The organism is Sporosarcina sp. AD_1 (genome assembly GCF_057373025.1).
This window is the reverse complement of the sequence record NZ_JBPVIR010000005.1, coordinates 1-359,397: the sequence shown is the minus strand read 5'-3', so window position 1 is coordinate 359,397 and position 359,397 is coordinate 1. Positions and strand designations below refer to the sequence as shown.

At 45.9% G+C, this 359,397-nt stretch carries 321 protein-coding genes, 1 pseudogene, 1 riboswitch and 2 other annotated features; of the genes and pseudogenes, 208 read left to right on the top strand and 114 right to left on the bottom strand.

The window, feature by feature from the left end; all coding sequences use genetic code 11:
* Positions 1-295 precede the first annotated feature (295 nt).
* Positions 296-1,978, bottom strand: a complete 1,683-nt coding sequence (locus ACSW3C_RS12270) for a M20/M25/M40 family metallo-hydrolase (RefSeq protein ID WP_486562881.1) — start codon at positions 1,976-1,978, stop codon at positions 296-298.
* Between the two features lie 22 nt (positions 1,979-2,000).
* Positions 2,001-3,365 (bottom strand): alanine/glycine:cation symporter family protein, encoded by a 1,365-nt coding sequence (locus tag ACSW3C_RS12265; RefSeq protein WP_486562880.1) that lies wholly within the window; start codon positions 3,363-3,365, stop codon positions 2,001-2,003.
* A gap of 230 nt (positions 3,366-3,595) precedes the next feature.
* On the opposite strand from ACSW3C_RS12265, the gene ACSW3C_RS12260 reads away from it, so the two are divergent.
* From ACSW3C_RS12260 to ACSW3C_RS12225, 8 genes are all read left to right on the top strand, one after another.
* Positions 3,596-4,333 (top strand): IclR family transcriptional regulator, encoded by a 738-nt coding sequence (locus ACSW3C_RS12260; RefSeq protein ID WP_486562879.1) that lies wholly within the window; start codon positions 3,596-3,598, stop codon positions 4,331-4,333.
* A gap of 156 nt (positions 4,334-4,489) precedes the next feature.
* The gene (locus ACSW3C_RS12255; protein ID WP_486562878.1) at positions 4,490-6,202 is read left to right on the top strand and encodes a PucR family transcriptional regulator; all 1,713 of its coding nucleotides are present in this window, start codon (positions 4,490-4,492) and stop codon (positions 6,200-6,202) included.
* Between the two features lie 323 nt (positions 6,203-6,525).
* On the top strand, positions 6,526-7,713 hold the full coding sequence (locus ACSW3C_RS12250) for a M24 family metallopeptidase (protein WP_486562896.1): 1,188 nt from the start codon (positions 6,526-6,528) through the stop codon (positions 7,711-7,713).
* Positions 7,714-7,734: 21 nt separating this feature from the next.
* Complete coding sequence (locus ACSW3C_RS12245) at positions 7,735-8,922, top strand: M20 metallopeptidase family protein (RefSeq protein ID WP_486562877.1); 1,188 nt, start codon at positions 7,735-7,737, stop codon at positions 8,920-8,922.
* 25 nt (positions 8,923-8,947) lie between these two features.
* Entirely contained in the window at positions 8,948-10,390 is a 1,443-nt protein-coding gene (locus ACSW3C_RS12240) for an aldehyde dehydrogenase family protein (RefSeq protein ID WP_486562876.1), read from the top strand.
* Positions 10,391-10,450: 60 nt separating this feature from the next.
* The gene (locus ACSW3C_RS12235) at positions 10,451-12,034 is read left to right on the top strand and encodes a BCCT family transporter (RefSeq protein ID WP_486562875.1); all 1,584 of its coding nucleotides are present in this window, start codon (positions 10,451-10,453) and stop codon (positions 12,032-12,034) included.
* Between the two features lie 17 nt (positions 12,035-12,051).
* Positions 12,052-13,386 carry an aminotransferase family protein gene (locus tag ACSW3C_RS12230; RefSeq protein WP_486562874.1) on the top strand — a complete coding sequence of 445 codons (1,335 nt, stop codon included), beginning with the start codon at positions 12,052-12,054 and terminating at the stop codon, positions 13,384-13,386.
* A 269-nt stretch (positions 13,387-13,655) separates the two neighbouring features.
* On the top strand, positions 13,656-16,406 hold the full coding sequence (locus tag ACSW3C_RS12225) for a M14 family metallopeptidase (RefSeq protein WP_486562873.1): 2,751 nt from the start codon (positions 13,656-13,658) through the stop codon (positions 16,404-16,406).
* Between the two features lie 105 nt (positions 16,407-16,511).
* Here ACSW3C_RS12225 and ACSW3C_RS12220 read toward each other — a convergent pair whose 3' ends face one another.
* The 8 genes from ACSW3C_RS12220 to ACSW3C_RS12185 all read right to left on the bottom strand — a co-directional run bounded on the left by ACSW3C_RS12220 (position 16,512) and on the right by ACSW3C_RS12185 (position 26,481).
* On the bottom strand, positions 16,512-18,197 hold the full coding sequence (locus ACSW3C_RS12220; RefSeq protein WP_486562872.1) for a methyl-accepting chemotaxis protein: 1,686 nt from the start codon (positions 18,195-18,197) through the stop codon (positions 16,512-16,514).
* A gap of 261 nt (positions 18,198-18,458) precedes the next feature.
* Entirely contained in the window at positions 18,459-18,836 is a 378-nt protein-coding gene (locus ACSW3C_RS12215) for a carboxymuconolactone decarboxylase family protein (protein WP_486562871.1), read from the bottom strand.
* Positions 18,836-20,467, bottom strand: coding sequence for a thiamine pyrophosphate-binding protein (locus tag ACSW3C_RS12210; protein WP_486562870.1), 1,632 nt, complete (start codon positions 20,465-20,467; stop codon positions 18,836-18,838). Before ACSW3C_RS12210 ends, ACSW3C_RS12215 begins: the two co-directional genes overlap by 1 nt.
* Positions 20,468-20,536: 69 nt before the next feature.
* Positions 20,537-22,765 carry an EAL domain-containing protein gene (locus tag ACSW3C_RS12205; RefSeq protein ID WP_486562869.1) on the bottom strand — a complete coding sequence of 743 codons (2,229 nt, stop codon included), beginning with the start codon at positions 22,763-22,765 and terminating at the stop codon, positions 20,537-20,539.
* Positions 22,766-23,108: 343 nt separating this feature from the next.
* Positions 23,109-23,498, bottom strand: a complete 390-nt coding sequence (locus ACSW3C_RS12200) for a hypothetical protein (RefSeq protein WP_486562868.1) — start codon at positions 23,496-23,498, stop codon at positions 23,109-23,111.
* 507 nt (positions 23,499-24,005) lie between these two features.
* Positions 24,006-24,797 carry a hypothetical protein gene (locus ACSW3C_RS12195; RefSeq protein WP_486562867.1) on the bottom strand — a complete coding sequence of 264 codons (792 nt, stop codon included), beginning with the start codon at positions 24,795-24,797 and terminating at the stop codon, positions 24,006-24,008.
* 33 nt (positions 24,798-24,830) lie between these two features.
* The gene (locus ACSW3C_RS12190) at positions 24,831-25,787 is read right to left on the bottom strand and encodes a DUF2207 family protein (protein WP_486562866.1); all 957 of its coding nucleotides are present in this window, start codon (positions 25,785-25,787) and stop codon (positions 24,831-24,833) included.
* A gap of 115 nt (positions 25,788-25,902) precedes the next feature.
* Entirely contained in the window at positions 25,903-26,481 is a 579-nt protein-coding gene (locus ACSW3C_RS12185) for a YusW family protein (protein ID WP_486562895.1), read from the bottom strand.
* Between the two features lie 405 nt (positions 26,482-26,886).
* Between ACSW3C_RS12185 and ACSW3C_RS12180 the strand changes: the two genes are divergently transcribed.
* The 7 genes from ACSW3C_RS12180 to ACSW3C_RS12150 are packed head-to-tail and all read left to right on the top strand — an operon-like array spanning position 26,887 to position 37,736.
* Positions 26,887-29,070 carry an NAD-dependent epimerase/dehydratase family protein gene (locus ACSW3C_RS12180; RefSeq protein WP_486562865.1) on the top strand — a complete coding sequence of 728 codons (2,184 nt, stop codon included), beginning with the start codon at positions 26,887-26,889 and terminating at the stop codon, positions 29,068-29,070.
* Between the two features lies 1 nt (position 29,071).
* A complete protein-coding gene (locus ACSW3C_RS12175; protein WP_486562864.1) occupies positions 29,072-29,974 on the top strand; it encodes a hypothetical protein in 903 nt (300 codons plus the stop codon).
* Positions 29,971-31,800, top strand: coding sequence for a DUF2194 domain-containing protein (locus ACSW3C_RS12170; protein ID WP_486562863.1), 1,830 nt, complete (start codon positions 29,971-29,973; stop codon positions 31,798-31,800). The genes ACSW3C_RS12175 and ACSW3C_RS12170 overlap by 4 nt, the downstream gene beginning before the upstream one ends.
* A 1-nt stretch (position 31,801) precedes the next feature.
* Complete coding sequence (gene pelF, locus ACSW3C_RS12165; protein WP_486562862.1) at positions 31,802-33,223, top strand: GT4 family glycosyltransferase PelF; 1,422 nt, start codon at positions 31,802-31,804, stop codon at positions 33,221-33,223.
* Positions 33,224-33,228: 5 nt separating this feature from the next.
* Positions 33,229-36,327, top strand: coding sequence for an exopolysaccharide Pel transporter PelG (pelG, locus tag ACSW3C_RS12160; protein ID WP_486562861.1), 3,099 nt, complete (start codon positions 33,229-33,231; stop codon positions 36,325-36,327).
* Between the two features lies 1 nt (position 36,328).
* Entirely contained in the window at positions 36,329-37,039 is a 711-nt protein-coding gene (locus ACSW3C_RS12155; RefSeq protein WP_486562860.1) for a polyphosphate polymerase domain-containing protein, read from the top strand.
* Positions 37,040-37,055: 16 nt separating this feature from the next.
* Positions 37,056-37,736 carry a DUF4956 domain-containing protein gene (locus tag ACSW3C_RS12150; RefSeq protein ID WP_486562859.1) on the top strand — a complete coding sequence of 227 codons (681 nt, stop codon included), beginning with the start codon at positions 37,056-37,058 and terminating at the stop codon, positions 37,734-37,736.
* Between the two features lie 63 nt (positions 37,737-37,799).
* On the opposite strand, the gene ACSW3C_RS12145 is transcribed toward ACSW3C_RS12150, so the two are convergent.
* Entirely contained in the window at positions 37,800-38,441 is a 642-nt protein-coding gene (locus tag ACSW3C_RS12145) for a metal-dependent hydrolase (protein WP_486562858.1), read from the bottom strand.
* Positions 38,442-38,694: 253 nt separating this feature from the next.
* Here ACSW3C_RS12145 and ACSW3C_RS12140 point away from each other — a divergent pair, with 253 nt between their 5' ends.
* The 3 genes from ACSW3C_RS12140 to ACSW3C_RS12130 all read left to right on the top strand — a co-directional run bounded on the left by ACSW3C_RS12140 (position 38,695) and on the right by ACSW3C_RS12130 (position 40,693).
* Positions 38,695-39,615 carry a DUF2268 domain-containing putative Zn-dependent protease gene (locus ACSW3C_RS12140; RefSeq protein WP_486562857.1) on the top strand — a complete coding sequence of 307 codons (921 nt, stop codon included), beginning with the start codon at positions 38,695-38,697 and terminating at the stop codon, positions 39,613-39,615.
* A gap of 195 nt (positions 39,616-39,810) precedes the next feature.
* Positions 39,811-40,293 carry a hypothetical protein gene (locus ACSW3C_RS12135; protein WP_486562856.1) on the top strand — a complete coding sequence of 161 codons (483 nt, stop codon included), beginning with the start codon at positions 39,811-39,813 and terminating at the stop codon, positions 40,291-40,293.
* Positions 40,294-40,384: 91 nt separating this feature from the next.
* On the top strand, positions 40,385-40,693 hold the full coding sequence (locus ACSW3C_RS12130; RefSeq protein WP_486562855.1) for a hypothetical protein: 309 nt from the start codon (positions 40,385-40,387) through the stop codon (positions 40,691-40,693).
* Here the strand turns inward: ACSW3C_RS12130 and thiW are convergent.
* The 6 genes from thiW to ACSW3C_RS12100 all read right to left on the bottom strand — a co-directional run bounded on the left by thiW (position 40,687) and on the right by ACSW3C_RS12100 (position 44,975).
* A complete protein-coding gene (gene thiW / locus ACSW3C_RS12125) occupies positions 40,687-41,181 on the bottom strand; it encodes an energy coupling factor transporter S component ThiW (RefSeq protein ID WP_486562854.1) in 495 nt (164 codons plus the stop codon). The genes ACSW3C_RS12130 and thiW overlap by 7 nt on opposite strands.
* Complete coding sequence (gene thiE / locus ACSW3C_RS12120; RefSeq protein ID WP_486562894.1) at positions 41,178-41,804, bottom strand: thiamine phosphate synthase; 627 nt, start codon at positions 41,802-41,804, stop codon at positions 41,178-41,180. Before thiE ends, thiW begins: the two co-directional genes overlap by 4 nt.
* A 19-nt stretch (positions 41,805-41,823) precedes the next feature.
* The gene (gene thiD / locus ACSW3C_RS12115; protein ID WP_486562853.1) at positions 41,824-42,663 is read right to left on the bottom strand and encodes a bifunctional hydroxymethylpyrimidine kinase/phosphomethylpyrimidine kinase; all 840 of its coding nucleotides are present in this window, start codon (positions 42,661-42,663) and stop codon (positions 41,824-41,826) included.
* Positions 42,660-43,535 (bottom strand): hydroxyethylthiazole kinase, encoded by an 876-nt coding sequence (gene thiM / locus ACSW3C_RS12110; RefSeq protein WP_486562852.1) that lies wholly within the window; start codon positions 43,533-43,535, stop codon positions 42,660-42,662. Before thiM ends, thiD begins: the two co-directional genes overlap by 4 nt.
* Positions 43,463-44,149 carry a thiaminase II gene (gene tenA / locus ACSW3C_RS12105; RefSeq protein WP_486562851.1) on the bottom strand — a complete coding sequence of 229 codons (687 nt, stop codon included), beginning with the start codon at positions 44,147-44,149 and terminating at the stop codon, positions 43,463-43,465. Before tenA ends, thiM begins: the two co-directional genes overlap by 73 nt.
* A 103-nt stretch (positions 44,150-44,252) precedes the next feature.
* Positions 44,253-44,360, bottom strand: a riboswitch (TPP riboswitch).
* Between the two features lie 66 nt (positions 44,361-44,426).
* Positions 44,427-44,975, bottom strand: a complete 549-nt coding sequence (locus ACSW3C_RS12100; RefSeq protein WP_486562850.1) for a helix-turn-helix domain-containing protein — start codon at positions 44,973-44,975, stop codon at positions 44,427-44,429.
* A gap of 131 nt (positions 44,976-45,106) precedes the next feature.
* Here ACSW3C_RS12100 and ACSW3C_RS12095 point away from each other — a divergent pair, with 131 nt between their 5' ends.
* Positions 45,107-46,435: an MFS transporter gene (locus tag ACSW3C_RS12095; RefSeq protein WP_486562849.1), complete on the top strand. Its 1,329-nt coding sequence runs from the start codon at positions 45,107-45,109 to the stop codon at positions 46,433-46,435.
* A gap of 20 nt (positions 46,436-46,455) precedes the next feature.
* Positions 46,456-47,451 carry an ornithine cyclodeaminase family protein gene (locus tag ACSW3C_RS12090; protein WP_486562848.1) on the top strand — a complete coding sequence of 332 codons (996 nt, stop codon included), beginning with the start codon at positions 46,456-46,458 and terminating at the stop codon, positions 47,449-47,451.
* A 78-nt stretch (positions 47,452-47,529) separates the two neighbouring features.
* On the opposite strand, the gene ACSW3C_RS12085 is transcribed toward ACSW3C_RS12090, so the two are convergent.
* The 4 genes from ACSW3C_RS12085 to ACSW3C_RS12070 are packed head-to-tail and all read right to left on the bottom strand — an operon-like array spanning position 47,530 to position 51,433.
* Complete coding sequence (locus tag ACSW3C_RS12085) at positions 47,530-48,561, bottom strand: ABC transporter ATP-binding protein (RefSeq protein ID WP_486562847.1); 1,032 nt, start codon at positions 48,559-48,561, stop codon at positions 47,530-47,532.
* Entirely contained in the window at positions 48,506-49,558 is a 1,053-nt protein-coding gene (locus ACSW3C_RS12080; RefSeq protein WP_486562846.1) for an ABC transporter ATP-binding protein, read from the bottom strand. The genes ACSW3C_RS12085 and ACSW3C_RS12080 overlap by 56 nt, the downstream gene beginning before the upstream one ends.
* Positions 49,559-49,583: 25 nt before the next feature.
* Positions 49,584-50,525 carry an ABC transporter permease gene (locus tag ACSW3C_RS12075; RefSeq protein WP_486562845.1) on the bottom strand — a complete coding sequence of 314 codons (942 nt, stop codon included), beginning with the start codon at positions 50,523-50,525 and terminating at the stop codon, positions 49,584-49,586.
* 14 nt (positions 50,526-50,539) lie between these two features.
* Positions 50,540-51,433, bottom strand: a complete 894-nt coding sequence (locus ACSW3C_RS12070; protein WP_486562844.1) for an ABC transporter permease — start codon at positions 51,431-51,433, stop codon at positions 50,540-50,542.
* A 348-nt stretch (positions 51,434-51,781) separates the two neighbouring features.
* On the opposite strand from ACSW3C_RS12070, the gene ACSW3C_RS12065 reads away from it, so the two are divergent.
* Complete coding sequence (locus tag ACSW3C_RS12065; RefSeq protein ID WP_486562843.1) at positions 51,782-53,410, top strand: glutathione ABC transporter substrate-binding protein; 1,629 nt, start codon at positions 51,782-51,784, stop codon at positions 53,408-53,410.
* A gap of 196 nt (positions 53,411-53,606) precedes the next feature.
* Here ACSW3C_RS12065 and lepB read toward each other — a convergent pair whose 3' ends face one another.
* Complete coding sequence (lepB, locus tag ACSW3C_RS12060) at positions 53,607-54,065, bottom strand: signal peptidase I (RefSeq protein WP_486562842.1); 459 nt, start codon at positions 54,063-54,065, stop codon at positions 53,607-53,609.
* A 397-nt stretch (positions 54,066-54,462) separates the two neighbouring features.
* Between lepB and ACSW3C_RS12055 the strand changes: the two genes are divergently transcribed.
* Together ACSW3C_RS12055 and ACSW3C_RS12050 are read left to right on the top strand one after the other, a co-directional pair.
* A complete protein-coding gene (locus ACSW3C_RS12055) occupies positions 54,463-55,809 on the top strand; it encodes a hypothetical protein (RefSeq protein WP_486562841.1) in 1,347 nt (448 codons plus the stop codon).
* Between the two features lie 71 nt (positions 55,810-55,880).
* Positions 55,881-56,639, top strand: a complete 759-nt coding sequence (locus ACSW3C_RS12050; protein WP_486562840.1) for an N-acetylmuramoyl-L-alanine amidase family protein — start codon at positions 55,881-55,883, stop codon at positions 56,637-56,639.
* Positions 56,640-56,890: 251 nt separating this feature from the next.
* Here the strand turns inward: ACSW3C_RS12050 and ACSW3C_RS12045 are convergent, their stop codons facing one another.
* A complete protein-coding gene (locus ACSW3C_RS12045) occupies positions 56,891-57,472 on the bottom strand; it encodes a protein-L-isoaspartate(D-aspartate) O-methyltransferase (RefSeq protein ID WP_486562839.1) in 582 nt (193 codons plus the stop codon).
* A 166-nt stretch (positions 57,473-57,638) separates the two neighbouring features.
* On the opposite strand from ACSW3C_RS12045, the gene ACSW3C_RS12040 reads away from it, so the two are divergent.
* The 7 genes from ACSW3C_RS12040 to ACSW3C_RS12010 all read left to right on the top strand — a co-directional run bounded on the left by ACSW3C_RS12040 (position 57,639) and on the right by ACSW3C_RS12010 (position 64,261).
* Positions 57,639-58,310 carry a peptide-methionine (S)-S-oxide reductase MsrA gene (locus ACSW3C_RS12040; protein ID WP_486562838.1) on the top strand — a complete coding sequence of 224 codons (672 nt, stop codon included), beginning with the start codon at positions 57,639-57,641 and terminating at the stop codon, positions 58,308-58,310.
* 327 nt (positions 58,311-58,637) lie between these two features.
* The gene (locus tag ACSW3C_RS12035; protein ID WP_486562837.1) at positions 58,638-59,306 is read left to right on the top strand and encodes a GntR family transcriptional regulator; all 669 of its coding nucleotides are present in this window, start codon (positions 58,638-58,640) and stop codon (positions 59,304-59,306) included.
* A 17-nt stretch (positions 59,307-59,323) separates the two neighbouring features.
* The gene (locus ACSW3C_RS12030) at positions 59,324-60,526 is read left to right on the top strand and encodes a CaiB/BaiF CoA transferase family protein (protein ID WP_486562836.1); all 1,203 of its coding nucleotides are present in this window, start codon (positions 59,324-59,326) and stop codon (positions 60,524-60,526) included.
* Positions 60,527-61,435, top strand: coding sequence for a hydroxymethylglutaryl-CoA lyase (locus tag ACSW3C_RS12025; RefSeq protein ID WP_486562835.1), 909 nt, complete (start codon positions 60,527-60,529; stop codon positions 61,433-61,435). It begins immediately after the preceding gene.
* 44 nt (positions 61,436-61,479) lie between these two features.
* Positions 61,480-62,469 (top strand): TRAP transporter substrate-binding protein, encoded by a 990-nt coding sequence (locus ACSW3C_RS12020; RefSeq protein ID WP_486562893.1) that lies wholly within the window; start codon positions 61,480-61,482, stop codon positions 62,467-62,469.
* A gap of 20 nt (positions 62,470-62,489) precedes the next feature.
* The gene (locus ACSW3C_RS12015) at positions 62,490-62,987 is read left to right on the top strand and encodes a TRAP transporter small permease (RefSeq protein WP_486562834.1); all 498 of its coding nucleotides are present in this window, start codon (positions 62,490-62,492) and stop codon (positions 62,985-62,987) included.
* A complete protein-coding gene (locus ACSW3C_RS12010; RefSeq protein WP_486562833.1) occupies positions 62,984-64,261 on the top strand; it encodes a TRAP transporter large permease in 1,278 nt (425 codons plus the stop codon). The genes ACSW3C_RS12015 and ACSW3C_RS12010 overlap by 4 nt, the downstream gene beginning before the upstream one ends.
* Before the next feature lie 410 nt (positions 64,262-64,671).
* On the opposite strand, the gene ACSW3C_RS12005 is transcribed toward ACSW3C_RS12010, so the two are convergent.
* The 4 genes from ACSW3C_RS12005 to ACSW3C_RS11990 form a co-directional block, all read right to left on the bottom strand.
* Positions 64,672-65,892: an NAD(P)/FAD-dependent oxidoreductase gene (locus ACSW3C_RS12005; RefSeq protein ID WP_486562832.1), complete on the bottom strand. Its 1,221-nt coding sequence runs from the start codon at positions 65,890-65,892 to the stop codon at positions 64,672-64,674.
* The gene (locus tag ACSW3C_RS12000; RefSeq protein WP_486562831.1) at positions 65,885-66,223 is read right to left on the bottom strand and encodes a (2Fe-2S)-binding protein; all 339 of its coding nucleotides are present in this window, start codon (positions 66,221-66,223) and stop codon (positions 65,885-65,887) included. The genes ACSW3C_RS12005 and ACSW3C_RS12000 overlap by 8 nt, the downstream gene beginning before the upstream one ends.
* A complete protein-coding gene (locus tag ACSW3C_RS11995) occupies positions 66,216-66,491 on the bottom strand; it encodes a (2Fe-2S)-binding protein (protein ID WP_486562830.1) in 276 nt (91 codons plus the stop codon). Before ACSW3C_RS11995 ends, ACSW3C_RS12000 begins: the two co-directional genes overlap by 8 nt.
* Positions 66,492-66,562: 71 nt before the next feature.
* Positions 66,563-68,269 (bottom strand): sigma-54 interaction domain-containing protein, encoded by a 1,707-nt coding sequence (locus ACSW3C_RS11990; protein WP_486562892.1) that lies wholly within the window; start codon positions 68,267-68,269, stop codon positions 66,563-66,565.
* A gap of 201 nt (positions 68,270-68,470) precedes the next feature.
* Here ACSW3C_RS11990 and ACSW3C_RS11985 point away from each other — a divergent pair, with 201 nt between their 5' ends.
* The 6 genes from ACSW3C_RS11985 to ACSW3C_RS11960 are packed head-to-tail and all read left to right on the top strand — an operon-like array spanning position 68,471 to position 75,579.
* On the top strand, positions 68,471-69,643 hold the full coding sequence (locus tag ACSW3C_RS11985; protein ID WP_486562891.1) for an NAD(P)/FAD-dependent oxidoreductase: 1,173 nt from the start codon (positions 68,471-68,473) through the stop codon (positions 69,641-69,643).
* A complete protein-coding gene (locus ACSW3C_RS11980; protein WP_486562829.1) occupies positions 69,643-70,662 on the top strand; it encodes a proline racemase family protein in 1,020 nt (339 codons plus the stop codon). Before ACSW3C_RS11985 ends, ACSW3C_RS11980 begins: the two co-directional genes overlap by 1 nt.
* Before the next feature lie 60 nt (positions 70,663-70,722).
* Entirely contained in the window at positions 70,723-71,640 is a 918-nt protein-coding gene (locus ACSW3C_RS11975; RefSeq protein ID WP_486562828.1) for a proline racemase family protein, read from the top strand.
* 57 nt (positions 71,641-71,697) lie between these two features.
* On the top strand, positions 71,698-73,143 hold the full coding sequence (gene nhaC, locus ACSW3C_RS11970; protein WP_486562827.1) for a Na+/H+ antiporter NhaC: 1,446 nt from the start codon (positions 71,698-71,700) through the stop codon (positions 73,141-73,143).
* Between the two features lie 21 nt (positions 73,144-73,164).
* Positions 73,165-74,070, top strand: a complete 906-nt coding sequence (gene dapA / locus ACSW3C_RS11965; protein WP_486562826.1) for a 4-hydroxy-tetrahydrodipicolinate synthase — start codon at positions 73,165-73,167, stop codon at positions 74,068-74,070.
* A gap of 18 nt (positions 74,071-74,088) precedes the next feature.
* Positions 74,089-75,579 (top strand): aldehyde dehydrogenase family protein, encoded by a 1,491-nt coding sequence (locus tag ACSW3C_RS11960; RefSeq protein WP_486562825.1) that lies wholly within the window; start codon positions 74,089-74,091, stop codon positions 75,577-75,579.
* Positions 75,580-75,764: 185 nt separating this feature from the next.
* Here the strand turns inward: ACSW3C_RS11960 and rpoN are convergent, their stop codons facing one another.
* Positions 75,765-77,078, bottom strand: a complete 1,314-nt coding sequence (rpoN, locus tag ACSW3C_RS11955; RefSeq protein WP_486562824.1) for an RNA polymerase factor sigma-54 — start codon at positions 77,076-77,078, stop codon at positions 75,765-75,767.
* Between the two features lie 653 nt (positions 77,079-77,731).
* Here rpoN and ACSW3C_RS11950 point away from each other — a divergent pair.
* The 7 genes from ACSW3C_RS11950 to ACSW3C_RS11920 all read left to right on the top strand — a co-directional run bounded on the left by ACSW3C_RS11950 (position 77,732) and on the right by ACSW3C_RS11920 (position 87,122).
* Positions 77,732-79,411, top strand: coding sequence for a hypothetical protein (locus ACSW3C_RS11950; protein WP_486562823.1), 1,680 nt, complete (start codon positions 77,732-77,734; stop codon positions 79,409-79,411).
* A gap of 22 nt (positions 79,412-79,433) precedes the next feature.
* The gene (locus ACSW3C_RS11945; RefSeq protein WP_486562822.1) at positions 79,434-81,863 is read left to right on the top strand and encodes a hypothetical protein; all 2,430 of its coding nucleotides are present in this window, start codon (positions 79,434-79,436) and stop codon (positions 81,861-81,863) included.
* 13 nt (positions 81,864-81,876) lie between these two features.
* A complete protein-coding gene (locus tag ACSW3C_RS11940; RefSeq protein ID WP_486562821.1) occupies positions 81,877-82,494 on the top strand; it encodes a class D sortase in 618 nt (205 codons plus the stop codon).
* Positions 82,495-82,626: 132 nt separating this feature from the next.
* On the top strand, positions 82,627-83,973 hold the full coding sequence (locus ACSW3C_RS11935; protein WP_486562820.1) for a sigma-54 interaction domain-containing protein: 1,347 nt from the start codon (positions 82,627-82,629) through the stop codon (positions 83,971-83,973).
* A 205-nt stretch (positions 83,974-84,178) separates the two neighbouring features.
* Positions 84,179-85,495: an acyclic terpene utilization AtuA family protein gene (locus ACSW3C_RS11930; RefSeq protein ID WP_486562819.1), complete on the top strand. Its 1,317-nt coding sequence runs from the start codon at positions 84,179-84,181 to the stop codon at positions 85,493-85,495.
* Between the two features lies 1 nt (position 85,496).
* On the top strand, positions 85,497-85,808 hold the full coding sequence (locus ACSW3C_RS11925; protein WP_486562818.1) for an AtuA-related protein: 312 nt from the start codon (positions 85,497-85,499) through the stop codon (positions 85,806-85,808).
* Between the two features lie 24 nt (positions 85,809-85,832).
* A complete protein-coding gene (locus ACSW3C_RS11920; RefSeq protein WP_486562817.1) occupies positions 85,833-87,122 on the top strand; it encodes a CitMHS family transporter in 1,290 nt (429 codons plus the stop codon).
* A 398-nt stretch (positions 87,123-87,520) separates the two neighbouring features.
* On the opposite strand, the gene ACSW3C_RS11915 is transcribed toward ACSW3C_RS11920, so the two are convergent.
* From ACSW3C_RS11915 to ACSW3C_RS11905, 3 genes are all read right to left on the bottom strand, one after another.
* The gene (locus ACSW3C_RS11915) at positions 87,521-87,724 is read right to left on the bottom strand and encodes a hypothetical protein (RefSeq protein WP_486562816.1); all 204 of its coding nucleotides are present in this window, start codon (positions 87,722-87,724) and stop codon (positions 87,521-87,523) included.
* Between the two features lie 95 nt (positions 87,725-87,819).
* The gene (locus ACSW3C_RS11910) at positions 87,820-88,800 is read right to left on the bottom strand and encodes an EAL domain-containing protein (RefSeq protein ID WP_486562815.1); all 981 of its coding nucleotides are present in this window, start codon (positions 88,798-88,800) and stop codon (positions 87,820-87,822) included.
* A 136-nt stretch (positions 88,801-88,936) separates the two neighbouring features.
* Positions 88,937-90,163, bottom strand: coding sequence for a dicarboxylate/amino acid:cation symporter (locus ACSW3C_RS11905; RefSeq protein ID WP_486562814.1), 1,227 nt, complete (start codon positions 90,161-90,163; stop codon positions 88,937-88,939).
* 305 nt (positions 90,164-90,468) lie between these two features.
* Between ACSW3C_RS11905 and ACSW3C_RS11900 the strand changes: the two genes are divergently transcribed.
* Positions 90,469-91,485, top strand: coding sequence for a serine hydrolase domain-containing protein (locus ACSW3C_RS11900; RefSeq protein ID WP_486562813.1), 1,017 nt, complete (start codon positions 90,469-90,471; stop codon positions 91,483-91,485).
* A gap of 381 nt (positions 91,486-91,866) precedes the next feature.
* Here ACSW3C_RS11900 and ACSW3C_RS11895 read toward each other — a convergent pair whose 3' ends face one another.
* A complete protein-coding gene (locus ACSW3C_RS11895) occupies positions 91,867-92,964 on the bottom strand; it encodes a hypothetical protein (protein ID WP_486562812.1) in 1,098 nt (365 codons plus the stop codon).
* A gap of 168 nt (positions 92,965-93,132) precedes the next feature.
* Here ACSW3C_RS11895 and ACSW3C_RS11890 point away from each other — a divergent pair, with 168 nt between their 5' ends.
* The 19 genes from ACSW3C_RS11890 (at position 93,133) to ACSW3C_RS11800 (ending at position 113,451) form a co-directional block, all read left to right on the top strand.
* Positions 93,133-93,522, top strand: a complete 390-nt coding sequence (locus tag ACSW3C_RS11890; protein ID WP_486562890.1) for a MerR family transcriptional regulator — start codon at positions 93,133-93,135, stop codon at positions 93,520-93,522.
* Entirely contained in the window at positions 93,515-95,020 is a 1,506-nt protein-coding gene (locus ACSW3C_RS11885; RefSeq protein ID WP_486562811.1) for a class I adenylate-forming enzyme family protein, read from the top strand. Before ACSW3C_RS11890 ends, ACSW3C_RS11885 begins: the two co-directional genes overlap by 8 nt.
* Positions 95,017-96,690 carry an acyl-CoA dehydrogenase family protein gene (locus tag ACSW3C_RS11880; RefSeq protein WP_486562810.1) on the top strand — a complete coding sequence of 558 codons (1,674 nt, stop codon included), beginning with the start codon at positions 95,017-95,019 and terminating at the stop codon, positions 96,688-96,690. Before ACSW3C_RS11885 ends, ACSW3C_RS11880 begins: the two co-directional genes overlap by 4 nt.
* Positions 96,691-96,934: 244 nt before the next feature.
* Complete coding sequence (locus ACSW3C_RS11875) at positions 96,935-98,023, top strand: FecCD family ABC transporter permease (protein ID WP_486562809.1); 1,089 nt, start codon at positions 96,935-96,937, stop codon at positions 98,021-98,023.
* Positions 98,020-98,811 (top strand): ABC transporter ATP-binding protein, encoded by a 792-nt coding sequence (locus tag ACSW3C_RS11870; RefSeq protein ID WP_486562808.1) that lies wholly within the window; start codon positions 98,020-98,022, stop codon positions 98,809-98,811. The genes ACSW3C_RS11875 and ACSW3C_RS11870 overlap by 4 nt, the downstream gene beginning before the upstream one ends.
* On the top strand, positions 98,808-99,833 hold the full coding sequence (locus tag ACSW3C_RS11865; RefSeq protein WP_486562807.1) for an ABC transporter substrate-binding protein: 1,026 nt from the start codon (positions 98,808-98,810) through the stop codon (positions 99,831-99,833). The genes ACSW3C_RS11870 and ACSW3C_RS11865 overlap by 4 nt, the downstream gene beginning before the upstream one ends.
* Positions 99,830-100,732, top strand: a complete 903-nt coding sequence (locus tag ACSW3C_RS11860) for a ferrochelatase (protein WP_486562806.1) — start codon at positions 99,830-99,832, stop codon at positions 100,730-100,732. The genes ACSW3C_RS11865 and ACSW3C_RS11860 overlap by 4 nt, the downstream gene beginning before the upstream one ends.
* Before the next feature lie 326 nt (positions 100,733-101,058).
* The gene (locus ACSW3C_RS11855) at positions 101,059-102,081 is read left to right on the top strand and encodes a LacI family DNA-binding transcriptional regulator (RefSeq protein ID WP_486562805.1); all 1,023 of its coding nucleotides are present in this window, start codon (positions 101,059-101,061) and stop codon (positions 102,079-102,081) included.
* A gap of 99 nt (positions 102,082-102,180) precedes the next feature.
* A complete protein-coding gene (locus tag ACSW3C_RS11850) occupies positions 102,181-103,332 on the top strand; it encodes a Gfo/Idh/MocA family protein (RefSeq protein ID WP_486562804.1) in 1,152 nt (383 codons plus the stop codon).
* A 27-nt stretch (positions 103,333-103,359) separates the two neighbouring features.
* Positions 103,360-104,337: an ABC transporter permease gene (locus ACSW3C_RS11845; RefSeq protein ID WP_486562803.1), complete on the top strand. Its 978-nt coding sequence runs from the start codon at positions 103,360-103,362 to the stop codon at positions 104,335-104,337.
* Positions 104,318-105,229 (top strand): carbohydrate ABC transporter permease, encoded by a 912-nt coding sequence (locus ACSW3C_RS11840; RefSeq protein ID WP_238080500.1) that lies wholly within the window; start codon positions 104,318-104,320, stop codon positions 105,227-105,229. The genes ACSW3C_RS11845 and ACSW3C_RS11840 overlap by 20 nt, the downstream gene beginning before the upstream one ends.
* Before the next feature lie 12 nt (positions 105,230-105,241).
* Positions 105,242-106,858 carry an extracellular solute-binding protein gene (locus ACSW3C_RS11835; RefSeq protein WP_486562802.1) on the top strand — a complete coding sequence of 539 codons (1,617 nt, stop codon included), beginning with the start codon at positions 105,242-105,244 and terminating at the stop codon, positions 106,856-106,858.
* Between the two features lie 64 nt (positions 106,859-106,922).
* Positions 106,923-107,567, top strand: coding sequence for a YesL family protein (locus ACSW3C_RS11830; protein ID WP_486562801.1), 645 nt, complete (start codon positions 106,923-106,925; stop codon positions 107,565-107,567).
* A gap of 13 nt (positions 107,568-107,580) precedes the next feature.
* A complete protein-coding gene (nagA, locus tag ACSW3C_RS11825) occupies positions 107,581-108,795 on the top strand; it encodes an N-acetylglucosamine-6-phosphate deacetylase (RefSeq protein WP_486562800.1) in 1,215 nt (404 codons plus the stop codon).
* 121 nt (positions 108,796-108,916) lie between these two features.
* The gene (locus tag ACSW3C_RS11820) at positions 108,917-109,648 is read left to right on the top strand and encodes a GntR family transcriptional regulator (protein ID WP_486562799.1); all 732 of its coding nucleotides are present in this window, start codon (positions 108,917-108,919) and stop codon (positions 109,646-109,648) included.
* A 76-nt stretch (positions 109,649-109,724) separates the two neighbouring features.
* Positions 109,725-110,567 carry a class II fructose-bisphosphate aldolase gene (locus ACSW3C_RS11815; protein ID WP_486562798.1) on the top strand — a complete coding sequence of 281 codons (843 nt, stop codon included), beginning with the start codon at positions 109,725-109,727 and terminating at the stop codon, positions 110,565-110,567.
* A complete protein-coding gene (gene pfkB / locus ACSW3C_RS11810) occupies positions 110,564-111,493 on the top strand; it encodes a 1-phosphofructokinase (RefSeq protein ID WP_486562797.1) in 930 nt (309 codons plus the stop codon). Before ACSW3C_RS11815 ends, pfkB begins: the two co-directional genes overlap by 4 nt.
* A gap of 15 nt (positions 111,494-111,508) precedes the next feature.
* The gene (locus ACSW3C_RS11805; protein WP_486562796.1) at positions 111,509-112,525 is read left to right on the top strand and encodes an SIS domain-containing protein; all 1,017 of its coding nucleotides are present in this window, start codon (positions 111,509-111,511) and stop codon (positions 112,523-112,525) included.
* Between the two features lie 14 nt (positions 112,526-112,539).
* Positions 112,540-113,451, top strand: a complete 912-nt coding sequence (locus tag ACSW3C_RS11800) for an ROK family protein (protein WP_486562795.1) — start codon at positions 112,540-112,542, stop codon at positions 113,449-113,451.
* Positions 113,452-113,538: 87 nt separating this feature from the next.
* Here ACSW3C_RS11800 and ACSW3C_RS11795 read toward each other — a convergent pair whose 3' ends face one another.
* The 4 genes from ACSW3C_RS11795 to ACSW3C_RS11780 all read right to left on the bottom strand — a co-directional run bounded on the left by ACSW3C_RS11795 (position 113,539) and on the right by ACSW3C_RS11780 (position 117,756).
* The gene (locus tag ACSW3C_RS11795) at positions 113,539-114,645 is read right to left on the bottom strand and encodes an ABC transporter ATP-binding protein (protein ID WP_486562794.1); all 1,107 of its coding nucleotides are present in this window, start codon (positions 114,643-114,645) and stop codon (positions 113,539-113,541) included.
* Between the two features lie 105 nt (positions 114,646-114,750).
* Positions 114,751-115,635: a PucR family transcriptional regulator gene (locus tag ACSW3C_RS11790; RefSeq protein ID WP_486562793.1), complete on the bottom strand. Its 885-nt coding sequence runs from the start codon at positions 115,633-115,635 to the stop codon at positions 114,751-114,753.
* A 128-nt stretch (positions 115,636-115,763) separates the two neighbouring features.
* Positions 115,764-116,927, bottom strand: coding sequence for a hypothetical protein (locus ACSW3C_RS11785; protein ID WP_486562792.1), 1,164 nt, complete (start codon positions 116,925-116,927; stop codon positions 115,764-115,766).
* Positions 116,928-117,009: 82 nt separating this feature from the next.
* Entirely contained in the window at positions 117,010-117,756 is a 747-nt protein-coding gene (locus ACSW3C_RS11780; RefSeq protein ID WP_486562791.1) for a hypothetical protein, read from the bottom strand.
* 408 nt (positions 117,757-118,164) lie between these two features.
* Here ACSW3C_RS11780 and ACSW3C_RS11775 point away from each other — a divergent pair, with 408 nt between their 5' ends.
* Entirely contained in the window at positions 118,165-119,448 is a 1,284-nt protein-coding gene (locus ACSW3C_RS11775; RefSeq protein WP_486562790.1) for a helix-turn-helix domain-containing protein, read from the top strand.
* Entirely contained in the window at positions 119,445-119,576 is a 132-nt protein-coding gene (locus tag ACSW3C_RS11770) for a hypothetical protein (protein WP_486562789.1), read from the top strand. The genes ACSW3C_RS11775 and ACSW3C_RS11770 overlap by 4 nt, the downstream gene beginning before the upstream one ends.
* A 177-nt stretch (positions 119,577-119,753) precedes the next feature.
* Here the strand turns inward: ACSW3C_RS11770 and ACSW3C_RS11765 are convergent, their stop codons facing one another.
* A complete protein-coding gene (locus ACSW3C_RS11765) occupies positions 119,754-120,347 on the bottom strand; it encodes a dienelactone hydrolase family protein (protein ID WP_486562788.1) in 594 nt (197 codons plus the stop codon).
* Between the two features lie 277 nt (positions 120,348-120,624).
* On the opposite strand from ACSW3C_RS11765, the gene ACSW3C_RS11760 reads away from it, so the two are divergent.
* From ACSW3C_RS11760 to ACSW3C_RS11750, 3 genes are read left to right on the top strand one after another with little or no spacing between them, the layout of a single operon-like run.
* Complete coding sequence (locus ACSW3C_RS11760; RefSeq protein WP_486562787.1) at positions 120,625-121,986, top strand: ATP-binding protein; 1,362 nt, start codon at positions 120,625-120,627, stop codon at positions 121,984-121,986.
* A 38-nt stretch (positions 121,987-122,024) separates the two neighbouring features.
* Complete coding sequence (locus ACSW3C_RS11755; RefSeq protein ID WP_486562786.1) at positions 122,025-122,702, top strand: response regulator transcription factor; 678 nt, start codon at positions 122,025-122,027, stop codon at positions 122,700-122,702.
* Between the two features lie 14 nt (positions 122,703-122,716).
* Positions 122,717-123,448 carry an urease accessory protein UreH domain-containing protein gene (locus ACSW3C_RS11750; RefSeq protein ID WP_486562785.1) on the top strand — a complete coding sequence of 244 codons (732 nt, stop codon included), beginning with the start codon at positions 122,717-122,719 and terminating at the stop codon, positions 123,446-123,448.
* A 26-nt stretch (positions 123,449-123,474) separates the two neighbouring features.
* Here the strand turns inward: ACSW3C_RS11750 and cdaS are convergent, their stop codons facing one another.
* Entirely contained in the window at positions 123,475-124,092 is a 618-nt protein-coding gene (gene cdaS, locus ACSW3C_RS11745) for a sporulation-specific diadenylate cyclase CdaS (protein ID WP_486562784.1), read from the bottom strand.
* Between the two features lie 138 nt (positions 124,093-124,230).
* On the opposite strand from cdaS, the gene ACSW3C_RS11740 reads away from it, so the two are divergent.
* Positions 124,231-124,566, top strand: coding sequence for a 2Fe-2S iron-sulfur cluster-binding protein (locus tag ACSW3C_RS11740; protein ID WP_486562783.1), 336 nt, complete (start codon positions 124,231-124,233; stop codon positions 124,564-124,566).
* Between the two features lie 52 nt (positions 124,567-124,618).
* The gene (locus ACSW3C_RS11735) at positions 124,619-124,828 is read left to right on the top strand and encodes a hypothetical protein (RefSeq protein ID WP_486562782.1); all 210 of its coding nucleotides are present in this window, start codon (positions 124,619-124,621) and stop codon (positions 124,826-124,828) included.
* 323 nt (positions 124,829-125,151) lie between these two features.
* Here ACSW3C_RS11735 and ACSW3C_RS11730 read toward each other — a convergent pair whose 3' ends face one another.
* A complete protein-coding gene (locus ACSW3C_RS11730) occupies positions 125,152-125,559 on the bottom strand; it encodes a RidA family protein (protein ID WP_486562781.1) in 408 nt (135 codons plus the stop codon).
* Between the two features lie 416 nt (positions 125,560-125,975).
* Between ACSW3C_RS11730 and ACSW3C_RS11725 the strand changes: the two genes are divergently transcribed.
* Complete coding sequence (locus tag ACSW3C_RS11725; RefSeq protein WP_486562780.1) at positions 125,976-127,463, top strand: multicopper oxidase family protein; 1,488 nt, start codon at positions 125,976-125,978, stop codon at positions 127,461-127,463.
* 47 nt (positions 127,464-127,510) lie between these two features.
* On the opposite strand, the gene ACSW3C_RS11720 is transcribed toward ACSW3C_RS11725, so the two are convergent.
* On the bottom strand, positions 127,511-128,143 hold the full coding sequence (locus ACSW3C_RS11720) for a nitrite reductase (protein ID WP_486562779.1): 633 nt from the start codon (positions 128,141-128,143) through the stop codon (positions 127,511-127,513).
* A gap of 247 nt (positions 128,144-128,390) precedes the next feature.
* On the opposite strand from ACSW3C_RS11720, the gene ACSW3C_RS11715 reads away from it, so the two are divergent.
* The 5 genes from ACSW3C_RS11715 to ACSW3C_RS11695 all read left to right on the top strand — a co-directional run bounded on the left by ACSW3C_RS11715 (position 128,391) and on the right by ACSW3C_RS11695 (position 132,997).
* Positions 128,391-128,717, top strand: coding sequence for an ArsR/SmtB family transcription factor (locus ACSW3C_RS11715; protein ID WP_486562778.1), 327 nt, complete (start codon positions 128,391-128,393; stop codon positions 128,715-128,717).
* 13 nt (positions 128,718-128,730) lie between these two features.
* Positions 128,731-129,678, top strand: a complete 948-nt coding sequence (locus ACSW3C_RS11710) for a cation diffusion facilitator family transporter (protein ID WP_486562777.1) — start codon at positions 128,731-128,733, stop codon at positions 129,676-129,678.
* A gap of 211 nt (positions 129,679-129,889) precedes the next feature.
* The gene (locus tag ACSW3C_RS11705) at positions 129,890-130,177 is read left to right on the top strand and encodes a metal-sensitive transcriptional regulator (RefSeq protein ID WP_238080523.1); all 288 of its coding nucleotides are present in this window, start codon (positions 129,890-129,892) and stop codon (positions 130,175-130,177) included.
* A gap of 79 nt (positions 130,178-130,256) precedes the next feature.
* Positions 130,257-130,457 (top strand): copper chaperone CopZ, encoded by a 201-nt coding sequence (gene copZ / locus ACSW3C_RS11700; RefSeq protein WP_238080524.1) that lies wholly within the window; start codon positions 130,257-130,259, stop codon positions 130,455-130,457.
* A gap of 128 nt (positions 130,458-130,585) precedes the next feature.
* Positions 130,586-132,997 (top strand): heavy metal translocating P-type ATPase, encoded by a 2,412-nt coding sequence (locus ACSW3C_RS11695; RefSeq protein ID WP_486562776.1) that lies wholly within the window; start codon positions 130,586-130,588, stop codon positions 132,995-132,997.
* Between the two features lie 53 nt (positions 132,998-133,050).
* Here the strand turns inward: ACSW3C_RS11695 and ACSW3C_RS11690 are convergent, their stop codons facing one another.
* Positions 133,051-133,599, bottom strand: coding sequence for a GbsR/MarR family transcriptional regulator (locus ACSW3C_RS11690; protein WP_486562775.1), 549 nt, complete (start codon positions 133,597-133,599; stop codon positions 133,051-133,053).
* 188 nt (positions 133,600-133,787) lie between these two features.
* Between ACSW3C_RS11690 and ACSW3C_RS11685 the strand changes: the two genes are divergently transcribed.
* The 3 genes from ACSW3C_RS11685 to ACSW3C_RS11675 are packed head-to-tail and all read left to right on the top strand — an operon-like array spanning position 133,788 to position 136,808.
* Positions 133,788-135,050, top strand: a complete 1,263-nt coding sequence (locus ACSW3C_RS11685; protein WP_486562774.1) for a quaternary amine ABC transporter ATP-binding protein — start codon at positions 133,788-133,790, stop codon at positions 135,048-135,050.
* Positions 135,043-135,894, top strand: a complete 852-nt coding sequence (locus ACSW3C_RS11680) for an ABC transporter permease (RefSeq protein WP_486562773.1) — start codon at positions 135,043-135,045, stop codon at positions 135,892-135,894. Before ACSW3C_RS11685 ends, ACSW3C_RS11680 begins: the two co-directional genes overlap by 8 nt.
* A gap of 2 nt (positions 135,895-135,896) precedes the next feature.
* Positions 135,897-136,808: a glycine betaine ABC transporter substrate-binding protein gene (locus ACSW3C_RS11675; protein WP_486562889.1), complete on the top strand. Its 912-nt coding sequence runs from the start codon at positions 135,897-135,899 to the stop codon at positions 136,806-136,808.
* 76 nt (positions 136,809-136,884) lie between these two features.
* Here the strand turns inward: ACSW3C_RS11675 and ACSW3C_RS11670 are convergent, their stop codons facing one another.
* Complete coding sequence (locus tag ACSW3C_RS11670) at positions 136,885-137,487, bottom strand: hypothetical protein (protein WP_486562772.1); 603 nt, start codon at positions 137,485-137,487, stop codon at positions 136,885-136,887.
* 159 nt (positions 137,488-137,646) lie between these two features.
* On the opposite strand from ACSW3C_RS11670, the gene ACSW3C_RS11665 reads away from it, so the two are divergent.
* Entirely contained in the window at positions 137,647-137,796 is a 150-nt protein-coding gene (locus ACSW3C_RS11665) for a hypothetical protein (RefSeq protein WP_486562771.1), read from the top strand.
* Between the two features lie 144 nt (positions 137,797-137,940).
* On the opposite strand, the gene ACSW3C_RS11660 is transcribed toward ACSW3C_RS11665, so the two are convergent.
* Positions 137,941-138,153, bottom strand: coding sequence for a hypothetical protein (locus tag ACSW3C_RS11660; protein ID WP_486562770.1), 213 nt, complete (start codon positions 138,151-138,153; stop codon positions 137,941-137,943).
* Between the two features lie 157 nt (positions 138,154-138,310).
* On the opposite strand from ACSW3C_RS11660, the gene ACSW3C_RS11655 reads away from it, so the two are divergent.
* Together ACSW3C_RS11655 and ACSW3C_RS11650 are read left to right on the top strand one after the other, a co-directional pair.
* Positions 138,311-139,114, top strand: coding sequence for an alpha/beta fold hydrolase (locus ACSW3C_RS11655; protein ID WP_486562769.1), 804 nt, complete (start codon positions 138,311-138,313; stop codon positions 139,112-139,114).
* Between the two features lie 2 nt (positions 139,115-139,116).
* Positions 139,117-140,058: a GGDEF domain-containing protein gene (locus ACSW3C_RS11650; protein ID WP_486562768.1), complete on the top strand. Its 942-nt coding sequence runs from the start codon at positions 139,117-139,119 to the stop codon at positions 140,056-140,058.
* A gap of 59 nt (positions 140,059-140,117) precedes the next feature.
* Here ACSW3C_RS11650 and ACSW3C_RS11645 read toward each other — a convergent pair whose 3' ends face one another.
* Positions 140,118-140,912: a YflT domain-containing protein gene (locus tag ACSW3C_RS11645; protein ID WP_486562767.1), complete on the bottom strand. Its 795-nt coding sequence runs from the start codon at positions 140,910-140,912 to the stop codon at positions 140,118-140,120.
* 217 nt (positions 140,913-141,129) lie between these two features.
* Here ACSW3C_RS11645 and ACSW3C_RS11640 point away from each other — a divergent pair, with 217 nt between their 5' ends.
* Positions 141,130-144,951 carry a DEAD/DEAH box helicase gene (locus ACSW3C_RS11640; protein ID WP_486562766.1) on the top strand — a complete coding sequence of 1,274 codons (3,822 nt, stop codon included), beginning with the start codon at positions 141,130-141,132 and terminating at the stop codon, positions 144,949-144,951.
* Entirely contained in the window at positions 144,952-145,686 is a 735-nt protein-coding gene (locus ACSW3C_RS11635; protein ID WP_486562765.1) for a hypothetical protein, read from the top strand.
* Positions 145,687-145,795: 109 nt separating this feature from the next.
* Here the strand turns inward: ACSW3C_RS11635 and nikR are convergent, their stop codons facing one another.
* Genes nikR through ACSW3C_RS11610 form a run of 5 tightly spaced genes read right to left on the bottom strand, consistent with a single transcriptional unit; the run spans position 145,796 to position 151,210 of the window.
* On the bottom strand, positions 145,796-146,212 hold the full coding sequence (nikR, locus tag ACSW3C_RS11630) for a nickel-responsive transcriptional regulator NikR (RefSeq protein WP_486562764.1): 417 nt from the start codon (positions 146,210-146,212) through the stop codon (positions 145,796-145,798).
* Positions 146,213-146,225: 13 nt separating this feature from the next.
* A complete protein-coding gene (locus ACSW3C_RS11625) occupies positions 146,226-147,794 on the bottom strand; it encodes an ABC transporter substrate-binding protein (RefSeq protein ID WP_486562763.1) in 1,569 nt (522 codons plus the stop codon).
* On the bottom strand, positions 147,778-149,409 hold the full coding sequence (locus ACSW3C_RS11620) for an ATP-binding cassette domain-containing protein (RefSeq protein WP_486562762.1): 1,632 nt from the start codon (positions 149,407-149,409) through the stop codon (positions 147,778-147,780). The genes ACSW3C_RS11625 and ACSW3C_RS11620 overlap by 17 nt, the downstream gene beginning before the upstream one ends.
* Positions 149,406-150,239: an ABC transporter permease gene (locus ACSW3C_RS11615; protein WP_486562761.1), complete on the bottom strand. Its 834-nt coding sequence runs from the start codon at positions 150,237-150,239 to the stop codon at positions 149,406-149,408. The genes ACSW3C_RS11620 and ACSW3C_RS11615 overlap by 4 nt, the downstream gene beginning before the upstream one ends.
* Positions 150,236-151,210, bottom strand: coding sequence for an ABC transporter permease (locus ACSW3C_RS11610; RefSeq protein ID WP_486562760.1), 975 nt, complete (start codon positions 151,208-151,210; stop codon positions 150,236-150,238). The genes ACSW3C_RS11615 and ACSW3C_RS11610 overlap by 4 nt, the downstream gene beginning before the upstream one ends.
* A 451-nt stretch (positions 151,211-151,661) precedes the next feature.
* Between ACSW3C_RS11610 and ACSW3C_RS11605 the strand changes: the two genes are divergently transcribed.
* Positions 151,662-151,994 carry a hypothetical protein gene (locus tag ACSW3C_RS11605; protein WP_486562759.1) on the top strand — a complete coding sequence of 111 codons (333 nt, stop codon included), beginning with the start codon at positions 151,662-151,664 and terminating at the stop codon, positions 151,992-151,994.
* Here ACSW3C_RS11605 and ACSW3C_RS11600 read toward each other — a convergent pair.
* From ACSW3C_RS11600 to ACSW3C_RS11570, 7 genes are read right to left on the bottom strand one after another with little or no spacing between them, the layout of a single operon-like run.
* Positions 151,972-152,769 carry an urease accessory protein UreD gene (locus ACSW3C_RS11600; protein ID WP_486562758.1) on the bottom strand — a complete coding sequence of 266 codons (798 nt, stop codon included), beginning with the start codon at positions 152,767-152,769 and terminating at the stop codon, positions 151,972-151,974. The genes ACSW3C_RS11605 and ACSW3C_RS11600 overlap by 23 nt on opposite strands.
* Before the next feature lie 28 nt (positions 152,770-152,797).
* Complete coding sequence (gene ureG / locus ACSW3C_RS11595) at positions 152,798-153,409, bottom strand: urease accessory protein UreG (protein ID WP_486562757.1); 612 nt, start codon at positions 153,407-153,409, stop codon at positions 152,798-152,800.
* Positions 153,410-153,438: 29 nt separating this feature from the next.
* On the bottom strand, positions 153,439-154,125 hold the full coding sequence (locus ACSW3C_RS11590; protein WP_486562756.1) for an urease accessory protein UreF: 687 nt from the start codon (positions 154,123-154,125) through the stop codon (positions 153,439-153,441).
* Positions 154,118-154,570 carry an urease accessory protein UreE gene (gene ureE / locus ACSW3C_RS11585; RefSeq protein ID WP_486562888.1) on the bottom strand — a complete coding sequence of 151 codons (453 nt, stop codon included), beginning with the start codon at positions 154,568-154,570 and terminating at the stop codon, positions 154,118-154,120. Before ureE ends, ACSW3C_RS11590 begins: the two co-directional genes overlap by 8 nt.
* A 15-nt stretch (positions 154,571-154,585) precedes the next feature.
* Positions 154,586-156,298, bottom strand: a complete 1,713-nt coding sequence (gene ureC / locus ACSW3C_RS11580; RefSeq protein WP_486562755.1) for an urease subunit alpha — start codon at positions 156,296-156,298, stop codon at positions 154,586-154,588.
* Complete coding sequence (locus tag ACSW3C_RS11575) at positions 156,295-156,618, bottom strand: urease subunit beta (protein ID WP_486562754.1); 324 nt, start codon at positions 156,616-156,618, stop codon at positions 156,295-156,297. The genes ureC and ACSW3C_RS11575 overlap by 4 nt, the downstream gene beginning before the upstream one ends.
* Positions 156,619-156,636: 18 nt before the next feature.
* Positions 156,637-156,939, bottom strand: a complete 303-nt coding sequence (locus ACSW3C_RS11570) for an urease subunit gamma (protein ID WP_486562753.1) — start codon at positions 156,937-156,939, stop codon at positions 156,637-156,639.
* A gap of 200 nt (positions 156,940-157,139) precedes the next feature.
* Here ACSW3C_RS11570 and ACSW3C_RS11565 point away from each other — a divergent pair, with 200 nt between their 5' ends.
* Both ACSW3C_RS11565 and ACSW3C_RS11560 read left to right on the top strand, forming a co-directional pair.
* Positions 157,140-158,099 carry an urea transporter gene (locus ACSW3C_RS11565; RefSeq protein ID WP_486562752.1) on the top strand — a complete coding sequence of 320 codons (960 nt, stop codon included), beginning with the start codon at positions 157,140-157,142 and terminating at the stop codon, positions 158,097-158,099.
* 102 nt (positions 158,100-158,201) lie between these two features.
* The gene (locus ACSW3C_RS11560; RefSeq protein ID WP_486562751.1) at positions 158,202-158,411 is read left to right on the top strand and encodes a DUF5342 family protein; all 210 of its coding nucleotides are present in this window, start codon (positions 158,202-158,204) and stop codon (positions 158,409-158,411) included.
* Positions 158,412-158,642: 231 nt separating this feature from the next.
* Here ACSW3C_RS11560 and ACSW3C_RS11555 read toward each other — a convergent pair whose 3' ends face one another.
* The 9 genes from ACSW3C_RS11555 to ACSW3C_RS11515 all read right to left on the bottom strand — a co-directional run bounded on the left by ACSW3C_RS11555 (position 158,643) and on the right by ACSW3C_RS11515 (position 168,947).
* The gene (locus tag ACSW3C_RS11555; RefSeq protein ID WP_486562750.1) at positions 158,643-158,846 is read right to left on the bottom strand and encodes a hypothetical protein; all 204 of its coding nucleotides are present in this window, start codon (positions 158,844-158,846) and stop codon (positions 158,643-158,645) included.
* An 83-nt stretch (positions 158,847-158,929) separates the two neighbouring features.
* The gene (locus tag ACSW3C_RS11550; RefSeq protein ID WP_486562749.1) at positions 158,930-159,355 is read right to left on the bottom strand and encodes a YflT domain-containing protein; all 426 of its coding nucleotides are present in this window, start codon (positions 159,353-159,355) and stop codon (positions 158,930-158,932) included.
* Positions 159,356-159,472: 117 nt separating this feature from the next.
* Positions 159,473-160,894, bottom strand: coding sequence for a transglutaminase domain-containing protein (locus tag ACSW3C_RS11545; protein WP_486562748.1), 1,422 nt, complete (start codon positions 160,892-160,894; stop codon positions 159,473-159,475).
* Positions 160,895-161,610: 716 nt separating this feature from the next.
* Complete coding sequence (locus ACSW3C_RS11540) at positions 161,611-162,897, bottom strand: amidohydrolase (protein WP_486562747.1); 1,287 nt, start codon at positions 162,895-162,897, stop codon at positions 161,611-161,613.
* Between the two features lie 22 nt (positions 162,898-162,919).
* Positions 162,920-164,440: an AbgT family transporter gene (locus ACSW3C_RS11535; protein WP_486562746.1), complete on the bottom strand. Its 1,521-nt coding sequence runs from the start codon at positions 164,438-164,440 to the stop codon at positions 162,920-162,922.
* 35 nt (positions 164,441-164,475) lie between these two features.
* Positions 164,476-165,936, bottom strand: coding sequence for a M20 family metallopeptidase (locus tag ACSW3C_RS11530; protein WP_486562745.1), 1,461 nt, complete (start codon positions 165,934-165,936; stop codon positions 164,476-164,478).
* A gap of 405 nt (positions 165,937-166,341) precedes the next feature.
* On the bottom strand, positions 166,342-167,340 hold the full coding sequence (locus tag ACSW3C_RS11525) for a YsnF/AvaK domain-containing protein (RefSeq protein WP_486562744.1): 999 nt from the start codon (positions 167,338-167,340) through the stop codon (positions 166,342-166,344).
* Between the two features lie 168 nt (positions 167,341-167,508).
* Positions 167,509-167,649 carry a hypothetical protein gene (locus tag ACSW3C_RS11520; RefSeq protein WP_486562743.1) on the bottom strand — a complete coding sequence of 47 codons (141 nt, stop codon included), beginning with the start codon at positions 167,647-167,649 and terminating at the stop codon, positions 167,509-167,511.
* Positions 167,649-168,947 carry a tetratricopeptide repeat protein gene (locus ACSW3C_RS11515; protein ID WP_486562742.1) on the bottom strand — a complete coding sequence of 433 codons (1,299 nt, stop codon included), beginning with the start codon at positions 168,945-168,947 and terminating at the stop codon, positions 167,649-167,651. Before ACSW3C_RS11515 ends, ACSW3C_RS11520 begins: the two co-directional genes overlap by 1 nt.
* Before the next feature lie 247 nt (positions 168,948-169,194).
* On the opposite strand from ACSW3C_RS11515, the gene ACSW3C_RS11510 reads away from it, so the two are divergent.
* From ACSW3C_RS11510 to ACSW3C_RS11500, 3 genes are all read left to right on the top strand, one after another.
* The gene (locus tag ACSW3C_RS11510; protein ID WP_238080543.1) at positions 169,195-169,377 is read left to right on the top strand and encodes a hypothetical protein; all 183 of its coding nucleotides are present in this window, start codon (positions 169,195-169,197) and stop codon (positions 169,375-169,377) included.
* A gap of 106 nt (positions 169,378-169,483) precedes the next feature.
* The gene (locus ACSW3C_RS11505) at positions 169,484-170,536 is read left to right on the top strand and encodes a C40 family peptidase (RefSeq protein WP_486562741.1); all 1,053 of its coding nucleotides are present in this window, start codon (positions 169,484-169,486) and stop codon (positions 170,534-170,536) included.
* A 68-nt stretch (positions 170,537-170,604) separates the two neighbouring features.
* A complete protein-coding gene (locus tag ACSW3C_RS11500; protein ID WP_486562740.1) occupies positions 170,605-171,549 on the top strand; it encodes a patatin-like phospholipase family protein in 945 nt (314 codons plus the stop codon).
* Between the two features lie 39 nt (positions 171,550-171,588).
* Here ACSW3C_RS11500 and ACSW3C_RS11495 read toward each other — a convergent pair whose 3' ends face one another.
* Positions 171,589-172,413 (bottom strand): C40 family peptidase, encoded by an 825-nt coding sequence (locus ACSW3C_RS11495; protein WP_486562739.1) that lies wholly within the window; start codon positions 172,411-172,413, stop codon positions 171,589-171,591.
* Positions 172,414-172,687: 274 nt separating this feature from the next.
* Here ACSW3C_RS11495 and ACSW3C_RS11490 point away from each other — a divergent pair, with 274 nt between their 5' ends.
* From ACSW3C_RS11490 to ACSW3C_RS11400, 19 genes are all read left to right on the top strand, one after another.
* Complete coding sequence (locus tag ACSW3C_RS11490; RefSeq protein ID WP_269135917.1) at positions 172,688-172,819, top strand: hypothetical protein; 132 nt, start codon at positions 172,688-172,690, stop codon at positions 172,817-172,819.
* Between the two features lie 217 nt (positions 172,820-173,036).
* The gene (locus tag ACSW3C_RS11485) at positions 173,037-174,608 is read left to right on the top strand and encodes a SpoIID/LytB domain-containing protein (RefSeq protein ID WP_486562738.1); all 1,572 of its coding nucleotides are present in this window, start codon (positions 173,037-173,039) and stop codon (positions 174,606-174,608) included.
* Between the two features lie 20 nt (positions 174,609-174,628).
* Positions 174,629-175,612 (top strand): N-acetylglucosamine kinase, encoded by a 984-nt coding sequence (locus ACSW3C_RS11480; RefSeq protein WP_486562737.1) that lies wholly within the window; start codon positions 174,629-174,631, stop codon positions 175,610-175,612.
* A gap of 2 nt (positions 175,613-175,614) precedes the next feature.
* Complete coding sequence (locus ACSW3C_RS11475) at positions 175,615-176,607, top strand: GNAT family N-acetyltransferase (RefSeq protein ID WP_486562736.1); 993 nt, start codon at positions 175,615-175,617, stop codon at positions 176,605-176,607.
* Positions 176,561-177,640: a serine hydrolase domain-containing protein gene (locus tag ACSW3C_RS11470; protein ID WP_486562735.1), complete on the top strand. Its 1,080-nt coding sequence runs from the start codon at positions 176,561-176,563 to the stop codon at positions 177,638-177,640. The genes ACSW3C_RS11475 and ACSW3C_RS11470 overlap by 47 nt, the downstream gene beginning before the upstream one ends.
* Entirely contained in the window at positions 177,631-178,335 is a 705-nt protein-coding gene (locus tag ACSW3C_RS11465; RefSeq protein ID WP_486562734.1) for a PIG-L deacetylase family protein, read from the top strand. The genes ACSW3C_RS11470 and ACSW3C_RS11465 overlap by 10 nt, the downstream gene beginning before the upstream one ends.
* Before the next feature lie 12 nt (positions 178,336-178,347).
* Positions 178,348-179,913, top strand: a complete 1,566-nt coding sequence (gene nagZ, locus ACSW3C_RS11460; RefSeq protein WP_486562733.1) for a beta-N-acetylhexosaminidase — start codon at positions 178,348-178,350, stop codon at positions 179,911-179,913.
* A gap of 104 nt (positions 179,914-180,017) precedes the next feature.
* Positions 180,018-181,169: an anhydro-N-acetylmuramic acid kinase gene (locus tag ACSW3C_RS11455; RefSeq protein WP_486562732.1), complete on the top strand. Its 1,152-nt coding sequence runs from the start codon at positions 180,018-180,020 to the stop codon at positions 181,167-181,169.
* 42 nt (positions 181,170-181,211) lie between these two features.
* On the top strand, positions 181,212-182,540 hold the full coding sequence (locus ACSW3C_RS11450) for an extracellular solute-binding protein (RefSeq protein ID WP_486562731.1): 1,329 nt from the start codon (positions 181,212-181,214) through the stop codon (positions 182,538-182,540).
* Between the two features lie 60 nt (positions 182,541-182,600).
* A complete protein-coding gene (locus ACSW3C_RS11445) occupies positions 182,601-183,545 on the top strand; it encodes a carbohydrate ABC transporter permease (protein ID WP_486562730.1) in 945 nt (314 codons plus the stop codon).
* Between the two features lie 14 nt (positions 183,546-183,559).
* Positions 183,560-184,531: a carbohydrate ABC transporter permease gene (locus tag ACSW3C_RS11440; protein WP_486562729.1), complete on the top strand. Its 972-nt coding sequence runs from the start codon at positions 183,560-183,562 to the stop codon at positions 184,529-184,531.
* A complete protein-coding gene (locus ACSW3C_RS11435) occupies positions 184,528-185,688 on the top strand; it encodes an exo-beta-N-acetylmuramidase NamZ family protein (RefSeq protein ID WP_486562728.1) in 1,161 nt (386 codons plus the stop codon). Before ACSW3C_RS11440 ends, ACSW3C_RS11435 begins: the two co-directional genes overlap by 4 nt.
* Positions 185,689-185,700: 12 nt before the next feature.
* The gene (murQ, locus tag ACSW3C_RS11430; protein ID WP_486562727.1) at positions 185,701-186,618 is read left to right on the top strand and encodes an N-acetylmuramic acid 6-phosphate etherase; all 918 of its coding nucleotides are present in this window, start codon (positions 185,701-185,703) and stop codon (positions 186,616-186,618) included.
* A complete protein-coding gene (locus tag ACSW3C_RS11425; protein ID WP_486562726.1) occupies positions 186,615-187,565 on the top strand; it encodes a GNAT family N-acetyltransferase in 951 nt (316 codons plus the stop codon). Before murQ ends, ACSW3C_RS11425 begins: the two co-directional genes overlap by 4 nt.
* A 22-nt stretch (positions 187,566-187,587) precedes the next feature.
* Positions 187,588-188,463: a MurR/RpiR family transcriptional regulator gene (locus ACSW3C_RS11420; RefSeq protein WP_486562725.1), complete on the top strand. Its 876-nt coding sequence runs from the start codon at positions 187,588-187,590 to the stop codon at positions 188,461-188,463.
* Between the two features lie 16 nt (positions 188,464-188,479).
* Positions 188,480-189,679 (top strand): N-acetylglucosamine-6-phosphate deacetylase, encoded by a 1,200-nt coding sequence (gene nagA, locus ACSW3C_RS11415; RefSeq protein WP_486562724.1) that lies wholly within the window; start codon positions 188,480-188,482, stop codon positions 189,677-189,679.
* Entirely contained in the window at positions 189,639-190,361 is a 723-nt protein-coding gene (gene nagB / locus ACSW3C_RS11410) for a glucosamine-6-phosphate deaminase (RefSeq protein WP_486562723.1), read from the top strand. Before nagA (ACSW3C_RS11415) ends, nagB begins: the two co-directional genes overlap by 41 nt.
* Positions 190,362-191,456, top strand: a complete 1,095-nt coding sequence (locus ACSW3C_RS11405) for an ABC transporter ATP-binding protein (protein ID WP_486562722.1) — start codon at positions 190,362-190,364, stop codon at positions 191,454-191,456. It abuts the gene before it with no gap.
* Positions 191,457-191,896: 440 nt separating this feature from the next.
* The gene (locus tag ACSW3C_RS11400) at positions 191,897-193,630 is read left to right on the top strand and encodes an AAA family ATPase (protein WP_486562721.1); all 1,734 of its coding nucleotides are present in this window, start codon (positions 191,897-191,899) and stop codon (positions 193,628-193,630) included.
* A gap of 53 nt (positions 193,631-193,683) precedes the next feature.
* Here ACSW3C_RS11400 and ACSW3C_RS11395 read toward each other — a convergent pair whose 3' ends face one another.
* Positions 193,684-194,028: a hypothetical protein gene (locus ACSW3C_RS11395; RefSeq protein WP_486562720.1), complete on the bottom strand. Its 345-nt coding sequence runs from the start codon at positions 194,026-194,028 to the stop codon at positions 193,684-193,686.
* Between the two features lie 275 nt (positions 194,029-194,303).
* Here ACSW3C_RS11395 and ACSW3C_RS11390 point away from each other — a divergent pair, with 275 nt between their 5' ends.
* The 5 genes from ACSW3C_RS11390 (at position 194,304) to ACSW3C_RS11370 (ending at position 204,119) form a co-directional block, all read left to right on the top strand.
* Positions 194,304-198,833 carry an endonuclease gene (locus ACSW3C_RS11390; protein ID WP_486562719.1) on the top strand — a complete coding sequence of 1,510 codons (4,530 nt, stop codon included), beginning with the start codon at positions 194,304-194,306 and terminating at the stop codon, positions 198,831-198,833.
* A 167-nt stretch (positions 198,834-199,000) separates the two neighbouring features.
* On the top strand, positions 199,001-199,234 hold the full coding sequence (locus tag ACSW3C_RS11385) for an excalibur calcium-binding domain-containing protein (protein ID WP_486562887.1): 234 nt from the start codon (positions 199,001-199,003) through the stop codon (positions 199,232-199,234).
* 127 nt (positions 199,235-199,361) lie between these two features.
* Positions 199,362-200,498, top strand: coding sequence for a M20 family metallopeptidase (locus ACSW3C_RS11380; protein WP_486562718.1), 1,137 nt, complete (start codon positions 199,362-199,364; stop codon positions 200,496-200,498).
* A gap of 288 nt (positions 200,499-200,786) precedes the next feature.
* On the top strand, positions 200,787-202,472 hold the full coding sequence (locus tag ACSW3C_RS11375) for a methyl-accepting chemotaxis protein (RefSeq protein WP_486562717.1): 1,686 nt from the start codon (positions 200,787-200,789) through the stop codon (positions 202,470-202,472).
* 144 nt (positions 202,473-202,616) lie between these two features.
* Positions 202,617-204,119 (top strand): class I adenylate-forming enzyme family protein, encoded by a 1,503-nt coding sequence (locus ACSW3C_RS11370; protein WP_486562716.1) that lies wholly within the window; start codon positions 202,617-202,619, stop codon positions 204,117-204,119.
* 44 nt (positions 204,120-204,163) lie between these two features.
* On the opposite strand, the gene ACSW3C_RS11365 is transcribed toward ACSW3C_RS11370, so the two are convergent.
* The 3 genes from ACSW3C_RS11365 to ACSW3C_RS11355 all read right to left on the bottom strand — a co-directional run bounded on the left by ACSW3C_RS11365 (position 204,164) and on the right by ACSW3C_RS11355 (position 208,344).
* Positions 204,164-205,687 carry an AbgT family transporter gene (locus ACSW3C_RS11365; RefSeq protein ID WP_486562886.1) on the bottom strand — a complete coding sequence of 508 codons (1,524 nt, stop codon included), beginning with the start codon at positions 205,685-205,687 and terminating at the stop codon, positions 204,164-204,166.
* Positions 205,688-205,921: 234 nt separating this feature from the next.
* Entirely contained in the window at positions 205,922-206,932 is a 1,011-nt protein-coding gene (locus tag ACSW3C_RS11360; protein ID WP_486562715.1) for a YpdA family putative bacillithiol disulfide reductase, read from the bottom strand.
* A 263-nt stretch (positions 206,933-207,195) separates the two neighbouring features.
* Positions 207,196-208,344, bottom strand: a complete 1,149-nt coding sequence (locus ACSW3C_RS11355) for a polysaccharide deacetylase family protein (protein ID WP_486562714.1) — start codon at positions 208,342-208,344, stop codon at positions 207,196-207,198.
* A gap of 281 nt (positions 208,345-208,625) precedes the next feature.
* Here ACSW3C_RS11355 and ACSW3C_RS11350 point away from each other — a divergent pair, with 281 nt between their 5' ends.
* Positions 208,626-210,056 carry a S41 family peptidase gene (locus tag ACSW3C_RS11350; protein WP_486562713.1) on the top strand — a complete coding sequence of 477 codons (1,431 nt, stop codon included), beginning with the start codon at positions 208,626-208,628 and terminating at the stop codon, positions 210,054-210,056.
* A gap of 29 nt (positions 210,057-210,085) precedes the next feature.
* Here the strand turns inward: ACSW3C_RS11350 and sda are convergent, their stop codons facing one another.
* Positions 210,086-210,256 carry a sporulation histidine kinase inhibitor Sda gene (gene sda / locus ACSW3C_RS11345; protein WP_238080579.1) on the bottom strand — a complete coding sequence of 57 codons (171 nt, stop codon included), beginning with the start codon at positions 210,254-210,256 and terminating at the stop codon, positions 210,086-210,088.
* A 359-nt stretch (positions 210,257-210,615) separates the two neighbouring features.
* On the opposite strand from sda, the gene ACSW3C_RS11340 reads away from it, so the two are divergent.
* Positions 210,616-211,737 (top strand): CdaR family transcriptional regulator, encoded by a 1,122-nt coding sequence (locus ACSW3C_RS11340; protein ID WP_486562711.1) that lies wholly within the window; start codon positions 210,616-210,618, stop codon positions 211,735-211,737.
* Here the strand turns inward: ACSW3C_RS11340 and ACSW3C_RS11335 are convergent.
* A complete protein-coding gene (locus tag ACSW3C_RS11335; RefSeq protein ID WP_486562710.1) occupies positions 211,727-212,011 on the bottom strand; it encodes a hypothetical protein in 285 nt (94 codons plus the stop codon). The genes ACSW3C_RS11340 and ACSW3C_RS11335 overlap by 11 nt on opposite strands.
* Before the next feature lie 254 nt (positions 212,012-212,265).
* Between ACSW3C_RS11335 and ACSW3C_RS11330 the strand changes: the two genes are divergently transcribed.
* The 20 genes from ACSW3C_RS11330 (at position 212,266) to leuD (ending at position 234,305) form a co-directional block, all read left to right on the top strand.
* Positions 212,266-213,678, top strand: a complete 1,413-nt coding sequence (locus ACSW3C_RS11330; RefSeq protein ID WP_486562708.1) for an FAD-linked oxidase C-terminal domain-containing protein — start codon at positions 212,266-212,268, stop codon at positions 213,676-213,678.
* Entirely contained in the window at positions 213,671-214,987 is a 1,317-nt protein-coding gene (locus ACSW3C_RS11325) for a (Fe-S)-binding protein (RefSeq protein ID WP_486562707.1), read from the top strand. Before ACSW3C_RS11330 ends, ACSW3C_RS11325 begins: the two co-directional genes overlap by 8 nt.
* Positions 214,988-215,002: 15 nt before the next feature.
* Positions 215,003-216,034, top strand: coding sequence for a DctP family TRAP transporter solute-binding subunit (locus ACSW3C_RS11320; RefSeq protein WP_486562706.1), 1,032 nt, complete (start codon positions 215,003-215,005; stop codon positions 216,032-216,034).
* A gap of 17 nt (positions 216,035-216,051) precedes the next feature.
* Positions 216,052-216,537, top strand: coding sequence for a TRAP transporter small permease (locus ACSW3C_RS11315; protein WP_486562705.1), 486 nt, complete (start codon positions 216,052-216,054; stop codon positions 216,535-216,537).
* Positions 216,534-217,853, top strand: coding sequence for a TRAP transporter large permease (locus ACSW3C_RS11310; RefSeq protein WP_486562704.1), 1,320 nt, complete (start codon positions 216,534-216,536; stop codon positions 217,851-217,853). The genes ACSW3C_RS11315 and ACSW3C_RS11310 overlap by 4 nt, the downstream gene beginning before the upstream one ends.
* 11 nt (positions 217,854-217,864) lie before the next feature.
* The gene (locus tag ACSW3C_RS11305) at positions 217,865-218,626 is read left to right on the top strand and encodes an SDR family NAD(P)-dependent oxidoreductase (protein ID WP_486562703.1); all 762 of its coding nucleotides are present in this window, start codon (positions 217,865-217,867) and stop codon (positions 218,624-218,626) included.
* The gene (locus tag ACSW3C_RS11300) at positions 218,619-219,092 is read left to right on the top strand and encodes a PCC domain-containing protein (protein ID WP_486562702.1); all 474 of its coding nucleotides are present in this window, start codon (positions 218,619-218,621) and stop codon (positions 219,090-219,092) included. The genes ACSW3C_RS11305 and ACSW3C_RS11300 overlap by 8 nt, the downstream gene beginning before the upstream one ends.
* Positions 219,093-219,098: 6 nt before the next feature.
* Positions 219,099-220,580 carry a class I adenylate-forming enzyme family protein gene (locus tag ACSW3C_RS11295; protein WP_486562701.1) on the top strand — a complete coding sequence of 494 codons (1,482 nt, stop codon included), beginning with the start codon at positions 219,099-219,101 and terminating at the stop codon, positions 220,578-220,580.
* Entirely contained in the window at positions 220,577-221,713 is a 1,137-nt protein-coding gene (locus ACSW3C_RS11290) for a thiolase C-terminal domain-containing protein (protein WP_486562700.1), read from the top strand. Before ACSW3C_RS11295 ends, ACSW3C_RS11290 begins: the two co-directional genes overlap by 4 nt.
* A 5-nt stretch (positions 221,714-221,718) precedes the next feature.
* Positions 221,719-222,048 carry a Zn-ribbon domain-containing OB-fold protein gene (locus ACSW3C_RS11285; protein WP_486562698.1) on the top strand — a complete coding sequence of 110 codons (330 nt, stop codon included), beginning with the start codon at positions 221,719-221,721 and terminating at the stop codon, positions 222,046-222,048.
* 343 nt (positions 222,049-222,391) lie between these two features.
* Positions 222,392-223,336, top strand: coding sequence for a bile acid:sodium symporter family protein (locus tag ACSW3C_RS11280; RefSeq protein WP_486562697.1), 945 nt, complete (start codon positions 222,392-222,394; stop codon positions 223,334-223,336).
* Between the two features lie 89 nt (positions 223,337-223,425).
* Complete coding sequence (locus ACSW3C_RS11275) at positions 223,426-223,953, top strand: DL-endopeptidase inhibitor IseA family protein (protein WP_486562696.1); 528 nt, start codon at positions 223,426-223,428, stop codon at positions 223,951-223,953.
* A 248-nt stretch (positions 223,954-224,201) separates the two neighbouring features.
* The gene (ilvD, locus tag ACSW3C_RS11270) at positions 224,202-225,869 is read left to right on the top strand and encodes a dihydroxy-acid dehydratase (RefSeq protein WP_238080597.1); all 1,668 of its coding nucleotides are present in this window, start codon (positions 224,202-224,204) and stop codon (positions 225,867-225,869) included.
* A gap of 2 nt (positions 225,870-225,871) precedes the next feature.
* Positions 225,872-226,126, top strand: a binding site (T-box leader).
* Positions 226,127-226,211: 85 nt separating this feature from the next.
* Positions 226,212-227,969, top strand: coding sequence for an acetolactate synthase large subunit (gene ilvB / locus ACSW3C_RS11265; RefSeq protein ID WP_486562695.1), 1,758 nt, complete (start codon positions 226,212-226,214; stop codon positions 227,967-227,969).
* Positions 227,966-228,481 (top strand): acetolactate synthase small subunit, encoded by a 516-nt coding sequence (gene ilvN, locus ACSW3C_RS11260; protein WP_238080598.1) that lies wholly within the window; start codon positions 227,966-227,968, stop codon positions 228,479-228,481. Before ilvB ends, ilvN begins: the two co-directional genes overlap by 4 nt.
* A gap of 32 nt (positions 228,482-228,513) precedes the next feature.
* On the top strand, positions 228,514-229,548 hold the full coding sequence (ilvC, locus tag ACSW3C_RS11255) for a ketol-acid reductoisomerase (RefSeq protein WP_486562694.1): 1,035 nt from the start codon (positions 228,514-228,516) through the stop codon (positions 229,546-229,548).
* Positions 229,535-231,076, top strand: coding sequence for a 2-isopropylmalate synthase (locus ACSW3C_RS11250; protein WP_486562693.1), 1,542 nt, complete (start codon positions 229,535-229,537; stop codon positions 231,074-231,076). Before ilvC ends, ACSW3C_RS11250 begins: the two co-directional genes overlap by 14 nt.
* 79 nt (positions 231,077-231,155) lie before the next feature.
* Positions 231,156-232,253 (top strand): 3-isopropylmalate dehydrogenase, encoded by a 1,098-nt coding sequence (leuB, locus tag ACSW3C_RS11245; protein ID WP_486562692.1) that lies wholly within the window; start codon positions 231,156-231,158, stop codon positions 232,251-232,253.
* Positions 232,254-232,289: 36 nt separating this feature from the next.
* Entirely contained in the window at positions 232,290-233,699 is a 1,410-nt protein-coding gene (gene leuC / locus ACSW3C_RS11240) for a 3-isopropylmalate dehydratase large subunit (protein ID WP_486562691.1), read from the top strand.
* A 21-nt stretch (positions 233,700-233,720) separates the two neighbouring features.
* A complete protein-coding gene (gene leuD, locus ACSW3C_RS11235) occupies positions 233,721-234,305 on the top strand; it encodes a 3-isopropylmalate dehydratase small subunit (protein WP_486562690.1) in 585 nt (194 codons plus the stop codon).
* Between the two features lie 567 nt (positions 234,306-234,872).
* Here the strand turns inward: leuD and ACSW3C_RS11230 are convergent.
* Positions 234,873-235,295 (bottom strand): hypothetical protein, encoded by a 423-nt coding sequence (locus tag ACSW3C_RS11230; protein ID WP_486562689.1) that lies wholly within the window; start codon positions 235,293-235,295, stop codon positions 234,873-234,875.
* Between the two features lie 141 nt (positions 235,296-235,436).
* On the bottom strand, positions 235,437-236,375 hold the full coding sequence (locus ACSW3C_RS11225) for a hypothetical protein (protein ID WP_486562688.1): 939 nt from the start codon (positions 236,373-236,375) through the stop codon (positions 235,437-235,439).
* A gap of 334 nt (positions 236,376-236,709) precedes the next feature.
* Between ACSW3C_RS11225 and ACSW3C_RS11220 the strand changes: the two genes are divergently transcribed.
* Positions 236,710-238,977: an S-layer homology domain-containing protein gene (locus ACSW3C_RS11220; RefSeq protein WP_486562687.1), complete on the top strand. Its 2,268-nt coding sequence runs from the start codon at positions 236,710-236,712 to the stop codon at positions 238,975-238,977.
* 57 nt (positions 238,978-239,034) lie between these two features.
* Here ACSW3C_RS11220 and ACSW3C_RS11215 read toward each other — a convergent pair whose 3' ends face one another.
* A complete protein-coding gene (locus ACSW3C_RS11215; RefSeq protein WP_486562686.1) occupies positions 239,035-241,035 on the bottom strand; it encodes an S-layer homology domain-containing protein in 2,001 nt (666 codons plus the stop codon).
* 284 nt (positions 241,036-241,319) lie between these two features.
* On the opposite strand from ACSW3C_RS11215, the gene ACSW3C_RS11210 reads away from it, so the two are divergent.
* From ACSW3C_RS11210 to ACSW3C_RS11200, 3 genes are all read left to right on the top strand, one after another.
* Positions 241,320-242,783, top strand: coding sequence for an O-antigen ligase family protein (locus tag ACSW3C_RS11210; protein ID WP_486562685.1), 1,464 nt, complete (start codon positions 241,320-241,322; stop codon positions 242,781-242,783).
* A gap of 169 nt (positions 242,784-242,952) precedes the next feature.
* Positions 242,953-245,178: an S-layer homology domain-containing protein gene (locus ACSW3C_RS11205; protein WP_486562684.1), complete on the top strand. Its 2,226-nt coding sequence runs from the start codon at positions 242,953-242,955 to the stop codon at positions 245,176-245,178.
* Between the two features lie 205 nt (positions 245,179-245,383).
* Entirely contained in the window at positions 245,384-246,523 is a 1,140-nt protein-coding gene (locus ACSW3C_RS11200; protein ID WP_486562683.1) for a polysaccharide pyruvyl transferase family protein, read from the top strand.
* Positions 246,524-246,766: 243 nt separating this feature from the next.
* Here ACSW3C_RS11200 and ACSW3C_RS11195 read toward each other — a convergent pair whose 3' ends face one another.
* Entirely contained in the window at positions 246,767-247,462 is a 696-nt protein-coding gene (locus tag ACSW3C_RS11195; protein ID WP_486562682.1) for a LytR/AlgR family response regulator transcription factor, read from the bottom strand.
* 156 nt (positions 247,463-247,618) lie between these two features.
* On the opposite strand from ACSW3C_RS11195, the gene aceA reads away from it, so the two are divergent.
* From aceA to ACSW3C_RS11175, 4 genes are all read left to right on the top strand, one after another.
* Positions 247,619-248,902: an isocitrate lyase gene (gene aceA, locus ACSW3C_RS11190; protein WP_486562681.1), complete on the top strand. Its 1,284-nt coding sequence runs from the start codon at positions 247,619-247,621 to the stop codon at positions 248,900-248,902.
* 22 nt (positions 248,903-248,924) lie between these two features.
* A complete protein-coding gene (gene aceB, locus ACSW3C_RS11185) occupies positions 248,925-250,532 on the top strand; it encodes a malate synthase A (protein WP_486562680.1) in 1,608 nt (535 codons plus the stop codon).
* A 20-nt stretch (positions 250,533-250,552) separates the two neighbouring features.
* Positions 250,553-250,681, top strand: coding sequence for a protein YhfH (locus ACSW3C_RS11180; RefSeq protein ID WP_486562679.1), 129 nt, complete (start codon positions 250,553-250,555; stop codon positions 250,679-250,681).
* A gap of 194 nt (positions 250,682-250,875) precedes the next feature.
* Positions 250,876-252,045, top strand: coding sequence for a pyridoxal-phosphate-dependent aminotransferase family protein (locus ACSW3C_RS11175; protein WP_486562678.1), 1,170 nt, complete (start codon positions 250,876-250,878; stop codon positions 252,043-252,045).
* Positions 252,046-252,104: 59 nt separating this feature from the next.
* On the opposite strand, the gene ACSW3C_RS11170 is transcribed toward ACSW3C_RS11175, so the two are convergent.
* A complete protein-coding gene (locus tag ACSW3C_RS11170) occupies positions 252,105-252,959 on the bottom strand; it encodes a glycerophosphodiester phosphodiesterase family protein (protein WP_486562676.1) in 855 nt (284 codons plus the stop codon).
* A gap of 156 nt (positions 252,960-253,115) precedes the next feature.
* Here ACSW3C_RS11170 and ACSW3C_RS11165 point away from each other — a divergent pair, with 156 nt between their 5' ends.
* The 6 genes from ACSW3C_RS11165 (at position 253,116) to ACSW3C_RS11140 (ending at position 260,280) form a co-directional block, all read left to right on the top strand.
* Positions 253,116-254,249, top strand: a complete 1,134-nt coding sequence (locus tag ACSW3C_RS11165; RefSeq protein WP_486562674.1) for an ABC transporter ATP-binding protein — start codon at positions 253,116-253,118, stop codon at positions 254,247-254,249.
* A complete protein-coding gene (locus ACSW3C_RS11160) occupies positions 254,246-255,142 on the top strand; it encodes a carbohydrate ABC transporter permease (RefSeq protein WP_486562673.1) in 897 nt (298 codons plus the stop codon). The genes ACSW3C_RS11165 and ACSW3C_RS11160 overlap by 4 nt, the downstream gene beginning before the upstream one ends.
* The gene (locus ACSW3C_RS11155) at positions 255,139-255,957 is read left to right on the top strand and encodes a carbohydrate ABC transporter permease (protein ID WP_238080620.1); all 819 of its coding nucleotides are present in this window, start codon (positions 255,139-255,141) and stop codon (positions 255,955-255,957) included. The genes ACSW3C_RS11160 and ACSW3C_RS11155 overlap by 4 nt, the downstream gene beginning before the upstream one ends.
* Before the next feature lie 45 nt (positions 255,958-256,002).
* Positions 256,003-257,379, top strand: a complete 1,377-nt coding sequence (locus ACSW3C_RS11150; RefSeq protein WP_486562671.1) for an ABC transporter substrate-binding protein — start codon at positions 256,003-256,005, stop codon at positions 257,377-257,379.
* Between the two features lie 177 nt (positions 257,380-257,556).
* On the top strand, positions 257,557-259,956 hold the full coding sequence (locus ACSW3C_RS11145; RefSeq protein WP_486562670.1) for a bifunctional 2',3'-cyclic-nucleotide 2'-phosphodiesterase/3'-nucleotidase: 2,400 nt from the start codon (positions 257,557-257,559) through the stop codon (positions 259,954-259,956).
* A 150-nt stretch (positions 259,957-260,106) separates the two neighbouring features.
* The gene (locus ACSW3C_RS11140) at positions 260,107-260,280 is read left to right on the top strand and encodes a hypothetical protein (protein ID WP_486562669.1); all 174 of its coding nucleotides are present in this window, start codon (positions 260,107-260,109) and stop codon (positions 260,278-260,280) included.
* 128 nt (positions 260,281-260,408) lie between these two features.
* Here ACSW3C_RS11140 and ACSW3C_RS11135 read toward each other — a convergent pair whose 3' ends face one another.
* On the bottom strand, positions 260,409-261,215 hold the full coding sequence (locus tag ACSW3C_RS11135) for a CPBP family intramembrane glutamic endopeptidase (protein ID WP_486562668.1): 807 nt from the start codon (positions 261,213-261,215) through the stop codon (positions 260,409-260,411).
* A gap of 256 nt (positions 261,216-261,471) precedes the next feature.
* On the opposite strand from ACSW3C_RS11135, the gene ACSW3C_RS11130 reads away from it, so the two are divergent.
* Positions 261,472-262,557 carry a CapA family protein gene (locus tag ACSW3C_RS11130; RefSeq protein WP_486562667.1) on the top strand — a complete coding sequence of 362 codons (1,086 nt, stop codon included), beginning with the start codon at positions 261,472-261,474 and terminating at the stop codon, positions 262,555-262,557.
* A 323-nt stretch (positions 262,558-262,880) separates the two neighbouring features.
* Here ACSW3C_RS11130 and ACSW3C_RS11125 read toward each other — a convergent pair whose 3' ends face one another.
* From ACSW3C_RS11125 to ACSW3C_RS11115, 3 genes are all read right to left on the bottom strand, one after another.
* Positions 262,881-265,067, bottom strand: coding sequence for a 5'-nucleotidase C-terminal domain-containing protein (locus ACSW3C_RS11125; RefSeq protein ID WP_486562665.1), 2,187 nt, complete (start codon positions 265,065-265,067; stop codon positions 262,881-262,883).
* A 183-nt stretch (positions 265,068-265,250) separates the two neighbouring features.
* Entirely contained in the window at positions 265,251-266,963 is a 1,713-nt protein-coding gene (locus ACSW3C_RS11120; RefSeq protein ID WP_486562663.1) for an N-acetylmuramoyl-L-alanine amidase, read from the bottom strand.
* 144 nt (positions 266,964-267,107) lie between these two features.
* Entirely contained in the window at positions 267,108-268,001 is an 894-nt protein-coding gene (locus ACSW3C_RS11115; protein ID WP_486562662.1) for a C40 family peptidase, read from the bottom strand.
* A gap of 426 nt (positions 268,002-268,427) precedes the next feature.
* Between ACSW3C_RS11115 and ACSW3C_RS11110 the strand changes: the two genes are divergently transcribed.
* The 4 genes from ACSW3C_RS11110 (at position 268,428) to ACSW3C_RS11095 (ending at position 274,053) form a co-directional block, all read left to right on the top strand.
* Positions 268,428-269,531: a glycosyltransferase gene (locus ACSW3C_RS11110; protein ID WP_486562660.1), complete on the top strand. Its 1,104-nt coding sequence runs from the start codon at positions 268,428-268,430 to the stop codon at positions 269,529-269,531.
* Positions 269,528-270,811, top strand: coding sequence for a murein biosynthesis integral membrane protein MurJ (murJ, locus tag ACSW3C_RS11105; protein WP_486562659.1), 1,284 nt, complete (start codon positions 269,528-269,530; stop codon positions 270,809-270,811). Before ACSW3C_RS11110 ends, murJ begins: the two co-directional genes overlap by 4 nt.
* A gap of 221 nt (positions 270,812-271,032) precedes the next feature.
* The gene (locus ACSW3C_RS11100; protein ID WP_238080631.1) at positions 271,033-272,031 is read left to right on the top strand and encodes a TAXI family TRAP transporter solute-binding subunit; all 999 of its coding nucleotides are present in this window, start codon (positions 271,033-271,035) and stop codon (positions 272,029-272,031) included.
* Between the two features lie 54 nt (positions 272,032-272,085).
* Positions 272,086-274,053: a TRAP transporter permease gene (locus tag ACSW3C_RS11095; protein ID WP_238080632.1), complete on the top strand. Its 1,968-nt coding sequence runs from the start codon at positions 272,086-272,088 to the stop codon at positions 274,051-274,053.
* Positions 274,054-274,137: 84 nt separating this feature from the next.
* Here ACSW3C_RS11095 and ACSW3C_RS11090 read toward each other — a convergent pair whose 3' ends face one another.
* Complete coding sequence (locus tag ACSW3C_RS11090; protein ID WP_486562658.1) at positions 274,138-275,721, bottom strand: SulP family inorganic anion transporter; 1,584 nt, start codon at positions 275,719-275,721, stop codon at positions 274,138-274,140.
* A 208-nt stretch (positions 275,722-275,929) separates the two neighbouring features.
* Between ACSW3C_RS11090 and ACSW3C_RS11085 the strand changes: the two genes are divergently transcribed.
* Positions 275,930-276,667 (top strand): SDR family NAD(P)-dependent oxidoreductase, encoded by a 738-nt coding sequence (locus ACSW3C_RS11085; protein WP_486562657.1) that lies wholly within the window; start codon positions 275,930-275,932, stop codon positions 276,665-276,667.
* A 40-nt stretch (positions 276,668-276,707) separates the two neighbouring features.
* On the opposite strand, the gene ACSW3C_RS11080 is transcribed toward ACSW3C_RS11085, so the two are convergent.
* The 5 genes from ACSW3C_RS11080 to ACSW3C_RS11060 all read right to left on the bottom strand — a co-directional run bounded on the left by ACSW3C_RS11080 (position 276,708) and on the right by ACSW3C_RS11060 (position 281,165).
* Positions 276,708-278,360, bottom strand: a complete 1,653-nt coding sequence (locus ACSW3C_RS11080) for an ABC transporter ATP-binding protein (RefSeq protein WP_486562655.1) — start codon at positions 278,358-278,360, stop codon at positions 276,708-276,710.
* Positions 278,357-279,130: an energy-coupling factor transporter transmembrane component T family protein gene (locus tag ACSW3C_RS11075; protein WP_486562654.1), complete on the bottom strand. Its 774-nt coding sequence runs from the start codon at positions 279,128-279,130 to the stop codon at positions 278,357-278,359. The genes ACSW3C_RS11080 and ACSW3C_RS11075 overlap by 4 nt, the downstream gene beginning before the upstream one ends.
* 16 nt (positions 279,131-279,146) lie before the next feature.
* A complete protein-coding gene (locus ACSW3C_RS11070; protein ID WP_486562653.1) occupies positions 279,147-279,749 on the bottom strand; it encodes an ECF transporter S component in 603 nt (200 codons plus the stop codon).
* A gap of 196 nt (positions 279,750-279,945) precedes the next feature.
* Complete coding sequence (locus ACSW3C_RS11065) at positions 279,946-280,749, bottom strand: C40 family peptidase (RefSeq protein ID WP_486562652.1); 804 nt, start codon at positions 280,747-280,749, stop codon at positions 279,946-279,948.
* 68 nt (positions 280,750-280,817) lie between these two features.
* Positions 280,818-281,165 carry an SCP2 sterol-binding domain-containing protein gene (locus ACSW3C_RS11060; protein ID WP_486562651.1) on the bottom strand — a complete coding sequence of 116 codons (348 nt, stop codon included), beginning with the start codon at positions 281,163-281,165 and terminating at the stop codon, positions 280,818-280,820.
* A 243-nt stretch (positions 281,166-281,408) separates the two neighbouring features.
* On the opposite strand from ACSW3C_RS11060, the pseudogene ACSW3C_RS11055 reads away from it, so the two are divergent.
* Positions 281,409-283,303, top strand: a pseudogene (locus ACSW3C_RS11055) (putative bifunctional diguanylate cyclase/phosphodiesterase).
* A 93-nt stretch (positions 283,304-283,396) separates the two neighbouring features.
* Here the strand turns inward: ACSW3C_RS11055 and ACSW3C_RS11050 are convergent.
* From ACSW3C_RS11050 to ACSW3C_RS11040, 3 genes are read right to left on the bottom strand one after another with little or no spacing between them, the layout of a single operon-like run.
* Positions 283,397-285,052, bottom strand: coding sequence for a b(o/a)3-type cytochrome-c oxidase subunit 1 (locus ACSW3C_RS11050; RefSeq protein ID WP_486562649.1), 1,656 nt, complete (start codon positions 285,050-285,052; stop codon positions 283,397-283,399).
* Positions 285,049-285,552, bottom strand: a complete 504-nt coding sequence (locus ACSW3C_RS11045; protein WP_486562648.1) for a cytochrome c oxidase subunit II — start codon at positions 285,550-285,552, stop codon at positions 285,049-285,051. Before ACSW3C_RS11045 ends, ACSW3C_RS11050 begins: the two co-directional genes overlap by 4 nt.
* A gap of 24 nt (positions 285,553-285,576) precedes the next feature.
* Positions 285,577-285,720: a cytochrome c oxidase subunit 2A gene (locus tag ACSW3C_RS11040; RefSeq protein WP_486562647.1), complete on the bottom strand. Its 144-nt coding sequence runs from the start codon at positions 285,718-285,720 to the stop codon at positions 285,577-285,579.
* Between the two features lie 308 nt (positions 285,721-286,028).
* Here ACSW3C_RS11040 and ACSW3C_RS11035 point away from each other — a divergent pair, with 308 nt between their 5' ends.
* Complete coding sequence (locus tag ACSW3C_RS11035; RefSeq protein ID WP_486562646.1) at positions 286,029-286,730, top strand: glucosamine-6-phosphate deaminase; 702 nt, start codon at positions 286,029-286,031, stop codon at positions 286,728-286,730.
* Positions 286,731-286,930: 200 nt separating this feature from the next.
* On the top strand, positions 286,931-287,425 hold the full coding sequence (locus ACSW3C_RS11030; protein ID WP_486562645.1) for a C40 family peptidase: 495 nt from the start codon (positions 286,931-286,933) through the stop codon (positions 287,423-287,425).
* Between the two features lie 29 nt (positions 287,426-287,454).
* On the opposite strand, the gene ACSW3C_RS11025 is transcribed toward ACSW3C_RS11030, so the two are convergent.
* The 5 genes from ACSW3C_RS11025 to secA2 form a co-directional block, all read right to left on the bottom strand.
* The gene (locus ACSW3C_RS11025; RefSeq protein WP_486562643.1) at positions 287,455-287,775 is read right to left on the bottom strand and encodes a hypothetical protein; all 321 of its coding nucleotides are present in this window, start codon (positions 287,773-287,775) and stop codon (positions 287,455-287,457) included.
* Between the two features lie 124 nt (positions 287,776-287,899).
* Positions 287,900-288,127 (bottom strand): hypothetical protein, encoded by a 228-nt coding sequence (locus tag ACSW3C_RS11020; protein ID WP_486562642.1) that lies wholly within the window; start codon positions 288,125-288,127, stop codon positions 287,900-287,902.
* 128 nt (positions 288,128-288,255) lie between these two features.
* On the bottom strand, positions 288,256-288,468 hold the full coding sequence (locus ACSW3C_RS11015; protein ID WP_486562641.1) for a hypothetical protein: 213 nt from the start codon (positions 288,466-288,468) through the stop codon (positions 288,256-288,258).
* Between the two features lie 113 nt (positions 288,469-288,581).
* A complete protein-coding gene (locus ACSW3C_RS11010) occupies positions 288,582-289,475 on the bottom strand; it encodes an accessory Sec system S-layer assembly protein (protein ID WP_238082957.1) in 894 nt (297 codons plus the stop codon).
* The gene (gene secA2 / locus ACSW3C_RS11005) at positions 289,472-291,838 is read right to left on the bottom strand and encodes an accessory Sec system translocase SecA2 (RefSeq protein ID WP_486562640.1); all 2,367 of its coding nucleotides are present in this window, start codon (positions 291,836-291,838) and stop codon (positions 289,472-289,474) included. The genes ACSW3C_RS11010 and secA2 overlap by 4 nt, the downstream gene beginning before the upstream one ends.
* A gap of 237 nt (positions 291,839-292,075) precedes the next feature.
* Between secA2 and ACSW3C_RS11000 the strand changes: the two genes are divergently transcribed.
* On the top strand, positions 292,076-293,131 hold the full coding sequence (locus ACSW3C_RS11000) for a glycosyltransferase family 4 protein (protein WP_238082961.1): 1,056 nt from the start codon (positions 292,076-292,078) through the stop codon (positions 293,129-293,131).
* Between the two features lie 189 nt (positions 293,132-293,320).
* On the opposite strand, the gene ACSW3C_RS10995 is transcribed toward ACSW3C_RS11000, so the two are convergent.
* Positions 293,321-294,373 carry an LCP family protein gene (locus ACSW3C_RS10995; RefSeq protein ID WP_486562639.1) on the bottom strand — a complete coding sequence of 351 codons (1,053 nt, stop codon included), beginning with the start codon at positions 294,371-294,373 and terminating at the stop codon, positions 293,321-293,323.
* 226 nt (positions 294,374-294,599) lie between these two features.
* Positions 294,600-295,232 carry a YigZ family protein gene (locus tag ACSW3C_RS10990; protein WP_486562638.1) on the bottom strand — a complete coding sequence of 211 codons (633 nt, stop codon included), beginning with the start codon at positions 295,230-295,232 and terminating at the stop codon, positions 294,600-294,602.
* 147 nt (positions 295,233-295,379) lie between these two features.
* Between ACSW3C_RS10990 and ACSW3C_RS10985 the strand changes: the two genes are divergently transcribed.
* The 4 genes from ACSW3C_RS10985 to ACSW3C_RS10970 all read left to right on the top strand — a co-directional run bounded on the left by ACSW3C_RS10985 (position 295,380) and on the right by ACSW3C_RS10970 (position 298,511).
* A complete protein-coding gene (locus tag ACSW3C_RS10985) occupies positions 295,380-296,537 on the top strand; it encodes a sensor histidine kinase (protein WP_486562637.1) in 1,158 nt (385 codons plus the stop codon).
* Between the two features lie 20 nt (positions 296,538-296,557).
* Positions 296,558-297,232, top strand: coding sequence for a response regulator (locus ACSW3C_RS10980; RefSeq protein ID WP_238082967.1), 675 nt, complete (start codon positions 296,558-296,560; stop codon positions 297,230-297,232).
* A 123-nt stretch (positions 297,233-297,355) separates the two neighbouring features.
* Positions 297,356-297,934, top strand: a complete 579-nt coding sequence (locus ACSW3C_RS10975) for a YybH family protein (RefSeq protein ID WP_486562636.1) — start codon at positions 297,356-297,358, stop codon at positions 297,932-297,934.
* 190 nt (positions 297,935-298,124) lie between these two features.
* Positions 298,125-298,511, top strand: coding sequence for a YhjD family protein (locus ACSW3C_RS10970; protein WP_486562634.1), 387 nt, complete (start codon positions 298,125-298,127; stop codon positions 298,509-298,511).
* On the opposite strand, the gene ACSW3C_RS10965 is transcribed toward ACSW3C_RS10970, so the two are convergent.
* From ACSW3C_RS10965 to ACSW3C_RS10955, 3 genes are all read right to left on the bottom strand, one after another.
* Positions 298,490-298,996: a competence protein ComK gene (locus tag ACSW3C_RS10965; protein WP_486562633.1), complete on the bottom strand. Its 507-nt coding sequence runs from the start codon at positions 298,994-298,996 to the stop codon at positions 298,490-298,492. The two genes, ACSW3C_RS10970 and ACSW3C_RS10965, sit on opposite strands and share 22 nt — an antisense overlap.
* A 363-nt stretch (positions 298,997-299,359) precedes the next feature.
* Positions 299,360-300,526, bottom strand: a complete 1,167-nt coding sequence (locus ACSW3C_RS10960; RefSeq protein ID WP_486562632.1) for a M20 family metallopeptidase — start codon at positions 300,524-300,526, stop codon at positions 299,360-299,362.
* Between the two features lie 85 nt (positions 300,527-300,611).
* The gene (locus ACSW3C_RS10955; protein WP_486562631.1) at positions 300,612-301,127 is read right to left on the bottom strand and encodes an antibiotic biosynthesis monooxygenase family protein; all 516 of its coding nucleotides are present in this window, start codon (positions 301,125-301,127) and stop codon (positions 300,612-300,614) included.
* Positions 301,128-301,336: 209 nt separating this feature from the next.
* Here ACSW3C_RS10955 and hemE point away from each other — a divergent pair, with 209 nt between their 5' ends.
* The 4 genes from hemE to ACSW3C_RS10935 all read left to right on the top strand — a co-directional run bounded on the left by hemE (position 301,337) and on the right by ACSW3C_RS10935 (position 305,703).
* A complete protein-coding gene (gene hemE, locus ACSW3C_RS10950) occupies positions 301,337-302,377 on the top strand; it encodes a uroporphyrinogen decarboxylase (protein WP_486562885.1) in 1,041 nt (346 codons plus the stop codon).
* 22 nt (positions 302,378-302,399) lie between these two features.
* Positions 302,400-303,332: a ferrochelatase gene (gene hemH / locus ACSW3C_RS10945; RefSeq protein WP_486562630.1), complete on the top strand. Its 933-nt coding sequence runs from the start codon at positions 302,400-302,402 to the stop codon at positions 303,330-303,332.
* A gap of 20 nt (positions 303,333-303,352) precedes the next feature.
* The gene (hemY, locus tag ACSW3C_RS10940) at positions 303,353-304,768 is read left to right on the top strand and encodes a protoporphyrinogen oxidase (RefSeq protein WP_486562628.1); all 1,416 of its coding nucleotides are present in this window, start codon (positions 303,353-303,355) and stop codon (positions 304,766-304,768) included.
* Positions 304,769-304,845: 77 nt separating this feature from the next.
* Entirely contained in the window at positions 304,846-305,703 is an 858-nt protein-coding gene (locus ACSW3C_RS10935) for a glycerophosphodiester phosphodiesterase (RefSeq protein WP_486562626.1), read from the top strand.
* 69 nt (positions 305,704-305,772) lie between these two features.
* On the opposite strand, the gene ACSW3C_RS10930 is transcribed toward ACSW3C_RS10935, so the two are convergent.
* The 3 genes from ACSW3C_RS10930 to yhfH (ACSW3C_RS10920) all read right to left on the bottom strand — a co-directional run bounded on the left by ACSW3C_RS10930 (position 305,773) and on the right by yhfH (ACSW3C_RS10920) (position 306,913).
* Positions 305,773-306,117, bottom strand: a complete 345-nt coding sequence (locus ACSW3C_RS10930) for an ATPase (protein WP_486562625.1) — start codon at positions 306,115-306,117, stop codon at positions 305,773-305,775.
* Positions 306,118-306,480: 363 nt separating this feature from the next.
* The gene (yhfH, locus tag ACSW3C_RS10925; protein WP_486562624.1) at positions 306,481-306,606 is read right to left on the bottom strand and encodes a protein YhfH; all 126 of its coding nucleotides are present in this window, start codon (positions 306,604-306,606) and stop codon (positions 306,481-306,483) included.
* Positions 306,607-306,787: 181 nt separating this feature from the next.
* Complete coding sequence (gene yhfH, locus ACSW3C_RS10920; protein WP_238082989.1) at positions 306,788-306,913, bottom strand: protein YhfH; 126 nt, start codon at positions 306,911-306,913, stop codon at positions 306,788-306,790.
* A 230-nt stretch (positions 306,914-307,143) separates the two neighbouring features.
* Between yhfH (ACSW3C_RS10920) and lplA the strand changes: the two genes are divergently transcribed.
* From lplA to ACSW3C_RS10880, 8 genes are all read left to right on the top strand, one after another.
* Positions 307,144-308,136 carry a lipoate--protein ligase gene (lplA, locus tag ACSW3C_RS10915; RefSeq protein ID WP_238082992.1) on the top strand — a complete coding sequence of 331 codons (993 nt, stop codon included), beginning with the start codon at positions 307,144-307,146 and terminating at the stop codon, positions 308,134-308,136.
* Positions 308,137-308,730: 594 nt separating this feature from the next.
* Positions 308,731-309,435 carry a response regulator gene (locus ACSW3C_RS10910; protein ID WP_486562623.1) on the top strand — a complete coding sequence of 235 codons (705 nt, stop codon included), beginning with the start codon at positions 308,731-308,733 and terminating at the stop codon, positions 309,433-309,435.
* Entirely contained in the window at positions 309,432-310,484 is a 1,053-nt protein-coding gene (locus ACSW3C_RS10905) for a sensor histidine kinase (RefSeq protein ID WP_486562621.1), read from the top strand. Before ACSW3C_RS10910 ends, ACSW3C_RS10905 begins: the two co-directional genes overlap by 4 nt.
* Positions 310,435-311,208, top strand: coding sequence for an ABC transporter ATP-binding protein (locus tag ACSW3C_RS10900; protein ID WP_486562620.1), 774 nt, complete (start codon positions 310,435-310,437; stop codon positions 311,206-311,208). The genes ACSW3C_RS10905 and ACSW3C_RS10900 overlap by 50 nt, the downstream gene beginning before the upstream one ends.
* 15 nt (positions 311,209-311,223) lie before the next feature.
* Complete coding sequence (locus ACSW3C_RS10895) at positions 311,224-313,149, top strand: FtsX-like permease family protein (protein ID WP_486562619.1); 1,926 nt, start codon at positions 311,224-311,226, stop codon at positions 313,147-313,149.
* A gap of 235 nt (positions 313,150-313,384) precedes the next feature.
* Entirely contained in the window at positions 313,385-313,624 is a 240-nt protein-coding gene (locus tag ACSW3C_RS10890) for a helix-turn-helix transcriptional regulator (RefSeq protein WP_486562617.1), read from the top strand.
* Positions 313,614-313,964 (top strand): DUF2178 domain-containing protein, encoded by a 351-nt coding sequence (locus ACSW3C_RS10885; protein WP_486562616.1) that lies wholly within the window; start codon positions 313,614-313,616, stop codon positions 313,962-313,964. Before ACSW3C_RS10890 ends, ACSW3C_RS10885 begins: the two co-directional genes overlap by 11 nt.
* Before the next feature lie 104 nt (positions 313,965-314,068).
* Positions 314,069-314,761: a Pr6Pr family membrane protein gene (locus ACSW3C_RS10880; RefSeq protein ID WP_486562614.1), complete on the top strand. Its 693-nt coding sequence runs from the start codon at positions 314,069-314,071 to the stop codon at positions 314,759-314,761.
* Positions 314,762-314,944: 183 nt separating this feature from the next.
* Here ACSW3C_RS10880 and ACSW3C_RS10875 read toward each other — a convergent pair whose 3' ends face one another.
* From ACSW3C_RS10875 to ACSW3C_RS10860, 4 genes are read right to left on the bottom strand one after another with little or no spacing between them, the layout of a single operon-like run.
* A complete protein-coding gene (locus ACSW3C_RS10875) occupies positions 314,945-315,457 on the bottom strand; it encodes a DUF2179 domain-containing protein (RefSeq protein ID WP_486562613.1) in 513 nt (170 codons plus the stop codon).
* A 24-nt stretch (positions 315,458-315,481) separates the two neighbouring features.
* The gene (locus tag ACSW3C_RS10870; protein WP_486562611.1) at positions 315,482-316,612 is read right to left on the bottom strand and encodes a M24 family metallopeptidase; all 1,131 of its coding nucleotides are present in this window, start codon (positions 316,610-316,612) and stop codon (positions 315,482-315,484) included.
* A 32-nt stretch (positions 316,613-316,644) separates the two neighbouring features.
* The gene (locus ACSW3C_RS10865; RefSeq protein WP_486562610.1) at positions 316,645-318,693 is read right to left on the bottom strand and encodes a CocE/NonD family hydrolase; all 2,049 of its coding nucleotides are present in this window, start codon (positions 318,691-318,693) and stop codon (positions 316,645-316,647) included.
* A gap of 29 nt (positions 318,694-318,722) precedes the next feature.
* Positions 318,723-320,225 (bottom strand): BCCT family transporter, encoded by a 1,503-nt coding sequence (locus tag ACSW3C_RS10860; RefSeq protein ID WP_486562609.1) that lies wholly within the window; start codon positions 320,223-320,225, stop codon positions 318,723-318,725.
* 303 nt (positions 320,226-320,528) lie between these two features.
* Here ACSW3C_RS10860 and ACSW3C_RS10855 point away from each other — a divergent pair, with 303 nt between their 5' ends.
* The 3 genes from ACSW3C_RS10855 (at position 320,529) to ACSW3C_RS10845 (ending at position 324,847) form a co-directional block, all read left to right on the top strand.
* Positions 320,529-321,173, top strand: coding sequence for a TetR/AcrR family transcriptional regulator (locus tag ACSW3C_RS10855; RefSeq protein ID WP_486562608.1), 645 nt, complete (start codon positions 320,529-320,531; stop codon positions 321,171-321,173).
* 240 nt (positions 321,174-321,413) lie between these two features.
* Entirely contained in the window at positions 321,414-322,973 is a 1,560-nt protein-coding gene (locus ACSW3C_RS10850) for a fatty acid--CoA ligase family protein (protein ID WP_486562607.1), read from the top strand.
* A gap of 170 nt (positions 322,974-323,143) precedes the next feature.
* Positions 323,144-324,847, top strand: a complete 1,704-nt coding sequence (locus ACSW3C_RS10845) for a methyl-accepting chemotaxis protein (RefSeq protein WP_486562606.1) — start codon at positions 323,144-323,146, stop codon at positions 324,845-324,847.
* Between the two features lie 62 nt (positions 324,848-324,909).
* Here the strand turns inward: ACSW3C_RS10845 and ACSW3C_RS10840 are convergent, their stop codons facing one another.
* Positions 324,910-325,791, bottom strand: coding sequence for a LysR family transcriptional regulator (locus ACSW3C_RS10840; RefSeq protein ID WP_486562605.1), 882 nt, complete (start codon positions 325,789-325,791; stop codon positions 324,910-324,912).
* A 97-nt stretch (positions 325,792-325,888) separates the two neighbouring features.
* Here ACSW3C_RS10840 and ACSW3C_RS10835 point away from each other — a divergent pair, with 97 nt between their 5' ends.
* On the top strand, positions 325,889-326,974 hold the full coding sequence (locus ACSW3C_RS10835; RefSeq protein ID WP_486562604.1) for a citrate/2-methylcitrate synthase: 1,086 nt from the start codon (positions 325,889-325,891) through the stop codon (positions 326,972-326,974).
* 46 nt (positions 326,975-327,020) lie between these two features.
* Here the strand turns inward: ACSW3C_RS10835 and ACSW3C_RS10830 are convergent, their stop codons facing one another.
* Positions 327,021-327,290, bottom strand: a complete 270-nt coding sequence (locus ACSW3C_RS10830; RefSeq protein WP_486562603.1) for a Na+/H+ antiporter NhaC family protein — start codon at positions 327,288-327,290, stop codon at positions 327,021-327,023.
* 718 nt (positions 327,291-328,008) lie between these two features.
* Here ACSW3C_RS10830 and ACSW3C_RS10825 point away from each other — a divergent pair.
* Entirely contained in the window at positions 328,009-328,920 is a 912-nt protein-coding gene (locus tag ACSW3C_RS10825) for an STM4504/CBY_0614 family protein (protein ID WP_486562602.1), read from the top strand.
* 180 nt (positions 328,921-329,100) lie between these two features.
* A complete protein-coding gene (locus ACSW3C_RS10820; protein WP_486562601.1) occupies positions 329,101-329,418 on the top strand; it encodes a hypothetical protein in 318 nt (105 codons plus the stop codon).
* A gap of 381 nt (positions 329,419-329,799) precedes the next feature.
* On the opposite strand, the gene ACSW3C_RS10815 is transcribed toward ACSW3C_RS10820, so the two are convergent.
* Positions 329,800-330,930 carry a YecA family protein gene (locus ACSW3C_RS10815; RefSeq protein WP_486562599.1) on the bottom strand — a complete coding sequence of 377 codons (1,131 nt, stop codon included), beginning with the start codon at positions 330,928-330,930 and terminating at the stop codon, positions 329,800-329,802.
* Between the two features lie 633 nt (positions 330,931-331,563).
* Here ACSW3C_RS10815 and ACSW3C_RS10810 point away from each other — a divergent pair.
* The 7 genes from ACSW3C_RS10810 to ACSW3C_RS10780 all read left to right on the top strand — a co-directional run bounded on the left by ACSW3C_RS10810 (position 331,564) and on the right by ACSW3C_RS10780 (position 337,559).
* Entirely contained in the window at positions 331,564-333,540 is a 1,977-nt protein-coding gene (locus tag ACSW3C_RS10810) for a S9 family peptidase (protein WP_486562598.1), read from the top strand.
* A gap of 16 nt (positions 333,541-333,556) precedes the next feature.
* A complete protein-coding gene (locus ACSW3C_RS10805) occupies positions 333,557-334,102 on the top strand; it encodes a GNAT family N-acetyltransferase (protein WP_486562596.1) in 546 nt (181 codons plus the stop codon).
* Positions 334,099-334,629 carry an SF0329 family protein gene (locus ACSW3C_RS10800; protein ID WP_486562594.1) on the top strand — a complete coding sequence of 177 codons (531 nt, stop codon included), beginning with the start codon at positions 334,099-334,101 and terminating at the stop codon, positions 334,627-334,629. The genes ACSW3C_RS10805 and ACSW3C_RS10800 overlap by 4 nt, the downstream gene beginning before the upstream one ends.
* A 148-nt stretch (positions 334,630-334,777) precedes the next feature.
* Complete coding sequence (locus tag ACSW3C_RS10795; protein ID WP_486562592.1) at positions 334,778-335,506, top strand: ABC transporter ATP-binding protein; 729 nt, start codon at positions 334,778-334,780, stop codon at positions 335,504-335,506.
* Positions 335,506-336,531 carry an ABC transporter permease gene (locus ACSW3C_RS10790; protein WP_486562884.1) on the top strand — a complete coding sequence of 342 codons (1,026 nt, stop codon included), beginning with the start codon at positions 335,506-335,508 and terminating at the stop codon, positions 336,529-336,531. Before ACSW3C_RS10795 ends, ACSW3C_RS10790 begins: the two co-directional genes overlap by 1 nt.
* A gap of 9 nt (positions 336,532-336,540) precedes the next feature.
* Positions 336,541-337,185: a TetR/AcrR family transcriptional regulator gene (locus tag ACSW3C_RS10785; protein WP_486562590.1), complete on the top strand. Its 645-nt coding sequence runs from the start codon at positions 336,541-336,543 to the stop codon at positions 337,183-337,185.
* Positions 337,186-337,259: 74 nt separating this feature from the next.
* Entirely contained in the window at positions 337,260-337,559 is a 300-nt protein-coding gene (locus tag ACSW3C_RS10780; RefSeq protein ID WP_486562589.1) for a late competence development ComFB family protein, read from the top strand.
* Positions 337,560-338,023: 464 nt separating this feature from the next.
* Here ACSW3C_RS10780 and ACSW3C_RS10775 read toward each other — a convergent pair whose 3' ends face one another.
* Entirely contained in the window at positions 338,024-338,836 is an 813-nt protein-coding gene (locus ACSW3C_RS10775; protein ID WP_486562588.1) for a flagellin N-terminal helical domain-containing protein, read from the bottom strand.
* A 115-nt stretch (positions 338,837-338,951) separates the two neighbouring features.
* On the opposite strand from ACSW3C_RS10775, the gene ACSW3C_RS10770 reads away from it, so the two are divergent.
* Complete coding sequence (locus tag ACSW3C_RS10770) at positions 338,952-339,341, top strand: flagellar protein FliS (RefSeq protein WP_486562586.1); 390 nt, start codon at positions 338,952-338,954, stop codon at positions 339,339-339,341.
* A gap of 418 nt (positions 339,342-339,759) precedes the next feature.
* Here the strand turns inward: ACSW3C_RS10770 and ACSW3C_RS10765 are convergent, their stop codons facing one another.
* Positions 339,760-340,536, bottom strand: a complete 777-nt coding sequence (locus ACSW3C_RS10765) for an enoyl-CoA hydratase-related protein (RefSeq protein WP_486562585.1) — start codon at positions 340,534-340,536, stop codon at positions 339,760-339,762.
* Between the two features lie 146 nt (positions 340,537-340,682).
* Between ACSW3C_RS10765 and ACSW3C_RS10760 the strand changes: the two genes are divergently transcribed.
* The 13 genes from ACSW3C_RS10760 to ACSW3C_RS10700 all read left to right on the top strand — a co-directional run bounded on the left by ACSW3C_RS10760 (position 340,683) and on the right by ACSW3C_RS10700 (position 351,715).
* Entirely contained in the window at positions 340,683-341,912 is a 1,230-nt protein-coding gene (locus tag ACSW3C_RS10760; protein WP_486562584.1) for an EAL and HDOD domain-containing protein, read from the top strand.
* Between the two features lie 68 nt (positions 341,913-341,980).
* Positions 341,981-342,826: a DegV family protein gene (locus ACSW3C_RS10755; protein ID WP_486562583.1), complete on the top strand. Its 846-nt coding sequence runs from the start codon at positions 341,981-341,983 to the stop codon at positions 342,824-342,826.
* A gap of 21 nt (positions 342,827-342,847) precedes the next feature.
* Positions 342,848-344,227, top strand: a complete 1,380-nt coding sequence (locus ACSW3C_RS10750; protein WP_486562582.1) for an ATP-dependent helicase ComFA — start codon at positions 342,848-342,850, stop codon at positions 344,225-344,227.
* A complete protein-coding gene (locus ACSW3C_RS10745; RefSeq protein WP_486562581.1) occupies positions 344,224-344,826 on the top strand; it encodes a ComF family protein in 603 nt (200 codons plus the stop codon). The genes ACSW3C_RS10750 and ACSW3C_RS10745 overlap by 4 nt, the downstream gene beginning before the upstream one ends.
* A gap of 17 nt (positions 344,827-344,843) precedes the next feature.
* The gene (locus ACSW3C_RS10740; RefSeq protein ID WP_486562580.1) at positions 344,844-345,263 is read left to right on the top strand and encodes a TIGR03826 family flagellar region protein; all 420 of its coding nucleotides are present in this window, start codon (positions 344,844-344,846) and stop codon (positions 345,261-345,263) included.
* 214 nt (positions 345,264-345,477) lie between these two features.
* Complete coding sequence (gene flgM / locus ACSW3C_RS10735; protein WP_486562579.1) at positions 345,478-345,741, top strand: flagellar biosynthesis anti-sigma factor FlgM; 264 nt, start codon at positions 345,478-345,480, stop codon at positions 345,739-345,741.
* A 24-nt stretch (positions 345,742-345,765) separates the two neighbouring features.
* Positions 345,766-346,263 carry a flagellar protein FlgN gene (locus tag ACSW3C_RS10730; protein ID WP_486562578.1) on the top strand — a complete coding sequence of 166 codons (498 nt, stop codon included), beginning with the start codon at positions 345,766-345,768 and terminating at the stop codon, positions 346,261-346,263.
* 15 nt (positions 346,264-346,278) lie between these two features.
* Positions 346,279-347,805 (top strand): flagellar hook-associated protein FlgK, encoded by a 1,527-nt coding sequence (flgK, locus tag ACSW3C_RS10725; protein WP_486562576.1) that lies wholly within the window; start codon positions 346,279-346,281, stop codon positions 347,803-347,805.
* Between the two features lie 18 nt (positions 347,806-347,823).
* The gene (gene flgL / locus ACSW3C_RS10720) at positions 347,824-348,735 is read left to right on the top strand and encodes a flagellar hook-associated protein FlgL (protein ID WP_486562575.1); all 912 of its coding nucleotides are present in this window, start codon (positions 347,824-347,826) and stop codon (positions 348,733-348,735) included.
* A gap of 87 nt (positions 348,736-348,822) precedes the next feature.
* Complete coding sequence (locus ACSW3C_RS10715; protein WP_486562574.1) at positions 348,823-349,377, top strand: DUF6470 family protein; 555 nt, start codon at positions 348,823-348,825, stop codon at positions 349,375-349,377.
* A 166-nt stretch (positions 349,378-349,543) separates the two neighbouring features.
* Complete coding sequence (gene fliW / locus ACSW3C_RS10710) at positions 349,544-349,987, top strand: flagellar assembly protein FliW (protein ID WP_486562572.1); 444 nt, start codon at positions 349,544-349,546, stop codon at positions 349,985-349,987.
* A gap of 1 nt (position 349,988) precedes the next feature.
* Positions 349,989-350,210, top strand: a complete 222-nt coding sequence (gene csrA / locus ACSW3C_RS10705) for a carbon storage regulator CsrA (RefSeq protein ID WP_486562571.1) — start codon at positions 349,989-349,991, stop codon at positions 350,208-350,210.
* Between the two features lie 191 nt (positions 350,211-350,401).
* A complete protein-coding gene (locus ACSW3C_RS10700; protein WP_486562569.1) occupies positions 350,402-351,715 on the top strand; it encodes a flagellin N-terminal helical domain-containing protein in 1,314 nt (437 codons plus the stop codon).
* 517 nt (positions 351,716-352,232) lie between these two features.
* Here ACSW3C_RS10700 and ACSW3C_RS10695 read toward each other — a convergent pair.
* Entirely contained in the window at positions 352,233-352,817 is a 585-nt protein-coding gene (locus tag ACSW3C_RS10695; RefSeq protein WP_486562883.1) for a hypothetical protein, read from the bottom strand.
* Between the two features lie 8 nt (positions 352,818-352,825).
* Positions 352,826-353,941 carry a hypothetical protein gene (locus ACSW3C_RS10690; protein WP_486562567.1) on the bottom strand — a complete coding sequence of 372 codons (1,116 nt, stop codon included), beginning with the start codon at positions 353,939-353,941 and terminating at the stop codon, positions 352,826-352,828.
* A 221-nt stretch (positions 353,942-354,162) separates the two neighbouring features.
* Here ACSW3C_RS10690 and ACSW3C_RS10685 point away from each other — a divergent pair, with 221 nt between their 5' ends.
* From ACSW3C_RS10685 to ACSW3C_RS10665, 5 genes are all read left to right on the top strand, one after another.
* The gene (locus tag ACSW3C_RS10685; protein ID WP_486562566.1) at positions 354,163-354,876 is read left to right on the top strand and encodes a dCTP deaminase domain-containing protein; all 714 of its coding nucleotides are present in this window, start codon (positions 354,163-354,165) and stop codon (positions 354,874-354,876) included.
* A gap of 512 nt (positions 354,877-355,388) precedes the next feature.
* Positions 355,389-355,670: an oligopeptide/dipeptide ABC transporter ATP-binding protein gene (locus tag ACSW3C_RS10680; protein ID WP_486562882.1), complete on the top strand. Its 282-nt coding sequence runs from the start codon at positions 355,389-355,391 to the stop codon at positions 355,668-355,670.
* 81 nt (positions 355,671-355,751) lie between these two features.
* The gene (locus ACSW3C_RS10675) at positions 355,752-356,354 is read left to right on the top strand and encodes a hypothetical protein (protein WP_486562564.1); all 603 of its coding nucleotides are present in this window, start codon (positions 355,752-355,754) and stop codon (positions 356,352-356,354) included.
* Between the two features lie 164 nt (positions 356,355-356,518).
* Positions 356,519-356,717 (top strand) — a binding site (T-box leader).
* A gap of 58 nt (positions 356,718-356,775) precedes the next feature.
* Positions 356,776-358,212: a Na+/H+ antiporter NhaC gene (nhaC, locus tag ACSW3C_RS10670; RefSeq protein ID WP_486562563.1), complete on the top strand. Its 1,437-nt coding sequence runs from the start codon at positions 356,776-356,778 to the stop codon at positions 358,210-358,212.
* Positions 358,200-359,075 carry an MBL fold metallo-hydrolase gene (locus ACSW3C_RS10665; RefSeq protein ID WP_486562562.1) on the top strand — a complete coding sequence of 292 codons (876 nt, stop codon included), beginning with the start codon at positions 358,200-358,202 and terminating at the stop codon, positions 359,073-359,075. Before nhaC (ACSW3C_RS10670) ends, ACSW3C_RS10665 begins: the two co-directional genes overlap by 13 nt.
* Positions 359,076-359,397: the final 322 nt, after the last annotated feature.

The following is a 359,397-nucleotide window of genomic DNA, read 5'->3' as shown; positions in this document are numbered from 1 at the left end:
CGTTCGTTTAGATTATCTGTCGTTCGTTTTGTTTATCTGTCGTTCGTTTAGATTATCTGTCGTTCGTTTTGTTTATCTGTCGTTGATTTTAATTATATGGAGTTCGTTTCGTTTCGTTTATCTGGTATTCGTTTTGATTATCAGGCACTCAATTTAATATACTGGCGTCCGCCTCGATATTTTGTCCAATTCCATCCTTTAACCTGCCGTTCACCCGTTATATATTTGCACCTTAAGCTAACTAGACGACATCAAAAATCCCCTTTCAAACTTCGAAAGGGGATTGCAAATGTCATTACACTAATTCCAGCGGCTGGTCTTCAGATGCTTCTTTCAGCATTTGCACAGTTGTTTTGCGAATCAACTTGGGCAGCACGCCAAACGAATACGGTTTGTAGACGCGCTCTGTCCATTTGTGTCCGTCTTTGCCGTAGACACCCATATTGACAGAAGGGATGTTCAATTTGTGGATGGTGTCGAATGGAATCGAGTAGATGCGATTCCATTCCGGCAAGTTGTGGACTAGCGGCTCGAGCTGTTCTTCTGTTTCGTGGATGGACAGGAAGCTGCCGTCTGCCAAGTACGGGAAGAACTTCTTCAGTTCGAAACGTTCGCCTGTCTGCTCGCTCATTTCTTTCAGCACGTTCGCGATGGACAACTGGATTTTTTCATCTCGTGCGACGTCTGCCTTCAAATAGTTATGAGGCAGGAAAGGAGGCGCGAAGAACAAGATGACGCGTGGTCTCTTCTCAGGATCCGCTGCTTGCAAGGCACTGACGATGGAGAAGCTCGTATCCCGCAAGTCGCCGGTTTGATTCGCGAGCGCTTCGTTAATGATGGTTTGGACATCGACACCTCGCTGAATTAAATACTGCAGATAGTCATCATATGTTGTCACATCGATGTGCCAAGACAAATCCCGTGTAGGCAAGCCGGTGAAATCAATATACTCTTCGAATTGTTGCTGGAGGTATTGTTCCGTCTCCTCGCAAGCCTCTTTTGTCTCGTGAAGCAACTTCTCTAGAATTTGCTCGGGTGTATCCTCGTAGACAAAATAATTAAAGTAGAGGTGGCTGCTGATAGCTGTTTGGACAGTATACAATTCCTTCGTATCGCGTTGCTGCAGGCAAGTTGGCGGCAACACAAGCTCACCTGGAATTTTTTCCGCTAGGGCGTATCGATTGTGAATCCGTTCTGTTAATTTAGCGGCAATGAAATTCGGGTCAATGCCGGAGAGCGTATCCCCGACATGCACTTCCTTACCGTAAATATGGAAGCAGGGAAGGATTTTTCCAGCGGCTCCTGTGTAAATATATCGGTGCGTGTCGCCTTCGTACAGTGGCGTGATGAAATCGTTATTGATAGCCATCACAAATGAAAGACCTTGATCTGCTTGCAGGCGGTTCAATTCGGAAAGGGCACCGACAATGCCGCGGTGTTCACTTTCTTCATCACCATTGCAAAGCAGCAGGACATTGCCTGTCAATTCTTCGGGATGTTCCGAGAAATAAAGAATGTTTGCGATATGGACAGCAGCTCCACTTTTCATGTCAACGGAACCGCGGCCAAACATCCAATCGCCTGAAAGCGCCTCCTGCTGCAATACCGGGTCGCTGTCATAGCCGCGGAAAAAGGCTTCCATCGCATCTGTAGAGAAGGCATCTTGCTTCAGCGGACCGAAATCTTCGACTGCCACTGTATCAATATGCGAATGGTAAAGCACTGTTTGGTTTGAGTGTTTTCCGCCTTGCACGAAAGCGAAGACATTTTGACGGCCGATTGGATCTCCTTCAATTGTTTGGAGCCAGAGATGGTCGGGATGCTGCTCGAAATAAGGGAAAGACCGGAGAATCCGGTAGATTTCCTGGACGATTTCCACCTCACCAAGTGTTCCGTTGATGCTGTTGATGCTTACCAAATGACGTGTAAGCATCTCGACCTGTTGTGATACTTCTAAAGTTCGTAGTTGATTGTACATATCTCTTGCCTCCTTAATTGAGTTATTTTTTCCGTTCTATCGGATAGAGATTTGTAAAATAGTCGTTTGTGATTTCTTTTACTTTTCCGCTTAGGAAAAGGACGGCGATGACGTTCGGAATAACAACAAAGGCGAGTAATAAATCAAGGAACTGCCAGATGAACTGGAGTCCGCCTACGGCCCCGACGATAATTGCCCCGATGTAAATGAAGCGCATGACTTTAGAAAATCCTGTTCCGAAAAGGAATTCAGCTTGTTTCTCACCATAGAAAATGATGACGACAACCGTTGTGATGACGAACAAGAAAAGCGTAGCCGAGACGATCGTTCCCGCAAGTGATGCGCCGAATACGGGCACAAACGCTTCTGTGACCATCGATGAAGCCTGATCTGGCGATATCGTTTTCCAAACGCCTGAAGTCAGGACGACGAGTGCCGTAATCGTACAAACGATGAGCGTATCAACGATTACCTCAAAAACACCCCAAAATCCTTGTTTCGCCGGATGATTTGTAATGGCTGCAGAATGGGCGATCGGTGCAGTTCCCATACCGGCTTCATTGGAATAAAGCCCCCGGGCAAGTCCCCAGCGAATGGCTGCTGCCACACCTGCTCCTGCAAAACCACCTGCTGCTGACATCGGCTGAAACGCATGTTCAAAAATTAATCCGAATGCTGCAGGAAGTTCCTTCACATTCGCAAAGATAACAATCAGTGCTGCCACGAGATAGATGACAACCATGAATGGAATCAACTTCTCCGATACTTTCCCGATCGTTTTGATTCCACCGTAAGTCACCAAGATAACGAGCAATGCCACAAGGATGCCTGTCACGATAGGTGGCAATCCGAATGAACCTTTCATTGTTGTAGCGATGGAATTGGACTGCACCATCGTACTAGCAGCAATTTCAATCATGAGCGCAAAGGCAAGAAAAGACGCGACATTTTTCCAGCCAAGCCCTTTTCGGATGTAATACATCGGCCCGCCGACATATTCGCCAGCCTCGTTTTTCTCCCGATAATGCATGCCGAGCACAACTTCGGAGTATTTGGTTCCAATCCCAATTAAAGCGACAAGCCACATCCAGAAAATCGCACCTGGTCCACCGAGTGCGATGGCTACCGGAACGCCGACAATGTTTGCTGCGCCCATTGTGGAAGCGAGCGCGCTTGTCGTTGCCTGAAATGGTGTCAATGTGCCGTTCCCTTCGCTCTTCGAAAAAATCTTGCCAAAGGTTTGTTTTAAAATATGCGGGAAATAGCGGAATTGGAAAAATCCAAGACGCACCGTCAGAATGATCCCGCCCCCGATGAGAATGGCGATGATGGGAATGCCCCATATGAAATTTGAAATATCCGCAATGAATTTTGTAAACCCTTCCATTTCTCCCAACCTCTCTATTTATCTCTCTTTAGAAAGCGCTTTCACGTTACGTATAAGCATTCCGCATTGTGGAATAAATTCCGCATCGTGAAAAGTTAATACTATTTTAGTTCTGTTTTTAGGTCCTTGTCAATCTATTTTTCTTTTAAATTGGGAAGGGTCTGAAAATTAAAGATGCGAAGGGAGGTCGGTTTTGATACAATATGGGGAAGACGGGAGGCGAAGCAGAGATGATCCAATCGATAGACCGGGCTATGCTCATCATAGGAGCTATGTCAGAATCAAATAAAGACAAATGGCTGGTCGCCGAATTGGCGGAAAAAACGGGACTGCCGATCAGTACGGTATATCGCTTGCTGCAATCCCTGGAAATGCATGACCTCGTTTCTCAAATTGAACATACAAAACAATATGAACTTGGCTATAAATGGGTAGAGCTCGGCCTGAAAAAGTACGAGAAGCTGGATATCCGGCACGTTGCTCGTCCCATTCTCGAGAAATTGGCGAGAGATGTGGAGGAGACGGTCTACTTGAACGCGCCAAATGATGAGGTGTCGATCATTGTGGATCGGATCGATAGTCCGCGAAATGTCCGGATCATTGACAGCATTGGCGAGCGCATTCCGATGCACATCGGGGCAGCGAACAAGACGATGCTGGCCTATGCACCGCCGCAATCGACAGAAGCGTTGCTCAAACGGCTGATTCCGGAAGAAGACGTGCGTGCCGAATTCCAACAACAACTGCGTGTCATCAAGCGAAAAGGTTTTGCTATCAGCAGAGGCGAAAAGACAGAAGGAACGTTAGCCGTCGGGGCACCGGTCTTTGATTTCGAAGGTAGGGTACTGGGGGCTATCAGTATTGAGGCGCTCGAAATGCAAACAACGGAAGATCAGCTGGACCGTTTTATTGAAAAAGTGACGGAAGCGGCAGAAGAGATTTCTTCCGCCATGGGGCAGAGCAATTAAATAGACGACGAGTTGAAGACGCAGGAATTGCATAAATTCCATGCGTTTTATTTTTTGAGTTAGTCCAGCTGCTATAATCAGATAATACCGAAATGTGTTACAATGGATAGTAAAATTTACCGTTACTCGAGACCGTAATGAAAGGGGGAGACACATGTGGGAATAGCAGTGGAAGATATCGTAAACCTGCCGCTTCTAGAAGGGGCTTCCATAGTGACAGCGAAAGATCGGGTCAGTGAACGAATTGTCGAATGGGTGTCAGTCATTGAAAATCCGGTTGAGAATTTTGTCAGAGATAATGAATTTGTCTTAAGTACAGGGATCGGATGCTATGGAGATCCATTAAAACTATTGAAGTTTGTTGAGGATGTTTATAATTCGGGAGCATCCGTTTTGGCAATTGCAACAGGCCGGCATGTATTTTCCATCCCTGCAGAGATTATTCAATATGCAGAGGAAAGAGGATTTATCATCATGGAAATTCCATGGGAGATCCGGTTTGCAGATATTGTTCATGAAATCATGAGTTGTTTAATCGATTTGCGGCAAGGCCAGGCAGACCGGCCAAAAGATGTGCAACAGCAGCTTATTCAAATGATTTTAGAAGGAAAGTCAATTAGCCAGCTTGCCGAGTTAATCGAGCAGGAACTGGAATTGGCTGTTTTGATTTTTGACGAGAAAGGAAGGTGCGCGGCAGGCAGTGCGAATACAGATCGGATAGAGAGCTTGAAGGATGGAGAAACGGACAAAAGCATCGAAATAAGAGATTCCCACCATCCTATGCATGCAAGAGCGCGTAAAGTGGATGATGAAGATGGCCAATTGATTCATTTCACAATCAAATCAAACGGTGCGTCTAAAGGGGATTATTATTTACTATGTGAGGCAGACCGGGAACTGAGCTTGCAGGAGTTGGCCATTGCTGAGCAAGGAGTGGCGGCTGCGGCCTTATGGTTTTCAAGAGATAATGCTGTCATGGAAGCCGAAAGCCGGATGCAAAATGAATTTCTGTTAAGTCTTGCAATGGGGCATCAAATGTCTGCAGACCATATTGATGCACATGCTGAGTTTTTCCGTTATGATCTATCACTTCCGTATGACTGTATAGTCGGCCGACCTGAAAATCTGGAACGGCTTACTCTTGAAAATTCTTCGTATGAAAAGCCGGCTTTAGAGAGAATCCATACAATTATTAAAGATGGCATGTTGTATGCTGCGGAAAATGTACATCGGCGATTGTTGTATGCTTATAAAAATGCTGAAATCATCATTTACTTGGAAACTTCCAATGGAACTGCTGCCGACACGGCCAATCAATTTTTGGATCTAGTGGAAAGGCGGCTTAGCCACCTGTTGCCGGAAGTTGTATTTTCGTGGGGGATTGGCAGGCAAAAGGATGGTATCGGGGAGTTCGCCGGCAGCTTTACGAAAGCAAAAGCAGCACTCGATATGGGAAGAAACCAAATGGGGATCGGGAAGAGGACCTATTTCGACGAAACGCAGATGAACCGCTTGCTGCTGAATTTGGCCATTACGAAAGATGTCCAGCAAATCACCTCTTCCATCGTTGCTCCACTCGTAGAATATGATGAACAAAAAGGGATGGAGTTGATTCATACGTTTTCCGTTTATCGCAATAACTGTGGGAATGTCAGCCAGACAGCTCGGAAATTAAACTTGCACCGTCAATCTCTGTTGTATCGACTGCGAAAAATTGAAACGTTGACAGGCCGTTCCATTGCAGATCCCGACCATTCCTTTCTTCTTGAACTAAGCATTCGAGTGTGGAAAACAGGCGTTCAGAACATGGAGGAGCATCTGGATTCCATAGTGGAAAGAAATAAGCCGGCAGCGGATGGTTACCATTAATTCGAAAATGGAATTAGTTTTGTACAGTGAGACGTATCCGTAAAATAATTGTGAAAAGGAGTCGATTTCGGCTCCTTTTTTGTCGTTCTCAAATTATCGGGTGATGAATGTAAAAAAAGTGTATGAAAAAAGGGAGTGGAAGTTCATACAAAATAGACGGTGAATTTATATTATTCAGATTATATACTAGCTGTAATGAAATGGGAAGGTAGTTTGTGAATCTATTAGAGCTTTAGAGCCTAATTGAGTTGGTAAATTGGATGCTGGCTGCACTGGAGCAATGCCGAGAAGTAACGAATCATGATGAGGAGGGTTTGAAGATGATGCCGTTTAGTTTGGAGGAATATCAACATCGATTACACAAGACGAAGGCCAAAATGGAGCAACAGGGAATTGATGTATTGCTGATTACTGATCCGGCCAATATGAATTACTTATCGGGTTACGATGGCTGGTCATTTTATGTAGATCAAATGCTCATTGTCATTGCGGATGAAGCGAAACCGATATGGATTGGAAGGAAGATGGATGCGAATGCTGCGATCGCGACGACATGGTTACAACCGGAGCACGTGCTTTATTATCCAGAAGATCATATCCATTCGACCGAGAGACACCCAATGGATTATATTGCATCGGTTTTGAAGCAGCTCCGCCAAGCTGAACGTCGCATCGGGATTGAAATGGCTGCCTATTACTTCTCCGCACTTTCTTATGTGAAGCTGCAATCGAATTTGCCAAACGCCAAATTCGTCGATGCCAGCCTGCTTGTCAACTGGGTCCGCATCGTGAAATCGGAGCCGGAAATCGAGTATATCCGCCGGGCGGCGCATATTGCCGGACTTGGCATGGAAGCGGCGGCTTCTACGATTCAGGAAGGCATCCGGGAGTGTGACGCTGCTGCTGCTATTTATAAAAGTTTAGTGAGTGGCACAGACGGTTACGGGGGTGATTATCCATCCATCGTTCCACTGCTGCCAGCTGGAAAAAATACATCGACTCCTCATTTGACGTGGACAGATCGGAGATATTCTGGAAATGAAATCGTCATTATCGAGCTGGCGGGTTGCCATAGACGCTATCATGCACCGATGGCCCGGACCATTTCCATTGGTAAGCCTGCGGAAGAGGTGATGACGGTGTCCAACATATTGGTTGAAGGATTGAATGCTGCACTGGAAAGCGTCAAGCCGGGGGCTGTGTTAGAGGAAGTTGAACTTGCGTGGAATCAAGTCATTTCCAAACATGGAATCGTCAAAGAATCTCGGCTTGGGTATCCCGTCGGCATCGGATATCCTCCGGATTGGGGCGAACATACGGCGAGCATCCGGAAAGGGGATCGGACAGTACTCCAGCCGAATATGACTTTTCATATGATACCTGGTCTTTGGTTCGATGAATACGGAATTGAGATTAGCGAAACGTTCCGGGTGACAGAGAACGGTTGTGAAGTGTTGACGGATTTTCATCGGGGTTTAATCGTGAAGGATCAGATTGATTTAGCGATGTAACGCGGGCAGGGAGTGGCAGAAGTGGAGAAAGTTAAGAGATTAATTGATAGCGAGTTGGAGACACAGTTAAGTTCCTGGCGGCGGCATCTTCATCAGTATCCTGAATTAAGTTTTCAGGAGCATAAGACTGCATCCTTTATCGCAAGCATCTTGTCCGAATTAGAGGGCATCACAATTCAAACAGGGGTTGGTGGTACTGGTATTGTGGCGACTTTCACCAATGGGCCGGGAAGAACAATTGCCATCCGTGCGGATATGGATGCGCTGCCCATCGTAGAAGAGAATTCACATGACTATCGATCTTTGCATGACGGTGTTATGCATGCATGTGGACATGATGCGCATACTGCCATCCTGCTGGGGGTTGCCACGCAAATGGCGAACATGGCTGTCGAGAACGTATGGCAAGGAACGATCAAGCTTATTTTCCAGCCGGCTGAAGAAGCGACCGATTCAGAAGGATATTCAGGTGCACCAAGAATGCTTGAAGAGGGTGTCCTAGAAGGAGTGGAAGCTGTCATCGCGCTCCATATGTGCCCGTGGTATCCGGTCGGTACCATCCAATTGAACGATGGTCCAAGCATGGCGAGTGTGGATGTATTCCATGCTGAGATAGGTGGGAGTGGCGGCCATGCCGGTTATCCACACCTCGGGACGGATCCGGTCTGGATGCTCGGCTCGGTGCTGCAAGCGTTTTACGGGATGCCTTCCAGAAGGCTTTCGCCGCTTGAAACGGGTGTAGCAAGCATTGGGAAAATCCATACGGGGACGGCGAGCAATGTCATTCCGGAAAAAGTGGAAGTAACAGGTACGATCAGGGCTTACTCGCCAGCTGTGCGGGAGCAATTAATCCAAGAGGTGGAACGGGCCTTCAAAATCGCAGAAACTCTAAGAGGCACGTATCAATTCCAAGTAGATCGCGGCGAACCTGCTCTTGTTAATGACCCAGCCGTTAATCGTATCATCCGCAAGGCTGCTGAAACCTGTATTCCTGGTGTGGCCATTCAGGAGGAGCCTTTTGGGATGGGCGGAGAGGATTTTGCATATATGGCAAAAGCGGTTCCAGGAGCGATGTTTTTTCTAGGATGTGCGTTTCCGGAAGGGAGACAACGTGACCTTCATACGAATCATTTCGATATTGATGAGCGTTGCTTGGCAATAGGCGTCGCCATTCTGACAGAAGCAGCAACGCAATTGTTGAAAGGTTGATAGGGATAGAGAGGGGCGAGGACAGATGGAAACGACCATGCAAAGTAAACCGATGTTTTTGGCGGGCAGATGGGTACAGCGGGAGGAGTGCATCGACGTATTTGATCCCCAGGATGGTTCACTTATAAGCAGCGTGCCGGCAGCAACAGGAGACGATATGCTTCTGGCCATCGAGGAGGCAAAGGAAGGGGCGAAACGTTCTGCAGCTTTGCCGGTGCACGCTAGGATGCGGATCCTGAATGATGCAGCTCTCTATATAGAGGAACACTTTGATTTATATGCGGAAACGATTGCATCGGAAGGCAGTAAGACAATTAAAGAAGCCGTTTCAGAAGTAATGCGTTGTATTCAAACGTTGCGTTTAAGTGCGGAAGAGGCTAGACGGATACAAGGAGAAACGATTCCTTTTGATCAGTCTGAAACAGGGGAAGGGCGGATCGGCTATTATTACCGTTTTCCGATTGGCATCATTGCGGCCATCACCCCATTCAATGATCCATTGAATCTCGTTGCGCATAAAGTCGGCCCGGCCATTGCTTCGGGAAATGCAATCATTGTGAAACCGGCGACCGCCACGCCATTGAGCGCATTGCTTCTGGCGGAGGCGTTCGAACAGGCCGGATTGCCACCGAAAATCCTGTCAGTCATTACAGGGAGGGGCGGTGTGATAGGGGATATCTTAGTCACACATCCTGCAATCCGGATGGTTTCCTTCACGGGTGGACTGGAGACTGGGGAAAGGATTTCAAGGAAAGCGGGTCTCAAGAAATTGAGCATGGAGCTCGGTTCTAATTCGCCGGTCATCATCCTGAAAGATGCTGACATAGCGGCGGCCGTGGATGCGACTATATCCGGTGCATTTAGCGCGGCGGGGCAGAACTGCCTGGGGGTCCAAAGAATCTATATTGAAAAGGGTGCATTTGAAGAATTCCAAATGAAGTTTGTTGAAAAGACAGGCCGATACGTAATCGGTGACAAACAATCAATTGGAACAGACATGGGACCGTTAATTAATGAGAGAGAGGCGGAGCGGGTCGAGCAATGGGTGGACGAAGCCGTAGCCGAGGGGGCGGAGCTTCTTATTGGAGGCGAGAGGATCGGAGCATTTTTCAAGCCTACGGTATTAACGAAGGTCCCTTCGAGTTGCAGAATCGCAATTCAAGAAATCTTTGGCCCTGTTGTCCTGTTGTATGAGGTATCCGATCTGGAAGACGCGATATCCAAAGCGAATCAAGTGCCATATGGGTTGCAGGCGGGCATTTTCACTCAAAATATTGAGAACGCTTTCAAAGCGATTCGAGAATTGGATGTCGGAGGAATTATGATCAATGACAGTAGCGATTATCGAATTGACGGCATGCCGTTCGGCGGTGTGAAAGGCTCCGGGCTTGGAAGAGAAGGTGTGAAGTTCACCATTCAGGAAATGACAGAACCGAAAGTGGTCAGTTTTAATTTGCATCAGGGCTAGCATCGATATGGAAGAGGTCTCACTGTTTTAGTTCAAAATACTAAAAAGGAGAACAGACAAATGGATAAAAGTTCGAGGATGATGAATAGTGTCTTCTGGGTGTCTGCCATTGTAATTGTTGCCATGGTGTTATGGGGTGCGTTTGATGCTGCGGGGATGTCGCGATGGGCAGATCAGGCCTATACATTCGTAACAGAAGCGTTTAGCTGGTTTTATCTTCTTTCCGTCTTGGCCATCGTATTATTTTGTGCCTGGCTCGCTATTAGCAAGTACGGCAAAGTGAAATTGGGCCAGGATGATGAAAAGCCGAAATACTCCTACTTTGCGTGGATTGGCATGCTATTCAGCTGCGGATTCGGTGCTGGCCTTGTGTTTTGGGGAATTGCCGAGCCGATGACCCATTTTGCGACTTCCCCGACAGGTTCGAATGGGATGACATCTGAAGCAGGGCGTCGTGCAATGCAATATTCCTTCTTCAATTGGGGTGTGCATCAATGGTCGGTATTTACGATTGTCGGATTGGCACTTGCTTATATCCAATTCCGTAAAAAAGAAACAGGGATGATTAGTGACACGCTGAATCCGATTATCGGCAAGGAAAAAAAGAAAACATTACGGAAAACCATCAACACATTAGCGGTCATCACGACCGTCCTAGGAGTGGCTACCTCTTTAGGGATGGGGATTTTACAAATTAATGGCGGATTGAATCATGTATTCGCCGTCCCGCAGAACAGCATGTCCCTCTTTTTTATCACAATGACGCTGCTCGTACTGTATTTGATTTCTGCCTTGACGGGTTTAGATAAGGGAATCAAATTTCTCAGTATCTTAAATATGAGTTTAGCAATCGGCATGATTATTGTCGTCCTCATTCTTGGACCGACCCAATTTATCTTTGAAGCATTCGTGCTTGGACTAGGGGATTATATCCAGAACTTTTTCGGCATGAGCCTTGGCATGTCCCCTTATGACGGAAATACATGGTCGAAAGCTTGGACCGTCAATTATTGGGCGTGGGTCATTGCTTGGTCGCCGTTTGTCGGTGCGTTCATCGCCCGTATTTCAAGAGGGCGGACAATTCGGGAATTTGTCTTTGGTGTACTGATCGTACCGCCGCTCATTGCAATCATTTGGATTGCGGTGTTTGGAGGGACGGCACTCCATATGGATCTCTTCCAAGGAGCGAATATTGCCGGAGCTGTTCAAAACGATGTGACAAGTGCCTTGTTCGCTACATTTGAGAATTTCCCGATGAGCTCTTTCCTATCGGTCGTCTTTTTAATCTTGATTGTCACATTCTTGGTGACATCTGCGGATTCCGCAGCCTTTGTCCTCGCCATGATGACATCCGGCGGCGATCCAAACCCAAGTAATTTATTGAAAGCGACATGGGGAATTCTCATGGCTGCCATCGTCGTCGTGTTAATTAATAGCAGCGGGCTGGCAGGATTACAGACAGCTTCGCTTGTTGCCGCCTTGCCGTTCACGGTCATACTTCTGCTTATGGGGGTCGCCTTGCTGAAAATGTTGCGTTCTGATCAAGGGGCTGCCACGGCGGAAGAGACGGAAACTGCAGATGAAAAGGAGTCGACCTATGAACGGGTTCCGATCCGTTCCGCCTTGACGACTCCGAAAAAATAAAGCATGGAGGGGTAATGATGATTTTACAATCAACTGAAAATAGAGAAGCCTATTATAATGAGCTGGCGGAATTGGATAAAAAGCATTTCATTCATCCGACAACGTCTTTTAAACAACATCAGGAACAAGGGCCGCGTTTCATCTTCACGGAAGGCAAGGGCATTTATTTAAAAGACGTGCGGGGTAAGACAGTCATCGACGGGCTGTCCTCCCTATGGAATGTCAATATCGGGCATGGCAGGGAAGAGCTTGGAGAAGCTGCAGCGAAGCAAATGAAGAAACTTGCGTTCAGTTCGACATTTGCGACAAACAGCCATGAGCCGGTCATTGAACTGGCGGAGGTTGTCGCAAGCATGGCACCGGGTGATCTGACTGCCACTTTCTTTACATCGGGCGGCTCGGAAGCGAACGACACTGCATTTAAAACAGTCCGGTATTACTGGCAACTAAAAGGGTTGCCAGAGAAGAAGAAAATCATTTCTAGAAAAAAATCGTATCATGGCGTTTCGGTGGGCGCTTCCAGTGCTACGGGATTGCCTGGTTTTAGAAGCTTCCCTTCGCTGGCGCCTGATTTCCTGTACGTGGATTCTTCCATAGAAGCATTGAAGGAATTAATTGAAACAGAAGGCGCGGACACGATTGCTGCTTTCATCTCCGAGCCCATCCAAGGTTCGGGAGGGGTAAACCCTCCGCCGGAAGGCTATTTCAAAGAAGTCCGGGCACTATGTGATGCGAATGATATTTTATTCATAGCGGATGAAGTCATTACCGGTTTTGGAAGAACGGGAAAAACGTTCGGTATGGAGCATTATGATGTCGTGCCGGATGTCATGGTGATCGCCAAGGGAATTACGAGCGGTTATGCACCTTTAGGTGGCATGGTGCTGACAGAAAGATTGCGTTCCGAATTGGTCAGTTTGTCTGACGGGATTTTCATGCACGGGTATACGTACAGCGGGCATCCGATGTGCTGTGCCGTGGCACTGGAAAACTTGCGCCTTCTGAAAGAAGAACAGCTCTATGAAAATGTGCGCCAAATGGGCGAAGCATTCCAAAAAGGGTTCGCATGGCTGCAGGACCGGCATGAAGTGATAGGAGATGCACGGGGTGTCGGGTTGCTCGGTGCCGTAGAAATCATGAAAGATAAGGAAACTAGAACTCGTTTTGACGAGCCGGTATCTGTGAAAGTGATTGAAGAAGCGTTAAATCATGGACTGCTCGGCAGAAGCATCATTTATGAAGGGCAAGACACACTCGCATTCGCTCCTCCGTTCTGTATTACAAACGAAGAGGTGGAAAAAATCATTTCCATAATCGATGAGTCGTTGACAACGGTATTGAAGAAAATATGATACTCATTAGACCCTGCAGACTATGTAGGGTTTTTTATATTGGATAAAAGAATAAATGTATTTTTATACATAGCAAATGATTCTTATAACATACTGCGAAGTGTTTTTATTATCTAGTTTCGCCTTGATAGATATGTCTTTATGCTCAATATCGTTATTATATTTCAAACAACGAAATAATATAGTATTCATGATACGGAAGATTTGGTACACTCAAACTATTGTAGGTTAGTAATCTACAAAGATACTAAAAGAGAGGGAGATGGAGAGTGAAACGGTTTTTATGGAGTTTTTTAGCAGTCATTCTTGCGTTTTCGCTTGTATTGCCGGTACCGACGCAAGCGGCTACATCCGTTGAGGCTGCTGCAAAGCAATCAATTGAATTGAAGACCAGCCAATCGAAGCTGGCGCTGACAGAAGTTCGTGAGGTGACAGTGTCAGCGGATTTAGGACAAGAGGTTGATTTAGAGCAAGTGGAGCTTCAATTTGGAGGCAAGCCTCTTGCTGAATGGAAAAAGTGGGATGCAAAATCCACTTCTTTTGCGGGTGATCCGTTCATTACCGTCAAAAAGGCGCCCCATTATGTAAACGGCACGACAACCATCGAGGCAAAGCTTGAATTTGGTTTGCCTTTCGGAACAGATGATTTGTCACCGCGTTCAATTCGTGTACATTACAAGCAGTTGCTTGGAGACTATGAGCTTGCGCTAGTTGACAAGGAGCATGGGACAAAGGCTGCTACGACAGTCAAGTTGAATGTGTATGACGAATTTCTAGAATGGGATGAGATTAAACCATCGATCGACGGAATCATTGAAAAGGCGGCCGGTTTGAATGGGCGTTACGTCCAGTATGAGAGCCCTGGCCAAAGTACAGAAGGCCGTGATTTCCATATGGTCGTCCTGGCAAAAGATAAGGCGGCTGTCGATCAGTATTTAACTGAAACGCTTCCGGTTGCGCTTGAAACACCTGAGGAATTGATTGCGAAGCTGAAAGATGGAACGATGGACGACTACCGGGTGCCTGTTTGGTTCAATAATATTCACCCGGATGAAGTGGAAGGTATCGACTTCCAAACAGAGCTGCTTGAGAAGTTCGCTACGGAAAAAGAAGTGACCTTCACCAAAACAAACGAGGACGGAACGGATGAGGAAGTGAAATTGAATGTCGATGAAGTGTTAGATCACCTCATCCTCATCTTTAATTTCTCGCACAATCCGGATGGACGCGTCCACAATACACGGGCTAACGTGAATGGGTTTGATTTAAATCGTGATAATGCGTATCAGACACAGGTAGAGACGATTCAACTCAATCCGGTCATTGCGAAGTGGACGCCGCTTGCGATGATGGAAGGGCATGGCTATGTGAAAGGGTTCCTCATCGAGCCTGCCACACCGCCACATAATCCGAACTTTGAATATGATTTGTTAATGGAAGGAATGATCCCGCAAGCTCATGCGATGGGGCAGGCAGCGATCGGCAGTTCCGCATTGACCTCGTATTTCTTGGCATCAGAAGAATACAAGGATGGCTGGGATGACATGGGCCCTGCTTATACGCCGATTTTCTCCATGCTGCACGGTACGCTGGGCCATACAGTAGAAGTGCCGACGCTTGGACAGGAATCATATAAGGCCATGGTAGGCGCTGGCCTAGGAATGATTAATTATGTATTTGAAAATAAAGATGAGCTGTATTCGCGTCAGCTGGAAATCTTTAATCGTGGCGTCAAAGGAGAGGATAACCGCAATATCGATCCCCTTTTGACGAATGCGGCTGGAGAATCAATCGGGCGTCCGCGAGGGGAAAATGAAAACTTCTTCCCGGATTATTATGTGATGCCAATTGGAGATAAGCAAAAGAACGTAGCTGAAGTGTACAACATGGTGGATTATTTGATCCGCAACGGTGTGAAAGTTGAACAAACGACGGAAGACATCAAGGTGGATGGCAAGGTTTATCCGAAAGGGACATATGTCGTGCCGATGAAGCAGGCGAAACGCGGTTTGGCAAACGCGATGCTGTACAAAGGCGATGACGTATCCGATTGGGAAGCAATGTACGATCCGGTTGTTGCAAACTTCCCGGCATTGCGCGGATTTGATATTCAAGAAATCCGGGTGACAGGTGAAGACGCGCTGGCTGAGCGAACAGAAGCCATATCGAAAGTGGAAGTGCCAGCAAGCTTTATTGACGAGAAAAAAGCAAGACAAGTATTGAAGAACGTCAATAATGATACGATTAAACTGGTGAATGAATTACTGAAAGATGGTAAATCGGTCGGCATCTTGAAAGAAGGAAAATTCGGCTTCCATGCGGGGGATTTCATTGTACGGACAGAAGACCTTCTGCCATATGCTGATCAGTATGTATTTGAAGCTGCTCCGCTGCCATCCTATAAGGCGGTCAAAACGAAATGGATTGCCCAACCGAAAGTGGCTTCCAATGGTTCCGGCCAATTAATCTTCTCGTTAAAAGAACTAGGATTTGAGCTTACGAAAGAGGAAGAGGCGGAAATCGTCGTATCGGATGCTAAGCTGCCGGAAGAATTGGCGGGCAAGACATTTGTCGGCATAGGCAATAACGTCTTGAAAGCGGTCAAAGAAGCTGATGTCTTGGAAGGGTTTGATTACCAAACAACTTCCGGTGGACATGAAGGGCTGATCCAAGCCGATATTAACTTCAACCACTCGCTTATGGCTGGTTATGGCCGGGAAGAGCTATTGTATACGACGAGAGGCTCCTGGATTACAGCCATGCCGAAAAACGCTGCGGTGCTTGCAACGGTGAAGGATATACCGGACTTTTACGTAGCCGGCTGGTGGCCGGGACATGAAGGGGCGCAAGGTCAGGTTCTCGCCTTCACGCAACAACTTGAAGGCGGCACCATCACTTTGTTTGCCAACGACTTGGCATTCCGGGCTCATACAAAGCACTCCTACCGCATGCTCGCCAACAGCATTTTTGCTGCAGCAAGCGAAGTGCCTGCTCCTGCGAAGGATGCGGATCGGTATTAATTGAAAATGACCTCCTGCAGATGTTTCTCGCGGGAGGTTGTTTTTGTGGTAGATTATGAAAAAACAGCCACCATCCATAAAAATGGATGGTGGCTGCATACTATCTCACACTTTAAATTCCTGAATTACTTGCTGCAAACTCATCGCTTGTCGGCTTAGGGCCTGTGCGACGGTGTTGATTTCTTCGATTGTTGCCATTTGTTCCTGGACGGCGATAGAGTTTTGCGCTGTTTTTCCGGATGCTTCAATGGAATGTGTGGCGATTTCTTGGATAGATGCGGATACTTCTTCGGCGCCTGCTGAGATTTCTTCGGTTGCTGCGGAGATGTCTCCGATTTGGTCGCCCATCGTTTGGACAGCTTGGACGATGGACAGGAAGGCGTTGCCGGCTTCGTCGATGACTTGAACTCCTTCTTCAACGTTTTTCAAGCTGTCAGCAACGGCTTGTTCCACCTGTTTCGTATCGGTCTGAATTTCGGTTGTCAGCTCAACAATTTGGTTAGCCGACTGTTTGGACTGCTCCGCCAGTTTCCGTACTTCATCCGCAACGACCGCAAATCCTTTCCCGTGCTCGCCGGCGCGGGCTGCTTCAATTGCTGCATTTAAGGCAAGCAAATTAGTCTGTTCGGTAATATCGGTAATGACATGGATGATGTTCTCAATTTCTGCTGTCTGTTTGCTCAGGCGGGCGATCAATTCACTCGTCGCATGTGACGATTCATAGATGATGTTCATCTGGTCTTTTGCCTGTTTCACAGCACCGCCGCTTTGCTCGGCCAATTTTTCCGTCGTCGATGCACTGTCATTCAACTGTTGGGCAGATTCAGCGATGCGCTGGACGCCCAGTGCTGTTTCTTCCATGGCAAGAGAGCTTTCTTGCGCGGAAGCTGCTGATGTTTGTGCGCCTGCGGCAATCAATTCCATGTTTTCTCCGACATCCTGCGATGCCCGGGTCACCTCTTCCGTGCTGGCGGACAATTCCTCTGCGGTCGCACTGACATGGGCTGCATTATCGTTGATACTGCCGATCAGCCCACGTAAATTCGCTTTCATCGTATTAAAGGAATTGGCCAAGTCGCGAACTTCATCTTTTGATTTTACCGTAATATCCTCTTGAGTCAGGTCGCCAGCCGCGATAATGGCCGCGCCCGATACGAGTTCCCCTATCGGTTTTGCGATGGATCGTTTAATGATAAATGCAATGAGCAGGGCTATGAGAAAATCGAAGATGGTAGAGATGATTAATCCCTCTTTTGCCACCTTCGCTTTATCTGTCACGAGGGCCCGGTTGTGCGCAAGCCGTTCATTTTGATATTGCACAATTTCCTCTGCCGCGTTTTGAATGTTGGCGCTTGCAGTCAGACCGCTCGTGTTCATGATGCGTTCAGCACCATTGCGGTTGCTTTGTTTGACATAGTTGATGGCTTGATTGGCAACATCATCGAATTGAGTGATGGAGCTGTTCATTCTCTCCAGCACTTCACTCATTTCCTCTGTTGTGACATATGTAGACAATTCTTCGTATGTAGTTTGCAAGGATTCCTTCGCTCCATCATACCGGGATAAAGCGGCACCGCTGCCGTTTGCTAGGTATTCCCGAAGATGCATTCCTTGAAATGCGGTATCTTTTTGAATTTTTTCGGCCAACTGTACCTGTTTTACTTGTTGGTCAAACATATCGTCATATTTTGCAGTTATGGATAACATTTGATAAATACTGAAGCCGGCGAACATTAACAAGACGCCCAGCATAATTGCAAATCCGCCATAAATCTTTTTGCCTATCGACATGATGTTACTCCTCTCATTGTAGGTTGGACTTTTTCAAGAGTACCTTAATCTAAAAATATTGTAAACATTATTTATCAATAAATTTGTGAGAAAAGTAATATGTAAGGTATTTTGTTATTAGGCTTAAAGAATTACTGTAAGAATAAGGATAGGTTGAAAGGTAATTGAATTGATTTCTTCCTTTATTAGTTAAAAGAAAGGGGGATGGTTGGTATAAAGAGAGAAAGCCAGGTATGAAACGATTCCATACCTGGCTTTGCATTAATTTTCTTTAAAAATCTCACCGGCAATTCCCATGGCCTGTACAGCTTTTGGGAATCCGACATAACCGGTACAATGGATGATCAGCTCAATGATTTCCTCTTTTGACAACCCAACATTCAAAGCAGCCTGTAAATGAACTCGCAGCTGGTCGAATGCGCCTTGGGTGATGAGTGACGTCAAAGTGATGATCTCCCGTTGTGATAGGGAAAGGGTTTTTCTGGCGTACAGATCTCCGAAACCGAAGGACACAATCATGTCCCACAGCTCGGGTGAAATGTGTTTGATTTCTTGCATGCCAGTACGTACTTCTTCTGAAAAGAGTTCTTCCATAACGCGTGTTCCGGCATTATATCTTGTGTTGTTATCCATAGTCATCACTGTCTCCCCATAGTCGGCGGAATTTCGTTTTCATCCACCAACACTTCTAATACGATCGGTTTATTTGTTTCTTTTGTATACTTCAGTGCTCCTGTTATTCGTTTGCTAAGTTCAAACGGATCCCGGCACGTATAAGCTTGGAGTCCCATCGACTCTGCAAAACAAGCTGCTTTCATAGGAGTTTCATAGATTCCGCCTATAGATGTGCCTATCATTTTTCGCATCCCCTTTTCGACCATGTCCAGTCGTCCGTTGTTGATGACGATAAAGAGGACGGGGGCGTCATAATTGTAAGCTGTCGAAATTTCCGTCCCATGCATGAACATACAGCCATCTCCCGTCAGGCAGACAACCGTTTTTTCGGGAGCCGCCAATTGGGCACCGATGGCATAGCCGATGCCATTTCCCATAGCGCCGAATATATCCTCGAAGTAGAAAGTGCCTGGCTCATAGACGTCATAATGTTTAATTCCATAGAAAGAATGGCTACCATCATCTCCGAATACAATCGCATCCGAAGGGAGTGCATTCCGCATGGCCCGCAATACTTGGACGGCGGACATTCGCTCGCCTGGTGTGTTCTCCTGAAGCTCGAGCGGTTCAGGAGCGGACAAGAATATTTCTTTCTTGGCGGGAAGGTCTTTTAAAATCAACTGCAAATTCGTTTTGATGTCCCCGAGCACCGGTGTAGTTGGCACGTTAATAGATTTTCCAATAAACGTCGGATCATAATCAAAGTGGATCACGTGCTCAGGATACATGGATTCAGCTAGACCGGCCGTGGACATATCGCTCATTTTGGAACCGATTATGACGAGCAAGTCAATCTTTGCCTGTAAATATGCGGTGGCTTCCGGCGTACCTCCCAAGCCGAACGCCCCTAATGAAAGGGAATGGTTAGATGGAAATGCACCCTTTCCACCTGGTGTCGTGACGACCGGGATGCCCCAGTGTTCAGCGAATCGTTGCACTTCCTCGTATGCCCGGCTGGAATGGACGCCCTTTCCAAGGAAGAGAAGGGGACGGGATGCCACGTTCAGTTTGTCCGCCACATCTGCAAGATTTGGTGAGACCATGTGCTGGTGAACTGGAAGATCCAATACGAATGGTTCAATCTCCTCCAGCAGCACATCAAATGGAATGGATAAATGCACAGGGCCTTTTACGCCCGAAATGGCTTTCTCAAGCGCATGCTGCAAGTACGGGCGCAGCATATCCCCGCGTTCTACACGTGCGCTGAATTTCGTGACATATTGGAACATGTTGACCAAATCAGTGCCGAATGTACTGGAATCCTGCCCGAGTGCTTTGCCGGTATCTTTCATAGATGGATGGCCTGTGATGATCAATACAGGAAGATGAGAAGCCGCAGCTTGGCCGGCCGCCGTCAATAAATTCGTTCCTCCCGGTCCGGATGTTCCGATTGCGACGCCGATTTTTTGATTCATCAAAGCATAGCCCGCTGCTTCAAATCCGGCTGCCGCTTCATGTTTCGCTAATACGAATTCAATATTTTCATGGAGAAGCTCAAAAAGGATGGGCGAGACTGCTTTTCCGGGAATGCCGAAAATATGGTTCAGTCCCCAATGCTTAAAATTCGATGCGAGTACGGAAGCTGTTGTTTTCATTTGCGACTCACTCTTTCCGTTAATGTAATAGAAGATCTCCAAAACCAAACGGGATATTTTGCAATCGGTTCATTGTTTATTCTGCAAGTAAGTAGATTCGAATTCGTCTGCTGGAAGCGGTTTGCTGAAATAAAAGCCTTGGACAACATCACATTGTTGATCAATTAAAAAGTCAAGTTGCTCCTTTGTTTCTACGCCTTCCGCAATGACTTTCATTTGCAGATTATGCGCCATCGTAATGATGGCTTTAACGATAATGGCATTTTGCGGGCCATTGGCGATTTCCATAACAAATGATTTGTCGATCTTGATGAAATCAATCGGGAAATTATGCAAGTACGTGAGCGAGCTGTAGCCGGTTCCGAAATCATCAATGCTAATCCCAATGCCGAGTTCCTTCAATTGTTGAAGTACCTTCAAGGAGTATTCATATTCCATCGCCATATATTCCGTAATCTCTACGACGAGATAATGGGGATTCAGGCCGGTCCTTTGAAGCGTTTCTTTCATGAAAGCGACAAGATCCTTCGTCAAGAATTGCTGAGTCGATAAATTGACGGAAATTTTGAGTGGCTGAAATCCGGCTACCTGCCATTTTTTGCTTTGAGCACACGCTTCTTTGATAACCCATTTGCCAATTTGATTGATCAAGCCATTTTCTTCCGCTAGTCTGATGAATTTTTCAGGATGTAACAGCCCGAGAGTAGGGTGCTGCCAACGGATTAATGCTTCCATTCCCATAAGTTCACCCGATTTTGAATGGACTTGAGGCTGATAGTGAAGAACGAATTCCTCATGCTCAATCGCTTTTCTCAAATCCATATCCAGTTTGTAATCCTCCTCCTGACCCTCGAACAGCTCGGAAGTATATACACTATAGCGGTTCTTCCCTTGCTTCTTGGCTTGGTACATAGCGTTATCCGCGTAAATCATCAGTTTTTCCATGGAAATCGGATAATCCGGATACAATGCGACCCCGATGCTCGCGGTCGTGTGCAATTCATCGTTGCCAATATAGAAGGATTCATTGAACAGATTCAATACTTCCTCAGCCTTTGCAGTGACATAATCGGGGCTATCAAAATCCTTTAGAAGGAAAATGAATTCATCTCCGCCCATACGAGCAAGGATATCCTGTTCGCCAAGGCAGCCGGATAGACGTTCACTCACTTTTTTGAGCAAAATATCACCGTACGAATGGCTAAAGTTGTCGTTAATCGCCTTGAAACGATCCAAATCGATGAAAATAAGAGCGAGCGTCCGGTTTCGACCGTCCTCCATGTCCTTGATGATGTTCTCGATCTCTTCATTAATAAATCGGCGATTGGGCAGCCCCGTTAAATCGTCATGATACGCAAGGTAATTAAATTTCTCCTGAAGAAAATAGCGATCCGAGATATCCCGGAATTGCCCGAAGGCTCCAATCATCTTATCTCCTTCGTAGATCGGCTGCGCGTCAAAGAGGCAAACAAGACGCTTCCCGTTGTCATTGGTAAATTGGATTTCTTCATTTGTAAAAATCTTGCCGTGTTCTATGACCTCTTTGAAATAGTCACCTGTAATAGGGGAGTCCATAATGTTCCGGCCAATCACATCGTCTCTGCGGTTGTTCGAAATCTGCTGGGCAAACTGGTTAAACTCGGTCGTAATCCCTTTTTCATCGGTTATCACAATGCCGTTCCGTGTCCGGCTCAACATAATTTGATTCATAATATTGAGCTTGCGGTTCTGTTTGCGCAATAAAAGTTCCCGCTCGATGGAATCGACAGACTGTGTCAGCATCGTGAGAAATAAAGGATTTTGAAACTGAATCGGCATCATGATAGAAACACTGCCAAGAATATGATCATCGTCCGTGTAATGGAACGCCGTGCCGTAGCAGGCAATCTCGTGAAGGAATGTGTGATAATGCTGAGACCCGATTATGCTGATCGGATGTTTTTGCTGCAACGCAAGACTGATCACATTCGTTCCCGTATCCTCCAGCACGAACAAGCTGCCGGGTTTAATTCCAAACTGCTCAATCATCCCTTTGATGGTCTCATCGCCTTCAATCTCGAGGAGATAGCCATTCGCGTCCGATACAACGACCAGAATAGGCGTCCCCTTTAACGAGTTCAAAAGTTTATTAGAGAAGAAACGAACGACCGACAAAATTTCACTGTATTCAAGCCGTTTAAACGCGAGTTCCTGCTCATTTAGGAAATGCTTTGGGCGGGATATCTCGTTCGGATCCATACCAGCTTTTTCACAGTACCGATTCGATTCTATTATATAATAAGCATCATGACTACTCATAATTTCCTCCGAATCTATCAAACTTATTACTGGTACCTAATTACTATCTGTTTCTGTCTGTTTGTATAAAAATAAAAAGCAACTCTTTCGCCACAAAACCGATGGATGAAATAGTTACTGTCGTTTCGTTAATTTTATTACAATCTGTATTAGTGTGTATAAGTTGTCAAGAAATTTATTTATATCTAATGGATAATTATAAAGTTTTTAATAATAAAATTCAATTATACTGATCGGGGAAAAACTGGTTCTTAATGAAAAAAGGAAAAGCCTAGCGTCCGATGATTTTGGCGGTGAGATAGGGGGAATGAGTGGATTATTAAAGTTGGGGAAAATGTTCGTGTCAGCTGCCGAAGTGCTCGTGAAACCTGGTGGATCGCAAAAATTTGGGAACCGCTCGTATAATCGTGTAGACCGCTCGTATCCGTTGTCGAACCACTCGTATAATCGTGTAGACCGCTCGTATCCGTTGCCGGAGTGCTCGAATATCTCGGTGAACCGCTCGTATATTTGAAAGAGAGCTCGTATCCGTTGTCGAACCACTCGTATATTCGAAAGAGAGCTCGTACCCATTGTCGAACCACTCGTATATCCAAAAGAGAGCTCGTATCCATCGGCCAACCGCTCGTATATTCGAAAGAGTGCACGTTTCAGTTGCTGAAGTGCTCCTGCAACCTGGTGGATCGCATATTTTGGAACCGCTCGTATAACGGTGTTGACCGCTCGTATCCATTGCCGGAGTGCTCGTATATCCCAGTGAACCACTCGTATATTCAAAAGAGAGCTCGAATCCGTTGTCGAACCACTCGTATATTCAAAAGAGAGCTCGTATCCATTGTCAAACCACTCGTATATCCGAAAGAGAGCTCGTATCCTCCGGCCAACCGCTCGTATATTCGAAAGAGTGCGCGTTTCAGTTGCTAAAGTGCTCCTGCAACCTGGTGGATCGCATATTTTGGAACCGCTCGTATAACGGTGTTGACCGCTCGTATCCGTTGCCGGAGTGCTCGTATATCCCAGTGAACCACTCGTATATTCAAAAGAGAGCTCGAATCCGTTGTCGAACCACTCGTATATTCAAAAGAGAGCTCGAATCCGTTGTCGAACCGCTCGTATATTCAAAAGAGAGCTCGTATCTGCCGGCGAACCGCTCGTATATCCAGAAGGCAGCTCATATTCGCGTTCAGAATGCTCATATCCCGCTCCCAGACTTACGCAAAATCGCGATCCGAACGTTACTTTATTTCGGATCGCGGTGACGTTTCCAATATTCGTATTGGCCGGTGAAGGAGTCGGTTTGAAAGGAGTACTGGTTCCAGGGGCTGGACGTTTCGTTCGTTTCTTCGGTTTTGACGAGCCGCAATTCGCCTGGCTGGAGGGTCATGATGTGTGAGTCGATGACTTTCATTTCTTCGCCGGAAGAGTTGAGTGCCCGGATTTTCACTTGCACTTCTTGTGTTTTGTTTAGATTGTTGCGGATGAAGAATTGATTGCTATACGGTGAATTTCGGCAGCTTGAAGTATTCTTGAGACATTCTCGTTCGGAAGTGACGAGGACGACAGGGAAATCCTCGGCTTGCGCTCCATCTGATGCCTGCATGGCTTTGTCGATTGCCTGGGAAAACGCCATTTTCTTGCCGGTTGGTACAGCGATCAGCAGGATAGTGGATAATGATAGCACTATGCCGATGATGAAGTAGTTGACGGCTTTTGGGTCGTGGATCGATTTCGGTAAATTTTTTCCGCTCGTCAAGGTAATGATGATGTTTACCAGCAAGATAATTCCTGCCAATACACCAACCACAAGGACGACAACCCAGTTTTCGGTTTTTGTCTGAAAGAAAGGGAAGTGATACGCTTGGTGGTAATAAAATTGGATTGCCAAGCCGATTGCGACGAAAGCAAGGTGAAGCAGGACAGGCCATTTGAAAGCGATTCTGTCCCGTTTGCCCGTTTTGACATCATGCGCGAAAGCTATAATCAGCAGGCTTGGTATTGAAAAAATAAGAACGGTTACCATAACATATGGCATCGGTTACACCTCCGTTTCGCCAATTTGTTCGTTTTATTGCACAATGCCCCGATGCGAGTGCCGGCTCATTTCCCGCTGCTCTGCCCTTTGAATGGCTTGCAGAAAATGGTCGACGATGCGATTCTTCTCAGCCACAACTTCACTTAGCCCTAAACGGTGCCATTCGGCATCCAACCGCTTTTCCGCATGTTGATCCTGCGCTCCAATGGCACATGCATATGCCCGCAACCGGTCTTGCTCGGAGAATTGATTCCATAACGTTTCATTGAAATTTCCAAAGGTATCAAATGAATTTCTAAATGCTTGCCACGCTTCAACTTGCTGGTGGCCAAAGGAGCTACGGGTTTTATATAAGATGGCAATTACCATGGCGATGGAAGAAATCGTCCATGCGGCGGCTGAATGTCCAACCCAACCGCTTATACCACAAGCTGTCGCCACAGTTCCTGAAATTAATGAAATGGCAATTAGCCATGATCGCAACATGGGATTGGTATCAAACACACGGGCAAGGTGGACTTCTCGTTTCACTTCCTTGCGCCAGGCATTATGGGCTTCCAAAAAAATAAGGTCGTTCGTTTGATATTCAATAAAATACTTTATGTCGTTCAACTGAAAAACGGGTGCCCCATAATTCACCCGTTCGAACAGCAGTGAGAGTAGCATTTCCTCATGAGGATGATCAACATCCCGGCTAACAAGTTCATATTGCCCTTCCGAAATCTCGCGAATCATCCCTTTTCGAATCAATTCCATAAAGGCAGCGGCTGTCACATACGGCGAGAAGATGCCGTTTTTGACATAAGCGAGACTCGCAGGCACACTCATGCTTTCTTCGGGAATAAAAAATTGGTCCAGCAATCTGTCCAATGCTTCTTTTTTCTCAAGTTTTTTGCGAAAGAACGCTGTAAGGAGAAGGACTCCTAGAAGACCGGCAAGCAATAGGATGGCAGCCGCCTCCGTTGATTCAGATGGAAAAAATGACTGCATCACGTTCACCCCTTTTCTCCTTTACGGAGCAGGGATTAAATGGTTTCATTCATTTTTCCGATTTGACTCCATGAAAAAGAAAAACCCCTGCCAGTTAACTGGCAGAGGGTTCCTATTATTTACGGTCTTCAAATTCGATTTTTGTGTTGTCGCGGAATTTGATTTCCAAGTCGAATTTCTTATAGTCGTTTGGCAGGTCAAATTCTTTGAGCACTTGCTTGATGACTTCTTCTTTTTTCGTATCTTTGGTGATCTTTAGCTTTTCGATTTTAGGGTAGATTTGATCAAACGCTTCTTGGCCTTTGAAAATTTGATTGTTCCGCTCGTCCTTCCACTTTGCATCCAGCATTCCGCTTTCTTCTTCGACTTCAATTTCAACCTCTTTAGAGGATTCTTTTGTTTGACCATAATCAACGCTCAAATCGAATTCCATATAATCGAGCTTGCCCCACTTATCATTCATAACGGAATGGTCTACTTGAGGTGCATTGGCTGTTCCGTTTGTAGATGGGGTATTTGTGTGAGTTTCCACATTTTCAGTTACTTTTTCCGTGGTGGTCGTATTATTCATACCTGGGTTAGCCGGTTCTGTCGTGCCTGAAGTGCCTGTTGTTTTATTGTTCGTCGTTCCGCATGCTCCCAGAACTAAAGCTGCTGCCAATAAGATCCCTGAAACTGATGTTGCTTTCTTCATCACTTTGCATTCCTCCAATATTTTTCGTGGTGTACTTCTACTGTTCCCCGATACGGCATTTTCATACGCCATCCAGAGGGACATTTTTTATTAAGTTTTTTCAAAATACAAGCAATGGATCAAAGTAATAAGGGAATTTTGAACTGGCCATTCTACAGGTACTGATGGGTTAGATAGAGTGTGTTTTGTCTCTTGCGGGCCTTCAAAAGGTGATGAATCGAAAACAGTGCTACTCCGCTGGTCCTCAACTCCATCTTAGGTTTCAGTAAAAATATCAATTTGATAAGTCCTATTTTGGAAAATAGCCACATAGAGTATATAAAAAATCTCCTCTCTTCTGTTGGTGGATGGGAAAGTGCTAAATAGGGGTTTTGATCAGAAATTTGAATCATAGAAGGTGACAGGATGAAAGTGCTGATTACAGGTGGTTATGGCTTTATCGGCTCTCACGTGGCGGATCGATTTTGGAAAGAGGGCTATCAGGTAGTTATCATTGATAACTTATCGACAGGGCAGCGTGATCGCGTGCAGTTTCGCCACAAAGGTTATGTGCTATCTGTAGAGGATGCCGCATGTGAGAATGTGTTTCGTGCTTTTCATTTTGACGTCGTTGTCCATTTGGCTGCCCAAACAAGTGTGGGGGCTTCGGTGGATAATCCGGTTGCCGATGCGGAGTCGAATGTTCTTGGCCTTGTCAATATGCTGACGCTTGCCACGAAATACGGGGTAACGAAGTTTCTATTTGCATCTTCTGCGGCGGTTTATGGTGAGCCTGTCCGTTTGCCTCTTGCCGAAACGGATTCCCTCAATCCGGTGTCGCCTTATGGGATGAGTAAATGGCTTGGTGAAACATACTGTATGAAATGGAATGAGCTGTATGGTTTGGATACGGTCAGCTTTCGATTGTCGAATGTGTATGGACCCAGACAGGGGAATGGTGGGGAAGCCGGAGTCGTATCCCATTTCATAACAAATTTGTTGACGGGACGGACGATTGAAATTAACGGTGATGGTGAGCAGACGAGAGATTTCATTTATGTGAAAGATGTGGCTGATGCGTTTCTGCGTGCTGCCCATTCGCAATTAAAAGGCGTGTATAATTTATCTGCAAATACGGAAACGACCATCCAATCCCTGGCATCCAAGCTTGTTTCTATTCACGGTTCAGGAGAGACAGTTTATCGGACGGCAAAGAATGGTGATATTAAGAAGTCCAGATTGAACAATGAAAAGGTAAGAGTTGACCTTGATTGGGCTCCTCTGTACCATCTGGATGAAGGAATTGAGAAGACATATGCTGCCTTTTCATCAGCCGAAGAGAAAGGCAGGAAGAAAAGTAAGTCCTCCGAAGACTCTTCTAGGTTCTCCATATTTCTCAGATCTATCAAGCCGTATGTTGAGAATCTCCTCGTATTCCTGTTTGTCACATGGCTATATTTGAACGGAACGGTCAGTCTGCAACAATCGACGGATGTCCTCATCGTCTTTTATATTGGACTATTGGGCATTCTTTATGGCAAACGTCAAGCTGTGCTGGCTTCAGGCTTATCCATTCTCCTTATCCTCTACGGACGACTCGCGCAAGGAAGGGAATTCGTCTCCCTCTTATACGACACCGCTTTTCTATTCCAAGTAATCCTGTACTTATTTATTGGCCTCGTTGTCGGTTATGCGACCCAGCGGAAAAATAATATGATTGCTATGCAAAAAGAGCGTTTGGGCGAATTGGAATCACAATATCGCCAGTTAGATGAGGTCCATCTTGACGTGCTTGAAGTGAAAAAGGCGCTGCAACTTCAACTATCGACCCGAGAGGATAGTTTTGGGAAGGTGCATGCACTGCTGAGGGATATGGATGATTTGGAACCGGAGATGGTTTATGTACGCTCTGTCCGCGCGTTACAAGATTTCATGTCGGCGGATCATGTTTCATTCTCCCTTCTTAGTGAAGATCGCCAATTTGCCCGCATTGTTGCAAGAGCAGGAAAATCGGCGGAACGGCAGACAAGTTCATGGAAGGTGAGTGAGCATCCTTTTCTGGAGTCTTTACTGGACGACAAGAACTCTGGCATGTTTGTTAATAAAAAGCTAGATCCTTCAGCTCCAATGATGGCAGCCGTCCTGCGTCACAATGGTGCTGTTTACGGGATCATCGCTGTTGATGGCATCTCTTTCCATCATCTTTCCCTCTATCATGAAAATGTGTTCCGTATTGTAACAGATATCGCAAAACATGCTCTGATTCGTGCTTTTAGCTTTATGCATGCAACTGAGAAGGAACGGTATTACCCCGGCACCCGGCTGTTGAAAAAAGAGGCCTTTGATGTGGTGCTGCAATCAAAACGGCTTGCACAAGAACGAAATGGGCTGCCATTCTCATTGCTTGAGAGTGCCTTGGATCAGGAACGTTTGGCTGCGCAGACCGAAACAATGACCAAACTGCTACGCCAGACCGATTACATCGGCACACAGAAGGAGGGCAAGGTGTCACTCCTTTTGACAAATTGCTCTGAAGAGGATGTTGCGTTTGTGCGTTCAAGGCTTTTAAGGGAAGGGATTGAGACGACCATCTTAGGAGGAGGGATGTAGCGTGTTATACGTGTATGTCCTCTATGTCGTCCTATCTGGCATTCTCCTTGCTTTCTTCCATCGTTCGTCTTGGAAAGAGTGGCTGGTGGCGATGGTCCTTGTGGTGTTCCTGCCTATTATCGGTTGGACTTTTGCAGCTGTTTGGCCCAAACAGGCAATTAGAAATGAAGGAGAATTGTTTGGAAGCTATATGAACGGGCTGGATGAAGACATCCTTATACACCGGGATGCAATCCATACGAAAGTAGATATACAAAAAGAACTCGATGTGATTCCTATTGAGGAAGCATTGCTTGTAAATGATCATGTGACAAGAAGAAGGGTCATGATCGACGTACTGAAGGAAGACGCTGGCCAATATATGAAAGTGCTTCGTACTGCAGTGCAGAATGAAGATACCGAAACGAGCCATTATGCCGTGAGCGCCATTATGGAAGTGAAGCGGAAGCTTTCTTTGGCATTGCAAAGATGCTCTTCGGAATATGCGCGTAATCCGGACAGTCTTCAGGCGGCGCAGCGATATCGTGATGTGCTCAAACAATACATGGATAGTGGGTATTTGGATGATCGTACTCTCAAAAGTTACGAAGAAGTCTACCTTAGCTTGTTAGATCAGATCATCATGACCGATACAGTCAGCATAAACCGGGACTTCGAAGAGAAGATGATGTGCGAGATGAAGCGCGCCAGTTATAAGGAAGCCGAACAAACTGGAATCTCTTATCTGACAAAGTTCCCTGACAGGGAAGAGCCGTATTTGCGCCTAGTGGAATTGTATTATACAACGAAGTCGTCCAATTCCATGCATCGGATGATCCAAGCATTAAAAGAATCTGATACTGTTTTGACAAATCATGGACTTACGCTCGTCAGGTATTGGTCAGAAGGGATTTCTACTCGATGAATATCAATTTCTCCAAAAGTGTTTACTTCCTTCTAATCGCCGTTCTATTGGCGGGCTTCTCCTTCTTAGTTACCCGATCTCAGTATGTCCTCACATTTCAACAAAATGGAGAACTGCTTCATATACGGGATGAATTGAAGTCTCAAGTCGTCCAAGAAGAAGGGGAGGGAATCAATGAAAGGCGATATTGTGTCGCCTTCTCCTCTTCCAATGAATCGAGCAAACTGTTAAAAAACAACGCAGTCAAAACGTTGGAGCTTATGACAAGATTTACAGTCCCCGTCGATCTAGACAGCACCTCCCTCTCCCTGTCAGCTTGCGATGTCGTCGTGAGTGCGGTTGACACAGTGGAGGCACTTGGCAGCGGAGAAGCGCTCGAAGAATTTGTCCATGATGGTGGGTATTTATTGTTTTTGACATCGTTGCAGCCCGGCCCGGAGTTTGTTGTGCTGCATCGGAAGATGGGGATTTCCTCATTTGAATACCAGGTGAGTACGTACGGCATCCGTCTTGACTCCAATATTTTGATTGGCGAAAAAGGGCTCGAGATTGAAGATGAGTTTTTATACAATTCGTCTCTCCTTGTGTCACTCGACGGCCATGCGGAGCTTTTGGCGACAAGTGCCGAGGAGATTCCCCTTATATGGAAGGCGATTTATGGAAAGGGAGCCTTCGTCGTATGCAACGGCTCGTTTCTGGAAGAAAAATTGAATCGGGGGATACTCGCTGGCGCAATAAGTTTGATGGAACCGGATTTTATGTATCCCATATTTAACTCTAAGGTTTTCTTCATCGATGATTTTCCGGCTCCCGTGGCAAAAGGCAGGCATCCCGTCATTTATGAGCAATATAAAAAGGAATTGCCGGTCTTTTACCGTGAGATCTGGTGGCCCAATATGCTAGGGGTAGCGAAACGCCATGATATTCGCTATACAGGTGTATTAATTGAAACGTATGGGGACGATGTCACTCCGCCTTATCCGAATCCCATTGATGCAGTGAGGATGAACCTCATTTCGTATGGACGTGAAATTCTCAAGAGTGGGGGGGAATTAGGTATTCATGGCTATAACCACCAGCCGCTTACGATGGATCAGGCGGTAGCAGATCATTTTGATTATACCGCTTGGAAGAATACAGGAGATATGGTGTCCTCCATTGAAGAAGCCCTTGACTATGCGAAAGGGTCTTTCCCAAGTTATACACTCACCTCCTACGTCCCTCCTTCGAATGTATTATCCACAGAGGGCCGAACTGCTTTACTGGAAGCGTGGCCGGATCTGACCGTTATTTCTTCCCTCTATTTAGAGGATAAAACCGGGATATCTTATGTTCAGGAATATGAAATCGCTCCAGACGGTGTCATTGAGATGCCAAGAGTTACGTCCGGCTACATGGAGAGGCAGTTTGATAGGTGGGCCGAAGCAAATGCGATGACGGCCGTTGGAGTGTTCTCCAACTTTGTCCATCCTGATGATGCGATTAGCGAGGACCGCAGTTTTAATATGACGTGGGAAGAGATCTACCGCAGTTTTGAGAACAATATGGCCCGAGTAAAGCGGACATATCCGTGGGTCCGACCGTTGACCGCAACGGAAGCTGCTTTGGATATGGCTCATGTATTGAACACCCAAGTGCAAATTGAGCAGACGGATAATAGCATTGAAGGGACGCTTTCGACCGGCGGGAAAGAAACGTTTTTCATATTACGGACAGAGCGGAAAATCGGTCGCCTGACAAACTGTAAGGTGAATCGGATTGATGAAGGTGTATTTTTAGTCACCGTGGATGACTCCCGATTCAAATTGGAATTAGGAGGTTACTAGAATGAAAATATGTTTAATTGCCGAAGGATCCTATCCGTACGTGACAGGCGGTGTTTCTACTTGGATCAATACGCTGATGAGTGAAATGCCGGAGCACGAGTTTGGCATTTATGCAATCAGTGCGGATTCAAAACGAAAAGGACAGTTTTTGTATGATTTTCCCTCGAATTTTATGTCCGTTAAAGAAGTCTTCCTTGACTCGTATGGAAAAGAACGGAGCAGATGGGGAAGGCATTTCAAGTTGACACCAGATGAGTCTCAGAACTTAGCTTCCTTAATCAGTGGGGATGGAGAGACAGATTGGGGCAAACTCTTCGATTTATTGCGCAGCAAGAAATTTAAGAACACTGTGGATTTCTTGTCAAGCCGTGATTATTTTGACGTTGTCGAAAAGCTTGCAAAGGAGACCTATCCTGAAGTCCCCTTCACTGAACTTTATTGGACAGTCAATTCGATGATCTTGCCTTTGCTCATTTTAGTTCGTGAAGAGATACCGAAAGCGGATTTATACCATAGCGTTTCAACCGGATATGCGGGTATTGTCGGCGTACTAGCAAAACATTTGTATGGCAAGCCGTTGATTTTGACGGAGCATGGCATTTATTCACGAGAAAGAGAAGAGGAAATCATTAAAGCGGATTGGGTAAAAGGGGAGTTCAAGGATTTATGGATCCGTTATTTTTATACGTTGTCCGGTGCCATTTATGAGGCGGCAGATGAAGTCATCACTTTATTCCATCGGAACAAGGAAATTGAAGTGGAATTAGGATGTCCCGATGAGAAAGTGAGCATTATCCCGAACGGGGTGGAAATAGAACAGTATGCACATGTGTTGAAGCGGCAAGAAGATGGATCCCAGGATGGAATTGTACGAATTGGAGCGATCGTCCGTGTTGTGGCCATAAAAGATATAAAAACAATGATCCAAGGCTTCGCATTAGTGGAGCAGGAAATTCCAAACGCCATCTTTTATATCATGGGACCGGTGGATGAAGATGAAACGTATTATGTTGAGTGCTGCCAGCTCATAGATTCCCTTCAGGTGAAGAATATCCAGTTTACTGGTCTGGTCGATGTCCATGAGTACATCGGGAAAATGGATGTGATTGTACTTACGAGCATTAGTGAAGGGCAGCCACTTGCGATTTTAGAAGCGATGGCGAGCGGAAAACCTGTCGTAGCAACCAATGTAGGTGGATGTAAAGAGCTGCTGATAGGCAAAGAGGATGGTTACGGTCCAGCCGGCATCATCTGCCCAGTTCTCCACTATGGACAGATAGCCAGAGCGGTGATCACGTTATGTAAAGACCAGAAGCTGCGTGAGGCGATGGGGCGAAACGGATATGAACGGGCGCGTGAGCTGTATAAGAAAAGTGAGTTTATCGAAAAATATCGGACATTGTATCAAACTGTGGGCGGGTGATTCCTTTGGCAGGCATCGGGTTTGAGCTTCGGAAATTATTTAAGGAAGAAGGCATCGTTCGGACGTTTCGAGCATTTGGGTATTCTACCTTCATGACTGTGGGACCCATGCTGTTATGTATTGGATTGGTTTTGCTGTTGAAAGAGCTGATGGGCTTGTACGGCGGTGTCCGCGCGGATTCGGAGTTGTTTATTGCAACGATGACGTACTGTTTCATCTTCTCCATTATTTTGACATGCGGGCTCGGCATTGTGCTGACTCGGTTTGTCGCTGATCAGGTGTATGAAAAGAAATATGATGAGGTCATTTCCTCTTTCTATGGCGCTTTATTACTCATCCTGCCACTAGCTGCAATCATCGCCTTTATTTTTCTCCGCGGTGTTTCGGGAAGTTTGGGCTACAAAATGGCCGCATATCTTTTGTTCATGGAACTGGTCATTCTTTGGATTCAAACTGTATATATTTCTGCAATGAAGGACTATGCCCGAATTTTTAAGGGATTTGCTTTTGGCATAGTGGCTGCGTTGTTCGTAGGATGGATTATATTTCAATTTACGGCAATCGAACGGCCGGTCGTTGCCTTGATAGCTTGTGTGATCGGCATCGGCATCGTTGCTGTGCTGCTTATGCTTCATTTTGAACAGGTTCTCCCTAGAAGTGAGAATAGGAATTACTTCGGATTCCTTTATTACTTCAGGAAATTCCCTGCGCTGTCGGTATCGGGAATTTTCGTCTATTCAGGAGTGTTTGTGCATAACTTTGTCTACTGGCTGCAGTCGGATGCCATGGTGGTGGCGGACGGATATCGGTTAATGCCTTTTTATGACTTGCCGGTATTCTACGGCTATTTGTCTGTTGTGCCGTCGCTCGTTCTGTTTATCGTCATTGTCGAAACGGCTTTTTATGAAAAGTATCGGATCTTTTATTCGAATGTCGTTTCAGGAGCGGCTTATGAACGGGTCAATCGGGCAAAGGAATCGATGCAGACGTCGTTGCTCGCAGGCGTCAGCTTTCTCATTGAAGTGCAATTGCTATTTTCCCTGTTATCGGTCGCGCTCGGTTTGCTCTGGCTGCCTAAAATCGGTTTCACGATGGAGCAGCTCGATTTGTTTGTCATCCTTGTCCTCGGTTTCTTTTTCTTCATCATTACATTTGTCCTCCTGCATTTGCTCATGTATTTTGACGATAAAAAAGGTGTTTTTTTCTGCAGCAGCGCCTTTTTCTTATTAAATGGAGTTTTTACTTTTGTAGCGCTGAATTGGGGACTCGATGGAGCGGGCTTATTTGCCGGGGCCGTTGTATCGCTGGCGATCACAATCCTTCGGCTCCTGCACGTGTTGCGGAATATTCATTACTTCACGTTTTGTCCACAGCCTCTTCAAACACTCAAACGAAAAAGGACATTTGGCACTTTGTTTCTTGTTGCCTCCACTAGTGTGCTATTGCTCTCTGCATGTTCACCGTCAGAGGAGAAGGAAGCTCTCCCTTCAGTGGAGGTGTCAGAACCGGAGGGCGCTGAAGTGGGAGAGAGTAATGATAAGTTACGAGAGGATAAACGAATTTACGAAAGGGATACGGATGATTCAGTCAAGGCGCTGTATGTCACGGTTTGGCCAGATGAGTATCCCGATGAACAAACGGTTGACTGGTATGCAATGAACCGGATCACGGAGCGAATGAGTACGGCTAGCTTGCAGATTACAATAGAAGAAGGGTTGGAGGATGGCAAAGGGCCCCGTTCCGGTATGTTCGGCTACGGGGCTGATTCGCCGAATGCCAAAATCAGCCTACGGGGGAACTCTTCGAGATATGCTTCCCAGAAATCGTACAAAATTAAACTGTTTGAGGAAACGGGATTATGGCATGATCAGCGGACCTTGAATCTGAATAAGCATTCCAGTGATTTTTCACGTGTCCGGAATAAGCTTAGCTTTGATTTGATGGAGACGATTCCGGACATGACGAGTTTGCGCACCCAATTTGTTCATCTGTATGTGAAGGATTTGACGAAAAACGATGCGATGCCAGCAGCATTTGAAGATTACGGATTGTATACACATATCGAACAGCCGAACGAAAAGTTTCTGAAATCACATTGGCTCGACCCGTATGGCTATTTATATAAGGTGACCTTTTTTGAATTTCAGCGATATCCGGATGAAATCAAAGCGACCACCGATCCTGCCTATGATGAGTCCGTATTTGAAACAATTTTGGAAATCAAGGGAAGAAAAGAGCATGAAAAACTGATTGCTATGCTCGAAGATGTCAATGATATGAAAAAGCCGATCGAGGAAATAATGGAGACCCATTTTGATATGGACAACTTCCTGACGTGGACGGCAGTCAATATCCTGATGGACAATATGGACACCGATGCGAATAATTTCTATTTATATTCTCCGTTAAATTCGGATAAGTGGTTTATTTTGCCCTGGGACTATGATGGCGGATGGGAACTGCAGCGCGAAAAGAAAACGATTCGGCCCTACCAGGCGGGCATCAGCAATTATTGGGGCAATACGCTTCACAATCGCTTTTTCCGGAAGGAGGAGCATGTTCAACTGTTGATTGATAAGGTCGAAGAACTTAGTGCATATGTGAATGGGGAAACAGTGAAAAAACAATTGGATAAATACACTCCGGTTGTGGGGCCATTCGTTCAGAGAGAACCCGATCTTAATTATTTGCCTAAACAGATCGAGCGCTACCCGGAGGAGCTCCAGCAGTTGATTGATACACCGAAGCGTGCTGTAGAACGTTTTTTGGAGGATCTGCAAAAACCGAAGCCGTTTTACATGGATGAGATAGTGGAAGACGATGGATCACTGTTAACGTTCTCTTGGCAAATTTCCTTCGATTTGCAAGGTGATGATTTATACTACACTGTCCAGGTAGCGAAAGATCCGCTGTTTACTGAAATCATTCATACGGAAACGGATATACGTGGAAATCAAATTCAAATAACCAAACCTGAAAACGGCATCTATTATTGGAAAGTGACTGTGCGTGACAGCGATGGGAATGAACAGACTTCATTTGATATGCATATGGACGAAGAAGGGAACTTCTATTATGGCATCTTGCCGTTCGAGGTGAATTGACGTGCACTTCCAAGGAAAGAAACTCCGAAACGAATTGAAATACTATGTCCATATACAAGAGTATCTAATGCTGCGTGAGAAGCTTTCCGCGGTTCTGCCCTTGGATATCCACTCGTCGACAAGTGAAGGGTATGGCATTCGGAGTCTATATTTTGACGGCGTTCATGACCATTCGTTATTCGATAAAATTAACGGGATTTTTAATCGGGAGAAATACCGGATTCGCATTTATAACGATAGTGATGAGGTTATTAATTTGGAAAGAAAGAGTAAGTTCGGAAACTATATTTATAAAGAAGCGGCTCCTCTCAGCAGATATGAATACGATCAAATTCTACGAGGGGACTATGACACATTGAGAGATTCGGACCAGCCGCTGCACCGGGATTTCCACGCGGCTCTGGCTTATCGGCGGTTTCGGCCAGTCGCGATTACCGACTATACGAGGGAAGCATATACGCACGAGTGGGGAAATGTCCGTATTACCTTTGATAAAAGGCTGGCTGCAGGTGTGAATGGAAACGACTTGTTCGATCCGGGACTCATACTTCAAGAAGCCCTTGGCTCCGAGCAGACCGTTATGGAAGTGAAATTCGACGATTTTTTGCCGGATCACATTCGAAGGATTTTGCAGCTTCAACATATGGCACGCTCGGCCATATCTAAATATGTGATTTGCAGGGAGCTAGGGATGTTTCACTATAAACATTAAGACCCGGGGTGATGGGATGGAAGATTCGTTCAAGTTTGATGATATTATAAAGAAAAGCTTTTTAAATCTTGAAGTGTTCAAAAGTGTTTCCTATATTGATATGCTGTTCGGCTTTCTGTGCTCCTTTGCCATTGGCATGTTCATCTACTGGATCTACCGACGGTGCTTCCGCGGAGTCGTCTACAGCTACAATTATAATGTTTCTTTCGTTCTGATGACCATAATCACATCTATGATCATTATGACCATCAGCACAAACATCGTGCTGTCTCTCGGAATGGTCGGTGCCCTCAGTATCGTTCGGTTCCGGACGGCCGTAAAAGATCCACTCGATATTGTCTATATGTTTTGGGCAATTTCAGCAGGTATTGCAAGTGGCGCACATATGTATCCCCTTGCTATTATCGGTTCCTTTGTCATCGGAATCACACTGGCTCTGCTTTCGAAAAAGAAGCTTCGGCAGCAGTCTTATCTGCTCATTATCCGCCATGAAGAGGAAGCGGCCGATGAACTTCGTGACCATTTACGGAAACTGAATACTACATTGAAATCAAAAAACGTCCGCAAGGGATACACGGAACTGACCTTGGAACTCAAACTCCGGGACGACAACACGTCCTTCATGCAAAAATTAGCAAGCATCTCGGGTGTGGTGGAATGCTCGCTTGTCAATTATAGCGGTGATTATGCCCAATAAATTTGGAGTGACGGAACTTTATTGAGATAAAAAAGAGTCTGCGCGACTCTTTTTTATTTGCATTTAAAACTCCCGTTTCCAAATAGGGGTGAACCATTTGACGCCTCGCCGGTTCATCGGCAGGATTTTCATATCGGCTATTAAGTGGCTTGCATAGCCCGCAAGTCCGGCGGCGACCATTCCTTCTGTTGGCCATTGTTCATGGAATTGGATCAAAATGAAACCGTAAAACGCCACTCCCAGCAATGAATGCGTGTAGGAACGGTGTGGAAGGAACGAAGCGATGATGATGTAACTTCCAGCTAGTAGGATGCCGATCGATTGATGCAGGACAAATCCGAGAAGCATAACAAGAACGCCTGTTAAAGTAAGAATCCGCCGCTGCGTTATGAGGCGTGACACGATCAGCAAGACGAGTCCGATTGCTCCATAAACTAATAACGATGTAGATAGGCCGTCTGTCAGAAAGCGGTATGTAATAAGTAGAAAGACGCTGATCCCGATCAATTGCATAATAGCCTGAGCGACCTTCTTGGAAACAGTGATCCGGTTGCTCGCCAGTCCGTTTGTATCGAGATCAGGCGCTAAACCGGAGATCCCGCCGATCGCCGTGCAAATCGAAATGGCGACAGGATCCTGGGAAGCTTGAATGCCGGCGACTGCGCCGGCCGCCAAGCCGATAACGAAATGGGAAGTTCCATCCATATGTATACCTCGCAATGTAATTTCTATGGTGCTGTTCTATTTTCACGTATGCGACAGCCAGGTGCAAGGGGAACTGTACCTATGCAGCAATATTTGCGCTGAATAAATTTCATTTTTTTATCATAAACCAACTGCATCAGTCACCTGCGGGTGGCTTTTTTTGTTCGATTATTCCCTTGACTCTCCCGTTACGTAATTCTTTACGATGTAAAGGAGATAGGTAATTTATTCGAATAAATGAGGTGAGAGAAAAGTGAAAATCATCATTGAAAATACTATTGAGCAGTACGAAACGTTATTCTCCCTACAGGAGAACGAGGAGCGGGAAAACTACTTCCGCTATTCTATGATGAAGCCGTTTGAAAAGATGTGGAAGATGATCGGTGTCCCACTGAAGGCTAGGGAAAAGAATGGTTATGATGTCATGATGGCGACGCAAATGATAGGGTTTGCTGACCTTCATGAAAGGACAGCAGGGCAATCGGCGTTACAGAAATTAAAAGAGATGGATGCACTGAAAGTGGCGGGAGATACGCTGGAGCATTGTGTCGCAATCTCTGCAGAACATGGATTACGAATAAAGGATGATGCGGTCCGATTCGGTGTTTATCTCGCCGATCATGAAAAGTTGAAAGGCCAAAACGGCTACACAGGTTTTGGCGGCATTCCCGGATATGTAATCGCGATGATAGATCCAGACGAGTATAATATGCCGCGTTTCCCTTCGTTGATTGCCCATGAGTTTCACCATAACTTACGTTTCTCTTATTTTGACTGGAATCATGGAGACATTACAGTAGGTGATTATCTTGTAATCGAAGGATTGGCGGATTCATTTGCGACTGCCCTCTATGGGGAAAGGCATCTTGGCCCGTGGGTGACTTCCATCGATTCAGAGGATCTGGAATACTCAATGGCGGTAATCGGTGAAGCGCTCCATGAAAAAGGCTTTGGGGTAGTGAGCGCCTACATGTTCGGGGACGAGTATGCAAAGAAAGAAGGCTATCCGCCAGCCGGTTTGTCAGCGGGCGCCGGTTATGCGGTGGGCTATCAAGTGGTGCAATCGTTTATGAAGTGTACCAGGAAGACCATATGGGAGGCCACTTTGTTAGGTGCAGATGAGATTATTGAAGGGAGTGGCCTTTTTAAAAAGAATGATTTGCCGGGGAATTAACAGCGGAAGAGACAGATCTAATTCGACGTAACTTGATACATTTGTAAATAAAGACTCAAAAATAGAAGAGGACAAGCTCCGTTAACTGACATAATGTTCCCATCCACTCACCTTATACTGGTAGTAGAAAAATGAAACCTGTATTGGAAAACTACTTCGTCTTGGGAACTTTATTATGGAGGGGTGGGCTTGTACGTGAAAAAGTTTAGCTTTTGCATTTTGCTTGCTGCAGCTGCATCACTGATCGCTTGGCAAAGCCACAGCTTTTCGGACACCGAACTGCTTCATGAAGAGAATGTCGCTGCTATTCCTGAAGAGGAGACTCTGCTATCTGTTCAATACGGAGAAGGCAGGGAGTTTTGGATCGGAAACAATACAGACCAATACGTTGAAATCCAGGGGGCGGGATTCGTGGCAAACGGCGCATCCAGCATCGCACCCGGCATGTTCAAAGAATTCATCCTCACCGGCCATCCGGATGAATTAATGGGCGGCTCCATTACCGTCCATGGACTATGGGAGGAAGGCGGCGTAAAAGTTGAATCGTATATCCCGCAAGCGAACATGGATTTCATCATGCAGGAATTGGATGAAGAACAAGCCGAGGTACGAGTGTCGGTCATGGAGATTGAGGAGCCGGACGGTGATGAAGAGACTGACCAGGAAAATGGAGATTGATGAAATAGTGCCTTGCTGCGATTAAGGATTTTGTGAAGGACAAGCATTCCAGCTCGTCAGGTTATTTGGCGAGGGTCTGATGTAATTTGGCGTGTGCACGGTATTATTTGGCGTTTATCTCGATGATTTGGCGCGAATCCGGATATTCTGGCGTTCGTGGTTATCTGGCGTTCAATCCGTTATTCTGGCGTTCGTTCCGGTTATCTGGCGTTCAATCCGTTATTCTGGCGTTCGCCCGGAGTTATTGGCGTTCATCTCGAATTATTGGCGTTCGCCCGGAGTTATTGGCGTTCATCCAGATATATCGGCATTCACCCGCCTGCCGCCAATAAAAACGCTCTCACCAGCAACAAAAAACCGGAAACCCCCAGCGGGATTCCGGTTTTTCACTCCTCAATAACTTTGTAGTTTCCGGCCTATTGGCATTCGTTCCAAGCGCGCGGCAACGAGGACGCCTAAGAGGGCACCGCTTATGCTGGATACGAGGAATGGTGGCATGAAAAATAGGGCTGTTACGGAAGTTCCCATGAGAAGGGCGGCGTACGGCACGGCTAGTAAGGAAGCGATCACGCCGGTGCCGATCATTTCTCCGATGGCTGCCATCCAGACTTTCCCTGATTTTTGATACAGTAGACCGGCCAGCGCGGCGCCGATCATGCCGCCGGGAAAGGCGAGAAGGGAGCCGGTTCCGGTTAACACGCGGATCAGTCCGGTAAGAAAAGCAATTATGACAGCTGGCAAAGGTCCTAATAGGACGGCAACGATGACATTGACAGCATGCTGAATAGGATAAGCACGTGCAATTCCGGCGGGGAAGGAAATGAAAACCGATCCAGTGACCGCAATTCCGACAAATACTGTCATGAGTACGAGCTTCCGGGTGTTCATAAAGTAACATTCCTTTCAAGCAACGCCTGGCCTAACACTTCCTTCAAATAGACTGTCGTCTGCCTCGGTTCATCGGATGACGCGATAGTCGAAATCACAGAAATGCCGGATGCCCCAGCATGGATAACTTGAGCAGCATTCATTACATTAATCCCACCAATTCCAACGATGGGAAGTTTGGGAATCAAGCGGGCGACTTCCGCTATCATGCTTGTTCCGGCAACAGGCTTGGCATCTAATTTTGTTGAGGTTGGGTACACAGGACCCATGCCGACATACGTAGCGCCGGCCGTGTGAGCTGCCAATGCTTCTTCCACGGTATGGACGGAAACGCCAAGCTTCATCTGGTCACCGATTCTCCGGCGGACAGAGCCAGCTTCCTCATCCTCTTGGCCGACATGGATTCCATCCGCTTCAAGCGCAATCGCCAACTCCACATCGTCATTAACGAAGAACGGCACGCCATATTGTTTGCATAACCGCTGGCAGCTCTGGGCAAAAGCTAACTTTTCCTGCCCTTGCAGAGCTCCCGGTCCTTTTTCTCGGAACTGAAAGCAGGTGATACCCCCTTCCAGCGCTTTTTCTAGCACGTCAAGAGGCTGCCGGGCATTGGTGGATCCCATAATGAAATATAGTAGATAGTCATTGTTTTTCAATCAATTCCACTCCTCTCGACTCGACATCTCCACGCAAACGGAATGCTGCATGGTTCGTCGGGCCATGCCCGTTTCCGATGGATAGCCCGTCTTCAATTGCTGCTTGGATGAAATATTTCGCGACAGTCACCGCTTCGCTTACTGGCTTTCCTTTTGCTAATTCTGCTGTGATGGCAGCTGCGAAGGTGCATCCTGTTCCATGAGTGTCCTTCGTTTCAACTCGTTTCGTTCGCAGCAACAAGCGTTCACCCGTGTTGCTAATAAAAAGATCCTCCGCAAATTCCGTATCCTTTCGATGGCCGCCCTTTACTACAATCGCTTGCGTTCCTATCTCAAGCAGTTTATGCGCCGCCCGTTCCATATCGGAAAGAGTATGAATCGGCATACCGGTCAATGTCTCCGCTTCCGGGATATTTGGCGTCAGCACGGCGGCATTTGGAAGTAAATACTCCTTAAGTGCGTCGATAGCTGATTGTTGCAGCAGGGAGGCGCCTCCTTTCGCAATCATCACAGGGTCGATCACAAGTGGAAAGGCAGGATAGCTGCACAACGTCTCGGCAACTGCCTTAATTATTTCGGCAGAGAACAACATCCCTGTTTTTGCGGCACCTACCGTAAAATCAGAAAGGACAGCATCAAGTTGAGCGGTCACAATGTCGCATTCTATTGGCTGAACTGCATGGACACCAAGTGTATTTTGGGCAGTAACTGCGGTCAATACGGACGTTCCGAATGTACCGAGCTCTTGGAATGTCTTTACATCTGCTTGAATCCCAGCACCGCCGCCACTATCGGAACCGGCAATTGTCAATGAAACAGGTATCATCTTCGTACCCCCTCCAGCTGGATTTGTGAGGAATCAATCAAAGATCCGTCCAATGAATGGAGAGCGTTCAACAAATGGATCGAAAAATCCCCTGGACCTTCCGCCCTGGCTGCGGCCCATTCGCCTGCCTTTTTATAAAAGGCGAGAGCTGAAGCTACGGCATTCTTCGCATCGGCAGGTGCTGATGCCAAAAATGCAGCACATACCGCGCTTAGCAGACAGCCCGCCCCTGTAATTCGTGTCATAAGTGGATGGCCGCCGGTAATTCGCATAATTGTTTCGCCATCGGTCACAACATCCACCTCACCAGTTACTGCCACAAGGCAGCGATGCTGTTGAGCCAATTTCTGTGCAACGGCGGCAATGTCAGCTGAACCTGATCCGGCATCCACTCCTTTTGCAGTCCATTCGACATTTGCCAGAGCGGCAATCTCGCCGGCGTTTCCTCGAATCAACATAACATCAAGAGTCTGCAACAATCTCTCAACTGCTCGTTTGCGAAACGGCGTAGCACCGGCACCGACGGGATCGACAATGACTGGTTTTCCATGTTTATTCGCGCTTTTGCCTGCCTCGATCATGGCCTCCAACTTACTCGCATCGAGCGTTCCAATGTTCAATAAAGTACAAGAGGAGAGGGCGGCAATATCAGCCGCTTCCTCGAAAGCATCCGCCATGATGGGCGAAGCGCCGAGTGCAAGCAAACCATTTGCTTGGAAATTAGCGACTACGATGTTCGTCATACAATGGATGAGTGGATTGTCCGCGCGCAGTTTATAAACGAAATTCACTTCACGGCTCATCTGAGAATCACATCTTCTTCTGCAGTAGCCCACTGTTCTTTTGTCCAAGCCATCTCCCAAAATTGCCATTCATAATGGCTGCTTTTAATAAAATGGGCTTTCACTTCTTCACGCCTTGCCGGAGACAGCGACTCCGTCAGTTGATTCAAGCGCGTGATTTGTTCAGTTGTGGCCGCTTCAAACCATTCCGAGCTATAGGTAGCAATCCATTTGTCATAGATTGGATGATTGGGCTTGGCGTCTTTCAAACGCTCTCCAATTTCATAATAAAGCCAGTAACAAGGAAGCAAAGCAGAAAGTGTCGCAGCGAGATCCCCTTCCATTGCAGCTCTGTATAAATGCGAAGTATACGCATACGCCGCAGGAGCCGGCTTGAATTCCGCCAAATCTCGTTCTGTCACACCGAGCAGGTCGAAAAATCCTTCATGCAATGAGATTTCCGCTCCGCAAGTCTCCTCCGCATGCTGTGCGAAACGTTTAACAGTCGGAAGGTCTTGAGCCTGTACGGCCGCCAGCGCATGCACTTTCGCGAAATGCGTTAAGTAATAGGAATCCTGCAATACGTAATAGCGAAACACGTCTTCCGGCAATGTTCCTTCAGCAAGACTTCGAACGAAAGGGTGTTCAAAGCTCGCTTCCCAAATGGCGTCACATTCTTTCCGTACCTCTTCACAAAATGTCATCTCCAACCACTCCTTTGTCTTGTTGGAAAACCAAAAAAGCCGCCTTCATTCAACACAACGTTGAAGAAAGCGGCTCGCAAATCAGGCGGAATATCCCCTAGGAAGACGTGCGAATCCACTTCCCTCCGCTGGTATGATCCAGATCAGGTTCAAAGGGTCCATGTATTCATACACGTCTCAGTCTTTCACAAAGACTCCCCTAGTGGTCTATCCTTTTTAGTTTTCACCATCACTATAACACAGTTTCCAAGTTTATCAAGCAGGGAAGAGGAACCAGTTATGTAGCGCTCGGTTTTCCCGTATCCGAACTAACACAGAGAAATACAACGTCCGCATCGCTCCGGTTATACCAGTAATGCGATTCCTGAGCACTGTAAAATAACGACTCTCCTTTAGTCAGCTCATGCTGGTTTCCCGCAACTTCGACTGAGAGAATGCCATCCAGTACATATACAAATTCCTGTCCAGAGTGGATAATCGGCTGCCCGCCATCTTCGCCAGGTTCGAGCGTCACACGCATCGGCATGAAATCCAGCGAATCCAATCCAGGCGCCAAGTTTTGATAATGGATGCCAGACGTGGCAATCCGGTCAATCATCAAGGATCCGCCGGGCTGTTCAGGCGCCTCCTCGTCAAAAAAATGGCCGGGACTGACATGGAGGACCATCGCAATTTTCTTTAACGATTCAAGTGTAGCTGACGATTTACCCCGTTCCAGCTGGGATAGGAAACTGATCGAGAAGCCGGTTGCATCCGCGATTTCCTTCAGCGTCAGCTCTCTTTGTTTCCTGATGGATCTGATCTTTAGACCCAGTTCCTTTGACATCCAAGTCGCATCCTTTTTTCAGAAATTAATTTCAAATAAAAATTCGATATTGACAGACTACTATTTGTTGATTAACATTATAACAAAATTGAAGTGACACTTCAATTTACAGTAACTTAGGGGGTAAGTGTATGGAGAAAAGGGATATGAGAAGGGTATTAATTGCAAGTTTAGTTGGAAGCTCCATCGAATGGTTCGATTATTTCCTTTACGGTACCGTGGCGGCTCTTGTCTTTAATACGATGTTTTTCGTTTCGGAAGATCCGTCGATCGGTTTAATACTAGCGTATGCCTCATTTGCATTGTCGTTTTTCATTCGTCCGCTTGGGGGAGTCATTTTTAGTCATATCGGGGATAAAATCGGACGCAAGAAAACGCTTGTTTTGACTTTAAGCCTCATGGGGATTGCGACATTTGGAATGGGGCTGCTGCCTACCTATTACGCGATCGGCATTTGGGCACCGATTCTATTGATCACCTTGCGGCTTATTCAAGGGCTGGGCATCGGGGGCGAGTGGGGAGGCGCCATGTTGCTCGCTGTTGAATATGCACCGAAGGAGAAGCGCGGTTTCTTTGGTTCCGTTCCGCAAATGGGCGTCACAATTGGAATGGTACTTGGAACGTTCGCTTTGTCTATAATGACTTTGCTTCCGGAAGAAGCCTTCATGAGCTGGGGATGGCGTGTGCCGTTCCTATTAAGTTCCTTGCTCGTCTTGTTTGGTCTTTGGATCCGCAAAGGCATTGAGGAAACGCCTTCATTCCGGGAAGTGAAAGCAAAGGGATCCATTCCAAAGGTGCCGGTTGTCGATACATTTAAATACCATTGGCGTGAAGTTCTAATAGCCATCGGAGCAAAAGTTGTCGAGACGGCGCCGTTTTATATTTTCGGGACATTCGTCGTTTCTTACGCAACGCAGCATGTAGGGCATTCGAACAATGAAGTGCTTATGGCTGTCATGGTCGCAACGATTATTACAACGATCTTGATTCCAATTATGGGACGCCTATCTGATAAGGTTGGCAGAAAACCGCTATATGTGTACGGAACGATTGCGATGGGACTCTATGCGTTTCCGTATTTCTGGATGCTGCATCAAGGTTCGAACCTGATGATGTTCATTGCGACAATCGTTGGACTTGGCATCATCTGGTCGCCGATTACGGCTGTACTCGGAACGATGTTTTCGGAAATCTTTTCAGCTGAAGTCAGATATACGGGCATTTCACTTGGGTATCAAATTGGAGCAGCATTAGCAGGGGGGACAGCGCCTTTGATTGCTACAGCATTGCTACTGAAGTTCAATAATTCGTATGTCCCGGTTGCTTTATATATCATTTTTACGGCCGGCCTATCACTGCTTGCCATTTGGGCGGTTCGTGACCGGAGAGACCAGCACTTAGACGACATAACAGCAGTTCCTGCGGAAAAGACAACGATTGGCAATAAAGAGTTCAGCTAAGAAAAAGAAAGAGGGATCATATGATTACAATGAATGAAGCGCAAATAATGGAAATGTACGGCATGAAAGACGCCGTGCGAGATGTAGCAGATGTGCTCCATTCACTTGCGGCCGGAAAGGTGGAAAACCCGCCACGGACAGTCATTGAGTTCCCCGGGCAAGATGCTTCCATTCTTTATATGCCTTGTGCAGATTTGGCCGAAGGCATCGCGACAAATAAAACTGTGTCCATTTTCCCGGGAAATCCCAAAACGAATGGCATGCCAACGACCCAAGGGGTAATTTTAGTCACGAATGCCACGGATGGCCGGCATCTCGCTCTCTTGAATGCTTCCTATTTAACGAGGTTGCGGACCGGTGCTATGAGCGCGCTGGCCACAGAACGTTTGGCAAAAACGAATGCTACTGTCCTCTGTGCAATCGGAACCGGGGGAATGGCGTATGAGCAAGTTCTAGGAGTGCTTGCAGTTCGTCCCATCAAGGAAATCCTGCTCGTCAATCCGACGGAATCAAAAGCAATGGCATTTGCAGAACGGCTACGAACGGAAGGCAGAGTAGGAGAAGACGTTCAAATTGAAGTGGTGAAAGACGTCGATTCTGCTGTTCGACGTGCGGATATTATTAACTGTGCAACCCGGTCAGCGACACCGGTATTCAGCGGGGAAGCCATACAGCCCGGAACCCATGTGAACGGAGTGGGCTCCTATTTGCCTCATATGCGGGAAGTCGATCAAACCTTTATTTTTAACTGCTCTAAAATCGTAGTGGATGATTTGCATGGCGTGAAAGAAGAGGCGGGCGAACTGATTCACGCCGCCGAGCAGACAGACTGGTCATTCGACAATGTGCATGGAGAACTCGTCAACCTTGTCACAGGGCAAATCAAAGGACGCGATCACGAGGAGGAAATCACTTTCTTCAAATGTGTGGGTGCAGCCTATTTTGACCTTGCTGTTGCGAAAGGGGTTTACCGGAAAGCGGAAAAGGAAGACCATGGCGCAAGAGTGGATATATAATATAGAAGAAAAACGGCCTTGTGAGGGCCGTTTTTCTATTTGTCGATTGATATGAAGAGAAGACGTTCTCTTCTTTTATTAAAAGACAGCTTCTTCAAACCCTTTTGCTGCAATCGTTCCGTTCTCAATCTTCTCTACAAAATGGCAAGCGGCTTGATGTCCGGCTTTCATATCACTATGAGTAATCAGTTCTGGCACATCCGTCTTGCATTTCGCTTGTGCAAAAGGACATCGGGTATGGAATCGGCATCCAGAAGGCGGATCAATTGGTGAAGGCACATCCCCAGTTAGTACGATATGCTTTTTTTCGCGAGTTGGATCCGGCACAGGGATGGCAGATAGCAATGCCTTTGTATAGGGATGTTTTGGGCTTTCGAAAATTGAATATTTATCTCCGATTTCTACGATTTTCCCAAGGTACATGACGATAACACGGTCTGAAATATGCCGGACAACGCCTAAGTCATGGGAAATAAATAAATAGGTCAACTGGAATTCCTCTTGTAACTCCTCCAATAGGTTCAGCACCTGTGCTTGGATGGAAACATCCAGAGCGGAGACGGCTTCGTCACAAATAATCAGTTTTGGATCGACTGATAAGGCACGGGCTATTCCGATCCGTTGTCGCTGGCCGCCTGAGAATTCGTGTGGATAACGGTCAGCCTGGTATTCATTTAACCCGACAGTCTCCAGCAGTTCAATAATTCGCTTCCGTCTGTCTTTGGCGGGCAGCACTTTCTGGATCGTCATCGCTTCATCCAATACATCCGCTACTGTTTGCCGTGGATTGATGGATGCGTACGGATCTTGGAAGATGATTTGCAAGTCTTTTCGATGCTTGCGCATACTACGCTTGGATAAAGTCGTCAGCTCCTCCCCGTTGAATACGACAGACCCTTCTGTCGGCTCCTCAAGCCTGAGAATAGCCCGCCCTGTGGTCGATTTACCGCAGCCTGATTCGCCAACGATGCTGACTGTTTCTCCTTCGTAAATGGTGAAGCTGATATCATCGACCGCTTTCACATAATTGACAGTCCGGCCCATCATACCGCCTTTAATCGGAAAATACTGTTTCAGTCCTTCGACCTTCAGCAATTCTTTTTTCGCCATAGACCATCACCTCCGATTCGCCTTCCCATTTTTCAGAATAAATCCAGCAACGGACATCATTGCCTTGCGTATCTTTCATTAATTCTGGCATTTCTCTCTTGCACAGCTCGGTCGCAGCCGGACATCTTGGTGCAAAGCGGCACCCGGCCGGCATATCTTTCGGATTCGGCACATTGCCTCGGATCGGTTCCAATTTCTTCAGCTCAACGTCGTGACGGGGCAGTGAATTCAGTAGACCGATCGTATAGGGGTGCTTCGGTTTTTGAAACAATGTCAGAACATCCGAATACTCAACGACCTGTCCAGCGTACATAACGGCCACAAAATCGCATGTTTCCGCAACGACCCCTAAATCATGTGTAATCATAATGACTGACATACCCAGGCGCTTCTGCAATCCCCGAATAAGACCGAGAATCTGAGCTTGAATCGTAACATCCAATGCAGTTGTCGGTTCATCGGCTATCAATATTTCCGGGTTACAGGCAAGGGCCATAGCGATCATGACCCGTTGCCGCATACCGCCTGACAGTTCATGCGGATACTGCTTGACTCGTTTATCAGGAGAAGGAATTCCGACAAGCTTTAACAATTCGACCGAACGGAGAAGCGCCGCTTTTTTTGACAAGTTCTGATGCTTCATGATGGATTCGCTAATTTGCTGGCCTACCGTAAAAACAGGATTCAGAGACGTCATCGGCTCCTGAAATATCATAGAAATAGCATTTCCACGCAAATCACGCATCTTCTTGTCTGAATAGGATAGAATGTTTTCCCCTTTAAATAGAACCTTACCGCTCTTAATTTCCCCATTACTTGCCAACAGTTTTAGAATGGATAATGCGGTAATACTCTTCCCGGAACCTGATTCTCCTACAATCCCGAGGGTTCCTCCGGCTGGAAGTGTAAAATTGACACCATCGACCGCTTTCACTTCTCCTTCATCTGTATGGAAAGATGTGCGGAGATCCTGCACTTCCAATAATGTCTCTGTCAAGATGACCACCCCACTTTTGCTTAAATTAATTCAGATCAATCCGTTTGTTCAACAGTCGATACGAAATGTCGACTAGGAGATTGACGAATACGAATAGGAATGAAATAACTAGGACGGTCCCTTGTACAATCGGAAAGTCCCTTGTCCGAATCGCATCAATCGTCAAACGTCCCATTCCGTTAATCGCAAAGATCGACTCCGTCAATACCGCTCCGCCAAGAAAACCGCCGAACTCCAGTCCGACGACTGTTATGACAGGAATTAAAGCGTTCTTAAGCGCATGGCGATAAATAACGATTCGCTCGCTCATTCCTTTTGCACGGGCTGTTCGTATATAATCCTGACCGATCACTTCAAGCATGGACGATCTTGTCATCCTAGCAATAATTGCAGCTCCTCCCGTGCCAAGAGTGACGACTGGCAAAATAATCTGACGCCAATCATCTCCCCATCCGGACGCCCGCATTTTCATGAATTCCGGCATCCAGTCGGGACCGATGGCAAACCATTGGATAAGCATGAGGCCGAACCAGAAATTAGGCATGGAAAGCCCGAATAATGCTATCAGCATGATTGTGATGTCAGACCATGTATAATGGCGCACCGCAGAGATAATGCCAGCAATTAACCCTAAAAATACAGCAAGGATCGTGGCGTAGAAAGAGAGTTCAACGGTCGTCCAAAATCGAGCTTTAATCTCATCCATTACGGGACGGCCGCTTCGTATGGAATTTCCGAGATCTCCTTGCACTACATTTTTCATATAGTTGACATATTGAACAGGCGCAGGTTCATTCAGCCCTAGCTTTTCACGAATCTGTTCCACAGTTTTTGGAGAAGCCCCTTCACCGGCAATGATTTGGGCTGGATCTCCTGGAATTAAATACATTAACGAGAAAACGAGAATGGAGACGCCAAGCAGAACTGGAATCGTCTGGAGCAGGCGTCTGATAATAAATTTTGACACGTTGATGCCCCTCCTTATTTCTTCATTTTCGGATCGAGTGCATCCCGCAAACCATCCCCGAAGATATTGAACGCCAAAACAACAAGAACAATCATGATTCCAGGAAAGAGTACAAGGTGCGGCGCCTCTCTCATGTAGGTACGCCCCTCACTCAGCATCGCTCCCCATTCAGGAGTCGGCGGCTTGGCGCCTAAACCTAAGAAGGCGAGTCCACTCGCCGTCAAGACGGCTGTAGCAATTCGAAGAGTCAACTGGACAATAATAGGTGATAGGACGTTTGGTAATATATGCTTAAATATAATTCTCCCATCAGATGCTCCCAGTGCTTTCACCGCATCAATGTATTCTAGTTTCCGAACTGAAAGTGTGGATCCGCGAACAATTCGTGCGAAGGCGGGAACAGAAAATATACCCACTGCGATAATGACATTTGTTAAACTTCCGCCAAGGACGGATACAATTGCAAGTGCAAGCAGAATGCCAGGAAAGGCAAGAAGCACATCCATCGTCCGCATAATGAGCGTATCCAGTATGCCGCCGTAGTATCCGGAGATAATTCCAAGAAAGACTCCCACTACCCCCCCAAGTGCAACGGATAGAAAGCCGACTTTCATTGTAATGGCCATGCCGTGAATAATTCGGGTGAATATGTCCCGTCCATAATTATCGGTCCCAAACCAATGCTCCGCGGACGGCGGTTGGAGTTTAATAGAAATTTGGGTCGCATTTGGATCGGCAGTCGTGAAGAAGGGACCAAAAAGTCCGGTAAGAATAAAAAATATGATTAATGCCCCACCGACGACGGCTGCTTTATTCTTTCTAAGCCTTCGCCAAAACCCCTTATACGCTTCAACTCTCGGGCTGGAGCGTTTTTGCCCAAAGTCTGCAGCGGGTGTTTGTTGTACCATGATGAACACCTTCCCCCCAGATATTTAATAACCAATCAGTTGGCAGATTAGTTGGTTTACAGTAGCATACCATGAAACAGTATTTTGACAAACTTAATTTGTTAGTATTTTTAGTGTATTTTTAATTATTGATTTATGGTATAAAATTCCTACATTCTCTTGAATTACCTTGTTTCCGTAAAGGTACAAGCACATCTAGGAATAAACTATTACTTCTTTCATACTAGAACAATTATTCTGAAATGTATTGTCTATTCAGATTTTGTGTGCTATATTGCTTCTAACAATTGCAAATTGAGTAAGATGTTAGTTTGCAATATGTTAATTACACAATGGGGGGAACCGAAAATGAAGTCAACCGGGAAAGCAAAATGGCTGTTTGTCCTTGTATTGGCCTTTTCCATGATTCTTGCTGCGTGTGGTGGGGGAAGCGGAAACAAATCTTCAGAGAAGGGAAATGCCGATGATTCAAGTAACATCGATGAAGGAAAAGGCGAAGGAGTGGAAGGCGGGGACCTCGTATTAGCTGTCCTGTCTGATGCATCTTCACTGGATCCAGCAGGTTCAAATGACGTACCATCCTCTGTCGTGCAAGCTAATATTTATGAAACGTTAGTCAATCGGGATGACGACAATAAGATTATCGAGGGATTGGCTACGAGCTGGGATGCAATTGATGACACAACATATGAATTTAAACTGCGTGAAGGAGTTACATTCCATGACGGGGAACCGTTTAACGCGGAAGCCGTTAAAGTAAACTTAGAGCGAATTCTTGATCCGGAAGTGGCATCTCCAAGATATTTTCTATATGAAATGATTACTGATATTATTGTAAAAGACGAATATACCGTTCAGATTAAGACGGAATATCCTTTTGCACCATTATTGGCTCACTTATCACATAATGGCGGAAGCATGGTTAGCCCTAAATCTATTGAGGCAGATTATGCAGCAATGAAAGAAGGAGAAAAATCAGGTTCCGTTGTTTCGACAGCTCCAGTTGGCACAGGATATTTTAAATTTGATAGCTGGACACCAGGATCTGAAATTAAACTGGTCCGCAATGACGACTATTGGGGAGATAAGGTCCATGTCGATACGGTAACATTTAAAGTTGTTCCAGAAAGCGGAACACGTAATGCAGACCTAGAGACAGGTTATGTTCATATCGCCGATCCGGTTCAGCCTAACGAAGTGGCTGATATGAATGCCGGTGATTATGCAAAGGTAAATCAACAGACATCTTCCAGCTTGGCGTATCTCGGATTTAATACGGAAAAAGAGCCGTTCAACGATCCGAAAGTACGTAAAGCCATCTCCATGCTTGTGAATAAAGATGATATCAGTGAAGGCGTTTATGATGGATTCGGCGTCCCAGCGAAAGGTCCGTTGGCACCAGGTATCTTCGGTTACAATGAAGACGCAAAACCAGTGGAATATAATCCGGAAGAAGCAAAAAAACTGTTAGAAGAAGCAGGGTATGGAGACGGGTTTAAAACATCTATCTGGACGAATGACAACCCGCAACGTCAGCAAATTGCTGTATTGGTCCAGGAGGAATTGAAAAAAGTAAACATTGAAGCGGACATCAATGTGATGGAATTCGGAGCTTATCTGGATAAAACAGCTGCAGGAGAGCACGATATGTTCATCCTTGGCTGGTCGAACTCCACAGGTGACGCTGACTACGGTATGTACGCCCTGTTCCACTCTTCCCAAAAAGGAGACCCGGGGAACCGCTCCTTCTATGAAAATCCGGAAGTCGACAAACTTCTTGAAGAAGGAAGAAGAGAGTCTGATCCTGAAAAGCGAATTGAAATTTACAATAAAGTACAAGAACATTTAATTGAAGATGCCCCAATGGTTTATCTAATCCATACGGAATACCTGACCGGCGTCAGCAATAAAATCAAAGGATTCTCCATCGACACATCAGGTATCTATCAATTGAAGAACGTTCAGTTTGTCGAATAATAAATAACAGGGATGCTGCCAATACGGCAGCATCCTATTTATATGTTCTCGCATTTTATTATCATTGTAGAGATGTTGCAGAGCCAATCGAGGATTTTCTGCTTTAAGATTATCCTCCAGGGATAAGGCGATAACGAAGAGCATGCAATCAGAAATCTCGCATGTTCATTACTCAAAACTCAAAGTTCGATAACTATTACTGATTGATGATTTTTATCACTTTGCCTATAATATCACCCTTTTTAACGGGTCTATGATGGCGGCTGTCCTTACTTAAAGAAGGTGAATCTCCCACAATAAAATATTCATCTTCTTGCAGAGTAACTGGTTCAGGTCCTTCTATATCTAGTGGTACATATTCTGCTTCCAATGGCGTACCGTCTATGTACACATTCCCATTTCGAAATTGAATCTTTTCGCCAGGCAGCCCGATCACTCGTTTGGCATGCTTTTGATCTTCATTGAAAATATACACAACGATGTCACCACGTTCGATTGAATTTGACTTGTAGAAATCCTTATCTACCACAAATTGATTTTGGTCATAAATAGTTGGCTCCATGGAACGGCCTTCGAAAACATAGGCCGCGGACTGATTGGCAGATTGGCAGCCTATTAAAAATACCAGTGGAATGAAAAGTAGCAGCTTTTTCAAAACCTTCACCTCCCTTTGCCTGTTGATCTTCTTTCATTTTGATTTGAAATCAGATTGGTTACAAGTAATATTCCCCGGGAAATACCGACAAATTATAGTACCATATGTGGAAAATGTAGAAGTATAGAATATTAGTGAAGGGAATACTATTTCCGCACAAAATAGCAGCTAAGTATTGAATTTAATTTCCAAATGAAGGGAATAATGATATGCTTACAAATAGGGAAGAGGGGGAGAAGAAGGGATGCAAAATTGCAAGTCGTGCGGCAGACTTATAAATTCAAGGATTTCCTTATGTCCATCTTGCAAGAGTAAAAGTAAGAAAAAGCGTTTCTCACGCATGGCTATGATAGGTATTGCCATTCTTGCGGTGGTTTTTATAGGAGGACATTTTCAAATGAAGCGCGCCACTGCACCAGAACAGACAGTGCAACGCATATTTGAAGCAATAATGAACAAAAATGAAAAGGCTCTTGCCGATGAATTGAATATGGGAAGGGAGCAGGATGCTCGAGCACTTCTGTTGTACTTGAACAGTCAGGATTTGCCAGCGTTTAATGAGAAAATGCAGCAAGCGGCAGGAAATGTCTTTCGAAACGGCAATCCGCAGACAATTCGGCATGGAGACGGTCAAGATATTCTGAGGTTTACATTGGATAAAAAATTTGGGATATATAACGTAGTAAATGCCAGATTAGTAGATATGAATCTTGGAACTGTGAAGAATGGTATTTATAAAGCAAGTGAAAGCCGCTTTCCTATCGAACTGCTTAAAGAAAATGCAGTTTACACGACAAATTGGCGAGATGGAAATACGTTGTTCCGATTGTATGTCGCTGAAATCGGAAAACTGCCTGGGCTTCTAGCTGATGAAGGCGTCAATAAAGAGAACAGCCATGCCCTGTTCCTAGCAAAGGAGAATGAAAAACAAGGAGTGCTGCAGAAAGGTGTCATCCCATCCAGTCTGAAGAAAGAGGATATTCATGAGTGGCAGTTAGAAAACCGGCGCTTTCTCGGTTTTATTGACAATGAAACGTCTCTCGATTTGTGGACGCTGGAGAACGGGAGCATGAGAGAAGTCCTGTTTGATGGTGAACAAAACCTTACTGTAGTGGATGGAAAGGTAAAATTTCTTGAGGAAAGTTATTTGCAGACTTACGAACCAGTTGAAGGAAAAGATGGGTGGACCTTTACGACATGGATTTGGAATCCGGATCAATTGCAATTCAATCAGTTGCACTCGGAATCTTACACAAACGACAGGCCTTATGGGCTCGAGACGGGGCAGCACATTACAGAACTTTGGAATAAGCACGACGCATATTATGACACATTCCCTCAATATACTTTCTCGAAGCAATCTGTGGAATTATTAAAAGATGGTATGCTCTTGCAAACAGATGTCCAACTGGGAATGTCAATTAAAGATGTTCTTCAGATGCTTCCAGACCCCTATGATCACGACTACTATAATGGAGGAATCTATTATGCTTTTCCTGGCGGCAGAACCTTTTTCTATGCTGAACTGTCAGGGGAGGTAACGTATGTAACGCTCAGCGGGAGCTCATTAACAAATGATCTGGAGGAACTGCTAGAGATTCTAGGCACACCTGAGCAAGAAGGATATGATGACATGAATGATGAGTATTATTATTCCTATAAATTTGGGCAAAACCAACTCCGAGTGGATAGAAAGAAGGACGGCAGGATCGTTTCCTTGTGGCTTTCTAAACGCCCAAATTAGCACTTTGTTTTGACCATACTCTATCCCTTTCCTGAAGAAATTCCTATATATAGATAGAGGAGGGGGAAGATGTGGTCAAAATTGCATTAGATGCGCGACATGGCAGAAGCACATCGGGTAAGCAATCACCTGATGGAGAACGCGAATGGGACTTCAACAGCCAGGTTGTCGAAGCATGCGCGGCTAAGCTAAAAACGTGTGAAAATGTGGAAGTCTTGCGGATGGATGATCCTTCGGGCAAGACGGATGTACCGCTTGTCGAGCGCACAAATAAGGCCAATGCATGGAAAGCGGATGTGTACGTCGCTGTCCACCATAATGCCAATACGGGCAGCTGGGGAAGTTGGACAGGCGTTGAAACGTATACGTTTAATGGACAATCTGCCAATCCCAAATCAATGGAACTCGCAAAGCTAGTTCAGCCCCGAATAGTGAAGGCGATGGGGTTGGCGGATCGAGGTGTGCGCCAAGCCAATTTTCATGTACTTCGGGAAACGAACATGCCTGCAATCTTAACGGAAGGCGGCTTTATGGATTCCGTGGTTGATATTCAGGCGCTCAGATCCTCGGATAAGCTGCGTGCGCAAGGGGAAGCGATTGCGGAGGCATTGGCAGTTTATTATAAATTAAAAAAGAAACCAGTTGAAGCCGAAACGCCTCAGCCAGTGCAACCATATGAAAAGGATGCACCACCGTCACCTGGATTTGCGGAGAAATTCCAAGCAGCGATCGATCTCGGAATTACCAATGGATTGTATCCGCGGCGGCCGGCTACTCGTGAGGAAGTAGCTGTCATGATTGTACGGGCAGTTCGATCGTTAAAGAAATAAAGAGAACAGGATCCATTTGAAGTGGACATGCCTATGTGTCCTTTTTCATTTGATAAAGTTAATGATTCGGTATTGTATCGCAGAATCAGACAATATAGAGCAAGACGCTACTAAGAATGGTTTGCTACGCCGAGGGATCGCAAATAGATTACAAATAGTATTTGCTTTAACTTTATGTAAGTTTTTATTAAGAAAGTATGAGAGGTCACGGCTCGTTAGCATCTGAGACCTCCCCATATGTTTGTCATCCTTCACTCATATTTGCCTTTCAATGGAACGAATCTCACTTCGCCTAGCACTTCCTTACTTATCTTTCCGTCTGCATCTTTTTTCAACAATAGTAATTGTTGGAATGAAGAGGAACCCACAGGGATAATCATTGTTCCGCCTTCATCCAATTGATCCGTTAGTTCAACTGGGATTGCGGCAGCTGCAGCGGTTACGATAATCCGGTCGTAGGGAGCATATTCCTCCCAGCCCTTGTTTCCATCGTCCAGTTTGAATCGAATGTTATCAAAACCTGCTGCCAGTAATCTTTTTTTCGCCTGATCCGCTAAGGGTTTGATCCGTTCTACCGTGTAGACCTGCTGGACGAACGGAGCAAGCATGGCAGTTTGGTATCCTGATCCTGTGCCAATTTCTAACACTCTTGATTCTTTGTGTAAATCTAGTGCCAAGGTCATCTCGAGGACCAAAGATGGCTGTGATATGGTCTGTTCAAATCCAATCGGAATGGCTTCATCTAAGTAAGCGAACTCCTGTAATGTATCCATAAACAAGCTGCGATCTAGTTGTTTGAAGTGTTCGATGATCTCCTTCATCTGATTTTCCACAGGGTGCCCTCCTCCTCCCGTTCTTTATTAGTCAGCTTACCGAAAATGGAAGGGCTTAAACATTCGGGAGGTTTAATTTGAATGAACAAGAGAAATTTAATATAGATGGAGGCATTTCAATTATGAACTGTCATAATTTAATTTATCTATCAAAGGGGTCATGGCTATGTATCAAATACCAGAGGTCGAGCAAAGTTTGCGGTGGCCGAGTGGGTCATTGGAGACGGCGACGTTCGGGATGGGCTGTTTTTGGGGACCGGAAGCACGCTTCGGAAGTTTAAAAGGAATTGTACGGACACGGGTCGGATATGCAGGCGGCACGACAGCCTCACCGACATATCGTTCAATGGGTGATCATACGGAAACGGTAGAGGTGGATTTTGATCCTGAATTGACTACGTATGAAGACATTCTGCGTCATTTTTGGCACAATCACTATCCAAACCGGGATGAATATAAAGGGCGTCAATATATATCATTGTTGCGTTTTCGAGGGAACCAGCAGAAGGGAACAATCGATCGCATCAAAAAAGAGATGGAGCAGGAAATGGGTGAGCCGATGGAAACAGACATCGGTCCGTTCGAAAACTTCACATTGGCAGAGGAGCGGCACCAAAAATATTATTTGAAACGATATCCGCGGGCTATGGAACAGCTGCACGAGTTTTTTCCTGCACCTGAACTCCTAGTGAATTCGACTTTGGCTGCCCGATTGAATGGTTTTGTGAAAGGCTTTGGATCACGTGCCAGTTTGCTTGCGGAAATTGAAGCGTGGGAGATGGAGAATTGCGGTGAGAAGAAGCGGCTGGAAATGAAATTACGCAATATGAAGTGGTGATGAGCGGATTCAATGCGTGGGACAAGGATTGAATGGTTAGTAAATGAAATAAATGCATAAGGAGGAAGCTGACTAAAAGCAGGTCTGCTATAGGCGTCCAATTTGCCTTCTTCTTTTCTGTTCATTTCAGGTGAGCGCATGCAGATATCCCTTCACTCGATCTAATTAACATTATATAGAAGGACAATTTTTTTAGATAGAACAAGCGTGAAGACCGGTGCGATAAGCTCGGTCTTTCTTTGTGTTTGATTGTATATTTAAATAGTATTGACATATCTAAATTGAGAGTCTATTCTGTAATAAGAATACTGTATACAGTAGACGGAGGTGAGGCATTTGTCCGAACTAATTGTGAAACGTACAACATTGAAACAACAAGTCTATGATTATTTGAAAGATTCCATTCTGCTAGGGGAATTTAATCCTGGGGAACGACTGATAGAGGAAAAGATTGCGGAAACATTGAATGTCAGCAGAAGTCCGATTCGGGAAGCTGTTCGTATGTTGGAGAAAGATGGACTATTAAACGTTCATCAAACTGGAGGTGTGACGGTTGTGAATCCGACGATTGAAGATTATAGAAGTCTTTATGAAGTCCGGGTTGAAATGGAATCATTGGCGGCATATTTCGCAGCGGAACGATGTGACGATTCGGAAATTGCATTAATGGAGTCGTCGATTCAAGAGATGGCGCATGAAATTTCTATCCAAAATCTCAAAGGGCTATTACGGGTCAATTTTAACTTTCATGAAATTATTGTCCGCGCCAGTAGGAACCCGTTTCTCATTTCCATGACACTGCAATTAAGGGGTATCAATAGTTTTTATCGCAGAGCCATCGTTGAAGGAGACCCGCGCAATATGGAAAATGCACTGCGGGATCACGAAGAAATATTCTTTGCGATCCGGAAAAGGGATCCGGATTTTGCAAGGGAATGCATGAGAAAGCATATTGAACATGATTATCAGGCTTTCATGAAAGCTGTTCAGAAATAAGGGAGGAGAAGGTCGAGTTGGATCGAAGAAAACCGTTACAAGGGGTACGGGTTTTGGAACTTGGAAATCTCGTTGCAGCACCATTTGCCGGGAAATTATTTTCAGAATTCGGAGCGGAAGTCATTAAAGTTGAGGAGCCGAAAAATGGAGATCCACTGCGCAATTGGCGGGTGATGCACCATGATACATCCGTTTGGTGGTACGTGCAAAGCCGTAATAAGAAAAGCGTTACGATCAATATGCGTGACCCGGAAGGACAAGACATCGTCAAGTCGCTCATAAAAGAAGCGGATGTCGTCATTGAAAATTTCAAGCCAGGGACATTAGAGCGATGGGGGCTCGGATACGATGAGATGAAAGCTGTCAATCCATCCATCATTTTGACCCGCATCTCGGGATATGGACAAACAGGGCCATATAAAGAGAAACCTGGATTCGGAAGTGTTGCAGAAGCAATCGGCGGCCTGCGGTATTTAACCGGTTACCCGGATCAGCCGCCAGTCCGCGTCGGCATTGCAATCGGTGATATGATCGCCGGGCTTTATGCGGTTATCGGAACATTAATGGCGTTGCGGGCCAGAGACCAGGATGCACATAGACAGGGGCAAGTTGTAGACGTGGCCTTATACGAAGCAGTGTTCAGTTTACTGGAAGGCATTCTTCCAGAATATGATTTGACCGGACAAGTGCGTGAGCGGACGGGGACTACGCTGCCTGGCATTGCACCTTCCAATACATACAAATGTGCAGATGGAAAACACGTTGTCATCGGAGGCAACGGAGATCGGATTTTCGAACGCCTCATGACAGCGATCGGGCGGGAAGACATGGCTGTAAATCCTGCCTATGCGTCAAATCAAGGCCGTGCGGATCATGTCGAACTTATCGATGAGGCAATCGAAGCGTGGACTCTGCAACATACCTTGAAAGAAGTTCAGCAAAAGTTAGATGAAGCATCAGTGCCGGTCGGGCCAATATTCGGCATCCAAGATATTGTGGAGGATCCACATTATCAAGCGCGTGACATGCTGAAAGAGGTCACCTTGCCAGGTGGCGAAAAGCTGCTCGTACCGGGCATTGTACCGAAGCTTTCCCATACGCCGGGAGATATCGAATGGAACGGTCCGACGTTAGGAGCGCATAACGAAGAAGTGTATTCCGCGTATTTGGGATTGACGGAAGAGGAATTGTCCCGCTTGAAGGAAAGGGGGATCATCTGAATGGAAAAAGTCACGATTATCGACGTCAGCCCGAGAGATGGTTTACAAAACGACCCCCGTATCGTATCAACGGTAGACAAAGTGCAGTTAGTCAAAAAATTGGTTGCTGCTGGTATTGGCAAAGTTGAAGTGACCTCTTTTGTCCATCCGAAGAAAGTGCCGCAGATGGCAGATGCGAATGAAGTGATGGAATCCTTGCCAGACGATCTGCCGCTTGCAGCTGTCGCTTTGATTCCAAACGTAAAAGGGTATGAGCGAGCGAGAGAGCATCGTTTCCACGAAGTCAATTGGGTGAGTGCGGCAACGGAAACCTTCAACGAGAAAAATATTGGAATGACGATTGGAAAGAACTTGGAGCAATTCACTGAAGTAGTGGCGCGGGCGAAGCAAGATGGCATGGGTGTCTGTTTTTCCATTGCGGTAAGCTTCGGCTGCCCTTATGAAGGAGAAGTGGCAGAAGCTAAGGTGCTCGAGATCGTCAGGCAGGTGAAAGAGGCGGGCGCTGATCGCATCAGTATCGCGGACACCATCGGCATTGCCACGCCGGACCATGTCGAAAGGTTAATGAAAAAAGTCTTACTGGAAGCCGGTTCTACACCAGTCGCCATTCATTTGCATGATACCCGCGGGCTTGGGTTGGCCAACGCTTATGCCGCCTATCAAGCAGGCATAAGGATTTTTGAGACATCCGCCAGCGGAATCGGCGGCTGTCCATTTGCTCCGGGAGCAGCCGGCAATTTGGCGACGGAGGATTTGGTTTATTTATTTGAACGGATGCACATCGATACAGGCATCGATTTTACAAAATTGTTGGAAGCCGCTGATTTCGCGGCAAGTTTATCAACGAAGACACCTTTGGGACGCATACGGCACGTAGAAAAAAAGAAGGAAGAGGGGAAACGGAAATGAAGAAATGGATGAAAGGCCTGGTAGGTACAATGGCAGCTGTGTTGATGCTGGCTGGCTGCAGCGACAAAAAGGAAACGGATAAAGGAGAAGCGGCGACTGGATCGGGCGATGGCTATGAAGAAGTGACAATTCGCCTTGCATACAATTTGCCGCAAGATCACCATATCGCAATCGGTGTGGAAAACTTTGCGAAGGAAGTAAAAGAAAAATCGGATGGAAAAGTAAATGTCCAAGTATATCCGGCTGGTCAGCTGTTAAGCGATAAAGACATGAACCAGTCCATCCTCTCGGGTGGCGTGGAAATGGGCGTCAACTCTTCAACACTTTGGGCATCTACAGTGCCGGCAATGGGTATTTTCGATGTTCCGTACGTATTCAATGATTACTCAGCTGTCGGAGAAGCCTTGAATGGAGAGTTTGGGGACAAGCTTCGCGGCGCAATGGAGGAAAAAGGCGCAAAAGTATTAATGTTTGCGGATTATGGCTATGTTCAATTTGCAAATAACAAACGCCAATTGAAGTCTCCGGAGGATTTTAAAGGATTGAAGATTAGAAGTATTGGAGATTTGCCATCTGAATTGATTCAAGCATACGGCGCTTCTCCTGTGTTCATGGGTGGCGGTGAAGTATACATGGCGCTTCAGCGGAACACGGTAGATGGCGCAACTTCAGGAACAACGGCGATGCTTCAGCGGAAGTACGACGAGGTTACGAAGTATTTGACGATCAATAACTATGCTTATCTAGAATTCTTGCTTGCTGTGAATAAAGACTTCTGGGATGGCCTTCCTGAAAAGACACAAGACCTGCTGACGGAAGTTGCCGGTGAAACGGAAGTTTGGATCCGGGAACAAGCTGAAAAAGAAGATGCTGAGTCGGCAAAAGCGTTAGAAGAGAAAGGTATGGATGTCTACGTCGTGCCACAGGAAGATTTGAAAGAGTGGAAAGAAGCGGCAGCACCAGTCCGTGATGTGTTTGTTGAAAACGCGGGTCAATTGGGACAAGAGTTGCTCGACATGGTAGATGAGAAATAACTGGCTAGGGGGAAGTACTCGTGAAAGTGGTTTATCGAATCTGTGATTCAGTCATACGTTGGGGTGCATACGTAGCGGGCATTCTCATCCTGTTGACGACCGCCATGACGTTTTATGAGATCGTATCCAGAGCTTTTTTCCATAAACCGACGTCATGGGCAACCGAATTATCCATTTATGCTATTATCGGCAGCTGTTTTCTGGGAAGCGCTTATGCAGTCCGGTTCTATGCCCATATTACGGTGGATTTATTGATCAATAACGTGAATGATCGGTTTAAAACGGTCTTGGCTTACATCTCCAATTCCCTTGGCTTATTATTCAGTGTGATCTTTACAATTTATTGTTTTCGGCATGTCATTAAAACATTCGAGTTAGAAACAAAATCAGCGTCTTTGCTGCGCATTCCGATGTATTTGCCGGAATCCTTCCTTGTCATTGGAGGAGTTCTCCTATGCATCGCATTCATTCTGCAGCTCATTGACGGGGGCATCCATAAGGGAGGGGAACAACTATGAATCTATTTTTCACCGGTGGATTAGGTGTCCTCCTCCTGCTGGGCCTCCCGGTCGCCTTTACGTTAAGCTTGCTTGCGGTCGCTGGCATGTATTTCTTTAATGGCGGTACATTCGCCTTCATGCAGATTCCAATCATCTCCTATAAATCACTGGATGATTTTACGCTGACGGCGCTGCCGATGTATGTGCTCATGAGCCAAGTATTGCTTGTCAGTGGAGTGGGGCGCGACTTATATGAAATGGCAAGTAGGTGGTTCCGTCACTTTCCGGGCGGCCTGGCGATCGCGACATTATTTTGTTGCACGATTTTCTCGGCCATCTCGGGTTCCAGTGTCGCCACGGCAGTTACCGTCGGAGCAGTGGCGTTGCCTGAGATGGTTAGGCGCGGCTATAACAAGCGTCATGTATTAGGCTTACTTGCTGCAGGGGGAACGCTTGGAATTTTGATTCCGCCGAGCATCCCGATGATCATCTATGGTTCTGTTACAGGAGAATCCGTCGGTAAACTGTTCGTTGCCGGAATTGTTCCAGGTATCGTCCTAACGCTCGCCTTCATGATCTTTTCAGCTTATCAGACACGTCATATCAAAGATGAGCCGGCTACGTGGAATGAACGTTGGGAAGCTTCGAAAAAAGCGATATGGGGCTTGCTCCTTCCGGTTATCATTATTGGGGGAATTTACAGTGGTATTTTCACTCCAACTGAAGCAGCAGCAGTCGGCGTCGTCCTTAGTTTCGCGATCACTATTTTTGTGTACCGCAACTTGACGATGGCAGCTTTGCGAGAAATCTTAATTAACACGGTGAAAACAAACGCCATGATTTTATTCATCATCATTGGCGCCATGCTGCTTGGGTACATCTTGACGATCTTGCAAATCCCGCAAACTATCGTTAACTTTGCAACGACCCAGGATATCTCGCCATGGATCATCTTTGTGTTGATCAACATCGTGTTGCTTATACTGGGGATGTTCCTCGAAACGGTGTCCATCCTCGTCATCACTTTGCCGATTCTCTACCCGATCATCATGGCACTCGGCTTCGATCCGATCTGGTTCGCCATTATTATGGTGATCAATATGGAACTGGCCCTGATTTCACCGCCAGTCGGCATGAACCTGTTCGTCTTGAAAGGATTGAACAAGGAAAATACCATCAGCGAAATTGTTCAAGGCGTTATCCCGTACGCCGTCATCATGCTCGTGTTCATGGTCATCCTTTCGTTCTTCCCGGAAATCGCTACGTTTTTGATTCATAAGGATATTAAATAAACGTGGAAACCTGCAACTGCCATAAGATGGTGGATTGCAGGTTTTTTGTTTGAGGGGTGCAGAGAATGTTTGGTGTAACGTGGAGTGCTCGATTAAGTGGAAGAGTACTCATAAAGTCGTTGGGAGTGCTCGTATATGTGTAGAAGTGCTCGTATATCTTTACAAGTGCTCGTAAAATCGCAAGAGTTCTCGTATTTCTGTGGAAGTGCTCATAAAGTTGCTGGGAGTGCTCGTAAACTGTTTTCATTTCACATTTCATTTAACTAATTGACAACCTTGTAATTGCTCGCATTTTTACTTCAAATGTATTGTAGTTCCAATTGTTCGATACCCACGGGAACCACGGCTACTGCTCATTTCAATAGTCAAACAAAAAACTGCCGTCCCATAAAGTGGCGGCAGAGGACCAGTTATTTATTGCTTGCTACAGCTTCCTTATGTACATCCCAATAGTTTTGCAATTTTTGTTTTCCTGCTTTTACTTCGGGGTGAAACTGGATATATGCATTGTTCCGTGTTTCTTCGATGGCTTTGATGGAATCGAGTAGTTTGGCTTCTTGTTTGCCGCCATCCATGCTGTTGACGATGGCGAGTCCAGCGGTGATGCCTTGGCTGATGGCGACTTTGGCTCCTTCAATTCCTGTAATGTTCCCTGCAACGTAAAGTCCTTCCATTGGGGTTTCCATTCGTTCGTTATGAAGCGGAACATAGCCGCCCAGTTCTTCTATATGGTAGAACGGACATCCTGCAACGGCTGCTAGCTCCGCTAATGGGTAAAGACCGCCTGCTATACAAACGAAGTCCGCTTCGATATTTTGTTCGCTACCGGCAATGACTTCTCCAGATGGAGTGATTGTCGCGAGTTTTACGCCTTCGACTTTATCTTCTCCGTATATTTCGACGACCGCTTTCCGAAGCATGATCGGAATATCCCACATTTTTACGCCGTTTTTCGGATAAAAAGTGATTCCCATCTTTTTCATGAAATCGTTTTTCATCAGCTTGCTTCCCATTTTCACCAATGCGGATGGCGCCATATGAGATACGTGCAAGAGTGAGTTAATGACATCCAATGGCTTCCCGGATTTTTCAGTGACCCTATTCATCTTCGGTAACGTAATGGCTGCAACATCGATATCAGCCAGTTTCAATTCCATCGCGATAGCAGAGGATAGCACGTTCACACCGATGATGACACCTCGTTCGCCCGGCTTCACGCGGTGGACATTTGTCATAACTTGTGCAGCCCCGACAGACATGACGCCCGGAAGAGTCCATCCAGGGATTGGAAAAGGCACTTCCGCAGCCCCTGTTGCTAGCAATAAGTGTGATGTCGCATACACTTCATCCTCCGTATAGACGTACCAAAAGCCATCCTGATTTTCAATATTGGAGACAGGTGTTTGTAATTTAAATTCCACCCCTGCAGCGATTGCTTGATCATAGAGGTTTTTGGATTCTTTGATGCCATTCCACCATTTGCCCGTTGGCTCTTCGTATAATTGGCCTAATAATCTGCCGCCTGGTTTCATGTATTCATCGATGACAATGACGCTTACTCCGTTTTCTGCAATGGCAATGGCTGCAGATAAACCTGCGGGGCCGGCCCCGATAATGATTGCTTTATTCATTATTTGCCCTCCAATCGCGCACCGACGTCAGAAGTTTACCGCCGCTTTTGACGTCCATGCCGTCTTGGACGGGTGTCAGACAAGCACGGACTCCTTGTTTGCCATCCACAGTAACGCGGCATTCGAAACAATGTCCAATATTGCAGTAGATTCCTCGCGGTGTGCCCGTTTCTTCGTGATGGCGGAGTGTGCGGATGCCGTTAGCCAGTAAAGCGGCCGCGATGGACTCATTGCGCAGCGCGCTGTATTGTTGATTATCAAAGGTGAAGGAGATTGTGTCTGTATCGTCTATTTGATCCAGAACAGGATGATGAATAATTCTTTTAGTCATTGTTCTCCACCTCCCCTAACTTACCGAAACTGATTGGACGGATAGGCGGCTGATATTTCAACGTGATCTGGGACACATCTCTTTCAGAAGTTGAAAGGGCAATGCTGTCCACTGCGCTACGGCATGTCCTGCCGCCGCAATAACCCATTCCGGCACGGGTCCGGAGTTTTAATTCTCTTGGAGAACAGCCGTATTTTTCAGCTGTTTCGACTAATTCTCTGTATGTTACTTCTTCGCACCGACATATAATCATTTCGTTTTCCGACATATATATCACCCCATACATAAACTTGAACTGCGTACATTCAATATCTATGCAAGAAGCATGCCAACCTGATGTTATAATTTTATGCCCAGCTTATTCATTCGGTTGTATAAAGTCGCCCGGGTGATATTTAAGTTTTTTGCGCATTGCAGTTTGTTTCCATTTGCCTTATTAAGCTCTCGTAAAATGATATCTTTTTCATATTGTTGCAACTGATCGCTTAATGAAAGATTCTCATCTACTGTGAGTGGTGCCGGCTGCAGGTCTGTGATCGAGTGAAAGGTGTTTGCTAACCCGTCAATTTCTATTGGTAGATCATCCATTTTAATATTGCCGTTCTCAGAGAACACCACTAATCGTTCCACGACATTCTTCAGTTCGCGGATATTGCCGGGCCATGAGTGCTGCAGCAAGGATTGCATGACCGCCTGCGAAATGCCGTGGATCGGACGGTTGTATTTCACTGAGATTTCGTAAAGGAAGTAATGCGTCAATTCGATAATATCCTCGAGACGTTCGCGGAGTGGCGGTACAGTGAAGTTGACGACATTCAATCGGTAGTACAGATCTTCACGGAACGTCTTTTCCTTCACAAGCTCCTTTAAATCGCGGTTTGTCGCTGCGACAACCCGGAAATCCGCTTCGATCTCTTTCGTTCCTCCGACAGGGTAGAATTTCTTTTCTTGCAATAAACGCAAGATCTTCACCTGCATCTCCAGAGGCATCTCTCCAATTTCGTCAAGGAATAAAGTGCCTCCCCTTGCTAATTCAACCTTCCCTTTCTTCCCTTTTTGATCGGCCCCTGAAAAAGCACCTTTTTCATAACCGAAAATTTCGCTTTCGAATAAACCGCTCGGGATCGCCCCACAGTTAATAGCAACAAATGGGGCATTCGGCTTCTCGCGCAAATTGTGAATTGCTTTGGCAAAAAGCTCTTTCCCAACGCCGCTTTCCCCGTAAATGAGGATGCTTGCATTGGTTGTGGCGGCTTTCTTTGCTATTGACATCGTCTGCTTCAAAGCAGGACTGTTGCCTCTTATGTAACTAAACGGATTGACAGTTGGCAATGATTTGCGGACTTCCTCTTCCAAGGTAAACAGTTTTTCGGACGTCATGAACAGTTCGTTGTTCAACCGGATCTGGCTCGTAATATCCGTTTCTGATACGACGGCACCTATAATTTCTTCCTTGTAGTAGACAGGGCTTGAGTTGATCATGACGACTAGGTCATTTCGTGCGTGGTGCTGGCTGTGATAGACGGAAGAGCCAGTTTGTAAGGAATTCAGTATTTCCAATCGGTCTGAACTGAAAAAATCGGTGATGGGCTTGCCGATAATCTCTTCTTCCTTGATTGAGAATAATCTTTCGGCGCCTTTTGTCCAGTACACGACATTTGAATCTCGGTCAATGACGGTACAGGACTCGTCAATTGTCTGAAGAATAGTCGTTAAATAAGCTTGCATCTGCTGATACTCATCCAACAGTTTTTCGGAAAGGATTTCTGTATTAATGAATCCTGCATAAGCGCCTTTCTCATCTAGTAGTAACGCTGTATTTTCGTGTGTGAGAGAAGATACGACATGCTCTATGGAACTTGTAATGGGATGAATCGGACAAGGTGTCAGAACCAGCTCTCCTGTCGATTGAGATATGGATACATGGTGGACGGACTGTAGGTTTTGGTTTTGAATAAACAGCTTACCAGGTGCTTCTTTCATTGCCTTTTCTTTTAATACAGCCAAATCATCGCATGTTTCTATGATTAAAAAATTAGTATCCATAACTTTTTCTAAGAGACGGTTTGAATTGTTCAATATTTTAGCCACCTAACTGTCAAAAAATTTGATATGTCTAATTATTTTTACATAAATAGTTTGAAGATTCAATGGAAAGCTAGAATAAACGGTTTTTTTTAGTTGGCACGGAACTTGCATTACTAGATTACCGAACGTTCAAATGAGAGGAGGATTATTGTGGGGACTATTCAACATCGAGATGTTGTGGTGATCGGCGGAGGCATTATCGGTGCAGCAATCGCCTATTACGGATCAAAAGCTGGCCTGGATATAACGGTCCTTGAAAAGAACGAATTAGCGAGTGGCACTTCCTCCAGATGTGACGGAAATATTCTAGCGATAGACAAGGATCCTGGTTTTGATAGCCAGATGTCGTTAAAGAGCCAGCAGCTTGTCCATGAACTAGACAAAGATTTGGAAGTTTCCTTTGAGTACCGCAATCCCGGCAGTATATTGGTTTGTGAAAATGATGCTGAAATGGAAGCGGCGAATCAATGGGTGAGTCGCCAACAAGCGGCTGGTCTTGATTTTAAAATGCTCGACCGTGCCGATCTTCGGAATGAGTCCAAGTATTTTGCGGACGATTTATATGGAGGTCTGGAGTGTAAAACAGATTCGACAGTCAATCCGTACATGTTGACATTTTCAATGTTTAACAGTGCTGAAAAACAGGGAGCAAAAATCCAAACCCATACAGAAGTAAAAAATATGGCGCGAGATGCTGCTGGAAAGTTTCTCATTGAGACGAACAACGGAACGTATACCGCCAACAAAGTTGTAAACGCAGGCGGTGTTTGGGCACCGAGAATTGGTGAAATGATGGACCTCGACATTCCGATTGTCCCGAGAAAAGGACAATTGATCGTCGCTTCAAGGCAACAACCGGTAGGACTGCGAAAGGTGATGGAATTTGGTTATCTAATCTCTAAATTCGGCGGGCAGCGATCAGTGGATCCGATAACCGAAAAATATGGAGTAGCACTCGTGTTTGAGCCAACGGAGGCTCAGAACTTCCTGATTGGAAGCAGCCGCCAATTTGCCGGATACAATACAAAAGTCGATCAAGAGGTCATTACGTATATAGCGAAAAGGGCTGTCCGTTTCTACCCCAAAATTGCGGATATGACGGTGATTCGTACATATGCAGGTTTACGTCCTTGGACGGAAGATCATCTGCCGATCATTTCACGTGTTGACCATATTCCTGGTTACTTTATCGCAGCCGGACATGAAGGCGATGGCATCAGTTTGGCGGCTGTTACAGGGAAATTGATTGAAGAGATGCTTGCCGATAAGGAGACATGTATCCCGATTGAACCATTGCGTTTAGAGCGATTTAAACAGGGGGTGACAAACTGATGAAGTATCAGCGGATTTTTACAACAATCGATACACATACAGGAGGGAATCCGACTCGAACCCTCATCAGTGGCCTGCCGCCGCTCAAAGGGAATACGATGTCTGAAAAAATGCTGTATATGGAAAAGCATTATGATTGGATCCGGAAATTTTTAATGAATGAGCCGAGGGGACACGGTGTCATGTCAGGTGCATTAATGACGGATCCTTGCCATCCTGACGCAGATGTAGGTGTCATCTATATTGAAACAGGTGGCTATTTGCCAATGTGTGGCCACGATACAATCGGATTCTGTACCGCATTGATCGAGGCGGGATTGATTGAAGTTAAAGAACCTGTAACAAATATCAAGGTCGATACCCCGGCTGGCCTGATTGATGTGGACGTTCAAGTCGTTGATGGGATAGCGAAAGAAGTAACATTCGTCAACGTGCCTTCATTCTTGTTGAAATCAATTGAAATTGACGTCGAAGGGATTGGCCATGTGGAATGTGAAATCGCCTATGGCGGTAATTTCTACGGAATTATTGATGCACGCAAGTTGGACATTCCACTCGTGGAAAACAATGCGACGAACATTATTAATAAAGGAATTGATATACGAAATGCGATCAACGCAAGGGAAGAGGTTGTCCATCCTGAATTCCCATTCATCAATGGGTTGACGCATATTGAGTTTTACACGGATCCTACTCATCCGGAAGCAGACTTGAAGAATACGGTTATCGTGCCGCCGGGTGGCATTGACCGTTCACCTTGTGGAACAGGTACATCGGCTAAGCTGGCGACATTGTACAAGAAGAAAGAACTCGGCCTCAATGAGCCATTCGTCTATGAAAGTATCGTAGGAACGCTGTTTACGGCACGAGTGCTAGAAGAAACGAAAGTAAAAGATTTGGATGCCGTCATTCCTGAAGTGACGGGTTCTGCATGGATTATGGGGATGCATCGCTTCTTCTACAACGAAAAAGACCCACTGCGTGAGGGCTATTTGCTTATTCCGCCGATGGACCATTAACGAACTGGAATCAGTTGGATATTCCGGTGTTATAAATTTTTTTGAAAGGAGGTTGTCTAAATGAATTATGAAAAAATGTATTGCACCATCGACACGCATGTCGTAGGAGAGGCGTTCCGCATTGTTATTCAATCTCCGATTACCTTTATAGGTTGTGATGTGACCTCGAATCACACGGAGTTAGCCAATAATTTTACGACTGTGAAGAATTTATTGTTGAATGAACCGCGGGGACACCGGGGCATGAATGGCTGCATTGTCTTGCCATCACAGCAGGCGGACTTCCAGCTCCTGTTCTTTACTCATGAGGGCAGCAACAATTTCAAGTATGAAGGATTGCTTGCAACGGTATCTGCCCTCATCGAGACAGGGAACGTGCAAAGGACAGCAGACGATTCGTATACAGTGGAAACTGTGCATGGCATCTACACAGTGCAGGCGCAGGTAGACCAGCAGGAAGTGACAGTCGTTGAGATAAAGAGCGGTGTCTGTACGACTACTGAAGTCGGAGAGGATGCGGCCGTGGTTTCCGTTGACACTGCAAGGAATTACTTGATCTACACTTTGCCTGATTCCATTCAAGGAATTGAATTGGAGCATTTAGCGGCAGTAAGCAATTGGGGGATTGCTAAAACTAGAGAACTGACGAATGCGAAGATCGCCTTTGACGGCATTATTCTCGTAGAGCAACTGCCAGACTCATCGAGTCATGTTCGATCCGTCACTTTTGAGAAGGATGGCTATATACTACGGTCCCCTGGGGTGGACAGCAGTTTTGCGCTTATGACGCTTCTCAATGAGAAAGAGCCCCTTTCTGAACTTGTGAACGAAAGTATCTTTGGCAGTTCCTTAACGGTACATTCGCTATCAGATGATGGAAATCGATTTTCTGTTAAAGCAGTTCCGTACATTACAGGATCCCATGAATTTGTTTTTGATCCTGAGGATCCATTAAAAAACGGTTTTATCTTGGCATAACAGCACACATGTCCATGAGGAGTATGTATTGGCGTTACAACTAAAGGGGGAGTACTAATGGAAAAGAAGAAGAGGCCGCCTAAACTATCTGAACTATTATTTGTATTGATAGGTTTTGGTGTCATCATGGTCACATTCATTGTGAAGTTTGAGATTTCTATTCATTTAGCTTTATTGACGACATGGTTCCTCATTATGTTGGTAGGTTTGAAGATCGGTTACAACTATAAGGAAATGCAGGATGGGTTGCTGAAGGGCATTACAGATGGCCTGGAAGCGGTCATTGTCCTCCTCTCAGTAGGCGCCTTGATCGGGACCTGGATTGCTGGCGGTATTGTGCCATCTATCATTTATTACGGATTAACCGTAATTGAACCGAACATCTTTTTATTAGCCGCGTTTTTCATTTGTACGGTAACGTCCATAGTGACGGGTACATCTTTCGGGTCTGCAGGGACAGCAGGGATTGCAATGATGGCAATTGGCGCAAGCTTCGGCTTTCCGTTGCCACTTGTTGCAGGTGCGGTCATTTCAGGCTGTTATGTAGGAGATAAGCTTTCTCCTTTGTCTGATACGACTGTCATGACGGCTTCTCTCTCGAAAGTGGATTTGATCGATCATATTAAATCAATGTTGACGGTCAGTTTTCCGGCCTGGCTGATTGCGGGGGCCCTGTTCCTCATAACCGGTTTCTTTTACGGTGGTTCGGGTGACTTGAGTGCTGCCACATCTACGATGGATTCTTTGCAGGAATATTTCCATATCGGCTGGTATATGCTCATCCCGGCACTGGTAGTCATCACTTTACTGGCTTTTAAAATGCCCTCCATCCCAGTTATCTTATTCGGGGCATTTTTGGGAACGATCTGGGCGTTTTTATTTCAAGGCGCAACGTTTTTGGAAGCGTTCAATATTATGTATGCCGGTAATTCAATTAACTCGGGCGTTGAATTCATTGACAAACTATTAAACCGAGGCGGAATTGTGTTCATGCTGGATGTCATCGCGCTGATCATCTTCGCGCTTGGCGTGGGCGGGTTAATGGAAAGAATTGGTGTGTTGCGTGCACTTGGAGACTACTTGGCGAAATGGGCAAACAACCCCGGAAAGACTACAATCACAACGATCCTGGCCGGACTTCTTGGAAATGCATTCGGCGGAGCGTATGTGTCGCTTATCACGGCGACGAAGATCACTGGTGAAAACTATGATCGCTTGAATTTGGATCGTCGTGTGCTTTCAAGAAACTCTGAAGCGGGCGGAACAGTGACGACTCCAATGGTCCCATGGTCAGACGGCGGTGTGTTCATGGCTGCGGCACTTGGTGTCTCCACAATGAGCTATTTGCCGTTCCTATGGTTCAATTTCTTAGTGCTCATCATTTCAGTTATTTACGGCTTTACGGGCAAATACATTTGGTACAATAAGCCATCTCAATCTGAGATGGCAGTAGAAGATAGCAATGAAGTCATTCAAGAAGAAAAAATATTAATCAAATCTTAAAGATATATGGAGGAATTTCAGATGGTTAAATTAGAAGGCGTATTTCCAGTACTTGTCACACCAATGTTGAATCAGCAGGATATCGATTGGGTTGGGTTTCGAAGCAATATCGAACATTTCATTGAAGAAGGTGTGGCAGGCATTGCGATCAATGGGAGCACTGGTGAATTCGTAAGCTTGACAAAAGAAGAGCGTTTCAAAGCGGTTGAAGTGGCAGTAGAACAAGTGAATGGACGTATTCCACTGATTGTTGGAACGGCGGCTGAAACGACTGCCGATGCAATTGAATATACACAACAGGCCGAAAGAGCGGGCGCAGATGCAGCACTATTGATCAACTCGTATTATGCCCATCCGAAAGAGGATGAAATTTATGAGCATTTCAAAGCGGTTGCAGAATCAGTAAAATTCCCGATTATGATCTATAACAATCCATTCACTTCGGGCGTTGACATTAGCACAGAAACTATTTTACGTGTAGGCCGCGACGTCGAAAACATTACGCACATCAAAGAATCAAGCGGCGGAATCGGCAAAGCGCGAGACATAGCACGCCAAGGCGAAGGGTTCATCAAAGTGTTCTGTGGTTCCGAGGACCTTGCAATCGAATCATTCTTAGTTGGTGCAACAGGCTGGATTTCCGTATCCGGCAATATCGTGCCGGGTCTTGTAACCGCGATGTACAACCATGTACAAGCAGGTGAATTAGACGCCGCCTGGAAACAATACGACAAATTGCTTCCGCTTTGTGAGTACCTTGAAGGGTCAGGAAAATATGTTCAGATTGCAAAGCGTGCGATGGAGCTAAAAGGCTGTGCGGGTGGTCCTTGCCGTCTGCCGCGTCTGCCATTGAATGAAGAAGAGGATGCAAAGTTAAAAGAATTGATGGCGGATTTAGGCGTACTTAAGGGCGTACTGAAAAACTAATAGGGAAGGAGAATCATCATGCAAACGATCAATTATGATTTGAAACCAAAAGTCAAAGGGTTCCTTGAAGGTGTCAAGGGCCTTTACATCAACGGTGAGTACGTTGAAGCGAAAAGCGGAAAAACATTTGATGTACTTGATCCGGCAACGGAGGAAATCATCGCAAAAGTGAGCGAAGCACAAGAGGAAGATATTGAGATTGCCATCGCGGCAGCTCGTAAGGCGTTTGATGAGGGTGAATGGACAAAAATGGACGCGGCAACACGTTCCCATCTCATCTATAAATTTGCTGATCTATTAGAGGAAAATCGCGAGGAGCTCGCTCAGCTGGAAGCACTCGATAATGGGAAACCTTATGAAACTGCGCTTGCAGATGATGTAGACGGAACGATTCAGCATTTCCGTTACTATGCAGGCTGGGCAACAAAAATCACAGGAAAGACGGTGCAGGTGTCACCGGATTACTTAAATTATATCGTCCATGAGCCGGTTGGCGTTGTCGGGCAGATCATACCTTGGAACTTTCCACTTGCCATGGCAGCATGGAAACTGGGAGCCGCGCTGGCAGTTGGCTGTACAGTCGTCATCAAGCCGGCTAGCGAAACACCACTTTCCCTTTTATATGCTGCAGAGCTCTTCAAACAAGCCGGCTTCCCGGACGGCGTTGTTAACGTAGTTCCAGGTGCTGGACGCGTTGCGGGTGAAGCCATCATTACGCATAAAGATATCGACAAAGTGGCCTTCACAGGTTCTACAGCTGTCGGTAAAGAAGTGATGAAAAAAGCAGCCGAACAAATGAAAGGTGTAACGCTTGAACTTGGCGGCAAATCGCCTGCCATTGTCCTGGAAGACGCGAATGTCGAGGAAGCAATCGAAGGCACATTCGCGGGAACTATGTATAACCACGGGCAAAACTGCAGTGCATGTACTCGCGTATTCGTTCAGCGGGGCCTGTATGATCAATTCGTTGAAGCGCTTGCAGAAAAAGCGAAGGCGTTGAAGGTTGGGCCAGGAATGGATCCTTCCACTGTTATGGGACCGCTTGTCTCTGCGAAGCAACAACAAACGGTCCTTGAATATATTGAAAAAGGAAAAGCGGAAGGAGCACGTCTTGTCGCAGGCGGCGAAAGAGCGCATGAGAAAGGTTTCTACGTTCAACCGACTGTCTTCGCGGATGTAGAGGATCATATGACGATTGCTCGCGAGGAAATCTTCGGTCCCGTCCTTTCCATCTTCGTTTTCGACACAGTGGAGGAAGTCATCAAACGGGCAAACGACAGCGATTATGGATTGGCCGCAAGTGTGTGGACGGAAAATATTAAGAAAGGCCATTACATTGCAGGCAAGCTCCAAGCAGGAACGGTCTGGGTGAATGATTTCGGCCTTGAATGGGAGACCATGCCATTTGGCGGCTATAAGCAATCCGGCATCGGCCGTGAGATGGGCGGAGAATATGGATTGGCCAACTATACAGAAGTAAAAAGTGTATTCGTGAATATTAAGCAATAATCGGATTTCGCACCCCAACGGAAATCGAATGATATAAAACTTTTATGGATATTTCCCCTGATATCGATAGAACACATTTGTTGCAATTGCATCCATAACCCACCCTGTAAAAATAAACAAAGAGACCGCTGCACCAGTTGCATAAGCACTGGTAGCGGTCTCTTTTCAATGGTCAAAAGTAAGACCTACACATCAATTTCCTTCCGTTTGCTGGAAGGGGGAATTCGCAATTCTTCACGATACTTACTAACAGTTCGTCTTGATATGGAAATTCCTTGTTCAGAGTTGAAGTATTCCGCAATTTTTTGGTCAGAATACGGTTTGAATTTATTCTCCGAAGCAATGTACTCCTCTAAAAGCGTCTTTACTTTCGTCTGTGAAATACTGTCGCCACAAGACGTTCCCAGTTTGGAAGTAAAAAGAGTACGTAATTCATATGTGCCATGAGGAGTTTGGATCATTTTATTTGCGGTTGCCCGGCTCACGGTGGATTCATGCATTTCAATTTCATCGGCTACTTCCTTCATGGTCAACGGTTGCAATGAAGATAAGCCGTGCTCAAAGAAACTTCGTTGTTTCTTCATCAGGAAGGAGACGATTTTAATAATGGTATTCCGCCGTTGTTCGATACTCGTTAACAGCCATTGATAGTTTTTATATTGTGTTTGCATATATTTTGCTACATCATCTTTAGTCTGGAGGTAATGTGAATAATCTTGATTCAACTGGATGTTCGGCAAATAGCTATCATTCAAATGAAAAACGAATTCATCATTTATTAACTCGACTATAATATCCGGTATCATGAACTCCGTTACATGCTCGCAAGCGAGAGAACACGGCCGTGGATTGAGCGATAGAATCAAGTCATGAAGCTCCTTCACTTCAGCCATTGAGATCTTCATCTTCAACGCGATTTCATTCCATTTTCGATCGGCAATCAAATCTAGATGTTGATTCACCAGTTCTGCAGCCCTGTCATTTTCAGGATAAAGATTGGAAATCTGTAAGAGCAGACATTCCTGCAAGTTCCGTGCTCCGACCCCAGCCGGCCCAAACTGCTGAAGAAGTTCGATGCCATAGTGGATCTCCTTATCACTGAATTGCATGGAGCCGCCAGTATCAGTCGATAAATCAGGTAAATAGCCATTTTCATCAAGATTGTAAATCAAGTAACGTAACAATTTCTGCGTTGATTCGTCATGATGCATGAATTTCGCATGTTCGTACAATTCATCGCGCATATTTCTTGTATTGCCTTGACCCACATCTGTCGGCATCCCGGTGGTATGGGAGGATGTGGTGCGTTGGTTGACTCGCTCCTCATAACCACTGCGATCCTCTTTTTCCTTCAGTTCAATGAGCGGGTTTTCCAGCTCCTGTTGCCGGATATATTGGTCAAGCTCATAGGTCGTATATTGCAATAATTCAATGGCTTGTCTTAATTCCATTGTCATGAGCAGATGTAGTTCTTGTCGTTGCTGGAGTGCAAGCTCCATGAATACTAGACCTCCTTATAACGCTGAAAATATGAGAACGCTTGCAAAAATGTTTCTATTATTATAGCACAAATAAAGAAGTATATTAACGATAAATATGAATGTTCAGATAAGAGGTGGCTTAATAAAAATACTTGGATGAAGTGCTTGGGATCGTAAAGTTATAGGAATTCTCGTATAAATGAAAGAGTGTATGTATTATTGCAATGCAGGAATGCTCGTAAACCTGTTGCTTTTCCTCTTATCTTTAGTCATCCAGTCGCTATCCGAATAACCTGGCCAAATGCGAACCACTCGATTATGCTTTGGAACCACTCGTATAATTTTTTATTCGCTCATATCTGATCATCTACCGCTCGTATCCTACAAGGACCTCTCGTATCCTGCCCAAACCGCTCGATTAAGCTCGGTAACCACTCGTAATTATTTTATCCGCTCGTATACTCTCCGTAATCACACCAATCCTTGAACAAAAATAGCCAGTTATGAAGTTTTCCGTTTCTCTAGAATTAGATAGGCTTAAAATAGACATCGAATATTTTATATTTTTCTAAATTTATTGTATGGAAAACGTTTACATATTAATCTTGCGGGTAGTGAGAAAACAAAGGGCCCGCAACGGGTCTATTTGGTGATGGAAGGAGGTGTGACCTATGAAAAGGCTACTATCCATAGGCGGTATGTTATGTGTCAGTCTATGGCTTGTTCCGTCTCTTGTTCACGGAGAAGAAGTAAGTGATACGAGACAAAAGTTAAAGTCGTCAGGACTTGTGAGCAGCCTTCTTGATGGGGTAGGAAAAACAGTTGATGGCACGGTTCAATCGGTCGATAACTTGGTAGAAACGACAGTTGATGCGGTCGATCAGACCGTCCAGGACACGGCAACATTTGTCACTAATACAGTGGTGTCAGGCAAGACAACTCAAGACGAACCGATATCCGGGCAAATCAAACGGACTGCAGAATTCGTCGATCAGACTTCGGACAATGTAACTCCAGTCGTAAAGTCAACGTCAGGTACGTTTAAGAAAACTGTGGCTGATCTAAATGAAGCGGTGAACGAGTTGCCGAATGTTCCGGTAGCGAAACCGGTCGCTGAGGCAACAGGAAGAACTATTGAAGAAACGGTCGAATCAGCTGAGGATATCGTGAATTCATCTGTCAGCACTGCGAATCAATCTGCACAAGATACAATCCGTTTCTCGTCTACTACAGTCGAGGCGGCAGTAAATCCTCAGTCAGACAAACCGGTTGTGGATCTTTTGAATGGAGTTGGAAGTTTAGTGGGCTCGACGGTCTCCAATGTCACTCCCGTATTACAATCAACAACGGCAACTGTTCAGACGACTGTTTCCGGTGTGGATGAAACAGTTAATCAACTGCCAGAGATCCCTGTAGTCAAACCAGTTACAGAGGAATTGGTCAACACTGTGGAAGAGACAGTCATCTCGGCAGATGGGATTGTTTTCTCGACTGTCGATGCTGTGAATCAAACCGTCCAGGATACTGTAACGCTGGCGTCCAACACAGTGGGAGGACTGACCGATCCCAAATCGAGTTCTCTTATGGATTTAACAGCGGACACAGAAATTTTACTCCACTCAGCTTTGTCGAATTTCGGCTCAGTTGTGAATCAAACATCCAACACATTACGAGCTGTACTGACAGGGAGCTCAGGTACCATAGGGGAATTGCCCGTTATATCAATAAATGAACAACCCGATTTTCAGAAAGAAAAGACAGCGGTTGTCAGTCAAAAACGTGACTCGGCAGTTTTAAGCATGCCTGCTTCAATCCCGGAAGAAATGATTAATACAGAACCCGTTCAACAGATTGAATTCGTTGAACTTCCAGAATCAACGAATCAAGAAATATCGTCTACTTCTTCATATGACGTAAGCAAGCAAATTTCATCTGAAATACAAGAAAAGATTGATAAAGCTCTAGACAGGGTTGGGTTGAACCAGTCCAATAATTCAATTAAGGGAACTAGAATTGATTCGAAGCCGAAAGCGGAGGAACTGTCTATCCAACAAATGGCAGCATCCAAACGACAGCAAAGCAACTCAGGAAGACCTCCTCTGCAAGATGATGGAAGATTGCATAATGCACCGTTGATAATAACGGGCAGTACAACATCGATCACCTCACCAGCGATGTCTGCAGGAGGAGGATCCGATGTAGTCCCAGGTGTTTTGACAAGAATGGCATTGACTGAATTTATGTACCAACGACATTGGCTGCTTGCCGATGTAGACATGTACTCCCAATGGGAACATGCCCCGCCAGGACAACCGCCAGCATACTCTCCTTTTTTACTAAAGATTAACTAACGTAAAAAAGGAGAGAAATGATATGAAAAATAATAGTCTGAAGTATGGTTTCTTATCACTTGGTGTATGTACAGCGATTCTGCTGGCTCCGGCGATGACGAATGCAGAAGAGACTCCTGATAACAGCTCTCTCGGTGTGGAACTGAATTTATTGGACAAGCAGGAAAGTGATCCAGCTTTATTGAACGTGGAGCTAACAAATGTTCCAGTAGTCGGCGATGTGAAGGTGCGTGTACCTTCCAAAACAGAAGAAGGCGGCGCTAAAAAAGAGACATTGGCTTCTGTACAAGTGGAGCGCGAAATAATTGAGGACGTCGATGTGTCAGTTCTTGAGGAATCTGAAGAAAAAAAAGATGCGATTGCTGAAACAAAAGACTCTTTGGTATCAGTCGGTGTGAAGTCCAATTTGACGAAAGATCTGAATATCGGAGTAGCGTCAAGTGAGAAGAATGATAGCGACGGTTCATCGTCCTATGACGGTGGACTAGTCGAAGTAAATGCGGAGGACTTGCCTTTACTAGGCGAAACGCATGTAGGTGTGCTGGATGAACATGTAACGGCGAATGAAGAAGGCGGCACGAAGTCTGGTGGACTGGTCCAAGCTGATCTGGACAATGGTTTGCTGGAGGACACATCCGTAAAGGTGCTGGCTGGTGAGCAATCAATTACAGAAGAGGGCAGCTCAGGTATGACTGCTGTAGCCGATGTTTATGTCGGTGGTGGGGTGCTTGAAAATGTAGTGGATGACGTGGACGTTTCAGTGTTGAAAGCAGCAGGTTCGGCAGACGCCGATTCAGTAGCCGCAAAGGATTCGCTCGTTTCAGCCGGGCTGCAATCCGACTTGACGAATCAAGTGAATGTCGATGTGGCGTCAAGTGGTCTCCGAGAGGACGATGATTCGTATGCTTACGACGGCGGTCTAGTTGAAGTAAATGCAGAGGACTTGCCTTTACTAGGCGAAACGCATGTAGGTGTGCTGGACAAACATGTAATGGTGAATGAAGAAGGTGGCACAATGTCTGGCGGACTGGTGCAAGCTGATCTGGACAATGGTTTGCTGGAGGACACATCCGTGAAAGTATTGGCTGGTGAGCAATCAATTACAGAAGAGGGCAGCTCAGGTATGACTGCTGTAGCCGATGTTCATGTCGGTGGTGGCGTACTTGAAAATGTAGCGGAAGAAGTGAACGTTTCAGTGTTGAAAGCAGCAGGTTCGTCAGACGCTGATTCCATTGCAGGAAAGGATTCGCTCGTTTCAGCCGGGCTGCAATCCGACTTGACGAATGCTGTGATTGTAGATGTGGCGTCAAGTGATTTCCGTGCGGATGAAGAATCGTATGCATATAACGGTGGCTTAGTCGAAGTAAATGCGGAGGACTTGCCCTTGCTTGGTGGAACGCATGTTGGCGTACTGGATCAACATGTCGCAGTGGATGGGGAAGAGTATTCTTCCTCTTCCTCTCTAATTCATGCAGGGCTTGTGGATGGTCTGCTTGACGGAACCTCATTGAAAGTCGTTGGAAATGAAATCGAAACGACAGATGCCGGTTGGCTGAAAACGAACACGGGGCTTGGTCTCGAACTGGGATTGCCGATTTTAGATACTGTCACAGTTGATGTGTTAAAGACGCAGCAATTGATCCCATTTGCTCCTGAAGCAGAGAACGGCACCATACCGGATGGGGAAGCACCTGGTGAAGGTACAACAATTCCGGGAGAGAAACCGAACAATCCAGGGACAGACAAACCAGAAGAACCGACGAATCCAGGCAATGGTCCAACGAACCCTGGAGAGGAACCAACCAATTCGGGGAATGATCCGATGAATCCTGGTGAAGAATCGACCAATCCGGGGAACGATGCAATGAATCCTGGTGAAGAATCAACCAATCCGGGGAATGGTCCAACAAATCCTGGAAAAGATTTGACTAATCCAGGTAGTGGTACAACAAACCCAGGGAGTGTTCCTACGAACCCTGGAGAGAGTTCGACCAATCCGGGAAATGGCGCAACAAATGACGATGGATTGAACCCTCCTTCCACTGGTAGTGATTTTTCTTCAACAGATGGCACATCCGAAGTGACGGACGAAGAAGAAAATGTCATGCCGCCACTTGCGGCCGGATCTGGGGGAGGCTCAAGTGATGGACCGGATTCAGCAGTGGGAGATGATGAGCAAGCGGATTACTCCGCTGAGGGTGGCCTAGATTCTGAAGTAACTGATGGCGTCAGCTTGGATAGCGCTGGGCAGAAAACGACTAATGGAGTAGCTGGAAACACGGCAACTACAACATTGAACGATTCCGATTCGCAGACTTCTTTGCCAAAAACAGGCGGAGTCTGGGATGCCAATCGACTGGCGATTGTGGCAGGGCTTCTGTTGCTTGCTGGCGTTCTGCTCAGGTTGATTGGCAGCGGAACCATCCGTCTTGGCCGCAAGTCTGCATCGTGAAAGCGGTAATTCGATGAATCGTGTATTGCGATGGAGTGGCAGTTTATTCATAGTGGCAGGAGCCGGCCTCCTCATTTGGCTCCTGCAAGGAAATGCGAAACAGAACGCACAGCAACAAGAATGGATGGATGCTTTTCAAACGATACAAGTGGCGGATGGATTGACGAACTCGCAGCAATCAGATCGGCAGGCGAACCTCCCATCGCCGCAGCATCGTAAGATTGAAGGAATGGAGGGTGTCCTAACCATTCCGGTGATTGATCTCGAATCCCCCGTCTGGCTTGGAGCGGACCAAGACACTTTGGCCAAGGGGCTTGGGGCTATTCAAGATATGGACGAACCAGGTGTGAAGGATGGAAGCTATGCTATTGCCGGTCATCAAGCCCGTGTGTTTGGCGATCAATTCAACCGGCTGCACGAGGTGAACGTCGGTACCACGTTCACCTTCCAGACGGTAAATGAAGAAATGGAATTCAAAGTGTTTGATATAAAAATCGTCAAACCCGATGAAGTGGAAGTACTTGATCCACAAAAAGGAAAGGCACTGATGTCCCTGATTACCTGCTATCCGGAATATTCGAATGAATATCGGCTTGTTGTACAAGCGGAACGAATTGATTCCAAGCAATAAAAGACTGGCGTTTTCTCCTTGCAAGGGGAGACCGCCAGTTTTTGTTTCAACTGAATCAAAACAGAAAGATTCCAGAGATAAGTAGTATACAATAAGGGCTAGATACTGAAATTTTGGAATACATAAAAGGGGATGGTGGCAATCGAAGAGACAGTCGAATGGTGGAAAGCGATCGTCCAATCGATGAATGATGGGGTGCTCGTCATCGATCGGAAGGGAATTGTAAAGACGATTAATCCCGAATATACGAGAATCACAGGAGTGAATCCTGATATTATCGGTGAGCCGCTTCTTGCCCATCGTCCAGGAGCCCAACTTCCGGATACGATGAAAGATGGCAAGAGCAGGGTTGGGGTGTATCGGAAAACACGCGGACGGGAATATGTCGTCGACATGGCACCCATTCTTGTGAATGGTGAAATTATTGGCGCGGTATCGGTATGCAAAAGTTTGAATGAAGTGCATAAGCTGACGAAGGAACTGGCGGAGCAACAAGAAAAAGTTGCCGAATTGGAAAAGCGGATGAGTTCCATTTATAAAGTGCGATATACCTTTGATGATATTATTACGAACGATACGCAAATGAAGCATATCATGACGGTTGCCAAAAAGGCGGCTGGTACAGACCTGCCCATTTTAATAGCCGGGGAGAGCGGCACAGGAAAAGAACTGTTTGCCCAAGCTGTGCATCATACAAGCTTGAGGCGGGACAAGCCGTTTATTCCAGTCAATTGTTCTGCTATTCCTGAAACGTTAATAGAAAATGAACTATTTGGACATGCGGAAGGCGCATTTCATGGCGCGTTGTCGGGAGGTAAAGCGGGTCTCTTTGAAATGGCGGATGGGGGAACTCTGTTTTTGGATGAGATTGGTGATTTATCAATGGACGTGCAGGCGAAAATATTAAGAGCATTGCAAGAAGGGCGGATTCGGAGAATTGGAGATGCCGCAGAGCAAAGAGTGGACGTGCGAATTGTCGCTGCAACTCATCGAGATGTAACGCAAATGATTACAAAGGGTCTGTTTAGAAGTGAATTGTTTTATAGATTGAATGTCGTTAGTATGCAAATTCCTGCTCTTCGAGAGAGAAAAAGAGATATTCCTCTGCTGCTTCAATCATTTTTGCCGGCGCCCTATACAGTTGATCGAGATGTAATGGACCTACTTACTTCGTATGAGTGGCCAGGCAATGTCCGCGAATTAAGGAATGTCATTGATTTTGCTGTATGCATGACGGAAGATGGCCAGATTTCTAGCAGCCATCTACCCGAATTTATGAGGAAGCTCCTCCCACTCTATACAGAGAATACAAGTATCCTTCCATTGCACAGTGCTGTCGAAAAAGCGGAAAGGTCCATCCTGTCAAATGCACTTCGCAATACAGGGACAACTGTTCCTGAACGAACAAAGCTAGCTGAGGAACTCGGAATTTCTCTGGCTACTTTATACAATAAAATGAAGAAATACAATTTGAAATGAGTTTTCTAATTATTTGGAATGAAGAGCAATTTGATTCTAAGAAATTAGAATCCTTACGATATCGAGTTTTTATAAACAAATAATCAGATGGAACCGACAGGCTGTTCCATTTATTTAGAAGGGGAAAACGCCGAGATGACGGCATTTTCTCTTTTCTTTTTGCTATCATTATTAGTAGATTCAAATTATTTGAGAGGTGATGGTCATGCTGCGGATTGGATCAGGCGCAGGATTTTCCGGGGACCGGTTGGAACCGGCAGTCGAACTTGCACAAAGGGGCAATTTGGATTATTTAGTTTTGGAATGTTTGGCGGAACGGACAATTGCTTTGGCGCAGAAGAGGAAGAAACAGGATCCCGCCTTAGGCTATGATCCGCTATTAGATAAACGGATGCGTTCCCTCATACCAGTCATTGTAAAGAAAGGTGTGCGGATCGTCACAAATATGGGAGCAGCCAACCCGGTTAGCGCAGCTGAAAGGATCTTGGAAATCGCGGAAGAGTTAAAAGTACCTGTCAAAGTAGCCGCAGTAACAGGGGATGATGTGTTGGCTTTCATACATAAGAATAAGCAGGACCTCACATTTTTTCCGGCTTTAAATGAAAGCGATTCCATTCTATCAGCTAATGCGTATATGGGGGCTGAGGCGATTGTAACGGCGCTTGAAACAGATGCAGATATTATCATAACAGGCAGAGTGGCAGATCCTTCCTTGTTTTTGGCTCCAATGATGCACCATTATGGCTGGTCGGCTGATAATGAGGAATTACTTGGAAAAGGAACAGTTATCGGCCATTTGCTAGAATGCGGCGGTCAGATTACCGGAGGCTATTTTGCTGACCCAGGCCTGAAAGATGTTCCCGACATGGCGTATTTAGGTTTTCCGATAGCGGAGATACAGCCAGACGGAACAGCAGTGATTTCCAAATTGCCCCAGACAGGCGGCATTTTAAATCGAATGACGGTGAAGGAACAATTGTTATATGAAGTGATGGATCCAAGTGAATATAAGACACCCGATGTGACTGCGGATTTTACTTCAGTTTCAATTCGTGAGGTAGGAATTAATCAGGTAGAAGTGAAAGGTGGCCACGGTAAAAAGAGACCGGATGGACTTAAAGCGAGCATTGGGTACGCGGCCGGTTTTATTGGGGAAGGGGAGATCACGTATGCCGGTCATAATGCATTAAAACGAGCGGAATTGGCGGGAGCTATTGTACAGACCAGGCTGCAAGATCGCTTTGAGGAACTATCAATCGATTTGATCGGCGTCACATCTGCACACCGCGGCGGCATCGATCGTTTCGGACAGCCATATGAGGTGCGGCTCCGTGTCGCAGCGAAAGCAGACCAGCTGGAGGACGCGCAGTTGGTAGGCGAAGAAGTGGAGGCACTCTATACGAATGGTCCAGCAGGCGGAGGCGGTGCAAGAAAATATGTACAGGAAGTAGTCGGGATCGTTTCAGCAATCGTACCGCGAGAAGCTATCCACCCAACTATCATCGTAAAGGAGACATCATGAGATGAAACGGAAACTATATGAAGTAGCGCATAGCCGAGCGGGGGATAAAGGGGATGTCCTCATGCTGTCTGTAATTCCTTATGATGAAACTCTTTATGAGCCATTGCGCAATTTCGTCACAGCGGAGAGAGTCAAGGATCACCTGCGACATATCGTTAAAGGGGAAGTGGTGCGGTATGAAATGCCGAATATCTCGGCACTGCAATTTGTTTGCCAAAACGCATTACTCGGGGGTGTGACGACTTCGCTCGGGATGGATACGCATGGGAAGACTCTTAGTTATGCGTTACTGGAGATGGAAGTGGAGCTGTAATTATCCAATAAAGGGGGAAATGGAATGTTGGCATTGTTAGGTTTCTTAACGATACTCGTGTTTTTAGCATTAATTTTAACGAAAAGAGTGTCTGTCATTGTTTCCTTAATTCTTGTTCCAGTCATTTTCGCTTTGATTGGAGGCTTCGGGCTGGAAATGGGGGAATTCATGCTCGAAGGAATCAAAGGCGTGGCGCCGACGGGAATTATGCTCGGTTTTGCAATTTTGTATTTTGGAGTCATGAATAACGCAGGGCTGTTTGACCCGGTCATTTCCCGTGTCTTGAAAACTGTGAAAGGTGATCCGCTAAAAATTGTCGTCGGCACGGTCATTATTGCCATGTTGGCTCATTTAGACGGTTCGGGTGCTTCTACGTTTTTAATTACGATTCCAGCCTTGTTGCCTTTATACGATAAACTTGGTTTAAGCCGAATTGTGCTCGCAGGAATGGTGGCGATAGGTGCAGGGGTTATGAATTTATTGCCTTGGGGAGGTCCGACCGCCAGAGCCGCAACCGCTTTGGGGTTGGATACGAGTGATATCTTCAACCCCGTAATACCAGCCATGATTGCCGGCATCGTGTGGGTATTGTTCGTTGCGGTATGGATTGGGCGCAAGGAAAGAAAGCGTCTTGGCATTACTGACGTACAGTATGATTTTCATGCGGAATTGACGAATGAAGAGAAAGCAATGAGACGGCCAAAACTCTTTTGGTTCAATCTAGTGTTAACGATAGTCACGATCGTAGCGCTTGTAAAGGTTTGGCTGCCGTTGCCGATCATTTTTATTATCGCTTTTGCTATCGCAGTAGTCGTTAACTATCCAAAACCGGACGATCAAATGGAACAGGTTCGAAGCCAAGCGGTAGGCATGATCACAGTGGTATCCATCATTTTCGCAGCGGGTATTTTCACTGGCATCCTTTCTGGCACCGGGATGATTACGGAAATGGCGAATGCTTTAGTTTCTTTCATTCCTTCGGAGTCAGGTGGGTTTATGTCGGTAATCGTTGCCGTCACAGGCATGCCGCTCAGTCTTCTTTTCACGCCGGATGCCTATTATTTCGGAGTCCTGCCAATCATCAGCGAAACGGCAGCAGCCTATGGCGTCGTCCCTGCACATATCGGAAGTGCTGCGATCCTAGGACAAATGACAACAGGGTTCCCGCTCAGTCCACTGACAGCATCAACATTCCTATTGATCGGTCTGGCTGGCGTGGAATTGGCTGACCATCAAAAATTCATTTTTAAATGGGCGTTTGGCACGACTATTGTAATGACGGTTGTCGCCATGATTACGGGTGCAATCTTATGATTGAGTAAGGGCAAAGGAAGTTTTAAATGAAGTAAAGTGAGGGGTTAGCTGCAGAGACGCTCTTGTCATTCATTGTCTTGCTCTGCGTTACCCAAAAGTTTCTTGGCCAACCGGTTGTAAAGTAGTGAAAACTGGAAGAATCGGTTGGCCTGCTTATGGAAATTAAGAATCTAACCTGATGTAAGTTTATTGACTGGTTGTAGAGTGCTCATAAATTCGCTAGGTGTCCTCGAATAAGCAGAAAAGTGCTCATAAAGTCTCTGGGTGTGCTCGAATAGCTTGAAGAGTGCTCGTAAAATCGTAGGAGTCCTCGAATAAATGCAAGAGTGCTCGTAAGTTTGCATGGAGACCTCGAATAAATGAAAGACTTTTCGTAAGTTGATCCAGACTTATTGTATTTAGATGATTCGCCTCCCGTATCTTCTTTCGAACCACTCGAATAAACCAGGTAACCGCTCGTATAATTTTGCAACCACTCGTATAATGCTGAGACAGCTCGTATCTTGTCTTGAACCGCTCGTATTGTACATGGAACCTCTCGTATCTGTCTGCAACCGCTCGTAAAATTGCCATGACCGCTCGTATCCCGCGACCATTTCCATTCTGCCTGTTGTCCTCATCACTCTAGAAAAAGAAAAATCCAAAGAACAGCATCTGCTCTTTGGATTTTTCTCGTTTCAACTCAATTCAAGCTAGCTTAGCCTGCAATCGGTGCAGGTTTGCCGAATAGGTAGCCTTGGAAGAGTTGGAAGCCGGCATCTTTGAGCCAGTTGAATTCGGCTTCTTCTTCGACTCCTTCTGCGAGAGGAATGGAACCGATCGCACGGTTGGCTTCGAGGACGGCTCGTGCGGTTTGTTGTTTTTCTTCGTCTTTGTGGATGCCGCGGACATGGTGCATGTCGAGTTTTGTGTAGTAAGGTTTCATTTCGTGAATCATTTCAATGGTGTTGTAGCCTGCTCCGACGTCGTCCAGGGCGTACTGGAATCCTTTGGCGCGATAGTATGCTAGAATTCTTTTAAGATGGGCCAAGTCTTTGACATTCTCTGTTTCGACAACTTCAAATACGAAGCGGGAGGGTGATATGTTCAGATCGTTTGCCAGTTGGACAGTTGTCCGAAGGCAATGCTCTGGTGAATAAATAGAGGTCGGAATAAAGTTAATAAATACCTTTGTTGTGAGCGCTGCCGCCTGCTTGACGGCATTGATGCGGCAGATCCGGTCCAGTGCATACATCCGGTTTCGCAGTTTGGCGGTTTGGAATACTTCAAATGGCGAAAGTGGCTCGTCATGATCGCCTGTAAAACGGGCCAACATTTCATATGCATATAATGATTGATTGGCGTCCACGATCGGTTGAACATGAAAATGGACATGACCTTCGTCGATGATTCGATCGATCCATTGGGTTCCGGCCAGCTCAGCTGCCTCTGCAATGGGCTTCCATTCGTGCTTATCCGTCCTGAATTGGATGCTGGAAGGATCCATGTGTTGGTTAATATAATCCAGAAGCCCTTTCATCGCCTCTTCTTTTACTGTTACACTGTCAGCAGTGGAGTGGACAAGCAGCCCGATTTCCTCCAAATATCGGTGGATGGAAGAGATGTGCGATTGATTATCAGCGGTGCCGAATGAAATCTCGAATTCTAGTGGTTTTGGCATACAAATATCACAAAACATGAAAGACCTCCCTACTTTTTTACTATCTTAACGAAGTTTTCATTCTTTGTAAACGATTTCACAATATACGAGATAAAAAATGCAGGCAGCTGGGAATGACTTTATTCCCGCTGCCTGCATTTTACGTTAACGACTTCTAGGCTTCTGTTGCTTTTTCGCTTCGATCCACTACAGCAGCCCCTACAATATCGCCGATTACATTAGATGCGGTGCCGCCCATCCCGATGATCGCGTCGACGCCTGCAATGAGGGCGACAATTTCAAGCGGAAGGCCGAACATCGTCAAAACGGCGGACAGGGTTACGAGACCTGCCGCAGGAATGCCTGCCGTCCCGATGGATAACAATGTCCCAACGACTACGATGAGAAAGAGATCGGAAGCTGATAAATGCAGATTTGTAATGGTAGCTGCAAAGACAATGGAGATCCCCATTCGAAGAGCCCCTCCATCAGAATTGAAGATGGCGCCAAGCGGCAATGCAAAGTTTGCCGTCCGTTCCGAAATCCCTGCCCGTTTCGCGGCATTGATGGCGATTGGTAATGAAGCGAGACTGCTGGATGTGAAGAAGGCTGTTGAATACGCTTCTTTCGTATCACGGAAAAATTGGATGACCCCATTTCCTGAAAAACGAAGAAATCCTGAATAAACGAATACCCATAGAATGACAATCCCGAGGTAAAACACGCCGGTAAACGATAGAAGCGATCGGAAAGTCTCCCATCCTTGATTGCCAAAAGCGACCGCGCTAATGCCAAAGACACCAATCGGCGCATATAACAAGATGCCTTGCAGCAGCTTATTAAACATATCATTCAGCGCAATAACCAATTGGCTGAGCCGCTCCGCGCTTGTTCGCATCGCTTCTTCTGCGGAAGATTTCATGGTAGAGATTGTAATGCCAATAATGAGAGCTAAAAACAAAATAGCCATCAAATCGCCGCTTGCGAAAGCTTCGAATAAGTTAGACGGGATCATCTGAAGAATCACGTCTGAAATATGCGGTGTTTCTTTCGGTTCTACGACAACATCCGGCAGAGTTAAATTGCCGCCTGGTTTAAATAGAAGCGCCAAACCGACCCCAATGCCGACAGCTGCCGCAGTTGTCACCGCATAATAAAGGATCAACTTCCAACCCATCCGTCCGAGCTGGGTGATACTCATCTGGTCGACCGCCCTTACTACGGTGAGAAATACGATCGGAACGGCAATCAAACTCAACAAATTAATTAATATCGTCCCGAGCGGCCGGAGCGTTTCTGACTGCGTGCCTAAAATCAAACCAGCGACAATACCTAATAAGAAACCGCTCAACATTTTGATTGCAAACGGAATGGAACGATACCATTTCCAAAGTTGTCCCACGTTTATCCACCCTTCTTGAATTAAAAATACATAGATAGCGAAGAAAGTATAGTATATCGGAACTTGCAGGTCAAATTGTTAACTCGGGATTTATGTTGATTGAACATTTACAGGCCTCAAATTTGGAAGTAACAGTTGTGTGCTATTGGCGTACCGATTAGTTGAGGGGAAATGGTTACAATTTCCTTTCTATTTAGAGAGATAAATTAAAGTTCATCTGTCGCTTTTTGCTTTCGGTCTTAATAAAGAGGTTTTCTTGAAACTTTCTCGAATATTGCAGAAGACGTAGACGAGGGGGAATATAGATGAATAAATTAATTGATAAAATTACCTATGATTCGCTAATTATGTATACAGAAGAAATAAAACAAGAGATGCATGCTTCTGGTTCGGCATTGGTGCTGATTCAAGATAATCAAATCAGATTAGAACATTATTCAGGAACCCACCACTTTGAATCAGGTGCTAGAAAGGTAGATATGGCTTCTCAATTTAATGTTTATTCAACTAGAGTCACTTATGTCGGATTGGCAATTGCAATGGCTGTAGTGGACGGTTTCCTGAGCTTGGATGATAAACTTAAGGACTATTTATATGAATACAATGAAGATATTTTAGGAGAAACCACAATACGTCATTTAGTAACTAGATGCACAGGACTAAAATTCACGGGACAGGAAGTCAGTCGAGTAACTGAAATGGGAACCAATATAGAAGGAAAAAGACCAGATTTATTAGCCCTCATACATGAAAGAGCTACAGGGAAAACAGTTGCGGAAGTTGTAGCAGAAAGAGTATTCATGCCTTTGGGGATGACAAATACAGGGTGGATGACAGAGGGGAAGGATACGTTAGTTTGTGATATAAAATACCCAGATAGTTTTCCTGCATTACGGTTAGGGTCAAATGACGGAGCTGATAGAAATTTATATGTAAGTGCAAGAGAATTAGCGTTATGGGGTAATTTGCATTTAAATAAAGGTATTATTGAGGGGAACAGGATTTTACCTGAAGAAGTTTTTAACCTTACCAGTAAGATCCAAAGTCCTAATACATTACCTCATACACACTCGAAATTTGGATGCTTCTGGTGGGTAAAGGACAACAGGGTCTCTAATAAATACGATGAATTAGGTTCTGATTTGCCTGAGGGATCCTATCAAATACTGGGAGCATCGGGCTGTTCATGTACGGTTATTCCAAAATACAATGCAGTAGCGGTTAGGATGTACAATAGTTTATACACAAATGATAGTGATGAATTTGATTATATTGGAGATATACGCAGGTTCGGTAACATTTTGGCTGACTGCTTGAAATGATAATCGGAGTGACTCATAGTACGCAGACATCAAAAGTGTAAGCGATGGAGCAAGATTCAATCCATTCACAAACGTTTTCTAGCTAACAGCTCGTATCCTCCATCGAACCGCTCGTAAATTCCTGGAACCGATCATATCCTCCGGCGAACCGCTCGTAAATTCCTGGAACCGATCATATCCTCCGGCGAACCGCTCGTAAACTCCTGGAACCGATCATATCCTCCGGCGAACCGCTCGTAAATTCCTGGAACCGATCATATCCTCCATCGAACCGCTCGTATCCTCAAACAAACCGCTCGTAAATAAAGACCCCATAGAAAAAGACTATCCAAAGCCAGGTTCACTGACTTTCCGGATAGTCCTTTTCCGCTATTGCGTCTTTTATTTCGCTTCAAACGAATCCATCGCTTCCTGCGAAGCCTGGATTAGGTCTTGGGCTTCTTGCAGCAAATCGGCGTTTTCTGGGAGGAGCATGGCTTCTGTCGGTTCGCTGGATGTCGTGTAGGCAAATACATACTTGTCGTTTGCGCCAACGTACTTGTAAACCGGATGGTCAAATTCGTCGCCTGTGTTTTCGAATACGATAATGCTGAACAGTCCTTGTTCCAACTTGCGGGAGGAGTCATGTAACGAGAAGTCGATCGTGGCGACTGCGTCGTTATCCCAACTGCCTGTATCGACTTCCATGCGGTCCAGCATGGCTTGAGGCATGCTGAAGGAGAACTGAAATTGCGAGTTGGAATAAGATCCGTCCTGCAGCGCAGATTCGCCGTCGGACGTGCTTTCTTCCGGTTGCTCCTCCGGCTCTTTGCCTGACTCTTCAACCGTGGATCCTTCCACTTCTTCCCCGGTCTGTTGTTCTTCGGTCATCTCGTACGACTCCAATTCGGAGAACACATACTTTTCCCCGTCCTTGAAATGGAACACTGTTTTAATGAGTCCGACTTCCGGTGCATAGTATTTGACGGTTTTCTGCTCCCGTTTGTCATCAGGAATGACCGTAGTCACTTCAATGACATTGTTGAAGGAACCAGCAGGCACCTCTTCTGTCAGGCCGCTACCTGTCAAATAGCTGACGGAGTTGTCCGCATCATTTGTTTCCCATTTCTCTTTGGAGGCAAGCTCCACAATATTGGTTTCTTCATTTTTTAATGAATTGATGATGTAGATGACGGAAACCGCCTCTTTGTCCACTTTGTATTCTTGGATTGACTCGGCAATGAGTCCGCCTTTTCCATGGATATAAACCATTTCCTTGCCTTCCGAATCAAGTTCCATTTTCACAATATCCGCTGCCTGCATATTCTCGCCATCTGTCCCGTATTGCACGTAGGTGCGTGCCAAGCCGATGGACGGAAAATAGGTCGAGACATCTAGTTTTTTTGCCACATCCGGATCGACAGTTTTCATGTCTTCTGCGCATCCGGTAAGCAGTAATGCCAAGATGCCGGTAAGTACTAGATTGCGTAAAATTTTCACGTTTCTTTTCCCTCACTTCCAATCATTATCGTACCATCATCGGTGAATTGTGGAAACCCGGATCCTCTTTCATTCTCGGACTCTAGTTGATTGATTATTCAATAATAAATATTGACCTTGACGTTAACGTAAATGATATAGTCATAGATACATGAAGGGGTGGTGAAGCTGAAGACGATTACAGAGACGGCGGAGCTATTTGGGGTGTCGACACGGACGATCCGCTATTACGAAGAAATCGGATTATTATCACCTGCACGGACGGAAACGAACCAGCGGCTTTACTCGAATGGAGAACTGGCTAAGTTAAAACTCATCTTTCGCGGGAAACGGTACGGCTTTTCATTGGATGAAATTAAGGAGATGGTCTTGCTGTTTGATAAGGACCGGTCCGGCCGTCAGCAGCTTTTGAGGACGATTGAGTATGGCCAGCGGCGGGTGCAGGAAGTGGAGGGAAAAATCAAGGAACTGCAGGAGATGAAAGAAGAGATGGAGAGGCTTCTTGACGAGTTCACGGAAAAATTATCGCAAACAAAAGGGGATAGGGAAAATGAATAGTTCACAATTACTTTCTCGGAACGCCAGAAAATACCCGGATGTGGAAGCGGTCGTCAGCATGGGGAAACGGACGACCTATCAACAGCTTGACCATTCTGTCAATCAATTCGGCCATGCGTTACGTGCTGCAGGCATCAAACCAGGAGCGAAAGTAGCACTATTTCTGCCAAATGTCGAAGAGTTCGTCATCGCGTATTTTGCGGTCCAGCGCATCGGAGCTGTCGTCGTTCCGATCAATGTGAAGCTGACGCCAGTGGAGCTTGAATATATTCTTGATCAATCCGACGCAGAAGGGCTCATCGCGCACGAGCTGCTGTTTGACACGGTGAGAAATTTGAAAGCGCCTTCATTGTTAATTAAAACAGGAGAGGCGGCAGGAAACTGGCTTAGCTTCCAGGCCATGCTTGAAAGCGGTACGGATCAGCCGATTGAATGCAGCCTTACAGAAGACGATGAATCGACCATTTTGTACACCTCCGGAACGACCGGCCATCCGAAAGGTGTCCTGTTCAGCTACCGCAACATTTTGACTGTCGCTTCCATGATCGCTGTTGAAATGGAAGTGAAGCCGGAAAGCCGGATCTTGCTCATGATGCCACTCAGCCATTCGGCTCCTTTGCATCTGTTCCTTATGGCCGGCATGCTCGTCGGTTCAACGCTAGTTTTAACGCCGACCTTTACGCCGGATTTGCTCATCGACACGGTACAAAAAGAGAAAACGACTCATTTCTTCGGTGCTCCGGTCGCCTACTTGCTGACAGCAGGGCACCCGGCCTTGCAGGAAGCGGATTTGTCTTCGATGAAATGGTGGATTTACGGAGGCGCTCCTCTTTCGTCAAATGAGGTACAAATGGTGAAAAAGGCATTCCGAACAGAGCATCTCGTCTGTGTCTATGGATTGACAGAAGCCGGTCCGAGCGGTTCGTTGCTTCATGCGGACGAACATGACCGCAAGGCGGGAAGCATTGGCCACAGAGCTCCGCTTCATACGGAACTGCGAATTGTAGATGATGAAGGCAAGGATGTAGAGCCGGGGACAGTCGGGGAAATTGTTCTATATGGAGAAGGGAATATGCTCGGGTACTATAAAAATAAGGAAGCAACAGAAGCAGCTTTTATTGATGGCTGGCTTAAAACGGGCGACCTCGCGAAATTCGATGAGGACGGCTACATTTGGATTGTGGATCGGAAGAAGGATTTGATCATTTCCGGCGGGGTGAATATTTACCCGAAAGAAATTGAAGAAGCAATCCTCGCATTTCCTGGCGTGAGAGAAGTGGCCGTGATCGGCGTGCCGCATCCTGAATGGGGCGAAACCGTAAAGGCCGTGTTCGCGGCTGGTAATCAAATCGATCCCGCAGATCTGAAGAGTTTCCTGCAAGAACGATTGGCTTCCTTCAAGATTCCGCGGCTCTATGAACAAGTGGAAGCCTTGCCACGGAACGCTTCAGGCAAGATTTTGAAGCAGCCATTGCGGGAAGGGGTGCAAATCGGATGACGAAAGTTTTGCAAGACATGTCTTCAAAGAATCAAACGAATTTTTTTGCAGATGATGAGACATTGCGTTTGATACTGGAGGACCGGCTGGATGGCCCGTTTCTGTCTTTTGCGAAGCGCGAATTGCATTTGTTCGGGGAACGCTGCGCGAATGAAATCGATGAGAGGGCGAAGCATACCGATCGAGAAGGAGAACCGCGCCTCGTCCGCTATGACAAATATGGTGAGGAAGTTTCGAATGTGTGGGTGAATGATGGGTATCGTCAGACCGTCCAAGAAACCTATGATACAGGGATTGTCGGCTATGTTCATAAAGATATCCCGGACTTGGGGCACAGAGGGAACTACACATACAGTTTTGCGCAAGGCTATTTGCTGTCACATGCGGAACCCGGCTTTTATTGCCCAGTCACGTTAACGATGGCAACGGCATATTTGCTAGAACATTATGCGGATGAAGACGTGAAAAATCGGTTCCTGCCCCATGTTTGTTCAACGGGTGAAGTGCCGCTCTATGAAGGGGCTACCTTTTTGACGGAGCGGCAAGGCGGCTCGGATGTCGGGGCAAACGTTGTGAGGGCCGTAGCAGAAAATGGCCATTATCGTCTGTACGGCGAAAAGTATTTCGCTTCCAACGCAGGGATGGCAGGAGTCGCGATGGTGCTGGCGCGGATAGAAGGCGCTCCAGAGGGCACGAAGGGATTGACGCTCTTTGCAGTACCGTGGCGGCTGGAGGATGGTAGCGTCAACGGCCTTCGAATCCGCCGGCTGAAGGATAAGCTCGGCGTCCGTGCGGTTCCTTCGGGTGAGGTGGAATTTGACGGGGCGATTGCTTACGTAGTCGGGGATCCAGCGAAGGGTATCCATTACATGCTGGAAGCTTTGAACTTGTCACGTATTTGCAATAGCGTCGCCTCGCTTGGCATAATGCGCCGTGCTTTTTTGGAATCAAAAGAGTATGCAAGCCGGCGGAATGCTTTCGGTAGGCGGCTGACGGACTATCCGATGGTGAAGGATACACTCGGCAAGATGGCCGCGAAACTCCATGTCGAGACGGCCGCCGTTTTTGATTTCATCAAGTTGTATGAGAAAGTGACAGACGGAGAAGCGTCCCGGGAAGAGCAAGTGCTCAACCGTCTCTATATTGCCCTATTAAAAAAGGAATCCGCAGAGCAGGCGATCCACTTTGCGCATGAGGCCATCGAAATGCACGGCGGAAACGGATATATCGAAGATTTTGTCACGCCCCGCCTGCTGCGGGACGCCCAAGTACTGACCGTTTGGGAAGGAACTGCCAATATTTTAGGACTTGAGCTCATCCGGCTTGTGAATAAATACGCAGCGCACAAGCTGTTTCTCGCTGCGATACGGGAACGCCTTGTTACGGTGCCTGAATCAGAAATGAAACAATCACTCGTTGCCGAACTGGAACATCTAAGCAACGACCTGATTGCATTCGCCTCATACGACGAAGCGCTGCAGACATTTGAAGCGAAATCTCTGATGAAGAGCATGGCAGATATGTACGAAAGTGTTGTGGCTCTCGAATGGAGCCGAAAACATGGCGGCCGTTTTACGAAACTGGCTGAAATTTTCATGGAAGAAACTTGGTCGCTCCGCAAGCAGGGGGAGCAGATGAAGACGGTTGACTATTTTGAGGAGATCGTTTGAAGCAAATAGGCTCCAAATTGGCATAGCAAACAGTAAGGAATCCATCCAATATCAACCTTCGGGAGAGCAATCCGAAGGTTTTTTGGTGTGGAGAGAGGGGAAAATCGAAAAAAATAAATCCTCTTGACTTTTCTGAATAACCTACTTACATGTAAACAGATTGATAGTTTCCCGAGGGAAACAAAGTTGCGTGAAGGAAATTTTTTTGAGGTTAAAGTTTCCTTCGGGAAAGAAAGGAGGACGCATGAAAAACGTGCAAGTGGCATCACAGAGAAAAGAAGTGCGGTCCTTTACGAGCCTGTTGAAGCTAGGGAAGTATCCTTTCGGAATCGCCGTACTTCTCTTGGCACTACTGCTAGCGCTAATCCTTGGCGTATCACTGGGGCCGGTTGTCGTGCCATTCGGGGAGACGGTATGCATCTTGTTGAAATGGGCCGGGTTGCCCGTAGAAGGGGAATTCACAAAACAGCAATGGATCGTCATTACAGAAGTCCGCTTGCCACGGGTGCTCGTCGGTGGACTTGTCGGTGCCGCTCTTGCGGTTTCGGGTGCCGCGATGCAAGGGCTTTTCCGGAACCCTCTCGTGGAACCGGGGTATGTCGGGGTGTCCAGCGGGGCTGCACTCGGGGCCGTTTGTACAATTTTCTTCGGATGGACCGCAATCAGTTCGTGGTTTCTTCCCGTCTCGGCATTTATTGGCTCGATCGTCGCGATGGTGACGATTCTGACCGTCTGGAAATCAAGCCGGCAAAAAGGCGTCGCCATGCTCTTATTGTTAGGCATTGGCATTAACGCATTCTTTTCAGCCATTATGAATGTCATGGTAGCGACATCGAAAAACGAACAAGAGCTTCGAAGCATCATTTACTGGCTGCAAGGCGGTTTAGAGGCGAGAACATGGGAACATGTGCTACTCATAGGCCTGCCGGTATTGTTAGGTGCCCTGATCCTTACGTTGTTCGGCAGAGAGTTAAATTTATTGCTACTTGGAGAGGAGCAGGCGAAAAGTGCGGGCGTCCATGTACGATTCACCCGGAATGCCATACTCGGATTGACAGCCCTCATCACGGGAGCTGCGGTAGCGGTAAGCGGCATCATCGGATTTGTCGGTTTAGTCGTTCCACATTTTATCCGTCTGATCACCGGGCCGGATCATCGGTTTTTATTGCCTGCCAGTGCATTGGGAGGCGCGGTCTTTCTTATTTTGGCTGATCTCGTCTCACGAATGGCAGTGCAGCCAATCACATTGCAGGTAGGTGTCGTCTGCGCCATCATTGGAGCACCGCTTTTCATTGCTTTGCTAATAAAGTCGAACCGGGGGGTGCGCACTTGATCACTGTCAATCAGGTAGTTGTCAGGGTGCCCGGGAAGGATATCCTGCGTACTATTTCAGTTGAAGTGGAAAAAGGGGATTTCATTGGATTGATTGGCCCGAATGGGAGCGGGAAATCGACTCTGCTTAAAACAATGGCTTCCCTGAAGATTCCTGTGTCCGGTTCAGTACAAATTCAAGGAATTGAGAGTGTCGATTTAAAGCCGAAAGAAATGGCGCGGCTCGTTAGTTATGTCCCGCAAGATACAACGATTGAATTTGAATTTACGGTCGAGGACATTGTCAAAATGGGGCGCCATGTACATACGACACGGTTTGCTCCTGATTCCAAACAGGATGAAGTGAAGGTGGAAGAGGCGATGCGTTGGACGGGGATCTCTTCTCTGAAAGAGAGATCCATCCTTTCGCTGTCAGGCGGTCAACGGCAGCTCGTGTTCATCGCTAAAGCTTTGGCGCAAGATACACCTATCCTGCTGCTCGATGAACCGATTTCCGCCTTGGATATTCATTATCAGCTTCATGTATTGATGATGCTGAAGAAACTCGTGATGGAAGGGAAAACCGTCATTGTCGTCCTGCATGATTTGAACTTGGCAGCCCGATTCTGCACCAAATTATTATTGCTTCAAAATGGAGAGGTTCGGGATTTTGGAAAACCGGAGCAAGTACTTACCCAAATGGCTGTTGACGATACGTATGAAGTGGAGTCGGACATTCGGAAACATGAAGTGATTGAAGCGGTCACTGTCACCGCATTAACACCTAAGAGAGAAGGAGAAGGAGAATGAGAAAGATGAATTGGTTGAAAAAAGGATTGTTTGTTTCTTGCAGTAGTATTCTGCTCGCAGCTTGTGCTGCAGGAAGTGCAGAGGAGGAAGTGGATCAAGGAAAGGCGGAGGCTGGGGAAAATCTGGTTAGGGAGACGGAGCAAGACGTAACGGATCAATTCCCTGTAACAGTGGAAGTGGATGGAAAAGCTATCACAATCGAGGAAAAACCGAAGCGTATCTTGCCATTGTCGTTGGATGGAGCTGAAATCGTCCTCGATCTGGTCGACCCAGAACGAGTCGTCGCCGTATCAAACAGCGTGGCAGACCCGATGATTTCCACGCAGGCTGATCAAGCAGGGCATATTCAGGAACGGATTGCTTCTGCTACACAGATCGATCCCGAACAGATTCTATCCTATGACACAGACCTTTTATTGCTTACAAAGATGCACGGCCAAGAGGCAGATGCCGATCAAATTCTGCAACAGGCGGGCATTCCCATTCTATCGTTTGACACGATGAAGACAGTGGATGACCTATTTGCAAACATAGAAGTGATCGGAACGGCTGTCGGAGAACAGGAAAAAGCTGAGGCGTTAATTGAGAAGATGAAAGAAGAAATGGCAGCCATACAATCGTCGATTCCAGAAAAGGCCGATTCACCGACCGTTCTTGTCCTTTCGGAAGTTGGTCCAGGAACCGGGCCGTACATGCTGGGACCGACCAATATTTCATATGATCTGATCAAACGGGCAGGCGGAGTGCCGGCTGTCGACCAGATCGGATTGGACCGCACGGCGAAAGCTGAAGTGGAGCAGGTCATCAAAATGAATCCCGATCACTTGTTTTTATTGGATTGGCAAGGGAACGGGGAAGCGGCCTATCAAGAGCTGATGGAAGCACCTGGCTGGAATACGCTGCAAGCAGTCCAAAATGGAAACATCACCATTTTGGAAGTGAAATACTTGATGAACCCGAATAAGGAAATAGTCCACGGATTGAAATCACTTGTCGAAACAATTCATGGTACCGCTAAATGAATGCTGTTTTTCTCTTCAGTTACGGTCATTTGAGATCCATTGATGATCTGAAACCGTTTTATGAACATTTGCTGCGGAACCATTATTCTGCAGAAGCATTGAATAGAGGACAACAACTATTCAAATCACTCGGCACGGCCGATCCCCTCACTTCCATTACGAAAAGGATCGGAGAAGGACTGAGTCGGCTGCTGGCCGCCAAAACCGGTGAGCCGTGGAAGTATTACATCGGTACAAAGCATTCGAAACCATTTGTCAAAGAGGCGGTCGAGCAATGCCTTGCGGACGGAATGAAAAACATCGTCACAGTCTCCCTGACACCATTAGCCTCCCTCACCGGAACAACAGCCTATGAACGTGAAGTTGAGAAGGCCGTAGAAGGGAAGGGCCTCACGGTGACGCATCTTGGCGCTTATGGAGAGGAACCGCGTTTCATTGATATTCTGTCTGCACGTCTGGCCGATGCTCTTCAGTGGCTGCCCAAAAACGTGAAAGGGCAAACCGAGCTTCTATTCACTGCCCATAGCATGCCTGGAGTGGAACGGGTACATGCGGATTTTATCCGCCAATACCGAAGCCTTGCCACCTCTGTCAGTAGAGCGGCAGGAATACAGGAGTGCCGCCTTGCTTATCGCAGTGGCGGCCCGCCTCCGCAGAAATGGCTCGGTCCAGACATACTGGACGTCATTCGCGAACTGGCAGCGGAAGGGAAAAAAGCGATTGTCGTGTGCGAGCTCCTGTCGGTCGTTTCCAATACAGAGGTAATCCAGGAAGTCGGTCGCGACGGTATGCAGCTTGCCCGGTCATTGGGAATGGAGTTCGTACAGGTGGAATATTTGAATGATGGTTTTGATTTTGTATGTTGTTTAAGTGAGCTTTGCCTTAAACGGATATCATGATAGCTGGGGAAAGATTAACAAGACAACAACTTTGTTTTACCGGAGCAATATTCTCAATAGCAAATAAGTAAACCTAAAATGAGACGGGGAGATCCTCACTTCTCTCCGTCTTGCCAAATAGAAAAGAAAAATAGTGTTGACAGCACAAATCTCAAACTCTATAATTTGTTTAATACTAATGTTCAGACACATTGAACATTTTTTATTTCCTTTAACTTGTACCAACAACCCTATGATGTATTGATGGTCACGAAAGTCCTCTTGTTTCAATTGATCTCTTGCCATAAGATTAGTTGTAAACGATTCCATAGGAAAGAGGACAGCATATGGTCAGACTAAAAGATATTGCAGAGAAAGTGGGGGTATCTGTCAGTACTGTTTCCAGAGTGATTAAAAACGATACGACCCGTAATGTGAACCCGGAGATTAAGCGGCAAGTGTGGCTGGCTGTAAAGGAAATGGGGTACACGCCGAATGAGCACGCACGCAATCTTGTGCAATCCGCTGAAAATGTTCTAGTGCGCACCAAAAGAATTGGCTGGCTTGCCAGCCCACGTCTTGCGAATGAAAATCCTTATTTCTCGAAAATCTTCATAGGGATTACGGATACTCTCAATGAGGCCGGTTATTCGTTACTCTTGCTTCACCGGGAGGATTTGGAGGACGATGCGTTATTCCAAAAGACAGTCAGGGAGCAGGAAATAGAGGGGATTTTGCTTGTTGACTCTATCCGAAAAGAAACCCTTTTAGAATTGAAAAAATGGATTCCTGTTGTTGGGATGGATTTCAACTACAGTGAGAATAACGTTTCCATTGTCGATTACGACAGGGAAGAGGCGGTGTATAAAGGGATTGCCCATCTCGTGTCACGGGGGCATAGTCGCATCGGATTTATTGGCGGGGAAATGAATGGCGATTTAAAGGGAGAAAAGCGGTTCAAAGGCTACCGGAAAGCTATGCAGGAATTTAATCTGGATGTGGATGAGCGCTTTATTCTGGATTCCGGGTGGTGCATGGACAGGACATATCGGCTCATGAATGAGCTGCTGGCCAGTTATACTGATGTGCCGTCGGCGTTTATGTGCGCCAGCGATATGCTTGCAATTGCAGCCATGCGGGCGGTACAAGAAAATCATTTATCTGTGCCAGAAAATATCGCCTTTGTCGGAATCGACAACAATGAAATGGCGCAATATGCAATGCCGGCCCTAACGACAGTGGCCATCCCGCAATATGAAATGGGAGTTGTGGGAGCGAAAGTGTTGTTAAATCAAATTGCTGATCAAGACTTTCGAATGGATTTGCGTACGTTGTTGCCGACTGAATTAATGATTCGGAAATCTACATGAAAATAGATGTGGATTTCTTTTCAGAATCAGGAAAACGTTTTCCTGTAACTCGGAAAAATTTCCTGATTAAATAGCTTAGCGAAGAAAGGGATGTTGGAAATGGAAAAAGTACGGATTGGTGTTATCGGTGCTGGCTTGCGCGGTGGGCTTGCGTATTATTGGCACAAACCAGACGGAGAATCGGAAGTGGTGGCGCTCGCGGACCTTTCGGAAGAAAGACAACAAAAATTTCAAGAAAAGATCGGAACACCTATTTTTCTTACGAAGGACTATAAGGATCTCTTAGTACGGGAAGATATCGATGCAATTGCAGTACTTTCTCCCGATTACTTGCATGAGGAACATATTATCGCAGCTCTTGAAGCAGGTAAGCATGTGTACGCGGAAAAACCACTAGCCATCACGGTTGAGGGATGTGACCGAATACTCGAAGCCTGGAAGAACTCCGGCAAGCATTTAATGGTCGGCTTCAATATGCGGTATATGAGCATGTACCAAACGATGAAGGGATTGATCGACTCCGGCGCAATCGGCGAATTGAAAGCCGTTTGGGTACGCCATTTTGTCGGCTTCGGCGGTTATTTCTACTATCACGACTGGCATGGACAATCGAAAAATACGACATCGCTCCTTCTACAGAAAGGGTCCCATGACCTCGATGTCATCCATTGGATTTCTGGCCGTTATACGACGAAAGTTTCCGCTTTTGGAAGTCTTGATTACTATGGGGGCGATATGCCGAACGACTTGACATGTCCGAATTGCGAGCTGAAACATACTTGCCCTGAATATGTACCACACACGTTTACAGAGTGTGCGTTCCGAAAAGAAATTGATGTGGAAGACAACAACATGCTCATTATGGAACTTGAAGGAGGCGTCAAGGCATCGTATCTCCAGTGCCATTTCACACCTGACTATGAGCGGAACTACACGTTCATTGGAACCGAAGGCCGGATTGAAAATGACGATGTAAACGGCAAAGTCTATCTGAAGACACGCAAGACGAACACGTGGAAGGAATTCAGCGATGTGACGTACGACATGAAGCCGGAAGAAGGCAGCCATGGAGGAGCCGATCCGAAAATCGCCCAAGATTTCGTCGAGCTGGTTCTTCGCAATAAAGAACCTCTTACTACACCATTTGCTGGGCGGATGAGCGTGGCAGTCGGATGTGCGGCGACAGAATCCATCCGGTCTGGCGGTAAAGTCGTACCTGTATCTCAAACCTCCAGCATCGTACATAACTGATCTGTCCTGAAAGAAAGGGGTGTGTGTATGACCAATGTAAGTGAAAACGTAGCAGTGAAAACTATCAAGACGGAAGTTAAGAAAGAGGCAAAACGGAGAGCGCGAAGTAAATGGTGGAAATCGATCTGGCGGAATTGGGAACTGTATGTTCTGCTTTTCCCCGTCATTCTTTACTTCTTAGTATTCCATTACTTTCCTTTATATGGACTGCAAATTGCCTTCAAGGATTTTATTGCATCCAAAGGGATTCTCGGAAGCCCATGGGTTGGCTTCAAGCATTTTGAACGTTTCTTCAACAGTTATTATTTCTGGCGGCTGATCAAAAATACGATTGGCATAGGGATTTTTACTCTCGCTGTATCCTTCCCAGTGCCCATCATTATCGCGCTCATGCTAAATGAAGTGAAGAGCCTCCGATATAAAAAGTTCGTACAGACGGTCATCTATGCACCTCATTTCTTATCGACCGTCGTTGTAGTCGGTATGCTCCTCTTATTCGTCAAACCGGACGGGATGATCAACCAAGTCGTCCAGCTGTTTGGAGGGACGCCGATCGACTTCATTTCGGAGCCGTCCTGGTTTAAGAGCTTGTATGTATTTTCAGATGTTTGGCAGACGATGGGCTGGAGTTCCATCATCTATATTGCCGCACTCGCGGCAGTAGACCCAGCGCAGCACGAAGCGGCGATGATAGATGGAGCATCCCGGTTCCAACGGATAATCCATATTAACATTCCGGCCATCATGCCGACGATCGTTATCCTGTTCATTTTGAACGCTGGATCGGTCATGGCAGTCGGTTTTGAAAAAGTGTATTTGATGCAAAACGATTTGAACATGTCCGCTTCTGATGTCATTTCGACATTTGTATACCGGAGCGGGATTTTGGAAGCGCAATACAGCTTCTCCGCAGCCGTCGGATTGTTCAATTCCATCATAAACTTCATTATGTTGCTCATGGTGAATCAATTCGCGAAGAAAGTGAATGAGACAAGTCTATGGTAAGGAGTGGGAGAAATTGAGAGAGTCAAAGACAGACCGCACATTCATTGTGTTCAACTATATTTTCCTCACGCTGATTGCCTTGCTCGTCCTCTACCCGTTGATTTTCGTCGTGAGTGCATCACTCAGCAATCCGCAGTATGTCATTTCGGGTGAGATGTGGCTTTGGCCGAAGGAGTTCACGGTGGAAGCGTACGAGAAAGTATTTAAGAACAAAGATATTATCAATGGCTTTATTAACACGATGAAATACACTGTTGTCGGAACTGCCTTGAATGTTGTCATGACAATTCTAGCAGCCTATCCGCTGTCTCGGAAGGACTTGAAGGGCAGAGGGTTCATCATGGCTTTCATGGTCTTCACCATCTTTTTCAGCGGCGGGCTGATTCCGACCTATTTGCTTATCCGTGACCTTGGCATGCTGAACACGTTTTGGGTCATGATCATTCCAAACGCAGTGGCGGTATGGAATATCATCATTATGCGAACGTTCTTCCAGTCCATTCCACATGAGCTGCAGGAATCCGCAATGATCGACGGATGCGGCAACTTCCGAATCCTTTGGAATATTGTCTTGCCGTTGTCGTTCCCGGTCATTGCCGTCATGGTGCTGTTTTATGCAGTCGGCCATTGGAATTCATACTTCCAGGCATTGATTTATTTAACGGACCAGGATCGATTCCCGCTACAGCTTATCCTGCGGCAAATCCTGATCCAAGGGCAGACGGACGATATGATCCAGGCCACTACGGAAAGCTTCCTCGCGCAACAGCTCAGTGTGGAAGGTTTGAAATATGCTGTTCTGATCGTTGCGAACTTGCCGATGCTTCTGCTATACCCGTTCCTGCAACGGTATTTTGTAAAAGGTGTCATGATTGGATCTTTGAAAGGATAAAAGGGGGAGATTATGTTGAAGAAAAGGTATTTCACAGGATTAGCAGCTTCCATGCTGCTGTCAGCGGGCATTTTGGGGGCTTGCTCGAAAACAGACGGGGAAACGGTTACGGGAGATTTGGAGAACTTAAATGAAACAGGCATGCCGATCGTCAAAGAAAAGATTGAAGTGGACGGCTTTGCAGCGAAATTCTTCGCTTCACAGGATTGGAACAATTTGATGCTGTGGAATGAATATGAAAAAATGACGAATATCAAAGTCGATTGGACGACTGTCCAAACGGAAGCGCTTGCTGAAAAACGAAACTTGTCTTTGACGGGCGGGGATTATCCGGAGATGTATTTCGCCTCTGCCTTCTCCAAGACGGATCTTTTGAAATATGGACAGCAAGGGATCTTTCTTCCTTTGAACGATTATATCGATAAGTATGCACCGAATTTCAAAGCAATCCTCGATGAGTATCCATCGGTTAAGCAAGGGATTACGATGGCAGATGGCAATATCTATGGTTTCCCGGCCATCTACGATCCGAATTTCGAAGCGCTTCGTGCAGGGGCTCCGTGGGTCATGCAGGAATGGCTCGATAATCTCGGTCTGAAAGAACCGGAAACGACAGAAGAATTCTATCAAATGTTGAAAGCTTTCAAGGAAAAGGATCCCAACGGCAATGGAAAAGCGGATGAACTCGGCTGGGGCGGAGGCTACGGCATCAATGAATTCATTTCCTACTTGCGTGGAAGCTTCGGTCTGAATAAACAAGGAAGCATGAACATCAATCTCGATTTCAAACCGGGCACAGAGGAGTTCCGTTTCGTTCCATCGACAGACGAATATAAGGAAATGCTCGCTTATTTGCATAAATTATATTCTGAAGGGTTGATTAATCAGGACGTTTTCACGACAACTCCTCAGGAATTCACGGCTGAATCAGCAAAAGGGAACTATGGTGTGCTGAACTCGATTGATCCAGCGGAATTGTTGAAAATCGATGGGTATGTCGGTTTGCCAGTTTTGGAAGGACCGACTGGAGAACGGGCGTATAATACGGTGTCAAACGGTCTCGGCAACATGGGGATGTTCGTGTTGACAGACAAAGCGAAAAACCCGGAGGCAATGGTTCGCTGGATGGATTATTTCTATGGGGATGAAGGCAATAAAATGTTCTTCATGGGCTTTGAAGGTGTGACGTATGAAGAGGATTCCGCGGGTAACTTCAACTATCTCGATACGATTACCGATAATCCGGATGGCCTCAATATGGACCAGGCGATCAGCCAGTATTTGACTTGGCCGGGAGGGTATTACCCAGGTATCGTTCGCCAGAAGTTCTTCCAAGGAGCTGAATCGAAGGAGAATTCCACTTTGAATGCTGAAAAAGTAAAACCTTACCGCATCAAGGACGAGGACATTCTTCCAGGAATCAACTACACAGTGGAAGAAAGTGAGCGGGTAAGTGCCATCATGACAGATATTCAGACATACGTAGATGAGATGACTGCATCCTTTATTACAGGTAAGGCGGATCTTGGAAAGTGGGATGAATATTTGAAGACGCTCGATAAAATGGGTGTGAACGACTATCTGGAAATTGCGCAAGGAGCCTATGAGCGCATGGAAAGTGAAAAATGATCCGGGAGCTTATACAGGGGAAAGCCTCTGTATGAGCTTTCCCATTTTGGGGAGGTGCTGACGGATGGAAATGATCGGTTGGAAAGGTAGATTGTATTGGTTTGTAGAGCTAGTTACCATGCTTGCGGTCGTTCAGCTTATGTGGATCGGCCTGACTCTGCTAGGCCTTGTCGTTTTCGGAATAGGACCCGCGACAGCAGGCATTTTTCAAGTTATGCGGAAAAGGCTGCAAGGGGAAGATGATTTAAAAACACTGTTGAAGAGCTATTGGCACACGTATAAAAAGGAATTCATCAATGCAAATAAAATCGGGGTTACACTGCTGGCCTTTGGCTATTTTCTCGTAGTAAATTTTAGAATTGTATCCTCGATTGGCGGGATGCATGGCATCGCGATGATGACATTGCTTATCACAATTCTTTTGCTTTACGCAGTTCTTGTCATCAATATTTTTCCGGTGTTCGCTCATTACGACTTGCCTTTCTCCAGATACTTTTCGGCATCCGTCCTGCTCAGTTTATCGTTCCCGATGCAGGCCGTTCTATCATTCATTGGTTTGTATGGACTGTACCGTGTCTTTCTGTTCATCCCTGGGCTTCTTCCGTTTTTCGGCATTAGCCTGACCGTGCTGTTTCTGGCGTGGATGGCGGATCGGATCTTTAATATGAAAGGGAAAATGGATGGTACCTTGCAGCCAGAAGGAAAATGAAAGAGGTGTCTTCATGAATTCGATGTGGATCATCAATGCGGCAGTCGTGCTGGAAGACTCGGTCATCAGTCGGGGATATGTCTGTATAGAGGATGGAAAAATCAAATCCGTTGGAAATATGGAGACATGTCCTCAACTAATAAAAGATGAAACTATTATGGATTGCAAAAATGAAAAGGCCGTCATTCCGGGCATGATTGATATCCACGTTCATGGAGCATGCGGCCATGATGCGATGGATGCAACGCAGGAGGCGCTGTCTGGCATTGCACAAGGATTAGTGAAAGAAGGAACGACTTCATTCCTAGCAACCACCATGACAAATCCAAGAAACCTAATTGAAGATGCCTTACAAGCTGTCAGAGAATACCACTCCCTAGAAGGAAAACAAGGCATAGCGGAGCTGCTTGGCATCCATCTAGAAGGACCGTTCATCAACCAGAAGCAAAAAGGTGCACAGCCGGAAGAGGCGATTATTCAACCGGACGTCGCTCTCTTTCGTGAGTGGCAGCATTTGTCCGGAGGGGCAATTAAGGTTGCGACCATTGCGCCCGAGATGGGGTCATCGGACTTCGTTAAAGAGCTGGTGAAAGAGGGTGTCATCTTGTCCATTGGCCACTCGGACGCCACGTACGATGATTCGCTGGCAGCTATTGAACAAGGAGTGACTCATGCTACTCATTTGTTCAATGGAATGCGAGGCATCCATCATAGAGACCCGGGTGCGGCGGGGGCTGCTTTGATAGCGGACGAAGTTTTTGTGGAATTGATTCCCGATGGACATCATGTACATCCCGACCTGCTGAAGCTTGTCATGCGGCAAAAGGGGGCTGGCCGAGTGCTTGTCATAACAGACGGCATGCGCGCAAAAGGGATGCCGGACGGTGAGTATGACCTCGGTGGAAACAAGGTCGCCGTAAAGAACGGCAAATGTGTACTGGCGTCAGGCGACTCACTGGCAGGAAGCGTCGTGACAATGGATGAAGCAAGGCGCAATATGTCGGCTTGGTGCAATCTATCTCTCGTTGAACTTTCGTGGATTACTTCATTGAATCAGGCGAAGCGATTAGGAATCGAGTCGAGAAAAGGATCCATCTCAGCTGGAAAAGATGCTGACCTTGTTATTTTGAACAGCTCGGGACATGTTGATGTGACGATATGCAGAGGGAAGATTGCCTATCTGTCTACAGATTTGGAGTTGGAGCTGCTAAGTGAACAAATAAAATAATTTTCCCAAATTCTTCGGAAACCTCCAATGTAGCTTATGTAGATCACTATATGATTTAATAGGAAACTTGAACCAAGGATGATATATTGGAATGAAGAATGAAATAAAAGGATGAATTTGTATGAAACCTTTAGATCAAGGAAGCATCATTCCATTGTATTATCAAGTGAAGCAGCGGCTGGAAGAACGAGTGCAATCAGGTGAGTGGAAGCCTGGTGATAAGATCGATTCGGAAAACCAGTTGATGGAAACTTTTAATATTAGTCGAAACACAGCGAAAAAGGCGATCGAGGAAATGGTCCAAGACGGTCTGCTGTATCGGGTTCAAGGGAAGGGGACCTTTGTCGCCCACCCGAAGCTGGAGCAATCCCTAGGCGGGTTTTACAGCTTCAGCCAAGTGTTGCGAGATAAAGGAATTACCCCGTCGGATATCATTCTTGAGGTGGAGGAAGTGACTCCGAATTCCAGAATCCGCAGTGGGCTAAAACTGGAAGGTGAAGAGAAGGTCATTAAGATGAAACGGATCCGTTGTGCGGATGGTGAACCGATTATCCTTGAATCTTCCTACATGCCAAAATCGGTTGTGGTCGATAAAAAAGATTTATTTGACGTGAAGACTTCGTCCCTCTATGATTTGCTGGCAGCCCGATACGGTGTGTCTGTCGTCCGTGCCAAGGAAGCATTTGAGCCTGTCTTGATCAGAGATGAAGAAAGCATCCACTTGCAAACGGAAGTGGGCAAACCTGCTTTATTGTTAGAACGTACAGCATTCGACACTTCAAACCGGCCGGTGGAGTTCTGCATTTCTATTGTTCGGGGAGACAGATGCCGGTTTTACACAGACCTTGTTTAATTGAAGCACTGAAGGGGTGCTTCTGTTTCTATAACTTGTACCAACAACCCTATGATATCACAAGGAGGCAAACGGAATGCCATTAGTGACAACGAAAGAAATGATGCAGGATGCATACAACAACCATTATGCAATCGGGGCATTCGGCGCCCATAATCTTGAAATTATTAAGTCTGTCATTGCAGGCGCTGAAGCAGAAGGTACTCCTGTCATTCTGCAAACGACTTCCAGTACATATCAATACGCTGGCATGCCTTATATGATTGCGATGGTCAAAGCGGCCGCAGAACAGGCGAAAGTTCCTGTCGCTCTTCACCTTGACCACGGGGAATCGTTCCCTGTGGTTATGGAATGCCTGCGTGCAGGATATACATCGGTGATGATCGACGGCTCGAAACTTCCATTTGAGGACAATGTTGCTCTTGTGAAGCAGGTAGTTGAGGCGGCATCCTCCATCGGCGTGCCGGTCGAAGCAGAACTTGGAACGATCGGAGGAGTGGAAGACGATCTGGTCGTCGAACACAGTATGGCCATGTTCACGGATCCAGTTATGGCACGTGATTTTGTTCACCAGACAGGAATCGATTCGCTGGCACCGGCGTTTGGTACAGCACATGGAGCCTACAAGAAGGAACCGGAATTGCAGTTCGACCTGCTTGAGCAAATTAACAGCGAAGTGTCCGTACCACTTGTCATGCACGGTGCATCAGGCGTGCCGGAAGAAAGTGTACGGAAAGCCCTCCGCTATGGAATTGCGAAGGTGAATTTCTCGACGGAGCTCAAGGATCTGTTTGCCGAAGAATTACGGGCATTTTTCAAGCAGCATCCAGAGGAAAACGACCCGAGGAAATATTTCTTGCCGGCACGTGAAGCTGTGACGGAATTGGTGAAGACGAAAATTAGGATGCTGCAGGCATGATTACAACAATCACACTGAATGCTGCAATTGATCAAATTTATCAGGTTGACCGGCTAGAGAGTGAAGCAGTCAACAGGGTGAAGGATATCCATCAGGATGCTGGCGGTAAGGGGCTGAATGTGGCGAAGGTGTTGAAACAATTAGGTGCGAAAGTGGATGCAGGCGGGTTCCTCGGAGGTATGAATGGCGAGCGGATCCGTTCGCTTGTCCGTGAAAAAGGAATACCGGATGAATTTATTCCGATTGCAGGAGAGAGCCGTGTGTGCCTCACCATCATGGATAAGGCAACCGGGAAAGGGACTGAATTCCTCGAAAGCGGACCAGTTGTCACGGAGAAGGAATGGCAGAAGATGCTCAGTTGGCTTGAGAAGAAATCCAAGCAGACTAAATGGTTTGCGCTTTCTGGTAGTCTGCCGCAAGGTCTTACTTCTGATGCATATGCTCAATTGATCGACATTATCCAGTCAAACGGGGCAAAAGCAATTCTGGATACGAGCGGAGAGGCATTGCGGCTCGGTATCGAGGCAAAGCCATTTGCTATTAAGCCGAACGAGCGGGAGCTTGCCGATTTGCTTGGCGTGCCTGCTTTATCATTGAGCCTCATGATTGAAGAAGGATACCGTTTAGTGGAATCAGGCATTTCCCACGTTTGCTTTACGCTTGGCGGAGAAGGCGCAGTAATTGTGAATCGTGAAGGTTGTTTCCGAGTAAAAGCACCCGCTATAACCGTGAAGAATACCGTTGGAAGCGGAGATGCTTTCATCGGAGGCCTTATTGATGGATTTGCGGCGTCACAGGACAGTTTTGAAGCATACAAGCGAGCCGTTGCATGTGGTTCGGTCAATGCAGCGCATATGGAAATCGGGCATATTGATCTGATGGAAGTAGAACGGATAGTGAAAGAAATAACGATAACGGAATTGTAATGGAGGATACCTAAAATGCATACGTACAATGAAATTACGAATCAGGCGGAACAGTTGCAAAAGACGTTGGACATAGTGGAAAAGTCGAATTTTGAAACAATGGAAGTAGATCAAGTCATTTTCACGGGTTGCGGCACTTCTTTTTATTTGGCCTCTTCAGCAGCGAGATACTTTCAGTCGGTGACAGGCCAGTTTGCAACAGCGGTCCCGGCATCCGAGCTGTTTTTGCACCAATCAGGCCTTATTTTGGAAGGGAAGAACTATTTAGTCGTCGGCATCTCGAGATCCGGAACGACATCTGAAATTATCATTGCGCTGGAACAATTAAAAGGAAAAGCTAACATTCGGACGCTTGCGGTCACTTGCAATGGCGATACACAGATGGCTGAGATGGCGGACGATGTGATCGCTCTTGATCATATTTCAGAGCAAAGTGTCGTTATGACCCAATCTTTCAGCAATATGATGTACGCCTTGCAGCTATATGCAATGAAGATGGCACCATCAGAAGAAGACATGGCAGAATTGCGGAAAGTGCCTACTCTCGTATCGGCAGTCATCGAGAACGGGATGTCAACAAAGCGAATTGCCAATGATTTGACGAAGAAACGTTTTATATTCCTTGGATCCGGCCAATATAATGGGCTTGCAAAGGAAGCGACCTTAAAACTGAAAGAAATGACGCAGACTGAATGTGAAAGCTATTCCAGCCTTGAATTCCGTCATGGGCCGATTTCAATCGTGGATGATACGACAGTCGTCATTTTGCTTGCACAGCAGGAAACAGCCAATTACGATCAGGCTCTCGTTACGGATATTCAAAGGCTTGGCGGCCATGTACTCGTAATCGGCCCTGTCAGCGGAGGATTCCAAGCGGATCAAATTATGGAACTCGACGAATCCATCAGCGATCGCAATCGTTATTCCCTATATGTGCCAATCCTTCAGATGCTTGCATATGAGCGGGCCATCCGACTCGGATTCAATCCTGACCAGCCACGCAATCTGACCCAAGTCGTCAAATTGGCATAAGGCGGAGACGAAGAATGGAACATCGACTCGTTGCAGATATTGGAGGAACGAAAGTAGCAGTGTCACTCATGACGGCTGATGGAATGGTTATGGGCACAACAGTGAAACCGACTGAAAAAGTTGACCCAGAAGCATTGTTTGCTTTATTCATCTCGGCTTGTGATGAACTATGCAGGGATGCCGGATTGGAACGTGCACATATCGGCGGCATTGCTGTTGGATTACCAGGTATTGTGGAACGTGAAAAAGGAATAGCAGTCTATCAAAACAATTTGCCATGGCATGGTTTTCCCGTTAAAAACAGATTGTCGGAGCTCTACCCTGCTGCAGAAATTGAAATTGACAATGACGTGTATATGGCAGCATGGGGAGAATACAGGCAACGAAGTTTTCATCGTGAAACAATGGTCTATCTGACGCTGAGCACCGGCATCTCTTGTGCCATCATCCACGAAGGGAAGTTCATGCGGGGAGCCGGAATGGCAGGCGAAATCGGTTTTACCCTTGCTGGTGAAGATATGCTCGAAAAGCATGTCTCCGGTCCTTCGATGGAATGGAAAGGGCAATCAGCTTATGGCAATCAAGAGCTGACGTTGCAATCGATCATGGACCTTTATTACCAAGAAGAAGCCCGCGCTGTCGCCATTGTAGACGAAGCCGTTCGTGCATTGGCCAGTGAAGTACATCATACATTGCTTCTTTTGGATCCTCATGCAATCGTGCTTGGAGGGGGCGTTTTCAATCACCACCCAGCCCTTGTCGAAGCGGTTCGGAGAGAACTCAGTATTTACTTGCAGCACCCGTTATTCAAGGGGAAAGAGGAGCGAATCGAAGCGAGCCGCCATAAAGGAGAGGCGGGACTCTGGGGCGCATTCCATTGTCTGGCTAAGCGGGAAAGCCGATTAGAGATTGTCAGTGATCTATAATTGCTAACTAAAACAGGCGAAGAGGGCAGGATGTTCATGCTCTCTTCGCCTGTATTTTGTTTGTTTTAAAGTGAGTGTGATATTCTATCAAATGAGCGTAATTCTGTTCTCCGTATCTTTATTGAAGAAATGAGCTTTTTTCATATCAAACGCCAAGCGGATTTGCTGCCGGGGCTGTACCTGGACATCTGCGGAAAGGCGGGCAATGAACGATTGGCCATGGATGGAGGAATACACCATCATCTCGGCACCTGTTAACTCCGCTACATCGACTTCCACATTCATGATGGATTTCGGGCACTCCGATAGGACATCTTCCTTTTCGGAAATATGTTCCGGCCGGATGCCAAGGATCATCTCCTTGCCTTCGTACCCTTCCTTCTTAAGCACTTCATAGTAGCGATCTGGCATAGCTACAGAGACATCCCCCATGATGAAACGTCCACCCTCTACTTTCCCTGTAAAGAAGTTCATGGCTGGCGAACCGATGAATCCGCCGACAAACACATTTGCCGGATTTTCATACACTTCTTTCGGCGTGCCGATCTGCTGGATCAAACCATCTTTCATAACAACGAGACGGGTGGCCATCGTCATCGCTTCAGTTTGGTCATGGGTAACATATACAGTCGTTGTTCCCAGACGCTGATGAAGCTTCGAAATCTCGGCTCTCATTTGCACCCGGAGCTTGGCATCGAGATTGGAAAGAGGCTCGTCCATCAGAAATAGCTTGGCATCCCGGACAATTGCCCGTCCGAGTGCTACCCGCTGGCGCTGTCCGCCAGACAGTGCCTTCGGCTTACGGGTCAAATACTCTTCCAGCCCAAGGATATCCGCGGCTTTTCGAACCCTTTCGTCAATTTCTGTTTTCGAGAATTTGCGCAGTTTCAGACCGAAAGCCATATTATCGTAGACCGTCATATGCGGATATAATGCATAGTTTTGGAACACCATGGCGATATCCCGATCTTTTGGTGCCACGTCATTCATACGCTGTCCGCCGATCCGCAGCTCCCCTTCTGAAATCTCTTCCAGCCCTGCAATCATCCGCAAGGTTGTCGATTTCCCACAACCGGATGGGCCGACAAGGACGATGAATTCCTTTTCCTGCACATTTAAATTAAAATCCGAAACTGCTTTCGCAGAAGAATCCCCATAGTATTTCGCAACTTGATCCAATACCAACTCTTCCATCTCTACACCCCTTCGTCTTATGTATAAGTCCATGCTACCAATACGAAGGAAAGAAGGGCATGGGCAACATGCACAAAAAGAGGCCCGGCCGCTTGTGCAAGCTGTCTATGATCGGTCGACAAGGAGGCTGGCATAGTACGCGATCAATGCACCATCAAAATTTCGGACTGCGATTCCCGTCTTCTCCTGAAACTTGGATAGCCGATATTGGAGCGTATTCCGATGGATATGAAGCTTTTCGGCAGTGACGGAGGCATTAAACCCGTTTTCAAAAAACGTCCGGACGGTTTTCAGCAAATCGGTATCATGGCTGATGGGATCGACGACTTGGTTTAGTAAAACTGAATGAAGATGGTCCGGCAGCTCCTGAACCAAGAGAGATGGGAAAATCGATTCCACTGTCAATATTTGCTGGTCAGGAAGCAGAGTGAGACCTTTACTAAATAACTCTTCTTCCTGCTTGAAAAATGAAGGGAAAGTAGAATCCGCGTGATGAAACTTACCGATATATAGTTTTGTTTTGATAAAAAAATCACTCTCCAGCGCAGCTGCGAAAGACAAAAAATCTTCCTCTGACTGTATGTAGGAGGAGACTTTCTCTACTAAAAAAGCCAGCTGTGAACTAATTGGGAGGAGTCTTATATTGTCCTCAAAGAAAGCATGGACAGCTTCCTCCACTTCCCGCAGTGGAGTGGTCGGCTTTTCGAAAAAAAGCTGAGTAATCCGGATGTCTGTCCCCGCATGAATGGGTACATCGCCATAGCCTTTCAGGTACTGAATCCATTCTTCGGTCATTGTATTTCCGATGGGACCGGCGACTTCTTTGAGAAGAGACGAAAGCAGCGCATACTCTCGTGATGAAACCTCTTTTTTATCGACTACCATCCATTGGTCTCTGTATTCGAAAACATATTTGCTGGAAAGGACGGCGGACGGCTTTTCCGAACGGAATTCCATGGAAGTGAATAATGTCATTAACTGGGCAAGCATGTACTTCACATCTTTTCTGAAAAGGTAATACTTTTATTATAGTACGAAGATAAGTGGGGAAGTAGGATTTTAAAAACAGCAATAAAAAAAAGTGGCAGCCTCTAGCAGTTAGAGTCTGTCACTTTGCATTACCGAACAAAAAAATCATAAGCGGCAACTCGTTTTCCTTTCTGTTTAACGAGTTGATACATCTTCTCCAGGCCAGATACAGGCTGTTCGTCTATACGTTTGGCGGATGCCAGGTCGTATGTGTCGATCACATGTGAATCAGAAGCCGCGTCATATCGGAACACATAGAGATCGCCTTCCTTGAAAAACGTTTGCTCGGCCATGTAAGGTGAGCTTTCTTCGATTCCTTCCAACTGAAAAGATGGCTCTACTTCTCCCGTTTTCGTATTGAATCGATGAACTTCACCGAGTCCATCTACATAGTAGAGGATACCGTCCTGGATGGTCGATGCGTTGCGCAGGTTAAAAGGAATTCGCAAACGATAATCATCAGCATCTGAATAGGTCAGAAAGGGAACTGTCTTAATATCTCCCGTTTGTTCGTCAACTTCATAGATGGCAGCTGTCAGTTTTTCGGTATCGCTCATGAGCAAGTAAAACTTGCCATCACTTTTCATGATGGAAGAAAGGCCAAGCCGTTCGCCCAGTGCTCCGAGAGACGCGATTTTCTCAATGTCCACTTCTTTTTCGAGCTGCATCCGCTGTAAGGAAATATCTTCGGGTTCACCCGTCACCATGACCAGTTCCCCGTCCGCAATGCCGGACATATGTAAATAGTAAGGGACATGTATGGTTTCAAATCCGTCTTCATTGCCGACACGGATATTGGATTGGTACCCGCCATCCTCGGTGAATCCAGAGTTATTCACACTATAGAAAAGCCCGTCTTGGAATCCGGTCACTTCGCCGGTATGCTCCTCCGTTTCCATGTCAAAGGTCTCCAGACCGTCTGGATTTATTAGAAAGATGTTATTTCGGTCTTCCATGAATAAGGTATCGTCAGAAGCATACACACTGCCAAGTTCCAAGCCGTTCATCTTAAGAAGATCCGCTTTGCCGGCAGAATCAATGAAAACGGCAAAGCTAAGACCGTCCCGATTCATATCCTGGTCTGCTGTTGTGGAGAAGTAGAGGATCGCTTCGGTTTTCTGTTCCAAATCTGGGGAAACGGTTTCCTTGGACAGGGTACCGGCAGGTGTTTGACGGTTGTTTAAGAACAGGTAAGAAATAAATACAATTGCTGCAATCGCAATAACGCCAATCCAAATCCAGTTCTTCTTCATAGGCCTCCATCCTTCCTTAACGAGCACAGAACTAAGCAGACGCGAAGCCTGCTTAGTCCTGCTCGTAATAAATATCAGTAGATTAGATCTTTCGCTTGAATACGGTTTGAGTTGCATCCCGGACGTCTCGCGGATACACCCCGAGCCCTTTATCCACATCGAGATCCAGATTGCCGTGAAGCTTGAATGCGGACCAGATTAATTTGGAACAGTTTTTTGCTCCGCCGTGTCCCGTGTTTCGGTTGTTTGCGAAATTCAGCGAGTACGGTTGCCCGATTTCGCCATAGGCCCATGACGTGGCATTTGTCTTGTTTGTGCTGCTCGTTGAGATGGATTTCACGACAGCTCCTTTATCCACTTTCCGGACATTTGCTGAAATGCTGCGGACACCTGAAGGGTAGATCGATTCTACGATGACATTGCTGGAATAATAAAGCCCGACATGCCCATGATTAATATATGCAGTAGCGGAAGGAGTATAATAGAAATCTCCACGGGCACTTGGTCCTACAATATAAAGGGCTGATGAATCGCCGCCCTGGATGTCGGCATCACCGGAAATGGCGTTTTCTTCAGCAAGCTGCTTTGCTTCTTCCTCGGCCATCTGGTTTTGTTTTTCCATTTCATTGTACATCGCTTCGTAGATCTCAGCCTCGCTCATTCCTGTTGAAACTGTCAGCTCATCCACTTGTTTGGCGAGCTCCTCGGCAGAAACGCCGGGCTGCATGGAAACGATCTGATCTGCGTATGATACGTTCGATGCTTGGACGGAGAATTGAGAACTTCCTACGAGAAACCCTGTTAAAACCATTGCGGCAACTTTTTTCACGTGTATCGCTCCCTTTGTGAAGTTGACTGGCCAGTCTGCCTTCAAAATTGTATGTTGTTCAACATAACTAAACTATATCATATTTAATAGAATAGTTTAAATTTTGAATAAAAACAAAAGGTTTATTTTTTCAGGATGAATAACTAACTACAAGTTACAGTAAACTTGTCAGTAGACAATCATTTATTAATCAAGGAAGCAAGAGAATGAAGGGAAGTAGGTCAATCGAATAAAAGTTAATAGATATATAGAACGGGAGATGAAAAGAGAGGAAGGTAAGAAGAATCATTTGTGAAAAAGCAAAACAAGGAATTAAGAATGAAAATTTAAAATTTATTGAAATTATTATTGTCAACAATTGTAATATTCCTTACAATAGATTACAAGAGAAGGATTGGAGGGGAGAATATGCATATCGGTAGCCGCATTCAAAAATTGCGGGAGAAGAAGGGGCTATCGCAAAAGGAGGCAAGCTTCGGCGTAATTTCTACTTCTCACTATAGTAATGTCGAGTGCGGACGCTTTGTACCTTCCGAAGATGTTCTGCGCTTGCTTGCCGAACGTTTTGAAGTCCCCATTGTCTATCTGCTTGGCAGCGAGAAACATGATCCTGTGTTGCAATCGCTTTTGGAGGAATATGAAGAAATACTTTGTCAAGATACTGATCAAATTAGCCGTTTTACTGCTAAACATGCTGCAAAATTCACTTACATCCCTTCCCTTCTACAAGAATCTACTTTCAACGTTTTAAAATATATTGATTTGGTCAGGGCTGGAGAAATTAGACAAGCCCAAATACACTACACCAAAGAGATTATTCACCTCTCGAGGCCAGACATGGAATCAAATAAACCCCTCTTAAAAAACTATCTGTATATTTCCGGACTTTATTGTTATTTTAATAAAAATTATCGAGAGTGCATCTCATACGGCAAAGCCATCTTGGAACTTGCCAGAGATGAGGAGACGATGGCTAAGGCATTTTACAACATGTCCCTGGCTTTGTTTCAACTGTATGATTACGCCGAAGCCTTAGACTATGTAAACAAAGCGCAACAACAATACATTAATCTGCATAACTGGAAAGCAGCGTGTGATTGTTATAATCTCGCTGCCACCATATTGGTAGAACAAAACAAAATGGCAGAAGCGAATAAGCAGATTCAAAAAGGATTCAGTGTCCTTGGTGACACGGTATCCGAAACCTCCGCAAAACTCTATCACAATCTAGCCTACATCCAGTTTCGAGAGAAAGCTTATTATGATGCGTTGAAGACCATCAATCAATGCATTGAACTGAAACAAAAAGTTCGCAGCAAGAACCTCATCATTTCCTACACCTTAAAGATATCCATCTTATTTCACTTGGAAGATTTCAAGGCCATCCAGGGCAGTTTACAACAGCTTCAGCAATTCAATTTGCAGGAGAGGGAGAGAGTCCAGCTGCGTTATATGGAGAGTAAAATGTATTTTGCCGTACGGGAATTCCCACTTTACGAAAGAAATATCCAGGGCTGTATTCAATATTTTAAGAAGAATGAGGAATGGAAACACCTGAAAGAAGCAGCCCGGCATTTATCGTTGTACTACGCCAATCATAAAAAATATAAATTGGCCCATCAATTTCAAGATTTATGCATCTTGAGTTATCAGCGATTGGCGATGGAAGTGAAAGGAGGTGAAACGGAGTGAAGAAACGATTCATGCTCTTTTGTGCCGCATTCGGCATTTTATTTTCCTTGGCGCTTAGTCCAGCTGCCTCAGCAGACTCGGTAATCAACGGAGAGCCGGAAGTTGGCCCGCCGCATAGTGCAAAGTAAAGAAATTAATCTACTTTTTCACACGCTATTATGTAGCGTGTTTTTTTAGCGAGCGGCAAAAACAAGTGTTATTTTAAACTGTAAATAGATATAAAAATGTCCGATTGCTCAACTTTTAAATTGGGGAATGGGACATTTTTCTACTTCTCAAACGCACCCGTTTGGTGAATATGGAATTCAATTGCTAGTTAAAAAGTGCAATGTTTCTCTAAATGTATTTTTAGCTAATTCTTCATTGTATTTAACGGAGTATGGGTCGCTAAATCCGTGTTCACCACTACATATTTGTACATCTATATTAGGGTTATCCATAGTTGACACTAATTCATCTACATTAAATGTTTTTTCGGCTTTTGGGAAAAATAGCAATGCAGGGCATTTGGGATTAATATTTACATAGTCCCGAATACGTGAACCATAGTATCCAACAATCCCATCAACACATTCTTCCTCACTACACAACCAAGCAATCGTTGCCCCTATACTAAATCCAATGATAAATACCTTGGAATACTCATCTTTACAATCTAATAATAATTTATTTATTTTATGTAATCCGTTCTCAAAACCAATAGTATCCATGAAGTTATGGTAAGCATTTATTTCTTGAGAGTAATCATAGGGTATTTCCTGTTCTAATAGATTTGGACAAATGACATCAAAATTTTGTTTTGATAGCAATTCACATAAATCGATCATATGTTGGTTAATTCCATATATTTCGTGCACGACAATAATTAGTTTATCTGATTTTTTGTTTATTTTGAGCAACCTTTTCACCCCTTTACTAAAATGACAAAAGGCACAGTGTTTTACTGTAGCTCTTTCTCTATAGACTGCAGCCCACCATAATTCAAATTATATTCTTAATCATATTATTTAGTAGACACCGATTCAATGTAACGTGTTTTTAAAATTTCGCTTACTAGACGGAAGAATGATTCATAACCGTCAAATGCTACAGATGAAAAGCTTGCAGTTAAACATTCTGCATACTTACTCCATAATTTTCTTCTATAATTATTATGGAAGAGAGGCGAAATCGAACTTGAATAAAATCTCAACAAAATTAACGGCGTACTTTTTCATTACTGTACTGATTATGGAAACGTCACTTATGCTTTATCTTCATAAAAATATTATCGATTCAAGGACTGAGGAAGAATTCAACCGTTTGCTGGCGAACGGCTCCAATCATCGGGATGTACTGACATCCTACTATTCCGAAACGACGATGAAGCATATTGTCCTTATGGAGAAAGACGGAGATCGTGAAGTTCTCATTACCGATGCAAGAGGGGAAATCATAAGCAGTTCTGCTGAACCTGAAGAGAGACTCAAAAAGTACCTTCCGCCTTTGGAAACTATCAACTCAACGGAGGATCAAATTATTAATGCGGATTGGAAAGACATGCCGTATATTATTAGCGTTCATCCGTATCATGTGGAATCCGGTCAGTCGGGGAACGTCATTATGTTCCAAAGTACTGCGTCCATCAAGCAGTTGGTCGCCAAATTGAACATGCATTTTGGGCTGGCTGGCGTAACGAGTGTTGCTGTATTATTCATCATCTACGCTTTCCTGTCCAAGTTTTTGACGCGGCCCTTAATCAGGATGAAGGAAGCGACGGAGAAACTAAGCAAGGGTGATTTCGATGTCAGCCTTCCCGCTATCGGAAAAGATGAGCTGGGTGAATTGTCAGGTTCCATCCAAAAGCTCGCAGGTGATTTGGAGCGTTTGACGGTGGAACGCAATGAATTTCTAGCTGCTACCGCCCATGAATTGAGCACGCCCCTGACGTATTTGAATGGATATTCAAAAGTCGCTAGGAGACAAGGCATTCAGGAAGCGGAGCGCAACCGGTATCTTGACATCATTGCAGAGGAATCCGAACGGATGAAGGATTTGGTCAACAATTTGTTAGACTTGGCCAAGATGGATGAAAACTCATTTCCCGTTTCAAAGGAGTATTTTTGGGCGGAAACATTTATTCATCAAGTAATCAAGCTAGTCGAACCTTCCTTTGCAATAAAGAAGCTGGAGCTTGAACTTGAACTGACTGGGGATTTTAAAATTTATGCAGACCCCATCCGCTTAGAGCAAATCCTAATAAATTTATTGGATAATGCCCTGAAATATTCAAACGAAGCATCTGTAGTGACGTTAACAGTGTGTAAGAAAGAGGAGAGAACCGTCTTTATTATTACGGATAGAGGCATCGGAATTCCAGAACAGGATCTGCCTTTTATCTTCGAGAAGCTGTATCGAGTCGAGAAATCACGTTCACGCTCTTATGGCGGGTCAGGAATCGGATTGTCTGTCGTTAAGGAACTTGTTGAAGCGCATGGGGGCTCCGTTGAGGTAACAAGCCAGATTGGCAAAGGCAGTACGTTTACCGTCACGCTGTGATCAAATTACAGGGAAGGGCTGAGGGGAGGTCTATATATATGCAAACCATTTTATTGGTCGATGATGAACAGCGAATGTTGGATCTGATTGAGTTATTCCTATTGCCGCACGGCTTTAGATGTATAAAAGCGGATAACGGCGAGAGGGCATTGGAACTCTTGGAGAATGAAAAAATCAGTCTGGTTCTCTTGGACGTGATGATGCCCGATATGGATGGCTGGGCGGTTTGCAAACAAATTCGTCAACGGTCTGATGTCCCGATAATCATGTTAACAGCAAGGGCGAATAAATCGGATTTGGTAAAAGGATTGGATACGGGGGCGGATGATTATATTACAAAGCCCTTTGATGACAGGGAACTCGTCGCCAGGATCAGGGCTATGCTGCGACGGTCGCTTTCTTCGGAGAAAGAGTCTGATGTGATGAAAGAAGGCAGGTTTAGGTTAGACAAAGAAACCTATGCCCTGTATTACGATGATTTGTGGGCTCAGCTGACGCTGAAGGAATTTCTTATTCTCGAAACATTACTGACACGTCCAAAGAAAACGTTCACAAGGGACGAGTTGTTACAGGCGGCCTGGGACTATAATACATACACGGATATTCGGACGGTAGACTCCCATATACGAAACTTGAGAGATAAGCTGAAATTGGCCGGTTTTCCAACGGAAGAGTTTATCAAAACAGTGTGGGGAATCGGATATAAGTGGAAATAGGTGGTGGGTAAGCAGTGTATGGATGGATGTCTGCAATCAGCCAATGGATAACAGAACCGGTAACCGCCTTGCTTCAATCGTATGAGCAATATCCAATTATTGTAGCTTTTCTATTAGGCGTAATTGGAGCGGTAGCACCTTGCCAGCTAACCGGTAATTTGAGTGCCATCACGTTATATGGCAATCAGACCATTCAAATGGAGAAGAAATTTGATATGGCCGCTTTTATTGGCGGCAAGGTGGCAGTATTCAGTTTGCTGGGACTGCTTGCTTGGGTGCTTGGGGGTACCTACTCAACGACCTTAACGGGCTATTTTCCTGTTTTCCGCAAGATGATTGGGCCATTACTTATCGTGACAGGCCTTGTCATGATCGGTATACTGCGATTGGGATTTCTGAGGGGCGTAACGATTCGAGTTCCAACGAAATGGAAGAGCGGGAGATTCGGTTCTTTCTTGCTTGGGGCCAGCTTCTCACTGGCTTTTTGTCCGACGATGTTCGTTCTGTTTTTCTTTTGGCTCATGCCGCTCGTGGCAACAAATGCATATGGGATCCTTTTGCCAGCTGTTTTCGGTGTAGCGACTTCGCTGCCGCTTTTACTCCTATTCCTGCTTATCTGGTTTTTCGATGCAAAGCGACTTGTAATGAGGATTAGCAGGAGAGTAGGCTTGTTTGTTCAACGTTTGGCCGGGAGCCTTATAATTCTAATTGGAATTGCCGACACCATTACGTATTGGAGTATATAAAGATAGTGTACCTGTATTGCCTTTCGTCAATAGGTATGGGTGCTGATTGGGTAAAGCTGGCCTTTAAAAGCGAAGGAAATTCTCCCAGTTTCTTCGGAAACCACAAGCACAAGGGCGTCACTTTGTTCAGTTAAACCCAAGGCTGCACGATGTCGAGTGCCAAGCTTCCTCTCCCCAGTAAATCTGCTCGATAATGGAAGGACATTAGTTGCTGAAACGATTTTATTTCGATTCACCAGCACAGCCCCGTCATGGAGAGGATTCCCCGGATAAAAGATAGATTCTAGCAACGAGTGAGTTAATTCGGCGCCAATTTCAATACCGGGCTTCAAGAAGGGCGCGAGGGAATCTTCCCGTTGAATTACGATTAAGCCGCCATGTCTAAGTTTAGACATATTTTGGATACTGACCGATAACTCTGGATATTTATCTGTAAACGGAGATAAGTAACAGTTCAAATAAAAGGTGGCAGCTTGCATTTCAATGGAGAAGAAGTGTTCTTTAATTTTCTCAAAATTGCCAAGGAGGCAATCGGATTCATCGTGGATCGCGTCCAAATTATGTTGAATCGCTTCTATAATCTGACGCATTTCATCTTGGAGTATTTGCTTCATCGGTGAAAAATCACATATTGGTTTATCCAAATCAATGCAGCTCCTTTGGTCAATAAAAATGTCTGTCGTCTAAAGTGTATCCACGAGCAGATGATTTAAACTGTATGTTTAAGGAGAACCGACATGTAAAAGAATAAGTAGAAAGCCAATAAGTTGAGGTGATAAGACATGAATGTCATTACTGTTTTTGGCGGAGAAAGTTTTGAGGTGGAGACAGGTAAAAAGTTAGTACTGGCTTTAGAGGATAACGGAGTCAATATTCTCCATCGCTGCGGCGGGAATGCCAAATGCACCACGTGCCGAGTGGAAGTGCTGGCTGGCGGATACCAAGAAGTGACGCAAAAGGAGAAAAAGGCATTTGCAGACAAGGGAATTGATAATCTCTTGCACGACGATTGCTTGCGTTTATCATGTCAAATGATTGTGGATGGCGATATTACAGTGCGCCCGATTCTTACGGTTGAAAGCACTGGAAAGTCAGCCGGTCCAAGACCTGCTGACTGAACTAGGATAGGCAGGAAAGCTATCTCCTTATCTCGGTGCTTTTTGAAAATCATTGCGGAATAACTGGCGTTCACCAGGATTTACTTGCGTTCGCGCAGATTATCTGGCGTTCGTACGGATAATCTGGCGTTCGCCCGGCTTATCTGGCGTTCGTCCGGCTGATCTGGCGTTCGTCCGGCTTATCTGGCGTTCGGTCGGCTTATCTGGCGTTCGTCCGGCTTATTTGGCGTTCGTCCGGCTTATCTGGCGTTCGGTCGGCTGATCTGGCGTTCGCCCGGCTTATCTGGCGTTCGGTCGGCTGATCTGGCGTTCACCTGGCGTAACATGCGTTCAAGATGATTTACTGGCGTTAAAAAATATATCCGCAACCAGACCTCGAAGCGAAATTTGATTTGATATAACAAACAAAAAAGGATTGGCTTGCAAACCTCTCAAGCCAATCCTTTTTCGTTTTTGAATCACTTTATGATATCCATGCCGTCTTTCGATATAACGAACTGGTGCTCTCTTGCGGCTTCTTCAATTTCGAGATAGGCCCAGTGAGATTCTTGGGTATCTTTGACAGCTTGGGCACGTTTCAACTTTTCATTCGGCCGGAATCACTTTTGCGCACCAAAGTTCGATTTCAATCTTCAACTCTGGTAATCCTAGTTTACTTATATAAGCAATCGTCATAGCCGGGAATTTGTTGCCGAAAAGAGCTGCCCATTCTGAATCAAAGAAGTCCCAGTCTATTTCTTCTGTTGCCCAAATGTTTACTTTAATAATATGTTCCTGATTCAATTCCTCAGATTGTAAGAGCTTTTTTATATTTGTGAATGTGTTTGTTACTTGCTCATTAAAGTCAAAGGGAACATGGTGGTCCATATCAACACCAATTTGGCCAGATGTTACAAATAACTCAGCATTTTTGGGAACTCTCGTGATATGCGTGTAGTTACCTACTGGTCTCGGCATAGATTCTGGATTTTTTCTTGTGTTTTTTTCGTTCATTTTATTACCTCACCTACTATAGTATTTTTCTGCTCGCTTTCTTATCAAATTAGACAGACTCCGCCAATTTTTAAAAATCTAAAAGAAAACAGCAGTGGAGTATCCATAGCCCATTGATAGAAACATAATTATTTTTTTCTTCATTACTAGGACACTCCTCTTTTTGTAGTGTGAGATATCAATATGATACATATATTACCTCGAATTCCATCCCGCGTCTAATGGTAGGCATGAGCGCTTCATCAAACTAGGAGTCTGCATTTGAATGAGCGCCAAGTATTTCTAACTACATTATAAGAAATTCTCCTTGATGTATTTCTAGAATAATAAAATGTAACACATACCATATGCATAATTTTTTCATATCTATCCGTTACGCTTATAAAGTACAACTGTAGAAGAAAGGCGGATAACTGATGAGACGATTCATTTTAATTGCTGTAGGTGTTTGCAGTATTTTGGTAGTAAGCGGATGTAACGGAAAACCGGAATCCCATGGAACTAAGGAACATTCCGGGGGAAATGAAATGCATTCCACTATGAACGTGACGATGGAAGGCCATATGAACCATGATGAGGTAATCCGACTCAAGGATTCCACTGGAGAGAATGAGTTGAACATTCCTCCTATACTCAAACGTGATCCAGGGGAGGCAATTGTTTACACAGTGCGAGCACAAAAGGGGGTAACACAGCTTTTTGATGGTGTTCAAACGAAGACATACGGCTACAATGGAACGTTTTTAGGACCAATGATTTCAGTGAAGAAAGGCGAAATGATCAAAATTAAGACGATCAATGAATTGGATGAACCGACTACGTTTCATTGGCATGGATTAAAGGTGGCGGGGGATATGGATGGAGGGCCTCACGATCCGATTCAGCCTGGTGAGGAGAGGGTCATTGAATTTCTAGTGGCCCAAGATGCAGCAACATTATGGTTCCATCCACATCCTGAAGGCAATACCGCTACACAAGTATATAACGGGCTTGCCGGATTGCTTTATATTCAAGACGAAAAATCGGAACGGCTCGGTTTGCCGAACCGGTATGGAGAAAATGACTTTCCTTTGCTTTTTCAAGATCGGTTGTTCGATGACCAAAAACAGTTGAATTACGAGGCCGCCCAAAATAGTGATGGAACAATTGGTGATACATTGCTTGTAAATGGGACGATTAATCCGACATTGACTGTTCCGAGCGAGCAAGTCCGTTTTCGTCTGCTGAATGGATCAAATGCGAGAAACTTTACATTCAAGCTAAACACAGGAGATCCGTTCGTCCAAATCGCTACTGATGGAGGTCTTTTGAATGAACCGATTCAGATGAATGAAATCACGCTCACTCCATCGGAACGTGCCGAGATTGTAATAGATTTTTCAAGTCTGAATAAGATGGATGAGTTGGCTTTAGTGAATGAGGACGGCTCGATTCTATTACCGTTTGACGTTTCGGATCAGCAGGTGGAAAAGAGTACTTTGCCGAGTGAAATGAATGATTTTATTCTAACAGAGGAAGAAAAGAACTTGCCGGTTACTAAAAATGTGGAGCTATTTGGCATGATGGAGCACGTAACAATTAACGGCAAGAAGTTTGATCCAAATCGAATTGACTTTACACAAAAGCAAGGGGTCACGGAAGTGTGGGAGATTTACAATAAGCCGGACATGATGGGCGGCATGATCCATCCTTTCCATATCCACGGAACACAATTCAAGGTTATTTCTCGGGATGGAAAAGAGCCTTCGGAAAATGAACAGGGCTGGAAGGATAGTATTTCCGTCAAACCGGACGAGCGTGTGAAAATTGCAGTTAAATTTAAAGATAAAGGCATTTATATGTTTCATTGCCACATCCTTGAGCATGAGGACAATGGAATGATGGGGCAGATAAAGGTGGAGTAAACCGAAACAGCCAGTGCATGCTATTTTGCACTGGCTGTCATTGCTTGTCACACAGTAACCGAATGGATTTCTTGTTTCATTCGTTCCACACCGACACGATTCACAAACTTAAAGAAAGATTCTCGTTTTTTCCCGTTTTCGGCATAGAAGTCGATTATCTGATCAACAGCCTCATACAGTTCCTCTGGCTGCGCTTGTTCGAGCAGGAGGGTACCCGTTTTGGCATAAGCACCTTTTGGATTCCCGCCAATATACAGGTCATAGCCATTTTTTGATTTGATAACACCGATGTCGTTGACCAGCGGCTCGCCGCATCCGATAGGACAACCCGTATACGCAGGACGAAGAGTGAATGGAACAGGGCGTCCCGCAATCCGCTTGTTCAGCTCGATGGCAACAGGCATTCCTTCTTCTTCCGCCCCCTTGCAGAAGTTGCAATGACGCAAGCTTTTTACATAATTTCCGACCGGATAGCAGGCAAGTCCAACGTCGCTAAACTTCTTTTTAATCAACTCAACTTCGCTCTCTAACACTTCGATATATAGTTGCTGGAATGTCGTGACTTCCAGTTCCTGATCACCCAAATGCTCAGCAAGTGCCATCAATTGGCGTGCGTTCAATTTAGCGCCGAATGAAATACCGCCGTTGACAGCAAGCTTCACCTTTATTGCCGTTTGCATGGTTGGACACTCCTTTCTAGTGAGATGAATCTACTGCCATAATAAGATACCTGCAACGGGTATGTAAATAGTTAAATAAAGAAAAGTCATAAAGGGGAAGGGTATAGAGTTATGATATTTTGAATATGGGTATAAAAATATAGGGGGGTATCATATTTTTTATTTGACAACAAAATATATAAATCCTAATATATGAACATATGCTCATATAAACAAATAAAAATGCAGCAATGGGAGGGCAAAAACTATGCGTGAAGATAAAAACACAGAGAATACGAGGGACCATTTATTGGACGAGGAAACGCTATTCGTCGTCTCCCAAACATTCAAGGCGTTAAGTGATCCGACAAGAATCCGGATTTTAAATTTGTTGTGCAAAGAGGAGCGCTCGGTGAATGATATCGCGGAAACGCTAAACTTAAGCCAGTCATCTGTTTCTCACCAATTACGCTTTTTAAAAAACTTGCGCTTAGTCAAGTTTAGAAGAGAAGGGACAACCCTTTACTATTCGGAAGATGATCATCACGTCATGAATTTATTGAAACAGGCAATTGACCACGCAGCACATAATTAGAGGAGGTCTTCGGATGGGACATGACCACGCACACGATCATACACATGGTGCCAATAAAAAAGTGCTATTGATTTCTTTTCTAATCATTACAATCTATATGATTGTCGAGGCTGTCGGTGGATTTTTGACGAACAGCTTAGCGTTACTTGCAGATGCTGGCCATATGCTGAGCGACTCAATTTCCCTTGCTATCGCATTAATCGCTTTTAAACTTGGCGAAAAGGCGGCGAGCCACAGTAAAACATTCGGCTATAGGCGGTTTGAGATTTTAGCCGCCGTTCTAAATGGTGTGACCTTGATTGTCATCGCCTTGTTCATTTTCTATGAAGCCGTTAAACGTTTTGCGAATCCTCCTGAAGTTGCCACAACCGGCATGTTGATTGTCAGCAGTATCGGACTCGCCATAAATATTTTGGTTGCATGGATTATGATGCGGGGAGCCGATGTAGAAGAGAACTTGAATATGAAGGGTGCTTATCTTCACGTAATCAGTGATATGCTCGGGTCCATCGGGGCAATTGCCGCAGCGCTTCTTATGATGTTTTTCGGCTGGGGATGGGCTGACCCGCTCGCGAGCATTATCGTTGCGATACTTGTTTTGCGCAGTGGCTATTTCGTTTCCAAGTCAGCACTTCATGTTCTTATGGAAGGAGTGCCCCAAAATGTAGACATGGATGACATCATTCGGACCATCCGAAATGCCGAAGGAGTTCTAAGTGTGCATGATCTTCATGTTTGGTCGATTACGAGCGGCTTAAATGCACTTTCCTGTCACGCGGTTGTTGACGATCAAATGACAATTGCCGAAAGTGAACAGGTGATCCGAACGGTCGAGCATGATCTATCGCATCAAAATATCCATCATGTAACCATACAGTTGGAAACATCCGCCCATCAGCATGACGATTCGATTTTATGCCAAGCAAAAGCGGAATCGTCTGAAGGTCACCACCATCATTAAGGGCATGGCAATGAAATAATATACCCCTGTCCTGTATCATAAGATAACGACAATAAGTTGAAATAATTAAATAAACTGAGACAAGAAATGTAGAACTGCCAGGCAATGAAGAATAAAAACGCCGTTTATTGGAACCATATGATTGCTCTTGCAAACTCTAGATGGTAGATTAGGGGTACAGGGTATTAGAACAACTCTGAGGAGTGATTAAATGACTGAAACGACAAAGAAAACGGTCCAGCCCAATAAGCAGCAGTTGCTGAATCGGCTGAAACGCATAGAAGGACAAGTCCGGGGCGTCCATCAAATGATTGAAAACGATCGTTATTGTGTGGATATTTTACATCAGATTAGTGCCATCCAATCGGCCATGAATAAAGTGTCTTTAGCTCTTTTGGAAGATCATACGCATCATTGTGTTGTGAATGCTATAAAAGGACAGGATGGAGAAGCTGCCATCCAAGAGCTGATGAATGTGATGAGAACAATGACTAAATAAAAGTTTAGTTTGCGTCTTGTTATACCTAATAGGGGTATGTTATATTTAGTTTGTTAATTGAAACAGGAGGGGAATCATCATGAAGGAAGTTTTAAAAGTAGAAGGCATGTCTTGTGGACATTGTGTAAATGCAATCGAATCAAGTGTTGGCGAATTGGAAGGTGTATCTGCTGTTAAAGTAGATCTTGCCAATCACGAAGTAACTGTTGAATTCGATAAAGAAGATACATTAAATAAGATTAAAGAAACAATTGAAGATCAAGGATATGACCTTGCATAAATCTTGTTGAGCACACCACTTACACCATATGGGGGTATCGGTGGGTGAATGAAGTGATTATACGTCAGCCGTATGATCCTTCTTTTTTACATCGCTAATACCCCCTAACCGTATAGGAGGGATGGAGAATGGCAACAGCGGAAAAGACCTTGAAGATCAATGGCATGACCTGTGCGGCATGTGCTAACCGGATCGAAAAGGGATTATCAAAGATGGACGGTGTCGAGAAGGCAAATGTCAATTTTGCTTTGGAAAGTTCCACCGTCGTATATGATCCTGAAAAGACGAATGTTCAGGATCTTACCGCCAAAATTGAAAAGCTTGGCTATGGCGTCATTCAAGATAAAGTTGAATTTGATGTATCAGGCATGACTTGTGCTGCCTGTGCTGCACGTATTGAGAAGCGAGTTAACAAGATGGAGGGAGTTTCAAATGCTGCGGTCAATTTTGCGCTCGAAACCCTGACTGTCGATTACGATGGTGGTCAAACGTCTCCCGCCGAAATGGTCAGCACAGTGAAAAAAATGGGATACGAATTGATTCCGAAATCAGACAAAGAAGATACAGTGGACCATAAAGAACAGGAAATCCAGCGGCAAACTAGGAAATTCATTTTCTCTGCCGTTTTGACACTGCCCTTGTTATGGACGATGGTCGCCCATTTCAACTTTCTGTCCTTTTTATACTTGCCGCATTTTTTAATGAACCCATGGGTGCAATTGGCACTCGCGACTCCTGTCCAATTCATTATTGGAGCGCAGTTTTATAAAGGCGCCTTTACGGCTTTGCGAAATAAAAGCGCCAATATGGATGTTTTAGTAGCACTCGGAACTAGCGCCGCCTATTTTTACAGTCTTTATTTAACGTATGAGTGGGTGGAAGCGGGCAAAGTAGGGGAGCCGGAGCTTTATTTTGAAGCTTCAGCGGTCATTCTGACATTGGTGCTACTAGGAAAACTATTTGAAGTGCGCGCCAAAGGGAAAACGAGCCAGGCGATTCAAAAACTGCTCGGATTACAGGCCAAAACAGCTCGTGTACTGAAGGACGGAGTTGAATTCGGTGTGCCGATTGAGGAAGTCATGGCCGGGAATATCATTCTTGTCAAACCGGGAGAAAAGATACCGGTGGATGGTGAAATAATTGCGGGTGAGAGTGCAATTGATGAATCGATGATTACAGGCGAGAGTATTCCTGTGGATAAAACTGCGGGAGATCCTGTCATTGGGGCAACCATCAATAAAAATGGTTCCTTGCAAATTAAAGCAACCAAGGTTGGGAAAGATAGCGCATTATCGCAAATCGTAAAAGTTGTAGAGGAAGCACAAGGTTCAAAAGCGGAAATCCAGCGTTTGGCTGATAAGATCTCGGGCATCTTTGTTCCCATCGTAGTAGGGATTGCCATCTTGGCGTTTCTGGATTGGTATTTCCTCGTGACACCAGGAGATTTCCGGGCGGCTTTGATTCCAACCATTTCAATTCTTGTCATCGCATGTCCATGTGCACTGGGTCTTGCGACGCCTACATCCATCATGGCGGGTTCTGGTAGAGCCGCTGAAATGGGGATCCTGTTCAAGGGCGGTGAGCATCTGGAAAATACTCGGGCTATTGACACAGTCGTCTTGGATAAGACGGGAACCGTTACGAAAGGTGAACCGGCATTGACCGATGTTGTCATTACGAAACGCTACGAGGAACAAGATGTCCTGCAATGGGTCGCTTCAGCGGAGAACCAATCAGAGCACCCGCTGGCTCGTGCGATCGTAACAGGTGTGAAGGAGAAAGGTATTGAATTACTTGCACCGGAATCCTTCCATGCACTCCCTGGCTTCGGCATTGAAGCCCAAGTTGCCGGGAAGCGTCTGCTTGTCGGGACACGTAAATTGCTGCGCAGCCGGAACATCGACTTGATGAATATTGAGTCCAAGATGGCGAACATGGAAAACGAGGGCAAAACGGCCATGCTGATTGCAGTCAATGAACAGCTTGCCGGTATCGTCGCAGTTGCGGATACGGTAAAGGAAACATCGCAAGCTGCCATCGAACGGATGCAGGCGCTCGGATTGGACGTGATTTTATTGACGGGCGACAACAAGCAAACGGCAGAAGCAATCGGACGTCAAGTTGGATTGAGCCATGTCATTGCGGAAGTGTTGCCTGAAGAAAAAAGTGAGAAAATCAAAAAGCTGCAGGCGCAAGGCAAAAAGGTGGCAATGGTCGGTGATGGAATCAACGATGCGCCAGCTCTTGCCATTGCGGATATTGGCATGGCGATTGGAACGGGAACCGATATTGCTATTGAAGCGGCTGACATTACGCTCATGCGCGGTGATTTGAACAGCGTGGCGGATGCCATCATCATGAGCCGCAAAACGATGCGCAACATTAAGCAAAATTTATTCTTCGCTTTCTTTTACAATACGATCGGCATTCCGGTCGCGGCTCTCGGATTACTTGCTCCGTGGGTGGCAGGGGCAGCCATGGCATTCAGTTCAGTATCTGTCGTCTTGAATGCACTGCGTCTTCAACGAGTAAAATTATAAGCAATAAGAAAGCCTCCACCGATTGGATGAATCGATGGAGGCTTTCTCATTTTTTATTTATCTTTCAGATCTTTTGTCAGTGGAACAAGAGTAAAGATGTCATGATTTTCAAACGCATCGACGAGCCTGTCGAGCCATTCGAAATAATCCCGGATATATTCTAGTCTGGCTATGTCATGCTGAGCCAGTTCTTTCACTTCCTCGCTCGTTCCAGGATCTTCAACCAAACTTACCAACTCGCTTATTGATTTTTTTATGGCAGTGGAGTGCAAGGAAATGGATCTGCGCCACTTAATGGAGAACAAATCGATAAAACTTTGATACCAATCGTCCTTCACTTGATATAAATCTTTCCGTATGCCCCGCTTCCAGGCGCGCTCCACCAATTTTAAATCAGACAAAGCTCTGACCGATGTACTCATGCTCGTTTTGCTCATGCCGAGCTCTTCCGTCATTTCATCTAGTGTCATCGGTTCGTCGTGAAAGAACATCGTGCCAAATTGCCGTCCTGCCGATGAAGTCAAACCGTATAAATGTATATTCTGTGCAATGGTTTCAATAATTCGCTCACGTGCTTTGTCGAGTGCTTCTTTGCCTTCCATATGTGAGTTCCCTCCGCTATTATCTATGTCACTTTTCCTAAGCGTATTATATCGACATTGGAATTGCAATGATATACGTTAGTTTTGTACAGTTTTTACTGTACAAACAATTAATATGGTTAAAACGGTTGAAATTCTATTCTCCTACACATATACTAGTAGACATTGAGTTTGTAAGGAGTGTACGTATGGAAGAAATGGAATTTAAGAAGAAAATAGAAGTGAGGAATGTATCGAAGATTTTCGGCAAGAACAGTAAACGTGCGACGCAGCTTTTGAATGAAGGAAAATCCAAAGCGGATATTCTGAAGCAGACCGGAACGACAGTCGGCGTAAAAAATGCGTCGTTCGATGTGTACGACGGTGAGATTTTCGTCATTATGGGTTTATCCGGAAGCGGCAAATCGACACTCGTCCGCATGTTCAATCGACTCATTGAGCCGACAGCTGGAGAAATCCGGATCGATGGAGATGATATCGTTCGGATGAATAAGGAGCAATTACGGAATGTCAGACGGAAAAAAATCGGGATGGTTTTCCAGAACTTCGCGCTCTTTCCGCACAAAACGATTTTGGAGAACACGGAATATGGATTGGAGATCCAAGGGGCGGCAAAGTCTGAGCGGCAGGAACGTGCAAAAGAATCGCTGCGGCTCGTCGGCCTGGCTGGTTACGAAGACCAATATCCGAACCAATTGAGCGGAGGAATGCAACAGCGGGTCGGCTTAGCGAGGGCGCTGGCGAACGATCCCGATATTCTTCTCATGGATGAGGCGTTCAGCGCGCTGGACCCGTTAATCCGTAAAGATATGCAGGACGAATTGCTTCAATTGCATCATGACATGGGCAAGACGATTATCTTTATTACACATGATCTGGATGAGGCACTCCGGATCGGAGATCGGATCGCTCTAATGAAAGACGGAGATATCGTTCAAATTGGGACGCCGGAAGAAATTTTGATGAGCCCTTCTAATGAATACGTCGAAAAATTCGTCGAGGATGTTGATCTATCCAAAGTATTGACGGCGGGCCATATTATGAAAAAAGCAGACACCGTCCAAGTTGACCGGGGACCGCGGGTTGCATTGCGCTTAATGAAACAGCTTCGCATTTCCTCTATTTATGTCGTCGACAAAGGGAATCGTCTGCTTGGGGCTGTTACGGCTCAAGATACTGTGGCGGCTTCTGAATCTGGCGCTTCATTGGAAGAGGTGCTGATCAAAGATGTGCCGACAACATCAGCAGATACCGTATTGACGGAACTGTTTGATACAGTTTCGACAACGTCTATTCCAATGGCAGTAGTAGACGAACAGAATCATTTGGAAGGAATCATTATCCGGGGCGCATTAATTGGCGCGCTGGCTGGAGATGGGCAGTTCATTAACGACAACCGGACAGTAGAAGAAGTGGAACCTGTTGATATGGAGGTGGCAAGCAATGAATAATTTGTTGCCTCGATTGCCGTTTGCCGACTGGATTGATACAGGCATTGATTGGCTTGTCACACAATTCGGCTCGGTGTTCGATGGACTATCCGGATTCCTGAAAGGAACGGTAGAAGGTGCCGTTGATCTTATGGCATGGGTGCCATCCATCGTACTTGCGGTGCTCTTTGCGGTGATAGCTTGGCTGCTATCCACTCGGCGCATTGCGATTTTCACGTTGCTTGGCCTGTTATTTATTGATTACCTCGGCTACTGGCATTCGATGCTTCAGATGCTGTCGCTTGTCATCACATCTGTTGTCATCGCGCTCATAATCGGTATCCCGTTAGGCATCTGGGGATCGCAGCAGCCGACGGCTAAGAAAATCATCAGTCCGATTTTAGACTTGATGCAGACGATGCCAGCCTTCGTCTATTTACTACCGGCCATCTTCTTTTTCAATATCGGCGTCGTGCCGGGCGTAGTGGCCTCGGTCATCTTTTCTATGCCACCGACTATTCGGCTGACGATGCTCGGTATTGAGCAGGTGCCAAAGGATTTGATTGAAGCGACGGAAGCATTCGGCTCAACGACATGGCAACGTCTCCTTAAAGTGCAGATTCCACTGGCAAAGCCGACAATCATGGCAGGAGTCAATCAAAGCATCATGCTTTCGCTTTCCATGGTTGTTATCGCATCGATGGTTGGCGCACCAGGTCTTGGCGAAGAAGTATATCGGGCGGTGACGCAATTAAAAACGGGTGTCGGGTTTGAAACCGGATTATCCATCGTGATCGTAGCCATCATTCTCGACCGGATTACACAACATGCAGGTAAGAAAAAACAAGGGGGAACTTTATCATGAATATCACGAAGAAATTTTTTGGACTAGGAGCGGCAGCACTGCTTGCAATCGGCCTCGCTGCTTGTGGCAATGAAGACGATAATGCCGGAAAAAATGAGGGGGCCAGCGGAGGTTCTTCTTCTTCAGTAGGAGAGTCTGTTGATTACAAAATCACTGGAATTGACCCAGGTGCCGGCATCATGGAAGCGACAGACAAAGCAATTGAAGAATACGGTCTCGACAAATGGACAGTGACGACTGGTTCAGGAGCAGCCATGACAGCTGCTTTGAAAAAAGCATATGACAAAGAAGAGCCGATCATCGTGACAGGCTGGACACCGCATTGGAAATTCGCGAAGTTCGATTTGAAATATCTCGATGATCCGAAAGGCGTATACGGCGGGGAAGAACAAATCCGCACCATTGCAAGAAAAGGCTTAAAGGATGATCTGCCAGAAGCATATGAGATCCTCTCGAACTTCCATTGGACAGAAGAAGATATGGGATCGGTCATGGTGGCGATCCAAGAAGGGGCTAAGGAAGAAGACGCTGCCCGTGATTGGGTAGACGCCAATGCCGATAAGATTTCTGAGTGGACAGACGGCGTAGATCCTGTCGATGGCGATAAAATCAACCTTGCCTATGTCGCATGGGACAGCGAAATCGCCAGCCACAATGTTGTGAAGACCGTGTTGGAAGACATGGGATACAAAGTGACTTTGACACAAGTCGAAGCCGGTCCATTATGGACGGCGATTGCAGATGGAAGTGCGGACGCCTCCTTAGCAGCTTGGCTTCCTGTCACGCATAAAACGTATGCAGACAAATTCGATGGCAAATTTGATGAACTCGGCATCAACATGGAAGGGGTCAAAATCGGCCTCGTCGTGCCAGAGTATATGGATATTGACTCGATCGAAGACTTAAAAGAATAATAGATAGGATTCAGGTGGAGAGTAACGATTAGTTGCTCTTCACCTAATTTTTTATTTGAGGCGAGTGGGCTGCTGGTTATGGAGAGTTCTTTTGTTTTTGCTGACTGCTCGTATATTGTCGCGTACCGCTCGTATATTTCTGTGAGAGCTCGTAAGTTGCCGCGAACCACTCGTATATTTTTGTGAGAGCTCGAATGTCATCGCGTACCGCTCGTATATTTCTGTGAGAGCTCGTAAGTTGTCGCGTACCGCTCGTATATTTCTGTAAGAGCTCGAATGTCGTCGCGTACCACTCGTATATTTCTGAGAGAGCTCGAATGTCGTCGCGTACCACTCGTATATTTTTGTGAGAGCTCGAATGTCGTCTCGTACCACTCGTATAATTCTGTAAGAGCTCGTAAGTAGTCCGCGCCCACTCGTATATTTTTGTGAGAGCTCGTAAGTCGTCGCGTACCGCTCGTATATTTCTGTAAGAGCTCGTAAGTCGTCGCGTACCACTCGTATATTCCTGTGAGAGCTCGTAAGTTGTCGCGTACCACTCGTATATTTCTGTAAGAGCTCGTATGCTGTCTACGATCCGCTCGTATATTTCTGCGACCGCCCGTATATCCCATTGAGAGCTCGAATGTCGTCCCAGGCTGCTCATATATTCCAGTAAGAGCAAGTTTTCTCCGTCCAACAGCTAACACCAGCGCAACAAAAAAATGCCTGACGCACCCAAACAATCACAAAGGGTTATTGTAACGGTGCAGTCGTACACCTAAGCATGCTTCGTTTGATTTCATATGGTAGTATGAGCTCTCAAATTTGAGGGCTGGTCTACGGGAGGCAAGCCTCGGTGGCGGATGGGACTGCCTATCGGCTTACCGGCAGGTTATCGAGGAGCAGAAGGAAGATTATTTACGCGCCGCCAGAAGCAACCGCTTCATTTGTGGACGGCCCGTCGCTCGTTCGAATTATGAAAACGGTAGGACAAGCGACCCGATGAAGTGAATCATCTCTTATGCTTGCACACTTCTTTGCCTTTTCACCTCCTTCCTTTTGGCAAGGAACGTGACTCGGCTCCCTATATAGTTTAGCCTCAGGGGATATTCCTCTGAGGCTCTTTCTTTTATTCGCTTGAAAATTCAAGTTATTTTTTTGTCCTGAAGTATTCGGCTACTTGGGTAACTCTCACATTCCGGGTGTCGAGTTCGTGGTAAATGCCGCGGCCGTCTGTAAAGGAAATGAATCGGCCTCGTTCGCTTTGAACCAGTGCGATGGCTTGTTCCATTGACTCCATATGGATGAAACGCCGGATATAATGCTCTTCATCAAAAAAGTAAGTGATTTTGAATTCTCTCATTGTCATTCATCTCCTGACGTGTGGAAAGGTACGTACATCGTACTGAATTGGCAGCCCTTGTTGCAAGCGCAATGAATGATCCGATAACACATGAAACGTCTATCATCCTTGTGATAGAATGTAAGCAATCAATATTACAGATAAAGGATGAAAACGATTGAGTTATAAACAAAGGAATCATGTAACAGTTTTAGGGGATAGAGAAAAGACGATGGTTTTCGCCCACGGTTTCGGTTGCGACCAAACGGTGTGGAACCGGATGGTGCCCGCATTTGAAAAAGACTATCGCATTGTATTGTTCGATTATACCGGTTCGGGAAGGAGCGATAAGACGCTATATTCCAAGGACCGCTACAGTTCACTAGACGGCTATGCATTAGACTTGGTCGAGATTGCGGATGAATTGAATCTTTCTCACGTGATTTTTGTCGGCCATTCTGTTTCCAGTATGATCGGCGCCATCGCCTCAATTCTGCGCCCGCAATTGATGGACCGATTGATCATGATCGGACCGTCGCCGCATTATATGAACGATGGAGAATATAAAGGCGGATTTGAAAAAGAGGATATCAATGATTTGCTGGATATGATGGAGCTGAATTACAAGGAATGGGCCAAGTATTTGGCGCCTGTTGTGATGAAAAACGAGGAACGTCCAGAGCTTGCCGCTAATTTTGAAAGGACTTTATGTGAAAATGATCCGGTCATTGCAAGGCGATTTGCGGAAGTGACTTTTACTTCGGATTTGCGGAACCGCCTGGCAGAGGTTTCGGTTCCGACCTTAATTTTGCAGACGCGTGAGGATGCCATTTCGCCGATTGAAGTGGGTGAATATGTGCATGAGCATATTAAAGACAGTGCATTTGTCTTAATGAATGCGAAAGGCCACAATCCGCACATAAGCGACCCGGAAGAGACCATTCAAGTAATTCGGAACTATCTCAATGGAGGAGTGAAATAACGATGGATGAGCAATTGAATTTTGCTCCTTGCGGCTATTTGGTTCTTACAGAAGATTGGGAGATCACGGATATGAACCAAACGTTGCGGGATATGCTTGGCAGCGTTAGTACTCCAGTGAACATGCGCGATATACTGACGGTTCCTTCAAAGGTCTATTTCCAGACGTATTTTGTGCCGGCGCTTCATATACACGGACGGGTAGATGAACTGCATTTGGTATTAAAGGGAAAAAAGGGATCACTTCCAGTATTAATGAGTGCGCGCGAGCGGAATGGCTTGTATGAATGTGCCCTTATGCAGATGACTGTCCGTGAAGAATATGAAAATGAATTGCTTGTGGCGAAACGAAATGCAGAACAGATCCAACAAGAAACCGATAAGGCGTATACGACGTTACTTGGATTGATGAATGAGGTTCAGCAGAAGCAACAAGAATTAGTCGAGCTGAACCACCGACTACAGACATTGGCGACGACAGATCCGTTAACTGGATTATTCAACCGCCGGGTATTTCAAGAGAGACTGGCCAAACAAGTGGAAGAAGCGAATACGGAGCAGAGGGTCTTTTCCGTTATGATTTTTGATATTGATCATTTTAAGAATGTGAACGATACATATGGCCACAATGTTGGGGACGAGGTACTGAAAGAGCTGGCAACTAAGATTAAAGCGCAGACCCCGGTACATGGTTCAGCTGCCCGGATTGGTGGAGAGGAATTCGCGATTATTCTTAAAGAAGCAGAGCAGGAGAGTTCCGCTACATTTGCGGAACGATTGAGGGCTTATGTCGAAAATTCCACTTGGCTCAGCAAGCCAGTTACGGTCAGTATCGGAATCGCCACCTTTCAGGAGGGGGATACTGCGGAAAGTATGTATATCCGGGCGGATAGCGCCTTGTATGCATCCAAACGCTCCGGGCGCAATCGCGTTACCAGTTTTTGAGTTTCTATTCGTTAATCAAGTAAAGGTCCATGCCCAGTATATAGGGCATGGATCTAATTTTATTGCTTATTTTCTCGCGGGATGCTACGTAAATCGATAATAATGGGTTCCTTCTTTTTACGATCAGTCTCCAAAGGGGGGATGACAGATTCTAGTGTCACCGCTTCTTCCGCTATGGCGTCTTGGCGATCCATCTGGCTTTCTTTGAAAGCGTCCGGCACGATGACGACCTGTTCTTCTGTTTTGTGATTTTCTTCAATTTGGTGCTCATAGTAGTCGCGGATCAATTCTTTCTCGCGATCGCTTTGCGGATATCCCCGGGTTGCGGCTTCTCGGGATGTGTCATGATCTTCTTCATATCTGGTATGATCAAACAGCGCTTCGCGCCCTTTACGGCCGACTGGATTTTGATCAGTTGCTTCGTCCTGTTCCTTGGATGATCCGCCAGGCAACATGTCAATTGGATCAAACGGATTTTCCTCCTGCTCGTTCTGTTGATCGGCATGGACTTCATATACGGTTTTTTCTACAGGCCCATCGACATACACCAAATATTTTCCCAGCTCGACTTCCTCGTAATATCGTTTTGCCTCTGAGGAATCAAACCCGGCTTCCACAAGCATCGTTTCAATCGGATCCTCCCCGGAAAGAAAACCGATAAATTGGTCAAACCAGGATGACGGCTCTGATTGGATCTCCTCCGATGTACGGTGCCGCAAAGCCGAAACAGCCGTCTCCTCTTTGGCGATAACGAAAATGCGTGACGGGTCAATTCCTTTATGATCCAATTCATTAATTTTTGCAGTGATTTCATCTAAGTTGTCGTACAGGCCAATAAATGTTTTTTCTTTCATAGCTTGCACCTCCTTCATTCCTTACTGACTAATTACCCGCCACAGCGTAAAGGAAAACTCAGGAAGCAGAGGCACCAACAGAAGAAGGGGACAAATGGAAAAGGGCAGATACTTCCTGGCATTATTCGAGAAAAAAGGACTTTCCACATACAAATGAACCCCAATTTTGTTGTATGATAGAACGTATGACTTCATTTTTTGAGGAAGGAGAATGTCAATGGAACAGATTAAGGCTGCATGCCGCTTGGAACTGACTCAGCGGGCCCGGAAAGAGATCGGCAGATGGGTGCTCGATGAAGTGAGCTTCTTTGCCATGCAGGATTATTTTGATGTCTACATAGAAAAAATGCCTGCCAAGCAGGATGTCATGACGTTCTCCTTCTTCTTTGATAATGAAACGAACGGTCCCTTATGCAGGCTGCTGGATGACCGTGTTGCCATCCTGGAATGCGTCATGAAAAATGAAGGCTTTGTTGCTATTTCGTTCCGGGTGAAGGGCAGAAGGGAACCGGTCCGGACCAATCGCCGCTTGCCGGCACGGCTGAAATTCCAAGTGGGCAAGGCGGGACAGCCGATGCCACTTCAGCTGTATACGAGCTTGCGGGAACTGCCAATCGCCGAGGAGCGGTCCGCCTATGTGGAAAAAAGGATTTCCAGCTGGGAAGGATATTTGCGGATTGAAGAAAAGAATGCAGACGTCGCAGATATTACGGCACGCTTCTCAGAAGTGGCCGTCAATGAGGATTTCACCCAGGCTACTTTCACTTGCGGCGGATTGGAAGCGAAGGATTGGAATGCGATTTCCGGCTTCAGTGCGAAATGGAAAGGTACCGGCGACGATTTCGGTTATGTTATCGACGCCAATCGAGCTAAGCGGAGAGTGAAGATTGAGCTGAAACGGCATTATCAGGCACTTGCCCGGCGTGGTTCGCTCGTTCCAGCCATGAAGGAGAAGGAACTGGTTTTCAGTAATTTTGCCGAATTGAGCCAGATCAGGAGATTGCGTAAAGGGTTTAAAGATTTGCAGGATGGATTTGCTGCCAATCAAAACTTGGAGAAGATTCTTTTTGAAGAACGTCCTGTTGTACAAATTACGAATAAAAAAGCAGAGCTGGATTTCCACCATCCTCTCAATGAATTCCAGCGGGAAGCCGTTGTCGGCGCCATGTCGGCAAACGATATTTATGTCATCCAAGGACCTCCCGGGACAGGGAAAACGACGGTCATTTCGGAATTATGCCACCAGCTTGTAAAAGCCGGCATGCGGACGCTTGTCGCGTCACAGTCCAATCTTGCTGTTGATAATGCACTGGGCCGCCTGCTCTCCGATCCGGGCATCCGGATTTTGCGCTACGGAAGGACCGAAAGTATTGAAGAGGAAGGCAAGCGGTTTATTGAAGAGAATGTAGCACACCACTGGAAGGAAGAAACGCTGGCCGCCGTAAATGGGCAGCGAAAAGACCGTGCCGATAGATTGGACGCCATTGCCAAGGAAATCCAGGAATGCGAACAGGCATTAGAGAAATGGAAAGCAGAACTGGCAGACTTGGAAGAGGCGAAGAAGAGAAAGCGGGAAGCGAAACAGGAACACGAAGCACAGACGGCGGATTTGCAGGCAGTGGAGCTGGAAATAAAGGAAACAGCCCGGCAGGCAGAAGAGTTGGAACGGGAACAATCTCGCATTGACAAGGAAATGAAGCGTCTTGCTGAAACGGCAGCACGGCTTGAAATAGACATCGAATCATTGCGTTTGAATGATCATGAGAAAATGGATATGGATGCTGTCAGAGGGAAAGTGGATGCGAACCGAAAAATCATGCGCTTCTATGAGACGGAAGAAGCGATGGCGGCAGCGGAGCGAGTTATTGAACAGATTAGCAGCGATATGCGAGAGAAGGCCGAGCGCCGGAGGATCCACAGCCAACTGAGGGAAGAAATTGGGCCAGTTCAAGGGCTGCCGGAGTTATTGGAGAAAGTAAAGGCCTTTCGGTATGATCCATCATTGCCTCTTAAGCTTGAAATAAACTCACTGCATAAGCATTTGAAGACCATTGGGACAGGTACCTACTCATACGAATTTGAAGAATGGAAAGGCGTTTTTGAACGGCTTGAAAATGGCATTTCCTTTTTAGAGGGCGTTCTTAAGAAAAATGGTTTTCCGTTCACTACTCTCCCGAGTAAAGACAGCGACTTGTACCGGACTGCCGATGAAATGCACGATATGATCGATGCCATCGGGCGGTTCATTAAAACGAAAAGCCCATTAATCCCGAAGCTTTCGCCTGAGCAAAAAGCGGCACTTCTGAACCGGATTGCTGAGAATCTCACCTACTTGTACGGCAAGCTGGAAGAAGTGACCGGCCATGCGACCCGTATTAAGGAGGCAGCGCATGAACAGGCCAAGTTGATGTTCAACTCAATCAAAAAGGAGCTTGTCGCAGAACTCGGGGATGCCATCGGCCAATTGGAGCACGATGCTTCCCAGCTCGAGGAGGATCGCGCGAACCATACTGCCCAATTAAAGCATCTGACACAGGAACACGATGAATTGGCACTAGAAGTAACTGGCCATGACGAACTCGCTGTCGTCCAGGCAGAGCTCGAGGAAGGGGTAAAGAGACTGGCGCTGTATGAGGATCGGCTTGCCAAGCTCCACCAGTCTGAAGTGCAGCTGGAACAGGAGCGGAACTGCCTGGACGAAGCGACTGCCAACCTTGAGTCCACTCGAACACAGCTAGGCACACTGCAGCAGAGGCATGCCGAATTGGCGGAGAAAGCCGCCCAGCATGCCACTGTTATGGCGTCGCTCGAAGAAGTGCTCCAAACGAATCCGGATGAACGCATCGCGCAAGTCCAAGCGGAAATGAAGGTTTTAAATGAAACGATACGACAACTGAATGACGAGCAGGAACACTTGCCGCTTGCTGTAGAGCTGCAGGATGAATGGAGCAAGCTGCTCGAGGAAGCGGGAGACTACGATCTCGATGAAATACGAAAGCTCTATGTCCGGCATGCCAACGTAATTGGAACGACATGTGTTGCTTCGGCTCGGAAGGAATTCATGGAGGACTACCCTACATTCGACGTCGTCATTATCGACGAAGTATCCAAAGCGACGCCTCCAGAATTACTGCTGCCTATGCTGAAAGGAAAGAAAATTGTCTTAGTCGGAGATCATCATCAGTTACCGCCTCTTGTCGGCAGGGAGACTATGGAAGAGTTCATTGAAGAAATCAAAGATGATAAGGAAAAGAATGAGCTGCGGAACATGCTGAAAGAGTCGCTGTTCGAGCGGTTATTCCGAACGCTGCCGAAGCAGAACAAGACGATGCTCGGCATTCAATACCGGATGCATGAGGAAATCATGGAGACGATTACACCGTTTTATGCGGAAGGGCAGTATCGGCTTCAATGCGGTTTAACTGATTCGGATAGCATGCGCGATCACTTATTATCATCCCGGCTCATCAATCGGAAAGATCACCTTCTTTGGTTCGACATGCCGAATGAATCTGCGTTCTTTGAAGCTCAAGTGAAAGGCGGCACAAGTCTATACAATGAAGCTGAGCTCCGCACGATACGTGAATTGCTGATGGATATCGATGCCGCCACGGTAAACGCAATCGAAGAAGGGCGGCTGGCGCCGGATGCGAAGAAAAGCGTTGGCGTTATTAGTTTCTACGGGGAACAGGTGAAGCGGATCGATCGGCTCATTGAGCAGGATGTGATGCCGAAGCATTTGCATTGCCGCACGGGATCGGTCGATAAATTCCAAGGCATGGAGATGGATATTATCATCCTCAGCTTTGTTCGAAACCACGATCAGCCAAGCGGCACAATCGGATTTGCGGAAGATTATCGACGGTTGAACGTCGCCCTCTCGAGAGCGCGGGAACTATTGGTTGTTGTAGGAAGTGCGGAGATGTTCACGAAACGGCCGAAAAAGGCTGATACTAAGGCGATGTACAGCCGACTTGTCGACCGGGTGAAAGCACAGAATGGCTTCAAGGAGCTTGCGCTGATGGAGAGGAAGAGTTAAATGGATTTACAAAAGCGGCTGCAAAACGAAGTGCTGCGGAATGCGAATGTAAAACTGCTTGCTTCTGAGACATGGGGATTGCCTGTGCATTCCGTTGAAATTACATATGAAACGGTCAAACGGACTCCTATGGATATTTTGATGAAAATGCTGCTGATCAGCTTCCGAGTAGGGCGTTTCCTGACTGCGGAAGAAGTGAGTGAGATCTTGCTGGTGGAATCACTGTTCATCGAAGACATGATAGAGGCGATGGTCAGGTCCGGTTTGATAGTCAAAAACAGCGATGGATACTCGCTGACGGATGCAGGCAGCCAGCAGCTGGAGAGCGGCATTTACGTACAATCACCTGAACGGCGAGAGAAAACAGCCTATTTCAGCCCGATTCATGGAACGTTCTTGTTAGGTGAAATAAAAGAGTCGAAAGCGAAAAAATTCCGGCTTGGGAATAGCGAGTGGCATGCCGAGACGATCCCCGAATCGGCCGTGCGCGAAATTCTCGAAAAGTTGCAGAAAGACGAAGAAGAGGAATATGGACAAACGTCTATCCATGCCGTCAAGTCTGTGACTGATTTAGAGCTACATTCCGTCGAATGTATCGAATTCCGGTTGCATCAGGTAGCTGACGACCGGATGTATGCACGCGTTTGGAATACGATGACGGGCGAATGGGATAAAGCGCTGGAGCAATTTATTATGGAACAGGAACTGAGCGAATGGCGGAAAACGTATAAATGATGAAAGGCAGGCTGCTCTTAGGTAGAGCGAAGCCTGCCTTTTATGTTCATTCGGAATATGTGGATGAAAAAGATTATCGAAGTGATTCGTATAGTACAGCCGGCCTTCTTTAATTTGCTGAAATCGGAGCGACCGTGAATTTTCCGTAGGATACCCCTTTCAGACTGGTCAACTGATGGCTGAGCGATTGAATGGCGGAGGCTTTCCCTTTCACGACAATCAATTCCAGGCAATTGTCGTGGTCGAGGTGGAAATGGGTGGTCGCTAGGATGTTGTCGTGCATGCCATGTTGGATTTCAGTCATGTCCTCGAGCAGGTGCTTGTGGGAATGATTGTAGAAAAGAACGATCGTTCCAGCGACAATGTCCTGATCCTGTTCCCAAGATTGCTGCAGCAGGGCGTCGCGCACGAGATCCCGGACTGCTTCGGAACGTGTTTCATAGCCTCTTGTTTGGATCAGATGATCGAATTTTTCCAGCAGTCCGCTTTCCATCGAAATACCGATTCGTTTTAAAGTTGATTCCATCATGGCCGCCACCTCATTGAATATTCCAGTCTTCAATATTCCAGACAACACCGAACCCGTGGTGGCCGAGTGTCCGGGTTTCGATGCCGGTCAAGCGGTCATTGGCGGCATAGATGGCATCCAAATAGACGAGGAAATTAAAAGGTGGATCTTCCGTCAGCACTTCTTGGAATTCGCCGTACCATTTTTTACGTTCCTCTACGTCATCAGCCGTTCGTGCGGCTTCCAGCAATTGATCGACATCGGGATTTTGGTAGGCGCCCATATTATAAAGCCCATCCCCAATTTGGCTGCTGTGGAAGAGACGGTACGTATGATCGTCTGGATCATTTTCACTGCCCCAGCCAATCATAAGCGAATCGATAGTGTCCAGGTCGATCGCATCCCAAGTGGATGGTTTCGGGTGAACGAGAATGCCTTGGGATTTCAATTGTTCGGATACGATATTGGCAAGGGATACCCGTACCGGGTCTGAAGCGATGCTATAGAGATCGAATTCGAATTTTTGTCCATCTTTCTCATACACGCCGTCCTTGTTCAGCTCCCATCCCGCTTCTTCCATTAGCTTTTTCGTCAAGTCAGGGTTGTATGGAGTCTCGCTAACCGTATTGGATAGTGCCCATGATTTTTGCAGGGGAGAATAGGCCGGCTGTCCTTTGTCATTTAGAATGCCTTTGACGATCGCGTCCCGGTCAATGGCATAATTCATCGCTTGGCGCACGAGCGGATCTTTAAAAATCGTTTTTTTCATGTTGTACATGACCGCCCGGTAATCGGCCGTCGGAATGCCATAAATGGTGAGTTTATCTTTCTCTTGAATGGATTTCATTTGATTCGGCCCGAGCAAAGCTAAATCGATTTCGCCTGTTTTCAATTGAAGCACACGGCTATTTGCATCCAGCACCGGCTTAAAGACGATTTCATCGAGTTTTGGCTTTTTCCCGTAGTACAAGTCGTTCCTTTCCAGTGTAATGGTGTGATCCGCATCCCATTGTTTCATCTTGAATGGTCCGTTTCCGACCGGCTGCTGATTGAATTCGTTTTGGTTCATATTTTCATTCTCCAGCAGATGCTTAGGCACGATGCCGACTTGCAATTTCCCTAATAAGGCCGGGAAGGGGTTCCTTAATGAAATTTTTACTTGGTGTGTGTCGAGAACAGTTACGGCTTCGATCTCATTGAATTCCCCTGCGATCGGTGTGTTGATGGCAGGGTCAGTAATGGCATCCAATGTGAATTTAACGTCTTCCGCTGTTACCGGTTTACCATCTTCCCATTTCGCATCCTCACGCAACGTAAATGTATAAGTCAGATGGTCATCCGAAATTATCCATGATGCAGCGAGATCAGGCACGATGTCATTGTCCTTTGTCGGCTGGGTCAAACCGCGAAATAAGAGCCGGTCAATTTCCTGTGCGTCGGTCAATACCGGGTTGATCTGTTTAATTTCCGCATCCGTTCCGTAAATGATGCGTTTCTTTTCTGCTGCCTCAGGGCCTGAATGGGACGTACTGCGTCCACAGGCTGCAAGCAGAAGCAGGCAGCTGATCATTAATAAAAACAGGTTACGTGCTATGCGCATATTCTGTCTCCCTTTCCGTTTCAAATTCACTAATCCTTTCAGCCGGACAAGATGTCAGAGTCGAAGATAGCAGCCGGTTGGTTTCTCTGTTTGAGGATTGAGATAATCTCCTTGGTGTTTCGGTCTCAATGATTTTCCCGTTTGCCATAATGGCGATCCGGTGGCAAAGTGCGAGAGCTGCCCGGATGTCGTGCGAGATGAACAGGATGGATGTCCCCCGCGTCTCATTAATGCGGCGGAGCAATGCGAGCATTTTGGATTGTGAACTTAAATCGAGACTCGCAAAGGGTTCATCCAATATGAGTAATTCAGGCTTCAGCAGCAACGCTCTTGCCAGTGCTACCCGCTGCCTCATCCCTCCGGATAATTCATATGGAAAAAGAGGGAGGACTGTTTCGTCCAATCCGACTTGCGCCAGAGCCGACAAAACGCTCTCTTTTTTTCCGTTCTCACCCTTAAACCAATAATCCGCCCCTTCACCGATGATTTTTTCGACGGTCCACCTCGGGTCGAACGAAGCGATTGGATCCTGATGAACCCATTGGATCCCTTTTCGGATGGGCGTGTTTCCGCTCCACCGGACTGCCCCCTGTTGTGGCTTTTCTAAATGCAATAGCAGTCGGGACAGGGTGCTTTTGCCGCTGCCGCTCTCGCCAATCAAACCGAAAATTTCATTTTTCTGGATGGTGAGGTTTACTTGGCGGACAGCTTGAATCTCCTCTTTTTTAAAACCTCTTCTGCTCAAGTAGGTCTTACTGGCATCTAGTAAACGAAGCAATGGTTCTTGAAGGGAAGTCGGCTCAAATGACTGCCGTTGCCCGGCAGCAGCTAACTGATGATAATGGACTAACAACGACATCGTATGTGGATGCGAAGGAGCGGAGAAGAGTTGCTCAACTGGGGCAGATTCCACAATGGTTCCCTCTTGCATGACGAGCACCTCGTCAGCCATTTCAGCCACTACCCCAAGGTCATGGGTGATGAGCAGAATACTGCCTCCTGTCCGTGCCCGCCATGACTTCATTAACTGCAGAATGTCGGCCTGAATAGGCGGATCCAGCGCGGTAGTCGGTTCATCCGCAATGAGCAGAAGCGGATCCAGCGCCAAGGCGAGCGCCAATTGGACACGCTGTCTCATCCCGCCTGACAATTCGTCCGGATAGGAGGAGTAAACACGATCGGGATAGGGAAGAAGCATTTCACGCAGAAGATGGAGCGCCTTCTCCTTCGCTTCCTTTCTCGACAAGCCGCTGTGTGCCCTGAAGAGTTCCATGAAGTGCTGGCCAACTGTACGCATCGGGTCGAACGAGCCAAATGTGTCTTGGAAAACAAATCCGACCTGTGTTCCGAGGAAATGCCGTTTTTCTTGTCTGTCCATTGACAACAGGTCGCTTCCTTGAAAGTGGCTGGCGCCTGATACTCGATGGAGACCTGCCGGCAGGAGATCAAGCAGCGCTTTGGCAGTCAAACTCTTCCCTGAACCGCTTTCTCCTATAATGGTGACAATATCGCCTGCCGCGATTTGGAAACTGAGATTTCGCACGAGCTGGATGTCATTAGCGTCTGAGCCCGCACAAATGGTCAGTCCCTCGACGGTTAATAGGTTTTCTTTCATGCCGATTGCCCTCCTTTCAGTTGCGGCAAGGCAAACCGGTCTTGGAAGTGGTCGCCTAGAAACGTTACAGCAAGGGCAGTTAAGGTAATGCCTAGCCCAGGAAACAACGCGACCCACCAGCCGCCGGACAGGATATACGTTTGAACGCCTGACAGCATGTTGCCCCAGGATGCTTCATGCGGCGGGATGCCGATGCCGAGAAAGCTTAACGTGGATTCCGCCAAAATGGCGTGACTTACCCCGCTAATCGCCATAACCGCGATTGTCGGCAGTGTTTGAGGAAGCACATGCCGGAGCAGTAAATGGCGGGGGGAAGCACCGAGAACTGCAGAGGCTTGAACAAATATCTCTCCTTTCAACGATAGAACCTCTGTCCGGATCAGACGCGCAACAGGCATCCAGCTCGTCGCGCCAATCAACAGGATAATGGTCAGCACATTTCTTGGAAGAAAAACTTGCAGGCCGATGATGAGAATGATAGTGGGTATACTCAGCAAAGTGTCTACTATACGCATAAGCATCCGATCGATGAGACCCCCGGCAAATCCGCTCAATGCTCCGTAAGAGACGCCAATTCCAATTGAAACTACCATAGCGAGAAATCCGACGGTCAAAGAAATTCGCCCGCCGTAAAGAACGCGTGACCATATGTCGCGTCCTAACTCATCTGTCCCGAGTAGATGATTGCGAGACGGCGGCTCCAGAACAGCGGACAAGTCCACTTCCAGGGGACCGTAGGAAGTAAGAAAAGGCGCGGCTGCCGTCAAAACGGCGAGTGCTAGCAAGTAACGAGCAGACCAGGTCGCGATGCTGTACCTCTTGATGTTCATTTTGCCATCACCTCTTTAGTTATAATTGATCTCCTGATGCGTGGATCCATCCATGCACAAACTAAGTCAATGAGAAAGCTACCGATGACTACCGTACTCATCGTCAACAAAATGGTGGCCATGATGACGGGGTAGTCGTGGCCAATCGCGGAATCAAGAGCCAATCTACCGAGCCCCGGCCAAGAAAATATGGATTCAATGACGACTGAACCTCCTAACGTCAACGTAAAGGACATGCCGACATAAGATACAAAGGGTACCGAAACATTGGGCAGCAAATGTCGGAAAACGATTGTTTTAGTAGGAAGTCCCCGCGCTTTCATAGCCCAAATAAAATCCTTATTCACTGTTAACGCGAGGTGATTGCGCAAAATACGGATGTAATAACCGATATGGGACAAGGCGAGTACGAGTGAGGGCATAAGCAAATGCGTCAGCCCATCGAAGAGCCCGTCATGGCCAATTCCTGAAGAGGGAAGGATGCCGAGATATACAGAGCAAACAAGAATCAGCATTAACGCGAACCAAAATGTCGGAATGGACATAAGGACAAAGCTGCCAATTGTAACCGCGTGATCGATTGCCGAATGTCGTCTTAACCCTGTGATAATCCCTAATACGAGTGAAATGACAACGATTATTCCAGTGGCCGACAGCATAAGAAGAATAGTCGGTCCTGCTGCTCTCCCGATGATCACTTTCACCGGCTCCCCGTTGCTATAGGAATGGCCCAAATCTCCCTGAACTGTGTTGCCAAGCCATTTGGCATATTGGAGAGGAAAGGGCTCATGGAGTCCAAGATTTTCGGTAATTCGTTGTTGATCGGCTTCGCTGAGCCGCAAAAATTGCTCGCCATACATCGCGACAGCAGGATCGCCCGGCAATAGCCGAATCAAAGCAAAACAAAGCAGACTGCCGAGCAACAGCGTGGCAATGGTTTCGGTTAACCTTGTAACAATAAAACGTCTCATGCCATTTCCCTTTCTCTCCGTAGATCCGTAACACGTTTCAACCAAAACGTGCTACCAACATACGCGCAGCAAGTGGGAAAAATGCCTCCTTGCTATAGATAAGGAGATTGGTTAGGCGGAAACGTTGGAAGATTCGTGTTCGTCAAGCTGTCGATTTGACAGACGGTCTTGAGAACAACGGGCATTCTTTAGGAACTATGGGGCTGATACCGTCCGTCTAGTGGAGGAAGGAGGAAGTGACTTCGATTGTTATGTCTGTGCTCAAATCTTTGTGGCTCGGATGTAGAGGTAATCATAAGAAAAGCGGGGAAGAGGCATCCCCGCTTAGTCGTCGATAGGGTATAGTTGAGCACAAGACTAAACCTGCCCAAATCATAGGTAAAGCTAAGTATAAAAAATGAGGGGAGGAAGTATCCCACTTGGACGTTATTACTTGTGAATCCGTTTGTGGATGGAATGGTTAATACCAAAAGACCAACGGTTCAAGAAAAATACGAGCGGTGCGACAACGGATACGAGCGGTTCCAGAAATATACGAGCGGTGCGACCGCGGATACGAGCGCTACTGGAAATATACGAGCGGTGCGACAACGGATACGAGCGGTTCCAGAAATATACGAGCGGTGCGACCGCGGATACGAGCGCTACTGGAAATTATACGAGCGGTGCGACAACGGATACGAGCGGTTCCAGAAATATACGAGCGATGCGACACCATTCAAACATAACAAAAGCGGGGAGAAAGCATCCCCGCTGTGTCCTCAATATTTCCGCAAAAAGCTAGGTTGTGTACCGAACCATTCACTGGTGATGAGCGTATGGCATGTTGAAAAGAGCCTCTCGATCACTTGGGTGGAGTTAGCCATGATCCGGATGGCCACGCCTGGAATCGGCAATTTGGAAAGACCAATTTGATATGCGTCCGTTTTTTCGTACATGGCGTCATAGAGCCTGTCTAGTAAACTGTTATCGACCTTCTCGCCGATGACGAACATCGAGCCAAGATGCGTATAGCCTTCCATGAAACCTAAACCTTGGATTTGCTGGTTGGAAGGGGTTAATTTCAAGTGATCAAAGACAACTAGTTCCTCTTCCAGGTAAATTTCATTGATCAGTTGAACTAGGTCATAGCTGAAATGCTTGCCATCTGGGCACCAGCCGGGCGTGATAATGTCAGAGTACAGAAGCGTCGATGTCCGGTCCATCCGAAAGATGTTCTTCTGTTTGTATTTGGCACCGCGGTAGGCGATTAACGGATCAGGCAAGTATTCCAAATAACTGCCATCCTTCATGATGATTTCCGTTTCCTGATAGGCATGATCTTTAGGTGTTTTATAAACTTTCGTGGAGGACTGCGTTGTCAGAGTGGCTCGCGCTTGTTTCTCGAGGCTGAAACGCATCTTATATCGGTCTCCATCCAAATAGCCGCCACCCGGGTTCAGAATGTAGTAGCAAACTTGTCCGCTTTTGCTGAGGTAGATCGGACGCATCACTTTCAAAGCACCTTGAAAGTACGCGTCCTTTGCGATCGTCCTGCCTTGCTTGTCCTCCAGATTCATCTGGAGTTCTCCTGTCATTTGCACCATATTATGCGAGTCCTTGCAACAGCGCGTTTTCCCGTACCCATCCGATCACTTTGTCTAGCCCATCATCATTTTTCAAGTTGGTGAATACGAATGGTTTATCGCCACGGAACACTTTTGTATCGGATTCCATGACGTCAAGGCTTGCGCCGACATGCGGAGCCAAATCGGTTTTATTGATAATAAATAAGTCCGATTTGATCATGCCCTGTCCGCCTTTTCGGGGAATTTTTTCGCCTTGCGCCACGTCGATGATATAGATTGAGAAATCGACAAGCTCCGGGCTGAATGTCGCCGCTAGGTTGTCGCCTCCGCTTTCGACGAAAATAAGCTGCACATCCGGGTGGCGTTCCTTCAGCTCATCGATTGCCGCAAAGTTCATGGAGGCATCTTCTCTGATGGCGGTATGCGGACAGCCGCCTGTCTCCACACCGATGATCCGATCTTCAGGGAGCACCCCGTTTTGCATGAGGAACTTCGCATCCTCTTTTGTATAAATATCATTCGTTACGACAGCCATACTAATGTTATCCGCCATGTGACGGGTCAGCTTCTCTACAAGCATGGTTTTTCCGGCTCCTACTGGACCGCCTACTCCGATTTTAATCGGTTCCATCCTATCACTTCCTTTTTTATTGTTCGTAGTTATGACATGAAAATTCGGATGCCTACGCGTTCATGCTGCATTTGTGCAAGCTCCAGACCAGGTGAGACAATACCGAAATCGTCTTGTTCAATTTGCTTTATTTTCTCTACCGCATCCATAAGCGTTCGTTGAAACTGTTGAATGACTTGCTGTCCTGCCGTTTGTCCGAGAGGAATGGCACGTACTGCGTTTTGGACGAGACTGGAAACCACCGAGTATAAATAATAGAGAATGGTGGATTCGGATGAAACGCCTAGATGGTGTCCGACGATCGTGAAGACGATGGCGGGATGCCCATTCGATCTTTTCTCCTGAATCCTTTTGGCATATGTAGACAAAAGGGGAATGTCGTAAAGGGATTCAATTAGCATCGCCATTCGTTCACCGATTCGTTTCGTCCCTTCCCGCGATTCTCTCGGAAGGTTTTGGACCGTAAGCAGACGGTCCATCTTCCAAATACGTTCATCGTTCTCTTCCTCCAAAGCATCGTACACGATCCGGCAAGCGAGGCCGTCTGAATAAACGAGCTGCTCATTTACGTAGACCGTAAGCCATTGCTGGAAAGAAGCTTGATCATAGATTTGATTCTCTTGAATATACGTTTCCATCCCGTACGAGTGGCTGAATGCACCCGTCGGGAAATTGGAATCGCATAATTGGAGCAGCGATAGAAGATTTTCAGTCATGGCTATGCCCAATATGGCGGAACGCTTTCTTCACTTTCCGCTCTTCTCTCTTATAGGGAATTGTCAGCTCCTGCAGGAGTTCTTCCACGAGATAATCATATTGGACAAGCATTTCATCTCCTTCGAATTGAGCAGGAAGGTGGCGGTTGCCCAGCTGGTGAGCGATGGTTCCCATCTCATGCATGGAGCGCGGTTGGATGACTAGCAAGTCGTCCGACATGACATCGACCATAATGATGTTATGATCGTCCATGAATAAGATGTCACCGGCAATCAAGTCGCGCGGGCTCCGCAGTCGGATGCCTAGTTCTTTTCCATGATCTGTTTTGACGCGCTGGATTCGTTTCACGAGATCGCTGCTTTCGAGATAGACCTTCTCGATGTGGCGTTTATGAAGTTCTTCGTGATCCAGTTGATCCACATTTGCTACAACTGATTCGATTATCAATTTATCTTCACCTCAAAATAGGAAATATCGTTGCCCCATCGGCACTTCTTTTGTTGGCTCTGACGTAATACGCTGGCCATTGACAAATACTTCATACGTCTGGGGATCTACTTTCAATTCAGGTGTTTCGGAATTCAATTTCATATCTTTTTTCGTTAATGTACGGATCCCTCTGACTGGCAAAATCATCTTCTGAAGACCAAGCTGCTCATGGATTTTATTATCAAAAGCCGCTTGTGACACGAAGGTGATCGAGGACTTACCTAAAGCTTTCCCGAATTGAGCGTACATCGGGCGATAAATGACGGGTTGTGGTGTCGGAATGGAAGCATTCGCATCGCCCATCAAGCTTTGAACGACAAATCCATTCTTCAATACCATTTCAGGCTTCACACCGAAAAATGCAGGTTCCCAAATGACCAGGTCCGCAATTTTGCCAACTTCGATGGACCCGACATATTCGGCTACGCCATGAGTAATGGCAGGGTTGATTGTATACTTGGCGATATAGCGTTTTACCCGGTTGTTATCGCAAAGCTCCCCGTCGCCTTCCAAATAGCCCCGATCTTTTTTCATCTTGTGGGCGGTTTGCCATGTGCGAAGCACAACCTCCCCGATACGGCCCATCGCCTGGGCATCGGAGCTCATCATACTGAAGACGCCCATATCCTGCAAAATGTCTTCCGCTGCGATCGTTTCTCTCCGAATTCGGGAATCGGCGAATGCAACGTCTTCCGGTACGGAAGGGTTTAGATGGTGACATACCATCAACATGTCCAAATGCTCGTCCAGCGTGTTCACAGTAAACGGCAAGGTTGGAGTAGTCGAAGAAGGGAGGACGTTCATGTAACTCGCCGATTCAATCAAGTCGGGGGCGTGTCCACCGCCTGCTCCTTCTGTGTGGTACATATGGATGACTCGGTTTTTCAAGGCGGCCATCGTATTTTCAACAAATCCGCTTTCATTTAGCGTGTCGGCATGCAACGCGACTTGGACATCATATTCGTCTGCGATCCGCAAGGCATGGTCGATGGCGGATGGTGTAGCACCCCAGTCTTCATGCACTTTCACACCGATGATGCCCGCCTTTACTTGTTCGGCTAGCGGATCACCCGTCGCAGCTTGCCCTTTGCCCGTTAACCCGACATTGATTGGCAATCCATCAACGGCTTCGAGCATACGGTGGATATTCCACACGCCCGGCGTACAAGTGGTCGCTCTAGAACCAGCAGCAGGACCTGTCCCGCCGCCAATTAATGTCGTCAAGCCGGAAGCCAACGCAAGGTCAACCTGCTCAGGATTAATGAAATGGACGTGGGTATCCAGTCCGCCGGCTGTGACAATTTTGCCTTCTCCTGCAATGATTTCCGTTCCAGAACCGATGACAATATCAACGCCATCCATGACGAGCGGATTACCTGCTTTCCCGATGGCCGCGATTTTTCCATCCCGGATCCCGATATCCGCTTTATAGATTCCTGTGTAATCCACAATGATGATATTCGTGATGACGACATCAGGAATTCCGTCCCCGCGAGTGACGAGGGGATGTTGCCCCATGCCGTCCCGGATGACTTTTCCGCCTCCAAAAACGACTTCTTCGCCATACTTGGCATAATCTTTCTCAATCTGGATATATAAATCAGTATCCGCCAAACGGATGGAATCGCCCGTAGTCGGTCCATACATTTGGGAATACTGATCGCGAGGCATTTTAAAACTCATTTTCCATCCCCCTTATCAAGAGATCCATCTACTTTGTTTTGAAAGCCGTATACTTTTCGCTCGCCGCCATAATCAATAAGCTCTACTTCCTTTTCATCTCCCGGTTCAAAGCGGACCGCAGCGCCAGCCGGTACATTCAGCCGTTTGCCGTATGCTTCTTGCCGTGTGAACTGTAATGCTTCATTGACTTCGTAGAAATGGTAATGAGATCCTACTTGGATGGGCCGGTCACCTACATTTTTCACCATAAGCTTGGAGGCTGTTCTATCAGCGTTGCAAAGAATTTCTTCATCCTTAAAAATGACTTCACCTGGTTTCATGGGGATCCTCCTCACATATTATTTAATCGGATAGTGTACGGTGACCAGTTTAGTGCCGTCCGGAAACGTCGCTTCCACCTGGACATCATGAATCATGTCAGGAACGCCATCCATGACCTCCTCACTGGACAGAATAGAAGCTCCATATTGCATGAGCTCTGCGACCGTTTTGCCATCTCGTGCACCTTCCATTACTTCATGCGTTATGAGCGCAACAGCTTCAGGGTGATTCAATTTCAGCCCTCTCTCCTTGCGTCTTCTGGCCACATCGGCTGCAACGACGATCAGGAGCTTATCAATTTCGCGTGGTGTTAAATACAACGTTACCCCTCCTTTTATATGTAGTTAAATGGACAATGCCTAATCTTATCCAAAACTTCACGAATTATACGGGGATTCATGGAAATAGCACCTTGTATCCAATTGTGAATAAAAGACTGTACATAATTCTTTTGAAATCGACCATTCTACTACTAGAAGCTATAGGACATGTGGTTTGATTTAGGGAGTGGGATAGATAAATGAAAGAGAATATGCGAAAGAAAAAAATGGGAACGACAAGTGAAGAAGATCGTCCATTTTCATTTTGGATCGCCATCTTACATGGGATTTCTCAAGTGATTCTGATTGAAAATTGGGTGACGGGACTGCTGTTTTTGGCAGCTATTTTAACGACTTCTATAGAGCTCGGCATTATTGCTTTTTTGTCATCGGCCATCGGGACTGTGATCGGCTATTTTGGCGGAGGAGATCGGAAAGAGGTCCAACAAGGATTGTTTGGATATAACTCTGTACTGACCGGCCTCTCCCTAACAATACTTCTCACCGGTCCGTTCAGCTGGGGAATCGCATTATTCGGTGCTTTAATCGCTGCCATATTTACAGCCGCCATGATGAATTTATTCAAAAATGTCGGTCTCCCCGTCTTAACATTTCCGTTCATCCTGCTCACTTGGATTCTCATTCTGGCTTCCTACCGGTTAAATACGTTCCGCGTCACCAAAAACGCTGTGCCGCAAGACTTATCCCATTGGCAATTGGAAGTAGCCGGTTCAATTAACTGGCTGGACGCCTTTTTCAGCGGCATTGGGCAAGTGTTTTTCCTACAAGGGGTTCTTGCCGGCGTCCTGCTATTTGCCGGTCTGTTTTGGGCAGGATGGCGAATCGGTCTTTACGCCATAGCTGGAAACGTAGTCGCTGTGGCAGGCGCCTTTTTGCTTGAAGCGGAACATACATTGATCGATCTGGGGTTGTATGGCTACAATGCCATATTGGCGGTCATCGCAGTGGGCATTGTATTTAAAGAGGGAGACCACCCGCTTGCACCAGTATCCGCCATGCTTGCAGCTTTTTTAACCGTCCCGCTCATCGCCAGTGTCGATACATGGCTCTTGCCATACGGACTCTCCGCCCTGACCATGCCATTCGTCATCAGCACCTGGCTTTTCCTCGGCGCCAGAAAAGTATTGAAACGAGTATAACGGTGTGTTGGTAATTTAATGTAAATCGCTGATTGGCGAGTATTTAGTAATTCACGGGGTATGACTAAAAGATAAAGACACTGAAGAAGGAGCGTGGATTAAATGAAAGACTTCGAAGTGAAGCCAATGTTTGAAGGCCAAATTCATGAGAGACATCAATTCAAAACAACGATTGAAGGAAACGACTACCAAGGCATCTACCATGAGGGTGAAATCGACTGGTTCCATCCACATCCCGAAAAAGAACTGACGGATGATCATGTCGATAAAGTCGAATCCCAAGTACACAAATTCATGAAGAAAAATAAGTGATTGATTAACAAAACAGGTTCCTCAGAGTCGAGTCAAGCTCTGAAGGCCTGTTTTTGATTTGGGGGCTGATGAATAAGGTAATGCTGCTCTTAGAAGTGCTCGTTATGTCGAAGAAGTGCTCGATTAATCGCAATGCTTATAGCTTATAGCCATCGGATAGGAGTGTGTCCGAAACGGCTTCAAAGACCTCCATTTTGCAAAGACCTATCCTATCTTTTTCGAACCGCTCGATTAATCCAGCTGACCACTCGTATCTGTTGTCGAACCACTCGTATCTGTTGTCGAACCACTCGTATCTGTATGTAACCGCTCGATTATGCGAGGAGACCTCTCGTATCTGTTGTCGAACCGCTCGATTAAACTAGAAGACCGCTCGTATTTTCTAGCGTAATTCAGGAGACCGCTAGTAACTACAGTCCTGATGTGTTGATTCACCGCGGTCACATAATTAATTACAAAAACCGCTCGTTTCCATTAACGAGCGGCCTGTATTAAAGCTGCAGTTTCCGATGTACGCACTACAAGTTTCGTTCTTCCCGATGCACTTCTTCGAACGTCAGCGGATCATATCCTCCATAACGGCTCTCGTCTGCGACTTGGTCAAGTAGGATTTCTTTGTCGATTTGACCGTCGATGTAGAGAAGAATGGCGCCGTCTTGTACCGCATTGTAATAGATTTTGGCCTCCTCGTCGGTGAAGCCGGCATCTTTCAGCATGCTGCGGACGTTATCTTCACCGGCCATGAATCCGAGAAAGCGGTTGAAAAAGGAAGAGGGGGTGCCATGGATATCTTGGGAGGTGCGGCTTTTTAATTCGGCGACAGCCAGGTCATCTTTCATGACGATGTACATATCATCCTCTTTCACACCTTTTCGCTGCAATTCTTTTATCTTTGAAATTAATCGTTCTTGGGTCGGAAAACTTCCAATGAATATTTTTTTCATGATGGTGCCTCCTTGAAATTCGTTGTATTGCGGAAATACCCTCCTTGCCGCAGTTGAAAACTAGTTTCCTGCTGAGAATTAAAAAACACGCACGAAGGCATCGTGCGTGCGTGTGGTTCATTGTACATAGAACGGGTGGGTGGCCCGGTTAAATTGAATTTTTCCTGTTGGGGTTTTTACCTTCTCAATCGTTAATACATAGTTTTGGTTTCGCTCGTAGTTTCCGGTAGGCGGGTAGACGAGCAGTTTTGTAGGATCTGTCGGATGCACAGATACTTTAACAGGCACTGTTTTTCCTTCGGCTGATGTGACGAACACATTGCTATTCGTTGCCGAGGCCGGGTCAATTTTCGTATTGAATGTGACTGTCCACATTTTCGCTGCGGTTACTGTTTCACCATACGGGACAACAGGCTGGACTTCTTTTTTCAATGTAATGATTTCTTGCTTGCCTGTTTTCTCGTTCCGATAGGAGAGGAGATTGCCATCATTTTGAATGGCCGTGGAATGGACCGTATTCATCCGGGTCAATCCGCTGCCGTCCAATCCCATCTTGTATAAGTAGCCGCTATCCATGTAGTTGCTTAAGTAGATGGTCGAGCCGTATATGGCAAAGTAAGGAGCGCGGACATTCCCGACACGCTGGCGTCCGGTACCATCTTTATTGATTTTATATAGTTTATTTTCATCGGCTTGATTGCTGAAATAAAAAGTATCTCCTACTGCAACGGTTTGTCCGAAATCATGGAAGTAACCGTACGTTGTGCTCGTAGCGGCAGGATACTCGTCTTCTTTCCACGTATGGTCTTTCCGCAGTTGTTCGGATGTGACGAGGAAATACGTATATTGAACATAGCCCGGCTTGTCCGGAACAGGATCGTCCCAGGTGATGTCCATCATATACCAGTTGCCGTTTAGGTTGACAGCATTCCATGAATGGAGTTCGCCGCCTGCGGAACCGACAACAAATCGATTCTCGATGCCTAGCCGATCCAATAGCAATTGCGCAGCTTTTGTATAACCTTCACAAACTGCACTTTTTTTCACAAGTGCCCCATAAGCTGTATAGGTATCAGGCGGCAGACTGTTATTCTTCAAGTTTTCATAGTCATAGGCAACATGTAATATCAAATAGTCATGAATGGCTTTGACTTTTTCCAAGTCGGAGCTTCCCGGTTTAATGATCGATTGGAGCACGCGGTCGACTTCTGCCTGCATGGACTTTTGGTTGGCACCCACTGTATCGACAGGGACGGAATATTTATATTGTATTTGTCCATCAGAGCGAATCGAGGCACCTTCATAGTATTGGATAGCCGGAGTTTCCGTCACTACCGTATGTATGAGGTCTCCTACTTGCTTATACGTCAGTTCGTTCGTCTCAAAACGGCCGGTAGTCTGTCCGGTCAAGAGAGAATTTTTTATCAGTTCATAGGACTTAGGTGCAGAAAATGAAGTTGCCTCGGATAAGTGAGGGTGATGAAAAAATAAAACTAAGGTTAGCAATATAGCAGAGAAAATGACTGGTATACGTTTCAAATTTATCGCCTCCAATAGTATTATCGGAGCGCCAAGCTGCTAGCTCAATAGGTATTTAAAGATTATTTATTGGTAATAAAACCTCAAATTAGTAGTCGGTTCCTAGTCTTGCTATCTATCCCTTCCTTTTCAAACCCTTAACTACTCCTTAAGTCCTTCTTTGTGAAAAAGCTATAAAAATATTACTGCCATCAAGGAGCAAGCTACCAGGAATGGGCAGGGAAATTACGTCAGCTGCGTCATTTGTCAAATAAAGTTTTAAGATGAGACAGCAGTCAATCGACTAAACCAGTATAGGAAAGCTTTGAAAACAGCTTAAAACGGGCGGCAAACGATGGGGAAGAAGTGGAGCGGTGAATGCCGTACCTATTATTGTAGGAACGGTTACATCTTTCAGCAGGACATTATCTTAAGAGATAAGTGGGTGTGCGTTTGTCGAAAAGAGCTGGAAGATTCTTTGGATGGGAAGGGGGGCGATGCTTGATCCGCTGCCGATATCTTTTTTTAGGTTATGCAACAGGCGATTAATTCCAAGGCTAGTAATGAAATGTAATCCTCTTATGTCGCACCACTTAATTTTTTACCCCCGTATAACTTGCAGCCAGCCGTCTGTGATCAATTCTCTCCGATTCGAATGGACCGTTCAGATTCATTAAGGAAGGTAGCGATCTGAAAAATAAAAAATACCCCCATTTCCAAAAGGAATGGGGGCACCCTTATTTCAAGGCATTCAATCGTTGAGCAACACGGTACAAGACGTCGACTCCGGCAAACATCGATTCTTCATCAATATCAAACTTTTCATTATGGTGACCGGCCGCAAGTTCTGTGCCAAAAATGCAATATGTCGCTAGGCCGCCGCGTTCTTTTACGCGCTGCATGAAGTATGTTGCATCCTCTGAACCAGCGGAAGCATTATCTTCCAAGATGACCTGTTCCACAAATGGGGAAGGGGCTGCACACTCAGCAATTATATCTGCCAGTTCCAGTGAGCACTTACAGCTGATGGCCTCACCGACGATATCCAGGTCGCACGAGACACCGTACATGGCGGCAGCCCCTTTGATAATGGCTTCCGCCTGTTCACGGACATAAAGATTCACTTCAGATGTTTCTCCGCGTGTTTCAATTTTCATCTTCGCCCGGTCAGCCACGATGTTGCGCCCGCTTCCGGCATGCAGCTCGCCGACATTGACGCGTGACGCTCCGCCGGAATGCCGGGAAATGGCATGCAAGTTTAAGGCGGCGTTTGCAGCTGCCAGGAGGGCGTTTTGACCTTCTTCCGGCATGGCACCGGCATGGGCTGCCGTTCCCCGGAAGGTGACGTTCATCTTCGTGGTCGCCATGAATCCGTTTGAAGCTGCCACAACATGCCGGCGGGGGACGCCTGTACCGACGTGGGAGGCGATGAAATAATCCGTACCATCAACCACGCCAGCTGCTGTCATCGACTTCGCGCCGCGTGTACCTTCTTCAGCGGGCTGAAAGATAATCTGGATTTTGCCGATAAAGGATTCGGCCGTTTCCGCAATCAGGACGGCGAGTCCAAGGCCGATCGAAGTGTGGGCGTCATGGCCACAAGCGTGCATGGAGCCATGGACTGTGGATCTGAAACCATGCTGCTGTGGAACATGGCCTGCATCATCACTTTCCACAATGGGAAGGGCATCCATATCGACTCGGAATGTTGTAACGGGACCTGGTTTTCCGGTGTCCCATTCTGCTACGATGCCCGTATAGCCTTCCTGAAAACGGTCAAGATACTCCAAATTTGCGCCATGTAGGCGAGCCCATTCCAACTGCTTTTCAATAGCCTGTTCATCTGGCCTTCCCATCATTTGATCAGGATCCATCACATCAAGCCCGGTTTTCAGCGTATAGCCGAGGCGATCCAGTTCTCCGGCGACGATGGAAGCCGTCCGAATCTCCAGGAAGCCTTGCTCAGGATAGCGGTGAAAATCCCGCCGCCATGCCACGAGCTGTTCTTTTAATTCTGTATCCACGCACGATTCACCTCATCCTTTATTAATTCAAAAACGGTGTTACACCTGGCCCAAATGGGATGCCTGCATAGAAGAAAATCAGTATCAAAATGATCCACACGACAAGGAAGCTAATCGAGTAAGGAATCATTAAGGAAATCAATGTTCCGATACCGGCTTTCTTATCATACTTCTGCATGAACGACAGAACTACAGGCATGTACGGCATGAGCGGTGTAATGATATTCGTGGAAGAATCGGCAATCCGGTATGCAACCTGCGTAAAGGCCGGATGGTAATTCAGCTGCATGAACATCGGAACGAAAATTGGTGCTTCAAGTGCCCATTTTGCAGAACCAGACGTGATGAGGAAATTCATCAGCGCTGTGAAAATGATGTACCCGATGATCAATCCCATTCCTGTAAAGTTAATTTCCGTCAAGAATTCAGCACCGTTAACTGCGATCCATGTGCCAATATTAGACCAATTGAAGTAAGCAATAAACTGAGAAATCGCAAAGATGAGCACGATATAGCCAGCCATGTCCTTCATGGCTTCTGCCATATAACCTGCAACGTCTTTCCCGCTTTTAATTTTTCCGACAGTGACACCATACGTAATCCCGACAGATAAAAACAAGAATAAAATAATCGGTACAATTCCTGAAATGAATGGTGATGGAACCAATTTGCCATCTTCACCGCGCAGCGGGCTGTCCGGCCAAGCAATGGCTACAACGAGTACGGTAATATAGAGAAGACCGGCAATGACAGCATTTCTGAACCCTTTGCCTGCTTTCGGATCTTCCTCTTCGACATCCATCTCCACACTATCGCCTTTATATTTTCCAAGCCGCGGTTCGATAAAACGGGATGTAATGAAACCAGCAAGAAATGTTAAGACAAAAACGGAAACAATGTTAAAAAACCAGTTATCTGTTGGGTGGACAGTAATAGAGTCATCCACAATTCTTGCCGCTTCCGTCGAGATGCCTGAAAGCAGCGTATCGGTACCGACAATGAACAAGTTCGCAGTGAATCCGGCTCCTGAAGAAGCATAGCCTACTGCAAGGCCCGCAAGCGGATGCCGTCCGACACGGTAGAACACCATGGCAGCCAATGGCGGAATTAATAACATCGCAGCATCGGAAGCCAAGTTCCCCATAATCCCAACGAACGCAACAGAATACGTTAGCATCGCAGGAGGGGATTTCATAATTGTTTTCTTAATTGCATAATCAAGCATTCCCACTTTTTCTGTTAACCCAATACCAAGCATCATTGCTAGAACGATGCCGAGGGGAGCAAAACCGGTGAAGTTCGTCACCATGGAAGTAAGGATGTATTGCAGCCCCTCGCCAGAAGCTAAGTTCTTGATGGCGAGTGTCTCTCCGGTTCCCGGATGAATGACAGATGCGTTGAACAAACTGAAAATCCAAGAAGCGATAATTACAGATACTGCCAAAATGCTGAACAAGATGAATGGATCCGGGAGCTTATTCCCTACTTTTTCAATGCCATTCAGAATTTTACTGAAAAATCCTTGTTTTTTCGTAGTTTCCATTTACTTCCCCTCGATTCAATAGTGATAGTTTACCTTCAGGCCTTCTGAAGTGGAGATGGCCGCACGTCCTTTGGAATCGGACATGTGTATGGGTGTTTCTGTGAGAAAGCTTTGAACTCGTCCTTAACAGCATCCAATTGCCCCGGATCTGCAAGCAATTTGATGCCGGTCAATGCCATCGAGCCAGCTGCACGGAACATTCCTTTATGGGCGTTGGATGACAGGCCTTGACTCGTCATCTGCCACGTATGGAGCGGTGTGCCGAGCGCAGATGTTGACGTGGAAAGTTGAGCTGTCGGAACAACCCAGCTGACATCCGACACGTCCGTCGAGCCCGCTAAAATACCGTCCGATTCGACGTAAGGGGAAATGACATCCGAAATATATTTCCCTTCAAACTCGCTGCCGTCGCCTTCATAGCCAAATCCTCTCATGCCATTCAGGAAGTCTTTCTGTTCCCCTTCCGTCATGGAATCAAAAATTTGCTTTGCAAACGCGGTTTCCTCATCTGTCGGCGGTTCGACTCCAATTTCGACGAGACTGTTATACAAAAGCCGTTCCAACGCACGATTCGGTATGTAATTGGAACACGCTTTGTCAAATTCGATCGTCAATTCCGTTTCCGTCATTAATGCAGCGCCTTCTGCAATTTTACAGACTCGCTTATAAATCGCATCGACCTGATCCACTTTCGGTGCACGGACTAAATAAAGCACTTCGGCGTCTGCCTGCACGACATTCGGAGAGATGCCTCCTGTATTTGTGATGGCATAGTGTATTCGCGCCTCTGGAATGATATGTTCCCGTAAATATTGCACCCCGACATTCATGAGTTCCACAGCATCTAATGCGCTCCGTCCTAAGTGAGGGGAGTTTGCGGCATGGGAGGTAATCCCTTTGAATCGGAAGAAGACCTGATAGTTCGCTAGGGAACTTAAACTCATGATGCTGTTAGTCGGTGACGGATGCCATGTTAAAGCCGCATCGACTCCTTGAAAAGCACCGTCGCGCACCATGAATGTCTTGCCGGACCCGCCTTCTTCTCCAGGACATCCGAAAAATTTCACGGTACCCGGCAAGTTATTGGCTTCTAAATAAGCCTTCGCTGCGCAGGCAGCTGCAAACGCTCCTGTACCGAGCAAGTTATGCCCGCAGCCGTGGCCGACATTCGGTCCGTCAATAGGCTTGGGAGAGGCAAGATTCGGTTCCTGACTTAATCCGGACAACGCATCAAATTCTCCTAGAAATGCAATGACCGGTTCACCAGCTCCATATGTAGCTACGAAAGCGGTTTCAATTCCGGCGATATTGCGCTCCACTGTAAAGCCATGCTGTTCACATTGCTCAGCGAGATAGCGGGCAGACTCATATTCCTCGAATCGTGTCTCAGGATGTCGAAAAATAAATTCACTTACCGATGAGAAATAGGATTCATTTTCTTCTAAAAATTGCTTTGTGAACGTAGTCAAATCAGTCACGAAACCATTCCTTTCCATTTTATATTACTCATAGTAGATTATGAGAATAGTTTCATTCCATCGTAAAGTGAGAATATACAAACGTCAAGGTAAATATGTCATATTTGTGAATGTAGAAAATAAAAAGAATTTGTCGAAGGGAAGTGAGAATTGCGAGGTGGAGTCAGTATTGAGCGGGGATGATCTAGTTAATTAGAAGTACTAGCGTTTGTATGAGTAGATCATTGTACATTCTCAATAACAGGAAAAGGAGATAATTTTACAAGAGATGAATCCTGAAAAAGAAGTATCCAAGGGAAAATTGTCGAAGGTTGTTTCCTATCGAGCTGCTGGAAATCAAAAAAAAGACTGCAGACAAACCTGAATACGTCAGGTTTGGTCTGCAGTCTCTATCTCAGTACGAAAGGACTCCCACTTACATTATTAATCTAACAGGTCATCGTTCTTCCGCTTGCCATAATAATTGCCCGTGATGTCCACATCGCCTTGTTGTTCAAGATGCGCTTCTTCCCGTTTAACGGTATCGCTGACGGTTTCCACGTCATCCACTTGACGCTTGCCGACGACAATCTCTTCTGTGACTATCGGTTTTTTCGTCACTTCCAGCCGTTCTTCCGTGACAGGAATACGGATCGAATCCTCCTCTTGAGACATAGTGAAATCAGTATCCGTAACGTCTCCATTCATCACTGGACGGCGCTCCACGTACACTTCTTCCCGCATAACAGGGACATCAACGGACTGTTTTTCACTCACAACGTCTTTTCCCAGGGACACTTCGCCAGCTTCCTCAGGATACTTGTCAACCTGAAGCCGTTCTTCCCGCAACTTCATCCGCTCTTCATCACGGCCGTATCCAGTTGGATAATTAGTGTCCGTGTCTAAAGGAGTCCGGTCCAAAACGGCTTCTCCGCCGACACGGCCATATTGGCCATCGTTGACGTACTGCTCGCTAAGAGGCAGGCTATCTTGATACTCGTTGCGTAGCTCCATATTTTGATAGGCATTGACAGCATTGGCACCTAAGTTTTGATCGCTGCCAAGATCCGTCATCCCGAACGAAGCTTCATTTTCCTCATAGTAAATCGATGCCTCGCCCTGATCCACGTAGAGAAGCAAGCCGCCGTTCTCAATATCTTGATAGTATCGTTCTGCTTCAGCGTCGCTCAGACCGAGATGGTGAAGCATGCCGTTGACATGATCCTTGCCCGTAATGAAATCCATAAACTTATCAAGCCACGACTCATTACCTGTCGTCTGAATATCTGCCGATGTGCGAGACCGCAACATTGAAAGATCCGTATCGTTCTTAGCTACCACATAAATATTATCATCTGCAATCCCTTGCGCCTTCAACTCTTCCACTTTGTCAAGTAATGCTGACTCGCTATGATACACTCCAATAAAACGTTTATCATCCATTATCAGATTCCTCCTTCAAGTTGTGTTGTGCTTCGAAGTACTACTCCGTACATACCCGCTGCAGAATGCGAGAAACGCAAACCACCTGAAAATGGGAAAATGTAATACGCTTGTAATAGGCGAAAGAATTAAAAAAGAAGCTCCCGAATGGGGAGCTCCTTGGGGGAGTTATTGTAATTGTGTTGGTGCAGAGTAGCTTGTTGTTTTCATGATCTTTGGTAATTGGTCTTCGATTGCAAAAGCGGTATTATTTGAAATAGATAATGATAAGACTACGATCAACCCTAAAATCATAATCAACTTTTTCATTATAAGTCCTCCCAATTGTCAATTTTTCTATTAATATAACCGTATCGATTTGCTTCTCTGAAATAAATCGATGCTAGTTTATATTTTCTATTAGTATAGAGCCATTCTGCAAGTGCTATGCAATACTTTTGTATATTTTTATAATCTTCAATACTCATAAAGTATTCGATAGTTTCTTTAGCGAGATTTATGTCTAATCCTTCTTTCCTGTTCAAAGAACGGTGGAAGGATAAATGGTAATAGTAAGGCTTGAGCTTTTCATCGTTGAGACTGGTGTAAAGTTCCAAACCTTCTCTTGTCCATTTTTCAATAAGGTCTTTATTAGAATTCTTATAGAATTCCACAACTAGACAATAAATTGTAATTAGCGGATTTGCAATACCTACTTTATATTGTAAGCTTTTTTCATAGAATTGAATAGCATCTTTACTGTTGCCCATAACTGAATTCAACGAACCTAAATTGTGATAAATCAAACTTTTTTCATTATCAAAGTTAAATTCCTCACAAATCTGACTTGCTTTATGATAAGAATCAAGTGCTTCTTCAAACTGATCAGTTTTTTTATAGGTGATTCCTAGTAAAATGTAACAATCTAAAACTCTTCTCATATACAGATTTTCTCTAAAATATTCTAATGCTTTCTTTACATATTCAAATGAATAAAAAATACGTATATCAGCGGTGTATGCGACACCAATCATGTAATAGAATTCATTTTTTTCCCACTCATCTAAAACTAGGCTCTCCATAATTTTAGCTGCTTCCTGGAAAAAACTTATTGCTTTTCTTAAGTTACCAATAGAGTAATAATATAAAGCCTTGATCAAAGTAAACAGATGTTGTTGATATGCATTAAACTGTTGGAAGAATATTTCTGAAGCTTCAATCTCTCTTCTACAACCTTCCATGTCCTCCCCCAATATCAACCGAAACCGCAAAACAATAAGCAAATAAGTATAATAAATCGATTGATCTTCAAAAATCGGGTTTTCCTGAAGGAGCATGACTAGCTGCTGGCGTGTGTAGTCTTTGTCCCGCTTGGTGATGACATTCCGGTAGCTGTCTTTGAGCATTTTTAAAAATTCCTGCTCGGTTTTATCTTGGGCGGGTTGTGTGAATTTACCTGGGTCCATGCCTAGGCGATCCATGAGCAATTCGACTACTTCTTCGCTAGGGTCAATCAGGTTCCGTTCGATTTTTGATAAGTAGGAAGGCGTACAGATCCCTTTGGCCAGAACGACTTGTTTCATTTCTTGCCGGACGCGCTCGGCCCGAATCACATGTCCTATCCTCATCCCTGATCCCTCTCTTTATCTATCATAGTATATAAGTATCTATTATCATATCATGAAATGTTGGGAAATTTATTTTAAAAAGGCCTAAAAATCGACGGTTTCTGAAAAAAATGTCCCAATTTGTTCATCTCCAACTAGGGGACCATTCATGATATTCTTTTTACAAGGCATAATAGACACAATTTTCGGGGACACTGAGAGAGAAGAAAGTACTATATATAATCAAACGGAAAAGGAGCGTGATTGGATGGCACTAGAGCGGAGCGGTACAGAGTTTTATGTTGAGTACAGGGACATGGAAATCGTTAAAATGAGAATCGAACTGAAAAAGTTTGTGAGGAAGATGAAAGCCGAGGGATATTTGTCGTCCGTCAATACCGATGATCTTCCTTCCGGCATTTATCGAGAAATTCAACGGCTCAATCAATAATTCAGAAAGACGGAACGGTATGAATATCGTTTCGTCTTTTTTTATCTATGCTTTTTCTTTTCTGCCTAGTACTATAAAAGTAATTGAGTAGAAAGGAGCAGGCTATATGTCTAGGAATCTTTTTGCATTGTTATTATCCATCTTTTGTCTATCACTCATTACTCATCCTGCCTCAGCAAAACCGCTCCAGCTGAGTCCTTGCAGTACAGGATCTGATTTACAAAACAAGGACGCGGTGAAAGTTGAGAAGCGATATGCGATCAGCGTTCCGGTTGCGAACGTCTGGCGCCACCCTTCCAATCCCCGATCCGTCGATGCAACCACAGTTGTTCCAATGCCCCAGATGGAAAAGTGGACCAAGAGCTTGACGGTTGCTGAGAAGAACGGACTGATCGACCGGCTGGATACCCAGGCATTGTATGGCGATGAAGTTTCTGTATTAAAAACAAAAGGGGATTGGCTTTATATTGCCATAAAGGATCAAAAGAAGCCAGGGAAACCATCAGGCTACGAAGGGTGGGTTTCTAAAAGTCACGTGACGTCTGTTGACTCGTATGATTCCAACTGTTCGATCGCTATTGTGGATGCGAAGCTTGCGACCCTGTATGAACAGCCGAAGCTGTCACCGAAATATGCGTTTTTGGAAGTCAGTTACACGACAATTTTTCCGGTTGTAGAGGAAAAGGGAGATTGGGTTATTGTCGGGACGCCAGGGGATGGATTGAAGTATATCCGGAAAACGGATGTGAAGATCTATGATAATTATGACACTGTGCCACAACCAACCGGGCAGGATATCATAAATGCGGCAAAACGCTATATCGGGCTGCCTTATTTATGGGCGGGTGTTTCTGCATACGGGTTTGACTGTTCCGGGCTAACCTATTCCATTTACAAAAATCATGGCATTTTAATTCCCCGCGACTCTTCGGATCAAGCGAAGGAAGGTACGGCCGTCAAACGAGCCGATCTAAAGCCGGGGGATCTGCTATTTTTTGCACGTGACAAAGGGAAAGGGTCTGTCTATCACGTTGGCATGTATGTCGGTGGCGGCAAAATGATCCATGCTCCGAATTCATCCAAAAAAGTGGAGATTGTCTCTATGAATACAGGCACTTATAAAACAAACTACGCGGGAGCAAGAAGATATTTGAAATAAGAAATCCTGTTCCAACCTGTTCTACTTCGCAAGTTTTCAACTTATCCTATACCAATAGGAGGGATGACTTGGAGATCGATGGGGTATTTGCTGGCGGGGGATTGAAAGGATTTGCCCTTGTTGGTGCGTATCAGGTACTGGAAGAGAAAGGGTATCGCTTCAAACGTCTGGCAGGCACGAGTGCAGGTGCGATTATTGCATCCTTCATTGCAGCTGGTTATACAGGAAGAGAAATCGAGACCATGCTGCATGAAGAGGATTTGCAGACGCTGCTGGATCCGCGCAAAGCGATTTTGCCGATTCCTTTCATGAAATGGATAAATTTATATTGGCGCATGGGATTGTATCAAGGGAAGGAACTGGAGAATTGGTTTTTTGACAAATTGTCCTTGAAAGGAATCTATACATTTTCTGATATACCCCCAGGATCGCTGAAATTGGTCGCTTCAGACTTGACGAACGGCAAAATGATCGTCTTGCCGGATGACCTCGTTCATTACGGCATCGAGCCTGAAACATTTTCGGTCGCCAAAGCTCTTCGAATGAGCTGCGGCATCCCGTTTTTCTTTGAACCAGTGAGGTTGAAGGTGCCGACAGGGGATACGATTGTCGTGGATGGCGGCGTGTTAAGCAATTTCCCCCTCTGGCTATTTGATGACAAAGAAGGGAACCGGGAACGGCCGGTTGTTGGAATGAAACTGAGCCACCGGAAAGATGAACTGTCCCGTAACCGGATCGATAATGCGCTGAATCTGTTCGAAGCACTGTTTTCCACGATGAAAAATGCTCACGACGATCAATATATTTCGAGAAAGCATGAGAAGGACATTATTTTTATTCCAGTAGATCACTATAGTGCCACCCAATTTGATCTGGATGATGAACAAAAGGATGAATTGATCAAGATTGGCCGCTTGCGCACGACCGTCTTTTTGCATCATTGGCGATATGCGCGTCCGGATTATAGTGGATTTCAGCTCGTGCAGGGAGGATATGCTGCTATTGTGCGATGAATAAGAAAACGTCGATGCATATGCGCATCGACGTTTTTTTTATAGTCTTTTAAAGCTGTGAAACTTAGATTTCCAGTAACGGTCGCTTAAGCTGGTCACTTGTGACTTCTTGCCGCCAGCATGGATGAATTTGTTGTTTCCGAGATAGATACCTACATGGGAAATGCCTTTTCGATATGTATTTTGGAAAAATACGAGATCGCCTGGCTTTGGATTCGATACCTTTGTGGAAGCAGCGAATTGGCCAAGTGTGTCTCGAGGGACCAATTTTCCGGATTTTTTGAAGGCGTATTGGACAAAGCCACTGCAGTCGAAGCCGTTGACGGTTGTGCCGCCAAAACGGTATGGAATGCCGCGAAGTGACATCGCCTGGTCTATAACTCGATCGGAAAAAGCGACATTGGAGGAAGAAGCTTTAGAAGCCACGGCTCCTTTTGTCAGCAATGTGCTAAGAGCCCAGCCATTTTTGCCGTTGACACTTACTTTGTACCAAACTTCCTTGCCAACCTTCTTTTCACCGATGACTTTCACAGAAGTGCCTTGTTTGGCGAGTGTTACAATTTTATAATTTGTGCCTGCTCCTGAACGGATATTGACATTATGTTTCGTTTTGTAGGTGCCGGTCTTTGCTGCGGATGCGCTAGTTGATTGTTTAGAAGTAATAAGTACTTGATTCGGTTTGATTTGATCCGATTTCAAGTTATTCCATTTTTTAAGATTTGCTACAGATACATTGGTCGATTGTGAGATAGTCCATAAGGATTCTCCTTGCTTCACTTTATGTGTGCTTGCTTCAGCGTCATTTGCCGCTAGGCCAAATGCCAATGAACCTGCTAAAAGTACAGACAAAGCAACTTTCTTCATGTAATTCCCCTATCTACCACTGCTCGATATGGATTTTCGCTTTTTTTATTTACGTGAGCTGATTACGTTCTCCATCTTACTATCAAGAGTTTACAGGATAGCGGCATAAACATTACAAATACATTACAATTCACTACGAATATTTTATGTAAATGCTATCACGCTCTATTTAGACTTGTGGATATATTTAGATTAGATGAACATATTTAGAATTTGTATCCTTTCTTTTTTCACAACATAGGATAGAGGGAAGAAACAAATTGGAGGGAATCGAATGTTACCTAATCTAGATATTCAAGCATTACTTCAACAGCATCAGTTGAAAGTGAACAGGCGCAAGAAAACAAGCGGCGAGTTGCGGGCAGAAGCGTTGAAAAGAGAAAACGAACGGCTGACTGGACAATAAGATCCGGCGGCTGTTTTTTTTTATTTTCAAGGAACTTTTCACCCTTGTGCACTTGTTCTATCAAGCTTATTAAGAGAAAAGGAAGCAATTTTTCATTTATCGCTCAGCTTGTTGAAAAATATTTTCGGAAGTATTTTAATAAATTGAAAGGGAATTTCAATCTAAAGTCGAATCTCTAAACATAGTAACAATTTAACGGATAGGGAGGATGAACAGGTTGAGAAAATGGAAACAGGTTGTTTTTACATGTCTGATTGTAAGCGCTTTCTTGCTCTATGGGTATGCCACCACATCGTTTGCTCAGGAGACGGAGCCGATGATCCGAATCGGAGTCGTTCCGGAAGCTCAGTCCATCAAACTGAAGGCGGATGGTCCGTTTAATGTGCTGGATAAAGGGACGGGGGAAATCCTCTTTAGCGGAAACAGTGAGGAAGTGACTGTTACGTTAGGTTCTGCAGCTCAAGTTCAGAGCCACTACCGCCTGCAAGTTGCTTTCACGACAAGCCAGGCCTACTTGGACGATTGGCTCGCGCGGGCTCATGCTGAGGGTTATCCGACTTATTTAGAGGATTATAATGGCGGATACCGATTGTACTTAGGAGAATTTCCGACAGATGCCTCGTTCAGTGTAAGAACTGCTTTTAAGGATGAAGTTGTGGCAAAGGGGCTGGCTGCCTCGGATGCTTTTTGGAAGATCGTGACGACAGCTGATGGGGAACGACAGCTAACCGCAAAGATGGGTGCGGAGGAAAAAAACACAAGCCATCCCGTTCAATTACAAGCCGATTCCGGCATTGTTTTGATTAACGGCATCCCTTATCGAGGAATTGCGGAAGTTGGATTCAATAGCGGGGGCACGCTGGCAGGCATTAATGAAGTGAATATCGAACACTATTTGTATGGAGTGGTACCGAGAGAATTGCCGCCGGTTCCATACAATGAAGTCGAAGCGCAAAAGGCACAGGCGGTTGCTGCCCGTACGTACGCCTTATCTAATATGGGGAAACGGAGTGCGGACGGCTATGACTTGTTGCCGACAACATCTGACCAAGTGTACGGGGGATATAGTGCTGAACATCCGATCTCGACTGAAGCTGTCGATGGCACAAAAGGAATTGTGGCGACGTATGAAGGCAAGCTGATTACGGCAGTATTCCATTCCACAAGCGGTGGCTTTACGGCAAATAATGAGGATGTCTGGAATTCCGAAGCGACATCTTATCTGCGCGCGACACATGTAGCGCAAAAAGGAAACTCTCTAAAGTATGTTCCTGCCTTAGATGTGTACAAGAAAACGGGCAACTCTGAGTCACTCAGAAAAGCGAAAAAAGGAGACTTTGAAGCGGATTGGTCCAAATATTATCGTTGGAACTTCGAGTGGACAGCTGAGGAAATCAGCAGCGTGCTAAGCAGTTATTTCAGCACAGATGTCGGCGAGGTGCAGGAGATTAATGTGACAGAGCGGTCCAGTTCCGGCCGTGCAGCCGTAATCGAATTTGTAACCGAGAATGGAACATTTTACGAGTACAAGGACCGCATCCGCTGGGCATTGCAATATATTGATGCAAAAGGCAAGCCTGCTGTATTATTGAGCACTTTATTCATCGTTGAACCGGTCCTTGATCCGGCTACAAATGAAGTGTCCGGCTTTAAAGTGGAAGGAGGCGGCTGGGGTCATGGCGTGGGCATGTCCCAAGTTGGTGCAGTTGGAATGGCTGAAGCCGGCTATGATTTCACAGTCATTCTAAAGCATTTCTATCAAGGGATTGAATTGGAAACTAGATATTGAATTAAAAGGCGGTAACGAATATGTATGTGATAGGAATTGATGGAGGCGGCACGCAAACGACCGGCATCGTTTCGGACGAATCTGGCCGTGTGCATATGTACGCCAAGACCGGCAGAAGCAATCCAAATACGATGAATCGGAAGGAGTTTGCAGCAGTCATGACCGACTTGCTGCTAACCCTCTCCTCCCAAAATTCGAGCGTATTTGAACAAGTGAGCTGCTGTTTCGCAGGGCTGGCGGGCGTCGGGGAAAGCGGCAAAGATGAAGAGGTGGCCCGCCTGCTACGAGGTTTGCTTCCGGACGGCGCATCCATCGTAGTCCGGAATGACGCTTTTAATGCGCTCTACTCGGGAACGCTTGGGAAAGTGGGGATTGTCCAGATTGCCGGTACAGGAGCCATTACGTTTGGCATTAATGATCGCGGCGAGACAGCGCGTTCTGGAGGTTGGGGCTATCTATTTGACGACGAAGGCAGTGGTTTTCATTTAGGGAATGAAGCGTTGCGCAATATTTTCAAAGCACATGACGGAAGAGGTCCGTCCACATCGCTCAGCGATCGAGTGCTCCGTCATTTTTCGGTTGTATCCGTTCCTGATGTAATTAGTGTCATTTATGGCGAGGAGCATCCCCGCTCCGTCATTGCGCCGCTGTCCCGTTATGTTGTGGAGGAGGCGATGGTGGGGGATAACATCGCAAAGGAAATCATTGAGGCGGCGTGCGAAAAGATGATAGAGAGCATAGCGGCTTGCAGGAGGCAATTATTTGATGAAGAGCATGCAACGACTATTATACTGTCGGGCGGTGTTTTTACAGGTTCTGAACTATGCAGAAACATAATGATCGAATTAGCTGGCCAGCGTTTGCCTTCTGTGACCTTGCATTCTACACAAGTCCCGCCAGCAGGAGGTGCGGTACTTGCAGGGCTGTCTGAGATGCAAATAAAACCGGAAAACGGATTTGTGTCGAAGATAACAAACGAGCTGAACAGAGAAGGGAGGCCGTGAAGATGTTGTATATCGACGAAGTCAAACCTGAAAAGATCATTTCGTTATGGAATCGAGCAATTGGAGAACGCTTTCCGATGACAAATGAATTGTGGGAGCAAAATACGATCGATGACAGGAGCGTTTTGCGAGAAGCATCTTTGGCCGTCTTTGATGGGCAGGAATTGCTCGGATTCATTATCGCCAAACGGCCAGTGGAACATAACGAAATGGCAATGCAAAAGATGGGCTGGATCCAATGTTTGCTTGTAGACGAGAATGCCAGACAAAGGGGAATCGGCAAGCGACTCTTAGAGTGCGCAGAAGAAGAATTTCGCAAACAAGGGATAACAGATATCCGGCTAGGTCGGGATATGCGTCATTACTTCCCAGGGGTTCCGGCTGAGGATACAGATACTATAGATTGGTTTAAGAAGTTGGGATACGTGTGTGAAACAGTAGAAACGGATTTGATTTCACACGTGAAAGGCTGGAAGCCGTACGAACTTCAAAATGAGCAGCAGCACTTCCGATTGCTAACGGAAAAAGACTTGACGCAGCTGCTAATATTTTTGGAGCGTTCGTTCCCGGGACGGTGGCACGAAGAGACGAAGAACTATGTGCTGCTGAACGGAACGGGCCGTGAGTTCATCGGTCTGTTCGTAAACGATCAGTTGCAGGGCTTTTGTCGAATGAATGACTGGGCTTCCCCACAAATCGGTCCGAATACATATTGGCGAAAACTGATTCAAGGAGAATTAGGGGGCATAGGCCCGTTAGGCATTGACCGCTCTTTACGGGGGCAAGGATTTGGCCTTGATATTGTGAAAGCGGGGGCCAACGAGCTGATGAAACGGGGCGTTGATTCAATTGTCATCGATTGGACGCAGCTTGTCGCATTCTATGAAAAATTGGGATTCACGCCGTGGAAGCAATATCAAACGATGTCCAAACAACTGGAATCAGGAGGTGTCTGTTCTGGAAAAAGTGTTGTATTTCCTGCAGAGAGAGATTGATGCCGGCGTGACGCCGGGTGCAGTCATCAGAGTCCGGCATCAAGGCAAAATACTACTCGATCAAGCGCTCGGTTATAACAGTGTGGAGCAAGGAAAGACAAGGATGTCGAGCCGGCATGTCTTTGATATGGCCTCGCTGACGAAGGTCATGGTCACATTGCCCGCCATGCTGCAATTGTTCGCATCAGGTGAACTGTATTTACATGATAAAGTATCCACCTTCCTTCCTGCTTTCGGAGTTAACGGAAAAGACCAGGTCACGGTAAAGCAGTTGCTGACTCATTCTTCCGGTTTGCCTGCCCACAAGCATTATTTTGAAGAAAAGATGACGAAGGATGAAGTCCTGGCTTCCATCTATCAAGAGAAATTAGCGTATAAGCCCGATACGGCAGTCGTCTATAGTGACCTTGGCTTCATTGTTCTGATGGAGCTGATCGAGCAGCTGTCCGGCCAGCGGATTGATGACTATGCTAAAACGCATATTTTCCGGCCGCTTGCCATGAATGATACCGGTTATTTACCTCAATATGAACGCGGGCGCTATGCACCGACTGAGTTCATGGACCACTTGAACGATCATAAGTATGGCATAGTCCATGATGACAATACGGAATTCATGGGGGGCATCAGCGGACACGCGGGACTGTTCTCAACGATGAACGATTTGGCCGTGTTTACCCAGATGCTTGAAGCAGGCGGTGAATATGGCGGGCGCCGAATTATCGACAGGGGTTGGCTGGAACTGTCCCGCCGAAACTATACACCATTCTCTGAAGAGAGCAGAGGGATCGGTTGGCAATTGAAAGGGGACGGTGCGAGCCCGGCAGGCGATTTGCTGTCATCCGAAACGTATGGGCATACCGGTTTTACAGGAACAAGCTTTTATATTGATCCTAAAAGGGAACTGACGGTAATGCTCCTGACGAACCGTGTTTATTTCGGCAGGCATCCTCATATGATCCGGCTCCGTCCGCGATTACATAACTTGATAGCCGCCCAATTACAAGAGGAGGGGGAATCTGCATGCGAATGATGATTGTCGGAGCCCATTGTGGAGATGGAGAACTGCAGGCAGGAGCGATTGCTCATAAATACGCCAAAGCAGGCTGGAATGTTACGTTTCTGCATTTGACGGCAGGAGAAAAAGGAGCGCCGGCCCACATGGATGTGAATGTCTACCGTGACCAGAAAATAAGAGAAGCGGAACAGGCGGCTGCCATTCTAGGAGGCAGCAGCATTACACTTTCCCATCGTGATGCGGAACTTACCTTCAATGAAGAGATTTGTAAGGAAGTGGCGGCCATCTTTCGGCGGGAGAAGCCTGAGTTTGTCATTACCCATTGGGAGAACAGCATGCATCCCGACCATGCGCTTTGCCAGCGGATCGTACAAGATGCGTGGTTAAAGGCCGCCCTTCCTGGGTTTGAGCTGGACGGACTGCCGCCTCATGGATTAAAGCGGGTGTTTCACAGTGAGAACTGGGAAGACATGGAGGGATATGAACCGGACATTTACGTAGACGTGAGCGAATCTTTCGAAGCTTATTTAGAAGCGATTTCCTGCTATGATTTTGTGATGAATTCTTCGAGCTTCCGCTACTATGATTACTACAAAGCGCTCGGAACTGTGCGAGGCTGCCTTGCCCGAGCGACGTATGCACAGACATTGAAAAATTCAAGAGGGCTTCATGTACGAAAAGAAGGAATGATCCCGGGGTTTCCGGTGTGAGGGGGAAAATAGATGAGTGTAGAGAAAAAAGTCGGCCGATTAATGATCGCCGGATTTAAAGGAATAACGGTGTCCGAGGAGATTAAAAGCCTGATACATGACTACCATATAGGCGGTATTATCTTATTCGGCCGAAATATCGGAACGCCGGAAGAGATTGCCCGTTTGACAAGCGGTTTGCAGGCAGAAGCGAAAAAAGCGGGCTATTCGGTACCGCTGTTGATCTGCATCGATCAAGAGAATGGCGTCGTACGCAGATTGGGCGAAGGAACGACCATTATTCCGGGAGCTATGCTGTTAGGCGCGACGCAAGACTCCGAGAATGCGAGAAAAGCAGGCTCTATGACAGGGAAAGAATTAAAAGCGCTCGGCATCAATTGGAACTTGGCTCCTGTTGTGGATGTGAACAATAATCCGAAAAATCCGGTCATCGGCGTACGTTCTTTCGGTGAAAATCCGAATCAAGTTGCAGAGATGGCCGAACAGGCGATGGTTGGCATGCAGAGTGCGGGTGTCATGACGACGTTAAAGCATTTTCCAGGCCATGGGGATACAAATGTTGATTCCCATCTCGATCTGCCTGTCATATCTCATGATTTGAAACGGTTGCATGAAGTGGAACTCGTTCCGTTCAAACGCTGCATTCAAGCAGGTGCCGATGCAGTTATGAGCGCCCATGTTTATTTTCCGGCTTTGGAAAGCGAAGCGAATACGCCTGCCACGTTATCCCGTCCTATTATTACCGGCTTGCTGCGGGAGGAGCTTGGGTTCCAAGGTGTCATCACAACCGATTGTATGGAAATGGATGCAATCGCAAAAGGGATTGGCACTGTGCAGGGCTGTGTTAAAGCTGTTCAGGCGGGAGTCGATTTTGTTATGGTGTCCCATTTGTACCATTTGCAAAAAGAAGCAATTCTCGCATTGAAAGATGCCGTTGAAAACGGGGAGATTTCAGAACAACAAGTGGACGATTCAATTGAAAGGATCGAGAAGCTCATTCGCCGTTATGCTTCATGGGATGAAGCGGAAAATGAGGTTGTTCCGGAGTTTGTCGGTTCCGGTTCGCATAAGATGGCAATGCAAAAGATTTATGAACAAGGAATTACCGAAGTGGGAGCGCTCGGAAAAACGATTCAACCTGGGGAGCGGGTTCTTCTTGTGTACCCTGCAAACGAATATGCAACGATGGTGGAAGATAAACGTTACGCTACAGTGACGATGGCGGAGGAAATGCGAAAGGTGCATGAAAACGTAACCGATGTAGAACTGAAGGCTGAGCAATTGGATGGCCAGCTGGAGCAAGTTGGACGGATGGCAACAGACTATGACCATATTGTCGTGCTCACATTGAATGCCATCCAGCATGATAGTCAGCAACGGCTTGTGGAGATGTTGATCGCGTCGGGAAAACCTGTAGATATCGTCGCCATCCGTTCTCCATATGATCTTTCGCTCTTCGAAGGGGCAAATCGCATGATCTGTACCTATGAGTTTACAAGAACGGCATTTGAAGTCGTGGCGGCTGGATTAGTCGGAAGTGTACAATTCAAAGGGCAATTGCCTGTTTCATTATCTTGAAATAAATTTTTAAATTTAGAATTTACTGTTGAAATTTAATTTCACAACAAGTAAAATGGTGGAAAGCGCTTTCATTACTAGATTGGGAGGAGGGCGATGCGATTGTGCGAGTGTGTGGAATGATGTCAGGTACTTCTTTAGATGGTCTCGATTTGGCAATTGTCGATTTCTCCATGCAGCCTGACCGTCTACATTTCGACGTGAAAAAGTTTGTGACAGTCCCTTATCCGGAGGAGCTCAGGCAGGAACTGCTCCGGTTGATGGATGCGAAGGCACCTTTGAACCGTGTTTCTGCTATGAACATGTACTTAGGTGATCTGTATGCCAGGTTGCTTGAAAAGGCATTGCATGATTCGGTTATCCAGAAGGAATCGATTGATTTGATCAGTTCACACGGCCAGACGATTTGGCATGAACCGTTTGTGGATGGCGATGCGCCTTTTACACATCCGAATACGATGCAAATCGGGGATATTGCCGTTTTGGCAGAGCGTACCGGCATTCCAGTCATCGGTGACTTCCGAACCCGGGATATGGCGGCGGGAGGCCAAGGTGCACCGCTCGTTCCTTTCGCGGATCACTACTTATTCCAATCTGTTACGGAAGGCCGGGTGCTTGTTAACATCGGGGGCATCACGAATATTACGGTGCTGCCTACCGAGGATTCAGGACTGGATGTAATCGCGTATGATACAGGACCAGGAAATATGGTCATCGATTCGTTCATATCGAAGCATACTGCCGGTGCGATGAGCTATGATGCCAACGGAGAAATTGCGGAAAAAGGAAATGTCAATAAGCCTTTCCTTCAACAACTTCTCTCGGAACCCTATTTTTCGGCGCAGTCGCCAAAAAGCACGGGCCGGGAATTGTTTGGAGCTGCCTATGCAGAATACGTGTGGAAGGAAATGGAACAACAGGGCATTGCGGATGCGGATAAAATCGCGACAGTTACCATGTTGACTGCTTATTCACTGGCTGACGAAATTACCCGGCACCATGAAAAATACCGGTTGAAGACAGTCATCGTCAGTGGGGGAGGGGTGCATAATAAAACTTTGCTAACCTTCTTAAAGGATCTTTTGCCGGAAGGACTGGAGGTCATGACCTCTGCCGAAGTGGGAATTGACCCGGACGCGAAGGAAGCATTCGTCTTTGCGCTTCTTGGCTACCTAGGGTTTCAGCGATTGCCGAATTCCTTACCATCCGCTACAGGAGCAAAACGGCAGACGGTCATGGGGAAAATCGCTTATTAAAAAGGGAAATGTTGATTGATCAAACATCGGGGGGTTAATTGAATGAAAAAGATGTTAAAGAAGTCTGCTCTTGCAGCAGCTTCCTTGGGCCTTGCTGCATCTGTTCTAGCTGGATGCAATGACAAGAAGGAAGCAGGCAACGCGGACGAATTCAAGGGGAAAATTACAATTTGGGATGGACCGAGATGGCCGGATGAAGAGGAAAATAAATTCCACTGGCTTGAAGCGAAAATTAAAGAGTATGAGGAACTGCATGAAGGTGTGGAAATCGAACTTGTTCAAGTTCCATGGGCTGAGATGGGCGATAAGCTCGGCGTGGCAATTGCCGGGAAGGCCTGGCCGGACATCGCGCCAGTCGACATTAGCGGCAGCGCGGTGAGCATTGATCATATCGAACAAGGCGTCATCGAATCGATGGATAACTACTTGGATAAGAAAGAAAAAGAGGATTTCTATGAAAATGCATTGGATGCCTATACGTATGATGGGAAGCTATACGGAATTCCGAATAGTATTACGTTGCACTCGATGTTGTTGAACTTGGATCTGTTTGAGGAAGCAGGCGTGGAACCACCGAAAGACGGCAATTGGACGTATGATGAATTCCTTCAGGCTGCAGAGAAATTGACATTTGACCGGGATGGGGACGGCAAGATGGATGTATACGGATTCTCGACGTATATCCTGCCTGGCTATTATGAAGCATGGCCGTTCTTCTATAAAAATGGCGGCTCACCGTTGAACGAAGATATGACCGAATTCACTTTCGATTCACCGGAAGTCGTGAAGGCGATTCAAGATTTGGCTGATTTGAAATTAAAGCAAAAAGTTGCTCCGGAAACACTTGGCGGCAATGATGTCGGTGGAACATTCCAAGCTTGGGCGAATGAAGAGCAGCGGACTGTCGCAATGGAGCCGTGGGCAACATGGGCGATCGGCGCTGCACAAGGCGCGTACCCGACTAACTTTGCGGTAGCCAATTATCCGACAGGCGACGCGAAGGATCCTGTGACAATCGGCGGCGTAGGCGGCTGGGTTATGTTGCATCAGGATGATGCAAATAAACGCGCAGCTGTAGCGGATTTCATGAAATTCATTTCAACTGCGGATGAGCAATATCACATGGCTCAGAATTACGGCATCTTCCCGGCTCGGGTAAGTGCTGCGGAAATGGATCCGTTCAAGGATAACCCGCAGATGACAAGAGCAATGGAAATGTCCGATCAAGTCGTCATGCTGCCGCGCCATCCGGAGTGGAGAAAAATTGACGAAGCGATTCAAAATGAATTGCAACTGGTGTTCAATGGTGAAAAAACCGCTGAACAGGCGATGGCTGACGCTAAAAAAGCAGTCGACAAAATTATAAAGTGATCAAGCAAGCAGGCTATGCATCGCGTACGCCTGCTTCATCTTTAAGGAGGCGGAGTCTTCATGACGCAAATGCCGATGGGTGCTGTGCCCAAGAAAAAAGAAGAAAAGATGAAGCTGTTCAGAAAACCGAACAAAAACCTCTTCCGGCAAATGAAGAAAAACTATAGTGCTTACCTTTTCTTGTTGCCAAAGCTCATTTTATTCACCCTCTTTGTTGCCATTCCAGTCGTTTGGGCTTTTATTCTTTCGTTCCAAAAGTATAAAGTGTTCGGCAGCGAGTTTATCGGACTCGAGAATTACATAGAAGTCTTCCAAAGTGATGCGTTTTGGATTGCACTGAAAAATACACTCTTGTTTACAGTCGTCACCGTGCCATTCGGTGTGATCAGTGCACTCGTTCTTTCGACGCTTATCTTTGAACTGGGCAAACTATCTCAAAGTCTATTCCGATCCGCATTTTATTTGCCGACGGTTACTTCTATGGTCATCATCGCAATGGTCTGGAGATGGATGTACAATTACGATTTTGGTCTGTTCAACTATGTACTTGGATGGTTTGGTGTCGGTCCGGTCAACTGGCTGGGCCAATCAAACACTGCTCTCTGGGCGCTGATCATCATGCAATGCCTCATCCCGTTCGGGGTCGGCATCATTATGTACTTGGCATCCATGGGGTCCATCTCCCAATCTCTCTATGAAGCGGCGAGAATGGATGGAGCAAGCAAGTTCAAACAATGGATCCACATAACGATCCCTTTATTGAAACCAACGACTTTGTATTTAGTGCTTCTCAGCACAATCGGTTCCTTCCAAGTTTTCACCCAAATCATTATGATGACGGGCGGAGGACCGGGCAGTGCCACGGAGACGCTCGTGCATCTCATCTATAAAACAGGATTCCGCGATTTTGATTTCGGATTGGCTGGCGCCCAGTCAGTCGTATTGTTTGTCATCATTCTCATCTTTTCTGTCATCCAGTTCCGGATGCTTCGTCATGATGAGTGATTGGAGGATGGAAAATGAAGAAAAAACCACTTGATCGTTTAAATAAATTCATCATCTTTGCCTTGCTCTCCATATTTGCAGTCGTTTCTCTGCTTCCGCTATATTGGGTATTCTCAACTTCACTCCAATTAAGCAGCTATCAGTCCATGGAGATGGAACGGCCGGTTTCTTACGTGGATTCCAATCCGCCGAAAATGTATCCGATGGGCATCCCGCTTTATTTCGAGCATTGGAAAGGCGAGCGGGAAGCGAAGAAAGCTGGAGATGCTGAGCTCGAAGCATACCATCGTTCGCAGATGGATCATATTGTTTCGAATACGTTCGGCAGCTTTAAATCGCTCTTCAAAAAACATGATGTCGGGAAATGGTTCCTCAACAGCTTATATATTGCAGTTGTCGTAACAGTCGGCATCCTGCTCATCGACTCCATGGCAGGATATGTGCTGGCGAAGAAGCGGTTCCCCGGCAGGAACCTGATTTTTTGGATCATCATCTCGACGATGATGATTCCAGGGCAAGTAACCCTTGTACCGTTGTTCATCATGGTCGGGAACTTGAACCTGATGGATACGCACTGGGCTCTCATACTCCCTGATTTGTCCATGGTGTTTGGAGTATTCCTCATGAGACAGTTCATGTATTCTATTCCGGATGAATTGCTGGAGGCTGCAAAAATGGACGGGGCAAGTGAGTGGAGGACGTTTTGGACGGTTGTCCTGCCGCTTGCTAAACCAGGGTTGGCAGCACTCGGTATCTTTACATTCATGAACGTGTGGAACTCCTTCCTCTGGCCGATTATCGTCCTAAATACAGCTGAGCTGTATACATTGCCAGTCGGACTGAAGACATTGCAAGACGCGAACTTGGCGAGCTTTAAATTGTTAATGAGCGGTGCGGCTGTTGCAGCCATTCCAATGATTATCGTCTTCATCTTGTTCCAGCGATACTTCGTCCAAGGATTAACTCTTGGCGGGGTCAAAGAATGATGGCTGTTAAACTCGGAATTGACGTGTTTCTCGAAACACAAGTTGATGAAGTCCGAAGCAAACGGATCGGGCTCTTGACGAATCAAACCGGCGTAAATGCTTCGCTTGATTCGACAATCCGGATTTTTCACGAACATCCGGACATCCACCTCACCGCTTTATTCGCGCCTGAACATGGGCTGCTGACGAATAAGAAAGAAGGAGAGAAATTCGGAGACAGCCTTCATCCAAAGGCAGGCGTGCCGGTCTTCAGCCTGTATGGTGAAACGAAAAGGCCGACGGATGAGATGATGGAGAAGGTCGATATCGTCGTGATGGATATTCAAGATATCGGCGCCCGTTACTATACGTATATTTACACAATGGCTTATATGATGGAAGCTTGTGCGCGGAAAGGCAAGCGCATGATCGTTTTGGACCGCCCGAACCCGATTGGCGGAACTGATGTGGAAGGAAACCTGATTGCTCCCGATTTTACTTCATTCGTCGGTCTGTATCCTATTCCGAACCGGCACGGCATGACGATCGGGGAACTGGCAGCCTATTTTAATGAGGCATTCGCGATCAATTGTCCACTGACTGTTGTGGAGATGCAAGGCTGGAAGCGTGATAATCTGCTGCCAGATTTGAATTTGCCGTGGGTGCCACCGTCTCCGAACGTCACATCCCTAGATATGATGCTTCTCTATCCCGGAACTTGTTTATTGGAAGGACTGAATATTTCGGAAGGACGGGGGACCACACAGCCTTTTGAAATGCTGGGAGCCCCATTTATTGACGGAGAACGGCTGCAGGATGCGGTAAATGAACTGAGCCTAAAGCATGTGAAAGCACGGGCGGCTGTTTTCACTCCGACGTATCAAAAGTACGCCGGAGAAGTGTGCCAAGGCATCCAGCTGCATGTGCTGGACAGAAGAAAGATCGAGCCTGTCAGGACGATGGTGCAAGTTCTAGATGTGTTGTTCAAAATGTACCCAGACGACATTTCGTTTTTGGAATATGGTTCATTAAAACATCCAATGTTTGATTTGCTGGCAGGCAGTGCCGCGTTGCGAAACGGATTGCAAAATGGTGATCCTAGTGAATATGTAGAGGCATGTTTATCTGGTACAAAGCAATTTGTAGCGGATAGAGAACGATACTTACGTTATAGATAGGAAGGCGGAGCAATGGAAAAGATATCGAAACTGATCACTGAAGAGAGTAATCCGAAGACGGTGGACCTGGATGAGATGTCGATCCGGGAAATGATTACAGTCATGAATGAAGAGGATATGACAATTGCTTTGGCTGTCCAGCAAGTACTGCCTGAAATTGAAAAGGCGATCGAACAAGTGGTGAATGCGTTTAAGAATGGTGGCAGGCTCATTTATATCGGAGCTGGAACGAGCGGCAGGATTGGTGTCATGGATGCGGTTGAATGCCCGCCGACTTTCAGTACGCCGCCAGAGCTTGTGCAAGCAGTACTGGCAGGCGGACCTGGTGCGATGTACCATGCAGTGGAAGGCGCGGAAGACGATGAGTCACTCGGCGCTGAGGACCTGCGGGAACTGAATCTAGCAGCAAATGACGTTGTAATTGGCATCGCCGCAAGCGGCAGGACGCCTTATGTGAAAGGTGCCCTCGCTTTTGCCCAATCCATCGGTGCAGCAACGGTCAGTCTGACGGGCAACGCCAATTCCGCCATCAGCATGCATGCGGATGTGAAAATTGAAGTGATCACGGGCCCCGAAGTCGTGGCCGGGTCAACAAGGCTCCGCGCAGCAACAGCCCATAAAATGGTGTTGAATATGATCTCGACAACCGCGATGATGAAAATCGGCAAGATCTACAAAAATCTGATGGTCGATTTGCATGCGAGCAATTTCAAATTAAAAGAACGTGCTAAACAAATGGTCTGCACGATTACAGAAGCGCCGTATGAACTGGCGGAAAAAACGCTTGAAACGACTAATTATAATGTTAAACAGGCGATTGTCATGATTCTCGCGGGTGTCTCGGAGTCGGAGGCTCTGGAATTGATTGACCGGTCGGAAGGCTTTGTGAAAAGAGCAGTCGCTTTGGCATCAGCAGGTGAAACCCGATGACAGTCTTTCGCACATTTAAGAGTGGTGATGAGAGGGAGATCGTCTCTTTATGGAATGAAGTCCTGGCCTTCGATCCGATCACGTTGAAACGTTTTCGGAACCAAGTTTTGCTTGATGCAAATTTTGATCCGGACGGATTGATTATCGCGGAGCAGAATAGAGAGATGGCAGGGGTTCTGCTTGCCATCCGGCGGAGATTGCCGATGAGCGGTATTAATTTGGAAAAGGGAACCGGCTGGATCACGTTCTTTATGGTAAAACCAGATGCCCAGAGGGAAGGGATCGGCCATGGAATGATGGACCAAGCGCTTCGATTCCTAAAGAAACAGGGAGTGGATAAAGTCTTTTTCTCTTCCTACGCACCCAATTATTTTCTCCCGGGCATTGATCGGGCCCATTATCCTGCAGGTTATGAGTTTCTGGGGAAGGAAGGCTTTAGCCGCCTTTATTCGCCAGTTGCGATGCATCGGAGCTTGGCGAATTACTCGTATCCTAAAGAGATCAAAGGGCTGAAAGAGATTCGCGAGAAGGAAGGCTACTCTTTCGTGAAAGTTAGCGACGGAGATTTGTATAATTTAATTCGCTTTGCAAATGATGTCTTCAATCCGGACTGGGGACGCGCCATTCGGGAAGGGGTTCTGCAAGGAATTGATCCTTCGCAAATCATGATTGCGAAAAAGAAAGATGAAATTGTCGGCTTTGCGATGTTTGGCGGGTATGAAATGATTCGGGAACGATTCGGTCCATTTGGCGTCAGCGAAACGGAACAAGGCAAAGGGCTTGGAAAAATCCTATTGCATGAGATATTGTTTTCAATGAAGCAACTGACCATTCAAGGGGCTTGGTTCCTGTGGACAAGTGAAACGAGTTCAGCAGGGCACTTATATAGAAAGAATGGATTTACCACATACAGAACCTTTGAAGTGATGATGAAAGAGTTGACTTGATCGTAAAGGCAGGCTGATGGAGATGGCACAAACGAGTGGCGGATTAGTATTAGTTAAAGAGATGAGGGAAACCCTCCCGCCGTCCGAGCAGAAAATAGCGGATTATATTTTGGAAAACCCGCAAGATATCGTGTCCATGACCGTCACGGAGCTGGGAGAAGTGTCGCAGACAAGCGGAGCTGCGGTGACAAGACTGTGCAAATCGTTGAAGCTGAAAGGTTTTCAAGACTTAAAGCTGCGGATCAACGGTGATCTTGGACGGAAGCTGGAAATAACAAATCGCGATATCCAGCCGAATGAGCCGGTGGAAGCGCTAATGCAGAAAGTGACTGATCATGCGGTGCACACGTTGCTGGAAACCGTGGAACTGCTCGACAGTGAGCAACTGGAACGGGCAGTGGATGCGATTGTCCGGGCGAAGAACATTCACTTTTTCGGTGTAGGCGCATCGGGCATTCCAGCACTCGATGCCCAGCAGAAGTTCCTTCGCATTCATAAACCGTCGACAGCGAGCACCGATCTGCATATGGGGGCCACCATTATGGCGAACGTCAGCGAGGAAGACGTTGTAGTCGGGATATCGTTTTCCGGCGCAACCTTCGAAGTGGAAAAGATCATGGAGCTGGCCAGCCAGAACGGCGCGACCACGATTAGCATAACAAAATATGGACAGACGCCCATCTCGGAAATAAGCGATATACAATTATATACTTCGCCTACCCGTGAAGCGAATTTCCGAAGTGGTGCAACATCTTCCCGGCTTGCCCAGCTGCACGTCATCGATATGTTGTTCATGTCTGTTGCCTCTAGACAGTTTGATACGACCATCACTTATTTGGATGCGACCCGTGAGGCCATTGAGGAGATCCAAAGCCAGACATTTCGCCGGAGAAAGTAGGAAAGGGTGAGGGGCAATGTCTGAAAAACTCATTACGAATGTAAAGATGGTACAGTCGGATGGGCGTTTGCTAGAAGGGAACATCCAAGTGGAAGGATGTCGAATTGCTCACGTTCAATCCGATTCTGTGGAAGGTTTTACAGGGGCTATATTTAACGGCCAAGGCTTGATGGCATTGCCGGGATTCATCGACATCCATATCCACGGGGCGGTCGGTTCAGATTTTATGGACGGAACGAGGCAAGCGTATGTGAACATCGCGAATGCCCTGCCGCGTGAGGGGACGACAGCCTTCCTGGCGACGACGATGACACAATCGCCCGAGGCAATCCGGATGGCAGTTGATTGCGGCAAGCATTTCATGGAAGAGCATTATCCAGATGGGGCAGAAATGCTCGGCTTTCATCTGGAAGGACCTTTCCTTAATAAAGAACAAGCGGGCGCACAGCCAGCCGGTTACATAAGGACGCCTTCTATGGAAATGCTGGAACAATGGTTTGGTCAAGACTTGGGCGGATTGTCGATCGTTACCCTGGCTCCAGAGCTAGATGAGGATTTTCAAGTCACCAGGCAATTGGCGCTTCGGAATGTTCTTGTATCTGCAGGGCATACAAACGCTGATTTCATGACGATCAAAGAAGCGGCTTGCCACGGGCTTTCTCATTTGACGCATTTCGGCAATGCAATGAAGGGATTGCATCATCGTGAAATCGGAACAGTCGGCGCAGGCATACTGATCGATGATTTATTCTGCGAATTAATTGCGGACGGCATCCATCTTTCAGAAGACATGATCAGACTCATGAACAAAACAATCGGGCCTGAACGGATGATACTCATCACTGATTCCATGATGGCAAAGGGAATGAAAGACGGTGTGTATTCGCTTGGCGGCCAAGAAGTGACGGTAAAAGGCGGCCGGGCGACACTCGAAGACGGTACATTAGCGGGCAGCGTGCTGAAAATGCACGACGCGTTGAAACGCCTGCATGCGATTGGCACTGTAACGATGCCGGAACTCATCGCATTATCCTCTGCCAATGCGGCGAGACGGCTTGGAGTCTATGATCGAAAAGGAAGCATAACGGCGGGGAAGGATGCAGATATCGTATTGCTAAATGAGCAATTCGATGTTGTGGCCACATTCTGCAGGGGGAGGATGGTGTACATAAATCGTGCGTTGGATCAAAGTGAAAGATTACGAGGAATTGAGTGAACGGGCAGCGGAGATTCTGATAGTAGAGCTTGAGAACAAGCCGGACAGCGTGATCGGGCTGGCTACAGGGGGAACGCCGATTGGCATGTACAAACGACTGGTCAGCCGCTACCATCGCGGAGAAATTTCATTTGCCCGCGTGACGGCGTTTAATCTTGATGAATACATCGGACTTGGGAAGGAACAGCCGGAGAGTTTTTATTCCTACATGGAACACCATTTCTTCGCCCATGTCGATGTACCGGTGGCTCGCCGGCATATCCCGGATGGCATGGCGGAAAGTTTGGAGGAAGCATGTGAAGCGTACGAGGCGTCCATTGAGGCTAGTGGCGGAATCGATCTACAAGTCGTCGGCATCGGTCAAAATGGTCATATCGGATTCAATGAACCCGGAACCTCTTTCCAATCACCGACGCATGTGACGGAATTGTCCGCCTCCACTCGGGGGGCAAATGCCAAGTATTTTGACGGTAAAGAGATGCCGGAGCAAGCGATTACGATGGGGCTCCAAACAATTATGAAAGCCAAAAGCATTGTATTACTGGCGTATGGCCAAGAAAAAAGGGAAGCGCTGGAACAACTGCGTACTGGCATGATAACAGAATCATTTCCCGCCAGCTGTCTGCATGAACACCCAAATGTGACAGTGCTATACGGGGAGGAAAGCGAGGGGAAAGGTTAAATGGCTGAAATGAAATTAGTCAACTTGACGAAGGAGTACGAAAAAGGCGTTATCGCAGTCAAAGACTTTAATTTGCATATCGAAGATAAGGAATTCATCGTTTTTGTAGGTCCTTCCGGCTGTGGAAAATCTACCACCTTACGGATGATCGCCGGACTGGAAGACATATCAGACGGCCATTTTGAAATTGATGGCAAACGGATGAACGATGTGCCGCCGAAAAACCGCGACATCGCGATGGTGTTCCAAAATTACGCGTTGTATCCGCATATGACGGTCTATGAAAATATGGCGTTCAGTTTAAAACTTCGGAAAGTGTCTAAAAAAGAGATTGAGGAACGTGTCCATGAGGCTGCCAAAATATTAGGGCTGGAAGAGTATTTATCCCGTAAGCCAAAAGCATTGTCGGGCGGACAGCGCCAACGGGTAGCATTAGGGCGCGCCATTGTCCGGGATGCCAAGATATTTCTAATGGATGAACCACTTTCGAATTTGGATGCGAAGCTTCGCGTACAAATGCGCTCGGAAATACAGAAGCTGCACAGACGGCTTCAGACGACAACGATTTATGTGACGCATGACCAGACAGAAGCGATGACGATGGCGACCCGCCTCGTTGTCATGAAAGATGGGTTTATTCAACAAGTAGGAACGCCAAAAGAAGTGTACGATAATCCGGTAAATGTATTTGTCGGCGGTTTTATTGGATCGCCCGCTATGAACTTTTTCCCGGGCAAGTTAACGGAAACTGGTTTTGTCATAGGTGAAACTACTGTTACGGTTCCAAGTGCGGAACGTGCCAGGTTAGCGGAGAAAGGGTATGTAGGGAAAGAATTGATTCTCGGCGTGCGACCTGAAGATATTTACACAGATCCACAAATGATCGAGTCCCATGCACAATCGAAGTTTGAAGCGACAATTGAAGTCGCTGAATTGATGGGAGCCGAAACGTATTTGTATTCCAATTTGAATGGCGCTGACTTTATTGCGCGCATTGATGCAGACACAGCCATCAAGCCGCTGGAAACTGTGACGCTTGCATTTGATATGAATAAAGCTCATTTCTTTGATTCTTCGACGGAAGAGAGAATATGAACAAAGGGTTGCTCCGGTAAACGGGGCAACCCTTTTAATATAGTAACTTTTCAAGTTTTCGTTTCAGTAATTCTCATTGAATTCTCTTGCCGCGGTCAATGTTCCACTGGGTGTCTTCTAACCTAAGCAACGCAAGCCCTTCCTTCTCATGCGTCCTTGCGACCCTATAGCCGCGCCAGTGTGAATAAGTATCCTCAAAAACAGTACGTAGAATGCCATGTAAACTAAAAAGCCACTACTTGAATAAGAAATTAATGATATCATGTAATGCAAAAAAAGTCAATATTTTATTGGCGAAGACTGGCTTGCTAACATACTAATACTAGTAGTATAGCGACCAAGCGTAATAAATTTGTCAATGATTCTCCAATCATAGAACTGTTAAAATGAATTCTTTTCTTATATAATAAGTCTATCTTTCTAAAGGAGTTGGGGATGGCTTGAAGCCAAATCTTAAATTTGCAACAAAGATTGTCGTCCTGGTCCTCTTCGTCATGGGTGTAGTTGTCAGTGTCGGATGGTATGTCTCTGGTGCAAATAAAGGTGTTCAGGTATCGTTCTCTGAAATGGAGAAAACGATACAAGAACATAGCGGTGAGCCACTCAAGCTTAAAGAAAAATCGGATGGTACGTTGTATTTGGAAAACGGGGACACGGTCTATGTGACGCAAGTCCGTCCCGCAAGCCAGCTGGCAGAACAGCTCGTTGAGAAATACAACCTTGCCTATAAATATGTGGATAATGGTCAATACGGCGGGCTTATCATTGCCGGGATCATCCTCCTTTCTTTCATTACACTGCTCATTCTTCACAAAAAAGGGAAAATCGGTGTCGGCCTTTCTTCCATGAAAAATGGAGCTTCGAAAGCCACTCCGCTGCCTAATGTGACATTGAGTGATATTGGCGGCCTTCCGGAAGAAATGAAGGAAGAGATCCATCAAACTTTATCGATTATTAAAGATCCTAAAAAAGCGGCGCAAATCGGTATTAAAGCGCCAAAAGGGATTCTATTATACGGGCCTCCCGGAACAGGAAAAACGCTTCTTGCCCAAGCAATTGCCCAGGAAATAGGCGCGACGTTCTTCTCTTCCAGCGGCTCTGCCTTTACAGAACTCTATGTAGGTGTCGGCGCTTCCCGGGTGCGCACGTTGTTCGAAAATGCCCGCAAGCAGCGTCCCGCAGTCATTTTCATCGATGAGGTTGATGCGCTGGCGGGAAAGCGGAAAGAGCACGGCGGGGAAGAATCCGAGAAGACCTTAACGGAATTACTCGTCCAATTGGATGGCGGAAAAGATAACGAAGACATTCTTTTCATTGCCGCAACGAACCGGAAAGATATGCTGGATGATGCATTTCTCCGTCCGGGCCGCATTGATTATACGTTCAATGTTCCGCTTCCGGATACAAGCGGACGCCGGGAGATCATTGATATCCATACAAAAGGGCGTCTGTTGTCTGAAGAAGTGTACGCATCACTCGATGTGCTGGCAGAAAGCACATCCGGTTTCTCCGGCGCGGAATTGAGCTCATTGTTCGAAACCGCCAGCAAGCGCGCCATCCGGGACGGCCGCGACCAAATCGGAAAAAGCGACTTGGACTTCGCGATTGACCGGACGATTTTAGGTAGCACATCTCGTGCATTAAACGATCCTGAAACGAAACGCCGCGTCGCGATCCATGAATCAGGGCATGCACTCGTTGCGGCCTTGACGAAACCGGGATCCGTCCGAAAAGCAACGATTATTCCACGAGGCCAAGCACTTGGGTATGTGGCGCCGATCCAGAAGGAACTGCACTTGCAAACGGCAAGTGAGCTAATGGATCAAGTAAGCATGATTTTGGCAGGCGGTGTCGCTGAACGGATTTACCTCGGCGAGCATAGCATCGGCGTCAGCGGTGACGTCCAGCAAGCCAAAGACATCATCGAGCGGATGGTCGACACCGGCTTGTTCCAGGACAGCTTTACGCTTACTTTCAACAAAGCGGAAAAAGAAGAGAAAATGCAAAAAATCTTCGGAGAAGCCTTGCGCCAAACCGAAATGCTCATCAAAGAATACGCTCCTCAATTTGAACACCTGGTCGATGTCCTGTACCATAAGGAAACGCTCGACGGCGCAGAAGTCCAAGAAATTGTCGAAGGCGCCGGCGTCGAGCAAGCGTTGATTGTATATTAATGAAACAGGAAGCCATCCTCCGTTTGGGGGATGGTTTTTTTATGGGATGATTGTTAGATTGGGCTGATGTTCATTACACCCGGGGCGTATACCGGGGTGAGCGCCCCAGTGGAACGTTGAACGCCAGAATCCGGAGCTGAACGCCAATAACTCGAGTTGAACGCCAATAACTCGAGTTGAACGCCAATAACTCGAGTTGAACGCCAATAACTCGAGCTGAACGCCAATAACCGGAGTTGAACGCCAATAACTCGAGCTGAACGCCAATATCCGGAGCTGAACGCCAATAAAGCGAATCGAACATCAATAAATTCCAAGTGCCACATGCAATTCAACAGTTTAATAAAGTCATACTTCTCCTGCAGTCCCTCAAGCCCAGGTATGCTATCTGTCTTCAAACAATCTTTAATCCGTCAAAACCTCAAGCCTAAATCCCACTTCTATTACTTTCCTCACATTACCAAATCATACGAAACTCACTGAATTACCAATGAAATATATGTCAAATGTTATAACGAAAACCTTTAAAATCTTACAAAAAGTCGCATGGAAACGCTCTCAAGGCAATGGTACGATGAGTATGAAGTCTTGTAGAATATGAATCTAGCAAGGGAGAGGGAGCGGTTTTTCCAATTGTACCGTGGAATACTAACTTTGAGAGGAGAACGGTTACATGAGAAGTAAGAAATGGAAAAAAGGGTTGAACGGCTTGCTGTCGGTTGGGTTGATTGCAAGTTTGATCGTTCCAACTTTTCCGGCTGTTGTGCGATCGGCTACGACAGCGGAAGATCTGATTATTTCGGAGTATGTGGAAGGAAGCAGTTTTAATAAAGCGATTGAGCTATATAACGGGACAGGCGCTCCGGTCAATCTTGGCGAGTACACGCTGGAGCTGTATGCGAATGGGGCCACTGCGCCTTCTGCTTCGCTTACATTATCCGGTACTTTAGCTGAAGAGAACACGTTTGTCCTGACGCATCGGGATGCGGTGGCGGAGTTGAAAGCAAAAGGGGATTTTGAAAATACGAGCGTCATTAATTTTAATGGGGATGACGCGCTTGTTTTAAAACATGAAGGAACTGTTATCGATTCGTTTGGACAAGTTGGGGCGCGCAGCAACTGGGGGACTGACGTGACGCTTGTTCGGAAATCTTCCGTGACGGAAGGAGACCGTGTTATCAATGATTCATTCAATCGGGATGATGAATGGGTCGTGTATCCGAAAGATACATTTGAATATCTCGGCCAGCATGAAATGGATGGAGGCGGAACGCCAGTAGAACCGGGAGATCCGGAAAATCCGGCTGGAACTGTAACGATTGCTGAAGCACGCAGTATGGCTGTTGGGGAAACCGTGACGATCAAGGGAGTCGTGGCAGCTACCCTCAAAAATACGATTTCCGTCCAAGATGAAACAGGCGGGATCGCAGTTAGACCGACATCACTTGCAGCAACGGTTGGAGATGAAGTCGTCTTGACCGGAACGCTTGCAGATTATCGCGGACTGCTCCAATTGGACAAGGCAACCCTTGTTGAGAAAAAGGAACAGGTCGGCGCTCCAGCACCTAAAATCGTTACGGGTGCGGATGTAAACGAAGCCAATGAATCTCAGCTTGTTACGGTGCATAACGTCATTCTTTCCGACGTGCAGGCCGGCGGCGGATGGGCAAATTATTTGGCGACAGATGGATCGGAATTCATTGTCCGTGATGAAACAGCTGCACTTGGACTCGCTGTCGGAACGACGTATGATTCCATTACAGGAATTGTTCAGCAGTTTGACAACGACTATCAATTGATTCCGCGTTCCACGCAAGACATTGTAGTCGACAGCTCCATGGTCCAACCTGTTGTTGCAACACCTGGAAGCGGAACGTATGTCGGAGGCACAAAGGTATCACTGTCGACACAGACAGCTGATGCAGACATCCTTTATACACTGGATGGAACGGATCCTATTGAAAATGGCGCCACATATGCGGATCCAATTAATATTCGGGAATCAACAACGATCCAGGCGGTCGTCCGTACAAATGACGGTCGCTACAGCGACGTGAAAACTTTCACTTACACGATTACGGAAAGCTTAAAAATCCATGATATTCAAGGGGATGGACATGTATCGCCTTTCAATAATCAAGTGGTGGAAGGCGTAGAAGGGATTGTGACGTACAAGTACGAACTGAACGGTTCGACGTATTATCATATCCAAACACCTGATGATCAACGCGATGGTGATTTGAATACTTCGGAAGCGATTGTTCTCTATAGCGGAAAAGACACGTGGAAACTAGCTATCGGTGATTTGGTGTCTGTATCAGGTCAAGTAAGCGAATATGCTATTGATGGATACGCGGACAGACAAGAAACTGATTTGAAAACGACACAGATCAATGTGCGGGATGACCGTGGCGGCAAGGTGACGATCCTTAAACGCAATGTTCCACTTCCTACCCCGTTTGTCATTGATGAAAACAATTTGCCAGCATCACATATCGCAAGCCCGAACTTTGCTGAATTCGATCCGAATAAATATGCAGCGGATTTCTGGGAAAGCCGTGAAGCGATGCTTGTGGAAGTCGGCACTGTCAAGGCAGTCGGACCACAGCAGCATGGCGATCTTGTAACAGTATTTGAAAATGTTCCGACTGAGACGATTATGGGCGGAATTCTTCTGAAAGAGAACGATGAAAACGCAGATCGGGTCCAATTCAGGCTAGAGCCGAACGGACCTGCACGCGAGTTTGAAGTGGCGACAGGTGATCGATTTGAAGGTCCAATCACAGGAGTCGTCGGCTATTCATTCCAAAATTACAAAATCTATACATCATTAGATACGATGAGAGCGGCCCATCGTAAAGGGGGCGCTACACCTGAAAAGACGACGATTGTGAAAGCGGATGACAAGCTGACGATCGCTTCCTATAACTTGGAGAACTTCTCGAACAACCGAAAAACAACGTCTGATGATAAGGCGAGAAAATTGGCGAGAGCCATCGCGTCCGATATGCAAAGCCCTGATATCGTCGGTGTAACCGAGGTGCAGGACAATAATGGACCGGATGCAGGCGATTCCCGTGCTAATCAAAGCTATGAGCGCCTGATCCAGGCAATTGTTGAAGCGGGCGGTGTTCAATATGAATATGTCAATATTGACCCGGTCAATAATGCAGACGGCGGCCAGCCGAATGCCAACATCCGTGTCGGATTCTTATACAACCCGGCTCGTGTCTCATTGACAGAAGGCAGCCCAGCTGGTGATGCAACGACTGCCGTAGGCTATGAAAACGGAAAATTAACATTGAACCCTGGACGCATTGATCCGAACAATGAAGCGTTTGCGAGCAGTCGGAAACCGCTTGCGGCTCAGTTCGATTTCCAAGGGGAATCTGTCGTCGTCATTGCGAACCACTGGAATTCAAAGAATGGGGACACACCGGCATTTGGTGCAATCCAGCCACCGGTTCTTGGCAGTGAAGTCCAGCGGAAGAAGATCGCAAAAATTGTTTATGACTTCGTTGGGCAAATCAAATCTGAAAATCCGGATGCCAATGTTGTATCCCTTGGTGATTTTAACGATTTCCAATTCTCTCAAGCGATCAAAATCCATGAAGGCGAATTAATGACGGATATGATTAACCGGGTGGAAGAATCGGACCGTTACTCCTACGTCTACCAAGGAAATTCACAAGTGCTCGACCATATTTTAGTTTCAAATAACCTGGCAGATCAGACGGAAATTGATATGCTGCACATCAACGCTGATTTCACGGATATGGCAGGACGTGCGAGCGACCATGATCCGGTCATGGTACAAATCGAGTTTAAAGCTCCAGTTATTTGGGAGCCGGTTCCGATTAAGAAAGTATATACGTTAGTGAATGAACATAAAAAGCAAATCGTAGTAGCAGAGCCAAGCGTCTCCGTTTCGATGGATGCTGCCTCATCACTAAAGGAAGGCCTTTATTTAAAAGGGGATTATGTAGAGTTGACGGGAGAAGGCTTCAAGACGAACCGCGTCATTCTGCAGCCGAAGAAAAAAGGCTTGATCGTAGATATGAAAGGCACTGAAATGGGGCATGTCATTGTAGAAGGATCGAATCCTCTGGAAGTCAGAGGAGCGGAGAATATCCGAAAAATCGACTTTATAAAAGGTGCAGATCCATCAAAAGTTGAATTCTACAACTCAAAAGGCAAGCGGATTCAGGTGCCGGCGGTCAATCAAGCACCAGTTGTAACGAAGCCGATTGCCAATCAAAATATTGAAGTCGGAGAGACGATTACCATCAATCTCTCTGAGCATTTCTCTGACCCGGATGGCGACAAATTAAGTTTTTCAGCGACAAAGGGAATTGTTGATTTAGGAAAAGGAACTTTGACGCTTTCGCTTGAAAAAGGGGATCATATCGTCGGTGTCACGGCGACAGATGGAGAAAAGAAAGTCACTGTAAGCTTTACAGTAGTCGTATCGGAAGAAGAAACGGCTCCTGAAAATGATTATTATAAGAATGCCGTTGGAAAAGAGGGGCAGACATTAAAAACAGCCCTTCATGATATCATTGCAGATCATCGGAAACTGACGTATTCCGAAGTGTGGGATGCATTGAAGCAGACCGATGAAGATCCGGCGAATCCAAACAATGTCATCTTGCTCTATTCTGGAGAATCACGCTCGAAAGATCGGAATGGAGGCAATGTAGGTGACTGGAACCGAGAGCATGTCTGGGCGAAGTCACACGGCAACTTTGGCACATCAGTGGGTCCGGGAACAGATATTCATCATTTGCGCCCCACAGATGTCCAAGTGAACAGCTCCCGTGGAAATCTGGACTTTGCCAATGGAGGCAGCCCAGTGAGCGGCTGCAAAGGTTGCTACAAAACAGCGAACTCCTTTGAGCCTCCTGATCGGGTAAAAGGCGACGTGGCGAGGATGCTATTTTACATGGCGACACGTTATGAAGCAGGAGACCGAGTGGATCTTGAGCTGAATGAACGTCTAGGAAACGGAACAGCGCCGTATCACGGCAAGCTGTCAGTCCTTCTTGAATGGCATAAGCAGGATCCGGTCGACGCCTTCGAACGCAATCGGAATGAAGTCATCTTTTCCATCCAAGGCAACCGAAATCCTTTCATTGACCATCCAGAATGGGTTGAGTCTATTTGGGGACAAACAAGCACAGAAGACTTACGAAAAGCTTCATAAAAACGAGAAAACCAGAGATGCTCATTCTCTGGTTTTTTCATGGAGTAAATAAAAGAATGCTAGACAAAATAGTGATTCGGGCGTATTCTATTCACAGTATATGGAATTTAATTGAAGGGAAGACGAATACATTGAAGAAATGCATCACCGCACTATTCGCAGTTCTCATTGCAATCACATTTTCAGTCAGCTCTGCACCAGTTGAAGCAAAAGGCGAAAAAGTGGTCGCCTATAAAAACTGCACCGAGCTGAACAAAGTTTACAAAGGCGGCGTTGCCCAATCAGCGAACGTGAAAAATAAAGGCGGCAAAACGAAGTATACGCCATTTGTATCGAAAGAGCTCTATAATAAAAATACCAAACTGGATCGTGATAAAGATTTAATTGCTTGTGAGAAATAAAGGCAGTCTAAGGTGGAGAGAGATACTCCATCTTTTTTTGTCTCTTTTTCTAGTTGTATTCGATTGTAGGTCGCTAATTGCTTCTATATAATGAAAACATAGAAAAATCGAAAAGGAGACACAACCCATGAGAAACTATCTGCAATCGAAAGAGTCTGAGATGCTGGCGTTGCTGGAGCGGCTTGTTTCCATCGATTCCGGTTCTGCATATAAGGAAGGCGTTGACAAAGTAGGCGAGGTATTGCGGGATCAGTATACGCAGGTTGGCTTCAGTTCGCAGGTTTACAGGCAATCGGAGAATGGGGATAATATTGTTTTGTCTTTGCGGGACAGCGAGACCCAACCGTCCATCCTGCTTATCGCTCATATGGATACGGTCTTTAAAATAGGCACTGCAAAACAGCGGCCTTTTACGATCAAGGGGGACCGGGCTTATGGACCGGGGGTCATCGACATGAAAGCAAGCCAGGTTGCGCTGCTGTATGCGATGAAAGCACTCAAAGAGCATCGTCCTGAGGTACTTGGACATGTACAGATTGTATTGAATGGTGATGAAGAGATCGGGTCGCCGACGTCCCGATCGCTGATTGAAGAATGTGCGGCAGGCAAACAATATGCTCTTGTCATGGAACCGGCGCGGAAAGACGGCTCTCTCGTTACAGCACGGCGAGGTGGGGGCCGGTATACGATGCATATTAAAGGCAAGGGGGCTCACGCGGGCATCGAACCGCAAAATGGTATAAGTGCGATTGAAGAACTGGCACATAAAATCATTAAATTGCATGCATTGACCGACCATGAAGCCGGCGTCAGTGTCAGTGTCGGCATCGTTGAAGGCGGAGAATCGGTTAATACGATTGCCCCTTCGGCAGTAGGCCATGTGGATGTTCGGATTACATCCGCGGATCAGGCAGAGTGGCTGGATCGGAGTATACGAGAGATATGTGAAGTGCCGGACGTGTCAGGCACGTCCATCGTTTTAGAAGGTGGCCTCAACCGTCCACCGATGGAGAAGAATGAGCAAACGGTGGAGTTGCTAAGCATAATTCAAGAGGTTGGCAAGGAGCTGGGGATTACCATAACGGATGTTGCAACAGGCGGGGGATCGGATGCTTCGTTTACATCCATCTTAGGTATCCCGACTGTTGATGGATTAGGTCCGATCGGAGGGAATGCGCATAGTGAGGACGAGTACTTGGAAATCTCGTCTCTCGTTGAACGGACGAATTTGCTTGCTCATCTAATTGGAAGGTTAGTTTGTTAATCATAATAATCTAAGGATCGCAGAACTCTGTTTCTGCGGTCTTTTTTATGAGAAAAGGAATAATTTTTCTGCTTGAAACATTTTCGAATGAATAGTAATTAAAAAAATAATAAAAAACTTTAGACCTACTATTCAATATAGAACTTTTGTACCGATAATTTTATTGTCAGGTTGATAATAAATACATACTACGATGGGGTGAATACAACTTAGAAGATTTTATCAGGGAAAGAGCAAGGCATCCTTTTTTATTGGTACTCATATTGAATAGTGAGGAGTTTGGTGTGTATGTCAATTGGCAAAAAGATTTACGGCGGCTTCGGGATTGTATTAATTATCTTATTGAGTTTTTCGATTTACAGTGTATGGCAGCTTAATAAAGTGAAGAAGGATTATGAGGAAATGATTGATTCTCGCATAAAACAATCTGAGCTTGCGAATGAAATCCAAAAACAAATGGCATTGCAGGGACTATACATAAGGGCATATATTTTACAAGGTGATCAGGGTTCTCTGGAAAGTTTGGAGGAAAATCAACAATTGCTCAAAGACCGTGTAGAAGAATTGCAGACATATATTCACTCCGATGAAATGAAAGGGTACATACAAGAAGTACGTGACAATATTGTCTCCTTTGATGAAGGTGCTAAAAAAATCATTGGATATGTGGCGCAGGGCGACATTGATGAAGCGCAAAAAGAAGTGAATAATGAGGTGCGTGCAGCGAATGGCGAAATACAAGCAGCTGCCATGAAAATGATTGCCTATCAAAAGGAGCATGTGGCTCTTGATCGGGAGTTGGCAGATAAACGAACATCGGATTCTTCGCGAGGCCTGATGATCTCTGCGTTTTTTGATATACTGCTCGGCCTGCTGATCGCCACTTTCATTAACCGTAGTATCTCCCGGCCAGTCAAACGATTGGCAGAAGCCTCCTCCATGATTGCAGAAGGCGACTTGACGCAAGATGATATAGAGGTTAAAACGAGGGATGAGCTGAAGGATTTGGCAACCGCGTTCAATACGATGAAAATGAATTTGCGGACGCTCATTGGACATGTCAATGAGAGTGCGGTCCATGTAACAGATGCAGCTGAAGAGTTGTCTGCGAGTACAGACGAGGTGACGAAAGCATCGCAAGCGGTGAACCTGAACATGGTCCAGATGCTGGAAGGATCCCAAACTGCTTCTGATTCAGCAAAAGAGAGCGCTTCGGCAATGGAAGAAACCGCATCTGGTGTGCAGCGTATTGCTGAATCAGCTCAAGGCCTTCTGCTTAATGCTGGAGATACGGAAAAGCTTGCAAGTGATAGTGAACAATCGGTCAATGAGGCGAAAGATCAGATGAAGGTCATTTACGATTCTTCTTATCAAACAAATGAAATGATTAAGACGCTGAGTGAACAGACGATGGAAATCGAACATATTACAAAGGTTATCACTGAAATCACGGAACAGACGAACCTGCTTGCGTTAAACGCAGCGATTGAAGCGGCGCGTGCAGGCGAGCATGGCAAAGGGTTCGCAGTAGTTGCAGATGAGGTTCGAAAGCTGGCGGAGCAGTCCAAGTTCTCGGCCAATCAAATCGTCAATGTAACGGCAGATATTCAAAAAGGCACACAGCATGTGGAACAAGCGGTTGCGAAAAGTTTAGCGAATGTCGAGACTGGCGTCCAAGTAATAGAAGAAGCAGGAGAAGCATTCGCATCAATCGTCCATGCGGTCCAATCGATGAACGGGCAGGTGGAGGAAATCTCAGCAGCGACGGAAGAGATTTCGGCAAGCGCTGAGCAAGTATCTGCATCTGTTCAAGAAATCGCTTCACAGGCAGAAATGGCTACCATGCAAAATGAGGAAAACACAGCCTCCATACAAGAGCAACTGGCCACGATGGAAGAGATTAATGCCATTGCGCATGATTTGAGACAACGGTCGGCCGGTCTTCAAGAAATCATCAATAAGTTTAAAATATAAGTAGCAGGGACTTCGTGGAAAAGAGGCTATTCCATGAAGTCCTTTTATGCTCTTTAAATGTTAGAATAGAAGTAATACATCTTGTAATCTGAACATTCTGTTGTTAGTATAAAAGAAATACATGGATGCAGGAGGAACGCGAAAATGCTAATGATGGATGTGCTAAGAGAGCATGCAACAAATCAGGCTAACAAGTTGTATACTTCGTTCGATGGTCGGGAGTGGACGTATGGCGAGTTCTATGAAAAAGCGAAACGAATAGCAGCTTATTTACAATCTAAAGAATATGAAAAAAACGATATTATCGCCCTTTATTCGTTAAACTCCGATCTCTTTCTCGTCTGTTATTTCGGCATCCAGCTTGGTGGCTATACAGTCATGCCGATCAATACGAAACTGGCTCCGCCTGAAGTCGAATATATCTTTCAGCATTCAGAAGCGAAAGCACTTATTTATGATGAAAGGCTGGAAGAGGTAATTCAACAAACAACGCATGATTTTCGTGAGAAATTGTCCCTCAGTCCTGCTGGAGACATCAATCGAATTATGGAACAGGAACTTTCCGAGGTTGCGCCAGTTTCATTCCACCCGGATGATACCGCAGTCGTGATGTACACATCCGGCACGACCGGGAAGCCGAAGGGAGTCATGCTGACACACCAAAATATTGTTTCAACAGCTGAAATTTGGTCCGAATCGATGGAGATAACGAAGGAAGATCGCATGCTCATTTCAACACCCCTGTTCCATTGTGCTGCCAGCCACGTGTTTGCAGTTCCGGTTACGTACAAGGGGGGAACCGTCATCGTAGAAGAGACTTTTTCGCCAACGGGAACAGTGGAGCAAATGAAAAAGACGCAGCCGACCATCTTTTTCGGCGTCCCTGCCATGTATACGATACTTCTGAATCTGCCGAACCGGAAGGAGATCGACATCCCTTCTTTGCGACTGTTCTGTTATGGAGCCGCTCCGATGCCGTATGAAATGGTGAAAAAGTTGAAGGAAACCTTCCCGAACGTGAAAGTGCAAAATCTCTATGGGCAGACGGAGAATACACCAGCCGCCTCCACTTTGAAGGATCATTTGGCACTTGAGAAGATCGGTTCAGTCGGGCAGGCCTTGCCGCAAACCGAGCTGCAGGTGGTCGATGAATTTGGAGAATCGCTGCCAGTCGGCCAAGTCGGTGAAATTGTCATGAAAGGCCCGCAAGTGATGAAAGGGTATTTGAGGAATGAAGAGGAGACGAGGCGGGCAATTCGTAATGGCTGGCTCTATACGGGCGATCTCGGGAGAATGGATGACGACGGACTTCTGTATATCGTGGACCGTAAAAAGGATATGATTATCCGTGGTGGAGAAAACGTATATCCTGTCGAAGTAGAAGAAGTTCTGTATCAAATTCCCCAGCTGCTAGAAGCGGCAGTCGTCGGCGTTCCGGACGAGGTTCTCGGTGAAGTGCCGAAAGCGTATGCCGTTATAAAGGATGGAGAAACGATTACAGAGGAGGAAATCCTCTCGTATTGCCGATCCCAGCTTGCGAAATATAAGCTTCCAGTGGAGGTGGAGTTTTTACCTGAGCTGCCGCGCAACGCTTCCGGTAAAGTGTTGAAGCACACGCTTCGGTCAGCTGGCCACTATGTTAGATAATAAAAAGGGCGTTCCCAATGGAGACGCCCTTTTCTCTGTCAATATTATTTAGATAAGAAAATCTCACCTTCAGGCCCGAGCGGAATGCCGAGTAGATACCAAACTGCAAAGAGAATGATCCACATGATGGCGAATGCAATGGAGTAGGGCAATAAAGACGTCATAAACGTTCCGATTCCCATTTTCGGATTGTACTTCTTGGCAAATGTTAATGCGATGGCGAAATAGGCAAGCATCGGCGTAATCGGATTGGTAATAGAATCGCCAATCCGGTATGCAGCCTGTGTCAGTGCAGGACTGTAGCCCATAATCATGAACATCGGCACGAAAACCGGCGCCAAAATGGCCCATTTTGCAGATGAACTGGCGATGAGGAAGTTGATCAATGCCGCCACGATAATGAAGCCTATGAAGAGCGGGACACCTTTCAAGCCAAGTGCTTCCAGTGTTTCAGCACCTTTGATCGCAACAATCGGACCAAGATTGCTCCAATTAAAATAAGCGATCATTTGAGCAGCGACAAATGCAATGACGATATACATGCCCATTCCGGACATCGCCTTTGCCAAATGGTCTGCGAAGTCTTTTGAATTTGTAATCGACTTAACGATTTTTCCATAAATAATAGAAGGAACGAGAAACAGGATCATCATTAACGGAACGAGGCTATCCATTAACGGGGACACAGTCAGTCCACCCGTTTCAGGGTGACGAAAGATGCCGTTTTCCGGTATGGAAAGAGCCAGAACGGCGCCAAGGATGACTGCGACGGAAATGGCAGCCCAAAGCAATCCTTTTTTCTCCGCTGGGGTCACTTCCTCTAATTCCTCGGTTATTCCTTCATATTTGCCTAGCCGCGGTTCCACGATTTTTGTGGTCACGAACACGGCAACGGGAACCAATACGAGTGTAGAAAAAGCAAGGAAGTAATAGTTCATAGCAGGGTTCGCCTTGTAAGACGGGTCGTAAATTTGCGCACCGATCTCAGTAAAACCGGCAACGAGAGGATCAAGTACACTTAAAATTAAGTTTGCGGAAAATCCTCCGGCAACTGAGGCATAGGCAGCTGCCAGCCCTGCAATCGGGTGTCTGCCTAATGCGATGAAAATCATCGCCACAATCGGAGGCAATACGACCATTGCTGCATCCGCTGCCGCATTTCCTAAAATGGCGACGAGGACGATTGTCGGCAAAATCACTTTTTTAGGAGCATTGAGAATCGTAGTTTTCATCACAGTCGATATTAATCCTGTTGATTCTGCTAGGCCAACGCCGAGCATGACGACAAGCACAAGCCCAAGCGGCGGGAAGCTCGTAAAGTTCTTCACAAGATTCGTCAGAATCATGATGAGCCCGTCACCATTCAGCAAGTTGACCACTTTGATCTCTTCGCCGGTTCCCGGATTGACGGCTGTTGTACCGAGCGCTCCAAAAATAGCGGAGCATATTAAGATGATGACGGCAATATAAACAAATAACATGACTGGGTCAGGCAGTCGGTTTCCGTATTTCTCAATAAAATCGAGAAATCTATTAAATAAACCCCTCTTTTCACTCTTTATCTCCATTTCCTTCATTCTACCATTTCCCCCTTTAATACATATATGTAGTAATGTATTAGTTAATTAACGTTCATTATGTCATATAATTATATAAATTCAATACTTTCTTATTAATTAGAGAATGAAAAAGGTTCAAGAGTACTGCTAGCAAGTAAATTTGGATCATCTTCCATTGCCTGCGGATAGCATAAAACATAAAAGCCTGATTTCGGTTAATTACGAAATCAGGCTTGGATCATGCTAGGCTTCACGTATATTCGGATAACTGACAATAGAAGAAGTGGCTAGACGCTTTTCGATTTCCGATGCAATCGTTTCACCGTGGAATCGGCCGCCTTCAATATAGACGGTATTCGTAATGCCGCCAGTGACTACACCCGCAAGAAAGGCGTTCTTAACATTCGTTTCATAGGTTTCTGGATCAAAGGAAGGTACAAGAGTGTCAGGATCCAATGTGATGCCGATTTGCTGCAGCAACTGGGTATCGGGCTGGTAGCCGATCAGTGAAAACACATTATCATTAGAAATGGTGATCGGTCCAGCAGGAGTATGTAGAGAAACTTCGGAATCTCCAATCTCCCCAACACTGGAATTTGGATAGAACTGTATTTTTTCTTTTTCAATGAAATTCCGGATATCTAGAAGCAAGGAAGGTTTTATTCCTTTGTACACGGAATCCCCGCGATGGACTAAGGTCACTTGAGCACCGTTCCGATGCAGATCGATTGCCGCTTCCACTGCAGAGTTTTTCCCTCCGACGACCAGCACTTCCTGGCCGTAAAACGAGTGGCCTTCCTTATAATAATGATTCACTTTCCGTAAATCTTCACCGGGAACGTCGATTTTTCTCGGATGATCAAAAATGCCTGTGGCCATTACGAGCATTCGGGATTGGTACGTAATGTCGGCACCTTTCTGATCAACAGTACGGACCGTAAACAAGTCCCTTTTCTTTGAAATGTGTACTACCTTTTGATGGCATGCAATATTCATGTCGTTCCGGTCTGTAACAAGACGGTAGTACTTTAATAACTCTGAACGGGTCGGCCGCACTTCCTGAGAAATGAAAGGTATATCTCCGATTTCCAGTCGGTCGGATGTGCTATAAAAGCGCATATCGAGCGGGCAATCGGCAATCGAATTTACAATCGCGCCTTTCTCGATAATGAGATAAGAAATCTTTCTTTTTTGAAGGGCCAGACCAGTCGCTAAGCCACAAGGTCCTCCGCCGATCACAATGACATCATACATGTAAGGAATTCCTCCACTCTCCATTGTTTATTTCGCAAAGGGCAGTTGGAAGTGCTAAATCCATTTTCATGCTATTATGGTTTGCATCCAAAGTAGCCGTCACGAAACTCATGGGCACATAGGCTAGCATGGACGAGTCTGCCGAGCGCTAAACAATGGATTGTTGGCACGGATTGTAGGTTTTTTCAGACTGAATTTGAATCAGGCCTGCTATGGAAATGAAAAAGACCGGAAGGCACAATCGCATTCCGGTCAGATGATAATTATTTTCCAATTAACTTATTTGCGAATTCCTGGATGGACATGGCGGAATGAACCCGCTGGCGATTCAATGCGTAAATGGGATCTCCTTGGTATACGTTTCCTTCATTAATCGTGAAGGCGATTGAAATATGGGAATCAGCTAAGGCTTGAACGGCTTCCTTGCTATATTTACCGTATGGATACGCATGGGCATAAACGGAGCTGCCATTTGCGAGCAACGGTTCTATTACTTCATTCGCTTCCTGCAAATCAGCAGCAATGGCATAGCGGGACTCCGATTGCATAATGCTCAGATTGGTCATTGTATTGAACATATGGAAGCGGTGGGTATGGTTTTGGTAAGAATACACGTCTTGCGTATTCATAATATCCTCTTCCGTTACCATGCCGGCTCTGCCAATGCGGCTCGTAATAAGGAATGAAGTGGCTTGGAAACCGTATTCCTTGAGAATCGGATACGCCAAGTCGACTGTGGACACATAGCCATCATCAAACGTAATAAGGACCGATTTTGCTGGCAATGTACCTTTTTTCTCGACCCAGCGCTCCAGTTGGGCTGGGGTAATGGTCGTCCAGCCGTTTTTCTTTAAATAGGCCATCTGTTCTTTAAACTTCTTCAATTCCAGTTCAGATGCATTGTTGCCGACTTTTCGTTCCACAATATCATGATACATGAGAACCGGTATACCCGGCTGAACTTGTATTTGGTCCTTACGGATATATCCCGTTTTCCCTCCTACATTGATCGGATAGTAATTTCCTTTCATGCGCTGGAGATGGACTGTCTCGTTCTTTTGAATCGTTCCGACTGTTTTGGCCTGTAAGGATGGTTTCTCTAAAATCGTGGCCACACCGATTGTTTTGGCGCGGACCGGATGCACAGCTTTCCAATTGCCGGGGGACTCTTGCGAGAGCGTTGCGCGTTGCTTGGAGAATTTGACTTCTTCTCCCCCGATTGCCGTGTAGTAATACTTGTCCGATTCCTTAATGACCGCGTGGGAAGTCCCTTTCAGAAAAACCGCTACTTTGCCTGACTCTTTATACACCGGCGTCGTTTCTGTAATATGAACCGCCTTCGGACTGCTTGCATCCGCTATGGCTGGATAAGCTAAGATGAACAGCATCATGATGAACACTAATCGTTTCAATTTCCTTCATTTACCCCTTCTGTCCGCAAAAGAGGACCTCCTGGAAGTATACATCACTTCCAAGATGGTCCCTTGCAGTATTTATTTTCCTTTTATTATAACACGTTTTGGCTCGCCGATTTGCTTATTATTTCACTAAGTCCATCTATTATGCAAAACGATTGGAATGTAATGTCTACATAGTATATCGGCAAATAGCAGGAAGGTTTTAGGTGAGGCGTTCATTCACTTTTTTTTATACCCTCTCATTTCGAAAAAAGTATCGATAAAGTTAGAAAAAAATGTATACTGAAACTATAAGAAGAAAAGGGGCGATTGATCTGTTAAAAAGACCTAGTGTGCGATATATTCTTTTGTTCATTACAGCCATCCTGTTTTATTTGCCATTCGCCTCTTTGGCTTCAGCCGAACCGATTGAGGATATACGGCAGCTGATCCGGGATGAATACGTGGATTCTGTCCCTGAATCCGTTTTATCGAAGAAGACGGGAAAGGAGATAACGGATGCACTGGATCCGCATTCTGTCTACTTGTCGAAGAAGGAATATGAAGGATTTATCAACGCGATTGACCAGCGGATTTATGGTATTGGTATTGTGCTTGAAGAGCATGCAAAAGGCGTGAAAATCATTTCAGTCATTCCGAAAAGCCCGGCGGAGCTAGCGGGAATACTGCAGGGAGACATCATTACAGATGTTAATGGAACGTCCATTGCGGGCAAGGCAGTGCAGTCCGCTGTTGCATTAATTGGAGGGGAAGAGGGAACAGTCGTCACACTGTCCATTCAGCGACCTGGTGTTTCAAAAGCGATTACGATGAAGGTGAAGCGGCAGGAAATTCATTTGCCTGTCGTGGAGTCGGCTATGCTTGGCGGGCATATCGGCTATATCCGTTTAAACAGTTTTTCCAATGAAGCTGCAGGTGAAATGAATGAGGCCATTCGTTCTTTGAAAGGGGCTAAAGGCTGGATCGTCGACTTGCGGGATAATGGGGGCGGCTACATTACAGCAGCTCAAGATGTAGCAGGATTCTTTCCTGAAGTCCGTTATGCCTTTCAGTTGAGGGAGAAAAATAAACAACCGATGCTTTACGAAGCGCATCGGCAGAAAAATATGCTGGAGGGACCTGCCGCTTTATTAATTAATGAATATAGCGCAAGTGCATCCGAAATGGTTTCTGCAACAGTGAAGGAAAAAGGGGCAGCGACCTTATATGGACAACGGTCTTATGGTAAAGGAACGATGCAATCGATGTATCCATTTACTGATGGCAGTGTTTTAAAGTTGACGACCGCGCGGTTTTATTCTCCAGGAGGGCAAGCTGTCGATCAAGTGGGAGTGCTTCCTGATCAAGAAACAGAGATTGGAGACGAACTTATCCAAGCCCATCGTGATCTGCTGATTTCCAGTTTGCAAGGATACTCGCGCATGCGTCCGCTTCTTAATGTCCCGAAGACAAAGACCTTTACAATAGAAATGAATACAAAGATGAATTGGAAGACGCTATCATCCAACACGGTGCAATTGGTTGAACTGGGCGGCGAAGAAGTGCCTGTGACAATTCAAGAAAAGAACAGCACGACGTTACACATATCTCCGAAAAAACCATTGTTGGCAGGCGGGAAATATCTGTTGGTTATCCATCCGAAAGTAACAAGTCAAGCTGGTAAACCGATGAAAAAAGGAATTTATGTTGAGGTTCAAGTAAAATAATAAAAAAGAAAGAGCTATCCCATCGTCAATCAAATGGTGAAGCTCTTTTTCGTTTTCTTTTCTCGAGGTGATTGGGTAACAGGATGCAGGTGACGACGCTGAATTTCTCGTTCCAGTAAAAGGATAAAATCACGGCACAGCTGTAAGTCTTTAGCTTTTGAATAGCTTTCCAGGAGAAGATCATCAGGCATTTCACTCATTACAATTCACCTCCAAAATAGTTCTAAACAGTAATCAATTATCATACAGTAGTAGGTGCGGCAGTGGAGTTATCCTTACTTTAGCAGAAAACAAAAAAAGGAACAACCGTTCTATTTATCCACACAAGCAAGTGGATAAGTTGTGGTTAAGTTGTTTATAAGGGCAGGAAGCCAGTGTTTGACATGGGGATTTTGTGTATAATGTTATCCACAGTTGTGGACGGTGGGGGATCGTGTCGAAACTTTATTCTGATCAATTAAATTGTCAGTATAATTTAGCGCTTTTTGTCGAATTACGTATTGTTATTTTTGCTCTCTTCAGATAATGTGTTTTTATAGTGAAGTTTGGGGGGATCAAATTGTTTCAATTTGATACATTGGGACAGGAAATTGTGGAGGAGTTGTCCTGCTTAATTCAAGAACAAGTGATATTGACGGATCGGCGCGGTTTTATTCAGGCCAGTACGGATCCAAAAAGAATCAATCAATTTCATGAGGGAGCTTTGTTGAGTTTGCGTCAAAAAAAGATCCTCTATATGACTGACAAGGAGCTGGAAAGACTCAGGGGTGTACGAAAAGGAATTGTTTTGCCGCTTATCATTTCTGGTGAGCCGATTGCAGTTCTTGGGATTACAGGCGAGCCGGAAAAAATTCAACCGCAGGCGCAGTTGATTTTGCGTGTGGTTGAGTTATTCATTCAAGATAGTTTGAAAAGGAAAGAGAAGGAAGAGAAAGTGCGGGAACGGGAATTTTTCGTTTTTGAGTGGCTCACTTCGTCCAAAAAAGATGAACGTTTTCTGGAACGGGGCACCCTGCTTGGGATAGATGTTGAAAAATACAAACAAGTTATCGTCATCGAGGCAGTAAATGACGAAGAACAGTTTACTGTGGAAGAGTTGGACAGCTTCATTGCTATCCAAAACATCCATCCGGAAATGAAAATGACCAGGTGGGGACAAAATAAACTCCTTTTCTTATTGCCTGATATTCCCGAAGACAAATTAATGAACGAGCTTGAATATTTCCTGCTGCATCTCAAGAGAAGAAAAAAAATCGCGGTGGCCGCCGGTATTGGAGGCAGTGCGCACCCTCTGGAGTTAGGAAAATCTTTTAACGAGGCAGAACGGGCAGTAGCCGTCTCCAAAAGAGTAGGCAGAGTCGTGTTGGAACGCGAGCTTCGTTTTGAATTAATCATTCAAAGCCTGCCCGAAACGACATGCGACGAATTCATTCGCCGGACGGTCGAGCCGCTCGGGGGAGATATGGAACTGCTCCATAATTTACGGATTTGGTTTAGTGAAAATCAATCCATGCAAAATACAGCACAGAAGCTTCATATCCATAAAAACACGCTAACCTATCGACTCCAAAAAGTTGAACAGCTGACCGGACTGTCTGTATCCGATATCCATGACGTATTCCTCCTCTACCTAGGCGTCCGCCTCTGGGATGAAAGGGAAAGCCGCCTTGTTACGATGTAGCAAGGTTTTTTTGTTTGAGAAAGACACTTTTAATGCTCAGGCAAGTCACTCGGAATATTTCTGTAAGCTCTTGATTCGCGAACCGCTCGTATCTTTGCCTGAACCACTCGTATAATCCGTCATCCGCTCGTATATTTCCAATACCGCTCGATTCTCCTGTCGAACCTCTCGTATAAGTTGGCAACAGCTCGTATATTACGTGGACCGCTCGAATAAGCAGGCTAACCGCTCGTATCGTTATCTGTTTGTTGTCGTTCCATAATGCACCCGACACTATTATTCATCTCTTCCCCCGTAGCCATTCAACTCCTTCAGCAAACCATTCCTCATTCGCTCTAACAGACTAAAGTATCATCCTTATTCAACCTTTCATATGAGTTTATTACTAAACATTTCCTGAGACTTTTGTACAAAGAACCAAAAAATATGTCTAAATTTTGTCGAAAGGTTGTGCGTACGACTATATCATATAAATCTTCAGACTATTAGAATGAAAACAAGAATCAGAAAGTTGAAGGGGGCGGGTGAATGGATGAACGGGTGTTGGAACAGCTGATTGCGATCACTGGCCGTTCTTATGCGAAAACGACGACCGCTCAGAAGTTGGCTTATTCCTATGATGCGACCGCGAATTTTCAGGCACTGCCTGATTTGGTGTTGTCGCCATCTTCGATAGAGGAAGTACAGGAAATCGTGAAAGTGTGTGCTGCGAACCGGGTGCCGATCGTTTCACGTGGATCGGGTACGAATCTGGCAGCGGGCACGGCGCCGACGTCAGGAGGCGTTGTTCTTCTGTTCAATCGAATGAATCAAATTCTGGAGCTGGACGAGGAGAATTTGACGATCACGGTTCAGCCGGGCGTCATAACTCGTGAGATCAATGAAGTCGTGGAATCAAAGGGGTTCCTATATCCGCCCGATCCGAGTTCGATGAAGATTTCAACGATCGGAGGAAATGTCGCGGAGAATTCCGGTGGATTGCGTGGATTGAAATATGGCGTAACCCGAGATTACGTAAAAGGGTTGAAGGTGGTTCTGCCGTCCGGGGAGCTGTTGACGACGGGTGGAAAGTTGACGAAAGATGTGGCGGGCTATGATTTGACGAGTTTGTATGTCGGTTCGGAAGGGACGCTCGGGGTGATTGTTGAGATTACGCTTGGATTGATTCCGGCGCCGAAGACAAAACAGACACTGCTCGTTTTCTATGACAAATTGGAAAAGGCGGCTGAAACGGTTTCGGCGATTATTGCTGCGAAGATTGTGCCGGCTACGCTGGAATTCATGGATAAAGGGACGATTGAGACCGTTGAGGATTATATGAAAATCGGTCTTCCGACAGATTGTGAGGCGATGCTGCTCATTGAGCAGGATGGAGAACCTGCTGTCGTTACCGAAGATATGAAACTCATTCATCAAATCTGTCAGGAGAAAGGTGCCACTTCCACACAAATGGCACAATCGGCTGAAGAAGCGGAGCAGTTGAGCACCGCCAGGCGGGTTGCTCTGTCGGCACTTGCGAGAAAACGTCCGACGACCATTTTGGAGGATGCGACGGTACCTCGATCGGAAATTGCCAATATGGTGAGGGCTATCCAGGAAATCGCAAAAAAATATGACCTGCTCATTTGTACATTCGGTCATGCAGGTGATGGAAACTTACATCCGACCATCTTGACGGATGTGCGGGATGAAGACGAAATGACACGTGTTGAAATGGCGTTTGCCGAGATTTTCAATCAAGCCATTCACCTCGGTGGAACGATTACCGGAGAGCATGGTGTCGGAGAAATGAAGGCCCCTTATTTAGAATGGAAAATCGGCAGTGCAGGCATCGAAATTATGAAAGCGCTTAAATTGGCAATTGATCCTTTGAACATCATGAATCCAGGCAAGATTTTCGCCAAGGATTCGAAGAAGAGAGTTGTGGTGCACAATGGGTAGCCTTCAGGCTGAGAAAATCCGGCAATCGTTCGTCACCCATGTGAATGAAGACCGGCTGATGGATTGCATGCGATGCGGTTTCTGTCTTCCGGCCTGTCCGACCTACATCCACTCCGGGCATGATGAGACCCAATCGCCGCGCGGTAGGATTGCCTTGATGAAAGCGGTGCGGGACGGAGTGGTCGAATGGGATGGTTCCATAGAAGAAGCATTTGACCTATGCCTTGGCTGTCGGGCTTGTGAGCCGGCCTGTCCGGCGGGCGTGCAGTATGGCACGCTGATTGAAGAGACGCGGGATGCTATCGTTTCCGCGAAAGATCAATCGTTAAAGGAAAAGCTGATCCGCAAAGGGGCGTTTGATCATTTGTTTGCGGATCAGCGAAAAATGCAGGCCGCAGTGAAACTGGTGACATTTTATCAAAAAACGGGACTGCAAAAAGCAGTGCGGAAGATCGGGTTTCTGGAATTGTTCCCTTCCTTTATGAAAGATATGGAGCGGGCTTTGCCGGAACCACCGAAGCGAAAAAGGGATTCCGTCTTGCAAAGTCCGTCCAAAACGAAAGTTGCTTTTTTTACAGGCTGTCTCATGGACACGATGTTCAAGGAAACGAACCGGAATACAATCGAGCTTCTTGAACGGTTAGGATGTGAGGTTGTCTTGCCGAAAGGCCAGCAGTGCTGCGGCGCGTTGCAAGGCCATAGTGGGGAAATGGACAGAGCCAAACGGAATGCTTTGGCGAACATCAAGGCGTTCGATGGCGTGGAATTTGATTTTATTGTAAATAACGCAGGCGGCTGCGGCGCATTTCTTTCGGAGTATGATCGTTTGTTCGAAGGGGAGTCTCCTGAATTGCATGCGAAAGCAAAACGGTTTGTGGACAAGCAGATCGACATTTCTTCGTTGCTTGTAAAGCTTGGGATAGTCGCTGAACTTGAGAAATTGCCTGCCACAGAGGCAGTGGAAATTGTCACCTATCAGGATTCCTGCCATTTGCGGAATGTGAATGGGGTTATAGAGGAACCACGTACGATCTTGAAAGCAGTACAAAGCAGTGTGTTTACGGAAATGCCTGGCGCGAATCTCTGTTGCGGTTCCGCTGGTATCTATAATTTGCTTCAACCTGAAATGGCGTCGAAGATTTTGGAATCAAAAATGAAAGAGGTGAAAGAAATTCAGGCATCGACCATCATTACGACGAATCCAGGATGCTTGCTTCAAATGAAGGTAGGGGTGGAGCGTGAAGGTCTTTCATCGACCGCACGAGCCATGCATTTGGTGGATTTTATCCACGAAAAGATAATCCAATAATCGGAGGGAAATGGAATGAGAAAAAGAAAGAGCACAATTTTTGGGGCAATCGGTTTATCCGCAATGCTATTGCTAGGGGCTTGTTCATCAGCAAAAGGCGATACAGAATCAGGTGCAGGGTCAGAGGATAAGTCATACAACTTGAAAATGTCCGTAACGGTCAATGATTCTTCGACTTGGTATAAGGCAGCAGAGAAGCTTGCGAGCGACATGAAGGAAGAAACGGATGGGCGCATCAATATCGAAATCTATCCGAATGAACAGCTGTCCGGTGGAGATTCCGGTAAAGGCGTTGAATTATTGGCGAAAGGGCAAACCGATTTGAGTTTCCACTCGACAATCATTTATTCGATTTTGGATCCTCGTTTTGGAGTAGCCAGCGCGCCATTCCTTTTCAAGGATACAGACGGAGTTGACAAAGTGTTTGGCGGAGAGGGTGGAGACGCAATAGCTGACATCCTTCACGAAAAAGGTGTAGAGACATTAGGTTTCGGGGAAAACGGTTTCCGTCAAATTACGAACAGCAAACATGAAATCAAGTCGCCAGCAGATTTGAAGGGCATGAAAGTCCGGATTCCTGGCATCACGATGTATACGGACCTGTTCAGAGAACTAGGTGCGGATCCAACAACGATGACATTCTCCGAAGTGTTCACATCGTTGCAGCAAGGTACGATTCATGGACAGGAAAACCCGATTGATGTCATCCACTCTTCCAAGTTGAACGAGGTACAAGATTACATCACGATGTGGAACTATTCCTATGATCCACTTGTGCTTGGGATGAACAAGAAGCTATTTGACTCGATGAGCAAAGAAGATCAGGAGCTTTTCAAGAAGCTGGGCAAAGAAGCAGCTGAGTACCAAGTGAAAATCGCACGTGAAAAAGAAGCAAACCAAATTGAAGCATTGAAATCGTCCGGCATGCAGTTCTATGAGCCGACAGAGGCAGAATTGGCATCCTTTAAAGAAGCAGTTCAGCCAGTCTATGACAAGTATAAGGATATTTGGGGCGAAGACTTGCTAAAAGCGTTCCAAGACCAATAATACTGGGGGTTACATGAATGGAAAGAGTAATCAGCAAGTTAGAAGAATGGATTGTCGCTATCGTATTGTCCATCATGTCAACCATCGCATTCGTCAATATCCTCTCGAGGGGATTTGCAAGCTACTCCTTCTCGTTTACGGAGGAAGTGACCGTCAATCTATTCGTTATGCTGACGTTTGTCGGAACAGCCATTGGTGTGCGTGAACACGCACACCTTGGCTTTACTCTTCTTTATGATATGGCGAATGTTGCGTTCAAGCGGGTCATCTCCATACTTGTCGGACTGATGATGCTCCTGCTGTTCGGCGTTCTTTTTTATTTCGGTATCCAAATGGTGCAATTCCAGATGGATATGGGCCAAAAAACACCATCACTCGGCTGGCCGCAATGGTGGTTCTCTCTCGCGATGCCGCTTGGCGCACTCCTATGCATCTATCGGACCGTCCAAGTGACAATAAAAGAATTGCGGGGACAAGATGAGAAAGGGGAGCAGCTCTCATGATGGCGTTTATTTTATTCGGTTTGTTTTTCCTGTTAGTCATGTTGCGTATGCCAATTGCGATTGCACTTGCTGTATCCTCCATTGCCGTCTTGTTCACAGGCAGCGGGGTATTTGGTTTGGAACTGGTTGCCGACATCATGTATACAAGTGTTGCGAAATTCACGTTGCTGGCGATTCCGTTTTTTATTTTAGCCGGCGTCATCATGGAGCAGGCGGGCATTTCCAAGCGTTTGATTGATTTCGCTCAATCGCTGGTAGGCCATCGTAAGAGCGGTATTGTGTTTGTTACTGTATTGACGGCCATCTTCTTCGCAGCCATTTCAGGTTCAGGCCCGGCGACTGTTGCCGCTATCGGAGGCATCCTTGTGCCGGCGATGGTGAAAAGTGGTTATAAGAAAGAGACAGCAGGCGGCCTCGTGGCAAGCTCGGGAGCGATCGGCATTATCATCCCGCCAAGTATTGCGTTCATCGTCTTCGCTGTAGTGGCAGGCGATCAAATTCCTGTGTCCATCGGCCGGTTATTCATGGCGGGCGTTGTGCCAGGATTGCTATTAGGCTTAGGTTTCATATTGGCAGCGATGTATGTCAGATGGAAACAAGAGAAGACAGAAGGACCGATCGAAGTTGTCATGACAAAAAAGGCGACAGGCGAGGAAAGACTGAAAGCGTTTACAGGCGCTATTTGGGGGCTTCTCATTCCAGTTATTATTCTCGGCGGGATTTATGGTGGCTTCTTCACACCAACCGAAGCGGCAGTTGTCGCTGTATTTTACGGATTGTTTGTCGGTTTCTTCATCTACCGCGAATTAACACTGAAGAAACTGTACGACATTTTGATCGCTTCTTCGATTCAAACAGCGGTTGTCATGTTTATCGTCAGTGCAGCTTCCGTTTATGCGTATATCATCACGACGGAACAGATTGCACGACAGATTTCAGATGTGATGCTGAGCATCTCGGATAATCCGATTATCATCTTGCTACTCGTCAATATTATATTGCTCATTGCAGGAATGTTCATTGATGCCATCTCTGCTTATTACATATTCATTCCGATTTTATTGCCGATCATGATTGCATTCAACGTGGACCCGACTGTGTTTGGCGTTTTCATGACGGTGAACTTGGCGATCGGTTTGTTTACTCCTCCGGTCGGACTTAACTTGTTCGTGGCGGCAGGCATATCGAAAACGTCGATCGGCCAAATATCGAAAGGTGTGCTGCCTTTCGTTGTATCATCCATCATCATTCTATTGTTAATCACTTATATCCCGCAGATTTCCACATTCCTGCCGGATCTATTGAAAATTAAATAGGGGGCGACATCGTGAGATTAAAGGGACAAACAGCAATCATTACAGGCGCAGCCAGTGGAATTGGCGCAGAATCAGCAATTATCCTGTCGAGGGAAGGTGCCAATGTTGTTCTCGTTGATTTGAATTCATGCGAGAAAACAATTGAATCGATTCAAAATCAATCAGCCGATGCAAGCGTCATGGAATGCTTGGGCGATATCCGCGATCCTGAGTTTGTGAAAGCGACAGTAGCTCGGGCTTCCGATACGTACGGAGAACTTCATATTTTGGTGAACAATGCAGGGACATGCGGCAGACTTGGGATCGATACGATGACGCTCGATGTGTGGGACCGTGATATGGATACAAACGTGAAAGCCGCATTTCTGTTTATCCAGGCAATTGTCTACCCGCATATGGTAGAGCAGAAATACGGGCGGATCATTAATATCAGTTCCATTTCCGGCTTAAATGGCGGCGTCATTTCAGGCCAGGAAGACAACAACGGACGTTCCGGCCCTGCCTATTCTGCTTCCAAAGGGGCGGTCATCGCGTTAACGAAGTGGGTGGCAAAGGAGCTTGGCGTTCATGGGATTACATGTAATTCAGTGGCACCGGGTGCCACATTGACAGGAATTACGACGGGTGTTGCATATGATGTAAGCCAGCAAGCGATTAAGCGAATGGGGACACCGCAAGACATTGCGGAGGCCGTTCTGTATTTCGCTTCTCCTGAATCAAGCTATACAACTGGGCAAGTACTCAAAGTAGATGGAGGCTACAGCTTTGGATAATCGGGTTCAAGCAGTATTAGATCAAAAAACGAATCGGATTGCCGGAAGATTCATGAAGGGTATCGATCTTTTTGAAGGATTCAAGGAAGTTTGCCGGGCTTATCAAGTGACAGCTGCTCAATTTCAATGTATCGGGTCACTTGATTACGCGACATATGTCCAACTGGACCAAACCGCGGACGGTGGCTTGAAATATTCCAAGAAGCTTAAAACGGACACACCGATCGAATTGCTGTCGGGCACAGGGTTTATCGGACAGGATCTGCAAGGCGAATTGGAAGTCCATTTTCACGGAATGTTTATTGACTGTGATAAAAAAATTGATGGCGGCCATTTTATTGACGGTGAAAATCCGGTAGCTGTCACGATTGAATATATGCTGTTTCCGTTGCATGAAGTGGCGTTGCAGCGCGGAAACGACGAATTTTGGAATATGCCTGTATTCCAATTCGCGGAGAAGGAGTGATCCATTATGGAAACGTTAGGTAAACTTGCGGTGAAATCAGCGCTGGCTAATCCAGACAAGCTCGCTGTGAAAGACAAAGACCGTTCATTCACATATAAAGAGTTGTTGGAAAGAGCCCATGCGCTGTCGGCTTACTTTCATCATAAAGGATTGAAGAAAGGCGACCGGATCGGCATTTTGATGCCAAACCGTCTCGAACATATTGAACTAGATGTGGCGGTCGCGCTAGGCGGCTTCATTAAAGTGCCGCTCAACTATCGTCTCCATCCAAAAGAGCATCAATATATGCTGACGGATGCGGATGTTGGCTTGTTAATTGGCGATCAAGCACTCATCGACGCTATTGGGACTGAAGTGGAGACGCTTTTGGTAGGTACGGCTTACGAAGAAGTCATCGAATCCTATGTCGGTGCTGGTTTTGCGGAACAAGTGGAAGAGGACGACCTGTTCGCCATCATGTATACATCCGGTACGACGGGCAATCCGAAAGGGGTTATGCTTTCCCATCGGAATATGATTGCAGGTGCAGTCTCCTTAGCGCTTGTTTGTGAGTCCGATTATGACGATATCATCGGCCATGTGGCTCCATTGACGCACGGAAGCAATTTCCTTTCCCATGTAGCTTGGCTGTATGGATTGACACAAGTCGTTTTCGATAAATTCGAACCGGAAGAATTCGTAAATGATTTGGCAAGAGAGAAAGTGTCTATTATCTTCCTCGTGCCGACGATGGTCAACTTAATGATCCAGCATCCGAATTTTGATCCTTCCAAACTATCGACCTTAAAGAGTATCAACATGGCAGGCTCTCCGATCGCGGCAAGCAAGCTGGAACAGGCTCTCAAGCTGACAGGGCCGATTTTTGCAGAGACATACGGACAAGTCGAGGCGCCGATGTGCATTACGATGATGCCGAAGAGAGAACTGGGCACACGTCTTGAATCATGCGGACGCACCGGCCTGTTTGTCGACGTGAAGATCGTAGATGACGAAGGGAAAGAGCTGCCTGACGGGGAAGTCGGGGAAATAATTTGTAAAGGCTCACTCGTCATGAAAGGGTACTGGAATAATGAAAAAGCGACCGCGGAAACTTTGCAGGACGGCTGGCTCCATACAGGAGATTTAGGATGGAAAAATCCAGAAGGATATGTCCATATCGTCGACCGGAAAAAAGACGTGATCATTTCAGGCGGCGTCAATATTTACCCGCGTGAAGTGGAAGAAGTGCTGAACATGCATCCAGGCGTCAAGGAGACATGTGTCATCGGAGTGCCCGATGAGAAATGGGGGGAGAATGTCATTGCATACGTCGTGCCAAATGGTACGCAGCAGGTGACAGATGAACAGCTGCTCGCTCTGTGCATTGAAAATATGGCCAGCTTTAAAAAGCCGAAGGAGATTCATATTGTCGAGGAATTGCCGAAAAGTTCCTACGGGAAAATCCTGAAGCGTGAGCTGCGCAACCAGCATGAAGAGGTGAAAGCATGACGAATGTATATGTACACGGCGTCGGCATGACACAATTTGGGACATTCGTCGACCGGACGATGAAGGACTTGTTGCTTGATGCTTGTATTCAAGCGTTGAATGAAGCAGGTAATCCGAAGGTGGATGCAGTATATGTTGGAAATTTCATGGGCGGTTCCATTTACAATCAGGAAATTCTAGGCGCCATTGTGGCGAATGAATTAGGCCTTGGTTTCATTCCAACAGCCAAAGTTGAAGGAGCATGCGCTTCTGGCGGCATCGCGGTTCGTCAAGGTGTGCTTGGTATTCAGAGCGGTGAGTATGAAACCGTATTGGTAGCCGGTGTTGAAAAGATGAAACATGCGTCCACTGCGGATGTTACGCAGGCGATCAATGCGGCAATGGACAATGATTCAAACGAAAAACGGGCGGGACTAACATTCCCTGGTTTCTTCGGAGTGCTCGCCAACCGGTACTTTTACGAAACTGGCGCTTCCAAAAAGCATCTGGCTATGGTGGCACTGAAAAATCGGGAAAACGCCATGCAAAACCCGCTTGCTCAGTTCAGAAAACCGGCCACAATGGAAGAGATCATGGAAGCGAGGATGATTACGAACCCGCTCGGCCTGTTCGATTGTTCGCCGATGACGGATGGTGCTGCTGCCGTCGTGTTGTCCAGCAAAAAGTCACCGGTCCACGTCCGTTCGTCCGCTCAAAGTTCCGGACCGACGCAAATGCAGGACGCGGACGATTTATTATCCATTCCGGCCATCAAGGAATCCGGCCGTCTCGCATACGAAAAAGCAGGTGTCGGGCCAGAAGATATTGATGTCGTGGAAATCCATGACTGCTTCTCCATGACAGAAATGCTCGCGATCGAGGAGCTCGGCTTTTTTGCAAAGCGTGAAGGTTGGAAAGCAATTGAGGAAGGCCGCACTAAAGTGACAGGTGACAAGCCAGTCAATACGAGCGGCGGACTGTTATCGCGTGGCCATCCAATCGGTGCAACTGGAATTTCCCAGCTCTATCAGCTCGTACATCAGTTGAGAGGGACCGCGCCAAATCAAGTGGAAGGCAATCCGCGTCTCGCTTTGGCACAAAATTTAGGCGGAACGGGATCCTATTCCGTTGTGCATATTTTGGAGAGGGTGTGAGGAACATGAAGATTTTTGCTTGCACGAATTGTGATTATCATAGTGTGACATCCAAGTACACTTGTCCGAAATGCCAGCAAGGAAAGCTGCAGGAAGCTCAAGTTTCACCTAAAGGCACTGTTTATAGTTTTACAGATATCCATGTCGCTCCGGCGGAATTCGCCCATATCGCTCCCTATACAGTCGCTTTGATCCAGTTGGATGAAGCACCTGTCAAAGTGACGGCGCGAATGGACGGCGAAGTGACGATCGGAGATGCTGTGGAGTTAATAGGACTTGAAGAGGGAGCATTCATTTACACGAAGCAGACCATTTCAAGCGGACCGACGGTTTAATCGAGCAGTTCGTTTGCCATTTACGAGTGGTACGAGAGAAATACGAGTGGTTCGCCGACGTTTATGAGCGGTACGAGAGAAATACGAGTGCTTCGCCAGCAGATACGAGCGGTAGCCGTGAAATACGAGTGGTTCGCCGTCAGATACGAGTGGTTGCCGTGAAATACGATAGGTTCGCCAGTCGTTACGAGCGGTAGGCTGACATTTTCAAGAAGTATAATCGAAATTTGATCGAACAAAATGAGGCAAATTAGTTCTTCGAATAAAATCATGGCAATGGAAGGCTTGTGCACCGGATCAAAGCGATCTGCTGTACAGGTCTTCTTGTCTAGGAGGCGAAGGAATGAAGGTCATCCCTCTACTATCTGGTGTCATTTCGAAATACCTGCCGATCTGGATTGTAGCCTTGTCTTTGGTGGCTTATCTGTTTCCAGATGCGTTTATTACCATTCGTGGCTTGACTGGAGTCGGGCTGGGGACCATTTTCTTGTTAATGGGCTTGTCGCTGTCAACCGACAAACTGCTTCAAGTCATTAAACATCCAAAATACGCATGCCTTGGCGTGCTGTTTAAATGGACAATCATGGTGGCCGTATCCATCACGATTGCCTATCTTTTTTTCCGGAATGAAGCGGAAATTGCGACCGGCATCATTTTGGCAGGAACAGTTCCAAGTGGCACTTCTGCGAATATTTATACGTTCATTGCCGGCGGCGAAGTGGCAGTGAGCATTACAATGGCGACGATGGATACATTTATTTCACCGCTGTTGACCCCGGGACTCGTCCAGTTCTTTGCGGGGAAATTAATTCCGATCGCTTTCTGGCCCCTGTTTCTCAATATCATTTATATCGTTTTTCTCCCGCTTTTGGCAGGCCTGTTCATCCAGTGGAAATGGCCGAAGCCAGTCGGAAAAGTCAGGCCGTATACAGCCGTCTTATCCCAATTGTCCTTATTCATCGTCATCCTGTCCGTCATTTCAAGCGCCCAAAAATCCTTGCAAGAGAATTTGTCGATCTTGCCGATGATTTTCATTGCAGTCACTCTGCAAGTCGCCATTCCAATGGGAGCGGGGTACTTCGTTGCGCGGCTTTGCAAAGCGCCTGAGGAGACAGCGCGTGCGATTTTATTCCACACAGGCATATGCAATTCCGCTCTTGCGGCAACGCTTGCCATGGAACACGTCAGTTCTCTAGCGGCCGTTCCTGCAGTCGCCAATATGGTCGTCAATTTGACGATCGGAGCAACAGTCGCAAGCCTATTTGAGAATAAATTCAAGATTTCCTAGACGCTGAAGTGAAATGTTTTGCAGAGTCCAACATTTTATCGGCTCCTGATGACATATCTTTTATTACTAGCACATCGGGAGGAAAGCGGTTGAGACAAAAATGGTGGACATTGCTGTTCGTATTATGCATTTCGCTGCTGCTAACTGCCTGTCAAGGACGTACGGCTACTCCGTTATCTCCTGTAGAAGCCGCCAATCTGGCTGCCGAATGGGCAACGACGGAATTGACCGTAACGAACGGGGGCTTCTATGAGGAAGGGGAGTACGAAACATTTCTCTATAAAGGCATGAACTATCGCTATTTGGCCAGCCATATCGATTCCAAGAAAAAATTAAAGGTGGAACTTCGGAAGACGATGACGAAAAAAGGGGCCAAGCGATTTATGAAAGACAATGGGATTATTTCCTATAAGAAGAGGATGGCACAGCCGGAGGCGGAATCTGTGAGCGAGCTCATGTGGAACGTCGCCACGGTTCGAGAAGTGAAGGAGAAAAAGACAAAAATGGTTATGGAAGTGACAGTACCCATCGGGGAGACAAGAACGGCGAAAAAAATGAAATTCACCTATGTCTATAAAAAGAAGGATGGGTGGCGCATAGACAAAGTGGAAAAATAAGTATGGTACATGATTATGGCAAAAAAAATTTACAAAATGTCATAAATAATGTAGTATGCAATATATCGCGAATGTAAGCGATTACAATAAATATTACTATTCCTAATTGAAAAATAATTATAAAAAGAGTGTTGACTCTACCGATTATCCGATATATGATAGCAACAATCTATTACGAGTTGTGATTCAATTCACAATCTATCATCAGCTTGAGGCTGGTATCGGTCGTTTTGTTAGGAGAGAATGCAATGAGAAGTGACATGATAAAAAAAGGCATCGATCGAGCACCTCATCGCAGCTTGCTATATGCGACAGGTGTGAAGACGAAAGATCTGGAAAAACCTTTTATCGGCGTATGTAATTCATATATTGATATTATTCCTGGCCACAAACATTTGAACCATTTCGCGGAAATCGTCAAAGAGGCGATCCGGGAGGCGGGTGGCATTCCGTTCGAATTCAACACGATCGGAGTCGATGACGGAATCGCCATGGGGCATATCGGAATGCGTTATTCGCTTCCTTCCCGGGAGCTGATCGCAGATTCTGCGGAGACCGTTATTAACGCTCATTGGTTTGATGGGGTCTTTTACATTCCGAACTGCGACAAAATTACGCCAGGCATGCTAATGGCGGCAGTTCGAACGAACGTCCCTTCCGTTTTCGTATCGGGGGGCCCGATGGAAGCTGGCGTCTCAGCAACAGGCGCACCACTTTCACTCACATCGGTGTTTGAAGGTGTCGGGGCATACAAATCAGGCAAAATGTCTGCTGAAGAATTGCTCGACATCGAAACGAATGCGTGTCCGACATGCGGATCTTGTTCCGGAATGTTCACAGCGAACTCAATGAACTGCCTGATGGAAATGCTCGGATTGGCATTGCCGGGGAACGGAACAATCGTCGCAACTTCCGATGAGCGCCATAAGCTCATCAAAGAGGCGGCAAAACATCTCATCCGTATGGTAAAAGAGGATATTAAACCTCGTGATATCGTAACCAAAGAAGCAATCGATGATGCATTCGCGCTGGACATGGCAATGGGCGGATCGACAAACACCGTCTTACATACATTGGCCATTGCCCACGAAGCAGAAATCGAATATAGCGTGCAGGATATTAACACAGTAGCAGAACGAGTACCATACTTGGCAAAAATCATGCCGGCTTCAGACGTTTCGATGGATGATATTTTTAAAGCGGGCGGGGTCAGCGCGATCATCAATGAGCTGACGAAAATACCAGGAGCCATCCACCCGGATCGGATTACTGTAACAGGGAAGACGATCGGGGAAGACGTGAAGGATTACCACATTACGAATGAACAGGTCATACGGACGAAAGACAATCCGTACAGCCCGGTCGGAGGCCTCTCCGTACTGTTTGGAAATATCGCACCGGATGGCGGGGTCATCAAGGTTGGAGCAGTTGATCCGTCCATCAAGGAGTTTGTCGGAGAAGCGATTGTATTTGATTCTCAAGAGGCAGCACAGGAAAACATCGATAACGGCACTGTCCGTGAAGGGCATGTTGTCGTAATCCGGTATGAGGGACCAAAAGGCGGACCGGGAATGCCGGAGATGCTTGCACCGACTTCCGCGATCCAAGGACGCGGACTCGGAACGAAAGTAGCACTCATCACAGATGGTCGTTTTTCCGGCGCATCACGGGGCATCTCCATCGGCCACATTTCACCAGAAGCGGCTGAAGGAGGTCCGATCGCCTTAGTCGAAGATGGTGACATTATTGCCATCGACTTGACGAACCGGACGATCGAACTGAAAGTATCGGATGAGGAATTGGCGGAGCGCAAAACAAAGCTGCAGCCATTTGAACCGAAAATTAAAAAAGGATATTTAGCCAGATATTCAAAGCTTGTCACTTCTGCAAGTACAGGCGGCGTTATGAAAATCTAATAATAAAATCGATGATGAGGCAAAAGTGATTAGATACTGTATTCCCAGAGAGCCGGTCGTGCTGGAAGCCGGCAATACACCTAATCGCGATATCACCTCGGAGTGGGTTGCTGAAAAGAAGACTGAGTAGGCAATCCCGGGCGGCATGAATTGCAGGCAGCCCGTTACAAACGAATGGATAGGCATCCTATCCATTCATGAGGCGGCGGATTGCCGCGAACAAGGGTGGTACCATGAAAAGTTTTTTCATCCCTTATACGAAGAATCGTTTCTTTGTGTGGGGAGAAAAAGCTTTTTATTTTTGAAAATAATGGAACATAGAAAGTCAGGAGGAGTTAGCAAATGAGTGCTGAAGTTCAAACGAAGCAAGCTGTATTGGAACCAATGCCGACCATGGAAGAGCAGCAGACAACAAGACCGGCGGATGGGTCAGCGGTCCTGATTCAGGCGTTGAAGGACCAAGGTGTCGAAGTCATTTTCGGTTACCCGGGAGGAGCCGTCTTACCGATTTATGACGCATTGTATAAGGATCCGATTCCACATGTGCTTGCCCGTCATGAACAGGGAGCCATCCATGCGGCGGAAGGGTATGCACGTGTATCCGGTAAGCCCGGCGTCGTCATCGCGACATCCGGACCTGGCGCAACCAACTTGGTGACAGGCATTACGGATGCAATGATGGATTCCTTGCCATTAGTTGTCTTCACTGGCCAAGTCGCAAGCTCCGTCATCGGTACAGACGCTTTCCAAGAGGCCGATATTATCGGCATCACACAACCGATCACGAAGCACAACTATCAAGTGCGGGATGTAGCCGATTTTCCAAGAATTATCAAAGAAGCGTTCCATATCGCGTCAACAGGGCGCAGGGGACCGGTTGTCGTCGATATCCCGAAAAACGTTGCGACTGAAGTGTTCACAACACCAGAGTCATTTGATGTCGAAGTGGATCTCCCAGGGTACCAGCCGACGACGACTCCTAACTTTTTGCAAATACAAAAAGCGGTCCATACACTCACACATGCAAAGAAACCGATCATCCTGGCTGGCGCAGGCATTTTGCACGCCCAAGCGATGGATGAACTGAAGGAATTTGTAGAGCGCCACCGCATTCCGGTGACCAACACACTCCTCGGGTTAGGCAGTATTCCAGGCGATCATGAACTGTTCCTAGGAATGGCGGGCATGCATGGAACATACACCGCTAATATGGCGCTCAGCGAATGTGATGTTCTCTTAAACATCGGAGCACGATTCGATGATCGGTTGACTGGAAATCTTAAGACATTCGCACCGAATGCAAAGGTAATCCATATTGATATCGACCCAGCCGAAATCGGCAAAAATGTCCCGACAGAAATTCCAATCGTTGCGGATGCGAAGGAAGCGCTGAAAGCTTTACTCGCTGCAGATATGTACTCGCCTGAAACGGAGGAATGGATAGACGCACTAGTGAAAAAGACGGAAGATTTCCCATTGTGGTACAAAGAAGACGATTCAGCTTTATTGCCGCAGCAAGCGATCCAAATCATCCACCGCCTGACAAAAGGCGATGCCATCGTCACAACGGACGTCGGTCAGCATCAAATGTGGGCAGCGCAATATTACGCTTTGAACAATCCGGATCATTGGGTGACTTCAGGGGGGCTCGGAACAATGGGCTTCGGTTTCCCTGCCGCTATCGGAGCACAATTTGCCAAACCGGAAAAGCGTGTCGTCGCGATCGTTGGGGATGCCGGATTCCAAATGACTGCCCAGGAGCTTTCCCTTCTTCAGGAATACCGCATTCCAGTCAAAGTTGTCATTTTGAACAATGGCGCGCTCGGCATGGTTCGGCAGTGGCAGGAAACATTCTATGACGAAAGGTATTCCCAGTCGTTGATCCCCGTTCAGCCTGATTTCGTGAAGCTGGCGGAAGCGTATGACATTAAAGGATACCGCATCGAGTCGCCAGAAGAAGCGGAAGCAATATTCTCGGAAGCTTTGCTTTCAGACGAACCAGTCTTAATCGACTGCCGCGTGAAGCAACAGGAAAATGTCTATCCAATGGTCGCACCTGGAAAAGGATTACACGAAATGATTGGAGTGAGCGGCAAATGAGACGGATCATCACAGTGACAGTCATCAATCAAAGCGGTGTGCTGAACCGGGTCACCGGGCTGCTCATGAAACGACAATTCAATATTGAAAGTATTACAGTCGGGCATTCGGAGCAGCCGGGCATGTCCAAAATGACGTTCATCGTCCATGTGGAAGATGAAGGAAAGATCGAGCAACTCGTGAAACAGCTTCAGAAACAAATCGACGTCATCAAAGTGAATGACATCACGGACAAAGCGATTGTCATGCGGGAATTGGCCCTGGTCAAAGTTGTTGCACCTCCTCAGGCGCGCAGCGAAATTAACAGTATCGTTGAACCGTTCCGGGCAACGATCATCGACTCCGGCAAAAACGTTGTCACATACCAAGTGGTCGGAAACCCGGAGAAAATTGAAGCATTTATCGATCTCGTCAAGCCATACGGCATTAAAGAGCTGTCAAGAACCGGCGCTACTGCATTCGTTAGAGACATGCAAAAAGCTCCATCACCACAGTTATCCATTTTAAAATAATAAATTCAACTAAAAACTAGGAGGAATATACAATGGCTAAAATGTACTATAACCAAGATATCAACGAAGGACTTCTACAAGGAAAGACAATTGCAATTATCGGATACGGTTCACAAGGTCATGCACATGCGCAAAACTTGAAGGATTCAGGATACAACGTAGTTGTAGGTGTACGTCCGGGTAAATCTTTCGACCAGGCGAAGGAAGATGGCCTGACTGTTAAAACGGTTCGTGAAGCTGCGAAAGAAGCAGACATCATCATGATTCTTCTTCCAGACGAAAGACAAAAGAAAGTGTACGAGGAAGAAATCGCACCTGAATTAAAAGAAGGCAAATCACTTGTATTCGCACACGGCTTCAACGTTCATTTCGGCCAAATCGTACCGCCAAGTGAAGTCGATGTGTTCCTAGTAGCTCCTAAAGGACCGGGGCATCTTGTCCGCAGAACATATGAAGCAGGTGCAGGAGTTCCAGCATTGTTCGCTGTATACCAAGACAATTCCGGTCAAGCAAAAGACGTGGCTCTCGCGTATGCGAAAGGAATCGGCGCAGCGCGTGCAGGTGTATTGGAAACGACGTTCAAAGAAGAAACAGAAACAGATCTATTCGGAGAGCAGGCAGTACTATGCGGCGGCTTGACATCACTCGTTAAAGCGGGCTTCGAAACATTGGTGGAAGCAGGATATCAACCTGAGCTTGCGTATTTCGAAACAATGCACGAATTGAAATTGATCGTTGACTTGATGTATGAAGGCGGCATGTCCGGCATGCGCTACTCCATCTCTGACACAGCTGAGTGGGGCGACTTCGTATCTGGCCCGCGTGTTGTTGACGCAGACGCAAAAGCCCGCATGAAAGATATCTTGACTGATATCCAAGAAGGCAAATTTGCTGAAGGCTGGATTCAAGAGAACGAAAATGGCCGTCCGAACTTCAATGCAATTGAAAAATCCGAAGCGGAACATGAAATCGAAAAGGTTGGTCAAAAGCTTCGTGCAATGATGCCGTTTGTTAATCAAAGCGTGAATTCCAAACAGGAGGAAGTGGTCGCGAGTGCGCAAAATTGATATTTTCGACACGACACTACGGGACGGTGAACAGTCGGCAGGAATTAATCTAAATACTGCCGAAAAGTTGGAAATCGCACGCCAGCTCGAACGGTTTGGCGCGACGGTGATCGAAGCAGGTTTTCCTGCTTCCTCACCCGGCGATTTCGAAGCGGTCAAACGGATTGCGGAAACGGTCAAACGTTCTACAGTCACTGGTTTGGCCCGGGCGATGAAGCGGGATATCGATACATCGTGGGAGGCGCTTCGCGGGGCGGAACAGCCGCATCTCCACGTATTTCTCGCCACGTCCCCGATCCATATGGAATACAAATTAAAAAAGACACCTGATCAAGTTGTCGACATCGCAGTGGAAGCCGTGAAATACGCCAAGCGCTTTTTCCCACTCGTCCAATGGTCTGCGGAAGATGCCTTCCGATCCGATCCAGCGTTCCTTGTCCGCATCATCAATGAAGTCATTCAAGCGGGTGCGACAACGATCAACATTCCAGACACAGTCGGGTATGCGACTCCGCAAGAGTATGGCGCTCTATTCAAGTTCTTGAAGGAAAATGTCTCAGGGATTGACCGAGTGAAACTTTCTGCGCATTGCCATAACGACTTGGGAATGGCAGTCGCAAACTCCATCGCAGCAATTGAAAACGGTGCGGATCAAGTGGAAGGAACGATTAACGGAATTGGAGAACGGGCAGGAAATGCAGCGCTGGAAGAAATTGCGGTCGCACTGCATATCCGAAAAGACTTTTACGGTGTCGAAACGGGCATTAACTTACAGGAAATCAAACGCACGAGTCAGCTTGTCAGCCAGCTTACGGGGGTAGTCATTCAGCCGAATAAAGCAGTTGTCGGTAAGAATGCATTCGCCCATGAATCCGGTATCCACCAAGACGGCATGCTGAAGAACCGTGAAACATATGAAATCATTACGCCTGAGTTGATTGGCGAAACGACAGCGCCACTCGCATTAGGAAAACACTCCGGACGCCACGCGTTCAAGGACCGTGCGGTTTCTATGGGCTTTGAATTGACGGACGAACAGCTGAACGAAGCGTTCGCAGAATTCAAGAACTTAGCGGATAAAAAGAAAGAGATCACAGAGGATGATCTATTCGTATTATTTACAGGCAAGCAAATCGAGTACTCCGATGTGCCGACATATGAATTGACAAATGTTCAAGTACAATACGGTACGTCGAATGTTCCAACCGCGACAGTATCCGCCACTGTACCGACTGGGGAAAACGTTGTCGTCGCAACGACAGGCGCAGGTTCAGTTGAGGCGATATTCAATACGCTGGAACAGCTTGTCAAAGGCCAGGTTCACATACTGGACTATCGAGTAACATCGATCGGTAAAGGACGCGATGCACTTGGGGAAGCGGTCGTCAATTTAAGCTTCAATGGCGAAGTGCTGACAGGACGGGATGTAGCGCAAGACGTTTTGGAAGCTTCCGCAAAAGCGTATTTAAATGCAATCAATCGAAAATTAATCAAGTCGGCCGTAAAGGTGAAAGAACCGGTTTCTTGACGATACAGTGATATATTGCATATGGAATTTTATTGAAGAGGGATAAGAAGAAATGAACACAATGAGGAGGAGAAGTTCCATGGAAAAAAGAGTAGCTGTTTTACAAGGCGATGGAATTGGACCAGAGGTGACGTCAGCGGCGGTGCGTGTGCTTGAAGTAATTGCAAGACGTTTCAATCACTCATTCCACTTCGAGTACGGTGCGATCGGCGGTGATGCGATCGATCGATTCAACAATCCGCTTCCTGCTGAAACGATAGCCCTTTGTGAAGCGAGTGATGCCATTCTTCTCGGTGCGGTCGGCGGACCCAAATGGGATCAGAATCCATCCGAACTGCGACCGGAAAAAGGTCTGCTCGCCATTCGAAAACACTTTGATCTGTTTGCCAACCTTCGGCCAGTGAAGGCAGTCCCTTCTTTGATCCAGGCTTCTCCGCTCAAGGAGGATGTCGCGAAAGAAGTAGACATGATGATTGTCCGCGAATTGACGGGTGGCATCTACTTCGGACAGCCGAGCCGGTTCACCGACGAGTCTGCTGTCGATACACTCGTTTACACCCGCCCAGAAATCGAGCGGATTGTCGAGAAGGCGTTTGAGCTCGCACGCCTAAGAAGAGGGAAAGTCACATCCGTAGATAAGGCGAATGTTCTTTCATCAAGCAAGCTGTGGCGTCAAATTGTGGATGAGAAGAAACAAGGATATCCGGATGTTGAAGTGGAGCATCAGCTAGTGGATTCCGCAGCAATGAAGTTGATTACCAATCCTTCCGCTTTCGATGTGATCGTGACGGAGAATATGTTTGGGGACATTTTGAGCGATGAGGCATCTGTTATTACGGGTTCACTCGGTTTATTGCCATCCGCAAGTGTCCGGACAGATGGATACGGCTTATATGAACCCGTACATGGATCGGCTCCGGATGTGGCAGGGAAAGGGATTGCTAATCCGGCAGCTGCCATTCTTTCAGCGGCGATGATGCTCAAGTATTCATTCGGCATGGAAACGGAAGCCGCTGCCATCGAAAAAGCGGTCGAAACGGTGTTTGAAGAAGGATGCTTTACAGCAGACCTGGCCGTCGATGACAAAAAGCTTTCGACAGCTGAATGGACAGATAAAGTAGTGGATGAACTCGATTTACAGTTCGTTTCCAATAGTATTATGTTCTCATACGTGTAAACAACGAAGGTTGGTAAATGGAAGGAGAGGCCCGAAATGGCAAAAACGATTATCGAGAAAATTTGGGATCAGCATATCGTCTACGAGGAGGAGGGAAAGCCCGACCTTTTGTATATCGACCTGCATCTGATTCATGAGGTGACATCGCCGCAAGCGTTCGAAGGGCTGCGGCTGGCAGGCCGGAAAGTTCGTCGTCCGGATTTATGTTTTGCGACGATGGATCATAATGTACCGACAAAGAATTTGCCGGTCATCCAGGATCCGATTGCAAAGAAGCAGATCTCCACGCTCGAAAGAAATTGCGAGGAGTTTGGCATCCAGCTGGCACATATGGAGCACCCGGATCAGGGAATCGTCCATATTATCGGTCCCGAATTGGGATTGACGCAACCGGGAAAAACGATCGTTTGCGGAGATAGCCATACTTCCACCCACGGCGCGTTCGGCGCGATTGCTTTTGGGATCGGAACGAGTGAAGTCGAGCACGTCCTTTCGACGCAAACCCTTTGGCAGTCCAAGCCGAAGACGATGGAAATCAAGATTTCCGGTCAATTAGGTTATGGCGTTACTGCAAAAGACGTGATTTTAGCCATCATCGCTAAATTTGGAATCGATGTCGGAACAGGCCATATCGTTGAATATACAGGCGAGGCAATCCGGAACATGACGATGGAAGAACGGATGACCATTTGCAACATGTCCATCGAAGCAGGCGCAAAAGCCGGTTTGATCAGCCCGGATGAAACGACAATCAACTATTTAAGAGGGAAACGATTCGCTCCGGAAGGCGCTGAGTTTGAAAAAGCAGCTCAGCAGTGGCTAGAGTTGGCGACAGATGCGGGAGCGACGTACGACACAGTGCTTGAAATCGATGCGAATGAAATCGAGCCGTTCGTTACATGGGGCACTAATCCTTCCATGGGAACGGGCATTAGCAAACATGTTCCACGAGCAGAGGATTACGCTTCGGAATCCGACAAGGAAGCACTAAAGAAGGCTCTCGCTTATATGGACCTAGAAGAAGGAGCACCTATGACGTCTATCGAAGTGCAACATGTGTTTATCGGTTCCTGCACGAATGCTCGGCTGAGTGATCTCCGGAGCGCTGCAAAACTGGTAGAAGGGCGAAAGGTGCATCCTTCTGTTACAGCGATTGTTGTACCAGGCTCACGGACTGTAAAGCAGCAAGCCGAAGCTGAAGGATTGGATCGGATTTTCATTGAAGCCGGCTTCGAATGGAGAGAATCGGGATGCAGTATGTGCCTCGCCATGAATGATGACGTAGTGCCAGCCGGAGAACGGTGTGCTTCTACGTCCAACCGGAACTTTGAAGGGCGGCAAGGAGCAGGTTCCCGCACGCACCTTATGAGCCCGGCGATGGCGGCGGCCGCAGCGATTGCAGGCAAATTCGTTGATGTTCGGACATTAGAGCCGGCCCATGCGTAACTGAAGAAAGGATGAGTCATAGTGAAACCGATCAATATCGTGGAAAGCATTATTGTCCCACTGAACCGGAAAAACGTCGATACCGACCAAATCATCTCAAAAGAATTTCTAAAACGGATCGAGCGCACCGGCTTCGGCAAATATCTGTTCTACCATTGGCGCCATCGTCCAGACGGCTCGCGGAATGAAGACTTTGTCTTGAATCAGCCGCAATTCGAAAATGCCAAAGTTCTCGTCGCACACGAAAACTTCGGCTGCGGTTCTTCCCGTGAACACGCCCCATGGGCCATCATGGACTACGGTTTTCAAGTCGTTATCGCGCCAAGCTTCGCCGACATATTCCATAACAACTGCTTTAAAAATGGAATCCTGCCAATCCGGCTCACTGTCGAAGAAGTAGAAGAGCTGTTGGCCAAAGGGGAACAATCAACATATGAAGTAAAGGTCAATCTAGAGGAACAAAACGTTGCCGGACAAGACGGCGCAACCTATTCCTTTGAGATCGATCCATACTATAAACAAATGCTCCTGAACGGCTGGGATGAAATTTCCTTAACCTTTCAGTACGAGGAACACATCCAAAACTACGAAAAGCAACATGCGTAAGAAAGGCTGTTCAGTGAGATCGAGTCGAGCTGAAGCGGAGCCGGAGGGTGAAGAGCAGAGCAGTTTAGCATGGATGAGTTGAGTTTGTTAGTTGAGAGTTGACCGCGAAGATTGGTAAGTAACCTGATTGATACGGCTGGTGTGCTGGCAGAATCGAGCGGTTCCAGGGAAGATACGAGTGGTAGACTAGGGTAATCGAGAGGTTAGCGAGGCGAAACGAGCGGTTATCCTTGGAATCGAGAGGTTGGCAAGGGTAAACGAGTGGTTATCGGCGTAATCGAGCGGTTCACGAAAATATACGAGCGCTTCGGCAAATGAAGTGCTAGCGCCAATAAATCACGGCGAACGCCAATAAACCGTGATGAACGCCAATAACCGTAGTGAACACCAATAAATCACTTGAACGCTAGACAAACGAACTTCAGCAGTCAATCGTTCAAGTGGCGATACGAGTGGTTAACCGAATCCATATGAGCTACCAGCTTATAGTAGTGAGGAATCAATCTATCATTTCAGAGCCAAACAAAAGAGCCTTCGGCAAATCGAAGGCTCTTTTGTATGCTTTCCTTATTCCTTGCTTTGCTGGACAAATGATTCACCATTTTTTCGTGCTTGAATATCGATTTTATCTTCGGGGTAGGCTTCTTCTGCTTTATTCAAAAAGGCAGCGGCTACTTGTTCAGCCTGCTCTTTTGTCATATCCTGATCCACTTCGAAGTCGACTAGGACGTAGCCGCCACTGTCTTCCGTGACAATGAGGCTGACTGAGGAAACACCTTGTACTTCGGAGAATTCCTTTTGTAACGCTTCATCGGATTTGGCTGTGTCTGATTTGTCGACCGCGCCTTGGCTTTCGAGGTTTGGCTGCTTTTCTGCAACGGTCTCTTGTTGTATCGTCTGATCGTCGGCCTGCTGGGCATCTTCATTATTGCAAGCTCCGAGAAGTAGCGCCGCCCCCAGGAATACGCCGGCTAACAGAGTGTTTTTCATCTGAATGACCTCCTAGAAAAGTATAGGTGCCATACTAGCAAAAAAGAGTGCGAGCTTCAAGGCTCACACTCTTTGCGTATTTAATCTTCTACAGTAGCAGAGAAACTAACTTCATTTTTTGGCAGAACCCATGCTACTTCGTTATCCGATCGTCGCTCTTCGTTCTTCCGCCTTGCGGTTTAGCTGATCTAGCAGAACATTATAAGAAGTGTTCACGGTCTGTTCCTTTTCGGAGAACAGGCTGGCGATCCATGCATCTGCGCTAAATTGGTGGGTAAACTGCTCGGCCGCTTGACTGGAAGCTTCGGAACTTTGAGCTGCAGAAGTATCTGCCGTTTCATCGGAATGGGTAACTACAGTTTCGGTTGCTGGTTGGGCCGTTTTAGAGGCGCTGGATGAGAACGACGATGAGGCAACATTCCGCTCATACGCGCCTTTATTAATGGAAGCTGCAATTTTCGCGATGTCCGGACGAAGTTCTTGTACGGCTTCCATGGCAAAGGTCATTTCATTCGGGTGGTCCGCAAAGTATGGATTCTCGTACCAATATTGATCTTGAAAACGCCCTTGTGATGCAGCTAGATCACTATTATAAGGCGAGTTGTACCAGTCGCTGGACGGTTTCTGGATGCCATGCTTTTGTGCCAGCTCCGGGTCCGTTGCGAATGTAATGACGTGGGGCACTTCGCCAGGTGCATTTTTGAAATCTGCAATCAGTTCTTCCATTCTTGCTTGCCGGCTTGCAATTTCTTGCTGATCCCCGTTTTGCATTGCCTCTTTCAGTGAGCGGTTTTGAACGTCCAGCAAGTTGCCATAATATAATTTGTTTGGTTTGAATTCGCCGTTGACTTTGTCATACCAGGCGGGATGCTGTTTAGCCTCAAACTGATGATAGGCTGACCAGTCGTTCGTTCTGATGGAGTCCAAAATAAGAGAATTGCGTCCTTGATTGACTGCCGCCAGCGGATTTGCAGCTGCCGCTTCTTTTCCCCAGACTCTCTTCCAAACATCTCCTCCTGCTTGGTTCGTATCTCGGATTTGCATGTGGAAATTGCGATCATTCAATGCGGAAATAAACAAATGCCCACCTCATTCATTAGTATTTATGTCATAGATTATAAGTTTCGTCTTTTCTACTAGTATAACGTAATGTGACATTGTTTGACAGGATATTCATAAAACTTTTTCTCTATTTTTCAATTGGACTCTATAATAAAGATCATGCTCAAGAGCAATAGCACGAAGACGCAAACTTCTGCACAATATGCCTGCTGAAAAAGACAAATACTCCCTATTTCCACTACGATTAGATATAGTTTTTCCCTTTTCTTGAGCATAACCAATCAATGGGAGGCCATAATACGGTCGTTTATGTTATCATTATGAAGAGAAATTATCAGGAGGAAGAGAGGATATGCCACGAAGCAATAAAATTAGCAAGATTGTCCAGATTTCTTTTTTATCTATTATATTGATGCTCGTTGGTTGCACTTCGACAGAGGCGGAAAGCCAGCAGATCGAACAGAGTTTTACCGATATACATAATGATTTCTGGGCTAAGAACGAAGTGACGCAGCTTGTGAATATGGGAATTATTAACGGATATCCGGATAAGCAGTTCCGACCTTCGGTAGAAGTTTCAAGGGGGCAAGCCGCCAATTTGATGACGGGTGCGCTAAAGCTTCCTGAAGCAGCCTATGAACCGATTTTCAAAGATGTCAGTTCCAAGTCCTCCCATTTGAAGGGTGCTATGGCGACCTACAAGGCAGGAATTTTTCTTGGAAAAGAAGATGGAACGTTTGGTGTAGGGGATTCATTGACTCGTGAGCAGATGGCAACGGTCATTACTCGGGCATTCAACTTGCAAGATACGGGAGAAGAGATTCATTTCACTGATGAAAACAGGATCAGCGAATCGCATCGTGAAGGTGTGAAAATCTTAGCGCAGCATGGCATCACGACTGGGAAAGAAGATGGCTCATTCGATCCGAAAACTCCGGTAAACCGTGCGACGTATGTAGTATTCTTGCATCGAGCCATGGTCAAGACAGGTATGATTGAGGAACAATTGACCGTTGATTTCAAACCGGCTCAGATGTTTGGCAAGTATGAAACGATCCGGACAGAAAGAAATTTTGCGGAAGTACCAGTTTCCGAGACTGCGAAAACCTATCTGCGTTCCAATCAATACTTACAGTATGCTGGTGAAAAAACGGTGAAGCACCCGCATGCAACTGACAAAGTATATACGTATAAAATCGGTGGAATACCGTCCGTTGCTGTAACGGTAACAAAGCGTGAGTTGCCAAACGGGGATTACTTCCTATTTACTGAGTTGAAAAACAACCAGCGTCTGCCCATTACAGTGGATCTGATTCAGACGGAGAACGGTGTCACGCGCAGCCTAATGCATACGTATGACCGTTTCCCAATCAAAAAAGTGACCGATGGCACTTTCGGTTTTGATATTACGACGTATCCTACAGGCATTTTTGAGGAAACATCTCCTGAAGGAACGAAATCACAGAAGATGATTGGGAAAGCGTATCAATCTAAAGCGCTGACTAAATCGTATTCAAACGGCACGGCGAGTCATACGCGAGAACTTCTTAGTGAAACAGAAGCGTTCAGCGGTGTGAAGTTGGGCGATTCCCAACTGTCCGTTTACCACCTTCAGTCACGAGGCTATGATATTGTAGATCAATGGATCCTCGTTTCAAAAGAAGAGCTCTTCTCGACGAAAAAAGAAATGGACGATTGGATGCTCGAGTCGGCCATTAACTATAAGAAGCGAAATAAATGGTATACCGCCCAAGGTCCTTACAATAAGATGGCAACGACCATCGAACCAATGCCGGAATCAGGCAGAGGATACGGCCGTAACCTGTTGCTTGTGAAAGAAGATCGGGTCATGGCGAAGTATTTGGATACGAAGGAACGTTATTATGAAAGTTTGCTGTACAACTCATATGCTAACTTAGATGTGTTCCGTGGAAACTCCACGTACTGGGAAACAGAAGTGACCAGTACCTATTTGAAAGGATTGTTCGGGCTGACAGCGCCTTTCGTTGACACGAGGTTCAATGAACAAATCGCGCTCTTCCTTTACAATGGAGGAAAGGCTTTCGGACATTCCGATTACAATGTTGGATTGAAGAATTACGCGGATCTGTTAGTTTCACAGCGCAAGAAGGGCAATATCATTTCCGTTGGACCCAATGCGTTTTATATTCCGGATTATTTCCCTTCCAAGCAAAAGGTGAAAACACATACATCAATGAACCATCAGCTGGGCGGTATGAATATCTTGCTGCTCGCGTATAAAGAATTCAAGGATCCAGTCTATTTGGAAACAGCGAACAGTATTCACGCAGCTCTAGTTAAAGATGTGGATCAGTGGATCAGGCCGGATGGAGATATCTGGTACAAAGTATCGCCGGACCATACATTTGTTGGCCGAGACTATACCCATTTGACGTTGGAGGACTTGATTCATTCTTATGAAATGTGGTCTGAAATCGATCCGTCCAAAGTGGCTGTCTTCGAAAAGATGATTCGCTCGAAAGCCGGTTATATGGATCGGAATGAAAAAGGATACACGACCAAAATCAAAAATGGTTTAGAACGAATTGGCATGCCAGAATTATTACCGGCAGGCACAGAGCACACGGATGCGCTGTAATAATAAAAATACAACAACGCCCAAGAGGACAGCTTTCGTCCCTTGGGCGTTGTGTTATTACTGAATAATTTTCGTAACTAAGTCTGAACGGATCCAACCATAATCGGAAGGAGGATTTAAATCGGAAATCACTTTGTACCAGACGTAGCCGTCGCTTCCTGTCGTTTCTTCAACGATGACGAGCGGGTAGCCGAATGCTGCCTCGAAACCTGGATCTTTCGGCTTGTACGTAAACAATTTTGCACTGGATGTATCAGGGCTTATCCGAACATTCACGCCTGTCGAGCCGTCATAAATGATTCGGCCAAGCTGGACTTGCTTATAATCCCGTCCGCCGAGGAATTTATCAATCCGCCACATATGGCCGGCGATTTTACTTCCCCAGTTCGGGTCAGACGCATATTTAACATTGAAACCGACTGCCTTGTTTCCAGGGACAGCTCCATTTGCATGTGCGCCGAGAGGATTGGCATAGTTTAAATTGATGTATCTCGTAACAAAGGCATTTACACTGTTTTTAGGGCTTGCATAGACTTCGCCCGCTTCCGGCGTTGAATCAAATACTTTTATGCCGAATAAGTTGTTTTTTGTTTGTGCATTTGTACTAATGCCATAATCACTTTCGTGGATAGCTGCCGCTAAGATGAACATCGCATTCACATTATAAGTCTGTTCAACTTCCTTCAAATAAGAGCCAAGACCAATAAGTTTGGATTTGGTGGATAAATCTTTATAACGGGCATGGCCGCTGCTTTCACGTTCACGCAAGGCTTCTGCTATATAAAGATCCAGCTCTTCTCCAGTATAGTTGGACGGCTGGCGCACCGATTGAAATTGGAAGTAAGGATAATGCGTAATGACTTGTTTGGATGAGACATTTGTAAAATGCACGCCATCCAGACTCGTATACTTACCTGCACCCATTGCTGAGGAGGCAGGGCCGATAGAGTATGTCCCATAGCTCTTGCTTAAATTGTCGTACGTGTAGTGTGTTAGAATCCCGCTGTTGTCTACTACATAATAGTCGTACCCAGTCACAAGTTCGGACGGAACGAGATCGACTTCATTTTGTTTTGCGTAGTAAGTGGAACCTGCCACTTCCACGATGACATAATCTGGACCACTGCCGATATATTTCATTTCACGGCCTTTTTGAATATAGGTCACTTCATTGCGCAGCGTTTTATCACTGTAAAGCGATGTGAGCTGCTTCGGGTTTTGCGAACCGAAAGCCCGGCCAGATTTCATTTTGATGATCTTATTATTTTTTTGGATGGCCTTTATGGACGAAGATGCATTGTAAACAGCCAATGCATCTTCGTATGTTTTATAGAGTGCGATTGTCGGAACAACTTGTCCGTTTGAAATCGAACTTACTTTGTATACTTCCGGATCGACATCAGGCACTTCAGGTTTTCCTGGTTCGCTCGGAGTTTCTGGTTTCAATACATTGGCTGCGGCATTCATTCGGAAAAGGAAGGCGGCCGCATGTGCGATTGTCGCACTGTTTTGCGGTTTGAAATAAATCCCGTCTTTCTGATGGTCGCCGCGGATAATATTTAAGTTGACCGAAGCGGATACGGCATCTCTAAAATTAGGTGAGATTTTCGCTTGGTCTTTGAACTTCATGTCAATGGTCTGGACAGGCAAGTCCATGTAGCGGAATGCTTTGTAAATCATGCCAGCCATTTGCTGTCGAGTAATTTTGTCATTCGGCCTAAATGTGCCATCCGGATATCCGGACAAAATACCAGCACCAGCAGCATTCTGAATCTCGATTGTCAAACTAGAGTTTGCTTTTAGATCCTTGAATGTATACTTTGTGGAAACCGGCAAATTCAAAGCACGGGATAAATACGAGGCGAATTCTCCACGCGTAACCGCTTTGTTCGGATTGTAGTTTCCTTTGGCATCTGGTTTGATGACACCTTTTTGAATCCAATAATTCAACTCCGATTCCATCTGATGGCCTTTAATATCACTGGCTTGTGCCACATTCATGAAAAGGGAAGAGAACATGAGCAATGTCAATAACGTCAGTGAAACTATTTTTTTCACTCGTAAACCTCCTTCTGTCCAACTATTAATATAGTAACAGAATTCGGAAACAAGGATAAGGACCAATTTTCGCATGTTCCGCGTATGGGTATTTCATTTGCCGGCGATTTTTCAATCAGACACCTGTCCATTGGCCTATGAATGCCTGTTTTGTAAATAAGGAATAATCAATTTTCAAAAATGAAACTAAAGAGCGCACCGCAACGTCGTATTAGATGCTATAATGTCAGAAGGGTTATCACATAATAATTTGGCTATCAGTCGTAGAAAGGGTATTATTTTACATGACCATGATCAAAGATAAAATTAGTGGAAAAGATACTATATACTTTATTGTCTCTTTGGCGGTATTGTTCGTATCGTTGTTCTTGCCTACATCTATCGCCCTTGTGCTCACATCATTGTTCTTTGCTGCATTCGCCTTCCTAAGGCCTCAGCAAAGCCTGGTGTTCCTTGTCATCTATGTCAGCATCCGGCCGTTGCTAGTTGAAGTCAACTCAGGCGTGAAGCTCGTCGGCGACTTAATCACCTTTGTTGCATTTTTAAGATTGTTGGTTGCTGCACGTAAAAATTTATTAAGTCTATTCCATTTCAAATTATTTGAATGGGCGCTTATCCTCCTGCTGATTGCCGGATCGATCAGCGGACTCATGAATGGCGTACTGACGTCGGCCGTTATTTTCCAAGTCCGTACATTTATTATTATGTATCTTCTGTATTACATCATTTCGCGCAGCCGGTTACCGGAAGGCTGGCTGAAAAGCCTTGCTTGGGTAACGGTGTGGACAGGCGTAATCTCATCTGTCCATGGGCTGATTGAGAAGTTGTCGATGCGTCAAATGTTGTTGCCTGATGTTTGGAAGTACAAAATATTGTCTCCAACGAACGCTGTCAGAATTTATGGATTGCCCGGCAATCCAAACTCACTCGCTTTGCTATTGTTTTTCGGCATTTTGGCCGTTTTGTTCCTTCAACAGTTGTATAAAGGTGAAAAGTACAAATGGTTCTTTAATGTAAATTTGACCTTGTTTTTGGGAGTATTTATTCTCACCTATTCCCGGGGAACGTGGATTTCGGCTTTTATTTTCGGTGTATTGTTCATTCTAATGACGCGGAACTGGCAAGTATTGAAGCGTCTTGCAATTGCGGGTCTAGCATCGATTATTCTTATTTATTTCCCGGTCAATTGGGGAGTGAAATATTTTGAATCCTTGGGCGTAGAGCCGATAACTGAACATCCAGGAAGCATCGGCGGCCGTCTTGGCGAGACATTCGATCAGAAAAACTTGGATCTCATGTCGGAGAGTGGACGTTTCTTCTATATTAAAAAGGGATTTGAAATCTTTAACGATTATAAAATTGTCGGTTCCGGATTTGGCTCCTTCGGTGGATCAGCTACGCTATCGTATGGATCGCCGATTTATGACCATTACGGAATTCGTTCGGATATTTACGGTGGAAAGTATTTCTATTCAGACAACCAATATATCCAGATCATCACAGAAACAGGTGTAATAGGCGTCATCCTTTTCGCGGTTTATCTTTTAGGTATGCTGGCTCTTTTCTGGAAACAGCGAAAAACGACGTTTGGGAAATTCATGATCGCCCTCTGGTTTGCGACAGGATTCTCTGGTTTTTACTACAATATTTGGGAATTGAAAATGTATACGATGTTCTATTTCCTTCTGTTCGGGGCCTTTGCCTCCACGACAGATCAATACGTAAAATTCAATTTGAAAGAAAAATAAAGGCTTTACGACAACCACCTGGGCAGTTCCCGGGTGGTTTTTTCCTTCTTATGGATTATGGCAATTTACCATGAGCTCTGGTAAGCTGTAGATTGATTCATAGAAAGGAAGGTGTCGACTTATCAAGCATTCTAGCGTTTCGGTACGAATTATCGGAAAAAAAGTCGCGATGACAGTTGCAGCTGTCTCTCTCATACTCTCAGTCCCGGCAGGCGCTTCGGCCAGCACATCTACGGTTGAAAGCTATCCCGTTTCTTCAGGTGTCACGTACACGCATAACACTCATGGAGGAGCAAACCACGTAAACCATTTGCAAGTGAATTTAAACGACCCTTACACAAAATTGTCAGTCGGACTCCCGTCTCCATTAGCGAAGACGGATGCCACTACGACACTTGCCAATCGTGATTCACGAGACGGCAACCGAGTAGTCGGTGCAGTAAATGCCTCGTTTTTTGATATGAAATCAGGCTTGCCTCTGTATTTAATTTCCCAAGGCAATGAAATCGTAAACGGGGGAGCCATTTCCAGTTCACCGGATTATTATGTCAGCCAGCCGATTGCTTTCGGTGTCATGAAGGATGGACGAGCCGAAATTGATCATTTCGACTTCAATGTTTCCATCAACCATGGTGGGACAAACTATAAAATGACAGGTCTAAACCGAGAACGGCAAGCCGGTGAAACCATTGTCTTCACTCCTCAAAACCTATCGAAAAACACGAATTCCAATGAATTTGGCATTGAGATTGTTGTGGATACAGGTTCACCAATTACTTCTACATATTACGGTCAGCAATTAACTGGAAATGTCGTAAAAGTACGGGATTACGGTTCTAAGGAAAAAGTGGAAATTCCTTCGACTGGCTTTGTCATTTCAGCCCACGGGGAAAAAGCATTGGAACGATTAAAAGGAATTAAGCAAGGCGATAGCGTTTCTCTTTCTATTACAATTGATGATAAATGGAAAGATTCAGAGTTCATGCTTGCGAGCGGGCCGATGCTGCTTAAGGACGGCAAGCCGAATATTACAATGAACACTTCCAACTGGCGTGCGAAAGCGACGACAGCACGGACGGCCATTGCAATCAGCAAGGACAAAAAGCAAGTTCATCTTGTCACAGTCGATAGCCGGAGTGGGTACAGCAGCGGCATGACATTGACGCAGTTTGCCAATTATTTAGCTGCACAAGGTTACGACCGGGCACTTAATTTTGACGGCGGCGGTTCCACAACGATGGGAATCCGCAAACACGGTAGCAACACGGTCGTGCTTGGCAACCGCACGACTAATTCCAGTCAGCGGAAAGTATCAGCTATTGTGGAAGCTATCAGCACTGCACCAGTTAGCGAACCTGGCATCATCAGCGTTTCAAGGGGACAAATCGGTGAGGTATTAGTTGGAGCTACAGTGCCGATTACGTTGAATTATGTGTTGGATGCCTATTACAATCCATTGAAAGCGGATGCTTCTCAAATCGAAGTGACATCAGAAAAAGGGAAAGTGACAGGAGCAGGCATGGGCTATACAGCTCTTGAAGCTGGCGATGACCGTGTCAGCATCAAGTATGGTGCGGCAACTCAATCATTCCCGGTCAAGGTGGTAGATGCACCGGCCAAGCTGACCATTTCACCGAGCACAACAAAGGTAGATCCAGGCTCCACGGTTTCATTCAAAGTCAATGCGACCGATGCCCAAGGAAAGCCAATCGTCTACTCGCCGGAGCAGGTTCAATGGGGTGTCACAGGCAACATCGGAACGATTAGCAGTTCAGGCGTCTTCAAGGCATCTTCTGTACCAGGCAGCGGTAAAGTGACCGCGTCACTCGGTACGAAGACTGTATCTGTTTCGATTGATCTGTCTGACGGTACACCGGCATTTAAAGATATTCCTGCAGATTACGCATACTATACTGAAATCCGTTACTTGAAAGACAACGGATATATTAAAGGAGATATCGACGGCAAGTTTAATCCTGGCCAAACGCTATCCCGTGAGCATGCGGCTGTTATTCTGAGCCGGGTGTTCAATTTGGACACAACACAGGCAGGTGCACAGAAGTTCTCAGATGTTCCTTCGACGCACCGTTATTACAATGAAATCAATGCAATTGCAAGTGCGGGTCTTGTTGGCGGAAGCAACGGCAAGTTCGATCCTTCTGGTCAATTAACGCGCGCTCAGATGGCTGCGATTCTCGTAAAAGCTTATGAGCTGAAAGGAGAGTCGGCAAAGAAATTCAAGGATGTGCCGCCAACTCATTGGGCATATAAGCAAATTCACATCTTAGCCAACCACGGCATTACAACAGGAAATGAACAAGGGAAGTTTGAACCGAATAAGCCGGTCAACCGTGCCCAATTCAGCGCATTTCTATATCGTAGCATGACGAAATAAGTTTGGCAGACCGTCCTTCTTCGGAAGGGCGGTTTTTGCGCTTTAGCGTATTTTCATAGCATGCGGGGTCACAATATCGAGACATACAAACCGCCTCCATTCTGGAATGCTTCAAAGCATGCCAGGCCAGGCGTATCGTGTCCCATTTTCATGAAAACGGCAACCATGCTATAATGAAAGCATTAAGGATAAAGGAAGTTTGCTAATGAGAATTGGAATTGTAGGAAATTACGGAAACGATAATAACGGAGACGAAGCAATCCTGCTCAGTTTGATTAAGCAGGTCACTTCGACATTCTCCATTGAGAGCAACCAGATTACAGTATTCAGCAATAACCCGAAGCAGACGGCGACACGTTATGGCGTGGAGAGTTTTCCGCTTTATTATAAAAAAGGGAACGCAGCCAAAACATTTTTCGCTACGTATCAGAACAATAAACGGATCGTTCGCACGTTTGATCTTTTGATCATCGGCGGCGGTGGCATCCTGATGGATTTGTATAAGCGGGAGGCTCCGCTTTACGGTTCTTACGCTATGATGGCGAAGAATTCGAATGTGCCTTATGTCATTTACGGCTGTGGAGCAGGTCCGCTGAATACGGGGCTTGGTAAGTGGTTCATCCGCTATATGTGCAAACATGCTGAGAGCGTGTCCGTTCGGGATCCGGATTCGGCGCAGCTGCTTCAAACGGTTGGCGTTACAAAGCCTGTCGATGTCATTGGCGATCCAGCCTTCTCCTTGCGCAAGGAGCATGTGGAAAAGTCGGATGCTCCATCACAAATAGGCGTGACGGCAGTCCCGTATTACAATGCGGATTATTGGCCAGAAGGGAATCCAGCCATCTATCAGGATTATGTAGACGGCATGGCGAAAAACCTGGACGAGCTGGCAGAACAGTTCAACGTTCAGATTAATTTCTTCGCTACGAAATTCCCGCAGGATGCCAACGTGACGAAGGACATTCAAGCACAGATGAAACATGCGGATAAGACGACCGTGCTCGATGAGAATCTATTGCCTGAACGGATCCTGGAAATGACGGAGAAGCAGGACATTGTCATCGGAACAAGGTTGCATTCGCTAATTTTGGCAACTTGTACAGAAACGCCAATCATGGCGATTTCGTACCACCATAAAGTGAACGACTTTATGAAGTTGGCAGAGCTGGACCGGTATGCATTTCCAATTAATGATATTCATCAGAATTCCCATTTGTTTGCCGAAGCTTTCAAGCAGATGGCTGACAACTGGCCGGCTACATTAGAGGAAACGGAACGACTGTCCGAACAGCTCTATGAGGAGTCCATGAAAGGCACTCGCCAATTTATTGATGCTATTAAATAACATGTAAATGATTAATGACCACCATCCAATCGGTGGTCATTTTTTGCTTGCTTGACGTAATCACGTTAATGGCCATTTCCTATTGCATATTCTATCAGGCATTTGATGATGGCAGGCGGGAAATGAATGTAGCTTTGCTGGTGTATCTTTTGTTTGAATTGCCCTGTTTTATTAAGAACAACAATCATACGTTGAACAAAGCCGCTTTGGGTGCTTCCCAAGCGGCTTTATTAATGGAGAAATTTATAAATTAAAGGCGGCTCGCACTTCATTTACATACGACTGGCTGATCGGAAGCTCACTGCCATCGTTCATTGTCAGTACAAGGCCAGAAGAGATATCTTTGGAAATCTTTTGGACTGCGTTCAAATTGACGATATACGATCGATGGACACGTAGAAACGTGTCAGGCAATTTGGATGTCAGTTCTTTCAGTGTCAAGCTCGTGCTAAAAGTTTGCCCATTGGAATAAAACCATGTCTTCTTCTGAAGGCTCTCGATATGGGTCACCTGCTCTACTGGAATGGGGTACCAATCGTCACCCTGTTTACCGGTTAACAGCCGAATGGGTTCTTCTATATGAACAGCAGGTGGCAGAATGACGAGTAACACACCCAGTTCTCCTTGTACGGGGACGGGGTAGCCGACGCCGTAAAACAAAACACCTGTTGGTGACTGTTCCATTCGCTCCTTCTTCTTACCAGTCAGACACACTGCATCTGCGATACTATGCTTCGCAACCGCTTCTCCGACGGTCAATTTTACATCATAGGTACCTTGCGAATAATGAATGTATTTCCCGCCCACAGCAATGGCGAGTGATGCACCGTTCGGCACCCAATCTTCCAGCACGCTTGTATAGAGAGCCAGCGAATCATCTCCGTGTTTCTGCTTCTCCAACGTCAATTCCATCCCTCTTTCTGCTTTTGCTGTTTTCATTCATCGTGTAAATATGTCCTTTCATCCAGAAAAATACGGAACTTATCCAAATGTCCAGACAATATGAATCTTCTGTTATATAGTAATGTATATCATAAATTACTGTTATGGAACAGTAATAAAGTAGGAATTATCGGAAGGAGAGGAAGTATCAATATGGGAACGAGAAAAGAGCAAATTGAACAGCTGGAAAAGGAATGGAGAAAGAATGACAGATGGGAAGGAATTGAGCGGGGCTATACAGCAGAGGAGGTCATTAAATTACGCGGTTCGGTGCTGATTGAGCACACATTGGCTCAAAGAGGGGCGGAACGGTTATGGAAATCAATTCATAAAGAGAACTATGTCAATGCACTAGGTGCACTGACAGGAAATCAAGCAGTACAGCAAGTGAAGGCTGGCCTGCAGGCGATTTATCTAAGCGGTTGGCAAGTGGCAGCGGATGCCAATCTCGCCGGTCATATGTATCCCGATCAAAGCTTATATCCGGTGAACAGTGTGCCGAATGTTGTCAAGCGAATCAATCAAGCTTTGCAGCGTGCGGATCAGATTGACGCCGCGGAAGGCAGGAACGACGGGTTTGATTGGTTCGCGCCGATTGTGGCGGATGCGGAAGCCGGGTTTGGCGGACCGTTGAATGTGTTCGAGCTGATGAAGGCAATGATTGAAGCTGGAGCAGCGGGCGTCCATTTCGAAGATCAGCTTGCTTCGGAGAAAAAATGCGGCCATCTAGGCGGGAAAGTGCTGCTCCCAACGCAAAATGCAGTTCGTAATTTAATTGCTGCGAGATTGGCGGCGGATGTTATGGGTGTACCGACTATCATTATTGCCCGGACGGATGCGGATGCTGCCGACTTGATCACAAGTGATATTGATTCAAGAGATCATGAGTTCATTACAGGAGAACGGACGCCGGAAGGATTTTACCGAACGAGGGCGGGAATGGACCAGGCGATTGCAAGAGGGCTCGCCTATGCGCCTTATGCGGATCTCATCTGGTGTGAAACGTCGACTCCAGACCTAGCAGAAGCGAAACGCTTTGCAGATGCCATTCATGAGCAATTCCCAGGAAAGCTGCTAGCGTACAACTGCTCCCCATCGTTCAATTGGAAATCCAATTTGAATGACGAGACGATAGCCAATTTTCAGAGTGAACTTGGCAAGATGGGCTACAAGTTCCAATTCGTGACGTTGGCGGGCTTCCACTCTTTGAACCATAGCATGTTTGAATTGGCACACGGTTACAAACAGCGGGGCATGGCCGCCTATTCGGAGTTGCAGCAGGCAGAGTTTGTAAATGAATCTAAAGGGTACACAGCGACCCGGCACCAGCGGGAAGTCGGCACGGGTTATTTCGACGAAGTGGCGCAAGTCATTTCGGGAGGCACTTCTTCGACAACTGCGATGAAGGGGTCGACGGAGCAAGCGCAGTTTGTGTAATGAAACAATAAAATAGGAAAGGATGAGACCTCTGACTACTCAGCAGACACGCTTTACTATAGACATACTTGGTGAAATTACGGCAGGAACGGAAGAAATGTTAACGCCGGAAGCATTAGAATTCCTGTATGCGCTGCATACGGAATTTAACGAAAGACGAAAAGCGTTATTGGAAGAACGCCAACATAGGCAGAAACGGCTTGATCAAGGTGAACGGCTCGGTTTCCTGGACGAGACACGGTCGATCAGGGATGGGGATTGGACAGTTGCGCCGATTCCTCCTGATCTTCAAGACCGCAGGGTAGAAATTACCGGACCGGTTGACCGGAAAATGATCATTAATGCATTGAATTGCGGGGCCAAAGCTTTCATGGCCGATTTTGAGGATGCGACATCCCCGACATGGACGAATGTCATCGACGGCCAGGTCAATTTGAAAGATGCGGTGAGACGCTCCATCTCCTATGAACATCCGATCAGCGGCAAAAAGTATGAATTGAATGAGGAAACAGCAGTACTTATCGTGCGGACCCGTGGTTTGCATTTGGAGGAAAAGCATGTCGTGATTGAAGGAGAGCGGATTGCGGGCGCATTTTTCGATTTCGGTCTTTATTTTTATCATAATGCAAAGGAACTGATACAGAGGGGAACAGGACCATATTTTTATTTGCCGAAACTGGAAAGTCATTTGGAGGCTCGGTTATGGAATGACATATTTGTCTTTGCGCAGGCGAAGCTTGGCATCCCTCAAGGTACCATCCGAGCCACTGTTTTAATCGAAACAATTACAGCCGCCTTTGAAATGGAGGAAATTCTCTATGAATTGCGGGAGCATGTTGCGGGGCTTAATTGCGGCAGATGGGATTATATTTTCAGTTTCGTAAAACGGCTTCATAACCATCCGGAAGTCATCTTGCCGGACCGGAACCAAGTGACGATGACGTCCCCTTTCATGCGTGCGTACACGCAGCTTTGTATCCAAACATGCCACCGAAGGAACGCTTTTGCGATGGGCGGCATGGCAGCCCAGATTCCGATCCGTGACAATGCAATTGCGAACGAGGATGCGTTCCGGAAGGTGAGCGAGGACAAACGGCGGGAAGTGCTGGAAGGACATGATGGAACGTGGGTGGCCCACCCTGGCCTTGTTGCAGTCGCAATGGCAGAGTTCAATGAACAGATGAAAACGCCAAATCAGGTTCATCGCAAAAGGGAAGATGTTCAAGTCACGGCTGACGATTTGCTACAGGCGCCGCAGGGCACGATTACAGAGGACGGCTTGCGGATGAATTGCAGTGTCGGCGTCCAATATATCGCTTCCTGGCTCGACGGGCAGGGGGCTGCGCCAATCAACCATCTCATGGAAGATGCAGCTACCGCGGAAATATCACGGTCGCAGGTATGGCAATGGATCCGCCATCCGAAAGGCGTATTGGCGGATGGGCGAAACATTACTGTCGACCTGTTCAAAACCGTTTTAGAAGAAGAAATGAAGAAAATTGCTACGGATACTGGGGAACGCCGATACAAGCTAGGCAGATTTCAAGAAGCCGGTGAGCTCTTTCAATCAATGGTAATACAAGATGATTTCGTGGAGTTTTTAACTTTGCCTGGATATGAAAAAATATGAACCTAACGGAGGTGATGAATATGGGCAAGACGTGCAACGAACAAGTGAAAACGAAGAAATATTGTCAGGAATGCGGCTGTGAAATCGTAGAGAAGGTCGAGTCCTTGCTTTATGAGTGCGAGCGATGCATCGGAAAACATATAGAATAGATGGAAGGGCGGCTTGATCCAATGGATAAAGCCGCTTTTCGCTTAACAGGTAGGCAGGCATAAGTAGATGGAGACCTTTATTTGCCGGACGTTTCCTATAATTTCGACAGGTCTGGTGGTGAATAAAAGGAGTTTCTCCGCTATATCTCGAATAATAGGGTTGAAAGCAGCGAATTTGATTAGGGGGATGAAAGATGAAGAATGAAGAAATGTTATTGATTCCGGGACCGACGCCGGTCGTCGATTCCATTTATGATGCGATGGCGTCGGAGACAAGAGGCCATACGGACCCTCGATTTGTCGCTATTTATAAACAGGCCATTGAACAGACGCGCGAATTGTTCAAAACGGATGGCGAAGTATTCGTCATTTCCGGTTCCGGGACGGTTGCGATGGAAATGGCGCTCGTCAATACGGTGGCAGCGGGAGAGCGATTGCTGATCATCAGCCATGGATACTTCGGTGACCGGTTCATCAAGCTGGCGGAGGCGTTCGGAATCGAAATTGATGTGCTGCAAGCAGATTGGGGACAGCAAATAGCGATTGAGGAAGTGGAAAAGAAACTCGCTGCACATACATACAAGGCGGTTACGGTGACCCATGCGGATACGTCGACAGGCGTCGCTGCTGACTTGGATCGCCTCGTTCCACTCATTAAGGAACATGGTGCTCTTGTCATTGTGGATGGAGTTTGTGCCACAGCCGCTATGGAAGAGGATATGAGCAAGGAATACGGCAGTGCTGGCCATAAAATTGACATTATCCTGACAGGCTCCCAAAAAGCGATCGGCGTTCCGCCTGGCCTTGCCATTGTCGCTTTCAATCAAACCGCATTACAGGCAAGAGAAGCGATCGGACGAGTACCTGCGTATTATTGCGATATATACAATTGGATTCCCATCATGCAAAATCCGGCAAATTATTTCGCGACACCACCTGTCAATCTCATTTACGCATACGAGGAAGGGATGAAACTCGTCCTGTCGGAAGGGATGGATAAACGAATTGCACGCCATACCGCATTCGGCCGGGCCGCCCGTACAGCTTTGCGTGAATACGGCATGATACCGCTCGCTTCGGAAGAGGTGGCGGCTTCTACATTAAGCTGCATGCTCTATCCGGAAGGCGTGAATGATGCAGAATTCCGTGCAGCTCTGGCGAAAAAAGGCATCATCGTTGCCGGCGCATTGGCACATTTAGCAGGCAAAGCCTTCCGCATCGGTCATATGGGGAACACGACAGAAGAAATGCTCGCTGGTGCTATTCGTACCATCGGTGAAGTGCTTCAGGAGATGGGCCATCCAGTTGATATCGATAAGGCAGTCAACCAATTTACCGGTCTTGTTTCGGTCGATGCTCAATAAATGAAGTAAGCAAAACGCCAGGGGGCTATCCGCCTGGCGTTTTGCTTGTTCTACACAAGTTACCGTTCCTCTTGTTTCACTTCAACACCAATATCCGGCCGGTCTGTGAAAATTCCATCAGCGCCCCATTCATACAATTGACGTATCTCTTTCTTTTCATTGACCGTATACGGATGGACATCTAGTCCGTGCTGATGAAATTGATCGATTAATTCTTCTGACACGGCATCCTGGTTGATTCCAACGCCGGATGCATATTTAGTTAACTTCCTGAAGTCAGATTCATTGAAGGAAGGGGACTTATTAAAGGAATACAATTGAATTAACGGAATGTCCGGTTCCAATTTGTGAATTCGCTGCAAGCTTTTTCGGTCGAATGACTGCAAAATGATCCACGGTGGATTGTGCTTGCCATCAAGGCTGTCGAAGCTCTTCAGCTGGGCAATCAAGTCTTCCTCCATTCCGGGATAGTCATTAGGCGTTTTCAGCTCGATATAGTAATTGGCATCACTCCCGTATCGTTCCAGCACTTCCTGTAAGCTGACGAGCCCTTCCCTTTCTTCCGGCAAGCCTTGCGAAACGGGCTTCCTCGGTCCCGGACTTTCATCTTGCAGAGCCTTCAGTTCTTCAAAAGTCAAGTCCGCCACCGGGATTTCTTTTTGTTGATTAACAATGAACCGATCGTGCATGACGACGAGCTGGCCATCCTTCGTTTGGTGAAGATCAAGTTCCAAATAGTCCGCCTGCATTTCGTATGCGAGATCATATGCGGCGATCGTATGCTCTGGCGCATAAGCAGAGGCGCCGCGATGCGCGATGATCAGGAAATCGTCCTCAGGCAATGGAGGCGGCTCAGCGATTTGTTTGCAACCGATTAGAAATATGAGAAGAACGAACAGAAAAAACTTTTTCATGAGATATCCACCCCTGGGAATATACTTATTCAACACTGATTAAAAGAAAAATCAAAATTAGCAGGAAAAACAAAATCTTTTATCGAAATATGTCTAATAGGATTTTGAAAGTCTTTCAAGTAAGCAATGACAAGGTGTCGGAAAGGAATTTGGTTCATGAAAAAAGTAGAACTGATCAATGTATCAAAATCATACGACAAGCAAGTGGACGTTATTTCCAATATAAACGTCACGATCGAGCCGGGCGAGTTTTTTGTTTTGGTCGGCCCATCCGGCTGCGGAAAAAGTACGATGCTTCGGATGATAGCAGGACTGGAGGACATAACGGGCGGTACATTGAAAATTGGTGAACAGGTTGCAAATCAGTTATCTCCGGATAAACGGGATTTGTCTATGGTGTTCCAAAACTATGCCCTCTATCCCCATTTGACTGTTCAACAGAATATTACGTTTGGGCTCGACGTCAAACGAATGAAGAAGGAGGAGCAGAAACGAAAGGCAGAAGAAGTGGCGCAATTGCTTGGTTTGACAGAGTACCTTGGCAGGAAACCGAGGGAACTGTCGGGCGGGCAGCGCCAGCGTGTGGCATTGGCTCGGGCGATTGTGAGCGAAACGCCGATTTGCCTAATGGATGAGCCGCTATCCAACTTGGACGCCAAGCTGCGGGCGCATATGCGGTCTGAAATCAGAAGGATTCAGCGCTCTCTTGGCATCACAATGATTTATGTAACGCATGATCAGGTGGAAGCGATGACGATGGGTGACCGGATTATGATTTTGCATGAAGGGAAAATCCAGCAAATTGGAAAACCAATTGAGATTTATAATCATCCTGCGAATCCATTCGTCGCGACTTTCATCGGTTCTCCGCCGATGAATCTGGCGGAAGCCGAGCTGGATGAGCTGAATTCGCAGTTACTCATCGGGAATGATTTGAAGCTGCCGTTGCCAGAAGGGGATTATTCGGAACTATCGAAGCGGCCGCTGACGGTAGGCGTGCGCCCGGAAAATCTGCATCCTGTTACAGAAGAAACGGCGGCAGGTTCCTCCTTTGAAATCACCGTAACGAATGTGGAAGTCCTCGGGAACGAGACGATCTTTTCATTCCAAGTGGGCGCTTCGGAATGGATGGCGAAGTGGACCGGCCAGTGGCATATTAATATCGGGGATCGACTGCCGATCCAAATGGATTTTGCTACATTATCCATTTTTGACCGGGAGGATGGCCAGCTAGTTAAGAAGACGATTGACCAAAGCCATCATGTTGTGCAGCATGAGGTGGGCCAATGAATACGGCGGGATCCTTTTGGCGGCGATCTATTAATGGGCGAACGGCGCTGCTGTATTTATTGCCGTCTATCATCCTGTTTTCGGTCTTCGTTTTTTATCCGATGTTCCGAACGATTTATCTTAGTTTCTTCCTGACAGATCAAGCCGGGAATGCCGCCATCAATGTCGGCATTGAAAACTATCAATATTTGCTGGGATCATCAGAGTTCCAGAACAGCATGAAAGCAACAGTACTTTTTGTTCTTTATACGGTTCCGATCGGCGTTATCCTTGCACTGTTCTTTGCCTTGCTGGCGAATGAAAAGCTCAAGGGAATTGGCTTTTTTCGGACGATGTATTCATCAACGATGGGCGTATCTGTGGCTGCCTCTTCCGTCATCTGGCTGTTCATGTTCAACCCGAGCATCGGGATGTTCAACCGGCTGCTGCATTCGATTGGCCTGCCACAAATCCAATGGCTGCTCGATCCAGAGTGGGCGCTCCTCTCGGTTTCCATGTCGACGATCTGGATGAATATCGGCTTTTCATTCCTCATCTTGCTTGGCGGCCTGCAAAATATTGATGAACATTTGTATGAGAGTGCACGAATTGATGGAGCAGGCTATTTTTACAGATTGCGGCGCATTACTTTGCCGATGCTATCGCCGACATTATTTTTTATTATTACCATTTCGCTGATCAATGCGTTTCAAACGTTCGGCCAGATTGATATTTTAACGAAAGGCGGGCCCTCTCAATCGACGAATCTGATCGTCTACTCCATCTACAGGGAAGCCTTTATTAATTATCAATTCGGCACGGCGAGTGCGCAGGCGGTCATTTTGTTCGTCATTATTTTGATCGTGACCATTCTGCAGTTTAAGTTAGGGGAGAGGAAGGTGCATTATCAATGAAAACAAGCCTTCCTGCGAAAATATGGATGTATTTTTTGCTGATTGTCACTTCTTTACTCGTCTTTTTCCCGGTCCTTTATGCATTCATGATTTCATTCATGACAGGGCCAGAGATTATCCAGGGACGATTCATCCCTCGGTCACTCAGTTTGGAGAACTATGTCAAAGTGTTCGAACGGCTGCCGTTACTCGGCTACTTATTGAACAGCTTTATCGTCTCAATCAGCGTCATGCTGGGCCAGCTCGTCGTTTGTAGCTTGGCAGCGTATGCATTCGTCTTCTTCAAATTTAAAGGGCGGGATTTCATCTTCTTTTTATTCATTTCCACGATGATGATCCCTTGGGAAGCGACGATGATACCCAATGTATTTACGATGCGAAAGCTCGATTGGTTCAATACCTACCAAGGGCTGACACTTCCATTCTTCGCCTTGGCATTCGGGACTTTCTTGCTCCGGCAGCATTTTTTAACGATACCCAAGGAGCTCCACGAAGCATCACAGATTGCAGGCTTGAGCCGTTTTAAGTTTTTCTGGAAGGTGGTTCTTCCGATTTCAAAGACCAGTCTCGTCACACTCGGGGCTTATGGGTTCCTGACGACCTGGAATATGTACTTGTGGCCGCTGCTCATTACGACCAATCAGTCTGTCCGTACTGTGCAGATCGGGCTCAAGCAATTGCAGTCCCAAGAAATCGCGACCGAATGGGGGGTGGTCATGGCCGGCGTCATTGTTGTTATCATTCCGACGCTATTATTGCTCTTTATCGGACAAAAGCAATTGCAGAAAGGATTGTCGCAGGGCGCTCTAAAATGATGAAGCTAGTTGTTGGCGAATAAAAAAAAGGGGTGTAGGCAGGAAATGAAAAAGTTTGGGAAAAGTCCATTTCTATGGTTGCTTATAGTAGCGATGGCCATCTTGACGGCCTGTACGAACAGTGACAGCAATACGAATAGTGATTCCTCCACTGATGGAGAAAAGGGAGCGACGAAAGAGCCGGCGAAGACGGAGGAGGGCAAAGTGTCCATAGAGTTCTGGCATGCGATGTCCGGAACCGGCCAGGAATCGATTGATGCCATCGTGAAAGGCTTCAACGAATCTCAGGATAAATATGAAGTGAAAGCAGAATATCAAGGAACCTATGAAGAATCATTGACGAAGCTGCGCAGTGTCGGCGGAACGAAAGATGCACCGGCCATTACGCAAGTCTTTGAAGTAGGAACGAAATACATGATTGACAGCGGCTATATCGAGCCGATGCAATCGTTTATCGACAAGGACAATTATGATCTGTCCCAGCTTGAGGAAAACATTTTGAATTATTATCGCGTAGATGGAGATCTGTATTCCATGCCGTTCAACTCCTCGACGCCTGTCATGATTTATAACAAAGATGCGTTCGAGAAAGCTGGACTTGATCCGGAAAAGGCGCCTGAAACGTTCTCTGAAGTGATGGCGGCGGCAGAAAAATTGACGACGGATGACATGAAGGGCTTCTCCATGCTCACATACGGCTGGTTCTTCGAGCAGCTCGTGGCAACACAAGGCGGCCTTTATGTGAATGAAAACAACGGACGCACTGGAGACGCTTCTGAAGCGGTCTTCAATGGACCAGAGGGACGAAATGTTTTTGATTTTCTTGATAAGATGAACAAAGCAGGAACATTCGGCAACTTCGGAACGAACTGGGATGATATTCGTGCGGCCTTTGCAACAGAAAAAGTAGCTATGTACATGGATTCTTCCGCAGGTGTCGCGGGAGCGATCGCAAATGCTCCATTCAATGTCGGAGTCGCCTATATTCCACATGCGGATGAAGTGAAGCGCAATGGCGTGGTCATCGGGGGAGCATCCCTTTGGATGTCGAAAGGAATTGCCGAAGTCGAGCAGGAAGCAGCTTGGGAATTCATGAAATACTTAACGACGCCAGAAGTGCAGGCGAAGTGGCATCTCGACACAGGTTATTTCGCAATCAACCCGAAAGCTTATGACGAGGAGAATGTAAAAGCGAAGTGGGCGGAATATCCACAATTCAAAGTAACCGTCGACCAGCTTCAGGATACAGTGCCTGGCTATGCAACACAAGGAGCTCTGATCTCGGTATTCCCTGAATCCAGGCAGCAGATCGTCACGGCACTTGAAGAATTGTATCAAGGAAAAGACCCGCAGGAAGTGCTTGATAAAGCAGTAGAAGGCACAAATCGGGCAATGGAGATTGCAAATAAGACAAAGAAATAAAAGCTGAAGCGCCTTCGCCTACATCAGGTGAAGGTGCTTTTGTAATTCATTTGTAAATAGAGGAATATGTCTACGAATCTTTCAAATGCTATGATATAGTAATAGATGGACTGACCACTTTTGGTTTTAAGTAGCATTTGCACTTAAAATAGATAAAAGAATGAAGGAGATGAAGGAATGTCGCTTTTGAAAAAAGTTGGCATGTGGATTGTCATCATGGCACTCACAGTAAGCGGTTTTTCATTCGGTTTGAATGCAAGCGCTGCCAGCAAACATGACGTGACGCGCGGTGAATTCATTACCGCAGTCGTGAAGGCGCTTGAATTAGAATTGGGAGATGGCACATCGCATAAATTTACAGATGTGGATGAGAAAATGGCTCCATTTGTAGAGGCTGCCCTTTCGAACGGCTTGGTAAAAGGAGCTACGGCTTCCGAATTTAAACCAGGCGAAAAATTGACACGTGAGCATGCATTCTTAATCGTATCTCGTGCTGTCAAGACGGACGAAGTATTCCCAACAACTTTGCTTGATAAATTCAAGGACAAAGACCAATTCAAAACGAATGAGCTGGAAGAATTGGCGAAGAGTGTAGGCTTGGACATTTTCAGAGGCTTTGAAGATGGCACAGCGAAGCCGCAGAAGGCTGTAACAAAAGTCCAAGTGAAAAAAATCATTGATCGCTTATTGGAAGTACATAGTGCACAACCTGAACAGCCAGGCGAAGAGCCAGGTGAACAGCCGTCAAATGACAATGTTTCACTACGAATTCTTGGCACAAGCGATTTGCATACGAACTTTGTAAACTACGATTACTATCAAGACAAGCCGACAAATGAATTCGGTTTGGCAAAGACAGCCGTACTCATCGATGAAGCACGCGCTGAAAATCCGAACAACCTGTTGTTCGACAATGGTGACTTGATTCAAGGAACACCGCTTGGCGCTTACAAAGTGTCAGTCGATCGTTTGGAAAAAGGAGAACTTCACCCAGCGATGGCTGCTCTTGGTGCACTTGAGTTTGATGCAAGTACACTAGGGAACCATGAGTTCAACTATGGATTGGATTACTTGGACATGGTATTAGAAGAAGCTCCATTCCCTGTATTGAATGCGAACGTGTATGATGCGGTAACAGGCAAGAACCGCTACACGCCATATGTCATTATGGATAAGAAAGTTGTAGATGGAAAAGGGAACGAGCAAGAATTGAAAGTGGGCGTAATCGGAGTGGTTGCCCCTGGAATTATGCGTTGGGACCGTGCATTGCTTGAAGGAAAAGTAATTGCAGAAGATGCAGCAGATACTGTTGAAAAGTTTATCCCGGAAATGAAAGAAGCGGGAGCAGACATCATCGTAGTTCTTTCCCATTCTGGTATGGGAGATGCAACCCATGAAAAGGGCGAAGATGATGTTGTGTATCAAATTTCCCAATTTGAAGGGGTAGATGCGATTCTTACAGGGCATAACCACTCTGTATTCCCTGGAGATTACGCTGATCTTCCAAACATCAATATGGAAAAAGGCACGGTAAACGGAACGCCAGTCGTAATGCCTGGCAAGTTCGGAAGCCATTTGGGGATTCTTGACTTAGTATTGGAGAAGGACGGAGACAGCTGGAAAGTTGTTGACGGAACAGGTTCATTGCGTGAAGTCGATAAAAAGTCTGACGTTGTGAATCAAAAAGTAATTGATGCAGTAAAAGAAGCGCATGAAGGAACAATCGAATATGTGCGCAGCCCAGTCGGTAAAACGACAGCACCGATTACAAGTTACTTTGCATTAGTTAAAGATGATCCTTCCATTCAAATCGTTACGAACGCACAAAAATGGTATGTGGAAGACCAAGTAAAAGGCACAGAATATGAAAACCTACCAGTTCTTTCGGCTGGTGCGCCATTTAAAGCAGGCGGACGTAATGGAGCTAACTATTACACAGAAATCCCTGCAGGCGAAATTGCAATCAAAAACGTAGCAGATCTATATGTATTCGACAATACAGTAGCCGCACTTGTTATGACTGGGGCAGACGTGAAAGAATGGCTTGAAATGTCTGCGGGCCAATTCAACCAAATCGATCCTGCTTCAAGCGAAGAACAAGATTTGATTAACGGTGAATTCCGTACGTACAATTATGATGTAATTGATGGCGTCACGTATCAAATAGATGTGACACAGCCTGCGAAGTATGACTACAAAGGTGAAACAATCAACGAAAAAGCAAGCCGAATTGTCAATTTGCAATATGATGGAAAAGCAATCGATCCAGAACAGAAATTCATCGTTGTGACAAACAACTACCGCGCAAGCGGAAACTTCCCGGGTGTTCGCAATGCAATCAATACGATCGAATATGCATACGAAAACCGTGAAGCGATTATGGATTATATGATTGATCAAAAGACAATCGACCCATCTGCAGATAACAACTGGACATTTGTACCGGTTGAAGGCGATGCGAAGATTTTCTTTGAAACATCAGCAAAAGCACAAAACTTTGCTCCAAAGGAAGGCGATGTTGAATACGTCGCTCCAACAAAGGACGGCTTTGCGAAATTCTCAATCAAATTGAAATAAAAAATGACGGAGCAGAGATTGTATCTGCTCCGTCTCTTTTTATGTGCAAATCGGTTTCAATCATTCCTCAAACATCTTTAACTCTCCACGTGTAATAAATTCTGTTCCGGGTATCGTAAAGGTTACTATGTGCGGAAGGAGCTGTTTCAAATGGAAAGAAAATTTCAAGTGGAACCGAATGCAAGTGAAGGCCGTGACAGCCGCTTTACCGGTATGCCGGATGCAAAGGAATTTCCTGATTTGGAACCTAAGCAGAGTGCCGAAAAGCAAATGGAACAATTCGAGAACACAGTTGGGAAGATGAATGAGGAAAAAGACAAATGAGATAGTGAGTGGAATGAGGCATTGTATTGACAATGCCTCAGCCTGTAAACAAACTATATTTCTATAGTTTCTTTATTCAGTTATTGTACATAAATACAAGACATCAGATAATTTATGATTGCTTATCATTATGCTAATACTATTCGCTTGGTCTTCTTGTCGTATATCACAACGGTTACAATTGAAACAAGAACTATCACAGTATTTGCGGCAATGGTTCCCGCCCAAGTCATAGTCATGGTGCCAAAGATGGGGGATGCCGCATTGAACATGGTGTGGAATAATACGCACATAAACACACGGCCTTTTCCTGATATTTTATAGATTGCCCCGTTGAAAAATCGAAATGCAATTAGTTGAACTGCAAACATCCAAAAGTTAATGAGTCCCTCTCCATGATTCGTTCCCGGAATGAAAAAGAGAGGGATATGCCACAAAATCCAAATGATTCCTACAAAAACAGAAGACAAAACAAAACCGTACTTTTTGTCAAGCTCAGGCTGCAATATGTACATCCAGCCAGCTTCCTCCAAGCCACCGATTATAAGATTACCAATCAGGGAAAGGAAGAACGTATAAAAAGGAAGCGCCATTTCAGTGCGGCCTGAAACTGCAATATGTATCAAAAAATACAGTGCAAGTCCTGCAACAACAAACAAATAGATAAATATGCTATTTTTGACATGAAAAACAGTTCTCAACCATTCCTTGAAACCTACTATTTTGTTATTTTTCTTCAGAACGATATATGAAGCAATAGCGGGCGACAAAATATATATTGCAAAAGGGATGTTCATCCCGAATTGCTGCAACGAGTGAACCCAATTGTAAACCGAATATCCGAATTGGCCAAGAGCAATCAAAGCACCTGACACAAGATAAGCTATGCAAAATGTCAGCATAGTAAATTGTTCTGTGATTTTTTTGTCTGTCACAATTTCTTCACCTCACATTTTAAAGTATACAGAAAATGTTAATTAATGGACATATTTTCTTTTATCCCCTGATGTTTGCTTGCTGCCAATTCATAGCTGAGCTCCGCAAAAAATATAAATAGCCTAATGACTTTGTCTACAGTCTGAGGCATTGTATCGACAATGCCTTTTTAACGTTCCAATCTACTTTTCAAAATAAATCTTTCACGTATACTAATAGGGAGAAAGATTTGGAAAAGAGACTGGGGATAAGACGTTGAGAAAAAGAGTACTGCTAACTGTGTTTTCATTTTTGATGCTTAATGGGTGTGGGCCTCTCGGAAAAGAGGAAACAGTTGAAGTTCCAGAGGATTTTGCCTTGATCCAATGCAAACTGGATCCGCTGAATTTGAAGGAGAACGCAACACATATTACGGTAGGTATGGTAGGCGACATTTTATTACACAATCCATTATATAAATACGAAGATTACAATCCGTCTTTTGCTGCCATTTCGGATGAACTCCACGAAATCGATTTTCTCCTTGCCAATCAGGAATCGTTGCCTGGCGGAAAAGAGCTGGGCTTATCGGGCTATCCGCGCTTTAATAGCCCGAAACACATCATTCGGGGTTTGAAAGAGAACGGTGTCGACATGATTAACTTGGCAAATAATCATACGATGGATCAAAATGAGATGGGACTTCGAAAGGCGATTGAACATATGAAGGCGTATGGCATGCCATATGTTGGTGCCTACGAATCACAAGAAGATCGGGAGACCGAGCGGATTGTGGAGGTAAATGGGATCCAAATCGGTGTCCTTGCCTATACGTTTGGAACAAATGGACTTCCGGTGCCAGCAGGAAAGGATTATATGGTTGGATTAACAGACCGGGAGAAGATGCAGAACGATATCCAATCCATTCATGGCAAGGTGGATGTTGTCGTCGTTTCAATCCATTGGGGAATGGAATATGTGCTGGAGCCCTCCAACTACCAAGTGGACTTAGCTCAATTTCTAGCTGATTCAGGAGTTGATATTGTGTTCGGCCATCATCCCCATGTTCTGCAACGGTATGAAAAGGTGGGGGAGACGCACGTCTTTTATTCATTAGGAAACTTCTATTCCGCTCAGCAGTTTGATACGACAAATATCGGAGGAATCGGGAAAGTGAGCATCCGTAAGCTGGAGTTTGCCGGCCATGAGATGACAACTGTAGGTGAGGCTCATCTGATCCCGACAGCTGTCATCCGCAATGCACAGCGACGTTATGTCGTCGTTCCGCTTGAGCAGGCGGGGTCGCAGGCTTCTAAGAATGTGAAATGGGTTGAGGAGCATGTTGGGCTGACAGCGGAATAAGGGTAAAACGATTTCTTTGATTACTTCAGAGAAGTGAAGAGCAGAAATTGGCTTGGAAAGGATTGCATTTTAAATTAGAAATGAAGTTGGCAGGCGGCTGTTTGCTGACTTAGTGTACGCGATTTGAAGATGGAGATAGAAGTATATAAACTGACATAGGAAAAAATCTCTGTTTGTTCACAGCAGTTCTTTCATCCAGGCTTACAAGAGGAAAATATTTAAGAGACCATTTCTGTTTGATTTTGAGCAACATTTCTGATGAACAGTTTCCTCCAAAATCGAAAAAGCGTCCTGCCTTTTTGAGCAGAACGCTTTTTTACTAATTACTTTTCCGCTTTTTCAACTTGTTTAGTTGTTTGCAGGAAGTTAGATACAATTTTTGCAGCTTGTTGACGAGTTGTGAATTGTTCCGGCATGAACTTTCCTTTGTATCCGGATGCAATGTCATGCTCGTGCAATAGGGAAATAGCATTTACCGCTTCAGCAGAGTATTTGCCGAAATCGGAGAATGGTGCTTTTTCCGCTGCTTTCAGTGGTGTGCCTGTGTAATTTTCAAGCGCACGCTCGATAATCAAAGCGAATTGTGCACGTGTTACTTTGTCGTTTGGATTGAACTTGCCATCTGTACCTTTGATAATACCATGTTCATAGGCAGCCGCGATTTCCGACTGAAGATCAGCAGATAGTCCAGAGATGTCAGAGAATGGTGCTTTACCAGTCGCTTTCAAATCATGTGCTTTGACAATCCAAGATACCATTTCAGCACGTGTGATGTACGCACCTGGTTTGAAGGAAGATCCTTCCCCAAGGATATCACGTACATAAAGATCGGAAATGTAAGGATATGACCAGTTGTTTAGTTTTACGTCTTTAAATGGAACTTGAGCAACAACACGACCTTCTAACCCTTCATTAACCTTGCCAAGTGATTTCAAGTGGCCTGCGAAGTTTTCCCAGTCACTGAATCCAGGCTCGCTGACACGGCCTTCTTGGTGGGCTATTTCAAGTGCCTTGAAGCCGTCTCCGCCTTTAGCTGTGAAGTTGTTTGTAGCTGCTTTGTACATCTTGTCATTTTCTACTTCTTTGCCGTCAATTTTAATGGACACGATACGTTTGCCAGGTTCTGCTTTGCTGTCGAATACAACTTGCATGCCTGCAACGTGCAAGAAGCCACCATTCTCTTGCGGGAAGTTCTTAAGTGCGTGCTCCATTGTTGATTTCAGTTCTGCGCCAGAAATTTTAGTGATCGCAAGCGGGTTGCCGAATGGGAGTACTGTAAGTACATCTCCGTAAGTGATTGGGCCCTTCTTGATGGAAGTCCGGATTCCACCGCCGTTTTGGAAAGCAATGGATACTTCTGGATCGATTTCTTTCGCTTTTTCAAGCATGCCATCTGCGATGATATTTCCAAGATTGGTTTCGCTGGAACGAACGCCGCCGATCAATGTCTTAAGATCTGAACTCTTATCGCGCAGTCCATTAAGGAATACGTCTGCTACAGCTCCAGTTTGTTCACTTTTCCTTTTTTCAACTTGCTCTTTATATGGTTTCAGAAGTTCCGTAGCTTCGGCATCTTCCTCAACGTCTTTCAACTTAATCAATTCACCTTTATAATCTTTGATCACACCTTTGTCGTCAAATGTGACATCAAGTTGTCCTAGGTTGTTCAAATATTCACCAGTTTGGACAATGAGAGTAGGGACTTCGCCATTTTTGATTACTTTTGGTTCTTTTAATTCGGTATGGGAATGGCCCGCTACGATGACATCAATTCCAGGAACATTTTCGGCAAGCAGCATATCATTGCCATACCCGTTGTCGACTTCGGAGCCGATATGAGTAACCGCAATGATTTTATTGATGCCAAGCTCTTCAAACTGCTTGACCATGTCTTGTGCTTCCGTAATGTAGTTTGTAAACTGTACGTCAACTGGGCTTGCGATGAAAGGTGTTTCTTCTGTTGTTAATCCGAAGATACCAATTTTCTCGCCTTCCACTTCTTTAACGATTCCGCTGAAGATTTTTCCGCTCTCTGGATTTTCAGAGATGGTTTTGCTTTGGATGCCGCTAAGCAGTTTGTCTTTAGAGAAGTCGACATTGGAAGCTACAATCGGGAATTTAGCTGTTTCTACGAAATCCTTCAAAGCTTGATGGCCATCCGCACTTGCACCTAGATCGAATTCATGGTTACCAAACGTAGCTGCATCATACTTGAAGAAGTTCATGAAAGCGATATCCGCTTTGCCGAGGAACTCATTGAAGTAAAGTGTTCCTGTAAAGTTGTCGCCTGCATTCAGAAGTACATTGACAGGATATTCTGCTTGTTTCTGTTTTAGCATAGTAGCTAGTTTTGGCGCGTTCTCCAAATGACTGTGAATGTCATTTGTGTGGAACACTGTCATTGAAAAGTCTTTCGACGCTTCCTCAGCTGAAACGGCAGCAGGTGTGACGCCTGCAATACTGAATAGCAAAATGGAAGCCGCCGCCCCCTTAAAATACTTTTTCGACATAATACACCATCCTCATTTTGTAATAGTAGTTGTCCATCATTCTTTTATACTAGTGAAAGATAAATAATGATGAAAACGTAGTCATTTCAAGTTTAGCATTATACCAACAAGAGGACAAATTAATTTTTAGTAAACACTGGGCAAATGAAAAACCGGAAAGGAATAATCCTTTCCGGCTAGAAATTATTGAGCGGAGTAATACTGTAGCAAGCCTTGGTAGATAGCTTCTGCATAAATTTCCGCATATTGATCGCTTGTTAGTTTCTTATAATCATCAGGGTTTGTCAAAAATCCTAATTCTATTAGAACAGCCGCGACATTGTTGTTGCGGATGACATAGAATCTTTCATCTCTTACACCGCGGTCTGCCATATCCGCCCGTTTGATGATATTGTCATGAATCTTTTTAGCCAGTGCACGGCTTTCTGCAGCATTTGGATTAGTGGAAGAATCATAATAGACTTCTGTTCCTTTTGCTGAAGTAGAACCAGCTGAGTTGACGTGTATTGAGACAAATGCTTCTGCGTAATGTTTCTTTGCAAAATCAGTACGGTCTTGCAGGGAAGGGAACGTATCACCGGAACGTGTCATTAACACGCTAGCCCCGGCTTTCTTCAATTTTGCTTCTACTCGCTTCGCTACATTTAATGTAATCTCTTTTTCTTTAGCAGAGCCTTTTGAGGTTCCGGGATCTTTGCCGCCATGTCCTGCATCAACGACGATAATCCGGCCTTTTAATGGATTGCCTGATTGGTTGATCAGTTTCAAATAGTTTTTATGGACATAACCTGGTCCGTTGTTTGTGTTAACTTTAGCCCAGTAACCAGAGATTGATAGAATTTCGACCTTCTCGCCGAGTTTGAATTTACCGATGACTTCTGAAGTCGAGTTGGCTGATTTACGAACGTTTAAGCTGTCAGCCGTTACTTTGCCGATCAGGCCGCTCGTCCCAACGGATGGTTCACTTTCATCCTCTTCCGGAAGGGAAGGTTCTGTCACATCTGGAGGAGTTTCACCAGGTTCTTCTGTTGCTACATCATCACCTGGTTTTTCTACCCCTACATCGACTGTATAACTCTTATTGATATATCCGTTTTTCCCGTCAATCAGGATGAGAAGCCAATCGCCTGTCTGACCAAGCACTTCGACAATCTCTCCATCTTTCAGCTTACCGACTACATCGCCAGTCAATGCCGGATGGCTTCGTACGTTCAGGTTGATGCCGCCTGTTACAACTTTAGCAAAATACGTTCTGGATGTCTGTTCTGGCGGTTTCACCTGTAGCGCAAACTTGTCATCCAACGCGCGTGCGACAAAAAGTGCGAATTGGGAACGTGTCAGCAGGTCGTTCGGCAAGAACTTTCCTGCATCTCCTTGTGTGACACCTGCGTAATAAAGTCCGTTGATCTTTTCTGCATATGGATGGTTCTTCATATCTGTTAGCATGAGCGGATGATCAACTGTGATCTTTTCTGATAAATTGAATGAGACTGAAAGGGCATAACCCATTTCATCACGCTTGATTTTTTCATTAGGATTGAACTTGCCGTCCTTGTCGATTTTAAAGTAACCAAGTTGAACCGCGCGGCTTGCAAATTCATACTGCTCCGTGCCCGGTTTCAAGTCCTTGAATGTAATGGAAGGGGTAGGCATGTCCTTTTTCTTGGAAGCGATTACTAACATCTTAGCAGCTTGTGCGCGAGTCAAATTGTCACCAGGGTTGAACTTGGAAACTTGGTTGACAATACCGAGATCAGCTATGTAATGAACTGCCTCATAATATTCCTTGTTTGGAGATACGTCAGAGAATTTGAATTGTGCCGAGGAATGACCTGGGACGATGGAAACAAGAGCGAAAAACAACAAAGCAACAGTGGCCCATTTAATCGTTTTCATGGTGTCCTCCCTAATTTTTACTATTGGTGTAGGTTTAGTGTAACAGTGTAGATTCATTAAATCTAGAGGAATTTCAATAGATTTATATAGTTTTCTACATAAAACCGGATGTCCCCAAAAACGGAACACCCGGTTCGATATGCATTATTGGTTAAGACGTTCGACGATCCTGTTGAATTGCTTTGCAGTAAGCTTATCGTTTAATCCAAAAGAACCATCTTCATAGCCACTTGCAATATGATTATATGCTAGAGTGCTAATATATTCAGTTGCCCAATGATCAGCAGGGACGTCTGAGAATGTCTGTTGTGATGAGCCTTCCAGATGGAATGCTTCGACAACGATTTTCGCTAGCTGCGCTCGTGTCAATGAACCGTCTGGATTAAACTTGCCGTCGTTGCCGGAAAAGATGCCGGCATTTGTGACAGCCATGATGGCATCATAATGTGGGTGGTTGGCAGGTACATCGGAGAAAGATGTCTGATGAGACAGATCTTCTAAACCGAGTTCTTTATAAAGTGTTTCTGCCACTTCTGACCGAGATACATACTTTGGCAAAGTCGCTGAATCATCAAATGCGACTGTCTTCTGGTCGAATTTCGCTACCCGCTTCGCTCCTAAATAGCGGTTGCCCCAGTAAGCCGGGTCGTTTACAGAAGAAATCATGACGCCTTTGCTTGTGGATGCATGAATGAAACGGCTTGAGCCGATATAGATTCCGACATGCGATACACCTTTGCCTGTCGTGTTGAAGAACACAAGGTCTCCTGTTGTAAGATCGCTTTTCTTAACAGATGTTCCCATAGCATACTGTTCGCCTGTCGATCTTGGAATTGAAAGTCCTTCTTTTTTAAATACATATTGCGTATATCCTGAGCAGTCGAATCCGGATGTGGTTGTCCCACCGTATGAATACGGTGTGCCGATATAGTTCTTCGCTGTACTAACGAGCGCTGTCGGTGAATTCGCTGAGGCCATGGCTGGAATTGACGTTGCGATTAAAACTGACCCAAACAAAGCTACAATAAGTCTTTTCATTATGGTTCCCAAATTCCCCTTCCGCACGTTTGATACAGTGTGCTTTTATCTGAAACCAATATTAGCATAGCTAAACCTTCATTTCGGTTACAGTTACATTACAATAACGTTACAAAAGCCTAGTAATCTTAAAAACAGCTTCACTTCACTGTTTTCAAGAAGTTTGGAACTTTTCCAACCGGTATTTCGTTCCCTTATGTAATAGATTTTCACTAGCAATCTAGATCTTTAGCCAATTGAAAGTAAGTTCCAACGGACTAGATAAATGGCTCGGACGTTTTATTACAGACATGTTACATATGAACTTTATCTCATGAAAACCGGCCTAGCTTGCTGGGAATTCCTCTCGTATTCGTTGAGGCATACACTTATGCTATAATCGTTCAATGGAAGTGAAGGCAGAATAAGTAGATGGGAAGAGAATAGATGCAAAAAATAGCGGTTTTCAGCAATATGTATCCTTCCGGACAACATCCGACGTTTGGGATATTTGTTAAAAATCAAGTGGAATTACTGCGTTCCCAGGGGCTCGATGTCGATGTCATTGCAATCGACGATCCGGCGAAAGGGAAAGGGGCAGCTGCAAAGAAATATGGGAGTTGGTTACTTCGCTCGTTTGTTTATATGTTGAAAAATAGAAAACGTATCTCGTTGACACATAGCCATTATGCTTTCCCGACAGGGCTTATCTCATTAATGGGAAAACGGATTTGGAAGCTGCCGTATGTCATTACAGTCCACGGTGGTGATATCGACAAAATGGCTACGAAAGGCGGAAAGATCGCCTCCATGACAGCCGCCATCCTTCAAAATGCCGAGGCTGTTATCGTTGTCGGAGAACGGCTGAAGCAGGATGTGATACAAAAGTTTAATGTCCAGGAACAACGGGTGCATGTGATGAGCATGGGAGTGGACACGTCTGTTTTCAAACCTTTTCCGAGAGAGGAAACAAGGATGGAATTGGACATACCGGCACAGGAAAAAGTGGTCTTATATGTTGGGAATTTGATTGAAGCAAAAGGCCTGCTTGAGTTGGTGGAAGCTTTTAAAGTTGTGAAGCAAGAAGTTCCGGAAGCGGCGCTATATTTGATCGGGTCACCGAAGGATGAAGGGTTTATGGAAAAGCTGGCGAAGCATGTGCTGAAGCATGGCGTCAAAGTCGTCCAGCAAATGCCCAAGCCGCAAAATGAAATCGCCCAATGGATGTCTGCTTCGGATGTATTTGTCCTTCCTTCACATCACGAAGGGTTCGGGCTTGTTGTCCTGGAAGCGATGGCAACCGGAACGAAGGTCGTTGGCACGGATGTGGGAGGTCTTTCGTATTTGCTTGCTGATCAGGCGGGGATTGCAGTAGAGCCGAAAAATGCTGATTCTCTGGCGGACGGCATACGCCAGGCATTGAATGGCGAGGCGGTATTGAATCGAGAAATGATTCAACTAAAAGTGGAATCAAACTCGTTTGAATCGATCCATAAACGACTTTTGTCAATCTACCGCTCTATAGAAGAAAAGGCAGGCCTGGGCGAATGAGCAAATTTATTAAGATAATCGGCGCTGTAGCTGTCATCAACATTCTTGCCCGGCTTATTGGATTTGCGCGGGAAATGGTCATCGGAAACCAATACGGAACGGGTCGTGTGGCCGATGCGATTGCGACGGCGTATACGATTCCGAACTTCCTCTATCTCGTCATCGGCGGGGGATTAACGACAGCATTCATATCTGTCTATCATTCGACTTCTTCGGATAAAACTCTATTTGTCAGAAAATCGTTTACGACAGTTCTGGCATTTATTTCGGTCATTACTGTATTGGCCTTTATATTTGCGGAGCCGTTCCTACGAATTGTATTTTTCAAATTGTCGGATGCGGAAATCGCTGCCGTCTATCCGTTATTTTTATGGATGATGCCATCAACGATTTTCCTTGTCCTCTCGACCTGGATGAGCGGGTTGCTTAATTTGCATGATCGCTTCCATCTATCGAGTGTTGCTATTCTCGTGTACAATGCGGCATTTGTCGTGATTGGAGCTGTCCTGACGTATTCGATCGGACCGATTTCCTATGGAGTCGGTGCGCTCGTCAGTGCGGTGCTCATGGTCGTGTTCCTCTATGTCGGCATTAAACGGAGCAACTTATCTTCGCTTAAGCCATCATTCGGCATGACAGATGATATTAAACGGGTATGGGTCATTGCCCTTCCAATTTTGCTTGGCGGCGCTTCATTGCAATTTTACGCCATTATCCAAAGGGTTGCGGCGACCGGATTAAGTGAAGGGGCGATTTCGGCCATCAACTACGCATCCAAACTGAGCGGTTTCCCGCAAGCCGTCATGATGACAGCCGTCACAACGGTCATTTATCCGATGCTGAGCAGGAAGGAAGGCGAAGGGGATACGGAGACAATCCGTTCCTTGTACAAGAAAGGGATGCTTTATCTTGCCGCTTTAATTGTCCCTGCGACAATAATCGCCTACTTTTTCGCAGACCCGATTGTCCGGCTCGTTTTTGGACATGGCGAGTTTGGGGAAAAATCAATCGCCATTACCGTGCCAATTTTCAAAGCATTCTCGCTGTCGATGTTCTTCTTGGCAGCCAACACCTATGTCACTCGTTTCTATTATGCGAAAGGGAATTCAATCGCCCCCGTCATATTTAGTCTGATCAGTGTATTAGGTATAAACATTGCTGTCATTTACGCTTTGGTAGATTCTCTCGGTGCAGTGGCCATTGCATACGGCACTGTCATCAGTTCCGCTGCAAACTTCATCATGCTTTGGATCTATGCGCGAATTAAATGGAAGCTGTAAAATGAATCAAATCGACAAGAGCTTTTTCCTTTCAAAAGGAAAAGGTTCTTGTTTTTTTATTCGAATAAACAGTGGAATGATTGAAAAATATTTAATGTTCAGTATAATTTAGAATAACATTCTACTTTTCATAGCGTCATAGACCTCTTAGAGAACGAATCACCTATCCTTTTGTAAGCGCTTACGAGAAGGGGATGATAAACAATAAGGGGGATGTAACAGTGAAAAGGAGTAGCGTGCGATGGATAATGGTCCTGCTCGGGGTAGTGCTTGTATTATCGGCTTGCGGGGACGGAAAGAAAAATATTGCGATTGGGCCGCCGGCAAGTGAAACGAACAATGTTTCGAAGATTATTTTGGATGCGTATGGAATTGGGGATGGAGATTACAAAGCGTTCCAGGAGAGCTTTGGTGCAGCGGCAGATGGTGTCCAGGATGGCAATATCGATATTTCCATCGGGATTTTAGGCTTGCCGGCTTCCAGCATTGAAAGTTTACAGGCATCCGCTGGAGACGTGAAGATGTTAAGCCTGTCCGACGAAGCGGTCAAACAGATTGAAGAGAAGTCAGGCTACAAACCGTACACGATTCCAAAAGATTCGTATGATTTCTTGACAGAAGACGTCCAAACGGTAACCGCTTATGCCATTCTAATGGGCAACACCGATACAATTGATGAGGAGCTTGGGTATGAACTGGCAAAAAGCATGATTGAAAATGCCAGCGAAAATACTCATGCGCAAGCGAAGCAGATGATTCTGGAAAATGCGCTGAACGGCGCCGAAGGGCTTCCGATTCATCCAGGAGCGAAGAAGTATTATGAAGAACAAGGGTTGACAGTCGATAACGAAGTAGCGGAACTTTCCGCATCAAAAGACAATCGTAAATCAGAGCTTACACTGGGAACAGGGAGCCAGGGGGGAACGTATTATCCGCTTGGCGGAGAAATGGCGAACCTTTGGAATAAATACATCGATGGCATTAACGTGACGAACATGGAAACGGGAGCGTCCGTTGAAAACCTCTCGACTATTTCGCAAGGGAATATGGATCTTGGGATGACAGTCCACGTTCCTGCCTTGAATGCGATTGCGGGCAAGGCTGATTTCGATGGAAATCCAGTAAAAAATGCTGCCTTCATCGGACATATTTATCCGGAAGTCGTACAGATTGTAACTCGTGAAAAGACAGGAATCACTAGTTTTGAAGACTTGAAATGATCGATGAAAAGGGAAGTGGATGGGAGACAATTTAAGTAGCAAGGAGGAAAGGAAATGAAAGAGAAAAAGGTGGTCGATGCACAGGAAATCCTTGAAAAATTTGATAAGGAAAATCAGTATCGCATCAATATCGGCAGATGGGCATGGGTCGTCACGTTTTTAGGCGTCGCCTTGACAATTTTTCATCTCTATACCGGCCTGACAAGCGTCCTGCCATCACAGCAGCAAGGGGCCATCCATTTGGGAACTGCACTCGGTATCGTCTTCTTGCTATATCCGGCGAAAAAAGAGTGGAGAAAGACGCAGAAGGGCGTTCCGTGGTATGATGTCGTGCTTGCTTTCACGGCGATGTATGTGGCATATCATAAAATTATTTTTTTCGATTCCATCCTGCAAAGCCGGGTGTCCGGTTATAGTGCTCTTGATATTACTATCTCAATTCTTGGCATCCTATTAGTCTTGGAAGCGACAAGAAGGACAGTAGGCTTGCCGATTGTCATCGTTGCACTAGTTGCCATTAGCTATGCCATTTTGGGCAACCATATACCGACGAAGATCCTGTCCCATCCTGGATTCGCAGTAGATCGGACGATGACGAACCTCTGGTACCGGGAAAGCGGGGTATTCGGAACACCGCTGCAAATATCAGCAAAATTCATTTTCCTGTTCCTCTTTTTCGGTGTGCTTCTCGTCAACACGCCGATTGGTCAGTTTTTCAATAACTTGGCATTTTCTCTGACGGGACGGTTTACCGGCGGAACAGCAAAGGCAGCGGTTGTGGCCAGTGCACTGCAAGGGACCGTTTCCGGCAGTTCTGTCGGCAATACGGTGGCGACCGGTTCATTCACCATTCCGATGATGAAAAGGGCTGGATTTAAACCGGAGTTTGCTGCAGCAACGGAAGCTTCTGCCTCGACCGGAGGACAGATTATGCCTCCGATGATGGGTGCGGCAGCGTTTATCATGATGGAATATTTAGGAGTCAGCTATGCCCAGATCATGCTGGCAGCGGTCATTCCCGCCATCCTCTATTTCACTGGAATTTTTATCGGGACCCATTTCGAGGCGAAACGGCTTAATATACTCGGTCTGCCAAAATCAGAGCTTCCGGTGTTTAAGAAAATTTTTGTGCGGGATGGCTATATGATCATTCCATTGCTCGTGATAATTGTTACCATCATGTCGGGCTTTACCCCTCAGCGAGCAGCACTTTTCGGGATCGCTTCCGCGTTTGTCATCTGGATTTTCAACGCATTGGTTCGAAAGGAATCGGAATTCAGTTTTAATAAAATCATTTACGTGCTGGAGCAAGGGGGCAGGGTTGCCCTGCCGGTAATCGCTGCTGTTGCGACTGCAGGCATTATAGCGGGCGTTGTCAGTATGACAGGGCTTGGAGCGAAATTCGCTGCAGGCATTATTGCTCTCTCTAACGGATACCTCATTCTCGCTCTTTTCTTTACAATGATTGCATGTATCATTCTCGGGATGGGACTGCCGACCACGGCAAACTATGTCGTAACGGCGACAATCGCAGCACCTGCTTTGATCAATGAATTTGGCATTGCTCCGATTGCTGCGCATATGTTCGTCTTCTATTTCGGCATTGTGGCGGATATCACACCGCCTGTTTGTCTCGCTGCGTATGCCGGCGCGGGCATTGCCAAGGCGAACCCGTTCAAGACGGGAATGACAGCCGTCAAACTGGCAATTGCGGCGTTTATCATCCCGTACATCTTCATCTACAATCCCATTTTTGTATTTGTAGATATTACGCCATTTAAATTGATTACAGGCTTGATCACTGCTTTGATCGGCATGGTCGGAGTCAGCAGCGCGGTTATCGGATTTTTTATTCGCAACTCGCGGCTGTGGGAACGAATTGTGCTGTTTGGAGCGGGGCTCATGTTGATCCTGCCTGAATTTTATACAAGTCTCGCAGGAATCGTATTGATTACTCTTATCTGGGTAATTCAAAAGAAACGACCGGAAGAAGAAGCGAGACGAAAAATGGCTACGGTGTAAGCCGAAAAGTAACAGGTGGCAGAAACGATTCGGTTTCCGCCACCTGTTTTCAATGGAGTAACTCGATCTCTCCCAAAGTTATCATTACATGAAAAAATTCTCTTTTCCGATCTTATTGTAAAGCCCGCTTCGTTTGAAAAGGGCTGTTTTTTCTTTAGGCAATCGTTTGATCTTAATCTGAATGCCTTTTCGCTCTGCTTCATCCAGCATGGCAAAAAGTGCTGCTTCGCCTGTTGCATCAATCATGGCGAGGTGTTCTAAATCGAGGATTAAGACACTTTCTTCCTCAAGCAACATTTTCGGGTAGCCTTCTTCAAAACGTTTCGCTGTCCCAAAAAATAAAGGGCCGTCTACTGCAAATTTAAGGACTGTCTTTTTGCCCACGTCAAATTTGTGTTTTTCTACGTCCGAAAGTTTTTGCGGAACGATCGCCAGCTTTCCGCTCATTTTTTTCAGGAATGAAAGGGCTGCAAGCAAAATACCGATTTGAACAGCTACTGTCAAATTGATGAAAACGGTAAGCAGGAACGTCGTCAGCAATACGATGGAGTCGCTTGAGCGCAAAGACAAAATATGAACAAATGCATGACGGGCACTCATATTCCAAGCGACATACATGAGGATCGGCGCCATGGCAGCTAAAGGGATAAAGGAAGCGTACGGTGCAAATACTACCAAGAAGCCTAGAACAAACGCACTCTGCACCATCCCGGAAACAGGGCTGACGGCGCCTGACCGGATGTTCGTCGCCGTTCTGGCAATGGCTCCCGTAGCCGGTATGCCTCCAAATAGAGGTGTGATCAGATTGGCGATCCCTTGACCGAATAATTCCTTTTTCGAATTATGTTTCTCGCCATTTTTCATCCCGTCTGCCACGACAGCGGATAACAATGACTCAATGGCTCCTAGTGCCGCGATAATCAAAGCAGGCTGCCACAAAGTAACAAGTTTGGATAGCGTAATATGAGGCAAATGAAAACTGGGCAATGTTCTTGGAATTCCCCCGAATGCCGATCCGATCGTTTCCACTTTTCCTGGATAGAAAAGAAAAGAGACGATTGTCGGTATTAGCAGAGCGACCAGTAACAACGGAGTGCGCGGCGCTATTTTAGGCAATAGTAAAATGACGGCGAGGCCAATTAAAGCCGTTACAATACTGTAGCCGTTGATGGTATGGATTTGATTGATGAGTCCTGCCATGTTCTCATGAAAAAACTCATGATTGGAAAGGCCGGTCAATCCTAGGAAGTTGCCCAGCTGCCCAGTGAAAATGATCACTGCGATCCCTGTCGTAAAACCGATTGTAACAGACCGGGGGACGAAGTGGATCAGCTGGCTGACGCCGAGAAAACTCATGAGGAGGAGAAACACACCTGCCATCATTCCGGCAATCAGCAGATCCTCATAGCCGTATTGAAGGACAATTGCGAGCAATATGGGAATAAACGCCCCGGTCGGACCAGCAATCTGAAAACGGCTACCGCCGAATAGCGCGACCAGGAAACCGGCAATGATCGTCGTGTATAACCCATATTCCGGCTTGACGCCTGAAGCAATTGCAAAAGCCATCCCGAGTGGAATGGCTACGATACCTACAGTGATCCCGGCAATCAAATCTTTTCGGAATCCAGCAGCATTATAAGAAATAAAACGGTTATCCTTGAACATGATTGTTCACTTCTTCCACTTTATTTTTTTGAACATTGTTTCACTTTTATCATACCTCGCCATTAGAAAAGTGGCAAGATACTTGGAAAAAACATAGGTCTTACTACTCTGAAAAGTGAATTAGCCATTGGGAGTTTGTTTGATTGCTATTGAACAAAAAAAGGATTATTATTTAGATGTTAAAATAAATTAATGAGGAGCGGTACTCATGGAAAGATTCCAAGATAAAGTAGTATTTGTAACAGGCGGAGCATCCGGCATGGGCGAAATGATGGTACGTCTATTCGCAGCAGAAGGAGCAAAAGTGGTTGCCGCTGATATTAACGAAGAGGCGCTCAGCCAAAAATGGGGCGGCCATGACAACGTTTCAACAGTACGCTTGAACGTCACTTCTGATGAAGAATGGGCTGCAGCAATGAAAACAGTGAAAGATCAATTTGGCAAATTGGATATCCTAGTGAATAATGCAGGTATTTCCACTGAAAAACCAATGGATGCGATCACAATTGAAGATTGGCGGAGACTTTCCGATATTAATGGATTTGGTACGTTCCTTGGCTTGAAACATGCGCTTGCGAATATGAAAGACGCGAAAAAAGGATCGATTGTCAACATCTCTTCTTATACAGCAATGATCGGTATGGGACTTAACCCATATTCCGCTTCTAAAGGCTCTGTACGCGCTATTTCACGTGCGGCAGCAGCTGAATATGGCCAGCATGGCATCCGTGTAAACACAGTATTCCCAGGTGTTATCGAAACACCGATGGTTAAAGACTTGGAATCCTCTAAAGCGGTTCTTGACATGCTCATCAAAGCAACACCGCTTCAACGTCTCGGACAACCGGAAGATGTTGCGAAAGCAGTACTCTTCCTTGCTTCTGACGATGCAGCCTACATCTCAGGTGCTGAACTCGTCATCGACGGCGGCTACTCCGCTAGATAATGAAGAAAGAATCCGCCCTTCTGCAGAGGGGCGGATGTTTTTATGATGTGCGAGATGCAAACTCCCGCTTTTGCTGTATCGCTCGTACAATCTGATACCGGTGAGGAAGTTCAATCTGAGCCTGCTGAACAATGTCATGTTGAGAAAAAGCGTCTTTCGTTGAGCCGTCGAATAAGACTTTGCCCTGTCCCATGACAATCGTTCGTCCAAATACTTCTGCTACGAAATCCATATCATGCAAAATGCAGATCACCAATTTGCCTTTCGAATGAAGGTCCGAAATAATCTTCTTTAACCGTAATTTCCCTTCGTAATCCTGTCCCATAGTCGGTTCATCAAAAATAATAATGTCTGGATCCATTGCGAGAATGGAGGCCACGCCGATCAATTTCCGCTCGGCCAAACTGACGTCATACGGATTTTCCTCTGTCTTCTCTGCCAAGCCGACAGCTTCTAGCTGCTGCAAGGCCAAGGATTTCGCTTCTGCTTTGGCGATCCCCATATTGAGCGGCCCGAACATCACTTCATCAAGAACACTTCGTTTGAAAATCTGATCATCTGGATTCTGGAAAATGAGCCCGACTTTTTTTGCAAGTTTGGCTGCAGTCGTCTCTTTCGTATCTGTTTCATCAATGACAATTCGTCCATCCGAAGGCACCAACAACGCCTTGATCAGTTTGACGAGCGTCGTTTTCCCAGCTCCATTTTGTCCGACAATGGCAATCGGCTCGCTGGAAAGACCGATTGTTATTGAGTCGAGCACTTTTTGTTCATCTGGATATGAAAACGATAGCTCCTCTATTTGAATGTTGGATGTCTCAAGTTTTTCCTGAACAGGGAAGAGTCCGTCCAAAGGTTCATCCACTCCAAAAGCGAGCAACTCCTCTAACGTGACAGGGAAGCAAAGGGAGCTTTCTTCACGAAGTCCGTGTTTCTTGGCGACCATCGTATAAATCGGCGGCTCAACGCCCATTTCCATCAGTTCCTCCCGAGAGAATACAGATGCCGGCTCTCCATCTTGAATTAACTTCCCCTCATGCAATAATAAAATCCGATCTGAATAAGCGGCCAGCTTCTCCATCTTCTGTTCCGCCATTACGATTGTCATGCCGTCTCGGGTCAGCTTTTCCACGACGCTAAAGACTTCTTCTGCGCCCTGCGGGTCAAGCTGACTTGTCGGTTCATCGAGGACAAGAATTTCGGGCTGCATGGCAATGACACTGGCGATCGCAAGCCGCTGCATTTGGCCGCCCGAAAGATCAAACGGATTTTTCTGCCGGAGATGTTCAATTCCGAGCATATGAAGACTATCTTGGATTCTCTCATGCATCACTTCACGAGGAAGGCCCAAATTTTCAAGGCCGAATGCAATTTCATCTGCCACTGTAAATTTCGCTCCGCTTAATTGGGAGAACGGATTCTCAAACACGAATCCCACTTTTGACGTGATGTTACTTAGTGGAGAGGCAAGGATTTCATCGCCATCAACTAAGACACGGCCCCCGTACGCTCCTTTAAAAAAATGGGGGACCAGTCCGCATAAGGCGTAGCATAATGTTGTTTTGCCAGCTGTATTTCTGCCCGCAATGCCGATGAATTCACCTTTGTCGACAGTGAATGAGATTTCATCCAATGCGAGCACGGAGCGGTTTGGATATCGATATTTCAATTGTTCTACTTGAAGAAGGCTCATGACCAGACCCTCCAGACGATGACAGTTAGTAAGATAGCCGCAAGCGATGCCTTCGCTGCAACCCCGTATGGGTACAGAGGCAGTTCATGCAGCCTTGTTCGTTTTCCTGTCGAATTAAAACCCCGTACTTCAAGAGCGATGGATCTTTCCCGCGTTTCGGCAAGCGAACGAAGCACGACGGGGCCAAGCAGCGGAATGAACGATTTAACCCGAACCCACAGGCTGCCCTCCATCTCCAGTCCACGTGCCCGTTGTGCATCCATAATTTTACCCGTCAGCGCCATCATCTGAGGGATGATCTGCAAGACAGACAATAGGACATAGCCGAATCGGGGAGACAGCCCTTTTTGCACCAATGCTTCCACTAATTCATCCGGTTTTGTCGTTAATATGAGCACGCCAAATGCACAGACCATATTGAGGACACGCAGCAAAATTAAAAAGGCGATGGAAAATCCTTCTTTATACAAAGTGAAAGGTCCGATTTCCCACAGCACTGTCGCCCGATCAGGATGAAAGAATCCTTGGACAATGAGGATAGAGGCGAGCAGTACAAAGCTGACACCAATGATTGGCAGAATGGAACGAAAAACTTTTCCGGCAACTAGCAATAGAATGCTCACCCCAAGTACTAGTGACACCAATAGATGCGTAGGCAGCATGTAAGAAATAGCGACAGAAGTGAATACATAAAACATCTTAGTTAACGGATCCATTCGATGGACTGGCGATCCATTTTCCGGATGGACGTATAAAGTCATGTTTCGCATGCTCGCACCTCCGAACTCAGAGCCGTTCAATTTCCTGTTTCGTATCGTACATGGTCAGCACTTTTTCAGGTAAGTTCCTGAAGATCAAAAAGCTGATCAATACGGTTACCATTTTATCCGGTACATCTACGACCACACTATCCGCAAAAGACGCGAGCAAGAGCGGATTTCCCTGAGCCGTCATCCAAGCAAAGAGCGCATCGCCCCATACATTGCCTGTTGTCCCTTCCCAAAAGGAAATGTTGAGCGGAGTCGAAACGGTAGCCGCGATAAGTCCGACAACAAAGCCGAGGACCAGCGCCTTTCCGATATTCGAAATCCACCCTTTATACGCCATTATTCCTGTCACAAGACCGATCACTGCCGAGGTGATCGCATAAACAAACGATACGGGCGATGTGGTGAAACCGTATATTACATTGTTCACAATCCCGACGAGCGCACCGATGATTGGACCAGCGAGCATGCTGGACAGGACGGTGCCGATGGAGTCCACCCATAGCGGGAGCTTCAGTAGCTCCACAAATAATTTTCCGATGTAATTAATGCCGACTGCCGCTGGAATCAACACGAGTGCCGCTGTCGAAAATCGGAATGACCATAACCCAGTACGAACCATTCTCATGTACCCCTTTTCATGCAATTATTATCGAAGAGCCTTCAGGCTGCAGACGATCGTTTTCTAAGTGTCATGACACATGACTATACTAATCTATTTTTCGGCAAGAGGGAAGCCCTTTTCGACTACTACTGGAGAATATGACACGAAAGATAAGAAAAAGACCAAGGGAGAGGTTCATCCCTTGGTCTTAAAATTATTTCATCAATTGATTGAAACGCTTATAGCCGGCAAATTTGTCCTTCCAATAAGCAGAATTTATTGAAGCCACTTCGACTTTTTTAGTTCCAGCGTGAATGAAATTGCCGTCTCCTAAATAGATTCCTGCATGCGAGATGCCTTCACGGTATGTATTTTGGAAGAAAACGAGATCGCCTGGAACCGGCTCATCCACTGCCGTGGCATTGGCATGCATGCCGACTGTATCGAGACGCGGCAAATCCAGTCCAGCAGTACGGAACACATAATAAATGAAACCGCTGCAGTCAAAGCCTTCCGGTGTGACGCCCGCCCACACATATGGCGTATCAAGCAAAGGAAGAGATACTTCCGTTGCAGCCGCCAAAATGGATTGCGAAGAAGCACCCGGCGCATGCGGCTTGTCCACTTGAGAAGGTGGCGCTGGAGCAGGAGCCGGCGTTGCTGGTGGTGTTGGCGCTGGTGCTGGTGCTGGTGCTTTAAACTGATGAGTCGATGATGTTTGTTTGCTTACTATCAGGCTGTCTGCGGTTGCCGTTTTACTTGTCTGTGCGACGGCAGGTGGTTTAATGCTTGCCGCCTTTTTCGTCACAACAAGCTTTTGATCAATCTTTATACTTTCAGACTTCATGTTATTTAAGGTTTTCAGTTCTTCGACGGAAATCTTGTGGCTAGAAGCGATTTTCCATAATGTATCGCCTTTTTTTACAACGTACGTATCAGATGTGGCGTGTGCCTGTCCTGCTGTGAGTGCGGTCGCTAATGCAGCGGTGGCGAGAAGCGACAAAACCTTTGCTTTCATCCGAATCCTCCGTTCGCTATGTCTATGATTCTATTGTAATGTGAATCATTCGACAAAACAATACAGAGTTAAAAAGAATACTGTTTTAATAAGGTCTCAAGCTTTAAAGCGAGACCCATATTTCCCTTAACCTTCAATTTCCCCATCATGAAGGCCGCCGTCGAATTTAAATTGCCAGCTAGAAGCTTTTTAAAGTCTTTTGTACTCATCGATAGGGAGCAATCAACCTCGCCCGGATCTTCCATTACGACCACGACTTTGCCGTCGTTCAGCTTCAGCCCGAACGACCCTCCATCTTCTCCGCTCAAGTGAAAAGCATACGACACCTTCAATGTTCGGATCGGTTCAGGCTGTCCGTTCAATGTTGAATCGATCGCGTCCCAAATCTCTTTCATCTCCATTGTTTCCACGTTCATAGTCATCCCATCCCTTTTTCATAATGAATGCTCATTCATTTTATCATATCGCTTACAAGTCTACTAGAGGTACCCATTTTGCCGATAGAAAATCTAAGAAAAGTGGCAATCTATAAATCTTGACAAAGTTATGAAGTTCCTCTATACGAGTTCCTATATTTGTTAGTCGTTCATTGCAAATCAGCTTTACCATACCGATATTACCAGTAGGACTGTCGAATTATTGAAAGGGGGTAAAAAGGGATGATGGAACAGCCATATGAAGATTGGGTCGCGACTTTCAACGAGTTGCGGCGGCAGCAGCAGTTTATCTTTTCACATGCAAAAGAATTAAAATTGACCCACCAGTCTTTGCGGGACATTTTAATGGAATTATGCAAGGGGATTGCTGAAATTATGAAATGTGAACGGGTGAGCATTTGGCTGTATGATGAACACCATAATCGACTTGTTGCGCAGAATTCATTTGACAGCAGTAATTCACATCATTATTCCGGACAAGAGTTGAAACGATCGGACTTTCCGGCGTATTTCAAAGCGATTGAATCAGAACGGGTGTTGGCTGTTGACGATATTCTTACTGATCCATCCATGGAAGAATTAAAGCTTTGGTACTTTGAACAAACGGAACCGGTTGCCGGCCTAATTGATGCGACCATTATTTTGAGCAGGGGACTTGGAGGGGTGCTTTGTTGTGAAACGAGGAAGAAACGAACGTGGACCTCGCTTGATAAAATCCTGATCGCTGCCATCGCGGATATGGTGTCATTTATCTTCGATCGGCTTCACCGGATTGATATGGAGAAGCATGTACATACATTGGCTTATACTGATATGCTCACAGGACTTCACAACCGCCATTCGTTTGATGAGGTGGTGACGGAGCAATTGCAAAACCAGCGGCACGGGCAACGCGGGATGTTCATCTATTTGGTGATCGACCAATACACAGAGGTCCAGAGTGCTTTGGGACATGATTGTGCCGCCCAGTTGCTGCGGATGATCGGGGAGCGGGTCAGGAAACTGTTTCCGGCTCCTGCCATAACAGCGCGATTTGCCTTTGATCACTTTCTCATTTATTCCCCATTTGAAGGAAAAGTGGATCCTGAAATGCTCTTCAGGCGAATGGAACTTGTGACGAATGAGTTAAGAAGACCGTTGTTCCTCTCTGGTCAGGAAGTATATTTGACGTTCAGTTACGGGATTTCTCTCTACCCGGATCATGCAGAGTGTCCGCTGCTAGGCGTACAACATGCCTATTTGGCCTTGGAAACAGCAAGACAGGAAACAAAGAGAAAGGCGTCGGGCCTATACGAACCACATATGCAAGAACATGTGAAACAGGCAATGTTCTCTGAAATGAATTTGCGAAAAGGGCTGGATGCCAATGAATTCAAGTTATTCTATCAGCCGCAAGTCGACTTGGATGGCGTCGTGCAGGGAGTGGAGGCATTAATTCGCTGGGACCATCCGCAGCGGGGACTTGTAGCTCCAGATGGCTTCATTGAGCTGGCTGAATCGACAGGCTTAATCATTCCAATGGGGGAATGGGTCATCAGGCAATGAGGCAGCTGTCAGAATGGAGCCGTATGGGGTACGGTCACCTGACGATTTCCGTCAACATTTCCCCACGGCATTTCCTGCACCCGAACTTTCCATTTTATTTGAGAAAATGCATGGATGATTTTGGAGTGGGATCAGGACAGATAATTTTAGAAATAACTGAGAATGTGGCATTGGAAAATCACGTAGCTGTACAAAAAAGAATGGAGATCATAAATGAAATGGGGGTCATTGTTTCCATCGATGATTTTGGTAAAGGCTATTCCGCTTTTATTTACCTGCAACGCTTTCCCGTGCAGCAAATCAAGATTGACCGCCAGTTCATCAGCGGGCTGGGAAACGATCTGAAAAGCTGCTCCATCGTTAAAACAATCGTTCATTTGGCTAACATGCTCGGCTTGGATACGATAGCGGAAGGAATTGAAACAGCGGCTCAGTGGGAGATTGTGCGGGAAATAGAGTGCACGGGAGCACAAGGCTTCTACTTTGGCAAACCAGCGCCAGTAGAGGAGTTCGATCAACTGCTTGCAACTTCGGAAACCGGAGTTATATTGCCTCACGTCTCCTTATCGTAAGAATATAAAGTTGGAAACGGATTCTCCGCTTCCGACTTTTTGTATGCATAAAAAAGGTCCGATCTCTTGTTGGAAGAGATCGGATCTTTGTCTTTAATACCTGCCGATTGGCCAATCAAATGGCACAGAACCAGGAGGGGAATGTTTCAGTATATCGAAGACCGGGATGGTATAGGCGAATAAAATGAGCGCAATCGTAATACCGATCCAAAGATACCAGTTTTCAAGCAATTTTGGTGTAGGCTCTGCATCGACTTCTTCCTCTGCGATCGGGAATTCTTCCACGCCGCGAGGTGCGAAGAAAGCAAGCTGAATGAAAATGTACACCATGAGTACAATACCAATGAAAAGGATAGTTCCACCAACTGCTTGCGCAATCTGGTAGCCGATCCACGACTGAACTTGTTCACCACCTGCATAGGTTGAGAAATTCGAGCGGCGTGGCCCCCCTAACAGACCTTCAATATGCATCGCTGTTGACATGATCGTCATGCCGACTGTCCAAATAATCGATTGAATGATGCCGAGTTTATTCAATCTTGGTGTCAAACGGCGTCCTGTCAAATGTGGCACGAGCCAATACGCAATTCCAAAATAAGTTAGGATAACGGTAGTGGCGACAGTCAAATGGAAGTGCCCTGTTACCCAGATCGTATTGTGGATTAAAGAGTTCATTTGGTGGGATGCGTTGACAATCCCGCCAGCACCACCTGGAATGAACGCGATCATACCGATGAATGGTGCAAGAAAACGAACATCTTTCCAAGGCAAATGCTTGAACCAGCCGAACAACCCTTTATGGCCCTGGCGGCGGCCAGTTGTTTCAAATGTCGCGAAAATCGAGAAAGCTGTCATCAAAGTAGGGATGACGACCATGAATGTTAAGACAACTTGAATGAATTTCCATGTTGGATCAATACCTGGTTCTGTCAACTGGTGATGGAAACCAACTGGTATTGAGAACATTAACAAAAGAATGAAAGACATGCGTGCAAGGGAGTCACTGAACAATTTTCCGCCAATAATTTTCGGGATGATTGCGTACCATGCCATGTATGCAGGAAGCAACCAGAAATAGACGAGCGGGTGACCGAAATACCAGAATAATGTACGGCTGAGCAAGACGTTGATCGTTTCCGCGTAGCCGAGTGACCATGGAATAAATTGAATCAATACGGAAGCTGCAACACCTAATGTTGCGATGAACCACATCGCCATATTAATGACGACCATGAAAGCGAGCAATGGAGATTTCTGCCCTTTATTCGCTTTCTTCCAAACATACAGCTGGTGGAAGTTAGTGAACACGGCAACCCAGCTGCCGACGATGACGAGAGCCAATCCGATATAGAACGCAGGATGAGCACGGAGTGGTGCGTAGAATGTATAAAGAACATTCGCCTCGCCGACTAGAATAGTGACCGCTGCCATAACAGTTCCAACGAGCATCAGCCAGAAGGACCACCAGCCAGCTTTGCGCTGCTTATCGGAAATGCCAACTGTTTTTCCCATTAAAGCAAATTGGAATCCGATGATAAAGAATGTAGTTAATACAAGACCAAGTATGACACCGTGAACCGTTAGAATCGTATAGTAGTTAATATTGAATGGCAATGTGAATTTTCCGGAGCGCGCGAGTGTTTGTAAAAGACCCATCAACCCTCCGACGAGCAATGAAGCAAACGTCACATACATGAACGACATGTAAAGACGCGCATCCTTCTTAGCAATTTTCAACGGGTTCATCATTCATACACCTCCACAGTGGCAAACATCTGATGGTGGGCAATTCCGCAATATTCATTACAGACGACTGTAAACTCACCGACGTTCTTCATTTCTGTCTCTAAACGGCTCACATGGCCGGGTTCCACCATCATATTGACATTCGTGCCTGCAACTTGGAAGCCATGTACGACGTCCTTACTTGTAATCTGGAATAAAACCGTAGAACCTTTTGGCACTCTGATCTTCTTGACGGGCTTGCCGTCCGCGTCCGTGCCGAAATCGTAATTGAAAGCGGAAGCGACAATATTGACGATATATTTGCCATCGGCCACTTCTCGGAGACCGAGATTTTCGGGCTTGAATGAATCATGCGCCTCGACATTTTCCGGGTCGATGGTTTCAATATGGCTTTGAGGATGGGTGCCTTTCCAGAAGGCGGCAAAACCTAAAATGACGAGAAAGAGTGCTAACGATCCCATCCCAAAGATGAGCCATACTTTTTCAAATTTATGCAAATGCATTGGATTCCCTCCTGACGGGTAAGACTATCGTGATAAGAATAAGTAGTAACATCCGAACCATGTTGCCAAAATAAAAACGCCGAGCAGCATGACAGCAATCAAGGTTCCCTTCAAATTGATGGATGGGTTATGCTGCGGCTCCATTTGCTGCTTTGTTGACTTAGCCATATGTTCACCTCCCGATCGGGAATTTCTTTTGTTACTTTTATCTTAATCACGACGGAAAAAATGAGAATTAGGGAATTCCCTATGATTGGTTGAATCGGAACTTTGTTCACACTTTGTTCAAAGGGACTTCAATAATTCGACATAGTTGTTTTGTACGGAGGCAAATAGTCACGTTTCAACGAGGCGGAAAAGGGAAAATAAAATTGGGCGGGCTTCGTAAATTGAGGCAATTCGTCAATTGACCAAGTCCAACGTGGAAATTAAAATGGAAGAGCACAGAAAAATCTATAGGAAAGTCGGTTGATAGAATGAGTAACATCAAATGGCTCCAAGTGGAGAACCCCGAGCAAGGGGCAGAGCAAGTTTATCAGATCGTGAAACAAGAACTGGAACACAATCGGCTTCATGTCCTCGGATTAGCAACAGGAAGCACCATGATCCCCGTGTATAAGAGATGGACGGAATCCGAACTGGATTTTTCGGATGTCAAAACGTTCAACCTTGATGAATATGTCGGATTGGAAGCAGCCAGCCCGAACAGCTACGCTTATTTCATGAACGATAATTTATTTAATAAAAAGAAATTCAAAGAAACAAATATTCCTGATGGAATGGCTTCAGACCTAGAAGAAGAATGCAAACGCTATGAAGATGCGCTGCAACAAAGCGGACTGGATATCCAGCTCCTCGGTGTCGGTGAAAACGGGCATATCGCATTCAACGAGCCGGGCACAGGGGCTGATTCTGTCACGCATGTGGCGCAACTCACAGAATCCACACTGGGCGTCAATAGCCAGTACTTCGAAAATGATGAAAAAATACCGGAAACTGCTTTGACGATGGGGATTTCCTCCATTATGAGTGCGAAAAAATTGCTCCTTCTTGCATTCGGCGAGAAGAAGCGCGCCGCCTTAGAAAAATTGAAAGATGGCGAAGTGACAGCCGAATGGCCAATTACGTATTTGCATAACCATGATAATGTTACAATTATTACAGACTTGAAACTTTAAAATAATACGAAAAGACCGCCTCCGTTCTTAGGATGGCGGTCTTTTTGCTGTGCCGACTATTTCAGTACGATGTCATCCTGCCGAAATCGCAATGTTTTTGTCATGGGCTTGTTACAGAACTGTAATGTTTACAGGACTAAAAGCATGTTACAGTAGTTTCAGATGATTTATTCAGATAAATATAAATTTTGGGGGACAATATGAGAATACAAGCAAGCATGCAAAAGTTCTTTGCGATTTCTGCAATGGCACTACTCTTATTTGTTACGCCTTTCATAGATCAAGCTGAAGCGTCATCTTCAAAATCAGCTGCCATTTTAGAAACGGCTACTAGTTTGAAAGGCATTAAATATTCATACGGCGGCACGACAACAGCAGGTTTTGATTGCTCTGGATATGTAAGCTATGTTTTTAAACAACACGGAATCAGCCTGGCAAGAACAACTTCCGGCATGTATAGCTCAGGAAGCTCTGTCGACAAGGATGAATTGCGTGAAGGGGATCTCGTCTTTTTCAATACGACGGGCAAAGGCGTTTCACATGTCGGCATCTACATCGGCGACGGTAATTTTGCCCACGCCTCCACATCCAAAGGCGTACGCGTTGATGCACTAAACGACCCACACTACTGGGGCAAGCGTTACATCGGAGCGAAACGCGTTTCCGAAGTACATGACGTTGCTTCCGCTAGATAATTATATTGATAACACAACAGCAGCACCCATCATTGGGGGCTGCTGTTTTTTGCGTTTGGAGTGAGGGGAGAGGAAGGCGTATTTTGGGAACCGCTCGTATCTGTTAGCGAAGTGCTCGTATAAACCTGTGACCTCTCGTAATTGTTTGCGAAGCGCTCGTATATCTCTGTCACCACTCGTATAAGTTTGCGAAGCGCTCGTATAATCCTGTAACCACTCGTATAAGTTTGCGAAGCGCTCGTATATCTCTGTGATCGCTCGTATCGTTTGCGAAGTACTCGTATATCTCTGTGACCGCTCGTATCCTCTACCGAACCGCTCGTAAAATTGCTCGAGAAGAATAAGCTCAACGATCAGATCATTTTTCTTGATTGGTCAAAGGCATTCAGCGCGACCTGGTGCAGGGAAAGACCTGTAAATTTCCCGCGTTTAGATTAAACGGTCGAACCGTATCCGCCGCCGAACTTCGTATCTTCAATCAACCGCTCGTATCCGCTGTCGAACCACTCGTATAATTTTGTGACCGCTCGTATCCGCTGTCGAACCACTCGTATAATTTTGTGACCGCTCGTATCCGCTGTCGAACCACTCGTATAATTTTGTGACCGCTCGTATCCGCCGCCGAACCACTCGTATATTCCCAGGACCGCTCGTATCCTCTCCCGAACCGCTCGTAAAATTGCTCGAGAAGAATAAGCTCAACGATCAGATCATTTTTCTTGATTGGTCAAAGGCATTCAGCGCGACCTGGTGCAGGGAAAGACATGTAAATTTCCCGCGTTTAGATTAAACGGTCGAACCGTATCCGCCGCCGAACCTGGTATCTTCAATCAACCGCTCGTATCCGCTGTCGAACCACTCGTATAATCTTGTGACCGCTCGTATCTGCTTTCGAACCACTCGTATAATTTTGTGACCGCTCGTATCCGCTGTCGAACCACTCGTATAATTTTGTGACCACTCGTATCCGCCGCCGAACCACTCGTATATTCCCAGGACCGCTCGTATCCTCTCCCGAACCGCTCGTATAATCTTGTGATCACTCGTATCCCACCTTGCTTAATCCTCAAACTGCACACAAATCTTCATTAGCAAGCCTCCATCTCAATAAAAAACCACACCAATCGCATTTTCGATTGGTGTGGTGGGTTGTGTCTTATTGAGGTACCCGGATTGTCCAACGGGAGAAGTCAGGTTCTTCTTTCAAAACCATTTCTTTCGGGTAGATGAACGTCCATGGTTTGGATGTGTTGGCTTTGACGGAAAGTGGTCCGAGGTTGAAGGAACCGCGGGCGACGATTTCGCCAGTTGCATCGACGAGTTCAAGCGGAAGTTTTTCAATGTTGATTTGCTTGGAATGGCCGTTGCGGATGAAGATGGAAGCAGCGATGCTGCCGTCTTCTTGAATCTTTACTTGGAATCCGGCGAAGTTGACTTCGCGCGGCTTTAGTTTTGGCATGTTTTCGACGACTTTCGCCAACGCGTCTTTTTGTTCTTGAGCCAGGCCGTCTTCCCATGCTTGTTCCAATTCCAATTTATGTGGAACCATAGATTGGACGTTGAAAGCGAGCTTCCAGTTTTCAGCCGGTGGTGCGTCTGCGAAAATATTGTCTTTCGTGAAGACGAATACCCACGGACGGGCGCTGCGTCCAGGAATGTCTCCAAGTTCGTTCAAGTCAAATTCCTGGGATGCGAGTGTTTTTCCTTCAGCGTCGAGCAGCATGAGCTCAACGGAGCCGACTGTGATCGTTTGATCGAGTGACGAGCGGAAAAACGATTTGACGAGCCAGCTGCCGTTAGCCGGTTCCACGTCGATATCGATCCCAGATAGGGAAATTTGGTTCGGCTTCAGTGGTTCTAATTCATTCGCAAGGAAACGGAATACATATTCTTGCTCCTGTGAAAGCGTCCATTGCGGATGCAGGGAGAGTGCTGTCTCCACTGCATCTGTGCCTTCGGAACGGGCAGCGCCTTCTAAAATCTCGTTGGAGTCGATCGTGCTATCGGAACCTGTTTTGTCGGTTTTCTTGAATAATGATAAGAGTTTCATAGTGATTGGGCCTCCTGTTGTTGTGAAATGAGCTTCATAAAGCCGATAACTTCGGATGCGATGTTCCGGCGCAACTTCTGGTAATGCTTAGCAAATAGCTGTAAGCCTTCCCGCTGGTAAATACGCATCGGATCTTCCTGGCCGTATGAACGCAAGCCGATCCCTTCCTTTAGACGGGACATGACGTCCAAATGCTTCACCCACATGGAATCGATGTGGCCGAGCATCACTTGAGGGATGATTTCGTTGACCTGTTCGTTCTCTGCAAATGAATCCAGATAGTTAAATAGCTGTTCTACCGGTGCTTCATAAGCTTTTAAAATATCCGAAACACGTTCATAGGAACGGTTCAATGTGACCGGCTCAAGCAGAAGTCCATTCATCGTGCGTTCAATCCGCTCAAAATCCCAGACATCCGGTGTTTCGTTTTCCGGGCAGCTGTCGTAAATGACGAATTCAATCGCTTCCGACATCATCTTCTTCAATTGATCGAACAAATCGGTTCTCTCTAGAACTTTGTCGCGGAGTGAATACAAGACGCCGCGCTGGTCGTTGATGACATCATCGAGCTTCAAGTTATATTCACGCATAGAGAAGTGTGCACCTTCAACGATCCGCTGCGTGCGCTCCGTCAATTCATTCACTTCAGGGTTCTGGACAAGGCCTTCCTCATCGGTTTTAACCTTCTTGAGGAATTTCTCTAAATCATCTTTCGCGAAGCGTTTGAACATATCGTCTTCTAACGAAAGGAAGAATTGGCTTTCCCCACGGTCGCCTTGCCGTCCGGAACGTCCGCGCAATTGATTGTCGACACGACGGCTCTCATGCTTTTCCGTACCGAGAACGAATAATCCGCCGAGTTCTTGCACTCCTTCGCCGAGCATAATGTCGGTACCGCGTCCAGCCATATTTGTCGCCACTGTAATGTGCCCCGGCTGGCCTGCCTGGGAAATCAAATCGACTTCCTGCTCAACACTTTTCGCATTCAATAGATGGTAGTCCAGTTTATATTTATCCAAGTACTCGGCAACCTTCTCCGATTGTAGAATGGAAGTCGTTCCGACAAGGACGGGTTGTCCAGTCTGATTGCGCTTTGCAACTTCCTTGGCTACCGCTTCATATTTTTGTTCAATTGTTTCATAGACTTTATCCGGGGAATCAATGCGGGCACGCGGACGGTTTGTCGGGATCTGGATGACTTCCATGTTATAAACTTCACGGAATTCCTTCTCCTGTGTTTTCGCCGTTCCTGTCATCCCGCTGAGATTTGGGTACATCCGGAAATAGTTCTGGATCGTGATTTGTGCCTGGGCCTTGTTTTCATCGGTGATCGGCAAGCCTTCTTTCGCCTCGATCGCCTGGTGGAGACCGTCGGAAAGGGTTCTGCCTTCCATGATGCGGCCAGTGAACATATCGACCAGTTCCACCTTATCTTCCTTCACAATATAATCAACATCGCGTTTGAAGATGACGTGGGCACGAACTGCCTGAATCATATAATGGTAGAGAGTCTGATGTTCCAAATCATATAGATTGTCGATGCCAAATGCTTTTTCTACTTTCTCAATGCCAGTCTCTGTTAGAGAAGTCGCTTTCGTTTCATCGTCGAAATCAAAATCGACGCCTTTTTTAAAGCGTTTGGCGAGCATTGCAGCGATATGATGCAAATCAGGATCGGCCTGCATTTTTCCTGCCACAATTAACGGCGTTTTCGCTTCATCGATCAGTACGCTGTCGACTTCATCAATGATAGCGAAATGGTAGGGGCGCTGCACTTTTTGTGAAACGTGCTGCACCATATTATCCCGGAGATAGTCGAATCCGAACTCCGTTCCGACACCGTATGTAATATCGGCTTCGTATGCATTCTTCTTGGCAGGTCCTTGCATCATCGGCACATTCAGACCGACAGTGAGACCGAGGAAACGGTGAATTTGGCCGATTTGCTCGAAATCCCGCCGTGCCAAGTAATCGTTTACTGTAATGACATGAACGCCTTTGCCTTCAAGTGCACGCACATAGGAGGGAAGTGACGCGACCAGCGTTTTACCTTCTCCTGTTGGCATCTCTGCGATATTCCCCTCAGTGAGGACCATGCCGCCGATGAGCTGCACGTCGAAATGGCGCATGCCTAAAACCCGTTTGGAGGCTTCACGCACAACCGCGAAAGCGTCAGGGGTAATGGCTTGAATTGTTTCGCCCGCTTCTAAGCGGCTTTTGAAAACTTCTGTCATATGTGCCAGTTCTTCATCTGTCAATGTAACATATTTGGATTCTAAATTATTTATATCCTGGACAACTTTCCGATACTTCTTCAGTTGCCTTTCGCTCGTTTGATTTGAACGTTTGAATAGTGATAGCATAAAATGAACGCTCCTTTATAATGCTCCTTCTACAAGGATACGGTTCTATTTTATCAAACAATAAGTTAAAAGACTACTGGAAGCAGATAATTGTATAATTATAGAAAGGCGTTAGGAGTTATTTGGCGAGAAAGGGGGTATACTAGTTTCAAGTTAGCAACTTTGGATGATTTCCGGAACCAACCGTGTTATAATACTGTTGGCTAAGTAAATTATTGTTTCTTGGGGAGGAAAGACATGCTATTCCTTGCTATGGCCGCTGCGTTTGTAGCTTCTATCATACTAACTCCACTTGTTATTAAATTCGCGTTCAGGATTGGAGCGGTTGACCGGCCAAACTACCGGAAGGTCCATGCGCAGATCATGCCTCGTATTGGCGGACTTGCCATTTTCGGAGCGTTCATGATCGGTTACCTTATTCTGCGACCGGAAGATCCGGATGCGACGTATAATACGGCGGGCATCATTGTCGGTGCATTCCTGATTATCGCAACTGGCTTTTTGGATGACATGTTGGAAATTACCGCGAAAGCGAAATTGGTAGGACAGCTGGCAGCAGCACTTGTTGTTGTGATGTGGGGCGGATTGCAAATTGATTTTGTAAACCTGCCATTCTTTGGACAATTAGACTTTGGGTATTTCAGTATTCCCATTACGATCATTTGGATTATCGGCATCACGAATGCCATTAACTTAATTGACGGCCTTGATGGTTTGGCTGCTGGTGTTTCCACCATCGCGCTCATTTCCATTACAGTCATGGCAGTCATCATGGGAGATGTCTACGTTATTGCGACCGCGTCATTGCTTGCGGCCAGCTCACTAGGCTTCCTCTTCTTCAACTTCCATCCCGCGAAAATATTCATGGGAGACACGGGAGCTCTGTTCCTGGGCTATATGATTTCCGTCCTGGCGATGCTAGGATTCAAAAACGTAACAGTTGTATCATTAATCATTCCAATCATTATGCTCGGTGTTCCGATTTCGGATACATTCTTTGCGATCGTCAGAAGGATCCGCATGAAACAGTCAATTACGGCTGCGGATAAATCGCATTTGCACCATTGTTTACTGCGTGCAGGATTCTCTCATCGCCAAACGGTTCTGATCATCTATGGACTAGCTATTCTTTTCGGTGTCGCTGCAGTGTTGTTCTCGCAAGCGACCGTATGGGGAGCCATTGTGCTCATCGCAGTCATGTTGATCGCGATCGAATTGTTTGTTGAAATTATCGGGCTGGCCGGAACGAATTATCGTCCTTTGTTGAACCTGGTCCGTATGATAGGAAAATAACAGTAAAAACTCCGGCAATGGGCCTTCCTTCAGGAAAACCCGTTTCCGGAGTTTTTACGTTGTCCGATTTGTTGATGTGAAATCAAACAGGCAGTCGCCCTCTATTCTATAGAAGGCAGCTGTTGAAACGTGAACGTCAAAATTCTGTAAAGAAAAGCTGCCGCTCCAATAGGAGGGCAGCTTTTTGTATCATTCTGATACGTCGCTTTCATCGGCAGTACCGATTACATTGGTATCGTTATTCGTTAACTTTGATGAATCAGGAATCAAACCGAGATGGGACTTCAATATTTGTTGGATCGTATGCAAATCTCCATCGTCCAGCTTATAGTAATAGGTGCCGGTAGACCAGTCATCATAACCTTTCAATGTCAGTGACTCGACATCAGGCATTCCGCCTTTTGCGTATTCCATGAAGGAAGTCATTTCACTGTAGGTCATGTTTGTTTTCATATTGTCACCAACCGCTTCGATGACATCGCCGTATTTCGTAACCGATTTAAGTGATGCCGCTTCTTTCAGGATGGCTTGGATGATCATTTGCTGGCGTTTCCCGCGCTCGATATCGCTGTCCGCTTTTCTAGTACGGGCAAGCGCAAGAGCGTGACGGCCATCCAAATGCTGCATTCCTTTTTTCAGCTGAATTGAATTTTTATCAAATTCATCTTTCTCAACACGGTCATATGGTACTTCCACATCGATGCCGCCTAGTGCATCCACTACTTCAATAAAGGCATTAAAGTTCATTTTGACATAATAATCGATCGGGATGTCCAGCATTTCTTCTACTGTTTCAATCGCTGCATGCGTGCCGCCATAAGCGTGGGCATGGGTGATTTTATCCTTATAATCGACCTTTGGGATATATACATAGGAGTCACGCGGAATGCTGAGCAGCTTCACTGATTTCTCTTTCGGGTTGAAAGTGGCAACAAGCAATGCATCGGAACGGCTGTTATCATCGCCTTGCCCCCGCGTTTCACTATCATCGACACCGATAAGCATAATGGAAACATTATCGCTCGCCGGTTCGACTTTCGCTTCGGCACGGATTTCTGATTTCGGTGTCTCTGGAATCGCTTCGTATGCTCCTTCAATGGCTTTTTGCGCTTTCTGCTGCAATGTTAATGCATAGGCAGTAACCATGAGAAGGGATGAAAAGGTCACAAGCAATGCGACTTTAATGGCCAAACGCTTTTTTGACGTCTTTTTTTTCATCTTCTTAAAATCTTTTCTTTTCATTATGTGCCTCCAAAAATCGGCCATAGAACGTTCGTGACAGAAAATGCCGGCACAAGATACGGTTCCTGGCAATTCTAGTCAACTGTCGAGGTGCCTGCGGCAGATTATTTGTTCAGTATGTGCATCTATCAATTATGACGCCCCCCGGCCCATAAAGTTCTCTCTCTATTCAAATAGACGCCAACTTTCCCCATTATACTATCAAATTCTTCTAACGTATACCACTTTAGACATCGAACTCCAAGAATATTTCGGATACCGTATGAATTTGTGCCTGTCCATTCGTCAGTTCGGTCATCCATTCGACAAATCGTTCCGTCTCCGCTACCGGCACGTACATATGGATATCAACCGTTTCGCCGTACACAATATCATGTAGCGGGTAAGGGGATTGTCTTGCTTCGTTCTCGACTTTTCCAAGCCAGGTGTAATCTATAGAGATTTTCATTTCCTTATGAAGTCGTCTTTCCACGACGCCGGTAGCTGCAATCCCTTCCGTTGTGGCGCGTCCATACGCCCGGATCAGTCCGCCGCCGCCGAGTTTGATTCCTCCAAAGTAACGGGTAACGACGACTGCTGTATCTTTGAGTCCTTGTTTTTTTAGCACTTCGAGCATAGGCACACCAGCTGTGCCAGATGGTTCACCATCATCGTTTGCTTTTTGGATCTGGTCATGTTCGCCGATGAGATAAGCGGAACAGTTGTGTGTAGCTGAATGATGTAACTTTTTGATGTCTTGAATGAAAGCAAGTGCTTCCTCTTCGGTCTCTACCCTCTTTATATAAGAAAGAAATCTGGATTTTTGTATGATGATTTCACTTTCCCCAGCCAATTTAACGGTTCTATAGTCAGCTCGCATTTGCAGTGCCCCTCCTATTTGTAATACAATTTTAATACGCATATAGTAATATGATGATATAATAAACAAAGTGTATAAGGAATTCATTAGTACTGCAACATCACTAACTAGGCGAGATTGAAGAGGCTGTGAGCAGGAGGGGATGAATTGGCTGAAAAAGCAATAGACATCCATAAATTGGAATCCATCTTCGATAATATGGTAAATATGATGGACCAGTCGAAAAATGACATATTTACAATTAGCGAACAGAGTCGGCAAAATTACGACGAAATGAGAAAAGAGCTCGTTATTATCAAAGAGGATATTTCCCGGGTAATAACTGAAGGCGACTACTTAGAGGATATGACTCGTCATTCCCGTAGAAGACTCGCTGACGTTTCGAAGAATTTCCTTAATTATTCGGAGGAAGAAGTGCGGCAAGCTTATGAAGTGGCAAACGATTTGCTTGTCAGGTTATCGATCAACCGCATGGAAGAAAAACAGCTTCGTGTCCGTCGGGATGAGCTGGAACGCAGAATTGCGGCGTTGCTTGAGACGATCGAAAAAGCCGATCACTTAGTGAATCAGGTGACTACAGTCATTACATATCTGACTTCCGATTTAAAAAAGGTTGGCGAAGCGCTTGAAACAGCGAGGCAAAAACAGGAATTTGCCATCCAAATCATCCAGGCTCAGGAGGATGAACGGAAACGGCTCTCCAGGGATATTCATGACGGCCCTGCGCAAATGCTTGCCAATGTGCTGCTCCGTTCAGGTCTGATTGAGAAGACATTTGTCGAAAAAGGTCCTACATCAGCCTTATCGGAACTTACACAACTAAAAGAGATGGTGCGGAATGCCTTATATGAAGTACGTCGCATTATCTATGACTTGCGGCCGATGGCACTTGATGATCTTGGTTTGATCCCGACATTACGAAAGTATCTCGCTACGGTCATGGAGTACGAGAAAGGAACTATCATCCACTTCATGAACAATGGTCAAGAAAGACGGTTCGAATCAAATATTGAAGTAGCCATTTTTAGGCTGGTTCAGGAATCTGTTAACAATGCACTCAAACATGGTAATTCAAGGGATGTATGGGTGAAAATTGAATGGCTTCGTGATACAATGAATATTGTTATTAAAGATAATGGACAGGGCTTTGACCAAAGCGAAACAAAAGAAAAATCATTTGGCATTATTGGGATGCGCGAGCGAATCGAATTGTTGAAGGGCGAGATGAAAATCATGTCTGCAGCCGGCAACGGAACGACTGTGCTTTTCCGCATTCCACTAGAAGACGATATAATTGTTGAATAGGGTATTGGGAGGGAAAGAAATTGACAAAAATATTAATTGTGGATGATCATCAGCTTTTTCGTGAAGGTGTGAAACGGATCCTTGATTTTGAAGATTCGTTCGATGTTGTCGGAGAAGGCGATGACGGCAGCGAAGTGAATGAATTATACCGAAAATATGAGCCGGATGTCGTTTTGATGGACATCAATATGCCGCGCATGAATGGTGTCGAGGCAACAGAGCAGCTTCGCAAGGAATTCCCAGAAGCGAAAGTCATCATGCTTTCAATTCATGATGACGAATCTTACGTATCGCATGCATTGAAATCGGGCGCACTCGGATACATGTTGAAGGAAATGGATGCGGATGCGATTGTACAAGCAATCAAAGTCGTAGCTGCTGGAGGCTCCTACTTGCATCCGAAAGTGACGCATAACTTGGTGGCTGAATTCCGCCGTTTGAGTGAGCGCGAATACAAAGGTTCATTCCAACAGAGTGAAATTCGCCGTCCACTCCATTTGTTGACGAAGCGGGAGTGCGAAGTGCTTCAGCTGTTGACAGATGGCCAAAGCAACCGGACGATCGGTGAGACGCTGTTTATCTCTGAAAAAACAGTCAAAAACCATGTTTCGAGCATTTTGCAGAAAATGGGCGTTAACGACCGGACACAGGCAGTTGTCACTGCAATTAAAAACGGTTGGGTTGAAGTGAAGTAAGGAACGATAGGAACTAGGCATAGGGGATAGTAGACGGGTCACGCCCGCTGCTTCCCATTTGTCATTTTCAGTCTAAGGGCTATCCATCTGGAATGGCCCTTTTATTATGTAGGAGGTAGACGTATGAAGAAACGATCATTGCTCATCATGCTGTTCAGCATTCTCCTTGTCTTAGGTGCCTGCAGCAAAGATGAGGGGAAGCAGACAAGCCAAGGCTCTGTCGATGATGGAGAGGCGGCAGGAGGATATGGATCGATCGATCATGGCGTCGATGATAAAGGTGTTGGATTCAATATGGCAGGGGGCGCGATCGAAGAAGCGCAAAATGTCCCGGCTGAAGAAAAAGCGGCGATTATGGATACTTTCCAGGCGTACATCGACGCGTTTAACCAAAAGGACATCGATACTTATCTATCTGTGCTTTCTCCAAACTCGGAAAGCTTTACTCTAGAGGATGAACGGGCTCTTTTGCAGGAGACGTTCAAAGATTATGATGTAACACGGGAAGCGAACGATGTAACAATCGTCAAGTACGAGGAGAACGAAGCGCAATTATTCGCCAAGTTGAAAACGACATTCAAACAGATTGAATCAGGTTTGGAAACCAATCCGTCAGGGCGGCAGGTCACAGTTTTCAAAAAAGAAGATGGCCAGTGGAAAGTGGACTCGATCTATTATATAGGGGACGAGGAAAAGAAATAAGAATGTAGAAGGCTGCTTGCCGATCAACAGATTTGTTGATTGGCAGGCGGTCTTTTTTTGGGCGAAATCGGACATACTGTCAAGAGGGTTCAAAAATTTCCTGTGGATTGCTAGTTGTATTTGCCTGGGCATTGGCATATACTAATATATAGAACGTACGTTCCTTTTTTATTGAGAGGAGGAAGTTGTGATGCCTTTAATCCCAGCAAAGGCATTGCCGCATTTTGAGAACATGATCTATTTGCCGATGCTGCTAACCATTTTAGAACGGGATCGCCAAACGATTGAAAAAGGCCCCTTTAAATTGAAGGGCCCTTATTTGAAAATGATTGAAAATGCGCTGCTGAGCGTCCAAAGCGAATTAACAGACACCTCGAAGTACTTGCGACGCCATAATATGAAGGTGATCCGCAGTAAAATGGATGACACGTTTACGGAATATGTCTTCATGAATGGCGGCTATGAGGATCACCGGCGTTATTTGAATGTACGCCTGCGGAACCGTACCGAAGAGCTGCTGCAATTTTATATTACAACGGCGGGCAACCGGACACCTCAATCGGGTTTGAACAAGTAGGCTGATTTATTCAGGAGATGCTGTTTTTTTAAAAAATCCTTCTCTAAAAATCTGGCGAAACAATATTGCCGCCACATTGTATTGGCTGAAACCGCTAGTTTAATCTTCCGGCCATTTTCTAGTGAGACAACGCATCCTAAAGGATCTGGCTCGATGAAGTCAATGGCTAAACAGTTGATCCAGACGTTTTGATCGGAAGATGACGATAGTGTGGGAATGAAGATACATGGTGTGTCGTATGCGTGCGCAAGGAGAATCGGGGTCTTATGGACATTACCTAAAACAATCTTAGCGGTTTTCGTCAACACTTGAAAAGAACTGCCATAAAAAGCGGCGGAGCTTTTCATAATATGTATCGGTTTCTTTGGAACGTCCAACTCTCTGTCCCGCTCAATCACATATGTGAGAATCCGATTCCCAAAACGAACTGGTTGCAGAACAAAGGTGCTAAACGATACTACATAATTGCCCATTGGCTTTTCCATTTCCAATTACACCCTTTCCTTATAAAAGTTACTTTCGTAGCCTATTGTAATCCAGATAAAATATAAAGCAACCAAAAAGATAAATAATTTTGACTAATTTTAAAAATGAATCTTTTTATCTATAAAGTCTTAAGTTGAGATTGGATGATGTATAGATATTTATTCCTAAACATACCCATTTAAAGGCTTTTAATTAAAAGTAAACTCATATAAAAAGGCTTTTATTGCCATCGGGGAGAATAGAGAAAGAAATGATTTTATAGGTAATTTGTAATGAGGTAAACTATTGGCATTCATTTGATAGCTAGTAAACTGTGTAAGACTGAAATGAAAAAGACCTCCCAATTGGAAGGTCTCCTAGCTTTATTGATTTTGATATTCAATTGCTGCTGCACCAAGTGTTTTCGCTGCGATGAGCATGGAACGCTCGTCGATGTCAAAGCGCGGATGGTGATGCGGGTACGCATCGGTAGGCATCGCGCCTGTAAAGAAGAACGTGCCCGGTACTTTCTCAAGATAGTAGGCAAAGTCTTCGCCGCCCATTTGCGGTTTTGTTTCTACTAGCGCCTGGATATCTGGAATTTGTTCGGCAACGTTTTTCAAAAACTCGGTTTCTGCCACATGGTTGACGACAGCCGGATAGCCCCGGAAATATTCGAATTTGATTTCGCAATTGTTTACGATGGCGGTTCCTTCCACGACACGGGCCATTTCTTGTTCCATCAGATCACGTGTATCTGGATTGAATGTGCGCACTGTGCCGCCGAGCTTTGCAGTATCTGCAATCACATTGAAGGCGTTGTCCGCGACAAACGAGCCAACGGATAGAACAGCTGAATCGATTGGATCGACCCGGCGGGAGACGAGCTGCTGAAGATTCATGACAAGCTGCGACCCGATAACGACTGCGTCTTTCGTTTGATGTGGCGAAGCGCCATGTCCGCCGGCGCCTTGGATGGTAATATCGAAACGGTCTGCAGCCGCCATGACGGGACCGGCTAAGTATTCGACAGCACCATACGGGATAAGTGACCAAAGATGGGTTCCGAAAATGACATCCACTCCGTCCAGGCAGCCATCTTCGATCATGGAAATGGCACCGCCCGGAGCAAATTCTTCCGCATGCTGATGAATAAAGACATATTCACCGCTCAAGTTCTCACGTAGTTCATGAATTGCTTTCGCAAGCTGGAGAAGGGTCGCGGTATGTCCATCGTGCCCGCACGCATGCATGACGCCCGGGACAGTCGATTTGTAGGGCACGTCCTTTTCATCGTTGATCGGCAAGGCATCGAAATCGGCACGAAGCGCGACTGTTTTACCTGGGCGCGCTCCTTTGACGCGGGCTACAACCCCATTGCCGCCAACGCCGCTGCGAACTTCCACTCCAAGATCCGCATAGAAATCATGAATATATTGCGCCGTCTTCACTTCCTTGAAGGAAAGCTCCGGATGCATATGCAAGTGACGGCGGATGACCACCATATCCTCATACGCCTGGTCCAATTTTTCAAACAGCTGTTCATTCATTTTCAAAACCCCTCTCCCGAAACATTTTCATTTTTCATATTATATCATATGTTTCGAGTCCCGCAATAAGTAGAAAGGTAGGGGATTATGCCTCATCTTCCCGTTTTGCTGTGTACGTTGTAATATAGGAAGCACTTGTGAATATGTGTGTCGTATTATCTACAAATTCACGGGCTGCCTCTGGATCATGCGCTTCTTTGAAAGCAGGCGAGTTTTTCCAACGGTCAAAATCGGCCGGCCCCTTCCACTCCGTCATGACGATGTACGTATCGGAATCGAGCGGGCGTAATAACCGGAAGGCTACGAAACCGGGCTGGGATTCAATAGCACCGACCCGCGTGGAAAAGCGGTGTTCGAATACCGGCCGGCCTTCATCTGAAACGGGAATATTATTGCAAACGAAGTAGCCCTCATCTTGCAGATCTCCTGCCGAACTGATCACTTCATAACGCCGAGGTGTCTGGAACACGGATTTCCCTTCCGTTTCATGAAGGAGAAGGGAGGCGCCGCTGCCATGCATCAGAATCATCTGCTTGGAAGCATGCTTCTCTTTAATTTTTTCCATAAAATCTCTTGTACCTGTGGTCATATACATATACATTGACAAACCCTCCTTAACTAAGTGCACTAATCATATTTTCCCCGAAACGACCGAATCAAACAAGCAATGGCAAAATGATGGCGCCTGTCCCGCACAAATTTATGACAAACGGGTTCATTTGCTATACAATCCGGCCGTAGTCGTCTATATTGGAAGTCGGATAAAGATATACATGATAATCATTATAAAAAGAAAGTGGGAATCGATTGATGACGACATTTAACGATACACTGCTTCGCGCCGCGAGAGGCGAAAAAATTGACCATACACCAGTCTGGTATATGCGCCAGGCGGGACGTTCGCAGCCCGAATACAGAAAAATCAAAGAGAAATACTCGCTGGAAGAGATTACGCATCAGCCGGAATTATGTGCATATGTTACAAAATTGCCGGTAGACCAATACAATGTAGATGCGGCAATTCTCTATAAGGATATTGTTACGCCGCTGCCGGGCATCGGTGTCGATGTGAAAATAAAGCCGGGGGTGGGTCCGGTCATCTCCAATCCGATCCGGACTGTCCAAGATGTACATAATCTCGGGGACTTCTCTGCTGAGGAACACATCCCATTCGTTACGGATACGATTAAATTGCTGACGCAGGAACAGTTGAATGTTCCGCTAATTGGTTTTGCAGGTGCACCGTTCACTTTAGCGAGCTACATGATTGAAGGCGGGCCGTCGCGCAGCTATAATTTAACAAAATCGTTTATGGTGTCTGAACCGGAAACATGGTTCGCATTAATGGACAAGCTTGCAGAAACGACGATCGCCTATATTGAAGCACAAGTGAATGCCGGAGCGAAGGCTATTCAAATTTTCGATTCTTGGGTAGGGGCGCTAAATGTTTCGGATTACCGGATCTTCATCAAACCTGTAATGACCCGCATCTTCTCGGAACTCCGAAAATTGAATGTGCCGCTCATTACATTCGGTGTTGGTGCAAGCCACTTGGCGAATGAATGGCATGACCTTCCTGTCGATGTTGTCGGTCTTGACTGGCGTCTGTCGATCAAAGAGGCGGGAGAACGCGGATTGACGAAGCCTCTTCAAGGAAATCTTGATCCCTCCCTGTTGCTTGCGGATTGGTCTGTCATTGAAGAGCGGGCAAAAGCGATTATTGAACAAGGTGTTGAGCACGGCAGCCATATTTTCAATCTTGGCCATGGTGTTTTCCCTGAAGTGCAGCCAGCCACATTGAAAAAGCTGACCGAATTGATTCATGAATACAGTGCGCAATTGAGAAAATAATTCCATTGATGAGGTGAATGAAATGACGAAAAAGAAGATGGGCTTATTGGTGATGGCTTATGGCACACCATACAAAGAAGAAGATATCGAGCCGTACTACACGCATATCCGACACGGCCGTCCGCCGGCTCCTGAACAATTGGAGGATTTGCGTTCTCGTTATGAAGCGATCGGCGGCATTTCCCCGCTGGCTAAAATCACTGATGATCAGGCGAGCGCGCTTTGTAATCGTTTGAACGAAATGCAGGATGATGTTGAATTCCAATTGTACATTGGATTAAAGCATATTACACCGTTCGTAGAAGAAGCAGTGGAGCAGATGGCGAAGGATGGCATAAAAGAAGCCGTTTCGATCGTCCTCGCACCGCATTATTCTTCCTTTTCCGTTAAATCCTATAACACGCGTGCAAAAGAGGAAGCGGAGAAATACGGCATTTCAATCACCTCGGTGGAAAGCTGGTATCAGCAACCGAAGTTTATCAAGTATTGGGCTGACAAAATCCGTGACACTTTCGAACAGATGAGTGCAGAAGAGCGGGAGAAGGCATGCTTGGTCGTTTCTGCACACTCGCTGCCGGAGAAGATTAAACAATTTGGCGATCCTTACCCGGATCAATTGGCGGAAACAGCTGATTTGATAGCCAAAGCGGCTGACGTAAAACAATACGCTGTCGGCTGGCAAAGTGAAGGGCAGACAGGAGAGCCGTGGCTCGGACCGGATGTCCAGGATTTGACACGTGATTTACATGAACAACATGGGTATACATCATTTGTCTACACGCCTGTCGGCTTTATTTCCGATCATTTGGAAGTACTCTATGACAATGACCATGAGTGCAAGGTAGTTTGTGATGACATCGGCGCGTCCTACCACCGTCCTGCAATGCCAAATACGGATCCGTTATTTGTTGAAGCAATGGCGGACGCAGTACTTGGTCAGATCCAATCAGCCTGATGACAGGAAGTGATGATGAGATGGAGAAGCAAAGCAAAAAGGTCGTCATCGTCGGAGGCGGCATAACAGGATTAACAGCCGCCTTCTACCTTCAAAAAGAAGCGGAAGAAAAAGAGTTGGATGTGGAAATTCTTCTGATTGAGGCTTCCAATCGGCTTGGCGGTAAAATACAGACGGTCCGCCGGGATGGTTTCATTATTGAACGGGGACCGGATTCGTTTTTGATTCGGAAGAAAAGCATGGACATCTTGGCTAAAGATCTTGGCGTGGATGATCAGCTTGTACGCAATGCGACGGGACAGGCATATGTTCTCGTAAATGATAAATTGCATCCGATCCCGCCTGGTTCCGTCATGGGAATTCCGACGCAAATGGGACCGTTTTTCAAATCAGATCTCTTTTCCATCGCTGGCAAGCTGCGGGCAGCAGGGGACATGGTCTTATCCCGTTCTGGCATCGATGGCGACCAATCGCTCGGTTCGTTTTTCCGGAGACGCTTTGGAGGGGAGCTTGTCGAGAACTTAATTGAGCCGCTGTTATCCGGCGTTTATTCCGGCGACATCGACCAGATGAGCCTCGAGGCGACTTATCCTCAATTTTATGCAGTTGAGAAAAAGCATAGAAGCCTGATTCTTGGAATGAAGAAGACGACACCTAAACAAGTTCCGCAAAAGAATGGGCACGGTGCTGCGAAAGAAGGAGCGTTCCATTCTCTCCGCAACGGCCTTGAGACAATTGTGGAGGCAGCAGAGCGTGCCCTGAAGCCAGAGACGGTGCTGAAGGGTGTCCGAGTGGAGCGGATTGAGCAAGTCGATGACCAGTCCGTGCTTCACTTGAATAACGGCAAAAAAGTGAAGGCGGATGCGGTCATTTTGACTACGGACCATGTGACGACCAGTCAACTATTTGCTCCATATGGCCTGCTGAAAGAGCTTGGGGAGATACCAACAACTTCCGTTGCGACAGTCGCCCTGGCGTTTCCGGCTGATGCGGTTGTTCAGGATATGGAAGGCACTGGATTCCTCGTTTCCAGACGCAGTGACTATTCAATCACGGCATGTACATGGGTTCACCGAAAATGGCCGACAACTACGCCAGAAGGAAAGGTATTGCTGCGTGCGTTCGTAGGAAAAGTCGGGGACGAAACGATTGTCGATTTGCCGGACGAGGAAATCGAAAAGATTGTGCTAGCCGATCTAAGCCGGATTATTACTATCAAAGGGAAACCTGATTTCTCTGTCATTACCCGATTCAAAGAGGATCGCCCACAATATCGGGTCGGCCATAAAAATCGGATTCGGACTGCCCGGGAAGAGCTGAAACAGAAGTTTCCGAACATCAAACTAGCAGGGGCCTCATATGATGGCGTCGGCCTGCCAGATTGCATCGATCAAGGCAAAGCGGCTGTCGAGGAAGTATTAACTGATCTGTTCTAAAACAAAAAGAGTTCCCCAAAGGTCCAAAGGGCTGCCCCGTGCAGCCTTTTCTTTATTCACACGGAAGGGGGAATACGATGAAGAAAATATGGATAGGAAGTCTCGTTATTTTCATGTTGGCAGGCTGTTCGATCGGTGAGAAGAAATCGGCTGTTTTTCCGGATGGTGACTTTTTTCTCATAGGACACCGCGGCGCTTCCGCCTATGCGCCGGAAAATACACTTGCTTCCTTTGGATTGGCGGAAGACTTAGGCGCCGATTACATCGAATTGGACATCCATGAAACGAAAGACGGTCAACTTGTTGTCATGCATGATAAAGATATATCCCGTACGACGGAGGGACATGGCGACATCGAGACATATACACTGAAAGAATTAAAATCGCTACCCATTGTCGAAAAGAAGAAAGATAAAACGACTGTGATCGGGCCGTCCGAAAATCTAGCAGTCCCAACGCTGCAGGAAGTGTTTGATCAATTCGGGGATAGCTTAAATTATGTAATCGAATTGAAAAATCCGAGCCACTATCCAAATATAGAAGAAAAGCTTGTTCAGCAATTAAAGAAAAATGAGTTAATTCAGCAGGATAAAAAAGGACGACCGCGCGCCATCATTCACTCATTCAATGAGAAGGCGCTCAAGCGTGTGCATAAATTAAATCCCGATATTCCGCTTCTGCAACTTATCTCCTTTGATGAAGGGGAAGAAGCCGAGCTGTCGAAGAAAAAAATTAAAAGTTTGCTTTCCTATGCAGATGGCATCGGAGTCAGTTATGAAGCGCTCACCCCGCCATTCGTGAACTACATGCACGAAAAAGGGCTCGCAGTTTTCGCATATACCGTCAACGATCCGGAAACAGCGCTGCGCTTACAAGCAATGGGCCTTAATGGAATTCATACTGATAAACCCGATTTGCTGGGAAAGGAAAAATAGAAGGGGCCGTCCAATTAGGACAGCCCCTTCCTTTTGCGAATGGCTAACAGCCTGTCCGCAACTTGTCCATTAGAGGATTTGTGTCAATTCGGAGTTCAACACGCGCTGGGAGTCAATGATGACGCCAGAAGCCGTGCGGCCATATGCTGTGTAAATTCCTCCAGTTTGGTTAGGCAAGATTTCCGTTTCGTATTGAAACGCACCGCCGACAAGGTTCAACGTGACAAATCCGGAAGCATTAGCATTGACGCTATAGTTTGCGGAGCCAATCAGCTGTCTTGTCCCATTGAGCCTGAATACGCGGACGACACCTGTCAAAGGACCTCCCGTAAGGTTCAAAATTTTAACCCGTACTGAAGTCGCGTTAGAAGGCAAGTTGCCTGTATTTTCAATTGGTCCAGTAGTTAAAGGCATGTACAATCACCTCCTGTGACTTTATTGAATCTGCAGATTCTGTTCTCATACTATGTAGGTTGTAAAAGAAGTGATAGGGAGCTTGTACCTGTTTAGGAAGATAAACCAGAAAAAACGACCTCCTACAATCATTGGAAGTCGTTTACTACTGCTCATTCGGCAGCATTTCAATATAAATGGAAATCATGTTGCTCCTCCGTGTTCTATTCGCAAATAAACTGTAAAACTTCTTAATGGGAAAACTTGTGTAAGGCCAGCAATGGATTAATTCGACTTTGCATCTTCCTGACAGCTCACATGACCCAACTATTCAGTACATGCATTTTCATGTCTGGCCATAATTAGCTAGCTGACTCCCTCGCCTTATAAAGCCTTGCAATCCTCGCATGTATTGCTGTAGCATTCATGCTGTTCTTCCATCTCTTTCTCACAAGTAACACAAGTTTTAGGCGGCAGGTTTTTATAGAATTCCACTACGTTTTCTAGCATTGCTTTCATCTCCTTTGTTTTATAACTATGATTAAGTTGTAAATTTGTTTTATAACAGAGTGGGTAAAAAAATACACCACGTTGCCGTTGGTAATTCTACCGGCTTCATGCTATTTCATACATGAACCGTTTTCTGTGTTACTACAATGTGCTTATGTCATATAACAGATGGGGTAAAAAATTATAGCACGTTGCACTCATCGCATTTATTGCTATAACATTCATGTTGCTCGTCAATTTCCTTGCCGCACTGCTCACATTGTTTAGCTGGCAGATTCTTGAAAAACTCTACAATGTTTTCAAGCATTGTGTTCATCTCCTTTCATTGTGTTATAACGAAATGGAAAATTAGACAATTGTCGTATAACAGATAGGATAAAAAAATATAAAGTTAGCTCATCTACCAAACTCCTTTTGTTTGTTATACAACTAGAATTTATTAAAACGTAGTGTATTATAACAAGAATCTTTTGTCAACACTTTTGGATGCCGTTCGGCTAAAATAAAATTGGATCATAGTCATAGGGAGCGATTAGCATGTATTTTATTGATAATAAAGGAATTACCGATCCGCGGATCAACTTGGCGATAGAAGAGTATGCGTTAAAAACAATGGATGTCGAAAAGGACTCCTATTTGCTGTTTTATATTAACGAGCCGTCCATCATTATCGGACGCAATCAAAACACGGTAGAAGAGATTAATACGGAATTTGTCGATGCGAATGGTATCCATGTCGTCCGCCGGCTGTCAGGGGGCGGTGCGGTTTATCATGATGTAGGGAACTTAAATTATAGTTTCATTACAAAAGATGATGGTGAATCCTTCCGGAATTTTAAGAAGTTCACGGAGCCGGTTATTAAAGCGTTAGCTGAAATGGGCGTGAAGGCAGAGCTGCTGGGTCGGAATGATATTCTAGTGGAAGGCCGGAAAGTATCCGGAAACGCGCAATTTGCTACACAAGGACGTTTGTACACCCACGGAACGCTCATGTTTGATACAGAAATTGAGCGGGTCGTGTCCGCCTTGAAGGTGAAGAAGGATAAAATCGAGTCTAAAGGCATCAAGTCCATTCGCAGCCGGGTTGCCAATATTTCGGAATTCATCGAAGAGCCGATGACCATTGAGCAATTCCGCCAGCGTATTTTGACCTCCATCTTTAACGGGGAAGAAAATATTCAATACGTGGAACTGACAAATGACGATTGGGACAAGATCCACCAGCTATCTGCGGAACGGTACGGCAACTGGGATTGGAATTACGGAAAATCACCGAAATGCAATATGCAGCATTCGCATCGCTTCCCGGTTGGGGGCATTGATGTCCGTTTGCAAGTGAATAAAGGCAAAATCGAAGAAGTCCACATCTTCGGAGATTTCTTCGGTGTCGGTGAAGTGGCCGTGATCGAGGAGAGCTTGAAAAATGTCCAATACGATCGCGAATCCATCACCAAAGCATTGGATTCCCTCGATATCCCGACCATCCTTGGCGGCATAACGAAAGAGGAATTCGTCAATCTGATTTACTGAACCCGGCGCTTGCCGGGTTTTTTCTATCCTCTTCTCACTTCTATCATACGTAAAAAAGGGAGAGGCGAAGTAGGCGAAAGTCATGGGGGAAGAGGAAAACGAGCCGTAAGTTTGCTTGTGTATTTCCAACATATAAGTCAGGTAATCCTATGATGGAATCATTAGATTGTCAAAGGCATTCAGCGCGAAATGGAGTGTTTATTAAACAGCTGATTAGCGCGCGGATGCAAAGAGCCGCCGTTCATCACGTCACCCGCGCATAAGGGGTGCATAGCCGCGCATAAGCCAGGGTCACCCGCGCATACAGGGGGCGTAGCCGCGCATAAGGCAGGGGCACCCGCTCATACAGGGGGCTTAGCCGCGCATAAGCCAGGGTCACCCGCGCATACAGGGTACGTAGACGCGCATAAGTTGCGGTCATCCGCGCATATCGAGCCCATAGCCGCGCATACGGGTTCTACACCCGCGCATACCCAGAGCCATCCACACACCTCCACCAATTCCGAAGCATAAAAATCCATCACCTTACAGAGACAACGGGCGGAATTTCCACTTTTGAGGTATAATCAACAGAGAGTGAGAGGGGGAGGAGCGATGGAAAATCACCGTATTTTCATCGTGGAAGATGATAAAAAGATTGCGGGGCTGCTCGCTGAGACGCTTCGCAAGTATCAATACGATGTAGCGATTGTTGAGGATTTTGATAATATTGTCGAGGAGTGCGGCGCATTTGAACCGCATCTCATTTTATTGGATATTAATTTGCCATCGTATGATGGATATTATTGGTGCCGCCAGTTGAGGCAGCATACGACGTGCCCGATTATTTTCATTTCCGCGAGGTCGGGGGATATGGACCAGGTGTTTGCGCTGGAGAATGGCGGCGATGATTTTATTACGAAGCCGTTCCATTATGAGATTGTGCTGGCGAAAATCAGGAGCCATCTTCGCAGGTCGTTTGGGGAGTATGCGCCGAATCAATCGGAGCGGACGGTGAAGCAAGGGATGCTGACGTTGTTTGTGGAGCGCATGGAGTTGCATTTGCGTGATTTGGTCATTCCTCTGCAGAAGAAGGAGTGTGTCATACTCGAATTACTGCTCGATGCGTCGCCGAAGGTCGTGTCACGTGAAACGTTGCTCGAGGAGTTATGGGATGACCAGTCGTTTGTTGATGAGAACACACTGAATGTCAACATGACGCGGGTGCGGAAGAAGCTCGGGGATTATGGCGTGAAGTCCACCATTGAAACGGTGCGCGGCTCGGGATACCGGCTGCTCGTCGCGCCGGAGGAAGCATGAGACAAGTATCGTTATTTCTTCGGGAGCATATGCCGCTTCTCGTTTTTCAGCTACTGCTCATAGTGTTCATTTTGCTGCTTTATTACTTAGATGGGTTCCGGGGACTCAATACGGCCATCTACTCGATTATTATGAGCTTTTTGCTGACGGCGGGCTATTTAGGTGGGAAGTATATCATGCGGCGTTCCTTTTACGCATCGATCACCCGGAAGCCGGAAAAGATGGAGGACGCTTTGATGCGCTATGTTCCATCACCGGAGCAGCGCCAGACGATCCGTTATATGCGCAATCTTTATAGCCTTTATCAAAATGAAGTGCAGTCCTTGTATGCCTCCCAGCATCGGCAAATTCATTTCATGAATCAATGGGTCCATCAGATGAAAACGCCGATTTCCGTCATCGGACTGTTGCTTCAGGAAGAAGGGGAGCTGGACAAGCGGAGTGTGGCGGAGGAGATTGACAAAATTCGTCTCGGCTTGGATGCCGTATTGATGAATGCACGGTTGGAAACGTTTGAAGAGGATATGCGCATTGAACAGGTTGGCCTCAAAACGCTTGTTCAAAAGGTTGTGAATGAACATAAGAGGCTCTTTATTACGAACGGGGTTTTCCCGGTCATTCGCATTGATGACAGATTTACAGTGGCAACTGATGCCAAGTGGATGCATACGATCATTTCGCAATTCATTACGAATGCTGTTAAATATACGTTTGAAGAAGGAAAGAAAATTCATTTCACTGCGGAAGCAGGAGAAGCGGGAATTATGCTGAGTATTCGGGATGAAGGGATCGGCATTCCCGCATCCGATTTGAAACGGGTGACGAAAGCCTTCTTTACCGGAGAAAACGGCCGGTTGACAGGTGAGTCGACTGGGATGGGCCTTTATATCGCATCAGAAGTGTGCGGGAAGCTGGGACATCCACTGACAATTGAATCGGAACCTGGAGCCGGCACGACGGTCAGCGTCCTATTTAAAAACGGAGAGGCAGGTGAGATGGATGACAGCACAGAGGATCGTGGAACTGACGGAAGTGACGAAGATCTATGAAGGCAAAGTCATGCATCGGGCATTGAACCGCCTTGATTTCGAAGCAGAAGAAGGGGAGTTTGTCGCAATCATGGGACCTTCCGGCAGTGGGAAGACGACGCTGCTCAATCTTATCTCGACAATTGACCTGCCCACGTATGGCAAGCTTGTCGTCAATGGGATTGAACCGGAAGCACTCAGCCAGAATGAACTTGCTTTGTTCCGGCGACATAATTTTGGATTCGTTTTTCAAGACATCAATTTGCTGCACATGCTGACCGTCGAGGAGAATATTGTCCTGCCGCTTACTTTGGACGGACTGCCTTTGCATGAGATGGAAAGGCGGGTCAAAAAAATATCCGCCCAGCTGCATTTAAAAGAGATTTTGAATCGCAGGCCGGATGAGCTGTCAGGCGGCCAAGCCCAGCGGACTGCGATTGGACGGGCGCTCATCCATCAGCCGAAAATGATTTTGGCGGACGAACCGACCGGAAATTTGGATTCGAAATCGGCGAAGGACGTGCTCGAACTGCTCAGCCATGTGAATGAAACCGAGCGAACCACGATTATTATGGTGACGCATGATCCGATTGCGGCCAGTTATTGTGACCGGGTGCTGTTTATAAAAGATGGGGAGTTTTTCAATGAAATCTACAAAGACGAGCGGCGTCAAACGTTCTTCCAGCGCATCTTGAACGTCTTGTCACTGCTTGGAGGGAACGTCCATGATCTGCGGACGCTGTGATCGGAGGGAGACAGCTTGAATTTCCGCCAATTTGCGTATCGCAACGTCATCCGGAACCGCCGGATTTATGCCGCTTTTTTTATGGCTAGTGTTTTTTCAGTTATGGTCTTTTTCCTTTATTCGATGCTATTGTTCCACCCATCCATCGAAAATAGGTTTCTGCAGGAAATTGCACTCGTCGGCATGGGAGCGGCAGAGCTGATTCTATTCATCTTCACGCTCTTTTTCCTGTTCTATTCGATGCGGGCTTTCTTGCAGGCGCGATCAAAAGAGTTCGGCATCCTGCTGCATCTCGGTATGGAAAAAAGGCAATTGCACCGCCTCATTTTCATTGAAACGCTGATCATTGGAGTCGGGGCGATTTTAGCGGGAACATTTTTAGGTTATATGTTCTCAAAGTTCTTTTTCATGGTCGTAAAGGAAATTGTTCTATTGCCGGCATTGCCGCTTTATTTATCCTGGAAGCCATTCGCGCTGACAGTCGGGGCTTTTTTAAGCCTGTTCATTATCATTTCATTGTCCGCTCCTGTTTTTATCCGGACAGGACGGGTGGAGGAACTGATCCGCGGTGAAATGGCAGAGTTGGGTTCACACGGCTTTTCCACAAAGAGGGCCATTTTCGGTTTGGCCCTGCTCGGCGTTTCTTACTGGGCGGCGGCATCCACATCCAACTCCATCGTCATCGGTTTGATTTTTCTTCTGCCGCCGCTTGCGACAATCGGAACGTATTTCTTCTTTACCGATTCGCTACCGTTTCTGCTGCATCTGTTCAGGCGGCGTAAAAAGTTTTATTGGCGCCATTTCTGGCTGCTCTCGGTCTCGGAAGGGGTCGTCCGCCTGAAGGAGAACGCCCGGATGTTCTTCATCGTGACAATCGTATCGACGCTCGCGTTCATGTCTGTCGGCATCTTGGCTTCACTGACCTCCTTCGCGTCCCAGTATCGTGAAATGAATCCGCTTGGCCTCGTCTATCACAGTTTTCCGGGGAATCAAATGGAACAGCGCCATGTCGCCGAACTGATCGAGGAGTTGAAAGACAAGCAGCTTGATTATACACTGGTACGAATACCGATCATTGAGCAAACATCATCATTCACTGAGAATCGGGTCTCCATATTAAAACTGTCCAACGTCAATTTGCTTGCCCAGTCATTCGGCTACAGCAAGATTGACTTATCCAAGGGCTATGCGATGTTCCTGCCGCCTTCTGCCTCTTCGTACGATTTTTTGAAAAAGCGGACGGTCGAGACGACGTTGAAGGAAACCGATATTACCATTCAAATCGAAGGGGCGTACCCGTTTCAAGTGTTTCCCTCAAACGCTATTGGGACAAACGCCATCATTTTGAATGACAGTGATTTTGAGAAAATCATCATGCAGGATATCGATCCGGCTTCGGTCTATTATGCATTCAATATTCCGGACTGGCAAAATACGAAAGAGGTCGGCCTGCAGATTAATCGATCCATTTCGGAGTCCTTTATTACAGGGACCATTCAGCATCTGCCGTATAAATTTGACAACCCGGGTGCGAACTATGCAATTATCCGCACGACGTTCTCGTTGCTGTTATTTGTCGGTCTGCTGCTCGCGGGCGTCTTTTTCCTGGCGGCAGGGAGCTTTATCTATTTCCGGCTGTACACGTCGCTCGAACGGGACCGCAAGCAGTTTGACGTGTTGCGGCGCATGGGAATTACGGACAAGGAATTCAAACGGATTGTGAACCGGCAATTGATCCCGCAGTTTTTCTTCCCATGGGGCGTCGCCTTCGTGCATAGTTCGTTCGCGTTTCTTTCCCTACAAGTCATCTGGGACGCTTTGGCGGAAATTTCGATTGTGAAAGAACTGCTGCTCGTGCTTGCGGGTTTTACGCTTATGCAGATCATTTATTTTTACTTAATTCGCTGGCGCTACTTGGCGCATATTAAGGCATCGGCATAAATGCCGGTGCTTTTTTCAAGGCAAAAATTAAAGCGGGCCAACTGTCGCTATATATAGATGCAAGATCAATATGTGAACCTGACGGAACTAATATTTCGTCAGTTTTTTTCTGCATTCTAACAATGAATGATTAAATAATGTAAGATAAAATAAAATTATTTTGTTATTTTGTATAAGTATACTTTACTTTTATTAAAACTAAGTTTATACTTTGGTTCAAGAGGTGGTAATAATCATGAAGAAAGATTTTGGTGATTCGATATCCAATAAGGTGTATGAATACCGTGTGCTTGCCAGATTATCGCAGCAAGAATTAGCAAAGCAAGTCGGGGTTTCCAAGCAAACCATCTTCGTCATGGAAAAGGGAAATTATGTTCCAACGCTGCTGTTAGCTTTTAGAATTGCTAATTTTTTTGAAGTTGATGTAACAGATATCTTTACCTATTTGAAAGGAAATGATCAAAATGGAAATTAAATCTCTATCAGATATCCCTGCCGCAATTTTTTACCCACTAAAGTCTTGGGCAGAACAATCGACGGGAAATTGGAATATTCTCGTGGGGATTGGTTTTTTGGTGATGATGGGCAGTGCAATCATCATATTGCTATTAAGCATGAAAATGGGTACTAAAGATGAACGGACAAGTAAAATCTCTATGAGAAGCGCTTACTATATGTTGGGCGTAATTATTCTTTGTGATTTGATTTTTCCTAAAGAATATATGTGGAATATCTTTTTCTTGTTTAAATATGGGCTGGCATTTTTAGCAGGTGGGATTTACCTGGCCGTCCAATATAAAAGGGACTTTTTATAAGGGATAGTTAAGGAAAGAGCCAGAAGATGAGTGGAGGATTATATGGTGATGAAAAATAAGCTAACGAAGCAATACAGTAATTCAATTGTCATATGGGGTGAATTATGACTGGAAAAATTTCAACAGAAAGTCTTAGATACTTAAAATTATTGCTGCATACTATGATAGCTGTAATAGGAATCGTTAGTGTACCATTACATATATTTTTTTCACCAGAACCAAGTATTTCGATCACGAAGTTCACGATTCATTCTAATATCATTGTTGCGATAATCTTTGTAGTTAGCATATATACTCTTTCGGTAAAGAAAAAAGAAAGTCGTATGTTGGACTTGTGTAAAAATGCAGCCCTTATCTATATGATGGTCGTTTTATCTACTTATCACTTTATACTTTCAAGTGGTGGAGAATACAGCGGGATTCGGGTCACTACAAACTTTACATTGCATTACCTAATTCCAATTTTAGTCTTACTAAACTGGATGATCTTTGAAGAGAAAAAGTGGTACAGCTATAAATTAATCATCGTTTGGTTAGCCTTTCCCATACTTTATGGCGGTGTATCATTACTGAGAGGAATGTATGATGGATTCTATCCTTATTTCTTTCTAAATCCGAATGGTCATATTCCTGAAGGAGTCGGCAGTTATACAAATGTAGCATTAATAATAGCAGCCTTCACTTTAGTGTATTGCGTGCTTGGTTTTGTATTAATAGTCATAAATAGAGTTCTAGTGAAATGTAAAAATGAAAAGCTCTTGCAAAATACTAGAGAAGTAAAAGGGGGCCTTCATTAAGTAGGAGCTACCTCCCTTGGACACGAAGGAGAAGGGAACTGTCCTATAGCAATCAACCGCTTAGCGTGTGTCGGCTAAGATACAATTTAAAAAGCCACTGATCATCGTTTAATGAATGATGATCAGTGGCTTTTTCTAATCGGACAAATACCAAAGCGTTTCAGTCATAAGATTTTCCTAGGGTTATCGTAAATTCTTCACGAGAAAACCGCCATTGAATGTGGTCGGTTCATAAGAAATGATAAACGCCTTCGGCTCAATTTCCAAAATCGTGTTACGCAGCTTCTGTTCATCTTTACGCTTGGCCAGCACTTTCATGACGAGACGTTTTCCATCTTTGCCATCCGCAAACCAGGATGTGACGCCATAGTTCTTTTCTCGCAACAGGCGGCAAATGGCCATGTCATTGTCGTTGACGACCACTTCAAAAACGGTATAACCAAGTGCCAGTTTCTTCTCAATCTTACTTCCGACGTAGACACCAAGACCCCAACCAAAACAATAGGCAGCAATATTAATCGGCTTATCGAGGTTGTCGAGTACGAGCGTCAGTCCCATCAAGTAGACAAACACTTCTGCCATGGAAACGAAAGATGCGATGACCCGCAGTCCTTTAAAGGTAAAAAGGACGCGAAGCGTAAATAAAGACACATAGACCAAATTAATCACAATGATGGTAACAATCATGGATAACATATGATTCCCCTACTCTATAAATGGTTAGAACAGCATACTTGCAAAATCACGGGGATAGGCAGTAATCGAAAAGCTGCCATTTTCCGTTATGATCACTGTGTCGGAATGTCTGAAGCCGCCAACGCCTGGCACATAGATACCCGGTTCGATTGTGTAAACCATCCCTTCTTGCAAAATCAATTCATTATCGAATCGCAAATACGGTTCCTCGTGTTCGGATAAGCCGAGGCCATGGCCTGTTCTGTGCTGAACGTACTCCCCATAGCACGCTTTCTCGAAAACTTGGAAGGTCGCGATGTCCACATCTTTCGCGGAGATCCCCGGACGGATCATTTCCATGCCGACCTGTTGTGCTTCAATCATCAGCTTGAGGAGATCTTTCTGTTTCTCTGTCCCGTTGCCGATCATAAACGTCCGCTCATTCTCCGCGCGATAATTATTGAACCACACTTGGCGGCTATGCACAACAACATCCCCGTCTATGAATTTCCGCGTGCTGGAATACAAGTGGGGCATTTCACTCCGCTGTATGCCGGAACACGTCCAGTCCGCATAGCCGATCAATTCGTCCGGATAGTCCCGGGAGGCTATTTCGAGAAGCAGCCGGTCTCCATACGAATCAAATTCGAGCTCGCTGACGCCAACACGTGCATGTCGCAGCGATTCGCCGATTGCTAAGTCAGACAAGGAACCGGCGATCTTTAAAAGCTCTATTTCCTCGCGGTCTTTAATCGAACGCATTTGCGTCAGCTGATTGCCAATATCGACGAGTTGAAAACCCATTTCCTTCAATCGTTCATAGACAGAAGCGGGCAAGACTGCCGCTTCCATGCCGATCGTACATGGAGCAGGGTATGACTTCAGGACGCTGGTCAAATGTTCTTCGTATGTCAGCGGCTTTTCGCGAGAGGCATATTGCTCATAATAGACGTACGTCCGGTCGACCCTCGCTTTTTCTGCTGCATGCGCTTCTTCTAATGCCGGAATAATGAGCTGGATTTCTTTTTCATCAATTAGCGTCACAATTGGCCGCGAATAGGAGATGGCTCGGAACCCGGTCATGTAAAATTGATTATCCGGGTCCCAAAGTAACGCCACATCGATATGCCGAGCATCCAAATAACTTCTGAATTGATGAATTCTTCTTGTTAACACGGTATGACACCTCGACTCAACTTATTGCCTTGTTAGACAAAGTCCCGGGGAACTTCCTTTTTCCAAGTGCGATTGAAAACTTCAGTGTCTCCTTCATAGGCGATCACTTGATTGAACAGATAAAAATTCTTCTCATCTGCTGTCATGACGCTTTTCGTTTCTAGGCTCGTCTGCCAATCATCCCGGCCGACTGTCAAAGTCCAGTCACATTCTACCTTCGCAGAAAGCGGATTTCCTTCTTCCACTGTATAAACGTTGCGGTTCGTACTGCCGTATTCAATTCCATTGATATGCAGCTTTCTTGCGCCTTCGTCGGAGAAATCATCAAGTGTCCAAACGTTTGAAACGACGTCATGTGAAATGACACGGGTCCGTTTCGCTTCTCGTAAAATATCCTTTTCCAAGACGGCTGCTGTTTCCGGCTGTTGGAACGGTTTTAATTCCAGATCGATTGCCTTTGGCTCACGGACAGGCAGCGAAAGGAAGGTATTATCTGATGGATAGATCGTGAGCGTCGCTTCTTCCGGCGATGGCCAAGCGTGCGGCCAATATGTCGGAGAAACGGCTAATTGCCAGCGATGTCCTTTTTCGAGCTTATGGCCGATGGCGTTCATTTCAACGGTAATCATGTACTTTTTGCCAGGTTCCAACGCTTCCGGGAATTCGTGGCTGTTGCGATGAGTTAGATTTAATAACCCCCATGTGACACGTGTGGACGAACCATCTGGCGCGACGTCATTTAGCCGTACAGATAACAGCGCATTCGGTTTGTCGGAAGACAGTTCTGCTGTAAACGCTGGGTGCCCTAGGATTTCGACCGGATTTTCGACCGGCTCGGAATCAAATACGACCGCATAGCCATTTTCGTTCCGCTGATCACCTGGCAAGTCACCAGGCTGGCCGAATGGACAGAAAACACCAGCATGCAGGCCGTGCTGCTGGACACTTTCAACGAGAATCGGTTCCGTTTCGACCGCTTCAGTAAGAAGGTCAGCACCTTTGACGTAATAACGTGTATCACATAACTCTGCTGGCGGCCATTGTTCTTCCGCTGCCCAATGTCCCGGCCGAACGAAATAATCGGTTTGCGGAGGGACGCTGTCTTGAATCCACGCTCTCACCATCGGCTCGTCCATAATTCCGGTATCGATGCCTTTCAGCCAGTGGTCCCACCAGCGGAGACATTCTTGAAGGAAGCCGATCTGCGGACCGGGAACGGCCATCTCAGGATATTCATGTGCCCATGGGCCGATCAACCCTTTGCGAGGGCCTTTCAATCCTTCCAATAAACGCGGAATGGCATTCGTATAGCCATCCGCCCAGCCTCCGACTGCATAGACCGGAATGTCGATATCATCATAGTTTTCACAGACGGAACCATGCTTCCAGTACGCATCACGGCGCTGATGCTTTACCCATTCTTCCACGTAAGGCGGCGTCTTCTCAAGACGGTCCAGCCAGTTGGCGCGCCATGCCTCACCGACCACTTCGGGATCAGCAGGGCGGGCATTGTAGGCGAGCATCGTCGAAGCCCACCACAGCATATCGGAAGCGAGCATTGCGCCGCCTTTGTAGTGAACGTCGTCCGCATAGCGATCATCCGTCGAGCAGAGCGTGATGACAGCTTTTAATGCGGGATGGCGCCGGGCTGCGACTTGAAGACCGTTGAAGCCGCCCCAAGACTTGCCAATCATGCCAATGCCACCTGTAAACCAAGGCTGCTCCGAAATCCATGTGAGCACTTCCAGCGCATCGTCCTGTTCCTGTTTCAAATATTCATCGTATAAGATCCCTTCGGAATTGCCTGCTCCGCGCAAGTCTACGCGGATGCTCGCATAGCCATGGCCTGCAAAATACGGATGGCGCAAGGAATCACGAAGTGCCGTGAAATCATCTTTCCGGTACGGAATATATTCTAAAATTGCAGGGACCGGATGTTGCTCGGCATCCTCTGGCAGCCAGATGCTGACGGACAGGCGAGTGCCGTCCGACATCGGAATCCAACTGTTTTTAATTTCTTTCACTTGTTTCGGAAACTCGGTACGAATGACGCGATTTGATTCACGAACGTTAAAAACCATTCAGAAAACCTCCTAGGTGTTTTGGTTCCTTATTGTTTTGGAAAATCTTCCTTCAGCCATCTGAGCAGTGACACGATCAGCAATAGATAAAAGATGTAAATCGGCACAGATACGACGACTGCAGAAGTTTGAATGACCCGAAGCCCTCCAATGAGAAGCAGCGAGATCGACAGTGCAGCCAGGATCGCTCCCCATACCATCCGGTGCCATCTGGCAGGCTCTTGTCCTTCCTGCAATTCTTTTGTAGCGATTGCGGATAGGATGTACGTGGCCGAGTCCATCGATGTCGATAGGAAGATAACGGCCAAGATAACAAAGAAAGGCAAGACGATGGCACTCAACGGTAGTGACTTTAAGATGGCAACAACTGCCGCCGGTCCGCCGCTATCGGCCAATATATCTTTCACAGAGAGAATATCTTGCAGCTGCAAGTTCATCGTATATCCGCCGAAAACCATGAAGAATATCCAGCCGCCGATAGAACCCCAGAGAAGCATATGGGTAATCAATTGACGGATCGTACGTCCTTTAGAAATTCTGGCAACGAATAGTCCCATGAACGGAGCGGTTGCAGCGAACCATGCCCAGTAGAATACGGTCCATCCTTGCGGGAATCCGCCTTGATTGATCGGATCGGTATAAAAGCTCATCATGAAGAAGTTTTGCACCATCATGCCGAAGCTATTGGTGAAGTACGTCAGAATGAACAGCGTTGGCCCGGTAATAAAGACAAACACGGCGATCGCCAAGGCAAGATACACATTGATGTCGCTCAAACGGCGGATCCCTTTATGAAGCCCTAAATAAGCGCTTGCCGAATAAATGATTGTAATACAGATGACGATAATCGTATCTAACATAATCGTTTGCTCTAAACCGAAGATACTGCCGACTACGGCGGACACCATCGGCACTCCGAGGCCAAGTGATGTACCAAGCCCGCCGACAAGACTCCAAATGACAAGAATGTCGATCAACTTACCAAGCCATCCATCGGCATATTTCCCGAGCGCACCGCTCAGCGCCACACTCATTTTTAGGGATGGCCGTTTTTTAATGAAATACGAGTACGCGATGACGACGGTTGGAAAAGCATAAAGGGACCAAGCGGATATCCCCCAGTGGAAGAGCCCGTATGTCAACGCCCACTCAGCCGCTTCATTGCTTCCCGGCTCGATGCCAAATGGAGGTCCGGTAAAATAAGAGATGGGTTCGATCATCGACCAATACATAATACTTGTTCCCATGCCCGCGGTGAACAGCATCGTTCCCCAGCTGAATGTGGAGAATTCCGGCTTGCCTTCACCTAATTTGATTTTCCCGTACCGGCTGAATGCCAGCCAAATGAGCAGGATGAACAGGCCAATCGTCAAAAATTGAAAAGCCCAGTCCATTTTATATGTGATCGCTGTCATTAAGCCATCCAGGTAAGGTTCTGCTGTTGACCTGTTCATGACAAGTAAAATGGTTGCCGCCAAAATGACGACGATAGATGCCCAAAAGATAAATGGGTCGATTCGAACTTTTTTCATGCTTCCACCCCTGTTGTTTATGGATTTTTCACTATTTTGGTAGCGTTTTCAAAAAGCACACTACAACTACTATGCCCATCTATGAAAACAAAAACCAGGTTTGAAACTACTGTAGTTATTGATTGCCAAACGTCTGACAATCAAACATAATAAAATAATCATGATTATTTATTAATATCGATTATTCTATCACAGCGAATTTCGAAGAACAATGACAAAACTTAATTTTTCGGCAAGCAAATATTGTATACTGTGTAATATTGCAAGTTATGCAGATTAACAACTAGTGTGGGGTGTTGGAAGTTGAGCAATAAAAAAATCCAAATGAGCAGGATGTGGAAATATTTCATTGAAGCCACCGTAGAAGTGATTGAAGAAGAGGGGATCAATCAAGTGACCATCCGGAAAGTGGCGGACCGCGCGGGATACAATAGTGCCACAATCTATAATTATTTCGATGAAATCTCACATCTCGTCTTCTTCGCTTCAATGAAATTGCTGAAGGGATATGTAGAGGACGTAGCGCAGTACATTAATAGAGGAAAGACGCCGCTTGAAAAGTACTTGCTGGCGTGGGAGTGTTTCTGCAAGCATTCTTTCCTGCAACCGGAAATCTTTCATGCCGTGTTCATCATGGATCTGGGAGACCAGCCTGAGAAAATGCTGGAATACTATTATGAGATGTACCCGGCCGATTTGATTAACATTCCGGAGGAGCTGAAGCCGATCCTTTTTGAACGGAGCATGACGAAACGGGGAAAATCGCTTCTTAGCCTGGCGGCAAAGGAAGGGCAGCTGGAAGAGAAACGGGTCGATGATATTAATGAAATGACCAATTTGGTTTGGCAGGGGATGCTTACGAACATTTTAAACAACCGTTTGGATTACAGTTTGGAAGACGCCGAGCGTAAAACAATGGAATATATTCGGCATATTGTGAACGTGTAACGGAACGCTGAAAGCATTGCTCTTTTACAAGAGTACGCAGCGAGCTCTTGCAAACAAGTTGGCTATAGTGAAAAAGCATAGTCTGGGAATGGGCTATGCTTTTTTGGCATGCAATTCGCTTGCCAGAAGGATAATTGAAAGATAGTTGAAATCTATTGTTATATTTAAATTTTTCTTATATAATAACAGAAGGTGGAAATGAATGAGTATTCATTCAAAATGAATAAAGGGGGAGTAACGTTGAATTTAGTTTCACGTGTTTACGAGACGGCAAAAGAACAGCCGGACAAAACGGCGTATCACTTCATGGGGAAAGATACTTCGTATGCCGAGTTCGATCAGTCTGTGTCGATGTTTGCATCTGCTCTTCAGGATTTGGGGATTCAAAAGGGAGATCATGTCGCATTTTTATTAGGAAATACACCACATTTTCTAATCTCTTTGTATGCGACAATGCGTATTGGGGCGACCGCCATTCCGGTGAATCCGATTTATTCACCAGATGAAATTTCGTATATTTTACATAACAGCGATGCGAAAGCGGTCATAGCGCTCGATGCCTTAATTCCGCTTGTGGAAAAAGCGTCAGGTGCTTTTCCGTCAATCGGCCATTACATCATTTGTGAGACGAGCCCGGATTCGGAAGAAAAGCTGAAGGCGCTACCGGATGAAGTGAAAACAAAGGTGTTGCCGTTTTCCCGATTGATTATGGCTGGCAGGCCAGATGTGACACCTGTTGATGTGGATGAAAATGAAACCGCTATCATCCTCTACACGTCCGGTACAACGGGGCATCCGAAAGGGGCTATGCTGACCCATAAAAACTTGTATTCAAACGCCCGCGACGTCGGCGATTATCTCGGCTTCTCGGAACATGACCGCGTCGTGGCCACTTTGCCAGTATTTCATGTGTTTGCTCTGACCGTCGTCGTTAACGCGCCGTTGCTGAAAGGGGCGACTGTGCTGTTAATTCCGCGCTTCAGCCCGCAGGACGTGTTTGCTACGATCCGGAAAGAGAAGGGGACAGTGTTTGCCGGCGTTCCGACGATGTACAACTTCCTTTATCAATATCCGGAAGGCAACCCGGAGGATTTCCAGACGATCCGGCTAGCCATTTCGGGAGGCTCGTCGTTACCGGTCGCATTGCTTCATAATTTCGAGGACAAGTTCAAAGTCCGTGTTTCAGAGGGCTACGGGCTTTCTGAGGCGGCGCCGGTCACGTGCTTTAACCCACTCGATCGCGACCGGGTACCGGGTTCCATTGGGACCAATATTGTCAACGTGGAAAACAAAGTCGTCGATGAGTTTGGGGATGAAGTGCCGCGTGGCGAGGTTGGCGAATTAATTGTCCGCGGACCTAACGTTATGAAAGGCTATTACAAAATGCCAGAGGAAACGGCGGCGGCCATCCGTAACGGCTGGCTATACACAGGTGATTTGGCAAAACAGGACGAGGAAGGCTATTTTTATATCGTCGACCGCAAAAAGGATATGATTATCGTCGGCGGCTATAATGTGTACCCGCGCGAAGTAGAGGAAGTGCTGTTTGCCCATCCCGCAGTCGTGGAAGCTGCCGTCATCGGTGTGCCCGATCAAGACTTCGGCGAAGCAGTCCATGCGTTCGTCGTCCTGAAGAAAGACGCATCGCTGAATGAAGAACAGGTGAAAGCCTACTGCGCGGAAAAGCTCGCCAAATACAAAGTGCCGGAGCATGTAGAGTTTCTGGACGAGTTACCGAAGAATACAACAGGAAAAATCCTCCGTCGTTCATTGAAATCACAGATCGGTGCGAAAAACTAATATGTCATCAACAGCCTTTTCCAATTGGTACTTCTATTGGAAAAGGTTTTTTTAATGCAAAGGTCTTATTTGGTAAATAGAAAGATATACCCAAACCACCTATTAAATTCATGTCGAAAAATGACGATAAAAAAATAGAGGTCATGAATTTATTGGCAGGGGGAGCGCTTATGCGTTGGACAGTTCGGAGGAAATTAAGTGCCATCTTCACCTTGATGATCATGCTGATTATCGGGATGAGTGTGGCAGGCATTGTGAGTACATATAAATTGAGTGAGAACACCGATACGATCAATAAAAGAGAGATACCGAAAATTGACCGGATCAACAGGCTTGAAAAAGGAACACAGAATATTTTAGGGTTAGCGCAGCGGCATATTTTGTCCAAAGATCGTGAGTTTGAAGACCGATACAGCCAGCAAATCTTCGAAGAGCAAGACAATGTGGTGGGCGCATTTGATTCATATGATACTCTGCTTGATTCGGCACATGAAAAAGAGCTGTTAAATGATGTCGTGAAGGAGTGGCAGACGTTCCAATCCCAAATTGATGGCATTTTGACATTAAGTGCGGCAAACCGTGATGAAGAGGCGACAACCAAGTCCTATGACGCCATCATCTCGGCGAATGCGATGCAGGAGAAACTTCAGGAGTTAAGCCAATTGCATCATGAGGAATTGGAAGCGATAGAGAAAGAGGGAGACATGCTCTACCGTTCTGTGTTGATTATCTTATCGGTCAGCACAATTATCGCCACGTTGATTGCGATTCTCGGCATCCGCTATTTGATTCGTACCATCCAGCGTCCGATCGTCCAGCTGTCTTCTTCGTTTAAGCAGATGGCGATAGGCGATTTGACTGTTCAGCCGATTGAAGTGAAGACGAAGGATGAAATCAGTGAACTCGCTAGCGACTTTAATTATATGGCGAATCACCTGCGTGAAATCATGACGGATTTGAATGAACACGTTGATACGCTTGCATCAACATCCACGCAATTTGCGACGAGTGCGGATGAATCGTCCAAAGCCTCTGATCAAATTACGAATGCGATTATTGAAGTGTCCGAAGGTGCGTCCGTCCAACTGGAAAGCGCGAGATCCAGCAGCACGATAGTGGATGAGATGGCAGAGCAGATCCACCAAACAGTCGGATCGATCGAGCATGTTTCCACTTTGGCTCAAAATACATCCGAGTTGACGAAAGAAGGCGTGGCCGTGATGAAGTCCACAGTGCAGAAAATGGACGATATCAGGCAATCTACAGACAAGACATCCACTGTCGTCAATTCATTGCATACGAAGTCTTCCGAAATCGGCAACATTGTTTCTATTATTACGGGCATCGCAGAACAAACCAACTTGCTGGCTCTCAATGCGTCTATCGAAGCGGCACGGGCAGGAGAGCACGGTAAAGGCTTTGCGGTTGTTGCCGGTGAAGTCGGCAAATTGGCGGCGCAATCGGGCAACGCGGCAGCGGATATTCGCAAACTCATTGAAGAAATACAGCAAGAGGTGGGCGGCGCCATTACTGCTATGGAAACGTCAAAAACGTTCGTTGGGGAAGGCTTATCAATGGTCAATCAAACTGGCAGCTATTTCCGTGATATTGAAATACATGTACAGGAAGTAACGGAACAAGCTCTAGAAATTGCGGCCATTAGTCAAGAGGTCAACCAAAGCACAGAACGCATGAAGCAACTCGTTGAAGAGGTGGCGAACATGTCAGAGCGAACAGATCTCAGCGCGCAGGACATCGTTGCAGCTTCTGAGGAACAAAGTGCCACCATGCAAGAGATCTCTGCTTCTTCCACAGTCCTCAGTTCCATGGCGGATCAGCTTAAAGATATGACATCCCAATTCAAATTACAATAAACGACAAGCGCCGGTTCCCATTGGGGGCCGGCGCTTTCTTGCAGGTACGGAGCCGTACAAGATCATCCAAAATAATAGTGTGATATATGCTGAATAAATTCCTCTTCCAACTCTCCTTTTCGTTTCCAAACTGCATAGGTCGAGACTTTCGGCAACTCGAAAAGCGGAAAGTGAGGCTGCATAAGACGCCCCTCGATCAATTCCCTCCGAACGATGGAAAGAGGTAGAAATGACACGCCCAGCCCTTCTTGGATGAAACGCTTTGCAATATGGGCCTGGGTCACTTTCATTGTCCGGATGCCGGGAATGTTTTTCTTCAGCTGGTGCAAAAGTTCATTCCAATAGACGGGATGGTGACCGATGAGAAGATAGTTCATTTTCAATACCTCCGCTACGTCAATCGGTGGACCGCTTTCCTCGTCGTAGCTATCGACAGGCATGACAAAGACAACAGGATCCTCATAAATTCGTTTAGTTTCCACGTTTCTCCCTGCAGAACTTAACGCTGAAATCCCGAGGTGGACGTCGCCACGATCTACAAGGCCTTCAATTGCTTCCGATTCCTCTACCTGTATCGATAACTCGATGTCTGGATGTTTCCTTTGAAAGGTTCGCAGAAAGTAAGGGAGCATGGTTTCGGCCATTAACGGAGAGATGGCGATTTTCCATGTCCTTCGATATCCTTGAGCAAAGGAGTGCATGCTTTCAATTGTCGCCTCCATATCCTGAATCAACTGCACAGCATGGGCGTAAAATAATTTTCCTGCGTCCGTCAGCGTTACACGATTTTTCAGCCTGTCGAACAACTGGAGTCCAAGATCATCCTCCAGCAATCGAATATGTACAGTGACACTAGGCTGTGAAAGCGAAAGCCGCTCCGAAGCCTTCCGGAAGTTCAGCTCTTCTGCTGCCGCAATAAATGTAGTAAGCCATTGGTAATCCATCCTGTCACCTCTTTACTTATTTTAATCAACTCGATAGAAAACATTTAATTTATATAAATGTATCGCGAAATTATACTAAATAAAAGGAGGAATGGTCATGTTTCAAAAAGGATTAAAAGATATCGTAGCAGTGCAAACGAAAATCGCATCGGTCGATGGTGATAAAGGGGAATTAAGGTACCGGGGGAAACTCGTAGGAGAATTGGTGGGACAGTATTCTTTTGAACAGTTAGCTTACTATGTCTGGCATGGCACCTTGCCAGATGCATGTAAACTCGGAGAGCTAAACGAAAAATTAATGGAGGGCAGATGTTTGCCTCCGCATGTAATTGCGATTATTGATGCCTTCCCTGCACAAACTCCATTGATGGATGTCATGCGTACTGCCATTTCGGCATACGTTCATCCACAATTTAAACAACTCTCGATCGAGCATCAATCGATTATCCTAACAGCCGCATTGCCTGTTATCATTGCACGTCATTACCGAAAAATGCATGCTCTATCAATTATCGAACCGAATGAGGAACTTTCGCATACTGCAAATTATTTGTGGATGCTGACAGGAGAAGAACCGAAGAATGTACATGTCCAAGCGCTTGAAACCTATTTACTGCTAACAATGGAACATGGAATGAACGCATCCACTTTCGCAGGCCGGGTAACGATTTCAACGGAATCCGATGTAACGGCGGCTGTCACTTCTGCGCTAGGTGCCATGAAAGGTCCATTGCATGGTGGTGCTCCGTCGGCAGTCATTGAAATGTTGGAAGAGATCGGTTCAGAAGATAATATTCGTGCAGTTGTAGAAGGGAAATTACAAAATGGCGAGAGGCTCATGGGCTTTGGCCATCGCGTTTATAAAACGGAAGATCCCCGATCGATTCTATTACGAAACAGTTGTTTACAGCTGGAAGGAAAAGATGCTTGGCTGGATCTTGCAACGAAGGCGGAAAAAGAAATCATCGAATTGCTAAAGACATACAAACCGGGTCGTAACCTGTATACGAATGTTGAATTCTATGCCGCCGCCATCATGCGGGCCATCAACTTCCCACCGGAATTATTCACACCAACGTTCAGTGCGGCACGCATTGTCGGCTGGACAGCCCATGCAATGGAACAACTGAGCGATAATACTATTTTCCGTCCGCAATCAGTCTATGTAGGAGAATTCGAATAAAAGAAACAGCCAGGCATTACATAAACAATGCCTGGCTATTTTTTTTCTATAAATAAAAACCAAGTGCTACAAAAATAATCAATCCGATGAGTCCAACTAAGAGACAATAGGGGATTTGCGTTCGGACATGGTCGATATGGTCGACCGCTGCTCCTGTCGATGCCAAAATGGTCGTGTCGGAGAGTGGAGAACAATGATCTCCAAAAACGCCCCCGCCAGCAACGGCCGCAATCGTTGCGAGCACAAGCGTCGTAATATCCCCGCCTGCGAAACCGAATGCAACAGGTACTGTAATCGGTATTGAATAAGAGATCATTAACAACCTTATTGATTTCATTTATACGTAATGTGGCTATTTCCTATAAGAATACATAAATCATTACTACCCTAAAGGGTATAATCTTTCTATCTTAGGATGACTGTGTTTTAATTGGAAAAGAAAGGTGCGAAATTTTAGTGTTAGGGGTTATTAATATAGATAAATATCTAAAGAATATACAAGAACAGCAGAAGGCAATGGAAAGGATTGCAGGTGTCGGAGTTGGTGTAAGCGGAAGTGGCATTTAAAGAAGAAGACAATATGACCTTTGCAGACCTAAACCATAGAATAATTGTCAACCGCCTACAAGCAGAATTATTTTCTACCATGTTTTACGTACTCGTACTTCCATGAGAGAAAGGTCGAGACCAATCAGAGGTCAAAAGGAGTTCATTAACCTTATCAAGCGTCCTAAGGATGCTGAGAACGAGAAATATGTGAAGTTACTCTTAACAGATAGCCAATGGAGAACATGCCGTAAGCACTTCAAGGCGTGTCGAGATGACAAAGAACAATTGTACTTGGAGCATAGCCACATAATTTATGACTTCTTATTGCATAGAGAAGAAAATACATCAAAAACGGTAGAGTGAATACACTATCGTTTTTTTTGTTGTACTGTCTGGAAATCAATACAAGAGGAGGTAGTGACATTGCTGCTATTGAATTTTATGGTTATAATAGTGTTGATAAATAGTAAACGGGGGGCTAATAGGTGGTTTTTGATCTCTTTTCAAGAAGAAACTCTACAGATGTAAGAACCGACGTTTATGAATATGAGGAGATTCCACAAAGTTTTAGAACACAATTCGCCATGCTAATCTGTGAGGTAGTAAATGAATTTAAGCATGGGTATGTAACTGATAGTAGTCGTTTTTGGGATATTGTCGTAAAGGAAATACAAATTGAATTGGGACTGTTGAATCTTGAGAGTAGTGTAAGTTATAGACATGGCGATGAATATAGTGTGGACTATGTAATGTCATTTCTTCTAAGTACCGATAATAAATCAGCACTCGATGTGATGGATTTATTAGTGTTTTATCATCACGCTTATTCTGAGTCCAATTCAAATGTTGAAGAAAAATGGAAAAGAGCAGTCATTAGAATTAACAGGAAATTAAAAGAAAATTCATTAGGGTATGAAATTGTAGGAAATAAAATAATTAAAATAGATAATCAATATATACATAACGAGGTTGTGAGGACAGCAATTCAACTACTACAAGAACAACAGTTTCATGCAGTTTCAGAAGAGTTTCTTAAAGCGCATGAACACTATAAACAAGGCGATTATAAAGATGCTATTGTTAGTTGTGGGAGAGCATTTGAAAGTGTTATGAAGGTAATTTGTAAGGAATTAAATTACCCTTTTAACCCTAACGATACGGCAAGTCCTTTAATTTCTCTTTTATTAAAAAACGAATTTATACCGTTATATTTACAAAATCAGTTCACTGGTATAAATAATACTTTAGTGAATAGTGTTCCGACTCTTAGAAATAAAAATGGTGGTCATGGAGATGTAGATGTTAATGTAATACCCGATTCTATAGTTAGGTATACTTTAAATTTATGTGCAACTAACATAGTTTTCTTAGTAGAACGATTTAATGAGATTAGATAGAAATTACCAAAAGCATATCACAATTAAGTGGTGTGCTTTTTCTACATATAAAGCATATTATTAAGCTACTTATAGCCCTTTCCCTACACCTATTATACCACGAAAATTTTTAATAAACATAGTAGTAATGAAACGGTTTGCTTGCTAAGATTGGCTTAACAGGTGGTAGGAGGAATAAATATGAGTTTTTTTGACAGCCAATGTTATAGTACGCTAAATGATGGTGAATGGAACTTGTTCTTAGAAGCATATCGCTCATATGAGATTCAAGAGTGCCACCATGCAATCTATTTAAGTGGGTTAAAAAAAGATGGTGAAAAGATTCGAGAAAATGCAGAAAGCCGCATTGAGAAAATGAGAAATGCGGGCTACCAAGAGTTATTTGGTGATTTTGGGGCGAATTTTACTGAGAGTATTGAAATAGAACTTGAAACGGAAGGAAACTATAATTTCTTTAAGCTATTTGACTTGATGTTTACTAAGAAAAGAAAATTGTAAGGCATTATGAAAACAGGGCAAGTTTTTCTACTTGTCTTGTTTCTTTGTGTAGTACATTGATATAACAGTACTGTGAGCATCATCCATGTTAAGCTAGAGCAAGGATGAATATTGGTTGGCAAAGTTGTAATAAAGAACAACATGTGACTTTATAAGAGATATTTTTACCGTGTATAGAAGTTGGGATACTTGTTTTACTACACGCTTCACCACAGAGCAAGAAGCGTTCAGGGGGCTTGTATGAGTGTTGAGGATAAGGTAATCATTTACATAGGGTGTCAACTTGTTGCCACAGAGTGTTCCTGCTGGCATGTAAGAGCATAACAAAAGGACTTGCATATATGATTTTCATACGCACAAGTCCTTTGAATTCTGCATTTATCAAAGCTTCAGTTTGAATAAATTTAATTTAAAAGTATTCATCATACTTTTAAATCTCAATTCAGGTGTAGGACTAATGAAACTTAGAAAAGCTTCTGAGATTATTTTTTTTTCACTTGAAGAAATACTATCAATCACCTTTGGAGAAAAGTATATGTTCTCACTATATTCTGCAAGACAAAACGAAATGTAACTAAATAACAGACCATCATCTCTATTATCTATTAGAGCTTTTAGGAATTCACCATAACATTCATCTTCTTTGAATCTGGAAACAATTATAAGAGTTTCGTCATTTTGGGGAACAACAGAAATATAAACACTCGGTACAAATAACTTTTCATCATAATCATAAATGTTAATTGTTTCTTTGCCATTCAAATCCACTATCACTGCAACTGCCGTGGTAGCTGTGAAGCCAACTTTAAAAGGCAAGATTTTAACGAAACTTTCCAGTTCATCAAAAGATTTGGTTTCGTAAATTTTTTTAAACCTACTATACTCAATTTCCATATCCTTGATATTCAACTCATTATTACGGTATTGACCTAAAATTTCTAAGTTTCTGGTAGCAGAAGGGAACTTTTTAAAAATATTTGGATAATTTCTTTTTAATCTATATTTTCTGTGTGCTTCAAAACAATGTGCTCTAAATGCATATGCGAAATTTTGTTCATCTAAATCTTCATATGGTTTATCTTCGATATTAGAAAAATATATTTCATCATGATGCTTGCAAAATCCATAAAAAGTGCTTGCTTGATTTTTTCCTTTTTTCACGAATTCTAATTTGGGTAATAAAGTTTTTTCGTCAAAGTTTATATCTAGCCAATATACATGATTATTTTCTGCAATCTTATCTAGAACACCATTGTTTTGAAGAGAATGTGCGCCAATGTATCCCTGTTCACAATCCTCTTTTGAAAAGCCGAAACACATTTTAAAATCGGTGTCCTTAAATGACTTATGTGCTTCGAAATAAAGGCGTTTTGAAGTATATTCATCGCTTGTAACCTTTTCATTTTTGCTTCTCAAGTAGCAACAAAACTTGTATTTATTTTCACTACCGCAAGGACATGGTTTGTAAGGTTCAAATCGAAATTTTTTTAATTCGTGATAGGACTTGAACACACTTTCACCTCCGAATTCCTTTCTGATTACCTAATAGTAGATAAAATTGCTCTATTTTTTAATGACAGAATAATTAGTCGGTAATTGAAGAATACCATAGTAGGTTATAAGTTGCATAGAAAATGAAGAGATATTGAAAATGTGTAACAAAAATGATTAACCGTTACCGTAGTCGATACGATAAGGTCTAGTAACGCTTTACACGACTGTTAAAGAACCTGTGATGAAACACATCTATTATTAGTAAAGATTGCTCTAATTGGATAGCGGGTGATAAGGCAGTGAACCATGGGTTGTGATGCTTCAGAAAGTCTTCATTTCCTAACGCTCTCTTCAATAAATCTGGAAAGCCCTGAGACCTCCACCATTTAAAAAGACGCCTATTATACAGGCGACCGCAAGTGACAGGATGGTATTCCTAGTTAGAAAAGCAAGCGCTACCGCTATGAAAGGCGGAAGGATAGATAAAAATCCCAAATTCGTTTCCACTTCCTTTATGAATTAATCTAGCAAGCTAGTTGTTAAATACCCTGGGTAAACGAAATGAAACGAAAGCAAAATAATATTTTAGGAAGAAGGAGTATTGTTACGAGTGTCGAAATATGTAAGAGAGAAAAAGAAGGGGGAATTACTATGGAAAAGCAAAAAGTGAAAGTACAAGATTTATATACACTCCAATCCGTTACAAACCCGCATATCGCACCGAATGGCAAGGAAGCGGTATTCGTCAAAACGCATATTGATGAAGAGGAAAATAAATACGTTGCGAACTTGTATCATGTTGATTTGGCAACGAATGAAGTAACGCAATGGACGTATGGAAAACAGCGCGTGTCCTCTCCCGAGTGGTCCGCAGACGGCACGCAGCTTGCCTTTCTATCAAATCGGGACGATAAAAACCAACTTTATGTCCTTTCGGCAAAAGGCGGGGAAGCTCGAAAGGTGACTTCGTTTGAAAATGGGGTATCCAGCTTCGTCTGGTCGCCTTGCGGGGAAAAAATTTGGATCAACGCCTCTGTAAAAGAGGGCAAGACCTTCACGGATAAAGAAGAGAAGGATGACAAGAAAAAACCGGAGCCGGTTCGCGTGACGAAAATGAAATATAAAGCGGACGGCGTTGGCCTGTTGCCGCAAGATACGTACCGGCACATCGGAGTCGTCGATCTGGCGACAGAAGAAGTGACGCAATTCACAGAGGGCAATCACCAATATGCCTTGCAAACTGTCTCGCATGACGGCAAGAAGCTTGTCATGAGCGTGAACCGGGAAGAAAACCAGGATTTCGAATTCCGCCAGCCGTTGATTCTCGTCGATATCGAGACGAAAGAAGAAACAATTATCGTGGAGGAAGAGGGCTATTATGGAGGGGCGACATTCTCATTCGACGACCGCTATATCGCATTTGCGGGCTCCGATCGTTCCTTCCAAAATGCAACTCATACTCATTTGTACGTATATGACACGAAGCGGGGCAACCGTTTAAATGTGACAGAAAGCATTGATGCTCCGGTAGGGGATGCGACAGTCGCCGACCATCAGCAAGGGGCAAGTGCACCGACTGCTGTATGGACGAAGGACGACCATCTGTATTTCCAATTGGCGACGATGGGCGATGTGCGCCTTTATTTCGCGACGCTGGAAGGCGAATTATATCCGGCTTCTCCTGAAAATGAGCACGTCTACGGATATGATGTGGACAAAGACGGCACGTTTGCACTCGTTACGGTGACGGATCCGATCAATCCAGGTGAGCTGTATAAACTGGAGATTGCGACTGGCGAACGGGAAGCACTCACTTCTTTCAATGAGGATTATGTGAATGGAACGGAGCTTGTGAAACCAGAAGCAATCCAATTCAAAGGCTCAAAAGACTGGGACGTGCACGGCTGGCTCATGAAACCGGCGGGCTGGCAGGAAGGGGAGAAATACCCGCTTGTCGTCAATATCCACGGCGGTCCGCACGCGATGTACGGCAACACATTCTTCCATGAAATGCAGTTGCTTGCAGCGCAAGGATGGGGCGTCCTGTACGTCAACCCGCGCGGCAGCCATGGCTATAGCCAGGAATTCGTCGATGCGGTGCGAGGCGATTATGGCGGCGGCGACTATGAAGATATCATGGCGGCGGTCGATTATGCACTTGGGGAAAATGAGTGGATCGATAAAGAACGACTTGGCGTGACAGGAGGCAGCTATGGCGGCTTCATGACGAACTGGATCGTCGGCCATACCGACCGTTTCAAGGCTGCTGTGACGCAGCGCTCGATCTGCAACTGGATCAGCTTCTTCGGTGTATCTGACATCGGTTACTATTTCAGCGAGTGGCAAATTCTTGCCGACATGAAAGACGTGGATACGCTTTGGAAACATTCACCGCTGAAATACGCAGAAAATGTGAAGACACCGTTGTTGATTTTGCACTCGGAAAAAGATTTCCGCTGCCCGATTGAACAGGCAGAACAATTATTTATTACTCTAAAAAGCATGGGGAAAGAAACGGAATTTGTCCGTTTTCCGGACGCGGACCACAACTTATCGCGGACCGGAACACCGAATTTACGCATAGAGCGTCTAAATGAAATTACGGGCTGGTTCGCGAAATACTTATAAGAACCGAGGGAACATATTGAATTACACAACTGACACAATCACAATCAGACCGATCAAAGAAGACGACTTGCACCGCCTTTGGGAGCTGAGCTTCAAAGATAAAGATCCGGAGTGGAAGCAATGGGATGCGCCATATTATCCGCACGAACCGATGCCATATGAGAAGTTCTTGGAACGCAAAGATAAAATCGTTGAACAAGAAGACTTCTGGGGCATTGAAGCGGAAGGCAAACTGATCGGAATGGTGAGTTATTACTGGGAACACAAGCCATCCTTATGGCTCGAAATCGGCGTTGTCATATATGAGTCGGCTTACTGGAGCGGCGGATATGGAACGAAAGCACTCACGATGTGGATTGAACATCTGTTTACGACCATGCCGCTCGTCCGTGTCGGCCTCACGACTTGGTCGGGCAATGAGCGGATGGTCCGCGTAGCCGAAAAACTCGGCATGACCATGGAAGCTCGAATCCGCAAAGTCCGTTACTGGAACGGTGTCTATTATGACTCGATCCGGCTGGGCATGCTACGGGAAGAATGGGAGGCCCATCGCTCGAAATGAGATGGACCAAGCTAAAACAACTGGCGGAAGGGCTGCTGTGCGAAAAGCTGCAAGGTCGCGTGCACTATCACGTAGTCGTTCATCGGAAAAGCCATGACCAGACAGGGACTTTTCGAGTGACGCTCGATGGAAGGGAAGTATTCCGGGCCTCCGACATTCCATTCGCCCGACAAGCGAATGAGCGGGGACGGGAGCTGCAAGAGGAAAGACAAATTGATCCCGTCAAGTGGGAAGGGGACTGGCAATCCTTTTGGGAGTCTGATGAACTGAAGCAGCTTCATGCGGCATATGATGACGCGGAAGATGAAGTGAAAGCATTGGGGTACTACCCGGCATGGGAAGTGGTGCCGCTGCTGTTTGACTATGTACATTTGCCAGTGGAGAAAGCCGTGGTTCATGCCCATCCATTCATCCGGGCAGTTGCGGTATTGGACCGGCGTGTCGGGAAGCGGACATTGGGTCAGATGGATGTAGCGGGAGAGTCGGAATTGGTAAAATTCTTTTATTCTCTTCGCATAGAAAGTTAGGAAACAAGGATCATTTAGACCGTAAGTAACGGCTGAATGATCCTTTTTCATGGAAATAAATAATTTAGTGAGTGATTACTCACTTTACAATAGCGAGGTAATGAATTATCGTAGTGAGTAATCACTCATTTAGAAAGAGGTGCAAGAAATGAAACGAGCGAAAGTATGTGTTTCTATTCAAAATGTCTCGAAGTCTTTCGGGAATCAGCCTGTCTTGCAAGACATTCATCTCGACATTTTAGAAGGAGAAATATTCGGTTTGCTTGGTCCTTCGGGAGCTGGAAAAACAACATTAGTGAAAGAGTTGGCAGGGCTTGATACACCCACGAAAGGAGCCAACTTTTTATTTGGACAAAAAATGCCGAATTTGAATCTAATTCAACGCATTGGCTATATGGCCCAATCGGATGCACTTTATACAGAGTTGTCGGCGAAGGAGAACTTGAGGTTCTTCGCCGAATTATATGGATTAACAGGAAAGAAACAAACCGACCGAATCGAAGAGGTAGCCAACATTGTTAAGCTATCCAATGATCTAACGAAACTTGTTTCGAATTATTCAGGTGGAATGAAAAGACGTCTTTCATTAGCAATTGCTATGCTGCACGAGCCGGAACTTCTCATACTCGATGAACCGACTGTCGGCATCGATCCTATGCTGCGAAAAAACATTTGGCAGGCCTTTCAAGAGTTAAAAGCACAAGGAAAAACACTTATTGTCACTACGCATGTCATGGATGAGGCAGAAAAATGTGACCGACTCGGACTCATTAGAGATGGAAAACTAATTGCGGCCGGTTCTCCGGACGAACTCAAGAAGCAAACAGGGTCACAGACAATTGAAGAGGCTTTTCTCTATTTTGGAGGTGAGCGATGATGAGAGTCATGGCGATGGTGAAACGGATATTACTACAGTTGATTCGGGATAAGAGGACTATTGGCTTGTTGATATTCGCACCAATCCTCGTGCTAACCATGTTATATTTCGTTTTTAATGGGGAGGACTATATCCCGAGAATCGGCTTGGTGAATGCGCCGCAGCCTTTCATGGAACAGTTGGATGACGAGCAAGCGCATGTCACGACGTACGAGAAGGAGAGCGAAGCAGAAGCAAAAGTAGCCTCACAAGAACTGGATGCGTATATCAAATTTACGAATGGCCAGCCTGAACTTGTGCTGGAGGGAAGTGATCCCGCCGTCACAGGAGCAACAATGAATTGGGTTCAAAAAGCGTTTCAAACAGGTCAGCAAGGAAATGTACCAAAACTAAAAATTGAAACGATGTACGGCTCTGATGACATGGGGCAGTTCGATTACTTCGGTCCTGTACTGCTTGGATTTTTTGTCTTCTTTTTCGTATTTCTCATTGCGGGCGTATCATTTTTGAGGGAGAGGACGACAGGAACGTTAGAAAGACTCCTTGCGACGCCTTTGCGGAAATGGGAAATCGTTGTTGGATATGTAGTTGGCTTTGGAATTTTCACGATGATTCAATCGACCATTATTGCATCCTATGCCATTTTCGTGCTAGGCATGGTGATGGAAGGAGCATTTTTAAATGTGCTTCTCGTCATCCTGATCCTTTCGCTGACTGCATTGTCGCTTGGCATTTTATTATCAACATTTGCCCATAATGAATTGCAAATGATGCAATTCATACCCATCATTGTCGTGCCGCAAATCTTCTTTTCAGGACTTTTCAATTTAAACACAATTGCGGAGTGGCTGAGCTGGATCAGCTACATTACACCTCTTTATTACGCAGCAGACGCGTTACGCGATATAATGGTGAGAGGATATGGATTTACCGAAATTATAGGGAATCTTCTCGTATTAATCGGATTCACTCTGTTCTTCATGACGATGAACATTTTGGTTTTGCGGAAATTCCGTACGATGTAAGGAGGCACTATGGAAAAACTCGATAAGAGATTGGAAGAACTGCTGGAAAACGAAGAGGATTTGACAGAGAAACAACGGAACATCTTGGCGGCTGCCACAGAAATGTTCGCGGAAAAAGGGTTTGCTGCTACATCTACAAATGAAATTGCAAAAAAAGCAGGCGTCGCGGAAGGAACCATCTTCCGGCATTACAAAACGAAAAAAGATTTGTTGTTATCCATCGTTTCGCCAATGATGGTGAAAATGATTTCCCCATTTATATTGAAAGATATTAACAAAGTATTAGATCAAGAATACGAAAGGTTTGAAGATTTCTTGCGTGCGATGATAAAAAACCGGCAAGCTTTCCTTGAGAATAACTTACAAGTTGTGCAAGTGTTCATTCAGGAAATTCCGTTTCATCAGGAGTTACGCGAACAGTTTATCATGCACGTCGGACAAAAAATCTATCAGCGTTTTATTAAAACCGTTTGCTATTATCAGGAAAAAGGGCAAATAACGGACATTCCACCGAGCAGGGTGCTCCGTTACATCGTCTCGGTGACTTTAGGTTATTTCGCCACAAAATACATCATTGCCCCTGATGAATGGAATGACGAAAAAGAAATGGATGAAATGATTTCGTTTCTTGTTAAAGGACTTGCGGCAAATTAATTGGAATAAGGACTCCATGTTATCCCAAGAAATGATATACTGAAAAGTAACAAAGTAGTCATGGAGGTAATAGCATGGGAATCTACAATGTCATGGAAGATGTCGTCCGTGATGTGCTAAATAAAAACAAACGCGATCTTCATCTGACATGCGATTGTGATCGATGCATGAATGACATCATGGCCATTGCACTAAACGAACTGCCGCCCCACTACATAGCAAACGAAAAACACAGTCCCTATATACGAGCGGCTCACGAGGCTGACCGGCAAGGAGCTACGAATATTCTGTCGATCGTCGCCCGAGCCGCCCGCACCGTCTCCAACTCGCCGCGTTGCGACAAAATGACAGCAAACAACGAAAAAACACCTTGAGGTTGAGGTGTTTTTTTGTTTGATAGAGATGTGTAATGGGTTTCGCAAGGGTAGGTGTTGTCACGTGTATTCACGTTACAGTCTCCAGTTTGCTAAGGCGGGGAGTACATAGTTATCCTGCGTTCTGTTGTGAATACTGGCGTTCAATTTGTTATTCTGGCGTTCGTGTTGGTATTCTGGCGTTCGTTTTGGTATTCTGGTGTTCGTTTTGGTATTCTGGCGTTCGTTTTGGTATTCTGGCATTCGTTTTGGTATTTTGGCGTTCGTTTTGGTATTCTGGCGTTCGCGTTGGTATTCTGGCGTTCGTTTTAGTATTCTGGCGTTCGTTTCAGTATTCTGGCGTTCGTCCAGTTTTTCTGGCCTTCATTCCAGTAGTCTAGCGTTCCCCTCGCCAATTTCATGCTCCTTTCATCTCACAATAAATCTACCCACAAAAAAAGAACACCGCCTAACGCACGGTGTCCTCACTTTGTTAATAAATTCAACACATTTTGCACATTTTGATTCACTGAATTGACGAGCAGGTGGTCACCCTTCTGACGGATGTCCAAGTTGATGAAATTCATCATTTCCTTCGCCATGTCCGTATCTTCGAGCAATGAAAGTGATTTAGTCAGGTTGTTCTCGAAGACGAGCGCGTTTTTCAGATGATGTTCGACGGCTTCCATTTGGGAACCGACTTTTGTCAAATGTCCAGAAATCGTTTTAATTGCGCCATCGATCGTTGTAATCAATTCAGCAGAATCCGTTTGCGTTAAAATAGATGCATTATCGATCCCTAGAGCAGTTGTACTGACATCCACCAAATCGATTTTCATATTCTGGCCAGGATTGGCGCCGACATGCAAGTTTAACTGTGTGGTCTCACCTAAAATCTTCTTCGTATTGAACTCGAGCTTCGTTGCCGTGTCGTTGATTGCGCCGAGCAACTGGTCTAATTCTTGTTGTCCAGCTTTCCGGTCAGAATCGGTCAATGTGCCGTTCGCACTCTGAACTGCCAATTCTCGTGCCCGCTGCAGCAAGCCATTGACATTGTTCAGCCCTTCGTTCGAAGCCTCAAGTAAAGACAACCCGTCTTGCATATTAGCCTGCGCCCGTGAAATCCCCCGGATCTGAGCTCGCATCGTTTCGGAAATCGACAGCCCGGAAGCATTGTCGCTTCCTTTTGCAATCTTCAACCCGGAACCCAGTTTCAGCAAACTTTTTTCGATTTGCGTCGTATTACGTTGCGCCCGGTTCATGGAAAAGGCGATCTGTTCTTGGCTATGTATCCGCATTTCTTCACCTCAATCACCAGTTTAATAAACATTTCCATTTTTATATCGGCAACTTTTCTTTGAAATGAATCTATTTTAGCCGATACAAAAGAAAAAGGGATTTGGAGGGAAAGATGTGAACCTCAATCGCGCCATGAAAATCTACAGGGAGACGCACGCCTCCACCATTCCGACGATGGAATACATTCTTTTATTATTGAAAGGAACGATTAAAAACATCCGCTTTTGCCAGCAATCAAACGAATGGGAGGAAATCCAAGCGACCCTCTCTAATACACAGGACCTTCTCTTTGAATTAATGGCATCCGCCGATCGAAACACGGAAGAAGGGGAGCGGCTTTTCACATTTTATGTGTATTTGAATCAATTAATCGTAGATGTCCAAATACAAAAATCGACCGAGCGACTTACCGTAGTGGAAGTCTTTGCCGAGCAACTCGTCGAAGCGTGGGAAGAAGCTCAGCAGAGAACAAGAAAGAGGAATTTTACATCTGACATGGTTTGAGCTGCATAGGGGAAAGCCCTTAAAATGATGAAAATAAATAAAAGCCACTTCCATCCTTGTAAATGTTTTCAGCGACGATAAACATTTGGAGGAATGGAGAGTGACTCATTTTATTTTACATTAGATAGGAATACTTGAAAAGACTCTAATGTTCGAAAATGAATGCTGTTGTCAAATCGCCGGCGAACCGCTCGTATATCTCGGCCAACCGCTCGATTAATTGTTCTGACCACTCGTATATCCAGTGAACCGCTCGATTAGTCTGCTGACCGCTCGTATATCCCGGTCAACCACTCGATTAATCGCACGAACAGCTCGTATATCTCAGCTAACCACTCGAATAAGTCCTGCCCACTGGCAACCATCCTGCTAACCAACCGATTAAGTCAAACGAGATCCACTAACATCAAGCAAACCGTTACCGTCCCTTAAACTCCGGCTTCCGCTTCTCCGCAAAGGCATTCAACGCCTCGATGCGATCCTCAGTCGGTATCGTAATTTCGTATGCCTTGCGTTCAATCGCGAGTCCGGTCTGTAAATCGACATTCATTCCGTGCTTAATTGCAAATTTCGCCTGCTGCAAGGCGATCGGTCCGTTTGCCAGCATGGCATTGGCGAATGCCCGTGTTTCTTCATTCAACCGTTCTGCCGGGACGACTTTTGTGACGACGCCATACTCATACGCTTCGTCCGCTTTCATTCGCTTGGCTGTCAGAATAAGTTCCATCGCTTTTGCTTCACCAATCAACCGCGGCAGTCGCTGCGTTCCGCCGGCTCCTGGAATGATCGCGAGTCCTGTTTCCGTCAGCCCCATGACGGAGTTATCAGCGGCAATCCGGAAGTCACATGCGAGTGCGAGTTCCATGCCTCCGCCGAATGCATATCCTTTCATCTTGGCGATTGTCGGCTGTGGCAAGTTTTCGATGGCGGTAAATACCTCACCTATTTTGAATAAATTCCGTTTTACCTGCTCATCCGATAAAAATTTTCGTTCTTTCAAATCTGCGCCCACACTGAAAGCTCGATCGCCTGTCCCCGAAAACACGACAACTCGAATTTCAGGATTGACCCGAATCATTTCAATTGTCTCCCCAAGTTCAACTAGCATGTCATAATTAAATGCGTTCATTGCATCCGGGCGATTCAGTGCCACGAAAGCAAGATGCCCCTCTTGTACGTATAAAATTGTTTTCATCCAACCATTCCCCTTTCGTTTGGTTTACTCATAAACATACCACTTTAGTCAGGTTGTTTCTAATATTTGAATAGGAGATTCGTAGAAAAGATATGGTGAAAAAAGTCGTATTTTGGTATACTACTAAAAATGGGAGGTGAAGGGAATTGAGCCAGAATATCTTTGTTGGCAGACAGCCGATTCTCGATCGTCATGGACGAATCTATGGTTACGAACTGTTATATCGTAATAGTGAAAAAAACCGGTTCCCTCAAGTAGACCCGGAGAAGGCAACGGTCCAGCTGCTTGTGAACACGTTCTTGACAATCGGGGTCGACAAAATCTCCGGCAATGCGCTATCCTTCATCAACTTCACCGGGGACTTACTGACGAAAGACATTTTCACTAGCTTGCGTCCCGATCGGATTGTCGTTGAAATTTTGGAAGATGTAGAGATTACCCCAGCTTTATTGACAAGAATCCGGGAATTGAAACAAAAAGGATTCATCTTCGCACTTGACGATTTCGTCCTCCAAGAGCAATACCTCGTCCATGAATCTCTCTTCGAAATGATTGATTTCGTTAAGGTTGACTTTATGAAAGCGGATGCAGCAGAACGGAATCGGATCGAATCGTTCCTGAAACGATACCCGCATATTTGGAAGCTCGCGGAAAAGCTTGAAACTGTAGAGCAATACAATGAAGCGCTCGGTAGAGGCTATGACCTGTTCCAAGGCTATTTCTTTGCGGCACCGGAAGTAATCAGTGGAGTAGACATTCCATTTAATTTTGATTTGCAGGTCCAGCTTCTTGAAAAAATGAGCGAGGATAATGTCGATATCAATGACATCGCCAGCCTGATTAGACGTGATATTTCTTTGTCGTTCAAGCTGCTGCGTTTCATTAATACGATGGCGTTCGAAGTGCCGATGCGGATAGTTTCCATCAAACAGGCAATCGTTCTCATCGGATTGAAAGAGACGAGGAAATGGCTTCATATTCTGACGTTGGTCGAGCTCGCCGAACAGTCGGGCGGACATATTAAAGCATTGATTTCGTATTCACTGACGCGGGCAAAGCTATGTGAACTGCTGGCTGGCTACAAAGGACAGGCAAACACGGATGAATGCTTCCTCGTCGGCATGTTCTCCTTGCTTGATGTCATTATGAATAAATCATGGGATGAAATTATTCAATTGATGCCCCTGTCAGAAAAGACCGCGATGACGTTGCGCAGGGAATGGACGGATTTGACCCCGTTTCTTGAACTGGCAATCGCCGTTGAACGGTTTGACTGGGACCGGATAGAGCTATATGCGAAGATTTTGGGCATCCCGCCTGAAACGTTAGGAGGATTTTCCCAAGAAGCGAATCTTTGGGCACAACTGCTCGATTGAACAAAATCGGTTTCTGCTTCCCTATTAGCGTTCAGTTTAGGTAGAATGGGAGACAGGAGTTGATTAAAATGAAAACAGCCATCGTGACAGATAGTACAGCCTATTTGCCGCATGACCAAATAAGTGAATTCAATATCCATGTCATTCCCCTCACCGTGACGATCGACGGGCAGGCATATGACGAGGAAGTTGAGCTTTCTGCAGGGGATTTTTACGAAAAAGTCCGCGGAAACGGGCCACTTCCGAAAACATCCCAGCCGCCGGTCGGCCGGTTTGTGGAATTGTATGAAGAACTCAGCAAAGAATACGACGCTGTCATTTCCATTCACCTATCGAGCGGCATCAGTGGTACATACGCGGGAGCCGTCCAAGCTGGCGAAATGGTCAAGGACATTGAAGTATATACATTTGACTCGGAAATTTCTTGTTATGTACAAGGGTTCTATGTGTTAAGAGCCGCTGAAATGGCTCAGGCAGGCTCAGATCCGAAGGCTATTCTGGACGAGCTTGCGGAAATAAAAAAGACCGTCCGTGCGTACTTCATGGTCGATGACCTAGCTCATTTGCAAAGAGGCGGCAGATTGTCCGGCGCCCAGGCATTGATTGGCGGGCTATTGCAAGTGAAGCCGATCTTGCATTTTGAGAATAAAGTGATCGTTCCATTCGAAAAGATACGGACGCGGAAAAAAGCGATGAAACGAATTGCTGACTTGCTGGCAGAAGACGCAGCGAAGATGCCGCTTGAAGCGGTCATCATTCATGCGAATCAGCTGGAAGAAGCGGAGGCTTGGCGCAATGAGCTTGCAGAACGGCTTCCTGAAGTAACATTCAACATCAGCCATTTCGGCCCTGTCATCGGCACCCATTTAGGAGAAGGCTCGATGGGGCTTGGCTGGGTAAAACGAAAATCATAATCCAAGAGAGGTGAGCTGTTCATGGGTCAACCTTTCCATGCGGCCGTCAGGGACTTCCTTGATGGCCGTATTTGGCTACGGAGGCATACTCCATTTCCACAAGACATCATCGATCGCCACATCCAGGAGGGATTCATTCAAATGATCCCGGGAATTCAAACGACTAATACTTTATTGAATCAAAAGCGATATGTCTGCAATCGTTGTGAGAATAATGATCCGGCTCAATTCACTTCATTCCGCTGTGCCAAATGCGAAGGACCGTGCACTTATTGCCGGAAGTGCTTGAAAATGGGGCGGGTTTCGTCCTGTACAGAACTCATCGTCTGGAGCTGGGACCCGATTTTATTTCCAACAAAACACACGCTTGCCTGGCAAGGGACATTGACGCCGCACCAGCAAAAGACGGCCGACGAGTTGACGGACAGTACGGAAAAAGGAAGGCCACATCTCATCCATGCCGTGTGCGGTTCCGGTAAGACGGAAATCCTGTTTCCACCGATCCATCAGCTGCTGCTGTCAGGGAAACGGGTTTGTCTTGCGGCTCCACGGGTCGATGTGATCCTGGAGCTGGAGCCACGGCTGAAGGCAGCGTTTCCGGAAACATCGATTGAAGCACTTTACGGCGGCGCGGAGCAGAAGACGGAAGCATCGCAGCTCGTCTTGGCGACAACGCACCAGCTTTACCGGTTCCGCCATGCGTTCGATGCCGTATTTGTCGATGAGGCGGATGCATTCCCCTACACCGCAGATCATACATTGCGCCAGGCCGTGCGGAAAGCGGCCAAGCCCGAGGCACCTGTCCACTTTGTTACCGCGACCCCATCCGACGAACTGCTTTCCACCATGAAGAAGACAGGTTCCATTTCAACAATTAACAGGCGCTACCACGGTTATCCATTGCCCGTACCGCGCTATGACTCCCTATGGAATTATGAGAAGCAGATGAAGAAAGGGAAACTCCCCCAAAAACTGTCTGACTGGGTGACGGCAAGGCTGAAAAAACGGGAACCATTCCTTGTGTTTTTCCATCATATTGGACTCATGGAAAAAGCCGAACCCTTATTCCAAAAGATAGACAGCCGTATTCGCTCTGTCCACGCAGCGCATCCCGACCGGAAGGAGCACGTTCAGGCGCTTCGCAATGAACAGCTGCCGGGACTTTTAACGACCACCATTCTGGAACGGGGAATTACGATACCGAATGTTCAAGTGGCGGTCGTCGGGGCAGAACAGAAGATTTTCGATAAAGGGGCCCTCATCCAAATCGGCGGACGAGTCGGCCGGTCCGTGACCTTCCCTGCAGGTGATTTCGTGCTGTTTCATAACGGCATCACCTATGCGATGGATGATGCAAAGCGGGAAATCGGTATGCTGAATAAAAGAGGTACGGGCAAATGAACAGATGCCTCCTTTGTGAACAGCTAATTGATAGGCGGCCGACCTGGCAGGGGTTGCTAGGCGTTGAGAAAAAACAACATCTATGTGAAGCCTGTTCAAAATCATTCCAACGTGCCGACATAATAGAAGAGGGAGAAATCCTTGATAGTGTCTATTCGCTTTATGAATATAACGAAGCAATGCGGGAGTTCTTTCATCAATACAAGTTTTTGCAGGATGTTGCGCTCGCGGATGTTTTTGCCGATGACTTGCGCACCGTTCTAAAAGGGAAAAAGGTCGTTGTACCAATCCCGATGCATCCTGAAAGAAGAGTGGAGCGGACATTCGCGCATGTGGACGAACTGTTGGCGCGGGCTGCCATTCCCTTTTTTCAGTTGCTCGACAAGACAAGCGCAGATGTAATGGGGGAGAAGACGAGGGAAGAGCGGTTGGCGATGAATTCTTTATTCAAACTAAAAGAAGAAGTGGTCATCGAACCGATCACCTATAGGATCGTCGATGATATTTACACAACCGGCACGACATTGAAACAGGCGGCGGCTGTTTTGAAAGAGGCTGGCGCTGCCCGAGTGGAAGCAGTGACATTAATCCGAGCTTGACGACTGGAGTGAACGACATGGCAGAATTACGGAACTGCCCGGGATGCGGGGATTTTTTCAACTATACTGGCGTCCGGGACGTGTGTGCGAAATGTGCGATGAACGAAGAGAAAATGTACGAAGAAGTGTACCGCTTTTTGCGGAAGCGTGAGAACCGTGCGGCGACAATTGAACGTATCGTGGAGGCGACTGGTGTCACAGAATCACTCTTGCATAAATGGGTGCGCAAAGGCCGGCTGCAGCCAGCACTTTTCCCGAACCTTGGCTATCCGTGCGACAATTGCGGTAAACTGACGACGAAAGGGAAGCTTTGCGATACGTGCACCGAAGAATTGAAAAATGAACTTCGGACATTTGAAGCAGCTCAAGAATTCCGAGAGGCAGTCCAAACTTCGGATCGCGCCACATATCTAGCTGATAAACGCAAAAACCGGTAGTCCGTATTTGGGACAACCGGTTTTCCAACAATTAGGGCATTTGAAGGGGCAACGCCTATAACTACCGGACCGTTCTACTTTTTCGTTCCAAAGACCCTAAACGTTTCCCATTTGCGACCGAAATAAAGTACAAGAGACATAGTACGACCCATCTCGAAGCAAAAAAAGGTGCCTATAGGAGATGGTAATACAACTTTTGAAAGGAGCGAGGTCCATGAAAATCAATAAATTCAACATCCCGCCCGTTAATCCGTACCGGGCAAATCAGGTGAAAGCCGACCAGGTAAAAGAGCAGGCGACAGCGAAAATGGATAAAATCGAAATTTCATCCAAGGCGAAGCAACTGTCTGAAATTACTCCGTTTGAAGCGAAGCGCAACGAACGGGTTCAGCAGCTGAAAGCCCAGATCGAATCAGGAGAATACAAAGTGGAGCCAGAAATGCTCGCTGCCGATCTGATCAAGTACTTCAAAAAATAACTGAAATGAAAGCGGTGAAGCAGTATGTCCATCGAAACGATCTTGTCGATTCTCGACAACTTGGAAAAACTTCATAAAAGCTTGCTCCGAATTGCGAACGACAAAACCGCACTCATCAAAAGTGGGGACATCATGGGCATTGATCAACTGCTGAAAGACGAGCAGGCACATATTGCCGCCATCGTCCAAGTCGACCGCGACAGACAAAAAGCAGTAGCTGCCTACATGGCCGGACAAGGACGTCCCGTGCCACAAAATCCGAGCATCGCACAACTAATTGAAGTGGCACCCGAATCGGACAAAACCCGTCTATTGGAGGCGAAGGACCGTCTCCTGCACGCGATTCATGAATTGAAATGGCAAAACGACCTAAACCAGAAACTCACCTACCAATCTCTTCAATTCGTGAATCTGTCGCTGGACATGGTCCGCCCACGTCCCGAATCAGCCACCTACTCAAAAACAGAAATCAACGGCAAAAAAGAGACGAAGGACATACCATCCTTCGACTCTCAAGCCTAAGGAGGACACACAACCATGCGCTCCACATTCATGGGACTCGAAACAAACAAACGCGGACTCTACACCCAGCAGTCCGCCCTCTATACAACCGGCCACAACATCAGTAACGCTAACACACTGGGTTACTCTCGTCAGCGTGTCAATATGCAGGCAACTGCGGGCTTCCCGGGTGTAGGACTGAATGCAGGAACAATGCCTGGGTTCCTTGGAACGGGCGTTGAAGCGGGATCGATACAGCGGATCAGGGATTCGTTTGTGGATCAGCAGTATCGACAGGAATCGAATAAGCTAGGATATTGGGAATCTCGTTCGAAGGCGATTGGGCAGATGGAAGATGTGCTTGCAGAGCCGTCTGAATATGGCTTGCAGAAGTCGTTGAGTGAATTCTGGCAATCATTGCAGACACTGGCTGCCAATCCGGAAAACGGCGGGGCGCGTGCTGTTGTAGTGGAACGTGGAGAAGCTGTTGCGGATTCATTTAATTACATGCATAAATCCCTAAGTGAAATCCAGACCAATCTTGGGAAGGAAATAGGATTCTCCACAACAGACATCAACTCTATCATGGAACAAATTGTTAACCTGAATAAACAGATTGCTCAAGTTGAACCGAATGGCTATATGCCCAATGATTTATACGATGCACGAGACATGCTGTTAGACGAATTGGCAACGTACGTACCGATTGAAGTAAGTTATGAGAAATCTGGTGGACGTGCATTGCCGATTGCGGAAGGTACTGTGACAGTCAGCATCAAGACAAACGGTACGTCCATAAAAGTAATTGAAGGAAAAGAATTCTCTAAGATGTCCGTGGATGGAGCGGACAGTGAAGGCAATCCGACGGGACCGATGACAGGATTTAAATTCACCGGAGGCCCTGCTGACAATACAACCCTAACGGTCGATAATATGCAAAAAACGGGTTCACTTCGTTCAACTATTGATTCCTTCGGTTATATGGAGGGAACAGAGACAAAAGGTCTCTATCCAGATATGTTAGCCGAATTAAATAAGATGGCAGAGGCTTTCGCGAATGAAATGAACAGCATTCATTCACAAGGGACGGATTTAAAAGGGAATCCGGGAGGCAATTTCTTTGATGCTAGTACACCTGGTCAACCATTCACTGCTGAGAACATCAAAGTGTCTGATGAATTGAAGAAGAATCCCGATCGACTGGCCGCTTCCGATTCAACCGAAGCAGAAGTTGGAAACGGTAAAATTGCAAAGAAATTAGCCGATCTTCAATTTATAGGCTTAACTGGTCTGGGAGGAGCCAACATCCAATCCTACTATTCAGGAGTCATAGGAAAATTAGGGGTAGATGGAAAACAAGCGGTCAACATGACAACAACTTCAGTGAATTTATTAGGGGCAGTGTCCAATCGCCGGGATTCCATCAGTTCGGTCTCATTAGATGAAGAAATGACCGATATGATTCGATTCCAACAGGCATACAATGCATCTGCCCGCATGATTACTGTCATCGACGAAACGCTAGACAAAATCATCAATGGTATGGGCGTCGTTGGTAGATAAGAAAGGGGAAACAACTAAATGCGTGTAACTCAATCTATGCTTTCCAGTAATATGCTTCGTAATTTGACCAATAGCTATACTAAAATGGGAAAGCTTCAAGAGCAAATTAATACAGGTAAATTAGTGAACAGACCATCAGATAACCCGATTGTTGTCATGAAAGGTATGGGCTATCGCATGCAGGTGGATCGGGTAGCTCAATACCAAACCAATTTAGGTGAGGTAAATAACTGGCTTGATAGCTCAGATGATGCCCTTGATGGTGTAGGAGCAGTACTTCAGAGAGCAAAGTATCTTGTCACAAATGGGGCGAATACTGGTACTATGACGCCCGATGACCGGGATAAGCTTAAAATAGAATTAGAGCAGCTTCGTGCGCAAGTGCAAGACTTAGCGAATACAAAAGTCGGAGACAAATATCTTTTTAGTGGAACAAAAACGGACACTCCATTGTATGGTGAAAATGGATACCCAGCACTGAGCACAGATACGGATCCGGCAGGCGCAATTACATCATTTGAAAAGGATATTGAAATTGAAGTTTTTGATGGAGTCAGCTTACGGGTGAATACGACTGCTGGGAAAACGTTCAAAGAAATCGATCAGCTCTTTGATGGATTAACGAAGAAAATTGATGAAGCCTTCGACGATAATGTTGATTTTGGCAAAGCCATTACAGACATTGATAGCCTGATGGATGGTGTACTCACACACCGTGCCGATATTGGAGCGCGTACCAACCGAGCTGAATTAATGCATAATCGACTTGAAATGCAAGAAGGGGCAGCAAAGAAACAGAAATCTGAAAATGAAGATGTTGATTATGAAAAGGCGATCACAGAAATGATCACACAGGAATCCATTCACCGGGCAGCTCTTTCTGTGGGGGCCAGAATCATTCAACCATCCTTAGTGGATTTCCTTCGATAATACATGTCGTGCCGGTCACTTCATTTGTAATATATAATGAAGCTTGAATCCGGCACTCTTATTTATAATTAGGAACCAGGTGATTTTATGAACATCCCACAGCTCCAAATACAAACAACCCGTGGCGTTCTCGGACTTCAAATAGATAAGCCTGTTCAGGAAATCGAACAACCGAAAGCGACTCAGCAGATTGAGCAACCCGCTGCGATATTGGAAATGTCGACGTCCGCATCACAACTTTTTGTAGATACAACAGAGAACCGAGCTGATATTGACTTGAAAAGCCCGGTACGCCGAGGGGATGAAAATGCCCAGTACGGAATGCAACAAGCGATGGAAGGCGTAGGACGCCGAGCAGAGGAAGGCCAGCAGCTGATGCGAATTGAAGATGGGGGAAACGCGCTTGTCGATTTGATTAAACAGGATACGCTACGAGAAATTGCTCCTCTTGGCATACGTTTTGTTGGAGACCGTCTAAAAGTACAGATGAGTATTACACCTGGGACATTAGACATCAACGCTACTCCACAAAAGCCTATTCATAACGTGCAAGTCAATAAACCAATTCATAACTATACGCAAGGAAAAGTGACAGGTGTAATGGAGCAGTATCCATCCATTGAGATAGATTGGAAAGTATAAGTTTTACTACTACGAGCTAGAAATGGAACGTGTTATACGTTCTTTTTTTATGCATGAAATTTATTTGAATGCTATTCTGTTTGAAAGAGTCCGTAAGATGCAATGATTTTTACAAGCCAAACGAATAGCCCATCATTGCAATTACCAGTTAAAGGAGCGATCTTACATGTTGATCAACACAAAATTCCACGGAGAAATTAACTTAACACCTGATCAAATCTGGTCTTTTCCAAAGGGCCTTCCTGGTTTTGAGGAAGAAAGAGAATTTATTCTGTTGCCAATAGAAGGGAATCAAGTATTTCAAGTTTTGCAATCAACCAAAACAGCTAAAATAGCATTCATTGTAGCCAATCCATATACATGGGCAGTCGATTACACATTCGATATCGATGAACCAACTATAGAATTGCTTGAGATCAAAAAGGAAGAGGATATTTTTGTTCTGGGCGTTTTGTCAGTAAGACAACCTTTTTCTGCATCAACAATCAATCTGCAAGCACCACTTATTTTTCAAATCCATAATCGAAAAGCAAAACAAATGATCCTCAATGATAACCGTTTCAATCTCCGCTATCCAATCGGCAGTCTTTCAGAGAAAGGAGCAAACTGACATGTTAGTCCTCTCTCGTAAAGCAAATGAAACAATCAAAATCGGTGACGAAATTGAAATCAGAATCATTGAAGTGAAAGGCGATACGATACGAATAGGAATTGAAGCACCAAAGAATATCGACATACTAAGAGGGGAACTTGTCCAATCCATTTCAGAAACAAATACAGAGGCAATTACATTGGTTAAGGATCTGTTCACCAAACTAATTAATAACAGTTAACGCTAACAACCAATAATGTTTATCTCTAAAAAACAAAATTTCTTTGGAAAATCGCTAAACTACTAGCACACTCATCCGATAATAGAATTGTAAGCGGCAGTAACGAGTTCGGCCGGCTCTTACTCCGCGAGCATATATAATAATAGGGTTCACAAGGACGTGAACCAAACACACTCAAGGAGGAAATTCTAATGAGAATTAACCACAATATCGCGGCACTTAACACACACCGCCAACTAGGTGCAAACAACACTCAAGCATCTAAAAACCTAGAAAAACTATCTTCAGGTCTTAAAATCAACCGTGCTGGAGACGACGCTGCGGGTCTAGCAATCTCTGAAAAAATGCGTGGTCAAATCCGTGGTTTGGATATGGCGTCTAAAAACGCTCAAGACGGTATTTCTTTGATTCAGACTGCTGAAGGTGCATTGAATGAAACACATGCAATCCTTCAACGTATGCGTGAGCTTGCTGTTCAATCTGGGAATGATACAAATACAGGAACAGACCGTACTGAACTGCAAAAAGAAGTGGACCAACTGGCTGAAGAACTTTCACGCATTGGGAACAACACTGAGTTCAACACTCAAACACTATTAGATGGATCTTTCAAAGGTACTTTCCATATCGGTGCTAACTCCGATCAAAGCATTTCTTTGGAAGTAAATGATATGCGTGCTACAAAACTAGGTGTTGTCGGTGATGCTAAAGCATCTGCTGCTGTAACTGGTACGTATACTGCGGCGGATCAATCCGGAGCTACTAAAACAGATAACTCAATTATTGCTGGAGATTACACTGTAAAAAATACAGGTGGTACAAACTTTGATTTGATCGATGCATCTGGAAATGTGGTTGCAAAATCGACTGATGGTACAAACTTTACTGGTTTAGGAACAGATGGTGGTGCAGGAGCAGGTACGCAAACTACTGAAGATTTAGTATTAGATGCTGCTGTTTCTGATGGAGCAAAAATCTCAATTGCTGCTGATGGTACTGTTTCTGGAAAAACTGAGATTGGTGTAACTACTTCTACTCTAGAAGCAGGTGAATTCACTGTAAAAGGTACTGATTTAATTGGTGCAAATGGAAAAGTAGTGGCAACTACTGATGCAACTGGTACTGACTATAAAGATGCTGATGGGAAAGTAGTCTTAACTGTTGCATCTAAACTGGCAGATGGTGATACTGTAAAAGTTGGAGGAATCAATATCTCTGACCAAACTTCCGCTAATAAAGCGATTACTTCAATCCAAACAGCAATTGACACAGTTTCTGCTGAGCGTTCAAAACTAGGTGCTATGCAAAATCGCCTAGAGCACACAATCAACAACCTCGGAACTTCTTCCGAAAACTTGACAGCTGCTGAGTCACGTATCCGTGACGTTGATATGGCGAAAGAAATGATGGAGTTCACAAAGAACAACATCTTGACTCAAGCAGCACAAGCAATGTTGGCTCAATCGAATCAAATGCCCCAAGGAGTTTTACAACTTCTACGGTAATTGATTCAAGGGCGTCTTAACTGGTAACGGTTGAGATCATCACTGGGTGAATTGCTGGAACCTCCTGAGAGCTCTTCTGTCACAGCGCAACTGGAAACGGTAAACGCGAAGGCCTGAAAAACGAAGAGATTGGACAATCAGCAGCGAAGCCCCTGTCGGGAAACCGTGGGGAACGTTCAACGACTAGGATATACCGTCTACGGCAAACTGCTATGATGATGAAATCCGTAGGGTGTTACGTGACGTAACATTCGAAGTGCCCAGCCCCTTGTCATGAGGGTGAAGATATAGTCTGACCTCGTTTAGAAATGACGGGACAAGTCGCAAGCAAACCAACAACCACAAGGCGTTCTTCAACTTCTTCGTTAATCGAACCCTTGGCTAACAAAAAGAGACTTCCTCGTGAAGTCTCTTTTTTATGAATCATAATTGCCCACTCTTGCGTAATTGAGCAGCCTTGTAGACAATGGACCAATAACTGTGCATGAGCTTATCGGCAATCTCACGGTCCGTTCTCTTATCTCTTTTCATTGTTATTATCGTAGAAACCTTCCTCTGTTGTATACGGTCGCATGCGTTCATTTGAACTGATTCGCAACTGATAGTCTGGGTGTTTCTTGTTCCACTTTTGTTTTTCAATAATGTGACGATAGCTCCAATTCGCTTTATAGCTCATTGACGGACATGTTTCTGCTATTGGTTGTAGTATTTCAAGAAATTGTAATGTATCTGTAGTTTGGTAAGTACGCAGGTAAAAACCATTTCCATCAGGTCTTTTTGAAAGGGAAAAAGAGATGGATGTCAATTTGTGAATATATTCCTGTATCCGTAGTAGTTCTTTCTCCGTGAAGTTCTGTAAATAAAGGGCTATGTGTGGAATTAAGTAAATGGTTTTCGAGCGGTGATTGATTCGATAGCTGATCATTAGGGAGCCATCATCCAAATATAGAGTTGTCAAGCTATGGAGATCATTCATTTTGTTAAGTAAGTTGATTAGCAATCTTTTTATTCTTTTATTGTTCTCAATCCCACTCATGTAAAATAAGGACTGCAGCTCGCTCCACAAAGTATCGGTTTTAGACGTAAGAACAGTTCCACCCATTGTGAATTTCAAGTAAGGACTAGCTTCATTAACTTCCACTCTCGGTAGTCATACTGCTCCGAAGAAAAGTGTTCATAATAAGAACTTCGGATGCCCATATGTTTTGTAGGATAGTGTGTGAGCATACCGTCCCCTAAAATAGAACCTAACATAATATTTTGTTGGGTTGTAGATAAATCGGTTAATGAACAGAGTGGGCGGGGAATTTGACAATTATGCTGATGAAAGCATTCCTGAACAATTTCACTAATTGTGAGACCAGTACTAGCCTGAATAGCTCCTAATACACACCGATTCTTTTCACTGAGCTGTATTTGATAAGAAGACGTCTCATTCTGCTCTCTTCTCTTGTAGTTTAAGCGTCGAAACGTATCTTCAGTCACTTGCAGGGTAGGGACGAAATCAGAAATCATTTTATTAATTTCTACTGTAGGTGATGTAATAGGAATAGATTTATCTAAACGGATGCTAGTTCGTTTTGCAATTGGCGTTAAAACCGAAACTACATTCATTTTATGGATTTGAGAGAAGTGCATATAAGGATGAACCAAGCTAAGAAAGTAATTGTTTTGGAATTGATCATAGAGAATTAACCTTTTCTGGCCATCAACTGAAAAGAGCAAGGCATGTTTAAGGTTTAGTACATATTTCAGTATTTCTAATTCTTCCTCTGACCATTGGTAGGTGGAGAAAATGATCTTTTCTATAGTGCCATTTTCTTTTCTTTTTAAAGGTCCGCTGTCTTGGTACCACCAAGCCAGTGCGAGTGCATCTAAGTACTTTTCAAGATACGGAAGGGGCAAAACTTTTTTACCGTCTGCATACCATTGCTCTATAATTTGTCCCAATCGATCATTTGGTTTTCCTTCTACTACAATACATACAGTGTTCCCAATTTTGTTTCTGGCTTTAGTCTTTCTTATATTATAAGAAAGTGAGGGGAAATGGGCTTTTAATTTCTGATAACAAAAAGCAGCCCAATCAACTTTGGTAAGATCATGACGATATCGAAAACAAAAACCAGAACCAGAACCAGAACCAGAACCCTCTTGATAATTGACTTGTCCTTTCCCAAGTAACTTACCGCACATTAAGTTTTCTAATTCATTAACGATCGACTCCATATGCTCCCTCCTAAAATAAGAATATATGTTCCTTTATTATGCCACAATCCAAACAATATTGATTATATAGGATAATTAAACTGGATAAACTAGTATTAAAACTTATTAAATTTATTAATCTCACAATGAATGTATTTTCAATCATTTTAGGTTGAGTCATGGTATAATTGCTCTACTTAGCTTTTTTGTTATTTATCGTATCATAAAAATGGAGGCCTACTATGCTGCTGAGTAACAATGACATAAAGCGAGAATTGGTAAGGGCGAAGAAACTAAGCATACATCCCTTAATAATAGATAATATTAAAGCTAGTTCTATTAACCTGACTGCTAGCTCACACGCTTGGGAAATATTATCTGGCAAATCGGTTTTATCGCATGATAACAAGAAATTAATTATTAGACCTCATTCTACAGTTTCTATCCATACTCAGGAAGCTATCTGGGTTTCAAGAAGAATTGGAGGGACATACCATCCTAGAGTTTCTATGGTTGCTAAAGGCCTTAGCAATATATCAACAACATTAGATCCTCAATGGTACGGCCTTTCTTTAGTAACAGTCAGTAATAATACCGATAAAGAAGTTGAGATAAAAGTTGGTGAGGCTTTTGTCTCGATAATGCTGTATTACACCAAATCCCCTGCAATCAGAGGCAAGATAGACAACCAAGCTAGCAGACCTGACTTATATAGCAAATTTACATTGACAGACGAGGATAGGGAATTTCTTGACCAACAATGGCATAAAAATCAACCTGCAATTGTGGAAAGTATGAAGGGCTCCAAGGCTTATCGAGAACTTGTGCATGATAAGAAAAAATTTAGCCGAGGATTTAAAGATTTCATTTCCAACCCATTAACTGTAAGTATCCTAGCTGGAGTAATAAGTGGGATAATAACAGGTATAGTTATTTTTAAGTTGGGTATGAATTAATAATGGTAAGGATTATATAGTTAGTGGTGCTAAAAATATTCAATCAGACTGATTTGCCAGTCTGATTGAATATTTTTGTGATTATGGTATAATAGTATTAAATTTATTTTGTTATTAACTGGTTTTCGTTCGATTCGAAATCTCCCCACCTTTATAACCCTTACTACTTTTTTGACTACCAATGGATGGATTATTAGCACGTTTATTAGTGGGATTTTATCTGTTGCTATTTCTAATGTGCTAAATCTTTTATCAAAAATGGAGTGGATGAATATGTTTAATATTTCTTTTGTGTTAGTTGCTTTGGCGCTTTGCGGGGAGTCTGGTGACCAGTTTTTAGAAGCCAAGCGCAAAGAAAGGGCAAGGCACCATACTCAAATTAATTGTCAATCAGATTAGTTTAGTCTATGCTGTGCCCTTTCGCTAACACTAGAGATTGATTGGCAACTTTAGAAGAAATTATATTATGAAGCTAATCATTGCAAAAATGATTAGCTTTTAAACATTTCTTAATCGGGAAAAAACCTAATACAATCAGCCCACTTTATCCCTACACACGAGCTTTAATGTCTGCCGTCCCTTCATTGGATCCGGATCAGAAGAAAAACCGGATCATTTTAAAAGGAGACGTTCCCAATCCTGTTTCGCCGCCACAAGGATGTCCGTTCCATCCGAGATGCCCTGTTAGTCAAGAGGTGTGCACGAAAATTCGTCCAAAGGATATTATAGTAAATGAAAATAGGACAGTCAGCTGTCATATGTATGATGAACAACATAGCCATAATTTTAGTTAATATAACACCAGTTGAAGACTGTTGAAATCGGGCAAGCTATACCGATATAAACAAGGAAAGCATTCGACTGGAGGAACAACATTGAAATTACAAATTGGCGATCAGCAGATTGATTATAAGAAGAAACCATCCGTGGAAGACGTGATTATGCGAATTAATGAGGAACTGACAGAGGGATTTTATTTTAGCCATTTCATTGCGGATGGAATCGAAGTATATGATGAACACGAAGAGTACTTGGAATCTCGCCTTGGCCAAATAAAAGTGCTAGAGGTTGTAATAAAAAACGAAAAGCAATTCATGAACGACGTCTTATTGTCTGCGGAAGAGTATGTGCGCCGTGCCATGCCGGAAATTGAAGTACTTGTGGAAGAGTTTCAAACCGGTCCGACATCTGACACATGGGCTAACTTTGATTTATTGCTAGGTGGAGCTTCTTGGTTAATTGATATGCTGGAATTGATAGAGAAAAGCGACGAGCGTCCATCCAATTGGCAGGAATTCGAAAAGCAAGCGAATAAAATGGAACTAGAAGTGAAAAAGTTGCAAACTGCAGTGGACCAAAACAATCATAAACAAATCGCTGAAGTGATTCAGCAAGGTCTGCTCCCTGTTTGCAAAGAGTTAGAAGTATTGATTGGACAGGCGATTGATTTGGATGGGGAACGGGAGAATTTAAGTTAAACGAAAAAGCGGACAGCCATATACATTGGCCATCCGCTTTTTTCTGAAAAATATCAATATTTTTTGGTAATATCTATCGCGTGTCATGTAACTCTCTGTATCCGTATCATAGCTTGAATAAAAAATCTAGATTGACAAATACAACTTGTCGCTCTATTATTAGAAAAAATGTGATGAGCTGTCCGAAGTAGCCGTGCGTTCCTGGGAATCAGAGACTTGGTGGTTGGTGCGAACCAAGCGGGAGGTATGGGTGAATTACAGGCAGGGAGCAGACTGTGTGTCCGGCAGCCAGCCGTTATCTGGATTGAGTGAGCAGGTGAATTCTGCTAATTTGGGTGGTACCGCGGAGCTTCCGTCCCTTTCGTATGAGAGGGATGGGGGCTTTTTTGTTTATTTCAAATAGATTAGAGGAGATGAGGATATGAAGAGGGAGATGCCTGTGTGGCTTGCGGCATTGCCAGTTGTCGTACTGGTGGGTGCTGCGTCATTGTCAGTATTCGTATGGAAAGCAGGAATGCTGATGCCGCTCGTGATCGGTGTGTTGGCTGCGGCTCTTGTAGCAGCCATGGCCGGGTTTAAATGGATAGACGTGCAGGAGATGATGGTGCGCGGAGTGGGCCGGACGCTGCCTGCGGTGTTTATTCTCCTTTTGATCGGGCTGATTGTCGGCTCTTGGATGGCGAGCGGTGTCATTCCCGCAATTATCTATTATGGTTTGACACTGATCCATCCGTCTGTGTTCGTGCCGATTGTGGCGCTCGTGACCGGCATTGTGTCGATTACGCTTGGGAGTTCGTTTACATCTATCGCAACGGTCGGCCTTGCGTTTATGGCGATTGGCGACGGTCTTGGGTTTCCGGCTGGACTTGTCGGCGGGGCAGTTATTTCAGGAGCGTATTTCGGAGATAAATTGTCCCCCCTTTCCGATACAACGAATATTGCCCCGGCGATAGCGGAGACTGATCTATTCTCGCATATCCGTCACATGTTATGGGATACGTTGCCGGCGTTCGCGCTGTCGATCGTGTTGTATGCGATTGTCGGCCAATCGTTCGCAAGTGCAGGCACAGCGGATGCCGAGTCGATTCGCTCGATTCAGGCGGGCCTGGCTGATCAATTTGTCATTCATCCGCTGCTTTTACTGTTGCCTGTGCTGACGATCGTCCTGATGTTGAAACGGATACCTGCAGTTCCGGCGCTTGCCGGTGTCGGCTTGCTGGCAGCTGTTGTAGCGGTTTTTGTCCAGGGCATGCCGGTGAGTACAGTGATTCAGGCCATGACGAGCGGTTTCACTGCTGATACAGGAGTTCCGGCGGTCGATTCACTTTTGAACCGCGGCGGTATGACGTCAATGCTGAACACGGTCGCGCTGCTTGTAATCGCGACAGCGCTCGGCGGGATCCTCGAGGAATCAGGATCATTCGAAGTGCTTACCCGTAAGATGATGGCGAGTGTCAAGTCAGCAGGCAGTCTTATCGCCTCGACTATCTTTTCGACCTTTGTCGTTGCGTTCGCGAGCGGCGCGCAGTTTCTTGCGATTGTCCTCCCGTCGCGGACGTTCGTTCCGAAGTATAAAGAGATGGGTGTCGATACAGTCAATCTATCGCGTTGCGTGGAAGCGGCCGGGACGGTCGGCATCAACCTAGTGCCGTGGAGTGTGCCCGCCGTATTTGCGGCCGGCATGTTCGGCATCAGCCCAGGGCAATTTATTCCGTATGCGTTTTTTGTATTTCTTGTGCCACTTCTGAACCTCGTATTCGGCTTCACCGGTTTCACGATTAAGAAGAAGATGTATAGCACAGAACCGGCAATGATTCAACCAGAAGAGAAAGAGGAGGTACCGGCATGGGCAAAGTGATACTTCAAGTGCTCGGCACGGCGCAGGATGCGGGTGTGCCGCAGCCAAATTGTTATTGTACGAACTGCACGCGGGCGATAGAGGATCCGGCGTGGAAGCGGAGAGCTGCATCGCTTGCGGTAATTCTTCCTGAGAACCGGCAATGGCATTTGATCGATGCCTCACCCGATTTCAAGGAGCAGCTCATCTTATTGCAACGCAAGTTCGGGCTGGAAGGGAGCGTGATGGACAGCATCCTGCTGACGCATGCCCATATTGGCCACTATCCAGGACTGATGTATCTCGGCAAGGAGGCGATGAGCACGTCGGACGTGTCCGTCTATGCCGGCAGTATGATAAAACAAATGCTTGAGACGAATGCTCCTTGGCTGCAGCTGACGGACTTGGGCAACATACATCTACGAGAGATCAAAGACGGGAAACCGGTCCGTCTGGCGGAAGATGTCACTGTGACACCTGTCGACGTTCCGCACCGTAACGAATTTTCCGAGACGTTCGGTTTCTGGATACAGGGACCGAAGAAAAAGGTTTTATACATACCGGATATCGACAGCTGGGACGAGTGGGGGCAAGACGTAGCAGATGCTTGCCAAAAAGCGGATATCTGCCTGCTGGATGCGACGTTCTTCAGCGCCGATGATCTCACAGACAGCGGTCGGATCGACCGGGATCTGCGCGATATTCCACACCCGTTCATCACCGACTCGATCGCGCGGCTGCAAGAGATTGCTAGGGAGACGGATATTTACTTCACCCATTTCAACCATAGCAATCCTGTCCTGGATCCAGAAAGTGAGGCAAGACGTTTCATGGAAGCGAACGGGTTCCATGTGGCAGAAGAGGGGATGGAACTGGAGATATAAGTTAGTTGGATGAGTGAGCTCGGAAAATATATGTGAGAAGAGATGTTCGTCCGTCAAGTTAGCAATGAAGGACGGACATCTTATTTCTTTTAATTTTTCTTACAAACTGCCTGTTTTCCCTGCCAATCTATAGGACTAACCAAGCACAACTATTTATTGTGTATTCTAATTAAAAGATGACTCCGTTGCTAATACGGAGTCATCTTATAAATTTAATTACCTATCGGGACGTTTTCGAGCGCTCAACCGGATATACGAGTGGTTCGCGGGCGTATTCGAGCGTTCAACTGGATATACGAGTGGTTCGCAGACGTATTCGAGC

Bases quoted from the DNA above. Each gene is read 5' to 3' on its own strand.
- ACSW3C_RS11845 (WP_486562803.1), top strand. From the start codon at position 103,360: ATGACCAATGTAAGTGAAAACGTAGCAGTGAAAACTATCAAGACGGAA.
- ACSW3C_RS12100 (WP_486562850.1), bottom strand. From the start codon at position 44,975: ATGTCAAAGGAACTGGGTCTAAAGATCAGATCCATCAGGAAACAAAGA.
- flgL (WP_486562575.1), top strand. From the start codon at position 347,824: ATGCGTGTAACTCAATCTATGCTTTCCAGTAATATGCTTCGTAATTTG.
- ACSW3C_RS11230 (WP_486562689.1), bottom strand. From the start codon at position 235,295: ATGAAAAACACTCTGTTAGCCGGCGTATTCCTGGGGGCGGCGCTACTT.
- ACSW3C_RS11290 (WP_486562700.1), top strand. From the start codon at position 220,577: ATGACGAATGTATATGTACACGGCGTCGGCATGACACAATTTGGGACA.
- ACSW3C_RS11475 (WP_486562736.1), top strand. From the start codon at position 175,615: ATGTTGTATATCGACGAAGTCAAACCTGAAAAGATCATTTCGTTATGG.
- ACSW3C_RS11660 (WP_486562770.1), bottom strand. From the start codon at position 138,153: ATGAGAGAATTCAAAATCACTTACTTTTTTGATGAAGAGCATTATATC.
- ACSW3C_RS10795 (WP_486562592.1), top strand. From the start codon at position 334,778: ATGAAACGAGCGAAAGTATGTGTTTCTATTCAAAATGTCTCGAAGTCT.
- flgM (WP_486562579.1), top strand. From the start codon at position 345,478: ATGAAAATCAATAAATTCAACATCCCGCCCGTTAATCCGTACCGGGCA.
- ACSW3C_RS12000 (WP_486562831.1), bottom strand. From the start codon at position 66,223: ATGACTAAAAGAATTATTCATCATCCTGTTCTGGATCAAATAGACGAT.
- ACSW3C_RS10820 (WP_486562601.1), top strand. From the start codon at position 329,101: ATGAGTTTTTTTGACAGCCAATGTTATAGTACGCTAAATGATGGTGAA.
- ACSW3C_RS11600 (WP_486562758.1), bottom strand. From the start codon at position 152,769: ATGAATCTGGAGGACAAGCAAGGCAGGACGATCGCAAAGGACGCGTAC.
- ACSW3C_RS11690 (WP_486562775.1), bottom strand. From the start codon at position 133,599: ATGGAAGGCAAAGAAGCACTCGACAAAGCACGTGAGCGAATTATTGAA.
- ACSW3C_RS11325 (WP_486562707.1), top strand. From the start codon at position 213,671: ATGGGTAGCCTTCAGGCTGAGAAAATCCGGCAATCGTTCGTCACCCAT.
- nhaC (WP_486562827.1), top strand. From the start codon at position 71,698: ATGGAAAAGAAGAAGAGGCCGCCTAAACTATCTGAACTATTATTTGTA.
- ACSW3C_RS11380 (WP_486562718.1), top strand. From the start codon at position 199,362: ATGAGAAACTATCTGCAATCGAAAGAGTCTGAGATGCTGGCGTTGCTG.
- ACSW3C_RS12205 (WP_486562869.1), bottom strand. From the start codon at position 22,765: ATGAGTAGTCATGATGCTTATTATATAATAGAATCGAATCGGTACTGT.
- ACSW3C_RS11350 (WP_486562713.1), top strand. From the start codon at position 208,626: ATGTATACTGAAACTATAAGAAGAAAAGGGGCGATTGATCTGTTAAAA.
- ACSW3C_RS11835 (WP_486562802.1), top strand. From the start codon at position 105,242: ATGTTGAAGAAAAGGTATTTCACAGGATTAGCAGCTTCCATGCTGCTG.
- ACSW3C_RS11180 (WP_486562679.1), top strand. From the start codon at position 250,553: ATGGGCAAGACGTGCAACGAACAAGTGAAAACGAAGAAATATTGTCAG.
- ACSW3C_RS10835 (WP_486562604.1), top strand. From the start codon at position 325,889: ATGTTTCAAAAAGGATTAAAAGATATCGTAGCAGTGCAAACGAAAATC.
- nikR (WP_486562764.1), bottom strand. From the start codon at position 146,212: ATGGAATCAACTTTAAAACGAATCGGTATTTCGATGGAAAGCGGACTG.
- ACSW3C_RS10830 (WP_486562603.1), bottom strand. From the start codon at position 327,290: ATGATCTCTTATTCAATACCGATTACAGTACCTGTTGCATTCGGTTTC.
- ACSW3C_RS11775 (WP_486562790.1), top strand. From the start codon at position 118,165: ATGCATATCGGTAGCCGCATTCAAAAATTGCGGGAGAAGAAGGGGCTA.
- ACSW3C_RS12085 (WP_486562847.1), bottom strand. From the start codon at position 48,561: ATGGCGAAAAAAGAATTGCTGAAGGTCGAAGGACTGAAACAGTATTTT.
- ACSW3C_RS11910 (WP_486562815.1), bottom strand. From the start codon at position 88,800: ATGTTTTGTGATATTTGTATGCCAAAACCACTAGAATTCGAGATTTCA.
- ureC (WP_486562755.1), bottom strand. From the start codon at position 156,298: ATGAGTTTTAAAATGCCTCGCGATCAGTATTCCCAAATGTATGGACCG.
- ACSW3C_RS12195 (WP_486562867.1), bottom strand. From the start codon at position 24,797: ATGCCATATGTTATGGTAACCGTTCTTATTTTTTCAATACCAAGCCTG.
- ACSW3C_RS10690 (WP_486562567.1), bottom strand. From the start codon at position 353,941: ATGGAGTCGATCGTTAATGAATTAGAAAACTTAATGTGCGGTAAGTTA.
- ACSW3C_RS12145 (WP_486562858.1), bottom strand. From the start codon at position 38,441: ATGGATGGAACTTCCCATTTCGTTATCGGCTTGGCGGCCGGCGCAGTC.
- ACSW3C_RS10780 (WP_486562589.1), top strand. From the start codon at position 337,260: ATGGGAATCTACAATGTCATGGAAGATGTCGTCCGTGATGTGCTAAAT.
- ACSW3C_RS11650 (WP_486562768.1), top strand. From the start codon at position 139,117: ATGGATGAGCAATTGAATTTTGCTCCTTGCGGCTATTTGGTTCTTACA.
- ACSW3C_RS11490 (WP_269135917.1), top strand. From the start codon at position 172,688: ATGTTACCTAATCTAGATATTCAAGCATTACTTCAACAGCATCAGTTG.
- ACSW3C_RS11720 (WP_486562779.1), bottom strand. From the start codon at position 128,143: ATGCAAACGGCAATAAAGGTGAAGCTTGCTGTCAACGGCGGTATTTCA.
- ACSW3C_RS10700 (WP_486562569.1), top strand. From the start codon at position 350,402: ATGAGAATTAACCACAATATCGCGGCACTTAACACACACCGCCAACTA.
- ACSW3C_RS11120 (WP_486562663.1), bottom strand. From the start codon at position 266,963: ATGAAAACGATTAAATGGGCCACTGTTGCTTTGTTGTTTTTCGCTCTT.
- ACSW3C_RS11330 (WP_486562708.1), top strand. From the start codon at position 212,266: ATGGATGAACGGGTGTTGGAACAGCTGATTGCGATCACTGGCCGTTCT.
- ACSW3C_RS11815 (WP_486562798.1), top strand. From the start codon at position 109,725: ATGCCATTAGTGACAACGAAAGAAATGATGCAGGATGCATACAACAAC.
- fliW (WP_486562572.1), top strand. From the start codon at position 349,544: ATGTTGATCAACACAAAATTCCACGGAGAAATTAACTTAACACCTGAT.
- ACSW3C_RS12055 (WP_486562841.1), top strand. From the start codon at position 54,463: ATGAAGCGCGCCACTGCACCAGAACAGACAGTGCAACGCATATTTGAA.
- ACSW3C_RS11840 (WP_238080500.1), top strand. From the start codon at position 104,318: ATGAGACAAGTCTATGGTAAGGAGTGGGAGAAATTGAGAGAGTCAAAG.
- ACSW3C_RS11365 (WP_486562886.1), bottom strand. From the start codon at position 205,687: ATGGAGATAAAGAGTGAAAAGAGGGGTTTATTTAATAGATTTCTCGAT.
- ACSW3C_RS11310 (WP_486562704.1), top strand. From the start codon at position 216,534: ATGATGGCGTTTATTTTATTCGGTTTGTTTTTCCTGTTAGTCATGTTG.
- ACSW3C_RS11610 (WP_486562760.1), bottom strand. From the start codon at position 151,210: ATGAGACGTTTTATTGTTACAAGGTTAACCGAAACCATTGCCACGCTG.
- ACSW3C_RS11060 (WP_486562651.1), bottom strand. From the start codon at position 281,165: ATGAACGTGGAAACAATGGAGATGAAAGAGATTTGGGACGCGATCGAT.
- ACSW3C_RS11165 (WP_486562674.1), top strand. From the start codon at position 253,116: ATGAAAAAAGTAGAACTGATCAATGTATCAAAATCATACGACAAGCAA.
- ACSW3C_RS11520 (WP_486562743.1), bottom strand. From the start codon at position 167,649: ATGAAAAAGTTGATTATGATTTTAGGGTTGATCGTAGTCTTATCATTA.
- ACSW3C_RS10860 (WP_486562609.1), bottom strand. From the start codon at position 320,225: ATGAAAAAAGTTCGAATCGACCCATTTATCTTTTGGGCATCTATCGTC.
- ACSW3C_RS10845 (WP_486562606.1), top strand. From the start codon at position 323,144: ATGCGTTGGACAGTTCGGAGGAAATTAAGTGCCATCTTCACCTTGATG.
- hemH (WP_486562630.1), top strand. From the start codon at position 302,400: ATGACGAAAAAGAAGATGGGCTTATTGGTGATGGCTTATGGCACACCA.
- ACSW3C_RS12200 (WP_486562868.1), bottom strand. From the start codon at position 23,498: ATGGATACGAGCGGTCAACACCGTTATACGAGCGGTTCCAAAATATGC.
- ACSW3C_RS10930 (WP_486562625.1), bottom strand. From the start codon at position 306,117: ATGCCTTTAACTACTGGACCAATTGAAAATACAGGCAACTTGCCTTCT.
- ACSW3C_RS11565 (WP_486562752.1), top strand. From the start codon at position 157,140: ATGAAAGAGAATATGCGAAAGAAAAAAATGGGAACGACAAGTGAAGAA.
- ACSW3C_RS11155 (WP_238080620.1), top strand. From the start codon at position 255,139: ATGAAAACAAGCCTTCCTGCGAAAATATGGATGTATTTTTTGCTGATT.
- ACSW3C_RS11550 (WP_486562749.1), bottom strand. From the start codon at position 159,355: ATGAAAAAAATATTCATTGGAAGTTTTCCGACCCAAGAACGATTAATT.
- ACSW3C_RS12170 (WP_486562863.1), top strand. From the start codon at position 29,971: ATGAATATCAATTTCTCCAAAAGTGTTTACTTCCTTCTAATCGCCGTT.
- ACSW3C_RS11755 (WP_486562786.1), top strand. From the start codon at position 122,025: ATGCAAACCATTTTATTGGTCGATGATGAACAGCGAATGTTGGATCTG.
- ACSW3C_RS11220 (WP_486562687.1), top strand. From the start codon at position 236,710: ATGCCACGAAGCAATAAAATTAGCAAGATTGTCCAGATTTCTTTTTTA.
- ACSW3C_RS12230 (WP_486562874.1), top strand. From the start codon at position 12,052: ATGATTTTACAATCAACTGAAAATAGAGAAGCCTATTATAATGAGCTG.
- ACSW3C_RS11080 (WP_486562655.1), bottom strand. From the start codon at position 278,360: ATGAGCCTTCTTCAAGTAGAACAATTGAAATATCGATATCCAAACCGC.
- ACSW3C_RS12235 (WP_486562875.1), top strand. From the start codon at position 10,451: ATGGATAAAAGTTCGAGGATGATGAATAGTGTCTTCTGGGTGTCTGCC.
- leuB (WP_486562692.1), top strand. From the start codon at position 231,156: ATGGAAAAAAGAGTAGCTGTTTTACAAGGCGATGGAATTGGACCAGAG.
- ACSW3C_RS11070 (WP_486562653.1), bottom strand. From the start codon at position 279,749: ATGGTTCGTACTGGGTTATGGTCATTCCGATTTTCGACAGCGGCACTC.
- ACSW3C_RS11620 (WP_486562762.1), bottom strand. From the start codon at position 149,409: ATGAAAGAAAACCTATTAACCGTCGAGGGACTGACCATTTGTGCGGGC.
- ACSW3C_RS11050 (WP_486562649.1), bottom strand. From the start codon at position 285,052: ATGATGAACCCGTTGAAAATTGCTAAGAAGGATGCGCGTCTTTACATG.
- ACSW3C_RS11145 (WP_486562670.1), top strand. From the start codon at position 257,557: ATGTCGCTTTTGAAAAAAGTTGGCATGTGGATTGTCATCATGGCACTC.
- ACSW3C_RS11065 (WP_486562652.1), bottom strand. From the start codon at position 280,749: ATGAAAGCAAAGGTTTTGTCGCTTCTCGCCACCGCTGCATTAGCGACC.
- ACSW3C_RS11820 (WP_486562799.1), top strand. From the start codon at position 108,917: ATGAAACCTTTAGATCAAGGAAGCATCATTCCATTGTATTATCAAGTG.
- ACSW3C_RS11705 (WP_238080523.1), top strand. From the start codon at position 129,890: ATGACTGAAACGACAAAGAAAACGGTCCAGCCCAATAAGCAGCAGTTG.
- ACSW3C_RS11710 (WP_486562777.1), top strand. From the start codon at position 128,731: ATGGGACATGACCACGCACACGATCATACACATGGTGCCAATAAAAAA.
- ACSW3C_RS11805 (WP_486562796.1), top strand. From the start codon at position 111,509: ATGCATACGTACAATGAAATTACGAATCAGGCGGAACAGTTGCAAAAG.
- csrA (WP_486562571.1), top strand. From the start codon at position 349,989: ATGTTAGTCCTCTCTCGTAAAGCAAATGAAACAATCAAAATCGGTGAC.
- ilvC (WP_486562694.1), top strand. From the start codon at position 228,514: ATGGCTAAAATGTACTATAACCAAGATATCAACGAAGGACTTCTACAA.
- ACSW3C_RS11175 (WP_486562678.1), top strand. From the start codon at position 250,876: ATGAAGAATGAAGAAATGTTATTGATTCCGGGACCGACGCCGGTCGTC.
- ACSW3C_RS11885 (WP_486562811.1), top strand. From the start codon at position 93,515: ATGAATAGTTCACAATTACTTTCTCGGAACGCCAGAAAATACCCGGAT.
- ACSW3C_RS12025 (WP_486562835.1), top strand. From the start codon at position 60,527: ATGGAAAAAGTCACGATTATCGACGTCAGCCCGAGAGATGGTTTACAA.
- ACSW3C_RS11110 (WP_486562660.1), top strand. From the start codon at position 268,428: ATGCAAAAAATAGCGGTTTTCAGCAATATGTATCCTTCCGGACAACAT.
- ACSW3C_RS10955 (WP_486562631.1), bottom strand. From the start codon at position 301,127: ATGTATATGTATATGACCACAGGTACAAGAGATTTTATGGAAAAAATT.
- ilvN (WP_238080598.1), top strand. From the start codon at position 227,966: ATGAGACGGATCATCACAGTGACAGTCATCAATCAAAGCGGTGTGCTG.
- ACSW3C_RS12010 (WP_486562833.1), top strand. From the start codon at position 62,984: ATGAATCTATTTTTCACCGGTGGATTAGGTGTCCTCCTCCTGCTGGGC.
- ACSW3C_RS11995 (WP_486562830.1), bottom strand. From the start codon at position 66,491: ATGTCGGAAAACGAAATGATTATATGTCGGTGCGAAGAAGTAACATAC.
- pfkB (WP_486562797.1), top strand. From the start codon at position 110,564: ATGATTACAACAATCACACTGAATGCTGCAATTGATCAAATTTATCAG.
- ACSW3C_RS12070 (WP_486562844.1), bottom strand. From the start codon at position 51,433: ATGGTACAACAAACACCCGCTGCAGACTTTGGGCAAAAACGCTCCAGC.
- ACSW3C_RS10890 (WP_486562617.1), top strand. From the start codon at position 313,385: ATGAAGAAAGATTTTGGTGATTCGATATCCAATAAGGTGTATGAATAC.
- ACSW3C_RS11205 (WP_486562684.1), top strand. From the start codon at position 242,953: ATGACAGTTGCAGCTGTCTCTCTCATACTCTCAGTCCCGGCAGGCGCT.
- ACSW3C_RS11195 (WP_486562682.1), bottom strand. From the start codon at position 247,462: ATGAAAACAGCAAAAGCAGAAAGAGGGATGGAATTGACGTTGGAGAAG.
- sda (WP_238080579.1), bottom strand. From the start codon at position 210,256: ATGAGTGAAATGCCTGATGATCTTCTCCTGGAAAGCTATTCAAAAGCT.
- hemY (WP_486562628.1), top strand. From the start codon at position 303,353: ATGGAGAAGCAAAGCAAAAAGGTCGTCATCGTCGGAGGCGGCATAACA.
- ACSW3C_RS11360 (WP_486562715.1), bottom strand. From the start codon at position 206,932: ATGTATGATGTCATTGTGATCGGCGGAGGACCTTGTGGCTTAGCGACT.
- ACSW3C_RS10790 (WP_486562884.1), top strand. From the start codon at position 335,506: ATGAGAGTCATGGCGATGGTGAAACGGATATTACTACAGTTGATTCGG.
- ACSW3C_RS11860 (WP_486562806.1), top strand. From the start codon at position 99,830: ATGAATGCTGTTTTTCTCTTCAGTTACGGTCATTTGAGATCCATTGAT.
- nhaC (WP_486562563.1), top strand. From the start codon at position 356,776: ATGAAGAGGGAGATGCCTGTGTGGCTTGCGGCATTGCCAGTTGTCGTA.
- ACSW3C_RS11035 (WP_486562646.1), top strand. From the start codon at position 286,029: ATGAGTAACATCAAATGGCTCCAAGTGGAGAACCCCGAGCAAGGGGCA.
- ACSW3C_RS11635 (WP_486562765.1), top strand. From the start codon at position 144,952: ATGGATTTACAAAAGCGGCTGCAAAACGAAGTGCTGCGGAATGCGAAT.
- ACSW3C_RS11150 (WP_486562671.1), top strand. From the start codon at position 256,003: ATGAAAAAGTTTGGGAAAAGTCCATTTCTATGGTTGCTTATAGTAGCG.
- ACSW3C_RS10715 (WP_486562574.1), top strand. From the start codon at position 348,823: ATGAACATCCCACAGCTCCAAATACAAACAACCCGTGGCGTTCTCGGA.
- ACSW3C_RS11530 (WP_486562745.1), bottom strand. From the start codon at position 165,936: ATGGAAAGGAATGGTTTCGTGACTGATTTGACTACGTTCACAAAGCAA.
- ACSW3C_RS11935 (WP_486562820.1), top strand. From the start codon at position 82,627: ATGGTGGCAATCGAAGAGACAGTCGAATGGTGGAAAGCGATCGTCCAA.
- ACSW3C_RS12065 (WP_486562843.1), top strand. From the start codon at position 51,782: ATGAAGTCAACCGGGAAAGCAAAATGGCTGTTTGTCCTTGTATTGGCC.
- ACSW3C_RS12180 (WP_486562865.1), top strand. From the start codon at position 26,887: ATGAAAGTGCTGATTACAGGTGGTTATGGCTTTATCGGCTCTCACGTG.
- rpoN (WP_486562824.1), bottom strand. From the start codon at position 77,078: ATGGAGCTTGCACTCCAGCAACGACAAGAACTACATCTGCTCATGACA.
- ACSW3C_RS11920 (WP_486562817.1), top strand. From the start codon at position 85,833: ATGTTGGCATTGTTAGGTTTCTTAACGATACTCGTGTTTTTAGCATTA.
- ilvD (WP_238080597.1), top strand. From the start codon at position 224,202: ATGAGAAGTGACATGATAAAAAAAGGCATCGATCGAGCACCTCATCGC.
- ACSW3C_RS11125 (WP_486562665.1), bottom strand. From the start codon at position 265,067: ATGTCGAAAAAGTATTTTAAGGGGGCGGCGGCTTCCATTTTGCTATTC.
- ACSW3C_RS12040 (WP_486562838.1), top strand. From the start codon at position 57,639: ATGTATCAAATACCAGAGGTCGAGCAAAGTTTGCGGTGGCCGAGTGGG.
- ureG (WP_486562757.1), bottom strand. From the start codon at position 153,409: ATGGAACCGATTAAAATCGGAGTAGGCGGTCCAGTAGGAGCCGGAAAA.
- ACSW3C_RS11605 (WP_486562759.1), top strand. From the start codon at position 151,662: ATGGAATGGTTAATACCAAAAGACCAACGGTTCAAGAAAAATACGAGC.
- ACSW3C_RS10965 (WP_486562633.1), bottom strand. From the start codon at position 298,996: ATGGAAAAGCCAATGGGCAATTATGTAGTATCGTTTAGCACCTTTGTT.
- ACSW3C_RS11210 (WP_486562685.1), top strand. From the start codon at position 241,320: ATGACCATGATCAAAGATAAAATTAGTGGAAAAGATACTATATACTTT.
- ACSW3C_RS12215 (WP_486562871.1), bottom strand. From the start codon at position 18,836: ATGACTATGGATAACAACACAAGATATAATGCCGGAACACGCGTTATG.
- ACSW3C_RS11535 (WP_486562746.1), bottom strand. From the start codon at position 164,440: ATGGAAACTACGAAAAAACAAGGATTTTTCAGTAAAATTCTGAATGGC.
- ACSW3C_RS11625 (WP_486562763.1), bottom strand. From the start codon at position 147,794: ATGCGCATAGCACGTAACCTGTTTTTATTAATGATCAGCTGCCTGCTT.
- ACSW3C_RS10995 (WP_486562639.1), bottom strand. From the start codon at position 294,373: ATGAAAAGAAAAGATTTTAAGAAGATGAAAAAAAAGACGTCAAAAAAG.
- ACSW3C_RS11865 (WP_486562807.1), top strand. From the start codon at position 98,808: ATGAGAAAGATGAATTGGTTGAAAAAAGGATTGTTTGTTTCTTGCAGT.
- copZ (WP_238080524.1), top strand. From the start codon at position 130,257: ATGAAGGAAGTTTTAAAAGTAGAAGGCATGTCTTGTGGACATTGTGTA.
- ACSW3C_RS11280 (WP_486562697.1), top strand. From the start codon at position 222,392: ATGAAGGTCATCCCTCTACTATCTGGTGTCATTTCGAAATACCTGCCG.
- ACSW3C_RS10775 (WP_486562588.1), bottom strand. From the start codon at position 338,836: ATGCGGATACATAGCCAAGAACAGATCGCCTTTTCCATGAACCGGGCG.
- ACSW3C_RS10785 (WP_486562590.1), top strand. From the start codon at position 336,541: ATGGAAAAACTCGATAAGAGATTGGAAGAACTGCTGGAAAACGAAGAG.
- ACSW3C_RS11730 (WP_486562781.1), bottom strand. From the start codon at position 125,559: ATGAACGAAAAAAACACAAGAAAAAATCCAGAATCTATGCCGAGACCA.
- ACSW3C_RS11695 (WP_486562776.1), top strand. From the start codon at position 130,586: ATGGCAACAGCGGAAAAGACCTTGAAGATCAATGGCATGACCTGTGCG.
- ACSW3C_RS12260 (WP_486562879.1), top strand. From the start codon at position 3,596: ATGATCCAATCGATAGACCGGGCTATGCTCATCATAGGAGCTATGTCA.
- thiW (WP_486562854.1), bottom strand. From the start codon at position 41,181: ATGAACACCCGGAAGCTCGTACTCATGACAGTATTTGTCGGAATTGCG.
- ACSW3C_RS11510 (WP_238080543.1), top strand. From the start codon at position 169,195: ATGGCACTAGAGCGGAGCGGTACAGAGTTTTATGTTGAGTACAGGGAC.
- ACSW3C_RS11465 (WP_486562734.1), top strand. From the start codon at position 177,631: ATGCGAATGATGATTGTCGGAGCCCATTGTGGAGATGGAGAACTGCAG.
- ACSW3C_RS12210 (WP_486562870.1), bottom strand. From the start codon at position 20,467: ATGAAAACAACAGCTTCCGTACTCGCATCGAATTTTAAGCATTGGGGA.
- ACSW3C_RS11915 (WP_486562816.1), bottom strand. From the start codon at position 87,724: ATGGAAATGGTCGCGGGATACGAGCGGTCATGGCAATTTTACGAGCGG.
- ACSW3C_RS11880 (WP_486562810.1), top strand. From the start codon at position 95,017: ATGACGAAAGTTTTGCAAGACATGTCTTCAAAGAATCAAACGAATTTT.
- murJ (WP_486562659.1), top strand. From the start codon at position 269,528: ATGAGCAAATTTATTAAGATAATCGGCGCTGTAGCTGTCATCAACATT.
- ACSW3C_RS12265 (WP_486562880.1), bottom strand. From the start codon at position 3,365: ATGGAAGGGTTTACAAAATTCATTGCGGATATTTCAAATTTCATATGG.
- ACSW3C_RS11980 (WP_486562829.1), top strand. From the start codon at position 69,643: ATGAAGTATCAGCGGATTTTTACAACAATCGATACACATACAGGAGGG.
- ACSW3C_RS11390 (WP_486562719.1), top strand. From the start codon at position 194,304: ATGAGAAGTAAGAAATGGAAAAAAGGGTTGAACGGCTTGCTGTCGGTT.
- ACSW3C_RS11450 (WP_486562731.1), top strand. From the start codon at position 181,212: ATGAAAAAGATGTTAAAGAAGTCTGCTCTTGCAGCAGCTTCCTTGGGC.
- ACSW3C_RS11525 (WP_486562744.1), bottom strand. From the start codon at position 167,340: ATGGATGATAAACGTTTTATTGGAGTGTATCATAGCGAGTCAGCATTA.
- ACSW3C_RS11900 (WP_486562813.1), top strand. From the start codon at position 90,469: ATGAATAAATTAATTGATAAAATTACCTATGATTCGCTAATTATGTAT.
- ACSW3C_RS10865 (WP_486562610.1), bottom strand. From the start codon at position 318,693: ATGGTTTTTAACGTTCGTGAATCAAATCGCGTCATTCGTACCGAGTTT.
- ACSW3C_RS10685 (WP_486562566.1), top strand. From the start codon at position 354,163: ATGCTGCTGAGTAACAATGACATAAAGCGAGAATTGGTAAGGGCGAAG.
- ACSW3C_RS11680 (WP_486562773.1), top strand. From the start codon at position 135,043: ATGAATAATTTGTTGCCTCGATTGCCGTTTGCCGACTGGATTGATACA.
- ACSW3C_RS11075 (WP_486562654.1), bottom strand. From the start codon at position 279,130: ATGCGAAACATGACTTTATACGTCCATCCGGAAAATGGATCGCCAGTC.
- ilvB (WP_486562695.1), top strand. From the start codon at position 226,212: ATGAGTGCTGAAGTTCAAACGAAGCAAGCTGTATTGGAACCAATGCCG.
- murQ (WP_486562727.1), top strand. From the start codon at position 185,701: ATGGAAAAGATATCGAAACTGATCACTGAAGAGAGTAATCCGAAGACG.
- ACSW3C_RS10885 (WP_486562616.1), top strand. From the start codon at position 313,614: ATGGAAATTAAATCTCTATCAGATATCCCTGCCGCAATTTTTTACCCA.
- ACSW3C_RS11615 (WP_486562761.1), bottom strand. From the start codon at position 150,239: ATGAACATCAAGAGGTACAGCATCGCGACCTGGTCTGCTCGTTACTTG.
- pelF (WP_486562862.1), top strand. From the start codon at position 31,802: ATGAAAATATGTTTAATTGCCGAAGGATCCTATCCGTACGTGACAGGC.
- ACSW3C_RS11990 (WP_486562892.1), bottom strand. From the start codon at position 68,269: ATGGATACTAATTTTTTAATCATAGAAACATGCGATGATTTGGCTGTA.
- ACSW3C_RS11975 (WP_486562828.1), top strand. From the start codon at position 70,723: ATGAATTATGAAAAAATGTATTGCACCATCGACACGCATGTCGTAGGA.
- ACSW3C_RS12185 (WP_486562895.1), bottom strand. From the start codon at position 26,481: ATGAAGAAAGCAACATCAGTTTCAGGGATCTTATTGGCAGCAGCTTTA.
- ACSW3C_RS10910 (WP_486562623.1), top strand. From the start codon at position 308,731: ATGGAAAATCACCGTATTTTCATCGTGGAAGATGATAAAAAGATTGCG.
- ACSW3C_RS10970 (WP_486562634.1), top strand. From the start codon at position 298,125: ATGCCTTTAATCCCAGCAAAGGCATTGCCGCATTTTGAGAACATGATC.
- ACSW3C_RS12090 (WP_486562848.1), top strand. From the start codon at position 46,456: ATGATTACAATGAATGAAGCGCAAATAATGGAAATGTACGGCATGAAA.
- ACSW3C_RS11480 (WP_486562737.1), top strand. From the start codon at position 174,629: ATGTATGTGATAGGAATTGATGGAGGCGGCACGCAAACGACCGGCATC.
- flgK (WP_486562576.1), top strand. From the start codon at position 346,279: ATGCGCTCCACATTCATGGGACTCGAAACAAACAAACGCGGACTCTAC.
- ACSW3C_RS11405 (WP_486562722.1), top strand. From the start codon at position 190,362: ATGGCTGAAATGAAATTAGTCAACTTGACGAAGGAGTACGAAAAAGGC.
- ACSW3C_RS10840 (WP_486562605.1), bottom strand. From the start codon at position 325,791: ATGGATTACCAATGGCTTACTACATTTATTGCGGCAGCAGAAGAGCTG.
- thiD (WP_486562853.1), bottom strand. From the start codon at position 42,663: ATGATACCTGTTTCATTGACAATTGCCGGTTCCGATAGTGGCGGCGGT.
- dapA (WP_486562826.1), top strand. From the start codon at position 73,165: ATGGTTAAATTAGAAGGCGTATTTCCAGTACTTGTCACACCAATGTTG.
- ACSW3C_RS11315 (WP_486562705.1), top strand. From the start codon at position 216,052: ATGGAAAGAGTAATCAGCAAGTTAGAAGAATGGATTGTCGCTATCGTA.
- ACSW3C_RS10935 (WP_486562626.1), top strand. From the start codon at position 304,846: ATGAAGAAAATATGGATAGGAAGTCTCGTTATTTTCATGTTGGCAGGC.
- ACSW3C_RS10750 (WP_486562582.1), top strand. From the start codon at position 342,848: ATGGGTCAACCTTTCCATGCGGCCGTCAGGGACTTCCTTGATGGCCGT.
- ACSW3C_RS11140 (WP_486562669.1), top strand. From the start codon at position 260,107: ATGGAAAGAAAATTTCAAGTGGAACCGAATGCAAGTGAAGGCCGTGAC.
- ACSW3C_RS11575 (WP_486562754.1), bottom strand. From the start codon at position 156,618: ATGAAACCAGGTGAAGTCATTTTTAAGGATGAAGAAATTCTTTGCAAC.
- ACSW3C_RS10905 (WP_486562621.1), top strand. From the start codon at position 309,432: ATGAGACAAGTATCGTTATTTCTTCGGGAGCATATGCCGCTTCTCGTT.
- ACSW3C_RS10730 (WP_486562578.1), top strand. From the start codon at position 345,766: ATGTCCATCGAAACGATCTTGTCGATTCTCGACAACTTGGAAAAACTT.
- ACSW3C_RS11790 (WP_486562793.1), bottom strand. From the start codon at position 115,635: ATGCTTGCCCAGTTAATGACATTATTCACTTCCATGGAATTCCGTTCG.
- thiE (WP_486562894.1), bottom strand. From the start codon at position 41,804: ATGGGATCCACCAATGCCCGGCAGCCTCTTGACGTGCTAGAAAAAGCG.
- ACSW3C_RS12250 (WP_486562896.1), top strand. From the start codon at position 6,526: ATGCCGTTTAGTTTGGAGGAATATCAACATCGATTACACAAGACGAAG.
- ACSW3C_RS11295 (WP_486562701.1), top strand. From the start codon at position 219,099: ATGGAAACGTTAGGTAAACTTGCGGTGAAATCAGCGCTGGCTAATCCA.
- ACSW3C_RS12270 (WP_486562881.1), bottom strand. From the start codon at position 1,978: ATGTACAATCAACTACGAACTTTAGAAGTATCACAACAGGTCGAGATG.
- ACSW3C_RS11425 (WP_486562726.1), top strand. From the start codon at position 186,615: ATGACAGTCTTTCGCACATTTAAGAGTGGTGATGAGAGGGAGATCGTC.
- ACSW3C_RS11095 (WP_238080632.1), top strand. From the start codon at position 272,086: ATGAAAGAGAAAAAGGTGGTCGATGCACAGGAAATCCTTGAAAAATTT.
- ACSW3C_RS10695 (WP_486562883.1), bottom strand. From the start codon at position 352,817: ATGGGTGGAACTGTTCTTACGTCTAAAACCGATACTTTGTGGAGCGAG.
- ACSW3C_RS11875 (WP_486562809.1), top strand. From the start codon at position 96,935: ATGAAAAACGTGCAAGTGGCATCACAGAGAAAAGAAGTGCGGTCCTTT.
- ACSW3C_RS11160 (WP_486562673.1), top strand. From the start codon at position 254,246: ATGAATACGGCGGGATCCTTTTGGCGGCGATCTATTAATGGGCGAACG.
- ACSW3C_RS11435 (WP_486562728.1), top strand. From the start codon at position 184,528: ATGATGGCTGTTAAACTCGGAATTGACGTGTTTCTCGAAACACAAGTT.
- ACSW3C_RS11640 (WP_486562766.1), top strand. From the start codon at position 141,130: ATGGAACAGATTAAGGCTGCATGCCGCTTGGAACTGACTCAGCGGGCC.
- leuC (WP_486562691.1), top strand. From the start codon at position 232,290: ATGGCAAAAACGATTATCGAGAAAATTTGGGATCAGCATATCGTCTAC.
- ACSW3C_RS11045 (WP_486562648.1), bottom strand. From the start codon at position 285,552: ATGCATTTGCATAAATTTGAAAAAGTATGGCTCATCTTTGGGATGGGA.
- yhfH (WP_238082989.1), bottom strand. From the start codon at position 306,913: ATGCTTGAAAACATTGTAGAGTTTTTCAAGAATCTGCCAGCTAAACAA.
- ACSW3C_RS11495 (WP_486562739.1), bottom strand. From the start codon at position 172,413: ATGAAGAAAGTTGCTTTGTCTGTACTTTTAGCAGGTTCATTGGCATTT.
- ACSW3C_RS12005 (WP_486562832.1), bottom strand. From the start codon at position 65,892: ATGAATAAAGCAATCATTATCGGGGCCGGCCCCGCAGGTTTATCTGCA.
- ACSW3C_RS10900 (WP_486562620.1), top strand. From the start codon at position 310,435: ATGACAGCACAGAGGATCGTGGAACTGACGGAAGTGACGAAGATCTAT.
- ACSW3C_RS10960 (WP_486562632.1), bottom strand. From the start codon at position 300,526: ATGAATGAACAGCTGTTTGAAAAATTGGACCAGGCGTATGAGGATATG.
- ACSW3C_RS11685 (WP_486562774.1), top strand. From the start codon at position 133,788: ATGGAAGAAATGGAATTTAAGAAGAAAATAGAAGTGAGGAATGTATCG.
- ACSW3C_RS11505 (WP_486562741.1), top strand. From the start codon at position 169,484: ATGTCTAGGAATCTTTTTGCATTGTTATTATCCATCTTTTGTCTATCA.
- ACSW3C_RS11940 (WP_486562821.1), top strand. From the start codon at position 81,877: ATGAATCGTGTATTGCGATGGAGTGGCAGTTTATTCATAGTGGCAGGA.
- ACSW3C_RS11645 (WP_486562767.1), bottom strand. From the start codon at position 140,912: ATGAAAGAAAAAACATTTATTGGCCTGTACGACAACTTAGATGAAATC.
- ACSW3C_RS11950 (WP_486562823.1), top strand. From the start codon at position 77,732: ATGAAAAGGCTACTATCCATAGGCGGTATGTTATGTGTCAGTCTATGG.
- ACSW3C_RS10990 (WP_486562638.1), bottom strand. From the start codon at position 295,232: ATGCGAGCTGACTATAGAACCGTTAAATTGGCTGGGGAAAGTGAAATC.
- ACSW3C_RS10810 (WP_486562598.1), top strand. From the start codon at position 331,564: ATGGAAAAGCAAAAAGTGAAAGTACAAGATTTATATACACTCCAATCC.
- ACSW3C_RS11515 (WP_486562742.1), bottom strand. From the start codon at position 168,947: ATGAGGATAGGACATGTGATTCGGGCCGAGCGCGTCCGGCAAGAAATG.
- ACSW3C_RS10875 (WP_486562613.1), bottom strand. From the start codon at position 315,457: ATGTTATCCATGATTGTTACCATCATTGTGATTAATTTGGTCTATGTG.
- nagA (WP_486562724.1), top strand. From the start codon at position 188,480: ATGTCTGAAAAACTCATTACGAATGTAAAGATGGTACAGTCGGATGGG.
- ACSW3C_RS11715 (WP_486562778.1), top strand. From the start codon at position 128,391: ATGCGTGAAGATAAAAACACAGAGAATACGAGGGACCATTTATTGGAC.
- ACSW3C_RS11925 (WP_486562818.1), top strand. From the start codon at position 85,497: ATGAAACGGAAACTATATGAAGTAGCGCATAGCCGAGCGGGGGATAAA.
- ACSW3C_RS11725 (WP_486562780.1), top strand. From the start codon at position 125,976: ATGAGACGATTCATTTTAATTGCTGTAGGTGTTTGCAGTATTTTGGTA.
- ACSW3C_RS12240 (WP_486562876.1), top strand. From the start codon at position 8,948: ATGGAAACGACCATGCAAAGTAAACCGATGTTTTTGGCGGGCAGATGG.
- yhfH (WP_486562624.1), bottom strand. From the start codon at position 306,606: ATGCTAGAAAACGTAGTGGAATTCTATAAAAACCTGCCGCCTAAAACT.
- ACSW3C_RS11040 (WP_486562647.1), bottom strand. From the start codon at position 285,720: ATGGCTAAGTCAACAAAGCAGCAAATGGAGCCGCAGCATAACCCATCC.
- ACSW3C_RS11090 (WP_486562658.1), bottom strand. From the start codon at position 275,721: ATGTTCAAGGATAACCGTTTTATTTCTTATAATGCTGCTGGATTCCGA.
- ACSW3C_RS11170 (WP_486562676.1), bottom strand. From the start codon at position 252,959: ATGAAAAAGTTTTTTCTGTTCGTTCTTCTCATATTTCTAATCGGTTGC.
- ACSW3C_RS11795 (WP_486562794.1), bottom strand. From the start codon at position 114,645: ATGGAAGAGTTGGTATTGGATCAAGTTGCGAAATACTATGGGGATTCT.
- ACSW3C_RS10740 (WP_486562580.1), top strand. From the start codon at position 344,844: ATGGCAGAATTACGGAACTGCCCGGGATGCGGGGATTTTTTCAACTAT.
- aceB (WP_486562680.1), top strand. From the start codon at position 248,925: ATGAGACCTCTGACTACTCAGCAGACACGCTTTACTATAGACATACTT.
- ACSW3C_RS11200 (WP_486562683.1), top strand. From the start codon at position 245,384: ATGAGAATTGGAATTGTAGGAAATTACGGAAACGATAATAACGGAGAC.
- thiM (WP_486562852.1), bottom strand. From the start codon at position 43,535: ATGGCAATTTTGGGAGATGGCTTGGACAAAAGAACAGTGGGCTACTGC.
- ACSW3C_RS11960 (WP_486562825.1), top strand. From the start codon at position 74,089: ATGCAAACGATCAATTATGATTTGAAACCAAAAGTCAAAGGGTTCCTT.
- ACSW3C_RS11010 (WP_238082957.1), bottom strand. From the start codon at position 289,475: ATGAAACTCTTATCATTATTCAAGAAAACCGACAAAACAGGTTCCGAT.
- ACSW3C_RS11420 (WP_486562725.1), top strand. From the start codon at position 187,588: ATGGCACAAACGAGTGGCGGATTAGTATTAGTTAAAGAGATGAGGGAA.
- ACSW3C_RS11445 (WP_486562730.1), top strand. From the start codon at position 182,601: ATGACGCAAATGCCGATGGGTGCTGTGCCCAAGAAAAAAGAAGAAAAG.
- ACSW3C_RS10765 (WP_486562585.1), bottom strand. From the start codon at position 340,536: ATGAAAACAATTTTATACGTACAAGAGGGGCATCTTGCTTTCGTGGCA.
- ACSW3C_RS10745 (WP_486562581.1), top strand. From the start codon at position 344,224: ATGAACAGATGCCTCCTTTGTGAACAGCTAATTGATAGGCGGCCGACC.
- aceA (WP_486562681.1), top strand. From the start codon at position 247,619: ATGGGAACGAGAAAAGAGCAAATTGAACAGCTGGAAAAGGAATGGAGA.
- ACSW3C_RS11560 (WP_486562751.1), top strand. From the start codon at position 158,202: ATGAAAGACTTCGAAGTGAAGCCAATGTTTGAAGGCCAAATTCATGAG.
- ACSW3C_RS10665 (WP_486562562.1), top strand. From the start codon at position 358,200: ATGGGCAAAGTGATACTTCAAGTGCTCGGCACGGCGCAGGATGCGGGT.
- ACSW3C_RS10880 (WP_486562614.1), top strand. From the start codon at position 314,069: ATGACTGGAAAAATTTCAACAGAAAGTCTTAGATACTTAAAATTATTG.
- ACSW3C_RS12095 (WP_486562849.1), top strand. From the start codon at position 45,107: ATGGAGAAAAGGGATATGAGAAGGGTATTAATTGCAAGTTTAGTTGGA.
- ACSW3C_RS12220 (WP_486562872.1), bottom strand. From the start codon at position 18,197: ATGTCGATAGGCAAAAAGATTTATGGCGGATTTGCAATTATGCTGGGC.
- tenA (WP_486562851.1), bottom strand. From the start codon at position 44,149: ATGACATTTTGTGAAGAGGTACGGAAAGAATGTGACGCCATTTGGGAA.
- ACSW3C_RS12190 (WP_486562866.1), bottom strand. From the start codon at position 25,787: ATGCAGTCATTTTTTCCATCTGAATCAACGGAGGCGGCTGCCATCCTA.
- nagZ (WP_486562733.1), top strand. From the start codon at position 178,348: ATGAGTGTAGAGAAAAAAGTCGGCCGATTAATGATCGCCGGATTTAAA.
- ACSW3C_RS10975 (WP_486562636.1), top strand. From the start codon at position 297,356: ATGAAGAAACGATCATTGCTCATCATGCTGTTCAGCATTCTCCTTGTC.
- ACSW3C_RS12150 (WP_486562859.1), top strand. From the start codon at position 37,056: ATGGAAGATTCGTTCAAGTTTGATGATATTATAAAGAAAAGCTTTTTA.
- ACSW3C_RS11785 (WP_486562792.1), bottom strand. From the start codon at position 116,927: ATGAAGAAGAACTGGATTTGGATTGGCGTTATTGCGATTGCAGCAATT.
- ACSW3C_RS11945 (WP_486562822.1), top strand. From the start codon at position 79,434: ATGAAAAATAATAGTCTGAAGTATGGTTTCTTATCACTTGGTGTATGT.
- ACSW3C_RS11930 (WP_486562819.1), top strand. From the start codon at position 84,179: ATGCTGCGGATTGGATCAGGCGCAGGATTTTCCGGGGACCGGTTGGAA.
- ACSW3C_RS11855 (WP_486562805.1), top strand. From the start codon at position 101,059: ATGGTCAGACTAAAAGATATTGCAGAGAAAGTGGGGGTATCTGTCAGT.
- ACSW3C_RS11030 (WP_486562645.1), top strand. From the start codon at position 286,931: ATGAGAATACAAGCAAGCATGCAAAAGTTCTTTGCGATTTCTGCAATG.
- ACSW3C_RS11115 (WP_486562662.1), bottom strand. From the start codon at position 268,001: ATGAAAAGACTTATTGTAGCTTTGTTTGGGTCAGTTTTAATCGCAACG.
- ACSW3C_RS11370 (WP_486562716.1), top strand. From the start codon at position 202,617: ATGCTAATGATGGATGTGCTAAGAGAGCATGCAACAAATCAGGCTAAC.
- ACSW3C_RS11440 (WP_486562729.1), top strand. From the start codon at position 183,560: ATGAAGAAAAAACCACTTGATCGTTTAAATAAATTCATCATCTTTGCC.
- ACSW3C_RS11375 (WP_486562717.1), top strand. From the start codon at position 200,787: ATGTCAATTGGCAAAAAGATTTACGGCGGCTTCGGGATTGTATTAATT.
- ACSW3C_RS11000 (WP_238082961.1), top strand. From the start codon at position 292,076: ATGCTATTCCTTGCTATGGCCGCTGCGTTTGTAGCTTCTATCATACTA.
- ACSW3C_RS11740 (WP_486562783.1), top strand. From the start codon at position 124,231: ATGAATGTCATTACTGTTTTTGGCGGAGAAAGTTTTGAGGTGGAGACA.
- secA2 (WP_486562640.1), bottom strand. From the start codon at position 291,838: ATGCTATCACTATTCAAACGTTCAAATCAAACGAGCGAAAGGCAACTG.
- nagA (WP_486562800.1), top strand. From the start codon at position 107,581: ATGAATTCGATGTGGATCATCAATGCGGCAGTCGTGCTGGAAGACTCG.
- ACSW3C_RS11320 (WP_486562706.1), top strand. From the start codon at position 215,003: ATGAGAAAAAGAAAGAGCACAATTTTTGGGGCAATCGGTTTATCCGCA.
- ACSW3C_RS11830 (WP_486562801.1), top strand. From the start codon at position 106,923: ATGGAAATGATCGGTTGGAAAGGTAGATTGTATTGGTTTGTAGAGCTA.
- ACSW3C_RS11085 (WP_486562657.1), top strand. From the start codon at position 275,930: ATGGAAAGATTCCAAGATAAAGTAGTATTTGTAACAGGCGGAGCATCC.
- ACSW3C_RS12020 (WP_486562893.1), top strand. From the start codon at position 61,480: ATGCTGGCTGGCTGCAGCGACAAAAAGGAAACGGATAAAGGAGAAGCG.
- hemE (WP_486562885.1), top strand. From the start codon at position 301,337: ATGACGACATTTAACGATACACTGCTTCGCGCCGCGAGAGGCGAAAAA.
- ACSW3C_RS10755 (WP_486562583.1), top strand. From the start codon at position 341,981: ATGAAAACAGCCATCGTGACAGATAGTACAGCCTATTTGCCGCATGAC.
- ACSW3C_RS11850 (WP_486562804.1), top strand. From the start codon at position 102,181: ATGGAAAAAGTACGGATTGGTGTTATCGGTGCTGGCTTGCGCGGTGGG.
- ACSW3C_RS11800 (WP_486562795.1), top strand. From the start codon at position 112,540: ATGGAACATCGACTCGTTGCAGATATTGGAGGAACGAAAGTAGCAGTG.
- ACSW3C_RS10800 (WP_486562594.1), top strand. From the start codon at position 334,099: ATGAGATGGACCAAGCTAAAACAACTGGCGGAAGGGCTGCTGTGCGAA.
- ACSW3C_RS11285 (WP_486562698.1), top strand. From the start codon at position 221,719: ATGAAGATTTTTGCTTGCACGAATTGTGATTATCATAGTGTGACATCC.
- lplA (WP_238082992.1), top strand. From the start codon at position 307,144: ATGTATTTTATTGATAATAAAGGAATTACCGATCCGCGGATCAACTTG.
- ACSW3C_RS11590 (WP_486562756.1), bottom strand. From the start codon at position 154,125: ATGACTGAAAATCTTCTATCGCTGCTCCAATTATGCGATTCCAATTTC.